Raw genomic sequence first — 353,897 nt, 5'->3', positions numbered from 1 at the left:
GTGCGCGGTCCGCCCCGGACCCGACCACGGAACCTTCACGGCCGCCCCGGACCCGACGACAGCCTCGCCACGATCCGCCGCGCCCCCGGCGACCGGCTCACTACGGTCCGGCCCGGACCCGACGACAGCCAAGCCACGGTCCGCCCCGGACCGACGACGGAACCTTCACGGCCGCCCCGGACCCGACGACAGACCCATCCACGGTCTGCCCCGCTCCCGGTGACGGACCCGTCACGGTCTGCCCCGCTCCCGGTGACGGACCCGTCACGGCGCCCCGGCTACGACGACGGGCTCGCGGACGGCTTCGTTGTTCCCTTCTTCAGGAAGCCCATGTCCTCGTAGACCGGGGTCTGGAAGCCGAACGCGCCCGCGTTGGCCAGGTCGGAACGGGTCACCGTGAGCTGGGGGCGCTGGTAGAGGGGGATCGAGCCGGCGGCGGCCCAGATGTGGGCGTCGGCCTTGCGCACCAGGTCCCGCTCCTCGCCCTCGTCCAGCGTGGCGATGGCCTGGTCGAAGAGCTGGTCCACCTGGTCGGTGCCGACCCGGGTGTAGTTCTGCTCCACGGTGAGCGAGCCGTCCGACGCCGGCACCGGCTTGGCGTAGATCGGCCGGGCATCGGTCGCCGGGAACGCGGTCGCCGGCCAGGAGTACAGCGCCAGGTCGTAGTCGCCGGACGCGACGTGGTCCTTGAAGAAGTCGCCGTCGGAGACCTTGGTGATCTCCGTACGGATCCCGATCTTGTCCAGCATGCGCGCAATACGGTCCCCGACGGTCTGGAGGGACCGGGAACCGGGCCCGGACGGCAGCACGAACGTCAGTCGGAGCGGCTTGCCGTCCTTGGCGAGCACCCCGGCCGGTGCGCCCCCGGGAGCGGCGGTGCCCTTGGGTGCGTAGGCCCCCGGCGGGGGGCCGCCCTGCTGGGCGGGCTCGCGCACGGCAGGCTTGTCGTCCTCGGGGCCGGCCGCCTTCTTCGCCTCCTTGACCGGGCCGGTCACCCAGCCAGCCTCGGCCAGCAGCTTCTGCGCCTGCTTGGTGTCCTGGTTGCCGATGGCACCGCTGCCGTCGGCGTACGCGTCCTGCCCCGCGAGCGCGAGATGGCTGCCGACCGGGACCGCGGGCAGCCCGAGCGGCTTGAGCACCAGTCCGGCCAGCTGGGTGCGGTCCAGCGCCCGGGCCACGGCCCGGCGCACCCGCTCGTCGGCGAGCGGGCCCCGGCCGCCGTTCAGGGCGAGCTGGGTGTAGGCGGGCTCCAGGGACCTGCGGAGCACAAAGCCGTTCAGCGTGCGCCGCTCGCGGGGGCCCGCCACGCCCGGCGAGGCGCCCTCGCTCACCTCCGCGCCCGGCGAGGCGCCCTCGCTCGCCTCCGCGCCCGGCGAGGCGCTCCCGCTCGTGTCCGCGCTCGACGAGGCGCTCTCGCTCGTATCCGCGCTCGACGAGGCGCTCCCGCTCTCCTCCGCACTCGGCGAGGAGCCCTGCGCGGGGGTGCTGGCCTTGACGATTTTGATCCTCTCGGCCTCCTCCGGGTCGACCTCCGCCATGTCGAGCTTCCCGTCGGCGAGCGCGGCGGCCCGCTGGTCGCGCGGCACGGCCACGAGGACGATCTCGGAGAGCTTGGCGGGCCGGCCCCACCAGCGCGGGTTGCGGCTGAGGGTGACGGTGCCGTTCTTGCGGTCGACCGACTGGAGGCCGAAGGGGCCGGCGGTGACCTTCAGGCCTTGTCTCGCCCCGTCGTTGAAGCTGTCCGGGGTGCCCATGACGTCCTTCGGGTACAGCGGCGAGAACAGCGACTTCCAGTCGGCGTACGGCTTGGCGAAGGTGACCTTGACCTCGAGGTTGTTGGCCCCGCGCTCGATCTTCTCGATGCGGTCGTAGCCGGCGTTGCGGGCGGTCCAGTACGCGCGGTCCTTCCCGGACAGGGCGCGCCACTGGGCGGCGAAGTCGTCGGCGCCGATCTCCCGCCCGTCGCTCCAGACGGCCTGCTGGTTGAGGCGGTAGACGACGACCTGCTTGGGCTCGGTCGAGACGACCTTGGCGGACTCCAGGTAGGCGGGGTTCACCTGGGGCCGTCCGTTGACATCGAGCCGGAACATCGAGGGCAGCACGGCCCCCGCGACCCGGTTGGTCGCGGCGTCGGCGTCGGCCTGGAAGACGTTCAGGGTCCCGGGCACGGTCTCGACCGCCCAGCGCAGGGTGCCGCCGTCGCCGACCTGGGCGCGTCCGGCCGGCGCGATGTCCTGTCCGGCGGCCGGTGTGCTCGTCTTCTTCGCGTCGGAGCTGCAAGCGGCGAGCGCGGTCACCGCGAGGGCTCCCGCGGTGAGGAATGCGACCGAGCGCAGCACCGCGCTCCGTCCGACGCCGTCGTGGGACATCACGTCTACCTCCGGGGAGCCGCTCCACGGATGAGCGGGCGTTATGATCAGGTTTGTTGGTATTTGGAGCTGATCAGATGTATGGGCCCACTGAAGAGGAAAGGGTTCGGCGGAAGGCGGCGACACGGCGACGGATGCCGTGAACCCCACCCGTTCGGCGCAAGGGCCCCCCGGTTCGCCAGCGCCGGACCCCCGTTCCTGGGACGCTGAGGGGCGGGAGGCTCGAATCCGATCCGCACGCCCCCACGCGCGCCGGCCAATCGCTGCACGTCCCTTCACACCGACTGGTGTGACGCGCAACACTCGCAGGCGCATGAACGTCACCACCTCGGGCCCACGGGCCCTGGAAGTGAGGTCACGTCATGTCCGTATACGACGAACTGACGTCGGTCCAGCGGTGTCTGGACGATCTGTACCGGTCGGTGGGACGCCTGGAGCAGCAGCTGGGCGGCGGAGGGCTCGAGATGCGCCGGGTCCGCACCGACGCCGACCATCTGCGCGAGAGCGTGGCCCTGCTGCGCGAGGCGGCCACCACCCCCGGCGCGGCCCCGCGTGTCGAGCTGGTGACGATCTCCGACGTCCCGTATGACAGCTCCCTGTGGACCGACTCGGACGACGAGGGCCTCGGCGCCCGGAACCGGCACGCACCCTGACCCCCGGCGCGCCCCGGAGGTGACCGAACCCACAAGAGAGGTGCGCTTTCCTTGACCACTGGAACGGAACCCCCCGACACCGAACCCCGCGCGCCCGGCGGCGGAGTGCGCTCCGGCCCGCGCGCCGCGATCGCCGTCCCGCACCTGCGCACGGACCGCTGGTGGCTGGCGCCCGCCGCCACCGCCGCCGGGCTGCTGGCGTTCGTCGTGTACTCGACCTGGCGGGCCTTCGCCGACGCGGACTACTACGCGGCGCCTTACGTCTCGCCGTTCTACTCGCCCTGCCTGGCGGAGCGCTGCCGGACCATGCACGCGGGCCCGAACGCCGATCTCTTCGGGAGCTGGTGGGCGATCTCCCCGGCGATCATCATCCTTATCTTCCCGCTCGGCTTCCGCCTGACCTGCTACTACTACCGCAAGGCCTACTACCGCGGCTTCTGGCTGTCGCCGCCGGCCTGCGCGGTGGCCGAACCGCACCGGACGTACACCGGCGAGACCCGCTTCCCGCTGATCCTGCAGAACCTCCACCGGTACTTCTTCTACGCGGCCCTGCTGGTGGCGGGCGTCCTCACCTACGACACGGTGCTCGCCTTCCGCGACAGCCACTACCGCTGGGGACACATGGGGCTCGGCACCGTGGTGTTCCTGGTGAACATCGTGCTGATCTGGGCGTACACCCTCTCCTGCCACTCCTGCCGGCACATCGTCGGCGGCAGGCTCAAGCACTTCTCCCGCCACCCCGTGCGCTACCGGATGTGGGGTTTCATCAGCCGGCTGAACGCCCGCCACATGCTGCTGGCCTGGGCGTCGCTGGTCAGTGTGGCGCTCGCCGACTTCTACGTGTACCTGGTGGCGTCCGGCGCCTTCGACGATCCGCGCTTCTTCTAGTGAGTGGGGCCTTGTGATGTCCGTGGTCGACCGTCAGGAGTGGGACGTCGTCGTGGTCGGGGCCGGCGGGGCCGGCCTCAGGGCCGCCATCGAGGCCCGCGAGCGCGGCGCCCGTACGGCCGTGATCTGCAAGTCGCTGTTCGGCAAGGCGCACACGGTGATGGCGGAGGGCGGCATCGCGGCGGCGATGGGCAACGCCAACCCGCACGACAACTGGCAGGTGCACTTCCGCGACACCCTGCGCGGCGGGAAGTTCCTCAACCAGTGGCGGATGGCCGAGCTGCACGCGCGCGAGGCCCCCGACCGCGTCTGGGAGCTGGAGACCTGGGGCGCCCTCTTCGACCGTACGAAGGACGGCCGCATCTCCCAGCGCAACTTCGGCGGCCATGAGTACCCGCGCCTCGCGCACGTCGGCGACCGCACGGGCCTGGAGCTGATCCGCACGCTCCAGCAGAAGGTCGTCTCGCTCCAGCAGGAGGACAAGAAGGAGACCGGGGACTACGAGTCCCGGCTGAAGGTCTTCCAGGAGTGCACGGTCACCCGGATCCTCAAGACCGGGGACCGGGTGTCGGGGATCTTCGCCTACGAGCGTGAATCCGGCCGTTTCCTCGTCCTGGAGGCCCCCGCCGTGGTGATCGCGACGGGCGGCATCGGCAAGTCCTTCAAGGTGACGTCGAACTCCTGGGAGTACACGGGCGACGGGCACGCGCTGGCCCTGCTCGCCGGGGCGCCGCTGCTGAACATGGAGTTCGTGCAGTTCCACCCGACGGGCATGGTCTGGCCGCCGTCGGTGAAGGGCATCCTCGTCACCGAGTCGGTGCGCGGCGACGGCGGGGTGCTCAGGAACTCCGACGGCAAGCGGTTCATGTTCGACTACATCCCGGATGTCTTCAAGGACAAGTACGCGCAGACGGAGGACGAGGCCGACCGCTGGTACGAGGACCCGGACAACAATCGGCGCCCGCCCGAACTGCTCCCCCGGGACGAGGTCGCGCGCGCGATCAACGCCGAGGTGAAGGCGGGCCGCGGCTCCCCGCACGGCGGTGTCTTCCTCGATGTCTCCACCCGAATGCCCGCCGAGGTGATCCGGCGCCGACTGCCGTCCATGTACCACCAGTTCAAGGAGCTGGCGGACGTCGACATCACCGCCGAGGCGATGGAGGTCGGGCCGACCTGCCACTATGTGATGGGCGGCATCGCGGTCGACTCGGACACGGCGGCGGCCCGCGGGGTCCTGGGCCTGTACGCGGCCGGTGAGGTGGCCGGCGGGATGCACGGCTCCAACCGGCTGGGCGGCAACTCGCTCTCCGACCTGCTGGTCTTCGGACGGCGGGCGGGTCTGCACGCGGCGCGGTACGCCACCGGGGCCGTCGAGCGTCCCACGGTGGACGACGCCCAGGTGGACGCCGCCGCGGCGGAGGCCCTGCGCCCGTTCTCGGCGGAGGGGCCGGCGCCCGGTCAGGAGGCCGGAGGCCCGCCGGAGAACCCGTACACCCTGCACCAGGAACTCCAGCAGACCATGAACGACCTGGTCGGGATCATCCGCCGGGACTCGGAGATGCGGCAGGCGCTCCAGAAGCTGGGAGAGCTGCGGGCGCGGGCGCGCCGGGCGGGTGTCGAGGGGCACCGCCAGTTCAACCCGGGCTGGCACCTCGCCCTGGATCTGCGGAACATGCTGCTGGTCAGCGAGTGCGTGGCCCGGGCCGCCCTGGAGCGGACGGAGTCGCGCGGCGGGCACACCCGGGAGGACTTCCCGTCGATGGACCGCGCGTGGCGCCGTATCAATCTGCTGTGCCGGCTGGCCGACCCCACGGGCGGTCTAGCGGCGACGGACCCGGTCCGCGGCCAGATCACCCTGTCCCGCGAGACCACCGAACCCATCCGCCCCGACCTGCTCGCTCTCTTCGAGAAGGAGGAGCTGGTCAAGTACCTGGCCGAAGAGGAGCTGTACGAATGAGCAGCTACGAGGCCCGCTTCAAGGTGTGGCGGGGCGACGCGGAGGGCGGCGGCCTGAAGGACTTCACCGTCGAGGTCCACGACGGTGAAGTGGTGCTGGACATCGTCCACCGCCTCCAGTCCACCCAGGCGCCCGACCTCGCCGTGCGCTGGAACTGCAAGGCGGGCAAGTGCGGTTCGTGCTCGGCGGAGATCAACGGACGGCCCCGGCTGATGTGCATGACACGGATGTCGGTGTTCGGCCGGGACGAGACGATCACGGTGACCCCGCTGCGCGCCTTCCCGGTGATCCGCGACCTGGTGACGGACGTGGGCTTCAACTACCGCAAGGCGCGCGAGATCCCGTCCTTCGTCCCGCCTCCGGACCTCCGCCCCGGCGAGTACCGCATGATGCAGGAGGACGTGGACCGGTCGCAGGAGTTCCGCAAGTGCATCGAGTGCTTCCTGTGCCAGGACACCTGTCATGTGGTCCGCGACCACGAGGAGAACAAGCAGGTGTTCGCGGGCCCGCGCTTTCTGATGAGGGTCGCGGAGCTGGACATGCACCCACTGGACGCGGCCGCGGAGACAGGCCTGGACCGCAGGCGCACGGCCCAGGACGAGCACGGCCTCGGTTATTGCAACATCACCAAGTGCTGCACGGAGGTGTGCCCCGAGAGCATCCGGATCACGGACAACGCGCTGATCCCGCTGAAGGAGCGGGCGGTCGACCGCAAGTACGACCCGCTGGTGTGGCTCGGGTCGAAGATCAGGAGGCGTCCGGCGGCCGGGTGAAAGCCCGCCCGCGGGCGGGCGTCACACCCGCACGCGGCCGGCGCTCCGGCCGAGCAACTGGAGCACCGCGCCGGAGACCAGCAGCACAAGTCCGCAGGCGGACAGGACGTCGAGGGTCGTGCCGCTCACGGTGGGGGCGAACCTGAACAGCACGATCCCCACGACGAAGAGCAGGGCCCCGGAGCCCCACAGCCGGGGCCGCAGCACCTGCCCCCGCCACCGCGGCATGATCAGCCGGCCGGTGGTGAGGGCCAGGGCACCCGTGAGGGCGTAGAGAACGACGACCACCGAAAAGGCGATCAGGGAGATGACGTGCAGCATCGGGTCCCCCGGTCTGTGTTGTCCTGATCATGGCACCGCCGCGCAGGGAAGGCCAGAGCCGCACCCCGGTGGCCGCCCGTACCGGGCACACTCCGCTCGCGGTGCCGCGCCATCGGCCCTACGCTCCGGAATGTGACGCCGCCCCACCGTCGACGCCGGCCGTGCCGGGCCGCCGCGTACCGAGCCGTGCGACGGAGCCCTGCCGCGTTCGGAGCGGTCCTGGTGACGGCGGTCGCGGTGGGGGCGGTGGCCGGGGCCGCACGCGATCCGGCCCTCACCGCCGACCTGGCGCTGCCGCTGACCGTCGCGGTCGCCGCCATGGCGGTGGCGGTGTACACATCGGTGCGGCGCAGACGGCGCACGAGGACGCGCACGACGCCCGGCGGACGCGTGCCCACCGTCGTACCGCCGGACGAACTCGACCGGCGGGTGCAGCGGTTGCTCGTCGCGACCGACGACTGTGTGCGCACCAGCCGGGAGGAGCTGCGGTGGGCCGCCGCGCGCCTCGGGGACGGGGCGATACGGGGGCACGCCGAGGCGGTGGAGCTCGCCGCGTCGGACCTGGCGGCGGCCTTCCGGATGCGGCAGCGGCTCGATGACGGGGAGGGCGGGGCACAGGCGCCGCTGGAGGGGATCATCACGCGGTGCGAGGCGGCCGGGCGGAGACTGGATGCCCAGACGCCGGGGTTCGACCGGACGCGGGCGCTGGAGCGGACCGCCCGGGAGGCGCTGGAGCGCGCCGAGGCAGGGCTGCGGGAAGCGGCGGCGCGGGTCACGGTGGCGGAGGGCACGCTCGCGGGGTTGCGGGAGCGGTATGCGCTGGCCGCGAGTCTGCCGGTCGCCGGCCACGAGGAAGTGGCCAAGAACCGGCTGGCCTTCGCCACGGCCTGCCTCCACCGGGGGCGCCGGGCCGTGGCGCGGGGGGAGACCGGGGACGCGGTGGTCCTGCTGCGCGCGGCCGAGGCCGCCATCGACCAGGCTGACCTGCTGGTGGCCGGTGTTGCACGACTGGCCTCGGCGCTGGCCGCGGCGGAGGACATCCTGCCCGCCGCCCTGACGGCGACGGAGACCGGCCTCGCGGAGGCCGCCCGGGAAACCGGCCGCGCGGAGTTGCGGACCCGGACCGTCCACGGGAAGGCGCTGGTGGCCGAGGTGCGCCGCGAACTGGACCAGGAGGGGCCGCCCGGGCCGGCCGCCGAGAAGAACACATCCGGTGACGCCAGGGCCGGCGGCCAGGAGGCGGCCGGGAGGCCTGGAGCGGGGAGTCCGGGGCCGGTGGGCCGGGGGGCGCTGGATCCGCTCGGGGCACTGCGGCGGCTGGAGGAGGTGACCGCCGGGCTGGACCGGGCGTCCCAACGACGGCCGGAGGGGGCGCGGGCCCTCGACCGGCTGGAGCGTGCCCTGCTCGTCGCCCGCAGCAGCGTCGGTGCCGCGTCGGACTATGTGACCACCCACCGGGGAGCCGTCGGCTGCGAGGCCCGCACCCGGCTCGCGGAGGCGGAGCGGCGGCTGCGCGCGGCGGAGCGCGCGGACACTCCCGTAACCGCCTCTGCTCCTGCGTCCCGGCCGGACCCGGCCGCCACCGCTGCCCCAGCCCCTGCCGCGGCGCTTTGCGAGGCCCAGGAGGCGGACGTGTTCGGCCGCCAGGCCCGGCAGCTCGCGGAGCGGGATGTGCGCGCGTACGGGACGCCGTACGGCGAAGGGCTGTGGACGGGCGGTGCCGTCCTCGGCGGGATCCTGCTCGACGCCCCGCGCCGTCCGGGCGCCCCGGCGGCCCACCCGGGCGACGGCGGTCCCGCGAGCTACGGCGGACCGGACACGCGGGCGCGCAGGGATGGCGGGGTCCTGTTCCGGCCGGAGCGCTCCCCCTAGAACATCGGTCCGGAGCACCCCTCTAGAACAGGCTCAGCAACGCCTCCGCCGGGTCCACGATCCCGTTCTCGCCGTCCGGGAGCGGGAGTTCGAACCAGACCGTCTTGCCGCGCGGCGTGCGCCGCGAGCCCCAGGCCGCGGAGAGCAGGCCGACCAGTTGCAGGCCGCGGCCCCCCTCGTCCGTGTCCCGGGCGCGCCGGCGGCGCGGCTGGACCAGGCCCGCGTCCCACACCTCGCACACCAGCGTCCGGTCGAGCAGCAGCCGCAGTCTGATCTCGCCCTCGCCGTACCGCAGGGCGTTCGTCACCAACTCGCTGACCAGCAGCTCCGTGGTGTCCACCAGGGGCTCGAGGCCCCAGGCGAGCAGCCGGCCGCGCGCGTACTCCCGGGCCCGGCCCACACTGCGCGGCTCCCGCGGCAGCGTCCAGTCCCCGACGCACTCCGCCGGCAGCCCCTGGACACGTGCCATCAGCAACGCGATGTCGTCCTCGCCGTGATGGGTGTCCAGGGTGTTGAGGACGTGGTCGCAGACGTCCTCCAGGGGCTGGGTGGGGTCCGTGAGCGCGCCGACGAACGCCTGGAGGCCCTCGTCCAGTGGATGGTCCCGGGACTCGACCAGGCCGTCCGTGTAGAGCGCGAGCAGGGCGCCCTCCGGCAGCTCGACCTCCACCTCCTCGAACGGCTCGCCGCCCACGCCGAGCGGCATCCCGGGCGGCACGTCCAGCATCAGCGCGGGCTGGCCCGGCTCCACGACCACCGGTGGGAGATGGCCGGCGTTGGCGAACGTGCAACGGCGCGTGACCGAGTCGTAGACCGCGTAGACACAGGTCGCCAGATACACCTCGGACAGGTCGGCCTCGCGCGGCCGGCGGGCGGCGCGGGTGGCCTGCTGGACGCCTCCCGGGGCGCCGAGGTTACGGGCGATCTCGTCGAGCTGGGCCAGGACCTCGGCCGGTTCGAGGTCGAGCTGCGCCAACGTCCGGACGGCCGTGCGCAGTTCGCCCATGGCGACGGCGGCGCGCAGGCCCCGCCCCATGACGTCGCCGACGACCAACGCGGTGCGGTGGCCGGGGAGTTCGATGACGTCGAACCAGTCGCCGCCGACCTCGCTCGGCCGGCCGGTGGCCGCGTTGCCGGGCAGATAGCGGCAGGCGATGTCCAGGCCGGAGGCCTCCGGGTCGCCGGGCGGCAGCAGGGACCGTTGCAGTATCAGGGCGCGTTCGTGCTCGCGGCGGTAGAGGCGCGCGTTGTCGATACAGACCGCGGCGCGCGCGGCGAGTTCGACGGCAAGCGCGCGGTCGCGTTCGCCGAACGGCTCGCTGCCCTTCGCGCGGGAGAACTTGGCGAGGCCGACCACGGTGTCGTGCGCGACCATCGGGACGGCCAGTGTGGACTGGATCAGGCCACCGTCCTCGGCGGGGATGTTCCGGGGGCGGGCGGTCCGCAGGGCGTCCGCGCAAGGGGAGTTGAAGGCGTAGTGGTGGACGGAGCCGACCGCGAGGGGCTCGGTCCCGCCGGCGAAGGGCAGGCCGGCGACGGCGCTGGAGAACGCGACGCGGCGCAGCTCGGCGCTGCCGTCGGCCAGGCCCGGCGGGGTCTCGTCGCCGGCCAGGAGCCCTTGGTGGAGGTCGACGGTGGCGAGGTCGCAGAAGCCGGGCACGACCACGTCGAGAAGTTCCCGGGCGGTGGTCTCCAGGTCGAGGGAGTTGCCTATGCGGGCGCCCGCCTCGTTCAGGAGGGCGAGGTTGCGGCGGGCGGCGGCGGCCTCGCGGGCGGCGGCGCGGCGGGCGGTGACGTCGATGCCGAGCCAGGCGATGCCGATGGGGTGTCCGCTGCCGCTGTGCACGCGGTAGAGGTTGACGGACCAGTGCCTGCGCTCCTCGGAGCCCGGGACGAAGCCCGTGACGTGCATGTCCGTGATCGAGTCGCCGGTCTCCAGGACACGGCGCAGGGTCGCCGCGACGCGGTCGGCCTCCGGGGACTGGAGATAGTCGTGGACGGAGCGGCCGCGGTGCTGGTCGGGGGTGCCGCCGAAGGTCGAGGCGAACCGCTCGTTGGCACGCCGTACCCGCAGGTCCTGGTCGATCAGCAGGAAGCCGAAGGGAGATTGACCGAAAATCGCCTGCGAGGCGGCGAGATCCGTCTCGATGCTGCGGAGCGTGCGGACGTCGACGACGATACACACGGCGGCCCGGTCGCCGTCCTCCGTCACGGTGGGCATCACATAGACCTCGGCGAGCCCCTGGGTCCGCTTCGCGTCGGGCGTCCGGAAGGGGATGACGCCGGTCCATTCCCGGCCGTCGAGGATCTCGGCCATCTTGCGCTGGCCGCGCTCACGCAGCTCGGGCGCGACGAACGCCTCGATGGGGTCCATGCCGACGGCCCGCTCGCGGGGGATGCCGAAGAGCTGCTCGGCGCGCAGGCTCCACTGGTCGACATGCCCGTCGGGGCCGATGGAGAACGAGGCGACCTTGATGTAGTCGTAGAGCGAGCCGGGCGGACTGCTCTGCCACAGGGCGCCGCTCGTCGCGTCGCGCGGTTCGACGGCCACGGCGGAATCCACCGCGGCCGCGTGCCTTGCGCCGCCCGACGGGTCCTCGGACTCCGTGGCCTTCGCTGGTATCTCGCTCACGCGAACCGTCCCCTCCAGCTCACCGCGTCCGGCACCGGTCACCGGGGGCGGCTGCCCGCAGTATCCAGCACTACGGTGCCGCACAACACGGTGTTCACGATCACAGCACGGTCCCGATGCTTTTTGGACCGGCCGGGCCATACTCCCAGTCTTCTAACCAGGTGAAGCCCGGTCGAACCCCCCTGTCCGTGGTCTGCGGTCAGCCGGGAACCGCCAGCTCGAACCAGACCGTCTTGCCGGTGTCCGCCGGGCGGGTCCCCCAGCGCCGCGAGGAGTGGGCGACCAGTTGGAGGCCACGGCCGTCCTCGGACTCGGAGTCGGCGGTGCGCTCGCGGGGCGGGTCGGGCAGCGTGTCGGAGACCTCGACGAGCAGACGGGGGGTGGCACCGCCGGTGCGGACGAGACGGACTCCGATGGGGCCTGTGGCGTGCCGCAGCGCGTTGGTCACCAGCTCGCTGACCAGCAGCGCGGCGACATCGCCGATCTCGTCGAGCCCCCAGGCGCGCAGCTGGCCCCGGACAACGGCGCGAGCGCTCCGTACCGCACCGGGGTCTGCGTGGAACGTCCACTCGGCGCTGGTGCCTTCCGTGTCGAGCACGCCGATCACTTCCCGGGCCAGATGCTCATCATGTCCGGTTTCGAGGGCTTAATGGGCACATACCCGGTATCAGGAGCGCCTTACCGCGCGCCAGGGCGCACTGTGGCACGAACGGCGTAGGGGAGCATGGGCGAACGGCGTAGGAGAGCACGGGCCGCGGGAGCACCACCTGCCCCGGCCGCCTCAGCCCTCAGTCCTTATCGATTCCATACGGCCAGCACGGCCTTGACCGCCGCCACGTCCTGGTCGAGCCAGTCCACGTCCCAGATCTCATCGGGGGTCAGCCAGCGCAGCGCGTCGTGGTCCTGCAGGGGCTCGGGGCGGCCGGCGAGCAGGCGCGCGGTCCACACCCGCAGGACGTACCCCGGCTTCAGCGGCCACTCCCCCGGCACACGCCCGACCGGCTCCGCGGTCACACCGAGTTCCTCCCGCAGCTCGCGCACGAGGGCGTGCTCGGGGGTCTCGCCCGGCTCGACCTTGCCGCCGGGCAGCTCCCAGCGGCCGGCCAGCTCCGGGGGCGCACTACGGCGCGCGGCCAGGAGGCGGCCGTCGTCCAGCAGGGCGGCGCCGACCACCACGATCGGTTGCGTCATGCGCCGGAGCCTACGGGAGCGCGCGGCGGATCACACTCCGGGCCGCTCACCCCGCCGGGCGCCCCCCTGGCCGATGCGCTCGACCCAGTAGAGCTGCTTGTGCCCGCGGTCGTCGAGGCTGTCCACGATCTTCTGGGCCTCGGCGCGGGTTGCGTACCTGCCCACGCGGTAGCGGTTGCCGTTGTCGTCCTGCCGTATGACGAGCCAGGGAAGAGTGACCGTGCTGTCGTTCACCGCGCCCCTCCACTTCCGGCCCCCGGCTCCCGCCGCGCCCCGCCCACCAAGGAAACCGCACTGCGCATATGCCCGAGCCTACGCCTAACCTTCACGGAGCGAATACGGCTTTTCACAAAGAGGTACGCAACCAGCCACGTCACAGGGGCGCGCGCCGTCGTGTGCGCCGTCACACGCGCCCCGCGCGCATACAGAACAGCCCGGAACACGGAGGGATCGCGAGGCGAAGCACACGAAGAAACGACCGGATTGCGACCGCGCCGAGAGCGGACGGCCCCCATTGAGGGGTCGACTCAACTTCCTTGATGGACAGCCGACTTGGGGCCCGACTGACGGCCGCCCGCGTAGAGAGGACCTGAACCCAGGGCGGAGGGCGTGCCGCCGGGGGCCGCGCACGACCCCTCTCACTTCACCGGCAGGTGGGAGGCCCCTACTCACCGGCAGGTGGGAGGCCCCTACTCACCGGCAGGTGGCATGCCGCTACTTCACCGGCAGGTGGGAGAGCCCCTACTTCACCGGCATGTGGCACGCCGCTACTTCACCGCAGGTGGGAGAGCCCCTACTTCACCGGCAGGTGGTACGCCACCCGATAGCGATCCGCCGGCACCACCACATCCGCCGTTTCCACCGGGCGACCCGAGGCGTAGTAGGTCCGCTGGACGACCAGCACGACATGGCCCGGGACGCCGCCCAGCGCGAGCAGTTCCTCCGCGAGGCCGGGGCGGGCGCCCACCTCCTCCGTGACGTTGTCCACGATCACGTCGATGGCCGCCATGCGCTCGACGACCCCCATGCCGCCGAGGGGTCCCTCCTCGGGGAGCATCACCGGGGTGCGGCCGGTCAGCGCGAGGGGCTCCCACGACGTGGAGAGCATCATCGCCTCGCCCGCCTCCCGGAAGACGTACTTCGTGCGCATCACGCGGTCACCCGGCTGGATGCCGAGCCGCTCGGCGATGGCGCCGCTCGCCTCCCTCTGCTCGCTGCGCGACTCCCAGGTGCCACGCACGGAAGCGTCCGCCTGCTCCTGGCGGAAGGGGGTGGCACCGCCCTGAGGCCGGAACCCCGAGCGGGCCACCCGGCGCGGCACCGGCCGCTCCCGGACATAGGTGCCCGACCCGGAGCGGCCCTCGACCAGCCCCTCGGCCATCAGGACCTTGCGGGCCTCCAGGGCGACCGTGTCCGAGACGCCGTACTCCTCGCGAATGCGGGCCTGAGAGGGGAGGCGTGTGTGCGGCGGCAGCAGCCCGTCGACGATCTTCTTACGGAGATCACCCGCGACACGCAGATACGCCGGCTGCTCACCGAAAGTCACTGGCCGCTCCCATCAGCTTGTACAGACAGCAACAGCCTGGCAACCGTGGGTTGTGTCACGCAAGTGGTGGCCAGAGAATCACTCGATGTGATGACAGGGTTGGCCCGGCGTCTTTACGCAGGCATTTCCTGCCCGGGTATCGCCGCCGTCACACCTGTTTTCTGTCGTCGGAGGCCCCTCCGAAGCCCTCGCCGTCCTCGGTGTCCCGCGACGGAGGAGTCGTGGCCAGGCCCAGAGCCTTGCGCGCCGTGACCGCCGCACGGCCCCCAGGAGCGGCTGCCCCGGTCGTAGTGGACGTGGAAGGTGTCGGCGTCGGCGGCAGCCGCCGCCCCACCCCACTCCTCGCGGGCCCGGTCCAGGGCCGCCGTCTGAACGGCGACCGGCCCTTTGGCACCCTCCGGTCAGGAGTGGGCGGGCAGCCGCCGGGTCTGGTCGGCGAGCGCCGTGGCGACCCGCGCCGCCCACTTGCGATGGCCCGGCAGCTCAGCGCCGGCGGGGCTCCTGGACGGGCCGACGACGGCGCGGGACCGCCCGCGCGGGGGCGTCCCGCGCGGGCGGTCCCGCGAGACTGGCGAGGGCCCCGGAACCGGGGACGAAGAGCCGCGATCAGAACCGGAGCGCCCAGGAGTCGATCTTCCCCGTGTCGAACATCGCGTAGTCGCCGACCCTCAGCCGCCAGGTGCCGTTCGCCGTCCGGGACGGGGCGTTCACGGTGTACGTGGTGTTGATGTCGTGCGTACTGCCGCCGGATCCCAGGGGCTTGAGGAGGTACGTGATGCCGTCCGGCGCGACCAACTGGACCTGGAGGTCGCCGATGTAGGTGTGCGCGATGTGCACCTCGACGGCGAGGGACGCGGGGGCCTTGCCCGGGACCCCGGTGACCGTGATCGGCGACTCGACGGTGGAGAAGTCGCGGATCGGGTAGTCCGTGGTGTTCACGAAACGGGGCCGGGACGGGGGCGGCGGGGTGGACCCGCCCGCGGCGACGTCGAGCAGCCGGTTGGGGGAGCCGCTTCCCGGGGAGGTGACGACACCGGTGGTCGCGGCGGCCGTCAGCGCGGCGGCGACCTGCGCGGGCGTGGCCCCCGGGTGGTCACCCAGATAGAGGGCAGCCGCCCCCGTCACATGCGGCGTCGCCATCGACGTACCGGACAGCGTGGCTGTGGCCGTGTCGCCGGTGTTCCACGTGGACTTGATCGAGGAGCCCGGCGCGAAGAGGTCCAGCGTCGAGCCGTAGTTGGAGTAACCGGCGCGCGCGTCGCCCTGCGCGACGGCACCGACGGTGATCGCCTCGCCGACCCGGGCGGGTGAGTAGCCGGAGGCGTCGTCGTCGCTGTTGCCCGCGGCGACCGCGAAGGTGACGCCCGAGGCGATGGTGTTCCGGACGGCGGTGTCGAGCGCGCTGTCGGCGGAGCCGCCGAGGGACATGTTGGCCACGGACGGGCCGCTGTGGTGCTGGGCCACCCAGTCGAGGCCCGCGACGACGTTGTCCGTGGTGCCGTAGCCCGAGTTGTCCAGGACGCGGACGGCGACGATCTTCGCCTTCTTGGCGACGCCGTACGCGGTACCGGCGACCGTGCCCGCGACATGGGTGCCATGGCCGTTGCCGTCCTGGGCGACGTTGTCGTTGTCGACGGCGTCGTAGCCGTAGGAGGCGCGACCGCCGAAGTCGCTGTGGGTGATGCGAACGCCGGTGTCGATGATGTAGGCGGTCACGCCCTGCCCCGCCGAGTCGGGGTAGGTGTATCCGCCGTCGAGGGGCAGGTTCCTCTGGTCGATGCGATCCAGCCCCCAGGAGGGCGTAGGGGACTGGGTGGACGCGATGTGGAGGACGCGGCTCTGGACGACGGAGGCGACCGCCGGGTCCGCGGCGAACCGCCGCGCGGCGGACGCGGTGGCGTGGATCGCGTAGCCGTTGAGCGCCTTCACATAGGTGTGCCCGATGGTGCAGGCGTACTTCCGGGCAAGTTCCCTGCCGCTCTGGGAGTCGGCTCGCACGCCGTTCTTGAGGAGGACGATGTAGCTGCCCGGGACGGTGTCCGCCGTGCCCTCGTACCGGACCGTGCCCTGGGGGACGGGCGCCGCGTGGGTGGGAGCGGCGCAGACGAGGCCGACGAGCAGAGCCGCCGTGCCGATCCCGGCCAGTCGTCGCCGAGCCTGCCGCATCACTGGCATCCGGGAGTCCTCCTCATCGGTGGAAACGCTGTTGGCGCCTCGGTGGTGGTGCGGGTGCGCGAGGCGTGCGACGGTGCGGGCGCGACGAGCGCGAGCCCAACACGGGCATGAGACGGCGATCATGACATAGCGTTACGAACCGGACAACTACCCTGGCCGCATGACACTGTTGCCGGACTGTTTCTGCCCGGCGGACGGCACCCGCGTGACCGCGGAGTCGCTCGCCTGGTGCTGCCCCGTCTGCCGGGGGCCGCTGGACCTGGACTTCGCGCCGACCCCCGCACCGCTCAAGTCCGTCAAGGGACGGGTGAACTCCCTGTGGCGGTACGCGGAGACCCTGCCGCTGGCCACCCCCTCGATCAGCCTCGGTGAGGGCCGTACGCCGCTCGTGGAGCTGAGGGACGGCATCTGCGCCAAGCTCGACTTCCTGATGCCGACCCTGTCCTTCAAGGACCGCGGCGCGGTGCTGCTCATCGGACTGGCGCAGCGGCTGGGCCCGCGGCAGGTGGTCTCCGACAGCAGTGGCAACGCGGGCACCTCGATCGCCGCGTACTGCGCCCGGGCCCGCCTGCCGTGCACGGTGTACGTGCCGGAGGGGACCTCCGCCGAGAAGCGGGAGCAGATCGGGGCACACGGAGCACGGGTGCACCTGGTCGACGGCGACCGGGAGGCGGCGGCGCAGGCGGCCCGTCAAGCGGCGGACGAGCCGGGGGTGTTCTACGCCTCGCACGCCTACAACCCGTACTTCCTGCACGGCACCAAGACCTGCGTGCACGAGCTGTGGGAGGACTTCGGGGGTCGGCTCCCGGATGTGCTCGTACTGCCCGTCGGCAACGGCACTCTGCTGCTCGGCGCGACCCTGGCCGTCGCCGAGCTGTTCGCGGCGGGCCTGATCGACCGCCGCCCGGCGCTGTACGCGGTGCAGGCAGCGGCGGTCGCACCGCTGGCGCACGCCTGGGAGGAGGGCGCCGAGGACCTGACGGGCCCCACGCCCATGGCCCCCACGTTCGCCGAGGGCATCGCGATCCCCCGCCCTCCGCGGGCCCGCCGGATCCTGCGCGCGGTACGCGACTCGGGCGGCCGGTTCCTGACCGTGACGGAGGATCAGATTCGGCACGCCCAGCAGGATCTGGCGTCCCAGGGCCTGTATGTCGAGCCGACGGCGGCAGTCGGCTGGGCGGCGGCGCGGGAGGGGCTGCTGGAGTCGATTCCCCCGTCCCGGCTCCGCTCGAACGGCGGGATCGCCCCAGTGGTGGTGCCGCTGTGCGGGGCCGGGCTGAAGACGGGGCCGGCCCGTGGCTAGCCGGGGCGGGGGGAGGAGCGGGTGCGGGTTTCGGGTGTGGGCTGATGTCGTAGGAAGCGGGGGTGCGATCCCAGGCGTGCGCTGACGCCGAAGGAAGCGGGTGCGATCCCAGTCATGCGCTGACGCCGAAGGAAGCGAGCTCGGTCCCAGTCGTGCGCTGACGCCGAAGGAAGCGGGTGCGATCCCAGTCATGCGCTGCCGCCGAAGGGAGTGGGCGCAGGTCCCCGCGGGTCCCGGGTCAGGCCGGTTCGGTGGCCAGCCGCTGCTGCTCCTCCTCGACGATGCGGCGGGCCAGGGCCGCGTCCGAGACGTCGACGGCGTCCGGGGTGGCCTCCGCGACCTCGCTGCGCCGGGCGTAGGCGTCGAAGAGGCGATCCTTGTTCTTCAGGATGCGCAGCAGCCGGTCGTCCACCGTGTCCGTCGCCAGCAGACGGTGCACCTGGACCGTGCGGACCTGGCCCATGCGATGGGCGCGGGCCACGGCCTGGTGCTCCAGCGTCGGCTTGACCTGCGGCTCGCACAGGATCACCACGGAGGCCGCCTGGAGGTTCAGGCCCGTGCCGCCCGCCTCGATCTGGGCGAGCAGCACCGCATGCCCGTCGGCCGCGGCGAAGTCGTCCACCAGCCGCTGCCGGCGGGCGGCGGGTACCTCCCCCGAGACGGACCCGACCACGCCGTCCCCGAGAACGCGGCGCACCGTGGCGAGCACGTCGCGGAAGTACGAGAACACCACCACCTTCAGCCCGTTCTCCGCGGCCTCCCGCACCAGCTCGCGCAGCCGGCGCAGCTTGGCGGAGTGCTCGGCGTCGGCGTACGCGGCCCGGCGCATCGCCATGAAGTTCCCCTCGGTGACCGCCTTGCGGTAGGCGTCCCGGTCCGCGTCGCTCGGCTCCTCCCAGGCGTCGACCTGCACCAGCGCGGGCAGCTCGGTGAGGACGTCCTGCTGGTTGCGCCGCAGATAGGCGGGGGCGACCGCCGCGCGGAAGGCATGCGGCCCGGCGGCCCCGGCGCCCTGGTGGACCACGGGCAGCAGATCGGGGCGGAGGTGGCGGACCAGGGCCCGGAACTCGTGCACCCGGTTCTCCATGGGCGTGCCGGTCAGGAAGAGGACACGGCCACAGGCCTCGGTCCACACCGTGACGGCCCTGGCGCGCCGGGTGCCGGGGTTCTTGACGTAGTGCGCCTCGTCGACGACGAGCATGCCGGGCGGTGTGCCGCCGGGCGCGGGCAGGGTGTGCAGCGTGTCATAGGTGGTGACGGCGACACCGCCGCGCTCACGCCACTCCTCGTGGGCCTCCAGGCGGTCCGGCCCGTGCACGGGCAGCGCGCGCAGGGTGCTGCGGGCGGCGATTTCCCGAGTCCAGTTGATCAGTACCCCGGCCGGGCAGACGACGAGGAAGTGGCTGTGCCCCTCGGCCGCGAGATGGGCGAGCGCGGCGATGGCCTGGACGGTCTTGCCGAGGCCCATCTCGTCGCCGAGCACGACGCGGCGCTGGGCGAGGGCGAACCGGGCACCGAAGGACTGGTAGCCGCGCAGGGAGACCCGGCGGTGCGTGTCGTCGAGCGGCTGGGCGCGCACCCGCTCGGCGACCTCCGCCGGCAGGGAGCCCGCACCGGCTTCGACGCCGGGGCCCTGTGCGCAGATCTCGGCGAGCAGGCTGTAGTACTCCGCGGACCGCACCTCGAAGTCGACACGCGCCTCCAGTTCGGAGACGGGGCCGCGCAGCAGGTCGGCGTTGGCCTGGGCGAGCAGCAGCGGTACGGCGCGGGCCGCCGCGTCGGCCAGCAGCTCCCCGGTCCCCGCGACCGCGGCGAGCGCCTCCTGACGTCTGCGCCGTCCGAGGAGCGCGAGACGCAGCCGTGCGCCGGCGGTCCGGGCCGCGGGCAGCAGGGTGCCGAGCCGTTCGTCGAGCCGCGCGGCGGCGTCAACGGCCCGGTGCAGTTCGGGCCCGGCCTCGACGAGAGGGTGCAGGGCGGCGAGGAGGGCGGTGGTGCGCGGGTCGGGGCGGTCCACATCGAGGCGGACGGTGACCGTCTCCTCGACGGCCGCCGCGATCTGCCGGGCGGCGGCGAGCGCGCGGTCGGCGGTCTGCTGCCCCACGCCGGGCACCTGGCGCAGCTCGTAGCGGCCGGCCTCGTGCACGGACCGCACGCTCGCGAACCCGGCGGCCTCGATCGCCGCGATCCGCAGCCGCCCCTCGGTGGCGTCCTTCAGCCGGGCGACCGGGATGCCCTCCAGCTCCCGGGCGACGAGTTCCGCCCGCAGCGGCGCGAGGGCCGTCCGCACCGCCTCCAGCGCCCGGGCATGGTCGCCCAGCAGGGCACGCGCGGCGTCGTGCAGCCGCGTCGCCTCTGCCGACAGCGCCCGCGCCCCGCGCCCCACCGGCGCCGCGCCGCCGCCCCCGGCCGTCCCCACAGCCCCCATGTCGCCCCTCGTGTGCGGTGCCGCCCCGATGCGCGCACATCCTGCCATGGGGCACCGACAGGGGCGGCCGCCCCCGATGCCCGTTGTCGCGTGCTCGCGGCCCTGGACGAGGAGCCGTCCCGCGGGGGAGGCGGGGTCGCCCCGGGGCGGGCAGCGGAGTGCCACCAGGCCGTGCGAAACGGCCGAAAGATACTTCTGTTGTTAATCCTGGACAGGAGGGGCAGTGTGGGTGACAGTGCCTCACAGTCGACTTTGTCCGACATTAAGGGTGATAGCTACACCTGGAGGGATCATGCCACAAGCACAAACAGGTGGCCGGATCCCCTACGAAACCGCGCAGACCACACAGAGCGTCGGGCGAACGGCGGTCGGGCCTCCCGCCCGGCTGCTCCCGGCCGGCGGCCCGCACCGTCTGCCCCGGTTCCGAAGCGGGCACCAGGCGTGAGGCTCTCCGGTGGCACCACGTCCGCCAGCCGCCCCGCTCCCGGCTCGGCGGTGGGCCGGAAGGGGCTCAAGAGCGGCGCGCTGGGCCTGTTCTCCTCGGTCGTCATGGGCCTGGCCTCCACCGGCCCCGCCTACAGCCTCGCGGCCACCCTGGGACTCATCGTGGCAGGCGTCGGGCTCCAGGCCCCGATCATCACCATCCTGGCGTTCGTGCCGATGCTGCTGATCGCATACGCCTACCGGGAACTGAACGCCAGCAACGCCGACTGCGGCACCGCCTTCACCTGGGCGACCCGCGCCTTCGGGCCACGCGTCGGCTGGATGGGCGGCTGGGGCATCATCGTCGCCGACGTGCTCTTCATGACCAATGTCGCCGAGATCGCCGGGATCTACGGCTTCAGGCTGCTGGGCTACGACGCGCTGGCGCACAACCGGGCGTGGACGACCCTGGCGGGCGTGGTCTGGATCGCCGTGATGACCGCGATCTGCTACGTCGGCATCGAGCTCTCGGCCGCCGTCCAGCGCTGGCTGCTGTGCCTGGAGGTGGCGGTGCTCGTCCTCTTCGCGGTCACCGCACTGGTCAGGGCCTACACCAGCGCTTCCCCGACGGCCATGCATGTGTCCGCCTCCTGGTTCAACCCCGTCGAGGTGCCCTCGGCGAGGGCGCTGACCTCGGGCATCCTCGCGGCGGTCTTCCTCTACTGGGGCTGGGACAGCGCCGCCTCCGTCAACGAGGAGACCGTGGACAGCGCGCGCACCCCCGGGCGCGCCATGCTCGTCTCGGTTGTGCTGCTCCTGGTCACCTACGGACTGGTGTCCACGTCGGCGCAGGCGTTCGCCGGAGTCGGGACCTCGGGCATCGGGCTGGGCAACCGCGACAACGCGGGCGATGTGCTGTCCGGGCTGGGCGACGCCGTCTTCAGCGGCAACGGCGCGGGACCGTTCCTGTCGAGGCTGCTGATCCTGATGGTGCTGACCTCGGCGCTGGCCTCCACCCAGACCAGCATCCTGCCCCTGGCCCGCACCGTCTTCTCCATGGCGGCCCACAAGGCCGTCCCCTCCCAGCTGGCCCGGATCCACGGCAGGTTCCTCACACCGACGTGGTCGACCGTCGCCATGGGCGCTCTCTCGATCGCCGTACTGATCCTGCTGACCTCGTTCAGCCGGAACGTCCTCGCCGACTCGATCGACGCGGTCGGCCTCGCGATCACGTTCTACTACGGGCTCACCGGCTTCGCCTGCGTCTGGTACCACCGCAGGGTCCTCACCCGCAGCGCCCGCGACCTCGCCTTCAAGGGCGTGCTGCCGGGACTGGGCGGGCTGATCATGCTCTTCCTGTTCCTCTACGCCGCCTTCGACGTCTACTCGAACCCCCGGTTCAACTCGACCGTCATCACCCTGCCGTTGATCGGGCGCACGGGCGCGGCCTCGGTCGTGGGCCTGGGGGCCCTGCTGATCGGCTTCCTGCTGATGCTGGTGGTCACCAGGGAACACTCCGCGACCCTGAAACTCCAGCGGAGCCTGCTCCCGCGCACCCTGCCCTCGGTAACCGCCCTGGAGGCGGACAGCCGCCATCTGCCCGCGGACAGCGGATCCGGTGTAGGCGGCGACTGGTTCGACGTCATCCCGTTGTCCGGGACCCGGGTCGGGCTGGTCGTCGGGGATGTGCTCGGCGGCGGACTGCGGGCCGCCGCCACCATGGGGCGCCTGCGCACCGGCGTGCAGGTCCTGGCCCGGCTGGACCTGGCACCGGACGAGCTGCTCGCCCGTCTCGACGACCTGGTCGAGCAGACCGCGCACGAACCGGTGACGGGCCACGAGCGGGGCCCCGACAGGGCGCACACCGACGAGGCCAGGGGCGTGACCTGCCTGTACGCCGTGTACGACCCGGTCTCGGGACGGTGCAGCCTGGCGCACGCGGGCCAGCCGCTGCTGATGGTCGTCGAACCGCACACCGGCGTCGCCGACTGCCCCAGACTGCCGTCCGGCTCACCGCTGGGGGTGGCCGGACCGCCCTACGAGAGCACCGAACTCCAGCTGCGGCCGGGCAGTGTCCTCGCCCTGTTCTCGGGCGGCCTCCTCCAGGCGGCGGGCAGCCGCGAAGCCGGACTCGCCGAGCTGGCCCGGATCCTCACCGGCCCCCGGCAGCCCCTTCGCGAGCTGAGCGACCGGGTGGTGTCCACACTGCTGCCGGGACCACTGGACGAGGACGCGACACTGCTCCTGGCGCGCACCCGGACGCTCGACCAGAAACAGTTCGCCCAGTGGGAGCTGCCCGCGGACCCGGCGGCGGTCGCCGTCATCCGCACCACCGTCGGCAAGCAGCTCGAGGAGTGGGGGCTGGAGGACCTGGCCTTCACCACCGAGCTGGTCCTCAGCGAGCTGGTCACCAACGCCATCCGCTATGTCGGAGGGCACATCCAGGTGCGTCTGATCCGTGACCAGGCCCTGATCTGCGAGGTCTCCGACACCGGGCACAGCGCCCCCAATCTGCACCACGCCGCCAGCGACGACGAAGGGGGCCGGGGCCTGTTCATCATCGCCCAGGTGACCCATCGGTGGGGGACGCGCTACACCCCCACCGGCAAGACCATCTGGGCCGAGCAGACCCTGCCGCCGGGCCAGTGAGGCCGGGGACAGGCGCCCACCCGGGACCCGTGAGCACCACGCGCGCGGGGGCCGCGGCGCGGACTGCGCCACGGCCCCCGCGACGGGATCACCGGATGATCGGGCGACAACCCCCGTGCCGGCGGCCCGGCGGCGGCGCACCACGAACCGCCGCGCGCCTTTCCCGTGTGCCCTACGTCGCTTCTCACTGCCGGAGCGGCCATGGGACCAGCGGGCGAGCGCACGGCCGTGCGACCGGCGCCACCCGGCCATGATCACGGCGTTACGCCGATCGCGGGAATGCGCTATAGTCGATCTTGCGCCGGTCACCGGAACTCCCGGAAACCGAACGCGCGTTGGTGGTCCAAGGAAAGACGCCCCGCTTCCTGCGGGGAGATGCAGGTGCGAGGCCTGCCCGGCGCTCGAAGACGATCCCCACTCGCTGATGCGGGTGGGGATCGTTGCGTTGCACCGACCACCGCCACCGGGGCCGGTTCCGCAAGCCGTACCTCGGCGCGAAGCCGCCGCACCCCGCCACCCGTCCGGGTACACCCGGTCCAAGGGGGGCGACTCCCTGACGAGGCCCGGCCACGGGAGTTCGCCGACCGGCTCCATGCCCGCTGCGAGGCCGCGGGCGCCCGTGCGAAGCGGGCACGGTGTCAACGCCCGAGCACTCCTCCTCCGTTGACATCGAGGAACTCGCCGCTGGTGTCGGCCTGCACCGCGCCCCGAATCGGCGCCGGACTCTCCGGTCCCCCCAGTTCGGCGTCGACCGGCCTGTCAGCCGGAGTCGGTCTTCGCCCAGCCCTTGGTGACCTTCTCTTGCGCCTTCCGCACCTGCGCGTCTGTGGGGAAACGCGTGGTCCCCTCAACCGTCGGCAGCCGTGCGGCGGCGGCCTCGTCGAGGGTACCGCCCCGCTTCATGGCGTCCATGAGCACCGGGCGGGCGTAGCTCTTGAGCCGCAGGTTCTGGCCCTCTGCGCTGAAAAGGTACTCCTCCCACAGCCGGGCAGCCGCCGGGTGCGGAGCGCTCTTGCTGATCGCCTGCGCGTAGTACTGGGCGAAGCTGCCGTCGAACGGGATGGAGACCTGCCAGTCCACGCCCTTGTCTCGGAGCTCGTCGGCGTAGCCGAGGTTGATGTAGTCCCAGTTGATGCTGATGGGCGTCCGGCCGTCCTCGACCGTTGCCGTGGTGGAGTTGAGGGGGGTGAAGTTGCCGTTCTTCTTGAGCTTGGCGAAGAAGTCCAGACCCGGCTGGATGTCGTCGAACGACCCGTTGTTCGCCAGTGCGGCCGCGTAGACGCTGGAGAAGCCGGTCCCGGACCGGGGCGGAGGGCCCTCGAGCGCGATCTTGCCCTTGTACCCGGGCTTCAGCAGATCGGCGAAGGTCCGAGGACAGGGCTTGACGCGGCTCGCGTCGCAGCCGATGGAGATGTAACCCCCGTAGTTGTTGTACCAGCGGGCCTGAGGATCCTTCTGATAGGCGGGGATCGAGTCCCAGGCAGCGACCTTGTACGGTGCGAGCAGACGCTGCCCGGCCGCGGCCCGCGCGAACGTGTCGCCCACGTCGATCACGTCGGGTGCCTCCGGCCGGTTGCGGCCGTTTCTCAGGGCATCGATCTCGTCCTCACTGTGGGCATGGGGACGGTCGAGCGTGACCTTGATCCCATACTTCTTCTCGAAGCCCTTGATCAGGCCGTCGTAGCCGGCCCAGTCGCGCGGAATCGCGATCGTCCTGACGGTCTTCTCCCGCTTTGCCGCAGCGATCAACGCGCGCATGCCGCCGGCGTTCTCGGCGGAGGTGGCCAGCGAGGGCTTCTGGGGCCGGGCCGGAGGCTCGTTCCCGCAGGCACTCAGGCCCAGTGCCACGAGGGCGGAGCAGCCGAGGACGGCCGCTGCTCGCGCACGAGCTGTGCTCACGGCGACTCCAGGTGCGAAGGGAGCGAGGGTCGTCGCCGAGGGACGTCCGGTTGTCGCAGGACGGGCCGGGAACACCGGACTGGACGACCGGTGGCGTGCTGCCCTTCGGCGTGAGCCGCCGGCATCGCTCTACGTGGCGGGTCCTCGGCTGCGCCTCCCGGATTCCCGGACTCCGTGGGTCTGCCGCGCCGACGGAGTGTCCAAGTGGTCATCGAAGCCAGGGTAACCGGCCGCATCGGTTGCAGGATCCCTCCGGGAAAGCCTGCGAGCAGCTCTGACACGGCGGAAGGGCGGCCCCGTGCGCGGAGGCCGCGCCTGTCCGGTAGGCCGGGTGAAAACGCGGGTCGCGCGAGGTGCGCGGTGCCGTCACGATGCCCTGTCATCCCGTTCGTCGAGTTCGTCGAGTTCGTCGAGTTCGTCGAGCAGGAGATCGCCGAGTTGCTCCGCCACCGGCGCGGCGCCGTCGTGGAGGGACTGTTCCGCCCAGATGACTTTGCCGTGGGGCGTGTAGCGGGTGCCCCAGCGTTCGGTGAGCCGGGCGACCAGGAAGAGTCCGCGGCCACCTTCGTCCGTGGTCTTCGCCCGGCGGGGCCGGGGCGCGGTGCTGCTGCCGTCGCAGACCTCGAGGATCAGGGTGCCCGCGCCGGCGCCACCGACCGGCTCCATGCGCAGCAGCCGGACGGTGATGGGCTCTGTGCCGTAGCGGATGGCGTTGGTGATCAGCTCGCTGAGGACGAGCTCGGCGGTGAAGGCGATCCGCTCCAGGCCCCACTCCGCCAGCTGACGGGCGCAGGCGGTGCGCACCGGGGCCACCGCCGCGGGGTCACGGGGCACCGGCCACTCGGCGACCTGGGCAGGATCGAGCCGACGGGTACGCGCCACCAGCAGCGCGATGTCATCACTGGGCCGGTCGGGCAGCATGGCGTCCATCACCGCCGCGCAGGTGTCCTCCGGAGTGCGGTCGGGGCCGGTCAGAGCGGCCCGCAGGGCTGCCAGGCCGATGTCCAGGTCGCGGTTCCCGATCAGACCCTCGGTGTAGAGCACCAGCCGGGAACCCTCGGGGACGATCAGCTCGGCGCTCTCGAACGGCTGGTCGGCGCCCCGCCCCAGCGGCGGGGAGACGGGTACCTGGGGGAAGTCCACGGTCCCGTGAGGATGAACCACCGCCGGTCCCGGATGGCCCGCGGTGGCGATGGCCAGCTGCCCGGAGGTGGGGTCGTAGACGGCGTACTGGCAGGTCGCCCCGGTGACCCCCGGCCCGTCCTCCCCGGCGGCGGCGGCCTCCTCCGCGTCGAGGTGGGCCACCAGCTCGTCCAGGCGGCCCAGCAGCTCCTCCGGAGGCATGTCCAGGCCGGCGAAGTTGTGAACGGTGGTACGCAGCCGGCCCATGGTCGCCGCGGCGTGCAGCCCGTGGCCGACGACATCACCGACCACCAGCGCCACCCTGGCACCGGACAGCGGGATGACGTCGAACCAGTCCCCGCCCACCTCGGCCCGGGCCGGCAGATAGCGGTAGGCCACCTCGAGGGCGGACTGCGCGGGCAGGACGCGTGGCAGCAGACTGCGTTGCAGGGCGACGGCCATGGTGTGCTCACGGGTGTAGCGGCCGGCGTTGTCGATGCACACCGCTGTCCGGGCGGCCAGCTCCTCGGCGGTGGCCACGTCCTCCTCCTCGAACGGGGGAGAGCTGTTCGTCCGCCAGAACGCCGCCCTTCCCAGCACCACGCCGCGGGCCCGCAGCGGGACCACGAGCAGGGAGTGGATGCCGTGGCCGAGAATCCGCTGGGCGCCCTCGGGGTCCTGCGCGCGCCAGACCTCGCACGTGCCCAGGTCCCACACCGCAACCGCTCGGCCGTCGGCCGGCCCCACGGAGACGGGGTGGGTGGCGATGAACCGGCTCAGCTCGCCCATAAGGCCAAGGAGACGGGCCTCGTCCAGGCCGGTGACCGCGGTCAGGCGCGGCTCGCCGGTCACACCGGGTGGCTCCTCGCCGCGCAAGGCCTGGTCGAGCAGCTCGACGGTGACGACATCAGCCAATCGGGGCACCGCCACCTCCGCCAGTTCCTCGGCGGTGCGCTGCACATCCAGCGTGGTGCCGATCCGCATTCCGGCGTCGTAGAGCATTCTCAATCGTTCGCGCGCCCCCTCGACCGTGCCGTAGAGAGCCCACAGCTCAGTGGCGTCCCGAAGCGTCACCACGCTGCCACCCGGCCCACGAGGTGCGGTGGGCCGCTTGTTGACCGCCAGTAGCCGGTGGCCCGCCAGGTACAGCTCGTCAGTGGCCGGGAGGTCGGACGCCAGCAGCTCGGCAAGGTCCTCCTCGAGCCCGAGATCGGTGACGAGGTGCCGCTCCGCGTCCGCCGGCAGGTCCAGCAACCGCCGTGCCTCGTCGTTGGCCAGGAGCAGCCGGCCGCCGACGCCGATGATCAGCACTCCCTCCCGCACGGCATGCAGGACCGCGTCGTGGCGTTCGTACATCCGGGTCATCTCGGCCGCGCCCAGACCATGAGTCTGCCGCCGCAACCGCCGGCTCACCAGCCCCGCCCCGCCCGCCGCAATGGCAAGGGCCCCGACAGCACCGCCGAACAGGACGGGCAGCTGCCGGTCCACCCGGTGCCGCACCTTCTCGATCGTGACGGGAGCGGCGACGACGGCGACCACCGATCCGTCAGCCGCCCTCACGGGTACCGCCGAGACCACGGACAGCCCAAGGGTCCCCTGGAAGGTCCTGGTGAACGGCTTGCCTGCGGCCGCCTCCGCGTAAGGGCCGATCAGGTGTTTCCCGATCTGGTGGGGGTCACTGTGGGTGAGGACGACCCCGTCGAGCCCGTACACGATGATGGCGTCGACGCCCGCTGCCTTCCGGGCGGCCTCGGCGTGCGGCTGCAGCACCGCGGTCGGGTCGGGGCTGTTCAGTGCCGCCACGATCCCTGGGGAGTGCGCGAACGCCTGTGCCGCTGCGAGCGTCCGGTGCTCGGCGTCCATCACGCTGTCGCGTCGGGCCTGCGCGACGAGAGTCAGCAGTGCGGCGGCGACCAACAGCAGCACGAGCAGCAGCTGCAGGAGGAAGACCTGACCCGCGAGGCTGCGCACGCTCAACAGGGAGCGCAGACGCCACGGGCCCTGCCCCGCGCCTCTTTGACCGGGCCCACCACGCCCCCTGGGCGTATCGGGCACCGTACGCCCAGCACGCCCAGAAATTCCGCACATATACCCTTTCTATCGTTTCCTGGTCACGGACCACGAGGCGACCGGGGCGGACGGGCCTGCACCGCGGCGCCCATGACCGCGCTGCCCGAATGGGATGCGCCCCGGACTGGACGGCGGGCGGTGAGAAAGGGTTGGGGACAGGACCGAGGGAGGGGTGAGGGCAGGGACAGGAGGCGATGGCCCAGCCCCAGATCGATACGGGCATGCGGCAGGGGGCCGGACTCGCCCCGAGTCCGGCCCCCTGCCGATCGGCACAACGTAACGATCACACGTTGAAGCGGAACGCCGGTAACAGCGCTCCCGTCCGCGAAAACGCGCTTTGGGAGAGTCAAGTCAGCACGGAATCGGCACCGCGGCAGGTCTGGAGCTCCAGGACGGCAGGGAGGGCAGTCGCCCCATTGACGATCTCGTGGCCCGGACCTCGCCCGATCGCTACGGTGGAGCCATGACCGCACTGCCCGACTGGATGCGCCCGCCGCGCGAGGAAGGCTGGTTCGCGGAGGACCTGGACCGCCTTCCCGAGGCACCCCGCCACACCGAGCTGATCGACGGAGCGCTCGTCTTCATGATGTCGCCGCAGAGGTGGTGGCACGGCCACCTCGTCACCATGCTCACCGTCGCTCTCATGGAGCAGGCGCCCGGCGATGTCAGGGTCGGCCGCGAGATGACCATAAAGCTCGACGAGCGAAACCGCCCCGAGCCGGATCTGCTGTTGACGACGGCCGACTACGACGGGGACCGCACCTGGTTCGCGCCGGACGAGGTGCGACTCGTCGTCGAGGTCGTCTCACCCGAGTCCGCGCATCGGGATCGCACGGTCAAGCTCCGCAAGTACGCGGAGGCAGGCATCCCGCACTACTGGTGCATCGAGGAGGAGGACGGCGCACCCGTCGTCCACGTCTACGAACTCGACGAGCCGGCCGGCGCCTACGCACCCGCCGGCATCTTCCGAGGCACCTTGGAACGCCCGGTTCCCTTCGGGATCAGCCTGGATCTCGACAAGCTCACCCCACCGCGGGGCAACTGAAGCCGGCACCAAGTCAGCACAGGAACGCGGAAGGGGCCGGGCTCACCAGAACCCGGCCCCTTCCGACCTGCCGGCTTGACGAGTCGCCTAGCCCGCAGTAACGAACCGATCACACATTGAAGCGGAACTCCACCACGTCGCCGTCCTGCATCACGTAGTCCTTGCCCTCCATACGGGCCTTGCCCGCGGCGCGGGCGTCGGCCACCGAGCCGGTCGCGACCAGGTCCTCGAAGGAGATGACCTCGGCCTTGATGAAGCCCTTCTGGAAGTCGGTGTGGATGACACCGGCCGCCTCGGGGGCCGTGGCACCCTTCTTGATCGTCCAGGCGCGGGACTCCTTCGGACCCGCGGTGAGGTAGGTCTGAAGACCCAGGGTGTTGAAGCCGACGCGTGCCAGGGTCGCGAGGCCCGGCTCGTCCTGGCCGACCGACTGGAGGAGTTCCAGGGCCTCGTCCTCCTCCAGCTCGGCGAGGTCCGCCTCAAGCTTGGCGTTGAGGAAGATCGCCTCGGCGGGGGCGACCAGCGCGCGCTGCTCGTCCTTGAAGGCGTCGTCCATCAGCTCGTCCTCGTCGACGTTGAAGACGTAGAGGAAGGGCTTGGTGGTGAGGAGGTGCAGGTCGTGCAGCAGCTCCGCGCGCTCGCTGCCCTGGACGATGCCGTGCGCGAAGAGCGTGTCGCCCTTCTCCAGGATCTCCTTCGCCTCCTCGACGGCCTTCACCTTCGGGGCGACGTCCTTCTTGATCCGCGACTCCTTCTGCAGACGCGGCAGGACCTTCTCGATCGTCTGGAGGTCCGCGAGGATCAGCTCGGTGTTGATCGTCTCGATGTCGTCCTTCGGCGAGACCTTGCCGTCCACGTGCACGACGTTCTCGTCCTTGAAGGCGCGGATGACCTGGCAGATCGCGTCCGACTCGCGGATGTTCGCGAGGAACTTGTTGCCGAGGCCCTCACCCTCGCTCGCGCCGCGCACGATGCCGGCGATGTCGACGAAGTCCACGGTGGCGGGGAGGATCCGCTCCGACTTGAAGATCCCGGCCAGCTTGGCGAGACGGGCGTCCGGGACGCCCACGACACCGACGTTCGGCTCGATCGTGGCGAACGGGTAGTTGGCCGCCAGCACGTCGTTCTTGGTCAGGGCGTTGAACAGGGTCGACTTGCCGACATTGGGCAGACCGACGATTCCGATCGTGAGCGACACGTTGCGACTTCCCGTACGTGAGAGTGGAACTGGACTGGACTGGGCGGTGGGGGCCCGGGTCCGTCAGGAGTGTGTGCGGGCCGATCCACCAGTCTACGGCGTACCGGGCCTCGCCCCGGTGTCGTACCGAACGCTTGGCCAAGCTCGTGACAACGGCGTGTCTGAGAGGTCATTCCGCACATAAACCGACCTAAGTTGGTCCAGTGGAGCAACACAGGACGCGACCCCCACAGCGACGCAGCGCACCCCTTCCCCCGCAGGGCAGACGGGGCGGAGCCGCGGCGCCGCGGTCCGGCACGGCTGCCCGGCCCTCCCCTTCCGGCACTCCCGTCCGGCCCGAGAGGGCCGACGGGCCCATGCGGCCGGGCGGACGGGGCCGGATCACCGGAGCCCGGCCCTCCGGCCGGGGCAACGGCGGGCCCCGGCGGCATCCCGCGGCCGCGCGACAGAACACCTCGCCGGTCGCCCGGGCGATGCGGCGACTGCCCGGCCCCCGGCTCACCGGCCTCGGCGGGGGGCTGTTCTGCGCGGCCGTGATGCTGATGATCGGGTGTCTGGACCAGTTGCTGTTCGACTCGTCCCTCACGGTCTACGGCGTGCTGTTCCTGCCGGTGTGCGCGCTGACCGCGCTGTGGGTGCGCGGCGGGGACCTGGTGATCGCGCCGATCGTGGTGCCGATCGCCTTCGCCGTCGGTCTGCCGACCGTGGCCGAGGCCTCCGGCGGACTCGGCGGGCGCCTGGTGGCGCTGGTCACCGCGCTGGCCACCCACGCGGGCTGGCTCTACGGCGGCACACTCATCGCGGGGGTCATCGCGACCGTGCGCCGGGTTCGCCTGATGCGCAGGCGGGTCGCGCAACGCCGCCGGACGGCCTGAGCGGCGCGGTCCGAGGGAGGGGAGCACGGGAGACGGGAAAGCGCGGAGATGCGGAGATGCGGAGACCGAGGGACGCGGAGATCCGGAGACGCGGAGACTCGGCCACGCCTGGACGCGGAGACGCGGAGATCCGGAGATGTGGAGACTCGGCCACGCCTGGACGCGGAGACGCGGAGATCCGGAGACGGGCGGCCGTGGCGTTTCGCTCCGCCACGGCCGCCCACCCGCGTGCTTTCCGGTGCTCTACACGAACCGCGCCGCCCGCATGGCCGCGCCCACGATGCCCGCGTTGTTCTGAAGCTGCGCCGGGACGATCTCCGCTTTGATGCCCTCGATCAGCGGCAGGAACTTCTGGGACTTGCGGCTGACGCCGCCGCCGATCACGAACAGCTCCGGGGAGAACAGCATCTCCACATGGGCGAGGTACTTCTGCACCCGGTGCGCCCACTGCTCCCACGTCAGGTCGTGGTCCTCCTTGGCCTTCGTGGAGGCACGCTTCTCCGCGTCGTGACCGTTCAGTTCGAGATGGCCCAGCTCGGTGTTCGTGACGAGTACACCGTCGGTGAACAGGGCGCTGCCGATGCCGGTGCCCAGCGTGAGCATGATGACCGTGCCCTTGCGGTCGCGGCCCGCACCGAAGCGCATCTCGGCCACGCCGGCCGCGTCCGCGTCGTTCAGCACGGTCACGGGCAGGCCGCCCAGCCGCTCGCCGAACAGGGCGCCCGCGTCGGTGTCGATCCAGCTCTTGTCGACGTTGGCCGCCGTGCGAACGGTGGAGCCCCCGGTGACCACGCCGGGGAAGGTGATGCCGACCGGGCCGGTCCAGCCGAAGTGGCCGACGACCTCCTTCACCCCGTCGGCCACCGCCTCGGGCGTCGCCGGATGCGGGGTGAGCACCTTGAAACGCTCCTCCACGAGTTCGCCCCGGTCCAGGTCCACGGGGGCGCCCTTGATACCGGATCCGCCGATGTCAACGCCGAAGATCTGCATGGGCACCACGGTACGTCCTACGGCCGACCGGCTCTTACCGGCCCGTGCCCGTACCCCGTCCGCCCGGGGCGGTGCGCGCCGGGAGCCGTCACTTCTCGCCCGTGCGCTCCGCCACCAGGGCCTCCGCCTCGGCGCGCAGGTCGCGGCGGAGCTCCTTGGGCAGCGAGAACGTGATGGACTCCTCTGCCGCCTTGACGATCTCGACGTCCTCGAAGCCGCGCTGCCCGAGCCACTCGAGGACCTGCTCGACCAGGACCTCGGGAACGGAGGCGCCCGAGGTCACGCCGACCGTCGACACGCCCTCCAGCCAGGCCTCGTCGATCTCGTCGGCGAAGTCCACGAGGTACGCCGCACGCGCGCCCGCGATCTTGGCGACCTCCACCAGCCGCTTGGAGTTCGAGGAGTTCCGGGAGCCGACCACGATCACCAGGTCCGCCTCGGCGCCCATCTGCTTCACCGCGAGCTGACGGTTCTGTGTGGCGTAGCAGATGTCGTCGCTGGGCGGGGAGATCAGCTGCGGGAACTTCTCCTTGAGCGCGTCGACCGTCTCCATGGTCTCGTCGACGGAGAGCGTGGTCTGCGACAGCCAGACGACCTTGGAGGGGTCGCGCACCTCGACCTTCGCGACATCCTCGGGGCCGTCCACGAGCTGGATGTGGTCCGGGGCCTCGCCGGACGTGCCGATGACCTCTTCGTGGCCCTCGTGCCCGATCAGGAGGATGTCGAAGTCCTCCTTGGCGAAGCGGACCGCCTCCTTGTGGACCTTGGTGACCAGGGGGCAGGTCGCGTCGATGGTGGCGAGCCGGCCCCGCTCGGCCTCTTCGTGGACCGTGGGGGCGACACCGTGCGCGGAGAACATGACGATGCTGCCCGGCGGCACCTCCTCCGTCTGCTCGACGAAGATCGCGCCCTTCTTCTCCAGGGTCTGCACGACGTATTTGTTGTGGACGATCTCGTGGCGGACGTAGATCGGGGCCCCGTACTGCTCCAGGGCCTTCTCGACGGCGATCACGGCTCGGTCGACGCCCGCGCAGTAGCCCCTGGGGGCGGCGAGCAGAACACGGCGGCCAGACGAAGCGGTCATGCGCACCATCGTAAGGCCGTACCGGGCCGCCGTAGATCGCCTCCCTGGGGAGAGGTTGTGCCGACGGTGTTGTCGGACCGGGCCGTTACGCTCGGCGCATGGCTGTGAACACGTCCGCGGAGTCACCGCTGCCGGTCGGCGAGGTCTCGCGGCTCATCGGGGGCTGGATCGACCGGCTCGGTGCCGTCTGGGTCGAGGGCCAGATCACCCAGCTGTCGCGGCGGCCGGGCGCCGGCGTCGTCTTCCTCACGCTGCGCGATCCGTCGTACGACATCTCCGTCGCCGTCACCTGCTATCGCCAGGTGTTCGACGCGGTCGCCGACGTCGTGAGCGAGGGCGCCCGAGTGGTCGTCCACGCCAAACCGGAGTGGTACGCGCCGAGAGGGCAGCTGTCGCTGCGCGCCGTCAAGATACGGCCCGTGGGCGTCGGCGAGCTGCTCGCACGGCTCGAACGGCTGAAGACGTCCCTCGCCGCCGAGGGCCTCTTCGCGCCCGACCGCAAGAAACCGCTGCCGTTCCTGCCGCAGCTCATCGGGCTCGTCTGCGGCCGGGCCTCCGCGGCCGAGCGGGATGTGCTGGAGAACGCGCGGCACCGCTGGCCCGCCGTCCGCTTCGAGGTGCGCAACGTCGCCGTCCAGGGCGTCCACGCCGTACCCCAGGTCGTCCAGGCCGTGAAGGAGCTGGACACGCTCGACGAGGTCGATGTGATCATCGTGGCGCGCGGCGGCGGCAGCGTGGAGGATCTGCTGCCGTTCTCCGACGAGCAGCTCGTCCGGGCGGTGGCGGCCTGTCGCACGCCCGTGGTGTCGGCCATCGGCCACGAGCCGGACCATCCGCTGCTCGACCTCGTCGCCGACCTGCGGGCCTCCACCCCGACCGACGCGGCCAAGAGGGTCGTGCCGGACGTCGGTGAGGAGCTCCAGCGCGTGCAGGCGCTGCGGGACCGGGCGCGGCGCTGCGTCCAGGCGCTCGTAGAGCGCGAGGAGCGCGGGCTCGCGCACGCGCTCGCGCGCCCCTGTATGGAGGACCCGCACCGCATGGTGGACGAGCGGGCGGATCAGATCGCCGCGCTGGCCGACCGCAGCAGGCGCACGCTCAGGCATCTGCTCGACCGCGCCGATTCGGAGCTGGCGCACACGCACGCGCGGGTGGTGGCCCTGTCACCGGCCGCGACGCTCCAGCGGGGGTACGCGGTGCTCCAGAAGGCCGACGGGCATGTGGTCCGGTCGCCGGACGATGTGGCGGCGGGCGAGGCGCTGCGGGCGCGGGTCGCCGAGGGCGAGTTCACGGTACGGGCCGACAACCAGGGATCTTAGGGAGAGCACATGACCAGCAGGACGGACGAGGCACTCGGGTACGAGCAGGCGCGGGACGAGCTGATCGAGGTCGTACGGCGACTGGAGGCCGGGGGCACGACGCTCGAGGAGTCCCTGGCGCTGTGGGAGCGGGGCGAGGAACTGGCCAAGGTGTGCCGCACCTGGCTGGAGGGCGCCCGCAGGCGGCTGGACGCCGCGCTGGCCGAGGAGCGGGGGGACGCGGGGACGGAGGGCGCCGACGAGGATCGGTGAGGCGGAGGAATGCCGACCGGCGGTTCGCGTCCCATCGGCGTCCCATCGACGTCCCGGTGGTCCCGCCCTGCCGGTGACCCATCGGCGTCCCGGTGGTCCCGTCCTGCCGGCGACCCGGGCGGTCCGGCCACCCGGATCGTGTGAAGCCGATCACCCGGACCCCCCTTTGATTGAAGCTTGAACCTCTCTGGTCCTACTGTCGATGCCGCAAGGCGATCCCCCGGGATCCAGCGCCATCTTGAGGAAGTCTCTTTTCATGCCCCTCGCTCTTGACCCCGCCGCCCAGGACCTGCTGTTCCGTGAGGCGCGTACCGCCAACGCCTTCACCGACGAACCGGTGACCGACGAACAGGTCCAGGCGATCTACGACCTGGTCAAGTACGGCCCGACCTCCATGAACCAGTCGCCGCTGCGGGTCACCCTGGTCCGCTCCGCCGAGGCCCGCGAGCGTCTCGTCCGGCACATGGCGGAGGGCAACCAGGCCAAGACGGCCGCCGCCCCGCTGGTCGCGATCCTCTCGGCGGACAACGAGTTCCACGAGGAGCTGCCGCACCTCTTCCCGCACTTCCCGCAGGCCAAGGGCTTCTTCGGCGACCGCTCGGTGCGCGAGAACAGCGCCCGGCTCAACGCCGCCCTCCAGGCCGCGTACTTCATCATCGGCGTCCGCGCCGCCGGTCTGGCCGCCGGCCCGATGACCGGTCTCGACTTCGAGGGCGTCCGCAAGGAGTTCCTGGACGACGACCACACCCCGCTGATGGTCGTCAACATCGGTCGGCCGGCCGAGGACGCCTGGTACCCGCGCTCCCCGCGCCTGGACTACGACGAGGTCGTCACCGTCGTCTGACGCGCCCGCCGGCACGCAGAGGAAGGGCCCCCGTCAATGGCGCCGGGGGCCCTTTCTCATGGACCGGAACGAAGGAGCCCGTGACGGGCCGGAACCAAGGAGTCCGTGACGGGCCGGGGCAGAAGGCCCGTGGGGCCTCACCCCGTCTTCAGCGCCTCGGCCATCTTCGTCAGCTGCGCGAACGACGCGGTGCCGGTCACCACGGTCGTGGAGTGCTTGTCCTGGAGGACGAGCGCGTCATAGCGGCCGCCCGTGTAGTGCTGCCAGGTCTGCCCGCCGATGCTCTGCGTGACCTTCGTCGCGTGCGAGCCCTGGCTGGCGTCGTCGACGAAGGCGTTCGCCTTCTGAGTCGACTGCTCGATCGCCACATACTGACCCTCGGGGTCCTGGAAACCGAGGTGCCAGGCGCTGTAGGGCTCGCCCTCGTAGCGCACGGAGGTGGCCTTCCAGGAGTCGGGCAGGCCCTCGGGCGCCGCCACCGGGTAGGCCGCCGCGCGGCGCGCCGTGAGCAGTTCGACGCGGTAGTCCACCCGCTTGACGTCGGGGGCGTGGTCGTCATGGGGGATGAAGAGGAGATAGACGACGCCCGCGACCAGCGCGATGAGGCCCAGGGAGAGAATCATGTCCCGGGCCGTCTGCTGCTTGCCTTTCGTACCTGCCACGCCCCCTATCGTCGCAGGTGCAGCGGTCCGCTCATCCGTGGGGCCCCCTGCTCAGTTTGTCTGCTCAACGGTAGAGTCGGGTCATTACCCTCATCCGGCCGTCGTCGTATCAGAAAGGTGCGCACCGATGACCGAGAATCATCATCTGCCGTCCGAGCTCGAAGTCCCCTCCGAGGCCCCGGACCGGAACCTCGCCCTGGAACTCGTCCGGGTCACCGAGGCCGCCGCCATGGCCGCCGGCCGCTGGGTCGGCCGCGGCGACAAGAACGGCGCCGACGGCGCCGCGGTACGCGCCATGCGGACCCTTGTCCACACCGTCTCGATGAACGGCATCGTCGTCATCGGCGAAGGCGAGAAGGACGAGGCCCCGATGCTCTTCAACGGGGAGCGGATCGGCGACGGGACCGGCCCGGAGTGCGACATCGCGGTGGACCCGATCGACGGGACCACGCTCACCGCCAAGGGCATGCCGAACGCGATCGCGGTGCTGGCCGCCGCCGACCGCGGCACGATGTTCGACCCGTCCGCCGTCTTCTACATGGACAAGCTGGTCACCGGCCCCGAGGCGGCGGACTTCGTCGACATCGACGCCCCTGTCTCGGTGAACATCCGCCGGGTCGCCAAGGCCAAGCGCTCCACGCCCGAGGACGTCACCGTCGTCATCCTCGACCGGCCGCGCCACCAGGGCCTCATCAAGGAGGTCCGGGAGACCGGCGCCCGCATCAAGCTCATCTCGGACGGCGATGTCGCCGGCTCGATCCTGGCGCTGCGCGAGGGCACCGGCATCGACCTGCTGCTCGGCATCGGCGGTACGCCGGAGGGCATCATCTCCGCGTGCGCCGTGAAGTGCCTCGGCGGCACCATCCAGGGCAAGCTGTGGCCGAAGGACGACGAGGAGCGGCAGCGGGCGCTGGACGCCGGGCACGACCTCGACCGGGTGCTGACCACGGACGACCTGGTCTCCGGCGAGAACGTCTTCTTCGTCGCCACCGGCATCACGGACGGCGAGCTGCTGCGCGGCGTGCGCTACCGCTCCGAGACGGCCACCACCGACTCGATCGTCATGCGCTCCAAGTCCGGCACGGTCCGCCGGATCGACTCGGTGCACCGGCTGAGCAAGCTGCGCGCGTACAGCGCGATCGACTTCGACCGCGCCAAGTAGCGAGGGCTCGGATCAGGCAGCAAGGGCAGACGGGGGCGCGCTCTGTGCGGAGAGCGCGCCCCCCTTGTCGTAGGCACTGCCTGCCCGCGCCTCTTCGGCCCGGCTCAGCCGGCTGCCGCTATCGTCCCCCGCGCGGCCTTCTTCAGCTCCATCTCGCGGCGGCGCCGCCGGGCCAGCACCACACGGCGCTCCGCGGCGGTGAGCCCGCCCCAGACGCCGTACGGCTCGGGCTGCACCAGCGCGTGCTCCCGGCACTCCACCATCACCGGACAGCGCGCGCAGACACGCTTGGCCGCCTCCTCGCGGGACAACCGGGCCGCGGTCGGCTCCTTGGAGGGGGCGAAGAACAGGCCGGCCTCGTCACGCCGGCACACCGCCTCCGTGTGCCACGGGGCGTCCTGATCCCGGTCGGGCGCTGGCACCCGCTGGTGCGGAACGTCAGCGACCTGCAGGGACGAATGCGGCGGTTGCAGCACGGTCTACTCCTGACGACGGCTTCGCGAGCGAGAGACGATGCAGCAAGGCCTACCCGCTGTACGCGCGCCTATGCACTGAGTTCCGAACCGCCGGCATTCCTGGGGCGGTCGAGGCAACCGGTGCGGGGCCGGCCCCGCACCGACGCGGCGGAATTCACAAGCGTCAACGGTCCAGGTGTTTGCGCAAAGCCCGGTCCACCCGGTCCGAGACCCGGTCGAGGATGTCCGCGACCAATTTGCCCCGCCGGGGCCGCGCCTCGACATTGCCCAGGATCGCCCAGCCGTCGACGTAGACGACGGGGGCCTGCGCGTCCGTCGAATCCAGCGTTTGCACCTCGAAGTTGCCGAGAACCCCGCCGCCGGTGCCGCGCAGCGACACGTTCTCGGGGACACGGACCTGGACGTCACCGAAGATGGAGACGGCCTTGATCACGACCTGCTGGTACTCGAAGATCGCCTCGCTGAGGTCGATCTCCACGCTGCCGAAGACCGAGTACGCGTGCACCCGGCGCCCTGCGCGCCAGCGGCCCTTGCGCGTGGCCGAGCTGAAGATCGCCACCACGTTCTCGTCGGCCCGGGGCGGGAGGGCGCCGGCCGCCGGACGGTTCGGCACATAGGGCCGGCCGGGGCCCGGGCGCCCCTGGTGGGCGGCGGGCAGGTCCTGGACGAAGACCTCCAGCTCGCCGACCGTCTTGGCCCTCAGCACTCCCTCGACGCGCTCGGCGTGCTCCTCCGCGGTGAGGCGGCCCTCGGCGAGGGCGTCGCGCAGCATGTCGGCGATGCGGTCACGGTCGGCGTCCGAGGCGCGCAGCTCGGCGACGCGCGGTCCGGTCTGCTTCTGAAGGTCCACGGGCAGCAGCGTACCCAAACGCGATAGATCGCGACTACCCCCCGTCGCGACCTGTGGAAAACCGTTACGACCCGGGCGGGTGCCCGGACCGGGGCTCCAGGCCGGCGCCGGGACCGGGGATCCGGCCGGCGCCGGGACCGGGGATCCGGCCGGCGCCCGGACTGAGCCTTACCTCACAGCTTCGCCGCCGACGGCAGGTTCTACGCTGGTGAACGCCCGCCAACGGAGGCGGGCATCATCTGTCGAGTGAGGAATGGGCTGAGATGCCTGAGTTCGCGTACACCGATCTGCTCCCCCAGGGAGAGGACACCACCCCCTACCGGCTGGTGACCTCCGAGGGTGTCTCCACCTTCGAGGCCGGCGGGCGTACGTTCCTCAAGGTCGAGCCGGAGGCGCTGCGCAAGCTCGCCGAAGAGGCGATCCACGACATCCAGCACTATCTGCGGCCCGCGCACCTGGCCCAGCTGCGCCGCATCATCGACGACCCGGAGGCCTCGGCGAACGACAAGTTCGTGGCGCTGGACCTGCTGAAGAACGCGAACATCGCGGCGGCCGGCGTGCTCCCCATGTGCCAGGACACCGGCACGGCGATCGTGATGGGCAAGCGCGGGCAGAACGTCCTCACCGAGGGCGAGGACGAGAAGGCCCTCTCCCGCGGCATCTACGACGCCTACACCAGGCTCAACCTGCGCTACTCGCAGATGGCCCCGCTCACCATGTGGGAGGAGAAGAACACCGGCTCCAACCTCCCCGCGCAGATCGAGCTGTACGCGACGGACGGCGGCGCCTACAAGTTCCTGTTCATGGCGAAGGGCGGCGGCAGCGCCAACAAGTCCTTCCTCTACCAGGAGACCAAGGCCGTTCTGAACGAGGCCTCCATGATGAGGTTCCTGGAGGAGAGGATCCGCTCGCTGGGCACGGCCGCCTGCCCGCCGTACCACCTGGCGATCGTCGTGGGCGGCACGAGCGCCGAGTACGCGCTCAAGACCGCCAAGTACGCCTCCGCGCACTACCTGGACGAGCTGCCGGCCGAGGGCTCCGAACTGGGCCACGGCTTCCGGGACAAGGAGCTGGAGGAGAAGGTCTTCGAGCTGACGCAGAAGATCGGGATCGGCGCGCAGTTCGGCGGCAAGTACTTCTGCCACGACGTGCGCGTGGTGCGTCTCCCGCGCCACGGCGCGTCCTGCCCGGTGGCCATCGCGGTCTCCTGCTCCGCCGACCGGCAGGCGGTCGCGAAGATCACGGCCGAGGGCGTGTTCCTGGAGCAGCTGGAGACGGACCCGGCACGGTTCCTGCCGGAGACCACGGACGAGCACCTGGAGCAGGACGGCGACGTCGTACGCATCGACCTGAACCAGCCGATGGACGACATCCTCGCGGAGCTGACCAAGTACCCGGTCAAGACGCGGCTCTCGCTGTCCGGCCCGCTGGTCGTGGCGCGTGACATCGCGCACGCCAAGATCAAGGAGCGGTTGGACCGCGGCGAGGAGATGCCGCAGTACCTGAAGGACCACCCGGTCTACTACGCGGGCCCCGCCAAGACCCCGGAGGGCTACGCGTCCGGCTCGTTCGGCCCGACGACGGCCGGCCGTATGGACTCCTACGTCGAACAGTTCCAGGCGGCGGGCGGCTCCAGGGTGATGCTCGCCAAGGGCAACCGCAGCAAGCAGGTCACGGACGCGTGCGCCTCGCACGGCGGCTTCTACCTCGGCTCGATCGGCGGCCCGGCCGCCCGCCTCGCCCAGGACTGCATCAAGAAGGTCGAGGTCGTCGAGTACGAGGAACTCGGCATGGAAGCCGTCTGGAAGATCGAGGTCGAGGACTTCCCGGCGTTCATCGTGGTGGACGACAAGGGCAACGACTTCTTCAAGGATCCCGCGCCCCAGCCGACGTTCACGACGATCCCGGTCCGGGGGCCCGGGCCGGCGTGACCGCGCGCGGCCGCGGGGAGGGGTGCCCCTCCCCGCGGCCGCTCCCCTGTCCGCCACCGTTCCCGTGCACAACGCCTCCCCCACTCGGCCCGTCCCCGGAACATCCGCCTCTCCTCGCGTGCTGTACCGGGTATGAGCGAATATCGCATCGAGCACGACTCCATGGGTGAGGTAGAGGTCCCCGTCGACGCCAAGTGGCGTGCCCAGACGCAGCGGGCCGTGGAGAACTTCCCCGTCTCCGGGCAGCGGATCGAGCGCGCGCACATCGAGGCGCTGGCCCGGATCAAGGGCGCCGCCGCCAAGGTCAACGCCGAGCTGGGCGTGCTCGACAAGGAAGTCGCCGAGGCCATCCAGGAGGCCGCCGCCGAGGTCGCCGAGGGCCGATGGGACGACCAGTTCCCGGTCGACGTCTTCCAGACCGGGTCCGGGACCTCGTCCAACATGAACACCAACGAGGTCATCGCCACCCTCGCGAGCGAGCGGCTCGGCCGGGACGTGCACCCCAACGACCATGTGAACGCGTCCCAGTCGTCCAACGACGTCTTCCCCTCCTCCGTGCACATCGCCGCAACCGCCGCGGTCAGCCGCGACCTCGTCCCCGCACTCGACCACCTCGCGACCTCCCTCGAACGCAAGGCCGAGGAGTTCGACGATGTCGTGAAGGCGGGGCGCACCCATCTCATGGACGCCACCCCCGTCACCATGGGGCAGGAGTTCGGCGGTTACGCCGCCCAGATCCGCTACGGCATCGAACGGCTGAACGCCTCCCTGCCGCGCCTCGCCGAACTGCCGCTGGGCGGCACCGCGGTGGGCACCGGGATCAACACCCCGCCCGGTTTCTCCGCCGCCGTCATCGCCGAGGTCGCCCGGGCCACCGGGCTGCCGCTCACCGAGGCCCGCAACCACTTCGAGGCCCAGGGCGCGCGGGACGGCATCGTCGAGACCAGCGGGCAGCTGCGGACCATCGCCGTGAGCCTGACCAAGATCGCCAATGACCTTCGGTGGATGGCCTCCGGGCCGCGGACCGGTCTGGCCGAGATCAGCCTGCCCGATCTCCAGCCGGGGTCCTCGATCATGCCCGGCAAGGTCAACCCGGTCATCCCCGAGGCGGTCCTCATGGTCGCCGCGCAGGTCATCGGCAACGACGCGACCATCACCACCGCCGGCGCCTCCGGCAACTTCGAGCTGAACGTCATGATGCCGGTCCTCGCGAAGAACGTGCTGGAGTCGGTGCGGCTGCTCGCCAATGTCTCCCGACTGCTGGCCGACCGTACCGTCGACGGCGTCGTCGCCCACCGGGAACGCGCCCGCGAGTACGCCGAGTCCTCGCCCTCCGTCGTCACCCCGCTCAACAGGTACATCGGGTACGAGGAGGCCGCGAAGGTCGCCAAGAAGGCACTCGCCGAGCGCAAGACGATCCGTCAGGTCGTCCTGGAGTCCGGCTATGTGGAGCGCGGCGATCTCACGCTCGCACAGCTCGACGAGGCCCTGGACGTCCTGCGGATGACGCACCCGTAACCGCCCTGTGCCGGCTCACCCGTCCGTGGCGCGAACCATGACGGCCGCGACAGCGTCGTATGCCTGGGGCACCTAATATCTGTGCATGGCAGAGGGTGGAGCGGTGAGACGAGTGGAAGCGGACGGGCCGACGACCTACTGGGTCCCGGGGGACCGGATCCTCTGGCGCTACCGCGAGAACGCCGGTCCGCGCTTCCATATCGCGCGGCCCGTCACCGTGGTCAGGGACGACGAGGAACTGCTCGCCGTGTGGATGGCCCCCGGCACCCGGTGCGTCAGACCGGTCCTCGCCGACGGCACGCCGCTGCACGCCGAGCCGCTGGAGTCCCGCTACACCAAGCCGCGGACGGTGCAGTTCGACCGCTGGTCCGGCACGGGCGTGCTCAAGCTGGCTCGGCCCTGCGAGCCCTGGTCGGTGTGGCTGTTCTGGGAACCGGGCTGGCGGTTCAAGAACTGGTACGTGAATCTGGAGGAGCCGCTGGTCCGGTGGGCCGGCGGCGTCGACTCCGAGGACCACTTCCTGGACCTCTGCGTCTTCCCCGACCGCAGTTGGGGCTGGCGCGACGAGGACGAGTTCGCGCAGGCGCAGCGGGACGGCCTGATGGACGCTCACCTCGCCGAGCGGGTACGGGGGGCGGGGCGGTCCGCGGTGGAGGTGATCCGCGCCTGGGGGGCGCCCTTCTCGGACGGCTGGCAGCACTGGCGCCCGGATCCTTCCTGGTCAGTGCCGTCATTGCCGGAGGACTGGGATCGCATGCCCGCGTACACGGCCTCATGAGACCCTTGTTGCGCCCCCGCGGTACAACCGTAGGATCGTCCTCCGCAAGGGCACAGCACAGGAACTCCCGCAAGATGCGCTGGTTTTGACCGAACGTCACCGAGGGGCGGCAGGACGTGAGCGAGGGGTACGAGGGCCACACAGGGACGGCTCGGCCGTCGTGTGGATCAGCGACGGCCTGTGACCATGCGGGAATTCCGTTCCTGGGGCACGTATTCCGGGTATCGGCTTCTCGGCGGGACGAACTGCACGCACGGCGCGCAGCCCCGGACGGATGGATTCGACACGCGTGACGGAGCACCCGACCTCCCATGAGCGCCCCCAGACGGGCGCCGGCCCCGCGGACCCCCGCGGGGCGCTCCTGCGTACCCCGGAGCCGCTGCCCACCGCGCCCGGAGCCCCGCCGGCCCCCGCGTTACCCGCTCAGACACGGGCGGGCGGTCTGCCCACCGCTTCGCCGGCGCCGCTGCCCTGCGCCCAGCACGCAGCGCCGGGCAACCAGGGCGGTACGCCCACCTCGGTGCCCGCGGCGGACGGCGCGGAGCACTCCCAGCCGGCCGCCGACGAGCCGGACGCGCACCGGCCCCGGCCCGTGCCCGAGGGCGGCATTCCCGTCCAGCCGGGTGCCGGGCAGGACCGGGCCTCCGCGCTGCCCGGGGGCAAGGACCGGCGCACCGGCCAGGCGCCGCCGCGCGGCCCCATGCCCATGCGGCGCGACGGGGACCGGCTGCGTTTCGTGGGCGCCGCGACCCGGCGGATCGCCCGCGGCATAGACCTCGACGAGATCGTGATGGGCCTGTGCCGGGCCACCGTGCCGACCTTCTCGGACGCGATCCTCGTCTATCTGCGCGACCCCCTGCCCGTGGGCGACGAGCGGCCCACCGGGCCCCTGGTGCTGCGGCTGCGGCGCACCGACCGGATCCCGCAGGAGCGGGACCTGGAGGACGGCATCCTGCCGGTGCCGGTCCCGGAGAACTCCGGGCTCGCGGACGTGAGCAACGAGCTGTGCGAGGTGCGCCCCGGCGGTGCGCTCGCCGAGGTGCTGCGCGGGGTGCGCCCGGTGTTCGCGGACGCCCCCGCCGCCCGCGCCGCGCTGCCGGAGCTGCTCGGTGACGATCTCGTGGTTCCCCCGGGCCAGCGCGCGATCCTGGCGCCGCTGCGCGGACGGCGGCGGGTCATCGGCGCCGCCCTGTTCCTGCGGCGTCCCGAGCGGCTCGCGTTCGAGGCCGACGACCTGCTGGTGGCCGCGCAGCTCGCCACGCACAGCGCGCTCGGCATCGACAAGGCGGTGCTGTACGGCCGGGAGGCGTACATCGCCGACGAGCTGCAGCGCACGATGCTGCCGGAGACCCTGCCCAACCCGACGGGTGTACGGCTCGCCTCCCGCTATCTGCCGGCCGCCGAGACCGCGCGGGTCGGCGGCGACTGGTACGACGCCATTCCGCTGCCCGGCAGCCGGGTGGCCCTGGTCGTAGGGGACGTCATGGGCCACTCCATGACCTCCGCGGCGATCATGGGGCAGCTGCGGACCACCGCCCAGACGCTCGCCGGACTCGACCTGCCGCCGCAGGAGGTGCTGCACCACCTCGACGAGCAGGCCCAGCGGCTCGGCACCGACCGCATGGCCACCTGTCTGTACGCGGTGTACGACCCGGTCGCGCACCGGATCACCATCGCCAACGCCGGCCACCCGCCGCCGGTCCTGCTGCATCTGGGCGGCCGGGCGGAGGTGCTGCGGGTGCCGGCGGGCGCTCCCATCGGCGTCGGTGGGGTGGACTTCGAGGCGGTGGAGCTGGATGCCCCGGCGGGCGCGACCCTGCTGCTGTACACCGACGGGCTGGTCGAGTCCCGGCTGCGGGACGTGTGGACCGGTATAGAGCAGCTCCGGGAGAAGCTCGCCGCGACCGCCCAGCTCACCGGCGCGGACCATCCGCCGCCGCTGGAGGCGCTGTGCGACGAGGTGCTCGACATGCTCGGCCCCGGCGACCGGGACGACGACATCGCCCTCCTCGCCGCCCGCTTCGACGGGATCGCGCCGAGCGATGTCGCGTACTGGTTCCTGGAGCCCGAGGACGCGGCCCCCGGCCGGGCCCGGCGCCTGGCCCGCCGGGCACTCGCCCGCTGGGGCATGGAGGAGCTGACGGACTCGGTGGAGCTGCTGGTCAGCGAGGTCGTGACCAACGCCGTGCGCTATGCGTCACGGCCGGTGACGCTACGGCTGCTGCGGACCGACGTGCTGCGCTGCGAGGTCGGTGACGATGTGCCGCAGCTGCCGCGGCTGCGGCAGGCCCGGGCCACGGACGAGGGCGGCCGCGGGCTCTATCTGGTCAACCGCATGGCCCGGCGCTGGGGCGCCACCCGCCTGAGCACCGGGAAGGTGGTCTGGTTCGAGCTGAACAGGGGGTGAGGTCCGGCCGCGCGAGGGCCGGACCGCCGCCGGGAAGAGAACCGGAATTGGACCCCGTCCAAATGTTGCCGGGATCCCGTCGACGGAGTTGACTGCTGAGGTGACCGAAGCGACCCGACCGATTCCCTAAGCACGACGGGAGGACGCTCGTGACCCAGGCACCGCAGTCGGTTCCCTACACCACCTCCAATGCGGGCATCCCGGTGGAGAGCGACGAGCACTCGCTCACCGTCGGCTCCAACGGCCCGATCCTGCTCCAGGACCACTACCTGATCGAGAAGATGGCCCAGTTCAACCGTGAACGGGTCCCCGAGCGGGTGGTGCACGCCAAGGGGAGTGGCGCATACGGAACCTTCGAAGTCACCAATGATGTCAGCCAGTTCACCAAAGCCGACCTCTTCCAGCCCGGCAAGCGCACCGAGATGCTGGCGCGCTTCTCCACCGTCGCCGGCGAGCTCGGTTCCCCGGACACCTGGCGCGACCCCCGCGGCTTCGCGCTGAAGTTCTACACCGAACACGGCAACTACGACCTGGTGGGGAACAACACCCCCATCTTCTTCGTACGCGACCCGATGAAGTTCCAGGACTTCATCCGCTCCCAGAAGCGCCACCCGGTCACCGGGCTGCGCAACAACGACATGCAGTGGGACTTCTGGACCCTCTCCCCCGAGTCCGCGCACATGGTGACGTGGCTCATGGGCGACCGGGGCATCCCGAAGACGTACCGCAACATGAACGGGTACTCCTCCCACACCTACATGTGGATCAACGGCGCCGGCGAGAAGTTCTGGATCAAGTACCACATCAAGACCGACCAGGGCATCGACTTCCTCACCCAGGAGCAGGCCGACGAGCTGGCCGGCAAGGACGCGGATGTGCACCGCCGTGATCTGTACGAGGCCATCGAGCGCGGCGACCACCCGTCCTGGACGATGTTTGTGCAGGTGATGCCGTTCGAGGACGCGCCGGACTACCGGTTCAACCCGTTCGACCTGACCAAGGTGTGGCCGCACGGCGACTACCCGCTGATCGAGGTCGGCCGGATGACCCTGAACAAGAACCCGGAGGACTACTTCATCCACATCGAGCAGGCCGCGTTCGAGCCGTCCAACCTGGTGCCGGGCATCGGCCCCTCGCCGGACAAGATGCTGCTCGGCCGGCTCTTCTCGTACCCGGACACGCACCGCTACCGCATCGGCCCGAACTACGCCCAGCTGCCGCCCAACCGGCCGCGGGTGGACGTGCGGTCGTACGCCAAGGACGGCCCGATGCGCTACGAGCCCGCGCACACCGCGAGGCCCTACGCGCCGAACTCCTACGGCGGACCGGCCGCGGCCGTGACGCAGTTCGGTGAGCCGGCCGGCTGGCAGACGGCGGGCGAGATGGTGCGCGAGGCCTACCGGCTGCACCGCGAGGACGACGACTTCGGCCAGGCCCACACCATGGTCCGCCAGGTCCTGGACGAGGCGGCCCGCGACCGGCTGGTCTCCAATGTCACCGGGCATCTGCTCCAGGGCGTGTCCCGGCCGGTCCTCGACCGGGCGCTCCAGTACTGGCGCAACATCGACAAGGAGATCGGCGACCGCATCGCCAACAACGTCAACGGCGGCTGACGCACAGCGCGAGCAGGGCGCCCGGTGGACCTGCCACCGGGCGCCCTCCTCATGCCTACTGCCCCTGCCCGTTCGGATCGAGCGGGTCCTGCGGAGTCACCGGCGGCGTGGTGACCGGAGTGCTCGGCGCGTTCGTCGTCGGCGACTGGGTGGGGCTCTGGGTCGGGGTCGGCGGCGCCGAGCTCGTCGGCGGATGCGTCGTCGGCTTCTGCGTGGTCGGCGTCGACGACGGCGTGCCGGTCGGCGAGTGCGTCAGGGTCGGCGTCACGCTCGGCTGGACCGCCGCGCCCTGTGTGGTGTCCAGGTCGAACTTGCTGACCTCGTCCATCGCCCCGAAGGTGTACGCGGCCCAGATCAGTGCCGGGTAGCCACCGCCGTTGATCCGGCCACTGCCCGAGATGAGGCCCGTGGCGCCCGTCAGGCCGACCTGGGCCCCGTTCTTGGCGCTCTCGCCGAACAGGCCCACGGAGGTGACCAGGTCGGGCGTGTAGCCGGTGAACCAGGCCGACTTGTTGTTGTCGGACGTGCCCGTCTTGCCCGCGACCTGCTGTCCGCGGCGCTCCGGGTTGTCCCGGACCGACGTCCGGGCCGTGCCGTCGTCGACCACGCCGGTGAGCACCGAGGTGACCGTGTCGGCGGCCGTACGGCTGATGACCTGGTCGCCGACCGGATTGGGCAGGTCGACCGTGCGGTCCTTGTGCTCGGCCGACTTGATGATCGCCGGGGTGACCTTCCGGCCGTGGTTGTCGAGGGTCGCGTAGACACCGGCCATCTCCAGAGGGCTCGCGCCCATGCTGCCGAGGGTCTGCGCGGGCACGGCCGGCAGGCCTTTGGTGTCCAGCCCGAGCGAGTTCGCGACCTTCAGCACCTCCGGCATGCCGACGTCGACGCCCATCTGGGCGAAGACCGAGTTCACGGACTTGTTCATCGCCGTCTGGACGGTGATGTCGCCGTAGTCCTGGTCGTCCTCGTTGGGCGGCGCGAAGGGGATCGCGCTGCCCTTGACCGGGCGGCCGCTCGTACCGTCGTAGATCGTGTTCGCGTTGATCGCCCGGCCGTCCTGCGTCTTGGACTGGTTCTCCAGGGCGGCCGCCAGGATCAGGGGCTTGAAGGTGGAGGCGGGCTGGTAGTCGCGGCGGAGCGCGTTGTTGCGGAAGTGCTTGAAGTAGTCCAGACCGCCGTACATGGCGACCACCCGGCCCGTCTTGGGGTCGACCGACACGGCCCCGGGCTGGACATCGGCGTCGACGGAGCGCTTCTTCGGGTTCAGCTTGCCGGTCAGCTGCTCCTTGACCGCCTGCTCCAGCTCTGCCTGCTTCTTCTTGTCGATGTTCACGGTGATGGTCCAGCCGCCCGCCCTCACCATCGCCTCCGCGTCACCGAGGGAGGCGGCTGTGCCCTGGGCGACAAGCTGCTTCTCCAGCTCCGCGTTGGCCGCGTCCACCAGATAGCCGGTCTGCCCCTGCATGCCGGGCGCACCCTTGGGTGCCTTCGGCACCGGGAACTTCATGGCCTGGCGCTGACCCGCGTCCAGCCAGTGCATCTGCACCATGTTGTTCAGGACGTAGTTCCAACGGGCCTGCACCAGCTTCTTGCCCGTGTCGCTGGCGATGGCCCAGTCGTACTGGTTCGGCGCCTGGAGCAGGGAGGCCAGGTACGCGCCCTCCTCGACCGTGAGGTCCTTGGCGTCCTTGCGGTAGTACGCCTGCGCGGCGGCCTGGATGCCGTAGGCGCCACGGCCGTAGTAGCTGGTGTTGATGTAGCCCGCGAGGATGTACTCCTTGGTCTTCTTGCGGTCCAGCTTCAGCGAGATGACCAGTTCCTTCAGCTTGCGCGTGACGGTCTGGTTCTGGTTCAGGTAGTAGTTCTTGACGTACTGCTGGGTGATCGTCGAACCACCCTGGGCGCCCTTGCCGGAGAGGGTGTTGAGCAGACCGCGGGCCGTGCCCCTCAGGTCGATGCCGGAGTCGTTGTAGAAGGTCTTGTTCTCGGCGGCGACGAAGGTGTGCTGGACGGCCTTGGGCACCTGGGCGAGGTCGACGTTCTCCCGGTTGATCTCGCCGGTGCGGGCGAGGATGGTGCCGTCGCCGTACTTGTAGACGTTGCTCTGGAGCTTGGCGGTGGCGTTACCGGCAGGGATGGGCGTCATCATGTACAGCAGCACGAACGCGCCCATGACCAGCAGCACCAGGCCGAACAGCGAGCCGACGACCTTCTTCCAGGTGAAGAGCCTGCGTATGCCGCTCTTCCCGGGCTTCGCGGTCCTGGCGCTCCTGCCGCGGGCGGCGGCCCGGCCGTCGGCCGCCGGAGAGCCGCTGGTCCCGGGGGCCCCTGGGGACCCGGTGGTCCCGGCCGTCCCGGACGAGCGCCTGGGCGCCGCGCGGCGGCCACCGCGCTGCCGCGCTCGTCTCTCTTCCGCTCGTCCCATGAGTCGATGCGCTCCCCGTCGTTCTCGGCTGTCACACAGGTACGTGGCCAGGTCAGCTCAGAAAGCTAACACCGCCCGGTATGACAAAGGGTCCGCGATCCCCCCTTTTACGGACGTGACAATCAGCACCTGTCCCAACGGAACCGACGAGTGGCAGGACTGGAAGGTTGCCAAGGGGAGGTAATGTGCTATCACTTAGCTAGGTCAGAGCTAAACGAGGAAACGGGGGACACCACCCATGTCGACACACGACGCTTCCGCCGCCGACATACCCGAGATGCCGAGCCCGCGCGTACGGGAGTTCCCGGCGCACAGCGTCGGCGGCGGCACCGCGCTGCTGCTCGGACTGGCCGGGCTGGCCGTGGGGGCAGGCCTGGTGGCCTGGGGCTCGACCGTCGGCTCGTCCGGTGCCAAGGTGGCACTGGTCGTCCTCGGCGTGCTGACCGGACTCGCGGCACTCATCGCGATGAGCGGCCTGAACACGGTGGCGCCGGGCGAGGCCCGGGTCGTGCAGCTCTTCGGGCGCTACCGCGGCACCATCCGGCAGGACGGGCTGCGCTGGGTGAACCCCTTCACCTCCCGCACCAAGATCTCCACTCGGGTCCGCAACCACGAGACCGCCGTCCTCAAGGTCAACGACGCGTACGGCAACCCGATCGAGCTGGCCGCGGTGGTGGTCTGGAGGGTCGAGGACACCGCGCAGGCCACCTTCGAGGTGGACGACTTCCTGGAGTTCGTCGCCACGCAGACCGAGGCGGCCGTGCGGCACATCGCCATCGAGTACCCCTACGACGCCCACGAGGAGGGCGGGCTCTCGCTGCGGGGGAACGCCGAGGAGATCACCGAGAAGCTCGCCGTCGAGCTGCACGCGCGCGTGGAGGCCGCCGGGGTGCAGATCATCGAGTCCCGCTTCACCCATCTCGCATACGCTCCGGAGATCGCCTCCGCGATGCTCCAGCGACAGCAGGCCGGTGCGGTGGTCGCCGCCCGGCGGCAGATCGTCGACGGCGCGGTCGGAATGGTCGAGGCGGCGCTCGCCCGGATCGCCGAGCGGGACATCGTGGAGCTGGACGAGGAACGTAAGGCGGCGATGGTGTCGAACCTGATGGTGGTGCTGTGCGGGGACCGCGCACCGCAGCCCGTGCTCAACACGGGGTCCCTCTACCAGTGACGGCCTCCTCCGGGGGCCCGGCCCCCCAGCGCCGGCCGCAGCAGCGCAAGCAGGTGCTGCTGCGGCTTGACCCGTCGGTGTACGAGGCACTCGCCCGCTGGGCCTCGGACGAACTGCGCTCCGCCAACGCGCAGATCGAGTTCCTGCTGCGGCGCGCCCTCGCGGAGGCCGGACGCCTGCCCGGCGGCGCCCGGCCGATCCCCCGCCGGGGGCGGCCGCCGGCCTCGGACGAGCCGGAGGCGTAGGGGGTCGTCAACCGTGTAGCGAAACCGTGACAAGCGCCCGCGACCAGCACGGACTCCCTTCAGACCAAGATCTATACGCGCTATGTATACGCCAGGTGTATACGCGCTGTGTACAGTGCTGCCATGTCCATCGGTCACACTCTCCTAGGGCTCCTGGAGTCCGGGCCCCGTCATGGTTACGACCTCAAGCGGGCCTTCGACGACATGTTCGGTCATGACCGGCCGCTGCACTACGGCCAGGTCTACTCGACGATGTCCCGTCTGCTGAAGAACGGGCTCGTCGAAGTCGACGGCATCGAGGCGGGCGGCGGGCCCGAGCGCAAGCGGTACGCGATCACCGAGGCCGGGATCACCGACGTACAGCGGTGGCTCGCGACCCCGGAGAAGCCCGAGCCGTATCTCCAGTCGACCCTCTACACCAAGGTCGTCCTCGCCCTGCTCACGCACCGCGACGCGGCCGACATCCTCGACACGCAGCGCGCCGAGCACCTGCGCATGATGCGGATCCTGACCGACCGCAAGCGCAGGGGCGATCTGGCCGACCAGCTGATCTGCGACCACGCGCTGTTCCATCTGGAGGCCGATCTGCGCTGGCTCGAACTGACCGCGGCACGCCTCGACAAGCTCGCCGAGGCGGTGACCAAGTGACTCCTCCTCCCGGTTCCCTGCTCGCCGCCGAGGACCTGCGCAAGGCCTACGGGCCGACCGTCGCCCTCGACGGCGCCGAGTTCTCCATCCACCCGGGCGAGGTCGTCGCCGTGATGGGCCCGTCCGGGTCCGGCAAGTCGACCCTGCTGCACTGCCTCGCCGGAATCGTGCCGCCCGACTCGGGCTCGATCACGTACGACGGCCGTGAGATGTCCGGCATGAACGACGCGCAGCGCAGCCTGCTCCGGCGCTCCGAGTTCGGCTTCGTCTTCCAGTTCGGACAGTTGGTGCCCGAGCTGACCTGCGTGGAGAACGTGGCTCTTCCGCTGCGGCTGAACGGCGCGTCCCGCAAGGAGGCCGAGCGGACCGCCCTGTCCTGGATGGCACGACTGGAGGTCGACGACCTCGCCGGGAAACGGCCCGGTGAGATCTCCGGCGGTCAGGGACAGCGCGTAGCCGTCGCCCGGGCCCTGGTCACCAGCCCGCGCGTGCTGTTCGCGGACGAGCCCACCGGCGCGCTCGACTCACTCAACGGCGAGCGCGTGATGGAACTGCTGACCGAGGCGGCCCGGTCCACCAACGCGGCCGTCGTGCTGGTCACGCACGAGGCGCGGGTCGCCGCGTACTCCGACCGCGAGATCGTCGTACGCGACGGCAAGTCCCGGGACATGGAGCGCATCGTATGAGGCTGCGCCAGCCGGCCAGGGATCTGGTCATGGGGGCCAGGTTCGCGTTCACGGGCGGGCGCGAGGGGTGGGTCCGGCTGCTGCTCACCGCCGTCGGCGTCGGCCTCGGTGTGTCGCTGCTGCTGCTGACCACCGCCCTGCCCGGTGCCATCGCGGCGCGGCACGACCGGGACAACGCGCGTGCCGACCACACCTACGGCCATACGATACCCAGGGCCGACAACACCCTGGTGATCGCGGACATCGACACCACGTTCCACTCCAAGGACATCCGCGGACGGGTGATGGAGCCCGAGGGTGCCCGGGCACCGCTGCCGCCCGGACTGGACCGCTTCCCGCAGCCCGGCGAGATGGTGGTCTCCCCGTCGCTGAAGGCGCTGCTCGCCTCCGGCGAGGGGCGGATCCTGCGGGACCGGCTGCCGTACCGGATCGTCGGCATCATCGCGGAGCAGGGACTTGTCGGCTCACACGAACTCGCCTACTACGCGGGCGGCAAGGGGCTCGCGTCGCAGATCGCCCCGCCGGGCGTGGCGCGGATCGACCGGTTCGGGGATCCCGGCATCACCCCCGAGAAGTCGGACCCCGTCCTGATCCTGCTGATGCTCGTCGTCTTCGTGGTGCTGCTCATGCCCGTCGGCGTCTTCATCGCGGCGGCCGTGCGGTTCGGCGGCGAGCGGCGCGACCGCCGGCTCGCGGCACTGCGCCTCGTCGGCTCGGACAGCGGGATGACCCGCCGGATCGCCGCCGGTGAGGCGCTCGCGGGAGCTCTGCTCGGCCTGGTCTTCGGCACCGTCTTCTTCCTGTTCGGACGGCAGGCCGCGGGGTCCGCCGAGGTCTTCGGCATCAGCGTCTTCCCGAGCTATCTCAACCCCTCCCCCTCGCTGGCCCTCCTGGTGGTGGTCGCCGTGCCGACGGCCGCGGTGCTGGTCACCCTGTTCGCGCTGCGCGGGGTGGTCATCGAGCCGCTCGGCGTGGTGCGCGCGGCGAGGCCCGCACGGCGCCGGCTGTGGTGGCGGCTGCTGCTGCCACTCGGCGGACTCGCGATGCTCTACCCGATGGTCGGCAAGGGCCGCTATCACGGGAACTTCAACGAGTATCTGGTCGTCGGCGGGGTGCTGCTGCTCCTCGTCGGTGTCACGGCGCTGCTGCCGTGGGTGGTGGAGGCGGTCGTGGCCCGGCTCGGCTCGGGCGGAGTTGCCTGGCAACTGGCGGTGCGCAGGCTTCAGCTGAGCAGCGGCTCGGCGGCCCGGATGGTCAACGGGATCGCGGTGGCGGTCGCCGGGGCCATCGCCCTTCAGATGCTGTTCTCCGGTGTCGCGAGCGACTACACCAAGGAGTCGCAACACGATGTGACACGGGCCCAGATGCAGGTGGCCCTGCCCAAGGCGGGTCCGGTGGACGCCGTCGCCAGGGAGCTGCGGACCACCAAGGGAGTGCGCCGGGTCACGGCCGTCGCCGAGTCGTACGCCGGGGACCGGCGCACGGAGCCGCAGGCGTCCGCCGAGATGACCATGGGCGACTGCGCGTCCCTGCGCGAGATGGCGCGGCTGCCCTCGTGCCGGGACGGTGACGTGTTCGTGGTGTCGGGCGCCGAGAGCGACACCGACACCCCGAAGCTGGCTGAACCCGGCAGGACTCTGTACATCGACCCGGGCTACAGCGGAGAGAGGAACGCGGAGATCCCCTGGACGGTGCCCCACGGGCTGAAGCAGGCGGATGCGCGCAAGAGCCCGTCCGGAGTGGAGACCGGCGGTTTTCTGATCACCCGGGGCGCGCTGCCCGCGAAGACGGCACTTGCCTTCCGGGGGGATGTGTTCGTCACCCTCGACCCCTCGGTGGCCGACGCGCGTGAGTACGTCCGCAACACGGCGGCACGGGTGACTCCGTTCGCCAGCCCCCAGACGTGGGCGGCCACCGAGGAGTCCGGGCGCTTCACCTCCATCCGCACGGGGCTGTTCGTCGGCGCCACCTGTGTGCTGGCGCTGATCGGCGCGAGCCTGCTGGTCTCCCAGCTGGAGCAGTTGCGCGAGCGCAGGAAGCTGCTGTCGTCGCTGGTCGCCTTCGGCACCCGGCGCCGCACGCTGAGCCTGTCGGTGCTGTGGCAGACGGCGATCCCGATCGCGCTCGGCCTGCTGCTGGCGTCGGCGGTCGGACTGACACTGGGCGCGATCCTGCTGAAGATGAGCGCCGCGTCCGTGACCGTGGACTGGGCGAGCGTGCTGACGATGACCGGCCTCGGCGCGGGGGTGGTGCTGCTGGTGACCGTGCTCAGCCTGCCGCCGCTGCTGCGGCTGATGCGGCCGGACGGGCTGCGCACCGAGTGAGTGCCGGCCGCCCCGGTGCCCCCGGACCCGGAACGCGTCAGCAGCGTCCCGGGTCCGGGCACCGGGGCTCGCGACGGGGACGACGGGACCGCGAGCAGATGGACGACTCCCCGGTGCTGTCCGGAAATCCGGACAGCACCGTCGCCCTTGTCCCTCCGGAATCCCGGGTTGCCCGGTGGTGCTCAGGCGTCGGCCCCGAGCACCCGTACCGGCAGCGGCCGCAGGGCACCCCGCAGCGCCTGTGCCAGTTCCTCGTACTCGGCGCCCCGGGCGGCGCCCGCGCGCATCGCGAAGGCGACGCGCCGGGTCGGGGCCGGGTCGGCGAAGTAGCCGGTGAGGAGCTGGCTGTTGCGGGTGGTCTCCACCTTGAGGGCGGTGTGCGGCAGCAGGGTCACCCCGAGGCCGCCCGCCACGAGCTGGACGAGGGTGGACAGCCCGGCGGCGGTCGTGGTCACGGGCGCGTCCTCGCGGCCGGCCTCCCGGCAGATGTCAAGAGCCTGGTCCCGCAGGCAGTGGCCCTCGTCCAGGAGCAGCAGATTCAGTTCGCGCAACGCCTCCCGCGGTATCCCCTCCCGTCCCCCGAGCCAGTGGTCGAGCGGGGTGACGAGCACGAAGTCCTCGTCGAACAGCGGGAGTTCGGTGACGCCGGGCACCCCGAGGGGCACGGCGAGGAGCAGCAGGTCGAGGCGGCCGGTGGTGAGTCCGTCGAGCAGGCTGCCGGTCTGCTCCTCGTGGACCTGGAGATCGAGGTGCGGATAGCGGTCGTGGACCAGATTGAGGACGGTGGGCAGCAGGTACGGCGCGACGGTCGGGATCACCCCGAGCCGCAGCGCCCCGGTGAAGGGGGCCCGGACGGCCTCGGCCTCCTCCATGAGGGCACCGACCTCGTTCAGCACCGCCCTGGCCCGTACGGCGAGGCGCTCGCCGGCGGGCGAGAGGAGCACTTTGCGGGTGGTGCGCTCCAGCAGGGTGACGCCGAGCACCTCCTCCAGCGCGGAGACGGCGCCCGACAGCGCGGGCTGGCTCATGCCGATCGCGGCGGCGGCGTCCCGGAAGTGCAGATGCTCGGCGACGGCCGCAAAGGCCCGCAACTGGGCGAGACTGGGCTGGCGCCGCCCATGGGCCTTGACCCCGGCCATGGCATACCCCTTACTCATGGTCACTGATAGTCCTCACCGATCAACACGACCGAGTGTAGCTATTTCCCTAATCAATCCACCCTGTGTCAGGATCGTGAGCGTCCAACCCATGAGAAACGCCTTGCCTCCGAGGTGTTTCTGTGCTTCAAGGAGATCGTGTGCTCACCGTCGGTGACAAGTTCCCCGAGTTCGATCTGACCGCCTGCGTCTCGCTGGAGAAGGGCAAGGAGTTCGAGCAGATCAACCACAAGACCTACGAGGGCAAGTGGAAGATCGTCTTCGCATGGCCCAAGGACTTCACCTTCGTGTGCCCGACCGAGATCGCCGCCTTCGGCAAGCTGAACGACGAGTTCGCCGACCGTGACGCCCAGATCCTCGGCTTCTCCGGTGACTCGGAGTTCGTGCACCACGCCTGGCGCAAGGACCACCCGGACCTGCTCGAGCTGCCGTTCCCGATGATGGCCGACTCGAAGCACGAGCTGATGCGCGCCCTGGGCATCGAGGGCGAGGACGGCTTCGCGCAGCGTGCCGTCTTCATCGTGGACCAGAACAACGAGATCCAGTTCACCATGGTGACCGCGGGTTCCGTCGGCCGTAACCCGAAGGAGGTCCTGCGGGTCCTGGACGCCCTCCAGACCGACGAGCTGTGCCCCTGCAACTGGAGCAAGGGCGACGACACCCTCGACCCGGTCAAGCTCCTGGCCGGTGAGTGACCCATGTCCCTCGACTCCCTGAAGTCCGCCGTTCCGGACTACGCCAAGGACCTGAAGCTCAACCTGGGCTCGGTCATCGGCAACTCCGACCTGCCGGCCCAGCAGCTGTGGGGCACGGTGCTGGCGACGGCGATCGCCTCGCGCTCGCCGATCGTGCTGCGCGAGCTGGAGCCCGAGGCGAAGGCGAACCTCACGCCCGAGGCGTACACCGCGGCCAAGGCCGCCGCCGCCGTCATGGCGATGAACAACGTCTTCTACCGCACGCGCCACCTGCTCTCGGACCACGAGTACGGCACCCTGCGCGCGGGTCTGCGGATGAACGTGATCGGCAACCCCGGGGTCGACAAGGTCGACTTCGAGCTGTGGTCGTTCGCCGTGTCCGCGATCAACGGCTGCGGGATGTGCCTGGACTCCCACGAGCAGGTCCTGCGCAAGGCGGGCCTGGAGCGTGAGGTCATCCAGGAGGCCTTCAAGATCGCTGCGGTGATCCAGGCCGTCGGCGTCACCCTGGACGCGGAGGCGGTCCTGGCCGAGTAACGGCCGTACCGCCGAAGGGGCCCGCTCCCAGCCACCGCTGGGAGCGGGCCCCTTCGTCTGTGCCGAGCGGGGACGGACGACCGCAGCCCGTGCCGCTAGGCGGACGGCGCCTCGTCCATCGGCGGCCTCTTTGGGGTCTCGGCGGGCGCGGTGGCGGGGCCCGGCTGCGACGCCTGGTGGGGCACGGGGTTGGCGTACGACCGCAGATAGCCCACCACGGTGTTCGTCACCGCCACCAGCGGCACCGCGACCACGGCTCCGCCGATCCCGGCGACGATCCCGCCGGCCGTCACCGACAGCACCACCGCCAGCGGATGGACCCGCACCGCCCGGCCCAGGATGAACGGCTGGAGGATGTGGCCCTCGATCTGCTGGACGGCGAGCACCACGACCAACGTCATGATCGCGGTGAAGACACCCTGGGTCACGAGCGCCACGACCACCGCCAGCGCGCCCGAGGCCACCGCTCCCACCAGGGGGATGAAGGAGAACAGAAAGATGAAGACGGCGAGCGGCACAGCCATGGGGACGTTCAGGAAGTAGATCCCGAGGCCGATGAAGATCGCGTCGATGAGGGCCACGATCACCGTGCCCCGGACATAGGCGGTCAGGGTGCGCCACGCCCGCGGGCCGGCGCCCGCTACGCCCGGCCGCGCCGCGGCCGGGACCAGCTTCAGCGTCCACTCCCAGATGCGCCGGCCGTCGTAGAGCAGGAAGAGGGTGGAGAACACCGTCAGGAGGATGCCGGTGAGCGCCTCCACGATGACCGTCACGCCCTCGAGACCCGCCGAGGTGATCTGGTCGGTGTTGGCGCCGATCGCCTCCCGCAGATTCTTCGCGATCTCGTTGATCTGCTTGTCGGTGACGTGGAAGGGGCTGTGGAGCAGCCACTTGCGCAGCTCGTCGATGCCGTCCTGGATCTGGTTGGAGAGCAAGTCGATGTTCTCCATGACCTGCCAGGTGACAAACCACCCGATCAGCCCCATGACGACGAAGCCGAGGACGGCGGTCATCGCGGTCGCCGGCCCACGCGGCACTCCGTGGCGCCGCAGCCGCGCCACGGTCGGCTGCAACAGCGCCGTGATGAGCAGCGCGCACACGAAGGCGAACACCACGAGCTGGACGGCACTGATGACCCGCATCAGCACCCAGAGGGTGCCCGCGAGGACGAGCAGCCGCCAGCCCGCCTCGGCGGCGACCCGTACGCCCCAGGGAACCGCCTCCGCGGGGTGTGGGCGCGGCTGCGGCGCGGGGGGCGCGTACGCCGTCGGCTGTACGTGGTCCACCACCGGGGGCCGCTCGGGCCCCGTGTGCTCCTTCTCCACCTCGGCGCGGCGCTCGTCCAGCCGCTCACCCACCTGAGTGATCCCGGCGCCGATCCGGGCCAGCCAGCCTGGCACTTGCGACATGATCCGTCCTCTTCCCCCGTGTCCCCGGGTGTGGCCCACCACTCCCCCCTGGAAGTCGTCGCATCCGACCGTACATGGCAGGCGCCGGCGGCCGTGAACGGCCGTAGCCCCTCACCGATAGACGGTGAGGGGCTACGCGAGGTTGAGCGGCTGGGCGGGGCGGAGCCGCGACTCAGTACCAGCTGTTGGCCTGCCAGAACGACCACGCCTGACACGGGCTGCCGTACCGGCTGTTCATGTAGTTGAGGCCCCACTTGATCTGCGTGGCCGGGTTGGTCTGCCAGTCGGCGCCGACGGACGACATCTTGGAGCCGGGCAGGGCCTGGAAGAGGCCGTAGGCACCGGAAGAGGCGTTGACCGCGCGATAGTTCCAGCTCGACTCGTGGTCCACGATGTTGCTGAAGCACTGGAACTGGCCGGCTCCGACCATCGAGCGCGCCATCGCCTGGATCTGCGCGACCGTGTAGGAGCCCTGGACGGGGAAGCTCGACGCGTCACGGGTCGCGTCGCGGCTGGCCTTCTCCTCGGCCGCCTTGCGGGCCTTGGCGTCCTCTTCGGCCTTCTGGGCGGCCTTCTGCTTGGCGACCGCGTCCGCGGCCGCCTGCTTGCGGGCCGCCTCCTCGGCGTCCTTCTTGGCGCTCGCGTCCGCGGCGATGGCCTGAGCGTCGGCCTGCTGCGTCAGCGACGCGGTCTGGACCTGGGCCTGCTGACCCGCGGGTATGTCCGCGAGGAGCGTGGTCTCGCTAGCCGTAGCCTCGGCGTCGCTCGAGGGCTGCCCAGTGCTGCCCGAGGCAACACCGGTGACGGCGCCTACAGCGGTGACCGCCGTGGCCGAGGCCACTGCGAATCCCCGGACCGAAATCCGGCTCACACGGTTTCCTTCCAGCATCGCCCGCTTCGGTGACCCTGGCGGACGCAATCGTGCCCCTGACGCTGGCCTCCCAACTGCGGGGTCACGGGAGGCACGGGCCCGGTGGGCAACTTCCCCGAGGGAAGCGCCGCGTAGTGCTCGGGCGGCATACGACGGCTCTATGGAGTTCTGGTGCTTCAGTTGTGCCGTACCGCTGGGGGTACAGGTGTGTCGTATGCGGGGCCTGACAGGAGTGAGACTCTGCCGTAACCGGACGCCGGGTGGCAATTCTGCGTTGAGTGTGAAAGCTCACACCTCGTTTGGCCCAAGGGATTCGCGGAAATACCCGCACACCAAAGCGCCGCCCGGCTAGGCTCTAGACCTTTGCCGGACGGCGCCAACTGGTGAGTAACTACCTCACGTTGGACGGGGGCTTCAGATCTGCCCCTCTTCGAGCATTTCGGTCACAAGGGCCGCGATCTGGGACCTCTCGGACCGCGTGAGGGTGACATGCGCGAAGAGCGGATGCCCCTTCAACTTCTCCACGACAGCGACGACTCCGTCGTACCGGCCCACCCGCAGGTTGTCCCGCTGGGCCACGTCATGCGTGAGAACAACGCGTGAATTGGCTCCGATGCGGGAGAGAACGGTCAGCAAAACGTTCCGCTCGAGCGACTGGGCCTCGTCCACGATCACAAAGGCGTCGTGCAGCGAACGGCCGCGGATGTGGGTGAGCGGAAGGACCTCCAGCATCCCGCGTGCGGTGACCTCTTCGATGACCTCGCGGGTGGTGACCGCGGACAGCGTGTCGAAGACCGCCTGCGCCCAGGGGCTCATCTTCTCGGCCTCGGTGCCCGGAAGATAGCCCAGCTCCTGCCCGCCGACCGCGTACAGCGGCCGGAAGACCATCACCTTCTGATGCTGCCGGCGCTCCAGCACCGCCTCCAGGCCCGCGCACAGCGCCAGCGCGGACTTGCCGGTGCCGGCCCGGCCACCCATCGACACGATGCCCACGTCCGGATCGAGCAGCAGGTCGAGGGCGATCCGCTGCTCGGCGCTGCGGCCCTTGATGCCGAACGCCTCCCGGTCCCCGCGGACGAGTCGGACGGTGCCCTCCGGCGTGATGCGCCCCAGCGCCTTGCCCCGCTCCGACTGGATCGTCAGGCCGGTGTGCACGGGGAGGTCGGCGGCCTCGGGGACATGCACGTGCCCCTCTTCGAAGAGGATGTCCACCCGCTCGGCGGACAGGGTCAGTTCGGACATTCCGGTCCAGCCGGAGGAATCCGTGATGGCCAGCTCCGCGCGGTACTCCTCGGCGAGGAGCCCGACCGAGGACGCCTTGATCCTCAGCGGAAGGTCCTTCGACACGACGGTGACGTCGAACCCCTCCGCCTGAAGATTGCGGGCGACCGCGAGAATGCGGGAGTCGTTGTCCCCCAGGCGGTAGCCGGTGGGCAGCACGCTGGGGTCCGAGTGGTTGAGCTCGACCCGGAGGGTTCCGCCGAGGTCCCCGATCGGAAGGGGGGCGTCGAGACGGCCGTACCGCACCCGGTAGTCGTCGAGCAGACGCAGGGCCTGCCGGGCGAAATAGCCGAGTTCGGGATGGTGCCGCTTGGCCTCCAGCTCCGTGACCACCACGATCGGGAGCACGACCTCGTGCTCCTCGAAGCGGGTCATGGCGTTCGGGTCGGCCAGCAGGACGCTGGTGTCGAGAACATAGGTGCGCCGGTCTGGCTTGTGGCGCTTTGTGCTGGTCACCACGGAAGGACGTACCCCCTCGGATGAGGTCGGGGAGCGACGGAGTGAATCTGGACCGGTCGACGGCCGCGATGCACGGGCCGAGAACCGGCCCTCCGCTGCTTCTTCCGTGCCGAGACCGCACGGTCGGGCTGGTGCAAAGGGCCTCCCGGGCGAACGGCCCCGAGCCGTCCGCTGAGATACGACACCCGTGGTTCGGGTGTCGACCTGTTTGGCTTATGCCCTCGAACACGCGCTGCCATGCCAGGGCATACGGCAGCGCCCCGGTGAACTCCTCGTAACGTCCCTCGTCCGGCCCGCACCCAGGAGAGTGGTGCCGGGCCGCGAGGAGCGGGTGTCAGCCGCCGTAGCGGCGGTGTCGCGCAGCGTAGTCACGCAACGCGCGCAGAAAGTCGACCTTGCGGAAGGCCGGCCAGAAGACCTCGCAGAAGTAGTACTCCGAATGGGCCGTCTGCCACAGCATGAAACCGGACAACCGCTGCTCGCCGCTCGTCCGGATGACGAGGTCGGGGTCGGGCTGGTCGCTTGTGTAGAGGTGGCGGCCGATCAGGTCGACGTCCACGGACTCGGCGACGTCCTCCAGCGAGGCGCCCTTGTCCTGGGCGTCGAGGAGCATCGAGCGGACGGCGTCGGCGATCTCCTGACGGCCGCCGTAGCCGACGGCGACGTTGACGAGTATCCCGTCGACGTGCGCGGTGGTCTCCTCGGCCTCCTTCAGCGCGGTCCGCACATGCCCGGGCAGCATGTCGAGCGCGCCGACGTGGTGCACCCGCCAGCGGCCGTCGGCGGCGAGCGAGCGCACGGTGTCCGCGATGATCCCGAGGAGCGGGACCAGCTCCTCCTTCGGCCGGTTCAGGTTGTCCGTGGACATCAGCCAGAGGGTGACGACCTCGACTTCCGTCTCGGCGCACCAGCCGAGGAACTCCTCGATCTTGTCCGCGCCGGCCTGGTGGCCCTGCGCGGTGGTCGAGCCCGCCGCCTTCGCCCAGCGCCGGTTGCCGTCCATGATGACGCCGATGTGCTTGGGCACCTGAGCGTGGTCCAGGTGGCCTTCCACCCGGCGTGCGTACAACCTGACCAGCAGGCCGCGCAGCTTGTCGCGCAGGTTCACGTGATTGTCAGCCCCTCCGTGCGGATCAGACAGGTGCGGACGGTGCGCTCCCCGTCGGATGGCGGTCCCCGGAGGCGAAGCCTACCCCCGGACAACCGGGGCCCCGCCCAAGGGGTGTGGGCGGCCCGTCCCGGGGTCGCACCGGTGAACGGCGGCCCTGAGGTCACGTTTTCCGGGCCACCGGGTGCGACGCGCAGGCCCGGTCGGGGAGGTTTCCGGGTCGGCTCCGGGGCGGTTTCCGGCTCGGTTCCGGGGCGGTTTCCGGGTCGGCTCCGGGGCGGTTTCGGCTCGGTTCCGGGGAGGGGGCGCGTTGGACGTCCGCTCGGTCTCCTGATGGGACGTGCGGGGCGCCCCTTCCGGTTCCGGGCCGGTGGGGGCGGCAAGAAAAACGGGCCGGTCCGTGGGGGGGAGACGGACCGGCCCGAGGGGGGGTCTCCACCATAACCCTTCGTAAGGGCCGGCGCGTGCATTGCCGCGAAACAACTACGCTCCGAAGTCGTCCGGCGACGCGGCGCTGGCTCCGGAGGTGTTCATTCCAAACCGCACCATGGCCGGATCACACGGGATTCAAAGGAAATCCGGCCGAACCCCATGGGATCCAAGGGATTTTCGGGCCATGAGGGAGCGGTCGACGCCACCGCGCGACGTACTCCGGGTGGGTGACCCTCGCCGGGAACGGGCGCTTGACGCCGCCGCTACCGTCGCTGCCATGGCCACGTTCACCACGGGAACAGCCGCACCGGTGCCACTGGAGGTCGCCCGGTCGGCGCACGACCGGCGGCGCGGGCTGCTCGGGCGGGACGGGATCGAAGGGGCGCTGCTGCTCAGTCCGGCGAGCGCGGTGCACACCCTGGGGATGCGGTTCGCGATCGACGTCGCCTATCTGGACCGGAACCTGCGGGTGGTGGCGGTGCGCACGATGCCACCGGGGCGGATCGGCCTGCCCCGCCCATGGGTGCGCCATGTTCTCGAGGCGGAGGCCGGGGCGATGGAGCGCTGGGGCCTACGACGCGGAAACCGGGTCTTCCTGGAGGACGCCTGACGGCACGTCGGCATCGGTGGCAGGGCACCGCGCAGCCCCCTCCACTGCGCGGTGCCGCCCGCGCAGCTTTGCTCACGCGAATTACCTTGGTCTGAACTTAACGTGAGCCCTGAGGATGGCGCGAGCCGCCCCCGATAACGATGTGGCAACCCCGGCGCCCACCCCCTCACAGGGACCGCGGCGTCCCGGGTTTGCGGGCCTCGATGAGGAAGCGGGTGCTGTGGGCGACGAACGGCCCCCGATCGCGGATCCGCTCGTGCAGGGACCGCAGCCGGGGCTCGTGGGCCTCCACGGTGAAGCCGGGCACCATCCAGATCACCTTGCGCAGGAAGTGGACGACCGCGCCGATGTCCCGGAACTCCATGCGCAGCCGGGCCTCCTGGAGGCCGACGACCTCGAGACCGGCCGCTTCGGCCTCGGCCCCCGCGCGCCGGGGATCCCGGGCGCCACGGACCTCCTCCGGCTGCGCCCCGAGGAAGTACTCGACGAGTTCGAACGCGCTCGCCGAGCCGACCTGCTGGGAGAAGTACGTGCCGCCGGGACACAGGACTCGGGCGATCTCGCTCCAGTGTGTCCGCACCGGGTGCCGGCTGGTGACGAGGTCGAAGGCGGCGTCCGCGAACGGCAGCGGCGCGTCCTCGGGCGAGGCGACGACCACGGCACCGCGCGGATGGAGCAGGGCGGTGGCCCGGGCGACGTTCGGCGGCCAGCCCTCGGTGGCGACGGTGAGCGGCGCGAGCACCGGGGCGGAGGCCAGGACCTCCCCTCCCCCGGTCTGGATGTCGAGCGCGGCGGAGGCGCCCGCAAGCCGCTCCGCCATCGAACGCGCGTACCCCCACGGGGGCCGCTCCTCCGTCGCCCGCCCCTCGAACCATGAGAAGTCCCAGCCGTCGACGGAGGCCTCGGCGGCTTCGCGGACGAGGTCTTCGAACGTACGGTCGTCGCTCATGTCGGCCATGGTCCCAGCGACCGCACACGGGACGCGACCGAAATAACGGCGACCGGAACGACGGCGACCCAAATAACGGCGACCGGAGCAACGGCCAGGACGGGCGGACGGACTACGGCACCAGCGGACGGACTACGGCACGAGCCGGCGGACGGACTACGGCACCAGCGGGCGGACTTCCCCGGCCGCGAACCGTACGAAGCCCTCGGGGTCCGGCTCGTCGGCCGTGGGCTGGAGGATCACGGTGTCGGCCCCCGCCTCCGCCAGCCGCCGGACCGCCTTCGCGACGGCTCCCGCGTCCCCGGCGACAGCGAGCTCCGGCACGGAGCCCAGACCCTCCGCGTCCAGCTCGGCCCGGAGGCGGGCCGCCGCGCCGGGACCGGTGGCGGTGAGCAGATAGACCACGACGTGGTGGGGGGCGGTACGGCCGGCCGACGCCCGCCCCTCGTCGATGAGGGCCCGGGCCCGGCGTACGCCCTCCGGGGAGGTGGACGCGGTCAGGATGGTCCCGTCCGCCGCCTCGCCGGACAGCCGCAGGGAGCGCGGTCCGGTGACCCCGGCGAGGACGCGCACCGGTTCCGCGGGCGGCCAGTCCAGCGCGACACCGTCCAGGTGCACATACCGCCCCTCCGTCGTGACGCGCTCACCGCGGAGCAGGGCCCGCAGCGCGTCGAGGTACTCACGCAGGAGGGTGACGGGCGACTCGGCACGGGCACCGACCTGCCCCATCCAGCTCTGGACGCCATGCCCGACGCCCAGGATCGCCCGGCCCGGGAACATCCGCTCCAGCGTGGCGGCCTCCATCGCGGTGACCGCGACGTTCCGCAGCGGCACGGGCAGCAGCCCGACCCCCACGCGCAGCCGCTCGGTCCAGGCGAGCGCGGCGGACGCGGCCGAGACCCCGCCCTCCAGGAAGCAGTCCTCCCACAGCCACAGCTCCTCCAGGCCCGACTCGTCCGCCAGCCGCGCCACCGAGCGCAGCCGCTCGGGGGGCAGTTGGGGCCGGAACACAGCACCGAGTCCAGTCATATGGCCTTCCTATGCGAGCGGGTTCGGAGCGCACAACACCTTTGTCCGCCGTCGGACACCTCTGTATCCGCTGTCGGACACTCCTAGCGCTCGTCCGGCCCGGGGCGCTCGTAGTGCAGGAGGACGACACCGTTGCCGAACCGGCGGGAGTCCATGAGGCGCAGGGCGGTCAGGGCGTCGCTCTCGGCGAAGAGTCGCTGCCCGCGGCCGACCAGGATCGGATGGACGTAGACCCGGAACTCGTCCACGAGGTCGTGCCGCAGGAACTCGGCGGCCAGGGCGGCGCCGCCGAGCGCGAGGTCACCGCCGCCCTGCTCCTTGAGCGCGAGGATGTCCTCGACGACGACGTCCCGGACGATGGTGGTGTGCCAGTCGGCGTGCTGGAGGGTCCGGGAGAACACGACCTTCGGCATGTTCCGCCAGATCCGCGCGTACTCGACCATGGGACCCGAGCGGTGCGGATCGGCGTCCGCGGTGGGCCAGAACCCGGCCATGAGCTCGTAGGTGACACGCCCGTTCAGGAACGCGCCCATCTCCTTGAGCACGTCGTTGAAGTGCTGGTGGAGTTCGTCGTCGACCAGATGCCAGTCGATCTCTCGGTTCGGGCCCTCGATGAAGCCGTCCAGGGACATGGACATCATCAGGACGATCTTTCTCATTGGCAGCTCCCGGTTACGACGCCGTCCATCCGGACGGCACGAGCATCGCGCAGCGGCGGCGCGCGGGCGGGGAGGCGGCTCCGGGTGATTCGCACCCGGGGCTCAGCCTCCGGCCGCGCCGTTCGAGCCCCCGGACGACTCCCCCCTGGGGAACGACACCTCCACCCGGCGGTTCTTGCGGCGTCCCTCCTCCGTGGAGTTGTCGGCGATCGGGTAGTCCTCGCTGTAGCCGCGCACCTCGAAGGTGACGGTTCCGCCGAGGCGCGCGGCGAGCTGGTCGTGGACCGCCTCGGCGCGCTTCTTGGAGAGGACCAGGCCGTGCGCGTACGAGCCCAGGTTGTCGGTGAAGCCGAAGACGCGGACGTTCGTGGCGTTCTGCTTCCTGATCTCGTCCGCGATGGCGTCGATGCGGGAGCGGGCCTCCGGGTTGAGCTTGTCGCTGTCCTTCGGGAACAGCACCTCCGCCTGGAGTGCGAAGGTGACGTTCTCATTGGTGTCCTCGCGTCGTTCCTCACCGCCGAGGTCCTCCACGACGGACTTGATGTCCAGCACCTTGGCCGGTGCGAGGGTGGCCCCGTCGGCGAGCTTCAGCCCCGGGCTGGTGGGGTCGACGGAGGGGGGCGGCGAGGTGGTGACGGTACCGGGCGGCGCGCTGGGATCGCCATCGGCCGCGGCCGGGGGCCCACCGGCGAGACCGAGCACGGTGAGCAGGGAGAGCGCGGTGACGGCACGCAGGGGGCGGGGCATGGCGGCTCACCCCTGGGAGAGTTCGACGGAGGCGGGGGGCATGGCACCGACCTGGAAGTCGACGGTGTCGGTGCCTTCGGGTGGGGCGGGGAACTGGGCGAACCATTGCGCGCTCGCCCCGGCCTTGACTCCACCGGTGAACTGCGTGCAGAGGCAGCGTCCGGAGGTGTCCCGGAGGATCAGGTACTTCTTCTTGCCCTTCTGGTCGATCAGACTGGCCCCTGCGATGGACCCACCGTTGCTGGCCAACTCCCGCTCGTCGCCGCGCCAGTCGGCCGCGACCCACAGTGTGCCCGTATTGTTCGTGACCGTCCCTTCGACGGTCACGAAGCCCCCGTTGTCACGCTTGGCGGAAGTCACCGTCAGCGTCAGCCCGTTCTCTCCCTTGACCTCGGCGAGCGCCGCGTCCGTCTGCGTCTGGGGCGCCTGGGACTGCTTCTGACCGGTGCCGCCGCTGCTCCTGGCGGGAGCCGGCGAGGCCGCGGCTCCCTTGTCCGACTGACCGTCACTGCTCCCGCCACAACCGGCCACGGTGAGGACCAGCCCGGTCGCGACCGCGACCGCACTCAGCGCCCTGCGGCCCTTCTTGGTGCGCGGAAAGTCCATCGGTACGGCTTCCTTTCACTCGGCCAGATGCACGGAGAACAGCACGGACGCGTCAGGAAGGTCGTCCGATTGGAAATGTCGGGGGTCGATGTCGACGGACTGGCCGTCGCAGTCGAGGTGTACGGGCTTCTTCGGATCGGGGGCCGACGGGAGGGTGCAGCGCGGCTGAATCACCGCGACGGCCTCGGCACTCGCGTGTCGCGTCTCCGTGCCCGGAATGATGGACTTCCCCACCGTGTAGCGCGTCTGAATCGTCACCCGGTATCCGGGGAAGCCGTTCACGGTGGTGGGAACAGTGGCCACTACGGTCGAGTCGTTGTCGGCGGCCAGTCGGTCGGCGGCAGCGCTCGCGCCAGCTCCCTGGAGACCTTGGCCCTGAAGCCACTTCAGCCAGTCGTCGTCCCGGCCGATGGCTCCCTCGAGACCGGTCATCAGCTCGTCGCGGGAGTCCTGCGCCGCCGCCAACGCAGCAGCGTCCGCCGCGGACTGAGCTCCATTGCGGGCGGACGCTGCTTGGGCGAATACGAAGAAGGCGATCGCGGCGAACAGCAGGATCCCCGTCAGCCAGATGTAGAGGGGAAGCGTCTGTCCGCGGTCTGCGCGTGGGCGTGGAGGGGTCAGCCGCCGATGACGTTGGTCACTGCGCGCATGATGGCGCCCGAGATCGCGCCGTCGAGTCCGAGACCGTCGATCATCGTGAAGATCCCGGCAATGATGATCATCAGTCCGGCATACTCCACGAACCCGGCCCCCGCATCCCGCCCGGCCCCCCGCATCCGGGACACCACGGTCCTCCGCCACGTGCCGATCCTGTGCCTCGTCCTCGTCACCACGGCCCCTGACCTCCCGCTCGATGCGGCTACGACCAACCCACGCACCGTACGTGAAAGACCCCTTACTCCGAGTGGGCCCAGGGGCCCAACTTCCGCGCCGGCGGCGGTTCATCGGTCCCACCCCTCGCCGGCCGTCCCCAGCCAGTGGGCGATCGCCTCGCTGCGCGAGGAACTGTGCAGCTTCGCGAAGATGCGATTGATGTGGTTCTTGACCGTCTTCTCGCTGATGAAGCAGGCGGCGGCGATCTGCCGGTTGTTCATACCGGCCGCGATCAGATCCATGATCTCCACCTCCCTGGAGCTCAGGCCGAAGTCCAGCCATCCCGCGGCACGGCGCCGCGGGCCCCCCGTACGGGCGGTGAGAGCCTTGGACGAATGTGCCACAACTGGTTGCAGGTGCGAAGGAGTTTGGTCTTGTTCGTAGGAAACACCGAACAAAGACGGGGCAGGGCCCCGGCCCTCCCTCAGCTTCCGTACCGCGGCGACGAGTTCGGCCGCCGTGAACTCGCCGTGCACCAGATAGCCGCAGGCCCCGCGGCGCAGCGCCTCCGCCACGACCTCGGGCTCCCTGCTGTACGTCAGCATCATCACCGGGGCCGTGCGGGCCAGCCGGGGCAGGGCGGTCAGGCCGTCCGTGCCGGGCATGCGGAGGTCCAGGAGGACGACGTCCGGGCGGTGCCGTGCGGCACACACGAGCGCCTGCCCGCCGTCCGCCGCCTCCGCCACGACCTCGATATCGGGATGGACGGACAGCAGGGCGGTCAGGCCCGCCCGTACGACCGGGTTGTCGTCGGCCACGAGGACGCGCAGCGGCGGGCCGGGAAGTGCCTGGTCAGGCATGTGCGGCCTCCTCTTGGGGGCTGTGGGGAGCGGCGGCGGGGACGGGGACGTGCAGCTGGATCTCGGCGCCGCCCAGTGGTGAGCGGCCGAGGTGGAGGCGGCCGTGCAGGGACGTGGCGCGCTCCGCCATGCCCAGCAGACCGAAGTGACCGGTTCTCGCCAGGTCCTCGGGCACGGCGGTCGGGGGCAGGCCGACTCCGTCGTCGCCGACCCGCAGGGTGAACGCCTCGCACCCGGTGGCCTCGAGTTCGACGCGCACGCGGGTGGCGCGGGCGTGGCGGTGGGTGTTCTCCAGCGCCTCGGAGACGATGGACAGGACGTCGTGTGCGGCCGCGTACGGGAGCAGGAGCGGTGTGTCCGGCAGCCTCAGTTCGGTCTCCGCGCCGCCGCGGGCGGCGAACCCCCGGGCGCGCGCGCTCACTTCGGCCACGAGGTCCAGCCGTCCCGCCGTGAAGTCGGTACGGCGCCGCAGGTCCGACAGCAGATCGCGGGACTCCGCCGCGGCCCGCCGTGCCGCGGCGGCCACCTGGGCCGCCTGGCGCTTGAGCGTGGCGGGGTCGCGGTGCTCGGCCGAGGCGGCGAGCGCCTCCGCGGCCAGTGCGAGACCATGCAGGGTCTTCGCCACCGAGTCGTGCATCTCCCGGGCCAGCCGGGCCCGTTCGGACTCGACCGCCTCGGCCGCCGCGAGCCGGGCGTTCGCTTCGGACAGTGCCTCGCCGGCGGCGCCGAAGCGGAACATCAGATTGCGCAGGGTCACCCCGATGATCCCTGCGGCCACACAGAACCCGGCGATGAGAAGGGTGCTGACACCGGCGCCCGGGTGGTGCTCCCAGGCGCGGAACACCCCGAGCACGACGGCCAGTTGCAGACCCGTGAGCACGCCGGCGCCGCGCCAGCCGTAGAGCAGTCCGGACAGCAGGGGCGTGCAGACCGTGGCGTAGGCGAGGGGGGAGACGGGGGACGCGGTCGAAAGGAGCGTGGCGACGAAGAGCAGGTCCAGCGCCATGAGCGTCGGGTGGGCGAGCAGGCGTGGGCCGACGCGGTCCCAGTCGCGCAGCAGGGCGTACGACGTCATGGTGCCGAGGACGGCGGCGGCGAGTACGGCGTGACGCAGAGCGCCGGAAGAGGCGTTGGCGAGGGCGAACGGGGTGCCGATCACCACCAGGGCGAGGCGTACGGCCACGGTCTGGCGGCACAGCGCCTGGAGCGCGCTCAGCTGGAGGCGGACGCTGGCGGGCGGCGGGGCGTCGTCCTCCAGATACCCGGGGGTGGGGCGACCGGTCCGGCTGCTCATCATCGGCCCAGAATCGATCCGAAGTTCGCCCCCGACCCCAGGAACATGCCCGTGGCGATGAGGATCATCGTCGCCGGGAGCATGAAGACCAGGGTGACCAGCGTGGCCTTGGGGACTGTCCTGGCCGCGCGACGCCGGGCGTTCTGGGCGTCCGTGCGGCGCATGTCGGTGGCCAGCTGGATCAGTGTCTCCGCGATCGGGGAGCCCAGTTCCTCCCCCTGTTGCAGGGCCGAGACGAACTGGGAGACCTGCTCGGAGGAGTTGCGTCGGCGCAGTTCGTCGAAGGCCTGACGGCGGCTGACACCCATGTCCATCTGCCGCAGGGTGATGCGCAGTTCGTCCGCCCAGGGCCCCTCGTACTTCTCCGCGACCCGGTCCAGCGCCTGGCGGAAGCCGAGGCCGGCCGAGACGACGACCGCGAGGACGTCCAGGAAGTCCGGCAGCGTACGGTCGATGACGTCCTTGCGCTCGCGGATCGCCTGCCAGATCAGGGCGTCCGCGGCGAGCAGGCCGAAGGCGAAGGTGAGGGCCGCGAAGAGCAGTTGCCCGTTGGTGAGGAACATCAGGCCCACGACCAGGCCGAAGACGCCGTAGACCGCACGGCGTGCGGCGTACCGCTGGAGGGTGAGGCCCCCGGGGTTGCCCGCCATGTCGATCCGCCGGCGTTTGGCGTCGACCCGGCGCGGCCCCATGAGGCGCAGCACGAGCGGGGCGAAGCGCATGCCGAGACGGTCGACCGCCGAGCCCGCCGCGGAGACACGGGTGGCGCCCACCTCCAGCGCGAGCGCCAGGTCGCTCGGCAGCTTGGCGTCCGCGCGGATCATCCGGATGCCGAGGAGGATCCCCGTGACGGAGACGGCCGTCAGCAGGGCCAGCAGCAGGGGCAGCAGCGCGCTCATCGCGGTCCTCCCTCACACTTCGATCTTGCCGAGGCGGCGGATGACGAAGAAGCCGACCGTGTAGAGGCCGAGCGCGAGCAGGACCAGGCCCTGGCCCAGCGGCGAGCCGGTGACACGGGCGAGGGCACCCTCGTTGGAGGAGTTGACCAGGATGAGGGAGCCGAGGCCCAGCAGCGGCACCGTGAAGGCCGTCGCGTTGACCTCGGAGAGCATGGTGCGGACCTCGCGCCGGGTCTCCTTGCGGTCCTCCAGGGTCTGGGTGAGGTTGCGCAGCGAGTTGACCACCGAGCCGCCCGCCTTGTTGGCCAGGACCAGCGTGGTCACCAGGACGATCAGTTCGCGGGAGGGCAGCCGTTCGGCGAGTTCGCCGAGGGTGTCGTCGATCGAGCGGCCGAGCATCAACTGGTCGGCGACCCGGGCCAGTTCCTCGCCCGCCGGGGCCTCAAGCTCCTCCGCGGCCATGGCGAGGGCGGTGCGCAGGGCGAGGCCTGCGGCAGTGGCGTTGGCCAGCAGCCGGGCCACGTCCGGAAGCTGGTTGATGAAGGCCTCGATGCGTTTCTGCCGCTGCCAGTTGAGGAAGACGGCCGCGCTCCACACGCCCACCAGCGCGGCGATGGGGCCGAAGAAGGGGGCCAGCGACGACGCCGCGATGAGCCACAGCGCGACGACGACGGCGGCGACGTAGGTGAAGAACTCCCCCGCCGTCAGATCGAGCCCCGTCGCCGACAGACGCAGCTGGAGGGTGCGGCCGAGGCGTGTGCGGCGCAGCCGCCGGTCGACGGCGGTGAAGCGCCGGACCCGGCCGGACGCCGTGCGTGGGAGGCCCGCCGGGCTGCCGGAGAGCCGGTCGACGAGTGCCTGCCGCTGGGCCCGGCCGGAGGCGTACAGGTGGACGCCCGCGACGGCGCAGGTGCCGGTGAGGACGGTGGCGCCGAGGGCGAGGAGGGCGGGGTCGTTCATGGCGCGCTCCTGACGTGTGCGGGGGTCATCCGAGAGCCTGCCGGGTGGGGAGTACGTCGAGGGCCTCCGCGACGCCGAAGGCGGGCGGGAGCGGTTCGTCGGCGACGTACAGCTTCTCCGCGACCGCCCGGGGCAGCGGAAGGTGCTCGAAGCGGCCGCGGACGATCCGGTCTGCTCCGAGGGGCTGGGGCACGAAGCGCGACACGGTGGCGACTCGGAACTGCTCGCGGCCGTGGGAGACCACGAGGGCGATCTCCACCACCTTGCGGGAGCCGTCGGCGTACCGGGCGAGCTGGACGACCACGTCCACCGCCGAGTTGATCTGGTCCTTGAGCGCCTCGAAGGGGATGAGCACCTCGGACATCGAGCCCAGGGTCTGCAACCTCATCAGGGCGTCCTCGGCCGAGTTGGCGTGGACGGTGGCGAGCGAGCCGTCGTGGCCCGTCGACATCGCCTGGAGCATGTCGAGGGTCTCGCCGCCGCGGACCTCGCCGACAATGATGCGGTCGGGGCGCATGCGGAGGCTGTTGCGGACCAGGTCGCGAATGGTGATCTGGCCCTTGCCCTCCACGTTCGGGGGGCGGGACTCCAGGCGGATGACGTGCTCCTGCTGGAGCTGGAGCTCGGCGGAGTCCTCGATGGTGATGATGCGCTCGTGCGCGGGGATCAGCCCGGACAGGGCGTTGAGCAGGGTCGTCTTCCCGGTGCCCGTACCGCCGCTGACGATCAGGTTGAAGCGGGCGCGGACGAACGCGGCGAGCAGCATGAGCATCTGCTCGTCGAGGGACCCGAGTCCGATGAGTTCGGGAAGGGTGTAGGCGCGCGGGAAGCGGCGGATGGTGAGGGTGGGCCCGGTCAGGGTGAGCGGCGGGATGATGACGTTGACGCGCTCGCCGGTGGGCAGACGGGCGTCGACCATCGGATTGGACTCGTCCACGCGCCGGTTGACCGTCGAGACGATCCGTTCGATCGTCTGCATCAGCTGCTCGGTGGAGGCGAAGCGCAGCGGAAGCTGTTCGACGCGGCCGGCCCGCTCCACGAAGATCGAGTCCGGGCCGTTCACCATGATCTCCGTGATCGACGCGTCGGCGAGGAGCGGTTCGAGGACGCCGAGGCCTAGGGCCTCGTCGACGACCCGGCGGATCAGCTGCGAGCGTTCGGCCGAGGAGAGGACGGGGCCCTCCCGGCTGATGAGGTGGCCGAGGACGCGCTCCAGACGGACCCGGCGGTCGGCGGCCGCGAGGCCGGACATCTCCGCGAGGTCGATCTCTTCGAGGAGCTTGGCACGGTAGACCGCGACGAGGTGTCCGTCCTCGCGGGCGGCTGCGCCGTCGTCGGGGGCGGTGATACGGGAGCGGAGGCTCATACCGGTCGTCAGCTCCTTCCCGGGGCGAGGGGGGTGGGGTCGTTGGGCATGGTGGCCCGGCGAGTCACGGGCCAGTCGCCGAAGAGGGGGATGACGGAGGGCACGGTGACCGTGACGGTGGCGGTGGTGGTGCCGGGGCCCCTGGGGGCGTCGACGCTCGGGCTGAGCCAGCCGCTGACGGCCGCCACGCCCGCCGCGTTCCCGTCGCCGTTCTGGGAGGCGACACGGGCGGCGGCGCGGGCGGCGGTGCCGGCCTGGTTGATGCCGTAGCCGATGAGGCCCAACTGGATGGCGGCCATGCCGATGACGAGGAGGATGGGGATAAAGCCGGCGAATTCGAGCATCGAGACGCCGCGGTCGTCCCGGAGGCGCGACCGCCTGGCCGCCCAGTCCGTTCTACGGCGGCACGACCGCCCGCCCGCCGGATCAGCGCTACCGCGGCACAACCGCCCACCCACCCCATCAGCGCTACGACGGTGCGGCGGCCCGTACGCCGGGCCGGCTCCCCGGCCGCGCACCCGTCCGGCCGCCGAATCGGCTCCCCGGCGGCGCAGCCGTCCAGCCGCCGACTCGGCTCCCCGGCGGCGGAGAAGCGTCCTCATCGGCCGTCCCCCTCCAGGGCCGCTCCGGCGGACCCCTGCACCCGCCATCCCGGGTTGACGCCCGGGAAGAACAGCGGGACCTCGGCCCGTACGCTCGCCTTCATCACCGGCCCCTCCTCCCCGCAGCGGATGTCAGCGCCGCTCCAAGCGGCCGGCAGATGCGCGGCCCCCGCCGACCGGCACGCCCCCGCCACATCGCCGTGCACGGCCTGGGCCGCCGTGGCCGCGCGCGCCGCCTCGTCGGCCGCGTTGCCCGCCAGGGAGTACGTGTAGCCGTACAGGACGCACTCCCACAGCAGCGCCATCACGACCAGCAGCAGCGGGAACATCCCGGCGAACTCCAGGGTGACCGCACCCCGGTCCCCGCCCTTGCGCCACAGGGTCAGCGCCCCACGGTCCGACGACGCCCTGCGCCGGCGTCCGCCCCCGCCCTCCTGCACCGTCACCAGCCCCAGCTCGCCCGCCAGCGCCCACAGCGCCTGCTTCACCGTGGAACGGGCGTCGAGGTCCTGAAGGCGCCCGGCGTCCACGACCGACTGGAGTTCCTTGAAGGACGCCGGGACCGCGGCCCGGGCCACCCTGGTGCCGGTGATGCGTTCGACGAGGGACGGCTGGATCTCCGTACCGCGCGAGTGGCGGTTGACGACCGTGAGCGTCTCCTCGGCCTTGCGGATCTGCAACCGGTCCCACATGCGCACCATCCGCTTGGCGGCGCGGACCGCGACCACGTCCGGGGTGACGAGGAGCAGCGCCTGGTCGGCGATCTCGACGGCCGCGGCGGTCGCGGAGTTCATCTGGGCGCCGCAGTCGACGATCACCACATCGTGCCGGGAGCGCAGCGCGCCGATGACCTGGCGGGCCACCCGGTCGGTGACCTCCTCGCCGCGCTCGCCCTCGGCGGGCGCGAGAAGCAGCCCGACACCGCTGTCGTGGGTGTAGACGGCGTCCTGGAGGACGCGGGGGTTGATGTCCGTGATCGCGGCGAGGTCGGCCACCGAGCGCCGGAACTGCACGTCCAGGTAGGAGGCGACGTCCCCGGACTGCAGATCGAGGTCGACCAGGGCGACGGTACGACCCGACGCCCTTGCCGCGAGGGCCAGTTGAACGGCCGTAACGGTCGCGCCGACCCCGCCCTTCGCGCCGGTCACGGTGACCACGGTCCCACCTGGGCCGGAGTACAGCTCGGCGGGCGTGCTGCCCAGATGGCGCCGCATCCCGGCGGACCAGGCCGCGGCGGCCTGGACGCGCTCGGCGAGGGCGTCGTAGCCGAGCGGGAGGGTGACAATGCCGCGGGCGCCGGAGTCCATCGCGGCGGTGAGCACGCCCGTGCTCGTGTCGGCGGTGATGAGGACGACCCCGACGGCCGGGAAGCGCATCGCCAGGTCGCGGATCAGCTCGAGCGCGGGGACCGGGCCGATCCGCTCGTGGACGAGGACGACCTCGGGCAGTTCGTCGAGGGACTCGCCGGCCAGGCGTGCCAGGGTGTCGAGCAGGGCGGTGGAGTCCGGCACCGGCTGGGCGGGTTCGGTGTCCGGGAGCTGGCCGAGCAGGCTGGAGAGCGTGCGGACCGCGTCGATGTCACCGACGGCGGGAAGGACCCGGATGGTCATCGGCGCGACCCCCCGAGGACGGGACCGCCGGGAACGGACCCCCCGAGGACGGGACCGCCGGGAACGGATCGGCTGCGGACGGAGCCGCAGGGGACCGGGACGGACCTCATGCGTGGCCTCCTACTTGTCCTGGTCGAGGGTGTACGTACGGTCGCCGGGCGTGACCGCGGTCTGGGAGCCGCCCGCGACCAGGGCGAGCCGGACATGTTCGGCGAACGACTCCGCGTACGCGACCCGTTGGGCGTCCGCCGTGTCGAGCGCGAAGGTGATGGGGACGGCCTCGGTGGCGTTGCGACGGCGCTCGTCGCTTGACTGGTCCGGCTCGAGGGCGGTGAGTTTGCCGACGTCGAGGACGCGGGCATTGGTCACGATGATCTTGGACTCGTCCTTGCCCTTGTCGTTCTGGGCCTTGAAGGTGGCGTAGATGTTGACCCGCGAGCCGGGGTCGATCTTGCCCGCGACGCCGGTGGACGCGTCGATCATGATCGCGATCTCCTGCTGTCCCGGCTGAAGCGCGGGCCGGTCGACGATCATGTCGGTCTGGAGCAGCGACCCCTTCTCCAGCCGGGTCACCGCGATCTTGCCGCGGATCTGCGAGAGGCTGGTGACGGCCGTCGCGGACAGCCAGCGCCGGGGCATGGCGATCTGCTGGAACTGGTCGGCCGTCAGGTCCTGGTACGGCGGGATGTCGCCCTTGAGCCGGTACGCCGTGACCTCCGGTCCGACCTTCGAGTTCGCGTCGCGGATCACCGACAGGACGCCGGCGAAGGCGCCCACGGCGGCGAGGGCCGAGAGCACCAGCAGGATGACGCCGCGGCGCTGGCGTGCGTTCACTACATCTCACCTCGAGGGGACGTGCCGTGCGGTCGGGCCGGCCCGCTCTCCGGCCGGAGAGCGGTCGAGCGGTGGTGCGGCGGGCCGTGGACGAGCGCGGCCAAGGCGGGGAATGGTGCGTACGGCGATGGAGTGACGCGCACGGTGTTCACGTGCCGCCTCGCGGCAGTGCGTGGGCGGTGGCGGCGACCGCCTGGCGGCCGGGGGGCTGGGGCAGGGACGCGGCACAGAAACCGCAGCGGTCGCCGATGAGTTCGAGGCCGCACCAGTGGCACACCTCGCGTCGTACGGATGTGACGAGCTGGTAGAGCACGGAGACGTCGTGCAGACCCGCGGCGAACTCCACGAGCCGCTGGGTCCCCCACCAGCGGCCGGAGTCCTGGGGGAGGGGTACGGTCGCGACGCCCTGCGCCCGCCAGGCGGGCGCGAGGGAGGCCGTGACCCAGTCCGAGGGCGGCTGGCCGGCGGCGACGACCATCCGGGTGCCGAACTCGGGTCCCGGTAACTCCTCCTGACCGATGCGGACGAGCTGCGGCCGAGGGTGGGCGAGCACGGCGAAGTGGGCGTTCGGGACCCACGACTTGGCGTGCGAGGTGAGCGGGACGGGGACGCGGTCGAGCCGGGTGACCGAGCCGAGGAGGGCACCGGCGTAGATGTAGTGGGCGAGCAGCCGCGCGGACGACGCCAGGACGCCCGGGCTGAAGTCGCAGACCGAAAGCTGGCGTAACTGCTGGGCGAGCAGGGCCAGTCCGAGCGGGGGCAGATCGGCGCCGACCAGCGCGATGCGGTCGCTCTCCAGGACGGAGCGCACGGTGCGCAGCCGCTGGACGGCCGGGTCGTCACCGGACGCGGAGTGCAGCGCGATGACGTACCCGTGCTGCTCGATCAGCGTGTGCATGCCGTTCAGGGACTGCTCGAGCGTGGGCCCCGGCTGGACGACGGCGGGCGGGGTCTGCCGGTCGAGCGGCGGGAGCACCAGATCGGGACTGGTGACGGCTATCGCGGTCGGCACGGCTGCACACCACCCCGTTCACTGCGGCGGGGTGGTCGACCACCGCCTCAGATGGCCCCTGTTGCGTCCTCTTGCATCGTCCTGCACCAGCACCATATCCACGGCATGCCCGGCTCAACACCGAATCGGAAAGATCATCTCACCGAAGGTGGGTCCATGATCGACACAGAGTAGGCGCATATGCCACAACTCGACCTGCCGCTACGGGTGTTGAGGGCGCCAGAGGTATTGACAACCGTATTGGTCTGGACCAAATTCGTGGACATCGGCGGTGGCCACCGTTCCGCAGGGCTCTCCCCTCCCCTTTTCCCTCTCCCCACACCGGAGGCTCAAGTGGACCGCGCATCAGGCATGTTCCACCGCAGACGGACCCTGGCCGGGGCCGCCGTCGCCGCGCTCGCCCTCACCTTCCTGAGCGCCGGGAACGCGGCCGCCGCGGACGTCAACAACGCCGGGAACGCCGGCTTCGAGTCCGGCCTGGCGGGCTGGACCTGTTCGGCCGGCAGCGGTACGACGGTGTCCTCCCCGGTGCACGGCGGCGCCGCCGCGCTGAAGGCGGCCCCGGCGGGCCAGGACTACGCGCAGTGCGCCCAGACGGTGGCGGTCAGCCCCAGCTCGACGTACACGCTGAGCGCATGGGTGCAGGGTGGCTACACCTACCTGGGCGCGACGGGCACCGGCACGACGGACGTGTCGACGTGGACACCGGACTCGTCGGCCTGGAAGCAGTTGTCGACGACCTTCACCACCGGCGCCTCGACGACCTCGGTGACGGTGTACCTGCACGGCTGGTACGGCCAGGCGGCGTACTACGCGGACGACGTGTCGGTGTACGGCCCGGACGGGGGCGGCGGAGGCGACCCGTCCCCGGCCGTGCCCGCGGCGCCCACGGGCCTGGCGGTCTCCTCCACCACGTCATCGTCGGCCTCCCTGTCCTGGAACGCGGTGTCGGACGCGACGGGCTACAACGTCTACCAGGGCGGTACGAAGGTGTCCGCCCTGACCGGCACCTCGGCCACGGTGACAGGACTGTCCCCGTCGACGTCGTACTCCTTCCAGGTGACGGCGACGAACGCGGCGGGCGAGTCGCCGAAGTCGACGGCGGTGACGGCCACGACGGCACCCTCGTCCGGCGGCGGAGGGACCGGAGGGCTGCCGAAGCACGCCGTGACGGGCTACTGGCAGAACTTCAACAACGGCGCGACGGTGCAGAGGCTCTCGGACGTGCCGGCCCAGTACGATATCATCGCGGTGGCGTTCGCGGACGCGACGAGCACGCCGGGCGCGGTCTCCTTCACCCTGGACTCCTCCGGGCTCGGCGGCTACACGGTGGACCGGTTCAAGGCGGACATCGCCGCCCAGCACGCGGCCGGCAAGAAGGTGATCATCTCGGTCGGCGGGCAGAACGGCACGGTGTCGGTGAGCGACCCGACGTCGGCCGCGAACTTCGCGAACTCGGTGTACTCGCTGATGCAGACCTACGGCTTCGACGGTGTGGACATCGATCTGGAGAACGGCATCAACGCGACGTACATGACACAGGCACTGCGGCAGCTGTCGTCGAAGGCGGGCTCGTCGCTGGTCATCACGATGGCCCCGCAGACCATCGACATGCAGTCGACGTCGAACGGCTACTTCCAGACCGCACTGAACGTGAAGGACATCCTGACGGTCGTCAACACCCAGTACTACAACAGCGGTTCCATGCTGGGCTGCGACGGCAAGGTCTACAGCCAGGGCTCGGTGGACTTCCTGACCGCCCTGGCGTGCATCCAGCTCCAGGGCGGTCTGTCCCCGTCACAGGTGGGTCTGGGCGTCCCCGCCTCGACCAGCGCGGCGGGCAGCGGTTACGTCTCCCCGACGGTGGTGGACAACGCCCTCGACTGTCTGACGAAGGCCACGAACTGCGGCTCCTTCAAGCCGTCGAAGACCTACCCGGACCTGCGGGGTGCGATGACCTGGTCGACGAACTGGGACGCGACGTCGGGCAACGCCTGGTCGAACGCGGTGGGACCGCACGTGCACGCCCTGCCCTGACTCCCCTGTGGTTGCGCCCCTGATGCCCGGCTTCTCACGGCCGGGCATCAGGGGTTTCGCGGTTGCGCTCACCGGATGTCCCGGTCCATCGGCAAGGAGGCCCGGTACTGCGGCTGACCCCATGGATCAGGCGTCGTCCCGCGCGGCGTCGGGTTCCTTCCCGCCGTCCTCGAAGTAGGCGTCCAGAACCTCGTCCAGCCGGGCCTCCCACTCCGTGAAGCGCGCCCTGGCCGTCGCCTCGATCTCGATCGGGTACCAGCGGCGGTCAGGCGTGTGCACCGTGACGGTGAACCGCTTCCCGAAGCGCGGGGTCTGGGTCTCGACGGCACTGATCTCGTCCCAGCGGAAGTCGCACTCCTGGTCGTCCAGACGGAGCCGGACACCGCTGTCGTCCGCGACGATCCGCGCACGCCGGTCGGCGGCCTCGAAGACGGGCCCGTCGGGGGCCTTCTCCTCCGCTTCGCCCCCCTCGGCCACGACCTCGTCGGCCACGGCGTCATCGGCTACGGCGTCATCGGCTACGGCGTCGTCGGCTACGGACTCCTCCGCGGAGGCCTCGTCATCGGCCTCCCCGCGCTCCGCGCGTCCTTCACGCTCCGCGTGCTCCTCGCGCTCTGCCGGATCAGCCGACTCGGCCGGTTCCGCGGCGGCGGCCTTCCCGTCGTCCGGTACGGCGTCCTCCGGTTCGCCGGAGTCCCCCCGTACACCGGACACGGGTGAGGTGAGCCCGGGGATGAAGGCCGGGTCGATCCCGGCACCGTCCAGGGGCTGGCTCTTCGGACCTATGCGCTGCTCCACAGCGGGCAGTATGGTCGAAGATCCTGTGACGGACACAGCCAGCCCCTGCATCGTTACCCGAATATTCGCCTTTCACATCCGCGCCTCACGCCTCTCCGCTCGACACGTTCCTCGCTAGACGAAGAGGCTCACCACCGCCGCCACCGCGAACCCGGCCACCGACAGGACGGATTCCAGGACGGTCCACGTCCGCAGGGTGTCCCGTTCGCTGATGCCGAAGTACTTGGCCACCATCCAGAAGCCGCCGTCGTTGACGTGCGAGGCGAAGATGGAACCCGCCGAGATGGCCATGATGACCAGGGCCGCGAAGGCCTGGGAGTGATGACCCTCCGTCAGGAGCGGAGCGACGATACCCGCCGTCGTGACGATCGCGACCGTCGCCGAACCCTGGGCAACCCGCAGCACGAGCGAGATCAGATACGCGAGGACGATCACCGGCAGACCGACGTTGTGGAACGTGTCGGAGAGGGCCTGAGCGACCCCGCTGCCCTTGAGGACCGCGCCGAAGACCCCGCCCGCGCCGACCACGAGCAGGATGTTGCCGATCGGCTTGAGGGAGGCGGTGGACACCGTCTCCAGGGACTTACGGGACCAGCCGCGGCGGATGCCGAGCAGGTAGTACGCCAGCAGCAGGGCGATCGTCAGCGCCACGAAGGGGTGACCGAAGAACTCGATCACCGAGCGTCCCGATGGAGGTCCCCCCTGCCCGGAGCTTGCCGGAGAGCTTGGGGAAGGGGCGAAGGCGATCGAGGAGAAGGTGGACAGCAGGATCAGAACCAGCGGTGTGCCGATGATCGCGAGGACCGTGGTGAGCGGCACCGGCTCCTCCGCGGGAGGAACCCCGGCCGCCCGCTGCTCCTCGGCCAGCACCGCCTTCGCCTCCTCGGCCGCTTCCGCCATGCCCTGCGGTACGGGCACGAAGATCCGCTTGCCGATCCAGGCCGACCACGCCCAGGCGGCCAGCACCGCCGGGATGCCGCAGACGACGCCCATCAGGATGACCATGCCGAGGTCGACCTTCAGCAGACCGGCGGCGGCCACCGGACCCGGGTGCGGCGGCAGGAACGCATGGGTCATCGACAGGCCCGCGAGCAGCGGCAGGCAGTAGAGAAGGATCGACTTGCCACCCCGCTTGGCGGCCGCGTACACGATCGGCGCGAGCACGAAGATGCCGACGTCGAAGAAGACCGGGATGCCGAAGATCAGGCCGGTGAGTCCCATGGCGAGCGGGGCGCGCTGTTCACCGAAGAGGTTCAGCAGCCGGGACGCCAGCACCTCGGCGCCGCCGCTGACTTCGAGGACCGCGCCGAGCATCGTGCCGAGGCCGATGATGATGGCGATGTGGCCGAGGGTGCCGCCCATGCCGGACTCGATCAGGGAGACGGCGTCGGAGCGCTGGACCGTGCCGAAGAGTTCGGTGACCGACAGTCCGGCGCCGAGGCCGACGGCTATGGAGACCGCGAGCAGCGCGACGAAGGGCTGCAGCCGTGCCTTGATGATGAGCACCAGCAGCAGCGCGATACCGAGCGCCGCCACGGTGAGCAGGCCGGCGGTGCCGTGGACGAGGGCGAGCAGGCCGCCGGTGTGGGGTGGGGACGGTGGCGTGGTGGAGGCTGCCAGGAAAGGCATGGGCATGACAGGGGGACCTCGGGCTTCTGGTAAGCGCATGGAAATTTCGGCAGGGGGGATCGCGGCGCGGCACCCCAGGGGCGGGACGCCGCACCGTGACGACGTACGGAGTGCGGGAGTGTGGCGGCCGGGGCCGGCGCCGGGTCAGCCGAGGACGGCCAGCGCGTCGATCTCGATGAGGAGGCCGGCCGGGAGGCCCACGTAGACGGTGGTCCGGGCGGCGGGCGGCTGGGTCAGGCCCTGCTCGTCGAAGTAGGCGTCGTAGATCTCGTTCATCTCGGCGAAGTGGCCCACATCGGTGAGATAGACGCGGATCATCATCACGTCGTCCCAGCCGGCCCCGCCCTCCTCGAGGATCGCCTTGACGTTGTCGAGGGTCTGCAGGGTCTGTACGCGCAGGGTGGGGCCCGCGGGGGTGGGCGGCTTGCCCTCCTCGGCGGGCAGGAAGCCCACCTGGCCGGCGACCTGGAGGATGTTGCCCTTGCGCACACCGTGGGAGAACCGGGCGGGCGGGGTCGTGTGGGTCTTGGGGGTCAGGGCGGTCTTGTCCGTCATACGGAGTCCTTTGCTGGCGTGTTGCCGGAGTACTCCCGGGTGATGGCGTCCGCGGTACGGCGCACCAGCGGGAGCAGGGTGAGGAGTTCGTCGGCGGTGACGACGACATTGGGCGCGGAGACCGACATGGCCGCGACGACCCGTCCGTCCGCACCCCGGATGGGGGCGGCGACGCAGTTGATGGACTCCTCGTGGCCGCCGAGGTCGGTGGCCCAGCCCTGCCCGCGCACGGCCGCCAGCTCCTTGAGGAAGGCGGCGGCGTTCGGCGTGGAACGGGCCGTGTAGAGGGGGTAGTCGAGCTTCTCCGCGACGGCGCGGCGCTCGGGCTCGGGGAGGTCGGCGAGCAGCAGCTTGGCGACGGCCGCGACGGTGATGGCGACCGGCTTGCCGATGCGGGAGTACATCCGCACCGGGTAGCGGCTGTCCACCTTGTCGATGTAGAGGACCTCGTTCTCCTCGTACACCGCGAGATGGACGGTGTGTCCGCACGCCTCGTTGAGGCGGACGAGGTGGGGGTGGGCGATCTCCCGGATGTCGAGGTTCTCCACGGCCTGCTGGGCGAGGGCGAAGAGACGGGCGCCCAGGCGGTAGCGCTGGTCGGACTGGCGGTAGACCAGGCCGTGCTCGTGCAGCGTGCGCAGCAGCCGCAGAGCGGTGGACTTGTGCACGCCGAGCCGGTCGGCGACCTGCCCGAGATCGGCGGGCCCCTCGGCCAGCAGCGGCAGGATGCTCAGCGCCCGGTCGACGGTCTGGCTCATGGTGTGCGTACCTCCTCCGCGGCCCGTGCGTCGGCTTCGGTCCAGCCGGGGCCGAGTCGAAGTGTCTCCCACGCGGCGTCGTCGAGTGCGGCGAGCCGGTCGGCGTGGTCGCGGGAGGCAGGGGCGGCGAGGTCGCCGGGGACGGTCAGCGCCGCGGCGGCCATCAGATGCCCGTGCCGCAGCCGGTCCCGCACCGGCAGCCCACGCAGGGTGGCGGAGAGGAACCCGGCGGCGAAGGCGTCACCGGCACCGACCGCGGCGACGACGTCGACGTGCGGGGCGGGTACGAAGGTGGCGGTATCAGCGACGTCCTCGCACGGGCCGCCCGATTCCCTGCCGAGCGCGATCGCCCCGCCCCCGCCCTGCTTGACGACCACGATCTCCGGCTCCGGCAGCGCCTGCCTGACGGCACGGGCGCCACGCAGTCCCCACACCTGGCGGGCCTCGTCGTCCCCCACGAACACGATGTCGGCTCCGCACGCCAACTCCCGCAGCACCCGGGGCCCGTCGGCGTCGCGCCACAGCCCGGGACGGTGGTTGACGTCGAAGGAGACCAACGGGCGCCCGGCCCGGGGCGCGGTCAGCTCCCTCAGCAGCTCCCGGCAGTCATCGGACAGCGCGGCCGTGATCCCGGACAGATGCAGCACCCGGCCGGCCAGCACCGCCTCCAGGTCGACGTTCTCCACCGACATCGCCGAGGCCGCCGATCCCGCCCGGTAGTACGCCACCTCGTGGTCGTCGCCCGCCCGGTCCCCCGCCGTGCGGAAGTAGATCCCGGTCGGGCGCGCCGGATCGCGCCGCACGGACCCGACGTCGACGCCGTACGCCCCGATGGCCTCGACCAAGTGCTCGCCGAAGCCGTCCGCCCCGACCCGGCTGACCCACCTCGCGGAGTGCCCGGAGGCCGCCAGCACGCAGGCGACATTCGACTCGGCGCCGCCGATGCCCCGCGCGAAGGACGGCACCTCGGCCAGCCTGCCCGGCCCGGACGGCAGGAACGTGACCATGGACTCGCCGAGCGCGACGAGATCCACGACGTCCGAGACGCCCCGGGTGTCCGATACATCCCGGGCGTCCGAGACGTCCGGGGTGGCAGCGGCGACGGGCAGACCGTTGGCGGTCACGATGGTGGCTGGCTCCTCTGCGCTTGCGCGGGTCACGGCGGCTCCGTTGACCCCGCGTTGGCCGGGATGTTAGACAGCACCAAGCGAGATACGCAACGGTCGTTGCACAGAGCGCAACAATCGACCTCAGGGAGGCCTCATGGACGCCGCCACCGCCGCAGAACGCCTCGCCGCCCTCCTGGCGGACCGCGTCGACCACCGTTTCAAGGGCCTCCCGCCGGACGCCGAGGGGCTCACCCTCGCCGACCTCGCGGCCGAACGCCGCAATCTGTTCACCGGCGGTTTCACCACTCCCGTCCTCGCCCTGTCCGCCGAGCGCCTCCGGCACAACCTCGAGCTGATGGAGACGTACACGGCCCGCCACGGCCTCGCCTTCGCCCCGCACGGCAAGACGTCGATGGCTCCGCAGCTCTTCCACCGCCAGATGGAGCACGGCGCGTGGGGCATCACGCTCGCGCTCCCCCACCAGGTCCGCGTGGCACGGGCGTTCGGGATCGGCCGGGTGTTCCTCGCCAACGAGCTGGTGGACGCCGCGGCCCTGCGCTGGATCGCCGCCGAGCTGGCCGCCGACCCGGAGTTCCGCTTCGTCTGCTACGTCGACTCCGTGCGCGGGGTGGAGTTGATGGAGGCGGCCCTGAAGGGCGCCGCCCGGCCGCTGGAGGTCGTCGTCGAGCTGGGCGCGGGCGAGGGCGCCCGCACCGGCGTGCGCACGGAGGCGGACGCGCGGGCGGTCGCGGACGCGGTGGCGGGCACGGACACGCTGCGCCTGGTGGGCGTGGCGGGGTACGAGGCCCAGGTGCCCGAGGCCTCGCCGGAGCGGGTGCGCGCCTGGCTGCAGCGGCTGACCGGGATCGCCGTGGAGTTCGACAAGGCGGGGCGGTTCACGGGGGCCGGGGAGATCGTGGTGAGCGCGGGCGGCAGCGAGTGGTTCGACGCGGTCGCCGACGTCTTCGCGGAGATCCCCGAACTCTCGCTGCCCGTACTGAAGTTGCTGCGCTCGGGCGCGTATGTCTCGCACGACGACGTCCACTACCGCAGCCTGACCCCGTTCAACCGGGTGCCGGAGGAGGGTGCCCTGGAGCCCGCGTTCCGGCTGTGGGCCCAGGTGGTCTCCCGCCCGTCGGCGGACCAGGCGTTCGTCAACGCGGGCAAACGGGACGCCGCCTACGATCTCGACCTCCCCGTGGCCCGGACGGTGCGCCGGGAGGGCACCGAGCGCCCGGCGGCCGGGATCGAGGTGACCGCCCTGTCCGACCAGCACCTCTGGCTGCGCACCGGCCCCGAGGCGGACGTCGAGGTGGGTGACTGGGTCGGCTTCGGCCTGTCCCACCCGTGCACGTCCTTCGACAAGTGGCAGGTGATCCCGGTGGCCGAGGCGGACGGGACGGTCGTCGACTGCGTCCGCACGTTCTTCTAGGAGGGCAGGTCGTGGAGCAGCTCGTCATCCGGGACGCGGACGTCGTGGACGGCAGCGGGGAACCCTCGTACCGCGCCGACGTCGTGATCGACGGCGGCAGGATCGTCACCATCGTGAAGGAGGCCGCGGCGGCGGGCTGCCAGCGCCCCCGGGCCGTGCGGGAACTGGACGCGGAGGGTCTGGTCCTCGCCCCCGGCTTCGTCGACATGCACGCCCACAGCGACCTCGCCCTGCTGCGCGACCCCGACCACAGCGCGAAGGCGGCGCAGGGCGTGACGCTGGAGGTCATCGGGCAGGACGGGCTGTCGTACGCGCCGGTCGACGACCGGACGCTGGAGGAGGTGCGCCGGGCGATCACCGGCTGGAACGGCTACGGCGACGACATCGACTTCACCTGGCGGACGGTGGGCGAGTACCTGGACCGCCTGGACCAGGGCATCGCGGTCAACGCCGCCTATCTGATCCCGCAGGGCACGGTCCGGATGCTGACCGTCGGCTGGGAGGACCGGGAGGCGACGCCCGGAGAGCTGGAGCGCATGCGGCGCCTGGTCGCAAAGGGCCTGGAGCAGGGCGCGGTCGGCCTGTCGTCCGGGCTCACCTACACCCCCGGCATGTACGCCGGGAACGCCGAACTCACCGAACTGTGCCGGGTGGTGGCCGCATACGGCGGCTACTACTGCCCACACCACCGCAGTTACGGCGCGGGCGCACTGGAGGCGTACGCGGAGATGGTGGCCCTGGCCCGTGCGTCCGGCTGTCCGCTGCACCTCGCGCACGCCACCATGAACTTCGGCGTGAACAAGGGCCGCGCGCCCGAACTGCTGTCCCTGCTCGACGAGGCCCTGGCGGCGGGCGCGGACATCACCCTGGACACCTACCCCTACACCCCGGGCTCCACCACGCTGGCGGCGTTGCTGCCGAGCTGGGCGAGCGAGGGCGGCCCCGAGGAGACCCTGCGGCGGCTCGCCGACCCCGCGACGGCCGAGCGGATCCGCCACGATCTGGAGGTCGTCGGCGCCGACGGCTGCCATGGCGTGCCCGTCGACTGGGACACCGTCGAGATCTCCGGGGTGAGCGATCCGGGGCTCGCCGGCTACGTCGGCACCACGGTGCGCCAGGCGGCGGACCGGCGCGGCGAGGACCCCTGGGCCACGGCCCGCCGGCTGCTTGTCGAGGACCGGCTGGGACCGACGATCCTCCAGCATGTGGGCCACGAGGAGAATGTTCGGGCGATCATGCGGCACCGCGTCCACACCGGCGGTTCCGACGGCATCCTGCAGGGTGCGAAGCCACATCCGCGGGCGTACGGCACCTTCCCGCACTACCTCGGCCGGTATGTGCGCGAGTTGGGGGTGCTGTCGCTGGAGGAGTGCGTGGCCCGGCTCACCTCGCGTCCGGCGGCCCGGCTGCGTCTGCCGGACCGCGGTCTGGTCCGCGAGGGGTACCGCGCCGACCTGGTGCTCTTCGATCCGGCCACGGTCGCGGCGGGCTCCACCTTCGAACGGCCGCGCACCCTGCCGACCGGTATCCCGTATGTGCTGGTCGACGGCCGTTTCGTGATCGAGGACGGACGCCGCACGGACGTCCTGGCGGGGCGGGCGGTCCGCAGGACTCCGGTGTGACCGCCCGCCGTCGAGCCGCCGGGAGCGGTTACGGCTTGGGCAGCACGCAGCCGCTCGCGCTGAGGTTCAGCTTGTTCCCGGTGCCGAAGCACGCGGGTATCTGGTAGGTCTCCTCGGCGTAGTTGGTGCCCTGACGCACGGTCACCGTGCCGTTCTCGTCGACCTCGCAAGGGTTGTCGACGGTGCAGCGCTCACCGTCCTCGTTGCCGGTGTTGTTGACGGCGACGACCTTGCCGGTGCTGTTGTCGATGACGGGCGAGCCCGAGGTGCCGCCGATGGTATTGCAGGCGGAGGTGTAGCGGACCGAGTCCTTCCAGGTCCAGTCGCCCTCTTTCAGACGGTAGACGAACCCGTCGATGTCGCAGCTGTAGGTGCGCTTCCAGTAACCGGAGACGACCTTGATGGCGGTACCGGCGACCGGGTGGGTGTCCGCGACAGTGAGCGCGCTGATGCCGTAGGAGCTTCTGATCTGCGCGTAGGTACTGGTGAGCTGGTAGATCGTGATGTCCGTGTCGGTCATCGTCGAGTACGCGACCTTGCCGGCGCGCAGCGTCGCGACCCTGCTGCCCGAGGAGTTGAGCAGTCCGAACGTACGGCTGGAGGACTGCCCGACGATGACCTCGCCCGGGCCGGGGAAGCCGGTCTCCAGGCAGTGGCCGTTGGTGAGCACGAGCGCCGGGTCGGTGTCCGCGGAGTTCGGGAAGCGGATGACGGAGCCGGAGCAGTTGCTGAGCGAGACGGTGCCGGCGAAGTTGACGGCCTGGACCGTGGCCGTCCGGGAAGCCGCGGTGGTGCGGGAAGCCGTGGGCGCGGTCCGGGCGGCCTGGGGAGCCGCGACCGCCGGTGCCGCACCGGCTCCGGCGATCACCAGAGCGAACAGCGCGGCAACGAGAGGCTTTCTCATGTGGGGGGTCCCCTCTTGATGAGGTTGCGATGACGTGACGGGCCGGAGGTCGTCCGGCCCGCCCTGTGTTTGTCATGCGCATTGTCAGCGGAGAGGTAGGCGGGGGCAAGGAGCGGTTTTCGGCCGAATCACCGCCGCGCCCGCGCCCCTGCCGGGCGGCGCCACGCGCTCACCAGGGGTGCCTGGGGCCCCCGTGCCCATGGCCCGAATGGTCGTGCCAGGTGTTGTCCGGTGCGGTGGGGCTCGCGGTGGTGGAGGGCGGGTTGGAGGCCTCGCCGGTGGGCGCCGCCGTGGAGGTGGCCGGGGCCCCGCTCCGCGTGGCGGGCACCTCCCGTGAGGCCGCGGCCGTCGGGGGCGCGCTCTCGGCGGCGGCCGGCGCGACGGACCGGGACGGCTCGACGGAACGCGACGGCTCGGCGGAGGCGAAGGACGGGGCGCCGCTCTCCACGGGCGGCTCGGACCGGGCCGCCTTCGGCCGCGCGGACTCGGCGCCTCCCGGCGCGCCGGGAGGCGCGCCGCCGGGGGAACCGGAGCCGAGGCTCCCGGCGAGAGCGGCGGCCACCCCCACGACACCGAGCGCCCCGGCGGCCAGGAGCGCACGGCGGGGCCGGCGGGAGCGCGGCGCGGGCCGCGCCCGGTGCCGTGAGCCGCCCCCGGGAGCGCGCGCCACCGGTCCGTCGGAGGCCGGCGCCGCCGGCCCTTCGGCGGCGGGCTCTGCCGGGCCGTGCTCGTCGAGCGTCACGGGAGGCAGCTCGCGCGTCTCGTCGTAGGCGTTCTGCCAGCCATGGGCGGCCGCCGGGTCGGCGTACCGGTCGTACTCGGGGGCCGTCTCGGCATACGGGTGGTACACGTTCGGAGGACTCTGCGGTTCTCCGTTCTCCGGCTGCGTCCCCCCGGTGGGGTGGGCACCCGTCGCGCCATTGACGGCATTCGCGCCGTGTGTCCCGTCGCCGGGCCGATGTTCCCAAGACATGGGCGTGCATCTTAGGGGCGGAAGTGACACGTGAGGCAGCCGCCCGGGGGACGACCGAGGGAACCGGCACCGCCCACGTGGTGGAAAACACGCAGCAGGACCGGATCCTCGGCCGTAAGCTCACGGACATGCAGGTGATCCAGTCCACGAAACTCGCCAATGTCTGCTACGAGATCCGGGGCCCGGTTCTCGAGGAGGCGATGCGGCTGGAGGCGGCCGGTCACCGCATCCTCAAGCTCAACACCGGCAACCCGGCCGCCTTCGGCTTCGAGTGCCCGCCCGAGATCCTCGAGGACATCCTCCGCAATGTCTCGACGGCCCACGGCTACGGCGACGCCAAGGGCCTGCTGGCCGCCCGCCGGGCGGTCGTGATGCACAACCAGACCCTCGGCATCGAGACGGACGTGGAGCACGTCTTCATCGGCAACGGTGTCTCCGAGCTGATCGTCATGGCGATGCAGGGCCTGCTCGACGACGGCGACGAGGTGCTCGTACCGGCCCCGGACTACCCGCTGTGGACGGCGGCCGTGTCCCTGGCGGGCGGCACGGCCGTGCACTACCGCTGCGACGAGCAGTCCGACTGGATGCCGGACCTGGCGGACGTGGAACGCAAGATCACCGACCGCACCAAGGCCCTCGTCATCATCAACCCGAACAACCCGACGGGCGCGGTGTACGACGAGGCGATGCTCCGCGGTCTCACCGACATCGCGCGCCGGCACAACCTTCTCGTCTGCTCCGACGAGATCTACGACAAGATCCTCTACGACGGCGCCACCCACACGCCGACCGCGGCGGTGGCCCCGGACCTGCTGACCCTCACGTTCAACGGCATGTCGAAGGCGTACCGGGTGGCGGGGTACCGGGTGGGCTGGATGTCGATCTCCGGCCCCCGGGCGCACGCGGCGTCGTACATCGAGGGTCTGACGATCCTCGCGAACATGCGGCTGTGCGCGAACATGCCGGGCCAGCACGGTGTGGTGGCGGCGCTCAGCGGCCGCCAGACGATCAATGATCTGGTGCTGCCGGGCGGACGGCTGAAGGAGCAGCGGGACGCGGCGTATGAGCTGCTGACCCAGATCCCGGGTGTGAGCTGTGTGAAGCCGAAGGGCGCGCTGTACCTGTTCCCGCGCCTCGACCCGAATGTCTTCAAGATCAAGGACGACCGCCAGATGGTTCTCGACCTGCTGCGCAGCGAGAAGATCATGGTGGTCCAGGGGACAGGCTTCAACTGGCCGGAGCCCGACCACTTCCGGGTGGTCACCCTGCCGACCGTGGCCGATCTGACCTCGGCGGTCACGCGGATAGGGAATTTCCTGGACGGATACAGCCAGCCCTGATCGCGCCCGCCCCTCACGATGCGTGACCGGCCGACGCACTCTGCGATCCGGCTCAACTTTAGACGAAATCCAAGCTAGGATGGTTTCCTGTCACGCACAGGAGGGCCGTCCCATGTACGAACCGATCCGCACCAAGTCGGTCCACACGACGGCCGGCCCTGCCCCCGACTTCCCGCACCGCTCCCGCGAGGAGGAGCTGGACATCCAGCTCGCCGGTCATCTGGCCGCACTGCTCGCGGTGACGGACGAGCTGCGGGCCCTGTCGCCCTCCGGGGACCTGGACACGGCGGCCGAACGACTCACCGAGCAGGTGGCGCGGCTGCGCGGGGGCGTACGGCCGGTCCGTGCGACACCCGCCGCGCACGGCGGTGAACCGCAGATCGCTGCGCTCCACCGGCGCGCCCATGCGCTGGCGGGCCGGGCCCTGGTGGTGGCGGCCTCCCGCGCTGACACGGCGGCCGCGATCCTGTCGGCGGAGCGCATCGACGCCCACGCCGCCGCGTCGCCGGAACCGCGCGAGCCGATCGCCGCCGGCTGACCCTCCCGAGCCGCCCCGATCGGCTCCCCTCGACGGCCCCGGTCCGCGTGCACCCATAGCGACGCGCGGACCGGGCGCCACTACTTGCCGCCGCCTCGGGCCCCTCGCGCCCCTCCCCACCGGCACCCTCACCGCCTCCGCGAACTCGCCCACCGCCGAGGCTCCTTCGGCCCGTCGGCACGATGAAAGCCCTATCTGCCGACGAATTACCGAACAGTCCGCCCAATTAACCGATGACAGCACGAGATTGGGCACCGATTTCCGGCGCACCGTATCCGGACGTGCATGCATTCGGGTGGACCACGGCCCCGAACCGCCCGCCGCTGGGTGGCGTCACCGGGACGGGCTCGTAACGTCGGCGGACACAAGGGGGGTTCCCTCACCATTCCGCGAGATGTGACAAAGTGAAACGTAGGACATTGTGGGCAGGGCTCGCCGCAACGGTGGCGGTGGCCGGTGGGATCGCCGCTTGGGCGGTGCAGTCCCACCCGGCCCCGCCCGCGGGCTCCAAGGCCGCGCCGACGACCCAAAAGAGCCAGGAGGCCGGCGCGCTTCTGGCCGCCGCCCTGTTGCAGGAGCAGTACCACGACTCGGCCGGGGCGGCCCGAACCTACCGGCGCCTGCTGGACCTGGACCCCCACAACAAGACCGCCTGGTACAACCTCGGGGTCCTCGCACAGCGGGAGGGCAGAACCGCCGACGCCCGTGCGGCCTACGACAAGGCGCTGAAGGTCGATCCGGCGTACGCCTCCGCCCTCTACAACGAGGCGGTGCTGCTGAAGTCGAGCGAGCCCGACCGGGCCGTCACCCTCCTCAAGCGCGCCATCGCCGCCACTCCCCGGGCCTCCACGGCCCATCTGCAACTCGGTCAGATCCTGGCGAAGAAGGACCGGGACCACGAGGCGGCGGCCGAGTTCCGCCGTGCCGTGGCCGCCGACCCCTCGCTGTACTCCGCGGTGCCCGAACCGTTCCGGGACGACGTAAGCCCCCCACCGACATCGAGCCAAGCAGGTGACTCCCGATGACGTCGACTGCAACACCCAGGTTCTCCGTCTTCACCCCCAGCCACCGGCCCCGTTTCCTCGATGAGTGCCTGGCCACCCTCCAGGCGCAGACCTGCCCGGACTGGGAGTGGATCGTCCTGCTCAACAACGGCGCCCGGTGGCGCCCCGAGCGGCCCGACGAGCGGGTGCGCGTGGAGATCGCGGACGACGTCCGGGGCGTCGGGGCGGCCAAGCGCAGGGCCTGCGAGCTGGCACGCGGCGAGATCCTCGTGGAACTCGACCACGACGACCTGCTGGCGACGGCGTGCCTCGCAGAACTCGGCAGGGCGTTCGACGAGCATCCCGAGGCCGTGTTCGTCTACAGCAACACCGCCCAGATCACCGAGGACGGGAAGCGGGACGACACGCGCTTCAACGAGGCGCACGGCTGGCAGTACGAGGAGGTGCGCGTCGACGGCCGCACCCTGCTGCAGGCCAAGTCCATGGCCCCGACCCCGCACAATGTCTCCTACATCTGGTACGCCCCCAACCATGTGCGGGCGTTCCGCAAGGAGAGCTACGAGAAGGCCGGCGGCTACGACGCCACCCGCACGGTCCTCGACGACCAGGACCTGATGTGCCGGCTGTTCCACATCGGCGACTTCCACCACATCCCCCGCTGTCTGTATCTGCAGCGGATGCACCCGTCGAACACCCAGCGCGACCCGGAGATCAACGCGCACATCCAGCGCGAGACGGTCGCCCTGTACGACAAGTACATCGAGGCCAACGCGCTCGCCTGGACCGAGCGTCGCGGGCTGGTCGCGCTGGACCTCGGCGCGGCCCACCGCAAGCCGCCCGGGTACCTGGGCGTGGACCAGCACCCGGGAGAGGGCGTCGACATCGTCGCGACCCTGCCCGACCCGCTGGACCTGCCCGACAACTCCGTCGGCCTGATGCGGGCGGTGGACTTCCTGGAGCACGTCCCCGCGAAGGTGCCGCTGATCAACGAGCTGTACCGGCTGCTGGCCCCCGGCGGCATGCTGCTCACCATGACGCCCAGTTCCGATGGGCGCGGCGCGTACCAGGACCCGACCCACGTGGCCTTCTACAACGAGAACTCGTTCTGGTATTACACGGACAACCAGTACCGCACGTTCGTGCCGGAGATCGAGGCCAGGTTCCAGTCGTCACGGCTCGTCACCTACTTCCCGACCGAGTGGCACTCCCGGAACGACATCTCCTATGTGGTCGCCAACCTGATCGCGATGAAGGAGGGCGCCGAACGGTGCGGCGGACCGCTGCTGGTCTAGCCCCCGGGTATGGCGATGCCCCGTGGGGTCCTCGGGTCCCACGGGGCATCCGCGCGTTTCCGGGGCCGTCCGCGGTGGCCCCGTGGACGGCCCGCTCCTCCTCAGTCCGGCGGGTGCCCGCCGACGGCCGACCGCGCCGCGAGGGCCAGCGCGGCGAAGTGCGGTGTGGCCAGGGCCGCGGTCAGCTGGTCGTCCCAGCGCGGGAGGGGGGCGAGGCCCGCTCGGGCCCAGTTGCCGTGACCGAGCACACCGAACGCCGGGCGGGCGGCCGGACGCGGGAACTTGTCCGACCCCACCGGGCGGACGCGGGCCGGATCGAGGCCGCCGAGCCGGAAGGTCTCCCGCGCCAGCCCGTGCCAGGTGGTCTGGCCGGCCGCCGTGCCGTGGTAGACGCCGGCCGGTGCCCGTCCGGCCAGGGCGGCACGGCCGAGGGCGGCCAGGTGCCGGGCGAGCGCCCGGGACCAGGTCGGCTGGCCATGCTGGTCGGCCACCACGTCCAGGGTCGTGCGCCGGGCCGCGAGGCCGAGGACGGTGGCCACGAAGTTGCGGCCGTGCTCGCCGTAGAGCCAGGCCGTCCGCACGATGTAGCCGGTCTCCGGCAGCAGTTCGGCGACCGCCCGCTCCCCCGCCTGTTTGCTTCGCCCGTACGCGTTGACGGGCTCCGTCGGGGCGTCCTCGGGGTACGGGCCTCGGGCGTCGCCCGGGAACACGTAGTCGGTGGAGATGTGCAGCAGCAGCGCCCCGGTGTCCGCGCAGGCGCGGGCGAGATGGCGGACGCCCGTGCCGTTCACGGCCGTTGCCGCCGCCTCGTCGCGCTCGGCGCCGTCGACGTCCGTCCACGCCGCGCAGTTGACGACCACCCGGTGGCCGTCGACGGCCGCGCGCACGGCGGCCGGGTCGGTGATGTCGAGCCGGTCGCGGCCCGGTGCCGTCACCACGGCGCCGGGATCGGCGGCGAGTTCGGCCCGTACCTCCCGGCCGAGCAGCCCGTGCGCGCCGGTCACCAGCCAGTGCGTGGTCACCGCAGCTCGGCCCTCTCCTTCAGCGGCTCCCACCAGGAGCGGTGTGCGCGGTACCAGTCCACCGTGGCGGCCAGCCCCTGCGCGAAGTCGACCTGCGGGGCATAGCCGAGCTGTTCGCGGATCTTTCCGTCGTCCAGCGAGTAGCGCAGATCGTGGCCCTTGCGGTCGGCCACGTACTCGACCCGGTCCCAGCCCGCGCCGACCGCGTCCAGCAGCAGGCCGGTCAGCTTGTGGTTGCTCAGCTCCGTTCCGCCGCCGATGTGGTAGACCTCTCCGGCCCTGCCGCCGTCCAGGACCAGGTCGATGCCCCGGCAGTGGTCGGAGACATGCAGCCAGTCGCGGACGTTGCGCCCGTCCCCGTACAGGGGGACGGTCCTGCCGTCGAGCAGGTGGGTGATGAAGAGCGGGATGACCTTCTCGGGGAACTGGTGCGGCCCGTAGTTGTTGGTGCACCGGGTGACCACGACATCCAGGCCGTGGGTTCGGTGGTAGGCGAGGGCCAGCAGATCGGAGCCGGCCTTCGAGGCGGCGTACGGGGAGTTGGGCGCGAGCGCGCACTCCTCGGTCCACGAGCCCTCGCCGATCGAGCCGTACACCTCGTCGGTGGAGACGTGCACGAAACGGCCGACACGGTGCCGGCGGGCCGCGTCCAGAAGCACTTGTGTGCCCATCACATTGGTGCGGACGAACGGACCGGCGCCGTCGATCGACCGGTCCACATGCGACTCGGCGGCGAAGTGGACCACCGCGTCCTGGCCCGCCATCACCTGGTCGACCAGGTCCGGGTCGCAGACATCGCCCCGGACGAATCGGTAGCCGGGGTGTTCCGCCACCGGCGCGAGATTGGCCTCGACCCCTGAATACGTGAGTGAGTCGAGAACGGTGATCCGCGCCGCCGGGTCCGATCGGAACCGCCGTCGGACGTATTCCGAACCGATGAATCCGGCGCCGCCGGTCACGAGGATACGCATGGTTCTCCGAAGTTTATCGATCGAGTTCGTCGGTCGGATTCGATGGGGCATTGCGGCCCCGGGCCGGGGCCTTGGGTGGAACGCGGACGGTGCCCGCGAGGCCAGGCCTCGGGGCACCGTCGCGCGTTTCCCGGTCAGGCGACCGCACCTGCGGTCAGGTCACCGGGGCGCAGATCGCGAAGGCCGTGGCCGGTCCTCCGGAGACGACCTGCCACCCGGTGGCGGGGCCGGTCCCGGTGAAGACCGGCCTGGAGACATCGATGTTCTGGCCGGGCGCGGTGTCCTGGAACCCGCCTCCGAGGGCCACGTCACCGGGGTTGCAGCCGGCGGTCGACGTGGTGCCCTGGGCGCCGGTCACCACGTAGGTGGCGCCGACCCCGGCACCCTGAGCACCCTGCGTTCCCTGGGGACCGGTGGGACCCGCCGGGCCGGTCGCACCCGTCGGACCCTGGACACCGGGGACGCCCTGGGCACCCTGCGTGCCCTGCGGACCGGTGGCGCCCGTCGCACCCGGGACGCCCTGGGCGCCGGTGGCACCCGTCGCACCCTGCGTCCCCTGGGGACCGGTGGGACCCGTCGGGCCGGTCGCACCCGTCGGACCCTGGACACCGGGGTCGCCCTGGGCACCCTGCGTGCCCTGCGGACCGGTGGCACCCGTCGCACCCTGCGTGCCCGGGCCACCCTGGAAGCCCTGGAAGCCCTGAGCACCGGTGGTGCCCTGCGTGCCCTGGGCACCCTGCGTACCCTGCGGACCGGTGGCACCCGTCGCACCCTGCGCGCCCGGGATGCCCTGCGGACCGGGGGTGCCCGTCGCACCCTGTGCACCCTGGAAGCCCTGGAAACCCTGGAAGCCCTGAGCACCGGTGGTGCCCTGCGTCCCCTGCGTGCCCTGGGTGCCCTGCGTCCCCTGTGGACCGGTGGCGCCCGTCGCACCCTGCGCGCCCGGGATGCCCTGCGGACCGGGGGTGCCCGTCGCACCCTGCGCGCCCTGGAAGCCCTGGAAACCCTGAGCACCGGTGGTGCCCTGCGTGCCCTGAGCACCGGTGGCGCCCTGGAAGCCCTGGAAACCCTGGGCACCCTGAGCACCGGTGGCGCCCTGGAAGCCCTGGAAACCCTGGGCACCCTGAACACCGGTGGCGCCCTGGGAACCCTGCGCGCCCTGGAAACCCTGCGCACCCGGGATGCCCTGGGGGCCGGGGGTACCGGTGGCTCCCTGCCGGCCTTGCGAGCCTTGCGGGCCGCCAACGCCGCCGCCGGGAGGGCCCTGCGGACCCTGCGGGCCCTGCGGGCCCTGCGGACCGGCAGGGCCACCCACGCCGCCGCCATGGCCGTCGTGGTCATGGTCGTCATGGCCGTTCGTGCCCGGGGGACTCGGGTTCCCCGAGTGGACGCCGCCGCGGACTTTGGTGCTCCTGCCCCCGATCTTGTGATGGTGGGCACCCGTGGCGCCCTTCGGGCCCGGCAGCCCCACACTGCTGCCCGCGCCGGACCGGTGGATGGCGTCGGCGACGGCGACTGTGCTCGGGGCAATGTTCAGCACGACGGCAAGCGCGCCGACCGAGACCATCGTGGCGGATTTCACGCGTGAACTTCGGGTAGTTCTACGGCTCACTGAGAACCTTCCTCACGAAACGTGGAGTGACCACACCGCAAGCGCACGCACTGGGGGCGCTCACGTTGCCCGTGGCCACGGACGCGGCCATCTTTCACGCTCCGTCACATTTCGCTTACCCGTCACTCCGTGTCACCGACGAAGATCACCCACGCGGCTGTCCTACAGGTGCCGTCACCAGACTTCTGCGATAGGCGTCGCACTCCCCGTAGGAAGGCAGCAGGCCCTGCCTCTCGGCCTCCACAAGCGTGGGTGCCATGGCGTCCTTGTCGGACAGGAGCGGTACGAGGTCCTCGGGCCAGGCGATGCCCAGGGCCGGGTCGAGCGGGTTGATCCCGTACTCCCGCCGCGGCGCATAGGGCTGTGAACACAGATAGACGACGGTGGAGTTGTTCTCCAGGGCCATGAAGGCGTGGCCCAGTCCCTCCGAGAGATACAGGCAGCGGTGTGTGGTGTCGTCGAGCCGGACCGCCTCCCAGGTCCCGAAGCTTGGGGAGCCGGTGCGGATGTCGACCACCACGTCGAGGACTGCGCCGCTGACACAGGTGACGTACTTGGCCTGGCCCGGCGGGACCGCCGCGTAGTGGATGCCGCGCAGCGTGCCGCGGACGGAGCGGGAGCAGTTGGCCTGCGCGAGCCCGAATCCCTGTCCGGTGGAGCCGTGGAACGTTTCTCCCTTGAACCACTCGTGGAATCTTCCCCTGCCGTCCGTGAACACCCTGGGTGTGTCCACCCAGGCCCCTTCGATGCCAAGTGGTCGCACGCGCCTGCTTCCTTCCCCCCACGCCGCTGTTGTCGTGGGTCACTGCGTCCGTGGGTGTCGTCGGGACATCCCGTCGTGTGTGTCTTCGGGACATCCCGTCCTGTGTGTCTTCGGGACATCCGCCGCGCGACTTCAGGAGCGAGCGGCCGGGCCCGCGGACAGCAGTTCCCCGGGCCGCGAGCCAGGCTCCCGCCGGGGTGGGACCAGACCGCCGCAGTCGTCCAGCAGCCCCAGCAGATAGCGGCCGTATCCGCTCTTGAGCAGCGGCTGGGCCAGTTCCCGGAGCCGGTCGTCGTCGATCAGGCCGGCCCGCCAGACCGCCTCCTCGACACAGCCGACCTTGAAACCCTGGCGCTCCTCGATCACGCGCACGAACTCCGAGGCCTGCACCAGGGAGGTGAAGGTGCCGGTGTCCAGCCACGCGGTGCCCCGGTCGAGCCGGGTGACATGGAGCGCACCGGCCTCGAGATAGACACGGTTGAGGTCGGTGATCTCCAACTCGCCCCGGGCACTGGGGCGCAGATCGCGGGCGATGTCCACGACGTGGTGGTCGTAGAAGTACAGTCCGGGCACGGCGTACCGGGAGCGGGGCCGGGCGGGCTTCTCCTCGATGGACAGGGCCCGTCCCTGTGTGTCGAACTCGACGACACCGTAGGCCGAGGGGTTGGCGACCGGGTAGGCGAACACCCTGCCGCCCGCAGGATCGTCATTGCGGGCCAGCCGGGTGCCGAGGCCGCTTCCGTGGAAGATGTTGTCGCCCAGGATCAGGGCGACCGGCTCGCCGTCGAGGAAGTCGGCCCCCAGGACGAGTGCCTGCGCGATGCCCTCCGGGCGTTCCTGCACGGCATATTCCAGCCGCAGGCCGAGTTGACGGCCGTCGCCGAGCAACCGGCGGAACTGGTACTGGTCTTCGGGCGTGGTGATGACCAGGATCTCCCGGATGCCCGCCATCACGAGTGTGGAAAGCGGGTAATAGACCATGGGTTTGTCGAAAACCGGAAGAAGCTGCTTCGAGACCGAACGGGTCAACGGCCACAGTCGCGAGCCGGTACCCGCGGCCAACAGGATTCCGCGCATGGCATCACCATAGGTGAATTGCCCATCACTGTCCGCTTTCGACAGGGCTCACGGTGTGTACGGGGATGAACGCGCACCGGGCCGGGCTCGCAATCCGTACGCCGTTGTACGGTGCGGGCTCCGGCCCGGTGCGTCGTGGTGCTGTCACCGCGGCCGGCCTTCGTGACGACATCGCTGGTCAGGGCATTGCCGGACCGGCCGCGGAGTTCTCGGGGGATCAGCCCAGGCGCTGCACCAGCGCGCGGTACTCGTCCCACAGTTCCTTCGGCGTGTGGTCGCCGAAGGTGTTGAGGTGCTCGGGCACCAGGGCCGCCTCCTCGCGCCACACGTCCTTGTCGACGGTGAGCAGGAAGTCGAGGTCGGACTCCGACAGGTCCAGGCCGTTGGTGTCCAGCGCCTCCTTCGTCGGCAGGATGCCGATCGCGGTCTCGACGCCCTCGGCCTTGCCCTCCAGGCGCTCGACGATCCACTTCAGGACACGGCTGTTCTCGCCGAAGCCCGGCCAGACGAACTTGCCCTCGTCGTTCTTGCGGAACCAGTTGACGTAGTAGATCTTCGGCAGCTTGGACTGGTCCTTGCCCTTGGCCACGTCGACCCAGTGGCCCATGTAGTCACCCATGTTGTAGCCGCAGAACGGCAGCATCGCGAACGGGTCGCGGCGCAGTTCGCCGACCTTGCCCTCGGCCGCGGCGGTCTTCTCGGAGGCGACGTTCGCGCCGAGGAACACACCGTGGTTCCAGTCGAAGGACTCCGTCACCAGCGGCACCGCGCTGGCGCGGCGGCCGCCGAAGAGGATCGCCGAGATCGGCACGCCCTTCGGGTCCTCCCACTCGGGCGCGATGATCGGGCACTGCGAGGCGGGGACGGTGAAGCGGGCGTTGGGGTGGGCGGCCGGGGTCCCGGACTCCGGCGTCCAGTCGTTGCCCTTCCAGTCGGTGAGGTGGGCCGGAGTCTCCTCCGTCATGCCCTCCCACCAGATGTCGTTGTCGTCGGTGAGGGCGACGTTGGTGAAGACGGAGTTGCCCCACAGCGTCTTCATCGCGTTGGCGTTGGTGTGCTCACCCGTGCCGGGCGCGACACCGAAGAAACCGGCCTCGGGATTGATCGCGTACAGCTGGCCGTCCCGGCCGAACCGCATCCACGCGATGTCGTCGCCGATCGTCTCGACCGTCCAGCCGGAGATCGTCGGCTCGAGCATGGCGAGGTTGGTCTTGCCGCAGGCGCTCGGGAAGGCCGCCGCGACGTACTTCGACTCGCCCTGCGGGGGCGTCAGCTTGAGGATCAGCATGTGCTCGGCGAGCCAGCCCTCGTCGCGCGCCATCACGGAGGCGATACGCAGCGCGTAGCACTTCTTGCCGAGCAGCGCGTTGCCGCCGTAGCCGGAGCCGTACGACCAGATCTCACGGCTCTCGGGGAAGTGCGAGATGTACTTGGTCTGGTTGCAGGGCCAGGGGACGTCCTCCTGGCCGGGCTCCAGCGGGGCGCCCAGGGTGTGGACGGCCTTGACGAAGAAGCCGTCGGAGCCGAGTTCGTCGAGGACGGCCTGGCCCATGCGCGTCATGGTGCGCATGGAGACGGCCACATACGCGGAGTCCGTGATCTCGACGCCGATCGCGGAGAGCGGCGATCCCAGCGGGCCCATGCAGAACGGCACGACGTACATCGTGCGGCCGCGCATGGAACCGCGGAACAGGCCGTTCTCGCCCTGGAAGGTCTCCCGCATCTCGGCGGGTGCCTTCCAGTGGTTGGTCGGGCCGGCGTCCTGCTCCCGCTCGGAGCATATGAACGTCCGGTCCTCGACCCGGGCGACATCCGTCGGGTCGGAGGCCGCGTAGTAGGAGTTCGGGCGCTTGATCGGGTCGAGCTTCTTGAACGTGCCCTTGCGGACAAGCTCCTCACACAGGCGCTCGTATTCGGCCTCGGATCCGTCGCACCAGACCACGTTGTCCGGCTGGGTCAGTTCGGCGATCTCGTTGACCCACGAGATCAGGTCCTTGTGCTGGGTGGGGACGGTTGAGGGAGCCGCGATGTCGCGCGCCACGATCGCTCCTAGGTGAGGGGTTTTCTGTTGGTTGCCCCGTGGGGGCTGCGACCCGGATGCTTCGTAGCCGCTCATCCGGTGCCGACCGCACTCATTTGATCATCCGACGAGATTGCCCATCTGTCCAGAGGGCGTCACACCTGAGCGGAGTGAGGATCGCCACGCGTCCCCGCGTTTCTTTGCGTCCACGTAGGATTCGGTGGAAGGATTTTTTGCGTTGGCGCGGTTTCCCCGCAGGCCGGACAGCCCGGGTGATAACGGTCTCACCTTGATCCGCAACTTACGGTTCCGTAGGTAGCATGCCGCGCATGACTGCGTCCGTCCCCGACGCGCCCACGGACCCGCCGGCAGCCGGCCGCGGTCCCGTCGCGCTCTCCCTGCCCCATCCGGTCAAACCGAGGCTGCGCGGGTGGTTGCATCTCGGAATGTTCCCGGCCGTTCTCGTCGCGGGCCTGGTGCTCACGGCCCTCGCGGACTCGACACGCGGCCGAATCGCCTGTGGCATCTACGCCCTGACGGCCTGTCTGCTTTTCGGCGTCAGCGCGCTCTACCACCGCGGCAACTGGAGCCCCCGCATGGACGGCGTACTGCGCCGGCTCGACCATGCCAACATCTTCCTGATCATCGCGGGCACCTACACCCCCCTGACCCTGCTGCTCCTGCCGGGGGTGAAGGGCCGGTGGCTGCTGTGGGGCATCTGGGCCGCGGCGGCGGCCGGCATCGTCTTCCGCGTCTTCTGGGTCCGCGCCCCCCGCTGGCTCTACACCCCCTGCTACATCGGGATGGGCTGGGCCGCGGTCTTCTTCCTCCCCGACTTCATGCGCACCGGCGGGATCGCCGTCCTGGTGCTCGTCATCGTCGGCGGACTGCTCTACAGCGCGGGCGGCGTGGTCTACGGGATAAAGCGGCCGAACCCGTCACCCCGGTGGTTCGGCTTCCACGAGGTCTTCCACTCGTTCACGCTCGCGGCGTTCGTCGTGCACTACGTGGGGATCTCCCTGGTGGCATACCAGCACGGGTAGGGCCCGTCCCGGCCCCACCGCCCCGTCTCGACGGCCACGGCTCCCTGCCGTGGCCGTCCGCCGTTCGCGCCCGAGGACGCGAGGACGCATGCTGCGGCAGGCAAGTTTTGACAGTCGCTGTCTTTTGACACCTCCTTTCGCTTCAGGCCCCCGCTGCTGTGGCCCCGGCCCGGAAACCCGCAGGCCCCGGACCCCTCCCGCATGTCATCCTGAGCCGGTGAACGGACCCGAGATCCATGTCGAGTTCTCCCCGGAACTGGGGCTCTTCGTCCCGCACGCCCGACGCGGACGCGCCACCCCGGTCGTCACCGACGGCGCCTCCACGCTCGGCCATGTCGTCGAGTCGCTGGGCGTGCCGCTGACCGAGGTCGGGGCGCTCCTCGTGGACGGCCGTCTCTCACCCCTCTCCCACGTCCCGGCCGCCGGCGAGCGGGTCGAGGTGTGTCCCGTGGAGCGCCCCCAGCAGGTGCCCGGGGCCCCGCTCCGCTTCCTGCTGGACGTCCACCTCGGGACCCTGGCCCGCCGGCTGCGGCTGCTCGGCGTGGACGCGGCCTATGAGTCGACGGACATCGGCGACCCGGCCCTCGCCGCCCGCTCGGCGGCCGAGCAGCGCGTCATGCTCAGCCGCGACCGGGGGCTGCTGCGCCGCCGCGAGCTGTGGGCGGGCGCGTTCGTCTACAGCACCCGGCCCGACGACCAACTCCGCGATGTGCTCGACCGGTTCGCGCCCGCACTGCGCCCGTGGACCCGATGCACCGCCTGCAACGGCCTGCTCCGCGACGCCACCAAGGAGGAGGTCGCCGACCAGCTCGAACACGGCACGCGCCGCTCGTACGACGTCTTCGCGCGCTGCCGTGCGTGCGGCCGCGCCTACTGGAAGGGCGCGCATCACGACCAGCTGGAGGCCATCGTGGAGCGCGCCCTGACCGAGTTCCCGAGCCGGGCCTAGGCTCCGGGGCTATCGGAACGGGACGGGACGGACTGATCGTGCGCACCTGTCACCCGGAGGCTCCGCCTCGGGTCGAGTACGAGATCAGCGAGCCCGGTCGCGGCCTCGCCCCGCTCCTCCCCCGTCTCCCGCAGTGGGCCGGCGACCGCCTGGACCAGATGGAGCGGTCCAGGGAGGGCTACGACGCCGCGCCGCCCCGGTAGCCCGGCCGTCCCCTCCGGATTCCGCTCCCCCGTCACGGACAAGGCCCGCCGACCCCCTGGCCGGAGGTCGACGGGCCGATTCCCTGACGCCTAGCGCCCGTTCCTCACCTCGCCCTTTCCACAGGCCACCCCGTCCCCGTTCGGGTCGAGGCCGAGCGGGTCGTCCTTGCCGTTGACCCGGAGACGGCCGTAGTCGTTGCGCGCGAGCCAGGCGCACCGCGCGGCGGTCGTCCGCTTCACCCCGGGCGGGAACACGGTCGGCACGCACACATTGACCGAGCCGTAGTGCCGGTCGCAGCCGGAGATCGTCGTGCTGACCTTCTGCGATGTGCGCTTCGGGCCGGCGCCGGTGGTCCTGCCCGCCGGGGCGTCGGCGAAGGAGTGGATGTGCGCCGAGGGGGCGTCGGCGCTCAGGGCCGCCGGGCCTTGCAGATGGATCCACCGGGCCACCGACGGGACGCCGTTCGCGTCGACCGCGAAGAGCATGTACCAGCCGGGCGGGGCCAGGTTGGGGTTGCTCGTCACGTTCAGGTCGACGTTGTCGCCGCCCACCGACAGCGGCAGATCCACGAACCGCTGGTTGGGATCGGAGGAGTGGGTGACCGCCGCCGGGCGGATCAGCTCCGCCTTCGCGATGGGCCGGTCGACCGTGATGCGCTGCGTGGTGCCGTAGGTCCACTCGGTGTCGATGACCGAGGTGATCGCCGGGCGGGTGCCCTTGAACAGATACGGCGGCGAGTAGATCGACACATTGTGGTTCCAGGTGCCGTTGCCCGGGTTGTCGCCGGTCGCCATCACCCGGCCGTCCGGGAGCAGAAAGGCCGAGGAGTGGTAGCCGCGAGCCTCGGGGTCGGCGGCCACCGGGTCGAAGGAGGAGGTGTCCGGGTCGAAGAGCGAGGACTCGTACACCGGGTTCGCGCGGTTGTGCAGGGCGCCGCCCGTCTCCAGCACCTTGCCGTCCGGCAGGAGCACCGCGGAGACGTACATCTTGCCCTGGCCGCCGGTCTCGGCGACCGGACCGTCGCCGAGGTCGACCGTGCCCTGCGGGAGCGGCGGCCCGGCCACGTACCGCGGCCCGGCCTGCTTGAGGTCGATGATGTCGGTCAGCCGGTTCGCGTCCGGGTTGGAGTCGATGTTGCCGCCTGCGATGGTCAGCACCTTCTGGTCCTGGGCCGGGGGCAGCAGCACGCTCGCCGACTGGTCGCGCTCGTCCTTGTTCCGCAGGCCCGGGACCTGCGTGATCGTGTTGGCGTCGTAGTCGTAGATCGCCGAACCCGTGCCCGGGATGTTGTTGCCGAAGACATGGCTGCCCGAGTAGAAGAGGCGGCCGTCCTGCATGAGGATCATCGACGGATACAGGCCCCAGTACGACCAGGTCTGGTTGACCTTCCACAGCGGCTGCCACTGCTGGTCCCTGTCCGACCAGTACTCGGTCGTCACCGAGCCCGTGGAGTCCTCGCGCAGCCCGCCGAAGGAGACGACGTCACCGTTGCCGAGTTCGGTCGCCGACGGGTACCAGTGGCCGTCGTTGAGGTCGTTCGTCCTGGTGTAGGTCTCGGTCTTGGGGTCGAAGATGTACGAGTCCTTGAACCCCTCGTAGCCGTGTCCGCCCACGACCGGGTACGCCTTGTTGCCGCTCAGCACGAGCACCCGCCCGTCCTGGAGCTGTACATGCCCCGCGCAGAACATGTCCTTCGGGGTGGGGATCACCTTGTACGAGCCGCTGACGGGGTCGTAGACCGCGCTGGTGAAGGTGCCCGCGTCGAAGTTCTCCTCGCTGTTGCCGGAGCCCGCGATCAGCAGCACCTTGCCGTCGTCGAGTACGACGGAGTGCATGGAACGGACGGGGTTCTGCGTGGGCAGCACCGACCACGAGCCGTTCGCGCACTGGTCCGTGGTCCCCGTGCACTGCGCGGGCGGCAGCGGGTCGGCGACCTGCTCCATCGTGTAGTCGTCGGTGGTCACGGACCCGGTGCCGTACACCGAGACACCCCAGGTGATCAGATCGGTCCCGGTCGGCACCTCGGGTGTGCGGACGCCCGCCCGGGCCCAGTCCGGGCTCATGCCCAGCGTCTTGAGGTCGGTCCAGTACTGCCAGCCGGCGGTCGTGTCGTGCCGGAACAGGGTGACCGAGGTGTCGGGGGTGGTCGACCGGTACCAGAGCGAGAGGTCGTACTGCCTGCCCGGCGTGACCACGGGCGCACAGCTCGCGGACTCGGTGATCAGCGCCTTGCGGTCGCCGTCGACGCGGCGGGTCAGCTCGACCTTCATGGCCGTGCTGCCCGTGTGCGCGTCGGCGGTGGTGGAGAAGGTGAAGTCGTTGTCGCCCCAGCCGGACTTCTCCCAGCAGTACGGCATCCCGTCGGTGCCGGCGGTCTCGAAGCCGGGGTTCCTGACGAGGTTGGCGGCGGACGCGGGCTGTGGCGAGGTCAGGATCAGGCCCATGGTCAGGCCGGTCACGGCCAGCAGGGCGGTTCTGCGTCTGCGGAGGATTCGGATTCCGCGGCCAACGGTCCTCACATGCCTCTCCTCGCTGTGCGGCTCGCACCCGCGGCACGGCTCATGCGCCGGCCTCCACGGCGCGGCAGATAGACCAGCGCCTCGGTCCCCACGAAGCGCAGGACGAACGTCATCACCAGCGCCAGCGCGGTGGCCGGCAGCGCCCCCATCCCGAAGTCGTGCACCAGCAGCGCGATCAGCGGGATGCGCAGCACCAGATCGGCGTTGGCGAGCAGCGCGAACCGGCCCACCCGGTCCCACCAGCGGCGGTGGCGGCGGCGGTCGCGGAACAGCAGATGCTCCATGGCGGGGAAGTTCCAGGCCACACCGAGCTGGTTGGCGAGGATCTCCGCCGGCACATAGTGCAGACCGAGCCGGGTGAGCGCCCACAGGCCCGCCAGGTTCGGCACGAAACCGGAGGCGCCGATCAGCCCGAAGGCGACCATGCGCGCGACCGGGGAGGCGGTGCGCAGCCCGACCAGATGGCGCAGGAAGCGGAATCCCTCCCTCGCGGTCGACTTGGACTCGCCCGCGAACCGGTCCTGGAAGACGAACGGCACCTCGGTGACCGTGCGCGGCCTGCTGCGCACGGCCAGCTCCAAGAGGATCTTGTAGCCGAGGGGCTGGAGGACGTCCGCGGTGACCGCGCTGCGGCGGATGGCGAAGAAGCCGCTCATCGGGTCGCTGATGCCACGCAGCCTGCGCGGGAACAGCGACTTGGTGAGCCAGGTCGCGCCGCGGGAGACGGCGACGCGGTAGCCGCCCGAGAGCCCGGCGCGGCTGCCGCCCTCGATATAGCGGGAGGCGACGACGAGCCCGGCACCCGCCCGCTCCCCGGTGCCGACCAGCTCCGGTACCAGGGACGGCGGATGCTGGAGATCGCCGTCCATGACGACGATCCAGTCGGAGCCGGCCGCCCGTATGCCCTCCACCACGGCCCCGCCGAGCCCACCGGCCGGCTCGTCCCGGTGCAGCACGGTGACCGGGAACGGGCAGTCCTGCGCCGCGCGGAAGATCACACCGGGGGTGTCGTCGGTGGAGTCGTCGACGAAGACCACCTCGCAGGGCAGCCGGGACGGCACCGACTCGGTGATCCGGTGCAGCAGTTCACGGATGTTGGCCGACTCGTTGAAGGTCGGTACGACAATGGTGACGGCGGCCGGTTCGGGCACTTCCGCGGCGCGTACCGCCGGATCGCCCAGCTCGCCGGGGACGGTGGATTCATGGCTCATCGGTCGCCTCCCGCGGCCTGGACCACCTTGCGGATCTCGATCCGGTCGGGGCCGGTGCCGAAGGTGGCCACCGGTGTGGAGTGCTCGATCGCGGCCATGACGCCCGGCAGGTTGACCGCGTCGCGCCGGACCGTCGGAGAGGCGACCACATAGTCCATGTCGCGCCAGCCGTGCGGCATCGTCCTGGTCACCGCGGGGTCCAGGTCGGCCTTGTAGAACCAGATGACGCCGAGCCCCGGCCGGTAGCCGGCGTGGGCGAGGTCCAGCCAGAGCGCGTCGTCGACGAGCACCCGGGTGTCCTTCGGGTCCATGACCTCATGGGTGAGCCAGTGCGAGGCGGCCCGGTAGGGGGCATTGGCGTCGGCGGTCACGGCGGTGCGGTCGCCGTCGTACCAGCGGGGCACCACATACGCCCCGGTGGCGGCCACGAGCAGCGCCGTCACGGTGTACCGCACCCAGGTGACGTAGGGCCGCTCGCTCCCGTCGCGCCCCCGGTGCAGCACCGCGTGGGCGACGCTCGCGGCGGCGCCCGCCAGGACCAGGGCGAGGAACGGCAGGGCCTGGATGACGTACATCGCGGGCAGATAGCCACTCGGCCGCATCGCGACCAGGGTGAGGATCGCGACGGCGAGCGCGGGTCCGGCCAGCGCCCGTGCGGTGACCGACCAGCGCCAGGTGAGCAGGAGCAGCAGCGCTCCGGCGAGACCGCCGAGCGGCAGGATCCGGTCGTAATACAGCCAGGAGTGCAGCACACCGTATGAGCCGGAGCCCGGATCGAGGATGAATCCGGAACCGGCCCGGCTCATCTGGTAGGTGATGCCGTCCCACAGGGAGACATGGCCGGCTCCCGGCAGCAGCTCGCCCTTGAGCAGGGCGAAGAGCGGGTACGCCAACCCGATCAGGGCGCACGCCGTGACGGCGCCGGTGAGCGCGAACTTCCGGGTGTCACGGTGGCTGTGGCGCCACATGGTCACAAAGACGGCGGGCAGGACGACGAGCATCGTCTCCTTGGTGAGGACACCGGCCGCGGCGGCGAGTCCCGCGCCGAAGTGGTGCCAGAGGTGACGGCTCGGGGACGCGGCGAGGGTGAACGCGAGAAGCGTCCACATCACCGCGATGTTGTCGAGGAAGATCTCGCGCTGGAGCACCACCGACAGCGGGGAGAGCCCGAACAGGACCATGGCGAGCCCCGCGGCCCGGACCGGCAGCCGCAGGCGCCGGGCGAGGACGTATACGAGGACCGCACTCACCCCGCTCACCAGCAGCATCGCCGGCCGCATGGCGCCGACCGTCATCACTGAGGGGTCGACACGGGCGGGGAGCCAGGTCAGCAGGGCTATCTGGATCCAGCCGAGCGGCGGGTGGTCGTACCAGTAGGTGTAGTGGGCGAGCCCATGGCCGTTCTGCACGGCCCACGCCTGGGCGAGGTAGGTGCCCTCGTCGTCGCTGAGGGTCGGATAGTCGGCGATGTTCCAGCCCTGCACCGTGAGGATCGCGGCGAGGAGCACCGCGCACAGCACCAGATCCGGGCGAGAGCCGCGGAAACGGAACGCCGGGCGGGGGCCGGGAGCGGTGTCGGGGACACGGGTGTCCTGCGCGGGGACCTTGGTGCCGGTCACCGCGGGAAGAGTGGAGGTCACGCGGGAACGTCCTCTCGGGACTCGCGGATCACGCCGGCCGCGGGCAGATGCGCGCCGACATGGCTGGTCAGCTCCCAGTCGTTGCGGCCGCGCTGCTCGCGCCAGACGGCACGGAGGGCGGCGCCGGCGAGGAGCACCTGGTAGAAGGGACCGCCCGCGATGAGCTTCACGTAGTGGACGAAGCGGACGCGCAGCCCGTACTGCTTGCCGAAGTCGTGCAGCCCGACGATCTCGAAGACAAACGTCACCGCCGCGGTGACCAGCGGCAGGAAGGTGAGGAAGGCGATCCCGACCGGCACGTCGAGGAAGAGGGCCACGCCCGCGTTGAGCGGGATGACCACACCGGAGAAGGCCTGGAGGAACGGCGTCATCAGGGTGTAGCGGGCGAGCATCCGCTGTCCGAGGCCGGGGAGCTGCTGCCAGTCCTTCTTGCGGTAGACCTGCAGAAAGCCCTGGTTCCAGCGGGTGCGCTGCTTGAGCAGCGACATCAGCGAGCCGGGGGTCTCCTCCCGGGTCACCATGGCGGAGTCGTAGGCGACCACGACCTTCCTGCCGACACTGGACAGCCGCACCCCGAGGTCACAGTCCTCCGCGAGGCAGTCGGGGTCCCAGCCTTCGGCCTCCCGCAGCACGTCCGTCCGTACGAAGACGGTGTTGCCGCCGAGGGGGATGAACCCCTTCTGCGCGTGCAGATGCAGCCGGGAGCGGAACCAGAAGAAGTACTCCAGGCAGTTGCGCAGGCTGTACCAGCTGGAGTGGAAGTTGATGAGCTGCACCCCGCCCTGCACGACATCGGCGCCCGTGGTACGGAACGCGTGGTCGACATGGGCGAGCAGCTCCGGATGGACCTGGTCCTCGGCGTCGAAGACCCCGACGACATCGCCGCGGCAGTGCGGCAGCGCCGTGTTCATGGCCTTGGGCTTGTTCTTCTTCTCGTGGTGGTCGACGACGACCCGGACGCGCCCGTCGCGGTCCGCGGCCCTTTGGGCGACCTCGGTGGTCTCCGGGTCGTCGTGCCCCACGATCACGATGATCTCGAAGTCGGCGTGGCCGGACTCCAGCAGCCGCTGGATGGTGTGGTCGAGCACGGCCTGTTCATGTCTCGCGGGCAGCAGCAGCGAGAACGACAGATGCTCGGCGCCGTCCGGGCTGCTGAACCGGGTGGAGGCGAGCACTTCGGGCGTGCGCCACGCGTGCATCTGCCACCACAGAGTGAAGGCCGCCATCCAGAACAGCGCCAGCGAAACGGCAGCGATGAAGACAGACGTCAGCAAGGAAAGATCCCCCCAGATCCCCAAAACCCCCTGTCACGACAAGGCGTCACCCCTGTCGCTTTCCGTGGAGAGACTAGGTGGGAACTGTGAAGTCCGGGCGCTCTTCCGATAAATAGCTTGTTTCGGAACGGTCGCCCCCCTAAAGGGATCTACCCGAACACACGCCCAATTCCGACGTCTTGAACCATCCGTTCCGCGGGACGTCTCAGCCGCTCAGCGCCCTGCGGAGCCGCTCGGGATCCGTGGTCGGGGCATCGCAGGTGAAGTTACGGCAGACATACGCGGTGGGCTCGCCGCCGGCCGGAACCCGGTCGGCGAGGAGCGGGAACTCATCGCTCCCCGGGGTGCCTACGGCCACAACCGCGCCCGGAGCGGTGCCCATGAGCGCCGTGCGGTGCAGGGTCCTGGTCGCCGGGTCGTCCACGGCCGGCCCCGCGATCGCGACCTCGCGCGGCCCGTCGAGGAACGCCTCCGCGACGGCGAGCCCCCAGCCGATGAACCGGGGCACCCGCGGGCCGAGCGCCTTGACCACGCCCAACGCCCTTTCCGCCGCGGCGCGATGGGGTTCGGCTCCGGTCTGGGCGGCGTACGACAGCAGTGCGCCGGCGGCGGCGGTCCAGCCGGACGGGGCGGCGTTGTCGGTGGGATCCTGGGGACGGCGGATGAGCTTCTGGGCGTCGGCGGCGGTGTCGTACAGCGCCCCGCTCGCGTCGGTGAACTGCGTGAGCACCTGGCCGAGCAGCAGTCCGGCGAACTCCAGCCAGACGCCCTCGCCGGTGACGGAGGCGAGCGCGAGGAAGCCCTCGGCGACATCGGCGTAGTCCTCCAGCACACCCGCGTTGGCCCCCGCCCGGCCGCCCTTCGACGTACGGGCGAGCCGGGCGTGCTCGTCCATGTGCAGCCGTACCAGGAGGTCGGCCGCTCCGATCGCGGCGTCCACCAGATCGGGGCGGTCGAAGTACGCGCCGGTCTCCGCGAGGGCGGCCACGGCGAGGCCGTTCCAGGCGGCGACCACCTTGTCGTCACGGGCCGGGGCCGGGCGTTGGGCCCGCCTCGCCAGCAGCCGGCGCCTGATCGATTCGATCCGCTCCCCGTCGAACACGCCCTGGCTCTGAGGGAGTTGGAGCACCGAGGCACCCTGCTCGAAGGTGCCCTCCTCGGTGACCCCGAAGTACTGGGCGGCGAGTTCGGCGTCCTCCTCGCCGAGTGCCTCGGCGAGCTGCGCGGGCGTCCACACATAGAAGGCGCCCTCGACATGACGGCCGCTCCCGCCCACCCGTCCCCCACCCTCACCCTCACCCTTCTGAGGACGCTCCCCCGGACTCCGTCCGGGGGGGCTCCCATCGCGCGGCACCTCCTCCTCGCTGTCGGCGTCGAGCGCGGAGGCGAACCCGCCCTCGGCGGTGCGCAGTTCGCGCACCATGAAGTCGGCGGTCTCCAGGGCGACCCGGCGGGCGAGGCCGGATCCGGTGGCACGCCACAGATGCGCGTACACCCGGCACAGCAGGGCGTTGTCGTAGAGCATCTTCTCGAAGTGCGGCACGACCCAGTCGCGGTCCACGGAGTAGCGGGCGAAGCCGCCGGCGAGCTGGTCGTAGATACCCCCGCGCGCCATGCGCTCACAGGTGTCCTGGGCCATCTGGAGGGCGCCCTCGGAGCCGGTGCGCGCATGGTGGCGCAGCAGGAACTCGAGCACCATGGACGGCGGGAACTTGGGGGCGCCACCGAAGCCGCCGCGCTGCGGGTCGTACTCCCGGGTGAGGCCGAGCAGGGCCTGGGCCTGCTCCTGCTCGCCGGGGGCCCGGGTGTCGCCGTAGGCGAACTCCCGCCCGGCGAGGTCCCGCACGATCTTCCCGGCGACCTCGGCCACCTCCTCCCGGCGCTCGGCCCACGCCTGGTGGACGCCCTGGAGGACCTGCCGGAAGGAGGGCATCCCGTGGCGGGGGGCGGGCGGGAAGTACGTGCCGAAGTAGAACGGCTCGGCATCCGGCGTGAGGAAGACGGTCATGGGCCAGCCGCCCTGGCCGGTGGCCGCCTGGACGGCCTCCATGTAGACGGCGTCGACGTCGGGGCGCTCCTCGCGGTCGACCTTGACGCTGACGAAGTGCTCGGTGAGGTAGGCGGCGGTCTCCGGGTCCTCGAAGGACTCGTGCGCCATGACATGGCACCAGTGGCAGCTGCTGTAGCCCACGCTCAGCAGGACGGGCACGTTCCGCTTGCGCGCCTCGTCGAAGGCCTCGTCCGACCAGGGCCACCAGTCGACGGGGTTGTCTGCGTGCTGGAGCAGGTACGGGGACGTCTCATGGGCCAGTCGGTTCACTCCCCCACTCTCCCACGCGCTCCGGCGCCGCGGAGAGACGCGGACCGACCGGGCGTGCCCCGGCACGCCGAAGCGGCCCGGCGGTGCCGGCCGGACGAAAACCGTTCACAGCACCGCGGGCCGGGACGGACGAGGGCCGCCGATCAGCCCCGCTGGGCCTTGGGCGCGCCCTTGATCACGCCCTGGCCCTTCTCCGCGGCGCCCTCGCCGGAGGCATCGTCGGCCTCCTTGAAGTCGACCTTGCCCATGTGCTTGCTCATGGACTTCATCAGACCCCACACGGCCAGCGCCATCGCCGCGAAGACGACGAAGCCCAGGACGCCGGGGGTGACCTTGTTCTGGTCCACCTCGGCGAGGGGGACCAGATGCGTCACTGCCAGGCTCACGCTTGCGCTCATGACAGGCATTGTCCCTCAGGGCCGGCGGACGCCCGCAAAGAGGTCGCCCTCCGGCAGGGAGGTCTCCACGAGCGACTTCGCCAGCTCGTACTCCTCCGTCGGCCAGACCTCCTTCTGGAGGTCCATCGGGACACGGAACCAGCCGCCGTCGGGGTCGATCTGCGTGGCGTGCGCGATCAGCGCCTTGTCGCGGATCTCGAAGAAGTCCGCGCACGGGACGTGGGTGGTCAGGGTGCGCTCGACGCGCCCGAACTCGTCCCACCGCTTCAGCCAGTCCCCGTAGGGCGACTCCAGGCCGCGCTCGAGCATCGCCTTGTGCAGCGCCTCCGTGCGCGGGCGGTTGAAGCCCTGGTTGTAGTAGAGCTTCAGCGGCTGCCACGCCGGGCCGAACTCCGCCTCCGGGTACTTCTCGGTGTCCGCCGCGCCCTCGAACGCCACCATCGAGATCTTGTGGGTCATGATGTGGTCCGGATGCGGGTAGCCGCCGTTCTCGTCATAGGTGGTGATCACCTGCGGACGGAACGCGCGGATCTTGCGCACCAGCTCTCCGGCCGCCTTGTCGACGTCCTCCAGGGCGAAGCAGCCCTCGGGCAGCGGGGGCAGCGGGTCACCCTCCGGCAGGCCGGAGTCGACGAAGCCGAGCCACTCCTGCTTGACGCCGAGGATCTCCCGCGCCTCGTCCATCTCCCTCTTGCGCACCTCGTGGATGTGCTCCTCGACATACGTGTCGCCCTGGAGCTTCGGGTTGAGGATGGAGCCGCGTTCCCCGCCCGTGCAGGTCACCACCAGCACGTCCACCCCCTCGGACACGTACTTCGCCATGGTGGCCGCGCCCTTGCTCGACTCGTCGTCGGGGTGGGCGTGGACGGCCATCAGTCGCAGTTGGTCAGTCAAGACTCGATCCTCAGTAAGTCGGCAAGTCGGCGCCCGTGTGAATCGGCGCGTTGGGCGGCTTCTATAGTGACCGAATCGGGGGGCGAATAATTCCGGGTCCGGTCCCGGAGAGCCCCTCCGGGAGGTATGTCCCGGTTCCTGCCGAGAGGACGGTCATGAGTACGGCGAGCACCCGGCTGCCCGAGGGCCGCTACGGCCGCTCAGCGGACGAGCGAGCCGACCGCACGCTCAAGATCGTCGGCGGTGTGCTGGGCGCGCTGCTGCTCGCGCTCGTCGGCTGGTTCGGCTACCACTACGTCGTCCAGGACAAGATCAGCGCCGAGGTCATCACCTTCGAGGCCTCGCACGACGCGGTCAAGATCCATCTCGAGGTCCGCAAGGACGCGAACACCAACGGTTACTGCACCCTGCGCTCCCAGTCGGCGGACGGCGCCGAGGTGGGCCGCGCGGACTTCCGGTTCGACGGACACGCCACGCGCCTCGACCGGGTCGTCACGCTCCGTACGACGGCTCCGGGCACCACGGCCGAGCTGCTCGGCTGCCACGCGGACTGACATCGCCGCAGGTCACACCGCTGACCTGCATTGACATCATTCTGATGGCTTATGTCCTCCCCCTTTTGCCGTTGAATTGTTAGGCTCGTGGTTTCGCCCACCCATGAAGGAACATTCTTCTGGGTAGGGCGATGCTTTGTATTCCCAGTACCGACGAGGAGCACCTGTGACCCAGACCAGCGAGAACGTCACCTGGCTGACCCAGGAGGCGTACAACCAGCTCAAGGCCGAGCTGGAGTACCTTTCTGGTCCCGCGCGCACGGAGATCGCCGCCAAGATCGCCGCCGCGCGCGAGGAGGGCGACCTGCGCGAGAACGGCGGGTACCACGCGGCCAAGGAGGAGCAGGGCAAGCAGGAGCTCCGTGTGCGCCAGCTGACCCAGCTCCTGGAGAACGCCAAGGTCGGCGAGGCTCCGGCAGCCGACGGTGCCGTCGCCCCCGGCATGGTCGTCACCATCGCCTTCGACGGTGACGAGGACGACACCCTGACCTTCCTGCTGGCGTCCCGCGAGTACGCGAGCTCCGAGATCGAGACCTACTCGCCGCAGTCCCCGCTGGGGACGGGCGTGATCGGCAAGAAGGTCGGCGAGGACGCCGAGTACGAGCTGCCGAACGGCAAGAAGGCCGCGGTGAAGATCCTGAAGGCCGAGCCGTACTCCGGCTGAGACCAGGACACGAGGAGACCCCGGCGCCGGTGGCGCCGGGGTCTCGTCATGCGGTGGTGTCTCGTCATGCGGTGGTGGGCCTCGTCCGGACGACGGGGACCGTCCGCCGCCTCCGTACGACGGGGACCGTCCGCCGCCTCCGGACGACGGGAACCGTCCGCCGCCTCCGGACGACGGGAACCGTCCGCCTCACCGCTTGCACTCGAGGAGGACCCCGCCGCTGCTCTTCCCATCGCTGTGGCCGTTCGGCCTCTTCCCGATCACCAGGTCTTGAACGATCCGTACGTGGGGCACTTGACGGAGGTGATCACGCTCCCGGCGGAACACCCCCCGGATGCCTCAGTCGATGACCGTGTAGCCGGCGGCGCGCAGGGCCTGGCCCACCTCGGCGCAGTGCGCCGGACCCTTCGTCTCCAGGTGCAGCTCGACCTCCGCCTCCGTGATCCCGAGCCGGGGGTCGGTCCGCACATGGCTGACATCGAGGACGTTGGCGTCCGCCGCCGACAGCACCCCGAGCAGCGTGGCCAGGACGCCCGGCCGGTCGGTCAGGCGCAGCCGGACGGCCAGATAGCGGCCCTGCGCGGCCATGCCGTGCCGCAGCACACGCTGGAGCAGCACCGGATCGACGTTGCCGCCGGACAGCACGGTCACCACCGGGCCCTCGACGTCGCCCAGCCCGCTCAGCAGGGCCGCGACGGGGCTCGCGCCGGCCGGCTCGACGACCAGCTTGGCCCGCTCCAGGCACAGCAGCAGCGCGGCGGACAGTTGGTCCTCGGTGACCGTGCGGACCTCGTCCACCAGCTCGCGGATGATCCGGAACGGCACCTCACCCGGCCGGCCGACCTTGATGCCGTCCGCCATCGTCGCCGGGTTCTCGATCGCCACCGGATGTCCGGCCGCCAGCGAGGGCGGATACGCCGCCGAGCCCTCCGCCTGCACACCGACGATCCGCACATCCGGCCTGAGCGCCTTCACCGCGACCGCGATACCGGCCGCGAGCCCGCCGCCGCCGATCCCGACGACGATCGTGCGCACCTCCGGGCACTGCTCCAGGATCTCCAGGCCCACCGTGCCCTGGCCCGCGATGATGTCGGGGTGGTCGAAGGGGTGGATGAACACCGCTCCCGTCCCGGCCGCGTACTCCTGGGCGGCGGCCAGCGTCTCGTCGACCACCTGGCCGTGCAGGCGCACCTCGGCGCCGTACTCCTGGGTGGCGCTGATCTTCGGCAGCGGGGCGGCCTTCGGCATGAACACCGTGGCGTGCACGCCGAGCAGCGAGGACGCGAGGGCGACGCCCTGCGCGTGGTTCCCGGCGCTCGCGGCCACCACCCCGGCGGCCCGCTCCTCGGGCAGCAGCCCCGCGATCCGCACATACGCGCCGCGCAGCTTGAACGAGCCGGTCCGCTGGAGGTTCTCGCACTTGAGGTGCACCGGCGCGCCGACGAGCTGGGACAGATGCCTGCTGCCCTCCATGGCCGTGACGCGTGCCACGCCCGAGAGCATCTTCTGGGCGCCCCGGACGTCGTCCAGCGTCACCGGCGGTGAGGGGTCGGCCGTGCTGTAGCTCATGGTCACCAGTCTCGCAGTTCCCGCCCGTCCGCAGCGGGTGTGACCAAGGCGCGAAACGGGTTTGCGCAGCGCCGGTACACCCCGCGCCCGGGCCGCGTACCCTGTCCCCCAACCCAGCTCCCCACGCATGAAGTGAGCCCCCGGCCATGCCCACAACACCTGATATGTCGATGGACATGACGACCGTCGGTGATCCCGGTCTCCTGGACACGCTGCAGCACGAGGTCGCGGTGTTCGCACGCCGTGCCGAACAGACGCGGCTCGGCGGGGTGGGGCAGGTGCGCAACTCCATGGACCGCGCCGCGTACCTGCTGCTCAACCGCCTCGACAAGGAGGGCCCGATGGGCGTCAAGGCGCTCGCGGCGAGCATGGGCATCGATTCGTCGACGGTCACCCGGCAGGTGGCCCCGCTGGTCGACACCGGTCTGGTCAAGCGCACCTCGCACCCGGAGGACGGTCGCGCGGTGGTGCTCCAGCTCTCCCCGCGCGGGCTGTCGCGGCTGGAGGAGGTGCGCTCGTCACGGCGCCGGCTGATGGCCGAACTGACGCACGACTGGACCCCGGAGGAGCGCGAGGCGTTCTGCGGCCTCCTCACCCGGTTCAACGTGGCCCTCTCCGCGCGCCAGTCCGCCCAGGGGTCGCCGGTGGCGGAGTCACAGCCGACGTCCTGAGCCTTCGGGCACGCGGTACGTCATCACGGCGACACGCGCGCGTACGGGCGCGCCCGGCTCTTGACCCGGGCGCGCGGCCGGTTTCATATGAGACCGGGTTTCTGTCGTACGCGGTCCGGCGCGCCGTTCACGCCCCTCTGGTCGTGGCCGCGCGACCGCCGCCGTACGCGGCCGGATCCCTTTCCCTTCAGGGTCGCCCTCAGGCGGGAGGCGCGGTGCGAGAACGGCATGAGTCCCAAGGCGCCCGCCGGGACCGGGAGTTCGAGGCGTTCGTCGCGGGCGCGGCCGGGCGGCTGCTGCAAACCGCCACCCTGCTGACGGCCGAAGCCCCGGACGGCAACCCCCGCGCACGACGCCTGCTGACCCTGGCCCTCGCCGAGACGTACGCCTCCTGGGACCGGCTGCGCGGCGAGGACCCCTACGACCGCGCCCGCCGCCGGCTGGCCACCCGCTTCGCGCACAGCGCGTGGCACGAGTACGGGCCACTCGGCCGGCACCGGCCGGACCCGGGGAGCGTGCTCGCCGCCCTGAGCCCCCAGGAGCGGCTGATCCTTGTGCTCAGGCTCTACGAGGGCATCGCCGAGGAACAGACGGCGGCGCTGCTGGGGCTGCCCACCGAACGGGTCCGGATGATCTGCGCACGGGCGACGGCGACGGTGCTGCACCCACGGGGCCCGGCACCGGCGCCGGTGGGGGTGGGTCCGTCGTGAGGGGCGTGGCGGCGGGGGCGTACGGGGAGCGCGACGCAGGCGGCTGCGGTGCGGAGGGCGCGGCGGAACGGGAGCGGGACGGAGACGACCGCGGCCCTCACCGTGCGGCAGCACGGGCGGAACGAGAGCGGGACGGAGACCGCGGCCCTGAGCGTGCGGCAGCACGGGCGGAACGAGAGCGGGACGGAGGTTGCCGGTGAACCTGCCCGAGCGGGAGGCCGCCGTGCGGCGGCTGCTGGAGCGCACACCACCCCCAGTACCGCCCGACCTCCATGCGGAGGCGGTCCGGCGCGGCAGCCGTATGCTGCGCCGCCGGGCCGCGGCCCGCCGCCTGCTGTGGCTGGCGCTGTTCGCCGCGGCCGTCGCCTTCCTCGTCTGGGCGTCCGTGGCGCGCCCCTGGGTGGAGCCGCCGTCGACGACGACTCCACCGATCAGCGACTGGTGAGACCGGGCCGCGCTGGGCGAGGGGAACTAGCCGAGGGCCTGCTTGAGGTCCTCCAGCAGATCGTCGACGTTCTCGATGCCCACGGACAGGCGGACCAGGTCGCCGGGCACCTCCAGGGCCGAGCCGGCCGCGGACGCGTGCGTCATGCGCCCCGGGTGCTCGATCAGCGACTCGACGCCCCCGAGGGACTCGCCGAGGGTGAACACCTTGGCGCGGTTGCAGACCTCGACGGCCGCCTCCTCGCCGCCCTCGACCCGGAACGAGACCATGCCGCCGAACCGCTTCATCTGCTTCGCGGCCGCCTCGTGACCGGGGTGCTCCGGCAGGCCCGGGTAGAGCACACGCGTCACGCGCGCGTGCCGGGTGAGCATGTCGGCGATCTTCGTCGCGTTCTCGCTGTGCCGGTCCATGCGGACGGCCAGCGTCTTGGTGCCGCGCAGCACCAGCCAGGAGTCGAAGGGACCGGCCACCGCGCCCATCGCGTTCTGGTGGTACGCCAGCTGCTCGCCCAGCTCCTGGTCGTTCACGATCAGCGCACCGCCGACGACGTCGGAGTGGCCGCCCATGTACTTGGTCAGGGAGTGCACGACGATGTCCGCGCCGAGCGACAGCGGCTGCTGGAGGTAGGGGGTCGCGAAGGTGTTGTCGACGACGAGCCGGGCGCCCGCGTCATGGGCGATCTGGGCGACGGCGGCGATGTCGGTGATGCCGAGCAGCGGGTTGGAGGGGGTCTCCACCCACACGGCCCTGGTCTTCGGGGTGAGCGCGGCTCGTACGGCGGCCGGGTCGCTGGTGTCGGCGACCGACCATTCCACGCCCCACCGGGAGACCACCTTGGCGAAGAGGCGGAACGTGCCGCCGTACGCGTCGTTGGGGATGACCACGTGGTCGCCGGGGCTGAGCAGCGTACGCAACAGGCAGTCCTCGGCCGCCAGTCCGGACGCGAACGCGAGGCCGCGGCGGCCACCCTCCAGGGCGGCGAGGTTCTCCTCCAGGGCGGTCCTGGTGGGGTTGGCGCTGCGGCTGTACTCGTAGCCGCCGCGCAGTCCGCCGACACCGTCCTGCTTGTAGGTGGAGACCTGGTAGATCGGCGGGACGACCGCACCGGTGAGGGGGTCGGCGGTGTTCCCCGCATGGATCGCGAGGGTCTCGAAGTGTTCGCTGATGTGCCTGTCACTCATGAGCACCGAGGGTAGTGCGCCCGCGGCCGGGATGGGATGACGGGCGCATGGCCGGAGGCGTCGCGCGGGGCCGGGCGGCGCGGTGGGCGGGCCGGACGGCGCGGTGCGCCGGGTGGGGTGCCGGGTTGTCCACAGGTTCCGCGACCGGGTTGGCACGGTGTCCGACCCGTCTGGTTCGCTTGACCCATGGTGATTCTCTGGGTCCTGATGGCGCTGGCCCTCTTCAGCATGGTTCTGCTGCCCGTCCGCGTGCGCAGGCGCGCGGGCATCCAGCAGGTCGCGCCGGGCGACCCGGACGCAGCGGACCCGGCGAACTACGGCTTTGTGCGCCAGGAGGAGCTGGACATCCGGATGCCCGGTCCCGACCAGGACCTGCTGGACGTCCTGGAGGTCGTGCAGCACACCCAGGACTACCGCGCGGCCGCGCAGCTCCTGGCCGGCACGCAGACGGAGGGTGAGACGCGCTGGCAGCGTGTGCAGGCCTTCGCGGGGGCCGCGTCCCTGGAGCTCCGGCAGCGACCCGGCGGGGTGAGCGAGACGCCGGGCGGCCAGTGGCTGCGGGTGTGGCGGGCCGAGGCCCCCAAGGACGCGGGCGGCGCGGCCGTGCAGGCGGAGTTCCTGGTGCAGCAGGCGTGGCGTACGTCGACACCGGGGACGGACGACTTCCGGATCATCATGGAGGAGGCGAGATCGGCGTGCGCCGAGGCGGCGCTGCTGGCCCCCGGCGACCCCGTCCCGTACATCATCGAGCTGTCGGTCGCCCGCGGACTGGCCTACCCGCAGCCGGAGTTCGAGCAGCTGTGGCTGAAGATCCTGGACCGCGCCCCCGCCCATATGGGAGCGCATCTGGCGGCCCTGCACTACTGGTGCGAGAAGTGGCACGGCTCGCGGCAGACGGCGTACTCCTTCGCGGAGGCCGCCGCGGCCCGGGCACCGCACGGCTCACTGCTGGCCGCGATGCCCCTCTTCGCGGTCTTCGAGCACCTGCCCGAGGTGAACCTGGTCAGCAGCTTCCACCGGAGCGAGGTCGTGACGAAGGCCGTCCACGGCGCGCTCTACGCTGTCCAGTCGGCCCGCCCCGACGACCCGATGCTCGCGCATGTCCGTCACCTCCTGGTGTTCTTCCTCGTCCGCGGCGAGCGCTGGGGCGAGGCGATGGCCCAGCTGGTCCATGTCGACGGCCATGTGGGGGCGCTCCCCTGGACCCTGACCGCGGATCCGGCCGGGGAGTACGCGGTGTACCGCGCGCTGGCGGTGGCGGGCTTCGAGGCGAACGGCGGCAGCCCGGCCACGCTCTTCCACTGAGACCGAGGCCCGGCGCGACCGCCCGTCATTTCCCCGCAGCCAGGTCGCGATCCACGATCACCGCCACCTTGCCCAGCGTGCCGTGGCCCGCCTTGAGCGACTCAAGTCCCGCATTGATCGACTCAACGGTGCTGTCGATGGTCCGGCCGACGTGCGGGACCACCGTTCCCTGCGTCGCCCACTCCATCGCCAGAGCCATCCCGCGCCTCCTGCCCGGCACGGCCGGGCCCCAGCCACGCCGACCGGGCGACCCACGGGTTTGACGGCGTCGAAGTGATGGGTTGTGGTGGAGGTATCCCGTCCGAACGACACGCCTCGTGCGGATCCGTCCGCCCGGCGGAGAGGGGACGGCCATGAGCCGGAAGGAGTCCCTGGTCGACGCCGACTGGGTGCAGCAGCACGCGGACGACGCGAACGTGGTGATCGTCGAGGTCGACGAGGACGTCAGCGCCTACGACGGCGGCCACATCCGCGGCGCGGTGAAGCTGGACTGGCGCGGCGATCTTCAGGATCCGGTCCGCCGCGACTTCGTCGACAAGAAGCGGCTCGAGGAGCTGATGTCCGAGCGCGGCATCACCCCCGAGGACACCGTGGTGCTGTACGGCGGCAACAACAACTGGTTCGCCGCCTACGCGTACTGGTACCTGAAGGTCTACGGCCACGAACGGGTACGTCTGCTCGATGGCGGCCGCAAGCTCTGGGAGCTGCAGTCGCGTCCGCTCACCGACGAGGTGCCGCAGCGGCCCGGCAGCGACTACACGGCCGAGGAGCCGGACTTCTCGATCCGGGCGTTTCGTGACGAGGTGCTGGACGCGATCGGGCACCGCAACCTGATCGACGTCCGCTCCCCGCAGGAGTTCTCCGGCGAGCTGCTGGCCCCCGCCAATCTGCCGCAGGAGCAGGCGCAGCGGGGCGGTCACATTCCGAGCGCCCGCAACGTCCCCTGGTCCAGGGCGGCCAACGACGACGGCACCTTCAGAACCGACGAGGAACTGCGCGCGCTCTACCGCGACGCGGGAGTCGACTTCGACCGCGACACCATCGCCTACTGCCGGATCGGCGAGCGCAGCGCCCACACCTGGTTCGTCTTCCACGAACTGCTCGACCACCCGAACGTGAAGAACTACGACGGCTCGTGGACCGAGTACGGCTCCATGGTCGGCGTTCCCATCGAGAAGTGATGCCGCCATGAGCACCGGGCTGCGGACGACGCAGCGGAGATGACAGGAACACCGTGGGTCCCGCCACCGTTCCCCGGGCCGTCGTGGCCGGGCGCGTCCAGGCCGCCGACGGGGCGCCTGTCGGCGCCTGGGTCCGGCTGCTCGATCCGGCGGGAGAGTTCGTCGGCGAGGTGGCCACGTCGCCGGCCGGCGAATTCCGCTTCGATGTGCTCCCGGGGCACTGGGTGCTGCGGGCGCTCTCGCCGTTCGGTGTCACGGAGACACCGGTCGAGGCCGAGCCGGGCCGGCCCGTCGAGGCCGTGCTGCGCGTCTCCGAGCGCCTGCCCGAACGTCTGGAGATCATCCAGATCTCGACCCTCAGCCTCGGCAACCGGAGCTACCTCATCACGGACGGAGCGGTCGCGGTCGCCGTCGACCCGCAGCGGGACCTCCAGCGGATCACCAGCGTGCTGGACTCCCGGGGACTGCGGCTCGACACGGTCGTGGAGACCCATGTGCACAACGACTATGTGACCGGCGGTCTGGAACTCGCCCGCCGCTGCCGGGCCGCCTATGTGGTGCCCGCCGGGCCGTCCCTGGGCTTCGACGCCGTCCGGGTCGCCGACGGCGACCGGCTGGCGGCCGGGGATCTGCGGATCCGGGTGATCTCCACGCCCGGGCACACCGATCACCACGTCGCCTACGCCTTCGCACCCGCCGACGAGGTGCCCCGGCTGGTCTGCACGGGCAGCTCCCTGCTCTACGGCACCACCGGGCGTACCGATCTCATGGGCGGGGAACTGGCCGAGCCGCTCGCCCACCGGCAGTACCGGTCGGTCCGCCGGCTGGCGGAGTTGCTGCCGGACGACACCGTGGTGCTGCCGACCCACGGTTTCGGCAGCTTCTGCGCCGCGACGACGGCCGGCGCTGCGCACCGGTCCACCATCGGCCGGGAGCGGGAGGTGAACCCCGTCTTCCGCCAGTCCGAGGACGCCTTCGCGACCGGGACACTGGCCGGTCTGGAGCCGTACCCCGCGTACTACCGTCGCATGGCGCGGATCAACGCCACCGGGCCGCCGCCCCCGTCCTCGCTCACGGAGCCGAGCCCGGCGGATCCGGCCGAACTGGCCGACCGGATCACGGCGGGCGAGTGGGTGGTGGACGTGCGCCCGCGCGCCCGTTACGCCCCGGTCCACCTGCCGGGCACGGTGAACATCGACGCCTCCGGGTCCCTCGCCACCTATCTGGGCTGGCTGGTGCCGTTCGACTCCCCCCTGACCCTGCTGGCCCCCGACCAGGACGAGCTCGAAGCGGTCCGCAACGAGCTGCTGCGGATCGGCTTCGACCGGATCGCGGCGGCCGCCGTCGGAGACCCGCTCCAGTGGGCGGGTCCCCGGCGGCTGGCCTCGTATCCGCGCTCCGATTTCGCCACCCTCGCCGCCGTCCGGCCGGGGCGGCCGGTTGAGGTGCTGGACGTCCGCGCCGGCCGCGAGTGGCGGTCCGGCCACCTCCCCGGCGCCCACCACATCCCGCTGCCCGAGCTGCCCGGTGCCCTCGCGTCCCTGCCGGACGCGGAGTACTGGGTGCACTGCCACAGCGGCTTCCGGGCCGCGATCGCGGCCTCGCTGCTGGATGCCGCCGGACACCGCGTCGTCCTCGTCGACGACGCCGTCGAGCATGCGCGGCCCAGGGTCCATGAGGCGTGAGGTCACCCGGTACGGCGGGCCTCCTGGATCAGGCAGCGGTGGGCCGACGGGAAATGCTATTCACGTAAATATATGGTTGGACGCCTATGGGGAATTACGTCAGGCGGGTACGTTCATCCGATGAGATGAACGTTTCTTCATGGATTCATTCCCCCGAATGCCCGATACCTTGGGCCGGTTGGCCCTCGTTAGGTGATCGTGACTTGGAACGAACCGGAAGATCAGATCCCCGCCCGGACCGGAGCCGTGTGGCACGACCCGGTGATCGGCGACCTGCGCGTCAAGGGTTGCTCGGACCTTCTTGAAGACTTCCTCAAGAGGATCGGCCAGATGGAAAGTGAATACCTGCGCGCTTTCAACGGAACCGCCTGAGCGAAGGGCGCGGAGGAGCTAGAGAATGGACAGGCTTCAAGGCGAGCCAAGCCTCTACGACATTCCGTTCGCCCTGCGAACGGATTACGACCCGTTGGGGCAGCCTTCCTACGACGTCGACCCCCGCGACGCACATCCCGTCTGGAGCACCCCCGGCCCGGACATCACGCCGAACGGCTGGGACCCGGACGAGGAGCTGGCCCAGATGCTGTCCACCGTGACTGCCGCGGACCCCGCACCGGTCAGCCTGGACGGGCAGCATCGCCACCGGAGCGAGCGGCGCCGGCCCCGCCCGGCGCCCCATGTGCTCGACAGCGGCCAGCCGGTGACCCCGATCACCGTCCTCGTCGCCACGATCGCCGCGTGCTCCGTGGCGATGCTGGGGTGGTCCACCGCCTATTCGTACAGTCAGCTGCGCGCCATCGCCTCGACGGTCCTCCCGTCGCCCCTCGCGCAGTGGTGGCCGCTGACCGTGTACGGGCCGTGGTTCGTGGCGGCCCTTTCCATTCTGCGCGCGTCCATTCAGCACCGGACCGCCCGGCGGTCCTGGGGGGTCGTCCTCGTCGCCTCCGCCACCGCGGTGGCCCTCTGCATCAGCCATTCCTCGCACTCCACGCTCTCGATGGTGATCGTCGGAATTCCGCCGATCACGGCCCTGGTGTGTTTCCGGGAACTCGTCGGACAGGTCTCCTCCAAATACCGCCCGCGGCACGCGGCGCACGGCAAGGAGCCGTCCAACGGCGGCTGACCCGGCGACTCGAGCACCCCGCGGCCGTCCCGTCGGCGCCGTGGTCCCGTACGAAGGGCCATGACCGTCGGCGGGACGGTGCGCGTCCTGTGGCACCTCCCGCGGACCGGAGTCAGCCGGAGGCTTCGGCGGGGAGGCGGTACGCGGCCAGGGCGGCGGTGTCGTCGTCGAGGCTTCCGCCACTGAAGGCGATGAGGTCCCGGTGCAGATACGCGAGGAGGTCCTGGGGAGGCAGGGGCCCCCAGGAACGCACGCGGTCGAGGAGCGGATAGAAGGTTCCGTCGGCGGCGCGGGTCTCGGTTACTCCGTCGGTGTACAGCAGAAGCTGGTCGCCGGGGCTGAACAGCGCCTCGTCCACGTGGTAGCTGTCCCCGACCATGACGCCGATGTTGATGGGCGGGGAGGGATCGGTCGGCTCCAGCTCGCTGACCTCCTCCCCGCCGATGTGCAGGGGTGGCGGATGGCCGCAGTTGACGATGCGGACCACGGGTTCGCGGTCGGGAATCTCCACGAACACCGCGGTGACGAAGCGTTCCACCACATCGTTGCCCTCCAACTGCTCGGCCATGCGGGTCATGCTCCGCTCCACCCGGCGCGCCACCCCGGCCAGATCGGGTTCGTCGTGGGCGGCCTCACGGAAGGCACCGAGCATCGTCGCGGCCGTCTCCACCGCGACCAGGCCCTTGCCCCGCACATCGCCGATGAGCAGGCGGACTCCGTACGTCGTGGGCACGGCCTCGTAGAGGTCACCGCCGATGCGCGCCTCCGCGGCGGCGGACAGATAGAGGGTCTCGATGGACACCTGGCCCAGGCGTCGTGGCACCGGGCGCAGTAAAACCCGCTGGGCGGTCTCGGCCACGGAACGCACGGTGGCGAGGGTGCGCTCCCGGCGCATGCGGCTGGCGGCCAGGATCGTGCCGAGGATGCCGACCAGTGCGGTGGAGATGTAGCTGGCCACATAGTGGCGCTCCCAGATGTACCCGACCGCGCGGCCGGCGCAGCACGGGGTGCCGGCCAGGATGGCCTCGAAGCCGACGGCGAAGACCGTGATGGCGCCGACGACGGCGGGCCCGTGGGCGTAGGCCGCGACCACGGGGAGGGCGATCAGCAGAAAGCTCACCGGCCACTGCACGGGAGTGATCGGTTCGAGGATCAGGAGCACCACGACGTAGATGGCCGGGAGCCAGCGCAGCCATACGGGCGGTGCGGGCACCCGCAGACCCGTGCTGCTCACCCGTGCCACCCGGCTGCCCGCGCTCCCGCGGCGGCCCGGCCACCTCACGGTGCGCTCCGGCGAGGGCGGTGCGGCACTGGCCCGGGAGAGGCGGAGGGACGGACGGTGGTGGGACCCGGGTCGGGTCGGGCGTCCCGGCGGATCCACTCACACGGCCTGTGCACGAGAACTCCTGGCAGGGCTTGATCACCGGCGTCGGGCCGCTGGGGGCGGCGAGTCCGGGCAGCGAACGGGCTGATGCGGGGGACGCCGCCGGTTTCGAGGGGCCTGTGACCGTATCAGCGCATTCGTCCTGCCGGTGCTCGGACACGCTGCGACAGGCGGAACGGCACCCGTCCCTCGCAGGCGGGTGCCGTTCGCGAACTGCCGTCGAGGCGCAGCTAGCCGGCCATGGACACGGCGAAGGGCGACAGGGCCGGCGCGAGCTGCGCCCCCGGCGTCAGACCGAGCGCGACGAGGGCGTCGGGCAGGCCCCGGCCGACGCGCGCCGCGTCGGCCGTGCCCGGTGTGGCCAACGGACGGCAGCTCGCCGCGATGATCTCGAACAGATGCCGCACCCGGCCGGATCCGCGGGGCAGCAACTGGCCGTGGAAGTCCTCGTGGTGGGCGAGGACGAGGGCGGCCAGGCCCACCACATGCGCCGAGGCCGCGCCGGTGCCGTCGAGGGCCGTGTATCCGCCCTGGGGCGCACACGAGAGGACCGCCACTCCGGGGGCGGCCGCGTCGACCCCGGCCCCGTAGGCGCTGAACGGTGCGACGAACAGTCCCTCGGGAGTGAGCTGCGGTCCGCAGTGGGTGGCCTGGGAGGTGTCCGGCGGATACGAGCCGTAGGCGCCGAGCGCGCCCACGGCGAACACGGTGGGCAGCGAACCCGGGAAGGAGACCGGCCCGCCGGAGTCGCCCGCCGGGGCGACGCAGGCGATGCCCGCCGCGGTCGCGTCGGCCAGCTTGCGGGAGACCAGGGCCGACGGGTACGGGGCCGTCACGGCGACGTGGGCGATGTCGGCCTCGCACTCGATGCAGTGGTCCAGGGCGGCGATCAGGTCGCTGAACCGTCCGTCCGGCATCACCTTGCAGACCTCGATCTCGGCGTCGACCGCGATGCCGATGACGCCCTTGCCGGTGTCCGCGCCGGCGATGATGCCCGCCGCATGGGTGCCGGTGCCGATCCGGTCGTGGGCCCAGCCCCGCTCCTCGCCGCGCACGAAGTCGGCGCCGGAGCGCACCCGCTGCTTCAGATCGGGGTGCTCGGCGCTGACGCCCGAGCCGATGAGCGCGACCCTGACGCCGAAGGCACGGAAGGTCGGGGGCAGTCGGTCCAGCCGCATGGCCTGCTGGCCCCAGCCGTACTGCTGCCGTGTCTCCAGCTCCGGGTACACCTGGGCCAGTGGAGTGAGGATGACGCGGTTCTCCTGGGTCGCCGACAGGTCGGGGCGGGGGATCCAGCGGTCCGTGTAGCCGCCCGCGGGCCGGACGTAGAGGGACTGGGCGGACTGGGCGGTCTCCGTGGCCAGTGTGAGGGTGGCCGTGCCGTCGGCGCCGGTGATTCCCTGGGCCGGCCAGGCCGCCCCGATCAGGAACACCGCGGCGCCGGCCAGGGGTTCGCCCTCCGGGCCGCAGACCCGGAACGCGATGTCCACCGGCTGGTCCAAGGGCATGACCAGGCCCGGATCGCGCAGGGGCAGCATCCCCATGGCCGGTGCGGCGACGGGCCCGGCCCCGGCCAGCGGCAGGTCCGGCTCGATATGCAGGTGCAGCGACCGCAACGCCGGCACCTGGGCCTCGGCCGCCTCGATCACCACGATCTCCGGGCAGGAGGGGGCCATCCCGGCCGACTCGAGCCGCTGCGACGGCCGGAGTCTGCGGACCAGCTCGACCTCCGGCATCCGCTCCAGTTGGTCGCACAGTGTGTCCATGCCGAGTTCGGGGACTCCCGGCGGCAGCAGATGCTGCGGCAGCGGTGTGACCATGTACCGCTGCCGGCGCGGACGCACCGACAGCGGAGACTGCGCGTCCTTCCTGCGGGCCCCGGGCCGGCTGCTCTCGGGTCCCGGCGCACCGGCCCCCGCGTCCTCGGCCCCGCCCTCGCGGTTGTTTCCGGGCCTTTCCTTGACCATTGCGTCCACCTTCACCACGCCTACGTCGTCCTTGTGCTTCCGATCCGGCGGGGGCGGCCTGCGCTTCCACGGTGATGCGGTGTGCCCGGGAGCCGCTCCCGGGCACACCGCATCGCGCGCCGCCCTGGGATCAGCCGATGCCGAAGGGCTGACCCATCTGACCGAAGCCGAAGCCGGGCTGCTGGTACTGCGGGAACGGCTGCTGCACACCGAAGTGCCCCATGCCCTGCATGGGCTGGATGCCCTGCTGGCCCTGGATGCCCTGCTGGCTCTGCTGGAGCAGCGTCACGATGGCCATCGGCAGGGCCTGCTGCACCGACTGCTCCACCGCCTGCCGGATGCCCGCGTGCAGCGATTGGTGCAGCGCGAGCGCGAGGTAGGGGTGCGCCTGCTGGGCCATGCCCTGCTGCTGGAGCTGCTGCTGGACCTGCTGGATGTGCTGGAGCGACTGCTGCATTCGCTGGGCGATCTGCTGGCTCGCCTGCTGACAGGCCTGCTGGATGGCCTGCTGGATCATCTGTGCGATCTGGGGCTGGGGGCCGCCGATCTGCTGGCCGTACTGCTGCAGGGGCTGGGTACCGGTCATCACCGACATGAATGCTCCATTCGATGGCACCACGAGGAAAGCCGACATATGGGTCTATGCAGGCTTTGTCGGGAGAATCCGACGCCCTGAAGCTAAGGTGGCGCCACCCCGCCCGCAATCGGATGCCGGCCTCCGCGAACACCGACCAAGATCGGCCAGGCGCTGCGAACTACGGGCCCACGACCGGCCCGTGACCACGCAGAGAACACCACCGCGACCGGCCCGCCACCGCATGGCGAACACCACCGGCACCGATCCCTCACCGCATGGCGAACACCACCGGCACCGATCCCTCACCGCATGGCGAACGTCACCGCGATCGGCCCGTCACCTCGCGGATCGCGCCCGTCGCGGGTGGACGAGGCCCGCGGGCAAGCCGCCACGCGGACCACAGCGCCGCCATCACCCCACCGCCGCACAGACCGCACCCGCCGCGATCGGCCATCAAGGGCAGACGACACACGCCGCACGGGCCGACGGCCACGGGAACGACACCACCGCGACCAGCCCGCCACCGCACAGACCACATCCGCCGCGCTCACTCATCACGGGCAGACGACACACACCCCGCCGTCCGGCCGCCAGGCGCACAGCCCCCACCGCGACCAGCCCGCCACCACACCCCTCGCGACCGCCCACAGGCGCGGGCACCCGGCACCCGGCACCCGGCACCCGGCACCCGGCACCCGGCACCCGGCACCCGGCACCCCGAAACGCCGTGAGGCGGCGGTAGTGGCCGCCTCACGGCGTTCGGGATGGCCGGATGCTCAGATGGTGGCCGTGTCGATCACGAAGCGGTAGCGCACATCGCTGTTCAGCACCCGCTCGTACGCCTCGTTGATCTCGGACGCGGCGATCAGCTCGATCTCCGCGCCGATGCCGTGCTCCGCACAGAAGTCCAGCATCTCCTGGGTCTCACGGATACCGCCGATGGCGGACCCGGCGAGGGTCTTGCGGCCGCCGATCAGCGAGAACAGGTTGAACGAGATGGGCTCCTCGGGCGCGCCCACGTTCACCAGCGCGCCGTCCGCCCGCAGCAGCGACAGGTACGCGCCGAAGTCCAGCGGCGCCGACACGGTCGAGACGATCAGGTCGAAGGAGCCCCGCAGCTCCTCGAAGGTCTTCGGGTCGCTGGTGGCGTAGTAGTGGTCGGCGCCCAGCTTCAGCCCGTCCTCCTTCTTGCGCAGGGACTGGGAGAGCACGGTCACCTCGGCGCCCATGGCGTGCGCGAGCTTGACGGCCATGTGGCCGAGGCCGCCCAGGCCGATGACCGCGACCTTCCTGCCGGGGCCGGCGTTCCAGTGGCGGAGCGGGGAGAACGTGGTGATGCCGGCGCAGAGCAGCGGGGCGGCCACGTCGAGGGAGAGGCCGTCGGGGATACGGACGGTGTACTTCTCGTCGACGACGATCTTCTCTGAGTAGCCGCCGTAGGTGGGCTCACCGTTCTTGTCGAGGGCGTTGTACGTGCCGACCATGCCCTTGAGGCAGTACTGCTCGAGCCCTGCCTCGCAGTTCTCGCATTCGCGGCAGGAGTCGACCATGCAGCCGACGCCCACGCGGTCGCCGACCTTGAACTTGGTGACGCCGGACCCGACCTCGGACACCACGCCCGCGATCTCATGGCCCGGAACCATCGGGAAGATCGCCTCACCCCAGCCCTCACGGGCCTGGTGGATGTCCGAGTGGCAGATGCCGGCGAACTTGATGTCGATCAGAACGTCGAACTCGCCGACCTCGCGGCGCTCGATCGTGGTGCGCTCGAGCGGAGCCTTGGCGGCGGGTGCGGCGTACGCAGCAACGGTGGTCATGCCGGAGTTCACTCCTCGGGGGGTCAGTGCGCCCGGCCGCCTTCCTGCCGGGCACGGCTTCCAGCGTGCCCGCCCGCGCGGCTTCCACCCAGGTCACAGCTCTGCCTACGTTCGACGGTCCTACTACTGACGGGGTCAGGTTCAGGCGCCTACGACCAGGAATACTGGACGTATGGACGAACAGCGCGACGCCGTGCAGGCGCCCGCCGCGGGAGCCGGCCAGGCCCTGGACCGGCGCGCCGAGCTGAGCGAGTTTCTGCGCACCCGGCGGGCCCGGCTCAAGCCGGAGGACGTGGGACTGCCCGCCTTCGGACGGCACCGTCGGGTGCCGGGGCTGCGGCGCGAGGAGCTGGCGCAGCTCGCCGGGGTGTCCGTGGCGTACTACACACGGCTGGAACAGGGCAACGGACGGAACGTGTCGGCGGAGGTACTCGACGCGATCGCCCGCGCGCTGCGGCTGACGGACGCGGAGCACGCTCATCTGACGCATCTGGCCAAGCCGAAGGCGCACAAGAAGAAGGCGTCGGCGCGGTCGCAGCATGTGAGGGCGTCGCTGCGCCAGCTGCTGGACTCCTTCGACAGCGTCCCGGCGTACGTGATGGGCAGGCGCGCGGAGGTCCTCGCGTGGAACCGGATGGCGGCGGCCGTCTTCGGGGACTGGGGAGAGCTGCCGCAGCAGGAGCGGAACTGGGCGCGGATGGTGTTTCTGCGGTCCCAGTACCAGGACCTGTTCGTGGACTGGGAGCAGAAGGCGATCGACATCGTGTGCCAGCTGCGGTACGAGGCGGGCTGCCACCCGGACGATCCCCGGCTGTCGGCGCTGGTCGGGGAGCTGTCGGTGAAGAGCGAGGACTTCCGGCGGCTGTGGGCGACGCACGACGTCAAGGAGAAGAGCCACGGCCTGAAGCATCTGCGGCATCCGCTGGTCGGCGACCTGGCCCTGCAGTTCGAGTCGTTCAGGGTGCCGGACGACGGTGAGCTGGCGCTGGTGACGTACCACGCCGAGCCGGGGTCCGTGTCGTCGGAGGCGCTGCGGCTGCTGGCGAGCTGGGGCACGGACGCGACCCGCGCGGGCACCACCGCGCCCCGCCCCTGACCCACGCTCCGTCCGTCCCAGGGGTTCACACGGACACGGACAGACACGGAACGGCCCGCCGGAAGGAATCCTTCCGGCGGGCCGTTCGCCAGCCGCCCGGCGGCTCAGCGGCTCACTTGCCGTAGAACGCGTTGTAGATCGAGATCGTCGACTTGTTGCCCTTCTTGTCGGCGATCTTGGCGTGGAACGAGAGGCCCTGGCCCTTGGCCGGGTTCCTGTAGGTGATCGTGCCGTGCTTGACCGTCAGCTTCGTCCAGGTCCTGCCGTAGTCGTACGACACCCACACACCGAGGGACCGCAGATTGCGGCCCGCGGCCGAACCCTGCACGGTGACCGGGATGGTGACCTTCTTGCCGGCCTCGACACGGCTGTCCAGGCCGGTGGTCGCGCCGAAGCGGACCGAGGAGGCGGGCAGCTTGGCCTCGTCCGTCTTCTTGGACCTGAACGTCCAGCTCGCGTCGATGCGGGTGGACGCGGCGGCGACCTTCACGCTGCGGATGACCGAGGTCGTCAGCTTGTACGAGGCGTCACCGGACGGCACCGCGAAGCTCTCCATCCCGAACATCGGGTCGGCGTTCGAGCCCACCTCGGTGCCGTTGCGGTACAGCGTCGTCTTGACCGACATGAAGTCCGAGGACCCGGAGTGCGTCTGGCCGTCGGCGAACAGCGGCAGCAGCCCGTAGATCCGGTTGCCCTCACGGAAGATGCCGTAGACCGAGTCGACCTTCGGCCCGAAGACGGCCGTGTTGAAGGTCTTGCCGTAGCTCTTGCCCGCCTTGAAGCTCTCGGGGGCGTCGAGCGTGTAGTACGCCTCCGCGATCGGGAAGCCCTCGGGGTTCTTCTTTCCGCTGAACTGCGCGAAGTCGAGGGCCCACTGGACCTTCTCGCCGGTCGACACATACAGCGTGCGGGTGCTGCGCAGCTTCTGCTCGACCGGGGCGTTCCCGGCGAAGTCGTCCGGCAGTTCGGCGTAGGCGCCGACCGCACCGGTCTTGCCGCTGCTCGCCGAGCCCAGGTTGACCTTCAGTGTGGCCAGCTCGCCCGCCTTGAAGTGGCGGACGTGCGCGCCTTCGAGCCTGCTGACATGGGCGCCGGTGAAGACGTCGTACTCGGCCGCGTCACCCTTGGTCCACTGGCCGAACCAGCTCTGCCAGAGCCCCGAGGACATCGCCGGGCCGACGTGCGCGATGCGCAGGTCCTGGAAGGACGGCACCAAGAGGCTGGTGCCGGTGCCCATGTCCGCCGTCTCGAAGGTGTACGAGACCATCGCGGACGCCGGCTTGGCGGCGGCGTCCGGCACGGTGATGTCGGCGGCCCTGGTCGTGGTCAGGTCGAGGGTGACCGAGGTGTCCTTGGTGACGCTCAGCTTGGGCTGGACCAGCCAGTCCGCGCCGCCCTCGATCGAGTCCGGATTCCTCACCGAGACCGAGTCGAGCAGGTATGTGCCCTTGGGCACCCGGAGCTTGACGGTGTTGTCGGAGCTCTGGGAGAAGTAGTCCCGTCCGTCGCCCGTGCCCGAGAGGTCCGTCAGATCGCTCAGGTGGACGGGGTTCTGGCCGTCACGGTCGATGTACTTCAGGGTGACGTCGTACGACTCCGCCTCGCGCTCCACGGCCGCGGCCGTGCGCACGCTCTGGCCGCCGCCCGTCGCCGTCACATACGCCGAGTAGGCGCCGTTGGTGCCGCCGCCCAGCTTGGTGTCCGTGCTGACCGGGACCGAGGCGGTGCCGCCCGCCGGGACGGTGACCTTCGTCGCGCCGAGCGAGAAGAAACCGGCCGGCGCCGGCTGGCCCTTGGGGTTGGTGGCGGTCAGCGAGAGCGACAGGGTGACGTCGGTCTTGCCGAGGTTGCGGTATGTCAGCTCCTTGGTGGCCGGCTCGTCGTCGGTGTGCGGCCACTGCGCGACGCCGAAGTTCACCGACGACGGTTCGGCGAGCACGGTCTGCCTGATCGCCCGGTCCACCGCGATCCGGCCGGAACCCTGTTCGAACGGGGTGTACTTGCCGCCCTTGGCGGAGCCCGTGAGCGCGGACTTCAGCTCGGCGAACGTCCAGTCCGGGTGCTCCTGCTTCAGGATGGCGGCGGCACCCGCGACATGCGGGGTCGCCATCGACGTACCCGAGATGGTCAGGTAGCCGGCCGGCTTCTCGCCCACCTCCTTGTCGATGAGGCTGCCAGGGGCCGCGGCGGCGGTGATGTCCACGCCGGGGGCGGTGACATCGGGCTTGATCGCGCCGTCGAGGCCGGGGCCGCGGCTGGAGAAGGACGCCAGCTTGTCGGCGCCGTCGACGGCGCCGACGGTGAGCGCGTCGGCCGCGCTGCCCGGGGAGCCGATGGTCTGGCCGCCCATCTCGCCGTCGTTGCCCGCAGCGATGGCGAACAGGATGCCCTTCTGCTCGGACAGCTTGTCGACCTCGGCCTCGAGCGGGTCGATCCCGGGGGTGTCCGCGCCGCCCAGGCTCAGGTTGACGATGTCGGCGCCCTGCTGGGCGGCCCACTCCATGCCGGCCAGGATGCCGGAGTCGTCGCCGTAGCCGTCGTCGTCCAGGACCTTGCCGCTGAGGATCTTCGCGCCGGGCGCGACGCCCTTGTACGTGCCGTGCGACTTGGCGCCGGTGCCGGCCACGATGGACGCCACGTGCGTGCCGTGGCCGACCTTGTCGGCGACGGTGGCGGCGGTGGAGAAGTTCTTGGCCGCGATCACCTGGCCCTTGAGGTCCGGGTGGTCGGCGTAGACGCCCGTGTCGAGCACGGCGACCTTGACGCCCTTGCCGTCGTAGCCCGCGGCCCAGGCCGCCGGGGCGCCGATCTGCGGCACGGACTTGTCGAGGCTGGCCTTGCGGACGCCGTCGAGCCAGACGTGCGCGATGCCGGAGGCGGCGCGGTCGCCGTCGGTGACGGCCTTCCACAGCCGGTCCGTGTCCCGCTGGGGCGTCTGGACGGCGTCCGCGTTCAGGGACTTCAGGCTCCGGCGGAGCGTGCCCGCCTCCCGAACGTCGGCCTTCGCGGTGTTCGCGGTGCCCCGGTAGCCGACGATGACCTTCAGACCGTTCTTCTGGTCCTCGCGGGTGCGGGTCGTGTTGAGTGCGGAGAGGTCGAACAGCCGGCGGTCGAGCTTCCCGGAAGCGATCATGGCGGCCGCGTCGGCGGGCACCACATAGGTGTGGCCGGCGGCCTTGCGCACCTGAATCGGCACGTTCTCGCGGCCCTTCGCCCGCTCCAGGCCGACGACACGGCCCTTGGCGTCGACCACGACGCGGTCACCGGTGATCAGCGTGATGCGGTGCTTCGCCGTGAGCCCCGCGGCGGCGGCCGGACGCGCAACCGTCGCCGGCTTCGCCGACGCCGGGCTGGTCATACCCGCCGCCAGCGCCACGGCGGCCGCCGTGGCGACGGTCGCCGCGCATGCTCTTTTCACTTGTCTGCGCAAGACTCCCCCAGGAGATGAGGTACCAGGCGAATTCCCCGTTCACCTGGCCGAGGGAAGTCCCGAACGCATGCACGTCAACCCCCCGGACCACGCAGTATGCCGGGGGGTGATCAGCGCCTCAATAGCACCGGGGGTAACGAGTTGGCACGAGACACCGGCACACCGGTGGGTCCTATGAGGCGGCGTTCTCCTTGACCGTGATCCTGCCCTTGCGGATGATCGCGAGCCGCGGGGCCTTCTTCGCGAGCACGGAGTCATGAGTGACCATCACAAAGGTGAGCCCGTGCTCCTTCCACAGGGTCTCCAGGACGTCCATGATCTCGTCCCGGGTGGATTCGTCCAGGTTTCCGGTGGGTTCGTCGGCGAGCAGCACCTTGGGCCGCTTCACCAGCGCGCGGGCGATGGCCACGCGCTGCTGCTGGCCGCCGGACAGCTCGGCGGGCAGATGTCCGAGCCGCTCGCCGAGGCCCACCGACTCAAGGGCCTGCGCGGCCCGTTCGCGGCGTTCCCTGCTCTTCACCCCGAGCGGCACCAGCGCGGTCTCGACGTTCTCCTGGGCGGTGAGCGTCGGAATGAGGTTGAAGCTCTGGAACACGAAGCCGATGTTCTCGCTGCGCACCTTGGTCAGGCGTGCCTCCGTGAGTTTGGCGAGATCGACGCCGTCGAGTTCGACGGAGCCGCCGGTGGGCTTGTCCAGACCGCCGAGCATCTGCAGCAGCGTGGACTTGCCGCCGCCGGTGGGGCCCTGGATGACGAGCCGGTCGCCGTCGCCGATCGTGAGGTCGACGCCGTCCAGGGCGTTGATGGTCTCCTTGCCCCGCGTGTAGCGCTTGGTGACGCCTCTGAGTTCGTACATGGTGCAACTCCTGGGATACGGAAGAGGGGTGGCGCCCGCCGTCACCGCGGGCACCGGAGCGCGTGCGGGGCGGGCCGCTCACGGGTGCGGCACGCGCCCGCGCGTGCGGGGCGGATGCGGTGCGGGTGCTACTCGACGCGGCGCAGCGCGTCCGCGGGGCGCAGACGGGAGGCGCGCCAGCCGCCGAAGGCGCCGGCGATCAGACCGCCGGTGACGGCGAGGGCGACCGCGAGGGCGATGGTGGAGAGGCTGACGGGCGCGGTGAGCGCGACCTCCAGGGTCCTGGCGGCCCGGCGGCCGCCTCCGCCGAAGCCACCGCCTCCGCCGAAGCCACCGCCGCCACCGCCACCGCCACCGCCACCGCCGAGCTGGGCCTGGAGCGTGGGGCTGATCGCGGTGACGGCGTAGGCGCCCGCGAGGCCCAGCGCGATACCGAGGACGCCGCCGACCAGTCCGTTGACCACGGCCTCGCCGACGACCTGGCGGGTGACACGGCCGGACTTCCAGCCGAGCGCCTTCAGGGTGCCGAACTCCCGTACCCGGCGGGAGACGGCCGAGGAGGTGAGAAGGCCCGCGACCAGGAACGCCGCCACGAGCACCACGATCGACAGCCACTTGCCCACGTTGTCGGCGAGGCCGGCGGCGGTGGAGAGCGAACCGGAGACCGTGTTCGCGAGGTCGGCGGAGGTGGTGACCGTGGTCCCGGAGATGTTCTTCTGGATGGTCTTCTTGACGGTCGCGATCTGCTGGGAGTCGCGCGCCTCGACGTAGATCGTGGTGACCTTGTTCTTCGCGTCCGCGAGCGTCTGCGCCTGCTGAAGCGGGATGTAGAGGTTGGCCGCGGAGTCGCCGCTGTCGGCCGTGGCGATACCGATGACCTCGAACTTCACGCCCTTGATGGTGACGGTGCTGCCCGTCGTGAGCTTCTTCTCCTTGGCGTACGCCGAGTCCACGACGGCGACCTTGGCGTCGGTCTCCGAGGTCTTGAACGTACGGCCGCTGGTGATCTTCGAGGAGGTCAGCGGGCCGAGGTCGGGCTTGGTGACGTCGGTGCCGTAGACGGAGTAGTTGTTGACGTCGAAGTTGGCGCCGCCGCCCTCGACCTGGCCGCGGAGCCCGCCGCCGTAGCCGCCCCGGCCGCCCCGTCCGCCGCCGCTCTGGTCCTGCTTGAACTGGCCCCGGGTGAACTGCCCGCTGATCCTGATGACCCGGAGGCTGAGTCCGCCCACCGCGTTCGAGACGCCACTCTGCGAGCCCACCTTCGCGACCGTGCTGTCGGCCAGGGTCTGGAAGCCCTGGACCATGACGCGGTCGCTGCTCTGCGTCCCGCCGGAGTCGTTGTCACGGGCGCCGAAGTTGAAGCGAGGCCCCTGCGAGCCGTCCGACGGAGGGGCGGCCGCCTTGGTGACGGTCATGTCGGTGCCCAGCCCGTACAGCGACTGGAGCACCTTGTCCTGCGCCTTCCCCATGCCGGAGGACACGGAGTTGACCACGATGACCAGGGCGATACCCAGGGCGAGCCCGGAGGCGACGACGAGGGCCGCCTTTCTACGGCGGCGCAGTTCGCGCCTCAGGTAGGTGAAGAACATGGCGGCAAGCTAGGGACGCACCCTGATGAACCCATAAACCGGACATAAGAGAGGGATGAGAAGCCCCCGGCGGCCGGGAGTCGAGCCGCGCGGGGCCACCGAGAGCCGCCTGCACTCAGATCCGCCTGCCGCCGCGGGTCCGGGGAAACGGCGATGCCGCCGGCCGCCCGGGTGGGCGGTCGGCGGCATCGGCAGGGAGGTGTCGGCGGCCGCCGGGTCAGACGGCCGAGCCCGCCTTCCACTGGGCCCAGCTCATGTTCCAGCCGTTGAGGCCGTTGTCCGGGGAGACCGTCTTGTCACCGGTGTGGGAGACGACCACGACATCACCGACGAGCGAGTGGTTGTAGAACCACGCGGCGGGCGTGCTCGGGTCGTTGGCACCCTTCTTGTCCTGCAGGCCGACACAGCCGTGGCTGGTGTTGACGTTGCCGAAGACGGAGGGCGAGCCCCAGTAGTTGCCGTGGATGAAGGTGCCGGACCTGGTCAGGCGCATGGCGTGCGGCACGTCCTTGATGTCGTACTCGCCCTTGCCGTCGGAGTCCTTGAAGCCGACCGTCGCGCCGTTCATCCGGGTCTGGGTGAACTTCTCGGAGATCACCATCTGGCCCTGGTACGTCGTGTGGTCGGGCGCGCCGGCGGAGATCGGGATGGTCTTGACGGTCTTGCCGTCCTGCGTGACCTTCATCTCCTTGGTCTTCGCGTCGACGTAGGAGACCTGGTTGCGGCCGATCTTGAAGGTGACCGTCTTCTGCTGCACGCCGTAGATGCCGCTCGCGCCCTGGACCCCGTCGAGGTTGAGCTTCATCGTGACGGTGGAGCCCTCCTGCCAGTACTGCTCGGGGCGGAAGTCGAGCCGGTTGGCGCCGAACCAGTGCCCGACGACCTCCTGGCCGCTGCTGGAGGTGACGGTGATCCCCTTCTGCACGGCGGCCTTGTCGGTGATGGCCTTGTCGAAGTTGATCGAGACCGGCATGCCCACACCGACGGTGGAGCCGCTCTCCGGCGAGAAGTTGCCTATGAAGGAGTGCGCCGGGGCCACGGTCGTGAACGAGGCGTTCTCGTGGGCGTCACGCCCCTTGGAGTCCTCGGCGGTCGCGGCCACCTTGTAGGTGGTGGCCCGCTCCAGCTGGCCGGTGGGCGCCCAGCTCTTCTTGTCGGCGGATATTTGGCCCGGGACGGGCGTGCCGGACGCGGTGGTCATGGTGACCTGGGTCAGGACGCCCTTGTCGACCGTCACCCTGGCCGCGTTGTTGATGGAGGCGTTGTCGGAACCGTCGCCGGGCGTGATCTTGATCTGTGCCTCGGAGCTCTTCTGGGCGGCCGCCTCGTCGGCCTTGGCCTGCGAGGAGGAGTCCCCGCCGCCACCGGCCGCCTTGCTGCCTCCGCTGCACGCGGTGAGCACCAGCATTCCGCCGAGCAGTGCGGACGCGGTCATCAGACCCTTGCGCCGCTTACTGTCCGTCATCACACGCTTCTCCATCGTTGCCGAATCCCCAAAACCCCGTACTTCCCCCGGTAAGAGCCTTCAACGCTACGGCCGGTTACCCCGTTCCCCTTGCGGTCGAGGTGTGGGCCACACCACGTCTGCCCCGCCCGCGCGCGGGCAACCGCCGCGTCCCGCGAGCCGTGGAGGAGCGGCGCCCGGCGGAGGAACGCCGCTTGAGACGACGGAACCCCGGGCGCCGGTTGCCGCCCGGGGTCACGATTGTCCCAAGACACTCCAGTCGAGACCGACCTCCCCGTCAGTACCCGTCCCCCTCCCCCTCGTCGTCCTCGTCGCCCTCGTCCTCCTCGTCGAGGACCCAGTCCGGCGCGTTGGGGTCGTAGTCGATCTGCTCGCTGCTCCACGACGCCTGGGCCAGTTCGATCCCCGGTACCTCGCCGAGCAGGTCGGCGGGGTCGACGAGATACGCGAGCGCCTCGGCGGTGTCCTCCGTGACCGCGGTCTCGGTGTACACGCGCTCCGGCTCCGGCATGTCCGTGTCTTCGGCGGCCCGGTGCAGCGCGGCCTTGGTGACGGCGTCGGGGTCGGCGACCTCGACCACCAGCTCCACCCGAAGCCGGACAAAGCGTGATGTCTCAGAAGTACTCATGGCGGGAGCGTACGGCCCAGGGGGGCCGCGACTTTCCCACGACCCGCGCCTTTCACTAGCATCGCCGCACACGGCCAATTCGCAAGCGCCCCAGGGGGATCGGTATTTCGTGTCCGCCGCACGTCGATCGTCGTCCACCGCACGCCGGACCTTCTTGACCGCCACCGCAGCGGGAACCCTCCTGGGTGCCCTGTGGTTCGTCCCGTCCGCCAACGCGACACCCACCGCATCCGATCGCCACGCGGCCGTCTCCACGCGGGCGTTCACGGAGGAGGACACCGCGAGAGACGCCGCGGCGACCGACGCGAGGGACACCGGCTTCGCGCAGACGGCCGCGGCGGCCACGAACGGGACGGCGACGGACACCCAACTCGCCGACACCGGAAGCGTCGACACCACGCCGTATGTGGTGGGCGGCGCCCTCTCCCTGTGCCTGGGCGCGGGCTTCGTGACGTACTCGGTGCGCAGGGAGCGCATGGAGGCGTACTAGGGAACGGGGTCGGGCGTGCCGAAGGGCCGCCGCCACGGGAGTGACGACGGCCCTCGGACCCTCAGGCCCTCAGGCCAATCGGCCCATGCCCTCGGCCCGCCCCTCAGGCCCTCGGCGGCCCGCCCCTCAGGCCCTCGGCCCGTCTCTCAGGGCGGCGGCCCGCCCCTCAGGCCGGCGGCCCGTCTCTCAGGCCCTCGGCGCGCCCCTCAGGCCAGCGGCCCGGTCACATCTTCCACGGCCGCCACGAGCCGTCCCGTGCGCACGAAGGCGTCCGCCGCCGCGAGGTCCGGGGCCAGGAAGCGGTCCGGGCCCGGACCCTCGGCGCCCGCCGCGCGCAGGGCCGCGATCGCCGCCCGGCTGGCGGGCGCCGGGGTCAGTCCCTCGCGGAGTTCGACGGCCCGGGCCGCCGCGTACAGCTCGATCGCCAGCACCCGCGTCAGGTTGTCCACGGCCGTGCGCAGCTTGCGCGCCGCCGACCAGCCCATCGAGACATGGTCCTCCTGCATCGCGGAGGACGGGATCGAGTCGGCGGAGGCCGGCACGGCCAGCCTCTTCATCTCGCTCACCAGCGCCGCCTGCGTGTACTGGGCGATCATCAGACCGGAGTCGACCCCCGGGTCGTCCGCGAGGAACGGCGGCAGGCCGTGCGAGCGGTTCTTGTCCAGCAGGCGGTCGGTGCGGCGCTCCGCTATCGACGCCAGGTCCGCCGCCGCGATCGCCAGGAAGTCCAGTACGTACGCCACGGGCGCGCCGTGGAAGTTCCCGTTCGACTCCACGCGCCCGTCGGGCAGCACCACCGGGTTGTCCACCGCCGACGCCAGCTCCCGCTCGGCGACGAGGCGGGCGTGCGCCAGGGTGTCCCGGCCGGCGCCCGCGACCTGCGGGGCGCACCGCACCGAGTAGGCGTCCTGGACGCGCGGCGCGTCGTCCTGGTGGTGACCCGTCAGACCCGAACCCTTCAGCACCGCCAGCATATTGGCGGCCGAGGCGCCCTGGCCGGGGTGTGGGCGGATGGCGTGGAGTTCCGGCGCGAGCACCTTGTCCGTGCCGAGCAGCGCCTCCAGCGAGAGCGCGGCCGTGACGTCGGCCGCCTTGTACAGCGTCTCCAGGTCCGCCAGGGCCATGACCAGCATGCCGAGCATGCCGTCGGTGCCGTTGAGGAGCGCGAGGCCCTCCTTCTCGCGCAGCTCGACGGGGGTGATGCCGTGCTCCGCGAGGAGTTCGGCGGCCGGGCGTACGACGCCGCCGGGGCCCTCGGCCTCGCCCTCGCCCATCAGCGTGAGCGCACAGTGGGACAGCGGGGCCAGGTCGCCGGAGCAGCCGAGCGAGCCGTACTCGTGCACGACCGGGGTGATGCCGGCGTTGAGGAGGTCCGCCATGGTCTGGGCGACCTCGGGGCGCACGCCGGTGTGACCGGAGCAGACGGTCTTCAGCCGCAGGAACATCAGGGCGCGGACGACCTCCCGCTCCACCCGCGGACCCATCCCCGCCGCGTGCGAGCGGACGATGTTGCGCTGAAGCTGGGTGCGCAGCTCCTGGCTGATGTGCCGGGTCGCCAGGGCGCCGAAGCCGGTGCTGACGCCGTAGACCGGTTCCGGCTTCGCCGCCAGCGCGTCCACGATCTCGCGGGCCGCCGCGAGGGCCGCCACGGCCTCCTGCGAGAGCTCGACCCTGGCATCCGCCCGCGCCACGGCGAGCACGTCGGACGCGGTCACTCCGGACGTCCCCACCACCACAGTGTGCATATCCATATTCAGGAGCGTACGCAGTGAATTCAGAGATGTCACTAGGGGAGGGTGTCACGAGTGGGTAGCGGGTGGACCCCTTACCGTCCGCTCGAGGCCGGCCCTCAGTGACGGCCGCGGATCCGGCGGCGCTCGCCCGCCGCGGGAGGCGGTGCGTCGGCCAGCCGTACGACCGGGTCGTCGGGCCCCTCACGACCCGCGACCACGGGCTTGACCGCCCGCAGCGCCTTGGCGCGGTACTGGGCCGCGTCCGCGAGCCGGAACAGCCGGCGGGCCGAGCGGACCGGACCGATCGGATCCTCCGTGGAGGCGACCCCGCAGGCCACGCCGTCGCCCAGCTCCAGCTCCGCGGCCCGGCGGCACACCTCGTCGGCGACCCGGACGACCTCGTCGGCCGGCGGGCCGACCGCGAGCAGACAGAACTCGTCGCCGCCGAGACGGGCGACGAGGGCGTCCGGCAGCATGGCGCCGCACAGCGACAGGACCGACCCGAAGCGCTCCAGGAGCCGGTCGCCCACGGCATGCCCCTGGGTGTCGTTGACCCGCTTCAGTCCGTTCAGATCGCAGATGACGAGCGAGACCACGTGCCCGTCGCCACGGTGCCGTTCGATCGCCTCGTCGAGGCGCATATCGACGGCGCGGCGGTTGGCGAGGCCGGTGAGCGCGTCGGTGAAGGCGAGACGGTGGGCCTCCTCCAGGCGCTCGGTCTGGGCGAGCCCGGCGGCGACCACGGAGGCGAGGACCGTGGCGAAGTCGGCGTCGGCGCGGTCGAAGACGGGGGCGTCGGCCGCACGGGCGACATACAGCTCGCCCCAGGCGCGGCCGTGCAGCACGACGGGCGCGATGACACAGCAGCCGCGACCGCGCCGGCGCAGCGCGGCGACCCGCTGGTGGGAGTAGCCGGCGTGCTCGGCGGCCGGGCCCCGGGCGCTCTCCACCCAGGCGCTGGGCCCGCCGCCGCCCGCCCAGCGCTCATGGAGGAACTCGGTGATCTCCGGGAACTGGTGCACCGGGTACGCCTCGTCCTCGGGGAACTCCTCCTCCTCGGGCGCGCGGTCGCCGACGTTGACGAGAACCCGCAGCCGCCCGCCCTCGCGCTCCCACACGGAGAGCGCGGCGAAACTCCCGGAGAGCGCCCGGCACGCACCCAGTGCGGCGGCCCGCCAGGACTCCCGCGGGGTGTGCGCCGCCGCCATGCCCTGCGCCAGCGCCACCACGGCCTTCAGCCGGCTGTCCTCGACCACGACTCCAGGCTAGGGACGATCAGGACGACATGAGACATCAGTGCGGCGATCAGGGGTCCGGCCCGGGACTGCTACTCCCCCGGCCACTGCGGGGTGCGCTTCTCGTTGAAGGCGGCGACGCCTTCCGCGCGGTCCCCGGAGAACGCCACCGAGCGCCACGCCGCGTCCTCGACCTCCAGACCGGCCCGCAGATCGAGGCCGTGACCCAGCCGCAGGGCACGCTTCGCGGCGCGCAGCCCCACCGGGGAGTTCGCGGCGATACGGGCCGCGAGGGCGAGCGCCTCCTCACGGTCCCGGCCCTCCGCGACCAGCTCGTCGATCAGCCCCAGTCCGCACGCCTCGGGCGCGTTGAGCCGCCGCGCGGTGAAGATCAGCTCCGCCGCGCGGGCAGCGCCCACCCGGCGGGGCAGCAACTGGGTGCCGCCGCCGCCCGGGATCACCCCGACCGACACCTCGGGCAGCCCGACCACCGCCGTACCGTCCGCCACGATCACATCGCAGGACAACGCCAGCTCGAAGCCGCCGCCGAGCGCGAACCCGTGCACGGCGGCGATCGTCGGCATCGGCAGCTCCAGGACCCCGGTGTACGCGGCACGGGCGACCGGGCGCTGACGCACCAGATCGGCGTCCGTGAAGGAATTGCGCTCCTTCAGGTCCGCGCCCACGCAGAACGCCCGCTCGTGCGTCGACGTCAGCACGGTCACCCGGGCGTCCCGGTCGGCGGCGAGATGCTCGCACGCCGCGGCGATCGAGCGGGCCATCTCCGTGGACACCGCGTTCATCGCCTTGGGCCGGTCCAGCGCCAGCTCCGCGACGTATCCGTGCCGCCGTACGACGACGTACTCGCCGAACCGCCGCTCGTCCGCCTGCTCCGCCATGACACCCTCCCGGTTAACGCGGGTTAACTCTCGACCGTCCGATCATGGCAGCCGAAGCGGCCCGGCGAAAGCCGCCATGAGGCGCCACCGGGCACAAGCCACCCGGCGCCACCCCACCTCTTTCGGGTGACATTCGACCCTTCTCCGCCGCGCCTCCCACCCATCGGCACATAACCTGCCCACCGCCAGAGCGCATCGGGGGGAGTGCGGGCACACCGGGGAGGGACGAGCATGACGACCGACACGGCCACCGGCGAGACCACGACGACCACCGCACCCGGGACCCCGGGCCCCCTGCGGTGCCGCCCCGCGGGCCGGCACCGCAGGCCCCGCCCCCGCCGGGTGGCCCTCGCGATCGGCGGATTCGCCCTCGCCGCCGGCGCCCTGAGCCTCGTACGCCTCGCTCCGGAAGCGGTGACGGGCGGAGGCGGGACCGCCGAGGCCGAGCCCCGGATCGGCGCCACCGACACGGCCGCCACCGTCGAAACCGTGCCGCGCCGAAGCGCGGATCATCCCTCCACGACCACCGCCCTGCGGTCGGCGGACGCGAGCCCGGCCGCGACGGCCGCCGCGTCCCCCTCCACCCGACCGTCCTCCCCGGCCGCCGCCACCGATCCCGCGAGCGGCATCCCGGAGGCCCCGTGGACGCCGACGGCCTCCCGTACCCCGGGATCCCCGGCGGCCCCCGCACCCACCGCGCCGCGGCCCGCCCCGTCCACCACCGCCCCCGCGCAGACGCCCGCGCCTACGCCGAACGCTCCGGGCGTGTGCCTCCCGATAGTGGCGCTGTGCGTCAACGGGCTGCCCCTGCTGGGCGGTTGAGTCCTACGGCGTCCCTTCCCGGCGGGTCAGCAGCCACGGTTCGATCACGCCGAGGCCACGCACCGGGCGCTGCCACATCGGCTGGAGCCCGAAGCGGTACACGGGCGGCTCCTCGCCCTCCTTCTCCGCCGCGGCCGCGGCCTCGGCGGCCTCCGTCTCGGAGGCGGGCGCCTCGCTCGTGCGGACCAGCTCCTCCGCGAACGCGCCGTCGACCAGGACCGAGTCCCGGGGCGCTATGGAGGTGAGCCGGCTCGCCAGGTTGACCGTCGTACCGAAGACATCGCCCATCCGGGTGGTCACCGTGCCGAAGGCGATGCCCACGCGCAGTTCCGGCATCGTCTCGTCGTTGGCCATCGTCTCGATGAGCCGGAGGGCGATCTCCGCGGCCGTGCCGGCGTCGTCCGCCGCGTACAGCACCTCGTCGCCCAGCGTCTTGATGAGGCGCCCGCCGTGCGCCGCCACCAGGTCGGCCGCGGTCGTCTCGAACGCCTCGACCAGCTCGCCGAGTTCCTCCTCCTCCAGGCGTCGCGTCAGCCGCGTGAAGCCGACGAGGTCGGCGAAACCGACGGCGAGACGGCGGTCGACCATCTCCTCGTCGTCGGCGGCCTGCACGACCCGGCCGGTCGCGGCGGCGAGCTGGCGCCGCCAGACATAGATGAGGAACTCCTCCAGCTCCGGCAGCAGCAGCTCGATCAGGGGGTACGTGACCTCGGTGCGGGTCATGCCCGGCTCCGGGGGCTCGGTGAGTCCCTCCAGGAAGGAGTCGATCTGCCACTCGGCCAGCCGGGCGGTGGTCTGTCCGGTGGAACGGGCCACCTGCACCGCCATCGCCTCGCTCAGCAGCCCCGCCTCGACCAGACCGGCCAGGCGGCGCAGGGCCAGCACATCGGCCTCCGTGAGGGCCTTCGCCTGCCCTATGTCCGCGAAGCCCATCGCCCGCCAGAAGCGCGACGCCAGCTCCATGGAGACGCCCGCGCTCCGGGCCGCCTGGAAGGGCGTGTACCGGCGCTCGGCCCCCAGGATGAGCTGTTCCAGACGGAGCGCTAGGGGGTTCTCCTCGGGCTCGGCGTGCGCGTCCCGCCCCGGTCCACCGTCGGGGGCGGGGTCTACGCCCGTGCCCGAGCCCGTGTCGTCGACGGTCACGCGTGCTGCCCTTCCGATCTGCCACGGTCAGGTATCGACCGCGGTCAACTCTACGGCAGGTGTGCGGTAGCTCACTCCTCCAGGAAGGACCGGCGGCAGGGGCTCGTGGATGCTCAGGCCGGGCGCAGATGCACGATGTCCCCGGCTCCCACCGGCTCCTGCATCCCCTCCCGTGTCGCCAGCACCAGCCGGCCGTCGCCGTCGATGGCCACCGCCTCGCCGGTCAGCGAGCGGTCGCCGGGCAGTTCGGCGCGGACGAGGCGGCCCAGGGTGGCGCTTCCGGCCGCGTAGGCCTCCTGGAGACCGCAGGCCGCCGGATCGCCGTCCGCCGCGCGCCACCGCCCGTACCAGTCCTCCAGGGAGCGCAGCACCGCCCGCAGCAGCGGGTCGCGGTCCGTGGCGTGGGCGCCCGCGAGCGCCAGGGAGCCCGCGGTGGGCACCGGCAGCTCGTCCTCCCGCAGCGTGACGTTGATGCCGATGCCGACGACGACCCCGTCCTCGCCCGCGCGCTCCGCGAGGATCCCGCCCGCCTTGCGCTCCTCGTCACCGACGGTGACCAGCAGGTCGTTGGGCCACTTGAGTGCCGTGTCGACGCCGGCCACACGGGCGAGCCCCGTCGCGGCGGCGACCCCGGCGAGCAGCGGCAGCCAGCCCCAGCGGTCGACGGGCACGCCGGCCGGCCTGAGCAGGACCGAGAAGAACAGCCCGGAGCGGGCCGGGGCCGACCAGGTGCGGTCCAGCCGCCCGCGTCCCGCGTTCTGCTCCTCGGCCACCAGGACGGCGCCCTCGTCGGCCCGGCCGGCCGCGGTGAGGGCCACGAGGTCGGAGTTGGTGGACCCGGTGCGCTGCACCACCTCGACGCCGGACCACAGCCCGCCCTCGTGCACCAGCGCCCGGCGCAGCGCGAGCGCGTTCAGGGGCGGGCGGTCCAGATCGGACCAGCGGCCGTCGCCGCCTGCGGCATCGTTCCCGGGACGGTTCTCGTCTGAGGCATCTCGAGGCATCATGCAAGCCACCCTAGGTGTGGTAAACGCCGCACTGCCGATCGGTAGGCACCCCACTACGCTACGGATGAGTAACCGTTCGTACTTCTGAGCAGCCTCGTAGCACCTCACCCTCATGTCCCCACTGAGCAGGCAGGGAGCCGCATCCCGATGTCCGAGCCGGAAGAGATCGACATTCACACCACCGCGGGCAAGCTGGCGGATCTCCAGCGCCGGGTCCAGGAGGCGACGCACGCCGGCTCGGAGCGCGCCGTCGAGAAACAGCACGCCAAGGGCAAGCTGACGGCCCGTGAGCGGATCGGGCTGCTGCTGGACGAGGACTCGTTCATCGAGCTGGACGAGTTCGCCCGGCACCGCTCGACCAACTTCGGGCTGGAGAAGAACCGCCCGTACGGGGATGGCGTCGTGACCGGCTACGGCACCGTGGACGGCCGGCCCGTCGCCGTGTTCTCCCAGGACTTCACGGTCTTCGGCGGGGCCCTGGGCGAGGTCTACGGTCAGAAGATCGTCAAGGTCATGGACTTCGCCCTGAAGACCGGCTGCCCGGTCATCGGGATCAACGACTCCGGCGGCGCCCGCATCCAGGAGGGCGTCGCGTCCCTGGGCGCGTACGGCGAGATCTTCCGCCGCAACACCCACGCCTCCGGGGTGATCCCGCAGATCAGCCTCGTCGTCGGCCCCTGTGCGGGCGGCGCGGTCTACTCCCCCGCGATCACCGACTTCACGGTGATGGTCGACCAGACCTCGCACATGTTCATCACCGGCCCGGATGTCATCAAGACGGTGACCGGCGAGGACGTCGGGTTCGAGGAGCTGGGCGGCGCCCGCACCCACAACACCGCCTCCGGCGTGGCGCACCACATGGCCGGCGACGAGAAGGACGCGATCGAGTACGTCAAGCAGCTGCTGTCGTACCTGCCGTCCAACAACCTGTCCGAGCCCCCGGCCTTCCCGGAGGAGGCCGACCTCACGGTCACCGACGAGGACCGCGAGCTGGACGTGGTCGTGCCGGACAGCGCCAACCAGCCGTACGACATGCACACGGTGATCGAGCACATCCTGGACGACGGCGAGTTCCTGGAGACACAGTCGCTGTTCGCGCCGAACATCGTCACCGGCTTCGGACGGGTCGAGGGCCACCCGGTGGGCATCGTGGCCAACCAGCCGATGCAGTTCGCCGGCTGCCTCGACATCGACGCGAGCGAGAAGGCGGCCCGCTTCGTGCGCACGTGCGACGCCTTCAACGTGCCCGTGATCACCTTCGTCGACGTGCCCGGGTTCCTGCCCGGCGTCGACCAGGAGCACACCGGCATCATCCGCCGCGGCGCCAAGCTGATCTTCGCCTACGCCGAGGCCACCGTCCCGCTGATCACGGTGATCACCCGCAAGGCGTTCGGCGGCGCGTACGACGTCATGGGCTCCAAGCACCTGGGCGCGGACGTGAACCTGGCCTGGCCGACCGCGCAGATCGCGGTGATGGGCGCGCAGGGCGCGGTCAACATCCTGCACCGCCGCACCATCACCGAGGCCGACGACCCGGAGGCGACCCGCGCCCGGCTGATCCAGGAGTACGAGGACGCCCTCCTCAACCCCTACGTCGCGGCCGAGCGCGGCTACATCGACGCGGTGATCAGGCCGTCCGACACCCGTCGCCATGTCGTGCGCGCGCTGCGTCAGCTGCGCACCAAGCGGGAATCACTGCCCCCGAAGAAGCACGGCAACATCCCCCTGTAAACCCCGGGACCCTTGGGAGCGGACATGACGATCAAGGTCGTACGGGGCAAGCCGACCCCGGAGGAGCTGGCCGCCGCACTGGCGGTGGTCCGAGCCCGCGCCGCGGCGGCGGCCTCCATACCGCCCGGCGTGGCGCGGCACAGGGACTCCTGGGCCGACCCGGCCCGCATCGCCGCCCATCCGGTGCCCCAGCCGGGGCCGACGGCGTGGAGCCGCACGTACTGGCCGGGCTAGGCGCACCTGCCGGCCGGGCGGCTCGCCGCCCGGCCGGGTGCTTCGCCGACCGAAGTTGAGTACGCGTACTCAGGCGCCCGGACGCATCCCGGACCCACGATCGAAGGCATGCTGTGGTCCGACCCCGAGAACGAGCCGCCGAAGGAACTGCGCGACACGCAGGACATGTTGCGGCGGCTCGGGGTCCTGATGGCGCTGGCCAGCCTGCTGGCGATGATCATCATCGGCATCGGGTGAGGTGCGCCGATACGCTGAGCGCATGACCGATCAGTCCCGCCGCCGTCTGGTGCTCGCATCCCAGTCCCCCGCCCGCCTCGGACTGCTCCGGCAGGCCGGGCTCGACCCCGAGGTCATCGTCAGCGGGGTCGACGAGGACGCCGTCACCGCCCCCACCCCCGCGGAACTCGCACTCGCCCTGGCCGAGGCCAAGGCATCCGTCGTCGCGGCGAAGCCCGAGGTGAAGGGCGCGCTGGTGATCGGCTGCGACTCGGTGCTCGACCTGGACGGCGAGGCCCTCGGCAAGCCGGCGGACGCCGAGGAGGCGACGGCCCGCTGGAAGTCGATGCGCGGCCGGGCGGGCACCCTCCAGACCGGCCACTGCGTCTACGACACGATCAGCGGCCGGTACGCGTCCGCCACCGCGTCCACCGTGGTCCGCTTCGGCGAGCCCACGGACGAGGAGATCGCCGCGTACGTGGCCTCCGGTGAACCCCTCTATGTGGCGGGGGCCTTCACCCTGGACGGACGCTCGGCGCCCTTCATCGACGGCATCGACGGCGACCACGGCAATGTCATCGGCATCTCGCTGCCCCTGGTCCGCCGGCTGCTGGCGGAACTGGGCGTCGGGATCACCGAGTTGTGGGCGCCGCGGGAGCAGTGAGCGACCGCCCGCCGCGCGGCCCGGGGACGGGACGGCCGGCGGGCCTCAGGGAGTGACGGGCGCGGGGCCGCCGCCCTCCTGCCCCGGTCCGCCCTGCCCCACCGGCTCCTCCGGAGCGCTCCCGGTGTCCCCGGGACCGCCCTCCCCGGGCCGAGGGCCGGCCTGTCCCTGGCGGTCGTATGCCGTGCCGGGGCCGTCGTACGTCATGAGGGTGAGCAGTATCAGCCCGAAGACGACCATCAGGAACGCGAACGCCCCCCAGCCGACCAGACCCACCGTGAAGGCGCCGAGCACCGCGTGCACCACGGCGGCGCTGATCAGCAGGATGCGCCAGAACCCGGACGGGGTGCGGCCGCGCACCGCCACCAGCAGGGCGGCGAGAGCGCACAGCGCGAAGTACAGCCCGAAGACGACACCGCCCGCCTTCGACGACGTGGACATCGCATCCGGGTCGAGCCCCGCCAGCGACATGTTCTGCCGGTCCACGACCACGCCGAGGAACCAGTTCAGCAGCCCGATGCCGAACGCCTCCACGAAGAGGACCACCGCCACGATCCATGCCACCGGTCTGCGGACCACCGGCTCCACCCACCTTCGAGCGCGCTGCGTGTTACTCCGAGTACCTTCGAGACATCGCGAACGCTACTAACGGGTAAACCTCGGGACAAGAGGTCCGGCGGGGGCAAAGTTTCGTTGGGCCATTAGTAGGGACTCCACAAAGAAACACGACCGGCGGCAGGACTACTTCATAGAGACCTTGACCACACCGGGGGGCTAGGGTTTTCCGGTGGATTCCCCTGTACGGCGGTGCGACAAGGGATTTCGCAGGTTGAGTGAGCCTGGTTTCACGCTCCGTGTGGGCAAGCTCACCACTGGGGACGGGTCGAAACGTCGTGTCGGCAGTCCCTAAACTCGGCTTGTTTCAAGGAGAGGGAGCCATCGTGCGCAAGGTGTTGATCGCCAACCGTGGCGAAATCGCTGTCCGTGTCGCCCGGGCCTGCCGTGACGCCGGGATCGCGAGCGTGGCCGTGTACGCCGACCCGGATCGGGACGCCCTGCACGTCCGCGCGGCGGACGAGGCATTCGCCCTGGGCGGCGACACCCCCGCCACCAGCTACCTGGACATCGAGAAGGTCCTCCAGGCCGCGAAGGACTCCGGCGCGGACGCCGTCCATCCCGGTTACGGCTTCCTCTCCGAGAACGCCCACTTCGCCCAGGCCGTCCTGGACGCCGGGCTGATCTGGATCGGCCCGCCGCCGCAGGCCATCCGGGATCTCGGTGACAAGGTCGCGGCCCGGCACATCGCCCAGCGCGCCGGCGCCCCGCTGGTCGCCGGCACGTCCGACCCGGTGTCCGGCGCCGACGAGGTCGTCGCGTTCGCCGAGGAGCACGGCCTGCCCATCGCCATCAAGGCCGCCTTCGGCGGTGGCGGGCGCGGTCTGAAGGTCGCCCGCACCCTCGAAGAGGTCCCCGAGCTGTACGAGTCCGCGGTCCGCGAGGCCGTGGCCGCCTTCGGCCGCGGCGAGTGCTTCGTCGAGCGCTACCTCGACCGGCCCCGCCACGTGGAGACCCAGTGCCTGGCGGACAGCCACGGCAACGTGGTGGTCGTCTCCACCCGTGACTGCTCGCTCCAGCGCCGCCACCAGAAGCTCGTCGAGGAGGCCCCGGCCCCCTTCCTGAGCCAGGAGCAGCTCGACGAGCTGTACCGGGCCTCCAAGGCCATCCTCAAGGAGGCCGGCTACGTCGGCGCGGGCACCGTCGAGTTCCTCGTCGGCAACGACGGCACGATCTCCTTCCTGGAGGTCAACACCCGCCTTCAGGTCGAGCACCCGGTCACCGAGGAGGTCGCCGGCATCGACCTGGTCCGCGAGATGTTCCGCATCGCCGACGGCGAGGAACTGGGCTACGGCGACCCCGAACTGCGCGGCCACTCCTTCGAGTTCCGCATCAACGGCGAGGACCCGGGCCGCAACTTCCTGCCCGCCCCCGGCACGGTGACCCTGTTCGCCCCGCCGTCGGGCCCCGGCGTCCGCCTGGACGCGGGCGTGGAGTCCGGCAGCGTCATCGGCCCGGCGTGGGACTCGCTGCTGGCCAAGCTGATCGTCACGGGCCGCACCCGCAAGGAGGCCCTGGAGCGTGCCTCCCGCGCGCTGGAGGAGTTCCAGGTCGAGGGCATGGCCACGGCGATCCCGTTCCACCGCGCGGTGGTGAAGGACCCGGCGTTCGCGCCCGAACTGACCGGCTCCGACGAGCCGTTCACGGTGCACACCCGGTGGATCGAGACCGGGTTCGTCAACGAGATCAAGCCCTTCACGGCGGTCGCCGAGGCGGACACCGAGGAGGAGCCGGGCCGCGAGACGGTCGTGGTCGAGGTGGGCGGCAAGCGCCTGGAGGTGTCGCTGCCCTCGTCGCTCGGCATGTCCCTGGCCCGCACGGGCCTGGCGGCCGGCGCCAAGCCCAAGCGTCGCGCGGCCAAGAAGTCCGGCCCGGTGGCCTCCGGTGACGCCCTCGCCTCCCCGATGCAGGGCACGATCGTCAAGGTCGCCGTCGAGGAGGGCCAGGAGGTCAAGGAGGGCGACCTGGTGGTCGTACTCGAGGCGATGAAGATGGAGCAGCCGCTGAACGCCCACCGGGCGGGCACCATCAAGGGCCTCAACGCCGAGGTCGGCGCGTCCGTCACCTCCGGCGCCCTGATCTGCGAGATCAAGGACTGAGCACCCGCAGACACCGGCAAGCGCCCGGCGGACCGCACCACGGCCCGCCGGGCGCCCCGTTCTCCGGCCCCGCCGTGGTCGGCCCCCGCCTGCGGGCCGCGTTCCCCGCAGCGCGACCAGCCTGCCGCGCCGACCCGCTCGGCCGCGTCGGCCGTACCGGCGAGGTCGCGGCCACCGCTCTCCATCCGGCCGGCGACCAGAATTCCTTCACCTCCGGCGCGGAGCTGCTCGTCGACGGCGGCGCCACCCGGCTCCGGGCCGGGAGGCGACACACGCCGCACAGCGGCCATCCGCCGCGGTCTCGTGGTGCGGCCGGCCCGGGGAGCCCTTGCCACGGGACCCGGATGCACGCCGTCGGGACCCGGTCCGAACGAAAGGGCCTAGCGGCGGCGCAGGTCGGCGACTCGGGCGCGTTCCCCCGTCGGGGGCTCCCCGAGGACCGTCGCGCTGCGCAACTGCGGGCCGCCCCCGGCTACCTGGCTGCGGCGGGGCCCGGGAAGGGCCACGTCACGGCGCGGCTGGCGGCCCGCCGGGGCCGTGTCGCCCCCCGAGGTGCCACCCCCCGCCGCCCCGGCGACCGCGATCTGCACACCCTGATCGGCCAGGGCCTGCAACTCGGTGGCCGCGCGGTCGTCGTGCGGGGGCGGCTCGTCCGTCACCAGCCGGGTGATCAGATCCGTCGGCACGGTCTGGAACATCGTGTCCGTGCCGAGCTTGGTGTGGTCGGCGAGGACGACGACCTCCGCGGCCGCCTGCACCAGCGCACGGTCGACGGACGCCGACAGCATGTTGGACGTGGACAGCCCGCGCTCGGCGGTGAGCCCGCTCCCGGACAGAAAGGCCTTGGAGACCCTCAGGCCCTGGAGCGACTGCTCGGCACCGCTGCCGACGAGGGCGTAGTTGGAACCGCGCAGGGTGCCGCCGGTCATCACGACCTCCACGCGATTGGCATGGGCCAGCGCCTGGGCCACCAGCAGGGAGTTGGTGACGACGGTCAGCCCGGGCACCCGCGCGAGCCGGCGCGCCAGCTCCTGCGTGGTGGTCCCCGCCCCCACCACGATGGCCTCGCCCTCCTCCACGAGGCCTGCGGCGAGGTCGGCGATGGCGGTCTTCTCGGCGGTCGCGAGATGGGACTTCTGCGGAAAGCCGGACTCCCGCGTGAACCCGCCCGGCAGTACCGCACCGCCGTGCCGGCGGTCGAGGAGTCCTTCTGCCTCCAGCGCGCGCACGTCCCGCCGTACGGTCACTTCGGAGGTCTGGACGACGCGGGCGAGCTCACGGAGCGACACGGCACCGTTCGCTCGCACCATTTCGAGGATCAATTGGCGACGTTCTGCAGCGAACACGAAACTGACAGTAACCCCAACGACCGTCTGCTTTCAGCAGTTTGCGCCGAATAACAGAAGTTGTTCGCACCGCAGGGCGGAAAGTGGTATACATCCCCACTCCCGGCGCCATGCCCCGCGTATCGTCGAGGACTCCCCGTGAGCCGGAGCCCGTGACCTGCGGTTGCCCGTGAGGGAACCGTCAGACCTCGACGCCCGCCTTGCGGGTGTGCAACTGGCGTGCCACCTCGGCTATCGACCCCGACAGGGACGGGTACACGGTGAAGGCGTTCGCGATCTGTTCGACCGTCAGATTGTTGTCGACCGCGACCGAGATGGGATGGATCAGTTCGGACGCGCGCGGTGCGACGATCACACCGCCGACGACGATCCCGGTGCCGGGCCGGCAGAAGATCTTGACGAAACCGTCCCGGATGCCCTGCATCTTGGCGCGCGGGTTGCGCAGCAGCGGCAGCTTGACCACCCGTGCGTCGATCCTGCCCGCGTCCACATCGGCCTGCGTGTAGCCGACGGTGGCGATCTCGGGGTCGGTGAAGACGTTCGAGGAGACCGTCTTCAGGTTGAGCGGGGTCACCGCGTCGCCGAGGAAGTGGTACATGGCGATGCGCCCCTGCATGGCGGCGACCGACGCGAGCGCGAAGACGCCGGTCACATCACCGGCCGCGTACACGCCCGGAGCCGTCGTACGGGAGACCTTGTCGGTCCATATGTGCCCGGACTCCCGGAGCTTGACCCCGGCCTCCTCCAGGCCCATCCCGCTGGTGTTGGGTATCGCGCCGACCGCCATGAGGCAGTGCGAGCCGGTGATCACGCGCCCGTCGGCGAGGGTGACCTCGACCCGGTCGCCGACCCGCTTGGCGGACTGCGCGCGGGAGCGGGCCATGACGTTCATGCCCCGGCGCCGGAAGACGTCCTCCAGGACGGCGGCGGCGTCGGGGTCCTCGCCGGGCAGCACGCGGTCGCGCGACGAGACGAGGGTGACCTTGGAGCCGAGGGCCTGGTAGGCGCCGGCGAACTCGGCACCGGTGACACCGGAACCGACGACGATGAGCTCCTCGGGGAGCTCGTCGAGGTCGTAGACCTGGGTCCAGTTGAGGATGCGCTCCCCGTCCGGCTGGGCGTCGGGCAGCTCGCGCGGGTGACCGCCGGTGGCGATGAGCACGGCGTCGGCGGTGAGGGTCTCCTCGCTGCCGTCCGCGGCCCGCACGACGACTTTGCGGGACCCGTCCAGGGCCTGCATGCCCTCCAGCCGGCCGCGGCCGCGCATGACCCGGGCGCCGGCGCGGGTGACGGAGGCGGTGATGTCGTGGGACTGGGCGAGCGCGAGGCGCTTGACCCGTCGGTTGACCTTCCCCAGATCGACGCCGACGACCCGGGCGGCCTGCTCCAGGGGAGGGGTGTCGTCCGAGACGATGATGCCCAGCTCCTCGTACGACGAGTCGAAGGTGGTCATCACCTCGGCCGTCGCGATGAGGGTCTTGGACGGCACGCAGTCGGTGAGCACCGACGCCCCGCCCAGACCGTCGCAGTCGACGACGGTCACCTCCGCGCCGAGCTGCGCGCCCACCAGCGCCGCTTCGTATCCGCCGGGTCCGCCACCGATGATCACGATCCGAGTCACGTACCCCATTGTCCCGCACGTTCGGGGTGCGTCTCCTCCGGGGGCGGCCGCTGGTACTTCTGTTACAGAAGAGGCCGCCGGGACGCTGTCGTACCCTCATCCCCATGTCGCTCTACGCCGCGTACGCCGGCAACCTCGACGCGCGGCTGATGACCCGCCGCGCACCCCACTCGCCGATGCGCGCCACCGGCTGGCTCAACGGCTGGCGGCTCACCTTCGGGGGCGAGCACATGGGCTGGGAGGGCGCCCTCGCGACGATCGTCGAGGACCCGATGTCACAGGTCTTCGTCGCGCTGTACGACATCGCGCCCATGGACGAGGAGTCCCTGGACCGCTGGGAGGGCGTGGGCCTCGACATATACCGCCGCCTACGGGTCCGCGTGCACACCCTGGAGGGCGAGGAGACGGCCTGGGCCTACGTCCTGAACGGCTACGAGGGCGGCCTTCCCTCGGCCCGCTACCTGGGCGAGGTCGCGGACGCGGCGGAGTCGGCCGGGGCGCCACACGATTACGTGATGGAGCTGCGCAAGCGGCCCTGCTGAACGGGCCGGTCCCTACACTCGTGGCCGGCGGACGCATGAACGGGAGAGCGCCATGACCGGCGGCACGCGCACCTACCAGGTCTTCTACACCGAGCAGGCCGCCGCGGCCCGCGACCGGCTCGACGACCGGCAGCGGGCCGCGTTCGACAAGGGCATCGCCGTACTGGCGCGCGACCCCTTCCTCCCGGCGTCCCGCGCCATAAGCTCCACGGGCGACGACCGCACGGTCCGGCTCACCCGGAACATCCTGGTGGAGTACACGATCAGCCTGGGCCGCCTGCTGGTCTTCATCGTCGTGGTCTTCAACGACAAGGACGTCGTCATCGCGGACGAGGACTGACCGCCCCCGCCGCCGCCCCCTGCCCCGGTCCGCGGGCCCCTGACCCCCGCTCTTCACCTTCGTCGTGGGAAACGACAAGACAACGATCGCAATCCCGTGACCTCTGTCATCTACGCGCGTAGGCCGAGACCGGCTACCCTCTTGCGCGTGAACGCATCTCTTCTTCCGGACGACATCCAGGGCGACCCCTACGCCGCCGCCGACACCGCCGCCGCGCGCCTGCGCGAGCTGACGGGTGCCGAGACCCACGACGTCGCCCTCGTGATGGGCTCCGGCTGGGCGCCGGCCGTCGACGCCCTCGGCGAGGCCGAGGCCGAGTTCCCCGTCACCGAGCTGCCCGGCTTCCCGCCTCCGGCCGTCGAGGGCCACGGCGGCAAGATCCGCTCGTACCGGCTCGGTGACAAGCGCGCCCTGGTCTTCCTGGGCCGCACGCACTACTACGAGGGCCGCGGCGTGGCCGCCGTCGCCCACGGTGTGCGCACCGCCGTCGCCGCCGGCGCCAAGACCGTGGTCCTCACCAACGGCTGCGGCGGCCTGCGCGAGACCATGCGCCCCGGCCAGCCGGTCCTGATCAGCGACCACATCAACCTGACGGCGACCTCCCCGATCGTCGGCGCCAACTTCGTGGACCTGACGGACCTGTACTCGCACCGCCTGCGCACCCTGTGCAAGGAGATCGACCCCTCCCTCGAAGAGGGCGTCTACGCCCAGTTCACCGGCCCGCACTACGAGACCCCGGCGGAGATCCGCATGGCCCGCGTCATCGGCGCGGACCTCGTGGGCATGTCCACCGTCCTCGAGGCGATCGCCGCACGCGAGGCGGGGGCCGAGGTCCTCGGCATCTCCCTGGTCACGAACCTGGCCGCCGGTATGACGGGCGAGCCGCTGAACCACGAGGAGGTCCTCCAGGCGGGCCGCGACAGCGCCACGCGCATGGGAGCCCTGCTCGCCCAGGTGCTGCACCGCCTGTAAGGCACCACCACCGACCCCCGGGGCCGTCCGGGGCCCGCCGGCCGGGCCCGGGCGGAAGGACGATGCGGCACACCGCCCCCGCCCGGCCGCGCCCACCGGCGGCGCGCAACCGGGCGGGGGCACCCGTCCTCACCGGGCCGGTGGCGCACCGGCCCTCCGGCGTTTCCCGCCGTCCGTCGCGGGCGATGCCACCCATGCCCCCCGCACACACACAACGAGAGGTTGACCCGACGTGCACGACGAACTCATCGCACGGGCCCAGGCGTGGCTGGCCGAGGACCCCGACGCGGAGACCCGTGAGGAACTCGCCAAGCTCATCGACGCCGGGGACCACGCCGAGCTCGCCGCACGCTTCGGCGGCACCCTCCAGTTCGGCACCGCCGGCCTCCGCGGCGAACTGGGCGCCGGCCCCCTGCGCATGAACCGCTCGGTGGTCATCCGCGCCGCCGCCGGTCTCGCCGCGTACCTCAAGGCCAAGGGCCAGGGCGACGGCCTCGTGGTCATCGGCTACGACGCCCGCCACAAGTCCGCCGACTTCGCCCGGGACACCGCGGCCGTGATGACGGGCGCGGGCCTGCGCGCCGCCGTCCTCCCCCGCCCCCTGCCCACTCCCGTGCTCGCCTTCGCCATCCGGCATCTCGGCGCGGTCGCCGGCGTGGAGGTCACCGCCAGCCACAACCCGCCCCGCGACAACGGCTACAAGGTCTACCTCGGCGACGGCTCCCAGATCGTGCCCCCGGCCGACGCCGAGATCGCGGCCGAGATCGACGCGGTCACCACCCTCACCGCGGTGCCCCGCCCGGACTCCGGCTGGGAGGTGCTGGACGACAGCGTCCTCGACGCCTATCTGGCCCGTACGGACGCCGTCCTCTCCCCCGGTTCCCCGCGCACCGCCCGCACGGTCTACACGGCGATGCACGGCGTCGGCAAGGACGTCCTCCTCGCCGCGTTCGACCGGGCCGGATTCCCCGCCCCGGTGCTGGTCGCCGAGCAGGCCGACCCCGACCCGGACTTCCCGACCGTCGCCTTCCCCAATCCGGAAGAGCCCGGCGCCATGGACCTCGCCTTCGCGCGGGCCCGCGAGACGGACCCCGACCTCGTGATCGCCAACGACCCGGACGCCGACCGCTGCGCCGTCGCCGTCAAGGACGGCGCCGACTGGCGCATGCTGCGCGGCGACGAGGTGGGCGCCCTGCTCGCCACGCACCTGGTCCGCCGCGGGGTCACCGGCACCTTCGCCGAGTCGATCGTCTCCTCCTCCCTCCTCGGCCGTATCGCCGGGAAGGCGGGGCTGCCCTACGAGGAGACCCTCACGGGTTTCAAGTGGATCGCCCGTGTGGACGGCCTGCGCTACGGCTACGAGGAGGCGCTCGGCTACTGCGTCGACCCCGACGGTGTCCGCGACAAGGACGGCATCACGGCCGCGCTCCTGATCACCGAGCTGGCCTCGGGACTCAAGGCCGAGGGCCGCACCCTCCTCGACCTGCTCGATGACATCGCCGTCGAGCACGGGCTGCACGCCACGGACCAGCTCTCGGTGCGCGTCGAGGATCTGTCGGTCATCGCGAACGCCATGCGGCGCCTGCGCGAGCAGCCGCCGGTACGGCTCGGCGGGCTGGCGGTGACGAAGGCCGAGGACCTGACGCGGGGCACGCCGTCGCTCCCGCCGACCGACGGGCTGCGGTACGTCCTCGACGGTGCGCGGGTCATCGTCCGGCCGAGCGGCACCGAGCCCAAGCTCAAGTGCTACCTGGAGGTCGTCGTGCCGGTCGGCTCCCGGGAGGAGCTCGGCGCCGCGCGGGCCAGGGCCGCGGAACTGCTGGGCGCCGTCAAGCGGGATCTTGCGGCGGCTGCGGGGATCTGAACCGCCGCCCGGCCCCGGACAGGGCCGACGGCCCAGCCGCGCGGCGCCGCCGGCGGGATCAGCCGGTCGCCGGCAGGACCGTCGGCAGCACCGCACCCGCGGGAGCAGCCCGTCGCCGGCAGCATCCCCGGCAGCACCGCACCCGTGGGATCAACCCGTCGCCAGGAGGATCGCCAGCAGCACCGCACCGGCCGCCGCCGGGGCGAGCACCTCGTACGCCCAGCGGACGGCCGGCTCACCCTGGGCGGGCTCGGAGTGCTCGTGGGTCCCGGCCAGCTCGCGCAGATCGTCCATGATCTTGTCCATCTGAGCGCGCGCGGGCTCGCTCGGGACCACCGGTGACAGGGACTCCGGCGACAGGGAGCCCGGCGAGAAGGGGCCCGGACGGCCCCGGCCGCCCGGGCGCGCGGCCTGCGCGGCGGCCCGGCTCTGCTGGCGGGACGCCTTCTTGCGCGCCCGCAGGGACACCGGGACCGCCCACAACTGGTACTTGGTCCCGGACGTGGCGACGACCTCGTTGGAGTAGCCGGACCGGAGCGAGGCGACTGCGCCCCAGGGGAGCACCACGACCCTGAACGGGTTGCGGATACGCAGCCGCTCGTCGTTCGCGTAGACGGCCGGGCGCAGGGTGAAGGCGATGACCAGCGGGATCATCAGGAGCATCCCGGCCAGCGCCAGCCAGGGGGTGTGGCCGTGACCCCGGATCAGCGCGTCGATGCCGAGCCAGAGAATGATGGCGAGCAGCAGCACGCCCGCCGCGAGACCGGCGGGTGACCGGTAGACCCGGTCCCGGGACTCGGGCGCCGAGGGGTCCGGCGCGGGCGGCCGGCGATCAGGGGTCGTCATGGCCCCGATTGTGCCCGACGGTCGTGAGGAAGCTCGTACGTGGTGCCGCCGGGCAGCGGAGGAGCTCCGGGGGGTGTACAGCCGCTACGCGCGTAGATATGCTCCTCTGGTGACCATGCCCACCCATGCCCCAGCACACCCGCTCTCAGGCGTCACCGCGTCCGACAGCACGCTGCGCCGCTTCCTCCACGGGCTGCCCGGCGTCGACGCGGTCGGCCTGGAGGCGCGCGCCGCCTCGCTCGGCACCCGTTCCATCAAGACCACCGCGAAGGCGTACGCCATCGACCTCGCCATCTCGATGGTCGACCTGACGACGCTGGAAGGCGCGGACACCCCGGGCAAGGTCCGGGCGCTCGGCGCCAAGGCGGTCCACCCCGACCCCACGGACCGGACGACCCCCACGACCGCCGCCGTCTGCGTCTACCCCGACATGGCGGCCGTCGCCAAGGAGGCCGTCGCGGGCTCCGGTGTGAAGGTCGCGTCCGTCGCCACCGCCTTCCCGGCGGGCCGTGCCGCGCTCGATGTGAAGCTGGCCGACGTGCGTGAGGCCGTGGCCGCGGGCGCCGACGAGATCGACATGGTCATCGACCGCGGGGCGTTCCTCGTGGGCAGGTATCTGAAGGTGTACGACGAGATCGTCGCCGTGAAGGAGGCCTGCGGGACGAACGCCCGGCTGAAGGTCATCTTCGAGACGGGCGAGCTGTCCACGTACGACAACATCCGGCGGGCCAGCTGGCTCGGCATGCTGGCGGGCGCGGACTTCATCAAGACCTCGACCGGCAAGGTCGCCGTCAACGCGACCCCGGCCAACACCCTCCTCATGCTGGAGGCCGTCCGCGACTTCCGCGCCCAGACCGGCGTCCAGGTCGGCGTGAAGCCCGCCGGCGGCATCCGCACCACCAAGGACGCGATCAAGTTCCTGGTCCTCGTCAACGAGACGGCCGGCGCGGACTGGCTGGACAACCACTGGTTCCGCTTCGGCGCCTCCTCGCTCCTGAACGACCTGCTGATGCAGCGTCAGAAGCTGGCCACCGGCCGCTACTCCGGCCCCGACTACGTGACGGTGGACTGAGACCCTCATGGAAAACGTGTCATCCGCATTCGAGTACGCGCCGGCGCCCGAGTCCCGCTCGGTCGTCGACATCGCGCCCTCCTACGGCCTGTTCATCGACGGTGAGTTCACCGAGGCGGCCGACGGCAAGGTCTTCAAGACCATCAGCCCGTCCACCGAGGAGGTCCTCTCCGAGGTCGCCCAGGCGGGAGAGGCCGATGTCGACCGCGCGGTCAAGGCCGCCCGCAAGGCCTTCGAGAAGTGGTCGGCGCTGCCCGGCTCCGAGCGCGCCAAGTACCTGTTCCGCATCGCCCGCATCATCCAGGAGCGCAGCCGCGAGCTGGCCGTCCTGGAGACGCTGGACAACGGCAAGCCGATCAAGGAGACGCGCGACGCGGACCTCCCCCTGGTCGCCGCGCACTTCTTCTACTACGCGGGCTGGGCCGACAAGCTGGACCACGCCGGCTTCGGCCGCGACCCGCGGCCGCTGGGCGTCGCGGGCCAGGTCATCCCCTGGAACTTCCCGCTGCTGATGCTGGCGTGGAAGATCGCCCCGGCGCTCGCGACCGGCAACACGGTCGTCCTGAAGCCCGCCGAGACCACCCCCCTGTCCGCGCTGTTCTTCGCGGACATCTGCCGCCAGGCGGGCCTGCCCAAGGGTGTCGTCAACATCCTTCCGGGCTACGGCGACGCGGGCGCCGCGCTCGTCGCCCACCCGGACGTGAACAAGGTCGCCTTCACCGGCTCCACGGCTGTCGGCAAGGAGATCGCGCGCACGGTCGCGGGCACCCGCAAGAAGCTCACCCTGGAGCTGGGCGGCAAGGGCGCCAACATCGTCTTCGACGACGCTCCGATCGACCAGGCCGTCGAGGGCATCGTCACCGGCATCTTCTTCAACCAGGGCCAGGTCTGCTGCGCGGGCTCCCGCCTGCTGGTCCAGGAGTCGATCCAGGACGAGCTGCTGGAGTCCCTCAAGCGCCGGCTGTCGACGCTCCGCCTCGGCGACCCGCTCGACAAGAACACCGACATCGGCGCGATCAACTCCGCCGAGCAGCTGGCCCGGATCACCGCACTCGCCGATCAGGGCGAGGCGGAGGGCGCCGAGCGCTGGTCCCCGGCCTGCGAACTCCCCTCCTCCGGCTACTGGTTCGCCCCGACGCTCTTCACCAACGTCACCCAGGCACACACCATCGCCCGCGACGAGATCTTCGGCCCGGTGCTCTCGGTCCTCACCTTCCGCACCCCGGACGAGGCCGTCGCCAAGGCGAACAACACCCAGTACGGCCTGTCCGCCGGTATCTGGACGGAGAAGGGCTCCAGGATCCTCGCCGTCGCGAACAAGCTGCGCGCGGGTGTCGTCTGGTCCAACACGTTCAACAAGTTCGACCCGACCTCGCCGTTCGGCGGCTACAAGGAGTCGGGCTTCGGCCGCGAGGGCGGCCGCCACGGCCTGGAGGCGTACCTCGATGTCTGAGAAGACCGAGAAGACCGAGCAGCGGCTGTCGGTCTTCAAGACCTACAAGCTGTACGTCGGCGGGAAGTTCCCGCGTTCCGAGAGCGGCCGGGTGTACGAGGTGACGGACTCCAAGGGCAACTGGCTGGCGAACGCCCCGCAGTCCTCCCGCAAGGACGCCCGTGACGCCGTGGTCGCCGCGCGCAAGGCGTTCGGCGGCTGGTCGGGCGCGACGGCCTACAACCGCGGCCAGATCCTCTACCGCATCGCCGAGATGCTGGAGGGCCGGCGCGACCAGTTCGTGCGCGAAGTGGCCGACGCGGAGGGCCTGTCGAAGTCGAAGGCGGCGGCGGTCGTCGACGCCGCGATCGACCGCTGGGTCTGGTACGCGGGCTGGACCGACAAGATCGCCCAGGTGGTCGGCGGCGGGAACCCCGTCGCGGGCCCGTTCTTCAACCTCTCCTCCCCCGAACCGACCGGTGTGGTCACGGTCCTCGCGCCGCAGGAGTCGTCCTTCCTGGGCCTGATCTCGGTGATCGCCCCGGTGATCGCCACCGGCAACACGGCCGTCGTCATCGCGAGCGAGAAGTCCCCGCTTCCGGCGCTCTCGCTCGGCGAGGTACTGGCCACCTCCGATCTGCCCGGCGGGGTCGTCAACATCCTCTCCGGCCGTACGGCGGAGATCGCGACGCCGCTCGCCGCCCACCAGGACGTCAACGCGATCGACCTCGCGGGCGCCGACGAGGACCTGGCGAAGGAGCTGGAGATCGCGGCCGCCGACAATCTGAAGCGCGTACTGCGTCCACAGGCTGTGGATTACTTCGAGACTCCGGGCATCGAGCGCCTGACGGCCTTCCTGGAGACGAAGACGGTCTGGCACCCGACGGGTTCGCTGGGCGCGTCCGGCTCGTCGTACTGACCGCCGCCACGAGGGCGGAGCCGTGCTTCCCCGCCGTCCAGGGGAAGCACGGCTCCGCGTCGTCGGGAGCCTCCGTCCTCGAAGTGAGGTCAGCGGACCGCGTGGAGGACCTGCCCGACGGCCGGCACGCTGCCGAGTGAGGGCGCCTCGGCCACCGGACGGGTCAGGTTCTGCGAGGCCAGCGGCTTGAAGTCGGCGATCTGCGTGGTGAGGCCGTTGTCCAGCGGGTCCACGCCCGTGCCCGCCAGCGGGTTGGGCTTGATGTTCGCGAGCGGTCCGGTGACCTGTCCCACGACCCCGGTCAGTTCCGGCAGAGCCTGCCGGCCGGCCTCGTCCAGCGACACGGGCCGGGTGCGCATCACGCCGAGGACCGGGGCGCTGTCCGCCGACGCCGCTGCCGCGCCCGCCCCCAGCGCGGCGCCCGCGGCCGCGACGAGAACGAGAGCGCGCCGAGCGGTGGGGTTCTTGGGAGAGGCGTGTCGTGCCATGACTGCTGCCACCTTTTCACTGCGTTGAGTAAGGATGTCGACACGCAGGGTAGTTGAGGTGTGATGTGTGCTCCAACGTCGACCCGCGGGGTCGGCACGGTGTACGGAATGCGTCAGACTGGTGTCTCGTGAGTCTGCATCCTCCGGCCCCCGCCCGCGTCGTGCTGCTGTGCGGCCCCTCCGGCTCCGGCAAGTCCCTCGTCGCCGCCCTGTCCGGGCTGCCCGTCCTGCGGCTCGACGACTTCTACAAGGAGGGCGACGATCCGACGCTGCCCCTGGTGGAAGGGAGTTCGGACATCGACTGGGACCACCCCCACTCATGGGACGCGGACATCGCGGTCGCGGCCATCGCCGAACTGTGCGCCACGGGACGTACGACGGTGCCGGTCTACGACATCGCGCTGAGCGCGCGCACAGGCGAGGAGGCGCTGGACATCGACCGCACGCCGGTGTTCATCGCGGAGGGCATCTTCGCCGCCGAGGTCGTGGAGCGCTGCCGCGAACTCGGCCTGCTCGCCGACGCGCTGTGCCTGACCCGCGGGCCCCTCACCACGTTCCGCCGCCGTTTCCTGCGCGATCTCAGGGAGGGCCGCAAGTCGGTTCGTTTCCTGCTGCGCCGTGGCTGGCGGCTGATGCGCGCGGAGCGGTCGATCGTCGCCCGCCAGACGGCTCTCGGCGCGTACGCCTGCGACCGGGACGAGGCACTGTGCCGGCTCACCGCGGCGGCCGCGGGACGGCGCGCCCCGGCCGAGGCCGCGGCCTAGCACCCCGACAGGCACGGCATCGCCCGCAGCACGAGAAACGGGACTGGACGGACCCCCCGGCCCTCCAGTCCCGCTCTCTTGTGCTCCCCCGTGATTCCCCCGTGTGCCTCCCCCCGTTCCGCGCGGTCCCCCGTGACCCCGGCGGTTCCCCCCGGTACCGCTCCCCCGTGTCTCCCCCGTGCTCCCCCGCGGTGACGCTCCCCCGCACCACCGCGACGGTCTTCCCCCGTGTCCCCCGTCTTCCCGTCCCTCAGGCGACAAGCTCGCCGAAGGACTCTTCCTGGTCACGGCCGAAGCTGAGGACCTCGTCCTCGCGCAGCCGGCGGAGCGACCGCCAGATGCTGGACTTCACCGTGCCGACGCTGATGTCGAGGATCTCCGCGATCTCCGGGTCCGTGCGGCCCTCGTAGTAGCGCAGGACCAGCATGGTGCGCTGGAGTTCCGGCAGCCGGGCGAGCGCCTGCCACAGGACGGCGCGCAGCTCGGTGCCGCGCATCGCGTCCGTGTCACCGGCGGTCTCCGGCAGCTCCTCGGTCGGGTACTCGTTCAGCTTGCGGCGGCGCCACGCGCTGATGTGCAGATTGGTCATCGTCCGCCGCAGATAGCCCCCCACCGCGGCCTTGTCACTGATCCGGTCCCAGGCCCGGTATGTCGAGAACAGCGCGCTCTGGAGCAGGTCCTCGGCCTCGAAGCGGTCGCCGGTCAGGTGGTAGGCGGTTGCGTACAGGGAGGCGCGGCGCTCCTCGACGTAGGCGGTGAACTCCGCCTCCGTCACCGAGCGACGCTCCCCCGAGGCCTCCCCGTACGCGGCTCCCCCGTGAGCCTCCCCCGTGTGTGCGTCAACCACCGTCATATACGTGGTGTGCGCACGCCCGGTGTGGCGAGTGCACCCCCGCCCTCCCCCGAGCAGGGGGGCGCCCCCCGTCACACCGGACTTGTTGACGTCGTGGAGACGCGTGACAACTGCGCCCGTGCTGGTGCTGTGCAGCGTGTTCATCTCGCGCCCCCCGTCGTGGAGTCCCGTGACTTCCGTGCGGCCTTGCTTGTGTCGAAAAGCTTGCCCGGGCCACTTCATGGCCGTGTCCGCCGACTGTCACAGAGCTGTCACAGGGCCCCTCCCCAGTCACGGCCCCGGATCGTCACAGCGAAGAGTCGTACGACTACGCAGCGGGACCGGCGCCCGGCGTCCCGGGCGGGCGGGCGAGGCGGGGGCGCTCCGGCAGTCGAAAGACAGCCGCGGCATGGGCCAGAATGGCCCCCGTGCCTTCCCTGTTGCTGATCGAGGACGACGACGCCATCCGAACGGCCCTGGAGCTCTCACTGACGCGCCAGGGACACCGTGTGGCCACGGCTGCCACCGGAGAGGACGGCCTGAAGCTGCTGCGTGAGCAGCGACCGGATCTGATCGTGCTGGACGTCATGCTGCCCGGCATCGACGGTTTCGAGGTGTGCCGGCGCATCCGCCGCACCGACCAGCTGCCGATCATCCTGCTGACCGCGCGCAGCGACGACATCGACGTCGTGGTCGGGCTGGAGTCCGGCGCCGACGACTATGTCGTCAAGCCTGTGCAGGGCCGGGTCCTCGACGCCCGGATCCGGGCGGTGCTGCGGCGCGGCGAGCGGGAGTCCAGCGACTCGGCCACGTTCGGCAGTCTCGTCATCGACCGGTCGGCGATGACGGTCACCAAGAACGGCGAGGATCTGCAACTGACCCCGACGGAGCTGCGGTTGCTGCTGGAGCTGAGCCGGCGGCCCGGGCAGGCCCTGTCCCGGCAGCAGCTGCTGCGCCTGGTGTGGGAGCACGACTACCTGGGCGACTCGCGGCTCGTCGACGCGTGCGTGCAGCGGCTGCGCGCCAAGGTCGAGGACGTGCCGTCGTCCCCGACGCTGATCCGTACGGTCCGTGGCGTCGGTTACCGGCTGGACGCCCCTCAGTGACCGATCCGCGCAAAGGACTCAGCGGCTGGGCCGCTGCGCGCAGAGCCGTGCAGTCCCGCCTGCGCTTCACCAGCCTCCGGCTGCGCCTGGTCGTGGTCTTCGGTCTCGTCGCGCTGACCGCGGCGGTGTCGGCGTCCGCCATCGCGTACTGGCTCAATCGCGAGGCCGTGCTCACCCGCACCCAGGACGCGGTGCTGCGCGACTTCCAGCAGGAGATGCAGAACCGGGCGAGTTCCCTGCCGGTGCACCCCACCCGGGACCAGTTGCAGCACACCGCCGGGCAGATGGCGAACAGCAGCCAGCGCTTCAGCGTGCTGCTGATCGCTCAGGACGAGCACGGCAGGACCGTGACCGGCAACTCCGACCTGGACACCTTCACGCTGGAGGACGTGCCCGCCTCGCTGCGCAAGGCGGTCGACAAGCAGCAGAAGTCTCCGGGGGACGGTCACGCCTACCACCTGTACTGGCAGCGGATCGTCGACGACGACAAGCCGTATCTGGTGGGTGGCGCCAAGGTGATAGGCGGTGGCCCGACCGGTTACATGCTCAAGTCCCTGGAGCCGGAGGCGAAGGACCTCAACTCGCTGGCCTGGTCGCTCGGTATCGCCACCGGTCTGGCGCTGATCGGCTCGGCGCTGCTGGCGCAGGCCGCCGCCACGACCGTGCTGAAGCCGGTGCACCGCCTCGGCATCGCGGCCCGGCGCCTGGGCGAGGGCAAGCTGGACACCCGGCTGCGCGTGTCGGGGACCGACGAACTGGCAGAGCTGTCCCGGACGTTCAACCGTGCCGCCGAGTCCCTGGAGAAGACGGTCGCGGACATGAGCGCCCGTGAGGAGGCGTCCCGGCGCTTCGTCGCCGACATGTCGCACGAGCTGCGGACGCCGCTCACGGCGATCACGGCCGTCACGGAGGTCCTGGAGGAGGAGCTGGACGCGGAGACAGGCGGCATCGACCCCATGATCGAGCCGGCCGTGCGGCTCGTGGTCAGCGAGACCCGGCGGCTGAACGACCTCGTCGAGAATCTGATGGAGGTCACCCGTTTCGACGCCGGAACGGCCCGGCTGGTCCTGGACAACGTGGACATCGCCGACCAGATCACCGCGTGCATCGACGCCCGCGCCTGGCTGGACGCCGTCGAGCTGGACGCCGAGCGCGGCCTCATGGCCCGCCTCGACCCGCGCCGGCTCGACGTGATCCTGGCGAACCTGATCGGCAACGCGCTCAAGCACGGCGGTTCCCCGGTACGGGTGTCCGTGCGCGAGGAGGGCGAGGAACTGGTCATCAGGGTGCGGGACCACGGTCCGGGCATTCCGGAGGATGTCCTGCCGCATGTCTTCGACCGCTTCTACAAGGCGAGCGCCTCCCGGCCGCGCTCCGAGGGCAGCGGTCTCGGCCTGTCCATCGCGATGGAGAACGCGCACATCCACGGCGGAGAGATCACCGCCGCCAACTCCCCCGAAGGCGGGGCGGTGTTCACGCTGCGGCTGCCGCGCGACGCGTCGCCGCTGGTCGAGGAGGAGATGCGGAACGGGAACGGCACCAAGGGGAACGCCCGATGAGCATACGAGGCGGACGGCTCCGGCTCGCCACCGCGCTGCTGGCCACGCTGCTGTCCGGCTGCGGCATCCGCGCCACCCAGGTGCCGACGGACTTCGGCCCCGCGCCGTCCCGGATGCCCTGCGCGCTGTCCGGTACGGACGCGTCGGCGCAGGCGGGCCGCGGCATCCCCGTCCAGGTGTTCCTGCTGTGCGCCTCGCAGCTGGTGACCGTGGACCGTTTCGTACGCATCCCGGACGGCACCGCGGAGGTGGAGCGCCGGGTACTGGTCGCGCAGGGGCTGCTCGACCAGCTCGCCGTGAAGCCGTCGACCGCGGAGAAACAGGCGGGGTACACGACGGACGTGACCGGCGGGATCAAGGTCGGCGGTCCGCGCGGCAAGGACCCGGGGGACACATTCCGGCTGAGCACCCGCCCGGAGGGCCTCACCTCGTACGCCCTCGCCCAGATCGTCTGCACGTTCGCCGACTCCGAGGCGACCACCGCCGACGACGGCAGCGTCGTGCTCGGCGGCCCGGACGGACAGCCGCTGCGCCGCTATGGGTGCACGACCGAGGTGCGCTCCCGGCCGGGCGCCGTGGCACCGCCGTCGACGGTGATTCCCGACGAGTGAGCCGCGGGGCGCGCCGGCGACGCCTCCGGCGCCCCGGAGGCGGAGAGGCCGGCGCCCCGGAGGCGGAGGGGCCGAGAAAGCGGAAGGGGAACCGATCCCGCGCGGCCTGGCGTCTAGGGGGGCGTGCAGCGTCAAGGCTCAGACGGCGGCAGTGCCGTGTTCCGCATCCGTGTGGCTGGGGGTGTCCTCCTCGTCGCGCATCTGGCCCTCGTCGCCTGGATCACGCTGCGCCCGCTGGACGTGCCCTGGGTGAGGCCCGCCAATCTGCATCCGCTGGCCGGTATCAGAGCCGATCTGGCACTGGGCTGGCCGCAGGCGGCGCGCCGTATCGGCAAGGGGCTCGCGCTGCTCGCGCCGCTCGGGGTGCTGCTGCCGATGATCGGCGGCCGGGTCGGCGGCTCGCCGTTGGCCTCGATGGCCCGTGCGGTCGCCACGGGCACCCTGGTCTCGCTCGGCATCGAACTGGTGCAGACGGGGGTGCCCGGCCAGGTCGTCGACATCGACTCGGTCCTGCTGAACACCGTCGGGGTGGCGTTGGCCCATGTGCTGGTCGTGCCCGCGGCCCGGGCCCGGCTCCGCCGCCGGGCCGAGTCCCGGCGGCGGACCGCCCACCCCCGGGAGGAGACGGCTCAGGGGCGGACCCCGACGATTCCCAGGGTCGGAATAGCTCCTTAGAGTGACGCTTCTCCCGCTTCGTCCCCGTAGCGTGGAACACGTCGGAACAACGCCGAAGACCTCGACACCGTCGAGGACTCGGACACCGACCGGACGTCCCGGCAGCCGCCGGGAGCCGCTTCCCGCCACGGTTCGCGAAGGAGCCACCATGACCGCCATTTCCCGCCCCACCCACGGACGGATGATCGGCGGAGTGTGCGCAGCGCTGGCACGGCGCTTCGGCACCTCCGCGACCACGATGCGGGTGATCTTCCTGCTGTCGTGTCTGCTTCCCGGCCCGCAGTTCCTGCTCTACATAGCCCTGTGGATCCTGTTCCCGTCGGAGGACAAGGCGGGGGCCCACACGGCCTGGTGACATGACGCGGTCCGGTCCGCCGGACGCGGTGACGCCGATGGGCGGCCCCCGGCCGGGGGCCGCCCATCGGCGTCACGGGCTGCGTGCGGATCAGGCCAGGGGAATGCCGTTCAGCGGCAGGCCCTGCGTGGGCAGCGGCTTGACGGGCAGTCCGCCGAGCAGTCCGCCGACCGGCACGGCCGGTCCGTCGGCCGCGGCCCTTCCCACGGTGGGCACCGCGGTGTCGAGGGCTCGCTGCCCCTGGCCGAGCACCTCACCCGCGCCGGGCAGCGTCCCGGCGACATGGCCCAGCGGCAGCGCCTGGGTCGCGGTGTCCGCCGGCCCGGCGATGTCCGGCACGGCCGGGGCCGCGCTCGCGACGCCCGCGCCCGCGGTGGCGAAGGCGGCACCGAGAGCGGCGACCCCGAGGGTTTTGGCAGCAGACTGCTTCATGAGGAATGCGTCCTTGGATCCGTTGACGGGGATGTGAGCGGTCCCGAAACCGTAGGCAAGCGAAAGGGGGCTCCGCAAACTCCCCCGAACGGAGGGATCCTTGCCGCCCGGCCGACGGAAGACGGGCCTCCTCAACCCTCGTTGACCGTAGAAGCGCAGGTGGAGGCGGTCCGCCGGAACAGTCATTCGGACTTCAACCCGGCGTAGCCGGGCTTGATGACGTCATTGATCATTGCCAGTCGTTCGTCGAAAGGAATGAATGCTGACTTCATAGCATTGACGGAGAACCACTGGAGATCGTCGAGCGCGTGACCGAAAGCCTCGACCGGTTGGGGCGGCGCTTCCCCGACGTCACGCCCTGCTGATCCCCGGTCAGCTCCCGCAGACCCGCCATCGCTCAGGGACGAGAGAGTCGTCGCACTCCATATCCGGTGCCGCCGTCGTCGGCACTGCCGCCGTTCACTGCGAGCGGGCACCCACCAGGCATGCGCTGCTGCTTCTCCGCTCCCGTCACGGCCCTGTCGGCCCTGCCCACCCCCTGTGAAGTCGTACGATCCAGTGCCCTCCTTGCCCCCGCCCTGCTGCGAGCCGCCGCTGACGCCATGAACGGCCCGACGCGCGGAGGCGCGCCCCGCCGCCCCGGCACCGTGGCGGCCGTCCATCTGGAACTGGTCACCCTGACCGAAGACCGCGCGATCATCACCTGGTACACCGGAGCGCCCGGCACCGACGACGGCCTGGGCCACATGTCTCCCGCGGCCACGGAGGGGGAGGTCGTCTACGGCACTCACCCCGCCCGGCTGAGCCGCAGCGCGGCCGAGGACCGCCCCACGGCACACCACCACGTCGAACTCACGGGTCTGGAGCCCGGGCAGACGTACTTCTACCAGGCCCGTTCGCAAGGCGTGCCCGCGACGCCCACGCCGCTGCACCTCGTCCGCGGCAACGCCGTCGGCACCAGTCGCCACGGGCTCGACTCGCCCGGTGGTCCGTACTCCTTCACCACGCCGCAGCCTCCGCCGGGACGGCACCTGCTGTCCATCGCACTCTGCAACGACCTCCACCTGGGAGAGACCACCGCGGGTCTGGTGGGAGGCGTACCCCTGCTGCGCGGGGTGGCGCAGCGGCGGGGAGGCGCGCCGTATCCGGAGATCATGAGCCGCAGTGTGGTCGAAGAGGCCCGTCGGCGCGGAGCGGACGTACTGCTGGTTGCGGGAGACATATCGGCCGGCGGCGCACCGCGGGATCTGACGCAGGCCAAACGGATTCTGGATGGTTTCGGCACCCATGGACGGGACTATTTCGTCGTACGCGGAAACCACGACAGAGCCGGGCACGGTGACTGTGGGGCGTGTGCGGGAGGTTGCGGGGACGGCTTCCGTGAAGCGTTCCTCGGCGCCGAGGAGCCCTCGTATTTCACCCGGGACCTCGGCGGGCTGAGGATCATCGGGCTCGACACGTATGAGAAGGACGGCAACGGTGCCGGCACGGGCGGACTCGGCGCCGGGCAGCTGTCGTGGTTCCGGGCCCTGTTGAGGGAACACAAGGAACAGCCGACCGTGGTATTCGGCCACCATCCGCTGGCCGTACCGGATTCCGTCTTCCCCGTGACGGGCGGGCAGCGCATCGAGCGTCGGCAGGCCCGTTCCATTCTCGATGCCTACGCAGGCGCACCGGGCGTCTTCCTCCACCACGCGGGCCACACCCACCGCAACAAGCGCAGCGTCCTGCCGCGGGCCCCGCACGTCGGGATGCAGGAAGTCAGTGCGGTCAAGGAGTATCCCGGCGGCTTCTGCCTGCTCCGGATCCACTCCGGCGGGTTCGCCCTGAACCACTACAAGGCCGAAAGCGCCTCGGCCCGCGAATGGACCGAGCGCAGCCGCCGGGTGGCTGCGGGGCTGTGGCCGCACCATGCCCTGGGCCGCTCGGTCACCGACCGCAACAGCGTGAGCGCCCATGACCTGTCCGGCATCGCCCGCCCGGGACGGCAGGAGGCGCCGCACGCTCTGCGCCCGTAGGCACGCGCCCCCGCAGGAACGGGGTGCCCGCCGGCGCCGCGCCCAGGGCCCGCAGATCACCCGGCGGACCCGGCCTGCACGTGGCGACCGTCTCGCGGCAGATGTGACGGCCGGCCGGCGACGGCGCCTGGACCGGTGCCGCCCCGGCCGGGCTGCTCCTCCCGGCGGGGCAGGGGGATGCGGGCTCGCCGGGTTGACCTCGCGCATCAGGGTGGTGGCGGCCCCGCTTCCCCGAGCGAACGGATCATTGCCGCCCGGCCGCCGGAAAACGGGCCCCTTCAGCCCTCGCTGCCCGTGGGACCGCCGGTGGAGGCGGTCTGCCGGAACAGCCATTCGGACTTCAACTCGGCGTAGCCGGGCTTGATGACGTCATTGATCATTGCCAGTCGTTCGTCGAAAGGAATGAACGCCGACTTCATGGCATTGACGGAGAACCACTGGAGATCGTCGAGCGTGTAGCCGAAGGCCTCGACCAGATGCTCGCATTCCCGGCTCATGCTCGTCCCCGACATCAGACGGTTGTCCGTGTTCACCGTGACCCGGAAATGCAGCCGCCGCAGCAGCCCGATGGGGTGGTCGGCGTAGGACTCGGCGGCACCGGTCTGGAGGTTGGAGCTGGGACACAGCTCCAGCGGGATGCGCTTGTCGCGTACGTACGAGGCGAGGCGCCCGAGCTTCACCGAGCCGTCCTGAAGGACCTCGATGTCGTCGATGATCCGCACCCCGTGCCCGAGCCGGTCGGCGCCGCACCACTGGAGCGCCTGCCAGATCGACGGCAGTCCGAAGGCCTCCCCGGCATGGATGGTGAAGTGGTTGTTCTCGCGCTTGAGGTACTCGAAGGCGTCGAGGTGGCGGGTGGGCGGGTAACCGGCCTCGGCGCCGGCGATGTCGAAGCCCACCACGCCCAGGTCGCGGTAGCGGTTGGCCAGTTCGGCGATCTCCAGGGCGCGGGCGGCGTGGCGCATGGCGGTGAGCAGGGCGCCGACGCGGATGCGGTGGCCGTTCGCCCCGGCGCGCCGCTCGCCGTCCCGGAAGCCCTCGTTGACCGCCTCGACGACCTCCTCCAAGGTGAGCCCGCCCTCCAGATGCTGCTCGGGCGCGTAGCGCACCTCGGCGTAGACGACCCCGTCCTCGGCGAGGTCCTCGGCGCACTCGGCGGCCACCCGTACGAGCGCGTCCCGGGTCTGCATCACGCCGACGGTGTGGGAGAAGGTCTCGAGGTACCGCTCCAGGGATCCGGAGTCGGCGGCCTCGCGGAACCAGATGCCGAGCTTGTCCGGGTCGGTCTCGGGGAGGTGTGAGTAGCCCGTTTCCCGGGCGAGTTCGACGATCGTGCCGGGGCGCAGACCCCCGTCGAGGTGATCGTGCAGCAGGACCTTGGGCGCCCGGCGGATCTGATCCCAGCTCGGGGTGTTCTGGTGCTGGCTCGTCATTTCCGCACCATAGCGCCTACGCGCGTAGAGCACGTGGTACGGCGAGACGTCGATACGCAAAGGTGACCCGCAGGACGGGCCGCGTACACCGTCGCTTCTGACACTGTTCTGTCATGGCACACCAAGCGACGCCGGTTCGCAGAGCCCGGCTGGGGAGGGCGCTCGGCCCGGAGCCGACGACGGTGAGCGGCGCGGTGCTGCTGCTCCCGGGCGCCGACGAGGTCTCCGCCCGCAGACCTTCCGCCCTGTTCGCGACCGCCTCCGTGCACACGCTGGGCCGCCGGCTGGCCCGGGCCGGCCACGGCGAGGGCCTGATCACCCACGTGGTGCACTACCGCTATCGAGGGTGGAACGGCAGCGAGGCGCATCCGGCGCGGGACGCCGTATGGGCCGCCGACGAGGTCGTACGACGCCATGGGGATGTGCCGGTGTGCCTCGTCGGCGTGGGCATGGGCGGCCGGGCGGCGCTGCACGCGGCCGGGCACTCGGCCGTCACCTCCGCCCTCGCGCTGTCCCCCTGGCTGCCCGAGGAGGACATGGCCGCGTCGCCCGAACCGGTGAAGCAACTCGTGGGACGGCGCGTGCTGATCGTGCACGGCACGAACGACGAGCGCACGGACCCTGAGCTGTCCTTCCGGCTGGCGGCACGCTCGAAGAAGGCCAACCGCGACATCTGCCGCTTCGAAGTGCACGCGGACGGGCACGCGTTGCGCCAGTACCGCTCCGAAGTGCACGCGCTCGCGGAGGACTTCGTGATGGGCACGCTGTTCGGACGGCCCTTCTCCCGCCCGGTGCAGGACGCGCTCGCGGCTCCCCCGCCCATCGGGTTGCGGATGCCGCTGGCGGCCGGGTTCGGACGGTCGTGGCGCAGGTGAGCGTGGCCGGCGCCGCTCAGCCGGGCAGCAGCCGTCCCCTCCTCGACAGCAGGAACTTCTTGAAGGCCGCCACCGGCGGGGTGTCGATGTGCCCCTCCAGCCAGGCGACCCCGATCTCCCGCACCGCCCGGGGCGCCGTGACCGTCAGCTCGACCACCCCGGGCCGCGGTACCGCGGGCGGCGGCAGCAGCGCGACGCCCAGCCCCGCCGCGACCAGGCCCCGCAGGGTCTCGGCCTCCTCGCCCTCGAAGGCGACGCGCGGCTTGAACCCCGCCTCGCGGCACACGTCGTCGGTGATGCGGCGCAGCCCGTAGCCGGGTTCCAGGGTCACGAAGGCCTCGTCCGCGGCTTCGGCGAGACGGATGCGCCGGCGGCCCGCGAGCCGGTGGTCGGCGGGGACAACGAGCCGCAGCTTCTGCTCGTCGAGGCGGCGGGCGACCAGGTCGGGGGCGTCGGGCACCGGGGAGGTCAGACACAGATCCAGCTCCCCGGCGCGCAGCTTCTCCAGCATCGCCTCGCCGTAGTTCTGCACCAGCCCGAAGCGCACCCGCGGATGGTCGGCGCGGAAGGCGTGGAGCAGACCGGGCACGGTCTCCGCGCCCATGGTGTGCAGAAAGCCGAAGGCGACCTTGCCGGTGGCCGGGTCGGCGTCCGCGCGCACCTCCTCGGCGGCCCGTCCGATCTCCGCGAGAGCGCGCTCGACGGACGAGAGGAAGGTCCGGCCGGCGGGGGTGAGGGCGACCGTGCGCCCCCGCCGGACGAACAGGTCGACGCCCAGGTCCTGTTCGAGGCGGACGAGCGCGCGGGACAGGGTGGACTGGGGGACCTGCATCTCCCGCGCGGCCCGCGTCACATGCTCGGTCCGGGCGACTCCCGCGAAGTGCGCCAGGCGGGGCGCAAGCAACGCGACAATGTCTTCTGTGTCACTTGTGTCACTGGACGGTGACAGGCGTCCGGCTGACCTCTGCTGATGCACCATGGGATCGATTATCGCGTTTCTGTGCATTGGACGGATGAGTCACGGCGTCCGTACGGTCGAGACATGCCTGCCGCCGATACCGGGGCGTCCACCACCGTGGGCGCCGACACCGTGACCGCCCCCACCGACACCTCCCGTCTGACCCCGGGTGGCCCCGGCTACCGCCGCATGAGCCTCGCCCTCTTCCTCGCCGGGGTCGCGACCTTCGCTCTCCTCTACTCCACGCAGGCACTGCTGCCGCTCGTCTCCCGCGACTTCGGGGCGACGGCGAGCGCGGCGAGCTGGACGGTGTCGGCGGCCACCGGTGGGCTGGCGCTGTTCGTCCTTCCCATGAGCGCGCTCTCCGAGCGGTTCGGGCGGCGGACGCTGATGACGGCGTCGCTGGCGGTCGCCGTGACCGTGGGGCTGCTGGTCCCGTTCGCCCCGTCGCTCGGCGCGCTGATCGCGCTGCGCGCGGTCCAGGGCGCGGCGCTGGCCGGGCTGCCCGCGTCGGCGACCGCGTATCTGGCCGAGGAGGTCAGCCCCAAGGCGCTGATCACGGCGATCGGCCTGTTCGTGGCCGGCAACAGCGTCGGCGGGATGAGCGGCCGGGTCATCACCGGCTGGGTCGCGCAGGAGTGGGGCTGGCGGGTCTCCGTCGGCACGATCGGGGTGATCGCGGTGGCGTGCGCGGTCGCCTTCCGGCTGCTGCTGCCGGCGCCGAAGCACTTCACGCCGGGGTCGCTGCGCCCGCGGGTGATGGCCCGCACGGTACGCGGCCACCTGGCCAACCCGCTGCTGCGCCGGCTCTACGCGATCGGCGCGCTGTTCATGATGGTGTTCGGCGGTGTCTACACCGTGATCGGCTACCGCCTGACGGAGCAGCCGTTCGGGCTGCCGCAGGGCATCATCGGCTCGATCTTCCTGGTGTACCTGGTGGGCACGGTGTCCGCGTCGACCGCGGGCCGGCTGGTGAGCCGCCTGGGCCGCCGCGGGGCGCTCTATCTGGCGGGCGGCACCACGACGGCGGGCCTGCTGCTCTCCCTGACCTCCACCCTGCCGCTGGTCCTGCTGGGCCTGGTCCTGATCACGGCGGGCTTCTTCGCGGGCCACGCGGTGGCGTCGTCGGCGGTCAGCCACACGGCGCAGCAGGGCCGCGCCCAGGCCTCCGCGCTGTACCAGTCGTCGTACTACCTCGGCTCCAGCACGGGCAGCACGGTCGGCGCGATGGCGTTCCACGCGGCAGGCTGGTCCGGGACGGTGGGCATGGGCGTGCTGGCGGTGCTCGGCGTCGTGACGATCACGGTGTTCGGCTCCCGGGCGGCCCGCGCCGAGCGGCGACTCGCCGCGGCCTGAGTCCAGGGCGGGGCCCGATCCCGCCTGCCTCGCGATCCCCCTGGTCGGCCCCGGTTGTCAGTCGTCGCGTATAGCGTCCACGCGCACGCGTCAACTGGACCGAGCAGGGGGTTCTTCATGGAGTTTCGGGTCGACCGAGGAGTCCTCGCCGAGGCGGTGGGGTGGGCGGGCCGGGTGCTGCCCGCGCGGACGCCGGTGCCGGTGCTGGGCGGGCTGCTGCTGGAGGCGACGGCGGGACGGCTGACCGTGTCGGCGTTCGACTTCGAGACGGCCGCGCGGATCGGGACGGAGGCGGAGACGGCGGCGGACGGGCAGGTGCTCGTCCTGGGCCGCCGGCTGCTGGACATCTGCCGGGTGCTGCCGGACGGTCCGGTGAGCTGCGGAGTGGAGGGGACACGGTTCACGGTCGAGGCGGGCGGTACGCGTTTCGGGCTGTCGACGTTGCCGCGCGAGGAGTACCCGCCGCTGCCGGTGTCTCCCGAACCCTGCGGAAGCGTGGACGCCGCCGCCTTCGCGACCGCCGTGAGCCAGGTCGCCGTGGCCGCGGGCCGCGACGACACCCTTCCCGCGCTCACCGGGGTGCGGCTGCGCCTGGACGGCGACACGATGACGCTGGCCGCCTCCGACCGGTACCGGTACGCCGTACGACGGCTGGGGTGGAAGCCCGAGGCCGCGGCGTCCGGCGGCACGGCGGAGGCGCTGCTGCCCGCCCGCCGGCTGCTCGACGTCGCGCGATCGCTGGCCCGTACCGGCCGGGTGCGGATCGGTCTGGCCCCCTCGGGCGGGGGGCCGATCGGCTTCGAGGGCGGCGGCATGCGGGCGGCGGTGCGCCCGCTGGAGGGCAGGCTGCCGGGGTACGGATCGCTGTTCGACGTGACGGGGGCCGCGGTCGCCGAGGCGGAGTGCGGGGCACTGGCGGAGGCGGTGCGACGGGTCGCGGTGGTGGCGGAGGCGAACAGTCCGGTGCGGCTGGACTTCACGGCCGGCGGATCCGTGCTGCTGAGAGCCGGGTACGGGGACGACATCGCCGCGCAGCGGCTGCCGGCCGAACTGCACGGTGCCGCCGAGATGTCCGTGGCCTTCAATCCCGGGTATCTGCTGGACGCGCTGGCCTCCTTCGCGTCGCCGCGCGTCCGGATGGAGCTGCTGGGGCCGGGACAGCGGGCGCTGCTCACGGGAGTGCCGGCCGAGGGTTCCGCCGTCGCGGACGGGCCGGAGGCGGTCCACCGCCATCTGCTCATGTCCGTGAAGCAGTTGGTCTGACCTGGGCTTTCGCGTGACCCGGGGGCCGTTGTCAGTGGGCTGGGGTAGCTTCCGAAGGGCTGGGGCGCGATGGTGCGCCACAGGATCGGCCACGTGGGGTGGGTGGACCATGAGTGACGGCACGGCGACGGCGGACGACCTCGGCATCCGGCTGGAGAAGCACAGGACCGAACTGACGGGCTACTGCTACCGGATGCTCGGCTCCTCCTTCGAGGCCGAGGACGCGGTGCAGGACACGATGGTCCGCGCCTGGCGGAGCTACGAGAAGTTCGAGGGCCGCTCCTCGCTCCGCTCCTGGCTGTACCGGATCGCGACGAACGTCTGCCTGGACATGCTGAGCGCGGGCAGCCGGCGCGCCCGTCCGATGGATCTGACCGAGTCCACACCCCTCGCCCGGGCGGCCCTCTGCCCGCGCCCGGACAGCACCTGGCTGGAGCCGATGCCCGACGCGCGCGTCCTGCCGACGACCGGCGACCCGGCGGAGGCGGCGGTCGCCAAGGAGTCGGTCCGTCTGGCCTTCATGGCGGCCCTCCAGCAGCTGCCCGCCAAGCAGCGCGCGGTGCTCATCCTGCGGGAGGTGCTGGCCTGGCGGGCGAGCGAGGTCGCCGAGCTGCTCGACACCTCGGTCGCCTCGGTCAACAGCGCGTTGCAGCGGGCGCGTGCGACGCTGGCGGAGCGGGCGGGTGAGGGCGTCGACGCCGCCGTGTCGGACCCCTTGGACGCGGAGCAGCAGCGGCTACTGGAGCGCTATGTGGCGGCCTTCGAGGGGTATGACATGGCGGCGCTGACGGCCCTGCTGCACGAGGACGCGGTGATGACGATGCCGCCATTCGACCTGTGGCTGCGGGGCACGCGGGACATCACCGGTTTCATGACCACGCTCGGCTCGGCCTGCGCGGGCTCCCGTCTGGTGCCGGTCGCGGTCAACGGCCTGCCGGGCTTCGCCCAGTACAAGCCGGACTCCGACACGGGCGGCTTCACGGCCTGGGCGGTCCAGGTCCTGGAGATGTCAGAGGGCAGGATCTCCGGGTTCCACTGCTTCCTCGACACCAAGCGCTGGTTCCCACTGTTCGGCCTGCCCCTCCAGCTCGATGGGGAGAGCGGCAAGCTCGAGTAGCGCGCGGAGAGCGGGCGCCGGGTCGCGCAGCCTGATGCGGCCTCCGGCCCGCCGGGCGGCAAGCTGGAGCCGGGCCAGCGCGTCGACCGCGGCCAGGGTGACGGGCCTGAGGGCCGCGACGTCGCATACGACGACGGCGGCCCCGGTGCCCTCCAGCAGCGCCCGTACGTCCTCGCACAGCGCCGCCACCTCGTCCCGGACGGGGAGGGCGGTCAGATACAGCACCGCTGGCGTTGTCGCGTCCACGCTCGGTAGACGGCCGCCGCACACGGAAGTCATCGGCCGGACGGGCGCGGCGGCATGCCTAGTCGGCGGGGAACTGGCTGGTGTCGAGGGTGAGGTCGAAGGGGGCGGGCAGCGTGATGGTGTCGCCGAATTTGACGGCGGACAGAACTTGGTAGACGTCGCCCTTGGGCTCGCCGTACAGCGTCACGGTGGGAACACCCGTGGCCCATCGGTCGACGAGCAGGTAGAGGGGGATGCCCGCGGTCGCGTAGGCGGCGGGCTTGCTGACGCGGTCGTGGCGGGCGTTGGACCTGGAGGTCACCTCGACGACGAGTTCGGCCAAAGCGGCCGGGATATGGGTGTCCGCTTCCGTGCACTCCGGCACCGGGGCCACCACAAGGTCCGGGATAAGCATGCCCAGACGCGAGGGGACGGCGATGGCCAGTGTCTGGTACACGCCCCAGTCATCGGGAATCACAGAGTAAAGGCGACGCTGAATGCGTTCCGCGATCACATTGTGACGGGACGCGGGAGCGGGTGACACGGTGACGACCCCTTCGATGATCTCCACCTTGCTGCCCTCGGGCCATTCCATCTCCTCCCAGAACCGGACGAGGTCGTCCCAGTTCTGATCGGGGTCCTGGCTCACGGTGAGTGCGCTCATGGCGGTGTCTCCCATCGGTGCGTCACCGATCCCAGCATGCCGAACGGGACCGGTGGCGGTCCACCGATCCCGTTCACCCGAACGAGGAAAGCCCACGTCAGGCGATACGTTCCAGCACCACCGGCGAGGCGGTGAAGTCCGTGCCCGGGGCCGCCACGTCGTACGACCCCTCGATCGACTGGAGCGCGTACTCGAAGCGCTCGGGGGTGTCCGTGTGCAGGGTCAGCAGCGGCTGGCCCGCCGTCACGGTGTCGCCCGGCTTGGCGTGCATCTCGACGCCCGCCGCGGCCTGCACCGGGTCCTCCTTGCGGGCGCGGCCCGCGCCGAGGCGCCAGGCGGCGACACCGATGTCGTAGGCGTCGAGCCGGGTCAGAACGCCCGAGGCCGGGGCCTTCACCACGTGCTGTTCCCTCGACGTCGGCAGTGTCGCGTCCGGGTCGCCGCCCTGGGCCGCGATCATCCGGCGCCAGACGTCCATCGCCGAGCCGTCGGCCAGCGCCTTCGCCGGGTCCGCGTCCTTCACGCCGGCCGCGTCCAGCATCTCGCGCGCCAGGGCGATCGTCAGCTCCACCACGTCCGCCGGACCGCCGCCCGCGAGGACCTCCACCGACTCACGGACCTCCAGCGCGTTGCCGGCCGTCAGACCCAGGGGCGTGGACATGTCGGTGAGCAGCGCCACCGTCTTCACACCGTGGTCCGTGCCGAGACCCACCATCGTGGACGCCAGCTCCCGGGCGTCCTCGATCGTCTTCATGAAGGCGCCCGAGCCGACCTTGACGTCCAGGACCAGCGAGCCCGTGCCCTCCGCGATCTTCTTCGACATGATCGAGGAGGCGATCAGGGGGATCGCCTCGACCGTGCCGGTGACATCGCGCAGCGCGTAGAGCTTCTTGTCGGCGGGGGCCAGGCCGTCGCCCGCCGCGCAGATCACCGCACCCGTCGTGTCGAGGACGTGCAGCATCTCCTCGTTCGACAGCAGGGCGCGCCAGCCGGGGATCGACTCCAGCTTGTCCAGGGTGCCGCCGGTGTGGCCGAGGCCGCGGCCGGACAGCTGCGGGACGGCCGCGCCGCAGGCGGCGACCAGCGGCGCCAGCGGAAGGGTGATCTTGTCGCCGACGCCACCGGTCGAGTGCTTGTCGGCCGTCGGACGGGACAGCGACGAGAAGTCCATCCGCTCGCCGGAGGCGATCATGGCGGCGGTCCAGCGGGCGATCTCACGGCGGTTCATGCCGTTGAGCAGGATGGCCATCGCAAGCGCGGACATCTGCTCGTCGGCGACCTCGCCCCGCGTGTACGCGTCGATGACCCAGTCGATCTGCTCGTCGCTGAGCTCACCGCGGTCCCGCTTGGTGCGGATGACGGAGATGGCGTCCATGGCCATGGTTTCCTTCCGAAGGTCCGAAGGTGTGCGGCCCCCTGAGCCGGGGTCGACTCGGGGGGCCGCACGGGAGTTACTTGGTGAGATGGTCCGGGCCGAACGCCTGGGGAAGCATCTCCGACAGCGGCAGGATGCCCGCCGGGGTCTCCAGGAGCAGATCCGGGCCGCCGAACTCGTACAGCAGCTGGCGGCAGCGGCCGCACGGCACGAGGATGTCGCCGTTGCCGTCGACGCAGGTGAAGTGCGTCAGCCGGCCGCCCCCGGTGTTCTGGAGCTGGGAGACGAGTCCGCACTCCGCACACAGGCCGAGGCCGTAGGAGGCGTTCTCGACATTACAGCCGGTGACGACTCGTCCGTCGTCGACCAGGGCCGCGACACCGACCGGGTAGCCCGAGTAGGGGGCGTACGCGCGGGCCATCGCCGTGCGCGCCTGCTCCCGCAGGGCTTCCCAGTCGACCGTGACGGGCGGGGTCACTTGCCCTGTCCCTTCCGGTACGGCAGGCCGTCCGCCTTCGGCATCCGCAGGCTCTGCGCGGACAGTGAGAGCACCAGCAGCGTGACGAGGTACGGGGTCGCGGTCACGAGCTGCGCGGGGACCTCCCTGGTGGTCGAGTACCAGACGAAGAGCAGCGCCGCGATCACGGCGGTGATCACCGCGGGGACGTACCGCTTCTTCCAGGCGAGGTAGGCCGCGCCGAACACCACCAGGATCCCGAGCAGCAGGATCAGGGCGTGCACGTTGGTGGTACCGCCACGCAGGTTCAGGCTGTCGGTGTAGCCGAACAGGCCCGCGCCGAGGGCGAGTCCGCCCGGCATCCAGTTACCGAAGATCATCGCGGCGAGACCGATGTAACCGCGGCCGGCGGTCTGGCCGTCCAGGTACACGTTCGACGCCACGATCGACAGGAACGCCCCGCCGAGGCCCGCGAAGCCACCCGAGATGATCACGGCGATGTACTTGTACTTGTACACGTTGACGCCGAGGGACTCCGCCGCCACCGGGTTCTCACCGCAGGAGCGCAGCCGCAGGCCGAAGGCCGTGCGCCACAGCACCCACCAGGTGACCGGGACGAGCGCTACCGCGATCACGGTGAGCGGGGACAGGTCGGTGACCAGACCGCCGATCAGGCCCCCGATGTCGGAGACCAGGAACCAGTGCTTCTGGTTGAGGGTGTCCAGGGCGCTGGACAGGCCCGGGATGTCGAAGGTGCCGAGCGAGTCGATCGGCGGGGACTGCTTGGAGGAGCCCTGGGGCGCGTTCTCGAAGGTGAACTTCGACAGATAGCGGGTGGTGCCGAGGGCCAGGATGTTGATCGCCACACCGGAGACGATGTGGTTCACGTTGAAGGTGACGGTGGCGATGGCGTGCAGGACGGCGCCGAGCGCACCGCCGATGATGCCGAAGACCACACCGGTCCACGGGCCCCACTGGTAGCCGGCCCAGGCACCGAACCAGGTGCCGAGGATCATCATGCCCTCGAGGCCGATGTTGACGACGCCGGAACGCTCGGCCCACAGGCCGCCGAGGCCCGCGAGGCCGATCGGCACGGCCAGGCGCAGCGCCGTGGACATCTGGCCGGTCGAGGTGATGCCGTCCGCGCCGGTGATCAGCCGGACGATCGAGGTCAGGACCAGTACACCGGCGATGATCAGCAGGAGTACCGGGAGCGACATACGGCGGCTGCCCTTGCCGGGCTGCTGCGCCTTCGGCTTGGCGACGGTCGCGGTGGTCATCAGGCAGCCACCTCCTTCTTGTGCGAGTTGTTGTTGGCCTGGGCGGCCAGCTCCGCGCCCACCCGCTTCTGCTGGCGGCGCAGGCCCCACTGGCGTACGGCCTCGTACGAGATGACGACCGCGAAGACGATGAGGCCCTGCATGATCGTGGCGATCTCCTTCTCGTACGCCACCGGGGTCGCGTAGTCGAGGGCGGGGGACGCCTTGTCCAGGAAGGCGATCAGCAGCGCGGCGAAGGCGATGCCGACCGGGTTGTTGCGGCCGAGCAGGGCGATGGTGATGCCGGTGAAGCCGAGACCCGTCGGGAAGCTCAGGCTGTAGGTGTGGGCGTCGCCGAGCAGCAGCGGCAGGCCGGAAAGACCCGCGACCGCGCCGGAGATCAGCATCGCGGTGAGGACCATCTTCTTGGCGTCGACACCGGAGGCCGCGGCGGCGGTCTCGGAGGCGCCGGTGGCGCGCAGGTCGAAGCCGAAGCGGGTGCGGTTGAGGACGAGCCAGTACAGGATGCCCGCGACGACCGCGAGGAAGACCAGGCCGTAGATCTCACCGACGTCGGAGCCCATGTTGATGCCCGGGAACCAGCCGGACTTCTTCATGATGCCGGTCGTCATGTTGTTGCCGACCTGCACACCCCAGACGTTGGAGAGGGTGAGGTAGCCGATGAGGCTGGTGGCGATGGCGTTGAGCATGATCGTCGCGACGACCTCGCTCACACCCCGGGTGGTCTTCAGGACGCCCGCCACACCGGCCCAGAACGCGCCGGTGAACATGGCGACGAGCATGAGCACCGGGATCTGGAGGAAGGACGGCAGCGCGAGGTGCGCGCCCACGACGGCGGTCATCATCGCGGCGAGGCGGTACTGGCCGTCGACGCCGATGTTGAACAGGTTCATGCGGAAGCCGATGGCCACCGCGAGCGCCGCCAGGTAGTACATCGACGCCTGGTTGATGATCAGCACCTGGACGTCGGAGAACGTCGCCTGCTCGATCATCAGCCGGTACGGCTCGAACGGGTTCTTGCCGGAGGCGATCAGCACGATCGAGGTGAGCAGGATCGCCGAGACGAGCGCGATGACCGGACCGGCCACCGCGAGGAGCACCCGCTCCTTGTCGAACTTCTTCATCGGGCGTCGTCCTCCGGGCCTGCGTCTGCGTCGCCTTCAGTGGCGTTTTCTACGTGCTCCAGGTGACCGGACGCGGCACCCGTCATGGCCGAGCCCAGTTCCTCCGGAGTGATGGTGGCGGGGTCGGCGTCGGCGACCAGCCGGCCGTTGTAGATCACCCGCAGGGTGTCGGAGAGGCCGATCAGCTCGTCCAGGTCGGCGGAGATCAGCAGCACGGCCAGGCCCTCGCGGCGGGCCGCGCGGATCTGGTCCCAGATCTGTGCCTGCGCGCCGACGTCCACACCACGGGTGGGGTGGGCGGCGATCAGGAACTTCGGGTTGTGGCTCATCTCGCGGCCGACGATCAGCTTCTGCTGGTTGCCGCCGGAGAGGGAGGCGGCGGTGACGTCGATGCCGGGCGTGCGGACGTCGTACTCCTTGACGATCCGCCGGGTGTCCTCCTGGGCGCCCTTGGGGTCGAGCCAGAAGCCCTTGGCGTTGGGGCGCTCGGTGACATGGCCGAGGATGCGGTTCTCCCACAGCGGGGCCTCGAGGAGGAGGCCGTGGCGGTGGCGGTCCTCGGGGATGTAGCCGACGCCCTGCTCGCGGCGCTTGCGGGTGGGCCAGCCGGTGATGTCGTCACCGAGGAAGGCGATGGAACCGGAGTCGGCGTTGCGCAGGCCGATCAGCGCGTCGATCAGCTCGGTCTGGCCGTTGCCCTCGACACCGGCGATGCCCATGACCTCACCGGCGTGGATGGTGAAGGTGACATCGTCGAGGACGCGGCGCACAGCCGCCCCGCTCTCGGCCGTCGTCTCGGTGAGCAGGCCGGTGGAGGCGGGTTCGCCGAGTTCGCCCAGCGAGGGGCCGCCGCTCGCGCGGATGGTGAGGCCCTTGACCTCGATCACCGGCCGGTCCGTCACCGTCGACTCCGCGGTCTCCGGAGTGGGCAGCTCGCTGCCGACCATCAGCTCGGCGAGCTGGCGGGGGGTCGTCTCGGAGGGCACGGCGGTTCCGACCGTCGTGCCGCGCCTTATGACGGTGATGTCGTCGGCGACCGACAGGACCTCGCCCAGCTTGTGGGAGATGAAGATGACGGACAGGCCCTCGGACTTCAGCTCGCGCAGATTGTCGAAGAGCGCGTCGACCTCCTGCGGCACGAGCACGGCGGTCGGCTCGTCGAGGATGAGGGTCCTGGCGCCGCGGTAGAGGACCTTGAGGATCTCGACGCGCTGGCGGTCGGCGACACCGAGGTCCTCGACCAGGACGTCGGGGCGCACACCGAGGCCGTATCGCTCGGAGATCTCCTTGATCTTCTTACGGGCGCCGCCGCCGATGCCGTAGAGCTTCTCGCTGCCCAGGACCACGTTCTCCAGGACCGTGAGGTTGTCGGCGAGCATGAAGTGCTGGTGGACCATGCCGATGCCGCGGGCGATGGCGTCGCCGGGGCTGTTGAAGGTCACCTGCTCGCCGTCGACGGTGATCGTGCCCTCGTCCGGCTTCTGCATGCCGTAGAGGATCTTCATCAGCGTCGACTTGCCGGCGCCGTTCTCGCCGACGAGGGCGTGCACGGTGCCCTTGCGGACGGTCAGATGGATGTCGTGGTTGGCGACGACACCGGGGAAACGTTTGGTGATCCCCGCCAGCTCGACCGCGGTCGTGGACGGTGCGGTGAGCGGAGGGCTGCTGGACGCGTCGATGGCGCACTCTCCTTGGGAAAGGGGCCGCTCTACGCGCGTAGCGCCCCTGCTTTAAATAGTGCTCGAACCTGATCACTTTCGATCCGCTCCGAGCATTCTGCCGCGCGAACGGGGCGCGAGTCGGTCATCCTTCCCGCGCCCCGTTCCGTGGCCGTAACGCTGCCATTACAGCGCCTTTTTGGCCATGCCTCCGGTCGGCTGCGATCGTCCGGTCAGGAGGTCTTGACCTTGATCGAGCCGTCCTTGATGCCCTGCTCGGCCTTCTTCAGGGCGGCCTGGAGGTCGGCGTTGTTCTTGAACACCGGGTTGGAGTCGGCGAGGCCGACACCGTCGTTGGCGAGGCTGCCGCGGATCTCACCGGTCAGCGGCTTGTGGTCCTTGATGACGGACTTGGCGAGGTCGTACACCGCACCGGAGACGTTCTTGAGCGCCGAGGTGAGGATGTAGTTCTTGTACGACGCCAGCGCGCTCTGGCTGTACTGGTCGGAGTCGACACCGATCGCCCACACCTTGTGCGCGGCGGCGGCCTTGATGACGCCCTGACCGGACAGGCCGGCGGCGTGGTAGATCACGTCGGCACCGGCGTCGATCTGGCCGTTCGCGGCGCTCTCACCCTTGTCGGGGCTGGCGAAGCCGCCCTCCTGGGGGGTCTGCGTCAGGAACTGCGTCTCGATCTTGATGTTCGGCTTGACCGACTTGGCACCCTGGATGTAGCCGGCCTCAAACTTGTGGATGAGCGGGATGTCCACGCCACCGACGAAGCCGATGTGGTTCTTCTTGGTGGTCTTGGCGGCGGCGACACCGGCGAGGTAGGAGGACTCCTCCTCGTGGAAGACCAGGTCGGTGACGTTCTTCGCCTGGATGGTGTTGTCGTCGATGATGCCGAAGGTCACCTTCGGGAACTTCGCCGCGACCTCCTTGACGGCCGGCGCGTAGACGAAGCCGACACCGATGACGGGGTTGTAACCCGCCTTGGCGAGCGTCTCCAGACGCTGCACCTTGTCGGCGTCCGTCTCGCCGTCCTGCGGCTCGACGTCCCGGCCGCTGACACCGAAGGCCTTCTCGGCCTTCTGGAAACCGGCGTACGCGGCGTCGTTGAAGGACTGGTCGCCCTTGCCGCCGATGTCGTACGCGAGACCTATGCCCTTGGACTTGCCGCTGCCACCTGCGGACGAGGTGGACGAGCTGCCACAGGCGGATACGGTGACGGCGAGAGCTGCGGTCGCAACTCCCGCGGCGGCGATACGGGACACCCGGCGCATGGAACGTGACTCCTTTGTGCAAGCGCCCATACCAGGCGCTGGTTCCGCGGCAGCGTAACGCGCGTAGACCGGACGGAAAACCCCTTCTGTCCGGTCCGTTATCGAGATGTGGCCACAGACACAGGGCACATTACGGAGAGCGGTGCGGCGCTTGCGAGTGGCAAGGGTGAAGGGGGCCACAGGGAGGGAAGGGGCCCGCGGTGCTGGGGTGAGAGGCGGGAGGAAAGGGACGATTGTGATCGGTGGGGCGGGCCGCACGGAAGCGCTCCGGGCGGACCGGCCCCGCGTCTCGCCCCGTGCAGCGCTCCGCCCCGCCGGAGGGGCTCCGACGGGGCGAAGGTGCGTGGTGCTTTCGGTACTGGCGATGGCCTGTCGGTACGCCGATGGCCTTTCGGTACGCCGATGGCCTGTCGGTGGCGCTTTCCGGCCTACTTCGTGTTGACAGTGACCTTGCCGTCGATGATGTCCTGCTTGGCCTTGTCGACCGCCGCGACGACGTCCTTCATCGCCTGGTACTTCGGGTTGGAGTCCGCGAAGCCGACACCGCCCGACTTGAGGTCGCCGCGCTGCTCACCGGTCAGCGGCTTGCCGTCGACGACCGACTTGGTCAGGTCGTAGACCGCGCCGCCGACGTTCTTCAGGGCCGAGCCGAGGATGTAGTCCTTGTACTTGGCCAGGGCGGTCTGCTGGTACTGGTCGGAGTCGACGCCGATCGCCCACACCTTGTGCGCGGCGGCGGCCTGGATCACACCCTGGCCCGACAGGCCCGCGGCCTGGTAGATCACGTCGGCGCCCGCCTCGATCTGGCCGTTCGCCGCGTCCTTGCCCTTGTCGGGGCTGGAGAAGCCGCCCTCCTGGGGCGTCTGGGTCAGATACTGCGACTCGATCTTGATCTTCGGGTTGACGGACTTGGCGCCCTGGGCGAAGCCCGCCCCGAACTTGTGGATGAGCGGGATGTCCACGCCGCCGATGAACCCGATGTGGTTCTTCTTGGTCGCCTTCGCCGCGGCGACACCGGCCAGATACGAGGACTGCTCCTCGTGGAAGACCAGGTCGGCGACGTTGCTCGCCTGGACCGTGTCGTCGTCGATGATGCCGAAGGTGATCTTCGGGTACTTGGCCGCGACCTCCTTGACGGCGGGCGCGTAGACGAAGCCGACCCCGATGATCGGGTTGTAGCCGGCCTTCGCGAGCTGCTCCAGACGCTGCACCTTGTCGGCGCTGGACTCGCCGTCCTGCGGCTCGATGTCCCGGCCGCCGATCTTGAATTCCTTCTCGGCCTTCTCGAAACCGGCGAAGGCGGCGTCGTTGAAGGACTGGTCGCCCTTGCCGCCGATGTCGTAGGCGAGGCCGATGCCCTTGCCCGAGTAGCCGGACGAATTCTTGCCACCCGAGCTGCCCGTGGACTCGGTGCTGGACTTGCCGCACCCGGCGGCCGCGAGGGCGACGACCGCGACGGTCACCGCAGCTTGGGAGAACCTCGTCCTCCGAGAGATCAGACGCACAGCAAGAACCCCTTCATCCCCACGGCACCGTCACCGGTCCGCTTCCCCAATGCGCCGCCACCGCAGCGATTTCGGCGCACAGTAACGCGCGTAGAAGGGGAGGGGAACGGGGTTTCTCCTGGCCGTTATCGATTCGTGCCGCCATCGGGCCGGGTTGCCGCGCCGCCCGTTACGGCCGGGTCACGCAAGCGGACGAAGGGGGCGAACGGGAGGGCTCCTTTCGGCCATCGGGAAGGGGCCCTCGGGAAGGAGCAGGAGCCCTCGGGAAGCGACCCCCGGGGAGGGGACGTCGGGAAGCGACCCCGGGAAGAGGCCGTCGGGACGGGGACCGTCGGCGAGGGAAGGACAGGGCGGGGCGGGGCGGGAAGCGGGGGGTTGCCCCAGCGGGAGCCCCCCGCGCCGCGGCCCCGTCCCTCCGGCGTCCGCTCCTACTTCCTACTGCTCCACCTCCAGCAGCGCGGCCGCCGTGAACAGCTCCACCCCGACCGTGATCGCGTGCTCGTCCACGTCGAAGTCGCCCTGGTGGAGGTCGCGGACGGTCCGCTCGCCCGGCCGGCGGACGCCGAGACGGGCCATGGCGCCGGGCACATGCTCCAGATACCAGGAGAAGTCCTCGCCGCCGAGGCTCTGCTGGGTGTCCTCGATGGAGTGGATACCGCGGCGCGCGGCCATGGCGTCGTGCAGGAGTTCGGTGACGGCCATGTCGTTGACGACGGGCGGCACTCCGCGCACGTAGTTGATCGCGGACTTCGCCTTGTAGAGGTTCGCGATCTCGTCGATCGCCGCATGGACGACATCCGGCGCGTGCCGCCAGGTGTCGAGATCCAGGCAGCGCACGGTCCCGGCCAGCTCGGCGTGTTGCGGGATGACGTTGCAGGCGTGCCCGGACTCGATGCGCCCCCACGTGACCGAGAGCCCGCTGCGCGCGTCGACGCGGCGCGCGACCAGGCCCGGCACATCCGCCGCGACGCGCGCGACGGCCGTGACGAGGTCGGTGGTGAGGTGCGGGCGCGCGGTGTGGCCGCCCGCACCGGCGAGCGTGACCTCCAGCCGGTCACAGGCGGAGGTGATGGGGCCGTGCCGCAGCCCGATGCGCCCCGCGTCGACCTTCGGGTCGCAGTGCACGGCGATGATCTGTCCGACCCCGTCGAGCGCACCGGCCGCGATCACATCGGTGGCACCGCCCGGCAGGACCTCCTCGGCCGGCTGGAAGATCAGCCGGACCGGCCGCGGCAGCCGGCCCTCGCGGTGCAGCTCGGCGAGGACGAGTCCGGCCCCGAGCACGACCGTGGTGTGCACGTCGTGTCCGCAGGCGTGAGCGCGGTCGGGCACGGTGGACCGGTAGGCGCACTCGGTCTTGGTGTCGGGGATCGGGAGCGCGTCGATGTCTCCGCGCAGCGCGAGGATCGGGCGTACGCCGTCCGGCTCGCCGATGTCACAGATGAGCCCGGTGCCGGCGGGAAGCACACGCGGCGCGAGTCCCGCCTGCTCAAGGCGGGCCTTGATCGCGGCGGTCGTGCGGAACTCCTGGTTACCGAGTTCCGGGTGCATGTGCAGGTCGCGGCGGAAGGCCACGAGTTCGGCACGCAGCAACTCGGGCAGGGAGCCGGGGAGCGCGGTGTCCCCCGGGTGATCGGCCTCGGACTCTCGGGACATCAATTGGTTCACCCTTTGAAGGGTAGGGCGATCGGGCGGCCGTTCTCCCCTCGATCAACAAAACTTCAGCCCGTCAGGGGAAGAAAAACCGGTCGCGCACCGCATAGCCGACGGTGACGATGGGTAAACTCGCCCGTCTTTTCCGGACGATGGGATCCTTGAGGAGGCCGTGAGCGCGTCCGCCGGGGTGACCGCGGAGCCGTCCCGGCCACGCCGACCGGCGCCCGGTGATCCCTGCCCGGGACCGCTCCCGTGTCCGAGCGTCCCACCGGGGAACGCTCGGGGAGCCCGATCCGTTCCCCTCCGCCAGGGGTCCCACGTCACCCTCTCCTCCCTCCGGCCAACCGCCGGGCCACCGTCTCCCACGGGTACCCCGCCACGCCGTCGTCTCCCGCCCCGGTGACAAGCGGATGAACCCTGGGAAGCAGTCCCCGGCGCACCCGCCCCGGTGGGTAGCGTGCGTCAGCGTGAACGCCGAGGAACCGGATTTCCTGCGCACTGCCCGGGCGTCGTACGACGCCATGGCCCCCGACTACGCCGCCCGTGTGCCAGACGGTCTGGCGACCCGGCCCCTGGACCGGGCCCTGGTGACCGCCTTCGCGGACCTGGTGCGGGAGAACGGCCCCGCGCCCGTCGCCGACCTCGGCTGCGGCCTGGGCCATGCCACGGCGCGGCTGGACGCCCTCGGTGTCCCCGTGTTCGGCGTCGACCTGTCCCCGCGCATGGTGGCCCTGGCCCGGCGCACCCATCCGGAGCTGCGGTTCCACGTGGGCACCGTGACGGGCCTGGATCTGCCGCCGGAGACGCTGGGCGGCATCGCCGCGCTGGACGTGGTCGGCCATGTGCCGACGGAGCACCTGCCGGCGGTGTTCACCGAGTTCCAGCGGATCCTGGTGCCCGGCGGCCAGGTCCTGCTGGGATTCCGGGCGGGTACGGACGACCACACCCGCCTCACCGAACGCTTCGGACGCGACATCGAGCTGGACCACTACTGGCACGCCCCGGACACGATCACCCGGCGGCTCGCGGGGGCCGGTCTGCTCGTCCACGCGCGTACGGTCCTCGACCCGGACGAGGACGGGAAGCGGGACCGGGTGTACCTGCTGGCACGCAAGCCGTGGGCCGGTCAGCCGGGACGTCCCGCCGCGTAGTCCGCGATCGGCCGGTCCGCCGAGGCCGCCCGCCACACCGTCCGCCGCCCGTCGCGCAGCCACACCGTCCGCCTCACAGACCCCCGTCCGCCGGTCAGCACCCGGTCAGCACCGCGTCGATCGCGAGGAAAACCAGATAGGCGGTGACGGTGAAGGCCAACGCGCCTGAGAAGGGCGCGAGTTCGCCGTACAGCAGGATCGTGACGCAGATCCCGGAGGCGGCGGCCCCGGTCAGGGCCAGAACGTCCGAACGGGTCGGGCCGCCGATGCGGCGGGGCTGGTCGGGGGCGGGCTCCGGCGGGGTGGCGACAGCCACCGGGACCGGGGCGGTCTCGTCCGCCCCTGCTTCGAGTTCTGCGACGGTCATCTCAGGCCTCGCTCTGTGCACCGGACCGGGAGCGGGCCACGACGGAGGAGGCGGTGAAGTTGACCCCCAGGGTGAGCAGGAACAGCGCCAGGCCCGCTGCCATCAGCGCCGACATGCCGAAGGTGGAGGCGTCTCCGTAGTGCAGGGCGATCAGTGAGGAGACCGAGTTCGAGCCGGTCTGGAGGATGTGCGGCTGGATGACGAAGACCGGCGAGAAGATCAGATAGACCGCGATGGTCTCGCCGAGCGCCCGTCCGAGTCCGAGCATCGTCGCCGATGATGCCGCCCTTGCCGTAGGGCAGGACGACCGAGCGGATCATCCCCCACCGGGTGGCGCCCAGCGCGTACGCGCCCTCGCGCTCGCCGGCCGGGGCCTGGGCGAACACCTCGCGCATCACCGAGCACTGGATCGGCGCGACCATCAGCGCGACGACGATGCCGGCCACGAAGGTGGAGGCGGTGTGGACATTCTCGTTCCCGCTCTCCGGTCTGTCGGACTCCGGTCTCTCGGACTCCGATCTGCCGGACTCCGATCTGTCGGATTCCGATCTGTCGGACTCCGGGCTGTCGAAGCCGGATCTGCCGGACTCCGAACTGCCGGAGGCCGACGTGTCCGAATGCGGTCGGTCGAAGTCCGGTCTGCCGGACTCCTGTGCTGTGGCCGCCACGGGTGGCCCCCCACTGTGGAAACGAATCTGCTCGCGCGCCGGTCCCCCGGCGCCGCACGGGGGAGATTCAATGGCCGGATCGTGCCTCTCCGACGCGCGATCTATGGCGAGTCGACGAACAGCACATGTCTGTTCGGTGCAAGGAGTGGAGAGATACCGGGGGTTTCCTATGAGCCGGGCACAGCGGAAAGGGCAGGCCCCGCACCGTCGGCCGACGGTCGCGGTCCCGCCCCTCAGTCCTGCGCCGGACCGGCCGGACTCCCTACGCCGAACTCGCCGAACGCGGGGAATCCGCCGGGCCCACCGCCGACAGCCGGTCCACGTCCCGGGCCGTCCCGGTCACCCCCGACAGGAAGCCCTGGGCCCTGGGTGAGGCCCGGTCCGTCAGCCAGGCCGGGTCGATGTCGCACACCGCCACTCGCACCTCCGTGCCCACCAGGGCCAGGGGGAGGGTGTGGACGACCGTGGACGGAAAGCTGAGGATCGTACGGCCGATGGGGCCGCGACGGGCGATCAGTTCCAGGGGGAGGTCCGGGCGGACCACCTCGAGGCCCACCTCGACCGCCAGCCTGTGCAGTTTCTCGGGGCTCTCGCGGCGGTGGGCGAAGTAGCGCCGTGCGCCGTGCGCCGCGGCGAGGGCGCGGACCGCCTCCAGGTAGCGCTCGCCGTCCACCACACCCGTCTCCACGAGGGAGGTGCCCACCAGGTCGGCGCCCTTGGTGAGGCGCGGCGGGCCGAAGCGTGCCCGGGTCCAGGCGAAGTCGTTCACGGTGACCGTCACCCCGGCCGGGGTCTCGTCGATCGGCATCGACGAGAACACCTCCACCGCGCGCCGCACGCTCGGCGCCAGCCGGCGCCGCGCCGAGGCCGACACCGGCGCGAAGAGCAGGTCACGAGCGCCCGGACGGCCGCCCTTGCGGTGCCAGCGCACCAGGCGCTCGCCGCGGGCGAGCTGGGCGACGAACTCCATCGTCGCCGTGCCGTCGTCCACCACCACCAGCTCGCGGGCCCGGGTGATGGTCAGCAGCAGCTGCACATAGCGGGAGAAAGGGTCCCCCATCACCACCCGGCGGGCCTGGCGCAGCAGCCGGGTGAGGCCGCCGACGGTCCGGAAGGGCGCCGCCGCGCCGCCCCGGGCCTCCTCCCAGCGGACCTCGTGGCCCTCGTCGCGGGCCAGTTCCGCCATGCGCCGCAGCTGGCCGCGGGTCATCGGGTCGGTGGGCGAGAGCACCACGAGGGTGAGCCCCTCACGAGCCGGACCCGCCGCGGACGGCGCCGCGGCCGAGGCCGCCGTACGCCCCGCGCCGGCGGCCCCCGGGCCTATCTCCGCCGTCCGCCCCGCCCCGGACCGAGGTCCGCCCTGTGCGGGGATCGACGCCCCGCGCTCGGGCGCACCGCTCCCCTGTGTGCGGAGCGCGTGCGCGTGTGCCCACTCCAGGACGTTCAGGAGCTGGACCGGGCTCTCCACGAAGGCAAGCGTGGGCTGGCCGGCGGATCCGGCGCGGGGGCTCATCGGCGTGTGACCGTCCCGTAAGGCGCTCAGACCGACACCGGCTCGCCGGCGGCCGCGGCGATCTCCGCCTCGGCGACCACGCCGGCGACGCGGCGCAGCTTCTTCATCGGGCCCAGCTCGGAGTCGTAGACCTTCTTCACGCCGTCGCCGAGCGACGCCTCGATGGTGCGGATGTCGCGGACCAGGCGCTGGAGGCCCTGCGGCTCCACCGAGGCGGCCTGGTCGGAGCCCCACATCGCGCGGTCGAGGGTGATGTGGCGCTCGACGAAGGTGGCGCCGAGGGCGACCGCCGCGAGGGTGGTCTGCAGGCCGGTCTCGTGGCCGGAGTAGCCGATCGGGACGTTCGGGTACTCCTGCTCCAGCGTGTTGATCACGCGGAGGTTGAGCTCCTCGGCCTTGGCCGGGTAGGTCGAGGTGGCGTGGCACATGAGGATGTTGTCGCTGCCCAGGACCTCGACCGCGTGGCGGATCTGCTTCGGCGTCGACATGCCGGTGGAGAGGATGACCGTGCGGCCGGTGGCGCGCAGCGCCTTCAGCAGCTCGTCGTCGGTCAGGGAGGCGGAGGCGACCTTGTGGGCCGGGACGTCGAACTTCTCCAGGAAGGCGACGGCCTCGGTGTCCCACGGGGACGCGAACCAGTCGATGCCCTTCTCCTTGCAGTACTCGTCGATCTGACGGTACTCGTCCTCACCGAACTCCACGCGGTGGCGGTAGTCGATGTAGGTCATCCGGCCCCAGGGGGTGTCCCGCTCGATGTCCCACTGGTCGCGCGGGGTGCAGATCTCGGGGGTGCGCTTCTGGAACTTGACGGCGTCGCAGCCGGCGTCGACGGCCACGTCGATCAGCTTGAAGGCGTTCTCCAGCTCACCGTTGTGGTTGATGCCGATCTCGCCGCAGACGTAGACGGGCTTGCCCGGGCCGACCTCGCGCGAACCGAACGTGCGCAGACGGGAGTAGGTGGTCATGGCAGAAGATGTCCTTACTTGGTGAGGGAATCGAGAGAGGGGCCGAGGATCCAGCTGGCGATCTCTCGGATCGCGCCGTCACCACCGGGAACGGTGGTGACCGCGCGTGCGGCGCCGCGCACGACGTCGTGGGCGCTCGCGACCGCCACGGGCCAGCCGACAAGGGCGAAGCACGGGAGGTCATTGACGTCGTTACCGACGTAGAGCACGCGCTCAGGCGCGATGCCCTGCTCCTCGCACCACTGCTTCAGTGCGAGGTCCTTGCGGTCGATTCCGTGCAGAACCGGGATCTTGAGCTTCCGGGCCCGTGCGGCGACGACCGGGTTCTGCTCCGTGGACAGGATGAGCATCGTCAGGCCGCTCTTGCGCAGCGCGGCGATGCCGAGGCCGTCCCCGCGGTGCACGGAGACGAACTCGTGTCCGTCGGAGTCGATCAGCACCCTGTCGTCGGTCTGGGTGCCGTCGAAGTCGAGTACGACCGCGTCGATGTCGGCGCGGGTCGGGAGGGCGCCGGGCCGCGCGGCGTCGAAGTGCGACGCCAGGGCGCGGGCACGGGCCAGGTCGTGCGGGTCGTCGATCTCCAGCACGCGGGCAGGGTCGGTGCGCACGAGTTCGGTGTGGCCGAAGAAGCGGTGGCGGTGCTCGCGCAGGCCGGCGGCGTCCATCGCGTACGCGGCACCGGTCTCCAGCAGGTCCTGGGGGCGATCCTGGCGGCGGGGCCGGAAGGACTTGTCGTGGTTGACGCCGTAGCCGCCGTCGGTGGCCGTGGTGTTGGCGACCCGGGTGACCCCTCCGACCTCGCCGGTGCGCTGGGAGCCGATGACGGGGGCGGGCTCGTCGGCCGCGTCACGCCAGATGAAGCCGTGGAAGGGCGCCACCGTCAGCGCGGTGTCCGCGCCGTTCTCGACGACCGCGGCGGCCACCCCGTCGACGTCCTCGCGGACGAGGAAGGGGCTGGTGCACTGGACCAGCAGCACCACGTCCACGGGCGAGCCGTGCAGCGCCTCGTGGGCCTCCATGGCGTGCAGGACCGCGTCCTCGGAGGTGGCCGTGTCACCGGCGATGGCGGCGGGGCGCAGCACGACCTCGGCACCGGCCTCACGGGCGGCGGCGGCGATCGCCTGGTCGTCGGTGGAGACCACGACGTCGGTGACGAGGCGGGCGGCCAGGCACTCGCGCACGGCGCGGGCGACCAGCGGGATCCCTCCGACCGGGGCGAGGTTCTTCGCGGGCACACCCTTGGAGCCGCCGCGCGCGGGGATCACCGCGAGCACACGGCGCACCGGCGCCGCCTGTCCCGCTTCCGGGTTGGACATGGGTTCAGCTCCTTGGAGTCCTTGGCGTGGGAACCGCGCGTTCACAGCTCCCCCATCCGTCGGATCACGGGCGCCACGCGCTGCACTCCGTGGCGGTAGGCACCGCGCGCGGCGCGGCGGACGATCTGGCGTACGGGGCTCGGCGCCTTGTCGGCGGCGGGCGCTCCGGGCAGCGGGCTGCCGTCCGGTGCGAGGTGGTGGCGGGCGAGGACGCCGGGCAGATAGCCGGGCGCCGTGACGGGGGTGTAATAGGGCGCGAGAGGCGGGAGTTCCCCGGCGGCGAGCAGCTCGGTGATGCGCCGGCGCGCCTCGTCGAAGGCGGTCGCGTAGGAGCCTGTCCCAGAGGCGGTGCCCCCGGCCGCGACGCCCTGCCGGGCCACCCACTCCGCGTTCGGCACGGGCTCGTGGCCGGCGTCGAGCTGGTCCCAGGAGGCGAGGCAGCCGGAGCCCACGAAGTGGTGGTTGCCGAGCGCCTCCCGCACCCCGAGGTCGGTGAGCACGACGGTGGGGATACGGCGGTGCAGCGACTCCAGGGCGGCCGTCGAGCTGACGGTCACCAGCAGGTCGGTGCGGTCGAGGACCTCGCCCATGTTGCCGTACACCAGGCGGAAGTTGGCCGGCAGATCCTCCTTCTGGGCCATCTTCTGGTACGGCAGCTCCTCGATGTGCGTGGTGTGCTCGCCCGGCTTGGAGCGGAGTTTGAGGAGCACCTCGCGCTCGGGGTGCCTGCGCGCGTGCCGGACCAGCCTCTCCAGCAGGTACGCACGGTCCTTGCGGCTCTCCGGCACGGAGGGCTGCGCGGCGAAGACGACCGTGTAGGGGTCCTTCTTCTCGTAGGCGGCGCCCCCGAGGAAGGGCAGCGCCACCTCGGTCACCGACGAGGCGTCGGCGCCCACTCCCTCGTACACCGCGCGGAAGCGCTCGGCGTCCTGGCGGGAGTTGGCGAGCACGAGGTCCGCGCCGTGCCGCAGCAGCAGGCCGTCGGCGAGCTTCTCGTAGACGACGCCGACATAGCCGGTGACGACCACGGGACGGCGAACGCGTCCCCGCCAGGCGTGGGCCAGTCCGTGCAGCATCGCCTGGACACCACCGCCGACGAGGGCGAGCACGAGGACGTCGTAGCTCTCCTCCGTCATCTCGCGCAGGAACTCGACGGCGGTCACCTCGCGGAGGGAGTGCGCGCGGACGCCGACCTCCTCGAGCTGGCGGGCGGTGGGGGTGGCACGACCCCTCAGGAGGAAACCATCAAGCCTTATGCTCGAATCACCCCTTTCGGGCGATTCGCTGGAATCGGTGAACTCCGCCGGCGAGATGCGGTTCGCGGTGAGCGCACCCCATTTCCACCGGGTGTCGGAATCGGCTAGGACGGCGACCCGAAGGGACTTCGCGGTACTTGCTGGCACGTCGAAGACGCTAGGAAGCGATTCCGATGCTCAGCCCAACCGGAATGCAACAAAGGGTTAACAGCACACCGCCGAACGGCGAATCAGGGCGCGAAACTCCGATGAAACAGCGTGGTTCACTGTTCTGCCACGCGTCGTTCACCTGACATCAAGCCGCCGGTCAAGACGAATGCCGGGCCGCCGCCTAACGTCACAGGGGTGGTCAAGCTCTCCGTCATCGTGCCGTTCTACAACGTGCAGCAATACGCGCCAGACACCCTGAAGAGCCTGCGGGCGAACGCGCGTGAGGACTTCGAATTCATTCTCGTCGACGACTGCTCGCGCGACGAGACCCCGGACATCCTCGCGCGCGCCGAGCACGAGCTGCCAGGCGCGGTGCATGTCCGCCACGAGAAGAACGGAGGACTGGCGACCGCACGCAACACGGGTATCGACAAGGCGCGCGGCGAGTACCTCACGTTCCTCGACGGGGACGACTGGCTCGCCCCCGGCTACTACCCCCAACTGGTCGCCGCCATGGAGGAGTTGGGCTGCGACTTCATCCGCACCGACCATGTGCAGAGCACCGCCCGGGCGCGCACCATCAACCGGGTGCCGCAGGGCAGGCGCGGGGTGGTGATGAACCCGCGCGACGCGATCCTGCCCGCGGACCGCTCCACCTCCGTCGACTACGCGTACGCGTGGGCGGGCATCTACCACCGCCGGCTCGTCGACCGCGGTCTGCTGCACTTCACCGACGGACTGCGCACGGCGGAGGACCGGCCGTGGATCTGGAAGCTGCACCGGGAGGCGGAGTCCTTCGCCACGGTGGGGCTGCTCGGTGTCTTCTACCGTCGTGGTGTCGCCTCCTCACTCACCCAGATCGGCGACGTACGCCAGCTGGACTTCATTCGTGCGTTCGACCAAGTGGTGGCCGAAACGGCCCAGGACCGGGACGCGGATAAACTCCTCCCGAAAGCCGTTCGCACATATTGCGCAATCATTTCCCATCATCTGGGATCCATCGAAAGGTTCGAGCCCGCGGTGGCACGGAAACTGAAGTCGATGAGCGCTGCCGCGCTACGGCGCATGCCGCAGGATGTCCTCGAGGAGGCCCTCGACTCCATGGACATCCAGCGGGCCTCGCGCCTGCGCCGGCTGCGCCGCCGTCCCGCCTCCTCGGGGGTGGCCGCGTGACGACGCAGATCTTCCTGGCGTCGACGCTCTACGGCACGGCGACCCTGGCCGCGGCGCTGGACAGCGACTGCTTCGCGCCCGCCGACCGGCGCATACTCCTCGTCTGCAACAACGCGGCGACGCCCGAGACGACGCCCGCCCTGGACGAGATGCCCGGCTTCGAGCTCCTGCGCGGCCGCTTCGACGACGTCATCTCCTGGAACGAGACCATCTCCCCGTTCCACCCCGGCGGCTGGGCCCCCCGGCTCGACGACGTTCCACTCTGGGAGCGGTATCTCCGGCTCCTGTGGAACCTCGGCGACGACGCCATCGAGCTGGCCGTCGAGTCGATCCAGGTCAACCCGTCGCTCGGCTTCTGCCAGATCTTCACCGGCGCGCCCGTCACGGTGTACGCGGACGGCCTGATGAGCTACGGCCCCACCCGCAACAAGATCGACCCGCTGGTCGGCACGCGCGTCGACCGCCTGCTCCACCTGGACCTGGTGCCGGGTCTGAAGCCGATGCTGCTCACCGAGTTCGGGGTCGAGCCGGAGATCGTGCCGACGGACGCGTTCGCCAAGGTCCTCACCGAACTGGAGAGCACCGCCGACACGCTGCCGTCCCTCGACACTCCGGCGTTGCTGCTCGGCCAGTACCTCTCCGCGCTCGGCATCCTCACCGCCGAGGAGGAGGAGGACCTGCACGTGCGGATGCTGAAGGGCGCGGTCGTGCTCGGGCACACCCGGGTGGTGTTCAAGCCGCACCCGACGGCCCCGGCGCGCTGGTCGCGCATCCTGGAGAAGGAGGCGGAGAAACTCGGCGCCGATCTGACGGTGCTCGAGACCCCCGTCCTCGCCGAGGTCCTCTACCAGCGCATGCGTCCGTCGCTGGTCGTGGGCTGCTTCTCCACCGCGCTGCTCACCGCCTCCGCGCTCTACGGCCTCCCGGTCGCCCGTATCGGCACCGAGACCCTCCTGGAGCGTCTGACGCCGTACGAGAACAGCAACCGCGTCCCCGTCACAATCGTCGACGCGCTGCTGCCCGAGCTCACCAACCGCACGGCGGTGACCAAGCAGCGCCAGGGCATGACCGTCGAGTCCCTCAACGCCCTTGTGCGCGCCGTGGGCTTCGCGATGCAGCCGAAGATCTACCCGGGTCTGCGCGCCGAGGCCGAGAAGTATCTGACCAGGCACCTCGGCCCCCACACCTGGCGGTACTTCAAGCGGCGCCGGCTCACCTCGCTGGCGCTGCCCGGCGGTATCCCCGTCCAGCTCGCGTTCATCCCGCGCAACGCGACCGTCCGCAAGGTCGCCCGCCGGGCCCGGGAACTGCGCCGCGGCACCAAGCGCTGACACCCGCCACCGGTGCCCCCGTCACAGTGACCGGGACGGGGGCGTCGTGCTGCCGTGCGACGGCGGGCGCCCTGGGCGCGGGCCCCATGAGGCCTTTGTCAGTTCGGGCCTCGGTGTCATGGATCGGGGGCCACCGGGTAGGCGCACCGCGCCTGTCGCCCGCCCTACACCGCGGCAGGACGTCCCCCGCCTGCTGCCTCGCCGAGAGAGTCCAGCATGACCACGTCCGAGCAGACCATGGCCTCCCACCACCCGGGCCCCACACCTTCCCCCACCGCCCCGGGCACCACACCCTCGCGCACCGCCCCGGTCCCGACGCCTCCCCTGTCCCAGGCCGCCGGCCCGTCGCCCACTTCCCCGCCGTCCCCCACTCCCCCGCCGTCCCCCGTCCTCCCCCGCGGCGGCGGCTCCCGGCTGCGCGCCCTCGACGGGCTACGACTGGTGGCCGCGCTTATGGTGGCGGCCTACCACTACGGCGGCCGCGACGGCGAGGTCGCCCAGGCCTGGGGCACCTCACCGCGCCACCAATTCCCCACCCTGCACTCTCTCTTCGCCTACGGCTGTCTGGGCGTGCAGGTGTTCTTCGTGATCAGCGGCTTCGTCATATGCATGAGCGGCTGGGGCCGTCCCCTGCGCTCGTTCTTCGCCTCCCGCGCCGCCCGGCTGCTGCCCGCGTACTGGGCCGCGATCGTCCTGGTGACGGCGGTGTTCGCGCTGCCGGTGGTGGCGTACAAGGCCGTCTCGCCGAGCGACGCCCTGGTGAATCTGACGCTGATGCAGCAGCCGCTCGGTGTGGACCGCGTCCTCGGCGTCTGCTGGACCCTGTGGGCGGAGATCCGCTTCTACGCCCTGTTCGCCCTGTGCATCGTGCTGCCGGGAGCGAACCGGCAGCGCGTGATCCTCTTCTGCGCCTGCTGGACCCTGGCGGCGGCGGTCGCGCAGGGCGCACAGCAACCACTGCTGGACATCGTCCTGATGCCCGAGTACGCGCCGTTCTTCATCGGCGGCATCGGCCTGTATCTCGTGCACCGCGACCGGCGCGACGCGTACGCGTGGGGCATCGTGGCCGTGAGCTGGCTCATAGGACAGCACTACGCGGTGCGTGGCCTGTGGCACGCCGCTAACGCGCCCGGCTTCTCCTACCGCAGCGCCTACGGCATCATCCTGGTCGTCACCCTGGGCTTCCTCGCCGTCGCCGCGATCGCGCTGGGCCTGCTCGGCTGGGCGAACTGGCGCTGGCTGACCGTCGCCGGCGCGCTGACGTACCCCTTCTACCTCGTCCACGAACACCTGGGCTGGGTCGTCATACACGCCCTGCACCAAGGGCTGGACATACCGTCCTACGGCGTGTTCCTGCTGACGGTCGCCGCCATGCTGCTGCTGGCCTGGCTGCTCAACCGGTTCGTGGAGGAGCGGCTCACACCGAGGATCCGCAGGGCCCTGACGCGGCCACGGCCCGTCTGATCGCGTTCGGGAACGGTTGTTACCCGCTCGCCAGCGACAGCTTCACCGCGAAGCCGAGGAAGAGGGCTCCCGCCGCCGAGGTGGCCCCCGCCGACAGACGCCTGCGTCGGCGGAAGGCCGCCGCCAGGCGCGTACCGCTGAATATCAGCGCGGTGAGGTAGAGGAAGCTGGCGAGCTGGGCGAAGGCGCCGAGGACGACGAAGGAGAGCGCCGGGTAGCGGTAGGCCGGATCGACGAACTGCACGAAGAAGGCGACGAAGAACAGGATCGCCTTGGGGTTGAACAGGCTGACCACCAGGGCGCGGCGGTAGGGCCGCTCGACGGCGGCGGTGGCGGCGGCCGGGGCCTCCTCCACGCTCTTGTCCCGCCGGGTCCGCCACATCCCCCAGGCGGCGCGCAGCATCCCGATGGCGAGCCACGTCAGATACCCGGCCCCGGCGTACTTCACGATCCCGAACAGCACGGCGTTCGCCTTGAGCAGCGAGGCGACTCCGGCCGCGGACAGCGTCATCAGCACGGTGTCCCCGCACCACACACCGGCCGCGGCGGTGTATCCGGCGCGCACACCGCGCCGGGCGGCGACGGAGAGGACGTAGAGGGAGTTGGGGCCGGGCAGGAGCACGATCAGGACGAGTCCTGCCAGGTAGGTGGGGAGATCGATGACGCCGAACATGGACAGGAGTGTCGCACGGGGGTACGACAGTCCGGTTGGGGGTCCGGCGGGCGAGACGGTCAGCCGTCAAGGAGGGTGCCGACGGAGAGTTCTCCTTTTCCGGGCTCACTCTGCACGAGAGGAACCGGGGCGGCCGGATTCCGCTCCCGGTTCCTCATGCGGATGAAAATCCCGGCTCAGAAGGCATCGGAAGGGACGTAGGTGCCCCACACCTCGCGCAGGGCGTTGCAGACCTCGCCGACGGTGGCGCGGGCCTTGAGGGCGTTCTTCATCGGGTAGAGGACGTTGTCCTCGCCCTGGGCGGCCTTCTTCAGGTCCGCCAGCGCGGTGTCCACGGCCTGCTGGTCGCGTTCGGCGCGCAGCTTCGCCAGGCGTTCGGCCTGCTGGGCCTCGATCGCCGGGTCGACGCGCAGCGGCTCATAGGGCTCTTCCTCATCGAGCTGGAACCGGTTGACACCGACCACGACCCGCTCACCGGAATCGGTCTCCTGCGCGATGCGGTACGCGTTGCGCTCGATCTCCCGCTTCTGGAAACCGTGCTCGATCGCCGACACCGCGCCGCCGAGGTCCTCGACCTTGCGCATCAGCTCCAGCGTCGCGGCCTCGACCTCGTCCGTCATCCTCTCGATCACATAGCTGCCCGCGAACGGATCGACCGTCGCCGTCACGTCCGTCTCGTAGGCCAGGACCTGCTGCGTACGCAGCGCCAGCCGCGCGGACTTGTCCGTCGGCAGCGCGATCGCCTCGTCGAAGGAGTTCGTGTGCAGCGACTGGGTGCCGCCGAGCACCGCGGCCAGCCCCTGCACCGCCACCCGCACCAGGTTCACCTCCGGCTGCTGCGCCGTCAGCTGCACCCCCGCCGTCTGCGTGTGGAACCGCAGCATCATCGACTTCGGGTTCTCGGCCCCGAACTCCTCCCGCATCACCCGCGCCCAGATCCGCCGCGCCGCCCGGAACTTGGCGACCTCCTCCAGGATCGTCGTCCGCGCCACGAAGAAGAACGACAGGCGCGGCGCGAAGTCGTCCACGTCCATCCCGGCCGCGACCGCGGTGCGCACGTACTCGATGCCGTCCGCCAGGGTGAACGCGATCTCCTGCGCGGGCGAGGCCCCCGCCTCGGCCATGTGATAGCCCGAGATCGAGATCGTGTTCCACTTCGGCATCTCGGCCCGGCAGTACCTGAAGATGTCCGCGATCAGCCGCAGCGACGGCTTGGGCGGGAAGATGTACGTCCCGCGGGCGATGTACTCCTTCAGCACATCGTTCTGGATCGTGCCCGTCAGCTTCCCCGCCGGCACCCCCTGCTCCTCGGCCACCAGCTGGTACAGCAGGAGCAGCAGCGCCGCCGGAGCGTTGATCGTCATCGACGTCGACACCTTGTCCAGCGGGATCCCGCCGAACAGCACCCGCATGTCGTCGACCGAGTCGATGGCCACCCCGACCTTGCCGACCTCACCGTGGGCGATCGGCGCGTCGGAGTCGTGCCCCATCTGCGTCGGCAGATCGAAGGCGACCGACAACCCCATCGTCCCGTTGGCGATGAGCTGCTTGTACCGGGCGTTGGACTCCGTCGCCGTACCGAAACCCGCGTACTGCCGCATCGTCCACGGACGGCCCGTGTACATGCTCGGATACACACCCCGCGTGAACGGGTACGCGCCCGGATCACCCAGCTTCTCCGCCGCGTCCCAGCCCTCCAGGGCGTCCGGTCCGTACACCGGCTCGATGGGCAGCCCCGACTCCGACTCGCGCGTCATGGTGTGTGCCTCCGCGTTGCTTCGTCACCCGCTGGATGACCCGGCTTTGGTTACTCGCCAGTAGACGACTCTCGCCACGGACTGTAGTGGCGGGCGTGCGCCCCGTGGAGATCCGTCGGCTGGGACCTTGCTCACAACCATGCTCCTTGGTTCGGCGGCGGTCACGCAGGGGGAGCATCTCGGGGACGCGAGGGGACGCCGGAAAGCGGTGGGCCGGCGGAGGCGGGCACGGACAAGGGGGATCGGGCATGCGTACGGAGCACTGGGGACGATCGCTTGCCGCGGCGGCCGGGGTTGCCGCGCTCGTCGCGGGGGTCGCCGGCTGCACGGCACAGCCCCCGAACGCCCAAGGGGGTGACGGCAAGCGCCGCTCGCTGGTGCACATCGAGATCCCGCGGGCACCCTCCGGCACCGGCACCCGGGGCGCCACGCCCACCCCGAGGCCCCGGTCCGCGGCCGTACTGGCACGCGGGGACTCGGGCCTCCAGGTGCGCGAGCTCCAGGCCCGGCTGCGCCAGGTCGACTGGCTGTTCGACGGCCCGACAGGAACGTACGACGACCTCACCGAGAACGCCGTCAAAGGATTCCAGGGCAAGCGGGGCCTGCCGCCCACGGGCGAGGTGGACCCGGTCACCTGGCAGCGGCTGGTGACGATGACGCACCGGCCCGGGAAGTGGGAGCTGTATCTGATGGGCGGACAGCCGGCCGCCGCGCCGGACCCGCGCTGTCTGACGGGCCGGGTGCTGTGCATCAGCAAGGGCAGCCGGACGCTGCGCTGGATGATCGACGGACAGACGCTGTCGACGATGGCGGTCCGCTTCGGCACGCAGTACACACCCACCCGCGAGGGTGTGTTCCGGATCTACTGGAAGTCACGCCACCATGTGTCCACGCTCTACGACGCTCCCATGCCGTACGCGATGTTCTTCAGCGGTGGCGAGGCGGTGCACTACTCGTACGACTTCGCGGCGCGCGGATACGCCGGAGGCTCCCACGGCTGTGTGAACGTACGGGACGAGACCGCGATCGCGGCGCTGTTCGCCCAGGTGAGGACGGGCGACAAGGTGGTCGTCAGCTGGTGAGGGCGGCCTGCGGCGAACGTGTGGGGCGCGGGCGGGACCGGGGGAACGTGTCCCGCCCGCGCCGAAAGCACGAGCCGTGGGTACGGGGGGAACCCCGGCTCTGTGCGACGGCCGATGACCAGTCGGCTCACTCAGTACTGCGTCGCGGGGGCCAAAAGTGTCACACCCCGATGGAAGAAAATTCAAAAAACACGAAACCGCAGGTCAGGCGGGGTTGGGGGACGACAGGGCGGAGATCGGCGCAGGCGAGGCACCCGCCGGGTCGCCGAACAGACCGCTGGTGCCGGGCCGTATGTGACCGCCGCCGTCGCCGCCACCACCGTGGTCGCCGCCTTGGCCGTTCTCGCCGCCGCCGTCGCCGCTCCGGCCGTTACCATCCCGGCCGGATCCCTGGCCGCCGTCGCCGCCCGTGCGGTCCTCGCCGCCGCCGAGCACGCCCTTGCAGAAGGTCTTCACCCGGTCGCTGCCGCCGGCCGCGTCCTGGAGGGCGCGCAGCCGGTCACCCCGCAGTTCCCTGCCGACGGTCACCTCACGGCAGGACGAGCGCAGAGCGGTCCACCAGTCCCGGGTGTGGCCGGTCGGACGGTCGTCGCTCGAGCTCGCCGAGCCGCTCGCGGCGGGGCCGGCGCCCGCCTCCTCGCGCGAGGAACCGCCCGGCGTGGGCCCGCCGGCGTCCGGCGGCACGGATCCGCCGTCGGTCTCCGTCATGCCGGGGGTCGGCGAGAGCTTCGGCTGCGGCGGGGAGACGGCCGCCGAAACGGACGCCTCGGGTCCCGGCTCCCCCTGGAAGGGCGTTGGCAGGACTCCGGTTCCGGCCGCGACCGCGACTCCGCCGATCATCCCGGCGGCCAGCGCGGCGGCCAGTCCGAACCGCAGAGGGCGCCCCCAGCGGGTCCTTCGGCCGTTTGCGGCGGAACGCCCGAGGCATACCAGCCCGGCGTCGTCGGCCCGTGAGGCGGCATACGCGGGGTGAGGCCGGCCGAGTGCCCCGCGAGCCTGGTCCGCGCCGGTGCGCGAGGCCCGGAACGCGGCCAGCGCGGCGGCCTCGCCCGGCAGTTCCGCGCTGGTCGGCGCGGGTGCGGCGGCGAGCGCGGCCAGGGTTTCGGCAAGCCTTTCGGCCTGGTCCCTGGCGTCGTCGTCGACGGCCTCCAGCGGCTCTCCGCGCAGCAGACGCTCCGCCGCGTCGCCGTCCAGCCACCTGTACTGCTCGTCGGCCATCACATGTCCCTCTGCGTCCGCGAACGCATATGCGTCACACCGGCAGACGTCACCGCGTGCCTGTGCGTTCCACGTTGGGGGGGCATGGCGCCGAGCACGCCGGCCGATTCCGGATCCGTCTCCGGACCGGCGGCACCGATCAGTTCCGCGAGCCGTTTGAGGCCACGGTGGGCCGCGGTGCGGACGGCCCCGGGCCGCTTGCCGAGTGTCTCGGCCGCGGACTTGGCGTCGAGGCCCACGACCACGCGCAGCACCACGGCCTCCGCCTGGTCCTGCGGGAGCTGGGCGATGAGGTCGAGGGTACGGCCGGTGGCCAGGGCCTCTATGGCCTCGCCCGCCGTGTCGGACTCGGCCGCCTTGCCGGTCAGTTCCGTCTCGTCGCCGCCGATCGCGGGGCGGCGCCCGCGCATCCGTATGTGGTCGAGCGCGCGGTTGCGGGCGATCCGGGCCGCCCAGCCGCGGAACCGGTCGGCGTCGCCGCTGAACCGCTCCAGGTCCCGGGCGATCTGCAGCCATGCCTCGGAGGTGACGTCCTCCGCGTCCGGGTCACCGACCAGCGTCCGCACATATCCGAGCAGCCGTGGGTGTACGGCGCGGTACACGGTCCGGAACGCGGTCTCGTCCCCGGCCTGGGCCGCAAGCACCGCGGCCGTCAACTCCGCGTCGTCCCCCAGCACCCGAACTGCCCCTCTGTGCGCCTCAGCCCGCACGCTCCCGCGGACCGGGTTCTCGCTGTCGTGATTCCTCATCGTTCGTTGCGGTCTGCGGCCGCTCGAGATGTGCGGCGGATCCTCTCCCCCGATTTGCTGATCATCCGCGGTCGGCGCGAAAGGCACGTTACGACTTGAAACCACTCCACGTCCATGTCCGCACACCGCGCAACCAACCCGTGACGCGGCGGGGTGTGACACAAAACGCATCCACGGCGCTGTAGAGAGTACGGGCCGCCGCGCGGCCCGTACCGCGCGACGGCCGGGGCCTCTCCTGTGGGGGGTGGCGGCCCCGGCCGTTGCCATCGGTGCGCTGAACGAGCCCTTACGGGGGCGGCACGGACCGGCGTACGGGGTACGCGATTTCTCTATCTCTTCTTACCCGCGTGCGGCCTTGGCGGGCTTCGCGGACCTCGCGGACTTCTCGGGCGTGGCGGATCTCGCAGGCTTCCAGGGCTTCGGTGACGTGGTCGGCTTCGATGGCTTGGCGGACTTAGGTGACTTGCCTGATACGGGCCGCTTTCCCGGTTTGGCCTACTTCACGTGCTTCGGTGGCTTGGCGGACTTCGGCGGCTTGGCGGACTTCGGCGCCTCCTTCGCGGCCTTGTGGGCCGACCTGGCGGCGGCCTTGTCCGCTTTCCTCGCGGCCCTGGCCGCCGCTTCGGCGGACTTGCGGTCCGTCTTCCTGCGGGCCCCGGCCGCCTTCCCCGCAGATGCCGCCGGGCTCGGGGACGTATCCCGGTTCGCGCCCGTCTCGGCCTTCTCCCCCTCCGCGCCCGCGCCGCTGGTGCGCTCCGGCGTCCCCGGGTTCGCAGGCGCCTCCGAGGGGGCGGGCCGTGACGGCGCGGTGCCGTGCGGCAGTTCACCCATCGCCGCGACGGCCACTCCGCCCAGGGCCGCGCCGGACAGAAGGGCGGCGAGCAGCGTGCGCAGGCAACGGCCCGCATGACACCGGGCGCGCGGGCGCCAGTCCTCGCGCCGCCGAGTGCGCAGCGGCCGTGCGTCCTGCCGCTGTCTGCGGGCCTCCCGGAAGGCGGCGAGGGCCCGCGACTCCGCCTCCGGGTCGAGGCGCCGGGGCCGTAAGGCCGCGCGCAGGGCGTCGGCCGCGCGCGTCTCGGGGCCCGGGCGTACGGGAGGGCGGGCGGAGTACCCGCCACCGTGGCATCGCTCACCCATGACCGTGTCCGTCGCCGTCCCGTACCGCGCTCATTCCGACTCCCCCAGCGTCCCGGTGCCGTCTTCTGTCACACCCGGGGCGGCGAGTTCACGCGCGAGTCGTTTCAGGCCCCGGTGGGCGGCGGTGCGCACCGCGCCGGGGCGCTTGCCGAGGACCCGGGCGGCGGCGGGCGCGTCGAGGCCGACGACCACGCGCAGCAGCACCGCCTCCGCCTGGTCGCGCGGCAACCGGGCGACCAGTTCCAGGGCGCGTTCGGTGGACAGGGACTCCAGGGCCTGGTCGTGGGTGTCATGACGGCCGGGCAGTTGGAGCACGTCGCCGTCGAGGGCCGTGGAGCGGGGACGGACCTTCTGGCGGCGCAGATGGTCGAAAGCGCGGTGCCGGGCGATGGTCGCGGTCCAGCCGCGGAATCCGGCGCCGTCTCCCTTGAACCGACCGAGGTCACGGGCGATCTCCAGCCAGGCGTCGGACGCCACGTCCTCCGCGTCGTCGCCGACGAGGCCGCGCAGATAGCCGAGCAGCCCCGGCTGCACGATCCGGTACGCCGCCGCGAAGGCGGTCTCGTCCCCCTGCTGCGCCCGTGCGACGGCCGTGCCCAGCTCCCCGTCGTACGCCTGCGCGCGGCGGGGTTCCCCTCCCTGGCCCAACGCTGTCCTCGTTCGTGGCGAGTGGTCTGGCGTCCCCACACCGGGGCACTCCGGTCGTGCTCACGCCCCCAAGGTCATCAGCGTCGGCCGGCACATAAACGTCACTGGCCGTCAGGAGCCGGGGCTTGCGACTGCTCTGAAGGCGCCGGTGCGGCCGGGTGGACCGGTGCGGCCAAAGGGTGCCTGCGGCACGGATCCAGCCGTGTGGCCGGGTGGACCCGTGCGGCCGGAGGGTGACTGCGGCGCGGATCCCTGGGATGAGGCATGACGCGGCGCGCCGGCATCGGCTCGGGGGCCCGGGTCAGTGGAGGCCGTCCCCGGTCGCGTCCCGGCACAGCAGCCGCAGCGAGCCTTCGCCGTGGTAGCAGCGGCGGGCCTCGTCGATCGGGTCCCACAGCCGGCCGTCGGGGGTGCGCACCCAGTGGTCGCCGCCGCTCGTCCACCACTCGCCGCCGGTCAGCCGTACGACCACCTCGCCCGCATACGCGCCGAAGCCGCGCAGTGCGGTCCGCACCGCGTCGTAGGGCGCGCCCTGACCGCGTATCTCCTCGATCGTGCGATCCAGCCGCCACAGGCTCTGTGCCGAGTAGTCGAGCCGCAGCCGGGCGCCCTCGCGCAGGGTGGCGACGGCGTCGGCCGCCCAGCGCGCGGGCTTGGTGGCGGCGGAGGGCCTGGTCACCTCAGTTGCGTTCACATCCGGAAGAGCGCCCTGCCGACGGGAAACGTCACGCCCGCCGAAGGGGTTCCCCGACTCCGGCGCAGGACCGCCCCACCGCCGCACCGGATGGACACAGGATCCTTGCACGGCCGGGGGTTTGCGCGGCCGGGGCCCGTTGCGGTTACGACCGGCCGCGGGCGCGGCGGGAGACCACCGCCTGGAGCACGCGTCGTCCCTCGGCCGACACGTCACGGGCCTGCCGCAGTCCGGCCGTCCCGTGGTCGCCGAGCAATTCCAGGACGGCCATCTGGCGCCGCAGTTCGGCGGCCACCAGGGGCGACATGCCGTCCGTGCGGCCCTCGCGGTGGGCCGCCACCGAGGACTCGCCGTCCCCGTCGGCGGGGTCCAGCAGCTGGTGGATCCGCAACGCGTCGACCGAGCAGGCGTCGGCCCAGCGGCGCAGGCCGTCGACCGACGGCTCGGCGGGGACGCCGTCCAGCATCCGGCGGGCGAGTCGCGCGGCCTCGGCCTCGAAGGCGCACTCCGCCGCGGGGTCGTCCTCCTGGACCGCCTCCGCCCCCAGCCCGGCCCGCGCCTTGGCGAGCCGTTCCTCCCACTCGCGGCCCTCGACCAGGCTCGCCCACAGCGGACGCAGGATGTCGTCGTCGCCTCCCAGGAGGGGGACGCACCGATCCAAACAAGCCAGTCCGCTTGCCGCGAGTGCACGCTCGTCGGCCTGTGCGATCAGGTCCACCAGGCTCATGACGCCTCCTCGAAACCCACGACGGGGCGCCTCATCTCTACGGAGCCCGCACTTCCCCTTACTGCGTGCGACGGACCGGGAGTGTCACAGATCTTCGCCCCACCGTGCCGGTCGGGCGCAGGCCGAAACCCCGAAGAGACCGAGCAGGTGTTTTCGGCCAAATACGCGCCCGGTTCCGTCGCCGGGTACCGAATAGACCACAGCGAAACCGGGCGCGCGCCCGGAATGCAGCATTCCGGCGGGCCGGATGTCCGTCCCCACCGGGCCGGACACCCGCCGGACCTCATCCCAGACGGTCCGCCAGCTGCCGGAACTGCGCCCACGACAGCGCCGGCGTGCGCGGGTCCCACAGCTTCTGGACCAGCGCCCGCAGCGGCATCCGGATCCCGGCCGCCACCTGGTCCTGGGTCTGCGCGTTCGGGACGTCGCCCCACACCGCGAACACTCCGCCGAGGATCTGCCCGTCGTACTGCGCGGGCACCGCCGTCGTGCCCCGGACCACCCGCGGTGTCCACTGCTCGTAGATCCGCCGGCCGGTGGGGTAGACGAAGGTCTGCGGCTGGCCGAGCACGTAGTAGAGGTACTCGTCGTTGTAGTTGATCAGCTGCCGGCCCGCGCTCAGGTAGGTCACCGGCTCCCGGGCGCCGATCTCCTTGCCGGTCCAGTACGCGACCTGGAGGTCCTTGGCCGGTGTCACCGCGCTCGAGCCGTAGAAGCCGTCGTTCCAGGCGCGCATGGTGCGGCCGTGGCCGCGCATCACGTTCGCCCGGTCGTTGAGCCAGCCGGTCGCGAGGTCCGCGACCCCCGCCCCCGGGCCGTACTTCGCCCGCGCGGCGGCGACGAGCTGCGGGAAGGAGGCGGACGGGTTCGCCACCGTGAGCGCCAGGTACTCGTCGGCGCCGAGGTGCCAGAAGGGAGCCGGGAACACGCCCGCGTACTCGTTCAGGAGGTCGTCCACGATCTTCGCGGCGGCCGGTTTGGAGATGTCGACCGCCCCGCGGAAGGTGACGCCGGAGGCGTTGCGCAGCTGGAGGTCGGGGTGCGCGGCGATCACGGCGCCCAGATGGCCGGGCGAGTCTATTTCGGGGACGACGGCGATGTGCCGGCTCGCGGCGAGATCGACGATCCCCTTGACCTCCGCCTTGCTGAGATGCTGCGCGGACACGATCTCCGGGTGCGTGGAGGACTCGATACGGAAGCCCTGGTCGTCGGAGAAGTGCAGGCCGATCTCGTTGTACTTCAGGTCGCCCAGTTCCCGGATGCGGTCCTCGATCCACCCGGCCGTGTAGTACTTGCGGGCGATGTCGAGCATGAGGCCGCGCCGGGACTTGGCCGGCGCGTCACGGACGACACCCTCGGGCGCGGTACCACCGCCGTGCACCTCCTGCTTGAGGGTGCGGGTGCCGTAGAAGACCCCGGCCTCGCCCGGACCGGTGATCCGGACCCGCCCGTTCTGGACGGTCAGGACATACGACTCCTGGTCGCCGCTCCCGGTCACGTCCAGCTCCACATCGCCGGCGCGTGCGCCGGTCTGTCCCCCGTACGCCACCCCCAGTTCCCCGGCCAGCAGCCGCCCCTCGTCGGCCAAGGAGGCGTCGTCCACGACCACCCGGGCCCCGGAGGCCGGCCGCCAGCCCGGACCGCGGGCGGGGGCGAACTCACGGACGGCCGGGATGGTGCGGGGCGCCTGCGAGAGGGGGTAGGTCCGGGTCGGGGACGGGGTCGCGGCGGGGGTGCCCGCCGTGGTCCTGGAGCCGGGAGGTGTGCCGCCGCCGGACGGCCACAGCGCCACGGCCGCCGCGACCGCGCCGGCGGCGACGACTCCGGCACCCAGCAGCAACCAGTTGCGCCTCGAGTGCGTCTCCCCTTCGGGAACCCGCCGCCTCCGGCCGGTCACCGCGCTGCACCTCGCACCACACCCGCGCACGGCCACATCGTGCCCGTAGGCCTCAGCTCCACGTCAGGCACCACACCCGCACGTATTGGCTGCATTCGGTCCACTTTCGACACCATCGACCACACGCTACCCACCTCCACGCATCCATCCCTCTTTGTCCCTTCCGAACCTACGACCCCGGCCGCTTCCACTCGTCCACAGAACGCCCCCCGGCTCTCCCGTTCGGGTGAAATACGGACAGGCGCTGGACGCCCGCCGGAGTGCCGTCGGTAACGTGACGGCGCGTTCCCCCACCCCCTGCCGCCCGCACGTGACGTCCGCACGACGCCACGCCCGCCCTCGCCGAGGACCCACGCTGCCCGCGCACCGTCTCCCACGCCTCCCCGGCCCCACCGCCCTGCCGGGGCAACAGCGCCCCCCGGTGCCCACCGGCCTGGAGCGGTTCAACACCGCACCCGCCGACGGGGCCCGCCATGCCCTCCTGGCCTGCTGCCGCAGTCTGCGCTGGGTGCACCGCGTCGCCGAGCACCGCCCCTACCCGGACGTGGACTCCCTGCTCGCCGCGGCCGACGAGGCGGCCTACGACCTGTCGCCCGCGGACGTCGCCGAAGCCCTGGCGGGCGAGACGCTCACCCTGCTCCCCGACGGCGCCTACTCCGCGGCCCACACCGCCCTGAGCGCCGCACACGCGGCCTACGAGAGCAGATTCGGTCATGTGTTCGTCATCTGTCTGGACGATGTGACCCCGGACGAGTCCGCCGACCTGATACTCGCCACCATCCGGTCACGATTGGCGAACGATCAGGAGGAGGAACGCCTGCTCGCGGCCGAGGAACTGCGCCGCCTGGCGAAGGGCAGACTGGCCCGCCTCGTCCGGGATCCGTCGGACCGGCCTGTGGCGGAGCACGCCCAATAGCCCGTCCGTGCTCGTTTGATTGCCGGTTTGATCACATCGGCAGGGGCGCCGTAAGCGTTCCGACAGCACGTCGCTACGATGCTGGGGGCCGGTGGACCGTACCCGGCCGGGCCCGACCGACACAGAAGCCGGCGCGGCCCTAGTCCCCGCTCCCGGAGGGTTCTTCCGTGCCGGCTGGAACGCTGTACCGCGGCCGGGAAGGAATGTGGTCCTGGGTGGCTCACCGAGTCACCGGCGTCCTCATTTTCTTCTTCCTGTTCGTACACGTGCTGGACACCGCTCTCGTGCGTGTCTCTCCCGAGGCCTACGACAAGGTCGTGGCCACGTACAAGTCGCCGATCGTCGCCGTGCTGGAGTACGGCCTGGTCGCCGCCATCCTCTTCCACGCGCTGAACGGCCTGCGGGTCATCGCCGTCGACTTCTGGTCGCAGGGCCCGCGCTACCAGAAGCAGATGCTCTGGACGGTCGTCGGCCTCTGGGTCGTGCTGATGCTCGGGGCCATCTACCCCGTCCTCGGCCACGCCGCTCGTGAAGTGTTCGGGAGCTGACGCGTATGTCCACGACTGAAACCACCGCCTCCGGCATCGGCCCCGTCGAGGGTGCCCCGCTGTACGACGTCGACAACCCGGCGCCGCTCATCGAGCCGCCCCGCAAGCGGACGAAGAAGACCCCCAAGTCGACCCGCGGCAACTTCGAGATGTACGGCTGGCTGTTCATGCGCCTGTCCGGCATCGTCCTGGTCGTCCTGGTCCTCGGCCACCTGCTGATCCAGCTCGTCCTCGACGGCGGCGTGACCAAGATCGGCTTCGCCTTCGTGGCCGGCCGCTGGGCCTCCCCGTGGTGGCAGGTCTGGGACCTTGCCATGCTGTGGCTCGCCATGCTGCACGGCGCCAACGGTCTGCGTACGGTCATCAACGACTACGCCGAGCAGACGAGCACTCGCCTGTGGCTGAAGGGCCTGCTGTATACCGCCACGGTGTTCACCATCCTGCTGGGCACGCTGGTGATCTTCACCTTCGACCCGAACATCCGCTAGGCACGGGGCTGCGAGAATCATGAAGATCCACAAGTACGACACCGTCATCGTCGGCGCGGGTGGCGCCGGCATGCGCGCGGCCATCGAGTCGACGAAGCGCAGCCGCACCGCCGTGCTGACCAAGCTCTACCCGACCCGCTCCCACACGGGCGCCGCGCAGGGCGGCATGGCCGCCGCGCTGGCCAACGTGGAGGAGGACAACTGGGAGTGGCACACCTTCGACACGGTCAAGGGCGGTGACTACCTGGTCGACCAGGACGCCGCCGAGATCCTCGCGAAGGAGGCCATCGACGCGGTCCTCGACCTCGAGAAGATGGGCCTGCCGTTCAACCGGACGCCCGAGGGAAAGATCGACCAGCGCCGCTTCGGCGGGCACTCCCGCAACCACGGCGAGGCCCCGGTCCGCCGCTCCTGCTACGCGGCCGACCGCACAGGCCACATGATCCTCCAGACGCTGTACCAGAACTGCGTCAAGGAGGGCGTGGAGTTCTTCAACGAGTTCTACGTCCTGGACCAGCTGATCACCGAGGTCGACGGCATCAAGAAGTCGGCCGGTGTTGTGGCCTACGAGCTGGCGACGGGCGAGATCCACGTCTTCCAGGCGAAGGCCGTGATCTACGCCTCCGGCGGCACCGGCAAGTTCTTCAAGGTGACGTCGAACGCGCACACGCTCACGGGTGACGGCCAGGCGGCGGTGTACCGCCGCGGTCTGCCGCTGGAGGACATGGAGTTCTTCCAGTTCCACCCGACCGGCATCTGGCGCATGGGCATCCTCCTCACCGAGGGTGCGCGCGGTGAGGGCGGCATCCTCCGCAACAAGGACGGCGAGCGCTTCATGGAGAAGTACGCGCCCGTCATGAAGGACCTGGCGTCCCGTGACGTCGTGTCCCGCGCCATCTACACGGAGATCCGCGAGGGCCGGGGCTGCGGCCCCGAGGGCGACCACGTCTACCTGGACCTCACCCACCTCCCGCCGGAGCAGCTGGACGCCAAGCTGCCCGACATCACCGAGTTCGCCCGGACGTACCTCGGCATCGAGCCCTACACGGACCCGATCCCGATCCAGCCGACCGCGCACTACGCGATGGGCGGCATCCCGACGAACGTCGAGGGCGAGGTCCTGGCGGACAACACCACCGTTGTCCCGGGCCTGTACGCGGCCGGCGAGGTCGCCTGCGTGTCGGTCCACGGCGCGAACCGCCTCGGCACCAACTCGCTGCTGGACATCAACGTCTTCGGGCGTCGGGCGGGTATCGCCGCGGCGGAGTACTCGCAGAAGGCGGAGTTCGTCGAGCTGCCCGAGGACCCGGCGGAGCTGGTGGTCTCGCAGATCGAGCGGCTGCGGTCGTCGACGGGCACCGAGCGCGTGGCGGAACTGCGCCGCGAGCTGCAGGAGACCATGGACGCGAACGTCATGGTCTTCCGCACCGAGCAGACGATCAAGACGGCCGTCGAGAAGATCGCCGAGCTCAGGGAGCGCTACAAGAACGTGGCGATCCAGGACAAGGGCAAGCGGTACAACACGGACCTGCTGGAGGCCATCGAGCTGGGCAACCTGCTCGACCTGGCCGAGGTCATGGCGGTGTCCGCGCTGGCCCGCAAGGAGTCCCGCGGCGGTCACTACCGCGAGGACTACCCCAACCGCGACGACGTCAACTTCATGCGCCACACCATGGCGTACCGCGAGGTCGGCGACGACGGCACCGAGTCCATCCGTCTCGACTACAAGCCGGTCGTCCAGACCCGCTACCAGCCGATGGAGCGTAAGTACTGATGGCTACCCCTGTTCTGGACAAGGCCGAGGCGGAGTCCACGGCCTCCCCGTACATCACCGTCACCTTCCGGATCCGCCGCTTCAACCCGGAGGTCTCGGCGGAGGCGACCTGGGAAGACTTCCAGCTGGAGATCGACCCGAAGGAGCGCGTCCTCGACGGTCTGCACAAGATCAAGTGGGACGTGGACGGCACCCTGACGTTCCGTCGCTCCTGCGCGCACGGCATCTGCGGCTCGGACGCCATGCGGATCAACGGCAAGAACCGTCTGGCCTGCAAGACGCTGATCAAGGACATCAACCCCGAGAAGCCGATCACGGTCGAGCCCATAAAGGGCCTCACGGTCCTCAAGGACCTGATCGTGGACATGGAGCCGTTCTTCCAGGCGTACCGGGACGTGATGCCCTTCCTGATCACGAAGGACACCAACGAGCCGACACGCGAGCGCCTGCAGTCGCCCGAGGAACGCGAGCGCTTCGACGACACCACGAAGTGCATCCTGTGCGCCGCCTGCACGTCCTCGTGCCCGGTGTTCTGGAACGACGGGCAGTACTTCGGCCCGGCGGCGATCGTCAACGCGCACCGCTTCATCTTCGACTCGCGCGACGAGGCCGGCGAGCAGCGTCTGGAGATCCTCAACGACAAGGACGGCGTGTGGCGCTGCCGCACGACGTTCAACTGCACGGACGCCTGCCCGCGTGGAATCGAGGTGACCAAGGCGATCCAGGAGGTGAAGCGAGCGCTGATCACGCGCCGCATCTGAGGCCTTCCTTCCGGTACGCCGCCGAGGGCCCCGTTTCCGCTGGGAACGGGGCCCTCGGGCGTTTGGGCCACGATCGGGTGAAGCGTCGTGATCGGGACACTCCCGGCCTCGCCCGCCTACGATGATGCTCTCGACGCCGGCCCCCGGGAGGCACCCGATGTCAGCAGCAGCCAAGGTCACCCTGGACGTCACCGAGATCCTCGACGCGGGGCGGCGCAAGCAGGAGGACTAGGCTCTCTCCTCGTGCCCACCAAGTCCGAGCAGACCCGCGCCCTGATCCTCGAGACGGCGATGCGGCTGTTCCAGGAGCGCGGCTACGACAAGACGACCATGCGGGTGATCGCCCAGGAGGCCGGGGTCTCCGTGGGCAACGCGTACTACTACTTCGCCGGCAAGGAACACCTGATCCAGGGTTTCTACGACCGGATCGCCGCCGAGCATCAGGAAGCCGTCCGGCAGGTCCTGGCCGAGGAGACCGATCTGGAGGCGCGGCTCGCCGGTGTGCTGAAGGCATGGCTGGACATCGCCACGCCGTACCACGAGTTCGCGGTGCAGTTCTTCAAGAACGCCGCCGACCCGGACAGCCCGCTCAGCCCGTTCTCCCCCGAGTCTGAGCACGCGCGCGCGGAGGCCATCAGCGTCCACAGGCAGGTGCTCCGCGGCGCGAAGACCAAGGTGCCCGAGGAACTGCGGGACGTGCTGCCCGAGTTGATGTGGCTGGCACAGATGGGGCTCGTCCTGTACTGGGTCTTCGACCGGACCGAGGGGCGCGAGCGCAGCTACCGGCTGGCCGAACGCGGCGCCCGGCTCACCGCCCGGAGCGTCTCGCTGGCCCGGTTCCGGGTGCTCAGGCCGCTCGTCCACGAGGTGCACGAGCTGTTCACGGACTTCCTGCCGGGGATGACGAAGGCGCTTCCGGACCCCGCCGGGCGGACGAGGGCGCCCGCCGCGGACGGGCGCCCCTGAGCGCTCAGATCCAGCCCAGCCGCCACAGCCGGAAGACACCGGTGCCGTCCGACAGATACTGTCCGCCGCCGACGTCCTCGCTGCTGACCACGTACTCCTTGCGCTGCCACAGGGGGATCAGCGGCACGTCCTGGGCCACGATCTCCTGCATCCGCCGGAAGTCGTCGGAGGTGCGGCTGCGGTCCGAGTAGCGCTGGCTGTCCAGGATGAGACGGTCGACTTCCCTGTTGCTGTAGCCGTTCTTCATGCTGCTGCCGGTGCCGACGAGCGGGGCGCCGAAGGTGTCCGGGTCGGGGAAGTCCGCGACCCAGCCGATGGCGTACGCGTCGAGCCTGCCGCTCGCGTACCGCTTCTGGAAGTCGGTCCACTCGTAGCCCTTGGTGTCCACCGTGAACAGGCCGCTCGCCTCCAGCTGCTGCTTGAGTTCGGCGGCCTCCTCGGCGGCGGCACCGCTGCCGTTGGCATAGCCGTAGGTGAAGTGCACGGGCAGGTGCGCGCCCGCGGCGAGGAGCAGAGCGCGGGCCTTGTGCGCGTCGGGCTTGGCGTAGGCGTCGAAGAAGGACGTGGTGTGGCCGGTGATACCCGCCGGGATCAGCGAGCACAGCGGGTCGGTGGTGCCCTCGTACACCTTGCTGACCAGTTCCTCGCGGTTGATCAGCAGGGCGAGGGCCTGGCGGAAGGGGCGGTCGTGCAGCGGTGATCCGGCGGCGGTGTTCAGCACCAGGTTGCGGATCTCGGCGCTGTCGGTCTCGCTGACGCGCTGGGCGGGATCGCTGGGCGAGAGCCCGGCGAGCACGGAGGGCGGCAGCTGACGCGTGGCGACGTCGATGTCCTTCGCCTTCCACGCCTTCTCCAGGGCGCCCGGGTCGGCGTAGTAGCGCAGCACGACGGGCCGCCCGGTGTCCTTCACATCGCCCTGGTAGTGCGCGTTGGGCGCGAGGACGGCCTCCTTGTCCTTGGTGTACGACGTCAGGGTGTACGGGCCGGTCCCGTCGGCGCCGCTGTCCTTGCGCAGCGCGCCGCTCGGGTACTTGGTGCGGTCGACGATCGAGCCGGCGCCGGTGGCCACCTTGAACGGGAACGTCGCGTCGGGCGACGACAGATGGAAGGTGACCGTGAGCCCGTCGGCGTCGACCGAGTGAAGCGTCTCCAGCAGGCTCGCGGGGCCGACGTCGGAGTTGATGCGCTTGACCCGGTCGAAGGAGTACTTGACGTCCTCGGCGGTCATGGTGCGCCCGTCCGGGAACTTCAGGTTCCTGCGGAGGGTGCAGCGGTAGGTCCTGAGATCCGTCCCCTCGAAGGCGCAGTCCTGGGCGGCGTCCGGCACGGGGGCCACGCCGTCGGGTTCGAAGGTCAGCAGCGACTGGAAGACATTGCTGTACAGCGCCCAGGACCCGGCGTCGTACGCACCCGCCGGATCGAGTGACGTGACGGCGTCCGCCGTGCCGACCGTGATGGTCTTGCCGGTGCTGTCCTTGGCCGGCAGCAACTGCCACCCACCCACTCCCACGCCCGCCAGTACCAGCACGGTCGCGAGAATCCGCATGCGAACCGATCGCATCGGCGCCCCTCCCCAGGCCCTCAGCGCATGCCACTCCCCTGTGGCGCGGATCACCTAATCACAGGTGTTTCACCTGGGGGAAGAGGCATTTGTCGAGATGGGAAAGAACTTACCGAGGGGTTGTTTCAGCCCGGTATCGCCACTGGTGAAGCCCTTGCCGTCCGCACCGGGCGCGGCGGGGTCGATCGTTCCCTGGTCCGGGCGGCGCGTTCGAAGGCGGCTGTGACGGCCGGGAAGGCGCAGGCGACCGGAGTGGCCTGACCATCCGCGTCGACCCCATCACGCCTGACCGACTGACTCACCCACGAGTCATTTCCGCGTCAGGCCCAGCAGTCGCCCGTGCCGGGCACACCACGCAGAAGCCCCGCCAGGCCGAACCTGACGGGGCTTCGGGTTTGCTGCGCGCACCACTCGAGGCGGGCACGGGAGCCGGGCGCTCCGGCTCGCTCGGCGACCAGCGCCGCGACCATCGGCACCGGTCCGGCGAGGAGCACGGCCGTGCCGGTACGGCGGGCGGGGCCCGGGCCGCGGGTGGTGTCGCGGACCAGCCGGCGCCACGCGTACCAGTGCAGCGCCGTGAACACGGCCAGGACGGCCACGGCGACCAGGAGCAGGACGACAACCGCCGTGTGGCCGTACTCCGTTACGGCGTTCGTCTATGGCGTTCGTCGCAGCGCGCGCAGTCCGCGCAACCCGATGACGCCGATGACTGTCCCCAAGACAAAGGAGACGACGGCGAGCGTCAGATGGACCCAGAAGTACGCCGTCGGATTCCCCGCGTCGTCGAACGCGAGTCCGCTGCCGTCCTTCCACAGGTTCTTGACGAAAGTGATCCATATGACCCAGCTCCACACCCCGAAGGCGAGCAGGAACCAGGAGATGGGGCGGCTGAGTTTCACAAGACCGGGCCTTTCCTCACTGCGCCGGGCACCCGGGGCCGAGCCGACCGGCCGGGGGTCCGGGGGTGGTTCCCCGGATCAGCACAGCATGAGCCCAGTATCGCCGCTCTCCCAAGGCCGCTCGTCCAGGGGTGTGCGGTATCGGCTGGGACCGGCCGGGACTTCCACTCGCGCACCCGGTACGTTCGCGACCGTGTCCGCCTTGAAGAAGATCGCCCGGCGCCGCCTGCCGATCGCCTCCGCCGCCGTGTTGTCCCTCTCGCTCGCCGCACCCACGACCGCGTTCGCGGCCCCGCGCAGCCCGGCCGGGTCCCCCTCGGCCACGCCTCCGGCGGTGATGTCCACGGTCGGCGGCACGTTGCTGGGCCGGCCGGGCACCCAGGTGAACCTGGGCAGCGGCGCCCCGGTGCTCCCGAAGGACCTCACCGCCCGCTCCTGGATCGTCGCCGACGCGGAGTCGGGTGACATCCTGGCCGCCCACAACGCGCACTGGCGGCTGCCCCCGGCGAGCACGCTGAAGATGCTGTTCGCCGACACCGTGCTGCCCAGGTTCCCCCGGACCGAGACGCACAAGGTGGTCGCCTCCGACCTGGCGGGCATGGGCTCCGGGTCCAGCATGGTCGGGATCAAGGAGGGCGAGACCTACACCGTCCACGATCTGTGGCTCGGTGTCTTCCTGCGCTCCGGCAACGACGCCGTGCACGTGCTGTCCGCGATGAACCACGGTGTCGCGCAGACGGTCCGGGACATGCAGGCGCACGCGGAGGAGTTGCGGGCCCTCGACACGCATGTCGTCAGCCCGGACGGCTATGACGAGCCCGGGCAGGTCTCGTCGGCGTACGACCTGACGCTGTTCGCCCGGTCCGGGCTCCAGAAGAAGGATTTCCGGGAGTACTGCTCGACGGTGCGGGCCGAGTTCCCGGGCGCGACCACGAAGAAGAAGGGCAAGACGACCCGCGGGTCCTTCGAGATACAGAACACCAACCGGCTGCTGGCGGGGGACTTCGACATCACCCCCTACCGGGGCATAGCGGGCGTGAAGAACGGCAACACCACCAACGCGGGCGCCACCTTCACGGGGGTCGCGGAGCGCAACGGCAGGGTGCTGCTCGTCACGGTGATGAACCCCGAGAAGAAGGATCACAACGAGGTCTACCGGGAGACGGCCCGGCTGTTCGACTGGGGTTTCAGCGCGGCCGGAAAGGTCAGGCCCGTGGGCGAGCTGGTCGCCCCCAAGGGCGCCGGGGCGAGCCCCCAGGGCGGCGGCGGAGCGACCCCCGAGGGGGGCAGGGGTGCGGGGAGCGCCAAGCCGGGGGCCGCCGCGGCGAAGAGCGGCGGCTCCAGCGGGGTGGGGGTGGCGCTCGCCATCACCGGCGGCGTGCTCGCCCTGCTCGCCGCGGGTGTCTTCCTGGTCAACCGCCGCTGGCCGCTGCCCGATCTGGTACGTCGCCGGACGCGCCCCTGACCTCGTCGGTCCCGCTGCTGCGCGTCGCCGTCCAGGCGGCGCAGAACAGCACGAGTTTCGCGGTGAAGTTGATCCACAGCAGCAGCGCGACCGGCACCCCGAAGGCCCCGTACATGCTCTTCGAGGCGACGCCCTGGATATAGCCGCTGAGCAGCAGCTTGAGCAGTTCGAAGCCGACCGCGCCGATCAGCGCGGCGACCAGCAGCCGGCGCCGTGGGGGCTCCACGCCGGGCAGCAGGGTGAGGACGTACAGCAGGACCAGGAAGTCGGCGAGGACGGCGACGGCGAAGGCGGCGATCCGCAGCAGCACACTGCCCCAGCCGCCCCTGTCGAGGCCCAGCTCCCCGGCCATCCAGTCGACCAGGGCCGTGGCGACGGCGGAGAAGGCGATGGTCACCAGGACCGCGCCGCCCAGGCCGATGAGCACCACACCGTCCTTGGCCTTGGCCAGCACCGGGTTCTCGTCGCTGTCGGGCAGCTCCCACACCGCGCGCAGACAGTCCCGGATCTGGCCGACCCAGCCGATGCCGACGAGGAACAGGGTGGCACCGGCGATGAGGCCGACGGTGCCGGCGCTCTGGACCAGGCCGTGGATGTCGAGCTGGTCGGAGATGCCGGGGAACTGTTCGGCGACCTTGCCCTGGAGCTTGTTCTGCCGGTCCACGCTGAGGGTCGCGGCGGCGATCGCGGCGGCGACGGTGAGCAGCGGGAAGAGCGCCACGAAGCTGACGAACGTCATGGCGGCCGCGAGCCGGGTCCACTTCACGCGGACGAGGCGTTCGTAGGCGCGCCAGGCGTGCGTGGCCATCAGCCGGACGACCAGCGGCCCGATGCCGGGGAGTCTCTTCAGCCAGTCCATGATCAGACGCTCCCCTCGTGCCCTTCACCGCCCCCCGGCGTACTCAGACTTCCCCGTATCACCCATTTCAGTGAGCGGCACCGTCGAGTGGGGATATGGAGAGGGTATGCCCCTTTCGCAACGCTACGGTCACGGTCATGCCTGCCCACAAGGACGCTTTCAGCACTCCCCGTTCCCTGCTGATCCTCGGCGGCACGTCCGAGATCGCGCTGGCCACCGCCCGCCGCCTCATCACCCGGGGCACCCGGACCGTCCGGCTGGCCGGCCGCCCCTGCCCCGAGCTGGAGAGGGCCGCCGGACATCTGCGCGGGCTCGGCGCCGACACCGTCACCGTCGCCTTCGACGCGCTGGATGTGGAGTCCCACGAGAGCGCGCTCGGCAAGGTGTTCGCGGAAGGGGCCGTCGATCTGGTGCTGCTCGCGTTCGGCGTGCTCGGCGACCAGGCGACCGACGAGCGCGACCCGGTGGCCGCGGCACGCGTCGCGCAGACCAACTACACGGGCGCGGTCTCGGCGGGCCTGGTGTGCGCCCGGGCGCTCCAGACTCAGGGCCGCGGCTCGCTGGTGGTGCTGTCGTCGGCCGCCGGTGAGCGCGCCCGCCGCTCTGACTTCATCTACGGCTCCAGCAAGGCCGGCCTCGACAGCTTCACGCAGGGCCTCGGCGACGCGCTCCACGGCACGGGGGCGCACGTCATGGTCGTGCGCCCCGCGCCCCTGAGGCGGCGCGGGGTGGGCGCGCGCGACCAGGGGCCGCTGACCACGAGCCCGGAGGAGGTCGCCACGGCGATCGAGCTGGGGCTGCGGAGGCGGTCGGAGGTCGTGTGGGTGCCCGGGGTGCTGCGCCTGGTGATGTCGGCCCTGCGGCATCTGCCGAGGGCGCTGTTCCGGCGGCTGCCGCTCTAGGTCTGGTCACAGGGCCGCTCTGTTGCCCGGAGGCCTTCCACAATCCGCAAAGAGGCGATGTTCTGGCCAACTTCAGGCAACTTTTGTGACCGCTGGGCGAGGCGAAGCCCTAGGAGGGCAGACTCTCCCATCAGCAGATTCGATCACTCGTCCACGGGGGAGAGGGAAGGTTTCGTCATGTTGACCAGTACTCACACCTCTCACGCGAACCACACTCACCAGCACGGCGCCGGGTGCGGCCACGTGGCTGTGCCACACGGCGACCATGTCGACTACGTGCACGACGGGCATCTGCACCGGCTCCACGAGGACCACACCGACGAGTGCGAGCCCACGGCTCACGCCGTCCACCAGGACCACGGCCACCAGCACCAGCCTGGTTGTGGGCACGTCGCCGTGCCGCATGGCGACCACATGGACTACATCCATGACGGGCACCGTCACGCCCAGCACGAGGGGCACTGGGACGACCACTGACGACTGAACAGCGAAGCCTCCCGCCGTCGCGGGGGGGCTTCGATGTCTGCTCCGCCGGCGCCAGGGGAAGCAAGCCGCCGAGTGAGCTTGTCCCGCCTCGATGTGGCGTTCGAACACCACACTCCGGCACCACACCCCGGTTTCACGACCCTCGGCTCCGCCGCGCCGTCGGCCGCGATCTCCGCCTCGCTCGGGCCCTTCCCCCCTGGCTGCCGGGGCGGGAGACGGAGCCTCAGCGGGCTGCACGCCTATGGGGCCGGCCTAGGCCTGGTGGGCGGGGAGGCCGGCGTCCTTGGTCGGGGCGGTGGCCTGGGGCGGCACCACCGCGCTCCCGAACGGGAACTCCCGCAGCTTGCCCCAGACGCCGTCCGGGCCCTGCTCGTACAGGGCGAAGCCCGTGCACGGCCACTCGGCCTCGTAGCCGGACAGCTCCTCGTACGCCCGGTCCATGGAAGCCTCGTCGATCCCGTGCGCCACCGTGACATGCGGGTGGTACGGGAACAGCAGTTCACGTGCCACCGGCCCGGAGGCGTCGCGGACCTGCTTCTGAAGCCAGGCGCACTCCTCCGCGCCCTCGACGACCCGCACGTACACCACGGGCGACAGGGGCCGGAAGGTGCCCGTCCCGCACAGCCGCATCGGGAAGGGGCGCCCGGCCGCCGCGACATCGACGAGGTGCGCCATGATCGCGGGCAGCTCGGCGGCGTCGACCTCCGTCGGCGGCAGCAGGGTGACGTGCGTGGGGATGCCGTGAGCCGCGGCGTCGCCGAAGCCCGCGCGCAGCTCCTGGAGCAGGCTGCCGTGAGGCTCCGGGACCGCGATCGACACACCGATCGTTACGGTCCCCACGTCGTCTCCTGTCGTCGTGTTGGTGTGCGTGGCCCGCGGCGGTAGGGGCTGCCGCCACGGTGTTCGCTTTCCGACTGTACGACCACGCCCTGCCGTCGGGCAGGCACAGTCAGAGTGGAGTGCAGCACTCCACGGCGCGTCGGGGCACGGGGCGGGTCAGTGCTTGGCAGGCAGGAAGCCCACCTTGTCGTACGCCTGGGAGAGGGTCTCCGCCGCGACGGCACGCGCCTTCTCCGCACCCTTGGCCAGGACCGAGTCGAGGGTCTCGGGGTCGTCCAGGTACTGCTGGGTGCGCTCCCGGAACGGCGTCACGAAGTCGACCATGATCTCGGCGAGGTCCGTCTTGAGCGCGCCGTAGCCCTTGCCGTCGTAGCGCTGCTCCAGGTCGGCGACCGGGGTGCCGGTGAGGGTCGAGTAGATGGTCAGCAGATTGCTGACGCCCGGCTTCTCCTCCCGGTCGAACCGGATCACGGTGTCCGTGTCCGTGACGGCGCTCTTGACCTTCTTGGCGGTGGCCCTCGGCTCGTCGAGCAGGTTGATCAGACCCTTCGGCGTCGACGCCGACTTGCTCATCTTGATCGACGGGTCCTGGAGGTCGTAGATCTTCGCCGTCTCCTTGAGGATGTACGGCCGCGGGATCGTGAAGATCTCGCCGAAGCGGCCGTTGAAGCGCTCGGCCAGGTCGCGGGTGAGCTCGATGTGCTGGCGCTGGTCCTCGCCGACCGGCACCTCGTTCGCCTGGTACAGCAGGATGTCGGCGACCTGGAGGATCGGGTACGTGAACAGGCCCACGCTCGCGCGGTCGGCGCCCTGCTTGGCGGACTTGTCCTTGAACTGGGTCATCCGGCTCGCCTCGCCGAAGCCGGTGAGGCAGTTCATGACCCAGGCGAGCTGGGCGTGCTCGGGGACATGGCTCTGGACGAAGAGCGTGCACCGGTCCGGGTCCAGCCCGGCCGCGAGCAGCTGGGCGGCGGCCAGCCGGGTGTTGGCGCGCAGCTCCTTCGGGTCCTGGGGGACCGTGATCGCGTGCAGGTCGACGACCATGTAGAACGCGTCGTGGGACTCCTGAAGGGCCACCCACTGGCGGACGGCACCGAGGTAGTTGCCGAGGTGGAACGAGCCGGCGGTGGGCTGGATTCCGGAGAGCACACGGGGACTGTCTGAAGCCATGTTCACCATTCTCTCAGGTCCGGCGGGCCGGTCCGGAAGCGGAGGGAGACGGGTGGGGACCGAACCGTGCCCCGCGCGGTCACCCGACGGTAAGGAGGGCGGTGTAACACGGGGGCATGAGGAGCGAGGGGGAAGGCGTGCGCGGGCCGGGTGCACTGGTGGCGGCGCTGACGGTGACGGTCGCGGTGCTCGCGGGGGCCGCCCCGGCGCAGGCGAGGGGCAAGGACATCCCCGATCTGGCGCTGGTCGTGACGAACGGTACGGGCCGTACGACGACGCTGCGTTCCGGGGACCGGGACTTCGCGGTGCTGTGGCAGCTGATGTCCCCGACGGAGACCGCGACCGAGCCGGTGCCGGACGCCTGGACCCGGGGCCGGTATCCGCGGGTGCGGGCCACCGTGGTGTGGGCGCTGACCGGGATCGGGGGGTGGCCGTACACCCGCCGGGCGCCGGGCGGCGATGTGGCCGTGGAGCGGCAGGACCAGGTGTTCCTGGCGGCGGACGGGACGCCGTGGGTCCGGTCCGATCCGGCACCGGACGTCTCCGACGACGACATCCGGTGGCGCCGGGCACCGCGGTCGGCCTTCGACCGGCTGGAGCGGGACGGGCTGTTCGGACCGCCCGCCCCCGCGGCCACGGCCGGCACCTCGGAGGGCCTGCGCTGGGGGGCCGCCGGACTCGCGGCGGGGCTGGGGCTGGGCGTCTGCGGCACCTACGCCCTGCGACGGACCGCGGCCCGGAGGCAGGGGATGCCTCGCGAGCCGCGGCAGGAGCTGATCGACCTGTGAGAGGCGGAACGGTCCGCCGACGGCCGGATCAGCCCAGGTCGATCTCCGGGTAGAGCGGGAAGCCCTGGAGCAGGTCGCTCGCCCGGTGGGCGACCTCGTCCGCGATCTTCGGGTCCAGGACGTGCTGGGCCTTGGACGGGGTGCCCTTGCCGGTGGTGCCGGGGACGGCCGTCGTGAGGACGCGGTCGATCAGGGCCGCGATCTCGTCCATCTCCGCCGTGCCGAGGCCCCGGGTGGTGAGCGCGGGGGTGCCGATGCGGATGCCGGAGGTGTACCAGGCGCCGTTCGGGTCGGCAGGGATGGCGTTGCGGTTGGTGACGATGCCCGACTCCAGCAGGGCCGCCTCGGCCTGACGGCCGGTGAGGCCGTAGGAGGTCTCCACGTCGATCAGGTTGAGGTGGTTGTCCGTGCCGCCGGTCACCAGGGTCGCGCCGCGGCGCATCAGGCCTTCGGCGAGTGCGCGGGAGTTGTCCACGATCCGCTGGGCGTAGCCCTGGAAGGAGGGCTGCCGGGCCTCCGCCAGCGCCACCGCCTTCGCGGCCATCACATGCGGGAGCGGGCCGCCCAGGACCATCGGGCAGCCGCGGTCGACCTGGTCCTTGAGGGAGTCGTCGCACAGGACCATGCCGCCGCGCGGGCCGCGCAGCGACTTGTGGGTGGTGGTCGTGACGATCTGCGCGTGCGGGATCGGGTCGAAGTCGCCGGTGAGGACCTTGCCCGCGACCAGCCCCGCGAAGTGGGCCATGTCCACCATGAGCGTGGCGCCGACCTCGTCGGCGATCTCGCGCATGATCCGGAAGTTCACCAGGCGGGGGTAGGCCGAGTAGCCCGCGACGATGATCAGCGGCTTGAACTCGCGGGCGGAGGCGCGCAGGGCCTCGTAGTCGATCAGACCGGTGACCGGGTCGGTGCCGTAGGAGCGCTGGTCGAACATCTTGCCGGAGATGTTCGGGCGGAAGCCGTGGGTGAGGTGGCCGCCCGCGTCCAGGGACATGCCGAGCATGCGCTGGTTGCCGAAGGCCTGGCGCAGCTCGGCCCAGTCCTGCTCGGAGAGGTCGTTCACCTGGCGGACGCCCGCCTTCTCCAGGGCGGGAGCCTCGACGCGCTGGGCGAGGACGGCCCAGAAGGCGACCAGGTTGGCGTCGATGCCGGAGTGCGGCTGGACATAGGCGTGGCGGGCGCCGAACAGCTCCTTGGCGTGCTCGGCGGCGAGCGACTCGACGGTGTCGACATTGCGGCAGCCGGCGTAGAAGCGGCGGCCGATGGTGCCCTCGGCGTACTTGTCGCTGAACCAGTTGCCCATGGCCAGCAGGGTGGCGGGGGACGCGTAGTTCTCCGAGGCGATCAGCTTGAGCATCTCGCGCTGGTCGGCGACCTCCTGCCCGATGGCGTCGGCGACGCGGGGCTCGACGGCGCGGATCACGTCGAGGGCGGCGCGGAAGGCGGTGGACTCGGTGGAGAGGGGCTGCTGCTCCGGCATGTCGGCCTCCGGGTGGCGTGGCTTGAAGCGGTCACGGTTCACGGTCGGCCCAGGCGCACGGCACTCGTCGCATCAGGGCCGCTCCCCGATGGTCGGTCCCATCCCAGCGCGCCAGTCACGGCCCGGCGATCAGCCTACCGGGCCGGTCGGACGGCCGGGGGCGGACGTCCACCATGCGGGCCCCTCGCCAAACGACATGCGGCCCCTCGGAGAACGATGCGCGGGCGCCCCCACGCCTCGCCGGCGCCGGCGGGACGCCTCCCGGGATCACGTGCGGCGAAAACCCGCGCTCGTCACAGGATCACATGCGGCAGGAACCGTGCGTACTCGTCCGTCACCAGGCCGGACGACTCGCGGATGCCGAGCCCGGCCGACGCGTCGCCGACGACCCAGGCGCCGAGGACGACATGGTTGCCGTCGAAGGACGGCAGGGGTGCCAGCTCCTGATAGCAGCGGAGCTCGTCTCCTGCGACGGGCTCGGCGCCCGGCGCGTGGATCGTCACCCCCTCCCCCTCGCGGCCCAGGAGCGGCTTGGCGACATAGCCGGTGGTGTCCGCCAGATCCCGGGGGCCGTCGAGGTGGGCCGGGAGGAGGTTGGGGTGGCCCGGGTACAGCTCCCAGAGGATCGCGAGCAGTGCCTTGTTGCTGAGCAGCATCTTCCAGGCGGGCTCGATCCACAGGGTGCTTCCCGTGCCGCCGCCGTTGTCGAGGGTGTCGAGGACATGGCCGCCGAAGCGGTCGGCGAGGAGCCACTCCCAGGGGTAGAGCTTGAAGCAACTGCGGAGGAAGCGGAGCCGGTTGTCGACGAAGCGCCCCGAGAGGGGGTCCCAGCCGATCTCCTCCATGGAGATCCAGTCGGTGTCGATCCCGGCCTGCTCGGCGGTCTCCTTCAGATACGCCACCGTCATGAGGTCCTCGCCGAGTTCGTCCACGGAGGAGTGCGCGAAGTACAGCGGGCTGCCGGGCGGGAGCAGTTCGGACTGCTTCCGCCAGACGGCGACCAGGCGTTCGTGGAGCGAGTTCCACTGGTCGGCGCCCGGGAAGCGCTCCTGCATCCAGAACCACTGGGGCGAGGCGGCCTCGACCAGGGACGTGGGCGTATCGGCGTTGTACTCCAGCAGCTTGGCCGGACCCGTGCCGTCGTACCGCAGGTCGAACCGGCCGTAGACGGAGGGGAGTTCGGCACGGCGGTGCCATGCCTCGGCGACCGCGCGGGCGACGCGCGGGTCGGTGATGCCGAGGTCGGCGAAGCGGTTCTCCTCGACGATGTGCGTCGCCGCGGCCAGGCACATCGTGTGCAGTTCCTCGACGACCTCCTCCAGCGCCTCCACCTCGTCCAGGGAGAAGACGTAGTACGCGCTCTCGTCCCAGTAGGGGCGCAGGGAGTCGTCGGGGTGGCGCGTGAGCGGATAGACGAGGCCCTGCGCCTCGACGGTCCGCTGCCAGTCGGGGCGGGGCTCGGTCCTGCGGCGTTCCACGGCCGCTCAGCCGCCGGACTTGCCGTGGCCGCCGAAACCGCCGCGGTCCACGCCGCCGCGCGCACCGCCGTGGCTGCCGCCGGAGCTTCGCGGTTTGGTGAAGGAGCCGCCGTTCATGAAGCCGCTCTTCTTCGTGCCGCCGTAGTACCAGCCACCGTGCGCGGACGACCCGTGGGAGGTGCAGTTCTTGTCGGCCACGACCTTGTATCCCTTGCCGAGGGTGTAGCTGTCGCGGTCGACGCAGCGCTTGTCCGGATCCGAGGAGCAGGCGGTGAGCGCCGCGGCGAGGAGGCCCATGCCGCCGAGGACGACCGTGCCCGAGCGCAGTTGCCGGCGAGTGTCCGCCATGTCCATGTCCCCCATCGGGTGAGTTTTCGTTGAGACGTCGGTGAGATGTTTTCGGCCACCAGACTAAAGAGCGCCACTCTGGTGTTCGATCGGCCCCCTGTCTCCGCGCACTCCCCTACAGTCGGTTTGTGTTCTTTGGAATGGTGTGCGCCCTCGGTGCGTCGGTCTGCTTCGGTACGGCGACGGTGTTGCAGGCGGTCGCGGCACGCGCGGCGAGCCCGGGCGGAGGCGGGGACGCGGCGCTGCTGCTGCGCGCCCTGCGGCAGTGGCGGTATCTGGCGGGGCTCGCGCTGGACGGGCTCGGGTTCCTGCTCCAGATCGCGGCGCTGCGGTCGCTTCCGATCTACGCGGTGGGCGCGGCGCTCGCGTCGAGCCTGGCGGTGACCGCGGTGGCCGGGGCACGGCTGCTCGGGGTGCGGCTGACCGGGAATGAGTGGGCCGCGGTCGGGGTGGTGTGCGCGGGGCTGGCGATGCTGGGGCTTGCCTCCGGGGCGGAGGGCGGCCGGGCCGGGCCCACGGCGCTGAAGTACGCGATGCTGGCGACCGCCCTGGCCGTGCTGCTGCTGGGGTTGGCCGGGGGACGGCTGCCGGGGCGGGGGCGCTCGCTGGTGCTGGGCCTGGGCGCCGGGTTCGGGTTCGGCGTCGTCGAGGTGACGGTACGGCTGGTCGACGGGCTCACGCCGTCCGCCCTGCTCACCAATCCGGCGGTGTACGCGCTGCTGCTGGGCGGCGGCGCGGCCTTCCTGCTGCTGACCACGGCTCTGGAGCGGGGGTCGGTGACGGTGGCGACGGCGGGCATGGTGCTGGGCGAGACCGTGGGGCCGGCCGCGGTCGGCGTGGTGTGGCTGGGCGACCGGACGCGCGAGGGCCTCACGTGGCTGGCGGTGCTGGGCTTCGGCGTCGCCGTGGTGGGGGCGCTGCTGCTGGCCCGGTTCGGGGAGGCCCCGGCGCCGGCCGCGCCCGTGACACAGGCTCCGGTCGGCCAGGCCTGACCACGGCCCTCCTGCCGGGCCCGGCGGTTACGGCAGCACTCGGCACAGGGCCTCCAGCGCCCCCGCCCAGGCATGGTCCGGCGGTGTGCCGAAGCCCACGACCAAGGCGTCCAGGGGCTCGGTGGCGGCGTCGGGGTGGCGAAAACGGGACAGGCCGTGGACGGCCAGCCCCTGCCACGCGGCTGCCCGCACCACCGACGCCTCGGTGCCCGCGGGCAGCTCCAGTACGGCGTGCAGGCCGGCCGCGATGCCCCTGACCCTTACCCGAGGGGCCCGGGACGCGACCGCCTCGACCAGGGCGTCGCGGCGGCGCCGGTAGCGCAGGCGGGCGGCGCGGACATGACGGTCGTAGGCGCCCGAGGCGATGAACTCCGCCAGGGTCAGCTGGTCCAGGACGCCCCCCGACCAGCCGCCGTCCTGCCGGACGTCCACCACCTCCTGGACCAGGGCCGGGGGCAGCACCATCCATCCCAGGCGGAGCCCGGGAGCCAGCGCCTTGCCGGCGGTGCCCAGGTACGCCACATGGTCCGGGGCGAGGTCCTGGAGCGCGCCCACGGGCTGGCGGTCGTAGCGGAACTCGCCGTCGTAGTCGTCCTCCAGGACCAGGCCCCCGGTGCGACGGGCCCAGTCCACCGCGGCGGCCCGGCGCTCGGGCCGCAGCGCCCCGCCCAGCGGGAACTGGTGCGCCGGGTTCAGCAGCACCGCCGACTCGCCGGTCAGCGCGTCCGTGCGGGTCCCGAGGCCGTCGAAGGGGAGCGGAACCGTGCGCAGCCCCGCCCGCTCCACGAGGTTGCGGTGCACGTCCAGACCGTAGGACTCCACGGCCAGCGGACCGCACGACTCCACGGCCGATGAATCCGGCGCTGCGGGCGGGCCCGGCGCGCGATCCCGCAGCACCTCGCAGAGCAGCTTCAGACCCTGTGCGAATCCGGCGCAGACGACGATCCGGTCGGGGTCGGCGCGCACGCCCCGGACCCGGGAGAGATAGCCGGCGAGCGCGGTGCGCAGTTCCACCCGACCCCGCGGATCGCCGTAGCCGAAGGCCTCGTGGGGCGCCGAGGCGAGGGCCCGGCGGGCGGCCCTGAGCCACTCCGCTCGCGGGAAGGAGGCGAGGTCCGGCCTGCCGGGGGTCAGGTCGTACGGGAGACGGCCGGGGTCCCGCGGGTGCGGGGCCGCCCGGTCGGACCGCGGGGGCAGCGTGTGCTCGGCCACCCGGGTGCCCGAGCCCTGGCGCGCGGTGAGCCAGCCCTCGGCCACGAGGTCGGCGTAGGCCTCGGCGACCGTGTTCCGTGCGAGGCGCAGGTCGGCCGCGAGCGAACGGGATGAGGGCAGTCGGGTGCCTGGCGCCAGGCGCCCGGTGCGCACCGCCTCGCGCAGGGCGTCGGTGAGACCCCGGCGCACGCCCGGACCGGTCGGCTCCAGGTAGAGGTCCGTGCCCGGAATGGCCCATGGTTTCCTCATGGAAATGGACCATACTCCTGGGCTGCTTCCCTCCTAGGGTCGAGAGCATGACGACGAACGCACACACCGCCACCGACGACCGCACCACGACGACCGGCGACAGCGCGACGAGCGTGGAGTACGCGCCCGAGCACACCCCCCGGCTGGAGTGGGCCCGGCACGCCCCCGAGGTCTACCGGACGATGGTCCGGCTCGACGCAGCCGCCGGGCAGGGCCTCGAACCGAAGTTGCGCGAGCTGGTGAAGATCCGCGCCTCGCAGCTCAACCACTGCGCCTTCTGCCTCGACATGCACACCAAGGACGCGCTCGCCGCGGGTGAGAGCGTCGAGCGGATCGTTCAGCTCAGCGCCTGGGAGGAGTCGCGGCACTTCTACACGGAGCAGGAGATCGCGGCGCTGGAACTGACCGAGGCGATCACGGTGCTCACCGAGGGTTTCGTGCCGGACGAGGTGTACGAGCGGGCCGCCAAGCACTTCGACGAGGCGGAGATGGCCCATCTGATCGCCGCGATCACGGTGATCAACGCCTGGAACCGGTTCGGCGTGACGACCCGTGCCGTGCCGGGCCACTACCGGCCGGGGCAGTACAAGTGACGCCCCGCACGGCTCGCGGGCCGGCGGCCGGCCGACGGGTGCCGACGGCAGGCGCCCGGTGGTGAGCCGGGCCGACACGTTCCGGGCCCTGCATCACGGCCGGCCGCCCGGTGATCCGCTGGTCCTGCCCGGCCCCTGGGACGCGGCGAGCGCGCAGGTGTGCGCCGCGGCCGGCTTCCCGGCCCTCGCCACACCCAGCGCCGGGATCGCCGCCTCCCTCGGCTACGCGGACGGGGCGACTCCGGCCGGGGAGATGTTCGCCGCGGTCACCAGGATCGTCCGGGCGGTCGACATACCGGTGTCGGCCGACGTGGAGCACGGATACGGGCTCCCACCGAGGGAACTGGTCGGACGGCTGCTGGAGACGGGGGCCGTGGGCTGCAACCTCGAGGACTCCCGCGGGGGTGCCCTCAAGGACCCGCAGGAGCACGCCGACTGGCTCGCCGAGGTGCGCGCCGAGGCCGGCGACCGGCTGTTCCTCAACGCACGTGTGGACACGTTCGTACACGGGGACGGGGACCCGGAACGGGCCGTCGAGCGGGCCGCGTCGTACGTTGCCGCGGGCGCCGACTGCATCTACCCGATCGGTGCCCCGGCGGACGTACTGCCACTGCTGCGGGCCGGTGTCGAGGGGCCCCTCAACGTGTTCGCGCGGCTCGACGGCCAGGGCCCCGCTCCCGCCGAACTGGGCGGGCTCGGGGCCACCCGCGTCACCTTCGGGCCCTGGTTGCAGCGCCGGGCCACAGCGGCCCTGGGCGAGGTCGCCGCGCAGCTGCGGCAGGGCTGAGGGGACCGGTCAGGACAGCCACGCCCGCCAGGTCGCGGGATGGCTGTCCACCCACTTCCTCGCGGCCTGGTCCGGGGTCAGTTTCTGGTCGGCGATCATCAGCGAGACCTCGTTCTGGTCCTCGGTGGTCCACTGGAACTTCTTCAGGAAGGCCGCCGCCTTGCCGCCGCCGCGCGCGAAGCCGGCGTTCAGGTACTTCTGCAGCGGGGTGTGCGGGTACGCGCAGGCGACCTTCGCCGCGTCCGCGTCACAGCCCTCCTTGTACGGCGGCAGCTTCACCTCCGTCATCGGCACCTTCTTGAACAGCCACTGCGGCGCGTACCAGTACGTCAGGAAGGGCTTGTGCTCCTTGGCGAACTGCCGCATCTGCGTGATCTGCGCGGCCTCCGAACCGGCGAACACCACCTGGTAGTCCAGCTTCAGGTTGCTCACCAGCGCCTTGTCGTTGGTGACGTAGGACGGGGAGCCGTCCATCAACTGGCCCTTGCCGCCGCTCTCCGCGGTGCGGAACAGATGCGCGTACTTGTTGAGGTTCCTCCAGTCCGTGATGTCCGGGTGCTGCCTGACGAGGTACGTCGGGACGAACCAGCCGATGTGGCCGGTGACCCCGAGGCCGCCGCCACGGACGATGGTCTTCTTGTCCTCGACGTACCGCTTCTCCTGGTCGGGGTGGCCCCAGTCCTCCAGGATCGCGTCGACCCGGCCCTGGCTGAGGGCGTCCCACGCGGGGACCTCGTCGACCTGGACGGTGTCGACCCGGTAGCCGAGCTTGTGCTCCAGGATGTATTGGGCCACGGCCACGTTGGCCTGCGCGCCCACCCAGGACTGCACCGACAGGGTCACCGTCCTCGCGCCCTGGGCGCCCGCGAACGGCGAGGTCTGCTTGGTCATGTCGGCGGCACCGCAGCCGGTGGTCAGCGCCAGCACGGCGAGGGCGGCGGTCAGCATCTTCATGCGCGTACGAGACATGTCACGCTCCCTTCTTCGCGCGCCGCTCGGTCGGCTGGGTCACCCGGTCGAGCATCAGCCCGAGGCAGACGATCGCCGCGCCGGCCACCAGGCCGGTCGCCAGGTCGCCCTGCGCGAGGCCGAAGACGACGTCGTAGCCGAGCGCGCCGCCGCCGACCAGGCCGCCGATGATGACGACGGCGAGGACCAGGACCACGCCCTGGTTGACCGCGAGCAGCAGCGCCGGGCGGGCGAGCGGAAGCTGGATCTGGCGCAGCTGCTGGGCGCTGGTGGCACCGAGCGAGCGCGCCGACTCCAGGGCGGCCGGGTCGACCTGGCGCAGGCCCTGGGCGGTGATGCGGACGACGGCCGGGAGCGCGTAGACGATCGCCGCCGCGACGGCGGGTGCGCGGCCGACGCCGAACAGCGCGACGACCGGGATCAGATACACGAACTGCGGCATCGTCTGGAAGACGTCCAGGACCGGGCGCAGCAGCCGTTCGAAGCGGTCGCTGCGGGCGGCCGCGATGCCGGTCGCGACACCGAGGACGAGGGTGACGGCGACGGCCGCCAGCACCTGGGACAATGTGTCCAGGGACGGCTTCCACACCCCGAGCACACCGGTCGCGGCCATGGCGAGGACGGCGGTGAGCGCGGTGCGCCAGGTCCCGATCAGCCAGGCCGGGGCGGCGACGACGAGCAGGACCGCCCACCAGGGCAGCCCCTGGAGCCCGGCGCGCACCGGGTCCAGGATCCAGGTGGTGAAGTGGGCCGCCCAGTCGGCGGTGCCGCCCACGTAGGGGACGCCCGAGTACAGATGGGCGGTCATCCAGTCGACGGCGCTGTTCACCGGGTCGGCGATCCGTACGGTCCACGCGTCCGGCCAGTCCAGGCGGCCGGCGAGCCGCGCGGCAAGGGCGACGGCGAGGGTCGCGACGGCGGCGTACGCCCATCCGGCGCGTCCGCCGGGCCGCTCGGCCTCGGCTCCCGCCGCGCCGGTGACCCGGTCCAGGACGACCGCGAGCAGCACGATCGGGATGCCCGCGGCGAGCGCGGCGCCCACGTCGACGGAGGCGAGCGCCTGGTAGACGCGGTCACCGAGGCCGCCGGCGCCGATCACCGAGGCGATGACGGCCATGGACAGCGCCATCATGATCGTCTGGTTGAGGCCGAGCAGCAGTTCCTTCCGGGCCAGCGGCAGCCGGGCGGTGAACAGGCGCTGGCGGGCGGTGGTGCCGAGCGACTCGACCGCCTCCAGGACCTCGCTGTCGGCGCCGCGCAGGCCCAGCGCGGTGAGCCGGGCCATCGGCGGGGCCGCGTACACGACGGTGGCGAGCACGGCCGCGGGGACACCGATGCCGAAGACCAGCACGACGGGCAGGAGATACGCGAACGCCGGCAGCACCTGCATGGTGTCGAGCACCGGCCGCAGGGCGCGGAACGTACGGTCGGACAGGCCCGCGGCCAGGCCCAGCAGCGCGCCGAGCGCCACCGAGACGAGCACCGCGACCACCATGAGCGCGAGCGTCTGCATGGTGGTCACCCACATGCCGAGCAGACCGCAGGCAAGGAACGCCGCCGCGGTGGCGAGGGCCAGACGGGTGCCCGCGGCGCGCCGGGCCAGCAGTGCGGCGGCGGCCGTCACGCCCGGCCAGCCCGCCGCGAGCAGCACGAGGTAGACGGCGCGTACGGCCAGGATGACGGCGTTGCTGACGTAGCCGAAGAAGTACAGGAAGAGGGGGTGGCTGTCGCGGTTGTCGATGATCCAGTTGCTGGCCGAGGCCAGCGGCTTGGAGAGGTCGACGGTGAGCGCGTGCGGCCAGGTGCCGCTCGCCCAGCGGGCGTCGGCCAGCGGTGCGAGGACCGCCGCGACGGCCGCGAGCAGCAGGAGCTTGCTCACGGCACGATGCCTGAGCAGGCCGGGAACGGTGGCCTTGGGCGCGGTGGCGGTGAGCGTGGCCATCACGCCACCTCCTCGGCCTGCTCCGTCCCGGTCACGGCGCGTTGCCCCGTTCCGTGCGGGGCGGCCTGGTCCGACGGAGTGGCGGTGGCCTGGCCCGCCTTGGTCGCGGAGGCCTGGTCCGCACCGTCCACGGCCGCCCGGTCCGTACCATCCACGGCCGCCTGGTTCGTACAATCCACGGCCCCCTGGTTCGTACCATCCACGGCCCCCTGGTTCGTACCGTCCGCGGCGGCCCGGTCCGTACCATCCACGGCCGCCCGGTTCGACGGGGCGGCAGCGCTCCAGTCCGTCCCGGGCGCGGTGGCGGTGGCCCGCTGGGCCTCATCGGTCCCCGTCACGGCGTCCTGGCCGGTCCCGGTCACGACGCCCTGGTCTGTGCCGGCCACGACGCCGAGCAGGCGCGCGTGGTCGACGACGCCGAGGCAGCGGCCCTCGTCCATGACGCGGGCCGGGGAACCGGTGCGGGCGACCGCCTCGATCGCCTCCGAGACCGTGGCGTCCGGCGACACCGCCGGACCGCCCCCCGCCTCCTCCGCGGACGCGTTGCGCATGGCCGAGCGGACGGTGATGACCTGCTCGCGCGGAACGTCCCGGACGAACGCGCGGACGTAGTCGTCGGCCGGGGAGCCCACGATCTCCTCGGGGCTGCCCAGCTGCACGATCCGGCCGTCGCGCATCAGGGCGATGCGGTCGCCCAGCTTGAGCGCCTCGCTCAGATCGTGCGTGATGAAGACCATCGTGCGGCCCTCCTCACGGTGCAGCCGGACCACCTCCTCCTGCATATCGCGCCGGATCAGCGGGTCGAGCGCGCTGAACGGCTCGTCGAACAGGAGCACCTCGGGGTCGACGGCGAGCGCGCGGGCGAGTCCGACCCGCTGCCGCTGGCCGCCGGACAGCTGGCTGGGGCGCCGCTGCTCCATGCCCTCCAGGCCGACCTTGGCGATGAACTCGGCGGCGCGCTCACGGCGTTCGGACCGGCCGACGCCCTGAACCTCCAGGCCGTACGCGACGTTGTCGAGGACCGTGCGGTGCGGCAGCAGGCCGAAGTGCTGGAAGACCATCGCGGCGCGGTGGCGCCGCAGTTCGCGCAACCGCGCCTTGTCCATGGCGCGGACGTCCTCGCCGTCGATGGCGATGGTGCCCGCGGTCGGTTCGATCAGCCGGGTCAGACAGCGCACGAGCGTGGACTTGCCGGAGCCGGACAGGCCCATGACGACGAAGACCTCGCCCTTGCGGACGTCGAAGCCCACATCGCGGACCGCGGCCGTGCAGCCGGTGCGTTCGCGCAGCTCGGCGGCCGGCAGCGCGGCGAGTTGGGGGTCCGCCGGGATGCGGCCGGCCTTCGGACCGAAGACCTTCCACAGTCCCTCGACCGAGAAGACGGGGGCACCGGACGTGCCGGTGGGGGGCTTACGGGTGGGAACTGCGAGAGCCATCAGGCCTCACCTCCGAGCAGATCGGCGGCCTTCTCCCCGACCATGAGCACCCCGATCATCGGGTTCACGGCGGGCATGGTGGGGAAGACGGACGCGTCGGCGATGCGGATACCGTCCAGGCCGCGGATCTTCAAACAAGGATCGACCACGGCGAGTTCATCGGTCTCGGCGCCCATGCGGCAGGTGCCGGCCGGGTGGTACACGGTGTGGGCGACCTTGCGGGCGTAGGCGCTCAGCTCCTCGTCGCCGGTGAGGTCCGGGCCCGGGCACACCTCTCGCTTCAGCCAGCCGGCCAGCGGCTCGGTCCTGGCGATCTCGCGGGCGATGCGGATGCCGTCGACGAGGGTGCGGCCGTCGTAGTCGTCCTCGTCGGTGAAGTAGCGGAAGTCGAGCGCGGGCTTGACCTCCGGGTCGGCGCTCGTGAGGTAGAGGCGGCCGCGGCTCTTCGGCTTGGGGATGTTCGGGGTCATCGAGACGCCGAACTCCGGCCGCTCGTAGCCCAGGCGTTCCGGATTGTCCGTGAACGGGATCTGGTAGAAGTGGAACATCAGGTCCGGGCCCGGCTGTTCGGGGTCGCGGCGCACGAACAGCCCGGCGTCGCTGTCCATCGCGGAGTTCTCGGGGATCGGCCCGTGCGTCTCCCACACGATCACCGACTCGGGGTGGTCCAGCAGGTTCTCGCCGACGCCCGGCAGGTCGTGCACGACCGGTATGCCGAGCTTCTCCAGGTCCGCCTTGGGGCCGACACCCGAGTGCAGCAGCAGCCGCGGAGAGTCGACGGCGCCGGCGCACAGCACGACCTCCCGCCGGGCCCGTACGAGGATCTCCTCGCCGTCCTTGGTGCGCACGTGCACGCCCTGCGCGCGCGTGCCCTCGAGGTCCAGCTTGTAGGCCCAGGTCTCCAGGAGGATCGTCAGGTTCGGGCGCTCGTCCATCACCGGGTGCAGATACGCCACAGACGCGCTGGAGCGCTTGTTGTTCTCGGGGTGGTAGGCGAGGTCGAAGAAGCCGACGCCCTCGGTGAACGGCTTCCTGTTGAAGCCCTCCACGCGCGGCACGCCGAGCGCCTCCTGGGCCGCGTCCACGAAGTCGCGGGCGATGGCGTTCCGGTCCTTCTCGTCCACCGGGACGATGTTGTTGAGGAGGCGGGCGTAGTACGCCTCCATCGGGACGGCGCCCCAGCCCTCGGCGCCGGCCGCCTGCCACTCGTCCCAGTCGGAGGGCAGCGGCTTGAACGCGATCAGGGTGTTGTGCGAGGAGCAGCCGCCGAGCACGCGGGCGCGGCTGTGCCGGATGTGGGAGTTGCCGCGCGGCTGCTCGGTGGTCGGGTAGTCGTAGTCCAGTTCACCGCCGAGCAGGCCCATCCAGCGGCGCAGAGTGAGGACGTCGTCGCGGCCGACGTCGCTCGGGCCGCCCTCGATGACGGCGACGGTGACGTCCGGGTTCTCGGTGAGGCGGGAGGCGATGACGGAACCGGCGGTGCCGCCGCCTATGACGACGTAGTCGTACTCGTGGGTGGTCGGGTGCATGGGGTGCTGCTCCAGAGGTGCGGTGGGGGGACGGGGGTGCGCGGTCGGCGTCAGCCCGCGAACCAGCGGACCGGCTTCGGGGCCAGGTTCTGGTAGACGTGCTTGGCCTCGCGGTACTCGGCGAGGCCCGCGGGGCCGAGTTCGCGGCCGATGCCGCTCTTGCCGAAGCCGCCCCACTCCGCCTGCGGGAGATAGGGGTGGAAGTCGTTGATCCAGACGGTGCCGTGCCGCAGCCGGCCGGCGACACGGCGGGCGCGGCCCGCGTCGGCGGTCCACACGGCGCCGGCGAGGCCGTACTCGGTGTCGTTGGCGAGCGCGACCGCCTCGTCCTCGGTGCGGAAGGTCTCCACGGTCAGGACGGGCCCGAAGACCTCCTCGCGTACGACCCTCATCTCCCGGTGGCACGCGTCGAGCACGGTGGGCTCGTAGAAGTAGCCGTCGGCCGGCCTGGTCTCGTCCGGCTCGGGGCGCTTGCCGCCGCAGCGCAGCACGGCGCCCTCGGCGAGCGCGGAGGCGACGTACGCCTCGGTCTTGTCGCGCTGCTCGGCGGAGATCAGCGGACCGCACTCGACGCCCTTCTCGGTGCCGCGGCCGAGGCGTATCCGGCCCGCGCGCAGGGCGAGTTCGGCGACGAATCGCTCCTTGACGGACTCCTCGACGATAAGGCGGGAGCCGGCCGAGCACACCTGGCCGCTGTGTATGAAGGCGGCGTTGAGAGCCTGGTCGACGGCGGTGTCGAAACCCTCCTCGGTGGCGCAGGCGTCGGCGAAGACGACATTGGGGTTCTTGCCGCCGAGTTCGAGGGCGAGCTTCTTCACGCCGACGGCGGCTGCCTGCGCGACCTTCGTGCCGCTGACGAGTCCGCCGGTGAAGGAGACCAGGTCGACGTCGGGGTGCCCGGAGAGCCGGGCGCCGACCGAGTGGCCGGGGCCGGTGACGACATTGGCCACCCCTGCGGGCAGTCCGGCCTCCACGAGCAGCTCGATCAGGGCGACGGTGGTCATAGGGGTGATCTCGCTCGGCTTGACCACGAAGGTGTTGCCGGCGGCGAGCGCGGGGGCGATCTTCCAACTCGCCTGGAGCAGCGGATAGTTCCAGGGGGTGATCAGGGCGCAGACGCCGACGGGCTCGTACACCACGACACTGTGGATGTCGGGCGAGCCGGCGTCGACGACACGGCCGGCGCTCTCGGCGGCGACGAGGCCCGCGAAGTAGCGGAAGGCGTCGGCGACGCAGTCGATGTCGACGCGGCCCTCCTCCAGCGTCTTGCCCGCGTCGCGGCTCTCCAGAAGGCCCAGCTCTTCGCGATCGCGTACGAGCAGATCGGCGACGCGGTGCAGCAGCGCGGCGCGCTCCGCGGCGGACGTACGCGGCCACGGACCGTCGTCGAAGGCGCGGCGGGCGGCCGCTACGGCCGCGTCGACGTCCCTTTCGTCACCCTCCGCAACCAGGGCGAGCGGCTCGGCATCCGCGGGGTCCAGGATCTCGCGCGTGGCACCGGAGAGCGCCGGGCGCCACTCTCCTGCCACATGAATGGTCTGCGCTGCCTGCCGTGCCTGCTGTCCCGACATGATCGGTAATGCCTTCCGTTACTGTTCGGTCGCCCTGTGTCACCTGCGTGTCACCCCCCATGGGCGGCGTGCACCTGCCCCTGCGCCGGGAATGCATGCGTCCGTGTGACCGAAAGTGCTCCGCGTCACTGAAAATGCGGTCGAAAAGGGTGAAAAGTACGCTGAGCCTGACCTACTGGTGGAGGTGACGCGATGTTCCGCACGCAGGGCTTCACAATCGCGACGCGCGCGACGGTGACGGCCGCGACGATGGGTCTGCTGTTCTCCCCCGCGCTGGGCGGCGTGTCGTCGGCCAGGACCGGCGGCGACCAGAGCCCACAGCAGCTGGCAGCACAGGCCCAGAGCGCGCTACGGCAGGCGACATCCGTCCGGATCCACTATCAGGACCGCAGCGCCGCCGCGGCGAACAGCGTCACGCTGCCCACCGCGATGGACCTCGTGCTCGACCGGCAGGGCAACTGCGCGGGCACCCTGTCCCTCGGCACGCACGGCGGCATGGTCCGGATCGTCAAGCGAGGCACCGATGTGTGGTTGAAGCCGAACACGGCGTTCTGGACGGCGGAGCTTCCGGGCGACCGGGGCACGGCCGCGGCCAAGACGTTCAAGAACCACTACATCCACGGCTCCACGAACGACATGGTCTTCAGCGGTGTCGTCAACGCCTGCAGTCTCCAGGACCTCCAGTCGGCCGCGACGGCGACGCCGCCCACCACCCTGAAGGAGGGCCTCGCGACGACCGTGAACGGCACCCGGGTGGTCCCGCTGTCCTTCACGACGAACGGCCTGACCTCGACGCTGTATGTCACGACGGGCAGGCCGCACCTGCTGTACCGCGCGGCCCAGAAGGGGCCCGGCACGGACCTGACCCTCACCTTCACGGACTACAACAAGCCGGTTACGGCCAAGACTCCGCCCCCGAGCACGTCACTGGACGTCTCGAAGCTCCAGAGCCTGCTGGGGTCGGCCTGAGACAGAACCCGCCGGAGCGGCCCCGGGGCATGACCCCGGGGCCGGCCTGAGGCAGAACTGGGCGCCCTGCCGCTGACCGCCGGACTCGCCGCGGCCCCTTCGGCGTCATCGAGGGCCCGGCCCACGGCCGGGGTTCGCCCCCCATCCTGGGCGCCTTCGGGGCGCCACCGGCACGGGACGTGCCGTCGCGCGCCGGACGGCCGTGACGAAGGCCGGGCCCTGTCCCCGGTCGAGGTGAACCCACGGACGGCGATCGGAAAGACCGCAGGCCCCGTCCCCGGAAGAACCGGGGCGGGGCCTGCGGGCCGTCGCGGCGAGACCGAGCGGGTCAGATGAGGCCGAGGGAGCGGACCGCCTCGCGCTCCTCCTCCAGCTCCTTCACCGACGCGTCGATACGGGCGCGGGAGAACTCGTTGATGTCCAGGCCCTGGACGATCTCGTACTTGCCGTCCTTGGTGGTGACCGGGAAGGAGGAGATGAGGCCCTCCGGGACGCCGTAGGAGCCGTCCGACGGGATGGCCATGGAGGTCCAGTCGCCCTCGGCCGTGCCGTTGACCCAGGTGTACACGTGGTCGATGGCGGCGTTGGCGGCGGAGGCGGCCGACGAGGCACCGCGGGCCTCGATGATGGCGGCGCCACGCTTGGCGACGGTCGGGATGAAGTCGTCGGCGAGCCACTTCTCGTCGTTCACGACCTCGGCGGCGTTCTTGCCGGCGACCGTGGCGTGGAAGATGTCCGGGTACTGGGTGGCGGAGTGGTTGCCCCAGATCGTCAGGCGCTTGATGTCGGCGACCGAGACGCCGGTCTTCTTCGCGAGCTGGGTCAGCGCGCGGTTGTGGTCGAGGCGGGTCATCGCGGTGAAGCGCTCGGCCGGCACGTCCGGGGCGGCGGCCTGGGCGATCAGCGCGTTGGTGTTGGCCGGGTTGCCGACGACGAGGACCTTGACGTCGTCCGCGGCGTGGTCGTTGATGGCCTTGCCCTGCGGCTTGAAGATGCCGCCGTTGGCCTCCAGGAGGTCACCGCGCTCCATGCCCTTCGTACGCGGGCGGGCGCCCACGAGGAGGGCGACGTTGGCGCCGTCGAAGGCGACGTTGGGGTCGTCGCTGATCTCGATGCCCTGCAGGAGCGGGAACGCACAGTCGTCGAGCTCCATGGCCGTGCCCTCGGCGGCCTTCAGCGCCGGGGTGATCTCCAGGAGGCGCAGCTTGACCGGCACGTCCGCGCCGAGCAGCTGGCCCGAGGCGATGCGGAAGAGCAGTGCGTAGCCGATCTGGCCGGCCGCGCCGGTGACGGTGACGTTCACGGGAGTGCGGGTCATGGCGTTCTCCGTATGACAGCTGGCGGTGGGGCGTCGTCGCCCCGGGGTGCGGGATCCCCGCCGTCGGCTCGTGGCCGACGCCCGCCGCGATGATCGATCAAAGGTATGGATGATCGATCTCTTGGCGTCAAGAGAGATCCAGCGGTCAGGCTATCGCGCATCCGTGAGCGCGCACTGCCGGGCCTGTGTGGCCCGTCCCACAACCGGCCGAGGCGGGAGCCGTCCGCTTCGCGGGCGCGATGGAGCGGCGGCCGTCCGCTCCGAAGAGGGGGACCGAGCGGAGGCCGCCGCCGGGGGGACGTCCAGCCGGAAGGGCCTCGGCCTCCCGGCGCTACCGGACTCCCGTGGGGGTACCGTGCGCCTGCCCCGCGACGGCCGGCTCATGCATGGTGGGGGCGAGTCTTTTCGAGAGGTCTTGTCGGGGGTCTTCTCGGCGGGTCTTCTCGGCAGGTCTTCTCGGCAGGTCCTCTCCGCAGGTCTCTCCGAAATCTCTTCGGCAGGGGGCGCGCGGAGGTGCGCCTGTGGCGCGCACGCCACTTCCGCTACTTCGTGCACCCCTTCCGCCCCGACACCAGCGTCACGCACGCCTTCGCGGCGGCCGCGTCCTTCACGGAGACCATGGGGGTGTACGCGTCCGTGTCCGCCGCGCCGGTCACCGACCCGGTCTGCCGGGCCGATCCGCCCGCGGACACCTCGACCGTGTCGCCCGGCGCCGCCCGCGTGATACGAGCCCACGCGGCCCCGCAGGTCCTGCTGTACCGGACCTCGACGAGGGTCGTGCCCACGGTGACGCTGGTGGTGCTCCTGGCCAGGGTGCCGCCACAGCCCGCTTTCTCCGGGTCCTTGCCGGTGCAGTCCGCGCCGGCGCACCGGACGCCCGCCGGCAGGTCCGGGTTCGGACTCGCCGACGTCGGGGACGGTCCGGGCGCCCCGGCGGACCTCTTTCCGTCGCCGCCGGTGAGGAAGAAGGCCACCGCGATCAGCGCGAGCGCCCCGGCCAGGCCCGCGAGGAACATCATCAGCCGCCGCCTGCGCTGGGCACCGCCGGTCACCGGCCGCCCGGTGCCGGGCGGTCCGCCCGCCGTCGCGGGTCCGAACGCCGCCGCGGGCCCGAAGACTCCCGGCGCGCCCGTCCGTACGTCGCCCGCGCCCGTACGTACGTCGCCTTCGCCCGTCCCTAGGTCGCCCGCGCCCGTCCGTACGTCGCCCGCGCCCGTACGTACGTCGCCCGCGGCGCCCGGGGGCGTGGCGGCCGCCGGCCGCGGCGGCGTGCCGGGCGCCGTCGCGGTGCGGCCCTGGGAGATCCGGACGGCGTCCAGGTTCATGTCCAGGCGCGTCTCCGAGCGGCTCCAGGCACGCTCGGCCCGCTCCCACAGTGTGGTCAGACGGACGGGGTCGGTGCCGGTCACCTCGGCCAGGGCGACGACGGCGCCCTTCGGCGCGAGCAGCCGGCCGGCCAGGTAGCGCTCCCAGGACGACTTGCCGTAGCCGGTGCGGTCGGCCACGGCATAGACGCTGAGCCCGCTGTGGTCCACGAGCCGCCGCAGCTGTCCCGTGAACTCCCGTATCTGCGGATCGAGTTCCTCGGGCAGGGCCTTCCAACGAGGCATCGCTTCCCCCCTCATTCCCCCGGTGTGCGCTGAGGCGGTCGGGCTTCCCCCTGACGGGGCGAGGGCACTCGGGACGCCCCCGGACCGTCCCGAGGGGACACGTTAGCCCCGGCACGGCGAGCATTCGGGGCCATCCGCGAACTTGTCGACGCATCGGCACATCAGGGACAGGGCGGCGACCTCGGCCGTCACACCGGCCTCATCTCACCCGAGGGCCACGGCACCGACGACGGCCACGACGAGCAGCATCAGCAGGGCGAGGAGCGCGGTGAGCAGAAGACGGCGCCCGGCGGGGCGCGGCGGGGGCACGTCCTCGGGGCGGTCCCACCACGGAACCGTCGGATCGTCCTCGTACTGCCCCGGCACGGGACCGTCCGCCGGTGCGGGTACGGGGTCGGCGCCTGGCGACGCGGGCACGGGAGCACCATCCACCGGAGCAGACACGGAAGCACCATCCACCGGAGCAGACACGGAAGCACCATCCGCCCGAGCAGGCACGGGAACACCGTCCTCCGGTGCGGGCGCCGGTGCGGGCTGGCGGGGCCAGGCGCGCACGGCCAGTTCCCAGCGCACACCGAAGCGTTCGGCCTCCTCGCTCTCGAGCCCCACGACCCGGCACAGCGCGGCGACCGCCTGGCGGGGCGGCGGCTGGGAGGCGTTGAGATAGCGCTGCCAGGACGACTTGCTGTACGCGGTGCGCGCGCCGAGGGCGACAAGGCTGAGACCGGTGCGGTCCTTCAGGAGCCGTAACTGCTCCACGAAGTGCCGCACCTCCGGCGGCAGATCGTCCGGCAGCGACTGCCAGGCACCCATCGCTCACCCCTCCGCGTTACCCGGCTCAAGCGTCCATCCGTTCGATTGACGACGTCAGGGGCCTGATCGGTTCCGTTGCAGGGCGCGCAGACGGTAGCGGAACGGTCACTTCCGTGCCACAGCCCTCCCTCAGGTGTTGAACAGCTCACGCCCGTACACAAGGGTGTTTCCCGGGCGGTGCGACCGCCCGGGCGCCCGGCCTCCCACGGGGGAGAGGCCGAGCGCCCCTTCTGTGTGCCCGCGCCGATCCGGGGCCCCGTGCGCCCGGTACCGAGGCCTCTGTGGGCCCGAGCCGTGCCAGGGCCGTCCCGTCCCGTTACGGAGTGCTCGGCCGGCGCGCGGGCCTGTCGCCCCAGGCCCTCCGGCAGCGGCGCCCATTTCCCTGATCCGGTCCGCCACGCCGCCCCCCTTCACGATCGCGTCCGACCATCGTCGTCGCAGCGGTGGGGCCCGTACCGCGTTCCCGCTCTGTCCGATTCCCCCGGCAGCCGGAACGCCGCCCACGGCTGCTGCACAACCCGCACCCGCCGTACGGCCGTCCGACCGGCGTCACCGGCCCGGCCGCATACGACGACAGCGCACCACTGGGCCGTACGACGACAGCGCACCGCCGGCCCCATACGACGAGAGCGCACCCGCCGCCCCCCGTACGACGACGGCGGGCCGCCCCTCCCGGAGAAGGGGCGGCCCGCCGTGCGTCCGCCGGACGGCAGCGGCCTCAGGTGCGGACCGTGAAGTGCAGCGTGTCGTCAAGGAACGGTATCTCCAGCCAGGGATCGGGCTGGGCCATCATCGCGAGCAGCACTATGGCCAGGCCCAGGACGCCGTAGGTCACCATGTCGGTGAAGCGGGAGCGCACCGCGAGCATGCCCACGTCGGGCAGCAGCCAGCGCATCGCGGCACCGCCCAGCAGCGCGACGCCGATCAGGATGGTGCCGAAGCGGAACGCGTCCAGTGCGGTCACCAGCAGCCCGAGCCCGACGACGCCCAGCACCACGAGGATCGGCCACTGGCGGGCGGGCGCGGGCGCGTCACCGGGCGCGGCCCGGCCGCCGCCCTCCGGCCGGGCGGTGTCCCGGGTGATCCGCGGGAACCGCCGGGTCGTCCGCACCGGCCGGCCGGCGGCGTCGGGAGCGCTGACCGCGTCCCGCACGACCGGCTCGGCGTCCGTCTCCCGCCCCACCGCGGTGTCCTTCTCCCGGGTGTCCTCGGGCTCGCCGTCAGCCGACACTGCGCTCCGCCGCCTCGACCACGTTCACGAGGAGCTGGGCACGGGTCATGGGGCCCACTCCGCCCGGGTTGGGGGAGATCCAGCCGGCCACCTCGGCGACGTCCGGGTGGACATCACCGACGATCTTGCCCTCGGCGCTGCGGGAGACGCCGACGTCGAGGACGGCGGCGCCCGGCTTGACGTCCTCGGGCCGGATCAGATGCGCGGAGCCCGCCGCGGCGACGATGATGTCGGCACGCCGCAGATGCGCCGAGAGATCGCGGGTGCCGGTGTGACACTGGGTGACCGTGGCGTTCTCGCTGCGCCGGGTCAGCAGCAGCGGCATCGGGCGCCCGATGGTCACGCCCCGGCCGACGACCACGACCTCGGCACCCTTGATCTCCACGCCGTAGCGGCGCAGCAGGGTGAGTACGCCGTTGGGGGTGCAGGGCAGCGGCGCCGGCTCGTTCAGCACCAGGCGGCCCAGGTTCATCGGGTGCAGGCCGTCCGCGTCCTTGTCCGGGTCCATCAGCTCCAGGATCCGGTTCTCGTCGATGCCCTTGGGCAACGGCAGCTGCACGATGTAACCGGTGCACTCCGGGTCCTCGTTCAGCTCGCGGACGACCGCCTCGATCTCCTCCTGAGTGGCGGTCGCGGGCAGTTCGCGCTGGATCGACGCGATGCCGACCTCCGCGCAGTCGCGGTGCTTGCCCGCGACGTACTTCCGGCTGCCGGGGTCGTCCCCGACCAGGATCGTGCCGAGGCCGGGCGTGACGCCCTTCTCCTTCAGCGCCGCCACGCGGGCGGTCAGATCGGACTTGATCGCGGCTGCGGTGGCCTTGCCATCGAGAATCTGGGCGGTCATGTCTCCCATCCTCGCGGATGACCGGCCCACGGTTCCAATCCGGCTTCGCCTTCCGGCATCCGGCGGCCGTCCCCTGCCCTGATCAAAGAGGTTGCACTTGCACAACACCTGCGAAATGCCGCTGGACAAAGGTGCGAGGGGTTGAGAACCATGAACGGCGGTGTCGCGGGCAGTATCCGGGGGGACGGACCGCAGCTGTAGAACTTTCCTCCGAACCGTGTCCCGCTCGTCCCCGCACTTGAGCAGACGGAGGAAAGACCGCTCATGAGTTTCGGTGAACCGAACAACCCCTACGGCCCGCCCCAGGGCCAGCAGCCGGGCTACGGCCACCCGCAGGGCCAGCAGCCGGGCTACGGCCACCCGCAGGGCCAGCAGCCGGGTTACGGCCACCCGCAGGGCCAGCAGCCGGGTTACGGCTACCCGCAGGGCCAGCAGCCGGGCTACGGCTACCCGCAGGCCCCGCCGGCGCCCCAGGGCTACGGCCAGCAGCCCTTCCCGTCGACCATGCCCGGCACGGTCTCCACCGCCCGTGTGCTGCTGTGGGTCATCGTCGGTCTCCAGCTGATCGGCGCGGGCCTGTTCGCCGTCGGCGCGGCCAGCGTCCACGCCGCCAAGAACGACGCGCAGCTCAAGGACAACTCGAACTTCCAGCAGCTCGCCGACTACTCGACCGGCTGGCTGTGGGCGATCACGGTGTTCGCCCTGGTCTGGGCGGTGTTCGCGGTCGCGCTGGCCCTGAAGTTCAACACCGGCGGCACTGGCCTGCGGGTGACGATCCTGGTGTTCGCGATCATCACCGCGATCCTCGGCATCTACCCGTTCATCATCGTAGGCCTGCTCCACACGGTGCTCGCCGTCCTCATCGCCGTCTTCGTCGGCAACTCCAGCGGCTCCGCGTGGTTCAACCGGCCCAAGCAGCCGTCGTACTGAGCTGAGCGGGACTCCCGCACCGCGGCCTCCGGCTCCCCCCGTGGGGAAGCCGGAGGCCGCTCGCGTGTCCGGGCCGCCGGGAACTCCGGGGCCGGTGCCCGGCGTCGCTCAGTGGAAGAAGTGGCGCGTGCCCGTGAAGTACATGGTCACGCCCGCCTTCTGCGCGGCCTCCACGACCTGCTCGTCCCGGATCGAACCACCCGGCTGGACAATCGCCTTGACGCCGGCGGCGATCAGGATCTCCGGTCCGTCGGGGAACGGGAAGAAGGCGTCCGAGGCGGCGTAGGAGCCGCGCGCCCGCTCCTCGCCGGCCCGCTCGACGGCCAGCTTGCAGGAGTCCACCCGGTTGACCTGGCCCATGCCGACGCCGACCGAGGCGCCGTCCTTCGCGAGCAGGATGGCATTGGACTTCACGGCACGGCAGGCCCGCCAGGCGAAGGCCAGCTCCTTCAGCTCGTCGGCCGGGAGCGCCTCGCCCGCCGCCAGCGTCCAGTTGGCCGGGTCGTCGCCGTCGGCCTGGAGGCGGTCGGTGACCTGGAGGAGGACGCCGCCGTCGATCTGCTTGGCCTCCACGCGGTTGCAGGGGCCGTTCGGGGCCTTGAGCACCCGGATGTTCTTCTTCTTGGTGAGTGCCTCGAGCGCGCCCTCCTCATAGCCGGGCGCCACGATGACCTCGGTGAAGATCTCGGCGACCTGCTCGGCCATCTCCTTGCTGACCGGCCGGTTGACGGCGATGACACCGCCGAACGCGGACAGCGGGTCGCAGGCGTGCGCCTTGCGGTGCGCCTCGGCGACGTCCGCGCCGGTCGCGATGCCGCAGGGGTTGGCGTGCTTGATGATCGCGACGCACGGCTCGTCGTGGTCGTACGCGGCACGGCGCGCGGCGTCCGTGTCCGTGTAGTTGTTGTACGACATCTCCTTGCCGTGCAGCTGCTCGGCCTCCGCGAGGCCGCCGCCGCTGCCGTCGACGTAGAGGGCGGCGGGCTGGTGGGGGTTCTCGCCGTAGCGGAGGGTGTTCCTGCGCTCGTAGGTGGCGCCCACGAAGTCCGGGAAGGCGCCCGTGGCCGGGCCGCCGTCGACCGCCGCGTCGACGGGCGCGTACGACGACGCGAACCAGGAGGCGACCGCGACGTCGTACGAGGCCGTGTGCTGGAAGGCCTCCGCGGCGAGCCGCTTGCGGGCGGTCAGGTCGAAGCCGCCGTCACGGACCGCGGCGAGGACGTCGGCATAGCGCTCCGGGCTGGTGACCACAGCCACGGAGGGGTGGTTCTTGGCGGCCGCGCGGACCATGGAGGGGCCGCCGATGTCGATCTGCTCGACGCACTCGTCGGGGGACGCCCCGGAGGCGACGGTCTCCCGGAAGGGGTAGAGGTTGACGACGACGAGGTCGAACGGCTCGACACCCAGCTCGGCGAGCTGCTGCCGGTGGCTGTCGAGGCGCAGGTCGGCGAGGATGCCCGCGTGGACCTTGGGGTGCAGGGTCTTGACCCGGCCGTCCAGGCACTCGGGGAAGCCGGTCAGCTCCTCGACCTTGGCGACGGGAACGCCCGCGGCGGCGATCCTCGACGCGGTGGAGCCCGTGGAGACGAGCTCGACACCTGCCTCGTGGAGCCCACGGGCCAGCTCTTCGAGCCCGGTCTTGTCGTAGACACTGACGAGCGCGCGCCGGATGGGCCGCTTGGTGCTCTCGGCGGTCACTGGATAACTACCTTTCGTCCCTCAATGCGATAGCCGTTGCGGGCGAGCCGCCCCACGACCTCGACGAGCAGCCTTCGCTCGACTTCCTTGATGCGCTCGTGCAGAGCGCCCTCGTCGTCCTCGTCCCGGACCTCCACCACGCCCTGAGCGATGATCGGTCCGGTGTCGACGCCGTCGTCGACGAAGTGGACGGTGCAACCGGTGACCTTGGCGCCGTACGCGAGCGCGTCACGCACACCGTGGGCTCCGGGAAAACTGGGCAGGAGAGCGGGGTGGGTGTTGACGAAGCGCCCGCCGAACCGCGCGAGGAACTCCTTCCCCACGATCTTCATGAAGCCCGCGGAGACGACGAGATCGGGCTCGTGGGCCGCGACGGCCTCGGTGAGGGCCGCGTCCCACGCCTCGCGGTTCTCGTGGTCCTTGACCCGGCACACGAAGGTGGGCAGACCGGCCCGCTCGGCGCGGGCGAGGCCCTCGATGCCGTCGCGGTCGGCACCGACGGCGACGACCCGGGCGCCGTAGGCTGCCCCGCTCTCGGCGATGGCGTCGAGGAGCGCCTGAAGGTTGGTGCCGGACCCGGAGACCAGGACGACCAGGCGCTTGGCCGCGGACTCGGAGGCGGTCTCGGCCACGGACTCGGCCACGGCGGGGCCCTTTCTCGGGGGACGTTCGTGCGGTCGCTCGACGGGCGGGACGCCCGGGAGAGCTTTTGTATGGTCGTACGAATGCTTCGCACACCCGAATACGGGGAAGTCTACGAAGCGGTCGACCGTCAGCAACGATACCGGCACTCCGGACGGCCCCCGCGGGACGGGGGCGCGGCCGGAAGGTAGCGTCTGCGGAGGAACCGCCCGGGGAAGCGGATCGACGCGGGGGAACGACGCGCCTGCGCGGGACGTTGATCCGGACGAGAACGCCTGCCCGGGCGCACCAGCCTCGCGGCACACTCCGTCGACGAGCGCCCGCCAGAACCACCAAGGGGAAGACGCACACCTGATGCCGGACCGCAGTCTCCGACTCCCTCCGCTGCTGCTGCGCGAGCGGCGCCCTTCGCCCGTGCCGCCGCGGGAGAGCGACGAGACCCCCGGGAACGGGGGTGACTCCGCGAGCGGTGGGCGGGGCCAGGGGGCGTCCCCTGACGACAACCCCTTCGCGCCGCCGCCGGAGGGGACCCCGGACAGGCCCTGGCGGCCGCGCCACCCGGCACCCGGCCGGGACGAGGGGCAGGACGACCCCGAGGACGAGGGCGGACGTTCCGCGTGGGGCAGCCAGTGGAGCGACCGGCAGCCCGGTCCCGCGTCGGGCGGCCGCTTCGGCGAGCGTCCGGGCGGCTCCGGCGGGCAGGGCGGCCCCGAGGGGCCCGGTGGCCAGCGCCCCGGCCTGCGCTGGGACCCCACGGACCCCGCCCAGCGCCGGGCGCGCTACGCGCTGCTGTCCGGTATGTGGGCCTTCTTCTTCGCCCTCTTCAGCTGGCCTTACGTGGCCCTGCTGCTGGGCGCGCTGGCGGTGTACTGGGGCGCGAGCGCGCTGCGCGCCAAGCCCCGCACCCCCGACCCGAACAGCTCGGCGGCCCCTGCCCGCCCGCAGACGACGGCCGCGATCACCGGTCTGATCACGGCGTCCCTGGCGATCGCGATGGTGGCGGCCACGTTCACGGCCCAGCTGGTCTACCGCGACTACTACATCTGCGTGAACGACTCCCCGACGGCCGCGGCGAAGCACTCGTGCAACGACCTGCTGCCGAAGAATCTGCGGGGCGTCCTGGGCACCCAGAACTGAGCCACGGACCGCCGGAACGACGGCGCTGTATGGCGCCCCGGGTCCCTCAGGGGCGCGGTCCCGGGGGCGGTGGGGGCTCGCTTCCCCCGAAGCCCGACAGGAACGGGTCCACCTCGCCCGACAGCAGCTCGTACGGCTGGAGATCTGGGTCCTCCCACAGCGTGTCGATCGGTGTGCGGCCCCCGGCCGGTTCCGGGAGCACCGGCGGCGGGACCGAAGGCGCGGACAGCACGGGTGTGTCCTGTGCCGGCCGATGCCACGGCCACCGCATCCGCCGTCCGCGCCGCTCCGGCTTCCCGCTCCCGCGCAGTCGCCAGGACCGCACACCCAGCGCCAACGGCATCCCCGCGCCCACCACCCAGCAGGCCGCCGCACCGCCCACCTGCCACCCCACCGGCCCGAAGTGCGCCAGCGCGGCCACCCCGAGTGGCCCTCCCGCCGCCTCCGCGAGCCCGCCGAGCAGCGCCCCGCACCCCAGCGCCGCCACCGCCGTCGCCGCCGCCGTCCGCCCGGCCGACCACGCCCCGTCCCGCCGCGGCTTCCGGCCCCCGCACGCCGCACCCGCCACAAACCATCCGACCGTCAGCCCCGCCAGGGCCGGCACCGCCCCCACCGCCCACCCCGGGGGCCCGCCCCCCGTGGCCGGCACCGCCGCCAACAGCGGAAACGGCGGCAGCGGCGCGGGGGGCCGCCCCGCCGACAGCGGCCCCGTCACATGCCCCGCCCCCAGGACGAACCCGGGCCCGAGCGCATAGGCCGCACCCCACACCGCCGCGTTCGGCAGCAGCGCCAGGGCCAGCAGCAGGACCGCGCACCGCCCCGACCACCCCGGCGTGAGCTGGAGGAACGACGCCCGCGCGGCCCCGCCGTGCCACACCAGGGACGCGCCCACGAGCAGCGCGCCCCCGCCGACGAGCACGGCCGCCCCGGCCAGGGCGGCCCGCAGGGAGGCCACCAGCCGGCTCCACGCACCGGCGTCCGCCGGCCCGGTGGTCCCCGGCCGTCGCTCCGCCGGGGACAGCCACGCGAGCGCCCGGCGCACCCACACCGGCCCGCCCGGCCGCCCGTGCGCCGCCCACACACCTGCCCCCGCCGTCGCCACGGTGACCAGCGGGAGACACACCGCTGTCCACGACCATGACGGCCGCAGCGGCCCGCCGGAGGCGTACAGCGCCGCCCCCATGCCGACGCCGAGGTAGCCCGCCACCACGCCGGGCCATGCGGTGCGCGCGGCGACCAGCGGCGCACCGCCCGCCGTCTCCTCGACACCCTCCGCGCCCTCTGGCTCCTCGACGCCGTCCCCGGCCGCCGCGTCACGCCCCGCCCGGTACAGCAGCCACACCGGGAGCACGGCCAGCAGCAGCGGCGTCACCCCGACGGGTGCGGGCACCCCGGAGAGCGTCTCGGTCCGGACGAGGACGACACCGTGCGCCAGCAGCCAGAGCGAGGCCGCGAGGCGCAGCGCGCCGCCTGGGCCGTTGTCGGGGAACGGTGAACTGATCCACAGCAGGATCACGAGCAGGGCGAGCGAGCCGAGCCCCAGGACCGCGGCGACGGCGCCGCTCAGGAGACTGCCGCCCAGCCCGGGCCATCGGTCGCGCGACCGGGTGAGCGGGGGCGACGGCGGGGTGAGCGGGGGCGACGGCGGGGTTCGGCGGTCGGTCCATGGGGTCACGCCCGCCATGCTCCCAACGACACGCGCTTTCCCGTCGTAACAGCGGAAGCACCGATGTGTCGCTCAATATACGTTTATGTACTTTTCTGCACGGAGGGCCGCAGGCCGCCCTGTGACACAGGCTCCCGCCTCCCCGCAACCGCGGTCCGGGCGGCCCCCCGTGACGCCCCGTCAGGCCTTCGACGCGTTGTACGAGTCCTGCGCACCCGCCCTCGTACGACAGACGTATCTGCTCACCGGCCGCCGCCAACTTGCCCGCGAGTCGGTCGAGCGTGCCTTCCAGCAGGCCTGGGAGCACTGGCCTGAGGTCGCCGTGGACCCCGATCCCGGGGGATGGGTACGGGCCGCGGCGCACGACTGGGCGCTCTCGCCCTGGCACCGCTTCCTCCCCCGCCACCGGCGGCCCGAGCCGCAGCCCGCCGACCCGGCCGACCGCGCCCTGCTGCACGCGCTGCTGACGCTCTCGCCCCCACACCGGCGCACGCTGCTGCTCTACGACGGCGTCGGCCTCGGTCTGCCGGAGGCCGCGGCCGAGACACAGGCGAGCACCCCGGTCACGGCGGCCCGGCTGCTGTCCGCCCGGGAGGCGCTCACCGCCCTGGTCCCGGACCAGGCGGCGCCCCCGGTACTGCGCCGCAGGCTGAGCGAGCTGGCCACCGCGCAGCCCCTGCGCGCGTCCCGGCCGCCCACGGTCCGTACCCGGTGCGAGCGGCGCACCCGGCGGTGGACCGCTGCGGCCGTCGCCTTCACGACCGCGGTCGTCGGCGCGACCACGCTGACCCTGCGCATCGCCCAGGACCACTACGAACGACCCGTCGCCCGGGGGAGGGAGATCCGGGACCTGCCGCCACGGGTGGCCGCGGGGCCGCTGTCGGAGGAGCAGCTCGAACTCCGCGCAGTGCTGGAGTCATTGCTCGTTCGCGGCCCGGAACGACTGGTACCGGAGGCGCGGTGACAGTTCTTCGGGGAGAGGGTGGGGAGGCAGGAGGGGAGGGGAGGAGGGGGTTGCCGGTTGCCGGTGAGAGGCAGGTCGGCCGGTCGCCCGTCCACCGCCGTGGGCCCGTCGCCCATCCACCGCCATAGGCCGACCACCGCCGAAGGCCCGTCGCCCATCCACCGCCATAGGCCGACCACCGCCGAAGGCCCGTCGCCCATCCACCGCCATAGGCCGGTCGCCGTCGAAGGCCCGTCGCCCATCCACCGCCATAGGCCGGTCGCCGTCGAAGGCCCGTCGCCCATCCACCGCCGTAGGCCGGTCGCCGTCGAAGGCCCGTCGCCGGGCCCCCGGCGGCGCGTGTGCCGGGCGTGCGCCGGACCCGGAAACGCCAGTGGGCCCCCGCTCCCTGCAGGAACGCGGGCCCACCGAGGTTCACCCGGTGCCGATCAGCCGGTCAGGGCCGTTCGGCGGAGAGGAGAACTCAGCCGGCGAGGATCTCGCGGGCCAGCTTCGCCGTCTCCGTCGGCGTCTTGCCGACCTTGACGCCCGCCGCCTCCAGCGCCTCCTTCTTCGCCTGGGCGGTGCCCGACGAACCGGAGACGATGGCGCCCGCGTGACCCATGGTCTTGCCCTCGGGCGCGGTGAAGCCCGCGACGTAGCCGACGACCGGCTTGGTCACGTTCTCCTTGATGAAGGCCGCGGCCCGCTCCTCGGCATCGCCGCCGATCTCACCGATCATGACGATGAGGTCGGTGTCGGGGTCGTCCTGGAAGGCCTTGAGGGCGTCGATGTGGGTGGTGCCGATGATCGGGTCACCACCGATGCCGACGCAGGTCGAGAAGCCGATGTCACGCAGCTCGTACATCATCTGGTACGTCAGCGTGCCGGACTTCGACACCAGGCCGATCCGGCCCGGCTTGGTGATGTCGGCCGGGATGATGCCGGCGTTCGACTGGCCGGGGGTGATCAGGCCGGGGCAGTTCGGGCCGATGATGCGGGTCTTGTTGCCCTTCTTGCCGGCGTACGCCCAGAAGGAGGCCGTGTCGTGCACCGCGATGCCCTCGGTGATGACGACCGCGAGCGGGATCTCGGCGTCGATGGCCTCGACGACCGCGTCCTTGGTGAACTTCTCCGGGACGAAGATGACCGTGACGTCGGCGCCGGTCTTCTCGATGGCCTCCTTGACGGAGCCGAAGACGGGGATCTCCGTGCCGTCGAAGTCCACGACCTGGCCCGCCTTGCGCGGGTTCACGCCACCGACGATGTTCGTGCCGGAGGCCAGCATGCGCTTGGTGTGCTTCTGGCCCTCGGAGCCGGTCATGCCCTGGACGATGACCTTGGATTCCTTGGTGAGGAAGATAGCCATGGTTGTCTGTGACCTCGTCCCTTACTTCGCGGCAGCAGCCAGCTCGGCGGCCTTGTCGGCCGCGCCGTCCATGGTGTCCACACGCTGCACGAGCGGGTGGTTGCGGTCGTCCAGGATCTGGCGACCCAGCTCGGCGTTGTTGCCGTCGAGACGCACGACCAGCGGCTTGTTGACCTCTTCGCCCTTGGACTCGAGGAGCTCCAGGGCCTGCACGATGCCGTTGGCGACCGCGTCACAGGCGGTGATGCCGCCGAAGACGTTGACGAACACGGACTTGACGTCCGGGTCGCCGAGGATGATCTCCAGGCCGTTGGCCATGACCTCGGCGGAGGCGCCACCGCCGATGTCGAGGAAGTTCGCGGGCTTGACGCCCTTGTGGTTCTCGCCGGCGTAGGCGACGACGTCCAGGGTCGACATGACCAGGCCCGCGCCGTTGCCGATGATGCCGACCTCGCCGTCGAGCTTGACGTAGTTGAGGTTCTTCTCCTTGGCGGCCGCCTCGAGCGGGTTGGCGGCGGCCTTGTCGTGGAGCTCCTCGAACTCGGGGTGCCGGAACTCGGCGTTGTCGTCGAGCGACACCTTGCCGTCGAGGGCGATGACGTCGCCGGAGGCGACCTTGGCGAGCGGGTTGACCTCGACCAGGAGGGCGTCCTCCTTGACGAAGACCTCCCACAGGCTGACGAGAACGTCGGCGACCTGGTCGGCGACCTCGGCCGGGAACTTGGCCGCGGCGACGATCTCCTGCGCCCTCGCCTTGTCCACACCGTCGATGGCGTTCACCGGGATCTGGGCGACGGCCTCGGGGCGGGTGGCCGCGACCTCCTCGATCTCCATGCCGCCCTCGACGGAGGCGATGGAGAGGAAGGTGCGGTTGGCGCGGTCGAGGAGGAAGGAGACGTAGTACTCCTCGATGATCTCCGGGGCGGTCTCGGCGATCATCACCTTGTGGACCGTGTGGCCCTTGATGTCCATACCGAGGATGTCCGTCGCGCGGGCGACCGCCTCGTCCGGGGTGGCGGCCAGCTTCACACCGCCGGCCTTGCCGCGGCCACCGACCTTCACCTGCGCCTTGACGACAGACTTGCCGCCCAGCCGCTCGGTGATCTCGCGCGCCGCCTCAGGCGTGTCGATGACTTCACCGGCCAGCACCGGTACACCGTGCTTGGCGAAGAGGTCCCTCGCCTGGTACTCGAACAGGTCCACGCGCTTCCGTCCCTATCAGTGATCTCGCGGTTCGTTGGATGCGTGGGCGTGCCGCGAAGGGCAACGTGACGTCCGCATGTGTCACAAGGGGTGCGCACACGGTGTCCGAGCGCGCGGCATGTCCGTCTCGCAGGTTATCGCCGCTTGCGGTGGGGCCCTAAATCGCAGATCACACCTGAGCGGTGATACCCGTCACACGTGCACGTGAGGGCAGGGTGCCACCGGGTTGGGGCCGGCCCGGTGGTACCCCTGTGCCGCCCCGCAAGGGGCGAGGAGCGAGAGGAGCGAGTGGTCCCCACCCCAATGGGGCCACTCGCCCGGTACGCGGGGTTTCGGCGGATACGGCCGATGGCTTTCGGCCGCCCCGGTGCCTCATTCCCCGCTGAGGAGTGCGAATGCGCTACGGCGGTGCCGCATGGCGTCGGGCTCAGCGTGCGGATGCCCTACAGCGCTGCCGCACGGCGTCCGGCTCGGAGGGAGTACGTGCCGTGCTTCGGATAGTCCGGGGTGAGGGAAGCGGCGACATCCCGGGCGCCGGTCACCGCGTGGCCTGCCGGCGAGCCGCTCGCCTGCCCCGCGGTCCCCGCGAGGTCCCCGGCGAACGGCGCCGCCGGTCCGGCGACCCTTCCGCGAACGAGCGGCCTCGCCCACGACCCCGTCCGCGAAGGGCCGCACTTCGCCCGTCACGCCGTACGCCAGATGGGTGCTGCTGTCCGCCACCGGGTGCACGACGGGCCGCACGGTCCCGTTCACCGTCTCCACGGCCTGGCGCGCCGTCCACAGGGCCTCATCGGCCGTCCCCACGACCGGCCGCGCCGCACCGGCCACGCCCTGCGCGAACAGCTCCACCCCACCCGACGCCCCCCGCGAACGGCTCCACCCCACCCCCGACCCCCCGCGCCGGCCCCGACGCGCCCGCGACTACGCCCCCGGCGAACGGCGGACCTGCGCGGCGCCCCCGGGCGCCGACGGCATCACCTCACCCGTCACGCCGTACGCCCGCCCCCTCGCGTCCAGGGCGGCCTGCGCGGCGAGCGGCACGGCCCCGGCCCCGGCCCCGGAGGTGCCGACGACCGGCGGCAGCACCGCGGCGGCCGTCTCGTCGGCCCCGGCGGGCCTGGTCCACGGCGGGCGCGGCGTTTCCGGCCTGCGTCTCGGCGCGGTTCCCGAGCCGCTGCCCGGAGTGCGATGTCCCGTCTGTGTGATGCCCTCGCCCTGGTCAGGTGGTCTCCGGCACCGGCAGGGGCCGCTTCTCCAACGCCGCCGCCATCACCTCCGGGAACAGATCGGGCGTGCAAGCGAACGCCGGTGCCTCCAAGGCCGCCAGTGCCGCCGCATGCTCACGGTCGTACGCGGGCGCCCCCTCGTCGGACAGCGCGAGCAGCGCCACGAACTGCACCCCCGACGCCTTCATCGCCGCCACCCGCCTGAGCATCTCGTCCCGGATCCCCCCTTCGTACAGATCACTGATCAGGACCACGACCGTCTCCGTGGGCCGGCTGATCCGCGACTGGCAGTACGCCAGCGCCCTGTTGATGTCCGTACCGCCGCCGAGCCGGGTGCCGAAGAGGACGTCGACCGGGTCGTCGAGCTGGTCGGTGAGGTCCACGACGGACGTGTCGAACACGACGAGCCGGGTCGTGAGCGACCGCATGGACGCGAGGACCGCCCCGAACACCGCCGCGTACACCACCGACGCCGCCATCGACCCCGACTGGTCGATGCAGAGGATGACCTCTTTCTTCATGGACTGGGACGCCCGTCCGTACCCGATCAGCCGATCCGGCACGACCGCGCGGTACTCCGGCAGGTAGTGCTTGAGGTTGGCGGCGATCGTGCGGTTCCAGTCGATGTCGTGGTGGCGGGGCCGGTGGATACGGGCACTGCGGTCGAGGGCGCCGGTGAGCGCGGCCCGGGTACGGGTGGCGAGCCGCTTCTCGAGGTCCTCGACGACCTTGCGCACCACCGCCCGTGCCGTCTCCCTGGTGGTCTCCGGCATCGCCTTGTTCAGCGAGAGCAGCGTGCCGACCAGGTGCACGTCCGCTTCGACGGCCTCGAGCATCTCCGGCTCCAGAAGCAGCGTGGACAGACCGAGGCGGTCGATGGCGTCACGCTGCATGACCTGGACGACGGACGACGGGAAGTACGTCCGGATGTCCCCGAGCCAGCGAGTGACGGACGGCGCCGACGCCGCCAGCCCCGCCGAACGGTCCCGGTCCCGGCGTGCCGCGTCCCCCTTCCCGTACAGCGCGGTCAGCGCCCCGTCCATCGCCGCGTCCCGCCCGGCCGGCCCGTACCCCGTGCCGTCCGCCGAGTCGCCGCCGAGCACCAGCCGCCAGCGCCTCAACCGCTCGTCGGGCCCGGCCGCACCCGCCGTGCCACCACCCGGGCCCCCGGAGGGCATGGCCGCCCCACGGCCGGTCATGTCCGTACTCATCGAGCCACCCCCACCAAGTCGTCCTCATCCCTGCCCCCGGGCCCCTCCAGGCCGAGCAGCAGTCGCACCACCGGGACCACCGCGTCCGCCCGCCCGGCGTCCAGGCCAGGCGCGAACCCGAACGCGTCCGCGCCGACGACCACCGTGCTCCCCGGCGCCCCCGGTCCCCGCCGGATCAACTCGCCGAGTGTGCGTCTGACTCCCGGCTCATACGCCGAGAACGTGCGCCGCAGCAGGGGCAGTACGCCGGTGAACGCGTCCGCCGGCACCCCCGTCAGCCATGCGTCCACAAGCCCGAGCAGGCGCTCGTCGTGCACCAGCAGCATCCCGCCGGCGCCGCCCCCGACGAATCCCTCGATCCAGGCGGCCGCGTCCGCCGGGGCCGTGCCCTGCGACAGCGCGAGCCCCATGAGCCGCGCGGCCTCGTCCTGCGCCAACTCCCCGCCATCCAGGAGAAGTCGCATGGCGCGCCCCCGGATGACCCCCGCGACGGTGTCCCGGCCCGACAGCGTCCGCAGCACGGAACGCCACCGCCCTCGTATCCCCCCTTCGGCCGGCGGGGCTCCCTCCGCCAGCAGTCCCACCGCCCCGTGCACCGCGTCCACATGACGGCGCATCTCCTCGGCCGCCTGCGCGTCGAGCGCGGCGCACGCCGGTGGCAGCCCGACGAACACCCGCTCCGCGAGACCCGCGGCGACCTCGGCCAGTGCCCGGGTGTCCGTGCCGCGCACGTCGCCGTAGCGCAGGGAGCGGACCAGGGCGGGCAGGGCCTCGGCGAGGTGGCCGACATCGGTGTCCAGGGCCGCCTGGTCGGCGAGCACCCGCATCACCAGGGGCAGCGCGTCCGGAAGTTCCGCGAGGAGGCACCGCTCGGCGAGCGCCGTGACCTCGGCGAGCGCCCGAGTGGCGATCGCGTCCGCCTCGGCCCTGGCGGTCGCGGCGGCGAGCACGGTCGTCCCCCACACCCCCGCCTCCGCGACCCGCACCGCCACCTCCGGGTCCCAGCACAGCCGCCAGGTCTCGCGGAACGTGCCCGTGCTGCCGCGCGAGAGCGTCGGCTCGCCCCAGCCGATGCCGAGGAGACGCAGCCGGTGCAGCAGCCGGCTGCGCCCGGCGTCGGTGTCCTTGCGCAGATCCAGCTCCAACTCCCGCTCCAGCGGCTCGGGTTTCAGCCGCAGCCGCTTCTGGAGCCGCGCGAGGTCCCGCTGCAAGGGCACGGCGGGCGCCGACGCCGGCACCTCCCCCAGGACGTCACCGACCACGAGGCGGTCGTGCACCAGCGCCAGCGGCACATCCGAGCCCTCGCACATGACCGCCCGGACCGCGTCGATCGTCTCGGAGAGCCCCGGCAGCGGACGCCCGCGCAGCGCCGCGAGCGTGCCGGCGAGCCGCACCGCCTCGATGACGTGGGCGGACGACACGATCCGGTCCTCCTCCCTGAGCAGTCCGGCCACCTTGGTCAGCCATCGCTCGACGGGACGGTCGGGCGCGGCGAACAGGTGCGCGTACCAGCCGGGCGATTCGATCCCCGCCCCGTAACCACCGGCCCGGGACAGCCTCCGGTGGGTCCAGGGCACCCAGGTCATGTCCGTCCGCACCTTGGCCAGCCCCTTCAGCAGGGCGCGGTCGGCCGAGACGGCGGTCATCCGACGCAGCGCGGGCACATGCCAGGCCCCGCACACCACGGCCACCCGGGGGCCGAACTCCTTCAGGGACGCACGCACCTGGAGCCGCATATACGCCTCCCGCACCGGGTCGCGCCGGTGTCCCCCGGTGCCGTACTCCTCCCGCAGGGCCGCCATGGCCTCCTCCAGGACCGCGAACGGCGCGAGTGGGTCCTCGCCGCCCACCCCCCGGTGCTCGACGACGTCCTCCCACCACCGCTCAGGGTCGTCATATCCGGCGGCCTCGGCGAGCACGGCCAAGGGGTCGACACGGAGAGCGTCGCCGGAGCCCGGGGCTGAGCGGCACGCCCCGCTCCCTGGCACGGACACGGCGTCCCCGGGCATCCCGTCCGCCGTCCCGCACTCGGCATCTCCGGGCATCCCCTCCCGCGCATCGAGCTCAGCATCCCCGGGCATCCTGTCCCCCGGCTCGCGCTCGGCGTCCGCAGGCGCCTCCTCCCCCGCCTCGCGCCCGGCGTCCCCGGGCTTCTCCATCGCCGGTGTCGCTTCCGCTTCCTCCTTGTCCCATGCGAGCGTGTGCGTCGCCGGAAGATCGATGAAGCGGGCCGGGACTCCGTGCTCCAGGGCCCAGCGGAGCGCCACCCACTCCGGGGAGAACTCGGCCAGTGGCCAGAACGCCGACCGCCCCGGTTCGTCCACGGCGTGGGCGAGCAGCGCCACCGGCGGGCGCATCTCCTCGTCCGCCGCCAGCGGGATCAGCGCGTCCGCCTCCGGTGGCCCCTCGATCAGCACGGCCCGCGGCCGCGCCGCCTCCAGCGCGGCCCGCACGGCACGGGCGGAACCCGGCCCGTGATGCCGCACCCCGAGCAGCAGCGGCCCCTGACCGGCCGAGTCCCCGGGCAGCCTGTCCACGCCTGTCATGCCGTCACCTCGCGGCACGCCCGGTAGAAGTCCGTCCAGCCGTCCCGCTCCCGGACCACCGTCTCCAGGTACTCCTGCCAGACGACACGGTCGGCGGCCGGATCGCGGACGACGGCGCCGAGGATGCCCGCGGCGACGTCGCCGGCGCGCAGCACGCCGTCGCCGAAATGGGCGGCCAGGGCGAGCCCGCCCGTGACGACGGAGATGGCCTCCGCGGTGGACAGGGTCCCGCTGGGCGACTTCAGCTTCGTCCGGCCGTCCGTGGTGACTCCGGCGCGCAGCTCTCGGAAGACCGTGACGACGCGACGGATCTCGTCCAAGCCGTGGGGCAGCGCCGGCAGGTCGAGGGAGCGGCCGATCTGCTCGACCCGGCGGGAGACGATGTCCACCTCCGCGTCGGCGCTCTCCGGAAGCGGCAGCACCACCGTGTTGAACCGGCGGCGCAGGGCGCTCGACAGCTCGTTGACCCCGCGATCGCGGTCGTTGGCCGTCGCGATCAGGTTGAAGCCGCGGACGGCCTGCACCTCCTGCCCCAGCTCCGGTATCGGCAGGATCTTCTCGGACAGGATCGTGATCAGCGTGTCCTGCACGTCGGCCGGGATGCGGGTCAGCTCCTCGACGCGTGCGACCCTCCCCTCGGCCATGGCCCGCATGACGGGGCTCGGCACCAGCGCGTCACGGCTGGGGCCGTGCGCGAGCAGTCGCGCGTAGTTCCAGCCGTAGCGGATCGCCTCCTCCGGTGTGCCCGCCGTGCCCTGGACGAGCAGGGTCGAGTCACCGCTGATGGCCGCCGCGAGGTGCTCGGACACCCAGGTCTTGGCCGTGCCGGGCACACCGAGCAGAAGCAGCGCGCGATCGGTGGCGAGCGTGGTGACGGCGACCTCGACGATACGGCGTGGGCCGACGTACTTCGGGGTGATCACCGTGCCGTCCGGGAGCGTGCCGCCCATCAGATAGGTGGCCACGGCCCAGGGCGACAGCCGCCAGCGGGCCGGGCGGGGCCGGTCGTCCTGCGCGGCCACAGCGGCGAGTTCGGCCGCGAAGGCGTCCTCGGCGTGCGGCCGCAGAGCCTCGGCCGCCGCGTCCCCCGCCTGCGCCGCCGGCTCGTGTGTCCGCTCCCGCACCGTCACGTCCGCGGACGTGCCCACGGGCCCGGACGCCCCCTCGCCGGGGCCCAGGCCCCTGCCCCCGTTCACGGGCGTGGACTCGCTCGGGTTCGGTTCGACGGACATCGGATCAACGGACACACGCATGGCCACATCCCCCTCAGCTCGGCCGGTTCGGATCTGCCACCAACCGTGCACCACGCCACTGACAATGCACGCTGACCTGCATAAACGCCCCTCGCCCGGCGATTGTCAGTGCCGGGACCTACCTTCGAGACATGACTGAGCAGGAGGTGCGCTGGACTGCGGAACAGGTGCTGGCACTGGCACCTGACGCCGCGTCACGCGAGGCGGGAAGCAAACTCGGCGCGGCCGGGCCGTGGTCGGGGGCGGGCAGCTCCGACGAGGGGGCGGTGTGGGGGTTGTGCGAGGGCGGCGGCAGCAGGCCGTATCAGACGGTCGTCGACCTCGCGGATACGGCCGGTCCGGCGTACCAGTGCGGTTGCCCGAGCCGCAAGTTCCCGTGCAAGCACGCGTTGGGACTGCTGCTGCTCTGGGCGGGCGAGGACGGGGTGGTGTCGCGGGGGCAGGCGCCGGACTGGGCGGAGCAGTGGATCAGGGGACGCCGACAGCACACGCGGGAGAAGCGGCCCGCCACCGGCGCGGCTCCCGCGAGGACCGCCGATCCGGAGGCGGCCCGCCGCAGGGCGGAGCGGCGGGCCGAGCGGATCACGGCGGGGGCGACGGAGCTGGAACAGCGGCTGGCGGACCTGCTGCGCGGCGGCCTCGCCACGGCCGACCGGGACGGGTACGGGACATGGGAGGAGACGGCGGCCCGTATGGTCGACGCACAGGCCCCGGGACTGGCGGCGCGCGTGCGGGAATTGGGTGTGATCCCTTCGTCGGGGCCGGGCTGGCCGGTTCGCCTGATGGAGGAGTGCGCGCTGCTGCACCTTCTCGACCAGGGCTGGCTGCACCGCGAGCGGCTGCCGGACGGGCTGGCGGCGACGGTCCGTTCCCGGGTGGGCCTCCCGGGCTCGCCCGACGGTCCGCCCATCCGTGACCGCTGGCTGATTCTGGCCCGGTACGACACCTCGGACAGCCGGCTGACGACGCGCCGCACCTGGCTGTACGGCGCGGACTCGGGCCGTACGGTGCTGCTCCTCTCCTATGGGGCGGCCGGACGCGCCCCGGAGCCGTCGCTGCCGGTGGGCCTGGTGCTGGAGGCGGAGGTGTCCGCGTATCCGGGGGCGGGGCAACTGCGGGCCGCGCTGGGCGAGCAGTTCGCGCCCCCGGCACCGGCGGGGTTCCGGCCGCCGGGCGTGACCACGCCCGAGGCGGTGGCGCGGTACGGGCAGGCGCTGTCTGACGACCCGTGGCTGGACTCCCTTCCGGTGACCCTGGGACGGGTCATACCGACGCCGGTCGAGGACTCCTGGCAGCTGGCCGACGCGGACGGCGACACGGCGCTCCCTCTCACGCGTGCGGCCGGTGCCCGCCCGGGCCTGTGGCGTCTGGTCGCCCTGTCGGGCGGAGCCCCCGTCACGGTGTTCGGCGAGTGCGGCCACCACGGGTTCACTCCGCTCACCGCCTGGCCGGAGGGTGCCGGAGAGGCGGTCCCGCTGTGCTGACGGCACCGAAGCGACTCACGACCGACAGGGAAGGGACCGATATGGCCGCGACCCCCGCCGCGCCGGGCACAGCCTCCGCCGTGCCCTGGGAGGAGCTGGTGACGGTGGCCCTGCTGGGCACCGACCGGCGTACGCCGTCCTGGGCGTCCGGCCGAAAGGCGCCGACGGCGCTGCTGGACCTGGCCGCCGTGGAGACCGTGCGCCGCAGGGCCGGTCTGCGCCCGGCGGCGGCCGGGCCCAGACCCGAGCCGGCGGCGCCGGACCCCCGACCGCCGCTGCCGCCCTCGGCGGCCCGCAGACTGGCCCTGCTGCTGTCCGATCGCCCCGGCACGGGCAGCGGCGGCCGCCGGGGGACGGCACCCGACCTCATGGAACTGCTGCCGCAGTGGCTGGCCCTTGCCAACGCCCGCGGTTTCGCACCACCCCCGCAGGCGCTGCCCGCGCTGCTGGACTCGGCCCGGGGGCGTACGGACCTGCGCCCCGCGGTGCTGGCCTTCGCCGGCCCGCGCGCCCTGTGGCTGGCCCGGCTCAACCCGGACTGGCGGTTCGCGCTGCGCTCCGCGCCCGGCGGCGGGTCCCCGCTACCACCGGAGGATCCCGAGATGGTCCAACGCCTGTGGCAGCAGGGGCTGTTCGCCGAGCGGGTCGCCCTGCTCGGCGCTCTCCGCGCCCGGCACCCGGCCGCCGCGCGTGAACTGCTGGCCGGCACCTGGGCGACCGAGCGGGCGGAGGACCGCCTGATGTTTCTCGACTCCCTCCGCGCGGGCCTGGAACCGGCGGACGAGCCGTTCCTGGAACAGGCGTTGGCCGACCGGAGCCGCAATGTGCGGACGACGGCAGCGGAGTTGCTGTCGGCGCTGCCGGAGTCGGCGCTGGCGGCGCGGATGGCGGCGCGGGCGGCGGCCTGTGTGGCGGTCGACCGTACGGTGGGGAAGCCGTCGCTCGTGGTCGAGGCACCGCATGAGTGCGATCCGGGCATGGAGCGCGACGGAGTGGTACCGAACCCCCCGGCCGGGCGGGGTGAACGGTCCTGGTGGCTCGGCCAGTTGGTGGAGGCGGCGCCGCTCGGCACCTGGACGGCACGATGGGAGCGTACGCCGACGGAGATCGTCGCGCTGCCGGTGGCGGACGACTGGCAGGACGAACTGCACGCGGCCTGGTGCCGGGCGGCGGTCCGGCAGCGGGACCCCGGCTGGTCCCGGGCGCTGCTCGGGCCACCCTCGGCACCGGAGGCCGGGGGCCCGGGCGCGGTCTCCCTGGCCGAGCGCGCGAAACTGCTGTCGACGCTGGGCGCCGCCGAACGGGCCGAGTGGGTGGCCGGGTTCATCGCCACACACGGACTGTCGGAGGCGTTCCAGTTGCTCGGGGTGTGCACGGTCCCCTGGGCCGCCCCGCTGGGCCGGGCGGTGGTGGACGCACTCAACATCGCCCGGGACGCGGGAAGTTATCCGTGGAGCTTCAGCGGGGTGATGGGTCTGGCGGAACGCTGCCTGGACCCCGCGGAGGCGGATCGCCTCGCCGCGCTGACAGCGATACCCGACGAGCCGGAGGACGCGTCGCCGGGGGCGGTCGGCTACTGGGCCGAGGCCTTCCAGCGCCTGACCACGACGCTGCGCCTCCGCGCGACGATGCGGGAGGAACTGGAGGAGCCGGGACAACCCTGAGCCGGCCCTCCCGAGGGGTCCCCGGGCCCGGAAGACCGGCAACCCGGCGCCCGGCAGCCCGCCGAGGGGTGACCAAAGCTCCGGGCCCCGGCCCCGAAGGACCCAAGCCCCGGAAGGCCCGGAAGGACCCAAGTCGGGAAGGCATGGAAGAACCCCGGCCCGGAAGGACCCAAACCTCGACGGACCCAGGCCCCGAAGGACCCAAGCCTCGACGAAGGCCCGGAAGGGCCCAGGTCTCGACGAATCCAGGCCCCGAAGGACCCAGGCCTCGGAAGACTCAGGCCCCGGCCGGCTGACGCACGTTCGCCCGGACCCAGTCCACGATCGCCGCCGTCGTCGCACCGGGCGTGAAGATCTCCGCGACGCCCTTCTCCTTGAGCAGCGGGATGTCCGCCTCCGGAATGATCCCGCCGCCGAAGACCAGGATGTCCTCGGCCTCGCGCTGCTTCAGCAGTTCGATCACCGCGGCGAACAGCGTGTTGTGCGCTCCGGACAGGATCGACAGTCCGATCGCGTCGGCGTCCTCCTGGATCGCCGTGTCCACGATCTGCTCGGGCGTCTGGTGGAGGCCGGTGTAGATGACCTCCATACCCGCGTCACGCAGCGCCCGTGCGATCACCTTGGCCCCGCGATCGTGGCCGTCGAGCCCCGGCTTGGCCACCACCACGCGGATCGGACCGGCTGCCACACCCATCACTGCCTCCATGAAGCGACTACTCCACCCTGTACCCGATGTACCGCCCCGCCGCCACACCACCGCACCGGCTGACACACGGGCCACGAGCCCCGCAGCACAGGCGTCCCGCGCCGCACCGACCCGGGAAGTGAACGAACGTTATCGCCAGCATCCCGCAACCGGCAGTTTCGCGGTGGTGACCGAGGGGGAAATCACACAATGGGACACGTTAGCCGCGCAGGGTCCCCCCTCCCCGCGGCACACGCGCCGCAGCATCAGCGGTTCGCGCGCCGTGGTCTGAGGGGATCGTGCGCACGGAGAGCCGCTACAGGCGGACACGCCACCGCCGGCCGGGCGCCGGGTGGCCGGCCCGCCGGCAAAGGATTGCAAGGGCACGACGACAGCGGGAGCCGCACCCGTACGAGGAGGACGGGACCGCATCACGCGGACGGCGGGAACGCCATTCGTCATGACGACGAGAAGGCCGCCCGCCGCGCCACCGGCTCATGTGCCGCATCCGCGGTACGACCGTAGCCACGGCACCTGCCCCGACAGGCCACCGCCAGACGGCTTTCCATCAAGGGCACACGGGGGACGCAGGCGTCCTCACGTGCGCCGACGGGAGGTCGGCCATGATGGTCACGCGGGCAGTGCAGCCCTTGCTACCGCTGTGCCAGCGTATGTTTCCGAGCCGGCTGGCCGGTCTCTCCGTGGCTCTGCTGAAGGCCACCGCCCTGGAGCTGGCGATTCTCGCCGGACATCTGCTCCTCTACCCCTCGGGGATCATCCAGGAGCGCCATTCCCACGCGCTCCCCCTCCCCCCGGACGCCGCGACACTGCCGACCGAGGCCAAACCCCCGGTCATCCTCCTCCACGGGTTCATCGACAACCGCTCGGTCTTCGTCCTGCTGCGCCGCAACCTCGCCCAGCACGGCCGGCAGCACATCGAGTCACTCAATTACTCGCCGCTGACCTGGGACGTCCGCACCGCGGCGAAACTGCTCGGCCGGCATATCGAAGAACTGTGCGAGCGCACCGGACGGCCGCAGGTGGACGTCGTCGGCCACAGCCTGGGCGGACTGATCGCGCGGTACTACGTCCAGCGCCTCGGCGGCGACCTGCACGTCCGTACGCTCGTAACACTGGGCACGCCCCACTCCGGCACCCGTGTCGCACCTCTCGCGAACGCGCACCCCATCGTCCGCCAGATGCGCCCGGGCTCCGAGCTGATCCAGGAGCTGCACGAGCCGGCACCCGGTTGCCGTACGCACTTCGTGAGTTTCTGGAGCGATCTGGACCCGCTGATGGATCCGCTGGAGACGGCCTGTGTCGATCACCCGGATCTGCTGGCGCACAACGTCCGGGTGAGCGGGATCGGCCATCTGGCCCTGCCGGTCCACCCCGCGGTCGCGACCGGGATACGGCAGGCGCTGGATCTCGCCCACCCGGCGGCAGCGGCGGACGCGCGCACCGGGGGCCTGACGGTGGCGTGACAGCCGCCCCCCGACACCTCCCCGTCATCCTCCAACCCTCGAACGTTCATCGAACGCAAAGCCAAGCCCTTGCCCGGGGACCGCCTAAACACGGGCGATTGCCCGTTTCCTGCCCGAGGGAAACCTGCGGAAGATTGTCGCGCCCGCGTACCGCCGGGTACAGTCGCCGCACTGCTCTGCCAGCCCCTGCTGTCGAGGCGAAAGAGAAGTTGGTGAACGACCGTCACCCGTCGGGAACCGGGACTCCCCCGGCTCCGGCCCCCGATGCCGCCTCCGCGCACTACGCGTCGTACGGCGGACAGGGCGGCCAGTACGGTGACTTCACGTCGTACACCGATCTTGCCGCGACCGCCTTCGGCGCCGGCGGCCACACGGCCACCGCCTTCTCGGCCGACCCCCTCTTCGGTGACCTCCCGGGCCATGGCGCGACCGGCTCGTACGACACCTCCGGGTGGTCGGCCGCCGGTCATCCGGGGCATGGCGCGGACAGCCATCCGCTCGCCACCGGCACACACCAGACGCTCCACTACGACCCGTACGCCGCCCAGCATCACGCCGCGTTCGACACCGGCAGCCATGACACGAGCGCCTGGGCCGTGGGCTACCAGCGACTCGCCGGCATCCCCGCGCAGGGCGGGGCCCCCGAGGCCACCGGCCAGTGGGACGCGGGGGCCTGGCGCGAGGCCGGCCAGTCCGCCGACGGGACCCAGCAGTGGGACTGGGGCACGCAGGGGTTCGACACGGGGGCGTACGACGCCACCCAGTGGAACTCGGGCGGCGCGGCCGAGCACGAGACGCAACACGACCGGCAGGCGGCGGCGCGCTTCGAGCGGGCCGAGTCCTTCGACCAGCCGGCGGCACAGGCCTTCGAGCACCCGGAGACGCAGGTCTTCGACACCGACACCGCGGACGGCTTCGACCAGCGGGCCACCGCCGCCTTCGACCAGCTCCCGTACGAGCAGCACCCCACGGACGACGAGTCGGAGCCCGCGCGTGAGCCGTCCGGCGACCCGCACCTGCTCGACGACCAGGAAGAGATCACTCCCGCACCGGCCTCGCGTGCGGCGTCCCGCTCGGCCGGCCGGTCCCGGCGCCGTACTCCCCCGAAGCGCTCCGCGCTGCTGACCGTCGCCGTGCCGTCGGTGTGCGTGATGGGGGTCGCCGGGATCGCCGCCGCCACCGTGGGCGTGGGCGGGAGCGACGGCAAGGAGACCACGGCGAGCGCGTCCGGCGCGACGCCGGTGAAACCGTCCGCCGCGAACACCAAGCTGGACTCCCAGCTGGAGAGCCTCTCCGCGGGCGCGAACGACTTCGCGGACCGGGCGAGCCGTACGCAGGAACGTATCGACCTCAAGGCCCAGCAGGCGGCCGAGCAGAAGAAGGCAGCGGCGGAGGCGGCCCTCAAGGAACGGCTCCGCCCGAAGTTCGTGCTGCCGGTCACGCAGAAGGGGCTCAGCGCCTACTTCGGCCAGGCCGGAGTCAACTGGATGTCGGTGCACACCGGCATCGACTTCCCCGTCTCGTACGGCACGACGGTCATGGCCGCGACCGACGGCACCGTCACCACGAAGTGGAACAGCGCCTACGGCAACATGATGATCGTGACTGCGAAGGACGGCACGGAGACGTGGTACTGCCACCTCTCCAGCTACCGGGTCGCGTCCGGGACGACCGTGAAGGCCGGCCAGCCGATCGCGTACTCCGGCAACTCGGGCAACTCCACCGGCCCTCATCTGCACTTCGAGGTGCGGCCGAACGGCGGCGCCGCGGTAGACCCGCTGCCCTGGCTGCGCAGCCACGGGCTGGACCCCACCTGATCAACGCATGGGCAGGCCCCCGCCGTTCGGCGGGGGCCTGCCCATGTCGTCTACAGCTTCTCCACCGGCGCATACCGCAGCAGCAGCCGCTTCGGCTTGGTGTCGCCGAAGTCGATGGTCGCCTCCGCGTTGATGCCCGTGCCCTTCACCCCGACCACCGTGCCCAGACCGAACTGGTCGTGCGTGACACGGTCGCCGACCGCCAGGGAGACCACCGGCCTCTCCGTCGCACCGCCCCGGCGGGTGGCGAAACCGGCCGCGCCCGCGGCAGAGGACCGCGACCGGGCCGACGACAGCGAGGAGGACAGGGAGGCCGCCACGCCCGAGACGGGACCCGAGGGCGCGGGTGCGGAGGAGGCACCCGTACGCTTCCACTCCACGTGCTGGTCCGGGATCTCCTCCAGGAAGCGCGAGGGCGGGTTGTACGAGGGCTGGCCCCAGGCGCTGCGCATGGCGGACCGGGTGAGGTAAAGCCGCTCCCGCGCGCGGGTGATGCCCACATACGCCAGGCGGCGCTCCTCCTCGAGTTCCCTGGTCTGGCCGAGCGCGCGCATATGCGGGAAGACGCCGTCCTCCATGCCGGTCAGGAAGACCACCGGGAACTCCAGGCCCTTCGCGGTGTGGAGCGTCATCAGCGTGATGACGCCGCCGCCCTCCTCCTCGTCGGGGATCTGGTCGGAGTCGGCGACCAGGGCGACCTGCTCCAGGAAGTCGGCCAGCGTGCCTCCCGGGGCGACGGCCCCTGATGCCGCGCTCTCGCCGCGCTCCTGCTCGAACTCCAGTGCCACGGCGGCGAGTTCCTGGAGGTTCTCGATGCGGGTCTCGTCCTGGGGGTCGGTCGAGGCCTGGAGTTCGGCGAGATAACCCGTGCGTTCCAAAACGGCTTCCAGGACCGTGGCCGGGCCGGCGCCCGACTCCACGATGGTCCGCAGGTCCTCCATCAGCGCGTTGAACCGCTTGACCGCGTTCGTCGAGCGGGCCGCCATGCCGTACGCCTCGTCCACGCGGCGCAGCGCCTGCGGGAAGCTGATCTTCTCCCGCTGGGACAGGGCGTCGATCATCGCCTCGGCACGCTCGCCGATGCCCCGCTTCGGCACGTTCAGGATGCGCCGCAGCGGGACGGAGTCCTCCGGGTTGGCCAGTACGCGCAGATAGGCCAGGACGTCCCGGACCTCCTTGCGCTCGTAGAAGCGGACACCGCCGACGACCTTGTAGGGCAGGCCGACGCGGATGAAGACCTCTTCGAAGACACGGGACTGGGCGTTGGTGCGGTAGAAGACGGCGACGTCGCCCGCCTTGGCCTCGCCCCGGTCGGTGAGGCGGTCTATCTCGTCGGCGACGAACTGCGCCTCGTCGTGCTCCGTGTCGGCGACGTAGCCGGTGATCCGCGCGCCCGCGCCCGCGTTGGTCCACAGGTTCTTGGGGCGTCGCGACTCGTTGCGCTCGATGACGGCGTTGGCGGCGCTCAGGATCGTCTGCGTGGAGCGGTAGTTCTGCTCCAGGAGGATCGTGGTGGCGTCCGGGTAGTCCTCCTCGAACTGGAGGATGTTGCGGATGGTGGCGCCGCGGAATGCGTAGATCGACTGGTCGGCGTCACCCACGACGCACAGTTCGGCGGGCTGGAGGTCGTCCTCGCCTGTCGGTACGCCCGCGGGGTGCTCGGAGGTGCCGACCAGCTCGCGGACCAGGGCGTACTGGGCGTGGTTCGTGTCCTGGTACTCGTCGACGAGGACGTGGCGGAAGCGGCGGCGGTAGTGCTCGGCGACATCCGGGAAGGCGCGCAGCAGATTGACCGTCGTCATGATCAGGTCGTCGAAGTCGAGTGCGTTCGCCTCGCGGAGCCTCGACTGGTAGAGCGCGTACGCCTGGGCGAGGGTCTTCTCGAACCCTCCCCCGGACTCCGTCTGGGAGGTGCCCCCGGCGACCTGGGCGGCGAAGTCCTCCTCGTCGATCAGCTCGTTCTTCAGGTTGGAGATCTTGGCGCTGAACGACTTGGGCGGGAAGCGCTTGGGGTCGAGGTCCAGATCGCGGCAGACGAGCGCCATCAGACGCTTGCTGTCGGCGGCGTCGTAGATCGAGAAGGAGGACGTGAAGCCGAGCTTCTTGCTCTCCCGGCGCAGGATGCGGACGCACGCGCTGTGGAAGGTCATCACCCACATCGCGTTCGCGCGCGGGCCGACGAGCTGCTCGACCCGCTCCTTCATCTCGCCCGCGGCCTTGTTGGTGAAGGTGATCGCGAGGATCTGCCCGGGATGCACGCCCCGCTCGGCCAGCAGATAGGCGATGCGGTGGGTGAGCACCCGGGTCTTGCCGGAACCGGCGCCGGCGACGATGAGCAGGGGGGAGCCGGCGTGGACGACCGCGGCGCGCTGGTTGTCGTTCAGCCCCTCGAGCAGCGCCCGGGGGTCGAGGGCCGGGCGGGGGGCGCCGTCGCGGTAGTAGGCGTCCCGGTCCGGCGGCAGGTCGAAGCGCCCGCCGAACAGATCGTCCGGAACCGGCTCCGGAGCATGATCGTCCTCGGGCGGCGGGGGCTCTTCCTCAGGGGCCGGGGTGGCCTGGAGGTCCGCCAGGAAGCTGTCGTCAAAGAGGCTGCTCATCGCTCTCCGAGTCTAGGGCGCCCCACCGACAACCGGTCACCGTCCCGAAAACTCGACACCACCGGGCCGGGCTCGCGCCTCGCACGTCGCGGTCCCCGCGCCGCCCCTTCACCGTCTGGGCCCACTGTTCACGGTCCGCGCCCACCTCTCCCGCGGTCCGCGCGCCGCTCCTTCACCGTCCGGACCCGCCCGTTCACGGTCCGCGCCCGCCGCGGGGCTCCGGAGCCGAGATCACGGAAATGTATCGGGCATATCTCGCATCAACCTTCACAGAGGCCACAGGAGTTGGCTACCGTGCCGGGCGGGCCGCACGACCCCCACCGGCGAAGGTCGCCGGGCCGAGCGGCCTCCGCCGAGTCCGGTGCGCCCCGTGGCGTTCCGGAGCCGGGGACCCACCCGACCTGGGGTGAATCGGCCGAGCGTCCTGGGGACACGGCCGTAGGGCACACCTTCCGAACCACCCGCCCGAACCCGACAGCTAACCCGGTAGGCGGAGTACGGAAGGAGACGCCTTCCATGGCGCCGCACCGCAAGTCCCGCCCCCCGGGCCCACGCGTCGGGGGCATACGCACTCCCGCCCTCGCGACGGCGGCTCTGACCTCCGTGGCGCTGCTCTCGCAGACCGCCCACGCCGCGCCCGCCGCCGACGGCAGGCCCAGCATCGAAGAGGTCGCGAAGAAGGTGGACGACCTCTACCGCCAGGCGGAGTCGGCCACCGAGCAGTACAACGCGGCCAAGGAGAGATCGACCGAAGAGCGCAAGAACGCCGACACGCTCCTCGACGACGTCGCCCGGCGCACGCAGAAGCTCAACGATGCGCGCCAGGAGCTGGGTTCGTTCGCCGCCGCGCAGTACCGGACCGGGGCCGCGGCCCCCGATACGGCCACCTTCCTGCTGGCCGACAACCCGCAGGACTACTTCGACCAGACGCAGTTGATGAGCCGGCTCACCGGCCGTCAGAAGGAAGCGGTCGACCAGTACGTCACCGACCAGGCCGCGACGATGAAGAAGCGGCGGGAGGCCGCCGACAGTCTCCGGACGCTCACCGAGTCGCAGACGGCGCTCTGCACGGCCAAGACGGACGTCCAGAGGAAGCTCTCCGCCGCGCGGCAGCTGCTGTCCGAGCTGAACGCACAGGAAAAGGCGCGGCTGGCCGCGCTCGAGAAGAAGAGGCAGGAGGAGGCCCAGCGCCAGGCGGAGGCGCTGGCCAGGCAGCAGGAGGCCCAGCACCGGGCGGCCCGGCAGCAGACAGGGCAGCAACAGCCGTCGTCGAGCCCCACGACCGGCTCCTCGGGGTCATCGACGACCGTCCCCTCCTCGGGGCCCACCACGGCGGACTCCTCGTACACGACGAAGGCCGAGAAGGCCCTCGCCTTCGCCCGCGCGCAGATCGGCAAGCCGTATGTGTGGGGCGCGACGGGGCCCGGGTCGTACGACTGCTCGGGCCTGACGGGAGCCGCGTGGAAGGCCGCCGGGGTCACGCTTCCGCGCACCACGTACGGCCAGGTGAACGCCGGCACGACGGTGCCGCTCTCCGACGCCCGGCCGGGTGACCTGATCTTCTTCTACGACGACATCAGTCACGTCGGCCTCTACATCGGCAACGGCATGATGATCCACGCCCCCAAGCCGGGCGCCTACGTCCGCGAGGAGTCGGTCTACTACGGCGGCGCGTCGATCATCCACAGCGTGGTGCGGCCGGCCTGAGTCCGACGGCGCCGGTGGGGCGAGCCTCGTACCGCGCGCGCGGGTGTCTTCGGGCCCACGCGCGCGTGGGGTTCTCTTCGAGGCTTCACGCGCGGGGGGCGTCTTCGAACTTCACGCGCGCGTGGACTCGGTTTGGGGCTTCAGTACCACGCGCGTGGACTCGGTTTCGGGCTTCCCGCGCGCATCGTGTCGGTTTAGGGATTTACGCGCACATCGTGTCGGTTTGGGGCTTCCCGCGCGCACCGTGTCGGTTTGGGGCTTCCCGCGCGCATCGTGTCGGTTTGGGGGCTTCACGCGCGCGTGGGGTTGTTTTCGCGCTGCACGCGCGCGTGCCCCGTACGCAAGCCGTGTGAGCGTCCCTAGCATCGGGCGCATGTCTGGCTCCTCCGCTCTCCGCACCTGGTGGGCGCAGCGTCCGCCCGCCACCGGGGCCGCCGTGATGGCGACCGGCATCCTGTCGGTCGGGCTGCACCAGGACGGGTACGAGCTGCTCTCCCGTATCGCCCTGGCCCTGACGTGGGCCGCCTGGCTGGGACTGGCCGCCGCCATCGCACTGCGGCTGCTCTGGGGGCACCTGGGGTGGCCGGTCGGCTCCCCGGCCGCGCTCGCGGTGGTCCCGGCCACCACCGTGCTGGGCACCCGGATCTCGCTCCTGGGCCGGCAGCAGCTCGCCGAGGCGCTCTTCGCGCTGGCCCTCGTCCTGTGGGCGACCCTGGTCCTTCCAGTGGTACGGGAATGGGAGCGCGGGATGTCCGGGGCGGTGTTCCTCGGCTGCGTGGCGACGGAGGCGATCGCGGTGCTCGGGGCGGTGCTGGCCGCGGCCTTGCGGGTGGCCTGGCTCGCCCATCTGGCACTGGTGTTCTTCTGGTTCGGCCTGGTGTTCTATCTGATCGGACTGAGGTGCTTCGACCGGCGGCAGGTGTCCGTCGGCGCGGGCGACCAGTGGATGGCGAGCGGCGCGCTCGCCATCTCCACGGTGGCGGGATCGTGGCTGATCAACGCCGCCCACTCCGGCCTCTACCTCTGGAACGTCGACGACACCGACGTCCTGCGGAGCGTCACCATCGCCCTCCTCGCCGTCGCCTTCGGCTGGTACTGCGTGCTGGCGGCGGCCGAACTGCGCCGGCCGCGCACCGGCTACGACGTACGGCGGTGGTCGACCGTCTTCCCGATGGGAATGATGGCGGTGGCGGCGCTGTCCGTCGCCGGCGCCCTCAAGGCGTCGTGGCTGCGCGGCCCCGGCCAGGTGCTGCTGTGGATGGCGGTGGCCGTCTGGTGCGCGGTCCTCGTGGGAGCCGTCGGATCCATGGCGGGCAGCGTCAGGTCCACAGCACGGCGATGAAGATGTTCACCGTGGTCAGCGCCCCGACGAGGGCGAAGAGGGGCTTCTCGACGTGCTCCTCGTCGCGCTTCACATAGACCAGGCCGAGGATCACGATCAGCAGCGCCAGCTTGATGCCGATCTTGATGGTGTTGATGTGGTGGTGTTCCGCCTGGTTGAGGCCGACCAGCGCCACACCTGTGACCAGCATGGTCAGCGCGCCGTGCAGCATTCCGGGCACAAAGCGGGCCGTGCCCCGGCCCATCGCCTTCATCTGGGTGAGGAAGCCGCCGAGGAGCGCGGCGATACCGACGATGTGCAGACCGACGAAGAGATGGATGAGTACGTCCATGAAGCCGGAGCCTAATGAGGGGCGCGGAGGGCTTTGACACCGGGCTGCGAGGTGGGCGGCGACCACCGCGCGCACAGCGACGCCATGCGACCCCGCATATATGCGGCCTATAGCACTCCGTGAGCCTCCTGTGGTCCGTAACAACCGCAATGGTCATCGCGCAGCGTGAAGACGGCGGCCTCGGAACGGGATTGCGGCCACATACGGTCACCGTCAGTCCGGTCGGGCCACTTCCGTACATTGCGTCACAGCACGGTCACAGTCCGGTTTAGCGTCCTCCACCAGGTGACCGGCTCCCCATCGCCGCCCACGCCAGGGGCGGCCGCCGGAGACCACCGCCGAGAAGGTCCGGCGGCGGCCTGCTTCCCCTGTGCGGGCCGCCGCCGGACGCATGCATGACCCGTCCGGCGCCCCGGCGGTCGTAGGAGAAAGGACGTGACGGTCAGGTGGCAGCGCACCGCAGGCCCAGGCAGCGTTCGCTCGGCGGGACCACGGTCCGGACCGCCGTCACGATCGCCCTCACGGGAGCGGCGTCCGCGACCGGTCTGGGCGGGACCGGGCACGCCGAGCCACCGCTCTCCCCGGCCCAGGCCAAGGCCGAGGTGGACAGGCTGTACCGGGAGGCGGAGGTCGCAACCGAGAAGTACGACGGGGCGAAGGAGCAGGCGGACAGGGCCACGCAACGGCTGGGTGCGCTGCGGGACGAGGCCGCTCGCCGCACGGACCGGCTGAACTCGGCCCGCGAGGCGCTGGGTTCCGCTGCCGCGGCCCAGTACCGCGGAGGCGGGATCGACCCCTCGGTGCGGCTGCTGCTCTCCTCGGATCCCGGACGGTATCTCGATGACGCCGCGTTCGCCGAGCGGATCGACGGCAGGCAGGCGGCGGCCGTGGCACGCGTGCGCGCGCAGGTGCGGGACATCGAGCGGCTGCGCGGAGCCGCGCGCGTCGAACTGGCCTCGCTGACCGCGCGGCAGGAGGAGCTTCGGCGGCAGAAGCGGACGATCACCGAGAAACTCGGCGAGGCGCGGCGGCTGCTGTCCCGGCTGACGGAGAGCCAACGCGCGCAGCTCGCCGCGGAAGCGAACGCGGGGCCTGCGTCCCGGTCGGCGGGGCGCGGTCTCCTCGGGGCGGTACCGGCGTCGCAGGCCACCGCGGAGGCACCCGACGCACGGGCGGCGGCCGCGGTGTCGTACGCCTACGGCAAGCTCGGCAGCCCCTATGTCTGGGGTGCCACCGGGCCCGACGCCTTCGACTGCTCGGGGCTGGTACAGGCCGCGTACCACTCGGCGGGCATCTCACTGCCCCGGACGACCTACGCCCAGATCGGCGCGGGCCGCCGCATTCCGCGCTCCGCACTCATGCCCGGCGACCTCGTGTTCTTCTACTCCGGGGTCAGCCATGTGGGGATCTACGTGGGACACGGCCAGATGATCCACGCGCCGAACCCTTCGGCGCCGGTGCGGCTGGCACCGATCGACGAGATGCCGTTCGCGGGGGCGACACGGGTGGTGTGAGCCCACGGCACCCGCGAACGGCCCGTGGTCCGCCGACCGCGACCGGCTCCGCGGCTCCACCGACCGCGACCGGCTCCGCAGTTCCACCGACCGCGACCGGCTACCCCGCGACGGCCGGTCAGACCAGTCGGCGTGCCGTCGCCCAGCGGGTCAGTTCATGGCGGTTGGACAGCTGGAGCTTGCGCAGGACCGCCGAGACATGGGACTCGACCGTCTTCACCGAGATGAACAGCTGCTTGGCGATCTCCTTGTACGCATAGCCGCGGGCGATGAGGCGCAGGACCTCGCGCTCGCGCTGGGTGAGGCGGTCGAGATCCTCGTCGACGGGCGGGGCGTCCGTCGAGGCGAAGGCATCGAGGACGAAGCCGGCCAGACGCGGGGAAAAGACGGCGTCGCCCTCCTGGACACGGAAGATCGAGTCGATGAGATCGGATCCGGTGATCGTCTTCGTCACGTATCCCCGGGCACCGCCGCGGATCACCCCGATCACGTCCTCCGCCGCGTCCGACACGGACAGGGCGAGGAACCGGACCGGCCGCTCGGCGTCCGCCGTCAACGCGGCACAGCGGCGCAGCACCTCGACTCCTCCGCCGCCCGGGAGGTGGACGTCGAGGAGGACCACCTCGGGCCGTGTCTCGGTGATCACCGACACCGCCTGGTCGACGTCCGGGGCCTCCCCCACGACCTCGACGCCGGTCCGCTCGGTCTGCCCGATCTCCGCCCGGACACCCGTGCGGAACATACGGTGGTCGTCGACGAGCACGACCCGCACGCGCCGCTCCCCCGTGCCCCCGCCCGCCCGCTCCGGCTCCACCGGGCCGGCCGGTTCGTTCGCGTCGCTCATGTCGTACTCTCCGCCCTCTCCATCTCCAGCTCGACCTCCGTGCCGCCGCCGGGCACCGCGCGCAGCCGTGCGGTCCCCCCGTTGCGCTCCATGCGGCCGATGATCGATTCTCTGACACCCATGCGGTCCGCGGGTATCGCGTCGAGGTCGAAGCCGGGACCGCGGTCGCGGACGGACACGAACACGGTCCTTCCCTCGACCTCGGCATAGACCTGGACGGCGCCGCCCTCGCCACCGTACTTGGCGGCGTTCACCATCGCTTCGCGCGCGGCCTGCATCTGCGCGCCCGTCCGTTCGTCCAGGGGGCAGTCGCCGACGACGACGACCTCGATGGGGACGCCGTGCTTGTCCTCCACCTCCGCCGCGTTGCGCCGGACCGCCTCCGCCAGGGTGCGGGGCTCCTCGTCCTCGCCCTTGCCGGTGCCCTCCGGTTTGTAGAGCCAGGCGCGCAGGTCGCGCTCCTGGGCGCGGGCGAGGCGGCGCACCTCGCCCGCGTTCTCCGCGTTGCGCTGGATCAGGGTCAGGGTGTGCAGAACCGAGTCGTGGACGTGCGCGGCGACCTCCGCGCGCTCCTGGGCGCGGATGCGCATCAGGCGCTCCTCGGACAGGTCCTGGGACATCCGCACCAGATACGGTCCGGCGAGCAGCGCTATGCCGACGAGGACCGCGAGTGCCGCCTGGAGGACGGAGCCGAGGTGGGCCGCGGAGCCCTGGAGCACGAAGATGCCGGAGACGCCCGCGGTGACGAGCAGGACACCTGCCGCGGCGCGCAGCAGGGTGAGGGTGCGCCGGCGGCTGCCGACCTCCATCCAGCGGGCCCGCCGTGCGTTGTCCGCCTGGCGCCAGACCAGGGCCACGCCCGCCGCGACGAGCACGGCCGGGATGAGATACGCCTTGGCACCGCCGCCGAGATTGACACTGCCGACGAAGGTCAGCGCCACGACGACCATGAGGAGCAGGGCGACGATCTGGCCCCGGTCGGGTCTGCGGGCGACCAGCCGGCGACGGCCGTCGGGCGACGTCTCGGTGCCGACCAGCGACGGGGGGCGGCGCTCGTCGACGCCGCCGACGCCGAGCGGGACGAAGAACCAGAACGCGGCGTACAGCAGGGCGCCGAGGCCGTCCGCCATCATCAGGCCCACGAACACGAGGCGCACCCAGATCACGGGCAGCCCGAGATGCCCGGCGAGCCCCCGCGCCACTCCCCCGAGCCAGCGTCCGTCGCTGCTGCGGTAGAGCTTGCGCGGCGCCCGCGGGTCGGCAAGGGGCACTCCTGCGGCGTCCGGCATGCCATTGATGGTCACACGAGCGGCCTGCCCGGACATCAGGGTGGACCCCCTAGACTCCCCTGATCTTCGAATCCGGGCGGTCGAACACTTCCCTTGACGGCTGTCGGGGCAGATTTCAGGGTTCGGCCAGGGTCGTCCCGACTCCCGCGAGGCGGCTGCGGCGGCGACCATGGACGCATGACGGATCAGCGGCACACGGCAGCGGGGCGGGGCCCCGGCGCGGGCCACGGCCCCGGCGCCGGGCACGCTCCGGGTGCCCGGGGAGAGGAGCCGCGCGCGCAGGAGGGCACAACCGTGCGGCAGGATGCGGCCGTGCGGGAGAACGGGGCCGAGGACGGAAACGCGGGCGACAGCGTGAGCAAGGACAGGCGCGAGGACGCGGGCCACATCTCCGGCCGATCCGGATGGGAGGGCGGTAGCGCGTCGGCCGCGCACGGAGGGGGCGGGGCGCGGGCGGAGGCGCCCGGGCCCGAGGGCACGTCCCCCGGGGGCGGGGCCGAGACGGGCGAGGGCGACGGCCACTTCCGGCGTGACCGGCGGTACAAGATGCTGGCCGGTGTCTGCGCCGGGCTCGGGCGGCAGTGCGACATGGACCCGGTGATCTTCAGGATCGGGCTGGCGGTGCTCTCCGCGGCGGGCGGCCTCGGCCTCGTCTTCTACGGCTTCTGCTGGCTCTTCGTCCCCTACGAGGACGAGGAGGAGAACGAGATCCGCAAACTGCTCACGGGCCGCGTCGACGGACAGGGCCTGGCCGCGATCCTCTTCGCCCTGGTGGGCTGCGGGGTCTTCCTGTCGATGCTCAGGAACGGCGGGGTGCTGACCTTCGCCGCCGTCCTGTCCCTTCTCCTCGCGGGCGCGGGGTACTGGTCGCGGCAGCGCGGCGCCCCCGACCCTGACCCGCTGGCCGCCCAGGCGGTGGCCGACGCACCCCCCGAGGCGACCGCACCGCCCTTCCCCGCCGGCTCCCCTTCGTGGTGGCGCGACCCCATCGTCAAGGACGGCACGCATGTGGGCGGCACAGGCTATCTGTGGGGCCCGAGCGAGACCCCCGGCCGTGATGTCGCGGCAGCGGTCAACATCGCCCGCGGCACCTCGTACGGACAGCAGATACGCACCCCGCCCCGCCCCGCGCCACGGGGGCCGCGCTGGATCGGCGGCTGGGTGTTCCTGTTCGCCCTCCTCGCCGGCGCCCTCGGCACGGGTCTGACGTGGCACGGCCAAGCACTCGGCACCAGCCTGCAGACGGGCCTGGCGTGTGCGCTCGTCGTGTTCGGAGCGGGCATCGCGATCAGCTCCTTCCTGGGGCGTACGGGAGCGGGCTCGGTCTTCCTGGCGGTGCTCACGGCGGCGCTGCTCGCCGCGTCCGTGGCACTGCCCAAGGACATCGGCACCCACTGGACGCGCACGACCTGGGCGCCGGTCTCGGCGGCCGCGGTCCAGGGGAGGTACAACCTGGGCACGGGCGTGGGCACCCTGGATCTCAGCCATGTGAAGCAGACGGGAGACCGGACGGTGACGACCCGGGCGGAGGTGGGCGTGGGCCGGCTGAAGGTCGTGGTGCCCGACGACGCGACGGTGAAGATGAAGATCGACACGGGTGTCGGGGACATCCGGTTGCCGGGCGACTCCAGGAGAGACGTGGACGTGGAGGCCGGCAGGCACAAGGAGATGACGCTCTCTCCCCCGGCGGGGAGGAAGAGCATGGCCACACTCGACATCAGCCTCGAGGTCGGCGTGGGCCAGGTGGAGGTGACCCGTGCTGCGTCATGAGTTCCAGCCCGGACGGCTGGTCGCCGGTGCCTTCCTGGCCGCCGCTGGTGTCGTCTTCGCCGGCGACGCGCGAGGGGCCTGGGAGACGCCGTGGTTCGCGATGGTCCCGCTCGTCGGCGGCGGGCTCTGTCTCGCGGCCGTGACGGGCATGCTGGCCCGCGCGATACGCAGGGGCCGCGCGTCCCGCGGAAAACCCCACGCCCAGCGGGACGGGGCGACGGCTCCCTAGAGGCAGGACCACGGCCCCCCAGGGCGGAGGCGACAGCCACGGAGGGCGACAGCCGCCGTAGGCCAAGGGGACAGCCCCGCCCGGGCGGAGAGCGACGGGCGACCCCGGCCGCTCCCGCCGCCCGGCCTCACCGGCAGGCGGCCGAGGTCGTCCGCCGTGGAGGGCGACAGCCGCCGTAGGCCAGGGGACAGCCCCGCCGGGGCGGAGAGCGACGGGCCACCCCGGCCGCTCCCGCCGCCCGGCCTCACCGGCAGGCGGCCGAGGTCGTCCGCCGTCAAGCCGATGGGCCGGGCCTGTGCGCCCAGCGGTATTCAGCGATACAGGTCCGCGCGCTGGCGCTGGCGGCGCCGGGCGCGCAGAGTCGCGTCCAGAGAGAGGACCGGGGCCCCGGCGAGGACCAGGGGCAGCCAGGCCATCAGATAGGCGAGGTCGTTGCCGTAGTAGTAGGGGCTGGAGGCCCAGCTCACGGTCAGCCACAGGCTCAGCGAGATGAGCGCGCCGCCGAACGCGGCGAGACGGCCCAGCAGGCCGACGAGCGTGCCGAGGCCGACGGCCAGCTCACCGAAGGCCATGGCGTAACCGAAGCCGGAGGGGTTCTTCAGCGCGAGGTCGACCAGGGCCGGTATCGCGGAGGAATCCCGCACGGTGCGCATCAGGTCGCCGATCGAACCGGAGCCCGAGTTGTGCAGGAAGGTGCTGCTGGTGAGCTTGTCCAGGCCCGCGTAGACGAAGGTGACGCCCAGGAAGATCCGGAGGGGAAGGAGGGCGTACCGGGTGGCGGTGTCCCGCCACGAACGGTCCTCCTCGATATACGAAGTGTGCGACTCCGTGCGCATGCCTTGAGCCATCGTGTCCGCCACCTCTCGCCTGCCAGTCGTTGAGCCCTCAACAGACCATACGTGCGAAAAGGGGGCAACGACTCAACCGGTGCGCCGACTTTCCGGCTTCCCTGCCCGGAGGGCTCCGTCTCCGGATTCCCGGCGCGAACGGCCCCGGTCCCGGGCCCGCCTTCTCTCTCTACCCCAGCGTTCCACCGGGGCGGGCCAACCGTCGCACGGAGTGGGCCGAAAGGCGGAAGGCGTTGTCGGTCACTCCGTCACATCGATCGTCACCCGGTTGGTCTCCACCCCGGCCGCCGTGACCACCTGGACGTCCACCTTCCCGGGTTCCACATCGGCCGGTACGGGGACCGTCAGCAGCGTGTCCGTGGGGTTGCTGAAGCCACCGGGGACCGGGACCAGGGGCACATGGACCTGGACCGCCCCGATGCGGACCACCATCCGGGACAGCCGGCCCGCGGACTCGGCCCCCGGCGGTACGAAGCCGGCGCCGCGGATCTCGATGTCGTCACCCGTGCGGATCGGCGCGTCCAGATCGCCCGCCTCCCGTGCCCGGACCACGGACAGGACCACCGGCCGGCCGCCCTCGGCGTACTTCCCGGCGAGGTAGGTGGCCGCGGAGACCAGGACCAGCAGGGCGACACCCCACGGCAGGTCGGGGAGTTGGTCGGGGCGGCGGGCCAGCCGTACCGCCGCGAAGACCAGGGCAACCCCGCTGATCACCACGTACTGGATGTCCGCGAAGCTGCCCCGGCCGGAGTCGTCCGTCAGCAGGTCCGCCGCCCGCGGCCGGTCGGCCCGTACCTTCTGCAGACGCTGGCCGAGGACCCGCAGCCCCACCACCCTCCGGACGAGGACCGCGATCCCGCACACCACGGCGACCACGGTCACCACGCCCACCCCGTGCACAAGGTCGAGCCCGGCGATCAGCGCGTCGCGCCGGTCGTGTGCCGAGGCCACCGCCAGCTCACCGATCAGCACCAGCAGCGCGTACACGACGAACAGCACCCAGCCCGCCGCCACCGCACGCGATGTCGACAGCCGGTTGTCCTCGCCGATGACGGGCGCGAGCACCCCGCCGCGGGACCGGTGCAGCCATCCGGCGGCGGTCAGCGCGGCGCCCGCCAGCACGGCCGCGACCAGTCCGGCCGTGCGCGCCGCGGTCCATCCCGCCCCGATCGCCGTCAACGCCTGCGCCAGCAGCAGGACGCCCACCGCACTCCACACCACGAGCGCCGTGAGCCGCCACAGCCGGACCAGCCACGCCTCGCCGTCGGCCCGGCTCCGCTCGGCGACCAGGTTCGCGGACTGGGTCAGCTCGTCGGACACCCACTGGCGGGAGGCGGACGCGGAGTACGCGACCGCCGGGGGAAGCCCCCGCCCGGAGGCGAACTCGTCCCGTTTCGCCAGGAATTCGGCGACCGCGCGCCGGTGCCCCTCACGCGCGCCGTGCGGGCAGTCCCCGCAGGTGCAGCCACCCTCGTGGGCACCCGGACCGCTTCCGCGCCCCGCGCCCTGTCTCGCCTCCTGCACCGCCACGACCGCTGCCGCCTTCCCCGCGCCGGATCACACCTCGCACCCACCACCGCAATGGGCAGGCGACGACAGCGAATTGTGCCGTACGGAACACACCTCGCGTCCGCCAGGTCCGGTCCGGGCGGGTGAAAGAACAACCGATCGATTGACAGACGTCATCCGCCGTGGAGAAGTCCCGGGCGGCGGTGGACCGTCATTTCGGCGGATCGGGTTCGCTCAGCTCAGCGAATCAGGCCCGCTCAGCTCAAGTTCGCTCAGCTCATCAGCTCAGCCGATCGGTCGCGCTCAGCTCAGCGGCTCAGGCTCGCTCAGCTCAGCCGATCGGGCCCGCTCAGCTCAGCAGATCGGGCTCGCTGCGGCTGATGTCCTGCCACAGCGGCTGGTAGTTGATCCAGGCCACCAGGTCCCCGCCGAGCTGCTCGCGGGTCGCTACCGCCTGCCGGTGGTCGATCAGCACGGGCCGTCCCGCGGCCTTGGCGGTCAGCTGCACCTGGCACGAGCGTTCCATCGACACAAACCACCAGGCCGCCGCATCCACCGAGTCTCCGACGGTCAGCAGCCCGTGGTTGCGCAGCACGAGCGCCTTGCGGCTGCCGAGCGCGGTCGCGATCCGGCGGCCCTCCTCGGTGTCCACGTTGACACCGGTGTAGGCGTCGTAGACGGCATGATCCTCGTAAAAGGCGCAGGACTCCTGGGTGATCGGGTCCAGCAGATCGCCGAGCGCCGCGAGGGCCCGCCCGTGCACGGAGTGGCAGTGGGCAACGGCGACGACGTCGGGGCGTGCGGCGTGCACCTGGGCGTGCACGGTGAACGCCGCCTGGTTGACGTGGTAGCGGCCCTCGATCACCTGCCCGTCCTGGTTGGCGAGCACCAGGTCGCTCACGGTGACATGCCGGAACGGCATCCCGAACGGATTGACCCAGAAGCAGTCGCTGAACTCCGGGTCACGGGCGGTGATGTGCCCGGAGACGCCGTCCTCGAAGCCGAGCCGTCCGAAGATCCGCAGGGCGCCCGCGAGCCGCTCCTTGCGGTGCGCCCGTTCGTCCTCGACCGACTCGTGCATCGGTGGCATCGCGAACGTCAGCCGGTCCGTCGGCACGGGCGGGGGCGGAGTGGGGCCGTGCATGGGTCCTCCGGCACTGGATTGCTTGACGGGCCGGAAGTTACCGGCGGTCAGGCCCGGATGACAGCGCAGGTTTGTAAAGATGACGCACACAGCTGATATCCGACAGAAGATGTCCGGATTCGGCGCGAGACTCGCCCCATGACGACAACGCACCCCACGGCAACGAACTGGGCGGCTTTCGCCGCGGCGGAACCCGATCTCGCCACCACCGTCGAGGCACGCTTCACGGCCTTCACCCACCATGTCCTCGCGACGCTCCGCAAGGACGGCTCACCGCGCACCACCGGACTGGAGGTGCGCTTCCTGGACGGCGAGCTGTGGTTCGGCATGATGCCCGGCTCGCTCAAGGCGCTGGACGTGCGCCGGGACCCACGTTTCGCGCTCCAGGCGAACCCGGGGCCGGGCACCGGGATGGGCGGCGGGGACGTGCGGATCAGCGGGCGGGCGGTCGAGGTCGACGACCCCGCGACGAAGGGCGCGTATGTGAAAGAGGTGGAACCGCCGCAGCCGTTCCACCTCTTCCGCACCGAGTTGACGGAGGTCGTACGGATCTCCGTCGAGGACGACACCCATCTGGTCGTCGAGACCTGGAAGCCCGGAGAGCCGGTGCGCACTCTCAGGCGGACATGACCCGGGAGGTTCCCGGGATCACTCCCACTCGATGGTCCCCGGCGGCTTCGAGGTCACGTCGAGGACGACCCGGTTGACGTCGCGGACCTCGTTGGTGATCCGGGTCGAGATCTTCGCGAGCACCTCGTACGGCAGCCGCGACCAGTCGGCGGTCATGGCGTCCTCCGACGAGACCGGGCGCAGCACGATCGGGTGGCCGTAGGTCCGGCCGTCGCCCTGGACGCCGACGCTGCGGACGTCGGCGAGCAGGACCACCGGGCACTGCCAGATGTCGCGGTCGAGCGCGGCCGCCGTCAGCTCCTCGCGGGCGATGGCGTCCGCCTCCCGGAGCAGGTCGAGCCGCTCCTTGGTCACCTCGCCGACGATACGGATGCCGAGGCCCGGGCCCGGGAAGGGCTGGCGCTGGACGATCTCCTCCGGCAGGCCCAGCTCCTGGCCGACCATGCGGACCTCGTCCTTGAAGAGCTTGCGCAGCGGCTCGATCAGCTTGAACTCGAGGTCCTCGGGGAGGCCGCCCACATTGTGGTGGGACTTGATGTTGGCCGTGCCGGTGCCGCCGCCGGACTCGACGACGTCCGGGTAGAGGGTGCCCTGGACGAGGAACTCGACCGGCTCGCCGCTCTCGCCGGCCTCCGCGATGATCTCCGCCTGGGCCTGCTCGAAGACCCGGATGAACTCGCGGCCGATGATCTTCCGCTTCTCCTCGGGGTCGGAGACGCCCTGGAGCGCGGTGAGGAACCTCTCCTCTGCGTCGACGACCTTGAGCTGGACGCCGGTGGCCGCGACGAAGTCCTTCTCGACCTGCTCGGTCTCGCCCTTGCGCATCAGGCCGTGGTCGACGTACACGCACGTCAGCTGGGAGCCGATGGCCTTCTGGACGAGGGCGGCGGCGACGGCGGAGTCCACACCGCCGGACAGGCCGCAAATGGCGCGCCTGGTGCCGACCTGCTCGCGGATCGCCTCGACCTGCTCCTCGATCACATTGCCGGTGGTCCAGTTCGGCTCCAGGCCCGCCCCGCGGTACAGGAAGTGCTCCAGCACCTGCTGGCCGTGCGTGGAGTGCATGACCTCGGGGTGGTACTGGACGCCGTAGAGCTTCTTGTCGTCGTTCTCGAACGCGGCGACCGGGACGACGGCCGTGGACGCGGTGACGGTGAAGCCCTCGGGGGCGGCGGAGCAGGCGTCACCGTGCGACATCCACACGTGCTGCTCGGCCGGGGTGCCCTCGAAGAGGGTCGACGAGTTCTTGGAGACGTGCAGTTCGGTGCGGCCGTACTCGCGGGCGCCGGAGTTGTCGACGGTGCCGCCGAGGGCCTGCGCCATCAGCTGGAAGCCGTAGCACATGCCGAAGACGGGGACGCCGGCCTCGAAGATTGCGCGGTCGAGGCGGGGGGCGCCCTCCTCGTACACGGACGAGGGGCCGCCGGAGAGGATGATCGCCGCCGGGTTCCTGGCGAGCATCTCCTCGACCGGCATGGTGCTCGGCACGATCTCGCTGTAGACCCGGGCCTCGCGAACGCGGCGGGCGATGAGCTGGGCGTACTGCGCGCCGAAGTCGACGACCAGGACGGTGTCGGGGGCGGCGTGGGTCGCTGATGACACGGGGTGCCTTCCGGCGGGTCGGGCGGGGGTCTGTGCCATCGATTCTAACGGGGTGGCCGTGGGACCCCTTCCGCTCCGCGCGGCCGCCCGCGCCGGTACCGCCCCGTCTCACCATCCGAACCCGGTTGGACGCGGCCCGTCACCACGGCATACTGGGCCCATGCTCTCGTACACGACCTTCGTCTTTACCTATGGCACCGGGCCCGCCGGATGCCATGGTCGTGCTGCTTGAGCCACTGACAAGCGACTTCCCAGGCGCCCCGGGCCGATACGGTCCGGGGCGCCTGGCGTTTGCGGACCGTGCCGATCCGGGGCCCCTCGACCACCGACCGAAGGAGCCCCGGGCATGACCGCCACCATCACCGAGCAGGCCGCCACCAGCACCGAGCAGGCCACCCCCACCGCCGAGAAGAGCACCGCCGCCGAGAAGACCGGCGCCCACACACCCGAGGCCGCCGATGTGATCATCGGCGCGCGCGAGCGCATCGACGCGCTCGACGACCGCATCATCGGCCTCATCCAGGAGCGCATGGCGGTCTCCGCCGTCGTCCAGGAGGCTCGTATCGCCTCCGGTGGCCGCCGGGTGAACCTCTCCCGCGAGATGGAGATCCTCGGTCACTACCGGGAGGCCCTCGGCAAGCCCGGCACCGGCCTCGCGATGACCCTGCTGGAGCTGTGCAGGGGCCGCGTCTGACAGGCGGGCCCCCCGTACGGCGCGAATCCCCGTACGAGCGGATGCACGTTCGCCTCCCGCCTCACCCGTACGGCGCGTGACCGGGCCGTAGGGGCGTCGTTGGTACCGATGTCCGCGCCAGCCAGGGGCGGGCCCGAAAGGACCACGCGTGGCTCCGCTGGGGCGATGAGGCATACGGATCATGCCGTAGGCCGTGGGACCTCGCTCCAGGAATGTGACCGGACGGCAGGGGACAGCAGCCCGGTCAGCACTGAACGGCCGGTTCCGGGGACGCCCGGAACCGGCCGGCGGAATCTGCCGGGACACGGCCGGCCCCCGGCGCTGGGACAGACGGCCGGAACCGGCGGCACTGCACACAGACAGGCGGCGCGACCCCCCGGCGCCGCTCCCGGGCACCGGCGCCGCCCTGACGCCGATGCCGACGAGGGAAGGGCCCCGCGGCCATGTCGCGGGGCCCTTCGCCTGCGGACGGCGGTGCGGCCCCCGCGGCAGGGGGCCGCGGAAGGTCACTCGTTCTTGGGGGGCACCGCCGGCATCCCCAGGAACGGCAGCCGCAGAGCCCCGAACGCCCGCTCGGGCACCGCCGGATGCCGGGGCTCCACCGGCTTGAGGCGCTCGTAGGCCGCCCCCTGGGCCGGGCGCGGGTCCGCCTCGCCCTTGTTCGGCCAGTACGACATCGCCCGCTCGGCCTGCGCGGTGATCGTGAGCGACGGATTGACGCCCAGGTTCGCCGACACCGCCGCGCCGTCGACCACCGAGATCCCGGGGTAGCCGTACAGCCGGTGGTACGGATCGATCACGCCCGTCTCACGCGAGTCCCCGATCACACAGCCGCCGAGGAAGTGAGCGGTCAGTGGGGTGCCCATCAGTTCGCCGACGTTGCTGCCCGCGAAGCCGTTGATCTCGGCGGCGATCGCGTTCGCCGTCTCCGTACCCGCCTTGATCTGCTTGGGGTTGGGCGTGCCGTGCCCCTGGCGGGCCGTCAGCAGACCCCTGCCCGGGCCCTTGGGCCGCAGATAGGTGGTCAGGGAGTTGTCCAGCGACTGCATCACGAGGGCGATGAGGGTCCGCTCCGACCAGCGCCGGTATGACAGGGAGCGCAGCAGCAGCCACGGGTGCCGCGCCGCGTTCGTCAGCCAGGCAAGGACGCGGGAGGAGCCCTCCGCGTAGGGGACCTGGAGGGTCGACAGACCCCCCATCGCGTTCGAGCCCTTGCCGTAGCGGACCGGCTCGATGTGCGTGTTCTCGTCCGGGTGGATCGAGGACGTGATCGCCACGCCCCGCGTGAAGTCGACGCGGTCCACTCCGTGCGCCTTGCGGTAGCGGCGGTCGTCCGTGCGCGCGCCCACCAGCGCCTCGGAGTTGGTGCGGGTCAGTTCGCCCAGCCGGTCGGAGACATGGGGCAGTTGGCCGTGTGTCTTCATACGGTGCAGCAGCGTCTGCGTGCCGTAGGTGCCCGCCGCGAGGACGACCTGCCGCGCCGTGAAGAACCGCCCCTTGCCCTTGCGCCTGTCGTCGGTCGGCAGGGTGGCGACGGCGAAGCCGCCCCGGGAGTCGTCCGTGACCGACACCACCGTCGTCATGGGGTGGATGGTCGCGCCCGCCTTCTCGGCGAGGTGGAGGTAGTTCTCGTTGAGGGTGTTCTTCGCGCCGTGGCGGCAGCCGGTCATGCACTCGCCGCACTCGGTGCACGCCCGGCGGGCGGGCCCCGCGCCGCCGAAGTACGGGTCCGGGACCTCCTGGCCCGGCTCGGCCTTGGCCGACCCGTCGGCGTCGTCGCCGTCACCGAAGAACACGCCGACCGGCGCCATGTGGAAGGTGTCCCCCACCCCGATCCGCTCGGCGGCGGCCTTCAGATGGACGTCCACGGGGGTCATGGTGCGGTTCAGCCGGACGCCCAGCATGCGCCGCGCCTGGTCGTAGTACGGCGTCAGCTCCTCCTGCCAGTCGGTGATGTCCTTCCACTGCGGGTCGTCGAAGAACGCCTTCGGCGGTACGTAGAGGGTGTTGGCGTAGTTGAGGGAGCCGCCGCCCACCCCGGCGCCCGCGAGGACCATCACATTGCCGAGCAGATGGATGCGCTGGATTCCGTACAGACCGAGGGCCGGGGCCCACAGGTAGTTCCTCACATCCCAGGAGTTCTTCGGCAGCGAGGCGCGGGTGAAGCGGCGGCCCGCCTCCAGGACGCCCACGCGGTAGCCCTTCTCGGTCAGCCGCAGGGCGGTGACGGATCCGCCGAACCCCGATCCCACGACGATGACGTCGTAGTCGTACCCGTCCTCGTCCCGGGTCTGGACGGACTTCTCCTGCGACACGTGCTCTCCTCGTTGAGAACGGCTGGCGGCGGGCGGATTGAGGGTGGTGGCTAGCGGAGGCGGAACGCCTTCATCAGACGCAGACCGCGGCTGATCAGCGCCGCGTACTGCTCGTCGTCCATGCCGAGCGACGGTGCCATCGGCAGCAGCCGCTGCTGCGCGACGGTCTGGGCCTCGGTGTACTTGAGGATGCCCTCGGAGCCGTGGCGGCGGCCGAGACCGGAGTCCCCCATGCCGCCCATCGGCGACTGGGCGCTGCCGTACGCCGGCGCATAGCCCTCGTTGACGTTGACCGTGCCGGTGCGCAGCCGGGCGGCGATCGCGCGGCCGCGGCGGCCGTCCTTCGTCCAGACGGAGGAATTGAGGCCGTAGGGCGTGGAGTTGGCGCGTTCGACCGCCTCGTCCTCCGACGAGAAGCGGTAGACCGACACCACCGGCCCGAAGGTCTCCTCCGCGCACACCGCCATCGGCGCCTCGACACCGTCGAGAATGGTGGGCTCGTAGAAGTACGGACCGGCGTCCGGGCGGGCGACCCCGCCGGCCAGAACCTTCGCCCCCTTGGCCACGGCCTCCTCGACATGCCGGGTCACCGTCTCCAGCTGCCGCTCGCCGACCAGCGAGCCCATGTCGGCCCCGTAGGCGAGGGACGTGCCGAGCCGCATGGCCTTGGTACGGGCGACGAAGCGCTCCAGGAAGGCGTCCGCGATCGACTCGTGGACGTACAACCGCTCGATGGAGATGCAGAGCTGACCCGCCGACGAGAAGCAGGCGCGGACGGCACCCGCGGCGGCCTTGTCGAGGTCGGCGTCCTGGAGGACCAGCATGGCGTTCTTGCCGCCGAGTTCGAGCGAGACGCCGACGAGGCGGGCGGCGGCACTCTGGGCGACCTCGCGGCCGGTGCGGGTGGACCCGGTGAAGGAGACGTAGTCGGCGTGCCGGACGACCTCCGGGCCGACCACCGGCCCCTCGCCGATGACGACCTGGAAGACGTCGGCGGGCAGCCCGGCCTCGATCAGCAGGTCGCGCGCCCACAGCGCGGTGAGGCAGGTCTCGGTGTCGGGCTTCATCACGACGGCGTTGCCCGCGACAAACGCGGGGAGCGCGTCGCCCACCGACAGTTCGAAGGGGTAGTTCCAGGGGGCGATATGGCCGACGACGCCACGCGGGTGGCGCAGTTCGGTGACCTTCGTCAGCGTCGGGAGGGCACCGGTGTGGCGCTTGGGCCTCAGATACGAGGGGGCCTTGCGGCCGTAGTGCCGGGCCGCGATGGCGACGGCCTGCACCTCCTCGTGGGCGTGGAGGCGGGTCTTGCCGGTCTCCAGCTGGATCAGGTCGAGGACCTCGCCCTGGCGGGCGAGCACCAGGTCGTGGAAGCGGAGCAGCACGGCGGCGCGCTGCCGTACCGGGGTCGCGCCCCAGGCGGCCTGGGCGGCACGGGCCCGGTCGAACGCGACCGCCACGTCCTGGGGGGTGGACTCGGGCAGGTCGGCCAGCTTCTCGCCGGTGAACGGAGTGTGGTTGGCGGTCCGGCCGGAGCCGACGACACCCTTGGTGAGCTGGGCGACCAGCTCCGGGGTGACCACGTCGACGGCGGTGCGGGCGCCGGCGGGGGCGGGGGCGAGCGGGTTGGTGCCGGCCGCACCCGTACGGGTCTTGTCGGGGGCCTTCTCCGGGGCCTGCGAGTCCGTCATGAGGCGCAGCGTATGCCCGGGTGAAGCGTTTGGGTACCCGTCGGTAATACGCCTTCACGGGGTGTCCACACCGCGCCAGTGACCGCTGGCAGCAAATGCGCTGATCAGTCCGTTGTCAGGAGCCCAGCAGGGTGCTGCCGACTTTCAGACGGTCCCGGGCGCCCTTGAACAGCGAGGTGCCGCGCCGCTCGTCGGGGGTGCCCTTCGGCATGTCCACGCGCAGCACGTAGTACTCGTGGGCGGCCGTGACGACCAGCAGCTGAAGCACTCGGTACCGCTTCTCCCCCACCCGGTACGTGGTGTCGGTGAGCATGGCGTCGTCGCCGTGGTAGCTCGTAGGTGCGGAGAGCGTGTGCGGGTCGTCGCCCGCCCAGGTGGAGGTGGCCTGCCGCGCCCATGCCGTCAGGGGCGTGGGGGCCGACTCCTCCCGGGTCAGCCGGAGCCGGACGGTGTCGTCGCCGTAGGTGACCGTGTGGACCGTGGCCGAGTCCCGTGCGGTGCCCGCCGGTACGTACACGATCGCGTCGAGCCGCTGCTCTCGGTGGGCGGTCCAGGTGCCGGCGGCGGGACTGGCGGCAACGACCCCGGGCGCCGAACGGTAGGTGGCGTGCTGCTCCGTGACGCCCCCGTCGCCCGGGGCGCCGAGCCAGGTCGCACCGAGCCAGGCGCCGCCCAGGAGCAGGACGCCGAGCGCGGCGGCGGGGGCGGGGCGGAGCAGGAACCGGTGCCTCGGCTGGGCGGTCGGGGTGGTGATGGTCGGTTGCGGCGTGGGGGTGTGTTGTGGGGAGGGGGGCGCGGGGGGTTTCGGGGAGAGGGGTGTGGGGGGCGCGGGGGGTGTCGGGGAGAGGGGTGCGGGGGTTTCAGGCGCGGACGAGGTGGCGGGGGTTTCCGGCGCGGACGGAGTGGCGGGAGTCTCCGGCGCGGACGGTGAGACGGCTCGCGCCGCGGACGGCGTGACCCCCAGGCGGAACGTTCCCGCGTCCTCCGTGAACTCCCGTAGGCGCGTGACGTCCTGGGTCCGCGTCGGCTCCTCCCGCAGCGCAACCGGCGTGGGCCACCCCTCGGCCGCCGCCTCCAGGGCCGCGTGCGTCTCCCGCGCGTCCGGCCGCCGCTCGGGGTCCTTCGCCAGCAGCCGACCGATGAGCGGGCCGAGCGGTCCGGCCCGCTCGGGCTCGGGAGGGTCGGCCGCGAGCACCGCGGCGAGGGTGGACTCCACCGTCGTACGGCGGAAGGGGGACCCTCCCTCGACGGCGGCGTAGAGCAGCACGCCCAGCGACCACAGGTCGCAGGCGGGACCGGCGTTCCGGCCGGACATGCGCTCCGGCGCGACGAACTCGAGCGAGCCGACGAACTCCCCGGTGACGGTGAGGGATTCCTCGCCCTGGACATGGGCGATGCCGAAGTCGGTGAGGACGACCCGGCCGCGCGGGCCGAGCAGCACGTTCGCGGGTTTCACATCGCGGTGCACGATGCCGACGCGATGCGCCGCGTCGAGCGCGCCGACGACGGCGAGCCCGATGCGCGCGGCCTCGGCCGGGGCCAGCGGACCGCGGCGCATGGCCGCGTCCAGGGACTCCCCGCGGACCAGCTCCATGACGATCCAGGGCGATCCGTCCTCGACGACCACGTCGTGGATGGACACGGCCGCAGGATGGTCGACCCGGGCGGCGGCGCGGGCCTCGCGGTAGATCCGGTGGGCGGCCCGTTGGTGCGCCGCGTCGTCCGGATCGCCCGGCAGCCGGGGCTGCTTGACGGCGACGTCCCGCTCCATGAGTTGGTCCACGGCGCGCCACACGGTGCCCATGCCGCCGGAGCCGATCCGCTCGGTCAACCGGTAGCGGCCGTCGATCAGGCGTCCCGCGTCAGTACGCATGTCCCATCACTACCGTGCGGCATCACGGGCTGTCGACGCGGGTCCGGACCAACGGCGAGGCCGGGCTCAGGACTTGACGCGACGTGCGACCGCCTTGACCAGTTCGGTCCTGGCGACACGCAGCACGAAGCGGTCGCGCTTGCCCTCGACCTGCTTCGCGTACCAGGGCAGGCCCAGCCGGCGCCACTTGGCCGGCCCGAGGGCCTTCGGCAGCGAGGGCAGCGGGGTGGCCAGAGTCCCGGGGTCCCCGAGCCGGAGTTCGCCCTGCCACACGCCGGGCGCGAGGTCCCGCACGTCCACGCGCGCGATGAAGCTGTCGGTGTGCGGGGTCCGCTGGGCGGGGAAGGCCGCCGTCGTCCCGTCGTCGGCGGTGAGGACGACCGTCAGCCCGCTCGGGAACTCGGCGAGCCCGCTGGTCCCGCCGATCACCAGCTCCGTGGGGTTGCTGGCCGACCAGCGCACCGCACCGGCCTTGAGGCGCGACGCGACGCGGTGCTTCTTCTGGCCGAGGTCGAGGGTGAAGTTGCCGTAGGGCTTGGTGGTGTAGAGCGTGACGGCCCGCGGACCGTCCCCGGCACCGTCGACGACACGGGTCGTGGGGTCGCCGGAGACGTCGTCGGCGCGCTTGCTGCCGATCCGCACCACGCGCGTGACGCCCTGCGCGCCGATCCTGAGCGAGATGTCCCACAGACCGTCGGGGAGCGGCTTGCCGTCGGCGGCGGTGGCGATGTCGACGGCGGCCTCGAACCCGGCCTTCTCGTACGAGAAGCGGCCCTCGTCCTCGTTTGACCCGAGTCCGGGCGTCGCGGTGTGGGTGACGGGCAGCCGGTACTCCGTGCCGCTCCCCCGCTCCCGCAGCAGGAGGTCGGTGGTCACGTCCCGGGTCTCGACCCGGTGCAGATACCCGTGTCCCGCCAGGTGCAGGGTGGTTCCGCTCAGCTCGGCACGGCTGACGTGATGGCGCACGCCAAGCTGGGGGGTGACGTCGTAGACGGAGTCCGGGACGGCGCGGGCCGGGTCGCGGAAGAACGGGTAGCGGGCGTAGGCACGGCCGCCCTCCGCGTGCACCGGGGTGGACACCTTGCTCTTGGCCAGCTCGCGCTCGAACCTGAGCAGCTCCAGGACCTCGTCGAGCATCCGGTGCCGCACCAGGTACAGCCGCAGCCGGGCCATCGCGGAGAGGTGCTCGTCCATGCCCTCGTGCCACAGCGGCGCGATGGTGTCGGCGAGCTGGGCGAGGGTCTTCTCCGCCTGCTCGCGTGGCTCGCGCGAGATATGGGCGAGGAGGTTCTGCACCTCGATGGTCAGGTGGCGGTGGGCGAGGTGGTCGCGGTTCCGGCCCGGCGGCACGTTCTCGATGAGCAGATCGATCATGTACGGGAGGAACCGCAGGCGGGGCTCCGACCCCTTGGTGCGGGACGTGGTGTTCCCGCCGTCCTCCCGCAGGGTGCAGAACAGGCAGTCGTAGTCGGCGATCACGGAGATGCCGCCCTTGGCGGCCAGATACGCCAGCGCCGTGAAGGGCTGGTCCTCACCGATGGGCAGGCCGGTCGGGAAGCGCAGCCCCTCCCGCTCCAGCAGTTCGCGGCGGAACAGCTTCAGCGGGTTCAGGGCCCAGTAGACCCGGGAGTTGAAGACGTCGGTCTTGGGCTGGGTGCGCTTGAACATCGATGCGGGAAGGCCGCGTCCGTTCACGCCGACCATCTTGCCGAGCACGATGTCGGTGCCGTTCTCCTCGGCCATCGCCACCATGCGTTCCAGGGTCTCGGGCCCCAGGTAGTCGTCGGCGTCCAGGAAGAACACGAACCGCCCGCGGGCGTGGTCGAGACCGACGTTGCGGGGCGCCGAAGGGCCACCGGAGTTCTCCTGGTGGATGACGCGCAGCAGACCCGGATACAGCCCGGCAAGGCGCTCCAGCTCCTCACCGGTTCCGTCGGTCGAGCCGTCGTCGACGGTGATGACCTCGAGGGCCTCCCGGCCGATGGTCTGTTCGGCCACGGATGTGATGGAACGCGTCACATACGGCATCGCGTTGTACGCAGCGACAATCACCGAGACAGTGGGGCTGACCATTCTCAAGCTCTCCAGAAACTAGGGCACGCCCCACTTTTCGATTGACTCCGGGCTCGACGTCGCCACCTCGGTAACGGGCGTCGTTCGCTCGCTCTTAAGGGGCAGGCAAGGTGCCGGTAAGAATCCTGAAGATACCATGACTCACCAATGACCCCGCCGTGAAGATTCGATGAACCGCGACATGGCGCGTGACATTGAACACCGCAGGGCCCGGCCGCGGCGGTCGCAGCCCCGCTGCTCGTGCTCGTGTTAGGGCTCGGCCTCGGGCTCGTCGGGCCGGGACCGGCCCGGATCCTCCCCGATCACGGGGCCCCCGGATCGCCCAGTATCACCCCTGGGTCACCCCGTCGCCCCCGGATCACCCCGGTCACCCCGGTCACCCCGGTCGCCCCGGTCATCCCGGTACGAACGTGTCGACGGCGACGTCGAAGTACTCCTTCGCCTCCTTCACCTTGCCGACGGGCGCCGACACCCATACGTCGTACATCCGGCCGCCCTCCTCCCAGCACAGGTCGTAGGTGTGCCGGGGGCCTTCGGCAGCCGTGAAGCCGTTCCAGCCGAACTCCCAGAGCGCGGCGGGGCCGCCGTGGTGCGAGGTCTCGGTGACGCTGCCGTCGTGGTAGCCCGGGTTCGTGGAGGGACCGTCAGCCGCAGATCGCCGCATCACGGCGAGCGGACCGCCCGCGTCGGGGTCCGCCACCCTGATCCCGAGGCGGAAGGTCTGCCCCGGGGACAGATAGAAGATCCGCTCCCCCTGCGGGCTGCGGGTGAAGCCCTCCGGCACGGCGAGCGAGAACCCGTCCGGGTCCCGCACCAGCCGGTAGCCCGAGGGCGCGGTGCGGCCGGCGGCCGTGGCGGGGCCGGGCGAGCGGGTCACCGTCACCGTGGGCCCGGGCGTGGAGCCGGGGGACGACGGGCGCGGGGATCCTGAGCCGGCCGACGGGCCCGACGCTCCCGTGCCGGCCGACGGATGCGACGGAGCCGTGGGCCCGGGAGCGCCCCCGCCGTCGCCGCGCATCAGCAGCGCCGCCGCCGAGAGGCCCGCGCCGGCCATCGCCGCGACCAGGGCGGCCGCGACGAGGGCGCCCCGCGCCGACCGCATGGCGGGCCGCGACTCGGCCGCCTCCCGGGCCGCCGCCGTCTCGGACCCCTGCCGCGAGGGCAACGGCAGGACTTGCCGGTGCATGTCCCGCTGCGTCGGCGCGTAGGGCACCGGCACCCGTGGTGTCCGTCCCGTCTCCAGGAACTCCCGCAGCAGCCGCTCCGCCTCGGCCGCGTCCAGGCGCCGTTCCGGGTCGCGCTCCAGCAGCCCCCGTACGACGGGCAGGATCGGCCCGGCCTGCGCGGGCGGGCGGATCTCGTCGACGACCACTGCGTGCAGGATCCCGCCCAGCGAGTCGCGGCGGAAGGGCGACTCGCCGCTCAGCACCGCGCACAGCAACGCCCCCAGGGACCACAGATCGGACTCGGGTCCGGCCCGGTCGCCGGACATCCGCTCGGGGGCGGTGTACTCGGGGGAGCCGACGAAGGAGCCGGTCTCGGTGAGCGTCGTGGCGCCCGAGACCTGCGCGATACCGAAGTCGGTGAGGACGACGCGGTCGGTGCCCGCCTCGATCAGGACGTTCGCAGGCTTCAGATCGCGGTGCAGGACGCCGGCGTCATGGGCACGGCGCAGCGCGGCCAGCAGATCGATGCCGATACGGGCGGCTTCGCGCGCGTCGACCGGGCCCTGCCGGGCGACGCGCTCGGCGAGCGAGCCGCCGTCGATCAGCTCCATGACGATGTACGGGCGCTCCTCGTGCTCGACGACGTCATGGACGACGACGATGTGCGGATGCCGCAACTGCGCCACCGCGCGCGCCTCGCGCAGGGTGCGCTCGCGCTGGAGCCGGGCCTCGTCGGCGGAGAGCGAGGGGTCGACGGTGAGTTCCTTGACCGCCACCTGACGGCCGAGCAGTTCGTCGGACGCGCGCCAGACGACGCCCATGCCGCCGCGGCCGACCCGCTCCTGAAGCCGGTAGCGGCCCGCTATGACACGGACGTTCTCCCCCTCGGTCCCCATGCGCCCCATCATGCCGCACAGGATGCGAACCCTCCGTGACGCTGCCACTACCGTGGCCGACAAGCGACGTACAAGGGCGTGCAGCGGGGCGGCCAGGGCGTGCGAAAGGCGTGAGCGGGTGCGCCGACGGGGGCGCGAGCGCCGTCAGGCTCCGCCCCTCCCCTCGCCCGTCACCCCCGTCAAGCTCCGCGGGCCCCCTCGCCCATCACCCCGTCACCCCGTCACCCGTCAAGCTTCGCGGACCGACTCGCCCGTCACCCCGTCACCCCGTCACCCCGTCACCCCGTCAAGTTTCGCGGACCGACTCGCCCGTCGCCCGTCACCCCGTCAAGCTCCGCGGGCCGCCTCGCTTTTCACCCTTCCGGCTGACGCCATCCCCGCAGTACCACGTCGAACTGCTGACGCGTCGTGTCCCAGTCCGCGGCCGGGCCGGACATGTAGATGGCGTACTCCACGCCGTTGCGGGCGAAGTACGTCTCCTCCACGGCGTGCCGCGGTCCGGGGAACGGCGTGTCCTTCGCCAGCGCGGTCCACGTGTACTCCCAGAGGGACCCGGGGCAGTCACGGTAGATGTTCTTGCGCAGGGTCACCCGCTGGTAGTCGACGAGCCGTTGGAGCTGCTGCTGGAGGTCGAGCTGGTGCTGGTAGGCGTCGTCGAAGTCCGGTGAGCTGTCCACGGCGATGCGGATGAAGTGCTTGCCGCCGTCGGGCGTGTAGTCGGTCTGGAAGGCGTCGTACTTCTGCCGCTTCCACTGTTTGCCGGGCAGGAGGAGGCTGAAGCCCGCGGGGTCCTTCTTGCGTACCCAGCCGTCCGGGACGGCGCCCGCCGACTGCGCCTGCGTGCTCGTGGCGGGCGAGGGATCGAACGTGCCGGCGCTCGTGGTGGTGGTGCTGCTGCTCCGGTTGCCGAGAGAGTTCACGGCCACCGCGCCCGCCGCCCCGACGACGGCGGCCACCGCGAGGACCAGCGCGACCGTGCGACCGCGGCGGCGTCTGCGGGGAGCGGCCACGGGGACGGGCTGGTGCAGGGTGCTGCCGCCGGCCGACTGCGCGCCGCGAGCCTGGCGGCTGCCCGCCACGGTCGCGGCCGGCTCACCGACGCCGCTCGCGTCCATGCTCCGCGTCGCCACGTACTCCTGCGCCGCCTTCGGCCGCCGTCCCTCCGCGGCCTCGGCCAGCATCTGTTCGAGCCGTTCCGCGTCGGGCCGCTCGGCCGGGTCCTTGCGCAGCAGTGCCGTGATCACCGGCTGCAGGGCGCCCGCGAACTGCGGCTCCGCGGGCTCCTCGTCGACAACGGCCTGCATGGTGGTCAGCGGCGAGGTCCGCCGGAACGGCGACCTGCCCTCCACTGCCGTGTACAGGGTGGCGCCGAGCGCCCACAGGTCGGAGGAGGGGCCCGGATCGTGTCCGCGGACGCGCTCGGGCGCCAGATAGTCCACGGACCCGACGATCTCTCCCGTACGCGTGATGGTGGTGTCGCCCTCGACCTGGGCGATCCCGAAGTCGGTGAGCAGCACCCGTCCGTCGGCGGCGAGCAGGACATTGCCGGGCTTCACATCGCGGTGCAGTACCCCCGCCGAGTGCGCGGCACGCAGGGCCCTCAGCACCCACAGCCCGATCCTCGCGGACTCGGCGGGCTCCAGCCGCCCGCGCTCCTTGACCGCGTCGGCGAGCGAGCCGCCCTCGACCAGCTCCATCACGATCCAGGGCCGGTTGTCGTGCTCCAGGACGTCGTGGACAGTGACGACGGCCGAGTGGTTGATGCGCGCGGCGGCCCTGGCCTCGGCGTGGGTCCGGGCGAGAAGGACCGGTCGATCACTCTCCGTGACGTACAGTGCGGCCGTCAGTTCCTTGATGGCCACCGCCCGGTGGAGCACCTCGTCGTGGGCGCGCCACACCCGGCCCATGCCTCCGCTGCCTATGGAGTCGACAAGCCGGTAGCGGCCCGCGAGGAGCAGGCCCTGCATCTGATTCACGTTTCCCCGCAATGGTCTTGACGAGGTCAGACTAAAGAGCACCCCCCGCACTGGGAACGGGTGGGGTCCCAACGGAGACCGCACTGTGACGGTTCTCCCTTGCCCTTACGGGACGGAACCACCGCACACTCAGCGCAATCGGACCTCGCCCTCCCCGGACCGGCGGCCCTGCCCCGGCCGTTCACCCCCGCCGTAGGCCGCGGCCATGCCTCAGCCGGTCGCCTGATATGTCTGCTCCGCCTGCTCGAACAGCCGGGTCACCTCGTCCACTTCGGCCTCCGGGCCGCGGACCTGCACCACGTGGTAGCGGCCGCCGACGATGAGGGCGAGATTGCGTACGAACAGCTCGCGCCCCTCGCCGTCCGTCCAGGTGAACTGTCCTTCGGCCATGGTCCGTCCGCCGACGTCGATTCGCCGCATCCCGCTGGAGGTGGCCCAGGTCGAGTCGCGGAACGGCTGGAGTTCGGGCTCCGACTCCCGCTGGTACGCCAGCGGATCGCCGCCGTATCCGCTGGTGCTGTCGCGTCCGGGGACGACGATCAGCTCGAAGTCGCCCTGGGAGTAGACGATCTGACCCCTGTTGTTCTTCGGCGTGCGGTTCCAGCCGCTCGGGACGGCGACACGGAAGCCCTCGGGGTCCGTGCGCAGGGTGAAGCCCTGTGCGACCTGGGGCTCACTGGTCTGGGTCTGCGGGGAACCGGCCGACGGGGACGGGCTTTTGGTGTTCCCGGCGCCCGGCTGCTGCCCGCCGCCCGGCTGCTGCGCGCCGCTCGTGGCGGACTGCCGCGGCGCCTGGCCTGCGTCTCCGGCGGTGGTGGTGCGCTCGCCCGCGGTGCCGGCGCCTGCCCTGTCCCCCGCCTTCGGCATGAAGGCCATGGCGTACGCGATCGCCGCGGCCAGCGCGAGCAGGATCAGCAGAAGCAGGGTGCGGCCGAGCCTGCGGGGCTTCGGCGGGCGCTCGTCCCGGGCGCGCTTGTGGCGGGCACGGGTGGTCGCGGGCAGCCCGGCACGGCGCCTGCGGACCAGTTCGCCGCGGCGCCGTACGATCGGCAGCCGGCTGGGGTCGACGGGCGGCGCCGCGATCACGTGCGCTCCCGCCTCGGGCTCGGGCGCGGACCGGACAAGGGAGCGCAGCCAGCCGCGCAGCTCCTCGAAGTCCAGGCGGTCGGTGGGATCCTGACGGAGCAGCGACTCCACGACCGGGCGCAGCGGACCGCACTCCTCGGCGAAGGCGGGCGGTTCCGAGCAGACGAGCTGGACCAGCTCGGCGGTGCTCTCCTCGGGATACGGCGCATGCCCCTGCACGGCCCGGAACAGCAGCGCGCCGAGCGCCCAGAGGTCGGTGGCGGGCCCGATCGGCGGGGCAAGCTGCCAGTTCTCGTGTACGGGGCCCGCCTGTTCGGGCGCCCAGCGTTCCGTGACGGGACCGACGACGGCCATCCGCGCCTGCCGCGCACGCTCGGCGGCGAGGGCGGTGGTCGGGCCGCGGTGGTTCCAGGGGGTGCCGACGGCACCGGGTTCGGTGGGGCGGGCGTCAGATGCGGCCGGTGGTGCGAACGGGCCGCCGGCCACGCCGTTTTCGTGGGGGCCTGGGCCCTTCTCGTAGAGACCCGCGCCGTTTTCGTGCGCGCCGTTTTCGGGGGCGCCGTTCTCGTACGCGCCTACGCCCTTTTCATACGCGCCCGTGTCCTTCTCGTACGGGCCTGGGCCCTCGCCCTGGGGCACGGGTGTGCCGCCGGGCAGTGCTGGCCGGTCGTCGGCGAGGGGTGCGGCGGGGCGCGGAACCGCGCCGTGCCAGGAGGGCGTACGGCCGACCCCGTACGGGTCGGCGATCTGCCCCGGCGGCGTGGCGGTGGTGCCGGCCGCGTTCTCGGCCCGGTGGGCGGCCGGACGGGCCGCGGGCAACGCCGCCCGTCCGCCCCGCTGTGCCTCCTGCACGCGCGCCGCGGCCCGGGCCCCGGCGCGGTACGCCGCGATCGCCCCGGCCCGCGCCGCCCGCACGTCCTCGGCGGACTCCAGCGCCCGGGGGAGGACCGGGCCACCGCCGCCGGATGGGCTCCCGCCCGGAGCCGGGCCGCTCGCCCGCGCCTTGATGGCGGCCCGTCGGGCGGTCTCGGGGTCCGTGCCCGACGCGGGGCCGCCTCCGGCTCCGAACGAGCCACCGTCACCCGCCGTGGCCCCGCTCTCCGCGAATCCTGACGAACCCCCGGGAACACCGCTCCCCGTACGGTCGCCGGTCCCCTCGGGCGGGGCCCCCGGCGGGTCCCCTTCCCGGTCGGGCGCCCCGGCATCGCTCTCGTCCTCCTGCGCGGGAACCGGGTCGTACCCGCACAGCGCCTCCTCCGCCGCCCCGGCCGCGAGTCCGGTCAGCATCACCCGGCCGTCGTCGCAGACGAGCACCGTGCGTGGCGTGATGTTCCGGTGCACCCATCCGTGGCCGTGCAGCACCCGCAGTGCCATGAGGACGTCGGAGGCGACCTCCGCCGCGCGATACGGCGTCAGCGGCTTCTCAGCGAGCAGCGCCGCCAGCGGACGCGCCGGGACCAACTCGCTGACGATCCACAGCGAACCGCCCTCGGCGAACACATCGAAGACCTGGTCGAGCCGGGGGTGGTCGGGTATCCGGGCGGCGGCCTGTGCGGCCTCGATCGCGCGCCGTACGGCGGGCTCGGCGGGCCGGCGCGTGGCCGCCGCAGGGCCGGTGGCACCGCGGTTCCGGCCGTCCCGGGCCACGAATCCCTCGGGCAGTCCGTCCGCGTCGAGCACCTCCGCCTCGACAACCTCGGGCAACGGCACCTGCCGTACAAGGACTTCCTGCCCGCTGTAGGTGTCGAAGGCCCGGGTCTCGGCGAGTTCGTATTCGTCGGCGGGCGGCAGCGGCAGGCGGTAGCGGTCGGCGAGCACCCGTCCCGCATAGTCGTCCACGATGCCTCCCCCGGCCGCCCGGTTGGTCAATTCCGTTCGCCTTGCGCCCCGTTCCGAATGCGTGCGGTCCGCAATTCCTCACGATACGTGCCGGAGGCAACCTGCAACCCGGGGATGCCATATCTCCCCACGACACGACCGCGCGGAACGTCAGTCGGGCGCTCGGTACGTCACGACTTCGGCCGGAAGGTCCCGGTCAGCGTCTTCCAGGTGTTCGTCCGCAGGTCACCGTCCCAGCCATCGGACTTCGCCGTGTACATCAGCCCGTATCCCTGATGCGAGTTGACGACGAATCCACGGTCGATCACCCGGTTCGTGGTACCGCCGTCGACGTAGGTGAACTCCCAGTCGGCCGTGTTCCAGCCCTTGTACTCCACCTTCTCGATACGGATCTTCTTGTACTGAGGGCGTGTCATGTAGCGCGACTGGTCCTCCCAGTCCGCGACCGGGTCGCCCTTGGGTGTGGACGTCCAGGCGATGAGCAGCCGCTGCCCGTCAGGCCCCGTGAAACGGTCTCCGGCCGAGTCCGACGACTGGTACTTCCAGCCCTTCGGCAGCCCGATGGAGTACCCCTGACCGCCCTTGTACGTGGTCACCGAGCCGCCGTCGCCACCCGATGAACCGGAGGAGGTGGCGTCACCGCTCTCTCCGGGGGCCGGCGAACCGCCTGCGGTGTCCTGAGGGTCCGGTCCGTTCGTCCCCGTGCCGTTCGTGCTGCCGCTGTCCGTGTGCGTGCTGCCGCCGCTGTGGCCGCTTCCGTTTCCGCTCCGGGCGGTCGGGCCGCTGGTCACGGCGGTCTTGGTGCCGCCCTTCTTGCCGTCCTGCTCGCCGCTGTCGCCGCCGTGCAGGGTGAGCGCGAGCACCGTGCCCAGCACGGCCAGCGCGACGACGACCGCCACGATCACCAGCGTCCGCTTCGGCACCACGTCGGTGAGCGGCGCCCGCGGCGGCTGCGGCGGGCGCGTGGGCCGGTCCGGATCCGGCAGTATGGGCCATCCCGAACTCGGCTTCGTGGAACCGGAGTTCGACCCGGTGGTGCCACTGCCGCTCCGCACACCCGCGGAAACCGGCCCCGAGCCTGACGAGCCAGATGACCCGGATGACCCGGACGAACCGGCCCGACCGGACGACCCGGGTGACGCGGACGACCCGGATGAACCGGCCCGACCGGCCGGCCCCGGCGTCCCGGCGGCGGGCGTCTTGGGGCCCGGGACACCCGTGTCCTCGGACGCCTTCTCCGCCTCCGCGCCCGAGGACTTGGTCCGCGCGGAGGTCGCGGCGGCCGTGGCCGCACCCAGCGACGCCGCGGACTTGCGCACGGACCTCAGCGCCCCGCGCAATCGCTGGGCGGCCTCTTCGCCCCGCTTGCCCCCGGGGGCCGCGGCTCCCTCGCCCGCGTTCTTCCCGGGCACCGGCGGCAGCGCCACGACCCGCGTCACGTCGGCCGGCACCTCCTGCTTCGGATCCGGCGCGTGGATGACCTCGTTGAGCATGGCCCGGGCGCCCGCGTCGTCGAGGCGCTGCTGCGGATCCTTGGCGAGCAGGCCGTAGATGACGCTCTTCAGCGGGCCCGCGTTCTTCGGCTCCTCCAGGGGTTCGGTCATCACCGCCGTCAGCGTGGCGATCGCCGACCCCTTGTCGTACGGAGGGACGCCCTCGACCGCCGCGTACAGCAGTCCGCCGAGCGACCAGAGGTCCGCCGCCGGGCCCGGCTTGTGCCCGCGCGCCCGCTCCGGCGAGATGTAGGAGGGGGCGCCGACCAGCATGCCGGTGGAGGTGATGGAGGGGTCGCCCTCGACCTGCGCGATGCCGAAGTCCGTGAGCACGACCCGGCCGTCTTCGGCGATCAGCACGTTGGACGGCTTCACGTCGCGGTGCAGGATGCCCTCACGGTGCGCGGCGCGCAGCACGTCGAGCACCACGAGTCCGACCTCGGCGGCGCGCTTGGGCTCCAGCAGGCCGTCCTCGCGGATGACCTCGGCGAGGGACTTGCCCTCGATCAGCTCCATCACGATCCAGGGCCGGTCGTCCTCGTGGACCACGTCGAAGACCGTCACGGCGCCGTTGTTGCGGATCCGGGCGATCGCCTTGGCCTCCCGCAACGTACGCGTGATCAGCCGGCGCTTCTCGTCCTCGTCGATGCTCGACGGGAACCGCAGCTCCTTGACGGCGACCGTGCGGCCCAGGGTCTCGTCCTCGGCCCGCCACACCGTGCCCATGCCGCCGCGGCCGAGTACGTCTCCCAGCCGGTACCGCCCGGCGAGGAGACGTTCGCTCTTGTCCTGACGGGATGTCCCCGCCCGCTCCGCCTCCGACATGCGTCCCCTCATGCAACCCGCCCTGACAGAGCCTCCATTGTCCCTCACGCGCGGACCGCCCAACGCCCAGGGTGCCCCTGGTTCGGCGGGTCGCCCCACGCCGGAGGGCACTGGGAAGACGCACCGGAGCACGAGCGAGGCCCGGGCGGGCGCCCCCGGGGGCCCGGTGTGCACCGTTGACGCCCGCTGTGTCCCCCCGGCGCGCTCGTGCGCCGGATCATGACGGCCGCTCACATGGAAGCAGAGTGCGCGTCACAGCCACCACCGACCACCGTCGTGGCCCCGCCTTCCGGCTGAACACGGACGGGTGCCCGGAATGCGGCCCGGAACGGGCCCGCCTACGGGCGCATTCCGTCCCGCACCCCGTGGAACGACCCGGTCCCGAACAGCGATCCCGAATTGCGCCACCCGTTCGGGTGAACCCCGGTACGCCCCAGCGCCCCATCGCTCCCGGCCCCCCGCCCCACCCGGCACCCCGGCGCGCTCGCACCCCGGCGCCCGGCTGCCCGGCCCCCGGCCGCTACAGCGGCACTATGTCCGGCGCCCCCAGCCTCGCCGCGTCCGCCGTCAGATCGTCGGGCTGACGCTGCGACTCCCGCTCCGCCTCCACCCGCTTCTCGTAGTGCTCCACCTCCCGCTCTATCTGGTCCATGTCCCAGCCGAGCACCGGGGCCATCAGCTCGGCCGCCTCCCGGGCGCTGCGCGTGCCGCGGTCGAACGTCTCGATCGAGATGCGGGTCCGCCGGGTCAGCACATCGTCCAGATGCCGGGCGCCCTCGTGCGACGCGGCGTACACCACCTCGGCGCGCAGATAGTCGTCGGCCGCGTGGAGCGGTCCGCCCAGGGAGGGGTCGGCTGCGATCAGGTCGAGCACCTCCTCCGCCATCGCGCCGTAGCGGTTCAGCAGGTGCTCGACCCGGACCACGTGCAGTCCGGTGCCCGCCGCTATGCGCGCCCGCGCGTTCCACATCGCCCGGTATCCCTCGGCGCCCAGCAGGGGGACGTCCTCGGTGACGCACTCGGCCACCCGCCGGTCGAGGCCGTGCACCGCCTCGTCGACGGCGTCCTTGGCCATCACCCGGTACGTCGTGTACTTGCCGCCCGCGACGACCACGAGGCCGGGCACCGGGTGCGCCACGGTGTGCTCACGGGAGAGCATGCTGGTGGCCTCGGACTCGCCGGCGAGCAGGGGCCTGAGGCCTGCGTACACACCTTCGACGTCGTCCCGCGTGAGCGGCACCGCGAGGGCCGAGTTCACATGCTCCAGCAGATAGTCGATGTCGGCGCTGGAGGCGGCGGGGTGTGCCTTGTCGAGGTTCCAGTCGGTGTCGGTCGTGCCGATGATCCAGTGCCGGCCCCACGGGATGACGAAGAGGACGGACTTCTCGGTTCGCAGGATCAGACCCGTCGTCGAGTGCACCCGGTCCTTCGGGACCACCAGGTGGATGCCCTTGGACGCCCGGACGTGGAACTGGCCCCGCTCGCCCACCATCGCCTGGGTGTCGTCGGTCCACACCCCCGTCGCGTTGACGATCTGCTGGGCGCGGACCTCGTACTCCCCGCCGCCCTCCACGTCCTGGACCCTGGCGCCGACGACCCGCTCGCCCTCGCGCAGGAAGCCGATGACGCGGGCGCGGTTGGCCGCCTTCGCGCCGTACCACACGGCGGTGCGCACCAGGGTGGCCACGAAGCGGGCGTCGTCCACCTGCGCGTCGTAGTACTGCAATGCGCCGACCAAGGCGTCCTTCTTCAAGCAGGGCGCGACACGAAGGGCGTGACGGCGGCTCAGGTGACGGTGCAGCGGCAGCCCCCGGCCGTGACCGCGCGCCATCGACATGGCGTCGTAGAGCGCGACGCCCGAGCCCGCATACAGCCGCTCCCAGCCCCGGTGCTGAAGGGGGTACAGGAACGGGACCGGCTTCACGAGATGGGGCGCCAGGCGCTCCAGCAGCAGACCGCGCTCCTTGAGCGCCTCGCGGACGAGCGCGAAGTCCAGCATCTCCAGATAGCGCAGGCCGCCGTGTATCAGTTTGCTCGACCGGCTGGAGGTGCCCGACGCCCAGTCACGGGCCTCGACCAGGCCCGTGGACAGGCCGCGGGTGGCGGCGTCCAGCGCCGTGCCCGCTCCGACCACGCCCCCGCCCACGACCAGCACGTCCAGCTCGCGCTCGGCCATGTCCGCCAGTGACTCGGCACGCTGCGCCGGCCCCAGTGTCCCTGTCCTCACCGCTGCCTCCCGCCATGTCGCGCCGGCCACACCCGTCAAGCGAGACCCGGCTCACCTCTCCTCATGCCCAAAGTGTGACCGTGATGCCCGACTTCGGCCACCACGCACCGGCAGCCTGTGGACAAACACCCGAGGAAACGCGCGCAGTCAATCACGCAAATCGGTCATATTTACTCCTAGTCTGACATTGCCCTTGTCTCTCGCTCATTCTGTCCACAGCGGTTGCACACCTCTCCCGCTTCGGTTACTGGGAAGGACGGCCCACGCCATGCCCGCAGATCTCGCCGTCATCGGACTCGGTCATCTCGGCCTGCCCCTGGCCCAGGCCGCCGTCGCGGCCGGCATCCCGACACTCGGGTACCGGACAGGTCCCGAGGCCGGCTCCCTCACCGCCGCCGAACTGCGCCGGATGCTCGCGCGGGGCTTCCGGCCCACCTCCAGCCCCGTCGAACTCGGCCGCGTCCGCACCGCCGTCATCTGCGCCCCGGCCCCGCGCGGGGCGGACGGCGCCCCCGACCTCACCCAGGTGGAGGCAGCCGCCCGCACCCTCGCCGGGCGGCTGCGCCCGCACACCACCGTCATCCTGGAGTCACCTGTCCCGCCCGGCACCACGGAGAAGTTCCTGCGTCCGCTCCTCGAAGCGGGCTCCGGGCTGCGCGCGGGCCGCGACTTCCACCTCGCCTACTCACCGAGCCGCGTCGACCCCGGCAACCGCGACTTCGGGGCCGCCAACACGCCCAAGGTCATCGGCGGCCTCACCCCCGCCTGCACGGAGTCCGCCGCCGCCTTCTACGGGCGTCTGACCGACAAGGTGGTACGCGCGCGTGGGCCACGCGAGGCGGAGACCGTACAGGTGCTGGAGACGAACTACCGGCAGGTCAACATCGCCCTCGTCAACGAAATGGCGGTGCTCTGTCATGACTTGGGCGTCGACCTGTGGGACGTCATCCGCTGCGCGGAGACCAAGCCGTTCGGCTTCCAGGCGTTCCGCCCCGGCCCCGGCGTCGGCGGTCACGCCGTCCCCCAGGACCTGACGGGCCCGTCCGGGCGCGCGCTGCGCATGGTCGAACTGGCGCAGCAGGTCAACAGCCGCATGCCCATGTACGTCGTGCAGCGCGCCGCCGCCCTCCTGAACGAGCACGGCAAGTCGGCCCGTGGCGCCCGGGTCCTGCTGCTCGGTGTGACCTACAAGCCGGACCTCGCCGACCTCCAGGGCTCCCCCGCGCACGAGATCGCCCTGCGCCTGATGGAACTGGGCGCGTCCGTCAGCTACCACGACCCGCACGTCCCGGCGTGGAGCGTCCTCGACCGCCCGATCCCGCGCGCGGACTCCCTCTACGAGGCGGCAGCCGGCGCGGACCTGACCATCCTGCTCCAGCAGCACCGCACCTACGACCTGCAAGGCCTGTCGGTGAAGGCCCAGCTTCTGCTGGACACGCGGGGCGCCACGCCCACGGGGGCGGCGCATCGGTTGTGAAGGGGGGCGCGTCCGCTGCCCGAGCCTCCGGGGACGGTGGCACGGGGGGCGGCCGCGCCGCTACGGTACGGCAGGCGGGGCCCGTCGCCGAGGGCATGGCGGCGGACTCCGAACGGTGCTGCGGAGTGTCCACCCCTATTTCTCCTGGGGGTGGCCGCTCACCATCCGAACATCCGCAAGATCCACCTCCTGCGGAGCCGGATCACCCGACGGCCGATCCGGTACCGTACAACAAAAGGCGGAGCCCACCGCAATGGGCGTTGCGGCAGGCTCCTGAATGGTGAACAGAGTGTCCACCCCTATCTCTGTTGGGGGTGGCCGCTCACCATCCGAACATCCGCAAGATCCACCTCCTGCGGCACTTCACCATCCACAGACGGATCCGGTCCCGGCGGGTGGGCTTGCGGTGACGGCCCATGGGCGCGCCCCCTTCCATGACGCCGCCCAGTTGCCCGGTGGACGGCCCATCGGAACTCGGGCCGGGCCCCGACCGGCCGGGGTCCGGAACCTTGTCCCTGGAAGGGGGCGCCCCAGAGAACGGGGTCGCCGAACACGGACACTATCGGCTCGACACGGCCGTCCCTCACGCTTTCGTCTCCAAGGCAACCGTGCGCCCCTCCGCAGCAAAACGCGCCCCCACCTGGGCACTTGGACACACAAAGGGGCCCGGTTCACCCATCGGAGTGAACCAGGCCCCTTCGTCCGCTCAAGCCGAGCGCGGCGTCATGTCACCGCCGGTGCTGTGAGTCCGCCACCGTGACCTCGACCCGCTGGAACTCCTTCAGCTCGCTGTAGCCGGTGGTGGCCATGGCCCGGCGCAGGGCGCCGAAGAGGTTCATCGAGCCGTCCGGGGTGTGCGAGGGGCCGGTGAGAACCTCCTCGATCGTGCCGACCGTGCCGAGGTCGACCTTCTTGCCGCGCGGCAGCTCCTCGTTGACGGCCTCCATGCCCCAGTGGTGACCCTTGCCGGGCGCGTCCGTGGCGCGGGCCAGCGGGGAGCCCATCATCACGGAGTCGGCGCCGCAGGCGATCGCCTTGGGGAGGTCGCCGGACCAGCCGACGCCGCCGTCCGCGATCACGTGCACATACCGGCCGCCGGACTCGTCCATGTAGTCGCGTCGGGCCGCCGCCACATCCGCGACCGCCGTGGCCATCGGGACCTGGATGCCGAGCACGTTGCGCGTGGTGTGCGCGGCGCCGCCGCCGAAGCCGACCAGGACGCCGGCCGCGCCGGTGCGCATCAGGTGCAGGGCGGCGGTGTAGGTGGCACAGCCGCCGACGATCACCGGGACGTCGAGCTCGTAGATGAACTGCTTCAGGTTCAGCGGCTCGTGCGAGTGGGAGACGTGCTCCGCCGACACCGTCGTACCGCGGATGACGAAGATGTCCACGCCCGCGTCCACGACGGCCTTGGAGAACTGGGCCGTGCGCTGCGGGGAGAGCGCGGCCGCGGTGACCACGCCCGAGTCGCGCACCTCCTTGATGCGCTGCCCGATCAGCTCCTCCTTGATCGGAGCCGCGTAGATCTCCTGGAGGCGGCGGGTGGCGGCCTCGACCGGCAGCGCGACGATCTCGTCGAGGAGCGGCTGCGGGTCCTCGTACCGCGTCCACAGGCCCTCGAGGTTCAGCACGCCCAGGCCGCCCAGCTCGCCGATGCGGATCGCGGTGGCCGGGGAGACGACCGAGTCCATGGGGGCGGCCAGGAAGGGCAGCTCGAAGCGGTAGGCGTCGATCTGCCAGGCGATCGAGACCTCCTTCGGGTCCCGCGTACGGCGGCTGGGGACGACGGCGATGTCGTCGAAGGCGTACGCCCGGCGGCCGCGCTTGCCGCGCCCGATCTCGATCTCAGTCACGTCTGTGGCCTTTCCCTGATGCGTTTCAGCGTCTTCCAGTATCGCCGACGGCCACGACGGGGGCTCCCCCGGACGCAGGGCGAGGGCGGCCCGGAAGCCGCCGGACCGCCCTCTGAGGTCGCCCGCGCTCCACGCGCGCGGGGCTCGTCACCCGCGCTCCACGCGCGCGTGCGTCACTTCCTGCTGTAGTTCGGCGCCTCGACCGTCATCTGGATGTCGTGCGGGTGGCTCTCCTTGAGGCCCGCGGACGTGATCCGGACGAAGCGGCCCTTCGCCTGGAGGTCGGGGACCGTCTTGCCGCCGACGTAGAACATCGACTGGCGCAGACCGCCCACGAGCTGGTGGACGACCGAGGAGAGCGGGCCGCGGAAGGGCACCTGGCCCTCGATGCCCTCCGGGATCAGCTCGTCGTCGGAGGCGATGCGCTCCTGGAAGTAGCGGTCCTTGGAGAAGGACTTGCGGTCGCCGCGAGACTGCATGGCACCCAGGGACCCCATGCCGCGGTACGACTTGAACTGCTTGCCGTTGATGAAGAGCAGCTCGCCCGGCGACTCCTCGCAACCGGCGAGCAGGGAGCCCAGCATCACCGTGTCGGCGCCCGCGACCAGGGCCTTAGCGATGTCACCCGAGTACTGCAGACCACCGTCGCCGATGACCGGGACACCGGCCTCCTTGGCGGCGAGCGAGGCCTCGTAGATGGCGGTCACCTGCGGCACACCGATACCGGCGACCACGCGGGTGGTGCAGATGGAGCCCGGGCCGACACCGACCTTGATGCCGTCCACACCGGCCTCGATCAGGGCCTGCGCGCCCGCGCGGGTGGCGATGTTGCCGCCGATGACGTCGACGCCGGACGAGTTCGACTTGATCTTGGCGACCATGTCGCCGACCAGCCGGGAGTGGCCGTGTGCGGTGTCGACGACGATGAAGTCGACACCGGCCTCGATCAGCGCCTGGGCGCGCTCGAAGGCGTCGCCCGCCACGCCGACCGCGGCACCGACGATGAGCCGGCCCTCGGCGTCCTTCGCGGCGTTCGGGTACTTCTCCGCCTTGACGAAGTCCTTGACCGTGATGAGGCCCTTCAGGACGCCCTCGTCGTCGACCAGCGGAAGCTTCTCGATCTTGTGGCGGCGCAGCAGCTCCACGGCCTCGTCGCCGGTGATGCCGACCCTGCCGGTGACCAGGGGCATCGGGGTCATGACGTCGCGCACCCGGCGGGAACGGTCGTTCTCGAAGGCCATGTCACGGTTGGTGACGATGCCGAGCAGCTTGCCCGCGGGGTCGGTGACGGGGACACCGCTGATGCGGAACCTGCCGCACAGGGCGTCGGCCTCGGCCAGGGTGGCGTCCGGGTGGATGGTGATGGGGTTGGCCACCATGCCCGACTCGGAGCGCTTGACCAGGTCGACCTGGTTGGCCTGGTCCTCGATGGACAGGTTGCGGTGCAGTACACCGACGCCGCCCTGGCGGGCCATCGCGATCGCCATGCGCGATTCGGTGACCTTGTCCATGGCGGCGGACAGAAGCGGGATGTTGACCCGGACATTCTTGGAGACGTACGAGGTGGTGTCGATCTCGTCGGGCGCCATGTCCGACGCGCCCGGCAGCAGCAGCACGTCGTCGTAGGTCAGCCCGAGTGTCGCGAATTTCTCGGGCACTCCGTCGACGTTGGCAGTCATGACACCTTCCCCAAATGGCCTTGATCGGTGCGGATGTCCATGCTAACGGGAAGCGTGGGTATCTCATTCCACGGCGGGGAGTGACCCTCGGCTTCGTATGTTCGTACGGAGACGACGGTCCGCCGGTTCGGACGCGGGGCCGGCGGGGCCGTACGGCGCGCGGCCGGAGCGGTCCCCGACGCCGCCGAACCGCGCCTTCTGGCTGGTCGCCGTTGCGACGGTGAAGAAACCGCGGCCGCGGACAGGGGCCGCGGCACGCGGGGACGACAGAGGTGCCGCTACTGCTCGGCGAGCGCGCGCAGCCTGCTCAGCGCCCTGTGTTGCGCCACCCTCACCGCTCCCGGTGACATTCCCAACATCTGACCTGTTTCCTCCGCGGTCAAGCCCACGGCGATACGCAGCAGGAGCAGCTCGCGCTGGTTCTCGGGAAGGTTGGCCAGCAGTTTCTTGGCCCACTCGGCGTCGCTGCTCAGCAGCGCCCGCTCCTCGGGGCCCAGGGAGTCGTCCGGGCGTTCGGGCATCTCGTCCGACGGGACCGCCGTCGAGCCGGGGTGCCGCATCGCCGCACGTTGCAGGTCCGCGACCTTGTGCGCGGCGATCGCGAAGACAAACGCCTCGAACGGGCGTCCGGTGTCCTTGTAGCGCGGCAGCGCGAGCAGCACGGCCACGCAGACCTCCTGCGCCAGGTCCTCGACGAAGTGCCGCGCGTCACCGGGCAGCCGCGACAGCCGCGTACGGCAGTAGCGCAGGGCCAGGGGGTGAACGCGCGCGAGCAGGTCATGGGTTGCCTGCTCGTCGCCGTCGACGGCGCGGTGGACGAGCGCACCGATCACCGTTGTCTCGTCGTCGCGCATCGGTCCATGGTGCCTTGGCGTCGTCCGATCCGTGGCACCGCGTCCGTAGTTGTGCACCGAAGCGTTATGAGCAGGTGCGCCGGAACCCATCGCCTGCGCCCTCCCCTCCCGCTCGTCCGACTCGTCCCCGAGGAACTCCACACCTCAAGGATGCGGCATCCGCGGCGAAACGAGCAGCGGGCACCCGGCGGGCCCCGTTGCGGGCCCCGCCCACCCTGCGGTAGGCGGGGATCTGCGTACCCCCGCGGTGGTCCACTTAGCGGACCAGGCCCCATCGGAAGCCGAGCGCCACGGCGTGCGCACGGTCCGAGGCGCCGAGCTTCTTGAACAGCCGGCGCGCATGCGTCTTGACCGTGTCCTCGGAGAGGAACAGCTCACGGCCGATCTCCGCGTTCGAGCGGCCGTGGCTCATGCCCTCGAGGACCTGGATCTCGCGTGCGGTGAGCGTCGGCGCGGCACCCATCTCGGCCGAGCGCAGCCGGCGCGGGGCCAGCCGCCAGGTCGGGTCGGCGAGGGCCTGCGTGACGGTCGCCCGCAGTTCCGCGCGCGAGGCGTCCTTGTGCAGGTATCCGCGCGCGCCGGCGGCGACCGCGAGGGCCACCCCGTCCAGGTCCTCCGCGACGGTGAGCATGATGATGCGTGCACCGGGGTCGGCGGACAGCAGCCGCCGGACCGTCTCGACGCCGCCCAGACCGGGCATGCGTACGTCCATCAGAATCAGGTCCGAACGGTCGGCACCCCAGCGGCGGAGGACTTCCTCGCCGTTGGCCGCCGTCGTCACGCGCTCGACACCGGGCACGGTCGCCACCGCGCGGCGGAGCGCCTCTCGGGCAAGCGGGGAGTCGTCGCAGACGAGGACGGATGTCATGACCGCCCTCCGCAGCTGATGCGCGTCACCTTGAGCCTCCAGGCTGGTACGAATCGTCACCTGAGCGGTCGACGCCCTCGGACGCCTGCCCGAGCGCTTGTTGTTTCAACCGCCTCCGCACTCTCAACGATGGTCACTCGAAAGAGTTACGGTGCAGCAAGTCGTCTTCGGCACTGTACGTGAGGGCGCGGACACGGTGCATACATGCGCGGCGGACCCTCGAACTTTCATCACAACCATGCCCCATTTAGCCGCTTTTCTTCCCGTTTGCTGGTGTCTAGGGCTAGATTCTCAATGAGTCATATTTTCATATCCTTAGATCGTCGATGTACGGTCAGGGGCAGGTATCCGCCCAAAACGGCAACAAGGGGACACGCAATGGCAGATTTCTCCCGCCTTCCCGGTCCGAACGCGGATCTGTGGGACTGGCAGCTCCATGCGGCCTGCCGTGGGGTCGACAGCTCGCTCTTCTTCCATCCGGAGGGAGAACGCGGGGCGGCCCGGAGCGCTCGTGAGAACTCGGCCAAAGAGGTCTGCATGAGGTGCCCCGTACGCGCCGAGTGCGCGGCCCACGCACTGGCGGTGCGCGAGCCGTACGGCGTATGGGGCGGACTGACCGAGGACGAGCGCGAGGAGCTCATGGGGCGGGCACGGAACCGGCTGGTTCCGGCATCGACCTCCAGCGGGGGCTCCGCCGCCTCGAACAACTGAAGGAACGTTTCAGCACGACGGGCACGCACGAGCGTGCCCATTTTTGGGGTACGCGGGTCCTCCGGGAGTACCGCGGCCGCAACTCAGGCGGCCCCCTTCGCGGACCGGGCTAGCGCACGGCCGCCCGCGCCAGTTCCTCCAACGTCGCCGCCACCGCCGGTACGTGCGCCAGATCCGGCAGCGTCAGGGCGACGATCTCCCGCCGCACCGCGGGTTCCAGCGCCACCGGGCGCACCCCCCTCGGACGTACGGACTCGATCGCGAGCTGGGGCAGCACGGCCACGCCGAGCCCGGCGCCCACCAGGCCGACCACCGCCGGATAGTCGTCGGTCGCGAAGTCGATACGGGGCGCGAAACCGGCGCTCTCGCACACATCCACCAGATGCCCCCGGCAGCGCGGACAGCCCGCGATCCACGGCTGCCCGGCGAGTTCGCCGATGGCGACGGACTGCGCACGGGCCAGCCGGTGCCCCTCGGGGACGAGGGCGACCAGCCGGTCGGTGAGCAGGGGGCGTACGAACAGGTCCTCCCACTCCTTGGCGCCCGCCGCGCCCTCGTAGCGGAAGGCGAGCGCCACATCGCAGTCGCCCGCGCGCAGCTTCTCGACGGACTCGGGCGGCTCGGCCTCCTCCAGGGAGACCCGGGTGCCGGGGTGCGCGGCGCGCAGGGCGGCGAGCGCGGTGGGGACGAGTGTGGAGCTGCCGCTCGGGAAGGAGAGAAGACGGACGCGGCCGGCCCTCAGCCCCGCGATGGCGGCGACCTCCTCCTCCGCGGCGGTCAGCCCGGCGAGGATGCCCGACGCGTGCCGCACCAGCGCCTCGCCGGCCTGGGTCAGGCGTATCTCGCGGCCGGTGCGGACGAGCAGGGGCGTGCCGACGGACGCCTCCAGCGCCTTCATCTGCTGGCTGACGGCGGGCTGGGTGCAGCCCAGCTCTCGCCCCGCCGCCGAGAAGGAGCCGGTGGCGGCCACGGCGCGCAGCACACGGAGATGACGGGCCTCGATCACCCTGTGAGCATAAGGGCATCTTGGGTACGGCGGCACATATCACGTCGACGCTTTGACCCGCCGTCCCCTACCGTGCGGGCATGAAGCTTCTTTCTGTAAACCTGGGCCGCCCCAGGTCCGTGGCCTACACCGACCAGCCGGAGGGTCTGACCGGCATCGACAAGCGGCCCGTGGACGGGCCGGTGCGGGTGGCGGCGCCGGGGCCCCGGGGGGCCGGCGCGAGCGGGCTGGCCGGGGACGCGGTGTGCGACCTGCGCTTCCACGGCGGCGACGACCAGGCGGTGTACGCGTTCGCCCGGGAGGACCTGGACGCCTGGGAGCGGGAGCTGGGCCGGGAGCTGCCGAGCGGCTCCTTCGGCGAGAACCTCACCACCGAGGGGCTGGATGTGTCGGGCGCCCGGATCGGCGAGCGCTGGCGCATAGGGCCCGAGGTGGTGCTGGAGGTGACCTCGGGCCGGATACCGTGCCGCACCTTCCAGGAGCATCTGGGTGAGCGAGGCTGGGTCAGGCGGTTCACCCGGCAGGGCGCCCCCGGCGCGTATCTGCGGGTGATCACGCCGGGTGAGCTACGGGTCGGTGACGCCGTGGAGATCGTGCACCGGCCCGACCACGACATCACGGTCGCCCTCCAGTTCCGGGCGTCGACCACGGAACGGCACCTGCTGCCGCGTCTGTTGGCGGCGGGCGACGCGCTACACGCGAACATCGCGGAGTCGGCGCGGCAGTACGCGCGCGAGCAGGCCGGGGGGAACTGACGTGACACCCGCGGACGTTGGCGGCGGAGCCGGTGAAATCCCGGGTCCGGCGGGCGGACGCGCTCAGTCCGGGTCACTATCGTTGGCGCATGACAACGGCTCTGATTACGGGATCGACCGCGGGCATCGGCGCCGCGTTCGCACGGCGGCTCGCCGCCGACGGCCATGACCTCGTCCTCGTGGCACGGGACACCAAGCGGCTGCGCGAGCAGGCGACGGAACTGCACGACCGCCATGGCATCGAGGCGGAGGTGCTGACCGCGGACCTGGCCACCGACGAGGGTATCGAGGCGGTGGCCGGGCGCCTGTCCGACCTCAGGAACCCGGTCGATCTGCTCGTCAACAACGCGGGCTTCGGAAACAAGGGCCGTTATCTCGACGTGCCGATGGCCGACGAGCTGCGGATGCTCAAGGTGCACTGCGAGGCCGTGCTGCGGCTGACCAGCGCGGCGGCCGAGGCCATGCGCACGCGCGGGCGCGGCGGCATCGTGAACGTGGCCTCGGTCGCGGCGTTCGTCCCGCGCGGCACCTACGGCGCGTCCAAGGCGTGGGTCGTGCAGTTCACCCAGGGCGCGGCCCGGGACCTGGCCGGATCGGGCGTACGGCTGATGGCGCTGGCGCCGGGCTTCGTGCGCACGGAGTTCCACGAGCGGGCAGGCATGGGGACGGACAACATCCCGGGCTGGATGTGGCTGGACGCCGACAAGCTGGTCGCCTCCGCGCTCGCGGACCTGGCCCGGGGCAAGACGCTGTCCATTCCGGACCCGCGGTACAAGGCGCTGATGGGTGTGGTGAAGGTGACGCCGCGTGCGCTGCTGGGCGGGATCACCTCCCGGACGGGGCGCAGGTACGGGCCGCAGTGACCGGCGGAGGTGACGTCGCCGCTCCGGTGGGAAAATGGCCATGACCGAACCGGACGCAGCGCGCCGGAGGCGACGTCATGACCTTCGTACAGCTCATCGAGTGCAAGACGGACCGGTTCGAGGAGATGAACCGGCTGATCGACGCGTGGGTCGAGCAGACGAGGGGGAAACGCACGGCCACGCACGACCTGGTCGGCAGAGACCGGTCCGACGGGTCGCACTTCGTCGAACTCCTGGAGTTCCCGTCGTACGAGGAGGCGATGCGGAACTCGAACCTGCCCGAGACCGGCAGGATCTTCCAGGAGATGGTCGCCCTGTGCGACGAGATGCCCGTCTTCACGGATCTCGACGTGGTGCGCGACGAGCAGTTGTGCACGGACACCGTGCGGCGCTTCTTCGACACCCTCTCGACGGCGGGTGAACTGCCGCCGCTCAACGACCTGATCACGGAGGACTGCCACAGCCACGATCCGGTCAATCCGCAGGACACCATCGGACTGGACGCGATCCGGCGCGAGTGCCGGGTGTGGCGGGACGCCTTCGACTTCACCTTCACCGCCGAGGACGTGGTCGCGCAGGGCGAGCGGGTCTGCGCCCGATGGGCCTGGAAGGCCACGCACCAGGGCGAGTTCCTCGGGATCGCCTCCACCGGACGACAGGTCACCATGACCGGGATGACCCTGTTCCGGCTCGGGCCGGACGCGAAGATCGCCGACATCTGGTGGCAGTACGACCAACTGGGGCTGATGGAGCAGCTCGGCGCGCTCGACGCGCTGGAGACCTGAGGCCCCGGGCCCGACGCGGCGGGCACGGGGCCCCGTCCCGGGCGTCACCGGCGCCGGAACGCGCCGAGGCCCGGCGCCCCGTGTTCAGGGGGCCGGGCCTCGGTCGGCTCGTGGGGATCAGCCGTCAGTGGGCGTGGCCGTGGCCGTGACCCGCGGCCGCCGGCTCCTCCTCTTCCTTCTTCTCGACGACCAGCGTCTCGGTCGTGAGCAGCAGGGAGGCGATGGAGGCGGCGTTCTCCAGGGCGGAGCGGGTGACCTTGACCGGGTCGATGACGCCGGCCTTGATCAGGTCGCCGTACTCGCCGGTGGCGGCGTTGTAGCCCTGGCCCTTCTCCAGCTCGGCGACCTTGGAGGCGATGACGTAGCCCTCCAGGCCCGCGTTCTCGGCGATCCAGCGCAGCGGCTCGACGACCGCGCGGCGCACGATGGCGACACCGGTGGCCTCGTCGCCCTGCTTGCCGAGGCCGCCCTCGAGCACCTTGGAGGCGTGCACCAGCGCGGAGCCACCACCGGAGACGATGCCCTCCTCGACCGCGGCGCGGGTCGCGGAGATGGCGTCCTCCAGACGGTGCTTCTTCTCCTTCAGCTCCACCTCGGTGGCGGCGCCGACCTTGATCACGCACACACCGCCGGCCAGCTTCGCGAGGCGCTCCTGGAGCTTCTCGCGGTCCCAGTCGGAGTCCGTGGTCTCGATCTCGGCCTTGATCTGGGCGATGCGGCCCGCGACGTCCTCGGGCTTGCCGCCGCCGTCGACGATGGTCGTGTCGTCCTTGGTGACCGTCACGCGGCGGGCGGAGCCGAGCACGTCCAGGCCGACCTGGTCGAGCTTGAGGCCGACCTCCTCGGAGACGACCGTGGCGCCGGTGAGGACCGCCATGTCCTGGAGCATCGCCTTGCGGCGGTCACCGAAGCCGGGGGCCTTGACGGCGACCGCGTTGAAGGTGCCGCGGATCTTGTTGACGACCAGGGTGGACAGGGCCTCGCCCTCGACGTCCTCGGCGATGATCAGCAGCGGCCTGGAGGAGCCGGCCTGGATGATCTTCTCCAGCAGCGGCAGCAGGTCCGCGATGGCGGAGATCTTGCCCTGGTGGATGAGGATGTAGGGGTCGTCGAGGACGGCCTCCATGCGCTCCTGGTCCGTCACGAAGTACGGCGACAGGTAGCCCTTGTCGAAGGCCATGCCCTCGGTGAAGTCCAGCTCCAGACCGAAGGTGTTGGACTCCTCGACGGTGATGACACCGTCCTTGCCCACCTTGTCCATCGCCTCGGCGATGAGCTCGCCGACCTGCTGGTCCTGGGCGGACAGCGCGGCGACGGCGGCGATGTCGGACTTCTCGTCGATCGGGCGGGCGGTGGCCAGCAGGTCCTCGGAGACGGCCTTGACCGCGGCGTCGATGCCCTTCTTCAGGGCGGCCGGGGAAGCACCCGCGGCGACGTTCTTCAGGCCCTCGCGAACCAGCGCCTGGGCGAGCACGGTGGCCGTGGTGGTGCCGTCACCCGCGATGTCGTTGGTCTTGGTCGCCACCTCCTTCACCAGCTGGGCGCCGAGGTTCTCGTACGGGTCCTCGACCTCGACCTCACGGGCGATGGTGACGCCGTCGTTGGTGATGGTCGGGGCACCGAACTTCTTGTCGATGACGACGTTGCGGCCCTTGGGGCCGATCGTCACCTTGACCGTGTCGGCAAGCTTGTTGACGCCGCGCTCGAGGGCGCGACGGGCGTCCTCGTCGAACTTCAGGATCTTCGCCATGGAGCGTTTCAGTCCTCTCGAATGCGATCCCCGGCCGCTCCCGGGGAGCAGCCGTCATCGCGGTGAAAACGAACGGCGCCCCCGACGCCCGGCTGATCAACGGTCGCGGGGGCCAGGGGCGCAGCTCAAAGCAGTCTGCTTCGGTGAGTTACTTCTCGATGATCGCGAGCACGTCGCGAGCCGAGAGAACGAGGTACTCCTCGTTGTTGTACTTCACCTCGGTGCCGCCGTACTTGCTGTAGAGCACCACGTCGCCGACCTTGACGTCGAGCTCGACGCGCTTGCCGTCCTCGATGCGGCCCGGGCCCACGGCGAGGACGACGCCCTCCTGGGGCTTCTCCTTCGCGGTGTCCGGGATGACCAGGCCAGAGGCCGTGGTCTGCTCGGCGTCCAGCGGCTGGACCACGATGCGGTCCTCGAGCGGCTTGATGGCAACCTTGGAGCTGGTGGTCGTCACGATCCGACCTCCCCCTTCGGAGATCTCACGGGGTTAACTGTCTGAGGTGGCGACCAGGTGGATCCGTCGTCGCGGGTGCCGGACCTGCCCGTCGCGTGTTGGCACTCTCCAGTGGGGAGTGCCAGGGCCGAGACTATGACCGCGATTAGCACTCGGTCAAGCGGAGTGCCAGTTACCCGTGGCGCGCCGCGTGACCGGGTGCCCCATGCCGGCCTACAGGTAGTCCTCCAGGCGCCCCACCGTGAACCCCCGTGCCTGGATACGGCGCAGAAGCCGCGTCGTCTCGGCGGCCAGCGAGGTGAGGGGGCGGCCCGCTTCATGGGCCAGGACGATGTCCCCCGAGTGGAGCGTCACGCCCCTGCGGTGACGGCCGGCCCCCGGGCCCGGCGCGGGGCGCCACAGGATCAGGGCCTTGATGCCGCAGTCCGCCGCGGCCTCCAGCGTCGTACGGTCGTATCCGCCCTGCGGCGGCCGCAACAGCCGGGGCAGCACGCCCAGCCGCGCCCTCAGCCGGTCGCGCTGGCCGCAGATCTCCGCGCGCTGCTCGTCGTAGGGGCGGCCGCGCAGCGCGGCGTCGTCCAGGGTGTGGTTCTGGATGACCGCGCCGGCGGCCCGCAACCGTGCGGCGCGCGCGTAACCGGGGTCCGCGGCGCTGTCGGCGAGGAACACGCTGACCGGCAGCCGCAGTTCGCGGACCATGTCGACGAACCGGGGGTCGTTCTCGGCGCCCTCGTCGTAGGTCAGGAAGACGACCCTGTCATGGGTGGGAACGCGGTCGAGCACGGCCGGCAGGTGCTCCTCCGCCCGGCCCGGGCGGCGTTTCGGCCGGGGTGCGGGCGCGAGCGGGGCGGGCAGGCCCCAGCGCCGATAGGCCCGCTCATGGGCGGCGGGTGTGGGGTGGACCCGCTGCGCCGCCTTCCTGCCCAGCCGCTCAATGGGGTCGACGGACTGGGCGCAGCCCGCCAGCAGCATGCCGGCGAGCGCTCCGGCGAGCATCGCCCGCAGCCGGCGCCGCCCCCTCACAGGTGGCCCTCCGGGCATGCCACCGCACCGCCCTCGGGCCCGGGCCGGCGCCGTACACCTCTCCTGATACGGTTCGCACGTTTTTGTTCATCTTGTCGTACGAGCTGCATGGTTTCGGATCCTTGCAGCCGCCGAGGGCCACGGCGGGCCGACACCGCGTCCGGACGCACGCCTTCCACCGACTGGCCGACAATGGCCCCGTGAACGCCCTCTCCCTCGACTCCCTGCTCGGCCCCGAGGGCCGCGCCCTCCTCGACGAGGTGCGCGGCACCGCCCCTGCCGAGGAGCTGGCCGTCGCCACCCGGCTGCGCCGCGAGCACCCCGCCGAACTGGTGTCGGCGGCCCTCACCCAGGCGCGGCTGCGCGAGCGGGCGGCGGCGAAGTTCGGGGCCGAGGACGCGCAGCGGATGTTCTTCACCCCCAACGGTGTCGAACAGTCGACGAGGACGACGGTCGCCGTCCATCGCGCGGAGCGGCTGCGGGCGCTCGGCGTGTCCTCCGTCGCGGACCTGTGCTGCGGCATCGGCGGTGACGCGATCGCGCTCGCCCGGGCCGGCATCCGGGTGCTGGCCGTGGACCGTGACCCGCTGACCGCGGCGGTGGCACGGGCGAACGCCGAGGCGCTCGGCCTGTCCGCGCTGATCGAGGTGCGTGAGGCCGACGTCACGGGGGTGGACGTCTCGCCGTACGACGCCGTCTTCGTGGATCCGGCACGGCGCGGCGGGCGTGGCCGCATCTTCGACCCGGAGGCCTACTCACCCCCGCTGTCCTGGGCCGTGGCCACGGCCCTGACGGCGCGGCACGCCGCGCTGAAGGTCGCGCCCGGCATCCCGCACGAGGCGGTACCGGCCGAGGCGGAGGCCGAGTGGATCTCGGACGGCGGGGAGGTGAAGGAGGCGGTGCTGTGGTTCGGCACCGAGCCCGGTCTCGTCCGGGCCACCCTGCTGCCCGGGCCCCGCGAGCTGCGCGGCCGTGGCCTGCCCGATCCGCCGGTGCGCCCGCTCGGCCGCTATCTCTACGAGCCCGACGGCGCCGTCATCCGCGCGCATCTGGTGGCCGAGGCGGCCGAGGAACTGGACGGCGGCCTGATCGACGGCACGATCGCGTACGTGACCGCGGACGCGCACCACGACTCCCCCCATGCCACCGCCTACGAGATCACCGACCGGCTCCCCTTCAACGTCAAGAGGCTGAAGGCCCTGCTGCGGGAGCGGGAGGTCGGGGTGCTGACCGTGAAGAAGCGCGGCTCGGCGGTGGAGCCGGAGGAACTGCGCCGCAAGGTCCTGCCCAAGCCGTACGGCCCTCACGCGGTGACCGTGTTCCTGACCCGGGTGGCCGGAGCACCGACGATGTTGCTGGGGCACCCGGCCTGAGGGGCTCCCCACCGCCTAGCCGCACTCCCGGGCGCGGGCCCGAAGCAGCTCCCGCTCGCGTTCGTTGCGGGCCAGGGCGGCGGCTCGGACGAACTCGGCGCGGGCCTCGACGGGGCGGCCCAGCCGGACCAGTAGATCGCCGCGGACGCTCGGCAGCAAGTGGTAGTCCCGCAGGGCGGGTTCGGTGGTCAGCCGGTCGACGATCTCCAGGGCCGGTCCGGGACCTTCCGCCTGCGACACGGCGACGGCGCGGTTCAGCTCGACGACGGGGGACGGGGACCGGACGGCGAGCAGACCGTAGAGGGTGGCGATGGCGGTCCAGTCGGTCTCCTCGTAGGTGTGCGCGTGCGCGTGGCACGCGGCGATCGCCGCCTGGAGGGCGTACGGGCCGGGCGCGCCGGTGGCGGTCGCGTCGGCGCGAGCCAGGGCGGTGATGCCGCGGGCGATGAGCATGCGGTTCCAGCGGCGGCGGTTCTGGTCCTTGAGGAGGACGGGGGCGCCGTCGGGACCGGTGCGGGCGGGGGTGCGGGACGCCTGGAACTCCAGGAGCGAGGTCAGCGCGTGCGCCTCCGGTTCCTTCGGCATGAGGGAGGACAGGATCCGTGCCAGGCGCAGGGCGTCCTCGCACAGGGAGGGCCGCAGCCAGTCGTCGCCGCATGTGGCCGCGTAACCCTCGTTGAAGATCAGGTAGATGACGTCCAGGACGGAGCCGAGACGGGCCTCGCGTTCGGGGCCGTACGGGACCTCGAAGGCGACGTTGCGCGTCGCCAGCGCGCGCTTGGCCCGCACGATGCGCTGGGCGATCGTCGGCTCCGGGACGAGATAGGCGCGGGCGATCTCCGCCGTCGTCAGACCGCCGAGCAGCCGCAGGGTGAGGGCGGTGCGGGCCTCCGGGGACAGCACCGGGTGGCAGGTGGTGAAGACCAGGCGGAGCAGGTCGTCGTCGATGTCGTCGGGATCCGCGGGCTCCCCGGGCGCGGCGGTGGTCTCCAGGTTCCGGCCGATCTCCGCCAGCTTGCGGGCGTAGCGCTCCCGGCGGCGGACCAGATCGACGGCGCGGTGCCGGGCGGTGGCCATGAGCCAGGCGCCGGGATGGTCGGGCACACCGTCCCGGGGCCACTGCTCCAGGGCCGCGACCAGCGCGTCCTGGGCGAGTTCCTCGGCGATCCCGACGTCGCGGACGATACGGGCGACTCCGGCGACGACCCGCGGGGACTCCAGGCGGAAGACGGTCTCGATGGCGCGGCCGGTGGGGGCGGTGGTGGGCTGCTGTTCCACAGCCCACCATGCAACACCCCTGCCGGGCGTACGCCAAGGAACGGTCAGCCCTCGGCGATCTCGCGCACCTCGCAGGTAACCGTCCAGTAGTCCTCGTGCACCTTCAGAAACCGCTTGGTCCACTCCAGCGCCTCGGCCATGTCCTTGCACTGCATGAGCGCGTAGCCGCCGACGACCTCCTTGGACTCGGTGAACGGCCCGTCGGTGACGGAGAGCTTTCCGCCCTCCCAGCGCACCCGGGCGCCCTGGGCGGACGGGGTGAGCCCGGCGGTGTCGAGCATGACGCCGGCCTTGGTGACCTCCTCGATCAGCTCGCCCATCCGCTGCATCAGCTCGGGGCTGGGGCCCTCTGCGGGGGCGGTGGACTCGTCGATCCGCACGAGCGACAGATAGCGGGGCATGGTGACTCCTTCGGTCCGGAAGCGGCGGGGCCCGTCCCCGCTCTCAACCCATGCGTCGAACGGGCCGCACCCGGATCGACACGGTCCCCGGAATTTTTCGAAGATTTTTTCCCCGACCCCGTTCCGAGCCGTGTTTCCGCAGGTCGTACGGCGTTATCCCGGCCCGGGCCCCGCCCCCGCCGCCTCGCCCTCCCGTGCGGTGCCGTCTTCAGCGCAGGGATGTCCACAGGGTGCGCGCGGCCGGTTCCTTCGCCGCCACACGGTGGGGATCCGACGGCGCGGTCACGACCGGCATCATCACCGTGGTCACCCGGTCCACCGACAGGCCCTTCAGGCTTTCGCCCAGCCGGACCAGTTCCGGCAGCGAGTCCAGGCCGGTGTCGGTGGTCAGGCTGCCCGTGACGGCGTTCGCCACCCGGTAGAGCCTGCTGGGGTCGGTCAGCAGATCGGTCGAGGCGATCTGCTCCAGCAGCGCCTTCACCAGCTGCTGCTGGAGCCCTATGCGGCCCAGGTCGCTGCCGTCGCCTATGCCGTGCCGGGTACGGGCCAGGGCCAGGGCCAGGGCCAGGGCCTGCTTGCCGTCCAGACGGTGGGTGCCCGCCGCGAGACGCAGATGGCTCTTGTCGTCGTCGATGCCCTGGGCGGTGGTGACGGTGACCCCGCCGAGCGCGTCCACCAGCTTCGCGAACCCCGGGACCGGGGACCCGAAGGGCGGCGCCCTACGGGCCGTTCAGCCGCCGTCCACCGACTCGAACCGCCATCGGTGCACCGCCCGGGTCACCAGCTCCCCGTCCGGGTCCGGCAGTTCGGGAAGAGTGTCGGCGAGGTCCGCGTCCCACCAGGTGATGACGAGAACACGGTCCTGGGGAGCCCGGAAGGTCTCGCGCCGCACCGGCACAGGCGTCAGTTCCCGGCCCCGCGCCCAGGCCAGCAGTTCCTCGCCCCGCCCGGCCACCGCCCGGGCCTCCCACATCAGCGCGACCGTCACGAGTACAGGTTCTCCTTGCTGATCTCGTGGACATGGTCGTGGGCGTGCGCCTGCCCGGGCACATGAGGGTCCGTCACCGGCAGCGAGGAGTCCGCCGACAGATCCCAGTCCGACGCGGCCCGCCCGCGGGTGACCATCTCCGCGCCGAGCGCCGCGACCATCGCGCCGTTGTCGGTGCACAGCTTGGGCCGGGGCACCCGGAGCCGGATCCCGGCCGCCTCGCAGCGCTCCCGGGCCAGGGCGCGCAGCCGGGAGTTGGCCGCCACACCGCCGCCGATCATCAGATGGTCGACGCCCTCGTCCTTGCAGGCCCGCACCGCCTTGCGCGTCAGCACGTCCACCACCGCCTCCTGGAAGGAGGCCGCCACATCGCGCACCGGGACCTCCTCGCCCGCCGCGCGCTTGGCCTCGATCCAGCGGGCCACGGCCGTCTTCAGGCCGGAGAAGGAGAAGTCGTACGCGGGGTCGCGCGGACCGGTCAGCCCGCGCGGGAACGCGATCGCCTCCGGATCGCCCTCCCTGGCGTACCGGTCGATGACCGGGCCGCCGGGGAAGCCGAGGTCCAGCACGCGGGCGATCTTGTCGAAGGCCTCGCCCGCCGCGTCGTCGATGGTCGCGCCCATCGGCCGTACGTCGGAGGTGATGTCGGTGGAGAGCAGCAGCGAGGAGTGCCCGCCGCTCACCAGCAGCGCCATCGTCGGCTCGGGCAGCGCGCCGTGCTCGAGCTGGTCCACGCAGATATGGGAGGCGAGGTGGTTCACGCCGTACAGCGGCTTGCCCAGGGCGTACGCGTACGCCTTCGCCGCCGAGACGCCGACCAGCAGCGCGCCGGCGAGCCCCGGCCCGGCGGTGACGGCGATGCCGTCCAGGTCCTTCGCGCTCACCCCCGCTTCCTTCAGTGCCCGGTCGATCGTCGGCACCATCGCCTCCAGGTGTGCACGGGAGGCGACCTCCGGGACCACGCCGCCGAAGCGCGCGTGCTCGTCGACGCTGGAGGCGACGGCGTCCGCGAGAAGGGTGGTACCGCGGACGATGCCTACGCCGGTTTCGTCGCAGGAGGTCTCGATCCCCAGGACCAGGGGTTCGTCAGCCATTGTTCTCGGTTCCTCGTACTGATGGGGAGCCCGCAGCGAAGCCGCTGTCGGGCGCGGTGGTCAGGCGCATCACCAGGGCGTCCACGTTCCCCGGCTGGTAGTAGCCGCGTCGGAATCCGATGGGCTCGAAGCCGTAGCGCTCGTAGAGCTTCTGTGCGCGGACGTTGTCGACCCGGCACTCGAGCATCACCTGGGCGCACTCGAACGCGGTGGCGGCCCGCAGCAGCTCGGTCAGCAGCCGTCCGCCGAGTCCCGTGCCCCACAGGCCGCGGGCCACGGCGATGGTCTGGATGTCCGCCAGATCGCCCTGGGCGGCCAGCCCCGCGTAGCCGACGATCCGGTCGCCGTCGACGGCCACGATGTACCGCCGGGTCGCCTCGGTCCCACGGGCGTGGGCGAGTTCGGACCAGAACATGCCCCGCGACCAGGCGTCCTCGGGGAAGAGCTCCTTCTCCAGCTCCAGGACGGGGTCGATGTCCCACCAGCGCATCTCGCGCAGCACGGGTGTCTCGGGCGCGGTCACTTGGGGGTGACCACCTTGTAGTTCTTCGGCACCTGCGCGTCGGGGCGGCGCAGATACATCGGGCGGGGCGCGGCCGGTTCCTCGCCGGCCGCCAGTCGCTCCGCCGCGAGGGACGCGAGCGCGGCCGCCGAGACATGCTCGGGCTCATGGGCCTGCGGGAACGTGTCCGGGTACAGCAGCGCGCCGGCGCCGACGGCGGGCAGGCCCGCGACCTGCTCCGAGATGTCCGCGGGGCGGTCCACGGCGGGGTCGGTCACCCGGGTCCGGGCGTTGTCGTACCGCGCCCAGTAGACCTCCTTGCGGCGTGCGTCGGTGGCCACGACGAAGGGCACCTCCAGATCGCAGGCGTAGGCGAGGCCGTCGAGGGTGCACAGGCCGTAGACCGGAACGCCGAGCGCGAGACCGAAGGTGTCGGCGGTCATGAGGCCGACACGCAGCCCGGTGTAAGGGCCGGGGCCCACGCCCACGACGACGCCGGTGACGGCGTCGAGCCGGGTGTCCGCCTCGGCGAGGACCCGGTCGACGGCGGGCAGGAGCAGTTCCCCGTGCCGGCGCGCGTCGACCTGGCTGGACGAGGCGACGACGGACGTGCCGTCGTGCAGGGCGACGGTGACGGCGGGGGTGGCGGTATCCAGAGCGAGCAAGAGCACGCAAACAGCGTACGGCGCCCGCGCCCGACGCACGGCCGGGCCGGTCCGGCACACGCCTGCTGCTACCGTCACAGCGAAGAAGTACGACGGATCGATCAAGGAATCGGTATGTCGTACGAGAGGTATCCGGGCGACGCACTGCTTGCGCGTGCGGGGGTCGAGAGGTGGGCACAGGGTGGCTAGGAGCAGCTCGGGATTCGTGGCCGGGCTCACCGTGGCGGCTGTCGCCGCGGTCGGTTTCCTCGCCTACCAGGCGTCGGCGCACGTACCCGACACGCTGGGAAAGCCGCAGGTGAAGAACTCGGGGGCCACCCCGTCGAAGCCGGCCCCGACCAAGACGAACCCGGTGGCGCTGCCCGGCGGATCCGGCACGGGCGAGCGGGTCGTGTACGCCCTCGACGGCGACCGGGTGTGGCTGGTCGGCCAGGACAACAAGGTGCAGCGCACATTCGAGGTCACGCCGGGGACGGTGGACCCGCTGCCGGGCACGTACAAGGTGACCTCCCGGACCGCCGCCGGAACCGGCTCCGACGGTACGGCGGTCGAGCACGTCGTGCGCTTCGCGGCGAACCAGGGCGTCGTCATCGGCTTCAGCGCGGCCATGGACGGTACGACGTCCAAGCCCGACGCCTCGAAGAAGCTGGGCGGGATCCGGGAGTCCCGCCCGGACGGCACGGCGATGTGGGAGTTCGCGACGATCGACGAGAAGGTCGTCGTCGTCCGATAGGAACCATCCTCCGGTAACGCGAGGACGGGGGCTCCGGGGCGCTCTACGCCGCCCTGCGCGGCTCCTCGGTCGCCCCGGTCCCGGGGCCCGCCGGGGTCGCCCGCGGTGCGGGGTCCGGGTCCCGCGGCGGGGTCGAGACGGCCTTCGCCGCGGCGCACGATGCCAGCAGGTCACGCATCGGCACCCTGGCCGCCCCGGCCACCACGCGCCGCGGCGCCTCGTCGCGTTCTGAAGCCGGCATGTACGCCTCCTGGACTCGCGGGGGCGGGCGTGGTTAGGCAGACCTAACCACGGACTGATGTCCATGTGACCACGCCAGGCACCTGCGGCGCAACACCTTGCCGACGGGTTGTCGGCATGTTCGACCGAAAACTGTGAACGCCGGCACCGCGGCGACGAGAGGCTCCTCGGGCCTGGAGAAGAGGGCAGCCCCGGGCCTGGGGATGCCTGGGTGAGGCAGTCCCCATGGGTCCGGTCAGGGCGGCCTCAGGGCCCGGGCAGACCGGCCGCAGGGCCAGGGTGAGGCAGTCCCCGGAGCCCGGGCCCAAGCGGCCTCAGGCGGACAGCACGGCCAGGTCCACCGTCGCCCAGCGGTGTCCGAGACCCGTGAGGGTGACGTGGCGCACCTCGTCCGTCGTGTCCCCCACCGCGCGGTGGACGACCACGTGCAGCCGTTCGTCCGTCAGCCCCTCGACCTTGCCCTCGCCCCACTCCACGACGACCACGGAGTCCGGCAGCGAGACATCGAGGTCGAGGTCCTCCATCTCGTCGAGTCCGCCGCCCAGGCGGTAGGCGTCCACATGGACCAGCGGAGGGCCACCCCCAAGGGACGGGTGCACCCGGGCGATCACGAAGGTCGGCGAGGTGACCGCGCCGCGCACCCCGAGCCCCTCGCCGAGGCCGCGGGTCAGCGTGGTCTTGCCCGCGCCCAGCTCGCCGTTCAGCATCACGAGGTCGCCGGCGCGCAGCAGCTTGGCCAGACGCCGCCCCAGCTCCTGCATCTGTTCGGGGGAGGTGACGGTGAACTCGGTGGTGACGCCCGGCAGCGGGGACTCAGCCGGGCTGTGCGGTGCTGGTGCTTCCATAGCCCCCCACGGTAGCCCCTGCGGGAACCGCTCCCGAGCGCATCAGGAGGTCGGCGAGGCGGTCGGTGACGACCTCGGGGTGCTCCAGCATCACCAGGTGCCCGGCGTCCGGCACGAGCACGAGCTCGGCGTCGGGAAGCAGACCGGCGATCGCCTCGCTGTGCTCGCTCGGCGTCACCAGGTCCTGGACACCGGCGAGAACCAGCACGGGCAGGTCGGCGAAACGGGCGAGCGCCTGGGTCTTGTCGTGGTCGGCGAACGCCGGGTAGAACTCCGCGACCACGTCGATCGGCGTGGCCTCGATCATCCGCTCGGCGAACCGGGCGACGGCCGGGTCGACCTCGCGGGAGGCGAACGAGTACCGCTTGATGATCCCCGCGAACAGGTCGGCGGTGGCCCTGCGCCCCTTCTCCACCAGCTCGGCCTGCTGCCCCAGCGCCTTCAGCACGCCGGGGAGTATCCGGCGTATCGCGTTGACGCCCGCGACGGGCAGTCCGAAGTTGACCTCGCCGAGCCGTCCGGACGAGGTGCCGACCAGGGCCACGCCGACGACCCGGTCGCGGATCAGCTCGGGGAACTGGTCGGCGAGGGCCATCACCGTCATGCCCCCCATGGAGTGCCCGACGAGGACGACCGGCCCCTCGGGCACGGCCGCGTCCAGCACGGCCTTGAGGTCGCGCCCGAGCTGGTCGATGGAGACGGGTGTGCCGTCCGCCTGGGCCATCCCGCGCCCGGAGCGGCCGTGGCTGCGCTGGTCCCAGTGCACGGTCCGGACGACGCCGCGCAGGGCGGCCCGCTGGAAGTGCCAGGAGTCCTGGTTGAGGCAGTAGCCGTGGCTGAAGACGACGGTGACCGGGGCCGGGGCCTTGCGGCCGAAGAGCCGGCGGCGGCGCGGCGCGGGGACGCCCTCCGGCTCCACGTCGTCGACCTCGTAGTACAGCTCGGTGCCGTCGTCCGCGCAGGCCTTGCCGGGGGTGCCGCGGAGCGTTCCATAGGGGCCGGCCGAGTCGAGGGCGAGCCGGGCCTTGCGGCGCATGCCGCGGCCGACCGTCATCCGTTCGAGGGCGACACCGGCCGCCGCGCCCGCCGCGACCACGCCTATCGCGGCGCCGGCGAAGCCGGCGAGGCGCCAGCTCCCGGTGGTGGCGGCGGTCGCGCCTGCGACGGCCTCCACGGCCTCCGCGCTGCTCTCGCTCACGTCCCCCTCCTCCTTGCGGGATGCTCCGCCCGTCCTGCCCTGCACGGATGCTCCGCTTGTCCTGCCCTACACCCGCCCCGGTTCACCCGTTCGGGCTACCCATCCTGTTCCGTCTTCACATTTACGTAGACGCGGGGGACGCGGGTTCCGATCCGGGTCACGATTTCGTAAGCGATGGTCCCGGCCGCCTGCGCCCAGTCCTCGGCGGTGGGCTCTCCGTGGTCGCCGGGGCCGAAGAGAACGGCCTCCGCGCCGGGCCTGGGCTCGTCGCCGCCCAGGTCCACCACGAACTGGTCCATGGCGATCCGGCCCGCGGCCGTACGGAGCTTGCCGCCGACCAGGACCGGGCCCGCGCCGGAGGCGTGGCGCGGGATGCCGTCCGCGTAGCCGAGCGGGATCAGGCCGAGGGTGGTGGTGCCGGGGGTGGTGTAGAGGTGGCCGTAGCTGACGCCGTGACCGCCGGGGACCTGCTTCACCAGGGCGAGCGAGGCCTTCAGACTCATCACCGGGCGCAGTCCGAGGTCGGCGGGGGTGCCGAGGTCGGGGCTGGGCGAGAGCCCGTAGATCGCGATCCCCGTCCGGACGAGGTCGAAGTGGGCCTCGGGGAGGGTCAGCGTGGCGGGCGAGTTGGCGATGTGGCGCACCTCCGGGCATACGCCCTGCTCCTCGGCGTACGCCACCATCTCGCGGAACCGGTCCAGTTGAGCCTGGATGGAGGGGTGTCCGGGCTCGTCGGCACAGGCGAAGTGCGACCACAGGCCCACGACGGTGATCAGGCCGTCCGCCTGGGCGCGCAGGGCCCCGGCGACGAGTTCGGGCCAGTCCGCGGGCTGGCAGCCGTTGCGCCCGAGGCCGGTGTCGGCCTTGAGGTGGACCCGGGCGGGCGCGCCCGCGGCGGCCGCGGCCTCGCGCAGCTCCGCCAGCGCCCACAGACCGCTCACGGAGACGTCGACATCGGACTCGATCGCCTGGCGCCAGGGCCCGCCGGGGGTCCAGAGCCAGCACAGAACGCGCCCGGGCAGACCGGCCGCGCGCAGGGCGAAGGCCTCCTCCGGAGTGGCCGTGCCGAGCCACTGGGCACCGGCCTCCAGGGCCGCACGGGCGCACGGGACCGCCCCGTGGCCGTACGCGTCCGACTTCACGACGGCCATCAGGGCCGCGCCGGGCGCGAGGGCACGCAGGGCATGTACGTTCGCCCGCAGAGCAGCCAGGTCGATCTCGGCACGGGCACGCAGGGGTGCTGTCTCAGAACTCGTCATCGCGCCACCAGTGTCTCAGAGGCCTCTGACGGCGTTCCGCCGCCGGTACGGTCTCGCGCGGCGGCGGGCCGAACCGCCCCTGCGAGGCCCGGCCGACGACAGGCGCGCGGGGTCGGTTCAGCTCCGTACGTCCCGCCACGCCTCCGGGATCGCGCGCGCCACGTCATGGGCCCCGGCGGGGGCGCCGTCCGCGGCGTAGCGGCCCGCGAGACCGTGCAGATAGGCCCCCACACTGCCGGCGTCCCGCGCCGGGAGACCGGCCGCGAGCAGCGAGCCGGACAGCCCGGACAGCACATCCCCGCTGCCCGCGGTCGCGAGCCACGGCGTTCCTGTGGCGTTCACCCGCACCGGCCCGCCCCCGGAGTCCGCCACCAGGGTGGTGGAGCCCTTGAGCAGGACGGTCGCCCGGTACCGGGCCGCCAGTTCCCGCACCGCCGTGAGCCGGGCGCCCTCCACCTCCTCGCGCGACACGCCGAGCAGCGCGGCCGCCTCACCGGCGTGCGGGGTCATCAACGTCGGTGCGCTGCGGCCGCGTACGGCGTCCCGGTCGGCCAGCCGCAGCCCGTCCGCGTCGACGAGCACCGGCACATCCGCCTCCAGGACCTCCGCCACCGTCGACGCGTCGTCCCCGGCGCCGGGGCCCACCACCCACGCCTGCACCCGCCCGGCCTTCGCGGGCCCCCGGTCGGAGACCAGCGTCTCCGGGAAGCGGGCGATCACCGCGCTCCCGGCGGGCCCCACATACCGCACGGCGCCGGCCCCGCCCCGCAGCGCGCCCGCCACGGCGAGCACGGCCGCGCCGGGGTAGCGCGCCGATCCGGCGGCGATACCGACCACCCCGCGCCGGTACTTGTCGCTCTCCGCCTGCGGCAGCGGCAGCAGCGCCGCCACGTCCGCGTGCTGCAGCGCCTCGAGTTCCGCCTCCTCCGGCAGGTCGAGCCCGATCTCGACAAGACGTACGGAACCGGCGTACTCCCGCGCCGGATCGATCAGCAGGGCGGGCTTGTGCGTGCCGAAGGTCACGGTGAGGTCCGCGCGGACGGCCGCGCCCCGGACCTCCCCACTGTCCGCTTCGACCCCGCTCGGCAGATCGACGGCCACGACGGCCGCGCGCGACTGTTCGGCGACGGCGGCGAGCGAGGCGGCGTCCGGCCGCAGTCCGCCCTTGCCGCCGATGCCGACGATGCCGTCCACGATGAGATCGGCCCGCCGGATCGGCTCCTCGGCGGCCTTCGAAGGATCCGTGACCGAGCCACCGGCCCTCCGCAGGGCCGTGAGCCCGCCCTCATGGGTGCGTTCGGGCGACAGCAGTACGGCCGTGACCCCCGCCCCGCGCCGGGCGAGCCGCGCCCCGGCGTACAGGGCGTCACCACCGTTGTCCCCGCTGCCGACCAGCAGCACCACCCGGCTGCCGTACACCCGCCCGAGCAAGTCCGCGCAGGCCGCGGCCAGCCCGGCGGCGGCGCGTTGCATCAGCGCCCCCTCCGGAAGCCGTGCCATGAGGGATCGCTCGGCCGCCCTCACCGTCTCCACGCTGTACGCAGTACGCATACCGTCGAGTCTCCCCCACCCACGCCGTACGTCGACGGAGGCAGTCCCCGGTGCTACCCCTCGGCCACCACCACCGCCGATGCCACACCGGCATCATGACTGAGCGACACGTGCCAGGAGGTGACTCCGAGTTCGGCGGCGCGGGCGGCGACCGTGCCGGTCACCCGCAGCCGAGGCTGCCCGCTGTCCTCGACGTAGACCTCCGCATCGGTCCAGTGCAGGCCGCCGGGCGCGCCCAGGGCCTTGGCCACCGCCTCCTTGGCGGCAAACCGCGCGGCCAGCGAGGCGACACCGCGCCGTTCGCCGTTCGGAAGCAGCAACTCCTGCGGAAGGAAAACACGTTGGGCCAGTCCGGGCGTACGGTCCAGCGACGCCCGAAAACGGTCGATCTCGGCGACGTCGATCCCCACTCCGATGATGCTCACCCGGGCACTCTACGACCCGTCCGCCGACCGCCGGCCCGGCTCAGCCCTGCCCAGGACTGGTACCGGTCCCCGGAACCTCGGGGTCGTCGGCGAACAGATCCCCGGCCGCCGTGGCTGTCGGGGAACGGTCGAACCAGAGGGCGAGGGTGTCGAGGTCGGTGCACGAGGTGATGCGCTCCCGTGCCTCCTCGGGGACGGGGATCCCGCGCTTCCCCAGGACCCGCAGGGTCAGCGAGGCGCGGTCTTCGGCCCTGCCCTCGGCCCTCCCCTCGGCCATGCCTTCTGCCATGCCTTCTGCCTTGCCTTCCAGGTAGGCGGTTTCGCGGACCGTCCCCCGGCCGGGGAAGTAGCTGACGAACGACATGATTTCCTTCAGTTTCTGTCCGGCTGGGCTGGTACCACGGTCGCCTTGGCGGATAACGGGACGCCCAGCACCCCGAACACGGGAGCCAGGATCTCGGGCCGCTCCTGGAAGATGCGGTGCATGCCCTCGTGAGCTGATGTGACCATGTGCGCAACCTAGGTGGATCAAGGGACGGGCTGCCCGGGCGATCGGCAGGCGTTCACCCTTTCGAGCGGCGAAAAAACGATCAGTCCGCCGCAGGCAGCTCGCACCACACGACCTCGCCCCGGTTGCCGCCCCTCATCAGCGGCTGCCAGCCCCACAGATCGGCACAGGCCCGTACCACCGCCGGCCCCCGACCCTGAAGGGTCACTCCACCGTGACCGACTTCGCCAGGTTCCGGGGCTGATCCACCTCGTTCCCCCGCGCCGTCGCCAGCTCGCAGGCGAACACCTGCAACGGCACCGTCGCGACCAGCGGCTGAAGCAGCGTCGGGGTCGCCGGGATGCGGATCAGGTGATCGGCGTACGGCACCACCGCCTCGTCGCCCTCCTCCGCGATCACGATCGTGCGCGCGCCCCTCGCCCGGATCTCCTGGATGTTCGACACGATCTTGTCGTGCAGGACCGAACGGCCACGCGGCGACGGCGCCACGACCACCACCGGCAGGTCCTCCTCGATCAGCGCGATCGGCCCATGCTTCAGCTCGCCCGCCGCGAAGCCCTCGGCGTGCATGTACGCCAGCTCCTTCAGTTTGAGGGCGCCTTCGAGGGCCACCGGATAGCCCACGTGCCGGCCCAGGAACAGCACCGTGTTCTTCGCGGAGAGCGAGCGCGCCAGCTCCCGTACCGGTTCCATGGTCTCCAGGACCCGCTCGACCTCCTGCGAGATCTTCGACAGGTCGCGGATCACGGCCCGGATCTCGTCGCCCCACTTGGTGCCGCGCACCTGGCCCAGATACAGGGCGACCAGATAGCAGGCGACGAGCTGTGTCAGGAACGCCTTGGTGGACGCCACCGCGACTTCCGGTCCCGCGTGCGTGTAGAGCACCGCGTCCGACTCGCGCGGGATCGTCGAGCCGTTGGTGTTGCAGATCGCCAGCACCTTGGAGCCCTGCTCGCGGGCGTGCCGGAGCGCCATCAGTGTGTCCATGGTCTCGCCGGACTGGGAGATGGCGATGACCAGCGTGCGCGGGTCCAGGATCGGGTCCCGGTAGCGGAACTCGCTGGCCAGCTCCACCTCGCAGGGCATCCGCGTCCAGTGCTCGATGGCGTACTTGGCGATCAGCCCGGCGTGGAAGGCGGTCCCGCAGGCCACGATCACGACCTTGTCGACCTCGCGCAGCTCGGCGGCCGAGATCCGCACCTCGTCGAGCGTCAGCGAGCCGGCCGCGTCGATCCGGCCGAGCAGGGTGTCGGCGACCGCCTTGGGCTGCTCGGCGATCTCCTTGAGCATGAAGTAGTCGTAGCCGCCCTTCTCGGCGGCCGAGGCGTCCCAGTCAACGTGGTACGAACGCACGTCGGCGGGCCGGCCGTCGAAGCCCGTGACCGTCACCCCGTCCCGGCGCAGCTCCACCACCTGGTCCTGGCCCAGCTCGATGGCGGAGCGGGTGTGGGCGATGAAGGCGGCGACATCCGAGGCGAGGAAGGCCTCGCCCTCGCCGACGCCCACCACGAGCGGGGAGTTGCGCCGTGCGCCGACGACCACGTCCGTATCGTCGGCGTGCACCGCGACCAGCGTGAACGCCCCCTCCAGCCGGCGGCACACCAGCCGCATCGCCTCCGCGAGATCCGCGGTGGCGGAGAACTCCTCGGCGAGCAGATGCGCGACGACCTCGGTGTCCGTCTCGGAGGCGAGCGCGTGGCCCCGCTCCTCCAGCTCGGCCCGCAGCGTCGCGAAGTTCTCGATGATGCCGTTGTGGACGACGGCGACGCGTCCGGCGTTGTCGAGGTGGGGGTGGGCGTTGGCGTCGGTGGGACCGCCATGGGTGGCCCAGCGGGTGTGCCCGATGCCCGTGGTGCCGTTCGGCAGCGGGCGTTCGACGAGCGCCTTCTCCAGGTTCACCAGTTTCCCGGCCTTCTTGGCGGCGGCCAGACTGCCGTCCGCGAGCACGGCGACGCCCGCCGAGTCGTAGCCCCGGTATTCCAGCCGCTTCAGTCCCGCCACGACGACATCGAGCGCCGACTGCGGCCCCACGTATCCCACGATTCCGCACATGTGCCGCAGCCTACGGTCCGGACGACGCCCCGACCTCCCGAATCCTGCCCGAAATCGGAAATACCCACTGGCGTACGAACGCCACATCGGCCCGCGACCGCACCGACCGGAGCCTGTGCTGTCGCCGGCTGGGATCCAGCCAACCTTGCTCCACCGCCAGGGCTCGCTTTACTCCTCTTCGCAGGCGGACCACGGCACTGACCGAGGGCGCGAGGGTCGGCACCCAGGGGGCCAGCAGGGGGTCTACGAGGTCATCTTCCAGGGCAAGACCCAGCGTCTGGCCATTAGCGTGGGTGACAACGGACATGTGATCGGAGCCAACCCCGTATGACCGCCGAAGAACCGCGCCCCTTGCACGTGCGGGCCCGGGGCGAGCCGTCACCGCTGTACGAACCCGAGAACCCCGCGGCCAACGACGGCCTCGGCAACCCGATCGACATCACGGTCGAGGGCGAGTACGCGTTCGGTCCGCTGCGCGCCGAAGGGTTCGGGGACTTCTTCCCGGACGATCCCGCCGCCGCGGTGGACCTGTCCGACCGCCTCGTCGCCAACCTGTACGTGTGGGCGAAGAGCATCGACACCACGCTGAACCTGCACCTGCGGGACCGGGAAGAGGGCAAGTACGACGGCGAGTGGGAGCGGCTGTTCCACGAAGGGGCGGAGCTGGCGCGACGAGTGGCCCACGAGCTCGGCCCCGACCGGGCCGTGACCTACAAGGGCCTGGCCAACGGCGGTCTGGCCGCGATCACGTCCATCCCCTGGCGGGGCGACCGGCAGCTGTAGACGCAGCGCCGGCCGTGACCGGTGGAGCGGGGAAGGACCGCGTACTCCCGCTCCACCGACCGCATCGCGCCATACGCTCCCGGCGTGACGCACCCCACCCCGCCGCCCGTTCAAACTCCGTTAACAATGGACTGTGATCTCTCCGGTCTCCTCGATGCCCCGGAGCGCCCACCGGCCCAGGCCGGAGGCGACTCCCTACGTCGACCTCACCCGTGCCGAGTGGAGCGCGCTGCGCGACAAGACGCCGCTCCCGCTGACCGCCGAGGAGGTGGAGAAGCTCCGCGGCCTCGGCGATGTGATCGACCTCGACGAGGTGCGGGACATCTACCTCCCGCTGTCCCGGCTCCTCAACCTCTACGTCGGCGCCACGGACGGCCTGCGCGGCGCCCTCAACACCTTCCTCGGCGAGCAGGGCTCCCAGTCCGGGACGCCCTTCGTCATAGGGGTGGCGGGTTCCGTGGCGGTCGGCAAGTCGACCGTGGCCCGCCTGCTCCAGGCCCTGCTGTCCCGCTGGCCCGAGCACCCCCGTGTGGAGCTGGTGACCACGGACGGCTTCCTGCTGCCCACCAAGGAGCTCCAGGCCCGCGGGCTGATGTCCCGCAAGGGCTTCCCCGAGTCGTACGACCGCCGCGCGCTCACCCGGTTCGTCGCCGACATCAAGGCCGGCAAGGACGAGGTGACGGCCCCGGTCTACTCGCACCTGATCTACGACATCGTCCCCGGCCGGAAGCTCACCGTCCGCCGTCCGGACATCCTCATCGTCGAGGGCCTCAATGTGCTTCAGCCCGCCCTCCCCGGCAAGGACGGCCGCACCCGCGTCGGCCTCGCGGACTACTTCGACTTCAGTGTGTACGTCGACGCCCGCCCCGAGGACATCGAGCGCTGGTACCTCAACCGGTTCACGAAGCTCCGTCAGACGGCCTTCCAGAACCCGTCCTCGTACTTCCGCAGGTACACCCAGGTCTCCGAGGAGGAGGCCCTCGACTACGCACGGACGACCTGGCGGACCATCAACGGGCCCAACCTGCTGGAGAACGTCGCGCCGACCCGCGGACGCGCCACCCTGGTGGTGCGCAAGGGACCGGACCACAAGGTGCAGCGGCTGAGCCTGCGCAAGCTGTGAACCCGTGTTCGCCGGGGCCTGTTAAAAAGGCGTCATGCTGCATCTGCGTCTGATCACCCCGGCCGAGCGGACGGAGGACGTGGTGCGTCTGATCGAAGGAACGGTCGGCACCACGCATCTCGTCGTGATACCGGGTGCCGCCCGCCACCCGGCCGGCGATGTCGTGATGTGCGACGTCGCGCGGGAGGCGGGCGACGAACTACTCGGGAGGCTCAAGGAGACGGGCCTGCCGGAGACAGGTTCGATCGCGGTCGAGAACATCGACCTGTCGCTGTCACGGCGCGCTGACAAGGCCGAGGAGGAGGCGCCCGGCGAGAGCGCGGACGCGGTGCTGTGGGAGCACCTGGAAGAGGCGACGCACGAGGAGTCGACGCTGTCGGTCACCTACGTCGCCTTCCTCACACTCGCCACGGTGATCGCGGCCTGCGGTGTCGTCCTGGACAACGCGATCCTGATCGTGGGGGCCATGGCGGTGGGTCCGGAGTACGGCCCGCTGGCCGGGCTGAGCACCGCGCTGGTGCGGCGGGCCCCGCGGCTGGCGCTGCGCTCGCTGATCGCGCTCCTCGCGGGCTTCGCGGTGGCCCTGCTGGTGGCGGTCGGTTTCACCCACTTCATGGACGCCGTCGGCCTGTTCAGCCGAGTCAAACTGGACGCCGAGCGGCCCAACACCAACTTCATCTACCGGCCGGACGCGTTCTCGTTCGTCGTCGCGGTCCTCGCGGGCATCGCCGGCACGCTCTCGCTGACGTCGGCGAAGTCGGGGGCACTGATCGGCGTCGCGATCTCGGTCACCACGGTCCCGGCCGCGGCGAACGCGGCAGTGGCCTTCAGCTACGACGAGTACCGGCAGGCATGGGGCTCCACCGAACAGCTGCTGCTGAACCTGCTGGGCATCGTCCTGGCGGGCACGCTGACGCTGCTGGTCCAGAAGCGGCTCTGGGCCAGACAGCGCGCACGCGCGGGTGAGGCGGGCAGGCCCTAGCCGAGCGCCGACTTCACGGCGTCCGCGAGGCGGCCGGCGACCGACCGGGCCTGCTCGATGTCCGCGGCCTCGACCATGACCCGTACCAGCGGCTCCGTGCCCGACGGACGCAGCAGCACCCGTCCGGTGGACCCCAGTTCCCGCTCGGCCTCGGTCACGGCGGTGGCCAGTTCGGCGGAGGTGGCGACGCGGGACTTGTCCACGTCGGGGACGTTCACGAGGACCTGCGGCAGCCGCTCCATCACGGACGCGAGGTCCTTGAGCGTACGGCCGGTCTGGGCGACCCGCGCGGCCAGCATCAGTCCGGTCAGCGTGCCGTCGCCGGTGGTGGCGTGGTCGAGGACGATGACGTGGCCGGACTGCTCGCCGCCCAGGGCGTAGCCCTTGTCCTTCAGCTCCTCCAGCACATACCGGTCGCCGACGGCGGTCTGCACGAGCTGGATGCCCTCGCGCTCCATGGCCAGCTTGAAGCCCAGGTTCGACATGACCGTCGCGACAACGGTGTCGGAGCGCAGTGCGGAACGCTCCCGCATCGCCAGCGCGAGCACGGCCAGGATCTGGTCGCCGTCCACCTCCTCACCGGTGTGGTCCACGGCGAGACAGCGGTCGGCGTCCCCGTCGTGCGCGATGCCGAGGTCGGCGCCGTGCTCGACGACGGCGGCCTTCAGCTTGTCCAGATGGGTGGAGCCGCAGCCGTCGTTGATGTTGAGCCCGTCCGGCTCCGCGCCGATCGTGACGATCTCGGCGCCCGCCCGGCTGAACGCCTCGGGGGACACCCGGGCGGCGGCACCGTGCGCCTCGTCCAGGACGATCCTGAGCCCGTCGAGCCGGTTCGGGAGGACGCCGATGAGATGGGCGACGTAGCGGTCGAAGCCCTCGTCGTACGCCTTCACCCGGCCGACACCGGCACCGGTGGGCCGGTCCCAGGGAGCGCCGGTGCGGTGCTCCTCGTACACGGCCTCGATCTTGTCCTCCAGCTCGTCGGCGAGCTTGTGGCCACCGCGGGCGAAGAACTTGATGCCGTTGTCGGGCATGGCGTTGTGGCTGGCGGAGAGCATGACACCGAGGTCGGCGCCGAGCGCCCCGGTCAGATACGCGACGGCCGGGGTGGGCAGCACACCGACGCGCAGTACGTCCACGCCCGCGCTCGCGAGGCCGGCGACCACGGCGGCCTCCAGGAACTCCCCGGACGCACGCGGATCGCGTCCCACGACCGCCGTCGGCCGGTGGCCCTCGAACGTGCCCGCCTCGGCCAGTACGTGCGCCGCCGCGACGGACAGGCCGAGTGCCATCTCGGCCGTGAGATCCGCGTTGGCGACACCGCGCACGCCGTCCGTGCCGAAGAGTCGTCCCACTGTGGTGTCCTCCGAACTTGCTGCAAATGTGCGGCTCATGCCGAGTGTCCAGACCCGTGCGGGTTACTACATCCCTCGGGCCTGTCTTGAGGCTTATCCCACGCGGCCGCTCCGGGCCTGTCGGCATTGCTCCATAAGCCCCATACGCCGTTGATAAGCATCTTTCCGCGTAAACGAACCGCCCCGGCGGCACAGAGCGTGCAGCCGGGGCGATACGTACGCGCAGCAGGCGATACGAGCCTGCGCGACCAGCGGCGTGATCAGCGCTTGCTGTACTGCGGCGCCTTGCGGGCCTTCTTCAGACCGGCCTTCTTGCGCTCGACCGCACGGTCGTCGCGGCGGAGGAAGCCGGCCTTCTTCAGCGGGCCGCGGTTGTTGTCGACGTCCGCCTCGTTCAGCGCACGGGCGACACCGAGACGGAGCGCACCGGCCTGACCGGAGACGCCGCCACCCGCGATGCGGGCGATGACGTCGTAGCGGCCCTCGAGCTCGAGCACCTTGAAGGGCTCGTTGACTTCCTGCTGGTGCACCTTGTTCGGGAAGTAGTCCTCGAGGGTGCGACCGTTGATCTTCCACTTGCCGGTGCCCGGAACGATCCGGACACGGGCGATCGCGTTCTTGCGGCGGCCCAGGCCGGCGGCCGGCTGGGGCTCGCCGAAGCGGGACGCGAGGGACTCGGAGGTGTACTCACCCTCCACCGGGACCTCGGTCTCGGTGGTGTAGCTGTCGATGTCAAGCTCTTCGAGCGGCTGCTCGGCAGTGGTCTCGGCCACGATTCTCCTCAGATTCTCTTCAGTCTTAGGGGGTGGCCGGACTTACTGCGCGACCTGGGTGATCTCGAACGGCACCGGCTGCTGCGCAGCGTGCGGGTGCTGGTCACCCTTGTAGACCTTCAGCTTCGAGAGCATCTGACGGCCCAGGGAGTTCTTGGGGAGCATGCCCTTGACGGCCTTCTCGATGGCCTTCTCGGGGTTGTTCGCCAGCAGGTCGTCGTAGCGGACGGAACGCAGACCACCCGGGTAGCCGGAGTGGCGGTACGCCATCTTCTGGGTCCGCTTGTTACCGGACAGGTGCACCTTGTCCGCGTTGATGATGACGACGAAGTCGCCGGCGTCCACGTGGGGCGCGTAGATCGGCTTGTGCTTGCCACGCAGAAGGGTGGCGGCGGTGGTGGCCAGACGGCCCAGGACGACGTCCTGAGCGTCGATGACGTGCCACTGACGCGTCACATCGCCGGGCTTGGGGCTGTACGTACGCACGGTTCGTAGCCTTCGCTTCTTCAGTGAGGTTCCTGACAAGGTCACCGAAGACGATCACGACAGCCCTGACCGCACCGCGGTGACGCAAGCCGCGTGCTAGTCGCTGGTCATCGGCCCGGCGGACCGGTGTAAGGGCCCCTCACGTGAGAATGAGCAAGCCAATACACATAACGAACAGCCAGGATAACGGGGCCGCCGACATGGGTCAAAACGGGGCCGCCGCCACCCGGCCACGCCATCCGGGTGAACGGAGCTTTGTCTCGCTTGAGCTGTGTTGTCGCTGTGGTGCTCGCCGAAGGGGAACAAGGCGGTCCGCGGCGCGTCTAAGATGCGCCGCATGAGTTATGGGCAGGGGGAGCCCCAGTGGGATCCCTGGAAACCGAGTTCCCAGCAGGGCAGCCGCGGCGGCACCCCCGACTGGGCCGCGCTCGCCGAGCAATCCGAGGCGCGCAACAAGCGCCGCCGACTGCTGCTGATCCTCGGCGGGGCCCTGGCCACGATCGGCATCGGCGCCGCCGTCGCGGTCGCGGTCGTGTCCGCGAACGGCCACGCCGAAGCCTCCAACCAGCCGGCCAGCGCCTTGCCCAGTTCGGCGGCGATTCCCGGTGAGAGCGACGCCCCGACCCCGTCCTTCGCGCCGACCTCGGCGCCTCCGCCGCTGAACCCGATGGACTTCATCTCCAGCGCGAAGAAGGACACGGCCCCGATCAGCGCGAACACGCTGTTCCCCGGGACCCAGCTCACCGTGGGCGCGAACGTCTACAAGCGGGGCCCCTCGGCCGCCACGGCGAACTGCGCCTCGGCCGTCCAGGGCACCCTTCCCGCGGTGCTCACCAAGAACGACTGCACGAGGCTCTTCCGCGCCACCTACACCAAGGACGGCGTCGCGGTGACGGTCGGTGTGGCCCTGTTCGACAACGCCTCCCAGGCGACGAAGGCGAAGCAGGAGGCGGACGGCAAGAGCATCATCACCTCGCTGTTCGGCAAGGGCGTGCCCGCGTTCTGCCGGACGAAGATCTGCCGCTCCACCACCAATTCCTACGGCCGCTACGCCTACTTCACGCTCGCCGGGTTCACCAGCGGCAAGGACGTGACGGTCAAGGACGCCAAGGTCTTCGCGGCGGGCGACGACCTGGCCGAGTTCACCTTCCGCCAGATACGCCGCCGCGGCGAGGCGCAGGCGTCCGCGGCCGCCAGCCGGTAGCGGCCCGGCCACCGGCCGGCAGCGGCCCGGCCACGGGCAGCAGCGCCCGGCTCCCGGTCGGCATCCCCCAGGCGAGCCGGGGGGATGCCGACCGGGAGCGCCCCGGGCCGGCCGGGGGCTCAGCAGCAGCCCGCCCCCGGCAGCGTCCGCTTGTTCCGCGCCTCCTTGTTCCGCGCGGCGAGCAGCTCGTCGGCCGGATAGCCGACCTCCTCCAGCGTGAGCCCGTGCGGCCGTACGACATGCACCGCCGAGTCCCGCACCCCGGCGGCCAGCACCTTCCCGGGCCAGTCCGGCGGGCGGTGCCCGTCCCCCACGAACAGCAGCGCCCCGATCAGTGAGCGCACCATGTTGTGGCAGAACGCGTCCGCCCGGACGGTGGCGGTGACGATGCCGTCCTGCCCGCGCACCAGGCTCAGCTCCTGAAGGGTGCGGATGGTGGTGGCGCCCTCGCGCCTCTTGCAGTAGGCGGCGAAGTCGTGCTCCCCGAGGAGGTGGCGGGCCGCCTCGTTCATGGCGTCGACGTCGAGCGGCCAGTCGTGCCACAGGACATGGCCCCGCAGCAGGGGATCGACACCGCCGGGGTTGTCGGTGACCCTGTACGCGTACCGCCGCCAGACGGCCGAGAAACGGGCGTTGAAGCCGCTGGGGGCCTCCCGCAGGGCCCACACCCGTACGTCCTTGGGCAGGCGGCCCGCAAGCCGCTTCAGCAGCTTCCCGCGCTGCTCGCCCCAGACCTCCAGGGGCAGATCGACATGGGCCACCTGTCCGCGCGCGTGCACCCCGGCGTCGGTCCGCCCGGCCACGGTCAGCTCGTACGTCTCCCGGGACCGCGTGACCGTCCGCAGCGCGTCCTCGATCTCTCCCTGCACGGTCCGTTTGCCGCCGGCCTGCTTGGCCCAGCCATGGAAATCGGTGCCGTCGTAGGAGAGGTCGAGACGGACGCGGACGTGTCCGGGCTGTACTTCGTCGCTCACTCCTCGATCCTCTCAGGTACGCGAAAGCGGGCCCGCCCCGCGAAGGGCGGACCCGCTCGGTGCGAGGGTGGACTCAGGCGTCCTTGGACTCCTCGGCCGGAGCCTCCGCAGCCTCGTCGGCGGCCGGAGCCGCCTCCTCGACCTTGGTCTCCTCGGCCTTGCCCTCGGCCTCCTTGACGGCGCGCTTCGTCGCCGCCTCGGCCTCGCCGACCGCCTTCTGCTGCACCGTCAGCGCCTCGACCAGCTCGATCACGGCCATGGGCGCGTTGTCGCCACGGCGGTTACCGATCTTGGTGATGCGGGTGTAGCCACCCGGACGGTTCTCGTAGCGCGGGCCGATCTCGGTGAAGAGCGTGTGAACGACGCTCTTGTCCGTGATCACCTGGAGCACCTGACGGCGGTTGTGAAGGTCGCCCTTCTTCGCCTTGGTGACCAGACGCTCGGCGTACGGACGCAGCTTGCGCGCCTTCGCCTCGGTGGTGGTGATACGGCCGTGCTCGAAGAGCGCCTTCGCGAGGTTCGCGAGGAGGAGCTTCTCGTGCGCGGCGCTGCCGCCCATACGGGCGCCCTTGGTGGGCCTCGGCATCGTGTTTCTCCTAGGTGTCTGCCCCGGCCGTGTCAGGTACCGGAGTCAGTATCCGAGCGGGCGGTCGCCCGTCGGAGATCCAGGCCCCCGAAGGGGCCTGGAAAGTGTGCGGGGAACTGCGTGACCGGCCACAACCGGCACGCAGACGCAGTACGGCCTCCCCGCGGAGCGCTCAGTACTGCTCGGTCTCGACGAACCCGGCGTCCGCGTCGTCGTCGGCGCCGAAGGCGTCGGCGGCGGCCGTGGGGTCGAATCCGGGCGGGCTGTCCTTCAGGGCCAGGCCCATGCCGGCCAGCTTCGCCTTGACCTCGTCGATGGACTTCGCACCGAAGTTGCGGATGTCCAGGAGGTCGGCCTCGGAGCGCGCGACCAGCTCACCCACGGAGTGGATGCCCTCGCGCTTGAGGCAGTTGTAGGAGCGGACCGTGAGCTCCAGCTCCTCGATCGGCAGCGCCAGGTCGGCGGCCAGGGCGGCATCCGTCGGGGACGGGCCCATGTCGATGCCCTCGGCGTCGATGTTCAGCTCGCGGGCGAGGCCGAACAGCTCGACCAGGGTCTTGCCGGCCGACGCCATGGCGTCACGGGGACGCATGGCCTGCTTGGTCTCGACGTCGACGATCAGCTTGTCGAAGTCGGTGCGCTGCTCGACACGGGTCGCCTCGACCTTGTAGGTGACCTTGAGAACCGGCGAGTAGATCGAGTCGACCGGGATACGGCCGATCTCCTGGCCCACCTGCTTGTTCTGCACGGCGGAGACGTAACCGCGACCGCGCTCGACGGTCAGCTCCATCTCCAGCTTGCCCTTGCCGTTGAGCGTGGCGAGGACGAGGTCGGGGTTGTGCACCTCGACACCGGCCGGGGGCGCGATGTCGGCGGCGGTGACGAGACCCGGGCCCTGCTTGCGCAGGTACATCACGACCGGCTCGTCGTGCTCGGAGGAGACGACGAGCTGCTTGATGTTGAGGATCAGGTCGGTGACGTCCTCCTTGACACCCGGCACGGTGGTGAACTCGTGCAGAACGCCGTCGATGCGGATGGACGTGACCGCCGCACCCGGGATCGAGGAGAGGAGCGTACGACGCAGGGAGTTGCCGAGGGTGTAGCCGAAGCCCGGCTCCAGCGGCTCGATCACGAACCGGGAGCGGAACTCGTCGACGACCTCTTCGGTCAACGAGGGACGCTGAGCGATCAGCATGTGTGGATCAGATCCTTCTTTCGTGGACGCCCGCTATTTGACGTCCGACGGAAACCGCACCCGTGGAAAGTGCGGGTACTGCAAGGGTACGGGCGGTACGGCCCGAAAGGACCGTACCGCCCGGAACCCGCTGCCCGGCGACTGCCGGACGAAGCAGCCGTGCGTCAGACGCGGCGGCGCTTCGGCGGACGGCAGCCGTTGTGCGGGGTCGGGGTGACGTCCTGGATGGAGCCGACCTCGAGACCCGTGGCCTGCAGGGAACGGATCGCGGTCTCACGACCGGAGCCCGGGCCCTTGACGAACACGTCGACCTTGCGCATGCCGTGCTCCTGGGCGCGGCGGGCAGCCGACTCGGCGGCCATCTGCGCGGCGAACGGCGTGGACTTCCGGGAGCCCTTGAAGCCGACGTGGCCGGCGGAGGCCCAGGAGATCACGTTGCCGGACGGGTCGGTGATCGAGACGATGGTGTTGTTGAACGTGCTCTTGATGTGCGCGTGGCCGTGAGCGACGTTCTTCTTTTCCTTGCGGCGCACCTTCTTGGCAGCGCCCTGACGACCCTTGGGGGGCATCTACTAACTCCTACGGGAGGTGGTCGGTCCTACAGCGAAGACCGTGGACAGGTGTCCGCTGCGGACTACTTCTTGCCCGGCTTCTTCTTGCCGGCGATGGCGCGACGCGGGCCCTTGCGGGTGCGGGCGTTGGTGCTGGTGCGCTGACCGCGGACGGGCAGACCGCGGCGGTGCCGCAGACCCTGGTAGGTACCGATCTCCACCTTGCGGCGGATGTCGGCCTGGATCTCACGACGGAGGTCACCCTCGGTCCTGATGTTGTTGTCGACGTACTCGCGGATCGCGACGAGCTGCTCTTCGGTCAGGTCGCGAACGCGGGTGTTCGGGTCGACGCCGGTCGCAGCCAGCGTCTCCTTCGAGAGAGTCCGGCCGATGCCGAACACGTAGGTGAGGGCGATCTCCACGCGCTTTTCGCGCGGGATGTCGACACCGGAAACGCGTGCCATTCAATGGCTCCAGTTGACTACTCGGAGGTCTTCCACAGGACCGGCTCCCAGCCGCCGTACGAGGTACGAACTGGGTCCCCGGCCTCCGAACCGGGGGTGTCGAGCCATACGGCTCGGGCCCTGCGTATGAACTATTCAGCTTGCGTCGCGCGAATCTCTGCGAATCGATGCAGAGGGTGCGGTCCTGCGTCAGCCCTGGCGCTGCTTGTGGCGCGGGTTCTCGCAGATGACCATGACCCGGCCGTGACGGCGGATCACCCTGCACTTGTCGCAGATCTTCTTGACGCTCGGCTTGACCTTCATGGGATGTGAGGTTCTCCGGGTCAGTGCCACCACCCCGCGAGAGCGGGATGCGCCCCCTGCGGATGCGGGGGGCGGGCAAGATCTACTTGTATCGGTAGACGATCCGGCCACGCGTCAGGTCGTACGGAGACAGCTCCACCACGACCCGGTCGTCAGGGAGGATGCGGATGTAGTGCATACGCATCTTGCCGCTGATGTGTGCCAGGACCTGGTGGCCGTTCTGGAGCTCGACCTTGAACATGGCGTTCGGAAGAGACTCGACGACAGTGCCCTCGATCTCGATGGCACCTTGCTTCTTGGCCACGCTTCGCCCTTCGAATCGACTACCTTGATCGACCCCGTACGAGCGCATGCGGACATACGGATGCACGAGAGCCGACGAGTCAGTCTACGTCAGCGCACCCGGAAACACGAATCGGAGGAGTCTGCCCCACACCGAAGATCATTATGCGAGAGGGTCGGGAGCCACGGTGACGCCGTACTCCGCGAGCTTGGCCTTGCCGCCGTCGGGGGCCGTGAGCACCAGGGGGCCCTGCTCGGTCAGGGCGACGGTGTGCTCCCAGTGGGACGACCACGTGCCGTCCGTGGTGACGACCGTCCAGTCGTCCTCGAGGACGTCGGTCCGCGGCGTCCCGAGCGACACCATCGGCTCGATGGCCAGGCAGAAGCCGGGCACCAGCTTCGGGCCCTTGCCGCGCCGCCGGTCGACGTAGTTCAGCAGATGAGGATCCATGTGCATCTCGGTGCCGATGCCGTGGCCGCCGTAGTCCTCGATGATCCCGTACCGCCCGCCGCCCGGCTTGGGCTGCCGGCGGATGTACGTCTCGATCGCCCGGGAGACGTCCACGAGCCGGTGCCCCTGCTTCACGGCCGCGATCCCGGCCCACATGGACTCCTCGGTCACCCGGGACAGCTCGATCAGCTCCGGGGCGTGACCGGACCCCACGAAGGCGGTGAAGGCCGCGTCCCCGTGCCAGCCGTCCACGATCGCGCCCGCGTCGATGGAGATGATGTCGCCGTCCTTGAGGACCACCTCGTCGGAGGGGATGCCATGGACGACCACCTCGTTCACGGAGGTGCAGATGGTCGCGGGGAAGCCGCCGTAGCCCAGGAAGTTCGACTTCGCCCCGTGCTCGGCCAGCACCTTGCGGGACACCTCGTCCAGGTCCTTCGTCGTGGCGCCCGGTACCGCCGCCTCTCGGGTGGCCGCGTGCACGGCGGCGACGACCAGCCCCGCCTCACGCATCTTCGCGATCTGCTCGGGGGTCTTGATCTGCACCATGAGGGCTGCGGCCTTTCTGACCGGGGCTACGGATACCTTCAACGATACGGGGCCGCGCCATCCGGCCGGTCCGGTGTGGAGGGGGCGGGATCACGCCCGTCAGGCGGGTGAGAACGTGCCGTCCGGGCCGATGAGGCGCCGGGGCCGGGCCGCCGGGAAGGCGGCGCCACCGGCACCGCCCACAGCTCGGCCGCGGCCCCCGGCAGGGGAAACCGCGGCCGTGGCAGCGGCGACGACTACTTGTCGCCGGCCTTCTGCTTGAGCGCCTCCATGGCGCGCTGGGTGACCTCTTCCACCTTGCCGAGCGCGGAGATGGTGACCACCAGGCCCTGGGCCTTGTAGTAGTCGATGATCGGCTCGGTCTGCGTGTGGTAGACCTCCAGCCGCTTGCGGACGGTCTCCTCGGAGTCGTCGTCGCGCTGGTACAGCTCGCCGCCACAGATGTCGCAGACGCCGTCCTGCTTCGGAGGCTTGTACGACACGTGGAAGACGTGCGAGGAGTCGTTGCGGCAGACGCGGCGGCCCGCGATGCGCTTGACGACCTCGTCCTCGGGGACTTCCAGGTCGAGCACCGCGTCGAGCTTCATGCCCTCGGCCTTGAGCATCTCGTCCAGCGCCACGGCCTGCGAGACGTTGCGCGGGAAGCCGTCGAGAAGGAAGCCGTCTCGCGCGTCCGGCTGCTCCATACGGTCCTTGGCCATCGCGATGGTGACCTCGTCCGGGACCAGGTTGCCCGCGTCCATGTAGGACTTCGCGAGTTTCCCGAGCTCCGTCTGGCGGCTGATGTTGGCGCGGAACAGGTCGCCCGTGGAGATGTGCGGGATCGACAGGTTCTTGGCAAGGAACGCGGCCTGCGTTCCCTTGCCGGCACCGGGCGGCCCGACGAGGACGATTCGCATCAGCGGAGGAACCCTTCGTAATTGCGCTGCTGGAGCTGGCTCTCGATCTGCTTCACCGTCTCGAGACCGACACCCACGATGATGAGGATGCTGGTACCGCCGAACGGGAAGTTCTGGCTTGCCCCAAAGCCAACCAACGCCATTGTCGGTACGAGAGCGATCAGGCCCAGATACAGCGAACCCGGCCAGGTGATCCGGTTGAGCACGTACGAGAGGTACTCAGCGGTGGGCCGACCGGCCCGGATGCCCGGGATGAAGCCACCATACTTCTTCATGTTGTCCGCGACTTCCTCGGGGTTGAAGGAGATCGCCACGTAGAAGAACGCGAAGAAAACGATCAGGAGGAAGTACGTGGTGATGTAGATCGGGTGATCACCCTTGGTCAGGTTGTTCTGGACCCACGCCTTCCAGCTCGAGTTGCCACCCGCGAACTGGGCGATCAGGCTCGGGATGTACAGCAGCGACGAGGCGAAGATCACGGGGATCACACCCGCCTGGTTGACCTTCAGCGGGATGTACGTGGACGTGCCGCCGTAGGAGCGGCGGCCGATCATGCGCTTCGCGTACTGGACCGGGATACGGCGCTGCGCCTGCTCGACGAAGACCACCAGGCCGACCATGACGAGGCCCACGACGATCACGGTGAAGAACTCGATCCAGCCTCCGGCCAGCTTGCCCTGGAGCTTGATCGTCCACAGCGCGCTCGGGAAGGTCGCGGCGATCGAGATGAACATCAGGATCGACATTCCGTTGCCGATGCCGCGGTCCGTGATCAGCTCACCGAGCCACATGACGACACAGGTGCCCGCCGTCATCGTGACGACCATGGTGATGGTGGTGAAGATCGACTGGTCGGGCACGATCTGCGTCGCCACCGGGCACCCCTGGAACAGGGCACCGCTGCGCGCGGTGGCCACGAGGCCGGTGCCCTGGAGGATGGCGAGGGCCACCGTCAGGTAACGGGTGTACTGCGTGATCTTCGTCGTACCGGCCTGACCCTCCTTCTTGAGGGCCTCGAGGCGCGGGATGACCACGGTCAGCAGCTGCAGAATGATGCTCGCCGTGATGTACGGCATGATCCCGAGCGCGAAAAGGGTGATCTGGAGCAGTGCGCCGCCGCTGAACATGTTGATCAGACTGAACAGCCCGCGGTTCGAGCTGGCCACTTGCATACAGGTCTGGACGCTCTTGTAGTCGATGCCGGGGATCGGGATGTGCGTACCAACGCGGTACACCACGATGATCCCGAGCGTGAAGAGCAGCTTCTTGCGCAGGTCGGGCGTCCTGAACGCCCGGGCGAACGCGGTGAGCACGGTGCCTCCTGCGACCCCCGCGCAACTGCGTCAAGGGTGATGGTCTTGAGAATCCGACTGAACAACGACATAGCTAACGGTCGACTGCCGTCTTGAGTGCCCGATAGCGCGGCACCCGTGAAAGTTGGCAGTGCAGGCCACCTTACCGGCGAGACTGCCCCCCTTGGAACGACCAACCGGGGATACCCCTTATGTGGGATATCCCCGGTTGCGACCGTTCAGGTCATCGAGACGCCTGAAAGACTCAGACGAGCTCGGTGACGGTACCGCCGGCAGCGGTGATCTTCTCCTTGGCGGAGCCGGAGACGGCGTCGACCGTCACCTGAAGCGCCACGGAGATCTCGCCCTGGCCGAGGACCTTGACGAGCGCGTTCTTGCGAACGGCGCCCTTGGCGACCAGACCCTCGACGGTGACCTCGCCACCCTCCGGGTACAGCGCGGCCAGCTTGTCGAGGTTCACGACCTGGTACTCGGTCTTGAACGGGTTCTTGAAGCCCTTCAGCTTCGGGAGGCGCATGTGCAGCGGCATCTGGCCACCCTCGAAGCGCTCCGGAACCTGGTAGCGGGCCTTGGTGCCCTTGGTGCCACGACCGGCCGTCTTACCCTTCGACGCCTCACCACGACCGACACGGGTCTTGGCGGTCTTGGCGCCCGGGGCGGGACGGAGGTTGTGGATCTTGAGCGGGTTCTGCTCCGCCATGATCAGTCGACCTCCTCGACCGTCACGAGGTGGCGGACGGTGTGCACCATGCCGCGGAACTCGGGGCGGTCCTCCTTGACGACCACGGTGTTGATCCCCTTGAGACCAAGCGACCGCAGAGTGTCACGGTGGTTCTGCTTGCTGCCGATGTAGGACTTGACCTGCGTGATCTTGAGCTGCGCCATGATTACGCACCCGCCCCGGCACGCGCACGCAGCAGGGCCGCGGGAGCGATGTCCTCGAGCGGCAGACCACGGCGGGCCGCGATCTCCTCGGGACGCTGCAGGCCCTTCAGGGCCGCCACGGTCGCGTGCACGATGTTGATCGCGTTGTCGGAGCCGAGCGACTTCGACAGCACGTCGTGGATACCGGCGCACTCGAGCACGGCACGCACCGGACCACCGGCGATAACACCGGTACCGGGCGACGCGGGCTTCAGGAGCACGACGCCGGCAGCCTTCTCACCCTGGATCGGGTGCGGGATGGTGCCCTGGATCCGGGGGACCTTGAAGAAGTGCTTCTTGGCCTCCTCAACGCCCTTGGCGATGGCGGCCGGCACCTCCTTGGCCTTGCCGTATCCGACACCCACGGTGCCGTCACCGTCGCCCACCACGACCAGCGCGGTGAAGCTGAAGCGACGACCACCCTTCACAACCTTGGCGACGCGGTTGATCGCGACAACGCGCTCAACGTACGCGGTCTTCTCGGCGGCAGCAGCGCCGCCGTCACGGCCCTTCCGGTCCCGCCGCTCGCCGCCACCGGCACCGCCACCGCGGCGCTGGGGTCCAGCCATTGGATTTACCTCTCTCTTTTCCGCTAGCTACGGCGGCTCAGAACCTGAGCCCGGCTTCGCGGGCGGCGTCCGCCAGGGCGGCGATGCGCCCGGCGTACTGGTTGCCACCACGGTCGAACACGACAGCCTCGACACCGGCGGCCTTGGCACGCTCGGCGACCAGGGCGCCCACCTGCTTGGCCTGCGCGGACTTGTCGCCCTCGCCACCACGGATCGAGGTGTCCAGGGTGGACGCCGAAGCCAGGGTGTGGCCCTTCAGGTCGTCGATCACCTGCGCCACGATGTGGCGGTTGGAGCGGGTCACGACCAGACGGGGACGCTCCGCCGTACCAGAGACCCGCTTGCGGATCCGGATGTGACGGCGCTTGATCGCGGCGCGCTTGTAGGCGTCGCCCTTGAGGATCTTCTGCCCGTATGCCATGGCTTACTTACCCGCCTTTCCGACCTTGCGGCGGAT

The 353,897-nt window shown here is 71.4% G+C and carries 310 protein-coding genes, 4 pseudogenes and 2 riboswitches (1 of these 316 cut by a window edge); of the genes and pseudogenes, 116 read left to right on the top strand and 198 right to left on the bottom strand.

The window, feature by feature from the left end; translation table 11 throughout:
- Positions 1-278: 278 nt before the first annotated feature.
- Positions 279-2,369, bottom strand: coding sequence for an ABC transporter family substrate-binding protein (locus tag ACIP94_RS08830; protein WP_402421541.1), 2,091 nt, complete (start codon positions 2,367-2,369; stop codon positions 279-281).
- A 362-nt stretch (positions 2,370-2,731) separates the two neighbouring features.
- Between ACIP94_RS08830 and ACIP94_RS08825 the strand changes: the two genes are divergently transcribed.
- The 4 genes from ACIP94_RS08825 to ACIP94_RS08810 are packed head-to-tail and all read left to right on the top strand — an operon-like array spanning position 2,732 to position 6,640.
- Positions 2,732-3,022, top strand: coding sequence for a hypothetical protein (locus ACIP94_RS08825; RefSeq protein ID WP_402421539.1), 291 nt, complete (start codon positions 2,732-2,734; stop codon positions 3,020-3,022).
- A 51-nt stretch (positions 3,023-3,073) separates the two neighbouring features.
- On the top strand, positions 3,074-3,910 hold the full coding sequence (locus ACIP94_RS08820) for a hypothetical protein (RefSeq protein WP_402421536.1): 837 nt from the start codon (positions 3,074-3,076) through the stop codon (positions 3,908-3,910).
- Between the two features lie 16 nt (positions 3,911-3,926).
- A complete protein-coding gene (locus ACIP94_RS08815; protein WP_402421533.1) occupies positions 3,927-5,867 on the top strand; it encodes a fumarate reductase/succinate dehydrogenase flavoprotein subunit in 1,941 nt (646 codons plus the stop codon).
- Positions 5,864-6,640, top strand: coding sequence for a succinate dehydrogenase/fumarate reductase iron-sulfur subunit (locus ACIP94_RS08810; RefSeq protein WP_402421530.1), 777 nt, complete (start codon positions 5,864-5,866; stop codon positions 6,638-6,640). The genes ACIP94_RS08815 and ACIP94_RS08810 overlap by 4 nt, the downstream gene beginning before the upstream one ends.
- A gap of 21 nt (positions 6,641-6,661) precedes the next feature.
- Here ACIP94_RS08810 and ACIP94_RS08805 read toward each other — a convergent pair whose 3' ends face one another.
- Entirely contained in the window at positions 6,662-6,961 is a 300-nt protein-coding gene (locus tag ACIP94_RS08805; protein ID WP_402421527.1) for a hypothetical protein, read from the bottom strand.
- Between the two features lie 186 nt (positions 6,962-7,147).
- Between ACIP94_RS08805 and ACIP94_RS08800 the strand changes: the two genes are divergently transcribed.
- A complete protein-coding gene (locus tag ACIP94_RS08800; RefSeq protein WP_402421524.1) occupies positions 7,148-8,833 on the top strand; it encodes a TPM domain-containing protein in 1,686 nt (561 codons plus the stop codon).
- Positions 8,834-8,855: 22 nt separating this feature from the next.
- Here the strand turns inward: ACIP94_RS08800 and ACIP94_RS08795 are convergent, their stop codons facing one another.
- The 6 genes and pseudogenes from ACIP94_RS08795 to ACIP94_RS08770 form a co-directional block, all read right to left on the bottom strand.
- Complete coding sequence (locus tag ACIP94_RS08795; RefSeq protein WP_402421522.1) at positions 8,856-11,465, bottom strand: SpoIIE family protein phosphatase; 2,610 nt, start codon at positions 11,463-11,465, stop codon at positions 8,856-8,858.
- 199 nt (positions 11,466-11,664) lie between these two features.
- On the bottom strand, positions 11,665-12,072 hold the full coding sequence (locus ACIP94_RS08790; protein ID WP_402421520.1) for an ATP-binding protein: 408 nt from the start codon (positions 12,070-12,072) through the stop codon (positions 11,665-11,667).
- Between the two features lie 188 nt (positions 12,073-12,260).
- Positions 12,261-12,656, bottom strand: a complete 396-nt coding sequence (locus tag ACIP94_RS08785; protein WP_402421518.1) for a (deoxy)nucleoside triphosphate pyrophosphohydrolase — start codon at positions 12,654-12,656, stop codon at positions 12,261-12,263.
- Positions 12,657-12,686: 30 nt separating this feature from the next.
- Positions 12,687-12,941 (bottom strand): annotated as a pseudogene (locus ACIP94_RS08780) (hypothetical protein); the annotation flags it as partial.
- Positions 12,942-13,449: 508 nt separating this feature from the next.
- Positions 13,450-14,202: a GntR family transcriptional regulator gene (locus ACIP94_RS08775; protein ID WP_402421515.1), complete on the bottom strand. Its 753-nt coding sequence runs from the start codon at positions 14,200-14,202 to the stop codon at positions 13,450-13,452.
- 606 nt (positions 14,203-14,808) lie between these two features.
- On the bottom strand, positions 14,809-16,377 hold the full coding sequence (locus ACIP94_RS08770) for a S8 family peptidase (protein ID WP_402421513.1): 1,569 nt from the start codon (positions 16,375-16,377) through the stop codon (positions 14,809-14,811).
- Positions 16,378-16,537: 160 nt separating this feature from the next.
- On the opposite strand from ACIP94_RS08770, the gene ACIP94_RS08765 reads away from it, so the two are divergent.
- Positions 16,538-17,680, top strand: a complete 1,143-nt coding sequence (locus tag ACIP94_RS08765) for a threonine synthase (protein WP_402421511.1) — start codon at positions 16,538-16,540, stop codon at positions 17,678-17,680.
- Between the two features lie 238 nt (positions 17,681-17,918).
- Here the strand turns inward: ACIP94_RS08765 and ACIP94_RS08760 are convergent, their stop codons facing one another.
- Positions 17,919-20,105: a DEAD/DEAH box helicase gene (locus tag ACIP94_RS08760; protein ID WP_402421509.1), complete on the bottom strand. Its 2,187-nt coding sequence runs from the start codon at positions 20,103-20,105 to the stop codon at positions 17,919-17,921.
- A gap of 441 nt (positions 20,106-20,546) precedes the next feature.
- On the opposite strand from ACIP94_RS08760, the gene ACIP94_RS08755 reads away from it, so the two are divergent.
- Entirely contained in the window at positions 20,547-23,177 is a 2,631-nt protein-coding gene (locus ACIP94_RS08755; RefSeq protein ID WP_402421506.1) for an amino acid permease, read from the top strand.
- A 759-nt stretch (positions 23,178-23,936) separates the two neighbouring features.
- Here ACIP94_RS08755 and ACIP94_RS08750 read toward each other — a convergent pair.
- Positions 23,937-25,076 carry an ABC transporter substrate-binding protein gene (locus ACIP94_RS08750; RefSeq protein WP_402421504.1) on the bottom strand — a complete coding sequence of 380 codons (1,140 nt, stop codon included), beginning with the start codon at positions 25,074-25,076 and terminating at the stop codon, positions 23,937-23,939.
- 366 nt (positions 25,077-25,442) lie between these two features.
- A complete protein-coding gene (locus ACIP94_RS08745) occupies positions 25,443-28,286 on the bottom strand; it encodes a SpoIIE family protein phosphatase (protein WP_402421501.1) in 2,844 nt (947 codons plus the stop codon).
- Between the two features lie 445 nt (positions 28,287-28,731).
- On the opposite strand from ACIP94_RS08745, the gene ACIP94_RS08740 reads away from it, so the two are divergent.
- Positions 28,732-29,313: a Uma2 family endonuclease gene (locus tag ACIP94_RS08740; RefSeq protein WP_402421498.1), complete on the top strand. Its 582-nt coding sequence runs from the start codon at positions 28,732-28,734 to the stop codon at positions 29,311-29,313.
- A gap of 109 nt (positions 29,314-29,422) precedes the next feature.
- Here the strand turns inward: ACIP94_RS08740 and ychF are convergent, their stop codons facing one another.
- On the bottom strand, positions 29,423-30,511 hold the full coding sequence (ychF, locus tag ACIP94_RS08735) for a redox-regulated ATPase YchF (protein WP_402421496.1): 1,089 nt from the start codon (positions 30,509-30,511) through the stop codon (positions 29,423-29,425).
- Positions 30,512-30,867: 356 nt separating this feature from the next.
- On the opposite strand from ychF, the gene ACIP94_RS08730 reads away from it, so the two are divergent.
- Positions 30,868-31,386, top strand: a complete 519-nt coding sequence (locus tag ACIP94_RS08730) for a DUF6542 domain-containing protein (RefSeq protein ID WP_402421494.1) — start codon at positions 30,868-30,870, stop codon at positions 31,384-31,386.
- Positions 31,387-31,629: 243 nt separating this feature from the next.
- Here ACIP94_RS08730 and ppgK read toward each other — a convergent pair whose 3' ends face one another.
- Both ppgK and ACIP94_RS08720 read right to left on the bottom strand, forming a co-directional pair.
- Entirely contained in the window at positions 31,630-32,376 is a 747-nt protein-coding gene (gene ppgK, locus ACIP94_RS08725) for a polyphosphate--glucose phosphotransferase (RefSeq protein ID WP_402421491.1), read from the bottom strand.
- Positions 32,377-32,464: 88 nt separating this feature from the next.
- Entirely contained in the window at positions 32,465-33,460 is a 996-nt protein-coding gene (locus ACIP94_RS08720) for a 4-hydroxy-3-methylbut-2-enyl diphosphate reductase (protein ID WP_402421488.1), read from the bottom strand.
- Between the two features lie 98 nt (positions 33,461-33,558).
- On the opposite strand from ACIP94_RS08720, the gene xseA reads away from it, so the two are divergent.
- The 3 genes from xseA to ACIP94_RS08705 all read left to right on the top strand — a co-directional run bounded on the left by xseA (position 33,559) and on the right by ACIP94_RS08705 (position 35,872).
- The gene (gene xseA, locus ACIP94_RS08715) at positions 33,559-34,776 is read left to right on the top strand and encodes an exodeoxyribonuclease VII large subunit (protein ID WP_402421485.1); all 1,218 of its coding nucleotides are present in this window, start codon (positions 33,559-33,561) and stop codon (positions 34,774-34,776) included.
- A 9-nt stretch (positions 34,777-34,785) separates the two neighbouring features.
- Positions 34,786-35,028 carry an exodeoxyribonuclease VII small subunit gene (locus ACIP94_RS08710; RefSeq protein WP_402421481.1) on the top strand — a complete coding sequence of 81 codons (243 nt, stop codon included), beginning with the start codon at positions 34,786-34,788 and terminating at the stop codon, positions 35,026-35,028.
- A gap of 256 nt (positions 35,029-35,284) precedes the next feature.
- Entirely contained in the window at positions 35,285-35,872 is a 588-nt protein-coding gene (locus ACIP94_RS08705) for a malonic semialdehyde reductase (protein WP_402421479.1), read from the top strand.
- A 137-nt stretch (positions 35,873-36,009) separates the two neighbouring features.
- Here the strand turns inward: ACIP94_RS08705 and ACIP94_RS08700 are convergent, their stop codons facing one another.
- A complete protein-coding gene (locus ACIP94_RS08700) occupies positions 36,010-36,534 on the bottom strand; it encodes a DUF4245 domain-containing protein (RefSeq protein WP_402421478.1) in 525 nt (174 codons plus the stop codon).
- Between the two features lie 127 nt (positions 36,535-36,661).
- On the opposite strand from ACIP94_RS08700, the gene glpX reads away from it, so the two are divergent.
- The gene (gene glpX / locus ACIP94_RS08695; RefSeq protein WP_402421474.1) at positions 36,662-37,696 is read left to right on the top strand and encodes a class II fructose-bisphosphatase; all 1,035 of its coding nucleotides are present in this window, start codon (positions 36,662-36,664) and stop codon (positions 37,694-37,696) included.
- A gap of 104 nt (positions 37,697-37,800) precedes the next feature.
- Here glpX and ACIP94_RS08690 read toward each other — a convergent pair whose 3' ends face one another.
- Both ACIP94_RS08690 and ACIP94_RS08685 read right to left on the bottom strand, forming a co-directional pair.
- A complete protein-coding gene (locus tag ACIP94_RS08690; protein WP_402421472.1) occupies positions 37,801-38,172 on the bottom strand; it encodes a WhiB family transcriptional regulator in 372 nt (123 codons plus the stop codon).
- A 163-nt stretch (positions 38,173-38,335) separates the two neighbouring features.
- Positions 38,336-39,022 carry a DUF1707 domain-containing protein gene (locus ACIP94_RS08685; RefSeq protein ID WP_402421469.1) on the bottom strand — a complete coding sequence of 229 codons (687 nt, stop codon included), beginning with the start codon at positions 39,020-39,022 and terminating at the stop codon, positions 38,336-38,338.
- 263 nt (positions 39,023-39,285) lie between these two features.
- Here ACIP94_RS08685 and ACIP94_RS08680 point away from each other — a divergent pair, with 263 nt between their 5' ends.
- From ACIP94_RS08680 to ACIP94_RS08660, 5 genes are all read left to right on the top strand, one after another.
- Entirely contained in the window at positions 39,286-40,953 is a 1,668-nt protein-coding gene (locus tag ACIP94_RS08680) for a fumarate hydratase (protein WP_402421466.1), read from the top strand.
- Positions 40,954-41,085: 132 nt separating this feature from the next.
- Entirely contained in the window at positions 41,086-42,471 is a 1,386-nt protein-coding gene (locus tag ACIP94_RS08675) for a class II fumarate hydratase (protein ID WP_402421463.1), read from the top strand.
- 85 nt (positions 42,472-42,556) lie between these two features.
- A complete protein-coding gene (locus ACIP94_RS08670; protein WP_402421460.1) occupies positions 42,557-43,249 on the top strand; it encodes a DUF402 domain-containing protein in 693 nt (230 codons plus the stop codon).
- A gap of 274 nt (positions 43,250-43,523) precedes the next feature.
- Positions 43,524-45,656, top strand: coding sequence for a SpoIIE family protein phosphatase (locus tag ACIP94_RS08665; protein WP_402421457.1), 2,133 nt, complete (start codon positions 43,524-43,526; stop codon positions 45,654-45,656).
- A gap of 149 nt (positions 45,657-45,805) precedes the next feature.
- Positions 45,806-47,269: a catalase gene (locus ACIP94_RS08660; protein ID WP_402421455.1), complete on the top strand. Its 1,464-nt coding sequence runs from the start codon at positions 45,806-45,808 to the stop codon at positions 47,267-47,269.
- Between the two features lie 55 nt (positions 47,270-47,324).
- Here the strand turns inward: ACIP94_RS08660 and ACIP94_RS08655 are convergent, their stop codons facing one another.
- Entirely contained in the window at positions 47,325-49,697 is a 2,373-nt protein-coding gene (locus tag ACIP94_RS08655; RefSeq protein ID WP_402421453.1) for a transglycosylase domain-containing protein, read from the bottom strand.
- Positions 49,698-49,935: 238 nt separating this feature from the next.
- Here ACIP94_RS08655 and ACIP94_RS08650 point away from each other — a divergent pair, with 238 nt between their 5' ends.
- From ACIP94_RS08650 to ACIP94_RS08630, 5 genes are all read left to right on the top strand, one after another.
- Positions 49,936-50,868, top strand: a complete 933-nt coding sequence (locus ACIP94_RS08650; RefSeq protein ID WP_402421451.1) for an SPFH domain-containing protein — start codon at positions 49,936-49,938, stop codon at positions 50,866-50,868.
- Positions 50,865-51,113, top strand: coding sequence for a hypothetical protein (locus ACIP94_RS08645; protein WP_402421449.1), 249 nt, complete (start codon positions 50,865-50,867; stop codon positions 51,111-51,113). The genes ACIP94_RS08650 and ACIP94_RS08645 overlap by 4 nt, the downstream gene beginning before the upstream one ends.
- A gap of 123 nt (positions 51,114-51,236) precedes the next feature.
- Entirely contained in the window at positions 51,237-51,761 is a 525-nt protein-coding gene (locus tag ACIP94_RS08640; protein ID WP_402421447.1) for a PadR family transcriptional regulator, read from the top strand.
- Positions 51,758-52,447: an ABC transporter ATP-binding protein gene (locus ACIP94_RS08635; RefSeq protein WP_402421443.1), complete on the top strand. Its 690-nt coding sequence runs from the start codon at positions 51,758-51,760 to the stop codon at positions 52,445-52,447. The genes ACIP94_RS08640 and ACIP94_RS08635 overlap by 4 nt, the downstream gene beginning before the upstream one ends.
- Positions 52,444-54,771, top strand: a complete 2,328-nt coding sequence (locus ACIP94_RS08630) for an ABC transporter permease (RefSeq protein WP_402421441.1) — start codon at positions 52,444-52,446, stop codon at positions 54,769-54,771. Before ACIP94_RS08635 ends, ACIP94_RS08630 begins: the two co-directional genes overlap by 4 nt.
- A gap of 182 nt (positions 54,772-54,953) precedes the next feature.
- Here the strand turns inward: ACIP94_RS08630 and ACIP94_RS08625 are convergent, their stop codons facing one another.
- Complete coding sequence (locus ACIP94_RS08625; protein WP_402421438.1) at positions 54,954-55,928, bottom strand: LysR substrate-binding domain-containing protein; 975 nt, start codon at positions 55,926-55,928, stop codon at positions 54,954-54,956.
- Positions 55,929-56,068: 140 nt separating this feature from the next.
- Here ACIP94_RS08625 and ACIP94_RS08620 point away from each other — a divergent pair, with 140 nt between their 5' ends.
- Both ACIP94_RS08620 and ACIP94_RS08615 read left to right on the top strand, forming a co-directional pair.
- Positions 56,069-56,623, top strand: a complete 555-nt coding sequence (locus tag ACIP94_RS08620) for a peroxiredoxin (protein WP_402421435.1) — start codon at positions 56,069-56,071, stop codon at positions 56,621-56,623.
- Between the two features lie 3 nt (positions 56,624-56,626).
- Positions 56,627-57,160 carry an alkyl hydroperoxide reductase gene (locus tag ACIP94_RS08615; protein WP_402421433.1) on the top strand — a complete coding sequence of 178 codons (534 nt, stop codon included), beginning with the start codon at positions 56,627-56,629 and terminating at the stop codon, positions 57,158-57,160.
- A 95-nt stretch (positions 57,161-57,255) separates the two neighbouring features.
- Here the strand turns inward: ACIP94_RS08615 and ACIP94_RS08610 are convergent, their stop codons facing one another.
- The 4 genes from ACIP94_RS08610 to ACIP94_RS08595 all read right to left on the bottom strand — a co-directional run bounded on the left by ACIP94_RS08610 (position 57,256) and on the right by ACIP94_RS08595 (position 62,288).
- Entirely contained in the window at positions 57,256-58,569 is a 1,314-nt protein-coding gene (locus ACIP94_RS08610) for an AI-2E family transporter (RefSeq protein ID WP_402421430.1), read from the bottom strand.
- A gap of 172 nt (positions 58,570-58,741) precedes the next feature.
- The gene (locus tag ACIP94_RS08605; protein ID WP_402421428.1) at positions 58,742-59,458 is read right to left on the bottom strand and encodes a transglycosylase SLT domain-containing protein; all 717 of its coding nucleotides are present in this window, start codon (positions 59,456-59,458) and stop codon (positions 58,742-58,744) included.
- 396 nt (positions 59,459-59,854) lie between these two features.
- Positions 59,855-61,180, bottom strand: a complete 1,326-nt coding sequence (locus tag ACIP94_RS08600; protein WP_402421425.1) for a PhoH family protein — start codon at positions 61,178-61,180, stop codon at positions 59,855-59,857.
- Between the two features lie 334 nt (positions 61,181-61,514).
- Entirely contained in the window at positions 61,515-62,288 is a 774-nt protein-coding gene (locus ACIP94_RS08595; protein ID WP_402421422.1) for an isoprenyl transferase, read from the bottom strand.
- Between the two features lie 709 nt (positions 62,289-62,997).
- Here ACIP94_RS08595 and ACIP94_RS08590 point away from each other — a divergent pair.
- Positions 62,998-63,330 (top strand): DUF192 domain-containing protein, encoded by a 333-nt coding sequence (locus ACIP94_RS08590; protein ID WP_402421419.1) that lies wholly within the window; start codon positions 62,998-63,000, stop codon positions 63,328-63,330.
- Positions 63,331-63,496: 166 nt separating this feature from the next.
- Here ACIP94_RS08590 and ACIP94_RS08585 read toward each other — a convergent pair whose 3' ends face one another.
- The 15 genes from ACIP94_RS08585 to ACIP94_RS08515 form a co-directional block, all read right to left on the bottom strand.
- Positions 63,497-64,279, bottom strand: a complete 783-nt coding sequence (locus ACIP94_RS08585) for a class I SAM-dependent methyltransferase (RefSeq protein WP_402421416.1) — start codon at positions 64,277-64,279, stop codon at positions 63,497-63,499.
- A gap of 156 nt (positions 64,280-64,435) precedes the next feature.
- Positions 64,436-65,308: an LLM class flavin-dependent oxidoreductase gene (locus ACIP94_RS08580; protein ID WP_402421413.1), complete on the bottom strand. Its 873-nt coding sequence runs from the start codon at positions 65,306-65,308 to the stop codon at positions 64,436-64,438.
- A gap of 83 nt (positions 65,309-65,391) precedes the next feature.
- On the bottom strand, positions 65,392-65,967 hold the full coding sequence (locus ACIP94_RS08575; RefSeq protein WP_402421410.1) for a dihydrofolate reductase family protein: 576 nt from the start codon (positions 65,965-65,967) through the stop codon (positions 65,392-65,394).
- Between the two features lie 102 nt (positions 65,968-66,069).
- On the bottom strand, positions 66,070-66,714 hold the full coding sequence (locus tag ACIP94_RS08570) for an OmpA family protein (protein ID WP_402421407.1): 645 nt from the start codon (positions 66,712-66,714) through the stop codon (positions 66,070-66,072).
- Between the two features lie 6 nt (positions 66,715-66,720).
- Positions 66,721-67,320: a hypothetical protein gene (locus ACIP94_RS08565; protein WP_402421405.1), complete on the bottom strand. Its 600-nt coding sequence runs from the start codon at positions 67,318-67,320 to the stop codon at positions 66,721-66,723.
- A gap of 15 nt (positions 67,321-67,335) precedes the next feature.
- Positions 67,336-67,941 (bottom strand): pilus assembly protein TadG-related protein, encoded by a 606-nt coding sequence (locus ACIP94_RS08560; protein ID WP_402421761.1) that lies wholly within the window; start codon positions 67,939-67,941, stop codon positions 67,336-67,338.
- A gap of 320 nt (positions 67,942-68,261) precedes the next feature.
- Positions 68,262-68,993: a response regulator gene (locus tag ACIP94_RS08555; protein WP_402421402.1), complete on the bottom strand. Its 732-nt coding sequence runs from the start codon at positions 68,991-68,993 to the stop codon at positions 68,262-68,264.
- Positions 68,986-70,290, bottom strand: a complete 1,305-nt coding sequence (locus ACIP94_RS08550) for a sensor histidine kinase (RefSeq protein ID WP_402421399.1) — start codon at positions 70,288-70,290, stop codon at positions 68,986-68,988. The genes ACIP94_RS08555 and ACIP94_RS08550 overlap by 8 nt, the downstream gene beginning before the upstream one ends.
- A complete protein-coding gene (locus ACIP94_RS08545; RefSeq protein ID WP_402421397.1) occupies positions 70,287-71,186 on the bottom strand; it encodes a DUF5936 domain-containing protein in 900 nt (299 codons plus the stop codon). Before ACIP94_RS08545 ends, ACIP94_RS08550 begins: the two co-directional genes overlap by 4 nt.
- A gap of 12 nt (positions 71,187-71,198) precedes the next feature.
- Positions 71,199-72,146 (bottom strand): type II secretion system F family protein, encoded by a 948-nt coding sequence (locus ACIP94_RS08540; protein ID WP_402421394.1) that lies wholly within the window; start codon positions 72,144-72,146, stop codon positions 71,199-71,201.
- A gap of 25 nt (positions 72,147-72,171) precedes the next feature.
- Positions 72,172-73,512 carry a CpaF family protein gene (locus ACIP94_RS08535; RefSeq protein WP_402421392.1) on the bottom strand — a complete coding sequence of 447 codons (1,341 nt, stop codon included), beginning with the start codon at positions 73,510-73,512 and terminating at the stop codon, positions 72,172-72,174.
- Between the two features lie 8 nt (positions 73,513-73,520).
- Positions 73,521-73,856, bottom strand: a complete 336-nt coding sequence (locus ACIP94_RS08530; RefSeq protein ID WP_402421390.1) for a TadE/TadG family type IV pilus assembly protein — start codon at positions 73,854-73,856, stop codon at positions 73,521-73,523.
- Between the two features lie 254 nt (positions 73,857-74,110).
- A complete protein-coding gene (locus tag ACIP94_RS08525) occupies positions 74,111-75,724 on the bottom strand; it encodes a CpaE family protein (RefSeq protein WP_402421387.1) in 1,614 nt (537 codons plus the stop codon).
- A 120-nt stretch (positions 75,725-75,844) separates the two neighbouring features.
- Positions 75,845-76,558: a Flp pilus assembly protein CpaB gene (gene cpaB / locus ACIP94_RS08520; RefSeq protein ID WP_402421384.1), complete on the bottom strand. Its 714-nt coding sequence runs from the start codon at positions 76,556-76,558 to the stop codon at positions 75,845-75,847.
- Between the two features lie 148 nt (positions 76,559-76,706).
- Complete coding sequence (locus ACIP94_RS08515) at positions 76,707-77,570, bottom strand: hypothetical protein (protein ID WP_402421382.1); 864 nt, start codon at positions 77,568-77,570, stop codon at positions 76,707-76,709.
- Between the two features lie 351 nt (positions 77,571-77,921).
- Here ACIP94_RS08515 and ACIP94_RS08510 point away from each other — a divergent pair, with 351 nt between their 5' ends.
- Positions 77,922-79,607, top strand: coding sequence for a chitinase (locus ACIP94_RS08510; protein ID WP_402421758.1), 1,686 nt, complete (start codon positions 77,922-77,924; stop codon positions 79,605-79,607).
- 126 nt (positions 79,608-79,733) lie between these two features.
- On the opposite strand, the gene ACIP94_RS08505 is transcribed toward ACIP94_RS08510, so the two are convergent.
- The 5 genes from ACIP94_RS08505 to ACIP94_RS08485 all read right to left on the bottom strand — a co-directional run bounded on the left by ACIP94_RS08505 (position 79,734) and on the right by ACIP94_RS08485 (position 84,381).
- Complete coding sequence (locus ACIP94_RS08505) at positions 79,734-80,405, bottom strand: hypothetical protein (protein ID WP_402421380.1); 672 nt, start codon at positions 80,403-80,405, stop codon at positions 79,734-79,736.
- Positions 80,406-80,519: 114 nt separating this feature from the next.
- Positions 80,520-82,040, bottom strand: coding sequence for a GntP family permease (locus ACIP94_RS08500; protein ID WP_402421377.1), 1,521 nt, complete (start codon positions 82,038-82,040; stop codon positions 80,520-80,522).
- 138 nt (positions 82,041-82,178) lie between these two features.
- Entirely contained in the window at positions 82,179-82,589 is a 411-nt protein-coding gene (locus ACIP94_RS08495; protein ID WP_402421374.1) for a RidA family protein, read from the bottom strand.
- Positions 82,586-83,347: an IclR family transcriptional regulator gene (locus tag ACIP94_RS08490; RefSeq protein WP_402421371.1), complete on the bottom strand. Its 762-nt coding sequence runs from the start codon at positions 83,345-83,347 to the stop codon at positions 82,586-82,588. Before ACIP94_RS08490 ends, ACIP94_RS08495 begins: the two co-directional genes overlap by 4 nt.
- Positions 83,344-84,381, bottom strand: a complete 1,038-nt coding sequence (locus ACIP94_RS08485; RefSeq protein WP_402421755.1) for a sugar kinase — start codon at positions 84,379-84,381, stop codon at positions 83,344-83,346. The genes ACIP94_RS08490 and ACIP94_RS08485 overlap by 4 nt, the downstream gene beginning before the upstream one ends.
- A 229-nt stretch (positions 84,382-84,610) precedes the next feature.
- Between ACIP94_RS08485 and ACIP94_RS08480 the strand changes: the two genes are divergently transcribed.
- Together ACIP94_RS08480 and ACIP94_RS08475 are read left to right on the top strand one after the other, a co-directional pair.
- Positions 84,611-85,888, top strand: coding sequence for an alanine racemase (locus tag ACIP94_RS08480; protein WP_402421368.1), 1,278 nt, complete (start codon positions 84,611-84,613; stop codon positions 85,886-85,888).
- An 11-nt stretch (positions 85,889-85,899) separates the two neighbouring features.
- Positions 85,900-87,510, top strand: coding sequence for an amidohydrolase family protein (locus ACIP94_RS08475; protein WP_402421366.1), 1,611 nt, complete (start codon positions 85,900-85,902; stop codon positions 87,508-87,510).
- 28 nt (positions 87,511-87,538) lie between these two features.
- Here the strand turns inward: ACIP94_RS08475 and ACIP94_RS08470 are convergent, their stop codons facing one another.
- Entirely contained in the window at positions 87,539-88,414 is an 876-nt protein-coding gene (locus tag ACIP94_RS08470) for a serine protease (RefSeq protein ID WP_402421364.1), read from the bottom strand.
- Positions 88,415-88,583: 169 nt separating this feature from the next.
- Entirely contained in the window at positions 88,584-89,264 is a 681-nt protein-coding gene (locus ACIP94_RS08465) for a hypothetical protein (RefSeq protein ID WP_402421361.1), read from the bottom strand.
- A gap of 251 nt (positions 89,265-89,515) precedes the next feature.
- Here ACIP94_RS08465 and ACIP94_RS08460 point away from each other — a divergent pair, with 251 nt between their 5' ends.
- The 4 genes from ACIP94_RS08460 to ACIP94_RS08445 all read left to right on the top strand — a co-directional run bounded on the left by ACIP94_RS08460 (position 89,516) and on the right by ACIP94_RS08445 (position 93,561).
- Complete coding sequence (locus tag ACIP94_RS08460) at positions 89,516-90,727, top strand: pyridoxal phosphate-dependent aminotransferase (RefSeq protein ID WP_402421752.1); 1,212 nt, start codon at positions 89,516-89,518, stop codon at positions 90,725-90,727.
- A gap of 112 nt (positions 90,728-90,839) precedes the next feature.
- The gene (locus ACIP94_RS08455; RefSeq protein ID WP_402421358.1) at positions 90,840-91,265 is read left to right on the top strand and encodes a hypothetical protein; all 426 of its coding nucleotides are present in this window, start codon (positions 90,840-90,842) and stop codon (positions 91,263-91,265) included.
- Positions 91,266-91,669: 404 nt separating this feature from the next.
- Complete coding sequence (locus ACIP94_RS08450) at positions 91,670-92,290, top strand: tetratricopeptide repeat protein (RefSeq protein ID WP_402421355.1); 621 nt, start codon at positions 91,670-91,672, stop codon at positions 92,288-92,290.
- Positions 92,287-93,561, top strand: coding sequence for a glycosyltransferase (locus tag ACIP94_RS08445; RefSeq protein ID WP_402421352.1), 1,275 nt, complete (start codon positions 92,287-92,289; stop codon positions 93,559-93,561). Before ACIP94_RS08450 ends, ACIP94_RS08445 begins: the two co-directional genes overlap by 4 nt.
- Positions 93,562-93,662: 101 nt before the next feature.
- Here ACIP94_RS08445 and rfbD read toward each other — a convergent pair whose 3' ends face one another.
- The 6 genes from rfbD to ACIP94_RS08415 form a co-directional block, all read right to left on the bottom strand.
- Positions 93,663-94,583 carry a dTDP-4-dehydrorhamnose reductase gene (gene rfbD / locus ACIP94_RS08440; RefSeq protein ID WP_402421350.1) on the bottom strand — a complete coding sequence of 307 codons (921 nt, stop codon included), beginning with the start codon at positions 94,581-94,583 and terminating at the stop codon, positions 93,663-93,665.
- Complete coding sequence (gene rfbB, locus ACIP94_RS08435; RefSeq protein ID WP_402421348.1) at positions 94,580-95,554, bottom strand: dTDP-glucose 4,6-dehydratase; 975 nt, start codon at positions 95,552-95,554, stop codon at positions 94,580-94,582. Before rfbB ends, rfbD begins: the two co-directional genes overlap by 4 nt.
- Before the next feature lie 154 nt (positions 95,555-95,708).
- Complete coding sequence (locus tag ACIP94_RS08430; protein WP_402421345.1) at positions 95,709-97,136, bottom strand: collagen-like protein; 1,428 nt, start codon at positions 97,134-97,136, stop codon at positions 95,709-95,711.
- A 175-nt stretch (positions 97,137-97,311) separates the two neighbouring features.
- Positions 97,312-97,929 (bottom strand): dTDP-4-dehydrorhamnose 3,5-epimerase family protein, encoded by a 618-nt coding sequence (locus ACIP94_RS08425; protein WP_402421343.1) that lies wholly within the window; start codon positions 97,927-97,929, stop codon positions 97,312-97,314.
- A gap of 132 nt (positions 97,930-98,061) precedes the next feature.
- On the bottom strand, positions 98,062-99,006 hold the full coding sequence (rfbA, locus tag ACIP94_RS08420; protein WP_402421340.1) for a glucose-1-phosphate thymidylyltransferase RfbA: 945 nt from the start codon (positions 99,004-99,006) through the stop codon (positions 98,062-98,064).
- A gap of 217 nt (positions 99,007-99,223) precedes the next feature.
- The gene (locus tag ACIP94_RS08415) at positions 99,224-101,047 is read right to left on the bottom strand and encodes a phosphoenolpyruvate carboxykinase (GTP) (protein ID WP_402421338.1); all 1,824 of its coding nucleotides are present in this window, start codon (positions 101,045-101,047) and stop codon (positions 99,224-99,226) included.
- Between the two features lie 308 nt (positions 101,048-101,355).
- Here ACIP94_RS08415 and ACIP94_RS08410 point away from each other — a divergent pair, with 308 nt between their 5' ends.
- The 3 genes from ACIP94_RS08410 to ACIP94_RS08400 all read left to right on the top strand — a co-directional run bounded on the left by ACIP94_RS08410 (position 101,356) and on the right by ACIP94_RS08400 (position 103,221).
- A complete protein-coding gene (locus tag ACIP94_RS08410; protein ID WP_402421335.1) occupies positions 101,356-102,069 on the top strand; it encodes a hemolysin III family protein in 714 nt (237 codons plus the stop codon).
- 217 nt (positions 102,070-102,286) lie between these two features.
- Positions 102,287-103,018, top strand: coding sequence for a Mut7-C RNAse domain-containing protein (locus tag ACIP94_RS08405; protein ID WP_402421332.1), 732 nt, complete (start codon positions 102,287-102,289; stop codon positions 103,016-103,018).
- Entirely contained in the window at positions 102,928-103,221 is a 294-nt protein-coding gene (locus ACIP94_RS08400; protein ID WP_402421329.1) for a winged helix-turn-helix transcriptional regulator, read from the top strand. The genes ACIP94_RS08405 and ACIP94_RS08400 overlap by 91 nt, the downstream gene beginning before the upstream one ends.
- Before the next feature lie 90 nt (positions 103,222-103,311).
- Here the strand turns inward: ACIP94_RS08400 and ACIP94_RS08395 are convergent, their stop codons facing one another.
- The 7 genes from ACIP94_RS08395 to mca all read right to left on the bottom strand — a co-directional run bounded on the left by ACIP94_RS08395 (position 103,312) and on the right by mca (position 113,478).
- A complete protein-coding gene (locus tag ACIP94_RS08395; protein ID WP_402421750.1) occupies positions 103,312-105,666 on the bottom strand; it encodes a galactose oxidase-like domain-containing protein in 2,355 nt (784 codons plus the stop codon).
- 71 nt (positions 105,667-105,737) lie between these two features.
- The gene (locus ACIP94_RS08390; protein WP_402421326.1) at positions 105,738-106,952 is read right to left on the bottom strand and encodes a glycosyltransferase; all 1,215 of its coding nucleotides are present in this window, start codon (positions 106,950-106,952) and stop codon (positions 105,738-105,740) included.
- Entirely contained in the window at positions 106,949-108,592 is a 1,644-nt protein-coding gene (locus tag ACIP94_RS08385) for an ArnT family glycosyltransferase (protein WP_402421323.1), read from the bottom strand. Before ACIP94_RS08385 ends, ACIP94_RS08390 begins: the two co-directional genes overlap by 4 nt.
- Positions 108,589-109,866, bottom strand: coding sequence for a glycosyltransferase (locus ACIP94_RS08380; RefSeq protein WP_402421320.1), 1,278 nt, complete (start codon positions 109,864-109,866; stop codon positions 108,589-108,591). The genes ACIP94_RS08385 and ACIP94_RS08380 overlap by 4 nt, the downstream gene beginning before the upstream one ends.
- Before the next feature lie 205 nt (positions 109,867-110,071).
- Positions 110,072-112,186: a thioredoxin domain-containing protein gene (locus ACIP94_RS08375; protein WP_402421318.1), complete on the bottom strand. Its 2,115-nt coding sequence runs from the start codon at positions 112,184-112,186 to the stop codon at positions 110,072-110,074.
- A 143-nt stretch (positions 112,187-112,329) separates the two neighbouring features.
- Entirely contained in the window at positions 112,330-112,593 is a 264-nt protein-coding gene (locus tag ACIP94_RS08370; RefSeq protein ID WP_402421315.1) for a hypothetical protein, read from the bottom strand.
- A gap of 6 nt (positions 112,594-112,599) precedes the next feature.
- Entirely contained in the window at positions 112,600-113,478 is an 879-nt protein-coding gene (gene mca, locus ACIP94_RS08365; protein WP_402421313.1) for a mycothiol conjugate amidase Mca, read from the bottom strand.
- Between the two features lie 155 nt (positions 113,479-113,633).
- Here mca and ACIP94_RS08360 point away from each other — a divergent pair, with 155 nt between their 5' ends.
- Together ACIP94_RS08360 and greA are read left to right on the top strand one after the other, a co-directional pair.
- Entirely contained in the window at positions 113,634-114,032 is a 399-nt protein-coding gene (locus ACIP94_RS08360; RefSeq protein WP_402421310.1) for a DUF4307 domain-containing protein, read from the top strand.
- A 166-nt stretch (positions 114,033-114,198) separates the two neighbouring features.
- Positions 114,199-114,696 carry a transcription elongation factor GreA gene (greA, locus tag ACIP94_RS08355; RefSeq protein ID WP_402421307.1) on the top strand — a complete coding sequence of 166 codons (498 nt, stop codon included), beginning with the start codon at positions 114,199-114,201 and terminating at the stop codon, positions 114,694-114,696.
- Positions 114,697-115,035: 339 nt separating this feature from the next.
- On the opposite strand, the gene ilvA is transcribed toward greA, so the two are convergent.
- Entirely contained in the window at positions 115,036-116,265 is a 1,230-nt protein-coding gene (gene ilvA, locus ACIP94_RS08350; protein ID WP_402421305.1) for a threonine ammonia-lyase, read from the bottom strand.
- Positions 116,266-116,429: 164 nt separating this feature from the next.
- Here ilvA and ACIP94_RS08345 point away from each other — a divergent pair, with 164 nt between their 5' ends.
- From ACIP94_RS08345 to ACIP94_RS08335, 3 genes are all read left to right on the top strand, one after another.
- Positions 116,430-116,936, top strand: coding sequence for a MarR family winged helix-turn-helix transcriptional regulator (locus ACIP94_RS08345; RefSeq protein ID WP_402421302.1), 507 nt, complete (start codon positions 116,430-116,432; stop codon positions 116,934-116,936).
- Between the two features lie 215 nt (positions 116,937-117,151).
- A complete protein-coding gene (locus ACIP94_RS08340; RefSeq protein WP_402421300.1) occupies positions 117,152-117,646 on the top strand; it encodes a sigma factor-like helix-turn-helix DNA-binding protein in 495 nt (164 codons plus the stop codon).
- 196 nt (positions 117,647-117,842) lie between these two features.
- On the top strand, positions 117,843-118,091 hold the full coding sequence (locus ACIP94_RS08335) for a hypothetical protein (protein WP_402421297.1): 249 nt from the start codon (positions 117,843-117,845) through the stop codon (positions 118,089-118,091).
- 26 nt (positions 118,092-118,117) lie between these two features.
- On the opposite strand, the gene ACIP94_RS08330 is transcribed toward ACIP94_RS08335, so the two are convergent.
- Positions 118,118-119,272 carry a cystathionine gamma-synthase gene (locus ACIP94_RS08330; RefSeq protein ID WP_402421294.1) on the bottom strand — a complete coding sequence of 385 codons (1,155 nt, stop codon included), beginning with the start codon at positions 119,270-119,272 and terminating at the stop codon, positions 118,118-118,120.
- A 186-nt stretch (positions 119,273-119,458) separates the two neighbouring features.
- On the opposite strand from ACIP94_RS08330, the gene ACIP94_RS08325 reads away from it, so the two are divergent.
- Positions 119,459-120,577 (top strand): hypothetical protein, encoded by a 1,119-nt coding sequence (locus tag ACIP94_RS08325; RefSeq protein WP_402421291.1) that lies wholly within the window; start codon positions 119,459-119,461, stop codon positions 120,575-120,577.
- 25 nt (positions 120,578-120,602) lie between these two features.
- Here the strand turns inward: ACIP94_RS08325 and ACIP94_RS08320 are convergent, their stop codons facing one another.
- Positions 120,603-120,776 carry a hypothetical protein gene (locus ACIP94_RS08320; RefSeq protein ID WP_402421288.1) on the bottom strand — a complete coding sequence of 58 codons (174 nt, stop codon included), beginning with the start codon at positions 120,774-120,776 and terminating at the stop codon, positions 120,603-120,605.
- 154 nt (positions 120,777-120,930) lie between these two features.
- Between ACIP94_RS08320 and ACIP94_RS08315 the strand changes: the two genes are divergently transcribed.
- From ACIP94_RS08315 to ACIP94_RS08300, 4 genes are all read left to right on the top strand, one after another.
- Entirely contained in the window at positions 120,931-121,758 is an 828-nt protein-coding gene (locus ACIP94_RS08315; protein WP_402421285.1) for a sulfurtransferase, read from the top strand.
- 53 nt (positions 121,759-121,811) lie between these two features.
- Complete coding sequence (locus ACIP94_RS08310; RefSeq protein WP_402421283.1) at positions 121,812-123,443, top strand: DUF1416 domain-containing protein; 1,632 nt, start codon at positions 121,812-121,814, stop codon at positions 123,441-123,443.
- A 198-nt stretch (positions 123,444-123,641) separates the two neighbouring features.
- On the top strand, positions 123,642-123,815 hold the full coding sequence (locus ACIP94_RS08305) for a hypothetical protein (protein WP_402421280.1): 174 nt from the start codon (positions 123,642-123,644) through the stop codon (positions 123,813-123,815).
- Between the two features lie 25 nt (positions 123,816-123,840).
- Positions 123,841-124,563, top strand: a complete 723-nt coding sequence (locus ACIP94_RS08300; RefSeq protein ID WP_402421277.1) for a DUF2637 domain-containing protein — start codon at positions 123,841-123,843, stop codon at positions 124,561-124,563.
- A 112-nt stretch (positions 124,564-124,675) separates the two neighbouring features.
- Here ACIP94_RS08300 and ACIP94_RS08295 read toward each other — a convergent pair whose 3' ends face one another.
- The 4 genes from ACIP94_RS08295 to ACIP94_RS08280 form a co-directional block, all read right to left on the bottom strand.
- On the bottom strand, positions 124,676-125,806 hold the full coding sequence (locus ACIP94_RS08295; RefSeq protein ID WP_402421747.1) for a PP2C family protein-serine/threonine phosphatase: 1,131 nt from the start codon (positions 125,804-125,806) through the stop codon (positions 124,676-124,678).
- Positions 125,807-126,177: 371 nt separating this feature from the next.
- A complete protein-coding gene (locus tag ACIP94_RS08290) occupies positions 126,178-127,914 on the bottom strand; it encodes a S8 family serine peptidase (RefSeq protein ID WP_402421274.1) in 1,737 nt (578 codons plus the stop codon).
- Between the two features lie 130 nt (positions 127,915-128,044).
- Entirely contained in the window at positions 128,045-128,509 is a 465-nt protein-coding gene (locus tag ACIP94_RS08285) for a hypothetical protein (RefSeq protein WP_402421271.1), read from the bottom strand.
- A 758-nt stretch (positions 128,510-129,267) separates the two neighbouring features.
- On the bottom strand, positions 129,268-130,308 hold the full coding sequence (locus tag ACIP94_RS08280) for an NAD(P)-dependent alcohol dehydrogenase (protein ID WP_402421268.1): 1,041 nt from the start codon (positions 130,306-130,308) through the stop codon (positions 129,268-129,270).
- 172 nt (positions 130,309-130,480) lie between these two features.
- Here ACIP94_RS08280 and ACIP94_RS08275 point away from each other — a divergent pair, with 172 nt between their 5' ends.
- Entirely contained in the window at positions 130,481-131,404 is a 924-nt protein-coding gene (locus tag ACIP94_RS08275; protein WP_402421265.1) for a helix-turn-helix domain-containing protein, read from the top strand.
- A 112-nt stretch (positions 131,405-131,516) separates the two neighbouring features.
- Here ACIP94_RS08275 and ACIP94_RS08270 read toward each other — a convergent pair whose 3' ends face one another.
- From ACIP94_RS08270 to ACIP94_RS08250, 5 genes are all read right to left on the bottom strand, one after another.
- Entirely contained in the window at positions 131,517-134,822 is a 3,306-nt protein-coding gene (locus ACIP94_RS08270) for a S8 family peptidase (protein WP_402421262.1), read from the bottom strand.
- 184 nt (positions 134,823-135,006) lie between these two features.
- Positions 135,007-135,690, bottom strand: a complete 684-nt coding sequence (locus ACIP94_RS08265) for an ABC transporter ATP-binding protein (RefSeq protein ID WP_402421259.1) — start codon at positions 135,688-135,690, stop codon at positions 135,007-135,009.
- Positions 135,691-135,818: 128 nt separating this feature from the next.
- Entirely contained in the window at positions 135,819-137,279 is a 1,461-nt protein-coding gene (locus ACIP94_RS08260; RefSeq protein ID WP_402421256.1) for an ABC transporter permease, read from the bottom strand.
- Positions 137,280-137,496: 217 nt separating this feature from the next.
- A complete protein-coding gene (locus tag ACIP94_RS08255) occupies positions 137,497-138,744 on the bottom strand; it encodes an Ig-like domain-containing protein (protein ID WP_402421253.1) in 1,248 nt (415 codons plus the stop codon).
- A gap of 277 nt (positions 138,745-139,021) precedes the next feature.
- On the bottom strand, positions 139,022-139,372 hold the full coding sequence (locus tag ACIP94_RS08250) for a hypothetical protein (RefSeq protein WP_402421251.1): 351 nt from the start codon (positions 139,370-139,372) through the stop codon (positions 139,022-139,024).
- A gap of 109 nt (positions 139,373-139,481) precedes the next feature.
- Between ACIP94_RS08250 and ACIP94_RS08245 the strand changes: the two genes are divergently transcribed.
- Positions 139,482-139,862 (top strand): hypothetical protein, encoded by a 381-nt coding sequence (locus ACIP94_RS08245; RefSeq protein WP_402421249.1) that lies wholly within the window; start codon positions 139,482-139,484, stop codon positions 139,860-139,862.
- 206 nt (positions 139,863-140,068) lie between these two features.
- On the opposite strand, the gene hutH is transcribed toward ACIP94_RS08245, so the two are convergent.
- From hutH to ACIP94_RS08230, 3 genes are all read right to left on the bottom strand, one after another.
- Positions 140,069-141,607: a histidine ammonia-lyase gene (gene hutH / locus ACIP94_RS08240; protein ID WP_402421744.1), complete on the bottom strand. Its 1,539-nt coding sequence runs from the start codon at positions 141,605-141,607 to the stop codon at positions 140,069-140,071.
- A gap of 104 nt (positions 141,608-141,711) precedes the next feature.
- Positions 141,712-142,851, bottom strand: coding sequence for a diguanylate cyclase domain-containing protein (locus ACIP94_RS08235; protein ID WP_402421246.1), 1,140 nt, complete (start codon positions 142,849-142,851; stop codon positions 141,712-141,714).
- A gap of 71 nt (positions 142,852-142,922) precedes the next feature.
- On the bottom strand, positions 142,923-143,729 hold the full coding sequence (locus ACIP94_RS08230) for an enoyl-CoA hydratase/isomerase family protein (protein WP_402421243.1): 807 nt from the start codon (positions 143,727-143,729) through the stop codon (positions 142,923-142,925).
- Between the two features lie 231 nt (positions 143,730-143,960).
- Here ACIP94_RS08230 and ACIP94_RS08225 point away from each other — a divergent pair, with 231 nt between their 5' ends.
- The gene (locus tag ACIP94_RS08225; protein ID WP_402421240.1) at positions 143,961-144,551 is read left to right on the top strand and encodes a hypothetical protein; all 591 of its coding nucleotides are present in this window, start codon (positions 143,961-143,963) and stop codon (positions 144,549-144,551) included.
- 3 nt (positions 144,552-144,554) lie between these two features.
- Here ACIP94_RS08225 and ACIP94_RS08220 read toward each other — a convergent pair whose 3' ends face one another.
- Positions 144,555-145,694, bottom strand: coding sequence for an adenylate/guanylate cyclase domain-containing protein (locus ACIP94_RS08220; protein ID WP_402421237.1), 1,140 nt, complete (start codon positions 145,692-145,694; stop codon positions 144,555-144,557).
- A 113-nt stretch (positions 145,695-145,807) separates the two neighbouring features.
- On the bottom strand, positions 145,808-146,701 hold the full coding sequence (locus ACIP94_RS08215) for a biotin--[acetyl-CoA-carboxylase] ligase (RefSeq protein ID WP_402421235.1): 894 nt from the start codon (positions 146,699-146,701) through the stop codon (positions 145,808-145,810).
- A gap of 147 nt (positions 146,702-146,848) precedes the next feature.
- Between ACIP94_RS08215 and ACIP94_RS08210 the strand changes: the two genes are divergently transcribed.
- From ACIP94_RS08210 to ACIP94_RS08195, 4 genes are all read left to right on the top strand, one after another.
- Entirely contained in the window at positions 146,849-148,432 is a 1,584-nt protein-coding gene (locus ACIP94_RS08210; protein WP_402421232.1) for an acyl-CoA carboxylase subunit beta, read from the top strand.
- 24 nt (positions 148,433-148,456) lie between these two features.
- A complete protein-coding gene (locus tag ACIP94_RS08205; protein WP_402421229.1) occupies positions 148,457-148,666 on the top strand; it encodes an acyl-CoA carboxylase epsilon subunit in 210 nt (69 codons plus the stop codon).
- Positions 148,667-148,774: 108 nt separating this feature from the next.
- The gene (mmpB, locus tag ACIP94_RS08200) at positions 148,775-148,903 is read left to right on the top strand and encodes a morphogenic membrane protein MmpB (RefSeq protein ID WP_402421228.1); all 129 of its coding nucleotides are present in this window, start codon (positions 148,775-148,777) and stop codon (positions 148,901-148,903) included.
- A gap of 22 nt (positions 148,904-148,925) precedes the next feature.
- Positions 148,926-149,546 (top strand): Maf family protein, encoded by a 621-nt coding sequence (locus ACIP94_RS08195; protein WP_402421225.1) that lies wholly within the window; start codon positions 148,926-148,928, stop codon positions 149,544-149,546.
- A 45-nt stretch (positions 149,547-149,591) separates the two neighbouring features.
- On the opposite strand, the gene ACIP94_RS08190 is transcribed toward ACIP94_RS08195, so the two are convergent.
- Positions 149,592-150,125: a hypothetical protein gene (locus tag ACIP94_RS08190; protein WP_402421223.1), complete on the bottom strand. Its 534-nt coding sequence runs from the start codon at positions 150,123-150,125 to the stop codon at positions 149,592-149,594.
- Between the two features lie 362 nt (positions 150,126-150,487).
- Between ACIP94_RS08190 and ACIP94_RS08185 the strand changes: the two genes are divergently transcribed.
- Positions 150,488-152,260 carry an acetyl/propionyl/methylcrotonyl-CoA carboxylase subunit alpha gene (locus ACIP94_RS08185; protein ID WP_402421220.1) on the top strand — a complete coding sequence of 591 codons (1,773 nt, stop codon included), beginning with the start codon at positions 150,488-150,490 and terminating at the stop codon, positions 152,258-152,260.
- A gap of 380 nt (positions 152,261-152,640) precedes the next feature.
- Here ACIP94_RS08185 and ACIP94_RS08180 read toward each other — a convergent pair whose 3' ends face one another.
- Entirely contained in the window at positions 152,641-153,606 is a 966-nt protein-coding gene (locus ACIP94_RS08180) for a DeoR/GlpR family DNA-binding transcription regulator (RefSeq protein WP_402421217.1), read from the bottom strand.
- Between the two features lie 181 nt (positions 153,607-153,787).
- Complete coding sequence (locus ACIP94_RS08175) at positions 153,788-155,236, bottom strand: NAD(P)H-quinone dehydrogenase (protein ID WP_402421214.1); 1,449 nt, start codon at positions 155,234-155,236, stop codon at positions 153,788-153,790.
- 95 nt (positions 155,237-155,331) lie between these two features.
- Between ACIP94_RS08175 and ACIP94_RS08170 the strand changes: the two genes are divergently transcribed.
- From ACIP94_RS08170 to ACIP94_RS08155, 4 genes are all read left to right on the top strand, one after another.
- Complete coding sequence (locus tag ACIP94_RS08170) at positions 155,332-155,769, top strand: gamma-glutamylcyclotransferase (RefSeq protein WP_402421211.1); 438 nt, start codon at positions 155,332-155,334, stop codon at positions 155,767-155,769.
- A 52-nt stretch (positions 155,770-155,821) separates the two neighbouring features.
- Entirely contained in the window at positions 155,822-156,109 is a 288-nt protein-coding gene (locus tag ACIP94_RS08165) for a hypothetical protein (RefSeq protein WP_402421208.1), read from the top strand.
- 147 nt (positions 156,110-156,256) lie between these two features.
- Complete coding sequence (locus tag ACIP94_RS08160; protein WP_402421205.1) at positions 156,257-157,081, top strand: purine-nucleoside phosphorylase; 825 nt, start codon at positions 156,257-156,259, stop codon at positions 157,079-157,081.
- A gap of 232 nt (positions 157,082-157,313) precedes the next feature.
- On the top strand, positions 157,314-158,945 hold the full coding sequence (locus ACIP94_RS08155) for a phospho-sugar mutase (RefSeq protein WP_402421203.1): 1,632 nt from the start codon (positions 157,314-157,316) through the stop codon (positions 158,943-158,945).
- 150 nt (positions 158,946-159,095) lie between these two features.
- Here ACIP94_RS08155 and ACIP94_RS08150 read toward each other — a convergent pair whose 3' ends face one another.
- Positions 159,096-159,791 carry a PH domain-containing protein gene (locus tag ACIP94_RS08150; RefSeq protein WP_402421200.1) on the bottom strand — a complete coding sequence of 232 codons (696 nt, stop codon included), beginning with the start codon at positions 159,789-159,791 and terminating at the stop codon, positions 159,096-159,098.
- Between the two features lie 115 nt (positions 159,792-159,906).
- Here ACIP94_RS08150 and deoC point away from each other — a divergent pair, with 115 nt between their 5' ends.
- Genes deoC through ACIP94_RS08135 form a run of 3 tightly spaced genes read left to right on the top strand, consistent with a single transcriptional unit; the run spans position 159,907 to position 163,214 of the window.
- Positions 159,907-160,863: a deoxyribose-phosphate aldolase gene (gene deoC / locus ACIP94_RS08145; protein WP_402421741.1), complete on the top strand. Its 957-nt coding sequence runs from the start codon at positions 159,907-159,909 to the stop codon at positions 160,861-160,863.
- A 16-nt stretch (positions 160,864-160,879) separates the two neighbouring features.
- Positions 160,880-162,316: an aldehyde dehydrogenase family protein gene (locus tag ACIP94_RS08140; RefSeq protein WP_402421197.1), complete on the top strand. Its 1,437-nt coding sequence runs from the start codon at positions 160,880-160,882 to the stop codon at positions 162,314-162,316.
- Positions 162,309-163,214: an aldehyde dehydrogenase family protein gene (locus tag ACIP94_RS08135; protein ID WP_402421194.1), complete on the top strand. Its 906-nt coding sequence runs from the start codon at positions 162,309-162,311 to the stop codon at positions 163,212-163,214. Before ACIP94_RS08140 ends, ACIP94_RS08135 begins: the two co-directional genes overlap by 8 nt.
- 89 nt (positions 163,215-163,303) lie before the next feature.
- Here the strand turns inward: ACIP94_RS08135 and ACIP94_RS08130 are convergent, their stop codons facing one another.
- Positions 163,304-163,702 carry a hypothetical protein gene (locus tag ACIP94_RS08130; protein ID WP_402421191.1) on the bottom strand — a complete coding sequence of 133 codons (399 nt, stop codon included), beginning with the start codon at positions 163,700-163,702 and terminating at the stop codon, positions 163,304-163,306.
- A gap of 128 nt (positions 163,703-163,830) precedes the next feature.
- On the opposite strand from ACIP94_RS08130, the gene ACIP94_RS08125 reads away from it, so the two are divergent.
- Positions 163,831-164,466 (top strand): uridine kinase, encoded by a 636-nt coding sequence (locus ACIP94_RS08125; protein ID WP_402421188.1) that lies wholly within the window; start codon positions 163,831-163,833, stop codon positions 164,464-164,466.
- A 250-nt stretch (positions 164,467-164,716) separates the two neighbouring features.
- Here the strand turns inward: ACIP94_RS08125 and ACIP94_RS08120 are convergent, their stop codons facing one another.
- Entirely contained in the window at positions 164,717-165,463 is a 747-nt protein-coding gene (locus ACIP94_RS08120) for a SigE family RNA polymerase sigma factor (RefSeq protein ID WP_402421185.1), read from the bottom strand.
- 263 nt (positions 165,464-165,726) lie between these two features.
- Here ACIP94_RS08120 and afsQ1 point away from each other — a divergent pair, with 263 nt between their 5' ends.
- From afsQ1 to ACIP94_RS08095, 5 genes are all read left to right on the top strand, one after another.
- Positions 165,727-166,404: a two-component system response regulator AfsQ1 gene (gene afsQ1, locus ACIP94_RS08115; RefSeq protein ID WP_402421182.1), complete on the top strand. Its 678-nt coding sequence runs from the start codon at positions 165,727-165,729 to the stop codon at positions 166,402-166,404.
- The gene (locus tag ACIP94_RS08110; protein WP_402421180.1) at positions 166,401-167,963 is read left to right on the top strand and encodes an ATP-binding protein; all 1,563 of its coding nucleotides are present in this window, start codon (positions 166,401-166,403) and stop codon (positions 167,961-167,963) included. The genes afsQ1 and ACIP94_RS08110 overlap by 4 nt, the downstream gene beginning before the upstream one ends.
- Entirely contained in the window at positions 167,960-168,574 is a 615-nt protein-coding gene (locus tag ACIP94_RS08105; RefSeq protein ID WP_402421177.1) for a hypothetical protein, read from the top strand. The genes ACIP94_RS08110 and ACIP94_RS08105 overlap by 4 nt, the downstream gene beginning before the upstream one ends.
- 123 nt (positions 168,575-168,697) lie before the next feature.
- Positions 168,698-169,249: a VanZ family protein gene (locus ACIP94_RS08100; RefSeq protein WP_402421174.1), complete on the top strand. Its 552-nt coding sequence runs from the start codon at positions 168,698-168,700 to the stop codon at positions 169,247-169,249.
- 148 nt (positions 169,250-169,397) lie between these two features.
- On the top strand, positions 169,398-169,604 hold the full coding sequence (locus ACIP94_RS08095; protein WP_355921410.1) for a PspC domain-containing protein: 207 nt from the start codon (positions 169,398-169,400) through the stop codon (positions 169,602-169,604).
- Positions 169,605-169,694: 90 nt separating this feature from the next.
- On the opposite strand, the gene ACIP94_RS08090 is transcribed toward ACIP94_RS08095, so the two are convergent.
- Positions 169,695-170,036 carry an ATP-binding protein gene (locus tag ACIP94_RS08090; protein WP_402421170.1) on the bottom strand — a complete coding sequence of 114 codons (342 nt, stop codon included), beginning with the start codon at positions 170,034-170,036 and terminating at the stop codon, positions 169,695-169,697.
- A 182-nt stretch (positions 170,037-170,218) separates the two neighbouring features.
- Positions 170,219-170,362 (bottom strand): annotated as a pseudogene (locus ACIP94_RS08085) (adenosine deaminase); the annotation flags it as partial.
- A gap of 159 nt (positions 170,363-170,521) precedes the next feature.
- Between ACIP94_RS08085 and ACIP94_RS08080 the strand changes: the two are divergent.
- Positions 170,522-172,054: a metallophosphoesterase gene (locus ACIP94_RS08080; RefSeq protein ID WP_402421167.1), complete on the top strand. Its 1,533-nt coding sequence runs from the start codon at positions 170,522-170,524 to the stop codon at positions 172,052-172,054.
- A 278-nt stretch (positions 172,055-172,332) separates the two neighbouring features.
- Here ACIP94_RS08080 and ACIP94_RS08075 read toward each other — a convergent pair whose 3' ends face one another.
- Entirely contained in the window at positions 172,333-173,487 is a 1,155-nt protein-coding gene (locus ACIP94_RS08075) for an adenosine deaminase (RefSeq protein WP_402421164.1), read from the bottom strand.
- 113 nt (positions 173,488-173,600) lie between these two features.
- Between ACIP94_RS08075 and ACIP94_RS08070 the strand changes: the two genes are divergently transcribed.
- Entirely contained in the window at positions 173,601-174,362 is a 762-nt protein-coding gene (locus ACIP94_RS08070; protein ID WP_402421161.1) for an alpha/beta hydrolase family protein, read from the top strand.
- A 16-nt stretch (positions 174,363-174,378) separates the two neighbouring features.
- On the opposite strand, the gene ACIP94_RS08065 is transcribed toward ACIP94_RS08070, so the two are convergent.
- Positions 174,379-175,341: a LysR substrate-binding domain-containing protein gene (locus ACIP94_RS08065; protein ID WP_402421159.1), complete on the bottom strand. Its 963-nt coding sequence runs from the start codon at positions 175,339-175,341 to the stop codon at positions 174,379-174,381.
- A gap of 63 nt (positions 175,342-175,404) precedes the next feature.
- Between ACIP94_RS08065 and ACIP94_RS08060 the strand changes: the two genes are divergently transcribed.
- The 3 genes from ACIP94_RS08060 (at position 175,405) to ACIP94_RS08050 (ending at position 179,056) form a co-directional block, all read left to right on the top strand.
- Positions 175,405-176,676, top strand: coding sequence for an MFS transporter (locus ACIP94_RS08060; protein ID WP_402421156.1), 1,272 nt, complete (start codon positions 175,405-175,407; stop codon positions 176,674-176,676).
- Positions 176,677-176,793: 117 nt separating this feature from the next.
- Positions 176,794-177,939, top strand: coding sequence for a DNA polymerase III subunit beta (dnaN, locus tag ACIP94_RS08055; RefSeq protein WP_402421153.1), 1,146 nt, complete (start codon positions 176,794-176,796; stop codon positions 177,937-177,939).
- 109 nt (positions 177,940-178,048) lie between these two features.
- Positions 178,049-179,056 (top strand): sigma-70 family RNA polymerase sigma factor, encoded by a 1,008-nt coding sequence (locus ACIP94_RS08050; RefSeq protein WP_402421150.1) that lies wholly within the window; start codon positions 178,049-178,051, stop codon positions 179,054-179,056.
- Here the strand turns inward: ACIP94_RS08050 and ACIP94_RS08045 are convergent.
- The 10 genes from ACIP94_RS08045 to ACIP94_RS08000 form a co-directional block, all read right to left on the bottom strand.
- Positions 178,949-179,335 carry an STAS domain-containing protein gene (locus ACIP94_RS08045; protein WP_402421147.1) on the bottom strand — a complete coding sequence of 129 codons (387 nt, stop codon included), beginning with the start codon at positions 179,333-179,335 and terminating at the stop codon, positions 178,949-178,951. The genes ACIP94_RS08050 and ACIP94_RS08045 overlap by 108 nt on opposite strands.
- A gap of 25 nt (positions 179,336-179,360) precedes the next feature.
- Positions 179,361-179,945 (bottom strand): Uma2 family endonuclease, encoded by a 585-nt coding sequence (locus ACIP94_RS08040; protein ID WP_402421145.1) that lies wholly within the window; start codon positions 179,943-179,945, stop codon positions 179,361-179,363.
- A gap of 97 nt (positions 179,946-180,042) precedes the next feature.
- A complete protein-coding gene (locus ACIP94_RS08035) occupies positions 180,043-181,326 on the bottom strand; it encodes a thymidine phosphorylase (protein WP_402421142.1) in 1,284 nt (427 codons plus the stop codon).
- A gap of 70 nt (positions 181,327-181,396) precedes the next feature.
- Complete coding sequence (locus ACIP94_RS08030; protein WP_402421139.1) at positions 181,397-181,798, bottom strand: cytidine deaminase; 402 nt, start codon at positions 181,796-181,798, stop codon at positions 181,397-181,399.
- Positions 181,795-183,057, bottom strand: coding sequence for an ABC transporter permease (locus tag ACIP94_RS08025; protein ID WP_402421137.1), 1,263 nt, complete (start codon positions 183,055-183,057; stop codon positions 181,795-181,797). Before ACIP94_RS08025 ends, ACIP94_RS08030 begins: the two co-directional genes overlap by 4 nt.
- Positions 183,057-184,181 (bottom strand): ABC transporter permease, encoded by a 1,125-nt coding sequence (locus tag ACIP94_RS08020; RefSeq protein WP_402421134.1) that lies wholly within the window; start codon positions 184,179-184,181, stop codon positions 183,057-183,059. The genes ACIP94_RS08025 and ACIP94_RS08020 overlap by 1 nt, the downstream gene beginning before the upstream one ends.
- Complete coding sequence (locus tag ACIP94_RS08015) at positions 184,178-185,860, bottom strand: ABC transporter ATP-binding protein (protein WP_402421739.1); 1,683 nt, start codon at positions 185,858-185,860, stop codon at positions 184,178-184,180. The genes ACIP94_RS08020 and ACIP94_RS08015 overlap by 4 nt, the downstream gene beginning before the upstream one ends.
- A 212-nt stretch (positions 185,861-186,072) precedes the next feature.
- Positions 186,073-187,122 carry a BMP family protein gene (locus ACIP94_RS08010; protein ID WP_402421131.1) on the bottom strand — a complete coding sequence of 350 codons (1,050 nt, stop codon included), beginning with the start codon at positions 187,120-187,122 and terminating at the stop codon, positions 186,073-186,075.
- 428 nt (positions 187,123-187,550) lie between these two features.
- A complete protein-coding gene (locus ACIP94_RS08005) occupies positions 187,551-188,585 on the bottom strand; it encodes a BMP family protein (RefSeq protein WP_402421129.1) in 1,035 nt (344 codons plus the stop codon).
- A gap of 477 nt (positions 188,586-189,062) precedes the next feature.
- Positions 189,063-190,283, bottom strand: coding sequence for an amidohydrolase (locus tag ACIP94_RS08000; RefSeq protein ID WP_402421127.1), 1,221 nt, complete (start codon positions 190,281-190,283; stop codon positions 189,063-189,065).
- Between the two features lie 467 nt (positions 190,284-190,750).
- Here ACIP94_RS08000 and ACIP94_RS07995 point away from each other — a divergent pair, with 467 nt between their 5' ends.
- Positions 190,751-191,434: a class I SAM-dependent DNA methyltransferase gene (locus tag ACIP94_RS07995; RefSeq protein ID WP_402421124.1), complete on the top strand. Its 684-nt coding sequence runs from the start codon at positions 190,751-190,753 to the stop codon at positions 191,432-191,434.
- A gap of 94 nt (positions 191,435-191,528) precedes the next feature.
- On the opposite strand, the gene ACIP94_RS07990 is transcribed toward ACIP94_RS07995, so the two are convergent.
- The 6 genes from ACIP94_RS07990 to ACIP94_RS07965 all read right to left on the bottom strand — a co-directional run bounded on the left by ACIP94_RS07990 (position 191,529) and on the right by ACIP94_RS07965 (position 197,666).
- Complete coding sequence (locus ACIP94_RS07990; protein ID WP_402421122.1) at positions 191,529-191,801, bottom strand: hypothetical protein; 273 nt, start codon at positions 191,799-191,801, stop codon at positions 191,529-191,531.
- 1 nt (position 191,802) lies between these two features.
- On the bottom strand, positions 191,803-192,069 hold the full coding sequence (locus ACIP94_RS07985) for a hypothetical protein (RefSeq protein WP_402421119.1): 267 nt from the start codon (positions 192,067-192,069) through the stop codon (positions 191,803-191,805).
- A gap of 662 nt (positions 192,070-192,731) precedes the next feature.
- Positions 192,732-193,982, bottom strand: a complete 1,251-nt coding sequence (locus ACIP94_RS07980; protein WP_402421116.1) for a hypothetical protein — start codon at positions 193,980-193,982, stop codon at positions 192,732-192,734.
- A 26-nt stretch (positions 193,983-194,008) separates the two neighbouring features.
- Entirely contained in the window at positions 194,009-194,947 is a 939-nt protein-coding gene (locus tag ACIP94_RS07975) for an N-acetylneuraminate synthase family protein (RefSeq protein WP_402421113.1), read from the bottom strand.
- 14 nt (positions 194,948-194,961) lie between these two features.
- Positions 194,962-196,263 (bottom strand): cytidylyltransferase domain-containing protein, encoded by a 1,302-nt coding sequence (locus ACIP94_RS07970; RefSeq protein WP_402421110.1) that lies wholly within the window; start codon positions 196,261-196,263, stop codon positions 194,962-194,964.
- A gap of 41 nt (positions 196,264-196,304) precedes the next feature.
- Complete coding sequence (locus tag ACIP94_RS07965; RefSeq protein WP_402421107.1) at positions 196,305-197,666, bottom strand: DUF6716 putative glycosyltransferase; 1,362 nt, start codon at positions 197,664-197,666, stop codon at positions 196,305-196,307.
- A gap of 198 nt (positions 197,667-197,864) precedes the next feature.
- Here ACIP94_RS07965 and ACIP94_RS07960 point away from each other — a divergent pair, with 198 nt between their 5' ends.
- The 3 genes from ACIP94_RS07960 (at position 197,865) to ACIP94_RS07950 (ending at position 201,637) form a co-directional block, all read left to right on the top strand.
- Complete coding sequence (locus ACIP94_RS07960) at positions 197,865-198,842, top strand: glycosyltransferase family 2 protein (RefSeq protein WP_402421106.1); 978 nt, start codon at positions 197,865-197,867, stop codon at positions 198,840-198,842.
- Positions 198,839-200,173: an alpha-2,8-polysialyltransferase family protein gene (locus ACIP94_RS07955; protein ID WP_402421103.1), complete on the top strand. Its 1,335-nt coding sequence runs from the start codon at positions 198,839-198,841 to the stop codon at positions 200,171-200,173. The genes ACIP94_RS07960 and ACIP94_RS07955 overlap by 4 nt, the downstream gene beginning before the upstream one ends.
- A gap of 216 nt (positions 200,174-200,389) precedes the next feature.
- Entirely contained in the window at positions 200,390-201,637 is a 1,248-nt protein-coding gene (locus ACIP94_RS07950) for an acyltransferase family protein (RefSeq protein WP_402421101.1), read from the top strand.
- 19 nt (positions 201,638-201,656) lie between these two features.
- On the opposite strand, the gene leuE is transcribed toward ACIP94_RS07950, so the two are convergent.
- Together leuE and ACIP94_RS07940 are read right to left on the bottom strand one after the other, a co-directional pair.
- Positions 201,657-202,310 carry a leucine efflux protein LeuE gene (gene leuE / locus ACIP94_RS07945; RefSeq protein ID WP_402421099.1) on the bottom strand — a complete coding sequence of 218 codons (654 nt, stop codon included), beginning with the start codon at positions 202,308-202,310 and terminating at the stop codon, positions 201,657-201,659.
- Positions 202,311-202,486: 176 nt separating this feature from the next.
- Entirely contained in the window at positions 202,487-204,067 is a 1,581-nt protein-coding gene (locus ACIP94_RS07940; RefSeq protein WP_402421096.1) for a methylmalonyl-CoA mutase, read from the bottom strand.
- A gap of 248 nt (positions 204,068-204,315) precedes the next feature.
- Between ACIP94_RS07940 and ACIP94_RS07935 the strand changes: the two genes are divergently transcribed.
- Positions 204,316-205,149: a L,D-transpeptidase family protein gene (locus ACIP94_RS07935; RefSeq protein ID WP_402421093.1), complete on the top strand. Its 834-nt coding sequence runs from the start codon at positions 204,316-204,318 to the stop codon at positions 205,147-205,149.
- Between the two features lie 204 nt (positions 205,150-205,353).
- Here the strand turns inward: ACIP94_RS07935 and ACIP94_RS07930 are convergent, their stop codons facing one another.
- From ACIP94_RS07930 to ACIP94_RS07900, 7 genes are all read right to left on the bottom strand, one after another.
- Entirely contained in the window at positions 205,354-206,367 is a 1,014-nt protein-coding gene (locus tag ACIP94_RS07930) for a hypothetical protein (protein WP_402421091.1), read from the bottom strand.
- Positions 206,367-207,044, bottom strand: a complete 678-nt coding sequence (locus ACIP94_RS07925) for an RNA polymerase sigma factor (RefSeq protein ID WP_402421088.1) — start codon at positions 207,042-207,044, stop codon at positions 206,367-206,369. Before ACIP94_RS07925 ends, ACIP94_RS07930 begins: the two co-directional genes overlap by 1 nt.
- A 567-nt stretch (positions 207,045-207,611) precedes the next feature.
- Positions 207,612-208,253, bottom strand: coding sequence for a hypothetical protein (locus tag ACIP94_RS07920; RefSeq protein WP_402421085.1), 642 nt, complete (start codon positions 208,251-208,253; stop codon positions 207,612-207,614).
- A 30-nt stretch (positions 208,254-208,283) separates the two neighbouring features.
- Entirely contained in the window at positions 208,284-208,901 is a 618-nt protein-coding gene (locus ACIP94_RS07915; protein ID WP_402421084.1) for an RNA polymerase sigma factor, read from the bottom strand.
- A 301-nt stretch (positions 208,902-209,202) separates the two neighbouring features.
- A complete protein-coding gene (locus tag ACIP94_RS07910; RefSeq protein ID WP_402421081.1) occupies positions 209,203-209,580 on the bottom strand; it encodes a hypothetical protein in 378 nt (125 codons plus the stop codon).
- Between the two features lie 160 nt (positions 209,581-209,740).
- Positions 209,741-210,322 carry a hypothetical protein gene (locus ACIP94_RS07905; protein WP_402421078.1) on the bottom strand — a complete coding sequence of 194 codons (582 nt, stop codon included), beginning with the start codon at positions 210,320-210,322 and terminating at the stop codon, positions 209,741-209,743.
- A gap of 283 nt (positions 210,323-210,605) precedes the next feature.
- On the bottom strand, positions 210,606-212,162 hold the full coding sequence (locus ACIP94_RS07900) for a glycoside hydrolase family 20 protein (protein WP_402421736.1): 1,557 nt from the start codon (positions 212,160-212,162) through the stop codon (positions 210,606-210,608).
- 367 nt (positions 212,163-212,529) lie between these two features.
- On the opposite strand from ACIP94_RS07900, the gene ACIP94_RS07895 reads away from it, so the two are divergent.
- The 6 genes from ACIP94_RS07895 to ACIP94_RS07870 all read left to right on the top strand — a co-directional run bounded on the left by ACIP94_RS07895 (position 212,530) and on the right by ACIP94_RS07870 (position 217,672).
- The gene (locus ACIP94_RS07895; protein WP_402421075.1) at positions 212,530-213,135 is read left to right on the top strand and encodes a 2-oxo-4-hydroxy-4-carboxy-5-ureidoimidazoline decarboxylase; all 606 of its coding nucleotides are present in this window, start codon (positions 212,530-212,532) and stop codon (positions 213,133-213,135) included.
- A gap of 167 nt (positions 213,136-213,302) precedes the next feature.
- Entirely contained in the window at positions 213,303-213,683 is a 381-nt protein-coding gene (gene sdhC, locus ACIP94_RS07890; protein ID WP_311698245.1) for a succinate dehydrogenase, cytochrome b556 subunit, read from the top strand.
- A 5-nt stretch (positions 213,684-213,688) separates the two neighbouring features.
- The gene (locus ACIP94_RS07885; RefSeq protein ID WP_402421072.1) at positions 213,689-214,171 is read left to right on the top strand and encodes a succinate dehydrogenase hydrophobic membrane anchor subunit; all 483 of its coding nucleotides are present in this window, start codon (positions 213,689-213,691) and stop codon (positions 214,169-214,171) included.
- A 19-nt stretch (positions 214,172-214,190) separates the two neighbouring features.
- Entirely contained in the window at positions 214,191-215,945 is a 1,755-nt protein-coding gene (gene sdhA, locus ACIP94_RS07880; protein ID WP_402421070.1) for a succinate dehydrogenase flavoprotein subunit, read from the top strand.
- The gene (locus tag ACIP94_RS07875) at positions 215,945-216,706 is read left to right on the top strand and encodes a succinate dehydrogenase iron-sulfur subunit (RefSeq protein WP_402421067.1); all 762 of its coding nucleotides are present in this window, start codon (positions 215,945-215,947) and stop codon (positions 216,704-216,706) included. The genes sdhA and ACIP94_RS07875 overlap by 1 nt, the downstream gene beginning before the upstream one ends.
- A 291-nt stretch (positions 216,707-216,997) precedes the next feature.
- The gene (locus ACIP94_RS07870; protein WP_402421734.1) at positions 216,998-217,672 is read left to right on the top strand and encodes a TetR family transcriptional regulator; all 675 of its coding nucleotides are present in this window, start codon (positions 216,998-217,000) and stop codon (positions 217,670-217,672) included.
- 4 nt (positions 217,673-217,676) lie between these two features.
- On the opposite strand, the gene ACIP94_RS07865 is transcribed toward ACIP94_RS07870, so the two are convergent.
- From ACIP94_RS07865 to ACIP94_RS07855, 3 genes and pseudogenes are all read right to left on the bottom strand, one after another.
- On the bottom strand, positions 217,677-219,233 hold the full coding sequence (locus ACIP94_RS07865; protein WP_402421065.1) for an ABC transporter substrate-binding protein: 1,557 nt from the start codon (positions 219,231-219,233) through the stop codon (positions 217,677-217,679).
- A 431-nt stretch (positions 219,234-219,664) separates the two neighbouring features.
- Positions 219,665-219,847, bottom strand: a pseudogene (locus tag ACIP94_RS07860) (metallophosphoesterase); the annotation flags it as partial.
- Between the two features lie 42 nt (positions 219,848-219,889).
- Complete coding sequence (locus tag ACIP94_RS07855; protein WP_361773181.1) at positions 219,890-220,132, bottom strand: SCO4848 family membrane protein; 243 nt, start codon at positions 220,130-220,132, stop codon at positions 219,890-219,892.
- A gap of 193 nt (positions 220,133-220,325) precedes the next feature.
- Here ACIP94_RS07855 and ACIP94_RS07850 point away from each other — a divergent pair, with 193 nt between their 5' ends.
- A complete protein-coding gene (locus tag ACIP94_RS07850) occupies positions 220,326-221,597 on the top strand; it encodes a D-alanyl-D-alanine carboxypeptidase family protein (RefSeq protein WP_402421061.1) in 1,272 nt (423 codons plus the stop codon).
- Here the strand turns inward: ACIP94_RS07850 and ACIP94_RS07845 are convergent.
- The gene (locus ACIP94_RS07845) at positions 221,545-222,456 is read right to left on the bottom strand and encodes a YihY/virulence factor BrkB family protein (protein WP_402421060.1); all 912 of its coding nucleotides are present in this window, start codon (positions 222,454-222,456) and stop codon (positions 221,545-221,547) included. The two genes, ACIP94_RS07850 and ACIP94_RS07845, sit on opposite strands and share 53 nt — an antisense overlap.
- 137 nt (positions 222,457-222,593) lie before the next feature.
- Here ACIP94_RS07845 and ACIP94_RS07840 point away from each other — a divergent pair, with 137 nt between their 5' ends.
- Complete coding sequence (locus ACIP94_RS07840) at positions 222,594-223,358, top strand: SDR family NAD(P)-dependent oxidoreductase (RefSeq protein ID WP_402421057.1); 765 nt, start codon at positions 222,594-222,596, stop codon at positions 223,356-223,358.
- A gap of 177 nt (positions 223,359-223,535) precedes the next feature.
- Positions 223,536-223,835: a hypothetical protein gene (locus ACIP94_RS07835; protein ID WP_402421054.1), complete on the top strand. Its 300-nt coding sequence runs from the start codon at positions 223,536-223,538 to the stop codon at positions 223,833-223,835.
- Between the two features lie 261 nt (positions 223,836-224,096).
- Here the strand turns inward: ACIP94_RS07835 and ACIP94_RS07830 are convergent, their stop codons facing one another.
- Both ACIP94_RS07830 and trpS read right to left on the bottom strand, forming a co-directional pair.
- Complete coding sequence (locus ACIP94_RS07830; protein WP_402421051.1) at positions 224,097-224,684, bottom strand: 2'-5' RNA ligase family protein; 588 nt, start codon at positions 224,682-224,684, stop codon at positions 224,097-224,099.
- A gap of 156 nt (positions 224,685-224,840) precedes the next feature.
- The gene (gene trpS / locus ACIP94_RS07825; protein ID WP_402421048.1) at positions 224,841-225,854 is read right to left on the bottom strand and encodes a tryptophan--tRNA ligase; all 1,014 of its coding nucleotides are present in this window, start codon (positions 225,852-225,854) and stop codon (positions 224,841-224,843) included.
- 116 nt (positions 225,855-225,970) lie between these two features.
- Here trpS and ACIP94_RS07820 point away from each other — a divergent pair, with 116 nt between their 5' ends.
- Positions 225,971-226,642: a hypothetical protein gene (locus ACIP94_RS07820; protein ID WP_402421046.1), complete on the top strand. Its 672-nt coding sequence runs from the start codon at positions 225,971-225,973 to the stop codon at positions 226,640-226,642.
- Between the two features lie 28 nt (positions 226,643-226,670).
- Here ACIP94_RS07820 and ACIP94_RS07815 read toward each other — a convergent pair whose 3' ends face one another.
- The 3 genes from ACIP94_RS07815 to ACIP94_RS07805 form a co-directional block, all read right to left on the bottom strand.
- Positions 226,671-228,122, bottom strand: coding sequence for a glycine hydroxymethyltransferase (locus ACIP94_RS07815; protein ID WP_402421043.1), 1,452 nt, complete (start codon positions 228,120-228,122; stop codon positions 226,671-226,673).
- A 40-nt stretch (positions 228,123-228,162) separates the two neighbouring features.
- Positions 228,163-228,251: riboswitch (ZMP/ZTP riboswitch) on the bottom strand.
- Positions 228,252-228,415: 164 nt separating this feature from the next.
- A complete protein-coding gene (locus ACIP94_RS07810; RefSeq protein ID WP_402421040.1) occupies positions 228,416-229,600 on the bottom strand; it encodes a glutathionylspermidine synthase family protein in 1,185 nt (394 codons plus the stop codon).
- A gap of 6 nt (positions 229,601-229,606) precedes the next feature.
- Entirely contained in the window at positions 229,607-229,948 is a 342-nt protein-coding gene (locus tag ACIP94_RS07805) for a hypothetical protein (protein ID WP_402421038.1), read from the bottom strand.
- A gap of 140 nt (positions 229,949-230,088) precedes the next feature.
- Here ACIP94_RS07805 and ACIP94_RS07800 point away from each other — a divergent pair, with 140 nt between their 5' ends.
- Positions 230,089-230,940, top strand: coding sequence for a hypothetical protein (locus ACIP94_RS07800; protein WP_402421731.1), 852 nt, complete (start codon positions 230,089-230,091; stop codon positions 230,938-230,940).
- Positions 230,941-230,967: 27 nt separating this feature from the next.
- On the opposite strand, the gene ACIP94_RS07795 is transcribed toward ACIP94_RS07800, so the two are convergent.
- The gene (locus tag ACIP94_RS07795) at positions 230,968-232,401 is read right to left on the bottom strand and encodes a PLP-dependent aminotransferase family protein (protein ID WP_402421035.1); all 1,434 of its coding nucleotides are present in this window, start codon (positions 232,399-232,401) and stop codon (positions 230,968-230,970) included.
- Positions 232,402-232,448: 47 nt separating this feature from the next.
- On the opposite strand from ACIP94_RS07795, the gene ACIP94_RS07790 reads away from it, so the two are divergent.
- Both ACIP94_RS07790 and ACIP94_RS07785 read left to right on the top strand, forming a co-directional pair.
- On the top strand, positions 232,449-232,994 hold the full coding sequence (locus ACIP94_RS07790; RefSeq protein ID WP_402421033.1) for a carboxymuconolactone decarboxylase family protein: 546 nt from the start codon (positions 232,449-232,451) through the stop codon (positions 232,992-232,994).
- Between the two features lie 61 nt (positions 232,995-233,055).
- Positions 233,056-233,781, top strand: a complete 726-nt coding sequence (locus ACIP94_RS07785) for an isocitrate lyase/phosphoenolpyruvate mutase family protein (RefSeq protein WP_402421030.1) — start codon at positions 233,056-233,058, stop codon at positions 233,779-233,781.
- A gap of 9 nt (positions 233,782-233,790) precedes the next feature.
- Here the strand turns inward: ACIP94_RS07785 and ACIP94_RS07780 are convergent, their stop codons facing one another.
- From ACIP94_RS07780 to ACIP94_RS07760, 5 genes are read right to left on the bottom strand one after another with little or no spacing between them, the layout of a single operon-like run.
- Positions 233,791-234,735: an ABC transporter substrate-binding protein gene (locus ACIP94_RS07780; RefSeq protein ID WP_402421728.1), complete on the bottom strand. Its 945-nt coding sequence runs from the start codon at positions 234,733-234,735 to the stop codon at positions 233,791-233,793.
- A gap of 16 nt (positions 234,736-234,751) precedes the next feature.
- Positions 234,752-236,692, bottom strand: coding sequence for an ABC transporter permease (locus ACIP94_RS07775; RefSeq protein WP_402421027.1), 1,941 nt, complete (start codon positions 236,690-236,692; stop codon positions 234,752-234,754).
- Entirely contained in the window at positions 236,692-238,128 is a 1,437-nt protein-coding gene (locus ACIP94_RS07770) for a glycine betaine/L-proline ABC transporter ATP-binding protein (protein ID WP_402421024.1), read from the bottom strand. Before ACIP94_RS07770 ends, ACIP94_RS07775 begins: the two co-directional genes overlap by 1 nt.
- Positions 238,128-239,657 (bottom strand): GMC family oxidoreductase, encoded by a 1,530-nt coding sequence (locus ACIP94_RS07765; protein ID WP_402421022.1) that lies wholly within the window; start codon positions 239,655-239,657, stop codon positions 238,128-238,130. Before ACIP94_RS07765 ends, ACIP94_RS07770 begins: the two co-directional genes overlap by 1 nt.
- Positions 239,658-239,707: 50 nt before the next feature.
- Complete coding sequence (locus tag ACIP94_RS07760) at positions 239,708-241,228, bottom strand: aldehyde dehydrogenase family protein (protein ID WP_402421019.1); 1,521 nt, start codon at positions 241,226-241,228, stop codon at positions 239,708-239,710.
- A gap of 192 nt (positions 241,229-241,420) precedes the next feature.
- Between ACIP94_RS07760 and ACIP94_RS07755 the strand changes: the two genes are divergently transcribed.
- Complete coding sequence (locus tag ACIP94_RS07755; RefSeq protein ID WP_402421017.1) at positions 241,421-242,197, top strand: hypothetical protein; 777 nt, start codon at positions 241,421-241,423, stop codon at positions 242,195-242,197.
- A 328-nt stretch (positions 242,198-242,525) separates the two neighbouring features.
- On the opposite strand, the gene ACIP94_RS07750 is transcribed toward ACIP94_RS07755, so the two are convergent.
- The 5 genes from ACIP94_RS07750 to ACIP94_RS07730 form a co-directional block, all read right to left on the bottom strand.
- On the bottom strand, positions 242,526-243,515 hold the full coding sequence (locus ACIP94_RS07750; protein WP_402421013.1) for a malate dehydrogenase: 990 nt from the start codon (positions 243,513-243,515) through the stop codon (positions 242,526-242,528).
- A 542-nt stretch (positions 243,516-244,057) separates the two neighbouring features.
- A complete protein-coding gene (locus ACIP94_RS07745) occupies positions 244,058-245,125 on the bottom strand; it encodes a DUF2690 domain-containing protein (RefSeq protein WP_402421010.1) in 1,068 nt (355 codons plus the stop codon).
- 204 nt (positions 245,126-245,329) lie between these two features.
- Positions 245,330-245,938, bottom strand: a complete 609-nt coding sequence (locus ACIP94_RS07740) for a helix-turn-helix domain-containing protein (protein ID WP_402421007.1) — start codon at positions 245,936-245,938, stop codon at positions 245,330-245,332.
- Positions 245,939-246,656: 718 nt separating this feature from the next.
- Positions 246,657-247,121, bottom strand: a complete 465-nt coding sequence (locus ACIP94_RS07735) for a DUF3017 domain-containing protein (protein WP_402421725.1) — start codon at positions 247,119-247,121, stop codon at positions 246,657-246,659.
- Between the two features lie 37 nt (positions 247,122-247,158).
- Complete coding sequence (locus ACIP94_RS07730) at positions 247,159-248,013, bottom strand: bifunctional methylenetetrahydrofolate dehydrogenase/methenyltetrahydrofolate cyclohydrolase (RefSeq protein ID WP_402421005.1); 855 nt, start codon at positions 248,011-248,013, stop codon at positions 247,159-247,161.
- Positions 248,014-248,277: 264 nt separating this feature from the next.
- On the opposite strand from ACIP94_RS07730, the gene ACIP94_RS07725 reads away from it, so the two are divergent.
- Positions 248,278-248,943 (top strand): hypothetical protein, encoded by a 666-nt coding sequence (locus ACIP94_RS07725; RefSeq protein ID WP_402421002.1) that lies wholly within the window; start codon positions 248,278-248,280, stop codon positions 248,941-248,943.
- 108 nt (positions 248,944-249,051) lie between these two features.
- Here ACIP94_RS07725 and purH read toward each other — a convergent pair whose 3' ends face one another.
- A complete protein-coding gene (purH, locus tag ACIP94_RS07720) occupies positions 249,052-250,641 on the bottom strand; it encodes a bifunctional phosphoribosylaminoimidazolecarboxamide formyltransferase/IMP cyclohydrolase (RefSeq protein ID WP_402420999.1) in 1,590 nt (529 codons plus the stop codon).
- A complete protein-coding gene (purN, locus tag ACIP94_RS07715) occupies positions 250,638-251,285 on the bottom strand; it encodes a phosphoribosylglycinamide formyltransferase (protein ID WP_402420997.1) in 648 nt (215 codons plus the stop codon). The genes purH and purN overlap by 4 nt, the downstream gene beginning before the upstream one ends.
- 352 nt (positions 251,286-251,637) lie before the next feature.
- On the opposite strand from purN, the gene ACIP94_RS07710 reads away from it, so the two are divergent.
- Positions 251,638-252,420, top strand: a complete 783-nt coding sequence (locus ACIP94_RS07710; RefSeq protein ID WP_402420994.1) for a hypothetical protein — start codon at positions 251,638-251,640, stop codon at positions 252,418-252,420.
- A 46-nt stretch (positions 252,421-252,466) separates the two neighbouring features.
- Here the strand turns inward: ACIP94_RS07710 and ACIP94_RS07705 are convergent, their stop codons facing one another.
- Positions 252,467-254,104 (bottom strand): DUF6350 family protein, encoded by a 1,638-nt coding sequence (locus tag ACIP94_RS07705; RefSeq protein WP_402420992.1) that lies wholly within the window; start codon positions 254,102-254,104, stop codon positions 252,467-252,469.
- 151 nt (positions 254,105-254,255) lie between these two features.
- Between ACIP94_RS07705 and ACIP94_RS07700 the strand changes: the two genes are divergently transcribed.
- On the top strand, positions 254,256-255,050 hold the full coding sequence (locus ACIP94_RS07700) for an RNA polymerase sigma factor (protein WP_402420989.1): 795 nt from the start codon (positions 254,256-254,258) through the stop codon (positions 255,048-255,050).
- 463 nt (positions 255,051-255,513) lie between these two features.
- Here ACIP94_RS07700 and sucD read toward each other — a convergent pair whose 3' ends face one another.
- The 6 genes from sucD to ACIP94_RS07670 all read right to left on the bottom strand — a co-directional run bounded on the left by sucD (position 255,514) and on the right by ACIP94_RS07670 (position 263,837).
- Positions 255,514-256,398, bottom strand: a complete 885-nt coding sequence (gene sucD, locus ACIP94_RS07695; protein WP_402420986.1) for a succinate--CoA ligase subunit alpha — start codon at positions 256,396-256,398, stop codon at positions 255,514-255,516.
- A 21-nt stretch (positions 256,399-256,419) separates the two neighbouring features.
- A complete protein-coding gene (gene sucC, locus ACIP94_RS07690; RefSeq protein ID WP_402420984.1) occupies positions 256,420-257,601 on the bottom strand; it encodes an ADP-forming succinate--CoA ligase subunit beta in 1,182 nt (393 codons plus the stop codon).
- Between the two features lie 921 nt (positions 257,602-258,522).
- Positions 258,523-258,687 carry a hypothetical protein gene (locus ACIP94_RS07685; protein WP_402420982.1) on the bottom strand — a complete coding sequence of 55 codons (165 nt, stop codon included), beginning with the start codon at positions 258,685-258,687 and terminating at the stop codon, positions 258,523-258,525.
- Positions 258,688-258,820: 133 nt separating this feature from the next.
- Positions 258,821-260,005 carry a VWA domain-containing protein gene (locus ACIP94_RS07680; RefSeq protein WP_402421722.1) on the bottom strand — a complete coding sequence of 395 codons (1,185 nt, stop codon included), beginning with the start codon at positions 260,003-260,005 and terminating at the stop codon, positions 258,821-258,823.
- Positions 260,006-260,034: 29 nt separating this feature from the next.
- Positions 260,035-262,584 (bottom strand): DUF5682 family protein, encoded by a 2,550-nt coding sequence (locus ACIP94_RS07675; RefSeq protein ID WP_402420979.1) that lies wholly within the window; start codon positions 262,582-262,584, stop codon positions 260,035-260,037.
- Positions 262,581-263,837, bottom strand: coding sequence for an AAA family ATPase (locus ACIP94_RS07670; RefSeq protein WP_402420976.1), 1,257 nt, complete (start codon positions 263,835-263,837; stop codon positions 262,581-262,583). The genes ACIP94_RS07675 and ACIP94_RS07670 overlap by 4 nt, the downstream gene beginning before the upstream one ends.
- A gap of 131 nt (positions 263,838-263,968) precedes the next feature.
- Between ACIP94_RS07670 and ACIP94_RS07665 the strand changes: the two genes are divergently transcribed.
- Together ACIP94_RS07665 and ACIP94_RS07660 are read left to right on the top strand one after the other, a co-directional pair.
- A complete protein-coding gene (locus ACIP94_RS07665) occupies positions 263,969-265,321 on the top strand; it encodes an SWIM zinc finger family protein (RefSeq protein ID WP_402420973.1) in 1,353 nt (450 codons plus the stop codon).
- A gap of 41 nt (positions 265,322-265,362) precedes the next feature.
- Entirely contained in the window at positions 265,363-266,985 is a 1,623-nt protein-coding gene (locus tag ACIP94_RS07660) for a DUF5691 domain-containing protein (RefSeq protein WP_402420971.1), read from the top strand.
- A gap of 277 nt (positions 266,986-267,262) precedes the next feature.
- Here the strand turns inward: ACIP94_RS07660 and ACIP94_RS07655 are convergent, their stop codons facing one another.
- Positions 267,263-267,679, bottom strand: coding sequence for a cobalamin B12-binding domain-containing protein (locus ACIP94_RS07655; protein WP_402420968.1), 417 nt, complete (start codon positions 267,677-267,679; stop codon positions 267,263-267,265).
- Positions 267,680-268,293: 614 nt separating this feature from the next.
- On the opposite strand from ACIP94_RS07655, the gene ACIP94_RS07650 reads away from it, so the two are divergent.
- Both ACIP94_RS07650 and ACIP94_RS07645 read left to right on the top strand, forming a co-directional pair.
- A complete protein-coding gene (locus ACIP94_RS07650) occupies positions 268,294-269,154 on the top strand; it encodes a lipase family alpha/beta hydrolase (protein WP_402420965.1) in 861 nt (286 codons plus the stop codon).
- A 212-nt stretch (positions 269,155-269,366) separates the two neighbouring features.
- Positions 269,367-270,971, top strand: coding sequence for a M23 family metallopeptidase (locus ACIP94_RS07645; protein WP_402420962.1), 1,605 nt, complete (start codon positions 269,367-269,369; stop codon positions 270,969-270,971).
- Positions 270,972-271,021: 50 nt separating this feature from the next.
- Here ACIP94_RS07645 and pcrA read toward each other — a convergent pair whose 3' ends face one another.
- On the bottom strand, positions 271,022-273,568 hold the full coding sequence (pcrA, locus tag ACIP94_RS07640; protein ID WP_402420960.1) for a DNA helicase PcrA: 2,547 nt from the start codon (positions 273,566-273,568) through the stop codon (positions 271,022-271,024).
- Between the two features lie 340 nt (positions 273,569-273,908).
- Positions 273,909-274,076, top strand: a riboswitch (cyclic di-AMP (ydaO/yuaA leader).
- A gap of 8 nt (positions 274,077-274,084) precedes the next feature.
- On the opposite strand from pcrA, the gene ACIP94_RS07635 reads away from it, so the two are divergent.
- Positions 274,085-275,275 carry an NlpC/P60 family protein gene (locus ACIP94_RS07635; RefSeq protein WP_402420957.1) on the top strand — a complete coding sequence of 397 codons (1,191 nt, stop codon included), beginning with the start codon at positions 274,085-274,087 and terminating at the stop codon, positions 275,273-275,275.
- A 373-nt stretch (positions 275,276-275,648) separates the two neighbouring features.
- A complete protein-coding gene (locus ACIP94_RS07630) occupies positions 275,649-276,617 on the top strand; it encodes a tellurite resistance/C4-dicarboxylate transporter family protein (RefSeq protein ID WP_402420954.1) in 969 nt (322 codons plus the stop codon).
- On the opposite strand, the gene ACIP94_RS07625 is transcribed toward ACIP94_RS07630, so the two are convergent.
- Positions 276,595-276,948, bottom strand: a complete 354-nt coding sequence (locus ACIP94_RS07625; protein WP_402420951.1) for a hypothetical protein — start codon at positions 276,946-276,948, stop codon at positions 276,595-276,597. The two genes, ACIP94_RS07630 and ACIP94_RS07625, sit on opposite strands and share 23 nt — an antisense overlap.
- 446 nt (positions 276,949-277,394) lie before the next feature.
- Here ACIP94_RS07625 and ACIP94_RS07620 point away from each other — a divergent pair, with 446 nt between their 5' ends.
- Positions 277,395-278,462 (top strand): NlpC/P60 family protein, encoded by a 1,068-nt coding sequence (locus tag ACIP94_RS07620; RefSeq protein ID WP_402420948.1) that lies wholly within the window; start codon positions 277,395-277,397, stop codon positions 278,460-278,462.
- A 118-nt stretch (positions 278,463-278,580) separates the two neighbouring features.
- Here the strand turns inward: ACIP94_RS07620 and ACIP94_RS07615 are convergent, their stop codons facing one another.
- Together ACIP94_RS07615 and ACIP94_RS07610 are read right to left on the bottom strand one after the other, a co-directional pair.
- Complete coding sequence (locus ACIP94_RS07615) at positions 278,581-279,306, bottom strand: LuxR C-terminal-related transcriptional regulator (protein ID WP_402420945.1); 726 nt, start codon at positions 279,304-279,306, stop codon at positions 278,581-278,583.
- Entirely contained in the window at positions 279,303-280,595 is a 1,293-nt protein-coding gene (locus ACIP94_RS07610; RefSeq protein WP_402420942.1) for a PspC domain-containing protein, read from the bottom strand. The genes ACIP94_RS07615 and ACIP94_RS07610 overlap by 4 nt, the downstream gene beginning before the upstream one ends.
- Before the next feature lie 177 nt (positions 280,596-280,772).
- Here ACIP94_RS07610 and ACIP94_RS07605 point away from each other — a divergent pair, with 177 nt between their 5' ends.
- Entirely contained in the window at positions 280,773-282,365 is a 1,593-nt protein-coding gene (locus ACIP94_RS07605) for a PspC domain-containing protein (RefSeq protein ID WP_402420939.1), read from the top strand.
- Positions 282,352-282,594 carry a hypothetical protein gene (locus ACIP94_RS07600; RefSeq protein WP_402420936.1) on the top strand — a complete coding sequence of 81 codons (243 nt, stop codon included), beginning with the start codon at positions 282,352-282,354 and terminating at the stop codon, positions 282,592-282,594. The genes ACIP94_RS07605 and ACIP94_RS07600 overlap by 14 nt, the downstream gene beginning before the upstream one ends.
- Before the next feature lie 311 nt (positions 282,595-282,905).
- On the opposite strand, the gene ACIP94_RS07595 is transcribed toward ACIP94_RS07600, so the two are convergent.
- The 3 genes from ACIP94_RS07595 to ACIP94_RS07585 all read right to left on the bottom strand — a co-directional run bounded on the left by ACIP94_RS07595 (position 282,906) and on the right by ACIP94_RS07585 (position 286,095).
- Complete coding sequence (locus ACIP94_RS07595; protein WP_402420933.1) at positions 282,906-283,430, bottom strand: TQO small subunit DoxD; 525 nt, start codon at positions 283,428-283,430, stop codon at positions 282,906-282,908.
- A gap of 252 nt (positions 283,431-283,682) precedes the next feature.
- Positions 283,683-284,972: a hypothetical protein gene (locus ACIP94_RS07590; protein WP_402420930.1), complete on the bottom strand. Its 1,290-nt coding sequence runs from the start codon at positions 284,970-284,972 to the stop codon at positions 283,683-283,685.
- A 328-nt stretch (positions 284,973-285,300) separates the two neighbouring features.
- The gene (locus ACIP94_RS07585) at positions 285,301-286,095 is read right to left on the bottom strand and encodes a class II aldolase/adducin family protein (RefSeq protein WP_402420927.1); all 795 of its coding nucleotides are present in this window, start codon (positions 286,093-286,095) and stop codon (positions 285,301-285,303) included.
- A 138-nt stretch (positions 286,096-286,233) separates the two neighbouring features.
- Here ACIP94_RS07585 and ACIP94_RS07580 point away from each other — a divergent pair, with 138 nt between their 5' ends.
- Positions 286,234-286,725: a pyridoxamine 5'-phosphate oxidase family protein gene (locus tag ACIP94_RS07580; protein ID WP_402420924.1), complete on the top strand. Its 492-nt coding sequence runs from the start codon at positions 286,234-286,236 to the stop codon at positions 286,723-286,725.
- An 18-nt stretch (positions 286,726-286,743) separates the two neighbouring features.
- On the opposite strand, the gene guaA is transcribed toward ACIP94_RS07580, so the two are convergent.
- A complete protein-coding gene (gene guaA, locus ACIP94_RS07575) occupies positions 286,744-288,327 on the bottom strand; it encodes a glutamine-hydrolyzing GMP synthase (RefSeq protein ID WP_402420922.1) in 1,584 nt (527 codons plus the stop codon).
- Positions 288,328-288,673: 346 nt separating this feature from the next.
- On the opposite strand from guaA, the gene ACIP94_RS07570 reads away from it, so the two are divergent.
- The gene (locus ACIP94_RS07570) at positions 288,674-289,021 is read left to right on the top strand and encodes a chorismate mutase (protein WP_402420919.1); all 348 of its coding nucleotides are present in this window, start codon (positions 288,674-288,676) and stop codon (positions 289,019-289,021) included.
- Between the two features lie 506 nt (positions 289,022-289,527).
- Here ACIP94_RS07570 and ACIP94_RS07565 read toward each other — a convergent pair.
- The 9 genes from ACIP94_RS07565 to ACIP94_RS07525 form a co-directional block, all read right to left on the bottom strand.
- The gene (locus tag ACIP94_RS07565) at positions 289,528-291,336 is read right to left on the bottom strand and encodes a GMC family oxidoreductase N-terminal domain-containing protein (protein WP_402420916.1); all 1,809 of its coding nucleotides are present in this window, start codon (positions 291,334-291,336) and stop codon (positions 289,528-289,530) included.
- Positions 291,337-291,386: 50 nt separating this feature from the next.
- Complete coding sequence (locus ACIP94_RS07560; protein WP_402420913.1) at positions 291,387-293,027, bottom strand: succinic semialdehyde dehydrogenase; 1,641 nt, start codon at positions 293,025-293,027, stop codon at positions 291,387-291,389.
- Positions 293,028-293,142: 115 nt separating this feature from the next.
- Positions 293,143-294,900, bottom strand: a complete 1,758-nt coding sequence (locus tag ACIP94_RS07555) for a protein kinase (RefSeq protein ID WP_402420910.1) — start codon at positions 294,898-294,900, stop codon at positions 293,143-293,145.
- A 66-nt stretch (positions 294,901-294,966) separates the two neighbouring features.
- Entirely contained in the window at positions 294,967-296,973 is a 2,007-nt protein-coding gene (locus ACIP94_RS07550; RefSeq protein ID WP_402420908.1) for a glycosyltransferase, read from the bottom strand.
- A 394-nt stretch (positions 296,974-297,367) separates the two neighbouring features.
- Positions 297,368-299,035 carry a protein kinase gene (locus tag ACIP94_RS07545; protein ID WP_402420905.1) on the bottom strand — a complete coding sequence of 556 codons (1,668 nt, stop codon included), beginning with the start codon at positions 299,033-299,035 and terminating at the stop codon, positions 297,368-297,370.
- Between the two features lie 353 nt (positions 299,036-299,388).
- Positions 299,389-301,002 (bottom strand): serine/threonine-protein kinase, encoded by a 1,614-nt coding sequence (locus ACIP94_RS07540; protein ID WP_402421719.1) that lies wholly within the window; start codon positions 301,000-301,002, stop codon positions 299,389-299,391.
- Between the two features lie 219 nt (positions 301,003-301,221).
- Positions 301,222-303,936: a protein kinase gene (locus ACIP94_RS07535; RefSeq protein ID WP_402420902.1), complete on the bottom strand. Its 2,715-nt coding sequence runs from the start codon at positions 303,934-303,936 to the stop codon at positions 301,222-301,224.
- Positions 303,937-304,106: 170 nt separating this feature from the next.
- Positions 304,107-306,254 (bottom strand): serine/threonine-protein kinase, encoded by a 2,148-nt coding sequence (locus tag ACIP94_RS07530; RefSeq protein ID WP_402420900.1) that lies wholly within the window; start codon positions 306,252-306,254, stop codon positions 304,107-304,109.
- A 520-nt stretch (positions 306,255-306,774) separates the two neighbouring features.
- Entirely contained in the window at positions 306,775-308,481 is a 1,707-nt protein-coding gene (locus tag ACIP94_RS07525) for a glycerol-3-phosphate dehydrogenase/oxidase (protein WP_402420897.1), read from the bottom strand.
- Positions 308,482-308,749: 268 nt separating this feature from the next.
- Here ACIP94_RS07525 and ACIP94_RS07520 point away from each other — a divergent pair, with 268 nt between their 5' ends.
- Positions 308,750-309,958 (top strand): nucleotide sugar dehydrogenase, encoded by a 1,209-nt coding sequence (locus tag ACIP94_RS07520; RefSeq protein ID WP_402420895.1) that lies wholly within the window; start codon positions 308,750-308,752, stop codon positions 309,956-309,958.
- A gap of 728 nt (positions 309,959-310,686) precedes the next feature.
- On the opposite strand, the gene ACIP94_RS07515 is transcribed toward ACIP94_RS07520, so the two are convergent.
- From ACIP94_RS07515 to ACIP94_RS07500, 4 genes are all read right to left on the bottom strand, one after another.
- Positions 310,687-311,811, bottom strand: a complete 1,125-nt coding sequence (locus tag ACIP94_RS07515; RefSeq protein ID WP_402420892.1) for a GuaB3 family IMP dehydrogenase-related protein — start codon at positions 311,809-311,811, stop codon at positions 310,687-310,689.
- Positions 311,812-311,984: 173 nt separating this feature from the next.
- The gene (gene guaB / locus ACIP94_RS07510) at positions 311,985-313,490 is read right to left on the bottom strand and encodes an IMP dehydrogenase (protein ID WP_402420889.1); all 1,506 of its coding nucleotides are present in this window, start codon (positions 313,488-313,490) and stop codon (positions 311,985-311,987) included.
- Positions 313,491-313,768: 278 nt separating this feature from the next.
- Positions 313,769-314,344, bottom strand: a complete 576-nt coding sequence (locus ACIP94_RS07505) for a sigma-70 family RNA polymerase sigma factor (RefSeq protein ID WP_030571403.1) — start codon at positions 314,342-314,344, stop codon at positions 313,769-313,771.
- Between the two features lie 256 nt (positions 314,345-314,600).
- Positions 314,601-315,212: a response regulator transcription factor gene (locus tag ACIP94_RS07500; protein ID WP_003948568.1), complete on the bottom strand. Its 612-nt coding sequence runs from the start codon at positions 315,210-315,212 to the stop codon at positions 314,601-314,603.
- Positions 315,213-315,590: 378 nt separating this feature from the next.
- On the opposite strand from ACIP94_RS07500, the gene ACIP94_RS07495 reads away from it, so the two are divergent.
- Positions 315,591-315,923, top strand: a complete 333-nt coding sequence (locus ACIP94_RS07495) for a WhiB family transcriptional regulator (RefSeq protein WP_310765088.1) — start codon at positions 315,591-315,593, stop codon at positions 315,921-315,923.
- Between the two features lie 109 nt (positions 315,924-316,032).
- Here ACIP94_RS07495 and ACIP94_RS07490 read toward each other — a convergent pair whose 3' ends face one another.
- A complete protein-coding gene (locus tag ACIP94_RS07490; RefSeq protein WP_402420884.1) occupies positions 316,033-316,929 on the bottom strand; it encodes a LysR family transcriptional regulator in 897 nt (298 codons plus the stop codon).
- A gap of 80 nt (positions 316,930-317,009) precedes the next feature.
- Here ACIP94_RS07490 and ACIP94_RS07485 point away from each other — a divergent pair, with 80 nt between their 5' ends.
- The 3 genes from ACIP94_RS07485 (at position 317,010) to ACIP94_RS07475 (ending at position 319,332) form a co-directional block, all read left to right on the top strand.
- The gene (locus ACIP94_RS07485; protein WP_402420881.1) at positions 317,010-317,684 is read left to right on the top strand and encodes an MOSC domain-containing protein; all 675 of its coding nucleotides are present in this window, start codon (positions 317,010-317,012) and stop codon (positions 317,682-317,684) included.
- An 89-nt stretch (positions 317,685-317,773) separates the two neighbouring features.
- Positions 317,774-318,547, top strand: a complete 774-nt coding sequence (locus ACIP94_RS07480; protein WP_402420879.1) for an SDR family NAD(P)-dependent oxidoreductase — start codon at positions 317,774-317,776, stop codon at positions 318,545-318,547.
- A gap of 77 nt (positions 318,548-318,624) precedes the next feature.
- Positions 318,625-319,332 (top strand): ester cyclase, encoded by a 708-nt coding sequence (locus tag ACIP94_RS07475; RefSeq protein ID WP_402420877.1) that lies wholly within the window; start codon positions 318,625-318,627, stop codon positions 319,330-319,332.
- Positions 319,333-319,456: 124 nt separating this feature from the next.
- On the opposite strand, the gene groL is transcribed toward ACIP94_RS07475, so the two are convergent.
- The 3 genes from groL to ACIP94_RS07460 form a co-directional block, all read right to left on the bottom strand.
- Positions 319,457-321,082, bottom strand: coding sequence for a chaperonin GroEL (gene groL, locus ACIP94_RS07470; protein WP_402420874.1), 1,626 nt, complete (start codon positions 321,080-321,082; stop codon positions 319,457-319,459).
- Positions 321,083-321,230: 148 nt separating this feature from the next.
- Complete coding sequence (gene groES / locus ACIP94_RS07465) at positions 321,231-321,539, bottom strand: co-chaperone GroES (RefSeq protein ID WP_234513400.1); 309 nt, start codon at positions 321,537-321,539, stop codon at positions 321,231-321,233.
- 213 nt (positions 321,540-321,752) lie between these two features.
- Complete coding sequence (locus ACIP94_RS07460) at positions 321,753-322,580, bottom strand: polysaccharide deacetylase family protein (RefSeq protein WP_402420871.1); 828 nt, start codon at positions 322,578-322,580, stop codon at positions 321,753-321,755.
- Between the two features lie 182 nt (positions 322,581-322,762).
- On the opposite strand from ACIP94_RS07460, the gene ACIP94_RS07455 reads away from it, so the two are divergent.
- Complete coding sequence (locus tag ACIP94_RS07455; protein ID WP_402420868.1) at positions 322,763-323,935, top strand: methyltransferase domain-containing protein; 1,173 nt, start codon at positions 322,763-322,765, stop codon at positions 323,933-323,935.
- Between the two features lie 15 nt (positions 323,936-323,950).
- Here ACIP94_RS07455 and ACIP94_RS07450 read toward each other — a convergent pair whose 3' ends face one another.
- The 7 genes and pseudogenes from ACIP94_RS07450 to tsaB form a co-directional block, all read right to left on the bottom strand.
- Positions 323,951-325,213, bottom strand: coding sequence for an RNA polymerase sigma factor (locus tag ACIP94_RS07450; RefSeq protein ID WP_402420866.1), 1,263 nt, complete (start codon positions 325,211-325,213; stop codon positions 323,951-323,953).
- A 44-nt stretch (positions 325,214-325,257) separates the two neighbouring features.
- Entirely contained in the window at positions 325,258-325,614 is a 357-nt protein-coding gene (locus ACIP94_RS07445) for a YciI family protein (RefSeq protein WP_402420863.1), read from the bottom strand.
- A 208-nt stretch (positions 325,615-325,822) separates the two neighbouring features.
- Positions 325,823-326,305 (bottom strand): annotated as a pseudogene (locus ACIP94_RS07440) (LCP family protein); the annotation flags it as partial.
- A 39-nt stretch (positions 326,306-326,344) separates the two neighbouring features.
- Positions 326,345-326,602 (bottom strand): hypothetical protein, encoded by a 258-nt coding sequence (locus tag ACIP94_RS07435; RefSeq protein ID WP_402420860.1) that lies wholly within the window; start codon positions 326,600-326,602, stop codon positions 326,345-326,347.
- Entirely contained in the window at positions 326,599-327,696 is a 1,098-nt protein-coding gene (gene tsaD / locus ACIP94_RS07430) for a tRNA (adenosine(37)-N6)-threonylcarbamoyltransferase complex transferase subunit TsaD (RefSeq protein ID WP_402420858.1), read from the bottom strand. Before tsaD ends, ACIP94_RS07435 begins: the two co-directional genes overlap by 4 nt.
- Complete coding sequence (rimI, locus tag ACIP94_RS07425; RefSeq protein ID WP_402420855.1) at positions 327,689-328,219, bottom strand: ribosomal protein S18-alanine N-acetyltransferase; 531 nt, start codon at positions 328,217-328,219, stop codon at positions 327,689-327,691. Before rimI ends, tsaD begins: the two co-directional genes overlap by 8 nt.
- Positions 328,216-328,869, bottom strand: a complete 654-nt coding sequence (gene tsaB / locus ACIP94_RS07420) for a tRNA (adenosine(37)-N6)-threonylcarbamoyltransferase complex dimerization subunit type 1 TsaB (protein WP_402420853.1) — start codon at positions 328,867-328,869, stop codon at positions 328,216-328,218. Before tsaB ends, rimI begins: the two co-directional genes overlap by 4 nt.
- Before the next feature lie 175 nt (positions 328,870-329,044).
- Here tsaB and ACIP94_RS07415 point away from each other — a divergent pair, with 175 nt between their 5' ends.
- Positions 329,045-329,596: a hypothetical protein gene (locus ACIP94_RS07415; protein WP_402420850.1), complete on the top strand. Its 552-nt coding sequence runs from the start codon at positions 329,045-329,047 to the stop codon at positions 329,594-329,596.
- Positions 329,597-329,639: 43 nt separating this feature from the next.
- On the opposite strand, the gene ACIP94_RS07410 is transcribed toward ACIP94_RS07415, so the two are convergent.
- The 8 genes from ACIP94_RS07410 to glmS form a co-directional block, all read right to left on the bottom strand.
- Positions 329,640-329,837, bottom strand: a complete 198-nt coding sequence (locus ACIP94_RS07410; RefSeq protein ID WP_402420847.1) for a hypothetical protein — start codon at positions 329,835-329,837, stop codon at positions 329,640-329,642.
- Positions 329,838-330,150: 313 nt separating this feature from the next.
- Positions 330,151-330,681 (bottom strand): tRNA (adenosine(37)-N6)-threonylcarbamoyltransferase complex ATPase subunit type 1 TsaE, encoded by a 531-nt coding sequence (gene tsaE, locus ACIP94_RS07405; protein ID WP_402420844.1) that lies wholly within the window; start codon positions 330,679-330,681, stop codon positions 330,151-330,153.
- Positions 330,650-331,879 (bottom strand): alpha/beta fold hydrolase, encoded by a 1,230-nt coding sequence (locus ACIP94_RS07400; protein ID WP_402420841.1) that lies wholly within the window; start codon positions 331,877-331,879, stop codon positions 330,650-330,652. The genes tsaE and ACIP94_RS07400 overlap by 32 nt, the downstream gene beginning before the upstream one ends.
- A gap of 95 nt (positions 331,880-331,974) precedes the next feature.
- Positions 331,975-333,138 carry an alanine racemase gene (gene alr, locus ACIP94_RS07395; RefSeq protein WP_402420838.1) on the bottom strand — a complete coding sequence of 388 codons (1,164 nt, stop codon included), beginning with the start codon at positions 333,136-333,138 and terminating at the stop codon, positions 331,975-331,977.
- Between the two features lie 117 nt (positions 333,139-333,255).
- On the bottom strand, positions 333,256-334,689 hold the full coding sequence (locus ACIP94_RS07390) for an NAD(P)H-hydrate dehydratase (protein WP_402420835.1): 1,434 nt from the start codon (positions 334,687-334,689) through the stop codon (positions 333,256-333,258).
- 53 nt (positions 334,690-334,742) lie between these two features.
- Entirely contained in the window at positions 334,743-335,114 is a 372-nt protein-coding gene (locus ACIP94_RS07385) for a holo-ACP synthase (RefSeq protein WP_402420832.1), read from the bottom strand.
- A 40-nt stretch (positions 335,115-335,154) separates the two neighbouring features.
- On the bottom strand, positions 335,155-335,478 hold the full coding sequence (locus ACIP94_RS07380; RefSeq protein WP_402420830.1) for a hypothetical protein: 324 nt from the start codon (positions 335,476-335,478) through the stop codon (positions 335,155-335,157).
- Positions 335,479-335,826: 348 nt separating this feature from the next.
- Entirely contained in the window at positions 335,827-337,674 is a 1,848-nt protein-coding gene (gene glmS / locus ACIP94_RS07375; RefSeq protein ID WP_402420828.1) for a glutamine--fructose-6-phosphate transaminase (isomerizing), read from the bottom strand.
- Positions 337,675-338,001: 327 nt separating this feature from the next.
- Here glmS and ACIP94_RS07370 point away from each other — a divergent pair, with 327 nt between their 5' ends.
- The 3 genes from ACIP94_RS07370 (at position 338,002) to ACIP94_RS07360 (ending at position 340,562) form a co-directional block, all read left to right on the top strand.
- Positions 338,002-338,457 carry a hypothetical protein gene (locus ACIP94_RS07370; protein WP_402420825.1) on the top strand — a complete coding sequence of 152 codons (456 nt, stop codon included), beginning with the start codon at positions 338,002-338,004 and terminating at the stop codon, positions 338,455-338,457.
- 154 nt (positions 338,458-338,611) lie between these two features.
- Entirely contained in the window at positions 338,612-339,580 is a 969-nt protein-coding gene (gene coaA / locus ACIP94_RS07365) for a type I pantothenate kinase (protein WP_402421716.1), read from the top strand.
- A gap of 34 nt (positions 339,581-339,614) precedes the next feature.
- Positions 339,615-340,562 (top strand): DUF389 domain-containing protein, encoded by a 948-nt coding sequence (locus tag ACIP94_RS07360; RefSeq protein WP_402420823.1) that lies wholly within the window; start codon positions 339,615-339,617, stop codon positions 340,560-340,562.
- On the opposite strand, the gene glmM is transcribed toward ACIP94_RS07360, so the two are convergent.
- From glmM to rplM, 3 genes are all read right to left on the bottom strand, one after another.
- Positions 340,559-341,917 (bottom strand): phosphoglucosamine mutase, encoded by a 1,359-nt coding sequence (gene glmM, locus ACIP94_RS07355; RefSeq protein ID WP_402420820.1) that lies wholly within the window; start codon positions 341,915-341,917, stop codon positions 340,559-340,561. The genes ACIP94_RS07360 and glmM overlap by 4 nt on opposite strands.
- Positions 341,918-342,177: 260 nt before the next feature.
- Complete coding sequence (gene rpsI / locus ACIP94_RS07350) at positions 342,178-342,690, bottom strand: 30S ribosomal protein S9 (RefSeq protein ID WP_358782548.1); 513 nt, start codon at positions 342,688-342,690, stop codon at positions 342,178-342,180.
- Positions 342,691-342,732: 42 nt separating this feature from the next.
- A complete protein-coding gene (gene rplM / locus ACIP94_RS07345) occupies positions 342,733-343,176 on the bottom strand; it encodes a 50S ribosomal protein L13 (protein ID WP_402420818.1) in 444 nt (147 codons plus the stop codon).
- 337 nt (positions 343,177-343,513) lie between these two features.
- Between rplM and ACIP94_RS07340 the strand changes: the two genes are divergently transcribed.
- A complete protein-coding gene (locus tag ACIP94_RS07340) occupies positions 343,514-344,380 on the top strand; it encodes a hypothetical protein (RefSeq protein WP_402420815.1) in 867 nt (288 codons plus the stop codon).
- A 119-nt stretch (positions 344,381-344,499) separates the two neighbouring features.
- On the opposite strand, the gene truA is transcribed toward ACIP94_RS07340, so the two are convergent.
- From truA to rplF, 15 genes are all read right to left on the bottom strand, one after another.
- The gene (truA, locus tag ACIP94_RS07335) at positions 344,500-345,354 is read right to left on the bottom strand and encodes a tRNA pseudouridine(38-40) synthase TruA (protein WP_402420813.1); all 855 of its coding nucleotides are present in this window, start codon (positions 345,352-345,354) and stop codon (positions 344,500-344,502) included.
- A 73-nt stretch (positions 345,355-345,427) separates the two neighbouring features.
- The gene (rplQ, locus tag ACIP94_RS07330; RefSeq protein ID WP_402420810.1) at positions 345,428-345,940 is read right to left on the bottom strand and encodes a 50S ribosomal protein L17; all 513 of its coding nucleotides are present in this window, start codon (positions 345,938-345,940) and stop codon (positions 345,428-345,430) included.
- 172 nt (positions 345,941-346,112) lie between these two features.
- Complete coding sequence (locus ACIP94_RS07325; RefSeq protein ID WP_003966937.1) at positions 346,113-347,135, bottom strand: DNA-directed RNA polymerase subunit alpha; 1,023 nt, start codon at positions 347,133-347,135, stop codon at positions 346,113-346,115.
- A gap of 164 nt (positions 347,136-347,299) precedes the next feature.
- Entirely contained in the window at positions 347,300-347,704 is a 405-nt protein-coding gene (gene rpsK, locus ACIP94_RS07320; RefSeq protein ID WP_003956432.1) for a 30S ribosomal protein S11, read from the bottom strand.
- 65 nt (positions 347,705-347,769) lie between these two features.
- Positions 347,770-348,150 (bottom strand): 30S ribosomal protein S13, encoded by a 381-nt coding sequence (rpsM, locus tag ACIP94_RS07315; protein ID WP_402420807.1) that lies wholly within the window; start codon positions 348,148-348,150, stop codon positions 347,770-347,772.
- 189 nt (positions 348,151-348,339) lie between these two features.
- On the bottom strand, positions 348,340-348,453 hold the full coding sequence (gene rpmJ / locus ACIP94_RS07310; RefSeq protein WP_003998809.1) for a 50S ribosomal protein L36: 114 nt from the start codon (positions 348,451-348,453) through the stop codon (positions 348,340-348,342).
- Positions 348,454-348,535: 82 nt separating this feature from the next.
- Positions 348,536-348,757 carry a translation initiation factor IF-1 gene (gene infA / locus ACIP94_RS07305; RefSeq protein ID WP_003948620.1) on the bottom strand — a complete coding sequence of 74 codons (222 nt, stop codon included), beginning with the start codon at positions 348,755-348,757 and terminating at the stop codon, positions 348,536-348,538.
- A gap of 141 nt (positions 348,758-348,898) precedes the next feature.
- Positions 348,899-349,735 carry a type I methionyl aminopeptidase gene (gene map / locus ACIP94_RS07300; RefSeq protein WP_402420804.1) on the bottom strand — a complete coding sequence of 279 codons (837 nt, stop codon included), beginning with the start codon at positions 349,733-349,735 and terminating at the stop codon, positions 348,899-348,901.
- A 236-nt stretch (positions 349,736-349,971) separates the two neighbouring features.
- Positions 349,972-350,634 (bottom strand): adenylate kinase, encoded by a 663-nt coding sequence (locus ACIP94_RS07295; protein ID WP_402420801.1) that lies wholly within the window; start codon positions 350,632-350,634, stop codon positions 349,972-349,974.
- Entirely contained in the window at positions 350,634-351,947 is a 1,314-nt protein-coding gene (gene secY, locus ACIP94_RS07290) for a preprotein translocase subunit SecY (RefSeq protein ID WP_402420798.1), read from the bottom strand. The genes ACIP94_RS07295 and secY overlap by 1 nt, the downstream gene beginning before the upstream one ends.
- A gap of 244 nt (positions 351,948-352,191) precedes the next feature.
- Complete coding sequence (gene rplO / locus ACIP94_RS07285) at positions 352,192-352,647, bottom strand: 50S ribosomal protein L15 (RefSeq protein ID WP_059127184.1); 456 nt, start codon at positions 352,645-352,647, stop codon at positions 352,192-352,194.
- 2 nt (positions 352,648-352,649) lie between these two features.
- Complete coding sequence (gene rpmD / locus ACIP94_RS07280) at positions 352,650-352,832, bottom strand: 50S ribosomal protein L30 (RefSeq protein WP_003998814.1); 183 nt, start codon at positions 352,830-352,832, stop codon at positions 352,650-352,652.
- A gap of 2 nt (positions 352,833-352,834) precedes the next feature.
- Complete coding sequence (gene rpsE / locus ACIP94_RS07275; RefSeq protein WP_365161927.1) at positions 352,835-353,440, bottom strand: 30S ribosomal protein S5; 606 nt, start codon at positions 353,438-353,440, stop codon at positions 352,835-352,837.
- A gap of 37 nt (positions 353,441-353,477) precedes the next feature.
- Complete coding sequence (gene rplR / locus ACIP94_RS07270; RefSeq protein WP_402420795.1) at positions 353,478-353,861, bottom strand: 50S ribosomal protein L18; 384 nt, start codon at positions 353,859-353,861, stop codon at positions 353,478-353,480.
- Between the two features lie 3 nt (positions 353,862-353,864).
- A protein-coding gene (rplF, locus tag ACIP94_RS07265) for a 50S ribosomal protein L6 (protein WP_402420792.1) crosses the window boundary here: on the bottom strand, positions 353,865-353,897 show its 3' portion. The gene runs 507 nt beyond the window's last position; the window shows 33 of its 540 coding nt (coding positions 508-540); its start codon lies beyond the right edge, outside the window; it ends in the stop codon at positions 353,865-353,867.

The sequence above is a fragment of the Streptomyces sp. NPDC093261 genome (assembly GCF_044753645.1).
Lineage (GTDB): Bacteria > Actinomycetota > Actinomycetes > Streptomycetales > Streptomycetaceae > Streptomyces.
Note: the sequence above shows the minus strand (reverse complement) of the source record. Positions and strands in the feature narration are given on the sequence as shown.

Excerpts from the sequence above, each read along its gene's own strand:
- ACIP94_RS08830 (WP_402421541.1), bottom strand. The coding sequence starts at position 2,369 with ATGTCCCACGACGGCGTCGGACGGAGCGCGGTGCTGCGCTCGGTCGCA.
- ACIP94_RS08825 (WP_402421539.1), top strand. The coding sequence starts at position 2,732 with ATGTCCGTATACGACGAACTGACGTCGGTCCAGCGGTGTCTGGACGAT.
- ACIP94_RS08815 (WP_402421533.1), top strand. The coding sequence starts at position 3,927 with ATGTCCGTGGTCGACCGTCAGGAGTGGGACGTCGTCGTGGTCGGGGCC.
- ACIP94_RS08810 (WP_402421530.1), top strand. The coding sequence starts at position 5,864 with ATGAGCAGCTACGAGGCCCGCTTCAAGGTGTGGCGGGGCGACGCGGAG.
- ACIP94_RS08805 (WP_402421527.1), bottom strand. The coding sequence starts at position 6,961 with ATGCTGCACGTCATCTCCCTGATCGCCTTTTCGGTGGTCGTCGTTCTC.
- ACIP94_RS08785 (WP_402421518.1), bottom strand. The coding sequence starts at position 12,656 with ATGACGCAACCGATCGTGGTGGTCGGCGCCGCCCTGCTGGACGACGGC.
- ACIP94_RS08770 (WP_402421513.1), bottom strand. The coding sequence starts at position 16,377 with ATGCCAGTGATGCGGCAGGCTCGGCGACGACTGGCCGGGATCGGCACG.
- ACIP94_RS08765 (WP_402421511.1), top strand. The coding sequence starts at position 16,538 with ATGACACTGTTGCCGGACTGTTTCTGCCCGGCGGACGGCACCCGCGTG.
- ACIP94_RS08760 (WP_402421509.1), bottom strand. The coding sequence starts at position 20,105 with ATGGGGGCTGTGGGGACGGCCGGGGGCGGCGGCGCGGCGCCGGTGGGG.
- ACIP94_RS08745 (WP_402421501.1), bottom strand. The coding sequence starts at position 28,286 with ATGTGCGGAATTTCTGGGCGTGCTGGGCGTACGGTGCCCGATACGCCC.
- ACIP94_RS08740 (WP_402421498.1), top strand. The coding sequence starts at position 28,732 with ATGACCGCACTGCCCGACTGGATGCGCCCGCCGCGCGAGGAAGGCTGG.
- ACIP94_RS08730 (WP_402421494.1), top strand. The coding sequence starts at position 30,868 with ATGCGGCCGGGCGGACGGGGCCGGATCACCGGAGCCCGGCCCTCCGGC.
- ppgK (WP_402421491.1), bottom strand. The coding sequence starts at position 32,376 with ATGCAGATCTTCGGCGTTGACATCGGCGGATCCGGTATCAAGGGCGCC.
- ACIP94_RS08720 (WP_402421488.1), bottom strand. The coding sequence starts at position 33,460 with ATGACCGCTTCGTCTGGCCGCCGTGTTCTGCTCGCCGCCCCCAGGGGC.
- xseA (WP_402421485.1), top strand. The coding sequence starts at position 33,559 with ATGGCTGTGAACACGTCCGCGGAGTCACCGCTGCCGGTCGGCGAGGTC.
- ACIP94_RS08710 (WP_402421481.1), top strand. The coding sequence starts at position 34,786 with ATGACCAGCAGGACGGACGAGGCACTCGGGTACGAGCAGGCGCGGGAC.
- ACIP94_RS08705 (WP_402421479.1), top strand. The coding sequence starts at position 35,285 with ATGCCCCTCGCTCTTGACCCCGCCGCCCAGGACCTGCTGTTCCGTGAG.
- glpX (WP_402421474.1), top strand. The coding sequence starts at position 36,662 with ATGACCGAGAATCATCATCTGCCGTCCGAGCTCGAAGTCCCCTCCGAG.
- ACIP94_RS08680 (WP_402421466.1), top strand. The coding sequence starts at position 39,286 with ATGCCTGAGTTCGCGTACACCGATCTGCTCCCCCAGGGAGAGGACACC.
- ACIP94_RS08675 (WP_402421463.1), top strand. The coding sequence starts at position 41,086 with ATGAGCGAATATCGCATCGAGCACGACTCCATGGGTGAGGTAGAGGTC.
- ACIP94_RS08670 (WP_402421460.1), top strand. The coding sequence starts at position 42,557 with ATGGCAGAGGGTGGAGCGGTGAGACGAGTGGAAGCGGACGGGCCGACG.
- ACIP94_RS08665 (WP_402421457.1), top strand. The coding sequence starts at position 43,524 with ATGGATTCGACACGCGTGACGGAGCACCCGACCTCCCATGAGCGCCCC.
- ACIP94_RS08655 (WP_402421453.1), bottom strand. The coding sequence starts at position 49,697 with ATGGGACGAGCGGAAGAGAGACGAGCGCGGCAGCGCGGTGGCCGCCGC.
- ACIP94_RS08650 (WP_402421451.1), top strand. The coding sequence starts at position 49,936 with ATGTCGACACACGACGCTTCCGCCGCCGACATACCCGAGATGCCGAGC.
- ACIP94_RS08640 (WP_402421447.1), top strand. The coding sequence starts at position 51,237 with ATGTCCATCGGTCACACTCTCCTAGGGCTCCTGGAGTCCGGGCCCCGT.
- ACIP94_RS08630 (WP_402421441.1), top strand. The coding sequence starts at position 52,444 with ATGAGGCTGCGCCAGCCGGCCAGGGATCTGGTCATGGGGGCCAGGTTC.
- ACIP94_RS08625 (WP_402421438.1), bottom strand. The coding sequence starts at position 55,928 with ATGAGTAAGGGGTATGCCATGGCCGGGGTCAAGGCCCATGGGCGGCGC.
- ACIP94_RS08615 (WP_402421433.1), top strand. The coding sequence starts at position 56,627 with ATGTCCCTCGACTCCCTGAAGTCCGCCGTTCCGGACTACGCCAAGGAC.
- ACIP94_RS08610 (WP_402421430.1), bottom strand. The coding sequence starts at position 58,569 with ATGTCGCAAGTGCCAGGCTGGCTGGCCCGGATCGGCGCCGGGATCACT.
- ACIP94_RS08605 (WP_402421428.1), bottom strand. The coding sequence starts at position 59,458 with ATGCTGGAAGGAAACCGTGTGAGCCGGATTTCGGTCCGGGGATTCGCA.
- ACIP94_RS08590 (WP_402421419.1), top strand. The coding sequence starts at position 62,998 with ATGGCCACGTTCACCACGGGAACAGCCGCACCGGTGCCACTGGAGGTC.
- ACIP94_RS08585 (WP_402421416.1), bottom strand. The coding sequence starts at position 64,279 with ATGAGCGACGACCGTACGTTCGAAGACCTCGTCCGCGAAGCCGCCGAG.
- ACIP94_RS08580 (WP_402421413.1), bottom strand. The coding sequence starts at position 65,308 with ATGACTGGACTCGGTGCTGTGTTCCGGCCCCAACTGCCCCCCGAGCGG.
- ACIP94_RS08575 (WP_402421410.1), bottom strand. The coding sequence starts at position 65,967 with ATGAGAAAGATCGTCCTGATGATGTCCATGTCCCTGGACGGCTTCATC.
- ACIP94_RS08570 (WP_402421407.1), bottom strand. The coding sequence starts at position 66,714 with ATGCCCCGCCCCCTGCGTGCCGTCACCGCGCTCTCCCTGCTCACCGTG.
- ACIP94_RS08565 (WP_402421405.1), bottom strand. The coding sequence starts at position 67,320 with ATGGACTTTCCGCGCACCAAGAAGGGCCGCAGGGCGCTGAGTGCGGTC.
- ACIP94_RS08555 (WP_402421402.1), bottom strand. The coding sequence starts at position 68,993 with ATGCCTGACCAGGCACTTCCCGGCCCGCCGCTGCGCGTCCTCGTGGCC.
- ACIP94_RS08550 (WP_402421399.1), bottom strand. The coding sequence starts at position 70,290 with ATGATGAGCAGCCGGACCGGTCGCCCCACCCCCGGGTATCTGGAGGAC.
- ACIP94_RS08545 (WP_402421397.1), bottom strand. The coding sequence starts at position 71,186 with ATGAGCGCGCTGCTGCCCCTGCTGCTGGCCCTGCTGACGGCCGTCTCC.
- ACIP94_RS08540 (WP_402421394.1), bottom strand. The coding sequence starts at position 72,146 with ATGAACGACCCCGCCCTCCTCGCCCTCGGCGCCACCGTCCTCACCGGC.
- ACIP94_RS08535 (WP_402421392.1), bottom strand. The coding sequence starts at position 73,512 with ATGAGCCTCCGCTCCCGTATCACCGCCCCCGACGACGGCGCAGCCGCC.
- ACIP94_RS08530 (WP_402421390.1), bottom strand. The coding sequence starts at position 73,856 with ATGCTCGAATTCGCCGGCTTTATCCCCATCCTCCTCGTCATCGGCATG.
- ACIP94_RS08525 (WP_402421387.1), bottom strand. The coding sequence starts at position 75,724 with ATGACCATCCGGGTCCTTCCCGCCGTCGGTGACATCGACGCGGTCCGC.
- ACIP94_RS08510 (WP_402421758.1), top strand. The coding sequence starts at position 77,922 with ATGTTCCACCGCAGACGGACCCTGGCCGGGGCCGCCGTCGCCGCGCTC.
- ACIP94_RS08500 (WP_402421377.1), bottom strand. The coding sequence starts at position 82,040 with ATGCCCATGCCTTTCCTGGCAGCCTCCACCACGCCACCGTCCCCACCC.
- ACIP94_RS08495 (WP_402421374.1), bottom strand. The coding sequence starts at position 82,589 with ATGACGGACAAGACCGCCCTGACCCCCAAGACCCACACGACCCCGCCC.
- ACIP94_RS08490 (WP_402421371.1), bottom strand. The coding sequence starts at position 83,347 with ATGAGCCAGACCGTCGACCGGGCGCTGAGCATCCTGCCGCTGCTGGCC.
- ACIP94_RS08480 (WP_402421368.1), top strand. The coding sequence starts at position 84,611 with ATGGACGCCGCCACCGCCGCAGAACGCCTCGCCGCCCTCCTGGCGGAC.
- ACIP94_RS08470 (WP_402421364.1), bottom strand. The coding sequence starts at position 88,414 with ATGAGAAAGCCTCTCGTTGCCGCGCTGTTCGCTCTGGTGATCGCCGGA.
- ACIP94_RS08460 (WP_402421752.1), top strand. The coding sequence starts at position 89,516 with ATGCAGGTGATCCAGTCCACGAAACTCGCCAATGTCTGCTACGAGATC.
- ACIP94_RS08455 (WP_402421358.1), top strand. The coding sequence starts at position 90,840 with ATGTACGAACCGATCCGCACCAAGTCGGTCCACACGACGGCCGGCCCT.
- ACIP94_RS08445 (WP_402421352.1), top strand. The coding sequence starts at position 92,287 with ATGACGTCGACTGCAACACCCAGGTTCTCCGTCTTCACCCCCAGCCAC.
- rfbB (WP_402421348.1), bottom strand. The coding sequence starts at position 95,554 with ATGCGTATCCTCGTGACCGGCGGCGCCGGATTCATCGGTTCGGAATAC.
- rfbA (WP_402421340.1), bottom strand. The coding sequence starts at position 99,006 with ATGCGCGGAATCCTGTTGGCCGCGGGTACCGGCTCGCGACTGTGGCCG.
- ACIP94_RS08410 (WP_402421335.1), top strand. The coding sequence starts at position 101,356 with ATGACTGCGTCCGTCCCCGACGCGCCCACGGACCCGCCGGCAGCCGGC.
- ACIP94_RS08395 (WP_402421750.1), bottom strand. The coding sequence starts at position 105,666 with ATGGGCCTGATCCTGACCTCGCCACAGCCCGCGTCCGCCGCCAACCTC.
- ACIP94_RS08390 (WP_402421326.1), bottom strand. The coding sequence starts at position 106,952 with ATGAGCCATGAATCCACCGTCCCCGGCGAGCTGGGCGATCCGGCGGTA.
- ACIP94_RS08370 (WP_402421315.1), bottom strand. The coding sequence starts at position 112,593 with ATGCCTGTCATGAGCGCAAGCGTGAGCCTGGCAGTGACGCATCTGGTC.
- ACIP94_RS08360 (WP_402421310.1), top strand. The coding sequence starts at position 113,634 with ATGAGTACGGCGAGCACCCGGCTGCCCGAGGGCCGCTACGGCCGCTCA.
- ilvA (WP_402421305.1), bottom strand. The coding sequence starts at position 116,265 with ATGAGCTACAGCACGGCCGACCCCTCACCGCCGGTGACGCTGGACGAC.
- ACIP94_RS08345 (WP_402421302.1), top strand. The coding sequence starts at position 116,430 with ATGTCGATGGACATGACGACCGTCGGTGATCCCGGTCTCCTGGACACG.
- ACIP94_RS08330 (WP_402421294.1), bottom strand. The coding sequence starts at position 119,272 with ATGAGTGACAGGCACATCAGCGAACACTTCGAGACCCTCGCGATCCAT.
- ACIP94_RS08325 (WP_402421291.1), top strand. The coding sequence starts at position 119,459 with ATGGTGATTCTCTGGGTCCTGATGGCGCTGGCCCTCTTCAGCATGGTT.
- ACIP94_RS08320 (WP_402421288.1), bottom strand. The coding sequence starts at position 120,776 with ATGGCTCTGGCGATGGAGTGGGCGACGCAGGGAACGGTGGTCCCGCAC.
- ACIP94_RS08315 (WP_402421285.1), top strand. The coding sequence starts at position 120,931 with ATGAGCCGGAAGGAGTCCCTGGTCGACGCCGACTGGGTGCAGCAGCAC.
- ACIP94_RS08300 (WP_402421277.1), top strand. The coding sequence starts at position 123,841 with ATGGACAGGCTTCAAGGCGAGCCAAGCCTCTACGACATTCCGTTCGCC.
- ACIP94_RS08290 (WP_402421274.1), bottom strand. The coding sequence starts at position 127,914 with ATGGTCAAGGAAAGGCCCGGAAACAACCGCGAGGGCGGGGCCGAGGAC.
- ACIP94_RS08285 (WP_402421271.1), bottom strand. The coding sequence starts at position 128,509 with ATGTCGGTGATGACCGGTACCCAGCCCCTGCAGCAGTACGGCCAGCAG.
- ACIP94_RS08280 (WP_402421268.1), bottom strand. The coding sequence starts at position 130,308 with ATGACCACCGTTGCTGCGTACGCCGCACCCGCCGCCAAGGCTCCGCTC.
- ACIP94_RS08275 (WP_402421265.1), top strand. The coding sequence starts at position 130,481 with ATGGACGAACAGCGCGACGCCGTGCAGGCGCCCGCCGCGGGAGCCGGC.
- ACIP94_RS08265 (WP_402421259.1), bottom strand. The coding sequence starts at position 135,690 with ATGTACGAACTCAGAGGCGTCACCAAGCGCTACACGCGGGGCAAGGAG.
- ACIP94_RS08260 (WP_402421256.1), bottom strand. The coding sequence starts at position 137,279 with ATGTTCTTCACCTACCTGAGGCGCGAACTGCGCCGCCGTAGAAAGGCG.
- ACIP94_RS08255 (WP_402421253.1), bottom strand. The coding sequence starts at position 138,744 with ATGACGGACAGTAAGCGGCGCAAGGGTCTGATGACCGCGTCCGCACTG.
- ACIP94_RS08250 (WP_402421251.1), bottom strand. The coding sequence starts at position 139,372 with ATGAGTACTTCTGAGACATCACGCTTTGTCCGGCTTCGGGTGGAGCTG.
- hutH (WP_402421744.1), bottom strand. The coding sequence starts at position 141,607 with ATGCACACTGTGGTGGTGGGGACGTCCGGAGTGACCGCGTCCGACGTG.
- ACIP94_RS08230 (WP_402421243.1), bottom strand. The coding sequence starts at position 143,729 with ATGGCGGAGCAGGCGGACGAGCGGCGGTTCGGCGAGTACGTCGTCGTA.
- ACIP94_RS08225 (WP_402421240.1), top strand. The coding sequence starts at position 143,961 with ATGACGACCGACACGGCCACCGGCGAGACCACGACGACCACCGCACCC.
- ACIP94_RS08215 (WP_402421235.1), bottom strand. The coding sequence starts at position 146,701 with ATGATGCCTCGAGATGCCTCAGACGAGAACCGTCCCGGGAACGATGCC.
- ACIP94_RS08210 (WP_402421232.1), top strand. The coding sequence starts at position 146,849 with ATGTCCGAGCCGGAAGAGATCGACATTCACACCACCGCGGGCAAGCTG.
- ACIP94_RS08205 (WP_402421229.1), top strand. The coding sequence starts at position 148,457 with ATGACGATCAAGGTCGTACGGGGCAAGCCGACCCCGGAGGAGCTGGCC.
- mmpB (WP_402421228.1), top strand. The coding sequence starts at position 148,775 with ATGCTGTGGTCCGACCCCGAGAACGAGCCGCCGAAGGAACTGCGCGAC.
- ACIP94_RS08195 (WP_402421225.1), top strand. The coding sequence starts at position 148,926 with ATGACCGATCAGTCCCGCCGCCGTCTGGTGCTCGCATCCCAGTCCCCC.
- ACIP94_RS08175 (WP_402421214.1), bottom strand. The coding sequence starts at position 155,236 with ATGGGGTACGTGACTCGGATCGTGATCATCGGTGGCGGACCCGGCGGA.
- ACIP94_RS08170 (WP_402421211.1), top strand. The coding sequence starts at position 155,332 with ATGTCGCTCTACGCCGCGTACGCCGGCAACCTCGACGCGCGGCTGATG.
- ACIP94_RS08165 (WP_402421208.1), top strand. The coding sequence starts at position 155,822 with ATGACCGGCGGCACGCGCACCTACCAGGTCTTCTACACCGAGCAGGCC.
- ACIP94_RS08150 (WP_402421200.1), bottom strand. The coding sequence starts at position 159,791 with ATGACGACCCCTGATCGCCGGCCGCCCGCGCCGGACCCCTCGGCGCCC.
- deoC (WP_402421741.1), top strand. The coding sequence starts at position 159,907 with ATGCCCACCCATGCCCCAGCACACCCGCTCTCAGGCGTCACCGCGTCC.
- ACIP94_RS08135 (WP_402421194.1), top strand. The coding sequence starts at position 162,309 with ATGTCTGAGAAGACCGAGAAGACCGAGCAGCGGCTGTCGGTCTTCAAG.
- ACIP94_RS08130 (WP_402421191.1), bottom strand. The coding sequence starts at position 163,702 with ATGGCACGACACGCCTCTCCCAAGAACCCCACCGCTCGGCGCGCTCTC.
- ACIP94_RS08120 (WP_402421185.1), bottom strand. The coding sequence starts at position 165,463 with ATGAACACGCTGCACAGCACCAGCACGGGCGCAGTTGTCACGCGTCTC.
- ACIP94_RS08105 (WP_402421177.1), top strand. The coding sequence starts at position 167,960 with ATGAGCATACGAGGCGGACGGCTCCGGCTCGCCACCGCGCTGCTGGCC.
- ACIP94_RS08095 (WP_355921410.1), top strand. The coding sequence starts at position 169,398 with ATGACCGCCATTTCCCGCCCCACCCACGGACGGATGATCGGCGGAGTG.
- ACIP94_RS08090 (WP_402421170.1), bottom strand. The coding sequence starts at position 170,036 with ATGAAGCAGTCTGCTGCCAAAACCCTCGGGGTCGCCGCTCTCGGTGCC.
- ACIP94_RS08080 (WP_402421167.1), top strand. The coding sequence starts at position 170,522 with ATGCGCTGCTGCTTCTCCGCTCCCGTCACGGCCCTGTCGGCCCTGCCC.
- ACIP94_RS08075 (WP_402421164.1), bottom strand. The coding sequence starts at position 173,487 with ATGACGAGCCAGCACCAGAACACCCCGAGCTGGGATCAGATCCGCCGG.
- ACIP94_RS08070 (WP_402421161.1), top strand. The coding sequence starts at position 173,601 with ATGGCACACCAAGCGACGCCGGTTCGCAGAGCCCGGCTGGGGAGGGCG.
- ACIP94_RS08065 (WP_402421159.1), bottom strand. The coding sequence starts at position 175,341 with ATGGTGCATCAGCAGAGGTCAGCCGGACGCCTGTCACCGTCCAGTGAC.
- ACIP94_RS08060 (WP_402421156.1), top strand. The coding sequence starts at position 175,405 with ATGCCTGCCGCCGATACCGGGGCGTCCACCACCGTGGGCGCCGACACC.
- dnaN (WP_402421153.1), top strand. The coding sequence starts at position 176,794 with ATGGAGTTTCGGGTCGACCGAGGAGTCCTCGCCGAGGCGGTGGGGTGG.
- ACIP94_RS08050 (WP_402421150.1), top strand. The coding sequence starts at position 178,049 with ATGAGTGACGGCACGGCGACGGCGGACGACCTCGGCATCCGGCTGGAG.
- ACIP94_RS08045 (WP_402421147.1), bottom strand. The coding sequence starts at position 179,335 with ATGACTTCCGTGTGCGGCGGCCGTCTACCGAGCGTGGACGCGACAACG.
- ACIP94_RS08040 (WP_402421145.1), bottom strand. The coding sequence starts at position 179,945 with ATGAGCGCACTCACCGTGAGCCAGGACCCCGATCAGAACTGGGACGAC.
- ACIP94_RS08035 (WP_402421142.1), bottom strand. The coding sequence starts at position 181,326 with ATGGCCATGGACGCCATCTCCGTCATCCGCACCAAGCGGGACCGCGGT.
- ACIP94_RS08025 (WP_402421137.1), bottom strand. The coding sequence starts at position 183,057 with ATGACCACCGCGACCGTCGCCAAGCCGAAGGCGCAGCAGCCCGGCAAG.
- ACIP94_RS08020 (WP_402421134.1), bottom strand. The coding sequence starts at position 184,181 with ATGAAGAAGTTCGACAAGGAGCGGGTGCTCCTCGCGGTGGCCGGTCCG.
- ACIP94_RS08010 (WP_402421131.1), bottom strand. The coding sequence starts at position 187,122 with ATGCGCCGGGTGTCCCGTATCGCCGCCGCGGGAGTTGCGACCGCAGCT.
- ACIP94_RS08000 (WP_402421127.1), bottom strand. The coding sequence starts at position 190,283 with ATGTCCCGAGAGTCCGAGGCCGATCACCCGGGGGACACCGCGCTCCCC.
- ACIP94_RS07990 (WP_402421122.1), bottom strand. The coding sequence starts at position 191,801 with ATGACCGTCGCAGAACTCGAAGCAGGGGCGGACGAGACCGCCCCGGTC.
- ACIP94_RS07985 (WP_402421119.1), bottom strand. The coding sequence starts at position 192,069 with ATGCTCGGACTCGGACGGGCGCTCGGCGAGACCATCGCGGTCTATCTG.
- ACIP94_RS07980 (WP_402421116.1), bottom strand. The coding sequence starts at position 193,982 with ATGAGCCCCCGCGCCGGATCCGCCGGCCAGCCCACGCTTGCCTTCGTG.
- ACIP94_RS07975 (WP_402421113.1), bottom strand. The coding sequence starts at position 194,947 with ATGACCACCTACTCCCGTCTGCGCACGTTCGGTTCGCGCGAGGTCGGC.
- ACIP94_RS07970 (WP_402421110.1), bottom strand. The coding sequence starts at position 196,263 with ATGTCCAACCCGGAAGCGGGACAGGCGGCGCCGGTGCGCCGTGTGCTC.
- ACIP94_RS07950 (WP_402421101.1), top strand. The coding sequence starts at position 200,390 with ATGACCACGTCCGAGCAGACCATGGCCTCCCACCACCCGGGCCCCACA.
- leuE (WP_402421099.1), bottom strand. The coding sequence starts at position 202,310 with ATGTTCGGCGTCATCGATCTCCCCACCTACCTGGCAGGACTCGTCCTG.
- ACIP94_RS07940 (WP_402421096.1), bottom strand. The coding sequence starts at position 204,067 with ATGACGCGCGAGTCGGAGTCGGGGCTGCCCATCGAGCCGGTGTACGGA.
- ACIP94_RS07935 (WP_402421093.1), top strand. The coding sequence starts at position 204,316 with ATGCGTACGGAGCACTGGGGACGATCGCTTGCCGCGGCGGCCGGGGTT.
- ACIP94_RS07930 (WP_402421091.1), bottom strand. The coding sequence starts at position 206,367 with ATGGCCGACGAGCAGTACAGGTGGCTGGACGGCGACGCGGCGGAGCGT.
- ACIP94_RS07920 (WP_402421085.1), bottom strand. The coding sequence starts at position 208,253 with ATGGGTGAGCGATGCCACGGTGGCGGGTACTCCGCCCGCCCTCCCGTA.
- ACIP94_RS07905 (WP_402421078.1), bottom strand. The coding sequence starts at position 210,322 with ATGAGCCTGGTGGACCTGATCGCACAGGCCGACGAGCGTGCACTCGCG.
- ACIP94_RS07885 (WP_402421072.1), top strand. The coding sequence starts at position 213,689 with ATGTCCACGACTGAAACCACCGCCTCCGGCATCGGCCCCGTCGAGGGT.
- sdhA (WP_402421070.1), top strand. The coding sequence starts at position 214,191 with ATGAAGATCCACAAGTACGACACCGTCATCGTCGGCGCGGGTGGCGCC.
- ACIP94_RS07875 (WP_402421067.1), top strand. The coding sequence starts at position 215,945 with ATGGCTACCCCTGTTCTGGACAAGGCCGAGGCGGAGTCCACGGCCTCC.
- ACIP94_RS07870 (WP_402421734.1), top strand. The coding sequence starts at position 216,998 with ATGCGGCTGTTCCAGGAGCGCGGCTACGACAAGACGACCATGCGGGTG.
- ACIP94_RS07865 (WP_402421065.1), bottom strand. The coding sequence starts at position 219,233 with ATGCGATCGGTTCGCATGCGGATTCTCGCGACCGTGCTGGTACTGGCG.
- ACIP94_RS07845 (WP_402421060.1), bottom strand. The coding sequence starts at position 222,456 with ATGGACTGGCTGAAGAGACTCCCCGGCATCGGGCCGCTGGTCGTCCGG.
- ACIP94_RS07840 (WP_402421057.1), top strand. The coding sequence starts at position 222,594 with ATGCCTGCCCACAAGGACGCTTTCAGCACTCCCCGTTCCCTGCTGATC.
- ACIP94_RS07835 (WP_402421054.1), top strand. The coding sequence starts at position 223,536 with ATGTTGACCAGTACTCACACCTCTCACGCGAACCACACTCACCAGCAC.
- trpS (WP_402421048.1), bottom strand. The coding sequence starts at position 225,854 with ATGGCTTCAGACAGTCCCCGTGTGCTCTCCGGAATCCAGCCCACCGCC.
- ACIP94_RS07820 (WP_402421046.1), top strand. The coding sequence starts at position 225,971 with ATGAGGAGCGAGGGGGAAGGCGTGCGCGGGCCGGGTGCACTGGTGGCG.
- ACIP94_RS07815 (WP_402421043.1), bottom strand. The coding sequence starts at position 228,122 with ATGCCGGAGCAGCAGCCCCTCTCCACCGAGTCCACCGCCTTCCGCGCC.
- ACIP94_RS07805 (WP_402421038.1), bottom strand. The coding sequence starts at position 229,948 with ATGGCGGACACTCGCCGGCAACTGCGCTCGGGCACGGTCGTCCTCGGC.
- ACIP94_RS07800 (WP_402421731.1), top strand. The coding sequence starts at position 230,089 with ATGGTGTGCGCCCTCGGTGCGTCGGTCTGCTTCGGTACGGCGACGGTG.
- ACIP94_RS07795 (WP_402421035.1), bottom strand. The coding sequence starts at position 232,401 with ATGAGGAAACCATGGGCCATTCCGGGCACGGACCTCTACCTGGAGCCG.
- ACIP94_RS07790 (WP_402421033.1), top strand. The coding sequence starts at position 232,449 with ATGACGACGAACGCACACACCGCCACCGACGACCGCACCACGACGACC.
- ACIP94_RS07780 (WP_402421728.1), bottom strand. The coding sequence starts at position 234,735 with ATGAAGATGCTGACCGCCGCCCTCGCCGTGCTGGCGCTGACCACCGGC.
- ACIP94_RS07775 (WP_402421027.1), bottom strand. The coding sequence starts at position 236,692 with ATGGCCACGCTCACCGCCACCGCGCCCAAGGCCACCGTTCCCGGCCTG.
- ACIP94_RS07770 (WP_402421024.1), bottom strand. The coding sequence starts at position 238,128 with ATGGCTCTCGCAGTTCCCACCCGTAAGCCCCCCACCGGCACGTCCGGT.
- ACIP94_RS07765 (WP_402421022.1), bottom strand. The coding sequence starts at position 239,657 with ATGCACCCGACCACCCACGAGTACGACTACGTCGTCATAGGCGGCGGC.
- ACIP94_RS07760 (WP_402421019.1), bottom strand. The coding sequence starts at position 241,228 with ATGTCGGGACAGCAGGCACGGCAGGCAGCGCAGACCATTCATGTGGCA.
- ACIP94_RS07755 (WP_402421017.1), top strand. The coding sequence starts at position 241,421 with ATGTTCCGCACGCAGGGCTTCACAATCGCGACGCGCGCGACGGTGACG.
- ACIP94_RS07750 (WP_402421013.1), bottom strand. The coding sequence starts at position 243,515 with ATGACCCGCACTCCCGTGAACGTCACCGTCACCGGCGCGGCCGGCCAG.
- ACIP94_RS07745 (WP_402421010.1), bottom strand. The coding sequence starts at position 245,125 with ATGCCTCGTTGGAAGGCCCTGCCCGAGGAACTCGATCCGCAGATACGG.
- ACIP94_RS07740 (WP_402421007.1), bottom strand. The coding sequence starts at position 245,938 with ATGGGTGCCTGGCAGTCGCTGCCGGACGATCTGCCGCCGGAGGTGCGG.
- ACIP94_RS07730 (WP_402421005.1), bottom strand. The coding sequence starts at position 248,013 with ATGACCGCCCAGATTCTCGATGGCAAGGCCACCGCAGCCGCGATCAAG.
- ACIP94_RS07725 (WP_402421002.1), top strand. The coding sequence starts at position 248,278 with ATGAGTTTCGGTGAACCGAACAACCCCTACGGCCCGCCCCAGGGCCAG.
- ACIP94_RS07710 (WP_402420994.1), top strand. The coding sequence starts at position 251,638 with ATGCCGGACCGCAGTCTCCGACTCCCTCCGCTGCTGCTGCGCGAGCGG.
- ACIP94_RS07705 (WP_402420992.1), bottom strand. The coding sequence starts at position 254,104 with ATGGCGGGCGTGACCCCATGGACCGACCGCCGAACCCCGCCGTCGCCC.
- sucD (WP_402420986.1), bottom strand. The coding sequence starts at position 256,398 with ATGGCTATCTTCCTCACCAAGGAATCCAAGGTCATCGTCCAGGGCATG.
- ACIP94_RS07680 (WP_402421722.1), bottom strand. The coding sequence starts at position 260,005 with ATGCCCTCCGGGGGCCCGGGTGGTGGCACGGCGGGTGCGGCCGGGCCC.
- ACIP94_RS07675 (WP_402420979.1), bottom strand. The coding sequence starts at position 262,584 with ATGACAGGCGTGGACAGGCTGCCCGGGGACTCGGCCGGTCAGGGGCCG.
- ACIP94_RS07670 (WP_402420976.1), bottom strand. The coding sequence starts at position 263,837 with ATGCGTGTGTCCGTTGATCCGATGTCCGTCGAACCGAACCCGAGCGAG.
- ACIP94_RS07665 (WP_402420973.1), top strand. The coding sequence starts at position 263,969 with ATGACTGAGCAGGAGGTGCGCTGGACTGCGGAACAGGTGCTGGCACTG.
- ACIP94_RS07660 (WP_402420971.1), top strand. The coding sequence starts at position 265,363 with ATGGCCGCGACCCCCGCCGCGCCGGGCACAGCCTCCGCCGTGCCCTGG.
- ACIP94_RS07655 (WP_402420968.1), bottom strand. The coding sequence starts at position 267,679 with ATGGGTGTGGCAGCCGGTCCGATCCGCGTGGTGGTGGCCAAGCCGGGG.
- ACIP94_RS07650 (WP_402420965.1), top strand. The coding sequence starts at position 268,294 with ATGATGGTCACGCGGGCAGTGCAGCCCTTGCTACCGCTGTGCCAGCGT.
- pcrA (WP_402420960.1), bottom strand. The coding sequence starts at position 273,568 with ATGAGCAGCCTCTTTGACGACAGCTTCCTGGCGGACCTCCAGGCCACC.
- ACIP94_RS07635 (WP_402420957.1), top strand. The coding sequence starts at position 274,085 with ATGGCGCCGCACCGCAAGTCCCGCCCCCCGGGCCCACGCGTCGGGGGC.
- ACIP94_RS07630 (WP_402420954.1), top strand. The coding sequence starts at position 275,649 with ATGTCTGGCTCCTCCGCTCTCCGCACCTGGTGGGCGCAGCGTCCGCCC.
- ACIP94_RS07625 (WP_402420951.1), bottom strand. The coding sequence starts at position 276,948 with ATGGACGTACTCATCCATCTCTTCGTCGGTCTGCACATCGTCGGTATC.
- ACIP94_RS07615 (WP_402420945.1), bottom strand. The coding sequence starts at position 279,306 with ATGAGCGACGCGAACGAACCGGCCGGCCCGGTGGAGCCGGAGCGGGCG.
- ACIP94_RS07610 (WP_402420942.1), bottom strand. The coding sequence starts at position 280,595 with ATGCCGGACGCCGCAGGAGTGCCCCTTGCCGACCCGCGGGCGCCGCGC.
- ACIP94_RS07605 (WP_402420939.1), top strand. The coding sequence starts at position 280,773 with ATGACGGATCAGCGGCACACGGCAGCGGGGCGGGGCCCCGGCGCGGGC.
- ACIP94_RS07595 (WP_402420933.1), bottom strand. The coding sequence starts at position 283,430 with ATGCGCACGGAGTCGCACACTTCGTATATCGAGGAGGACCGTTCGTGG.
- ACIP94_RS07585 (WP_402420927.1), bottom strand. The coding sequence starts at position 286,095 with ATGCACGGCCCCACTCCGCCCCCGCCCGTGCCGACGGACCGGCTGACG.
- ACIP94_RS07580 (WP_402420924.1), top strand. The coding sequence starts at position 286,234 with ATGACGACAACGCACCCCACGGCAACGAACTGGGCGGCTTTCGCCGCG.
- ACIP94_RS07570 (WP_402420919.1), top strand. The coding sequence starts at position 288,674 with ATGACCGCCACCATCACCGAGCAGGCCGCCACCAGCACCGAGCAGGCC.
- ACIP94_RS07560 (WP_402420913.1), bottom strand. The coding sequence starts at position 293,027 with ATGACGGACTCGCAGGCCCCGGAGAAGGCCCCCGACAAGACCCGTACG.
- ACIP94_RS07555 (WP_402420910.1), bottom strand. The coding sequence starts at position 294,900 with ATGCGTACTGACGCGGGACGCCTGATCGACGGCCGCTACCGGTTGACC.
- ACIP94_RS07550 (WP_402420908.1), bottom strand. The coding sequence starts at position 296,973 with ATGGTCAGCCCCACTGTCTCGGTGATTGTCGCTGCGTACAACGCGATG.
- ACIP94_RS07545 (WP_402420905.1), bottom strand. The coding sequence starts at position 299,035 with ATGGGGACCGAGGGGGAGAACGTCCGTGTCATAGCGGGCCGCTACCGG.
- ACIP94_RS07540 (WP_402421719.1), bottom strand. The coding sequence starts at position 301,002 with ATGCAGGGCCTGCTCCTCGCGGGCCGCTACCGGCTTGTCGACTCCATA.
- ACIP94_RS07530 (WP_402420900.1), bottom strand. The coding sequence starts at position 306,254 with ATGTCGGAGGCGGAGCGGGCGGGGACATCCCGTCAGGACAAGAGCGAA.
- ACIP94_RS07520 (WP_402420895.1), top strand. The coding sequence starts at position 308,750 with ATGCCCGCAGATCTCGCCGTCATCGGACTCGGTCATCTCGGCCTGCCC.
- guaB (WP_402420889.1), bottom strand. The coding sequence starts at position 313,490 with ATGACTGCCAACGTCGACGGAGTGCCCGAGAAATTCGCGACACTCGGG.
- ACIP94_RS07505 (WP_030571403.1), bottom strand. The coding sequence starts at position 314,344 with ATGCGCGACGACGAGACAACGGTGATCGGTGCGCTCGTCCACCGCGCC.
- ACIP94_RS07500 (WP_003948568.1), bottom strand. The coding sequence starts at position 315,212 with ATGACATCCGTCCTCGTCTGCGACGACTCCCCGCTTGCCCGAGAGGCG.
- ACIP94_RS07495 (WP_310765088.1), top strand. The coding sequence starts at position 315,591 with ATGGCAGATTTCTCCCGCCTTCCCGGTCCGAACGCGGATCTGTGGGAC.
- ACIP94_RS07485 (WP_402420881.1), top strand. The coding sequence starts at position 317,010 with ATGAAGCTTCTTTCTGTAAACCTGGGCCGCCCCAGGTCCGTGGCCTAC.
- ACIP94_RS07480 (WP_402420879.1), top strand. The coding sequence starts at position 317,774 with ATGACAACGGCTCTGATTACGGGATCGACCGCGGGCATCGGCGCCGCG.
- ACIP94_RS07475 (WP_402420877.1), top strand. The coding sequence starts at position 318,625 with ATGACCTTCGTACAGCTCATCGAGTGCAAGACGGACCGGTTCGAGGAG.
- groL (WP_402420874.1), bottom strand. The coding sequence starts at position 321,082 with ATGGCGAAGATCCTGAAGTTCGACGAGGACGCCCGTCGCGCCCTCGAG.
- ACIP94_RS07460 (WP_402420871.1), bottom strand. The coding sequence starts at position 322,580 with ATGCCCGGAGGGCCACCTGTGAGGGGGCGGCGCCGGCTGCGGGCGATG.
- ACIP94_RS07445 (WP_402420863.1), bottom strand. The coding sequence starts at position 325,614 with ATGCCCCGCTATCTGTCGCTCGTGCGGATCGACGAGTCCACCGCCCCC.
- tsaD (WP_402420858.1), bottom strand. The coding sequence starts at position 327,696 with ATGGCTGACGAACCCCTGGTCCTGGGGATCGAGACCTCCTGCGACGAA.
- ACIP94_RS07410 (WP_402420847.1), bottom strand. The coding sequence starts at position 329,837 with ATGCCGGCTTCAGAACGCGACGAGGCGCCGCGGCGCGTGGTGGCCGGG.
- tsaE (WP_402420844.1), bottom strand. The coding sequence starts at position 330,681 with ATGGAAGCACCAGCACCGCACAGCCCGGCTGAGTCCCCGCTGCCGGGC.
- alr (WP_402420838.1), bottom strand. The coding sequence starts at position 333,138 with ATGACGAGTTCTGAGACAGCACCCCTGCGTGCCCGTGCCGAGATCGAC.
- ACIP94_RS07390 (WP_402420835.1), bottom strand. The coding sequence starts at position 334,689 with ATGCGTACTGCGTACAGCGTGGAGACGGTGAGGGCGGCCGAGCGATCC.
- ACIP94_RS07380 (WP_402420830.1), bottom strand. The coding sequence starts at position 335,478 with ATGTCGTTCGTCAGCTACTTCCCCGGCCGGGGGACGGTCCGCGAAACC.
- glmS (WP_402420828.1), bottom strand. The coding sequence starts at position 337,674 with ATGTGCGGAATCGTGGGATACGTGGGGCCGCAGTCGGCGCTCGATGTC.
- ACIP94_RS07370 (WP_402420825.1), top strand. The coding sequence starts at position 338,002 with ATGACCGCCGAAGAACCGCGCCCCTTGCACGTGCGGGCCCGGGGCGAG.
- coaA (WP_402421716.1), top strand. The coding sequence starts at position 338,612 with ATGCCCCGGAGCGCCCACCGGCCCAGGCCGGAGGCGACTCCCTACGTC.
- ACIP94_RS07360 (WP_402420823.1), top strand. The coding sequence starts at position 339,615 with ATGCTGCATCTGCGTCTGATCACCCCGGCCGAGCGGACGGAGGACGTG.
- ACIP94_RS07340 (WP_402420815.1), top strand. The coding sequence starts at position 343,514 with ATGAGTTATGGGCAGGGGGAGCCCCAGTGGGATCCCTGGAAACCGAGT.
- rplQ (WP_402420810.1), bottom strand. The coding sequence starts at position 345,940 with ATGCCGAGGCCCACCAAGGGCGCCCGTATGGGCGGCAGCGCCGCGCAC.
- ACIP94_RS07325 (WP_003966937.1), bottom strand. The coding sequence starts at position 347,135 with ATGCTGATCGCTCAGCGTCCCTCGTTGACCGAAGAGGTCGTCGACGAG.
- rpsK (WP_003956432.1), bottom strand. The coding sequence starts at position 347,704 with ATGCCCCCCAAGGGTCGTCAGGGCGCTGCCAAGAAGGTGCGCCGCAAG.
- rpsM (WP_402420807.1), bottom strand. The coding sequence starts at position 348,150 with ATGGCACGCGTTTCCGGTGTCGACATCCCGCGCGAAAAGCGCGTGGAG.
- rpmJ (WP_003998809.1), bottom strand. The coding sequence starts at position 348,453 with ATGAAGGTCAAGCCGAGCGTCAAGAAGATCTGCGACAAGTGCAGGGTG.
- map (WP_402420804.1), bottom strand. The coding sequence starts at position 349,735 with ATGGTGCAGATCAAGACCCCCGAGCAGATCGCGAAGATGCGTGAGGCG.
- ACIP94_RS07295 (WP_402420801.1), bottom strand. The coding sequence starts at position 350,634 with ATGCGAATCGTCCTCGTCGGGCCGCCCGGTGCCGGCAAGGGAACGCAG.
- rplO (WP_059127184.1), bottom strand. The coding sequence starts at position 352,647 with ATGGCGGAGCAGAACCCGCTCAAGATCCACAACCTCCGTCCCGCCCCG.
- rpmD (WP_003998814.1), bottom strand. The coding sequence starts at position 352,832 with ATGGCGCAGCTCAAGATCACGCAGGTCAAGTCCTACATCGGCAGCAAG.
- rpsE (WP_365161927.1), bottom strand. The coding sequence starts at position 353,440 with ATGGCTGGACCCCAGCGCCGCGGTGGCGGTGCCGGTGGCGGCGAGCGG.
- rplR (WP_402420795.1), bottom strand. The coding sequence starts at position 353,861 with ATGGCATACGGGCAGAAGATCCTCAAGGGCGACGCCTACAAGCGCGCC.